General features: G+C 61.2%; 386 protein-coding genes, 5 tRNA genes, 1 other RNA gene, 1 pseudogene and 2 riboswitches. Of the genes and pseudogenes, 253 read left to right on the top strand and 140 right to left on the bottom strand.

Translation table 11 applies throughout. The features are described 5' to 3' along the window. Together ACZRMO_RS14755 and ACZRMO_RS14750 are read right to left on the bottom strand one after the other, a co-directional pair. A pseudogene (locus ACZRMO_RS14755) lies at positions 1–339 on the bottom strand (ribonucleotide-diphosphate reductase subunit beta); the annotation flags it as partial. Positions 340–916: 577 nt separating this feature from the next. Further along, complete coding sequence (locus tag ACZRMO_RS14750; protein WP_026136438.1) at positions 917–1,186, bottom strand: DUF2790 domain-containing protein; 270 nt, start codon at positions 1,184–1,186, stop codon at positions 917–919. Positions 1,187–1,583: 397 nt separating this feature from the next. Here ACZRMO_RS14750 and acs point away from each other — a divergent pair, with 397 nt between their 5' ends. The 7 genes from acs to argR all read left to right on the top strand — a co-directional run bounded on the left by acs (position 1,584) and on the right by argR (position 9,631). Then, a complete protein-coding gene (gene acs / locus ACZRMO_RS14745) occupies positions 1,584–3,539 on the top strand; it encodes an acetate--CoA ligase (protein ID WP_463973318.1) in 1,956 nt (651 codons plus the stop codon). Positions 3,540–4,234: 695 nt separating this feature from the next. Then, on the top strand, positions 4,235–5,020 hold the full coding sequence (locus ACZRMO_RS14740) for an ABC transporter substrate-binding protein (protein ID WP_124528184.1): 786 nt from the start codon (positions 4,235–4,237) through the stop codon (positions 5,018–5,020). A gap of 91 nt (positions 5,021–5,111) precedes the next feature. Then, a complete protein-coding gene (locus tag ACZRMO_RS14735) occupies positions 5,112–5,801 on the top strand; it encodes an ABC transporter permease (RefSeq protein WP_463973317.1) in 690 nt (229 codons plus the stop codon). Further along, positions 5,798–6,496, top strand: coding sequence for an ABC transporter permease (locus ACZRMO_RS14730; protein ID WP_017734152.1), 699 nt, complete (start codon positions 5,798–5,800; stop codon positions 6,494–6,496). The genes ACZRMO_RS14735 and ACZRMO_RS14730 overlap by 4 nt, the downstream gene beginning before the upstream one ends. A 1-nt stretch (position 6,497) precedes the next feature. Next, a complete protein-coding gene (locus ACZRMO_RS14725) occupies positions 6,498–7,610 on the top strand; it encodes a succinylglutamate desuccinylase/aspartoacylase family protein (RefSeq protein WP_463973316.1) in 1,113 nt (370 codons plus the stop codon). A gap of 27 nt (positions 7,611–7,637) precedes the next feature. After that, positions 7,638–8,402 (top strand): ABC transporter ATP-binding protein, encoded by a 765-nt coding sequence (locus ACZRMO_RS14720; RefSeq protein ID WP_003214336.1) that lies wholly within the window; start codon positions 7,638–7,640, stop codon positions 8,400–8,402. 248 nt (positions 8,403–8,650) lie between these two features. Then, entirely contained in the window at positions 8,651–9,631 is a 981-nt protein-coding gene (gene argR / locus ACZRMO_RS14715; RefSeq protein WP_124528188.1) for a transcriptional regulator ArgR, read from the top strand. 9 nt (positions 9,632–9,640) lie between these two features. Here argR and ACZRMO_RS14710 read toward each other — a convergent pair whose 3' ends face one another. After that, positions 9,641–15,574, bottom strand: coding sequence for a dermonecrotic toxin domain-containing protein (locus tag ACZRMO_RS14710; protein ID WP_463973315.1), 5,934 nt, complete (start codon positions 15,572–15,574; stop codon positions 9,641–9,643). 288 nt (positions 15,575–15,862) lie between these two features. Between ACZRMO_RS14710 and ACZRMO_RS14705 the strand changes: the two genes are divergently transcribed. The 7 genes from ACZRMO_RS14705 to astE all read left to right on the top strand — a co-directional run bounded on the left by ACZRMO_RS14705 (position 15,863) and on the right by astE (position 23,752). Further along, complete coding sequence (locus ACZRMO_RS14705; RefSeq protein ID WP_463973314.1) at positions 15,863–17,083, top strand: aspartate aminotransferase family protein; 1,221 nt, start codon at positions 15,863–15,865, stop codon at positions 17,081–17,083. A 221-nt stretch (positions 17,084–17,304) separates the two neighbouring features. Beyond that, positions 17,305–18,324: an arginine/ornithine succinyltransferase subunit alpha gene (gene aruF, locus ACZRMO_RS14700; RefSeq protein WP_124528191.1), complete on the top strand. Its 1,020-nt coding sequence runs from the start codon at positions 17,305–17,307 to the stop codon at positions 18,322–18,324. A 51-nt stretch (positions 18,325–18,375) separates the two neighbouring features. Further along, positions 18,376–19,401 carry an arginine N-succinyltransferase gene (astA, locus tag ACZRMO_RS14695; protein ID WP_463973313.1) on the top strand — a complete coding sequence of 342 codons (1,026 nt, stop codon included), beginning with the start codon at positions 18,376–18,378 and terminating at the stop codon, positions 19,399–19,401. Continuing rightward, a complete protein-coding gene (astD, locus tag ACZRMO_RS14690; protein WP_463973328.1) occupies positions 19,398–20,867 on the top strand; it encodes a succinylglutamate-semialdehyde dehydrogenase in 1,470 nt (489 codons plus the stop codon). The genes astA and astD overlap by 4 nt, the downstream gene beginning before the upstream one ends. A gap of 205 nt (positions 20,868–21,072) precedes the next feature. Then, positions 21,073–22,419 (top strand): N-succinylarginine dihydrolase, encoded by a 1,347-nt coding sequence (gene astB / locus ACZRMO_RS14685; RefSeq protein WP_463973312.1) that lies wholly within the window; start codon positions 21,073–21,075, stop codon positions 22,417–22,419. Between the two features lie 25 nt (positions 22,420–22,444). Then, a complete protein-coding gene (locus ACZRMO_RS14680; RefSeq protein ID WP_003214319.1) occupies positions 22,445–22,735 on the top strand; it encodes a hypothetical protein in 291 nt (96 codons plus the stop codon). A gap of 12 nt (positions 22,736–22,747) precedes the next feature. After that, positions 22,748–23,752 carry a succinylglutamate desuccinylase gene (gene astE, locus ACZRMO_RS14675; RefSeq protein ID WP_463973311.1) on the top strand — a complete coding sequence of 335 codons (1,005 nt, stop codon included), beginning with the start codon at positions 22,748–22,750 and terminating at the stop codon, positions 23,750–23,752. Here the strand turns inward: astE and ACZRMO_RS14670 are convergent. Beyond that, a complete protein-coding gene (locus ACZRMO_RS14670; RefSeq protein ID WP_463973310.1) occupies positions 23,749–25,092 on the bottom strand; it encodes a M91 family zinc metallopeptidase in 1,344 nt (447 codons plus the stop codon). The genes astE and ACZRMO_RS14670 overlap by 4 nt on opposite strands. A 341-nt stretch (positions 25,093–25,433) precedes the next feature. Then, positions 25,434–25,946 carry a 6,7-dimethyl-8-ribityllumazine synthase gene (locus ACZRMO_RS14665; RefSeq protein ID WP_463973309.1) on the bottom strand — a complete coding sequence of 171 codons (513 nt, stop codon included), beginning with the start codon at positions 25,944–25,946 and terminating at the stop codon, positions 25,434–25,436. An 88-nt stretch (positions 25,947–26,034) separates the two neighbouring features. Beyond that, positions 26,035–26,204, bottom strand: a riboswitch (FMN riboswitch). A 190-nt stretch (positions 26,205–26,394) separates the two neighbouring features. On the opposite strand from ACZRMO_RS14665, the gene ltaE reads away from it, so the two are divergent. The 8 genes from ltaE to mgtE all read left to right on the top strand — a co-directional run bounded on the left by ltaE (position 26,395) and on the right by mgtE (position 34,145). Then, complete coding sequence (gene ltaE / locus ACZRMO_RS14660) at positions 26,395–27,399, top strand: low-specificity L-threonine aldolase (protein ID WP_463973308.1); 1,005 nt, start codon at positions 26,395–26,397, stop codon at positions 27,397–27,399. Between the two features lie 146 nt (positions 27,400–27,545). Continuing rightward, the gene (gene alaS, locus ACZRMO_RS14655; protein ID WP_207046560.1) at positions 27,546–30,164 is read left to right on the top strand and encodes an alanine--tRNA ligase; all 2,619 of its coding nucleotides are present in this window, start codon (positions 27,546–27,548) and stop codon (positions 30,162–30,164) included. Positions 30,165–30,261: 97 nt separating this feature from the next. Continuing rightward, positions 30,262–31,503, top strand: a complete 1,242-nt coding sequence (locus ACZRMO_RS14650; RefSeq protein ID WP_017738212.1) for an aspartate kinase — start codon at positions 30,262–30,264, stop codon at positions 31,501–31,503. A 175-nt stretch (positions 31,504–31,678) separates the two neighbouring features. Continuing rightward, positions 31,679–31,867 carry a carbon storage regulator CsrA gene (gene csrA, locus ACZRMO_RS14645; RefSeq protein ID WP_003175645.1) on the top strand — a complete coding sequence of 63 codons (189 nt, stop codon included), beginning with the start codon at positions 31,679–31,681 and terminating at the stop codon, positions 31,865–31,867. A 62-nt stretch (positions 31,868–31,929) separates the two neighbouring features. Further along, positions 31,930–32,020: transfer RNA gene (locus tag ACZRMO_RS14640), tRNA-Ser, on the top strand. A gap of 107 nt (positions 32,021–32,127) precedes the next feature. Further along, a tRNA-Arg gene (locus ACZRMO_RS14635) sits at positions 32,128–32,204 on the top strand. A gap of 72 nt (positions 32,205–32,276) precedes the next feature. Then, positions 32,277–32,353, top strand: a tRNA-Arg gene (locus ACZRMO_RS14630). A gap of 349 nt (positions 32,354–32,702) precedes the next feature. Continuing rightward, a complete protein-coding gene (gene mgtE / locus ACZRMO_RS14625; RefSeq protein ID WP_463973307.1) occupies positions 32,703–34,145 on the top strand; it encodes a magnesium transporter in 1,443 nt (480 codons plus the stop codon). A 103-nt stretch (positions 34,146–34,248) separates the two neighbouring features. Here the strand turns inward: mgtE and ACZRMO_RS14620 are convergent, their stop codons facing one another. The 3 genes from ACZRMO_RS14620 to ACZRMO_RS14610 all read right to left on the bottom strand — a co-directional run bounded on the left by ACZRMO_RS14620 (position 34,249) and on the right by ACZRMO_RS14610 (position 35,385). Next, complete coding sequence (locus ACZRMO_RS14620) at positions 34,249–34,575, bottom strand: Arc family DNA-binding protein (RefSeq protein ID WP_003193592.1); 327 nt, start codon at positions 34,573–34,575, stop codon at positions 34,249–34,251. Positions 34,576–34,967: 392 nt separating this feature from the next. Next, positions 34,968–35,147 (bottom strand): PA3371 family protein, encoded by a 180-nt coding sequence (locus tag ACZRMO_RS14615; protein ID WP_207046561.1) that lies wholly within the window; start codon positions 35,145–35,147, stop codon positions 34,968–34,970. 10 nt (positions 35,148–35,157) lie between these two features. Beyond that, positions 35,158–35,385, bottom strand: a complete 228-nt coding sequence (locus ACZRMO_RS14610) for a hypothetical protein (RefSeq protein ID WP_448183447.1) — start codon at positions 35,383–35,385, stop codon at positions 35,158–35,160. Positions 35,386–35,710: 325 nt separating this feature from the next. Between ACZRMO_RS14610 and ACZRMO_RS14605 the strand changes: the two genes are divergently transcribed. Together ACZRMO_RS14605 and ACZRMO_RS14600 are read left to right on the top strand one after the other, a co-directional pair. Further along, positions 35,711–35,787: transfer RNA gene (locus tag ACZRMO_RS14605), tRNA-Arg, on the top strand. Between the two features lie 267 nt (positions 35,788–36,054). Continuing rightward, the gene (locus ACZRMO_RS14600; protein ID WP_463973306.1) at positions 36,055–37,443 is read left to right on the top strand and encodes an MFS transporter; all 1,389 of its coding nucleotides are present in this window, start codon (positions 36,055–36,057) and stop codon (positions 37,441–37,443) included. Between the two features lie 60 nt (positions 37,444–37,503). On the opposite strand, the gene ACZRMO_RS14595 is transcribed toward ACZRMO_RS14600, so the two are convergent. The 4 genes from ACZRMO_RS14595 to flgA form a co-directional block, all read right to left on the bottom strand. Continuing rightward, a complete protein-coding gene (locus ACZRMO_RS14595; protein ID WP_124528204.1) occupies positions 37,504–38,253 on the bottom strand; it encodes a flagellar brake protein in 750 nt (249 codons plus the stop codon). A gap of 96 nt (positions 38,254–38,349) precedes the next feature. Then, complete coding sequence (locus ACZRMO_RS14590) at positions 38,350–38,820, bottom strand: flagella synthesis protein FlgN (protein ID WP_124528205.1); 471 nt, start codon at positions 38,818–38,820, stop codon at positions 38,350–38,352. A gap of 48 nt (positions 38,821–38,868) precedes the next feature. Continuing rightward, positions 38,869–39,192: a flagellar biosynthesis anti-sigma factor FlgM gene (gene flgM / locus ACZRMO_RS14585; RefSeq protein WP_017738197.1), complete on the bottom strand. Its 324-nt coding sequence runs from the start codon at positions 39,190–39,192 to the stop codon at positions 38,869–38,871. 142 nt (positions 39,193–39,334) lie between these two features. Beyond that, entirely contained in the window at positions 39,335–40,099 is a 765-nt protein-coding gene (gene flgA, locus ACZRMO_RS14580) for a flagellar basal body P-ring formation chaperone FlgA (RefSeq protein WP_463973305.1), read from the bottom strand. A gap of 94 nt (positions 40,100–40,193) precedes the next feature. Here flgA and ACZRMO_RS14575 point away from each other — a divergent pair, with 94 nt between their 5' ends. The 6 genes from ACZRMO_RS14575 (at position 40,194) to flgE (ending at position 45,242) form a co-directional block, all read left to right on the top strand. Continuing rightward, on the top strand, positions 40,194–41,126 hold the full coding sequence (locus ACZRMO_RS14575; RefSeq protein ID WP_026136978.1) for a chemotaxis protein CheV: 933 nt from the start codon (positions 40,194–40,196) through the stop codon (positions 41,124–41,126). Between the two features lie 42 nt (positions 41,127–41,168). After that, positions 41,169–41,996 (top strand): protein-glutamate O-methyltransferase CheR, encoded by an 828-nt coding sequence (cheR, locus tag ACZRMO_RS14570; RefSeq protein ID WP_016979774.1) that lies wholly within the window; start codon positions 41,169–41,171, stop codon positions 41,994–41,996. Positions 41,997–42,303: 307 nt separating this feature from the next. Beyond that, positions 42,304–42,711 carry a flagellar basal body rod protein FlgB gene (gene flgB, locus ACZRMO_RS14565; protein ID WP_017529461.1) on the top strand — a complete coding sequence of 136 codons (408 nt, stop codon included), beginning with the start codon at positions 42,304–42,306 and terminating at the stop codon, positions 42,709–42,711. A gap of 3 nt (positions 42,712–42,714) precedes the next feature. Beyond that, complete coding sequence (gene flgC, locus ACZRMO_RS14560) at positions 42,715–43,158, top strand: flagellar basal body rod protein FlgC (protein WP_124528208.1); 444 nt, start codon at positions 42,715–42,717, stop codon at positions 43,156–43,158. A 16-nt stretch (positions 43,159–43,174) separates the two neighbouring features. After that, complete coding sequence (gene flgD / locus ACZRMO_RS14555; RefSeq protein WP_124528209.1) at positions 43,175–43,894, top strand: flagellar hook assembly protein FlgD; 720 nt, start codon at positions 43,175–43,177, stop codon at positions 43,892–43,894. A 31-nt stretch (positions 43,895–43,925) separates the two neighbouring features. Then, a complete protein-coding gene (gene flgE / locus ACZRMO_RS14550; protein WP_124528210.1) occupies positions 43,926–45,242 on the top strand; it encodes a flagellar hook protein FlgE in 1,317 nt (438 codons plus the stop codon). A 290-nt stretch (positions 45,243–45,532) separates the two neighbouring features. Here flgE and ACZRMO_RS14545 read toward each other — a convergent pair whose 3' ends face one another. After that, a complete protein-coding gene (locus ACZRMO_RS14545) occupies positions 45,533–48,427 on the bottom strand; it encodes a ribonucleoside-diphosphate reductase subunit alpha (RefSeq protein WP_124528211.1) in 2,895 nt (964 codons plus the stop codon). A 597-nt stretch (positions 48,428–49,024) separates the two neighbouring features. On the opposite strand from ACZRMO_RS14545, the gene ACZRMO_RS14540 reads away from it, so the two are divergent. Then, positions 49,025–49,750, top strand: a complete 726-nt coding sequence (locus ACZRMO_RS14540; protein WP_463973304.1) for a response regulator — start codon at positions 49,025–49,027, stop codon at positions 49,748–49,750. After that, positions 49,747–51,357: an ATP-binding protein gene (locus ACZRMO_RS14535; RefSeq protein ID WP_463973303.1), complete on the top strand. Its 1,611-nt coding sequence runs from the start codon at positions 49,747–49,749 to the stop codon at positions 51,355–51,357. Before ACZRMO_RS14540 ends, ACZRMO_RS14535 begins: the two co-directional genes overlap by 4 nt. A gap of 143 nt (positions 51,358–51,500) precedes the next feature. Here ACZRMO_RS14535 and ACZRMO_RS14530 read toward each other — a convergent pair whose 3' ends face one another. Further along, a complete protein-coding gene (locus tag ACZRMO_RS14530) occupies positions 51,501–52,223 on the bottom strand; it encodes a 4'-phosphopantetheinyl transferase family protein (RefSeq protein WP_463973302.1) in 723 nt (240 codons plus the stop codon). 111 nt (positions 52,224–52,334) lie between these two features. Between ACZRMO_RS14530 and ACZRMO_RS14525 the strand changes: the two genes are divergently transcribed. The 3 genes from ACZRMO_RS14525 to ACZRMO_RS14515 are packed head-to-tail and all read left to right on the top strand — an operon-like array spanning position 52,335 to position 54,682. Beyond that, positions 52,335–52,643, top strand: coding sequence for a hypothetical protein (locus tag ACZRMO_RS14525; protein ID WP_463973301.1), 309 nt, complete (start codon positions 52,335–52,337; stop codon positions 52,641–52,643). 18 nt (positions 52,644–52,661) lie between these two features. Next, the gene (locus tag ACZRMO_RS14520) at positions 52,662–53,339 is read left to right on the top strand and encodes a response regulator transcription factor (RefSeq protein ID WP_017738184.1); all 678 of its coding nucleotides are present in this window, start codon (positions 52,662–52,664) and stop codon (positions 53,337–53,339) included. Continuing rightward, a complete protein-coding gene (locus tag ACZRMO_RS14515; protein WP_463973300.1) occupies positions 53,336–54,682 on the top strand; it encodes an ATP-binding protein in 1,347 nt (448 codons plus the stop codon). Before ACZRMO_RS14520 ends, ACZRMO_RS14515 begins: the two co-directional genes overlap by 4 nt. Before the next feature lie 129 nt (positions 54,683–54,811). Here the strand turns inward: ACZRMO_RS14515 and ACZRMO_RS14510 are convergent, their stop codons facing one another. After that, positions 54,812–55,810, bottom strand: a complete 999-nt coding sequence (locus ACZRMO_RS14510; protein ID WP_463973299.1) for an AraC family transcriptional regulator — start codon at positions 55,808–55,810, stop codon at positions 54,812–54,814. A gap of 339 nt (positions 55,811–56,149) precedes the next feature. Between ACZRMO_RS14510 and ACZRMO_RS14505 the strand changes: the two genes are divergently transcribed. From ACZRMO_RS14505 to ACZRMO_RS14495, 3 genes are all read left to right on the top strand, one after another. Next, positions 56,150–57,481: a dicarboxylate/amino acid:cation symporter gene (locus ACZRMO_RS14505; RefSeq protein WP_463973298.1), complete on the top strand. Its 1,332-nt coding sequence runs from the start codon at positions 56,150–56,152 to the stop codon at positions 57,479–57,481. 135 nt (positions 57,482–57,616) lie between these two features. Then, the gene (locus ACZRMO_RS14500; protein ID WP_463973297.1) at positions 57,617–58,570 is read left to right on the top strand and encodes an XdhC family protein; all 954 of its coding nucleotides are present in this window, start codon (positions 57,617–57,619) and stop codon (positions 58,568–58,570) included. Further along, positions 58,567–59,151, top strand: a complete 585-nt coding sequence (locus ACZRMO_RS14495) for a nucleotidyltransferase family protein (protein ID WP_463973296.1) — start codon at positions 58,567–58,569, stop codon at positions 59,149–59,151. Before ACZRMO_RS14500 ends, ACZRMO_RS14495 begins: the two co-directional genes overlap by 4 nt. 126 nt (positions 59,152–59,277) lie before the next feature. Here the strand turns inward: ACZRMO_RS14495 and rne are convergent, their stop codons facing one another. Then, positions 59,278–62,418 (bottom strand): ribonuclease E, encoded by a 3,141-nt coding sequence (rne, locus tag ACZRMO_RS14490; protein ID WP_463973295.1) that lies wholly within the window; start codon positions 62,416–62,418, stop codon positions 59,278–59,280. A 759-nt stretch (positions 62,419–63,177) separates the two neighbouring features. Between rne and rluC the strand changes: the two genes are divergently transcribed. The 3 genes from rluC to ACZRMO_RS14475 are packed head-to-tail and all read left to right on the top strand — an operon-like array spanning position 63,178 to position 65,791. Further along, positions 63,178–64,137 (top strand): 23S rRNA pseudouridine(955/2504/2580) synthase RluC, encoded by a 960-nt coding sequence (gene rluC / locus ACZRMO_RS14485; protein WP_017737764.1) that lies wholly within the window; start codon positions 63,178–63,180, stop codon positions 64,135–64,137. After that, positions 64,124–64,786: an HAD-IA family hydrolase gene (locus ACZRMO_RS14480; protein WP_463973294.1), complete on the top strand. Its 663-nt coding sequence runs from the start codon at positions 64,124–64,126 to the stop codon at positions 64,784–64,786. The genes rluC and ACZRMO_RS14480 overlap by 14 nt, the downstream gene beginning before the upstream one ends. Positions 64,787–64,807: 21 nt before the next feature. Further along, the gene (locus tag ACZRMO_RS14475) at positions 64,808–65,791 is read left to right on the top strand and encodes a S49 family peptidase (protein ID WP_463973293.1); all 984 of its coding nucleotides are present in this window, start codon (positions 64,808–64,810) and stop codon (positions 65,789–65,791) included. Positions 65,792–65,924: 133 nt separating this feature from the next. Here ACZRMO_RS14475 and ACZRMO_RS14470 read toward each other — a convergent pair whose 3' ends face one another. Further along, a complete protein-coding gene (locus ACZRMO_RS14470; RefSeq protein ID WP_463973292.1) occupies positions 65,925–66,503 on the bottom strand; it encodes a Maf family protein in 579 nt (192 codons plus the stop codon). Positions 66,504–66,608: 105 nt separating this feature from the next. Here ACZRMO_RS14470 and ACZRMO_RS14465 point away from each other — a divergent pair, with 105 nt between their 5' ends. The 20 genes from ACZRMO_RS14465 (at position 66,609) to ACZRMO_RS14370 (ending at position 84,289) form a co-directional block, all read left to right on the top strand. Next, on the top strand, positions 66,609–67,139 hold the full coding sequence (locus ACZRMO_RS14465) for a YceD family protein (protein WP_017737760.1): 531 nt from the start codon (positions 66,609–66,611) through the stop codon (positions 67,137–67,139). A 13-nt stretch (positions 67,140–67,152) separates the two neighbouring features. Continuing rightward, a complete protein-coding gene (gene rpmF, locus ACZRMO_RS14460; protein ID WP_008152339.1) occupies positions 67,153–67,335 on the top strand; it encodes a 50S ribosomal protein L32 in 183 nt (60 codons plus the stop codon). A 4-nt stretch (positions 67,336–67,339) separates the two neighbouring features. Next, entirely contained in the window at positions 67,340–68,350 is a 1,011-nt protein-coding gene (gene plsX, locus ACZRMO_RS14455; protein ID WP_463973291.1) for a phosphate acyltransferase PlsX, read from the top strand. Between the two features lie 126 nt (positions 68,351–68,476). After that, a complete protein-coding gene (gene fabD, locus ACZRMO_RS14450; RefSeq protein WP_122514644.1) occupies positions 68,477–69,415 on the top strand; it encodes an ACP S-malonyltransferase in 939 nt (312 codons plus the stop codon). Positions 69,416–69,446: 31 nt separating this feature from the next. Next, entirely contained in the window at positions 69,447–70,190 is a 744-nt protein-coding gene (gene fabG, locus ACZRMO_RS14445) for a 3-oxoacyl-ACP reductase FabG (protein ID WP_124528226.1), read from the top strand. Positions 70,191–70,381: 191 nt separating this feature from the next. Further along, complete coding sequence (gene acpP, locus ACZRMO_RS14440; protein ID WP_003175607.1) at positions 70,382–70,618, top strand: acyl carrier protein; 237 nt, start codon at positions 70,382–70,384, stop codon at positions 70,616–70,618. Positions 70,619–70,743: 125 nt separating this feature from the next. Beyond that, on the top strand, positions 70,744–71,988 hold the full coding sequence (gene fabF, locus ACZRMO_RS14435) for a beta-ketoacyl-ACP synthase II (RefSeq protein ID WP_463973290.1): 1,245 nt from the start codon (positions 70,744–70,746) through the stop codon (positions 71,986–71,988). Then, positions 71,988–72,803 carry an aminodeoxychorismate lyase gene (gene pabC / locus ACZRMO_RS14430; protein ID WP_463973289.1) on the top strand — a complete coding sequence of 272 codons (816 nt, stop codon included), beginning with the start codon at positions 71,988–71,990 and terminating at the stop codon, positions 72,801–72,803. The genes fabF and pabC overlap by 1 nt, the downstream gene beginning before the upstream one ends. 1 nt (position 72,804) lies before the next feature. Then, positions 72,805–73,905 carry an endolytic transglycosylase MltG gene (gene mltG, locus ACZRMO_RS14425; protein WP_463973288.1) on the top strand — a complete coding sequence of 367 codons (1,101 nt, stop codon included), beginning with the start codon at positions 72,805–72,807 and terminating at the stop codon, positions 73,903–73,905. Between the two features lie 19 nt (positions 73,906–73,924). Then, the gene (tmk, locus tag ACZRMO_RS14420; RefSeq protein WP_463973287.1) at positions 73,925–74,557 is read left to right on the top strand and encodes a dTMP kinase; all 633 of its coding nucleotides are present in this window, start codon (positions 73,925–73,927) and stop codon (positions 74,555–74,557) included. Continuing rightward, positions 74,550–75,539, top strand: a complete 990-nt coding sequence (locus ACZRMO_RS14415; protein ID WP_463973286.1) for a DNA polymerase III subunit delta' — start codon at positions 74,550–74,552, stop codon at positions 75,537–75,539. The genes tmk and ACZRMO_RS14415 overlap by 8 nt, the downstream gene beginning before the upstream one ends. A 63-nt stretch (positions 75,540–75,602) precedes the next feature. Beyond that, a complete protein-coding gene (locus ACZRMO_RS14410; RefSeq protein ID WP_124526711.1) occupies positions 75,603–76,388 on the top strand; it encodes a TatD family hydrolase in 786 nt (261 codons plus the stop codon). Positions 76,389–76,817: 429 nt separating this feature from the next. Next, a complete protein-coding gene (locus tag ACZRMO_RS14405; RefSeq protein ID WP_124526710.1) occupies positions 76,818–77,471 on the top strand; it encodes a TetR/AcrR family transcriptional regulator in 654 nt (217 codons plus the stop codon). Positions 77,472–77,586: 115 nt separating this feature from the next. Next, complete coding sequence (locus ACZRMO_RS14400; protein WP_207046455.1) at positions 77,587–78,555, top strand: GTP 3',8-cyclase MoaA; 969 nt, start codon at positions 77,587–77,589, stop codon at positions 78,553–78,555. Between the two features lie 218 nt (positions 78,556–78,773). Next, on the top strand, positions 78,774–79,379 hold the full coding sequence (locus ACZRMO_RS14395) for a DUF4823 domain-containing protein (protein WP_124526708.1): 606 nt from the start codon (positions 78,774–78,776) through the stop codon (positions 79,377–79,379). Between the two features lie 16 nt (positions 79,380–79,395). Next, positions 79,396–79,956 carry a DUF1285 domain-containing protein gene (locus tag ACZRMO_RS14390; RefSeq protein WP_463973285.1) on the top strand — a complete coding sequence of 187 codons (561 nt, stop codon included), beginning with the start codon at positions 79,396–79,398 and terminating at the stop codon, positions 79,954–79,956. Between the two features lie 70 nt (positions 79,957–80,026). Further along, a complete protein-coding gene (locus tag ACZRMO_RS14385; RefSeq protein WP_463973284.1) occupies positions 80,027–80,740 on the top strand; it encodes a GntR family transcriptional regulator in 714 nt (237 codons plus the stop codon). Then, positions 80,737–81,738, top strand: a complete 1,002-nt coding sequence (locus ACZRMO_RS14380; RefSeq protein ID WP_463973283.1) for an ADP-ribosylglycohydrolase family protein — start codon at positions 80,737–80,739, stop codon at positions 81,736–81,738. Before ACZRMO_RS14385 ends, ACZRMO_RS14380 begins: the two co-directional genes overlap by 4 nt. Positions 81,739–81,924: 186 nt before the next feature. Continuing rightward, positions 81,925–83,391 (top strand): purine-cytosine permease family protein, encoded by a 1,467-nt coding sequence (locus ACZRMO_RS14375; protein WP_463973282.1) that lies wholly within the window; start codon positions 81,925–81,927, stop codon positions 83,389–83,391. Then, on the top strand, positions 83,384–84,289 hold the full coding sequence (locus ACZRMO_RS14370; protein WP_463973281.1) for a PfkB family carbohydrate kinase: 906 nt from the start codon (positions 83,384–83,386) through the stop codon (positions 84,287–84,289). The genes ACZRMO_RS14375 and ACZRMO_RS14370 overlap by 8 nt, the downstream gene beginning before the upstream one ends. Before the next feature lie 139 nt (positions 84,290–84,428). On the opposite strand, the gene ACZRMO_RS14365 is transcribed toward ACZRMO_RS14370, so the two are convergent. After that, positions 84,429–84,749 (bottom strand): hypothetical protein, encoded by a 321-nt coding sequence (locus ACZRMO_RS14365; protein WP_463973280.1) that lies wholly within the window; start codon positions 84,747–84,749, stop codon positions 84,429–84,431. 213 nt (positions 84,750–84,962) lie between these two features. On the opposite strand from ACZRMO_RS14365, the gene ACZRMO_RS14360 reads away from it, so the two are divergent. The 6 genes from ACZRMO_RS14360 to ACZRMO_RS14335 all read left to right on the top strand — a co-directional run bounded on the left by ACZRMO_RS14360 (position 84,963) and on the right by ACZRMO_RS14335 (position 90,978). Further along, positions 84,963–85,442 (top strand): GNAT family N-acetyltransferase, encoded by a 480-nt coding sequence (locus ACZRMO_RS14360; RefSeq protein WP_010208407.1) that lies wholly within the window; start codon positions 84,963–84,965, stop codon positions 85,440–85,442. Between the two features lie 238 nt (positions 85,443–85,680). Further along, complete coding sequence (locus tag ACZRMO_RS14355; protein ID WP_463973279.1) at positions 85,681–86,502, top strand: SDR family oxidoreductase; 822 nt, start codon at positions 85,681–85,683, stop codon at positions 86,500–86,502. Positions 86,503–86,532: 30 nt separating this feature from the next. After that, positions 86,533–87,513, top strand: coding sequence for a substrate-binding domain-containing protein (locus tag ACZRMO_RS14350; RefSeq protein ID WP_463973278.1), 981 nt, complete (start codon positions 86,533–86,535; stop codon positions 87,511–87,513). Continuing rightward, positions 87,510–89,009, top strand: coding sequence for an L-arabinose ABC transporter ATP-binding protein AraG (gene araG, locus ACZRMO_RS14345; protein ID WP_463973277.1), 1,500 nt, complete (start codon positions 87,510–87,512; stop codon positions 89,007–89,009). Before ACZRMO_RS14350 ends, araG begins: the two co-directional genes overlap by 4 nt. Positions 89,010–89,026: 17 nt before the next feature. Continuing rightward, the gene (gene araH / locus ACZRMO_RS14340) at positions 89,027–89,992 is read left to right on the top strand and encodes an L-arabinose ABC transporter permease AraH (RefSeq protein ID WP_124526697.1); all 966 of its coding nucleotides are present in this window, start codon (positions 89,027–89,029) and stop codon (positions 89,990–89,992) included. A 182-nt stretch (positions 89,993–90,174) separates the two neighbouring features. Further along, positions 90,175–90,978, top strand: coding sequence for an IclR family transcriptional regulator (locus ACZRMO_RS14335; protein WP_463973276.1), 804 nt, complete (start codon positions 90,175–90,177; stop codon positions 90,976–90,978). Between the two features lie 58 nt (positions 90,979–91,036). On the opposite strand, the gene ACZRMO_RS14330 is transcribed toward ACZRMO_RS14335, so the two are convergent. Beyond that, complete coding sequence (locus ACZRMO_RS14330) at positions 91,037–92,089, bottom strand: NAD(P)-dependent alcohol dehydrogenase (RefSeq protein ID WP_122485029.1); 1,053 nt, start codon at positions 92,087–92,089, stop codon at positions 91,037–91,039. 181 nt (positions 92,090–92,270) lie between these two features. Here ACZRMO_RS14330 and ACZRMO_RS14325 point away from each other — a divergent pair, with 181 nt between their 5' ends. Beyond that, on the top strand, positions 92,271–93,164 hold the full coding sequence (locus tag ACZRMO_RS14325) for an AraC family transcriptional regulator (RefSeq protein ID WP_463973275.1): 894 nt from the start codon (positions 92,271–92,273) through the stop codon (positions 93,162–93,164). Between the two features lie 123 nt (positions 93,165–93,287). Then, a complete protein-coding gene (locus tag ACZRMO_RS14320; protein ID WP_463973274.1) occupies positions 93,288–95,825 on the top strand; it encodes an OspG family effector kinase in 2,538 nt (845 codons plus the stop codon). Between the two features lie 94 nt (positions 95,826–95,919). On the opposite strand, the gene ACZRMO_RS14315 is transcribed toward ACZRMO_RS14320, so the two are convergent. Beyond that, complete coding sequence (locus ACZRMO_RS14315) at positions 95,920–97,584, bottom strand: electron transfer flavoprotein-ubiquinone oxidoreductase (RefSeq protein WP_124526693.1); 1,665 nt, start codon at positions 97,582–97,584, stop codon at positions 95,920–95,922. Positions 97,585–98,090: 506 nt separating this feature from the next. Between ACZRMO_RS14315 and ACZRMO_RS14310 the strand changes: the two genes are divergently transcribed. The 14 genes from ACZRMO_RS14310 (at position 98,091) to ACZRMO_RS14245 (ending at position 109,683) form a co-directional block, all read left to right on the top strand. Continuing rightward, the gene (locus ACZRMO_RS14310; RefSeq protein ID WP_017138339.1) at positions 98,091–98,840 is read left to right on the top strand and encodes an electron transfer flavoprotein subunit beta/FixA family protein; all 750 of its coding nucleotides are present in this window, start codon (positions 98,091–98,093) and stop codon (positions 98,838–98,840) included. 2 nt (positions 98,841–98,842) lie between these two features. After that, on the top strand, positions 98,843–99,772 hold the full coding sequence (locus ACZRMO_RS14305; RefSeq protein WP_463973273.1) for an electron transfer flavoprotein subunit alpha/FixB family protein: 930 nt from the start codon (positions 98,843–98,845) through the stop codon (positions 99,770–99,772). A 73-nt stretch (positions 99,773–99,845) separates the two neighbouring features. Continuing rightward, a complete protein-coding gene (locus ACZRMO_RS14300) occupies positions 99,846–100,661 on the top strand; it encodes a substrate-binding periplasmic protein (RefSeq protein WP_463973272.1) in 816 nt (271 codons plus the stop codon). A 9-nt stretch (positions 100,662–100,670) separates the two neighbouring features. Further along, positions 100,671–101,033: a DUF4398 domain-containing protein gene (locus ACZRMO_RS14295; protein WP_124526690.1), complete on the top strand. Its 363-nt coding sequence runs from the start codon at positions 100,671–100,673 to the stop codon at positions 101,031–101,033. Next, positions 101,030–101,845, top strand: a complete 816-nt coding sequence (locus ACZRMO_RS14290; protein WP_124526689.1) for an OmpA family protein — start codon at positions 101,030–101,032, stop codon at positions 101,843–101,845. Before ACZRMO_RS14295 ends, ACZRMO_RS14290 begins: the two co-directional genes overlap by 4 nt. Positions 101,846–102,149: 304 nt before the next feature. Then, entirely contained in the window at positions 102,150–103,589 is a 1,440-nt protein-coding gene (locus ACZRMO_RS14285; RefSeq protein WP_122485681.1) for an aminotransferase-like domain-containing protein, read from the top strand. 104 nt (positions 103,590–103,693) lie between these two features. Beyond that, positions 103,694–104,158 (top strand): translation initiation factor 2, encoded by a 465-nt coding sequence (locus tag ACZRMO_RS14280; RefSeq protein ID WP_463973271.1) that lies wholly within the window; start codon positions 103,694–103,696, stop codon positions 104,156–104,158. A gap of 162 nt (positions 104,159–104,320) precedes the next feature. After that, positions 104,321–104,575 (top strand): YkgJ family cysteine cluster protein, encoded by a 255-nt coding sequence (locus ACZRMO_RS14275; RefSeq protein ID WP_026137112.1) that lies wholly within the window; start codon positions 104,321–104,323, stop codon positions 104,573–104,575. 41 nt (positions 104,576–104,616) lie between these two features. Next, entirely contained in the window at positions 104,617–105,222 is a 606-nt protein-coding gene (locus ACZRMO_RS14270; protein ID WP_463973270.1) for an START domain-containing protein, read from the top strand. 103 nt (positions 105,223–105,325) lie between these two features. Continuing rightward, the gene (locus tag ACZRMO_RS14265; RefSeq protein WP_025999984.1) at positions 105,326–105,562 is read left to right on the top strand and encodes a hypothetical protein; all 237 of its coding nucleotides are present in this window, start codon (positions 105,326–105,328) and stop codon (positions 105,560–105,562) included. A gap of 213 nt (positions 105,563–105,775) precedes the next feature. After that, positions 105,776–106,117 (top strand): ribonuclease E inhibitor RraB, encoded by a 342-nt coding sequence (locus tag ACZRMO_RS14260; protein ID WP_015885395.1) that lies wholly within the window; start codon positions 105,776–105,778, stop codon positions 106,115–106,117. A gap of 401 nt (positions 106,118–106,518) precedes the next feature. Beyond that, positions 106,519–107,928 carry a circularly permuted type 2 ATP-grasp protein gene (locus tag ACZRMO_RS14255; protein WP_463973269.1) on the top strand — a complete coding sequence of 470 codons (1,410 nt, stop codon included), beginning with the start codon at positions 106,519–106,521 and terminating at the stop codon, positions 107,926–107,928. A gap of 4 nt (positions 107,929–107,932) precedes the next feature. After that, complete coding sequence (locus ACZRMO_RS14250; RefSeq protein ID WP_026137110.1) at positions 107,933–108,883, top strand: alpha-E domain-containing protein; 951 nt, start codon at positions 107,933–107,935, stop codon at positions 108,881–108,883. Further along, on the top strand, positions 108,880–109,683 hold the full coding sequence (locus ACZRMO_RS14245; RefSeq protein WP_463973268.1) for a transglutaminase family protein: 804 nt from the start codon (positions 108,880–108,882) through the stop codon (positions 109,681–109,683). The genes ACZRMO_RS14250 and ACZRMO_RS14245 overlap by 4 nt, the downstream gene beginning before the upstream one ends. 145 nt (positions 109,684–109,828) lie before the next feature. On the opposite strand, the gene ACZRMO_RS14240 is transcribed toward ACZRMO_RS14245, so the two are convergent. Continuing rightward, positions 109,829–110,635: a c-type cytochrome gene (locus ACZRMO_RS14240; protein WP_463973327.1), complete on the bottom strand. Its 807-nt coding sequence runs from the start codon at positions 110,633–110,635 to the stop codon at positions 109,829–109,831. 651 nt (positions 110,636–111,286) lie between these two features. Between ACZRMO_RS14240 and ACZRMO_RS14235 the strand changes: the two genes are divergently transcribed. The 3 genes from ACZRMO_RS14235 (at position 111,287) to ACZRMO_RS14225 (ending at position 115,473) form a co-directional block, all read left to right on the top strand. Then, positions 111,287–112,492: an acetyl-CoA C-acetyltransferase gene (locus ACZRMO_RS14235; RefSeq protein WP_463973326.1), complete on the top strand. Its 1,206-nt coding sequence runs from the start codon at positions 111,287–111,289 to the stop codon at positions 112,490–112,492. Positions 112,493–112,508: 16 nt separating this feature from the next. Continuing rightward, positions 112,509–114,653 carry a 3-hydroxyacyl-CoA dehydrogenase NAD-binding domain-containing protein gene (locus ACZRMO_RS14230; protein WP_463973267.1) on the top strand — a complete coding sequence of 715 codons (2,145 nt, stop codon included), beginning with the start codon at positions 112,509–112,511 and terminating at the stop codon, positions 114,651–114,653. A gap of 94 nt (positions 114,654–114,747) precedes the next feature. Continuing rightward, positions 114,748–115,473, top strand: a complete 726-nt coding sequence (locus ACZRMO_RS14225; protein WP_463973266.1) for an amidotransferase — start codon at positions 114,748–114,750, stop codon at positions 115,471–115,473. On the opposite strand, the gene ACZRMO_RS14220 is transcribed toward ACZRMO_RS14225, so the two are convergent. From ACZRMO_RS14220 to ACZRMO_RS14210, 3 genes are all read right to left on the bottom strand, one after another. Continuing rightward, entirely contained in the window at positions 115,470–116,441 is a 972-nt protein-coding gene (locus tag ACZRMO_RS14220) for a magnesium and cobalt transport protein CorA (RefSeq protein ID WP_463973265.1), read from the bottom strand. The genes ACZRMO_RS14225 and ACZRMO_RS14220 overlap by 4 nt on opposite strands. A gap of 155 nt (positions 116,442–116,596) precedes the next feature. Continuing rightward, on the bottom strand, positions 116,597–117,319 hold the full coding sequence (locus ACZRMO_RS14215) for a 1-acylglycerol-3-phosphate O-acyltransferase (protein WP_463973264.1): 723 nt from the start codon (positions 117,317–117,319) through the stop codon (positions 116,597–116,599). A 213-nt stretch (positions 117,320–117,532) separates the two neighbouring features. Next, positions 117,533–118,225 carry a crotonase/enoyl-CoA hydratase family protein gene (locus tag ACZRMO_RS14210; RefSeq protein ID WP_124526680.1) on the bottom strand — a complete coding sequence of 231 codons (693 nt, stop codon included), beginning with the start codon at positions 118,223–118,225 and terminating at the stop codon, positions 117,533–117,535. A gap of 336 nt (positions 118,226–118,561) precedes the next feature. On the opposite strand from ACZRMO_RS14210, the gene ACZRMO_RS14205 reads away from it, so the two are divergent. Continuing rightward, positions 118,562–118,651 (top strand) — tRNA-Ser (locus tag ACZRMO_RS14205). Positions 118,652–118,917: 266 nt separating this feature from the next. Here the strand turns inward: ACZRMO_RS14205 and ACZRMO_RS14200 are convergent. From ACZRMO_RS14200 to ACZRMO_RS14175, 6 genes are all read right to left on the bottom strand, one after another. Continuing rightward, on the bottom strand, positions 118,918–119,871 hold the full coding sequence (locus ACZRMO_RS14200) for a fimbrial protein (protein ID WP_463973263.1): 954 nt from the start codon (positions 119,869–119,871) through the stop codon (positions 118,918–118,920). A 104-nt stretch (positions 119,872–119,975) separates the two neighbouring features. Further along, complete coding sequence (locus ACZRMO_RS14195) at positions 119,976–120,353, bottom strand: c-type cytochrome (RefSeq protein WP_463973262.1); 378 nt, start codon at positions 120,351–120,353, stop codon at positions 119,976–119,978. A gap of 74 nt (positions 120,354–120,427) precedes the next feature. Further along, positions 120,428–120,781, bottom strand: coding sequence for a gamma-glutamylcyclotransferase family protein (locus tag ACZRMO_RS14190; protein ID WP_463973261.1), 354 nt, complete (start codon positions 120,779–120,781; stop codon positions 120,428–120,430). A gap of 17 nt (positions 120,782–120,798) precedes the next feature. Continuing rightward, entirely contained in the window at positions 120,799–121,458 is a 660-nt protein-coding gene (locus tag ACZRMO_RS14185; protein WP_463973260.1) for a M24 family metallopeptidase, read from the bottom strand. Between the two features lie 281 nt (positions 121,459–121,739). Further along, positions 121,740–122,318 (bottom strand): DUF4337 domain-containing protein, encoded by a 579-nt coding sequence (locus ACZRMO_RS14180; RefSeq protein WP_463973259.1) that lies wholly within the window; start codon positions 122,316–122,318, stop codon positions 121,740–121,742. Between the two features lie 54 nt (positions 122,319–122,372). Next, positions 122,373–122,738, bottom strand: a complete 366-nt coding sequence (locus ACZRMO_RS14175; protein ID WP_463973325.1) for a DUF2784 domain-containing protein — start codon at positions 122,736–122,738, stop codon at positions 122,373–122,375. 109 nt (positions 122,739–122,847) lie between these two features. On the opposite strand from ACZRMO_RS14175, the gene ACZRMO_RS14170 reads away from it, so the two are divergent. Then, the gene (locus ACZRMO_RS14170) at positions 122,848–123,534 is read left to right on the top strand and encodes an HAD-IA family hydrolase (protein ID WP_463973258.1); all 687 of its coding nucleotides are present in this window, start codon (positions 122,848–122,850) and stop codon (positions 123,532–123,534) included. Between the two features lie 151 nt (positions 123,535–123,685). On the opposite strand, the gene ACZRMO_RS14165 is transcribed toward ACZRMO_RS14170, so the two are convergent. Further along, positions 123,686–124,432, bottom strand: coding sequence for a 3-oxoacyl-ACP reductase family protein (locus tag ACZRMO_RS14165; RefSeq protein ID WP_463973257.1), 747 nt, complete (start codon positions 124,430–124,432; stop codon positions 123,686–123,688). A 126-nt stretch (positions 124,433–124,558) separates the two neighbouring features. On the opposite strand from ACZRMO_RS14165, the gene ACZRMO_RS14160 reads away from it, so the two are divergent. Further along, the gene (locus ACZRMO_RS14160) at positions 124,559–125,482 is read left to right on the top strand and encodes a LysR family transcriptional regulator (protein WP_463973256.1); all 924 of its coding nucleotides are present in this window, start codon (positions 124,559–124,561) and stop codon (positions 125,480–125,482) included. A gap of 43 nt (positions 125,483–125,525) precedes the next feature. Here ACZRMO_RS14160 and ACZRMO_RS14155 read toward each other — a convergent pair whose 3' ends face one another. The 3 genes from ACZRMO_RS14155 to ACZRMO_RS14145 all read right to left on the bottom strand — a co-directional run bounded on the left by ACZRMO_RS14155 (position 125,526) and on the right by ACZRMO_RS14145 (position 129,026). Next, positions 125,526–126,254: an aspartate/glutamate racemase family protein gene (locus ACZRMO_RS14155; RefSeq protein WP_463973255.1), complete on the bottom strand. Its 729-nt coding sequence runs from the start codon at positions 126,252–126,254 to the stop codon at positions 125,526–125,528. 13 nt (positions 126,255–126,267) lie between these two features. Next, positions 126,268–127,794, bottom strand: a complete 1,527-nt coding sequence (locus tag ACZRMO_RS14150; protein WP_463973254.1) for an NCS1 family nucleobase:cation symporter-1 — start codon at positions 127,792–127,794, stop codon at positions 126,268–126,270. 497 nt (positions 127,795–128,291) lie between these two features. Then, positions 128,292–129,026 carry a phosphoadenylyl-sulfate reductase gene (locus tag ACZRMO_RS14145; protein WP_463973253.1) on the bottom strand — a complete coding sequence of 245 codons (735 nt, stop codon included), beginning with the start codon at positions 129,024–129,026 and terminating at the stop codon, positions 128,292–128,294. A 152-nt stretch (positions 129,027–129,178) separates the two neighbouring features. Between ACZRMO_RS14145 and thrH the strand changes: the two genes are divergently transcribed. Beyond that, entirely contained in the window at positions 129,179–129,796 is a 618-nt protein-coding gene (gene thrH, locus ACZRMO_RS14140; protein ID WP_463973252.1) for a bifunctional phosphoserine phosphatase/homoserine phosphotransferase ThrH, read from the top strand. 128 nt (positions 129,797–129,924) lie between these two features. On the opposite strand, the gene ACZRMO_RS14135 is transcribed toward thrH, so the two are convergent. The 6 genes from ACZRMO_RS14135 to rloA form a co-directional block, all read right to left on the bottom strand. Beyond that, positions 129,925–130,281, bottom strand: a complete 357-nt coding sequence (locus tag ACZRMO_RS14135) for a helix-turn-helix domain-containing protein (RefSeq protein WP_463973251.1) — start codon at positions 130,279–130,281, stop codon at positions 129,925–129,927. After that, positions 130,281–130,583 (bottom strand): type II toxin-antitoxin system HigB family toxin, encoded by a 303-nt coding sequence (locus ACZRMO_RS14130; RefSeq protein WP_463973324.1) that lies wholly within the window; start codon positions 130,581–130,583, stop codon positions 130,281–130,283. Before ACZRMO_RS14130 ends, ACZRMO_RS14135 begins: the two co-directional genes overlap by 1 nt. A gap of 228 nt (positions 130,584–130,811) precedes the next feature. Then, positions 130,812–132,155, bottom strand: a complete 1,344-nt coding sequence (gene pabB, locus ACZRMO_RS14125) for an aminodeoxychorismate synthase component I (protein WP_463973250.1) — start codon at positions 132,153–132,155, stop codon at positions 130,812–130,814. Positions 132,156–132,335: 180 nt separating this feature from the next. Further along, positions 132,336–133,322 (bottom strand): alpha-L-glutamate ligase-like protein, encoded by a 987-nt coding sequence (locus tag ACZRMO_RS14120; protein WP_027603666.1) that lies wholly within the window; start codon positions 133,320–133,322, stop codon positions 132,336–132,338. Further along, a complete protein-coding gene (gene rloB, locus ACZRMO_RS14115) occupies positions 133,322–134,854 on the bottom strand; it encodes an osmotic stress tolerance membrane protein RloB (protein ID WP_124526668.1) in 1,533 nt (510 codons plus the stop codon). Before rloB ends, ACZRMO_RS14120 begins: the two co-directional genes overlap by 1 nt. Before the next feature lie 5 nt (positions 134,855–134,859). Then, entirely contained in the window at positions 134,860–135,396 is a 537-nt protein-coding gene (gene rloA / locus ACZRMO_RS14110; RefSeq protein WP_463973323.1) for a retropepsin-like aspartic peptidase RloA, read from the bottom strand. A 273-nt stretch (positions 135,397–135,669) separates the two neighbouring features. Here rloA and ACZRMO_RS14105 point away from each other — a divergent pair, with 273 nt between their 5' ends. The 6 genes from ACZRMO_RS14105 to prpD all read left to right on the top strand — a co-directional run bounded on the left by ACZRMO_RS14105 (position 135,670) and on the right by prpD (position 144,139). Further along, complete coding sequence (locus tag ACZRMO_RS14105) at positions 135,670–136,380, top strand: GntR family transcriptional regulator (protein WP_207045930.1); 711 nt, start codon at positions 135,670–135,672, stop codon at positions 136,378–136,380. Further along, positions 136,380–137,273 (top strand): methylisocitrate lyase, encoded by an 894-nt coding sequence (gene prpB, locus ACZRMO_RS14100; protein WP_017739215.1) that lies wholly within the window; start codon positions 136,380–136,382, stop codon positions 137,271–137,273. The genes ACZRMO_RS14105 and prpB overlap by 1 nt, the downstream gene beginning before the upstream one ends. A 40-nt stretch (positions 137,274–137,313) precedes the next feature. Continuing rightward, entirely contained in the window at positions 137,314–138,441 is a 1,128-nt protein-coding gene (prpC, locus tag ACZRMO_RS14095) for a bifunctional 2-methylcitrate synthase/citrate synthase (protein ID WP_463973249.1), read from the top strand. A gap of 199 nt (positions 138,442–138,640) precedes the next feature. Continuing rightward, a complete protein-coding gene (gene acnD / locus ACZRMO_RS14090; RefSeq protein ID WP_463973248.1) occupies positions 138,641–141,235 on the top strand; it encodes a Fe/S-dependent 2-methylisocitrate dehydratase AcnD in 2,595 nt (864 codons plus the stop codon). A gap of 9 nt (positions 141,236–141,244) precedes the next feature. Next, a complete protein-coding gene (gene prpF / locus ACZRMO_RS14085) occupies positions 141,245–142,435 on the top strand; it encodes a 2-methylaconitate cis-trans isomerase PrpF (RefSeq protein ID WP_463973247.1) in 1,191 nt (396 codons plus the stop codon). Between the two features lie 219 nt (positions 142,436–142,654). Next, complete coding sequence (gene prpD, locus ACZRMO_RS14080; protein ID WP_463973246.1) at positions 142,655–144,139, top strand: 2-methylcitrate dehydratase; 1,485 nt, start codon at positions 142,655–142,657, stop codon at positions 144,137–144,139. Positions 144,140–144,289: 150 nt separating this feature from the next. Here the strand turns inward: prpD and ACZRMO_RS14075 are convergent, their stop codons facing one another. The 7 genes from ACZRMO_RS14075 to ACZRMO_RS14045 form a co-directional block, all read right to left on the bottom strand. After that, complete coding sequence (locus ACZRMO_RS14075) at positions 144,290–145,612, bottom strand: ABC transporter ATP-binding protein (protein ID WP_463973245.1); 1,323 nt, start codon at positions 145,610–145,612, stop codon at positions 144,290–144,292. Between the two features lie 15 nt (positions 145,613–145,627). Next, a complete protein-coding gene (locus ACZRMO_RS14070) occupies positions 145,628–147,373 on the bottom strand; it encodes an ABC transporter permease (RefSeq protein WP_463973244.1) in 1,746 nt (581 codons plus the stop codon). 235 nt (positions 147,374–147,608) lie between these two features. Beyond that, positions 147,609–148,337, bottom strand: a complete 729-nt coding sequence (locus ACZRMO_RS14065) for an alanyl-tRNA editing protein (protein ID WP_124526660.1) — start codon at positions 148,335–148,337, stop codon at positions 147,609–147,611. Between the two features lie 2 nt (positions 148,338–148,339). After that, positions 148,340–149,332, bottom strand: a complete 993-nt coding sequence (locus ACZRMO_RS14060) for a serine O-acetyltransferase (RefSeq protein WP_124526659.1) — start codon at positions 149,330–149,332, stop codon at positions 148,340–148,342. Between the two features lie 37 nt (positions 149,333–149,369). Beyond that, positions 149,370–150,284, bottom strand: a complete 915-nt coding sequence (locus ACZRMO_RS14055; RefSeq protein WP_463973243.1) for a PLP-dependent cysteine synthase family protein — start codon at positions 150,282–150,284, stop codon at positions 149,370–149,372. Positions 150,285–150,299: 15 nt separating this feature from the next. Beyond that, on the bottom strand, positions 150,300–152,162 hold the full coding sequence (moeB, locus tag ACZRMO_RS14050) for a molybdopterin-synthase adenylyltransferase MoeB (protein ID WP_463973242.1): 1,863 nt from the start codon (positions 152,160–152,162) through the stop codon (positions 150,300–150,302). Between the two features lie 23 nt (positions 152,163–152,185). Next, complete coding sequence (locus ACZRMO_RS14045) at positions 152,186–153,079, bottom strand: DMT family transporter (protein WP_177325364.1); 894 nt, start codon at positions 153,077–153,079, stop codon at positions 152,186–152,188. 160 nt (positions 153,080–153,239) lie between these two features. On the opposite strand from ACZRMO_RS14045, the gene ACZRMO_RS14040 reads away from it, so the two are divergent. Beyond that, entirely contained in the window at positions 153,240–154,664 is a 1,425-nt protein-coding gene (locus ACZRMO_RS14040; protein ID WP_124526657.1) for an aminotransferase-like domain-containing protein, read from the top strand. A 127-nt stretch (positions 154,665–154,791) separates the two neighbouring features. Here ACZRMO_RS14040 and ppsR read toward each other — a convergent pair whose 3' ends face one another. Beyond that, entirely contained in the window at positions 154,792–155,610 is an 819-nt protein-coding gene (ppsR, locus tag ACZRMO_RS14035) for a posphoenolpyruvate synthetase regulatory kinase/phosphorylase PpsR (RefSeq protein ID WP_463973241.1), read from the bottom strand. Positions 155,611–155,788: 178 nt separating this feature from the next. On the opposite strand from ppsR, the gene ppsA reads away from it, so the two are divergent. The 8 genes from ppsA to ACZRMO_RS13995 all read left to right on the top strand — a co-directional run bounded on the left by ppsA (position 155,789) and on the right by ACZRMO_RS13995 (position 163,885). Next, the gene (gene ppsA, locus ACZRMO_RS14030) at positions 155,789–158,164 is read left to right on the top strand and encodes a phosphoenolpyruvate synthase (protein ID WP_124526656.1); all 2,376 of its coding nucleotides are present in this window, start codon (positions 155,789–155,791) and stop codon (positions 158,162–158,164) included. Positions 158,165–158,270: 106 nt separating this feature from the next. Beyond that, positions 158,271–159,260, top strand: coding sequence for an alpha/beta fold hydrolase (locus tag ACZRMO_RS14025; protein WP_463973240.1), 990 nt, complete (start codon positions 158,271–158,273; stop codon positions 159,258–159,260). Between the two features lie 188 nt (positions 159,261–159,448). Then, positions 159,449–159,940, top strand: coding sequence for a ribonuclease E activity regulator RraA (gene rraA, locus ACZRMO_RS14020; protein ID WP_017527456.1), 492 nt, complete (start codon positions 159,449–159,451; stop codon positions 159,938–159,940). A 24-nt stretch (positions 159,941–159,964) separates the two neighbouring features. Continuing rightward, a complete protein-coding gene (locus ACZRMO_RS14015) occupies positions 159,965–160,960 on the top strand; it encodes a zinc transporter ZntB (protein WP_207041693.1) in 996 nt (331 codons plus the stop codon). A gap of 86 nt (positions 160,961–161,046) precedes the next feature. Further along, positions 161,047–161,292: a hypothetical protein gene (locus ACZRMO_RS14010; protein WP_005790375.1), complete on the top strand. Its 246-nt coding sequence runs from the start codon at positions 161,047–161,049 to the stop codon at positions 161,290–161,292. Positions 161,293–161,294: 2 nt separating this feature from the next. Next, a complete protein-coding gene (locus tag ACZRMO_RS14005) occupies positions 161,295–162,119 on the top strand; it encodes a mechanosensitive ion channel family protein (RefSeq protein WP_003175519.1) in 825 nt (274 codons plus the stop codon). Between the two features lie 87 nt (positions 162,120–162,206). After that, entirely contained in the window at positions 162,207–162,797 is a 591-nt protein-coding gene (gene sigX / locus ACZRMO_RS14000) for an RNA polymerase sigma factor SigX (RefSeq protein ID WP_124526653.1), read from the top strand. 107 nt (positions 162,798–162,904) lie between these two features. After that, on the top strand, positions 162,905–163,885 hold the full coding sequence (locus ACZRMO_RS13995; protein ID WP_124526652.1) for an OmpA family protein: 981 nt from the start codon (positions 162,905–162,907) through the stop codon (positions 163,883–163,885). Positions 163,886–163,945: 60 nt separating this feature from the next. Here the strand turns inward: ACZRMO_RS13995 and cobA are convergent, their stop codons facing one another. The 8 genes from cobA to ACZRMO_RS13955 form a co-directional block, all read right to left on the bottom strand. Continuing rightward, positions 163,946–164,689 carry a uroporphyrinogen-III C-methyltransferase gene (gene cobA, locus ACZRMO_RS13990; RefSeq protein WP_463973239.1) on the bottom strand — a complete coding sequence of 248 codons (744 nt, stop codon included), beginning with the start codon at positions 164,687–164,689 and terminating at the stop codon, positions 163,946–163,948. Positions 164,690–164,699: 10 nt separating this feature from the next. Then, positions 164,700–167,408 (bottom strand): nitrate reductase, encoded by a 2,709-nt coding sequence (locus ACZRMO_RS13985; RefSeq protein ID WP_463973238.1) that lies wholly within the window; start codon positions 167,406–167,408, stop codon positions 164,700–164,702. Beyond that, positions 167,408–167,725: a nitrite reductase small subunit NirD gene (nirD, locus tag ACZRMO_RS13980; protein WP_463973237.1), complete on the bottom strand. Its 318-nt coding sequence runs from the start codon at positions 167,723–167,725 to the stop codon at positions 167,408–167,410. The genes ACZRMO_RS13985 and nirD overlap by 1 nt, the downstream gene beginning before the upstream one ends. Continuing rightward, complete coding sequence (gene nirB, locus ACZRMO_RS13975; RefSeq protein ID WP_463973236.1) at positions 167,722–170,175, bottom strand: nitrite reductase large subunit NirB; 2,454 nt, start codon at positions 170,173–170,175, stop codon at positions 167,722–167,724. The genes nirD and nirB overlap by 4 nt, the downstream gene beginning before the upstream one ends. Before the next feature lie 233 nt (positions 170,176–170,408). Then, complete coding sequence (locus ACZRMO_RS13970; protein WP_463973235.1) at positions 170,409–172,079, bottom strand: protein kinase domain-containing protein; 1,671 nt, start codon at positions 172,077–172,079, stop codon at positions 170,409–170,411. After that, on the bottom strand, positions 172,079–173,290 hold the full coding sequence (locus tag ACZRMO_RS13965; RefSeq protein WP_463973234.1) for a nitrate/nitrite transporter: 1,212 nt from the start codon (positions 173,288–173,290) through the stop codon (positions 172,079–172,081). Before ACZRMO_RS13965 ends, ACZRMO_RS13970 begins: the two co-directional genes overlap by 1 nt. Positions 173,291–173,501: 211 nt before the next feature. Next, complete coding sequence (locus ACZRMO_RS13960) at positions 173,502–174,077, bottom strand: ANTAR domain-containing response regulator (protein WP_124526646.1); 576 nt, start codon at positions 174,075–174,077, stop codon at positions 173,502–173,504. 13 nt (positions 174,078–174,090) lie between these two features. Continuing rightward, positions 174,091–175,317, bottom strand: a complete 1,227-nt coding sequence (locus ACZRMO_RS13955; RefSeq protein ID WP_463973233.1) for a CmpA/NrtA family ABC transporter substrate-binding protein — start codon at positions 175,315–175,317, stop codon at positions 174,091–174,093. A 207-nt stretch (positions 175,318–175,524) separates the two neighbouring features. Between ACZRMO_RS13955 and ACZRMO_RS13950 the strand changes: the two genes are divergently transcribed. From ACZRMO_RS13950 to ACZRMO_RS13930, 5 genes are all read left to right on the top strand, one after another. Continuing rightward, positions 175,525–176,499: a secretin N-terminal domain-containing protein gene (locus tag ACZRMO_RS13950; protein ID WP_463973232.1), complete on the top strand. Its 975-nt coding sequence runs from the start codon at positions 175,525–175,527 to the stop codon at positions 176,497–176,499. A 15-nt stretch (positions 176,500–176,514) separates the two neighbouring features. Further along, entirely contained in the window at positions 176,515–176,730 is a 216-nt protein-coding gene (locus ACZRMO_RS13945; protein WP_463973231.1) for a FliM/FliN family flagellar motor switch protein, read from the top strand. Between the two features lie 165 nt (positions 176,731–176,895). Then, positions 176,896–177,282: a winged helix-turn-helix domain-containing protein gene (locus tag ACZRMO_RS13940; protein ID WP_463973230.1), complete on the top strand. Its 387-nt coding sequence runs from the start codon at positions 176,896–176,898 to the stop codon at positions 177,280–177,282. After that, positions 177,275–177,736 (top strand): transglycosylase SLT domain-containing protein, encoded by a 462-nt coding sequence (locus ACZRMO_RS13935; protein ID WP_463973229.1) that lies wholly within the window; start codon positions 177,275–177,277, stop codon positions 177,734–177,736. Before ACZRMO_RS13940 ends, ACZRMO_RS13935 begins: the two co-directional genes overlap by 8 nt. 85 nt (positions 177,737–177,821) lie before the next feature. Continuing rightward, positions 177,822–178,847, top strand: coding sequence for a quinone-dependent dihydroorotate dehydrogenase (locus tag ACZRMO_RS13930; protein WP_463973228.1), 1,026 nt, complete (start codon positions 177,822–177,824; stop codon positions 178,845–178,847). A gap of 122 nt (positions 178,848–178,969) precedes the next feature. Here ACZRMO_RS13930 and rmf read toward each other — a convergent pair whose 3' ends face one another. Next, positions 178,970–179,185: a ribosome modulation factor gene (rmf, locus tag ACZRMO_RS13925; protein WP_463973227.1), complete on the bottom strand. Its 216-nt coding sequence runs from the start codon at positions 179,183–179,185 to the stop codon at positions 178,970–178,972. A gap of 532 nt (positions 179,186–179,717) precedes the next feature. Here rmf and rlmKL point away from each other — a divergent pair. Together rlmKL and ACZRMO_RS13915 are read left to right on the top strand one after the other, a co-directional pair. Continuing rightward, a complete protein-coding gene (rlmKL, locus tag ACZRMO_RS13920; RefSeq protein ID WP_124526640.1) occupies positions 179,718–181,982 on the top strand; it encodes a bifunctional 23S rRNA (guanine(2069)-N(7))-methyltransferase RlmK/23S rRNA (guanine(2445)-N(2))-methyltransferase RlmL in 2,265 nt (754 codons plus the stop codon). A gap of 231 nt (positions 181,983–182,213) precedes the next feature. Further along, entirely contained in the window at positions 182,214–184,613 is a 2,400-nt protein-coding gene (locus ACZRMO_RS13915; RefSeq protein ID WP_463973226.1) for a sensor domain-containing diguanylate cyclase, read from the top strand. Positions 184,614–184,757: 144 nt separating this feature from the next. On the opposite strand, the gene dacB is transcribed toward ACZRMO_RS13915, so the two are convergent. Next, positions 184,758–186,218, bottom strand: a complete 1,461-nt coding sequence (gene dacB / locus ACZRMO_RS13910) for a D-alanyl-D-alanine carboxypeptidase/D-alanyl-D-alanine endopeptidase (protein WP_463973225.1) — start codon at positions 186,216–186,218, stop codon at positions 184,758–184,760. Positions 186,219–186,456: 238 nt separating this feature from the next. Here dacB and ACZRMO_RS13905 point away from each other — a divergent pair, with 238 nt between their 5' ends. Continuing rightward, complete coding sequence (locus ACZRMO_RS13905) at positions 186,457–186,801, top strand: YggL family protein (RefSeq protein WP_016979277.1); 345 nt, start codon at positions 186,457–186,459, stop codon at positions 186,799–186,801. 37 nt (positions 186,802–186,838) lie between these two features. On the opposite strand, the gene ACZRMO_RS13900 is transcribed toward ACZRMO_RS13905, so the two are convergent. Continuing rightward, positions 186,839–188,029 (bottom strand): benzoate/H(+) symporter BenE family transporter, encoded by a 1,191-nt coding sequence (locus tag ACZRMO_RS13900; protein ID WP_463973224.1) that lies wholly within the window; start codon positions 188,027–188,029, stop codon positions 186,839–186,841. 214 nt (positions 188,030–188,243) lie between these two features. Between ACZRMO_RS13900 and ACZRMO_RS13895 the strand changes: the two genes are divergently transcribed. Continuing rightward, positions 188,244–189,008 carry a GntR family transcriptional regulator gene (locus tag ACZRMO_RS13895; RefSeq protein WP_463973223.1) on the top strand — a complete coding sequence of 255 codons (765 nt, stop codon included), beginning with the start codon at positions 188,244–188,246 and terminating at the stop codon, positions 189,006–189,008. 140 nt (positions 189,009–189,148) lie between these two features. On the opposite strand, the gene guaD is transcribed toward ACZRMO_RS13895, so the two are convergent. From guaD to xdhA, 4 genes are all read right to left on the bottom strand, one after another. Continuing rightward, on the bottom strand, positions 189,149–190,453 hold the full coding sequence (gene guaD, locus ACZRMO_RS13890; RefSeq protein ID WP_463973222.1) for a guanine deaminase: 1,305 nt from the start codon (positions 190,451–190,453) through the stop codon (positions 189,149–189,151). A gap of 12 nt (positions 190,454–190,465) precedes the next feature. After that, complete coding sequence (xdhC, locus tag ACZRMO_RS13885) at positions 190,466–191,305, bottom strand: xanthine dehydrogenase accessory protein XdhC (protein ID WP_463973221.1); 840 nt, start codon at positions 191,303–191,305, stop codon at positions 190,466–190,468. A gap of 120 nt (positions 191,306–191,425) precedes the next feature. Continuing rightward, positions 191,426–193,813, bottom strand: coding sequence for a xanthine dehydrogenase molybdopterin binding subunit (xdhB, locus tag ACZRMO_RS13880; protein ID WP_463973220.1), 2,388 nt, complete (start codon positions 193,811–193,813; stop codon positions 191,426–191,428). Next, positions 193,806–195,254 carry a xanthine dehydrogenase small subunit gene (xdhA, locus tag ACZRMO_RS13875; protein ID WP_463973219.1) on the bottom strand — a complete coding sequence of 483 codons (1,449 nt, stop codon included), beginning with the start codon at positions 195,252–195,254 and terminating at the stop codon, positions 193,806–193,808. The genes xdhB and xdhA overlap by 8 nt, the downstream gene beginning before the upstream one ends. Before the next feature lie 280 nt (positions 195,255–195,534). Between xdhA and ACZRMO_RS13870 the strand changes: the two genes are divergently transcribed. The 8 genes from ACZRMO_RS13870 to ACZRMO_RS13835 all read left to right on the top strand — a co-directional run bounded on the left by ACZRMO_RS13870 (position 195,535) and on the right by ACZRMO_RS13835 (position 206,727). Next, complete coding sequence (locus ACZRMO_RS13870; RefSeq protein WP_124526631.1) at positions 195,535–196,194, top strand: GntR family transcriptional regulator; 660 nt, start codon at positions 195,535–195,537, stop codon at positions 196,192–196,194. 2 nt (positions 196,195–196,196) lie between these two features. Beyond that, positions 196,197–199,685 (top strand): chromosome segregation protein SMC, encoded by a 3,489-nt coding sequence (gene smc / locus ACZRMO_RS13865; protein ID WP_463973218.1) that lies wholly within the window; start codon positions 196,197–196,199, stop codon positions 199,683–199,685. Between the two features lie 259 nt (positions 199,686–199,944). After that, complete coding sequence (gene zipA, locus ACZRMO_RS13860; RefSeq protein WP_463973217.1) at positions 199,945–200,808, top strand: cell division protein ZipA; 864 nt, start codon at positions 199,945–199,947, stop codon at positions 200,806–200,808. Between the two features lie 87 nt (positions 200,809–200,895). After that, positions 200,896–203,253, top strand: a complete 2,358-nt coding sequence (gene ligA, locus ACZRMO_RS13855) for an NAD-dependent DNA ligase LigA (protein ID WP_463973216.1) — start codon at positions 200,896–200,898, stop codon at positions 203,251–203,253. 140 nt (positions 203,254–203,393) lie between these two features. Next, complete coding sequence (locus ACZRMO_RS13850) at positions 203,394–204,560, top strand: zinc-binding metallopeptidase family protein (protein ID WP_124526628.1); 1,167 nt, start codon at positions 203,394–203,396, stop codon at positions 204,558–204,560. Between the two features lie 193 nt (positions 204,561–204,753). Next, positions 204,754–204,850: signal recognition particle sRNA small type (ffs, locus tag ACZRMO_RS13845), an RNA gene on the top strand. Between the two features lie 241 nt (positions 204,851–205,091). Further along, on the top strand, positions 205,092–206,138 hold the full coding sequence (locus tag ACZRMO_RS13840; protein ID WP_463973215.1) for an N-acetylmuramidase family protein: 1,047 nt from the start codon (positions 205,092–205,094) through the stop codon (positions 206,136–206,138). Between the two features lies 1 nt (position 206,139). Next, positions 206,140–206,727, top strand: a complete 588-nt coding sequence (locus ACZRMO_RS13835) for a hypothetical protein (RefSeq protein WP_463973214.1) — start codon at positions 206,140–206,142, stop codon at positions 206,725–206,727. Positions 206,728–206,850: 123 nt separating this feature from the next. On the opposite strand, the gene ACZRMO_RS13830 is transcribed toward ACZRMO_RS13835, so the two are convergent. Next, positions 206,851–207,714, bottom strand: a complete 864-nt coding sequence (locus ACZRMO_RS13830; RefSeq protein ID WP_207041733.1) for a LysR family transcriptional regulator — start codon at positions 207,712–207,714, stop codon at positions 206,851–206,853. Positions 207,715–207,816: 102 nt separating this feature from the next. Here ACZRMO_RS13830 and ACZRMO_RS13825 point away from each other — a divergent pair, with 102 nt between their 5' ends. Then, positions 207,817–208,716, top strand: a complete 900-nt coding sequence (locus ACZRMO_RS13825; protein ID WP_463973213.1) for a DMT family transporter — start codon at positions 207,817–207,819, stop codon at positions 208,714–208,716. Here ACZRMO_RS13825 and ACZRMO_RS13820 read toward each other — a convergent pair. Continuing rightward, on the bottom strand, positions 208,667–209,425 hold the full coding sequence (locus ACZRMO_RS13820; RefSeq protein ID WP_463973212.1) for a substrate-binding periplasmic protein: 759 nt from the start codon (positions 209,423–209,425) through the stop codon (positions 208,667–208,669). The two genes, ACZRMO_RS13825 and ACZRMO_RS13820, sit on opposite strands and share 50 nt — an antisense overlap. Positions 209,426–209,558: 133 nt before the next feature. On the opposite strand from ACZRMO_RS13820, the gene dnaX reads away from it, so the two are divergent. From dnaX to ACZRMO_RS13795, 5 genes are all read left to right on the top strand, one after another. Next, positions 209,559–211,607, top strand: coding sequence for a DNA polymerase III subunit gamma/tau (dnaX, locus tag ACZRMO_RS13815; protein WP_463973211.1), 2,049 nt, complete (start codon positions 209,559–209,561; stop codon positions 211,605–211,607). A gap of 43 nt (positions 211,608–211,650) precedes the next feature. Further along, on the top strand, positions 211,651–211,989 hold the full coding sequence (locus ACZRMO_RS13810; RefSeq protein WP_003175481.1) for a YbaB/EbfC family nucleoid-associated protein: 339 nt from the start codon (positions 211,651–211,653) through the stop codon (positions 211,987–211,989). A gap of 202 nt (positions 211,990–212,191) precedes the next feature. Beyond that, entirely contained in the window at positions 212,192–213,226 is a 1,035-nt protein-coding gene (locus ACZRMO_RS13805) for an NADP-dependent oxidoreductase (RefSeq protein ID WP_463973210.1), read from the top strand. A gap of 66 nt (positions 213,227–213,292) precedes the next feature. Next, positions 213,293–213,895 carry a recombination mediator RecR gene (recR, locus tag ACZRMO_RS13800; RefSeq protein ID WP_083357364.1) on the top strand — a complete coding sequence of 201 codons (603 nt, stop codon included), beginning with the start codon at positions 213,293–213,295 and terminating at the stop codon, positions 213,893–213,895. Positions 213,896–214,111: 216 nt separating this feature from the next. Beyond that, entirely contained in the window at positions 214,112–215,260 is a 1,149-nt protein-coding gene (locus ACZRMO_RS13795) for an acyl-CoA dehydrogenase family protein (protein WP_463973209.1), read from the top strand. A 133-nt stretch (positions 215,261–215,393) separates the two neighbouring features. Here ACZRMO_RS13795 and ACZRMO_RS13790 read toward each other — a convergent pair whose 3' ends face one another. Next, a complete protein-coding gene (locus ACZRMO_RS13790) occupies positions 215,394–215,942 on the bottom strand; it encodes an adenine phosphoribosyltransferase (RefSeq protein ID WP_463973208.1) in 549 nt (182 codons plus the stop codon). A gap of 80 nt (positions 215,943–216,022) precedes the next feature. Next, a complete protein-coding gene (gene fnr, locus ACZRMO_RS13785; protein ID WP_016979302.1) occupies positions 216,023–216,757 on the bottom strand; it encodes a fumarate/nitrate reduction transcriptional regulator Fnr in 735 nt (244 codons plus the stop codon). A 155-nt stretch (positions 216,758–216,912) separates the two neighbouring features. Between fnr and ACZRMO_RS13780 the strand changes: the two genes are divergently transcribed. After that, positions 216,913–217,377 (top strand): hypothetical protein, encoded by a 465-nt coding sequence (locus ACZRMO_RS13780; protein WP_463973207.1) that lies wholly within the window; start codon positions 216,913–216,915, stop codon positions 217,375–217,377. Positions 217,378–217,383: 6 nt separating this feature from the next. On the opposite strand, the gene hemN is transcribed toward ACZRMO_RS13780, so the two are convergent. The 16 genes from hemN to ccoN (ACZRMO_RS13700) all read right to left on the bottom strand — a co-directional run bounded on the left by hemN (position 217,384) and on the right by ccoN (ACZRMO_RS13700) (position 232,318). Next, a complete protein-coding gene (hemN, locus tag ACZRMO_RS13775; protein ID WP_463973206.1) occupies positions 217,384–218,766 on the bottom strand; it encodes an oxygen-independent coproporphyrinogen III oxidase in 1,383 nt (460 codons plus the stop codon). Between the two features lie 262 nt (positions 218,767–219,028). Continuing rightward, on the bottom strand, positions 219,029–219,712 hold the full coding sequence (locus ACZRMO_RS13770; protein WP_463973205.1) for a sulfite exporter TauE/SafE family protein: 684 nt from the start codon (positions 219,710–219,712) through the stop codon (positions 219,029–219,031). Beyond that, the gene (gene ccoS / locus ACZRMO_RS13765; protein WP_017735332.1) at positions 219,705–219,917 is read right to left on the bottom strand and encodes a cbb3-type cytochrome oxidase assembly protein CcoS; all 213 of its coding nucleotides are present in this window, start codon (positions 219,915–219,917) and stop codon (positions 219,705–219,707) included. Before ccoS ends, ACZRMO_RS13770 begins: the two co-directional genes overlap by 8 nt. A 22-nt stretch (positions 219,918–219,939) precedes the next feature. Further along, positions 219,940–222,390: a heavy metal translocating P-type ATPase gene (locus tag ACZRMO_RS13760; protein ID WP_463973204.1), complete on the bottom strand. Its 2,451-nt coding sequence runs from the start codon at positions 222,388–222,390 to the stop codon at positions 219,940–219,942. A 131-nt stretch (positions 222,391–222,521) separates the two neighbouring features. Beyond that, positions 222,522–223,061, bottom strand: a complete 540-nt coding sequence (locus tag ACZRMO_RS13755) for a FixH family protein (protein WP_124526613.1) — start codon at positions 223,059–223,061, stop codon at positions 222,522–222,524. 20 nt (positions 223,062–223,081) lie between these two features. After that, positions 223,082–224,485, bottom strand: a complete 1,404-nt coding sequence (gene ccoG / locus ACZRMO_RS13750) for a cytochrome c oxidase accessory protein CcoG (RefSeq protein ID WP_305430874.1) — start codon at positions 224,483–224,485, stop codon at positions 223,082–223,084. 320 nt (positions 224,486–224,805) lie between these two features. After that, positions 224,806–225,780, bottom strand: coding sequence for a cytochrome-c oxidase, cbb3-type subunit III (gene ccoP, locus ACZRMO_RS13745; protein WP_463973203.1), 975 nt, complete (start codon positions 225,778–225,780; stop codon positions 224,806–224,808). Next, positions 225,777–225,962: a CcoQ/FixQ family Cbb3-type cytochrome c oxidase assembly chaperone gene (locus tag ACZRMO_RS13740; protein WP_005790274.1), complete on the bottom strand. Its 186-nt coding sequence runs from the start codon at positions 225,960–225,962 to the stop codon at positions 225,777–225,779. Before ACZRMO_RS13740 ends, ccoP (ACZRMO_RS13745) begins: the two co-directional genes overlap by 4 nt. A gap of 5 nt (positions 225,963–225,967) precedes the next feature. Further along, positions 225,968–226,576: a cytochrome-c oxidase, cbb3-type subunit II gene (gene ccoO, locus ACZRMO_RS13735; RefSeq protein WP_003193167.1), complete on the bottom strand. Its 609-nt coding sequence runs from the start codon at positions 226,574–226,576 to the stop codon at positions 225,968–225,970. Next, the gene (gene ccoN / locus ACZRMO_RS13730; protein ID WP_124526609.1) at positions 226,576–228,018 is read right to left on the bottom strand and encodes a cytochrome-c oxidase, cbb3-type subunit I; all 1,443 of its coding nucleotides are present in this window, start codon (positions 228,016–228,018) and stop codon (positions 226,576–226,578) included. Before ccoN (ACZRMO_RS13730) ends, ccoO (ACZRMO_RS13735) begins: the two co-directional genes overlap by 1 nt. 329 nt (positions 228,019–228,347) lie before the next feature. Next, a complete protein-coding gene (locus ACZRMO_RS13725) occupies positions 228,348–228,758 on the bottom strand; it encodes a type II toxin-antitoxin system VapC family toxin (protein WP_124526608.1) in 411 nt (136 codons plus the stop codon). Beyond that, entirely contained in the window at positions 228,758–229,012 is a 255-nt protein-coding gene (locus ACZRMO_RS13720; RefSeq protein WP_463973202.1) for a type II toxin-antitoxin system Phd/YefM family antitoxin, read from the bottom strand. The genes ACZRMO_RS13725 and ACZRMO_RS13720 overlap by 1 nt, the downstream gene beginning before the upstream one ends. 129 nt (positions 229,013–229,141) lie before the next feature. Continuing rightward, the gene (gene ccoP / locus ACZRMO_RS13715) at positions 229,142–230,074 is read right to left on the bottom strand and encodes a cytochrome-c oxidase, cbb3-type subunit III (RefSeq protein ID WP_207041756.1); all 933 of its coding nucleotides are present in this window, start codon (positions 230,072–230,074) and stop codon (positions 229,142–229,144) included. Then, positions 230,071–230,271, bottom strand: coding sequence for a cbb3-type cytochrome oxidase subunit 3 (locus tag ACZRMO_RS13710; protein ID WP_010208563.1), 201 nt, complete (start codon positions 230,269–230,271; stop codon positions 230,071–230,073). The genes ccoP (ACZRMO_RS13715) and ACZRMO_RS13710 overlap by 4 nt, the downstream gene beginning before the upstream one ends. Positions 230,272–230,274: 3 nt before the next feature. Continuing rightward, the gene (gene ccoO / locus ACZRMO_RS13705; RefSeq protein ID WP_017735321.1) at positions 230,275–230,883 is read right to left on the bottom strand and encodes a cytochrome-c oxidase, cbb3-type subunit II; all 609 of its coding nucleotides are present in this window, start codon (positions 230,881–230,883) and stop codon (positions 230,275–230,277) included. A 10-nt stretch (positions 230,884–230,893) separates the two neighbouring features. Further along, on the bottom strand, positions 230,894–232,318 hold the full coding sequence (gene ccoN, locus ACZRMO_RS13700; protein ID WP_017735320.1) for a cytochrome-c oxidase, cbb3-type subunit I: 1,425 nt from the start codon (positions 232,316–232,318) through the stop codon (positions 230,894–230,896). A gap of 79 nt (positions 232,319–232,397) precedes the next feature. Between ccoN (ACZRMO_RS13700) and ACZRMO_RS13695 the strand changes: the two genes are divergently transcribed. Beyond that, entirely contained in the window at positions 232,398–233,090 is a 693-nt protein-coding gene (locus ACZRMO_RS13695) for an alpha/beta family hydrolase (protein WP_463973201.1), read from the top strand. A gap of 117 nt (positions 233,091–233,207) precedes the next feature. Here the strand turns inward: ACZRMO_RS13695 and ACZRMO_RS13690 are convergent, their stop codons facing one another. The 5 genes from ACZRMO_RS13690 to ACZRMO_RS13670 form a co-directional block, all read right to left on the bottom strand. After that, entirely contained in the window at positions 233,208–234,773 is a 1,566-nt protein-coding gene (locus ACZRMO_RS13690; RefSeq protein ID WP_463973200.1) for a methyl-accepting chemotaxis protein, read from the bottom strand. A 73-nt stretch (positions 234,774–234,846) separates the two neighbouring features. Further along, positions 234,847–235,638 (bottom strand): lysostaphin resistance A-like protein, encoded by a 792-nt coding sequence (locus ACZRMO_RS13685; protein WP_463973199.1) that lies wholly within the window; start codon positions 235,636–235,638, stop codon positions 234,847–234,849. A gap of 408 nt (positions 235,639–236,046) precedes the next feature. Next, positions 236,047–236,541, bottom strand: coding sequence for a hypothetical protein (locus ACZRMO_RS13680; RefSeq protein ID WP_463973198.1), 495 nt, complete (start codon positions 236,539–236,541; stop codon positions 236,047–236,049). Between the two features lie 144 nt (positions 236,542–236,685). Then, positions 236,686–237,570 (bottom strand): DMT family transporter, encoded by an 885-nt coding sequence (locus ACZRMO_RS13675; protein WP_463973197.1) that lies wholly within the window; start codon positions 237,568–237,570, stop codon positions 236,686–236,688. A gap of 52 nt (positions 237,571–237,622) precedes the next feature. After that, entirely contained in the window at positions 237,623–239,233 is a 1,611-nt protein-coding gene (locus ACZRMO_RS13670; protein ID WP_463973322.1) for a methyl-accepting chemotaxis protein, read from the bottom strand. Positions 239,234–239,638: 405 nt separating this feature from the next. On the opposite strand from ACZRMO_RS13670, the gene aceK reads away from it, so the two are divergent. The 5 genes from aceK (at position 239,639) to ACZRMO_RS13645 (ending at position 247,960) form a co-directional block, all read left to right on the top strand. Next, complete coding sequence (gene aceK / locus ACZRMO_RS13665; protein WP_463973196.1) at positions 239,639–241,354, top strand: bifunctional isocitrate dehydrogenase kinase/phosphatase; 1,716 nt, start codon at positions 239,639–239,641, stop codon at positions 241,352–241,354. Positions 241,355–241,560: 206 nt separating this feature from the next. Continuing rightward, positions 241,561–245,472 carry an ATP-dependent RNA helicase HrpA gene (gene hrpA, locus ACZRMO_RS13660; protein ID WP_463973195.1) on the top strand — a complete coding sequence of 1,304 codons (3,912 nt, stop codon included), beginning with the start codon at positions 241,561–241,563 and terminating at the stop codon, positions 245,470–245,472. A gap of 364 nt (positions 245,473–245,836) precedes the next feature. Beyond that, positions 245,837–246,958, top strand: coding sequence for a beta-ketoacyl-ACP synthase III (locus ACZRMO_RS13655; RefSeq protein WP_463973194.1), 1,122 nt, complete (start codon positions 245,837–245,839; stop codon positions 246,956–246,958). Positions 246,959–247,106: 148 nt separating this feature from the next. After that, positions 247,107–247,721: an RNA polymerase sigma factor gene (locus tag ACZRMO_RS13650; RefSeq protein ID WP_463973193.1), complete on the top strand. Its 615-nt coding sequence runs from the start codon at positions 247,107–247,109 to the stop codon at positions 247,719–247,721. After that, positions 247,715–247,960: an anti-sigma factor family protein gene (locus ACZRMO_RS13645; RefSeq protein WP_017735354.1), complete on the top strand. Its 246-nt coding sequence runs from the start codon at positions 247,715–247,717 to the stop codon at positions 247,958–247,960. Before ACZRMO_RS13650 ends, ACZRMO_RS13645 begins: the two co-directional genes overlap by 7 nt. A 107-nt stretch (positions 247,961–248,067) precedes the next feature. On the opposite strand, the gene ACZRMO_RS13640 is transcribed toward ACZRMO_RS13645, so the two are convergent. Next, a complete protein-coding gene (locus tag ACZRMO_RS13640) occupies positions 248,068–249,411 on the bottom strand; it encodes a putative porin (RefSeq protein ID WP_463973192.1) in 1,344 nt (447 codons plus the stop codon). Between the two features lie 283 nt (positions 249,412–249,694). Between ACZRMO_RS13640 and ACZRMO_RS13635 the strand changes: the two genes are divergently transcribed. From ACZRMO_RS13635 to ACZRMO_RS13625, 3 genes are all read left to right on the top strand, one after another. Continuing rightward, positions 249,695–250,819, top strand: coding sequence for a GNAT family N-acetyltransferase (locus ACZRMO_RS13635; protein ID WP_463973191.1), 1,125 nt, complete (start codon positions 249,695–249,697; stop codon positions 250,817–250,819). Between the two features lie 78 nt (positions 250,820–250,897). Next, on the top strand, positions 250,898–251,176 hold the full coding sequence (locus ACZRMO_RS13630) for a BrnT family toxin (RefSeq protein WP_124526593.1): 279 nt from the start codon (positions 250,898–250,900) through the stop codon (positions 251,174–251,176). Further along, the gene (locus ACZRMO_RS13625; protein WP_463973190.1) at positions 251,154–251,402 is read left to right on the top strand and encodes a BrnA antitoxin family protein; all 249 of its coding nucleotides are present in this window, start codon (positions 251,154–251,156) and stop codon (positions 251,400–251,402) included. Before ACZRMO_RS13630 ends, ACZRMO_RS13625 begins: the two co-directional genes overlap by 23 nt. Positions 251,403–251,457: 55 nt before the next feature. Here the strand turns inward: ACZRMO_RS13625 and aqpZ are convergent, their stop codons facing one another. The 5 genes from aqpZ to ACZRMO_RS13600 all read right to left on the bottom strand — a co-directional run bounded on the left by aqpZ (position 251,458) and on the right by ACZRMO_RS13600 (position 256,681). Further along, on the bottom strand, positions 251,458–252,159 hold the full coding sequence (aqpZ, locus tag ACZRMO_RS13620; RefSeq protein ID WP_463973189.1) for an aquaporin Z: 702 nt from the start codon (positions 252,157–252,159) through the stop codon (positions 251,458–251,460). A gap of 287 nt (positions 252,160–252,446) precedes the next feature. After that, positions 252,447–254,279, bottom strand: coding sequence for an ABC transporter ATP-binding protein (locus tag ACZRMO_RS13615; protein ID WP_463973188.1), 1,833 nt, complete (start codon positions 254,277–254,279; stop codon positions 252,447–252,449). 93 nt (positions 254,280–254,372) lie between these two features. Next, a complete protein-coding gene (locus ACZRMO_RS13610) occupies positions 254,373–254,936 on the bottom strand; it encodes a peptidylprolyl isomerase A (protein WP_017735360.1) in 564 nt (187 codons plus the stop codon). Between the two features lie 3 nt (positions 254,937–254,939). Beyond that, a complete protein-coding gene (locus ACZRMO_RS13605) occupies positions 254,940–255,743 on the bottom strand; it encodes an alpha/beta fold hydrolase (protein WP_463973187.1) in 804 nt (267 codons plus the stop codon). 14 nt (positions 255,744–255,757) lie between these two features. Then, positions 255,758–256,681 (bottom strand): LysR family transcriptional regulator, encoded by a 924-nt coding sequence (locus tag ACZRMO_RS13600; RefSeq protein ID WP_124526588.1) that lies wholly within the window; start codon positions 256,679–256,681, stop codon positions 255,758–255,760. Positions 256,682–256,730: 49 nt separating this feature from the next. Here ACZRMO_RS13600 and ACZRMO_RS13595 point away from each other — a divergent pair, with 49 nt between their 5' ends. The 3 genes from ACZRMO_RS13595 (at position 256,731) to ACZRMO_RS13585 (ending at position 258,881) form a co-directional block, all read left to right on the top strand. Further along, positions 256,731–257,045 (top strand): 3-phosphoglycerate kinase, encoded by a 315-nt coding sequence (locus tag ACZRMO_RS13595; protein ID WP_463973186.1) that lies wholly within the window; start codon positions 256,731–256,733, stop codon positions 257,043–257,045. Positions 257,046–257,196: 151 nt separating this feature from the next. After that, positions 257,197–257,796: an FMN-dependent NADH-azoreductase gene (locus tag ACZRMO_RS13590; RefSeq protein WP_463973185.1), complete on the top strand. Its 600-nt coding sequence runs from the start codon at positions 257,197–257,199 to the stop codon at positions 257,794–257,796. Positions 257,797–257,999: 203 nt separating this feature from the next. Beyond that, positions 258,000–258,881 carry a carboxylate/amino acid/amine transporter gene (locus tag ACZRMO_RS13585; RefSeq protein ID WP_463973184.1) on the top strand — a complete coding sequence of 294 codons (882 nt, stop codon included), beginning with the start codon at positions 258,000–258,002 and terminating at the stop codon, positions 258,879–258,881. Here the strand turns inward: ACZRMO_RS13585 and ACZRMO_RS13580 are convergent. Next, a complete protein-coding gene (locus ACZRMO_RS13580; protein WP_463973183.1) occupies positions 258,826–259,731 on the bottom strand; it encodes a LysR family transcriptional regulator in 906 nt (301 codons plus the stop codon). The genes ACZRMO_RS13585 and ACZRMO_RS13580 overlap by 56 nt on opposite strands. A 136-nt stretch (positions 259,732–259,867) precedes the next feature. Between ACZRMO_RS13580 and ACZRMO_RS13575 the strand changes: the two genes are divergently transcribed. Continuing rightward, the gene (locus tag ACZRMO_RS13575) at positions 259,868–260,512 is read left to right on the top strand and encodes a hydrolase (RefSeq protein ID WP_122485794.1); all 645 of its coding nucleotides are present in this window, start codon (positions 259,868–259,870) and stop codon (positions 260,510–260,512) included. A gap of 67 nt (positions 260,513–260,579) precedes the next feature. Next, complete coding sequence (locus tag ACZRMO_RS13570; protein WP_463973182.1) at positions 260,580–262,157, top strand: MFS transporter; 1,578 nt, start codon at positions 260,580–260,582, stop codon at positions 262,155–262,157. Here ACZRMO_RS13570 and ACZRMO_RS13565 read toward each other — a convergent pair. Together ACZRMO_RS13565 and ACZRMO_RS13560 are read right to left on the bottom strand one after the other, a co-directional pair. Beyond that, the gene (locus tag ACZRMO_RS13565) at positions 262,154–263,434 is read right to left on the bottom strand and encodes an OprD family porin (RefSeq protein WP_463973181.1); all 1,281 of its coding nucleotides are present in this window, start codon (positions 263,432–263,434) and stop codon (positions 262,154–262,156) included. The two genes, ACZRMO_RS13570 and ACZRMO_RS13565, sit on opposite strands and share 4 nt — an antisense overlap. A gap of 83 nt (positions 263,435–263,517) precedes the next feature. Continuing rightward, positions 263,518–264,816, bottom strand: coding sequence for a mechanosensitive ion channel family protein (locus ACZRMO_RS13560; protein ID WP_463973180.1), 1,299 nt, complete (start codon positions 264,814–264,816; stop codon positions 263,518–263,520). A gap of 193 nt (positions 264,817–265,009) precedes the next feature. Here ACZRMO_RS13560 and ACZRMO_RS13555 point away from each other — a divergent pair, with 193 nt between their 5' ends. Continuing rightward, positions 265,010–266,356 carry a DEAD/DEAH box helicase gene (locus tag ACZRMO_RS13555; protein ID WP_124526583.1) on the top strand — a complete coding sequence of 449 codons (1,347 nt, stop codon included), beginning with the start codon at positions 265,010–265,012 and terminating at the stop codon, positions 266,354–266,356. A gap of 114 nt (positions 266,357–266,470) precedes the next feature. Here ACZRMO_RS13555 and ACZRMO_RS13550 read toward each other — a convergent pair whose 3' ends face one another. Further along, positions 266,471–266,746: a hypothetical protein gene (locus ACZRMO_RS13550; RefSeq protein ID WP_463973179.1), complete on the bottom strand. Its 276-nt coding sequence runs from the start codon at positions 266,744–266,746 to the stop codon at positions 266,471–266,473. Positions 266,747–266,901: 155 nt separating this feature from the next. On the opposite strand from ACZRMO_RS13550, the gene ACZRMO_RS13545 reads away from it, so the two are divergent. The 5 genes from ACZRMO_RS13545 to copD all read left to right on the top strand — a co-directional run bounded on the left by ACZRMO_RS13545 (position 266,902) and on the right by copD (position 271,225). Further along, positions 266,902–267,291, top strand: a complete 390-nt coding sequence (locus tag ACZRMO_RS13545; RefSeq protein ID WP_124526581.1) for a transcriptional regulator — start codon at positions 266,902–266,904, stop codon at positions 267,289–267,291. A gap of 126 nt (positions 267,292–267,417) precedes the next feature. Continuing rightward, entirely contained in the window at positions 267,418–269,115 is a 1,698-nt protein-coding gene (locus ACZRMO_RS13540; RefSeq protein WP_463973178.1) for a copper resistance system multicopper oxidase, read from the top strand. A gap of 10 nt (positions 269,116–269,125) precedes the next feature. Further along, the gene (locus ACZRMO_RS13535) at positions 269,126–269,941 is read left to right on the top strand and encodes a copper resistance protein B (protein ID WP_463973177.1); all 816 of its coding nucleotides are present in this window, start codon (positions 269,126–269,128) and stop codon (positions 269,939–269,941) included. 49 nt (positions 269,942–269,990) lie between these two features. Continuing rightward, entirely contained in the window at positions 269,991–270,365 is a 375-nt protein-coding gene (gene copC, locus ACZRMO_RS13530) for a copper homeostasis periplasmic binding protein CopC (protein WP_463973176.1), read from the top strand. After that, a complete protein-coding gene (copD, locus tag ACZRMO_RS13525; protein WP_463973175.1) occupies positions 270,362–271,225 on the top strand; it encodes a copper homeostasis membrane protein CopD in 864 nt (287 codons plus the stop codon). Before copC ends, copD begins: the two co-directional genes overlap by 4 nt. Here the strand turns inward: copD and ACZRMO_RS13520 are convergent. The 3 genes from ACZRMO_RS13520 to ACZRMO_RS13510 form a co-directional block, all read right to left on the bottom strand. Then, positions 271,222–272,088 (bottom strand): DUF6279 family lipoprotein, encoded by an 867-nt coding sequence (locus ACZRMO_RS13520; RefSeq protein ID WP_463973174.1) that lies wholly within the window; start codon positions 272,086–272,088, stop codon positions 271,222–271,224. The two genes, copD and ACZRMO_RS13520, sit on opposite strands and share 4 nt — an antisense overlap. A 66-nt stretch (positions 272,089–272,154) precedes the next feature. Then, positions 272,155–272,877: a TorF family putative porin gene (locus tag ACZRMO_RS13515; RefSeq protein WP_463973173.1), complete on the bottom strand. Its 723-nt coding sequence runs from the start codon at positions 272,875–272,877 to the stop codon at positions 272,155–272,157. A gap of 206 nt (positions 272,878–273,083) precedes the next feature. After that, positions 273,084–273,263, bottom strand: coding sequence for a hypothetical protein (locus ACZRMO_RS13510; protein ID WP_003193095.1), 180 nt, complete (start codon positions 273,261–273,263; stop codon positions 273,084–273,086). 323 nt (positions 273,264–273,586) lie between these two features. Here ACZRMO_RS13510 and ACZRMO_RS13505 point away from each other — a divergent pair, with 323 nt between their 5' ends. From ACZRMO_RS13505 to ACZRMO_RS13495, 3 genes are all read left to right on the top strand, one after another. After that, positions 273,587–274,423, top strand: coding sequence for a CvfB family protein (locus tag ACZRMO_RS13505; protein ID WP_017735376.1), 837 nt, complete (start codon positions 273,587–273,589; stop codon positions 274,421–274,423). 152 nt (positions 274,424–274,575) lie between these two features. Then, complete coding sequence (locus ACZRMO_RS13500) at positions 274,576–274,974, top strand: DUF2177 family protein (protein ID WP_463973172.1); 399 nt, start codon at positions 274,576–274,578, stop codon at positions 274,972–274,974. Between the two features lie 198 nt (positions 274,975–275,172). Next, the gene (locus tag ACZRMO_RS13495) at positions 275,173–276,615 is read left to right on the top strand and encodes an NCS1 family nucleobase:cation symporter-1 (protein WP_463973171.1); all 1,443 of its coding nucleotides are present in this window, start codon (positions 275,173–275,175) and stop codon (positions 276,613–276,615) included. Here the strand turns inward: ACZRMO_RS13495 and ACZRMO_RS13490 are convergent. Beyond that, entirely contained in the window at positions 276,527–277,723 is a 1,197-nt protein-coding gene (locus tag ACZRMO_RS13490; protein ID WP_463973170.1) for an MFS transporter, read from the bottom strand. The genes ACZRMO_RS13495 and ACZRMO_RS13490 overlap by 89 nt on opposite strands. 104 nt (positions 277,724–277,827) lie before the next feature. On the opposite strand from ACZRMO_RS13490, the gene ptrR reads away from it, so the two are divergent. The 3 genes from ptrR (at position 277,828) to ACZRMO_RS13475 (ending at position 281,518) form a co-directional block, all read left to right on the top strand. Beyond that, a complete protein-coding gene (gene ptrR / locus ACZRMO_RS13485; protein ID WP_463973169.1) occupies positions 277,828–278,721 on the top strand; it encodes a putrescine utilization regulator PtrR in 894 nt (297 codons plus the stop codon). A gap of 142 nt (positions 278,722–278,863) precedes the next feature. Beyond that, the gene (locus tag ACZRMO_RS13480) at positions 278,864–278,986 is read left to right on the top strand and encodes a PA1414 family protein (protein WP_003193089.1); all 123 of its coding nucleotides are present in this window, start codon (positions 278,864–278,866) and stop codon (positions 278,984–278,986) included. Positions 278,987–279,460: 474 nt separating this feature from the next. Further along, positions 279,461–281,518, top strand: a complete 2,058-nt coding sequence (locus ACZRMO_RS13475; protein WP_463973168.1) for an FAD-dependent oxidoreductase — start codon at positions 279,461–279,463, stop codon at positions 281,516–281,518. Positions 281,519–281,586: 68 nt separating this feature from the next. Here the strand turns inward: ACZRMO_RS13475 and ACZRMO_RS13470 are convergent, their stop codons facing one another. The 4 genes from ACZRMO_RS13470 to speB are packed head-to-tail and all read right to left on the bottom strand — an operon-like array spanning position 281,587 to position 285,972. Beyond that, positions 281,587–282,969 carry a sodium:solute symporter family protein gene (locus ACZRMO_RS13470; RefSeq protein ID WP_463973167.1) on the bottom strand — a complete coding sequence of 461 codons (1,383 nt, stop codon included), beginning with the start codon at positions 282,967–282,969 and terminating at the stop codon, positions 281,587–281,589. 19 nt (positions 282,970–282,988) lie between these two features. Then, positions 282,989–284,578 (bottom strand): purine-cytosine permease family protein, encoded by a 1,590-nt coding sequence (locus ACZRMO_RS13465; RefSeq protein WP_463973166.1) that lies wholly within the window; start codon positions 284,576–284,578, stop codon positions 282,989–282,991. A 21-nt stretch (positions 284,579–284,599) separates the two neighbouring features. Then, positions 284,600–285,022, bottom strand: coding sequence for a YybH family protein (locus ACZRMO_RS13460; RefSeq protein ID WP_257782700.1), 423 nt, complete (start codon positions 285,020–285,022; stop codon positions 284,600–284,602). Further along, a complete protein-coding gene (gene speB, locus ACZRMO_RS13455; protein WP_463973165.1) occupies positions 285,022–285,972 on the bottom strand; it encodes an agmatinase in 951 nt (316 codons plus the stop codon). Before speB ends, ACZRMO_RS13460 begins: the two co-directional genes overlap by 1 nt. Positions 285,973–286,131: 159 nt before the next feature. On the opposite strand from speB, the gene ACZRMO_RS13450 reads away from it, so the two are divergent. From ACZRMO_RS13450 to ACZRMO_RS13415, 8 genes are all read left to right on the top strand, one after another. Continuing rightward, positions 286,132–287,025 (top strand): LysR family transcriptional regulator, encoded by an 894-nt coding sequence (locus tag ACZRMO_RS13450; protein ID WP_034108063.1) that lies wholly within the window; start codon positions 286,132–286,134, stop codon positions 287,023–287,025. Between the two features lie 6 nt (positions 287,026–287,031). Then, positions 287,032–287,622 carry a tRNA-uridine aminocarboxypropyltransferase gene (locus ACZRMO_RS13445; protein ID WP_463973164.1) on the top strand — a complete coding sequence of 197 codons (591 nt, stop codon included), beginning with the start codon at positions 287,032–287,034 and terminating at the stop codon, positions 287,620–287,622. A 73-nt stretch (positions 287,623–287,695) separates the two neighbouring features. Beyond that, the gene (locus tag ACZRMO_RS13440) at positions 287,696–293,638 is read left to right on the top strand and encodes a hypothetical protein (protein ID WP_463973163.1); all 5,943 of its coding nucleotides are present in this window, start codon (positions 287,696–287,698) and stop codon (positions 293,636–293,638) included. An 80-nt stretch (positions 293,639–293,718) separates the two neighbouring features. Further along, positions 293,719–294,621 (top strand): cysteine synthase CysM, encoded by a 903-nt coding sequence (gene cysM / locus ACZRMO_RS13435; RefSeq protein WP_124526565.1) that lies wholly within the window; start codon positions 293,719–293,721, stop codon positions 294,619–294,621. Then, positions 294,621–295,973, top strand: coding sequence for a 23S rRNA (uracil(1939)-C(5))-methyltransferase RlmD (gene rlmD / locus ACZRMO_RS13430; RefSeq protein ID WP_463973162.1), 1,353 nt, complete (start codon positions 294,621–294,623; stop codon positions 295,971–295,973). Before cysM ends, rlmD begins: the two co-directional genes overlap by 1 nt. A 122-nt stretch (positions 295,974–296,095) precedes the next feature. After that, the gene (relA, locus tag ACZRMO_RS13425) at positions 296,096–298,339 is read left to right on the top strand and encodes a GTP diphosphokinase (protein ID WP_207045301.1); all 2,244 of its coding nucleotides are present in this window, start codon (positions 296,096–296,098) and stop codon (positions 298,337–298,339) included. A gap of 184 nt (positions 298,340–298,523) precedes the next feature. Then, positions 298,524–299,357: a nucleoside triphosphate pyrophosphohydrolase gene (mazG, locus tag ACZRMO_RS13420; protein WP_463973161.1), complete on the top strand. Its 834-nt coding sequence runs from the start codon at positions 298,524–298,526 to the stop codon at positions 299,355–299,357. A 25-nt stretch (positions 299,358–299,382) separates the two neighbouring features. After that, the gene (locus ACZRMO_RS13415; RefSeq protein ID WP_017734625.1) at positions 299,383–299,928 is read left to right on the top strand and encodes a DUF2058 domain-containing protein; all 546 of its coding nucleotides are present in this window, start codon (positions 299,383–299,385) and stop codon (positions 299,926–299,928) included. A 146-nt stretch (positions 299,929–300,074) separates the two neighbouring features. Here ACZRMO_RS13415 and ACZRMO_RS13410 read toward each other — a convergent pair whose 3' ends face one another. The 4 genes from ACZRMO_RS13410 to purM form a co-directional block, all read right to left on the bottom strand. Further along, positions 300,075–300,263: a hypothetical protein gene (locus tag ACZRMO_RS13410; protein WP_017734626.1), complete on the bottom strand. Its 189-nt coding sequence runs from the start codon at positions 300,261–300,263 to the stop codon at positions 300,075–300,077. A gap of 378 nt (positions 300,264–300,641) precedes the next feature. Further along, a complete protein-coding gene (locus tag ACZRMO_RS13405; protein ID WP_017734627.1) occupies positions 300,642–301,355 on the bottom strand; it encodes a DUF3108 domain-containing protein in 714 nt (237 codons plus the stop codon). 8 nt (positions 301,356–301,363) lie between these two features. Further along, positions 301,364–302,014 carry a phosphoribosylglycinamide formyltransferase gene (gene purN / locus ACZRMO_RS13400; protein ID WP_017734628.1) on the bottom strand — a complete coding sequence of 217 codons (651 nt, stop codon included), beginning with the start codon at positions 302,012–302,014 and terminating at the stop codon, positions 301,364–301,366. Beyond that, positions 302,014–303,072: a phosphoribosylformylglycinamidine cyclo-ligase gene (purM, locus tag ACZRMO_RS13395; RefSeq protein ID WP_005790182.1), complete on the bottom strand. Its 1,059-nt coding sequence runs from the start codon at positions 303,070–303,072 to the stop codon at positions 302,014–302,016. The genes purN and purM overlap by 1 nt, the downstream gene beginning before the upstream one ends. Before the next feature lie 356 nt (positions 303,073–303,428). Between purM and ACZRMO_RS13390 the strand changes: the two genes are divergently transcribed. The 5 genes from ACZRMO_RS13390 (at position 303,429) to ACZRMO_RS13370 (ending at position 307,977) form a co-directional block, all read left to right on the top strand. Next, positions 303,429–304,445: a DUF2066 domain-containing protein gene (locus ACZRMO_RS13390; protein ID WP_463973160.1), complete on the top strand. Its 1,017-nt coding sequence runs from the start codon at positions 303,429–303,431 to the stop codon at positions 304,443–304,445. Between the two features lie 35 nt (positions 304,446–304,480). After that, positions 304,481–305,554: an AI-2E family transporter gene (locus ACZRMO_RS13385; RefSeq protein WP_207045289.1), complete on the top strand. Its 1,074-nt coding sequence runs from the start codon at positions 304,481–304,483 to the stop codon at positions 305,552–305,554. A gap of 194 nt (positions 305,555–305,748) precedes the next feature. After that, positions 305,749–306,453 carry a DnaA regulatory inactivator Hda gene (hda, locus tag ACZRMO_RS13380; RefSeq protein WP_017734631.1) on the top strand — a complete coding sequence of 235 codons (705 nt, stop codon included), beginning with the start codon at positions 305,749–305,751 and terminating at the stop codon, positions 306,451–306,453. Between the two features lie 213 nt (positions 306,454–306,666). Beyond that, positions 306,667–307,296, top strand: coding sequence for a C40 family peptidase (locus tag ACZRMO_RS13375; RefSeq protein ID WP_124526559.1), 630 nt, complete (start codon positions 306,667–306,669; stop codon positions 307,294–307,296). Positions 307,297–307,440: 144 nt separating this feature from the next. Continuing rightward, positions 307,441–307,977, top strand: coding sequence for a C40 family peptidase (locus ACZRMO_RS13370; protein WP_017734633.1), 537 nt, complete (start codon positions 307,441–307,443; stop codon positions 307,975–307,977). Between the two features lie 150 nt (positions 307,978–308,127). Here the strand turns inward: ACZRMO_RS13370 and ACZRMO_RS13365 are convergent, their stop codons facing one another. Then, positions 308,128–309,441, bottom strand: a complete 1,314-nt coding sequence (locus ACZRMO_RS13365; RefSeq protein ID WP_463973159.1) for a PQQ-dependent sugar dehydrogenase — start codon at positions 309,439–309,441, stop codon at positions 308,128–308,130. A gap of 99 nt (positions 309,442–309,540) precedes the next feature. After that, positions 309,541–309,776: riboswitch (cobalamin riboswitch) on the top strand. Positions 309,777–309,855: 79 nt separating this feature from the next. Between ACZRMO_RS13365 and cobO the strand changes: the two genes are divergently transcribed. The 13 genes from cobO (at position 309,856) to ACZRMO_RS13300 (ending at position 321,247) form a co-directional block, all read left to right on the top strand. Next, on the top strand, positions 309,856–310,467 hold the full coding sequence (cobO, locus tag ACZRMO_RS13360; protein ID WP_017734635.1) for a cob(I)yrinic acid a,c-diamide adenosyltransferase: 612 nt from the start codon (positions 309,856–309,858) through the stop codon (positions 310,465–310,467). Then, complete coding sequence (locus tag ACZRMO_RS13355; RefSeq protein WP_463973158.1) at positions 310,464–311,855, top strand: cobyrinate a,c-diamide synthase; 1,392 nt, start codon at positions 310,464–310,466, stop codon at positions 311,853–311,855. The genes cobO and ACZRMO_RS13355 overlap by 4 nt, the downstream gene beginning before the upstream one ends. After that, complete coding sequence (gene bluB / locus ACZRMO_RS13350; protein WP_463973157.1) at positions 311,852–312,502, top strand: 5,6-dimethylbenzimidazole synthase; 651 nt, start codon at positions 311,852–311,854, stop codon at positions 312,500–312,502. The genes ACZRMO_RS13355 and bluB overlap by 4 nt, the downstream gene beginning before the upstream one ends. Beyond that, positions 312,499–313,407, top strand: a complete 909-nt coding sequence (gene cbiB, locus ACZRMO_RS13345) for an adenosylcobinamide-phosphate synthase CbiB (protein WP_124526555.1) — start codon at positions 312,499–312,501, stop codon at positions 313,405–313,407. Before bluB ends, cbiB begins: the two co-directional genes overlap by 4 nt. After that, positions 313,400–314,389 (top strand): threonine-phosphate decarboxylase CobD, encoded by a 990-nt coding sequence (cobD, locus tag ACZRMO_RS13340; protein WP_463973156.1) that lies wholly within the window; start codon positions 313,400–313,402, stop codon positions 314,387–314,389. Before cbiB ends, cobD begins: the two co-directional genes overlap by 8 nt. Beyond that, a complete protein-coding gene (locus ACZRMO_RS13335; protein ID WP_463973155.1) occupies positions 314,386–315,837 on the top strand; it encodes a cobyric acid synthase in 1,452 nt (483 codons plus the stop codon). Before cobD ends, ACZRMO_RS13335 begins: the two co-directional genes overlap by 4 nt. A gap of 124 nt (positions 315,838–315,961) precedes the next feature. Next, positions 315,962–316,483, top strand: a complete 522-nt coding sequence (cobU, locus tag ACZRMO_RS13330; RefSeq protein WP_463973154.1) for a bifunctional adenosylcobinamide kinase/adenosylcobinamide-phosphate guanylyltransferase — start codon at positions 315,962–315,964, stop codon at positions 316,481–316,483. Then, positions 316,480–317,535 carry a nicotinate-nucleotide--dimethylbenzimidazole phosphoribosyltransferase gene (gene cobT / locus ACZRMO_RS13325; RefSeq protein ID WP_463973153.1) on the top strand — a complete coding sequence of 352 codons (1,056 nt, stop codon included), beginning with the start codon at positions 316,480–316,482 and terminating at the stop codon, positions 317,533–317,535. The genes cobU and cobT overlap by 4 nt, the downstream gene beginning before the upstream one ends. Continuing rightward, positions 317,532–318,107 (top strand): alpha-ribazole phosphatase family protein, encoded by a 576-nt coding sequence (cobC, locus tag ACZRMO_RS13320; RefSeq protein ID WP_463973152.1) that lies wholly within the window; start codon positions 317,532–317,534, stop codon positions 318,105–318,107. Before cobT ends, cobC begins: the two co-directional genes overlap by 4 nt. 2 nt (positions 318,108–318,109) lie before the next feature. Next, positions 318,110–318,838, top strand: a complete 729-nt coding sequence (locus ACZRMO_RS13315) for an adenosylcobinamide-GDP ribazoletransferase (RefSeq protein ID WP_463973151.1) — start codon at positions 318,110–318,112, stop codon at positions 318,836–318,838. A 42-nt stretch (positions 318,839–318,880) separates the two neighbouring features. Next, on the top strand, positions 318,881–319,285 hold the full coding sequence (locus ACZRMO_RS13310) for a MarR family winged helix-turn-helix transcriptional regulator (protein ID WP_463973150.1): 405 nt from the start codon (positions 318,881–318,883) through the stop codon (positions 319,283–319,285). A gap of 63 nt (positions 319,286–319,348) precedes the next feature. Then, on the top strand, positions 319,349–320,548 hold the full coding sequence (locus tag ACZRMO_RS13305) for an MFS transporter (RefSeq protein ID WP_177325305.1): 1,200 nt from the start codon (positions 319,349–319,351) through the stop codon (positions 320,546–320,548). A 150-nt stretch (positions 320,549–320,698) separates the two neighbouring features. Beyond that, positions 320,699–321,247 (top strand): glutathione peroxidase, encoded by a 549-nt coding sequence (locus ACZRMO_RS13300; RefSeq protein WP_124526547.1) that lies wholly within the window; start codon positions 320,699–320,701, stop codon positions 321,245–321,247. Positions 321,248–321,312: 65 nt separating this feature from the next. On the opposite strand, the gene ACZRMO_RS13295 is transcribed toward ACZRMO_RS13300, so the two are convergent. From ACZRMO_RS13295 to ACZRMO_RS13280, 4 genes are all read right to left on the bottom strand, one after another. Further along, a complete protein-coding gene (locus ACZRMO_RS13295) occupies positions 321,313–322,581 on the bottom strand; it encodes an OmpP1/FadL family transporter (RefSeq protein ID WP_463973149.1) in 1,269 nt (422 codons plus the stop codon). Positions 322,582–322,727: 146 nt separating this feature from the next. Beyond that, on the bottom strand, positions 322,728–323,210 hold the full coding sequence (locus ACZRMO_RS13290; RefSeq protein WP_463973148.1) for a hypothetical protein: 483 nt from the start codon (positions 323,208–323,210) through the stop codon (positions 322,728–322,730). A 283-nt stretch (positions 323,211–323,493) separates the two neighbouring features. After that, the gene (locus ACZRMO_RS13285) at positions 323,494–323,718 is read right to left on the bottom strand and encodes a hypothetical protein (RefSeq protein WP_005790139.1); all 225 of its coding nucleotides are present in this window, start codon (positions 323,716–323,718) and stop codon (positions 323,494–323,496) included. A gap of 443 nt (positions 323,719–324,161) precedes the next feature. Beyond that, positions 324,162–324,467, bottom strand: coding sequence for a hypothetical protein (locus ACZRMO_RS13280; protein WP_463973147.1), 306 nt, complete (start codon positions 324,465–324,467; stop codon positions 324,162–324,164). A 456-nt stretch (positions 324,468–324,923) separates the two neighbouring features. Between ACZRMO_RS13280 and ACZRMO_RS13275 the strand changes: the two genes are divergently transcribed. Together ACZRMO_RS13275 and ACZRMO_RS13270 are read left to right on the top strand one after the other, a co-directional pair. Then, entirely contained in the window at positions 324,924–325,247 is a 324-nt protein-coding gene (locus tag ACZRMO_RS13275) for a sel1 repeat family protein (protein WP_463973146.1), read from the top strand. Positions 325,248–325,308: 61 nt separating this feature from the next. Then, positions 325,309–326,787, top strand: a complete 1,479-nt coding sequence (locus ACZRMO_RS13270) for a DNA recombination protein RmuC (protein WP_124526542.1) — start codon at positions 325,309–325,311, stop codon at positions 326,785–326,787. A 154-nt stretch (positions 326,788–326,941) separates the two neighbouring features. Here the strand turns inward: ACZRMO_RS13270 and ACZRMO_RS13265 are convergent, their stop codons facing one another. The 3 genes from ACZRMO_RS13265 to ACZRMO_RS13255 all read right to left on the bottom strand — a co-directional run bounded on the left by ACZRMO_RS13265 (position 326,942) and on the right by ACZRMO_RS13255 (position 331,524). Continuing rightward, the gene (locus ACZRMO_RS13265; protein WP_463973145.1) at positions 326,942–330,412 is read right to left on the bottom strand and encodes a hybrid sensor histidine kinase/response regulator; all 3,471 of its coding nucleotides are present in this window, start codon (positions 330,410–330,412) and stop codon (positions 326,942–326,944) included. Positions 330,413–330,532: 120 nt separating this feature from the next. Further along, a complete protein-coding gene (locus ACZRMO_RS13260) occupies positions 330,533–330,916 on the bottom strand; it encodes a YbaN family protein (protein WP_463973321.1) in 384 nt (127 codons plus the stop codon). A 20-nt stretch (positions 330,917–330,936) separates the two neighbouring features. Beyond that, on the bottom strand, positions 330,937–331,524 hold the full coding sequence (locus ACZRMO_RS13255) for a UPF0149 family protein (protein WP_017734656.1): 588 nt from the start codon (positions 331,522–331,524) through the stop codon (positions 330,937–330,939). Positions 331,525–331,800: 276 nt separating this feature from the next. On the opposite strand from ACZRMO_RS13255, the gene recQ reads away from it, so the two are divergent. Then, positions 331,801–333,927 carry a DNA helicase RecQ gene (gene recQ / locus ACZRMO_RS13250; protein ID WP_017734657.1) on the top strand — a complete coding sequence of 709 codons (2,127 nt, stop codon included), beginning with the start codon at positions 331,801–331,803 and terminating at the stop codon, positions 333,925–333,927. Between the two features lie 121 nt (positions 333,928–334,048). Beyond that, the gene (locus ACZRMO_RS13245; protein ID WP_017734658.1) at positions 334,049–334,483 is read left to right on the top strand and encodes a MarR family transcriptional regulator; all 435 of its coding nucleotides are present in this window, start codon (positions 334,049–334,051) and stop codon (positions 334,481–334,483) included. Between the two features lie 594 nt (positions 334,484–335,077). On the opposite strand, the gene ACZRMO_RS13240 is transcribed toward ACZRMO_RS13245, so the two are convergent. After that, positions 335,078–337,267: a patatin-like phospholipase family protein gene (locus ACZRMO_RS13240; protein WP_463973144.1), complete on the bottom strand. Its 2,190-nt coding sequence runs from the start codon at positions 337,265–337,267 to the stop codon at positions 335,078–335,080. 84 nt (positions 337,268–337,351) lie between these two features. On the opposite strand from ACZRMO_RS13240, the gene ACZRMO_RS13235 reads away from it, so the two are divergent. Beyond that, on the top strand, positions 337,352–337,639 hold the full coding sequence (locus ACZRMO_RS13235; protein ID WP_124526539.1) for an Rdx family protein: 288 nt from the start codon (positions 337,352–337,354) through the stop codon (positions 337,637–337,639). Between the two features lie 37 nt (positions 337,640–337,676). On the opposite strand, the gene ACZRMO_RS13230 is transcribed toward ACZRMO_RS13235, so the two are convergent. The 3 genes from ACZRMO_RS13230 to ACZRMO_RS13220 form a co-directional block, all read right to left on the bottom strand. Continuing rightward, positions 337,677–337,958, bottom strand: a complete 282-nt coding sequence (locus tag ACZRMO_RS13230; protein WP_463973143.1) for a hypothetical protein — start codon at positions 337,956–337,958, stop codon at positions 337,677–337,679. Between the two features lie 128 nt (positions 337,959–338,086). Further along, positions 338,087–338,971: a DMT family transporter gene (locus tag ACZRMO_RS13225; protein WP_463973142.1), complete on the bottom strand. Its 885-nt coding sequence runs from the start codon at positions 338,969–338,971 to the stop codon at positions 338,087–338,089. A 100-nt stretch (positions 338,972–339,071) separates the two neighbouring features. Next, the gene (locus tag ACZRMO_RS13220; RefSeq protein ID WP_463973141.1) at positions 339,072–339,818 is read right to left on the bottom strand and encodes an AraC family transcriptional regulator; all 747 of its coding nucleotides are present in this window, start codon (positions 339,816–339,818) and stop codon (positions 339,072–339,074) included. 136 nt (positions 339,819–339,954) lie between these two features. Here ACZRMO_RS13220 and ACZRMO_RS13215 point away from each other — a divergent pair, with 136 nt between their 5' ends. Beyond that, entirely contained in the window at positions 339,955–340,764 is an 810-nt protein-coding gene (locus ACZRMO_RS13215) for a UDP-2,3-diacylglucosamine diphosphatase (RefSeq protein ID WP_463973140.1), read from the top strand. 125 nt (positions 340,765–340,889) lie between these two features. Here the strand turns inward: ACZRMO_RS13215 and ACZRMO_RS13210 are convergent, their stop codons facing one another. The 3 genes from ACZRMO_RS13210 to phhA all read right to left on the bottom strand — a co-directional run bounded on the left by ACZRMO_RS13210 (position 340,890) and on the right by phhA (position 343,328). Continuing rightward, positions 340,890–342,083 carry an amino acid aminotransferase gene (locus ACZRMO_RS13210; protein ID WP_463973139.1) on the bottom strand — a complete coding sequence of 398 codons (1,194 nt, stop codon included), beginning with the start codon at positions 342,081–342,083 and terminating at the stop codon, positions 340,890–340,892. Further along, a complete protein-coding gene (locus tag ACZRMO_RS13205) occupies positions 342,083–342,439 on the bottom strand; it encodes a 4a-hydroxytetrahydrobiopterin dehydratase (RefSeq protein ID WP_017735186.1) in 357 nt (118 codons plus the stop codon). The genes ACZRMO_RS13210 and ACZRMO_RS13205 overlap by 1 nt, the downstream gene beginning before the upstream one ends. Before the next feature lie 97 nt (positions 342,440–342,536). Then, the gene (gene phhA, locus ACZRMO_RS13200) at positions 342,537–343,328 is read right to left on the bottom strand and encodes a phenylalanine 4-monooxygenase (RefSeq protein ID WP_463973138.1); all 792 of its coding nucleotides are present in this window, start codon (positions 343,326–343,328) and stop codon (positions 342,537–342,539) included. Positions 343,329–343,585: 257 nt separating this feature from the next. On the opposite strand from phhA, the gene ACZRMO_RS13195 reads away from it, so the two are divergent. After that, a complete protein-coding gene (locus ACZRMO_RS13195; protein WP_463973137.1) occupies positions 343,586–345,139 on the top strand; it encodes a sigma-54-dependent transcriptional regulator in 1,554 nt (517 codons plus the stop codon). A 67-nt stretch (positions 345,140–345,206) separates the two neighbouring features. Here ACZRMO_RS13195 and ACZRMO_RS13190 read toward each other — a convergent pair whose 3' ends face one another. Further along, positions 345,207–346,310 (bottom strand): hypothetical protein, encoded by a 1,104-nt coding sequence (locus ACZRMO_RS13190; protein WP_463973136.1) that lies wholly within the window; start codon positions 346,308–346,310, stop codon positions 345,207–345,209. 570 nt (positions 346,311–346,880) lie between these two features. Here ACZRMO_RS13190 and ACZRMO_RS13185 point away from each other — a divergent pair. The 59 genes from ACZRMO_RS13185 (at position 346,881) to yegS (ending at position 411,197) form a co-directional block, all read left to right on the top strand. Then, positions 346,881–347,621 (top strand): flagellar basal body rod protein FlgF, encoded by a 741-nt coding sequence (locus ACZRMO_RS13185; protein WP_463973135.1) that lies wholly within the window; start codon positions 346,881–346,883, stop codon positions 347,619–347,621. A gap of 62 nt (positions 347,622–347,683) precedes the next feature. Continuing rightward, positions 347,684–348,469 (top strand): flagellar basal-body rod protein FlgG, encoded by a 786-nt coding sequence (flgG, locus tag ACZRMO_RS13180; RefSeq protein WP_300626829.1) that lies wholly within the window; start codon positions 347,684–347,686, stop codon positions 348,467–348,469. A 53-nt stretch (positions 348,470–348,522) separates the two neighbouring features. Further along, a complete protein-coding gene (gene flgH / locus ACZRMO_RS13175) occupies positions 348,523–349,218 on the top strand; it encodes a flagellar basal body L-ring protein FlgH (protein ID WP_463973134.1) in 696 nt (231 codons plus the stop codon). 6 nt (positions 349,219–349,224) lie between these two features. Further along, complete coding sequence (locus ACZRMO_RS13170) at positions 349,225–350,334, top strand: flagellar basal body P-ring protein FlgI (RefSeq protein ID WP_370695328.1); 1,110 nt, start codon at positions 349,225–349,227, stop codon at positions 350,332–350,334. A gap of 4 nt (positions 350,335–350,338) precedes the next feature. Further along, positions 350,339–351,607 (top strand): flagellar assembly peptidoglycan hydrolase FlgJ, encoded by a 1,269-nt coding sequence (flgJ, locus tag ACZRMO_RS13165; RefSeq protein ID WP_463973133.1) that lies wholly within the window; start codon positions 350,339–350,341, stop codon positions 351,605–351,607. Positions 351,608–351,617: 10 nt separating this feature from the next. Continuing rightward, positions 351,618–353,666 (top strand): flagellar hook-associated protein FlgK, encoded by a 2,049-nt coding sequence (gene flgK / locus ACZRMO_RS13160; protein WP_463973132.1) that lies wholly within the window; start codon positions 351,618–351,620, stop codon positions 353,664–353,666. 14 nt (positions 353,667–353,680) lie between these two features. Beyond that, the gene (locus ACZRMO_RS13155) at positions 353,681–355,264 is read left to right on the top strand and encodes a flagellar hook-associated protein 3 (protein ID WP_463973131.1); all 1,584 of its coding nucleotides are present in this window, start codon (positions 353,681–353,683) and stop codon (positions 355,262–355,264) included. Between the two features lie 280 nt (positions 355,265–355,544). Beyond that, positions 355,545–356,474: a ketoacyl-ACP synthase III gene (locus tag ACZRMO_RS13150; RefSeq protein ID WP_448183621.1), complete on the top strand. Its 930-nt coding sequence runs from the start codon at positions 355,545–355,547 to the stop codon at positions 356,472–356,474. 267 nt (positions 356,475–356,741) lie between these two features. Further along, entirely contained in the window at positions 356,742–358,496 is a 1,755-nt protein-coding gene (locus ACZRMO_RS13145; RefSeq protein WP_463973130.1) for a flagellin N-terminal helical domain-containing protein, read from the top strand. Positions 358,497–358,568: 72 nt separating this feature from the next. Continuing rightward, complete coding sequence (locus ACZRMO_RS13140; RefSeq protein WP_463973129.1) at positions 358,569–358,913, top strand: flagellar protein FlaG; 345 nt, start codon at positions 358,569–358,571, stop codon at positions 358,911–358,913. A gap of 82 nt (positions 358,914–358,995) precedes the next feature. Further along, the gene (gene fliD / locus ACZRMO_RS13135) at positions 358,996–360,360 is read left to right on the top strand and encodes a flagellar filament capping protein FliD (RefSeq protein WP_463973128.1); all 1,365 of its coding nucleotides are present in this window, start codon (positions 358,996–358,998) and stop codon (positions 360,358–360,360) included. A 111-nt stretch (positions 360,361–360,471) separates the two neighbouring features. Continuing rightward, positions 360,472–360,861: a flagellar export chaperone FliS gene (fliS, locus tag ACZRMO_RS13130; protein WP_463973127.1), complete on the top strand. Its 390-nt coding sequence runs from the start codon at positions 360,472–360,474 to the stop codon at positions 360,859–360,861. A 25-nt stretch (positions 360,862–360,886) separates the two neighbouring features. After that, positions 360,887–361,183 carry a flagellar protein FliT gene (fliT, locus tag ACZRMO_RS13125; RefSeq protein WP_463973126.1) on the top strand — a complete coding sequence of 99 codons (297 nt, stop codon included), beginning with the start codon at positions 360,887–360,889 and terminating at the stop codon, positions 361,181–361,183. 170 nt (positions 361,184–361,353) lie between these two features. After that, positions 361,354–362,826 carry a sigma-54 dependent transcriptional regulator gene (locus tag ACZRMO_RS13120; RefSeq protein WP_463973125.1) on the top strand — a complete coding sequence of 491 codons (1,473 nt, stop codon included), beginning with the start codon at positions 361,354–361,356 and terminating at the stop codon, positions 362,824–362,826. Positions 362,827–362,936: 110 nt separating this feature from the next. Beyond that, positions 362,937–364,127, top strand: coding sequence for a sensor histidine kinase (locus ACZRMO_RS13115; RefSeq protein ID WP_463973320.1), 1,191 nt, complete (start codon positions 362,937–362,939; stop codon positions 364,125–364,127). A 6-nt stretch (positions 364,128–364,133) separates the two neighbouring features. Then, positions 364,134–365,510 (top strand): sigma-54-dependent transcriptional regulator, encoded by a 1,377-nt coding sequence (locus ACZRMO_RS13110; RefSeq protein ID WP_207045218.1) that lies wholly within the window; start codon positions 364,134–364,136, stop codon positions 365,508–365,510. 131 nt (positions 365,511–365,641) lie between these two features. Beyond that, positions 365,642–365,971, top strand: a complete 330-nt coding sequence (gene fliE, locus ACZRMO_RS13105; protein WP_017735206.1) for a flagellar hook-basal body complex protein FliE — start codon at positions 365,642–365,644, stop codon at positions 365,969–365,971. 16 nt (positions 365,972–365,987) lie between these two features. Beyond that, positions 365,988–367,772, top strand: a complete 1,785-nt coding sequence (gene fliF / locus ACZRMO_RS13100) for a flagellar basal-body MS-ring/collar protein FliF (protein ID WP_207045216.1) — start codon at positions 365,988–365,990, stop codon at positions 367,770–367,772. Next, a complete protein-coding gene (fliG, locus tag ACZRMO_RS13095) occupies positions 367,765–368,784 on the top strand; it encodes a flagellar motor switch protein FliG (protein ID WP_017735208.1) in 1,020 nt (339 codons plus the stop codon). Before fliF ends, fliG begins: the two co-directional genes overlap by 8 nt. A 10-nt stretch (positions 368,785–368,794) precedes the next feature. After that, a complete protein-coding gene (gene fliH, locus ACZRMO_RS13090) occupies positions 368,795–369,559 on the top strand; it encodes a flagellar assembly protein FliH (RefSeq protein ID WP_207045215.1) in 765 nt (254 codons plus the stop codon). After that, positions 369,549–370,907 carry a flagellar protein export ATPase FliI gene (gene fliI, locus ACZRMO_RS13085; protein WP_448183628.1) on the top strand — a complete coding sequence of 453 codons (1,359 nt, stop codon included), beginning with the start codon at positions 369,549–369,551 and terminating at the stop codon, positions 370,905–370,907. Before fliH ends, fliI begins: the two co-directional genes overlap by 11 nt. 3 nt (positions 370,908–370,910) lie before the next feature. Beyond that, the gene (gene fliJ / locus ACZRMO_RS13080; protein ID WP_463973124.1) at positions 370,911–371,360 is read left to right on the top strand and encodes a flagellar export protein FliJ; all 450 of its coding nucleotides are present in this window, start codon (positions 370,911–370,913) and stop codon (positions 371,358–371,360) included. 200 nt (positions 371,361–371,560) lie between these two features. Then, positions 371,561–371,866 (top strand): STAS domain-containing protein, encoded by a 306-nt coding sequence (locus ACZRMO_RS13075; RefSeq protein ID WP_463973123.1) that lies wholly within the window; start codon positions 371,561–371,563, stop codon positions 371,864–371,866. Further along, positions 371,863–373,581: an ATP-binding SpoIIE family protein phosphatase gene (locus ACZRMO_RS13070; RefSeq protein ID WP_463973122.1), complete on the top strand. Its 1,719-nt coding sequence runs from the start codon at positions 371,863–371,865 to the stop codon at positions 373,579–373,581. The genes ACZRMO_RS13075 and ACZRMO_RS13070 overlap by 4 nt, the downstream gene beginning before the upstream one ends. A gap of 30 nt (positions 373,582–373,611) precedes the next feature. Next, complete coding sequence (locus ACZRMO_RS13065; RefSeq protein WP_017735214.1) at positions 373,612–373,959, top strand: Hpt domain-containing protein; 348 nt, start codon at positions 373,612–373,614, stop codon at positions 373,957–373,959. Positions 373,960–374,150: 191 nt separating this feature from the next. Beyond that, entirely contained in the window at positions 374,151–375,473 is a 1,323-nt protein-coding gene (locus ACZRMO_RS13060; RefSeq protein WP_463973121.1) for a flagellar hook-length control protein FliK, read from the top strand. A 220-nt stretch (positions 375,474–375,693) separates the two neighbouring features. Continuing rightward, positions 375,694–376,194, top strand: a complete 501-nt coding sequence (gene fliL / locus ACZRMO_RS13055) for a flagellar basal body-associated protein FliL (RefSeq protein ID WP_463973120.1) — start codon at positions 375,694–375,696, stop codon at positions 376,192–376,194. 9 nt (positions 376,195–376,203) lie between these two features. Then, positions 376,204–377,172 (top strand): flagellar motor switch protein FliM, encoded by a 969-nt coding sequence (gene fliM, locus ACZRMO_RS13050; RefSeq protein WP_017735217.1) that lies wholly within the window; start codon positions 376,204–376,206, stop codon positions 377,170–377,172. A 34-nt stretch (positions 377,173–377,206) separates the two neighbouring features. Beyond that, entirely contained in the window at positions 377,207–377,674 is a 468-nt protein-coding gene (fliN, locus tag ACZRMO_RS13045) for a flagellar motor switch protein FliN (protein ID WP_010208756.1), read from the top strand. 1 nt (position 377,675) lies between these two features. Next, positions 377,676–378,113, top strand: a complete 438-nt coding sequence (fliO, locus tag ACZRMO_RS13040) for a flagellar biosynthetic protein FliO (protein ID WP_207045201.1) — start codon at positions 377,676–377,678, stop codon at positions 378,111–378,113. Then, a complete protein-coding gene (gene fliP, locus ACZRMO_RS13035) occupies positions 378,113–378,856 on the top strand; it encodes a flagellar type III secretion system pore protein FliP (RefSeq protein ID WP_017735219.1) in 744 nt (247 codons plus the stop codon). The genes fliO and fliP overlap by 1 nt, the downstream gene beginning before the upstream one ends. 4 nt (positions 378,857–378,860) lie before the next feature. Next, positions 378,861–379,130: a flagellar biosynthesis protein FliQ gene (gene fliQ / locus ACZRMO_RS13030; RefSeq protein WP_003175300.1), complete on the top strand. Its 270-nt coding sequence runs from the start codon at positions 378,861–378,863 to the stop codon at positions 379,128–379,130. Between the two features lie 4 nt (positions 379,131–379,134). Continuing rightward, positions 379,135–379,920 (top strand): flagellar biosynthetic protein FliR, encoded by a 786-nt coding sequence (gene fliR / locus ACZRMO_RS13025; protein ID WP_017735220.1) that lies wholly within the window; start codon positions 379,135–379,137, stop codon positions 379,918–379,920. Positions 379,921–379,923: 3 nt separating this feature from the next. Next, on the top strand, positions 379,924–381,060 hold the full coding sequence (flhB, locus tag ACZRMO_RS13020) for a flagellar biosynthesis protein FlhB (protein ID WP_463973119.1): 1,137 nt from the start codon (positions 379,924–379,926) through the stop codon (positions 381,058–381,060). Positions 381,061–381,530: 470 nt separating this feature from the next. After that, entirely contained in the window at positions 381,531–381,743 is a 213-nt protein-coding gene (cspE, locus tag ACZRMO_RS13015) for a transcription antiterminator/RNA stability regulator CspE (protein WP_463973118.1), read from the top strand. 199 nt (positions 381,744–381,942) lie between these two features. Beyond that, entirely contained in the window at positions 381,943–383,508 is a 1,566-nt protein-coding gene (locus ACZRMO_RS13010; protein ID WP_463973117.1) for an S-type pyocin domain-containing protein, read from the top strand. Further along, positions 383,508–383,762, top strand: coding sequence for a bacteriocin immunity protein (locus tag ACZRMO_RS13005; protein ID WP_463973116.1), 255 nt, complete (start codon positions 383,508–383,510; stop codon positions 383,760–383,762). Before ACZRMO_RS13010 ends, ACZRMO_RS13005 begins: the two co-directional genes overlap by 1 nt. A 37-nt stretch (positions 383,763–383,799) precedes the next feature. Further along, a complete protein-coding gene (locus tag ACZRMO_RS13000; protein WP_463973115.1) occupies positions 383,800–384,066 on the top strand; it encodes a bacteriocin immunity protein in 267 nt (88 codons plus the stop codon). 250 nt (positions 384,067–384,316) lie between these two features. Next, a complete protein-coding gene (gene flhA, locus ACZRMO_RS12995) occupies positions 384,317–386,431 on the top strand; it encodes a flagellar biosynthesis protein FlhA (RefSeq protein WP_463973114.1) in 2,115 nt (704 codons plus the stop codon). An 11-nt stretch (positions 386,432–386,442) separates the two neighbouring features. Beyond that, positions 386,443–387,759 carry a flagellar biosynthesis protein FlhF gene (gene flhF / locus ACZRMO_RS12990; RefSeq protein ID WP_017735225.1) on the top strand — a complete coding sequence of 439 codons (1,317 nt, stop codon included), beginning with the start codon at positions 386,443–386,445 and terminating at the stop codon, positions 387,757–387,759. Positions 387,760–387,864: 105 nt separating this feature from the next. Further along, positions 387,865–388,698: a flagellar synthesis regulator FleN gene (gene fleN / locus ACZRMO_RS12985; protein WP_003192912.1), complete on the top strand. Its 834-nt coding sequence runs from the start codon at positions 387,865–387,867 to the stop codon at positions 388,696–388,698. Continuing rightward, positions 388,695–389,435: an RNA polymerase sigma factor FliA gene (fliA, locus tag ACZRMO_RS12980; RefSeq protein WP_017735226.1), complete on the top strand. Its 741-nt coding sequence runs from the start codon at positions 388,695–388,697 to the stop codon at positions 389,433–389,435. Before fleN ends, fliA begins: the two co-directional genes overlap by 4 nt. 168 nt (positions 389,436–389,603) lie before the next feature. Further along, positions 389,604–389,978, top strand: a complete 375-nt coding sequence (locus tag ACZRMO_RS12975; RefSeq protein WP_015885173.1) for a chemotaxis response regulator CheY — start codon at positions 389,604–389,606, stop codon at positions 389,976–389,978. Between the two features lie 18 nt (positions 389,979–389,996). Continuing rightward, a complete protein-coding gene (locus ACZRMO_RS12970; protein ID WP_463973113.1) occupies positions 389,997–390,785 on the top strand; it encodes a protein phosphatase CheZ in 789 nt (262 codons plus the stop codon). An 11-nt stretch (positions 390,786–390,796) separates the two neighbouring features. Next, entirely contained in the window at positions 390,797–392,998 is a 2,202-nt protein-coding gene (locus ACZRMO_RS12965; protein ID WP_463973112.1) for a chemotaxis protein CheA, read from the top strand. 48 nt (positions 392,999–393,046) lie between these two features. Beyond that, positions 393,047–394,174 (top strand): protein-glutamate methylesterase/protein-glutamine glutaminase, encoded by a 1,128-nt coding sequence (locus ACZRMO_RS12960; RefSeq protein WP_463973111.1) that lies wholly within the window; start codon positions 393,047–393,049, stop codon positions 394,172–394,174. After that, positions 394,174–394,914 (top strand): flagellar motor protein, encoded by a 741-nt coding sequence (locus tag ACZRMO_RS12955; RefSeq protein ID WP_124526496.1) that lies wholly within the window; start codon positions 394,174–394,176, stop codon positions 394,912–394,914. The genes ACZRMO_RS12960 and ACZRMO_RS12955 overlap by 1 nt, the downstream gene beginning before the upstream one ends. Positions 394,915–394,923: 9 nt before the next feature. Then, on the top strand, positions 394,924–395,817 hold the full coding sequence (gene motD, locus ACZRMO_RS12950; protein ID WP_207045181.1) for a flagellar motor protein MotD: 894 nt from the start codon (positions 394,924–394,926) through the stop codon (positions 395,815–395,817). A 50-nt stretch (positions 395,818–395,867) separates the two neighbouring features. Beyond that, positions 395,868–396,656, top strand: a complete 789-nt coding sequence (locus tag ACZRMO_RS12945; protein WP_124526494.1) for a ParA family protein — start codon at positions 395,868–395,870, stop codon at positions 396,654–396,656. After that, a complete protein-coding gene (locus tag ACZRMO_RS12940; protein ID WP_463973110.1) occupies positions 396,656–397,441 on the top strand; it encodes a CheW domain-containing protein in 786 nt (261 codons plus the stop codon). Before ACZRMO_RS12945 ends, ACZRMO_RS12940 begins: the two co-directional genes overlap by 1 nt. Before the next feature lie 80 nt (positions 397,442–397,521). Then, the gene (locus tag ACZRMO_RS12935; protein ID WP_017735234.1) at positions 397,522–398,007 is read left to right on the top strand and encodes a chemotaxis protein CheW; all 486 of its coding nucleotides are present in this window, start codon (positions 397,522–397,524) and stop codon (positions 398,005–398,007) included. Beyond that, complete coding sequence (locus ACZRMO_RS12930; protein WP_017735235.1) at positions 398,008–398,400, top strand: DUF2802 domain-containing protein; 393 nt, start codon at positions 398,008–398,010, stop codon at positions 398,398–398,400. 376 nt (positions 398,401–398,776) lie between these two features. Continuing rightward, entirely contained in the window at positions 398,777–400,483 is a 1,707-nt protein-coding gene (locus tag ACZRMO_RS12925; protein ID WP_463973109.1) for a ShlB/FhaC/HecB family hemolysin secretion/activation protein, read from the top strand. A gap of 11 nt (positions 400,484–400,494) precedes the next feature. Then, positions 400,495–401,016, top strand: a complete 522-nt coding sequence (locus ACZRMO_RS12920) for a toxin-activating lysine-acyltransferase (protein WP_463973108.1) — start codon at positions 400,495–400,497, stop codon at positions 401,014–401,016. Positions 401,017–401,040: 24 nt separating this feature from the next. Beyond that, the gene (locus ACZRMO_RS12915) at positions 401,041–408,810 is read left to right on the top strand and encodes a hemagglutinin repeat-containing protein (protein WP_463973107.1); all 7,770 of its coding nucleotides are present in this window, start codon (positions 401,041–401,043) and stop codon (positions 408,808–408,810) included. A gap of 11 nt (positions 408,811–408,821) precedes the next feature. Beyond that, entirely contained in the window at positions 408,822–409,127 is a 306-nt protein-coding gene (locus ACZRMO_RS12910) for a hypothetical protein (protein ID WP_463973106.1), read from the top strand. Between the two features lie 24 nt (positions 409,128–409,151). After that, entirely contained in the window at positions 409,152–409,478 is a 327-nt protein-coding gene (locus tag ACZRMO_RS12905) for a hypothetical protein (protein WP_463973105.1), read from the top strand. Between the two features lie 163 nt (positions 409,479–409,641). Further along, positions 409,642–410,187: a hypothetical protein gene (locus ACZRMO_RS12900; protein ID WP_463973319.1), complete on the top strand. Its 546-nt coding sequence runs from the start codon at positions 409,642–409,644 to the stop codon at positions 410,185–410,187. 92 nt (positions 410,188–410,279) lie between these two features. Then, positions 410,280–411,197, top strand: coding sequence for a lipid kinase YegS (gene yegS, locus ACZRMO_RS12895; RefSeq protein WP_463973104.1), 918 nt, complete (start codon positions 410,280–410,282; stop codon positions 411,195–411,197). On the opposite strand, the gene ACZRMO_RS12890 is transcribed toward yegS, so the two are convergent. The 3 genes from ACZRMO_RS12890 to ACZRMO_RS12880 form a co-directional block, all read right to left on the bottom strand. Continuing rightward, positions 411,156–411,815, bottom strand: coding sequence for a response regulator transcription factor (locus tag ACZRMO_RS12890; RefSeq protein WP_124526486.1), 660 nt, complete (start codon positions 411,813–411,815; stop codon positions 411,156–411,158). The genes yegS and ACZRMO_RS12890 overlap by 42 nt on opposite strands. Beyond that, positions 411,812–412,705, bottom strand: coding sequence for a sensor histidine kinase (locus ACZRMO_RS12885; protein ID WP_463973103.1), 894 nt, complete (start codon positions 412,703–412,705; stop codon positions 411,812–411,814). The genes ACZRMO_RS12890 and ACZRMO_RS12885 overlap by 4 nt, the downstream gene beginning before the upstream one ends. A 229-nt stretch (positions 412,706–412,934) precedes the next feature. Continuing rightward, complete coding sequence (locus ACZRMO_RS12880) at positions 412,935–413,384, bottom strand: hypothetical protein (protein WP_463973102.1); 450 nt, start codon at positions 413,382–413,384, stop codon at positions 412,935–412,937. A 518-nt stretch (positions 413,385–413,902) separates the two neighbouring features. On the opposite strand from ACZRMO_RS12880, the gene ACZRMO_RS12875 reads away from it, so the two are divergent. After that, positions 413,903–414,838, top strand: a complete 936-nt coding sequence (locus ACZRMO_RS12875; RefSeq protein ID WP_017735246.1) for a chemotaxis protein CheV — start codon at positions 413,903–413,905, stop codon at positions 414,836–414,838. A gap of 192 nt (positions 414,839–415,030) precedes the next feature. Further along, positions 415,031–415,837 carry an MOSC domain-containing protein gene (locus ACZRMO_RS12870; RefSeq protein ID WP_463973101.1) on the top strand — a complete coding sequence of 269 codons (807 nt, stop codon included), beginning with the start codon at positions 415,031–415,033 and terminating at the stop codon, positions 415,835–415,837. A 65-nt stretch (positions 415,838–415,902) separates the two neighbouring features. Here ACZRMO_RS12870 and ACZRMO_RS12865 read toward each other — a convergent pair whose 3' ends face one another. The 10 genes from ACZRMO_RS12865 to ACZRMO_RS12820 form a co-directional block, all read right to left on the bottom strand. Continuing rightward, on the bottom strand, positions 415,903–416,331 hold the full coding sequence (locus tag ACZRMO_RS12865; protein ID WP_463973100.1) for a hypothetical protein: 429 nt from the start codon (positions 416,329–416,331) through the stop codon (positions 415,903–415,905). Continuing rightward, positions 416,309–417,346 carry a polymorphic toxin type 44 domain-containing protein gene (locus ACZRMO_RS12860; RefSeq protein ID WP_463973099.1) on the bottom strand — a complete coding sequence of 346 codons (1,038 nt, stop codon included), beginning with the start codon at positions 417,344–417,346 and terminating at the stop codon, positions 416,309–416,311. Before ACZRMO_RS12860 ends, ACZRMO_RS12865 begins: the two co-directional genes overlap by 23 nt. A gap of 604 nt (positions 417,347–417,950) precedes the next feature. Continuing rightward, entirely contained in the window at positions 417,951–418,235 is a 285-nt protein-coding gene (gene ppnP, locus ACZRMO_RS12855; protein ID WP_463973098.1) for a pyrimidine/purine nucleoside phosphorylase, read from the bottom strand. Positions 418,236–418,298: 63 nt separating this feature from the next. Next, the gene (locus tag ACZRMO_RS12850; RefSeq protein WP_463973097.1) at positions 418,299–418,841 is read right to left on the bottom strand and encodes a 3'-5' exonuclease; all 543 of its coding nucleotides are present in this window, start codon (positions 418,839–418,841) and stop codon (positions 418,299–418,301) included. 72 nt (positions 418,842–418,913) lie between these two features. Next, a complete protein-coding gene (locus ACZRMO_RS12845) occupies positions 418,914–420,797 on the bottom strand; it encodes an acetyl/propionyl/methylcrotonyl-CoA carboxylase subunit alpha (RefSeq protein ID WP_463973096.1) in 1,884 nt (627 codons plus the stop codon). A 138-nt stretch (positions 420,798–420,935) separates the two neighbouring features. Continuing rightward, positions 420,936–421,697, bottom strand: coding sequence for an enoyl-CoA hydratase/isomerase family protein (locus ACZRMO_RS12840; RefSeq protein ID WP_463973095.1), 762 nt, complete (start codon positions 421,695–421,697; stop codon positions 420,936–420,938). Then, the gene (gene atuD, locus ACZRMO_RS12835; protein WP_463973094.1) at positions 421,694–422,851 is read right to left on the bottom strand and encodes a citronellyl-CoA dehydrogenase; all 1,158 of its coding nucleotides are present in this window, start codon (positions 422,849–422,851) and stop codon (positions 421,694–421,696) included. The genes ACZRMO_RS12840 and atuD overlap by 4 nt, the downstream gene beginning before the upstream one ends. 67 nt (positions 422,852–422,918) lie before the next feature. Continuing rightward, complete coding sequence (gene atuC / locus ACZRMO_RS12830) at positions 422,919–424,532, bottom strand: geranyl-CoA carboxylase subunit beta (RefSeq protein ID WP_463973093.1); 1,614 nt, start codon at positions 424,530–424,532, stop codon at positions 422,919–422,921. 3 nt (positions 424,533–424,535) lie between these two features. Further along, positions 424,536–425,408, bottom strand: coding sequence for an SDR family oxidoreductase (locus ACZRMO_RS12825; RefSeq protein WP_463973092.1), 873 nt, complete (start codon positions 425,406–425,408; stop codon positions 424,536–424,538). Positions 425,409–425,421: 13 nt separating this feature from the next. Then, positions 425,422–427,200, bottom strand: coding sequence for an acyclic terpene utilization AtuA family protein (locus tag ACZRMO_RS12820; RefSeq protein WP_463973091.1), 1,779 nt, complete (start codon positions 427,198–427,200; stop codon positions 425,422–425,424). Between the two features lie 153 nt (positions 427,201–427,353). Between ACZRMO_RS12820 and ACZRMO_RS12815 the strand changes: the two genes are divergently transcribed. Then, on the top strand, positions 427,354–427,977 hold the full coding sequence (locus ACZRMO_RS12815; protein ID WP_463973090.1) for a TetR/AcrR family transcriptional regulator: 624 nt from the start codon (positions 427,354–427,356) through the stop codon (positions 427,975–427,977). Positions 427,978–428,070: 93 nt separating this feature from the next. Then, on the top strand, positions 428,071–428,859 hold the full coding sequence (locus tag ACZRMO_RS12810; RefSeq protein ID WP_463973089.1) for a substrate-binding periplasmic protein: 789 nt from the start codon (positions 428,071–428,073) through the stop codon (positions 428,857–428,859). A 175-nt stretch (positions 428,860–429,034) separates the two neighbouring features. Here the strand turns inward: ACZRMO_RS12810 and ACZRMO_RS12805 are convergent, their stop codons facing one another. Next, the gene (locus ACZRMO_RS12805) at positions 429,035–429,586 is read right to left on the bottom strand and encodes an RNA polymerase factor sigma-70 (protein ID WP_026136875.1); all 552 of its coding nucleotides are present in this window, start codon (positions 429,584–429,586) and stop codon (positions 429,035–429,037) included. A 302-nt stretch (positions 429,587–429,888) separates the two neighbouring features. On the opposite strand from ACZRMO_RS12805, the gene ACZRMO_RS12800 reads away from it, so the two are divergent. Both ACZRMO_RS12800 and ACZRMO_RS12795 read left to right on the top strand, forming a co-directional pair. Beyond that, entirely contained in the window at positions 429,889–430,641 is a 753-nt protein-coding gene (locus ACZRMO_RS12800) for a thioesterase II family protein (RefSeq protein WP_463973088.1), read from the top strand. Positions 430,642–430,692: 51 nt separating this feature from the next. Further along, complete coding sequence (locus ACZRMO_RS12795) at positions 430,693–443,577, top strand: non-ribosomal peptide synthetase (RefSeq protein ID WP_463973087.1); 12,885 nt, start codon at positions 430,693–430,695, stop codon at positions 443,575–443,577. Positions 443,578–443,738: the final 161 nt, after the last annotated feature.

Genomic DNA, 443,738 nt, shown 5'->3' with positions numbered 1-443,738 from the left:
GCCGTCGAGGTACTTCTGCCAGGCCCAGTCGTACTTGAACGGCACGAGTTGGTTGAGGTCGGCGCGGCAGTTGATCATGCGCTTTTCGTCAACGGCGACGCGGGCGGCGGAGCCTTCCAGCTCGGCGAGGCCTTCGGCGATGTCGAGTTTATCGAGGGCGGCCTTGGCGCGCACGATGGCGGCGGAGTCGTTGGCGGTCACGTTACGGGCTTCCAGCGCGGCGGCAGCACCGGCACCGTCGAGGCGGTCCATGTTGGCTTCGGTGGCGTGGCCGGCGTTGGCGCCTTTAGCGGCTACTTCGCCTTCTTCTTCTTTGTCGAATTCGTCCCAGCTCAGCATGACGTGTCGTCTCCTGCGTGAGGGCTCAATGGTGCCCGTGTGAAACCGGATGGTTGGGTGTTCACACGGCCCAGAGGCCGCGGTGGATCTTAAGGAATCGTTTCTTGCAACAGCTCGCGCAGGCATTAAACGGAAATTGCGTTACGGGTGCTCTGCTTGAGGCTTGAGGGGCGGAGCGGTAGGTGTTTGCTCCAGCGGGGCCTCAGGTCTGGCTCTTAATCCCAGTGTAAAGGGATATTGCAGGCCCGATTTACCCGCGCATTATAGGGAAAAAAATGGGTTTGTGTTGCGGAGGATGGTCTCGGATCACCGACAAAAAGCCTGCTATTTGAGCCAGAGTGCTGGTTTATAAGGCTTTGCTGGGGTTGGATTTTTTTGACGGGCGGCGAGAGGGATTTTGCAGGGCTGGGGGAGGAGGGGGCGGGGAGGGCTTTATAGGGTGGGTATGGCTGAAATTGCCATCGCAGGCAAGCCAGCTCCCACAGGGGGATCGCGGTGTTTCTGAGGTGGGTTCTTTGCCGCAAGAACGATTTCTTGCGGCGAGTAGGATCAGGTTCAACCTGCACTAACTCAGTTGTTATCCGTTAGAGCAACCATTACCCATCACATGGTAATTAAGAATATGACGCTGACCTTGTGAGTCTTCATATTCCATCTTCACCGGTACAACTTCGCAGACTTCTGGAATGCTGCTCATGGATAAGACTTTGGCCACATCCAGATGGGTGCTGTAAGTGTAGTCTTCAACAATCGGGGCGTTGCGGCTAGCTACGTCAGTCGGGGCTTCGTCGGCCAGGGCGGCGGTGGCGCACAAGCTGCTGAGGGCCATAACTACTAGAGCTTTCATTTCTTTATCTACCTTATTCAGGGCGAAAGGGGCCACGGGGCCCTTGTGAGGCCGCGTGTGTAACTTAGGGTTGGTTGTTTCGGATTAACGTTGCCTTCGTGGGGGCTGTTGCGGTGTTAATCACAGTGCCTGTGTTGGCGGAAGTGATTCTAGGCCTGCGGGTTATATTCATATACCCGTGCTTTTGATAAACACTGTTGGCGGTTTTTGTAACAATCACGTGGTAAAGCTTTTTTCATCCGGGTGCAAAGCGCCATGGGCCGCGGGCCAGAGCAGTCAAAGCAGATAGCAGGGCAAAATGTAGGGGCTTGTTACTACCATCGTCGAATGGTTCTATGGGGCAGCCCCGGCTACAACAGGGCATACAAAAACAACTATTGTCACCGAGGTAAGAAAGATGAGTGCGGCTTCCCTGTACCCCGTTCGCCCCGAAGTAGCAGCCAACACGCTGACCGACGAGGCGACCTACAAGGCCATGTACCAGCAGTCGGTGGTCAACCCCGATGGTTTCTGGCGTGAGCAAGCCAAGCGCCTTGACTGGGTCAAGCCTTTCACCGCGGTGAAACAGACCTCGTTCGACGATCACCATGTCGATATCAAGTGGTTCGCCGATGGCACCCTGAACGTTTCCTACAACTGTCTGGACCGTCACCTCGCCGAGCGCGGCGACCAGGCGGCCATCATCTGGGAAGGCGATGACCCTTCCGAAAGCCGCACCATCACCTACCGCGAACTGCATGAAGAAGTCTGCAAGTTCGCCAACGCCTTGCGCGGCCAGGATGTGCACCGCGGCGACGTGGTGACTATCTATATGCCGATGATCCCCGAAGCCGTGGTCGCCATGCTGGCGTGTACCCGCATCGGTGCGATTCACTCCGTGGTATTTGGCGGTTTCTCGCCGGAGGCCTTGGCCGGTCGCATCATTGACTGTAAGTCGAAGGTGGTGATCACTGCCGACGAAGGCATCCGCGCCGGTAAGAAGATTCCATTGAAGGCCAACGTCGATGACGCCCTGACCAACCCGGAAACCAGCAGCATCCAGAAAGTCATCGTGTGCAAGCGCACCAATGGCGCGATCAAGTGGAACCAGCATCGCGACATCTGGTACGAAGACCTGATGAAAGTGGCTGGCACGGTCTGCGCGCCTAAAGAGATGGGCGCCGAAGAAGCCCTCTTCATCCTTTATACCTCCGGCTCCACCGGCAAGCCGAAGGGCGTGCAGCACACCACCGGCGGCTACCTGCTTTACGCGGCGCTGACCCACGAGCGCGTGTTCGACTACCGCCCGGGCGAGATCTACTGGTGCACCGCCGACGTCGGCTGGGTCACGGGCCACACCTATATCGTCTATGGCCCGCTGGCCAATGGCGCGACCACGCTGCTGTTCGAAGGCGTGCCGAACTACCCGGACATTACCCGGGTGGGCAAGATCGTCGACAAGCACGAGGTCAATATCCTCTACACCGCACCGACCGCGATTCGCGCAATGATGGCTTCCGGCACCGCCGCCTGCGAAGGCGTGGATGGCAGCAGCTTGCGCCTGTTGGGTTCGGTGGGTGAGCCGATCAACCCGGAAGCGTGGGATTGGTACTACAAGAACGTCGGCCAATCCCGTTGCCCGATCGTTGACACCTGGTGGCAGACCGAAACCGGCGCCACCCTGATGAGCCCGCTACCGGGCGCCCATGCGCTCAAGCCAGGTTCGGCTGCGCGGCCGTTCTTCGGCGTGGTGCCCGCACTGGTGGACAACCTGGGCAACATCATCGAAGGCGCTGCCGAAGGCAACCTGGTGATTCTCGATTCGTGGCCGGGCCAGGCGCGGACCCTGTACGGTGACCATGACCGTTTTGTCGATACCTACTTCAAAACCTTCCGTGGCATGTACTTCACCGGTGACGGCGCCCGTCGCGACGAAGACGGCTACTGGTGGATCACCGGGCGTGTGGATGACGTGTTGAACGTGTCCGGCCACCGCATGGGCACCGCCGAGATCGAAAGTGCCATGGTTGCCCACCCGAAAGTCGCCGAAGCGGCGGTGGTCGGTGTGCCGCATGACATCAAGGGCCAGGGCATCTATGTGTATGTCACCCTCAAGAATGGCGAAGAGCCGAACGAAGCGCTGCGCCTGGAATTGAAAAACTGGGTGCGCAAAGAGATCGGGCCGATTGCTTCGCCGGATGTGATCCAGTGGGCACCGGGCTTGCCGAAGACGCGTTCGGGGAAAATCATGCGGCGGATCCTGCGCAAGATCGCCACGGCTGAGTACGACGGGTTGGGGGATATCTCCACCCTGGCAGACCCGGGTGTAGTGGCGCATTTGATCGAGACGCACAAGACCATGAACGTCGCGTAAGGCGGGTTGGTGGTACAGAGCCCCATTCGGTGTAAGCCGGGTGGGGCTTTTTTGTGGGATCTCAAAACCAATGCAGATCAAGTGTGGGAGCTGGCTTGCCTGCGATGAGGGTGTGTCAGGCACAGGTGGACCAACTGACAGATTGCTATCGCAGGCAAGCCAGCTCCCACACTTGGATCGTATTTCAAATGGCGGCCGGTGAGCTGTCTGGCGACCCTGCAAACCATCAAGCCAATAAATATCGGTTTTTCATGTAGGGCATTTCTGGATGTTACCGCCGTCGTCAAATGTGTAACCCAACGCCCAAACATGAGGCAATGTGCTACACCTGTGCCCCGAAAAGCCGCATTCTAGACACCCCCGCAAATAAGATTAAACGCCAGACTTGCCGTGCTAGAAGGGTTTGCGAATAATAGGCCCGCAATTTGCAGCGTCTACAGGTTTAATGTCTTTTGTCCCTGCATAAAAAACAGGGGCTGTCAATGTGTTGGAACCGCTTTCTCAGTGCTTCTGTAAATTGTTGTCGCATTGAGGAAATATCGGCTTCCGGCCTGTCGTTAGAATGCCGATCACTCGCTCGTCGTCTCCGGTGTTGAATCGGTGTAGGACGCAGCACCGCAATTCGGTTTTCCTTAAGTCGCATCGTGGGCCATGGCTCATACTGCTGTTTTGCCCTATACCGATGGAGTCCCAAGATGAAGAAACTCGTGCTGTTGGGCGCCCTGGCGCTGTCCGTGCTGTCCATGCAGGCTTTCGCTGAAGGCAAGCCTCTGAAAATTGGTATCGAAGCGGCTTACCCTCCGTTTGCCTCTAAAGCGCCCGATGGCAGCATCGTCGGTTTTGACTACGACATCGGCAATGCCCTGTGCAAGCAGATGGACGTGAAGTGCACCTGGGTCGAGCAAGAGTTCGACGGCCTGATCCCGGCACTGAAAGTGCGCAAGATCGACGCGATCCTGTCGTCCATGTCCATCACGGAAGATCGCAAGAAGTCCGTGGACTTCACCGGCCGCTATTACTTGAGCCCAGCGCAACTGGTAATGAAGGAAGGCACCACCGTCAGCGACAGCCTGGATGAGTTGAAGGGTAAGAAAATCGGCGTACAACGCGGTTCGATCCATGATCGCTTCGCCAAGGAAGTCCTGGCCCCTAAAGGCGCCACGGTTGTGCCTTACAGCTCGCAGAACGAAATCTACCTGGACGTGGAAGCCGGTCGCCTCGACGGCACCGTAGCCGACGCCACCCTGCTGCAGGACGGCTTCCTGAAGACGCCAGCCGGTAAAGGCTACGCGTTCGTGGGCCCACAGTTCACCGACGCCAAGTACTTCGGTGACGGCATCGGCATCGCCGTACGCAAAGGCGACAAGGAAAACCTCGACCGCATCAACGCAGCCATTGCCGCGATCCGTGCCAACGGTGAGTACAAAAAAATCCAGGACAAGTACTTCGACTTCGATATCTACGGCGCTGACCCTAAGTAAATCGTCCTGGCTGTCTGTCCGAAATGGCGCAAGCAACAGAATTCCTGCGGTTTGCGCCATTTTTTCATCCCCCTTTTCGAGGACCTGAATCATGTTGAAAGGCTACGGGGCCGTCATCCTCGATGGCGCATGGTTGACGCTTCAGCTCGCCTTGTCGTCCATGGCCTTGGCCATTGTTCTGGGTCTGATCGGGGTCGCGTTACGCCTGTCGCCGGTGCGCTGGTTGGCCTGGCTGGGTGACTTGTACTCCACAGTGATCCGCGGGATCCCTGACCTGGTGCTGATCCTGCTGATTTTCTACGGCGGCCAGGACCTGCTCAACCGCGTCGCGCCGATGCTGGGCTACGACGACTATATTGACTTGAACCCCTTGGCCGCCGGTATCGGCACCCTGGGTTTCATCTTTGGCGCCTACCTCTCGGAAACCTTCCGTGGCGCCTTCATGGCCATTCCCAAGGGCCAGGCCGAGGCCGGCCTTGCGTATGGCATGAGCAATTTGCAGGTGTTTTTCCGGGTGATGGTGCCGCAGATGATTCGTCTGGCGATCCCTGGTTTCACCAACAACTGGCTGGTACTGACCAAGGCCACCGCGTTGATCTCGGTGGTGGGTTTGCAAGACATGATGTTCAAGGCCAAGCAGGCGGCAGACGCCACCCGCGAGCCTTTTACCTTCTTCCTCGCAGTGGCGGCGATGTACCTGGTGATCACCAGCGTGTCGTTGCTGGCCTTGCGTCACCTTGAGAAGCGCTACTCGGTAGGCGTAAGGGCGGCTGATCTATGATCTTCGACTACAACGTCATCTGGGAGGCCATGCCGCTGTACCTTGGCGGCCTGCTGACCACCCTGAAACTGCTCGCCATCTCGTTGTTCTTCGGCCTGCTCGCCGCCTTGCCGCTGGGCTTGATGCGCGTGTCCAAGCAGCCGGTGGTCAACGGTGCGGCCTGGCTGTTTACCTATGTGATCCGCGGCACGCCGATGCTGGTGCAGCTGTTCCTGATCTACTACGGCCTGGCCCAGTTCGAAGCGGTACGCGAAAGCTTCCTGTGGCCGCTGCTGTCCAGCGCCACCTTCTGTGCGTGCCTGGCGTTTGCGATCAACACCAGCGCCTACACCGCCGAAATTATCGCCGGTAGCCTCAAGGCCACGCCCAATGGCGAGATCGAAGCGGCCAAGGCCATGGGCATGTCGCGCTACAAACTGTACCGCCGCATCCTGCTGCCGTCGGCCCTGCGCCGCGCGCTGCCGCAATACAGCAACGAAGTGATCATGATGTTGCAGACCACCAGTCTGGCCTCCATCGTCACCCTGATCGACATCACCGGTGCCGCGCGCACGGTGAACGCCCAGTTCTACCTGCCGTTCGAAGCCTATATCACCGCCGGTGTGTTCTACCTGTGCCTGACTTTTATCCTGGTGCGCCTGTTCAAGTTGGCCGAGCGCCGCTGGCTGAGCTACCTGGCTCCACGGAAGCATTGAGATGGAACGTATCGATCATCTGTTGCCCTGGGGCCACCTGGGCTGCGAGCGCCAGCTGAGCGTATTCCGCTTCGGTCGTGGCGAGCGCAAGGCCTATATCCAGGCCAGCCTGCACGCCGATGAATTGCCCGGCATGCGTGCCGCCTGGGAGCTGAAAAAGCGCCTTACCGAGCTTGAGCAACAAGGCGCCCTCAACGGCGTGATCGAGCTGGTGCCAGTGGCCAACCCGATGGGCCTGGGCCAGTTGCTGCAAGGCAGCCATCAGGGGCGTTTCGAGGTGGGCAGCGGCAAGAACTTCAACCGTGATTTCGCGGAGTTGAGCGAACCGGTTGCCGCGCTGCTCGACGGCAAGCTGGGGGACGATCCCCACGCCAACGTGCGCCTGATTCGTCAGGCGATGAGCGCCGCACTGGACGCATTGCCCGCGCCAACCAGCCAGCTGCAAGGCATGCAACGCATCCTGCTCAGCCACGCCTGCACCGCCGATGTGGTCCTTGACCTGCATTGCGATGCCGAAGCCGCGCTGCACATGTACGCGTTGCCGCAACACTGGCCGCAATGGCGTTCGTTGTCGGCGCATCTGAATGTGAAGGTCGGCCTGCTGGCGGAAGACTCCGGCGGTAGCTCGTTTGACGAAGCCTGTTCGCTGCCGTGGTTGCGCTTGTCCCGTGCGTTCCCCGAGGCGCAGATCCCGCTGGCGTGCCTGGCGACGACCCTTGAACTGGGTGGCCAGGCCGATACCGGCCGCGACGAAGCGATCTTCCACGCCGAAGGCATCCTCGCGTTCCTCGCCGAGCAAGGCCTGATCAAGGGCGAATGGCCTGCCCCGCAACACGAGCCCTGCGAAGGCATGCCCTTCGAAGGCACCGAGTTGCTGTTTGCACCCCACGCCGGGGTGATCAGCTACCTGCGTAAAGCCGGTGACTGGGTCGAGGCCGGCGAAGCGATTTTTGAAGTGATTGATCCCCTGGAAGACCGCGTGAGCATCATCTGCGCCGGCACCTCGGGGGTTTTGTTTGCCGTTGAACGGCTACGTTATGCCCAAGCGGGTTTCTGGCTGGCCAAGGTGGCGGGGCGCGAAGCGCTGCGTCACGGGCGCTTGCTCAACGACTGACCACCTGTTTTTGTGAGAACCGACCGCATGTACAAACTTGAAGTCCAAGACCTGCATAAACGCTATGGCAGTCATGAAGTGCTCAAAGGCGTGTCCCTGGCCGCCGCGGCCGGTGATGTGATCAGCATCATCGGTTCCAGTGGTTCGGGCAAAAGTACCTTTTTGCGCTGCATCAACCTGCTGGAGCAACCCCACGCCGGCAAGATTCTGCTCAACAACGAAGAGCTGAAACTGGTGGCCAACAAGGACGGCGCCATGAAGGCCGCCGACCCTAAGCAGCTGCAGCGCATGCGTTCGCGCCTGTCCATGGTGTTCCAGCATTTCAACCTGTGGTCCCACATGACTGCGTTGGAAAACGTCATGGAAGCGCCGGTACACGTGCTGGGCATGTCGAAAAAAGACGCCCGTGAAAAGGCCGAGCACTACCTGGCCAAAGTCGGCGTAGGCCATCGCAAGGATGCGTTCCCTGGGCATATGTCCGGCGGTGAGCAGCAGCGTGTGGCGATTGCCCGTGCCCTGGCGATGGAACCGGAGGTGATGCTGTTTGACGAACCCACCTCGGCCCTCGACCCGGAACTGGTTGGCGAAGTGCTCAAGGTGATGCAGGACCTGGCCCAGGAAGGCCGGACCATGGTGGTGGTGACCCACGAAATGGGCTTTGCCCGTGAAGTGTCGAACCAGCTGGTGTTTTTGCACAAAGGTATCGTCGAAGAGCGTGGCAACCCGCGTGAAGTGCTGGTGAACCCGCAGTCCGAGCGTTTGCAGCAGTTCTTGTCCGGTAGCTTGAAATAATCAAGGCTGCTTTTGTGCACTGAAGTAGTGCATGCTCCACAGTCTTGAGGCTGGCCCCAATCCCTTGTGGGAGCTGGCTTGCCTGCGATAACGGTGTATCAGAAACAAATGTGCCAACTGACCCACCGCTATCGCAGGCAAGCCAGCTCCCACAGTTGGAAACTCATCAGCTTTTAAGATTTGTGTGGGTTTACGGGCTAGCATTAGCCCACCCCTTCATTACCGTTCTTCGCTTCGGATAGCCCTCCATGACCGCCCATCGCATTGGTTTCCTGATTTGGCCCAGCACAAAAGCACTCACGCTTGCGCTGGCTGAGGAGGCCTTGCGCGTTGCTCAGCGGGTGCATCCCGATGTGGTCTACGAACTGTCGTTCCTGCTCGCCGAGCCTGCCACCGATGGCGCCTGGCAACTGCCGGGCGAGCCGTGGGCGGGCAAGTTGGAAGGCTTCCAGAAATTGTTTCTGCTGGCGGACGAACCGCCTACCGCCATTGCCTCCCAACTGAGCACCGCCCTCAAGCAGCTGGTGCGGGCCGGGTGCGTGATTGGTGGGTTGTCCGCCGGTGTGTACCCTCTGGCCCAACTCGGTCTGCTCGACGGCTACCGCGCCGCCGTGCATTGGCGCTGGCAGGACGATTTCGCCGAGCGCTTCCCCAAGGTTATCGCCACCAGCCATCTGTTCGACTGGGACCGCGATCGCCTCACCGCCTGCGGTGGCATGTCGGTACTCGACCTGTTGCTGGCGGTACTGGCTCGTGACCATGGCGCCGAACTGGCCGGTGCGGTCTCTGAAGAGTTGGTGGTTGAGCGCATCCGCGAAGGCGGCGAGCGCCAGCGCATTCCACTGCAAAACCGCCTCGGTTCCAGCCATCCCAAGCTGACCCAGGCGGTGTTGCTGATGGAGGCCAATATCGAAGAGCCGCTGACCACCGACGAAATCGCCCAGCATGTGTGCGTGTCGCGACGACAACTCGAGCGCATCTTCAAGCAATACCTCAATCGCGTCCCCAGTCAGTACTACCTGGAATTACGCCTGAACAAGGCGCGTCAGATGCTCATGCAAACCAGCAAGTCGATCATCCAGATCGGCCTGTCGTGCGGTTTTTCCTCGGGGCCGCACTTCTCCAGCGCTTACCGCAATTTCTTTGGCGCCACCCCCCGTGAAGACCGCAACCAGCGGCGCAGCAGCAGCCCGTTCGAGCTGTCGTCGGTGCCTGCCGAACGCGGTTGAGCTGGGCATTCACTCCTCTTGTGGGCGCGGGTTCGCAGTGGGCTGGTCCAACGGCGGCGTCAACGCGTTGCCTTGCTCATCGACAGTCGCCTCTGCCACATGGAAATCAATGCCGGTGCGTTCGTAGTAGGTGCGCAGGTAGTCGATGCTCTGTGCGGACAACGGGTTCGCGCTCAAGTCCGAGTCTTCGCTGAAGGTGGCCATCATCTCCAGCAAATCGCTGGTGAGCTCGCTGATCTGGTTCTGGCTCAGGTCCAGGGTGTGCAGGCTATGGAGTGAAAACACACCTTGGGGCAACTGGCTGAGCCGGGCGTTACGCAAATGCAATGAAGTGACTTGGCTCAGTTGGCTGACATCCGGTGCCAGGGTCAGAGGATTGTTGCTCAGGTCGAGGAAATCCAGCTCCGTCAGGTCACCCAGCGTGCGGCTGGTGGTTGGCGTGAGGGTGATTGCACAGGCCGACAAGTCGAGGCTGGACAATCGCGGCATGCTGAAAACCGAGGTGGGGATCGCACCCAGGTGACAATGATTCAGGCTCAACGATTGCAGGTTGGGGAAGCCTTGCAAGGTGCCATCGACTGCGGTGGTACCGCCGTCGCCGGTGTATTGAAACCAGGACACATGCTCGAATCGCGCGCTCAGCTGCGGCAGATTGCCCATGATCGGCGTGTCCAGGATCAGGGCGTGGGTCAGCGCGTCATCCAGGCTTTCTTCATCTTCTTCGCCCTCGCGGCGCCAGGTCTGTTCCAGCAGCGTCTTGAAGTCGTTGCGTAACAGTTGCTGGCGCGCACGTTCTGCTTCATCCAATGGAATATCCAACACAGGGTGGCGCTCGGGCACCGCCAGTGCCCACTGTTGCAGGTCGGTGCTGAGTTGGGCGTACTCGGCTTCAAGGCTGGCCAGTGCGCCTGCTACCGACTGCATCGTGCCGGGCAGTTGAAACACGAACCGGTCGGCCTCGCCCGGCGTCAAGGTCGGGTAAAGCCTTAGCAGGCGCTGGCGTTCGGCCTCGGGTACCTGGGCGTTGAAATGCTCCTGTCGCGCCTGGCTGTAGCGCTTGACCTGCTCCAGTGTCGAAGCAGACAGCGGGTTGCCGGACAGGTCGAACGCCCGGCTCATCGATGCCGGCAGATCGAACAATGGCGCCGGCAGCTGTTCGATGAAGTTGTTGCTCAGGTCCACCCTGATGCGCGGCACATGGCTGACCAGGCTGGCGGGCACCTCCTGCAAGCCGGTGTTACTCAGCAATACGCTGACCAGGTGGGGCAATTGATGAAAGTCCGGTATCAGGCCCAGGGGGTTGTGGCTCAGGTCCAGGTATTCCAGGCCCTGCATGCCCTGCAGGGCCTGCGCGTGTGCTGGCGACAACGTGAGGGTGCAGCGTTGCAGGCCGAGGAACGTGAGGTTCTGGCGGGCCAGTATCGAGGATGGAATCTGCCCAAGCCTTGCGTTTTCGATATTGAGGATGTCGAGATCGGGGAAGCTTTCGAGAAACCCCTCAGGTCGCAACGCGCGGCCGTTGCCTTGGATGATCAGGGAGCGCACGTGCCTTAAGCGAGTGCTGAGGGTGGGCAGGTCGCCCGACAGCGGTGGTTCGATCACCAGCGAGCGCGCCAGATGAGTTTCCTGCGGTGGTTCTCTGCGCCAGCTTTGTTCCAGTAATTGCCGCAACGCTCGGCGCCGAGCCTGTTCCAGGTGGGGAAGTCTCGGCACGTCGGCCCAGGTACTGAGTTCCTGTCGCAGGGTGTCCAGTTCTGCAGCCAGACGTGCCAATTCAGCGCGTCCGCCTTCGATATCGCCGGGCAGGGAGAAAATGAACCGGTTGATCGCGTTGCCGTCGAGCGAGGGATACAGCTGTTGTGCTTCACGGATATCCGCAGGGTGGGCATCGACCTCCCAATGGGTACCGTGGGTTTGAAAGTAGGCTTTTATCCGTTGCAGGGTCGGCGTCGACAGAGGGTTTCTCGATAAGTCGAACTTTTGGCTGACGCTCACAGGTTGTTCGAACAGCGCATCTGGCAGTTCGCTTATCTGGTTTTCGCTCAGGATGGCGGCCTCCAGGTCGGTGCGGCTGAGTACGCCGGGCGGCAGGTGATCGATGCCGGTGTGGGTCAGGTCCAGGGCGATCAAGTCGCGCATGGCTTCCACGCTGGGCACCTGGCCCAAGGGGTTGTGGTCGAGTGCGAGGGTCTGCAGGCGGCTCATCGAGGCCAGTTCAACCTGATTGGCCGTCGTCAGTACAACGTTGCAGTCGCTCAGGCTGAGGGTGTTCAGGTTGGGCCAGGTATGCACCTGCAAAGGCAGGGTGCCGAGGGGGACGTTGCGCACATCCAAATGGCGCACCTGATGAAAGCTGGCCAGAAATGTCTGCGCACCTTGGCTGGTGCGTGTACCGACCAGAGACAGTAATGACACATGCGCAAAGTTGGCCGTCAGGCTGGGCAATGGCCCGATGATCGGCAGGTTGAGTCGCAGGGAATAACCATCGCGTGTCGGATCATCGAAGTAGCTGTCGATTTCGCTCTCCCGGCGCCAGGCCTGCTCGATGCATTGCGCTAGATGCCAGCGATTACGCTGGTCGTAGCGGCGCTCGCCCGCCGACAGGGCCTGACCGGTCAGTGGGTGCTGGTTCGGCGTGGCGTCGCGCCACGCGGCGAGGTCGTTTTGCAGTTGCCGATATTCCTCGGTCAGGGCTGACAGGCGATTGGCCGCGCCACCCGGCTGGCGTTCCAGGTGCTCGAGGAGGGTGCGCAGCCGTGCACTATCGAGGCGTGGGTACAGCCGCCCGGCACGTTCCAACAAGGTCGGTTGTTGCTGGGCAGGCGCCGGTAATGCGACGTAACCGTCGTTGTTGCCCAGCAGGCGCAATGTTTCCCGCGTCGGTGGCTTTGGCATGCCCTCATCGAGCACTACCCGCAGCGCTTCACGGGGCAGGGGCTGTTGGCGCAGGCGACGCTTGAGTTCGAGGCTGTCGGTGATCTGGATATTCAACGCATTGCGCTGGGCGTCGGGCAGGGCCTTGAGGATGGCGCTGTACAGGTCGGTTTCACCGAACAGCGGGCCACTACCGTTGTAGGGGACATAGCGGCCGTCGAGGGTGCGCACCAGTGTCCGGACGATACGGGCATCCTCAGGCCCGACGCTGTTCCACACCTCGCCCTGCAGCGAGTAATGCCGCGCCACCAGGCGTATGCGCGCCGACCAGCCGGGGAGCAGTTTCAGTGAGTTCATGGCCAGGCGGTCGGTGTCCAGGCTGTCCGCCACCACCAGATGCTGGCCCTCATAGGCGCGGTTGAGGCGTACCTCCTGCCACGCCGCACGTGCGAGTTCGGCGAGGCGCGCAGGGGTGCGTTGTTGGTCGAGGGCCTGCAGTTCTGCGCCAGTGGCATGGCTGAGCAAATGCTCGGCCACCTCGATCGGCAGGCTTGGCGCCGCGTCTATCAGGCGTCGCGTCCCAGGGTCCGAGGTTTGTTGCAGCGGCCTGTAGCGTGAGTCGAACAATTGCGCGCGTTCGCGTTCGGCGATGTCCGCCAGCCGACGGCGCAAGTGCTTGACGCGGGTTTGCAGGCTCAATTGCGGGTCGCTGGCGCGCTCGCCGAATGAGGCGCGGATTTCGTCGGGCGTGAGGGCCATGAGGACGGTCTTGAGCAAATCGCCGTTGCTTAACTGAGCCTCATGCACCTGCACCACGGGGCGGTGGTTCTCACCAAAGCGCCACACAATGTTGCCCTGGGCATCGAGAAAGCGCAGGGCCTTGGAGACGGGCCAATAGCCGTAGCTGGTGAGCAGTTGCAGTTGATCCTGCGGGTCGATGGCGTGATAGACCGCTGGATCATCGCTGCGCAGTTGTTCGATCAACTGACCGATGGCGCGGTCGATGCGCAGCCGTGTCAGGGTATCGGCAAGCAGCGGCGGCAAGGGGTCGCCGTTAAGGTGCATCCTGCGTAAGGCAGCCTCTTCGACACCGCTCAATTGCAGGGCCAGGGCGCGATCGCTATCGCTGAGTGGGTGCGCGCGGTGGCCCAGGCGCTGCAGAAGGGTCGGCTGGTCCCAGTGCAGGGGGTGTTCAAGTTCCGTGTGCCAGGCACCGGCGCCGTTGTGGGTCAGGACGGGGCGGTAGGCGTCCGTTCGGGTGGGATGTTTGATGACGTACTGCTCGGTGCCGGTGACCTTCTCCACGGCATAGTGCTCGCCTGCCAGCGCCAGGATGTCTTCGTCGCGTATGCGCAGCAGCCCCAATCGGTCATGGCCGAGGCGGGGCGGCACGTTGAGGGTTTGCTGGTAAGGCTCAAGGTCCGGTTTCCAGTAGCGATTTTTGCCATCGGCCAGGGTCACGGGTTTGAAACCGTCGATGAATGCGCGCACGTCCTGCGGTAACAGCTTGCGCAACTCGCTGGCGCCAATGGTACTGCCGGCGGCGAATGTACCGGCTTGCACCAGTGTTTCGAGCACGCTCATCAGGTGGCCGAACGCCTCGGTGCGCAGGCCTTCAGCCCAGTCGACGATACCTTCGAAGGCGTCATCCAGCAGTTGGTACGCCATGTAGCCCAGCATCAGTTCGCCGAGGCCGGGAATGAACGGCGCCGCCACCAGCAGCACGGCGTTGAGAATCGAAGACGCGACCTTGACCAGCGCATCCCATCGCGCCCAGCGGGCATTGCGGTCGGCATCGGCGGTGGGTACCGCACGCGTCCGTGCGTCGTTCAGCAGTTGGTTGAGCCTCTGTTGGTACTGGTGCTGCCACAGGTCTCCACCGATCGCCGATGCGGCAAATTGCAGCTTGGGCGCCGCACTGGGTTCTTCACGCCAGGGCGCCAGGCCGCTGCCGGGCTGGGACGGGTGCCAGGTGATAGTGGCCAGGCGCTGGTTGAGACCGGCGAAAAACACGCCGAGCTGGTCATGGGGTATGAAGCGGCTGAAAAAGCGCTGGTAGGTTTCCTCGCGCAACTGTTGCGTCAGCGCTCGCTGGAAGGCCCGGGCCGAGCTGTACTCCTTGATCGGGTGCTTTGGGTCGTCAGGGATGTAGGCCACCAGGCGCTGCACGGTACGGGTCTGTTCCAGGTCTGGCGCGAACAGCAGGATGCCGGTGAGCGGCACGTCCATCATGCTCAGGGCGTGGCAGCGCAACGGCAGGCGGTTGAAGGTCGCGCCGGGTTCGTCGGCAAGCAGGTTTTCGATCGCCAGGGCGTAGTCCGCCTGGATGTCGCCTTGTAGGCGCGCCAGTTGCAGCGACGCGTGCAGGGCGGCCTTCTGGCTGGCTACAACCTTGTGTTGCAGCACGGCACTGGCGAGCGGTTCATCCAGGCCCAATTCGGTGCGTAAATGGCGAGCGTAGCGGGCGCCGATATCCAGCTCGCGACACAGGCCAATGAAGGCCGCAATCGGCATCACCTGCTTGACCGCCGGCAAGGTGTCGAACTGGCCACTGCCGGAGGGGCGGGTGATATAGCTCGACTGCGCCTCGTAGGCGTTGGGGCGGGTCTCCTTGAAATCAAAATTGTGCAGCGCCGCGTCCAGCAGCGATACGGTCAAGGTGCGTGCACCACCGGAGCTGATGGCCGGGAACCAGGGCAGGTGTTGAGGGATGTAGAGGCGCAGGAACAGCGTGTCGGTGTTGACGTCCAGGCTGTAGCGCGAGAGCAGGGCGTCTTCAAGGATCGGCTTGGCGAATGCTTTTGCATCCTGAAGTTTCTCCAGTGTTTGCTCGACGCGGGAGCGGGCTTTCCAGTGCTCGGCCGTCAACTGCCGTAACCGGCGTTTGTGCGCGGCGGGGGCCGTCGGCATGGCCTTGGCATGCCTGGGATTGGCGCTGTTCAGGGCCGCCCGACTGTGAGTGGAGGCCTGGCCCAGCCAGTCCGGGAAGCTGTTTTGCAGCGGGGCGTAGTGGGTGTCCGGGTGTCGCGTGTCCTCGGCCAACGGGGGCGAGGTGGAGGTGGTGGTCATGGGGTTGATCTCTGGAACCAAGAAAACTGCCAGTAAATCAGCCGCACGAAGGCGCATGAGCTTAGATAGTTAGGGCGCGGCCCCCGCATTCATCCTGCCGCAAACCTGCGCGGCAGTTTAAACTGCGCCTTTGCGACGCTATTTGTCGCATTGGCGTAAACCCGCCAAAAACGGGGGGTGGCGCTATAAGAAGTTGTCGCTTGGCGACAAGGCTGCACTGAAAACTGTCCTTACAATCCCTGCATCGCCCGCCATGTCCAGGCAGGCGTTCCTCTTCAGGAGACTCCGATGTCCGTTGAGCAAGCCCCGGTGCAACGTGCCGATTTCGACCAGGTCATGGTTCCCAACTACGCACCTGCCGCCTTCATCCCCGTGCGTGGCGAAGGCTCCCGTGTCTGGGACCAGGCGGGCCGCGAGCTGATCGACTTTGCCGGCGGCATCGCGGTCAACGTGTTGGGCCACGCCCACCCGGCGCTGGTCGGTGCGTTGACCGAACAGGCCAACAAGCTGTGGCACGTGTCCAACGTCTTCACCAATGAGCCGGCCTTGCGCCTGGCGCACAAGCTGATCGACGCCACTTTTGCCGAGCGCGTGTTCTTCTGCAACTCCGGCGCCGAGGCCAACGAGGCCGCGTTCAAGCTGGCCCGTCGCGTCGCGTTCGACCGTTTCGGCACTGAGAAGTACGAGATCATCGCCGCGCTGAACAGCTTCCACGGCCGTACCCTGTTCACCGTCAACGTCGGTGGCCAGTCCAAGTACTCCGATGGTTTCGGGCCGAAAATCACCGGCATCACCCACGTGCCTTACAACGACCTGGCTGCGCTGAAAGCTGCCGTGTCGGACAAGACCTGCGCGGTGGTACTGGAACCGATCCAGGGCGAAGGCGGCGTACTGCCGGCCGAGCTGGCTTACCTGCAAGGTGCCCGCGAACTGTGTGACGCGCACGACGCGCTGCTGGTGTTCGACGAAGTGCAGACCGGCATGGGCCGCAGCGGCAAGCTGTTCGCCTACCAGCATTACGGCGTGACCCCAGATATCCTCACCAGCGCCAAGAGCCTGGGCGGCGGTTTCCCGATTGCAGCGATGCTCACCACCGAAGCGCTGGCCAAGCACTTGGTGGTCGGCACCCACGGCACCACCTACGGCGGCAACCCGCTGGCTTGCGCGGTGGCCGAAGCGGTGATCGACGTGATCAACACCCCTGAAGTGCTGGCTGGCGTGAACGCCAAGCACGCTCAGTTCAAGGCGCGCCTGGAGCAGATCGGCAAGCAGTACGGCATTTTCACCGAAGTGCGTGGCATGGGCCTGTTGCTTGGTTGTGTGCTGAGCGACGCGTTCAAAGGCAAGGCCAAGGACGTGTTCAACGCGGCCGAGAAAGAAAACCTGATGATCCTGCAAGCCGGCCCGGACGTGGTGCGTTTTGCGCCGAGTCTGGTGGTGGAAGAGGCGGATATCACTGAAGGTCTTGACCGTTTTGAACGTGCAGTAAAAACCCTTACACACATCTGACTGACCGGGCCGGGTCAAGGGTGGGAGCGGGCTTTTGTGGCGAGGGAGCTTGCTCCCGCTGGAGTGCGAAGCGCTCCCAGGATTTTGGGGCCGCTACGCAGCCCAGCGGGAGCAAGCTCCCTCGCCACAGCAAGCCCGCTCCCACATTGGATCCATGTGAATCCAGATTCCGTGCCCGGCATTTTTCCCTCTATGAGTTTTTCGAGTTAAGGAGTGACACCATGCTGGTGATGCGCCCCGCGCAAATGGCTGATCTGGGCGAGGTACAGCGTCTGGCTGCGGACAGCCCGATTGGTGTCACTTCCTTGCCGGATGATGTCGAACGCCTCAGCGACAAGATCGCCGCCAGCGAAGCGTCTTTCGCGGCCGAGGTGAGTTTCAACGGTGAAGAAAGCTATTTCTTTGTGCTCGAAGACACCGAGACCGGCAAGCTCGCCGGGTGTTCGGCCATTGTCGCGTCGGCCGGCTACTCGGAACCGTTCTACAGTTTTCGTAACGAGACCTTCGTGCACGCGTCCCGCGAGCTGAAGATCCACAACAAGATTCACGTGCTTTCCCAGTGCCACGACCTCACCGGCAACAGCCTGCTCACCAGCTTCTACGTGGTGCCCGAGCTGGTCGGTTCGCCGTGGTCGGAACTCAATTCCCGTGGCCGCCTGTTGTTCGTCGCCAGCCACCCCGAGCGCTTTGCCGACTCGGTGGTGACCGAGATTGTCGGCTACAGCGACGAGAACGGTGACTCGCCGTTCTGGGACGCCATCGGTCGCAACTTCTTCGACCTCAACTACGCCGCCGCCGAGCGCCTGTGCGGGCTGAAAAGCCGTACCTTCCTCGCCGAGCTGATGCCGCACTACCCGATCTACGTGCCGCTGCTGCCCGACGAAGCCCAAGAGGCCATGGGCCAGGTACATCCGCGTGCGCAGATCACCTTCGACATCCTGATGCGCGAAGGCTTCGAGACCGACCATTACATCGACATCTTCGACGGTGGCCCGACGCTGCATGCACGGGTCTCGGGCATTCGCTCCATCGCCCAGAGCCGCGTGGTGCCGGTGAAGATCGGCGAGATGGCCAAGGGTGTCGGCCGCCAGTACCTGGTGAGCAATGCATCGTTGCAGGATTACCGCGCGGTGCTGTTGGAACTGGACTACGCCCCCGGCAAGCCGGTGACCCTGGACCTGGCCGCAGCGGAAGCGCTGGGTGTCGGCGAAGGCGCGAGTGTGCGTCTGGTTGCGGTTTAACACAGAGTTTCGCGGGTGGCCTTTAGCGGGCGGCCCGTCTGAGGAGATAGCATGATCGTTCGTCCCGTACGCAGCAGCGATTTACCTGCCCTGATTGATCTGGCGCGCAGCACCGGCACCGGCCTCACCACCTTGCCGGCCAACGAAGAGCGCCTGACCCACCGGGTGGGCTGGGCCGAGAAAACCTTTCGCGGCGAAGCCGGGCGTGGTGATGCCGACTACCTGTTCGTGCTGGAAAACGACGAAGGCCGCGTGGTGGGTATTTCCGCCATCGCTGGCGCCGTTGGCCTGCGCGAGCCTTGGTACAACTTCCGGGTCGGCCTGACGGTCAGCGCCTCCCAGGAACTGAATATCTACCGCGAAATCCCCACGCTGTTTTTGGCCAACGACCTCACCGGCAACTCCGAGCTGTGCTCGTTGTTCCTGCACGCCGATTACCGCACCGGCCTCAACGGTCGCATGCTGGCCAAGGCGCGCATGCTGTTTATCGCCGAGTTCCCGCAGCTGTTTGGCAACAAGATCATCGCCGAGATGCGCGGTGTGTCCAACGACGCCGGGCGTTCGCCGTTCTGGGAAAGCCTGGGCCGGCACTTCTTCAAGATGGAATTCAGCCAGGCGGATTACCTCACTGGCGTGGGCAACAAGGCGTTTATCGCCGAGCTGATGCCGAAGTTTCCGCTGTACAGCTGCTTCCTGTCCGAGGATGCGCGCAACGTGATCGGCAAGGTCCACCCGGACACCGAACCGGCGCTGAGCATGCTCAAGAGCGAAGGGTTCAGCTACCAGGGCTACGTCGATATCTTCGACGCGGGCCCGGCAGTGGAGTGTGAGACCGGCAAGATCCGTGCAGTGCGCGACAGCCAATCGCTGGTGCTGGCCATCGGCACGCCGGGGGACGACGCTACGCCGTTCCTGATTCATAACCGCAAGCGCGAGGAGTGCCGCATCACGGCCGCTCCGGCCCGTCTGGCGGCAGGCACGCTGGTGGTCGATCCGCAGACCGCCAAGCGCCTGCAACTGGTGGTGGGTGATCAAGTACGTGCTGTTCCGTTGTCTGCTGCTCGGGAGTCGAAATAATGAATTCGCTGTATATCGCAGGTAGCTGGCTGGCGGGCCAGGGTGAGTTGTTTGAATCGCGCAACCCGGTGACCCAGCAAGTATTGTGGGCTGGTAATGGCGCCACCGCCGAGCAGGTTGAGTCGGCTGTGCAGGCTGCACGCCAGGCGTTTCCGGCCTGGGCCAAGCGTTCGCTGGAAGAGCGCATCGGTGTGTTGGAAACGTTCGCCGCCACCCTGAAAAAGCGCGCCGATGAAATCGCCCGCTGCATCGGTGAGGAAACCGGAAAACCGCTGTGGGAGTCGGCCACCGAAGTCACCAGCATGGCCAACAAGATCGCCATCTCGGTGCAAAGCTACCGCGAGCGTACCGGCGAGAAGAGCGGTCCCCTGGGCGACGCCACCGCCGTGCTGCGCCACAAGCCCCACGGTGTGGTGGCGGTGTTTGGTCCGTACAACTTCCCCGGCCATTTGCCCAACGGGCATATCGTCCCGGCGCTGCTGGCGGGCAATACCGTGTTGTTCAAGCCAAGCGAGCTGACGCCGAAAGTCGCCGAGCTGACCGTGCAATGCTGGATCGAAGCCGGTTTGCCTGCTGGCGTGTTGAACCTGCTGCAAGGCGCGCGGGAAACCGGCATCGCCTTGGCGGCGAATCCTGGGATCGACGGGTTGTTCTTCACCGGTTCCAGCCGCACCGGCAATCATCTGCACCAGCAATTCTCCGGGCGCCCGGACAAGATCCTCGCCCTGGAAATGGGCGGCAACAACCCGCTGGTGGTGGATGAAGTGGCCGACGTGGATGCGGCGGTCTACACCATTATCCAGTCGGCGTTTATCTCCGCTGGCCAGCGTTGCACCTGTGCCCGTCGCCTGTTGGTGCCAGAAGGTGCATGGGGCGATGCGTTGCTGGCGCGCCTGGTGGCGGTCAGCGCGACGATTGCAGTGGGTGCGTTCGACCAGCAACCGGCGCCGTTCATGGGCTCGGTGATTTCCCTGGCGGCCGCCAAAGCCTTGATGGATGCGCAGGAACTGATGCTTGCCAACGGCGCCGTGGCGCTGCTGGAAATGACCCAGCCGCAGGCTCAGGCCGCGCTGTTGACGCCAGGCATTATCGATGTGACCGGCGTGACCGAACGCGAAGATGAAGAGCTGTTTGGCCCGCTGTTGCAGGTGATTCGCTACGCTGATTTTGCAGCGGCGATTGCCGAGGCCAACAACACCCAATACGGCCTGGCCGCTGGCTTGTTGTCGGACTCCGAAGCGCGCTACCAGCAGTTCTGGCTGGAAAGCCGCGCGGGGATCGTCAACTGGAACAAACAGCTGACCGGCGCGGCGAGTACTGCACCGTTTGGTGGGGTAGGGGCCTCGGGCAACCATCGCGCCAGTGCGTATTACGCGGCGGATTATTGTGCGTATCCGGTGGCGTCGCTGGAAACGCCAAGCTTGGTAGTGCCCGCCACGCTGACCCCAGGTATTACGCTGAACTAAAGATGCAACCGATCCAATGTGGGAGCTGGCTTGTCGGGCCGCCGCATCGCTGCGATGCAGACGACTCGGTCTTTCAGATACACCGAGGTGATGCCATCGCAGGCAAGCCAGCTCCCACATTGATCGGGTTTGCAGATATAGAGTTGCGGTGATTTAGAAAACGCAGTTGAAGCCTATAAAAACAGATGTTCGTGGAGCCTCGCCGATGAAATCCTATGAAGTCAATTTTGACGGTCTAGTGGGGCCGACCCATAACTACGGCGGCTTGTCCTTTGGCAACGTCGCGTCCCAGAGCAACAGCCAGCAGCACTCCAACCCCAAGGAAGCGGCGTTGCAGGGCCTGCAAAAAATGAAAGCCCTGATGGACATGGGCTTTGTGCAAGGCGTACTCGCACCGCAGGAACGTCCCGATGTGGCCGCCTTGCGCCGCCTCGGCTTCAGCGGCACTGACACCCAGGTGATCCAGCAAGCCGCCAAGGACGCCATGCCGTTGCTGGTGGCAAGCTGCTCCGCATCGAGCATGTGGGTGGCCAACGCCGCCACGGTCAGCCCAAGCGCCGACACCTTTGACGGCCGCGTGCATTTCACCGCCGCCAACCTGAACTGCAAATACCACCGCAGCATCGAGCACCCGACCACCAGCCGTGTGCTGGGGGCGATGTTTGCCGATCAGCAGCACTTCGCCCACCACGCCGCCTTGCCGGCGGTGGCGCAGTTCGGTGATGAAGGCGCGGCCAACCACACGCGTTTCTGCCGTGAGTACGGTGAAGCCGGCGTGGAGTTTTTTGTGTTCGGCCGCAGTGCGTTCGACAGCCGTTTCCCGGCGCCGCAAAAGTACCCGGCGCGCCAGACGCTTGAAGCGTCCCAGGCGGTTGCGCGCTTGCATGGCTTGAAGGACGAGGGCGTGGTCTACGCCCAGCAGAACCCGGCCGTGATCGATGCCGGTGTGTTCCACAACGACGTGATCGCCGTGGGCAATGGCGAAGTGCTGTTCTATCACGAGGATGCGTTCCTCAATACCGAACAGATGCTGGCTGAGCTGCAAGCCAAGCTGGGCAAGCTGGGCGGCAACTTCCAGTCCGTGTGCGTGCCCCGCGCCCTGGTCAGCGTCGAGGACGCGGTGCGTTCCTACCTGTTCAACAGCCAGTTGCTGACCCGCGCCGATGGCTCGATGCTGCTGATCGTGCCGGAAGAATGCCGCGCCAACGAGCGTGTCTGGAACTACCTGCAAGGCTTGACCGCGTCGGGTGGGTTGATCCGCGAAGTCAAAGTCTTCGACCTCAAGCAAAGCATGCAGAACGGCGGAGGCCCAGCGTGCCTGCGTTTGCGCGTGGCGTTGAATGAAACGGAACTGGCGGCGGTGAATCCAGGGGTTATCATGACCGCGCCGTTGTACGAAACACTGACCCAGTGGGTAGGCAAGCACTACCGCGACAGCCTGCGGGAAACCGATCTGGCTGACCCGCAGTTGTTGCTTGAATGCCGGACGGCACTGGATGAACTGACGCAAATCCTTAAACTGGGCTCGGTTTATCCTTTCCAGATCAATTAACGCCGCACGGCTGAGAGTTATATATATGACCACCGACACCCTGAAACTGATTCTTGAAGACACCGACGGCACCCAGCTGGAAACTTCCTGCACCCGCGTCGCCGTGGTGTGGCAGGGCAAGGAAATCTGGATCCAGCACGACGGCCGTGGCCAACTGCTGATCGGTGTGGACGTGGAAGAAGGCGACGCCGAGTACGCCAACCTGCTGATGCGCCCATTGGCCACCAACCTGATGAGCCTGCAACTGGAAATGGAACCGGCCGACGTTGAAGGTGATGACGACGATCACGTTCACGGCCCAGGCTGCAACCACTAAGGAAGTGTGCTTATGCTCGCCCTCGGCAAACTGCTTGAACTGACCCTCGCCGGTCGTGAACCGGCGCAAAAAATTCAACTGACTGTCGACGGCGTGCAGATGCGCTGGCTCAGCGAGGGCGCCCTTGAAGTGCGCCCGCCGCAGGGCAAGGACGATGGCGGCGACCTGCTGCTGTCGTCTGGCATCCATGGCAACGAAACGGCGCCGATCGAACTGCTTGACCGCCTGTTGCATGGCATCGCCCGTGGGGAGATCAAGCCCCGCAACCGTATTCTGTTCCTGTTCGGTAACCCCGAGGCCATGCGCCGCGGCGAGCGTTACCTGGAACTGGACGTCAACCGGCTGTTCAATGGCCGTCACGAACAAAACATCGGCCCGGAGGCGATGCGCGCCGCCGAGCTTGAGCAACTGGCCCGCAGCTTTTTCAGCTTGCCTGACCGCTCGCGCCTGCATTACGACCTGCATACCGCGATTCGTGGTTCGAAGATCGAGCAGTTCGCTCTGTACCCGTGGAAGGCTGGGCGCCAGCATTCGCGTCGCGAGCTTGCGCGTCTGCGCGCCGCGGGCATGGAGGCGGTGCTGTTGCAGAACAAGACCTCCATCACCTTCACCGCCTTTACCTATGAGCAACTCGACGCCGAAGCCTTCACCCTGGAGTTGGGCAAGGCGCGGCCGTTCGGGCAGAATCAGGGGGTGGACGTTTCGCGGCTGGAAACCCGTTTGAAGCAGATCATTGAAGGCACCGAGCCTGAGGCCGACAGCCTCGATGGCTTGAAACTGTTCGCCGTCGCGCGGGAAGTCATCAAGCACAGCGACGCCTTCCTGCTGCACCTGCCAGCGGATGTGGAGAACTTTTCGGAGTTGGAAAAGGGCTACCTGCTGGCCGAAGACGTCGCCAAGACCCGCTGGGTGATTGAGGAGGACGATGCGCGCATCATCTTCCCCAACCCGAAGGTGAAGAATGGCTTGCGCGCAGGGATCCTGATCGTGCCGTGCTCGGACGCAGCACTGGTTTAACGATTCGTGGGGGTGGGGGAGTACGATGTGCGCGGGGGCAGCCCCAGTTCCTTGCGGAAACCGTTCTCCGTGTAGGCTTCTGGATTGGTTGACGTTGGCGGCGTCTCGGGGTCGAGGTCGAAATCGAACGGGTCCATGGCGATCGGCAGCCCCACCGCCTGGCGTTCGGTGTTTCGCACGTCTTCAGTCGTGCTGCCCAGGGTCTCTGCCGTAGCGCCAGCCACTGCCGTGCCGGTCACTGCGTTATAGGCGTGACACAGCTCATGGTACAAGACAACGATGGGCGGAAAACTCTGCGGGCTGAGTACTTGGGGGCTGAGAAACGGGTTGTACTGGATCAATCCTCCGTAGGCTGGGACGCCGGGTTGTCCATCGCGAATAAAATAGGAGTCACGGGAATAGCCGGCTTCGAACGTGGCTCTCTCTTGATCGGAAAACCTGACGTAGACTGCCCGGCCGCCTGCCTGCGCGGCGTTATCCAGGGCTTGCAGCATTTTTTGCCCATAGGGTGAGAGGCGCAGCAAGTTGAGGTCGGCCTCCACGCGCGCCACGAAGTCTGGCGAGCCTTCGATGATTACGCCGGTTTTACCCGCATCGCTTGGCGCCACCACGACATGGTTGACCGCCGCGAAGTCGTCGGGGAACAGTACCGCAACGACCTGCTCGGCCAGCGCCGGTGATTGAGTCGAGAGTTTTTCAATCAGCCACTTGAGGCGTTCCTGCGCGGTGATGGGGACCAGTGTGTCGCCGGGCTGTCCGTAGACCTTGTCGATGGGTTTTAACTGGGTCACCCGGTTTTGTCCCTTGCCCGGGTAGATGACGTTGGTGCTGCTGCCCGCCTGGAGGGTGTCATTGCCGTCACCGCCACAGAGCACGTTGTGACCCTCGCCGATACCGCCGACGATAACGTCATCGCCAGGCCCTGCGTCGATGAAGGTGAGGCCCGGCCCGGCCCGGGCAATATCTTCTCCTTCTCCCAAATAGACCCGTGCTGGACCAACGCTGGTAATGCGCACGTTATCGTCACCAGGGCCGCTTTCCATGTCGCTCTCACCCGACGTGATGTGGATCGTATCACTGCCTTCGCGGGACAGGATGGTGGAGTAGTTGCCCCCTACACGCAGGTAGTCGTCTCCGGCGCCGGCATCAATCTGGACGGGGTGTTTTACGTTGTCGTCGATGTAAATGAAATCGGCACTCGCCCCGGTGACCAGCAGCATCTTCTGGGTGAGGGAGGACGGGGTGATCTGGTACAGCACCTGTCCCAGATAGAGGTGCAGGACATTGTCGACGGCTGTCAGCCAGAGGTGGTTTTGGTCGTCAGCGATTTCGAATTTCAAGAAGTCTTCATGGGGCTCTGGTAAACCCACGATTTGTCTCTTGTACCGGATGATGGTGAGGTGACTGTCTGTGTAGAGGTCAGTCTCGTGGCGAATATCGTGAGGAGTGCGTCTTTCGTCGTCGGTGAGGGTCAGGCTACCGCCGTGGACAGCGTGTATGGCGCTGGGTGTATCAGGCACAAAGTGGGGGCGAGTCATGTTCGAACGGCCTCATGCAAGTTGCCGGCTGGGAATCAGCCGATGGCTTACTAGGCCGCACAAACCCGAGGGGACGGTGGTAGATGCTTGAACGTAAAACGCCCCGGTCACGTGAGTGAGCGGGGCGTTTTTGGCTGGCGGGTTTAGACCGCCAGTTTTTGCGGCTCGTCGCTGCGACGGATCGCGCGAACTTTGCGCAGGGTATCGGCGCAGGTCTTGGCCGCTTCCTGGCCCTTGTGCACAAAGTGCTCGTAGAAGAACGTGTGGTGCTCACTGCCGGCGTGGAAGTGATGCGGCGTCAGGGACACCGAGAACACCGGCACTTCGGTTTCCAGCTGCACCTGCATCAGCCCACTGACCACTGATTGAGCCACGAACTCGTGGCGGTAGATGCCGCCGTCCACTACCAGCGCAGCGGCAACGACACCGGCGTAGCGGCCGGTCTTGGCCAGCAGTTTGGCGTGCAGGGGCATTTCAAAGGCGCCGCCGACTTCGAAGAAATCGATGTCCGATTCCTGATAGCCCTGGGCGATCATTTCGGCGAGGAAGCCTTTGCGCGATTGGTCGACAATATCCTTGTGCCAGCAGGCCTGGATAAACGCGACGCGCTCGCCGTGGTGGTTTTTGCTTTTGCTGTCGATTGCGGTGGGTTGCATGTTCTGACTCCTGTTTAAGAAAAAAACAGGGCGATATGAATCGAATGGGATTTAAGGGTGCGCAAGACGAGCGGCCCTTAGGTGCCAATCCCGTTCTCTCTTCATCCGGACTATGACCGTCGGCCCCGGGATCACACCGGGTCTGCTGACCTTGTCGCCGTCCTGCGTGAGCAGTTCGAGGCGCCAAGCGCTCGCGGGCTATACACATTGCGTGTAATTACCGCCGGTGGGGAATTGCACCCCGCCCTGAGAACGTTGCCACCAGAACCCTGGCGGCGGAGAGTTTTTATCATGGTTTTTCAAAAACTGCACGGCTGCCGTATCGATAAGCTATATCGGTTTGTTTGGTTGGTATTCGATTGAATATGCCAGGGGCTTGATATTCCGTGGCGTTGCCCGCAGTAATGATCTTCAAAAGGACTTATCCAATCCCCAAGAGGCCTGTTTCATGTCTGTGATCGACCTGCGCAGCGACACCGTGACCCAACCCACACCCGGCATGCGGGATGCCATGGCCAACGCCGCCAGTGGCGACGATGTGTATGGCGAAGACCCCAGCGTCAACCATCTGGAAGCCGAAATGGCCAAGCGCCTGGGCTTCGCCGCCGCGTTGTTCGTGCCCACCGGCACCATGAGCAACCTGCTGGCGCTGATGGCGCACTGTGAGCGCGGCGAGGAATACATCGTCGGCCAGCAAGCCCATACCTATAAATACGAAGGCGGTGGCGCGGCAGTGCTCGGTTCGATCCAGCCGCAGCCGCTGGAAGTGCAGGCGGACGGCTCCCTGGACCTGGACCAGGTGCGGGAAGCGATCAAGCCCGACGACTTCCACTTCGCCCGCACGCGCCTGCTCGCATTGGAAAACACCATGCAGGGCAAGGTGCTGCCCCTTGAGTACCTGGCCAGGGCGCGGGCGTTTACCCGTGAGCATGGTCTGGCGCTGCACCTGGACGGCGCGCGGATCTACAACGCGGCGGTCAAGCTGGGGGTGGATGCGCGGGAGATCGCCGGGTATTTCGATTCGGTCTCGGTGTGCCTGTCCAAAGGCCTGGGTGCGCCGATTGGCTCGGTGTTGTGTGGTTCTACGGCGTTGATCGCCAAGGCGCGGCGTTTGCGCAAGATGGTCGGCGGCGGCATGCGCCAGGCCGGCTCGCTGGCGGCGGCGGGGCTATACGCGCTGGATCACCAGGTGCAGCGCCTGGCCGACGACCATGCCAACGCGCAATGGCTGGGGGATGAGCTGCGCAAGGCCGGCTATACGGTGGAGCCGGTGCAGACCAACATGGTCTACGTGCAGATCGGCGACCAGGCCCAGGCGCTCAAGGCGTTTGCCGCCGAGCGCGGGATCAAGTTGAGCGCCGCACCGCGCCTGCGCATGGTCACCCATTTGGATGTGAGCCGCGCGCAGATCGAACAGGTGCTGGCGACATTCGTCGAATTTTCGCGCAAATGAGCCTGCACACCGTCTAATTGAACCTTTCAATCGTATAAACACGCTGTACCACCGGCAAAGGGCCGATATAATGCGGCCCTTTGCCGTCGCTCCGTCTGATGATGTTGCGCACTGGCCTTTGGCCGCAGCCTCCGTGGAAGAACCTAATGAAAAGCGCAGAAATCCGTGAAGCCTTCCTTCGCTTCTTCGAAGAGCAAGGCCACACCCGTGTAGCCTCGAGCTCTTTGATCCCAGGCAATGACCCAACCCTGCTGTTCACCAACGCGGGGATGAACCAGTTCAAGGACTGCTTCCTGGGCCAGGAAAAGCGCGCCTACACCCGCGCCACCAGCAGCCAGAAGTGCGTACGCGCCGGCGGCAAGAACAGTGACCTGGAAAACGTCGGTTACACCGCGCGTCACCACACGTTCTTCGAAATGCTGGGCAACTTCAGCTTTGGCGACTATTTCAAGAAAGATGCGATCACCTTCGCCTGGACCTTCCTGACCGGCGTGCTGAAGCTGCCGAAGGAAAAACTCTGGGTCACCGTCTACGCGACGGACGACGAAGCGTATGACATCTGGACCCAACACATCGGCGTGCCTGAAGAGCGCATGATCCGTATCGGCGACAACAAAGGCGCGCCGTACGCTTCCGATAACTTCTGGACCATGGGTGATACCGGCCCGTGCGGCCCTTGCACCGAGATCTTCTACGACCACGGCGCCGACATCTGGGGTGGCCCACCGGGCTCGCCGGAAGAAGACGGCGACCGTTACATCGAGATCTGGAACAACGTGTTCATGCAGTTCAACCGCACCGCCGATGGCGTGTTGCATCCGTTGCCAGCGCCGTCGGTAGACACCGGCATGGGCCTGGAGCGGATCAGTGCGGTGATGCAGCACGTGCACTCCAACTACGAGATCGACCTGTTCACCAACCTGCTGAGCGCCTCGGCGGCGGCCATTGGCTGCGCCAATGAAAGCCAGTCTTCGCTCAAGGTGGTATCGGACCACATCCGTTCCTGCGGCTTCCTGATCGCCGATGGCGTGCTGCCGTCGAACGAAGGCCGTGGTTATGTGCTGCGCCGCATCATCCGTCGCGCCTGCCGCCACGGTAACAAGCTGGGCGCCACCGGCAGCTTCTTCTACAAGATCGTTGCGGCATTGGTTGCCGAGATGGGCGAAGCCTTCCCGGAACTCAAGCAGCAGCAAGGCAATATCGAGCGCGTGCTCAAGGCTGAGGAGGAGCAATTCTCCAAGACCCTGGACCACGGCCTGAAAATTCTCGAGCAGGATCTGGCTGGCCTCAAGGGCACCGTGGTGCCGGGCGACGTGGTGTTCAAGCTGTACGACACCTACGGTTTCCCGATGGACCTGACCGCCGACATCGCCCGTGAGCGCGAGCTGACCATCGACGAAGCCGGTTTTGAGCGTGAGATGGAAGCCCAGCGTGTGCGTGCGCGTTCCGCCAGCTCTTTTGGCCTGGACTACAACACCCTGGTCAAGGTTGACGTGCCGACCGAGTTCACCGGCTACAGCGCCACCGTGGGCTCGGCCAAGATCGTCGCCATCTATAAAGACGGCAAGTCGGTCGACGTGCTGAACGAAGGCGAAGAAGCGGTGGTGGTCCTGGACCAGACGCCGTTCTACGCCGAATCCGGTGGCCAGGTCGGTGACTGTGGCTTCCTGAGTTCGACGTCGGGCCGTTTTGACGTGCGCGACACCACCAAGACCGGCGGTGCGTTCCTGCATCACGGTGTGATGGTGCTGGGCAACCTGACGATCGGTGCGCCGGTCGATACCCAGGTCGATGCCGATGTACGCCACGCCACTGCACTGAACCACTCGGCCACGCACTTGCTGCACGCCGCGCTGCGCCAGGTCCTGGGCGATCACGTCCAGCAGAAAGGCTCGTTGGTGGATAGCCAGCGCCTGCGTTTCGACTTCAGTCACTTCGAAGCGATCAAGCCTGAGCAGATCAAGGCGCTGGAAGACATCGTCAACGCCGAGATCCGCAAGAACACCCCGGTGCAAACCGAAGAAACCGACATCGAGACCGCCAAGGCCAAGGGCGCCATGGCGCTGTTCGGCGAGAAGTACGGCGACAGCGTGCGCGTGCTGAGCATGGGCGGCGATTTCTCGGTGGAGCTGTGTGGCGGTATCCACGCCAACCGTACCGGTGACATCGCCCTGATGAAAATCATCAGCGAAGGCGGCGTGGCGTCCGGTGTGCGCCGTATCGAGGCAGTGACTGGCGCTGCGGCCCTGGCCTACCTCAATGCCGCCGAAGAACAACTCAAGGAAGCGGCCAGCCTGGTCAAGGGCAGCCGCGACAACCTGATCGACAAACTGTCCGCCGTGCTGGAGCGCAACCGCGCCCTGGAGAAACAGCTGGAGCAGTTGCAAGCCAAGGCAGCCAGTGCGGCGGGCGACGATCTGTCGGCCACGGCCCTGGACGTCAAGGGTGTGAAAGTCCTGGCGACACGCCTGGACGGTCAGGACGGCAAGGCGCTGTTGGCCTTGGTCGATCAGTTGAAGAACAAGCTCGGCCGCGCAGTGATCCTGCTCGGCGGTGTCCATGAGGATAAGGTCGTTCTGGTTGCCGGTGTAACCAAGGACCTGACTGGCCAACTCAAGGCCGGTGATTTGATGAAGCAAGCCGCTGCGGCAGTGGGCGGGAAGGGCGGTGGTCGTCCGGACATGGCGCAAGGCGGTGGTGTAGACGCTGGTGCCCTGGACGCGGCCCTGGCCCTGACCGTGCCGTTTGTCGAGGCGGGTATTTAAGGCACTGGTGGCGGGCCCATGGTCTAGTCATGGGCTCGCGCAGGTGCTGGAAGATTGGTTTATTGGGCGCCCCTTTACGGGCTGAGGCGGCTTAGAAATGGCTTTGATCGTACAGAAATTTGGAGGCACCTCGGTCGGCTCCGTCGAACGAATCGAGCAGGTGGCCGACAAGGTTAAGAAATTCCGTGATGCCGGCGACGACCTGGTGGTGGTGCTGTCGGCCATGAGCGGCGAGACCAATCGCCTGATCGACCTGGCCAAGGCTATCAGCGGTGATCAACCGCCGCTGCCGCGTGAGCTGGATGTGATCGTGTCCACCGGTGAGCAGGTGACCATCGCCTTGCTGGCCATGGCGCTGAACAAGCGCGGTGTGCCGGCTGTGTCCTACACTGGCAGCCAGGTACGCATCCTTACGGACAGCGCACATACCAAGGCGCGCATCCTGCAAATCGACGATCAGAAAATTCGTACTGATCTGAAAGCAGGACGCGTGGTAGTTGTAGCAGGCTTCCAGGGTGTGGACGAGCACGGCAACATCACCACCCTCGGTCGTGGCGGTTCGGACACCACCGGCGTGGCGCTGGCGGCGGCTCTCAAGGCCGATGAATGCCAGATCTACACCGATGTGGACGGCGTCTATACCACTGACCCGCGTGTGGTGTCCGTGGCCCAGCGCCTGGACAAGATCACCTTTGAAGAGATGCTGGAAATGGCCAGCCTCGGTTCCAAGGTGTTGCAGATCCGCGCGGTGGAGTTCGCCGGCAAGTACAACGTTCCGCTGCGCGTATTGCACAGCTTCAAAGAGGGTCCGGGCACCCTCATTACTATTGATGAAGAGGAATCCATGGAACAGCCAATCATTTCCGGTATCGCTTTCAACCGTGATGAAGCCAAGCTGACTATCCGTGGCGTGCCAGACACCCCGGGCGTGGCTTTCAAGATTCTGGGCCCGATCAGCGACGCGAATGTTGAAGTCGACATGATCGTGCAGAACGTTTCCCACGATAACACCACCGATTTCACCTTCACCGTGCACCGCAACGAGTACGATGCGGCGCTGAAGATCCTGGAGAACACCGCCCGCGAGATTGGCGCCCGTGAAGTGGTTGGCGATACCAAGATTGCCAAGGTGTCGATCGTGGGTGTGGGCATGCGTTCCCATGCCGGCGTTGCCAGCCGCATGTTTGGGGCCCTGGCCAAGGAAAGCATCAATATCCAGATGATCTCTACGTCGGAGATCAAGGTCTCGGTAGTGATCGAAGAGAAGTACCTGGAGTTGGCTGTACGCGCGCTGCATACCGCGTTCGAGCTGGACGCTCCGGCCCGACAGGGCGAGTGATGTAATGCCAGGAAGGCGCGGTTTACCGCGCCTTTCCTTTTTTTGTCGGGTGCATGTTCTTTTGCGTGGGCTCGACAATACTTAGGCGGGTAGGGCTATGGCCATCAGGTTGTAGGTCGAACGCCTTTTTTTTGCAGACTGTTGTTCCTGAACTGAAATGCGTGAGGAGAAAGGTATGTTGATTCTGACTCGTCGTTGCGCAGAAAGCCTGATTATCGGTGATGGCGAAATCACCGTGACCGTGCTCGGCGTCAAAGGCAATCAAGTGCGTATTGGGGTTAACGCTCCGAAAGAGGTAGCGGTCCACCGCGAGGAAATCTACCTGCGGATCAAGAAAGAGAAGGACGAAGAACCAAGCCTTTAATTTTTATCGTTTTTTATGTTTGCAAACGGGGAAGAACGTGGTTAATATACGCCCCGTGTTGCGGAGAGCTGGCCGAGTGGCCGAAGGCGCTCCCCTGCTAAGGGAGTACACCTCAAAAGGGTGTCGGGGGTTCGAATCCCCCGTTCTCCGCCATTATTTGCTTAGTACGTTGCAATCTGGTTTTTTCGTAAGTTGTTGAAATTAAACGAAAAAATAGCTTTACATAGAGATTGAACGGCCTATAATGCGCGGCAACAAATGCACTCGTAGCTCAGCTGGATAGAGTACTCGGCTACGAACCGAGCGGTCACAGGTTCGAATCCTGTCGAGTGCACCATTTAAGAGTCAGTTGCAGCAATGCAGGTGACTTGGCTCCAACCAGTTGTGATCTGGTCTAAAAACACAATCTGCACTCGTAGCTCAGCTGGATAGAGTACTCGGCTACGAACCGAGCGGTCACAGGTTCGAATCCTGTCGAGTGCACCATACAAACAAAAAGCCCGCCTAGTGCGGGCTTTTTGCCGTCTGGGGTTTGAGTAGGATTTATCCCGGGTTTTATCTTTTCTCCTACGCCATGTGTTTTCCTTTCGGGCTGCGTCGTCGCAGTTCATAGATCCAGCCGTTGCTCAGCTTTTGCTCGCAAGCGCTTGTTCTTTCCAGTTTTTTAACGTTTAAAGCGGTCGGGCGGTGTATCATTGCGCCCGTCAGCCCCGCCGGGGCTTGTGGAATACCTCCATGGACTTACCCAGTAGTTACTCAGTACCCCGTTTTACCAATCATGAATTGACTGATTGATCCTTCCGGCGTGCCCCGCTGCTGGGAGTGGAGTTCGCCTATGACCGAAGTAGAAGTAAAGAAAACACAAGAAAGCCTGCAGGATCGCCTGGCTCAAGTCATCGAGCTGCTGCAGCGCCAGCGCGTGGTCGAAGACCTCACGCATCGCCAGGAAGGTCCGAACCAAGACCGCGTCGAAAACCTGGTTCACCGGCAAAACCTCGTCGAGCTTCAACGCAAGCTCGATGACCTGCACTCCGCCGACGTCGCCTACATTCTCGAAGCCTTGCCGCTTGATGATCGACTGACCCTCTGGCAGTTGGTCAAGGCTGACCGCGACGGCGACATCCTCCTCGAAGTATCCGACTCGGTGCGTGAAACCCTGATCGCCGACATGGACGATCACGAGCTCCTGGCTGCGGCCAAGGAGATGGATGCCGACGAACTCGCTGACTTGGCCCCTGAGCTGCCGCGTGACGTCGTGCATGAGCTGATGGAAGCCCTCGATGGCCAGCAGCGTGAGCGAGTGCGCTCCGCGCTGTCCTATGACGAGGATCAGGTCGGCGCCCTGATGGACTTCGAGATGGTCACCATCCGCGAAGACGTCAGCCTGGAAGTGGTATTGCGTTACCTGCGTCGCCTCAAAGAGCTGCCAGGCCACACCGACAAACTGTTCGTGGTGGATTACGAAGGCATCCTCAAGGGCGTGCTGCCGATCAAGCGTTTGCTGGTCAATGACCCGGACAAGAAAGTCGCGGATCTGATGGCCAGTGATACGGTGAGTTTTCACCCGGACGAAGATGCCTACGAAGCTGCGCAGGCGTTCGAGCGTTATGACTTGATCTCGGCCCCGGTGGTCGATAAGAACGGCAAGCTGATTGGCCGTTTGACCATCGATGAAATGGTCGACTTGATTCGTGAAGAAAGTGAGACTGAAGTCCTCAATATGGCGGGTCTGCGTGAAGAGGAAGATATTTTCGCCTCGGTCTGGCGCTCGCTGCAAAACCGTTGGGCCTGGTTGGCCGTCAACCTGATCACCGCCTTTATTGCGTCGCGGGTGATTGGCTTGTTCGAAGGCTCGATCGAGAAGTTGGTGGCGCTCGCGGCACTGATGCCGATTGTGGCCGGGATCGGCGGCAACTCGGGCAACCAGACGATCACGATGATCGTGCGCGCCATGGCGCTGGACCAGGTGAGTACGGCCAACTCGTCGCGCTTGCTGCGCAAAGAGCTGGCGGTGGGCCTGATCAACGGCCTGGTGTGGGGTGGAGTGATCGGGGTGGTGGCTTACTTGCTGTACGGCAGTTGGTCGCTCGGCGTCGTGATGACGGCCGCCATGACCCTCAACCTGCTGCTGGCGGCGCTGATGGGCGTGTTGATCCCCATGACCCTGGCGCGCCTTGGGCGCGATCCTGCCATGGGTGCCAGCGTGATGATCACCGCGATGACCGACAGTGGCGGTTTCTTCATCTTCCTGGGCCTGGCAACGATCTTCCTGCTCTGATCCTGTCCTGAGGGGGCAACTCTGCCCCCTTGTTGCATCCCCTTTCCAAATTCCACGCAAAAAAAAAGCCAGCATATAGCTGGCTTCGGCTTTCAGTCGTCTATCAATTGGCTTCTGCGGCCGCCTCAACGTCGTGCGCGATAAGCGAGACGAGAGCATTTTGCTGGCGGTGGGAGAGCTGACGAAAACGCTGCAGCAGTTCGCGTTCGTGCAGCGACAGCTCGGGGCTGTCCAGGCGCATGCTCAACTCTTCGCCCAGCGCACCTTCCTGAATAAGGCTTTGCTCCAGGCGCGCGATGATTTCGGAGTTCATGCTGCGGTGATGATTGCGAGCCACCTCGGCAATGCGTTCCCGCATTCCGTCTGGCAGACGTACGACGAACTTGTCAGCCGTACGGCTGGAATAAATTGCCTGTTTCAATGGGCGCATATATTTAACCGGTTAGTTCAGGGGAGCGGTTTTTGGAATTGGCCGCAAGCGATGAGAGTTAAGACAAGGCTCACGACCAAAGTTCAACCTGAATTGCAAAGAGGCCGCATCATGCCTCAGATTTGCCAGTTCCTTGGCGTCAATTCTGTGACAAATATTGAACTGCCTAAAGGCTTAATGCCAGCACTGATTTGCTTTTTTGCGGACTGGTTGGAAAACTTTTCGACGAAAAACTTCATCCAGCAATTTTCGCCCACACCCCGGCCGCAAAAGGGCTGAAGGGCGCACATCGTATAGCAATGTGGCCTTTTGCCCTTGATTTTAAGACTAGTGGCAATCTGCCGATTTACTAGCGCGAGGCGACATAAGGTAGGCAGTGGGGAGGGGGCAGCTCAGCGCAGCACGGGGTCGAATTTGATCCGCCGGCCGACGATGAGCGTCAGCAAGAGAAGGCTCGCAAACACACCGCTGGCAATGAAGGAGGTGGTTTGCTCGTCCTGGGCGTTGACGTTGAGTCCCAGAATGACAGCAGCCAAGGTCAGGCAAAGGAACAGCCAGGCAGGTTTGCTCATGGGTACGCCCTCAGAAAACCCAGTGTTCGGAGGAGGGCGCTGCTTGCGTGCCCTGTGTCAGGTGGATGTCGGATTGTGGCTTGGCGGTCATCACGGCCAGTTGCGGGCGCTGTTGCAAGTGATGCGGCACGGGTTGGTGCAGCTGCGCGGTGTCTTCGCTGTTGCTCGATTGGAAGTGGAACATCACCAAAGCGGCCAGGGCCACGGTATTGAGAGCTAACAGAAGCGCGCTGTTCATGATCATGTTCTCCGTGGCTGGCGTGGCCAAATGGGTGTTGTAGGAGAAGTATTGCAGAACCCGTGCCAACGTTTTATTTCAATAAAATCAGCATCTTAGGTGGTTATTGAAGGTCTGTTTTCTTGCAATTTGCAATGATGGCATTTTGCAGGAGTGCATTTTGCACGATAGCGCCAAGTGCCCGTATTTACTGGGGCAGGCCGTAGTCGCCCGGGCAGGCAGCGGCCTACACTCAAAAAGCCTACGGACGACATGACAAAACCCACCTCGGCCGTTAACATGCACGCCGTCCGTCGCACTGCCCCTGGCGCAGTGACGGCCATTTGTCCCAGTAGCTCAATTGGATAGAGCATCCCCCTCCTAAGGGGAAGGTTGGCCGTTCGAACCGGCCCTGGGACACCAGATCCAAAGCCCCGCACAGATCACTCTGGCGGGGCTTTTTTATGGGCGTTCGTCAAAGAAGCGGCGAACCTTGCCGCGGTTCTGGGTTCACAGCAGGTGCGCGGCTTATTTGTCGCGATCTGTGTATCTGACAGGCAGCCGGGCAGCGTCTGACGCTTAAGCAAAATAATCCCGGGAAACAGCATTTGCCGCCTGTCCGGGCCCGTCACCCAGGACTATCATGCCGATAGCCCTGTCCCTCACTGCAAGGAGCCGCTCGGAACGCCGATGCGCCAGATCTGGAAATCTTTTCGAGCCCTTTATTTCGCCTCCTTGATGATGCTGATCGGCTCCGGCCTGCTCAGTACTTACCTGGCCTTGCGCCTGGCGGCCGACCATGTGGACAGCCTGTGGGTCGGTGCGCTGATGGCGGCCAACTACTTTGGCCTGGTGCTGGGTGGCAAGATCGGGCACCGCCTGATCGCCCGGGTCGGGCATATTCGTGCGTATGCCACGTGTGCCGGGATCGTCGGTGCGGCGGTGCTGGGGCACGGGTTGATCGACTGGCTGCCAGCCTGGATTGTGCTGCGGATCATCGTCGGCCTGGGGATGATGTGCCAATACATGGTCATCGAGAGCTGGCTCAATGAGCAGGCGGACGCCAAGCAGCGCGGCGTGGTGTTCAGCGGCTATATGATCGCCTCCTACCTGGGGCTGGTGCTCGGCCAGTTGATCCTGGTGATGCATCCCCAGCTCGGTCTTGAATTGCTGATGCTGGTCGCGCTGTGCTTCGCCCTGTGCCTGGTGCCGGTGGCCATGACCCGGCGGATTCACCCGGCGCCGCTGCATCCTGCGCCGATGGAGCCGCGTTTCTTTATCAAACGGGTGCCGCAGTCGCTGAGCACGGTGCTGGGTGCGGGGCTGATCGTCGGTTCGTTCTACGGCCTGGCACCGCTTTACGCCTCCCAGCAAGGCTTGACGACCGAGCAGGTCGGTCTGTTCATGGGCTCGTGCATTTTTGCCGGTCTGTTGGTGCAGTGGCCGCTCGGCTGGTTGTCCGACCGCTATGACCGGGCCTTGTTGATTCGCTGTTTTGCCCTGTGCCTGGCGGTTGCTGCGTTGCCATTGGCGATCATGACGCAGGTGCCGCTGGAGGTGCTGTTCGTGGCGGGCTTCCTGTGTTCGCTGGTGCAGTTCTGCCTTTACCCGTTGGCCGTGGCGTTTTCCAACGACCATGTCGAGGGTGACCGCCGCGTGTCGCTGACCGCCATGCTGTTGGTGACCTACGGCGTCGGTGCCAGTATCGGGCCGTTGTTGGCCGGTGTGGTGATGAAGCTTTTTGGCAGTCAGATGCTCTACGCGTTTTTCAGCTTGTGTGCGCTGATCCTGGTGTGGCGTATCCGGCCGAAGGCGGTGACCAACCTGCATCAGGTGGACGATGCGCCACTGCATCACGTGGCGATGCCTGACAGCATGTCCAGCTCGCCGCTGGTGGCTGCGCTGGATCCGCGGGTAGACGAGCAGGTGGTGCAGGAGCAGATGCAGACCGCTGCGCCGGAAGAGCCCGAGCCTGAAGACGGGCCGCAGCCGCCGGTGGATGAGCCGGCATTCGTAGGGCCGCCGGAGCCTCTGGGGCCGGAAGAGCACCCTCATGACCTGAGCAGGGCGCGCCCCTGAATGCAAAAACGGGCAGATCCCATGAGGATCTGCCCGTTTTTTTGTGGCGTGCTTTAAGGCTTAAAAGTCATCGTCTTTGTCAAAGCGCCGCGCTTCGCGTTGCAGCTGATACACAAAACGCTCGACCTGGCGTTGCACCAACCCACTCATGTTGTGGAAGCGCACGCCGGCAAAGGTGGTGTTGATCTTTTCTTCGAAGTGCAGGTAACGCAGTTCGACGGAGGTGGTCATGCTGCCGAAGGGCAGGGCGGCGATAAAGCGATCGTAGACTTGGCCCAGTTGCAGGCGCTCGGAGATGTCGCCTTCAAAGCGCAATTTGCAGCCGGTGGCGGAGATGTCCAGCAGCTTGCCGCTGACCGGCGCCTTGAGTTTCTCGCCGCCCAGCTCGATGTTCACCAGTTGCGCCAGTTTCAGCGCGGCGCGGAAGGCATTGCGGCGCTGATGGTAGACCACCTCGTCCGGCATGCTGCCGGTGTAGATACGGTGGCCGTCTTTTTCGCTGACGCTGTAGGTGCCGTTGCTTTCCCACGCGACGCGCACGCCTTCGTGGAAGCCTTCGATACGAAACGGTTCGCCGCTTTCCAGGAAGCGCTCGCCATCGCGCGGGATCATTTCATCCAGTGCCAGGGTCTTGCTGTCCCGGTCAACGTCCACCAGGTAGCTTTGGAAGCGCTGGCTGCGTTCGTGGAAGGTAATGATCAGCGGGTCGTGGCTTTCTTGCAGCATCCGCAGGGTGCCGACAATTTCCAGAGGTGTAGTGAGTACCTTGGGTGGCTGCGGTGTATCTTCCGCATTAAGGGCGTTGAACACGGTTCTTCCATCTCCAGACAAAATACGACTACACGCAAGAACCGGCATTTTGCCAGCATGTAGCGCGCCTTGGATAGGGCGCGCTGTAAACCGGCGTCAGGCTTGGCTGCGGGTGCCTGGTTTGACCAGGCGTGAGGTGGAGCCTTGGGCGTTATACAGGGCCGGTGGCTCGCCGCCATGGAGTATACGCAACTGGTTGGCGGTCGTGGCTTGCTGCAGCTGGATCGACTGACCGTTGAGCAGGTTGGCTTCCTGGCACTGGCTGAGCAGCTCATTGAGTACCTGGCTCTGCGCCAGTAACTCGTCGCCGACGGAGGAATGGCTGGCCAGTTGGGCGAGGCCGTCGTGATCGGTTGGCAGGCCGAGGCTGGCCAGGATCTGGCTGCGCTTCTTGCCATGCTGTTCAAGGAGCACGATGAGCGACTGTTTGCGCGCGAGGATTTCTTCCAGCAGGCGCATATCCCGGCCGTAGAGGGCCAGGGATTCTTCTTTGAGCAGCTCGAGCAATTGTTGCGTCGGTGCCAGATCATCAATGATCAGTTGAAGCAGGGTTTCGTCGTGGTGCATGGCTGGCCTTGGGTTTTAAGCGTCCAAAAGCCCGGCGCAGGCCTTTGCCTAGCGCTCGGCTTCGAAGTTGAGCAGCTTGCTGGCTACACGGTTGCTGTCGACTTTGTAGCTGCCATCGGCGATTGCCTGTTTCAACTCGGCCACACGGGCACTGTTGACAACCGGTTGATCGCGCAGCGAGTCAGTGACCTTCTGCAACTGTTGAGCCTCATTGCTCAGGTGTACGGATTCCCCGCTTTGGCTGGCGCCGGCCTGTTCTGCCTTGGCGGGCAGTGGCTGGGACTTGGCTTCTACGCTGTCCTTGGCACCGGTGGTGCGCGTAGAGCCGGGCAATGCCTGGGAATTATTTAAACGACTGAAATCGATGACCATGATAAAAAAACCTCTGGGTATTTGGACGCTTGCCATGTTTTCGGCCATACCCGGACAAACTTTAGGCTCGATTGACAATAAACCTGCATGCGCACACGTCTGGTACACAGTGTAGGAAAAGCTGGCGCCTGATACCAGTTCTCTATAAAGCCACCTCGACCTGGCCGGGTGCGGTCACCCGTGCCTTGATCACGCGGTTGGAATTGAGGTTCTTGACCCTGATCTGTTCACTCATGCCGCCATTGGACAGCGCTTCCCCCGGCATTTTTACCTGCAAGGCACCGCTGCTGGCGGAAATAACCACCTGGTCACCCTTGCGAATGACCTCGGCCTGTTCCAGGTGTACCAGGGTAATGACCTGGTCGGTGACCACTGGTCGGGTCAATTTTTGCCCGACTGCCTGATCGACCGAGGTGAGATAGCCCTGGTTGATCAGGCTGATATCACGCTCACGCAACACAACATCGTCGTAACCGATGATGCCGGTGCGCTTCAGCGGCCGCGCCACCACCACCACGTCGCGGAACAGCTTGACCTGCGCCGGCACGAACACCGTCCACGGCGCAGCGCCCTCGCAGCGTACTTTCACGGTCACGCGGCCAATCGGCTGGGCGGGGCTTTCCAGGGTGGCTGTCAATTCCTTGTCGCACATTGGCATACGCAGGCGCGGGTCGAGTTGGTTGACCTGGATTTCATAACGCCCGGGCGTCTGGGTGGTCGCCAGATAATCTTCTACAGTGAACTCAAGAAACCCTTGGGTGACGCCGATAAGTAGATCAGGCAAGGTGACGTTGTCCGCGCGGGCCGTGGTGCCCAAGCCCAAGGCAAGCAGCGCCAGCGGTACGCAAAACAAGCGGCAATACCGTGTCAGGTCAAGGTGTCGGGAAACTGTCGTTTTAATATCCATGACCAATAAATAGCAAAGCTCGTGCCGTTTAGTGTTGGGTGCGCGTCACTGCCCTTATAGGTATGGCCAAAGGTTTTAGCGTGGGAGTCAAGGCATGGCAGGAGTAATGGATTCAGTAAACCAGCGCACACAGCTGGTAGGGCAGAATCGCCTGGAGTTGTTGCTTTTTCGCCTGGATGGCAAACAGCTGTACGGCATCAACGTGTTCAAGGTGCGGGAAGTGCTGCAGTGCCCCAAGCTGACGATCATGCCCAAGTCCAGCCCGGTGGTGTGTGGCGTGGCCAACATCCGTGGCGCGACCATTCCGATCCTTGACCTGTCCCTGGCCACGGGCTCGGCAGGTTTGCAGGACCGCGAAAACCCTTTCGTGATCATCACCGAGTACAACACCAAGACCCAGGGTTTCCTGGTGCGCTCGGTGGAGCGCATCGTCAACATGAACTGGGAAGAGATCCATCCGCCACCCAAGGGCACCGGCCGCGATCACTACCTCACGGCGGTGACGCGGGTGGACAACCAGTTGGTGGAAATCATCGACGTGGAGAAGATCCTCGCCGAAGTGGCGCCCACCTCGGAAGCGATTTCCGTCGGTGTGGTCGATGCCGAGACGGCGCACAAGGCGATCTCGCTGCGGGTGCTGACGGTGGACGACTCCTCGGTGGCGCGCAAGCAGGTGACCCGTTGCCTGCAGACCGTCGGTGTAGACGTGGTGGCACTCAATGATGGGCGCCAGGCGTTGGACTACCTGCGCAAATTGGTGGATGAAGGCAAGAAACCGGAAGAAGAATTCTTGATGATGATTTCCGACATCGAGATGCCGGAAATGGACGGGTACACCCTCACGGCCGAGATACGCAACGATCCACGCATGCAAAAATTGCATATCATCCTGCATACTTCGTTGTCGGGCGTATTCAACCAGGCGATGGTCAAGAAGGTCGGTGCCGATGACTTCCTGGCCAAATTCCGCCCGGATGACCTGGCAAACCGGGTTGTCGACCGGATCAAGGCAGCAGATCACGGCTAGGGGATTTCCCCTGGCGGTCACACGATTTAAGAGGCGGTATCATTGTCTACGGGTAATTTGGATTTCGAACAGTTCCGGGTCTTCCTGGAAAAAGCCTGTGGCATATTGCTCGGTGAAAACAAGCAGTACCTGGTATCCAGCCGTCTCAACAAGTTGATGGAACAGCAGGGCATCAAGTCGTTGGGCGAGCTGGTTCAGCGTATTCAGGGGCAGCCGCGCAGCGGGCTCAAGGAAATGGTGGTCGATGCCATGACCACCAACGAAACCCTGTGGTTTCGTGACACCTATCCGTTTGAAGTGCTCAAGAGCAAAGTGCTGCCGGAAGCCATCAAGGCCAGCCCGGGCCAACGCTTGCGCATCTGGTCGGCGGCCTGCTCCTCGGGGCAGGAACCGTATTCGATCTCGATGTCCATCGACGAGTTCGAGCGGACCAACATGGGCCAACTGAAGGCGGGTGCGCAGATTGTTGCCACCGACCTGTCCGGCACCATGCTCACCAACTGCAAGACCGGCGAGTACGACAGCCTGGCCTTGGGCCGGGGTTTGTCCCAGGAGCGCCTGCAACGTTACTTTGACCCGAAAGGGGCAGGGCGTTGGGCGGTCAAGGCGCCGATCAAGAGCCGCGTGGAGTTTCGCTCGTTCAACCTGCTCGACAGCTACGCCAGCCTGGGCAAGTTCGACATGGTGTTCTGCCGCAACGTGCTGATCTACTTCTCGGCCGAGGTGAAGAAAGACATCCTGTTGCGCATTCACGGCACGCTCAAGCGTGGTGGCTATCTGTTCCTCGGTGCTTCCGAAGCGCTGAACGGTTTGCCGGATCATTACCAGATGGTGCAGTGCAGCCCGGGCATCATCTATCAGGCCAAGTAAGTCGTACGCGGTAAAAAATGTGGGAGCGGGCTTGCTCGCGAATGCGGTGGATCAGTCGACTCATCTATGACTGACATACCGCATTCGCGAGCAAGCCCGCTCCCACATTTGTTATGCGGCAATCCTGACAATAGCGGCAACCCGGATTGCCGCTTTACTGGCGCCACGCGGAAACGGCTTGCCGCTTTTCTGGCATTGCCATCGGCAATCTGCCCTCAAACCCTTTAAATACAGGCTCTGCGTAAACTGGCACACACCTTGCTATAACCCTGCTAACGAACAGCAGGTCAGCCTAAAGGTTTCCGCCATGAGCATCAGCTTCGATAAAGCGCTCGGTATCCACGAACAAGCCCTGGGCTTCCGCGCCCAGCGTGCCGAAGTCCTGGCCAACAACATTGCCAACGCCGATACCCCGAACTACAAGGCTCGGGACCTGGACTTCTCCGCCGTGCTCGCCGCACAGCAGGACAAGACCAAGAACGGCACCTTCGCCTTGAACATGACCAACAACCGTCATATCGAAGCGCAAGGCCTGAGCAGTGGGGACGAGTCGCTGCTGTATCGCACGCCGATGCAGCCGTCGATCGACCAGAACACCGTTGACGCCCAGCTGGAGCAATCGGCCTATGCCGAGAACTCGGTGAACTTCCAGGCCAGCTTTACCCTGCTCAACAGCAAATTCAAAGGGCTGATGTCAGCCCTGCGTGGAGAGTAAGCCATGTCCCTGTCCAGTGTTTTCAATATTGCCGGTAGTGGCATGAGCGCCCAGACCACGCGTCTGAACACCGTCGCCAGTAACATCGCCAACGCCGAGACCGTGTCGTCGAGCATTGACCAGACCTACCGCGCCCGTCACCCGGTGTTCGCCACCATGTTCCAGGGCGGCCAGAGCGGTGGCAGCGATTCGCTGTTCCAGGACCAGGGCAATGCCGGTTCCGGCGTGCAGGTGCTGGGTGTGGTTGAAGACCAGAGCAACCTGGAAGCCCGCTACGAGCCTAACCACCCCGCCGCGAACGAAAAGGGTTACGTCTACTACCCCAACGTCAACGTGGTCGAGGAAATGGCTGACATGATTTCTGCCAGTCGCTCGTTCCAGACCAATGCGGAAATGATGAACACCGCCAAAGCCATGATGCAGAAGGTCCTGACCCTGGGTCAGTGATAAGGGGCGCCAAATAATGGCCATTGTTGATACCACTACCAACACGGCAGTCCAGGACCTTTTCAACACCAAGGTCAAGACCGCCACGAACAACGTTGCGAGCACTGCCACTGCTGCCACGGGCAACCAGTCCCTGGGCAAGGATGCGTTCCTGCAACTGCTGGTCACCCAGTTGAAGAACCAGAACCCGCTGTCGCCCCAGGACAACGGCGCGTTCGTCGCCCAGCTGGCGCAATTCAGCAGCCTGGAAGGCATCAACACCCTGAACGACTCGGTGAATGCGATCTCCAGCAACTTCAGCTCGTCGCAAGCGTTGCAAGCGTCGTCGCTGGTGGGGCGTTCGATCATCACCCAGACCGACAAGGCCCTGGTGGATACCAGCAAGAGCATGACCGGTTCGGTCGCCGTCACGTCGGCGGTGGGCAACGTCTCGGTGAAGATCACCGACAAAGACGGCAATGTGGTGCGCACCGTCGAAATGGGCGCGCAGAGCGCCGGATCGGCCGACTTTATCTGGGATGGCAAGAATGACAAGGGTGAGGTCGCCGCAGCTGGCACTTACACCTTTACCGCCACCACCAAGAATGACAAGGGCGACGCGGTCGTCCTGGCAACTTCGCTGCCGGCCACGGTTACCAGCGTGACCTTGAGCAAGACCGGCGGCGAAATGCTGCTCAACCTTGCAGGCGGCATGGGCAGCGTCAAGCTGTCGCAAATTCAGACTATCGGTACATAGAGCCGGCTAAATACGGCAGAGGGAGAGAAACATGTCTTTTAACATCGGCCTTAGCGGCCTCTATGCGGCCAACAAACAACTGGACGTGACCGGCAACAACATCGCCAACGTCGCGACCACCGGCTTCAAATCGTCCCGTGCGGAATTCGCGGACATCTACGCCGCGTCCAAACTCGGCACCGGCCAGAACACCATCGGCAACGGTGTGAACCTGGCGGCAGTGTCCCAGCAGTTCACCCAGGGTGAAGTGAACGCCAGCGGTGGCATCCTGGACATGGCCATCCAGGGTGGTGGTTTCTTCGTGCAGAAGGCCAGTGACGGTTCGCTGGAATACACCCGTAGCGGCGCCTTCCGTGCCGACAAAGACGGCTACATCACCAACAACACCGGCACCTCGCGCCTGCAAGGTTATGCGGCTGATGAAAATGGCAAGATCACCAAGGGTGGCCTGGTCGATCTGCAGCTGAACCTGGCAAACCTGCCGCCGAAGGCGTCCACCAAAGTGGATTCCAGCAGCAACCTGAACTCCTCGGAGCCGGTCATCGATCAGAGCAAGAAGCCGTTTGATCCACTGAAGACCGATACCTTCACCACGTCCTACAGCACCACGCTGTACGACTCCCAGGGCAACGCCCACCCGATGGTGCAGTACGTGGTGAAAACCGACGCCAACGAATGGCAGTCGTACACCTTGATCGATGGCCGCAACCCTGACGGTTCGCCGCCGACCGGCACTGATCCGAACATGAAAGCGCCTGTGCCTTCGACGTTGACCTTCGACGGTGCCGGTAACCTCAAGAGCATCGTGACCGGCGGTGTGGCTGGCACGACCTTGACCATCAAGGATTGGGTGCCAGGTACGGTGACCGACGGCGTATGGAAGGCCAATGACGCGACGGCGAACAAAGACGGCATTGCGATCAACATGTCCAATGTCACCCAATACAACTCGGCCACCTACCGTAACCCGCCGGTCACCGATGGCTACGCCACCGGCCAGATCACCGGCCTGAAAATCGACGGTAACGGCGTGCTGTTCGCCACCTTCAGCAACCAGCAGAGCAAGGCCATCGGCCAGATCTCCCTGGCCAGCTTCAACAACGAACAGGGCCTGCAACCTGCCGGCGGCACCACCTGGAGAGAGACGTTCGCGTCGGGTCAGCCGGGCTACGACTCCCCACAAGCTGGCACCCTGGGTTCGATCGTGGCCGGCTCCCTGGAGAACTCCAACGTCAACCTGACCAACGAGCTGGTGGACCTGATCAAGGCCCAGAGCAACTACCAGGCGAACGCCAAGACCATCTCCACCCAGAGCACCATCATGCAGACCATCATCCAGATGACCTGATGCGGTAGCGCTCAACAAAAAGCCCCTCACATGAGGGGCTTTTTTGTGGGTGTATGATCGTTCCCACGCTCTGCGTGGGAACGCCTCTTGGGACGCTCCGCGTCTCGCCAAGCAGCGCGACACTCAGCCTTGCGCAATGGTGACGCAGAGCGTCACAGGGAGCATTCCCACGCAGAGCGTGGGAACGATCAAAGAGGTCTGTGTCATGCCCATAAAAGAAAACCCCCGGCAAACCCAGGGGGTTTGTCGGGGGTTTCGAGTGAGCGCCTCTCAGCGCTCACCGGCTCAGCTTATTGGCAAGCTTCGCAATCCGGCTCGTCAATCGCGCAGGCTTTTGGCACTGGTGCCGGGCCGGCAGGGGCAGCGAGAACCGAATCATCACCGTGGTTGCCGCTGGAAACAGCGTTCAGCTTGCCGGTGTTGATGGTCGATTTCTCGGTGCTGGTCGCAGCCAGGGCACGGAGGTAGTAAGTGGTTTTCAGGCCACGGTACCAAGCCATGCGATAGGTCACGTCCAGCTTCTTGCCCGATGCACCGGCAATGTACAGGTTCAGGGACTGGGCCTGGTCGATCCACTTCTGACGACGGCTGGCGGCGTCAACGATCCACTTGGTGTCCACTTCGAAGGCAGTCGCGTAGAGCTCTTTGAGTTCTTGCGGGATGCGCTCGATCTGCTGCACGGAACCGTCGTAGTACTTGAGGTCGTTGATCATGACCGAGTCCCACAGGCCGCGAGCCTTGAGGTCGCGAACCAGGTACGGGTTGATCACGGTGAATTCGCCCGACAGGTTCGATTTCACATACAGGTTCTGGTAGGTCGGTTCGATCGACTGCGATACGCCGGTGATGTTGGCGATGGTCGCGGTCGGTGCGATGGCCATGATGTTGGAGTTACGAATACCTTTTTGCACACGGGCACGTACCGGCGCCCAGTCCAGGGTTTCGTTCAGGTCAACGTCGATGTACTTCTGGCCACGGGCTTCGATCAGGATCTGTTGCGAATCCAGCGGCAGGATGCCCTTGGACCACAGCGAACCCTGGAACGTCTCGTAGGCGCCGCGCTCGTCGGCCAGGTCGCAGGAAGCCTGGATCGCGTAGTAGCTGACCGCTTCCATGGACTTGTCGGCGAACTCGACCGCAGCATCCGAACCGTAAGGAATGTGCTGCAGGTACAGCGCGTCCTGGAAGCCCATGATGCCCAGGCCGACCGGACGGTGCTTGAAGTTGGAGTTCTGCGCCTGTGGCACCGAGTAGTAGTTGATGTCGATCACGTTATCGAGCATGCGTACTGCGGTGTTGACGGTGCGCTCCAGCTTGGCGGTGTCCAGCTTGCCGTTGACGATGTGGTTCGGCAGGTTGATCGAGCCCAGGTTGCAAACGGCGATCTCGTCCTTGTTGGTGTTCAAGGTGATCTCGGTGCACAGGTTCGAGCTGTGGACCACGCCCACGTGCTGCTGCGGGCTGCGCAGGTTGCACGGGTCTTTGAAGGTCAGCCATGGGTGGCCGGTTTCAAACAGCATGGACAGCATTTTGCGCCACAGGTCTTTGGCCTGGATGGTCTTGAACAGCTTGATCTTGCCCGGGTACTGGGACAGGGCTTCGTAGTACTCGTAGCGCTCTTCGAAGGCCTTGCCGGTCAGGTCGTGCAGGTCCGGCACTTCGGAAGGCGAGAACAGGGTCCACTGGCCATCATCGAAGACGCGCTTCATGAACAGGTCAGGGATCCAGTTGGCGGTGTTCATGTCGTGGGTACGACGACGATCATCACCGGTGTTCTTGCGCAGCTCGATGAACTCTTCAATGTCCATGTGCCAGGTTTCCAGGTAGGCACACACTGCGCCTTTGCGCTTGCCGCCCTGGTTGACCGCTACGGCGGTGTCGTTCACGACTTTCAGGAACGGTACGACGCCCTGGGACTTGCCGTTGGTGCCCTTGATGTACGAACCCAGTGCACGCACCGGAGTCCAGTCGTTGCCCAGGCCGCCGGCGAATTTGGACAACATGGCGTTGTCGTGGATCGCGTGGTAGATGCCCGACAGGTCATCCGGCACGGTGGTCAGGTAGCAGCTGGACAGCTGTGGACGCAGGGTACCGGCGTTGAACAGCGTCGGGGTCGACGACATGTAGTCGAAGGACGACAACAGGTTGTAGAACTCGATGGCGCGGTCTTCTTTGTGCTTCTCTTCAATCGCCAGGCCCATGGCCACGCGCATGAAGAACACTTGCGGCAGTTCGAAGCGGATACCGTCCTTGTGGATGAAGTAACGGTCGTACAGGGTTTGCAGGCCCAGGTACGTGAACTGCTGGTCGCGCTCGTGGTTGATCGCCTTGCCGAGTTTTTCCAGGTCGAAGGTGGCCAGGATCGGGTTCAGCAATTCGAATTCGATACCCTTGGCGATGTACGCAGGCAAGGCCTTGGCGTACAGGTCGGCCATCTCGTGGTGGGTGGCGCTGTCGGCAACACCGAGGAAGCCCAGGCCTTCGGCACGCAGGGTGTCCATCAGCAGGCGCGCGGTCACGAACGAGTAGTTCGGCTCACGTTCAACCAGGGTACGGGCGGTCATCACCAGGGCGGTGTTGACGTCGGTCAGGGCCACGCCGTCGTACAGGTTCTTCAGGGTTTCGCGCTGGATCAGGTCACCATCGACTTCTTCCAGGCCTTCGCAGGCCTCGGTGATGATGGTGTTCAGGCGGCCCAGGTCCAGCGGTGCAAACGTACCGTCGGCCAGGGTGATGCGGATCGACGGGTGGGCTTGCACGGCCGCTTCTTCAGCCGGGGTGCGCACGGCGCGCTCTTTGGAGCGGGCGTCGCGGTAGATCACGTAGTCGCGGGCCACTTTCTGCTCGCCGGCACGCATCAGGGCCAGTTCGACCTGGTCCTGGATTTCTTCGATATGGATGGTGCCGCCCGATGGCATGCGACGCTTGAAGGTCGCGGTGACTTGTTCGGTCAGGCGGGCAACGGTGTCGTGGATGCGCGACGAGGCGGCAGCGGTGCCGCCTTCAACTGCAAGAAACGCTTTGGTGATGGCGACGGTGATTTTGTCATCGGTGTAAGGAACGACAGTGCCGTTACGCTTGATCACGCGCAGTTGGCCGGGTGCGGTGGCGGACAGATCCAGGTTCGAATCAGCAGCCTGCGTCACGGAGCCTTGCGGGTTCTCGCGAGTTGTGTCGGTTTGCATGGGGGGTTGTCTCCACGTTCTATATTTGATTGCGAGTGCCAGGCTCTTCCTGCAACACCCGTACCGTTTTCCATATCGGGGAATGGGAAACAGCTGCCATCCGCGTGAGCGGTTTGGTCTACTGAAAAATCGGTTGGTTCCCTACTGCGTTAGCAATAAAACCCTTGAATATCGAACCACTTGTGTGGTTGGGCGGTTTGTTCGAAAACCCCACATATAGGGTCTGTCGTGTCGCCGAGGTACAAGATAATGCGTTTCGGAAGGGTTGGCAACGCAGTAACCTGTGGATAACGCTGTGGGTAAAATGTGTATGAAAGGTCCAGCCTGCGTGTAGGCCGCATTACTGCTGCGTTACGCCGTTTGTCATGAAATATTTCCGGCCCAAAACAGCTTGGCCATTTTCGAAGGGCGCGAACCCTATCACAGATTATCGCGATCACCGAATGGATTTCCCGCCTTGTGCTATAGGCCGTGAGCATGGCTACAATCGGCCTCTGTTATGCCTCTAAAACATGACAAACAGGGTATGGCCGATAGAGCTCCCACACTCAGATCTCCACCGGTCAGAAGAACGTCTAATAACAACGAGGACCACCCGTGGAGCAAGAAGCCTGGCAAATACTGATCGTCGAGGACGACGAACGATTGGCCGAGTTGACCCGTGACTACCTGGAAAGCAACGGCCTGCGCGTCTCGGTAGAAGGCAACGGCGCCCTGGCCGCAGCGCGGATCATCGCCGAACAACCGGACCTGGTGATCCTCGACCTCATGCTGCCCGGCGAAGACGGCCTGAGCATCTGCCGCAAGGTGCGCGAGCGCTACGACGGCGTGATCTTGATGCTCACCGCGCGCACCGACGACATGGACCAAGTGCTCGGCCTCGACATGGGTGCCGACGACTACGTGTGCAAACCCGTGCGCCCGCGCCTCTTATTGGCGCGCATCCAGGCCCTGCTGCGGCGCAGCGAGCCGGCCGAACCGGCCATCGTCGAAAACCAGCGCCGCCTGCAATTCGGCCCGCTGGTGGTGGACAACGCCCTGCGCGAAGCCTGGTTGCATGACGGCGGCATCGAGCTGACCAGCGCCGAGTTCGACCTTCTATGGCTGCTGGTGGCGAATGCCGGGCGCATCCTGTCCCGCGAAGAAATCTTCATCGCCCTGCGCGGCATCGGCTACGACGGCCAGGACCGCTCCATTGACGTGCGTATTTCACGTATCCGCCCAAAAATAGGCGACGACCCGATCCACCCGCGCCTGATCAAGACCATCCGCAGCAAAGGCTATCTGTTTGTCCCCGAAGCCGCCGCCGACATGCCGCTGTGAACTCGATCTTCCTGCGCATCTATGGCGGCATGTGCGCGGCCCTGATCCTCGTGGCGCTGCTGGGCGTGCTGGCCCTGCACCTGCTCAACGAAGTACGCAGCGGCCAGTACCGCGAGCGCCTGGCCCACGGCACCTTTGCGCTGATGGGCGACAACCTCAAGCCGATGAGCCCCATCGAGCGCCAGCGCGCCCTGGCGGTGTGGGAGCGCTTGCTCGGCATTCCCCTGGAGCTGCGCAGCCTCAGCGACGCGCAGTTGGACCTGAGCCAGCGCAATCGCCTGCAACGCGGCCAGGTGTTGGTGCAGCAGACCGGCCCCCACGCGGCGCGGGTGCTGCGCCTGGTCAGCGAGCAGGAGTCGCTGGTGTTGACCGGCGAGGTGCAGCAAATCAGCGAGCAATTGGCCCGCGCGACCATTTACCTGCTGGCCGATGAACTGGTGCGCTACCCCGTCGCCGAACAGCCGCAGCGCCTGGCCGACATCAAGGAAGCCAAGGGCTTTGGCTTCGAGATGCACTTGTTGGCCCTCGACCAAGCCGATATGGACGACGACCAGCGTCGTCGCGTCGCGGAAGGCGACACGGTGATGGCCTTGGGCAAAGGTGGCGATTCTATCCGCGTGTTTGCCGGCATGGTCGGCACGCCGTGGGTGTTGGAAATCGGCCCGTTGTATCAAATGAACCCTTACCCGCCGCAATGGCTGATCCTGATCGCGTTGATCGGCCTGACCCTGATTGGCTTGATCGTCTATCTATTGGTGCGCCAGTTGGAGCGGCGCCTCAAAGGCCTGGAAGCCGCCGCCACACGCATCGCCAAAGGCAACCTGGAAGTGCGCGTGCCCGCCCGTGGTGCCGACTCGGTGGGGCGCTTGGCTGCGGCCTTTAATGGCATGGCCGAGCACTTGCAGCAATTGCTGGCGATCCAGCGCGAGTTGGTGCGCGCCGTGTCCCACGAATTGCGCACGCCGGTAGCGCGCCTGCGTTTCGGCCTGGAGATGGTCGGCGATGCCACTACGCCAGAAGCGCGACACAAATACCTGGAGGGCATGGACAGCGACATCCAGGACCTCGATGGCCTGGTGGACGAAATGCTCACCTATGCCCGCCTGGAGCAGGGCGCGCCGGAGCTGAATTTCCAGCGTGTAGACCTCAGTGCGTTGCTCGACCAGGTGATCGGCGAATTATCGCCACTGCGCCCGCAGGTCTCGGTCAGCCGTGGTATTTGCCTGTCTTCGGCGCATTGGGATGACGCCTGGGTCGACGCCGAACCGCGCTACCTGCACCGTGCCCTGCAAAACCTGGTGAGCAACGCCATGCGGCATGCCCAGGGTCGGGTCATGATCAGTTACCAGGTGGGGCAGGTGCGTTGCCGCATCGATGTGGAGGACGACGGCCCGGGCGTGCCGGAAAGCGCGTGGGAGCGGATCTTTACGCCGTTCTTGAGGTTGGATGACAGCCGCACCCGTGCTTCCGGTGGACATGGGCTGGGGTTGTCGATTGTGCGGCGGATCATCTATTGGCATGGCGGGCGGGCGTTGATCGGCAAGAGCAACAATTTGGGTGGCGCCTGTTTCAGCTTGAGTTGGCCCAGGGATCAGGAGAAACCCTGAGGCCGTCATCGCAGGCAAGCCAGCTCCCCCATGATCGTTCCCACGCTCTGCGTGGGAATGCCGCTGGTGACGCTCCGCGTCACGCCTTCAAGAGCGGACGCAGAGCGTCCAGGGATGCATTCCCACGCAGAGCGTGGGAATGATCAATCGCAGGCGCTGACAGCCACCAGGCTCAACAACTGCCCATCCGCCACCACAAACTGCCCCACCAACTCCTTGCCATAACACCACTCGCTGGACAGATCCGTCAGCAACCGCAACCGCACAGCCCCCGACTCATTCCACTCCAGCACCTCGGCATGCTCAAAATAAAAGCGCTTCTGCACAATCGGATAAAGCGCCTTGAACAAACTCTCCTTGACCGAAAACGTCAGCGTTACCAGCAACGCGTGCTGTTCACGTGGCAGGTCGGCCATACGCTTGAGTTCGTCAGCGGTGAGTATTTCCCCTGCCAGGCGCTCCGCCCGGTCCAGCGGCAGCACATTTTCCAGGTCCATGCCCAGCCCGCGCCACTGCGCCTTGTGCCCGACAATCGCCGCCGCATGCCCGGTGCTGTGGGTAATGGAGCCGCTGATATGCCCAGGCCACACCGGTGCCCGGTCATCCCCGATGGCGGGGATGCAATCGAGCTGATCCAGTTGTTGCAACGCCGCGCGAGCGCACAGGCGACCGGCAAGGAATTCGGCCTGGCGCTTGGCTACTGAGCGCTGGATGCTCGGCGGTGGCGGCACGGCGCTGCGCTGGAAGTCGCCTTCGGCCAATAAAGCCGGGTCGAACCGGGTGCTGAGCAGCACCGTGCCGGGCAAGGGGTCGGGCAGCGGCCAATGGGCGTCGAGTGGGGTACAGCAAGCGGGTAGGCGAGTCATGGGCGGTATTCTGCCGAGTTGATAGGCCAGAGGATAGCCCGCTGTTCAGGGGGAGTTCAGGGGCGCCTGCGTAGTCTGGCTTCAACAGCCAAACGCGTAGAGGTAAGCACCATGACTGCGATGAAAAAGCTGATGTTGGCGTTAACCATGCTCAGTGCCACCTCTGGGGCCCAGGCCGTCGATGGCTTCTTTCCGGCATTTGGCAGCGAGAAGACCAGGAAATCCAGCACGCTGATCCAGCGGGTCAGCGTCGAAGACGCGGGCGGCCAGCCCACGCCGTGGGGCCAAGCCCTGGGCTTTACTGCGCCGCAGCCGGCGTATCGCACCGGCTACGAACACCTGGTGGGCCACTACAATGGCACTAAACTGCGCCCGCAAGACCTGCAGGGCCGCTATGATATCCCTCTGTCGGACAGTTGACTTGCTTTGGAGAGCCTTATGAAATTGCTGGTGGTGGAAGATGAGGCGCTGCTGCGTCATCACCTGTTGACCCGCCTGACCGACAGCGGCCACGTGGTTGAAGCCGTGGCCAATGCCGAAGAGGCGCTGTACCAGACCGGCCAATTCAACCATGACCTGGCGATCATCGACCTGGGCCTGCCCGGCATGGGCGGCCTGGACCTGATCCGCCAGTTGCGCACCCAGGCCAAGACCTTTCCGATCCTGATCCTCACCGCGCGCGGCAACTGGCAAGACAAGGTCGAAGGCCTCGCCGCCGGCGCCGACGACTATGTGGTCAAGCCGTTCCAGTTCGAAGAGCTGGAGGCACGCATGAACGCCTTGCTGCGCCGCTCCAGCGGGTTCACCCAGTCCACCATTGTGGCCGGGCCGTTGATGCTCGACCTCAATCGCAAGCAGGCGTCCCTTGACGAGCAACCCTTGGCGCTGACGGCCTACGAATACCGCATCCTCGAATACCTCATGCGCCATCACCAGCAGGTGGTCGCCAAGGACCGCCTGATGGAACAGCTCTACCCGGATGACGACGAGCGCGATCCAAACGTCATCGAAGTGTTGGTTGGCCGCCTGCGCCGCAAATTGGAAGGCCCGGCGGGGTTCAAGCCGATCGACACCGTGCGTGGCCTGGGCTACCTGTTCAATGAGCGCTGCGTTTGATTCGCTCGCTACGCGTGCGCCTGATGCTGGCGGCCGCCACCCTGGCCGTGCTGTTTATGCTCGGCTTGCTGCCGGCGATGCAGGGCGCGTTCAGCCTGGCGTTGCAGGATTCCATCGAGCAACGCCTGGCGTCGGACGTCACCACGCTGATCTCCGCCGCACGCGTGGAAAACAACCGCCTGCTGATGCCGGCGCAGTTGCCCGACGAACGCTTCAACCTGACTGACAGCCGCCTGCTCGGCTATATCTACGACCGCGAAGGCCATCTAGTGTGGCGCTCGCGGGCGACCAAGGAAGAAAACATCAACTACAAGCCGCGCTACGACGGGCGTGGTAATGAGTTTGCGCGGATTCGCGAGGCCAATGGCCAGGAATTCTTCGTCTATGACGTCGAGGTCAAGCTGCTCGGCGGCAAGAGCGCGGCGTTCAGTATCGTCGCCCTGCAACCGGTGCGTGAGTACCAGCTGACCCTCGAAGGCCTGCGGGAAAACCTCTACCTGGGTTTCGGCGCGGCCCTGCTGGTGCTGTTGACGTTGCTGTGGCTGGGCCTGACCTGGGGCCTGCAAGCCTTGCGGCGCTTGAGCCAGGAGCTGGACCAGATCGAAGGTGGCACCCGCGAGAGTCTTTCCGAAGAACACCCGCGTGAATTGCTGCGACTCACCGGTTCCCTTAACCGCTTGCTCGCCAGCGAACGCGAGCAGCGGGCACGCTATCGCGATTCCCTGGATGACCTGGCCCACAGCCTGAAAACCCCGCTCGCCGTGTTGCAGGGCGTCAGCGAAGACATGGCCCAGCGCCCCGAAGACCGCGATCAAGCCTGGGTACTGCAATCGCAGATCGAGCGCATGAGCCAACAGATCAGCTATCAGTTGCAGCGCGCCAGCCTGCGCAAAAGCGGCCTGGTGCGCCATCAGGTGCGTCTGGAGCCAGTGCTGCAAAGCCTGTGCGACACCTTGGATAAGGTCTACCGCGACAAGCGTGTCACCGTAGCCTTCGACTTGCCGGATGAGTGCTACGTGCCCATCGAGAAGGGTGCCTTGCTGGAAATGCTCGGCAACCTGCTGGAAAACGCCTATCGCCTGTGTTTGAGCGAAGTGCGCATCCGCCTGGTGGAAAGCCTCGAAGGCAGCGAGTTATGCATCGAAGATGATGGGCCGGGCGTGCCGCCGGATCAGCGTGCACGGATTCTGCAACGGGGCGAGCGGCTGGACCGCCAGCACCCGGGGCAGGGGATCGGGTTGGCGGTGGTCAAGGACATCATAGAGAGTTACGGCGCGCGGTTGACCTTGGGGGATTCGCCGTTGGGTGGGGCGGCGTTCAAGATTCATTTTCCGGCGTTGTGATCTCTATTGGCTGTACTGGCCTCATCGCAGGCAAGCCAGCTCCCACAGTTGACTGCATTTCAAATTTGGAACTCGGTCGAATGTGGGAGCTGGCTTGCCTGCGATGGGGCCAGCCCAACCAACACACCTCTAACTCTCCTGCGCCCGATACGCCCCCGGCGTCACCCCCGTCCACTTCTTGAACGCCCGATGAAACGCCGACGGCTCAGAAAACCCCAACTGCTCGGCAATCTCCTGCAACGACAAATTCGCCCGTCCCAAATGATAGATGGCGATGTCCCGCCGCAGCTCATCCTTGAGCGCCTGAAAGCTGGTGCCTTCTTCGCGCAAATGCCGGCGCAGCGTCTGCGGGCTGATATGCAGGTGTTGGGCGACCGCTTCCAGATCCGGCCAGGGCGTGCGGTCGCGGCTCAGCAGGCGGCGTAACTGGCTGCTCAAGCTGTCGCCTTCGTCCGGCCGCGACAGCAGGTCGGCCGGTGAGCGCTCCAGGAAGTGCTTGAGCGTGCGTTCGTCCTGCAACAGCGGCAGGCTCAGGTAGCGCGCGGGAAACACCAGGCTGCTGTTCGGTGCACCGAATTCCTGGTTGCAGGGAAACAGCAGGTCGTATTCGCTGGCATGGGCCGGCATCGGGTAGCTAAACGTGGCCTGGTGCAGGCGGATGCGCTGGCCGATCAGCCAACTGCCGAGGCGATGCCAGATCACCAGCAGGCATTCACTGAGGAAGTGATCCGGGTCCCATAGTTGTGAGTCGTCCAGGCTCAAGCGGGCCATGTCGCCTTCGCGCGTCAGCTGCCAGCGCGGGCCCTGTGGGAATAGGCTATAAAACAATAAGCCGCGTTCCAGCGCCTTCTCCAGGGTGCGGCAGTGGATCAGCGCGTGGCACATCATGGCGAAGGTGCCGCGTTTGCTCGGGCCCTCGGCGAAGCCCAGGTATTCGTCATCCAGCCCCAGCCAGAGCATTTGCAGCAGTTGGGTGAATTGCTCCGGGGCAATGCGCGCGCGGGGTTCGCTGAGCAGTTCCGGGGTGATCCCCACCTGCTGCAACAGCCCCGAATAGTCGTAACCCGCCCGGCGCGCACCGCCGAGCGCGGCCCGGGCGTAGTGACTGGCGATGGTACGTTCACGCATGCGAAGGCCTCGTCCATGGAGTGGCGGATCTTAGCCATCGGTGGATAAGGCGACAAGGCGGATATCCGCCAAATTGTAGGACGGGATTGGATGAGTGGGCGGAAATCCGCCACCTGATTCGGCGCTCTGGAAGGCGCCTGAAAACCCGCAGCCCTGATGTCTAAAGGCCTTCAGGCGTTTTCAGGAAAGTGGCACGGCGTTTGCGATAAGGATTACAGCGCAGGCCTTGACCTACAGGCCACGCAAACAACAAATCCCTCCAGTGCAGGAGGGTTCGCAATTGAAGTGTCGTGGGCAATGGCGGATCTTTGCCACACGGGACGATTGAGGAACTTTGCAATGACGACTCGTCAGCCATTCTACAAAACCCTGTATTTCCAGGTAATCGTCGCAATCGTTATCGGTATCCTGCTGGGTCACTTCTACCCGCAGACCGGTGTGGCCCTCAAGCCACTGGGTGACGGGTTTATCAAACTGATCAAAATGGTCATCGCCCCGATCATCTTCTGCACCGTTGTCAGCGGTATCGCTGGCATGCAAAGCATGAAATCGGTGGGCAAGACCGGCGGCTATGCGCTGCTGTACTTCGAAATCGTTTCCACCATCGCGCTGCTGATCGGCCTGATCGTGGTAAACGTCGTGCAACCGGGCGCCGGCATGCACATCGACGTAGCGACCCTGGATGCTTCCAAAGTCGCGGCCTACGTGACCGCCGGTAAAGACCAGAGCATCGTCGGCTTTATCCTCAACGTTATCCCGAACACCATCGTCGGCGCCTTCGCCAACGGCGACATCCTGCAAGTGCTGATGTTCTCGGTGATCTTCGGTTTCGCCCTGCACCGCCTGGGTGCCTACGGCAAGCCGGTACTGGACTTCATCGATCGCTTCGCCCACGTGATGTTCAACATCATCAACATGATCATGAAGCTCGCGCCAATCGGTGCCCTGGGCGCCATGGCGTTCACCATCGGTGCCTATGGCGTTGGTTCGCTGGTGCAGTTGGGCCAGCTGATGATCTGCTTCTACATCACCTGCATCCTGTTCGTGCTGGTGGTGCTGGGCGGTATCTGCCGCGCTCACGGTTTCAGCGTGATCAAACTGATCCGCTACATCCGTGAAGAGCTGTTGATCGTACTGGGTACTTCCTCCTCCGAATCCGCACTGCCACGCATGCTGATCAAGATGGAGCGTCTGGGCGCGAAGAAATCCGTAGTAGGCCTGGTGATTCCAACGGGCTACTCCTTCAACCTCGACGGTACCTCGATCTACCTGACCATGGCTGCCGTGTTCATCGCTCAGGCGACTGACACCCACATGGACATCACCCACCAGATCACCTTGCTGCTGGTGCTGCTGCTGTCCTCCAAAGGCGCTGCTGGCGTGACTGGTTCGGGCTTCATCGTCCTGGCTGCCACCCTGTCGGCCGTAGGCCACCTGCCGGTTGCCGGCCTGGCGCTGATCCTGGGTATCGACCGCTTCATGTCCGAAGCCCGCGCACTGACCAACCTGGTGGGTAACGCCGTTGCCACCATCGTTGTGGCCAAGTGGGTCAAGGAACTGGACACCGACAAGCTGCAAAGCGAGCTGGCGTCTGGCGGTACCGGTATCTCGGAAACCCGCGAACTGGACGACCTGGGCGTGGCCGAAGGCCCTGCACCAGCCGTCAAGTAAGGCGCTGATGGCGTGAACTGACGCCCACCGCTACGCGCAAACGCCCCGACCTGTTCGGGGCGTTTGCGTTTCTGGCGGTTTTTTTGTTTTACAGTGGGGCATCTGTTTTGCGTGGTAACGCTTGCTGGAGGTTTGATGGACAGCGTGGATCTGAATGTCCTGCGCAGCGTGCTCGAATGGCGCCGTGCCGGGCAGCGCGTGGTGTTGTACAGCGTGGTGCAGACCTGGGGCAGCGCACCGCGCCCACCGGGGGCGATGCTGGCCTTGCGCGGCGACGGGGTGGTGATCGGCTCGGTGTCGGGTGGTTGCATCGAGGATGACTTGATCGCCCGCTTGTACGACGGCCGGCTGGCTGACGATGGGCCGCCCGTGCAACTGGTGACCTACGGTGTCACCCGCGATGAGGCGGCGCGCTTTGGCCTGCCGTGCGGCGGCACCCTGCGCCTGACCGAGGAGCGGGTGGAGGAGTGGGCGTGGGTGGCAGAGCTGCTGGCGCGCTGTGAGGATCATCAGATGGTCGCCCGTGAGCTGAACCTTGCCACCGGCGAGGTCACGCTGAGCGCCGCGAGCAAGGCCGATGCGCTGACATTCGACGGCGAACGCCTGCGCGCCATCTACGGCCCGCGCTGGCGCCTGCTGCTGATCGGCGCCGGCCAACTGTCGCGCTACGTGGCGCAGATGGCACGGCTGCTGGATTTCGAGGTATTGATCTGCGACCCGCGTAGCGAGTTCGTCCACGGCTGGGAGGAACAGCACGGCCGCTTTGTGCCGGGCATGCCTGACGAAGCGGTGCTGACTATCCAGACCGATGAACGCACGGCCATTGTCTGCCTGACCCATGATCCGCGCCTGGATGATATGGCGTTGCTCACGGCGCTCAACTCCGATGCGTTCTATATCGGCGCCCTCGGGTCGCGGGTCAACAGCCAGAAACGCCGGGAAGACCTGGCGGCGCTGGGTTTGTCGGCACAGGCGATTGCGCGCTTGCACGGGCCGATTGGCGTGTATATCGGCAGCCATACGCCGGCGGAGATTGCCCTGTCGTTGCTGGCGCAAATTGTGGCGATCAAGAATGGTGTGGTGGCGTGACAGTCACGGCGATTGTGCTGGCGGCGGGGCAGGGCAGCCGGTTCCGGGCCGAGGCAGGTCAGGATAAGTTGCTCGCGGATTGCGTGGGCCTGGACGGTGTGACGCGGCCGGTGATCGAGCAGGTGTTGCTGAGCCTTCCGACGCGCATTGAGCGGCGCTGGGTGGTGACCTTGCCGGAGCGGCATGAAGTCATTCGGCTGGCCAGGGCCTATGGTTGCGAGGTGCTACTGCTGGAATCGGCAGGCATGGGTGACAGCCTGGCGGCGGCGGTTGCGGCCAGTGGCTCGGCTGATGGTTGGCTGGTGGTGCTTGGGGATATGCCGTTCATTCGGTCGTCGAGTATTGAGCGGGTGAGTGATGGCGTGAAGGTCGATGGCATCAGCGTGCCGGTGCAGGCGGGGCAGTATGGGCATCCCGTGGCGTTTGGCCGGGCGTTTGGGCCGGGGTTGATGGCGCTGAGGGGTGATCGTGGGGCCAGGTCATTGTTTGCGCAGGCGTCGGTGCATGAGGTTGTGGTGGATGATCCTGGCGTGCTGTGGGATGTGGACGTGCCGCAGTCCTTGAGCTTCAAACCAATCTGAATGTGGGAACACGGCTTATGTGGGAGCAGGCAAGCCAGCTCCCACATCGGATCTTTGGTGTCTTTCAGACCGCATAAAAAAGCCCCGCCTGATCTCTCAGGCGGGGCTTTTTAGTCGCTGATGGAATCAGGCGAGAGGTTTGGTCTCGTGTTCTGCTTCCTGTGCAGCGGCGGCTGCCGCTGCTTCAGCTTCCTTGCGACGACGGCGCACTTCACGTGGGTCGTTCGGCGCACGGCCGTTTTCGGTCAGGGCGCTGGCCGGAGCGGCTTCGACCACCACGGCGGCGACCTCGGCAACCACTGCCACTTCAACCACTGGCGCAGGCTCGACTACCGGTGCAGGTTCAGCCACTGGCGCAGGTTCTGCTACCACGACTTCTTCGGCAACCGGAGCCGGCGCTTCTTCTACCACTGGGGCAGGCGCTGGTGCTTCAACCGGAGCAGCGGGTTCGGCAGTCCACTGGAAGGCGGTCTGTTCTTCACGAACTTCGCGTACTTCTGGAGCCGCTTCGACAACCGGTGCTTCAACCACCGCTTCTACCACTGGCTCAGGCTCAACCACTGGGGCTGGCTCAACCGCAACCACTTCAACGGCTGGCAGGGTTTCTTGTACCGGTGCAACTTCCACTTCCGCAACAACCGGAGCTTCGATTGGAGTGGTTGCTTCCACGACTGGCGCTTCAACCACCGGTGCTTCTACCACTGGGGTTTCGGCGACTGGCGCTTCAACAACAGCGGTTTCTTCGACGGCAGCGGTAGCACGCTCAGCCTGCTCGTGGGCCTGGGCTTCAGCAGGTGCGCTGATGACCGAGCTGGCAACGGCAGCGGTCACGGCCAGGCCGGCAGCCAGTTCGCTGCCAGTGGCTTCGCCGGTAGCAGCTTCAGCGTTCTCGCCGGCTTCTTCCGAGCCTTCGATCACGTTGCCGTTGGCATCACGCTGACGCTCACGACGGTTGCTGCGACGACGCTGGCCACGGGAGCGGCGGCGTGGGCGATCGCCTTCGGCGCCGTCCTGACCGTCTTCCTGCGACTGCTCTTCAGCGGTCAGCACTTCTTCGTCTTCGCTGGCAGCGGCTTGCTCGGCACGTGGCTGGCGCTCTTCACGCGGTGGGCGTGGAGCACGTTCTTCACGTGGCGCGCGTTCTTCGCGTGGCTGGCGAGCCGGGCGCTCTTCAGCAACAACGGCGGCGCCTGCAGCGGCAACAGCCGGTGCTGCGTCCAGTGGCTCGCGCAGTTCACGTACGCGTTCTTCACGCTCGCCACGTGGCTTGCGATCTTCACGCGGAGCACGTGGCGTACGTGGTGCGCGCTCTTCACGCGGTGCACGTTCTTCGCGAGCTACGGCCGGGGTTTCTTCACGGGCTTCGCGCGGGGCACGTTCTTCACGCGGTGCGCGTTCTTCACGTGGCGCACGCTCTTCGCGCGGCTTGCGTTCTTCGTCACGACGACCGTTGCGGTTACGGCTCTGTTGACGGCCGTTGCGACGCTCTTCGTTGCGTGCTGGACGCTCGGCGGCTGGTTTCTCAACCACCACCGGTGCAGCAGGCTCTTCTTTGGTAGCGAACAGGCTGACCAGCGACTTCACCAGGCCTTTGAACAGGCTTGGCTCAGGCAGGACGGCCGGTGCGGCAACCGGTGCAGCGGCTTCAACCGGAACCGGTGCGTTGGCACGGGCCGGCGCGGTCTTCACGGCCGCTTCCTGGCGAACCAGAGTGCGGGTCGCAGCGGCTGGCTGGACTTCTTCCACTTCGGCAGCGGCAGCGGCGATTTCGTAGCTGGACTGGCCGCTGTGGGCCTCCGGGCTGTCATCACGCAGGCGCTGGACTTCGAAGTGCGGCGTCTCGAGGTGATCGTTCGGCAGGATCACGATACGGGCACGGGTGCGCAGTTCAATCTTGGTGATCGAGTTGCGTTTTTCGTTGAGCAGGAAGGCTGCAACCGGGATCGGCACTTGCGCGCGGACTTCGGCGGTGCGGTCTTTCAGGGCTTCTTCTTCGATCAGGCGCAGGATCGCCAGGGACAGCGATTCAACGTCACGGATGATGCCGGTGCCGTTGCAACGCGGGCAGACGATGCCGCTGCTTTCGCCCAGGGACGGACGCAGGCGCTGACGGGACATTTCCAGCAGGCCGAAGCGCGAGATACGGCCGACTTGCACGCGGGCACGGTCGGCTTCCAGGCATTCGCGGACTTTCTCTTCCACGGCGCGCTGGTTCTTGGCTGGGGTCATGTCGATGAAGTCGATCACGATCAGGCCGCCGATATCACGCAGGCGCAACTGGCGGGCGATTTCTTCAGCCGCTTCCAGGTTGGTCTGCAGGGCGGTTTCTTCGATGTCGCTACCCTTCGTGGCACGCGCCGAGTTGATGTCGATGGACACCAGGGCTTCGGTCGGGTCGATCACGATGGAGCCGCCGGAAGGCAGTTCGACGACGCGCTGGAAGGCGGTCTCGATCTGGCTTTCGATCTGGAAACGGTTGAACAGCGGCACGCTGTCTTCGTACAGCTTGATCTTGCTGGCGTACTGCGGCATCACCTGGCGGATGAAGGTCAGGGCTTCGTCCTGGGCTTCAACGCTGTCGATCAGCACTTCGCCGATGTCCTGGCGCAGGTAATCGCGGATGGCGCGGATGATCACGTTGCTTTCCTGGTAGATCAGGAACGGCGCGGAACGATCCAGGGACGCTTCTTTGATGGCGGTCCACAGTTGCAGCAGGTAGTCGAGGTCCCACTGCATCTCTTCGCTGCTGCGGCCCAGGCCGGCAGTGCGCACGATCAGGCCCATGTCGGCCGGTGCGATCAGGCCGTTCAGCGCTTCACGCAGTTCGTTGCGCTCTTCGCCTTCGATGCGACGGGAAATGCCGCCGGCACGTGGGTTGTTTGGCATCAGGACCAGGTAACGGCCAGCCAGGCTGATGAAGGTGGTCAGGGCGGCGCCCTTGTTGCCACGTTCTTCTTTTTCGACCTGGACGATGACTTCCTGGCCTTCGCTCAGGACGTCCTTGATGTTCACGCGGCCTTCGGGGGCTTTCTTGAAGTATTCGCGGGAGATTTCTTTGAGGGGCAGGAAGCCGTGGCGCTCGGAGCCGAAATCGACAAAGGCAGCCTCAAGGCTTGGTTCGATGCGAGTAATACGGCCTTTATAGATGTTGGCCTTCTTTTGCTCGCGTGCACCGGATTCGATGTCCAGGTCGTAGAGGCGTTGGCCATCTACCAGTGCAACACGCAACTCTTCGGGTTGAGTTGCGTTAATCAGCATTCTTTTCATGTTGTACCGTCGGTTTCCGGGCTGCCGGAAACGGCGTTCGGCACACACGACTTCTCACGGTCGGTGTCAGGTGCGTCAAGAGTGGTTGGCCACTCCAGTGTCCAGCAAATACAGGCCAATTGGGCCGGTATCGCGACGGACGCGTCCTGCTTGTTAGCGGCGGTGACAAAGGCACCACTTCAACAAAAGCTAAGGTCAGGAGGAGGAATCAACCGGCGACTGTGGACGAGATGAAGCGTCTAAATATAAGCCTAGTGCTACACGGTCCGACGGTTGTGCATCTCCACCCTACACGTATCCCTGATAATTCGGGTGCTGCCGCGCGCAGAATCCGCAGCGGGTTGGCATTTACCGTGTTTTCCAATGGGGAGAACACGCTCATGGCTAAACAAGACTGGGTGTGGGCGATTGCGCTCCCACTCAGCTCTTAACAGGCGTTGTTTCCGAAGCATTCGCCATGGTCTGGCTCAAGACTGACTGCACTTTGTGAACTGGCCGTAAATATCGGCGCAAAACGCGAGTATTCACTCTGCTTTCTGCACTCGCTTCAGGCCTCATGTCACCTGCGCTCGTTACAATCCTGAGCTTTCCAAGGTGGCGAAAGCCCCGTAGGACGGCCTCGCGTCCTGATGAATTGCGATGGTCAGGGCCGGCTGTGTGCCGCATGTCCTCTGGCCAGGCCGCTTTTGGCGGCGTTCGCGACTATAGCAGCAATGATTAAGTGCTTCAATTCCATAAAAAATTGTTATCATCGCCGGCATGACGACTACCGCCCCCCAGACCCCCAGCGTCCAGCTGCTTGAGGTCTCGCCGGAATATGCCGGCCAACGCATCGACAATTTTCTCCTGGCCAGGCTCAAAGGCGTGCCCAAGACCTTGATTTACCGCATCTTGCGTAAAGGTGAAGTGCGGGTGAACAAGGGCCGGATCAAGCCCGAGTACAAGCTGCAGGCGGGCGATATCGTCCGCGTGCCGCCGGTACGCGTGCCCGAGCGTGACGAGCCTGTGCCATTGGCCCAGGGCTTGTTGCAGCGCCTGGAAGCCTCGATTGTCTACGAAGACAACAAGCTGATCGTGATCAACAAGCCCTGCGGCATTGCCGTGCACGGTGGCAGTGGCCTGACATTCGGCGTGATCGAAGCCTTCCGTCAGTTGCGCCCGGATGCCAAGGAGCTGGAGCTGGTCCATCGCCTGGACCGTGACACCTCCGGCCTGCTGATGATCGCCAAGAAACGCAGCATGTTGCGCCACCTGCACACCGCCCTGCGTGGCGATGGCGTGGACAAGCGCTACATGGCGCTGGTGCGTGGCAACTGGGCCAGCTCGATCAAAAGCGTGCGTGCGCCTTTGCAGAAGAGCAACCTGCGCTCCGGCGAACGCATGGTCGAAGTGGACGAGGAGGGCAAAGAAGCCCTGACCCTGTTCAAGGTGCTGCGCCGCTTCGGTGACTTCGCCACGATGGTCGAGGCCAAGCCGGTGACCGGTCGTACTCACCAGATCCGTGTGCACACGCTGCATGCCGGGCATTGCATTGCTGGCGACACCAAGTATGGCGACGAGGACTTCTCCAGGGAGATCCGCGACCTGGGCGGCAAGCGCCTGTTCCTGCACGCCTACATGCTCACTGTGCCGCTGCCCGATGGCGGCGAATTGAAGTTGCAGGCCCCGGTCGATGAGATGTGGGCCAAGACCGTGGAGCGTTTGAGTGTCGCACCTTGACTACAAGCTGCTGATTTTTGATTGGGACGGGACCCTGGCCAATTCGATTGGCCGGATCGTCGAGTCGATGCATGCTGCGTCGACCCGCTCGGGCTTCGCGTTGTGCAGTGACCTGGCGGTCAAGGGCATTATCGGCTTGGGCTTGCCCGAGGCGATCCGCACCTTGTATCCCGAGATCAGTGACGCCGAGCTGATCGCCTTCCGCGAGCACTACGCCGATCACTACATCGCGCTGGAGGCCGAGCCTTCGCCGCTGTTTGATGGCGTGGTGCAGTCCCTGGCCGCGTTCCGTGCCGAGGGTTACCAGCTGGCCGTCGCCACCGGCAAGGCCCGTCGCGGGCTGGACCGTGTGCTCAAGGCCCACGGTTGGGAAGATTATTTCGACATCACCCGTGCTGCCGATGAAACCGCCAGCAAGCCGCATCCGCTGATGCTGGAGCAGATCCTGGCCCATTGCGGCGTATCGCCGCGCCAGGCGCTGATGGTGGGTGATGCTTCCTTCGACCTGATGATGGCGCGCAATGCGGGCATGGACAGTGTCGCGGTCAGCTATGGTGCCCAGGCCGCCGAGGCCTTGCAGCAATACGAACCGCGGCTGACGATCGATCATTTTTCCGAATTGCAGGCCTGGCTCGGCCGGGCCCAATAAGTCTTTGCTGGGGTTAATGGCATGAGTGATGAGTGGAAAGCGCCCGAAAAGGCCCAGAGTGGTGACGACAAGAGCTGGAAGCTGCTGGAGAAAACCCTCCTGGCCAGCGTCCAGGAGCAACGTCGTTCGCGGCGTTGGGGGATTTTCTTCAAGCTGCTGACCTTCACTTACCTGTTCGGCATGCTGGTGTTGTTCAGCCCGCTGGTGGACATGGAGAAAAGCGCCACCCGTGGCAGCCATTACACCGCCTTGATCGAAGTGCGTGGGGTGATTGCCGACAAGGAGTCCGCCAGTGCCGACAATATTGTCGGCAGCCTGCGCACCGCGTTTGAAGATCCCAAGGTCAAGGGTGTGATCCTGCGCATCAACAGCCCTGGCGGCAGCCCGGTGCAGTCGGGTTATGTGTATGACGAGATTCGCCGTCTGCGTGCCCTGCACCCGGATACCAAGCTGTACGCGGTGATTTCCGACCTGGGTGCCTCCGGCGCCTATTACATCGCCAGTGCCGCCGACCAGATCTATGCCGACAAGGCCAGCCTGGTGGGTTCCATTGGTGTGACGGCGGCCGGTTACGGCTTTGTCGGCACCATGGAGAAGCTGGGGGTGGAGCGTCGCACCTACAACTCGGGTGAGCACAAATCGTTCCTTGACCCTTTCCAGCCGCAAAAGGCGGATGAAACCCAGTTCTGGCAGGGCGTGCTCGACACTACCCATCGCCAGTTCATTGCCAGCGTGAAGCAAGGGCGTGGCGATCGCTTGAAGGATAAGGATCACCCAGAGCTGTTTTCCGGGTTGGTCTGGTCGGGCGAGCAAGCGTTGCCGCTGGGCCTGATCGACGGTCTGGGCAGTGCCAGCTCGGTGGCGCGCGATGTCATCGGCGAGAAAGAGCTGGTGGACTTCACCGTGCAGGAATCGCCGTTTGACCGGTTCTCCAAGAAGCTGGGTGCCAGCGTGGCAGAGAAACTCGCGCTGTATATGGGCTTCCAGGGGCCGACCCTGCGCTGAGATTCTGAACCTGTTGTAGATCTAAATGTGGGAGCGGGCTTGCTCGCGAATGCGGTGTTTCAGTCACCTGATGTATTGGCTGACCCACTGCATTCGCGAGCAAGCCCGCTCCCACATTTGCTTTGCGGTGTGCTTAAGGGATTTGCACACCCTCGACCAGCAGCATATCCACCAGTCGAATCAATGGCAGCCCGATCAAGCTGGTCGCATCCGCCCCTTCGGTACTCTGGAACAGGCTCACCCCCAACCCTTCAGCCTTGAAGCTGCCCGCACAGTCGTACGGCTGCTCGATCCGCAGGTAACGCTCGATTCGCTCGGCGTCCAGCACGCGCATCTGCACCGTGAACGGTACACAGTCCACCTGGCAGTGCCCTGTCTCGCTGTTGAGCAGTGCCAGGCCGGTCAGGAAACTCACGCGCTTGCCGCTGGCGGCCAGCAACTGTTCACGGGCGTTCTCGAAGGTGTGGGGCTTGCCGATGATCCGTCCGTCGAGCGCTGCTACTTGGTCGGAGCCAATGATCAAATGCCCCGGATGAGCGGCGGCAAGCGCGCGGGCTTTCTCTTCGGCGAGGCGTTTGACCAGCTCGACGGCAGACTCATTGGCGCGATGGCTTTCGTCAATATCCGGCGAGCTGCAGATGAACGGCAAGTGCAGGCGGCCGAGCAATTCCCGGCGATAAACCGAGCTGGAAGCGAGTAATAAAGGCAGCATGGGCGTCTCCTCAAGGCAGTCGCGGATTCTAGCGAGGAGTCCAGGTGACGGACAGGGCTGAATTTCCTTTGACATGGCTGGGTGCATCCCTATAATGCTGCGCCTATGTTGAATGACCCGATTCCACCTCACGTTGACCCGCGCAAATTGGCAGATCGTGGCACTTCCCTTCAAGGTGAATTGCTGCTGGCCGATTTGGAGAGACTCTGCGACCCGCTTTCCGACACTGTCGGTACGGTGCAGGCGAAATTCGTTTTTGAACGAGATGAACGTAAATCTGTGGTAATTCACAGCTTTATCGACACCGAGGTCAAAATGGTTTGCCAGCGTTGTCTTGAGCTGGTCACCCTGCCGATTCACAGCGAATGCAGTTACGCTGTGGTGAAGGAGGGTGCGAATACCCAGTCGTTACCGAAAGGTTATGACGTGCTGGAACTGGGCGAAGATCCATTGGATCTGCATGCACTGATCGAGGAGGAGCTCTTGCTCGCCTTGCCCATTGTGCCTGCTCATCATCCGGAAGAATGCCAGCAGCCGGAGGGGCTCGATGACGAGCCCGAACCGAGCGAGGACGAGGTAACGCGGTCCAACCCGTTCAGTGTATTGGCGCAGTTAAAGCGTGACCCAAACGTTTAGGAGTTAATCAATTATGGCTGTTCAGCAGAACAAAAAATCCCGCTCTGCCCGTGACATGCGTCGTTCGCACGACGCCCTGACGGCGAGCACTCTGTCTGTAGAAAAAACCACCGGTGAAATTCACCTGCGTCACCACGTATCGCCAGAAGGCGTATACCGTGGCCGTAAAGTGATCGACAAGGGCGCTGACGAGTAATCACTTGTCTGCTCTAGTCATCGCGATAGACGCAATGGGCGGGGACTTCGGTCCCCGCAGCATTGTTCAGGCCTGCATTGCCAGCCTGTCTGCAACGCCCTCGCTGCACCTGACCCTCGTTGGTCAACCCTCCTTACTTGAAGACCTGATTGCCAGCCATCCGGCGGTGGATCGCGCGCGCCTGACAATTACGCCAGCCAGCGAAACCATCACCATGGATGAAAAGCCGGCGGCTGCCCTGCGTGGCAAGCCTGACTCTTCAATGCGGGTGGCCCTGGAGTTGCTGCGTGATGGCATGGTGCAAGCCTGCGTCAGTGCTGGTAACACGGGAGCGCTGATGGCGTTGTCGCGTTATGTGCTCAAGACCTTGCCGGGCATTGATCGCCCGGCGATGGTCGCGGCGATTCCGACGCAGAAAGGCTATTGCCAGCTGCTGGACCTGGGCGCAAACGTCGATTGCAGTGCCGAGCATCTGTTCCAGTTTGCGGTGATGGGCTCTGTGGCCGCCGAAGCACTGGGCGTGGCGCGGCCGCGGGTGGCCCTGCTGAATATCGGCACCGAAGACATCAAGGGCAACCAGCAGGTCAAGCTTGCGGCCACGTTGTTACAGGGCGCGCGCGGCTTGAACTACATCGGTTTTGTCGAGGGGGACGGTTTGTACCGGGGCGAAGCGGATGTGGTGGTGTGCGACGGATTTGTCGGCAATATCCTGCTTAAATCCAGTGAAGGCCTGGCGACGATGATCGCCACGCGCATTGAAGCGCTGTTCAAGCAGAACGTCGCTTCACGCCTGGTGGGTGCTTTGGCGCTGCCATTGATGCGCCGCTTGCAGGCTGACCTGGCGCCGGCGCGGCATAACGGTGCGAGCTTTCTCGGCTTGCAGGGCATTGTGGTGAAAAGCCATGGCTCGGCCGGTGTGGAAGGCTTTCAAAGTGCGATTGCGCGGGCTGTGATCGAGATCCAGGAAAACCTGCCGCAACGCTTGCACGGCCGTCTCGGGGACCTGTTGCCTTAGGCGAATCGGCCCGAAAATGCTTAAATGTGACCGGCCAGTTCAATTGACCATCCAATTTGTCAGTTTCGTGCGCTCCCACCGTAGGCGCGTTCATTTTTGACGACCAGATCATTAGGGGCTTGTTACATGTCTACATCCCTCGCATTCGTCTTTCCAGGGCAGGGTTCGCAGTCCCTCGGCATGTTGGCCGAGCTGGGCGCGCAATACCCGCTGATCCTGGATACCTTCAAGGAAGCTTCCGACGCCCTGGGTTACGACCTGTGGGCACTGACCCAGCAAGGGCCGGAAGAGCAACTCAATCAAACCGATAAAACCCAGCCGGCCATCCTGACCGCTTCGATCGCCCTGTGGCGCTTGTGGCTGGCAGAGGGCGGCGCGCGTCCGGCATTCGTTGCCGGTCATAGCCTGGGCGAATACAGCGCCCTGGTGGCGGCGGGCAGCCTGACGCTCGCGGAAGCGGTCAAGCTGGTCGAGCGCCGTGGCCAATTGATGCAAGAAGCCGTTCCGGCCGGGCAGGGCGGCATGGCCGCTATCCTGGGTCTGGACGACGCCGTGGTGATCGAAGCCTGCGCCGAAGCGGCCCAGGGCGAAGTGGTCAGCGCGGTGAACTTCAACTCACCTGGCCAGGTTGTGATCGCCGGTGCCAAGGCCGCAGTCGAGCGCGCCATCGAAGGCTGCAAGGCCCGTGGCGCCAAGCGTGCGTTGCCGTTGCCGGTAAGCGTGCCGTCGCACTGCGAGCTGATGCGCCCGGCCGCCGAGCGTTTTGCCGAGTCCATCGCCGCCATCAACTGGCAGGCGCCGCAGATCCCGCTGGTGCAGAACGTCAGCGCGGCCGTTGCCGCTGATCTCGACACCCTCAAGCGCGACCTGCTGGAGCAACTCTATAAGCCAGTGCGCTGGGTTGAATCGGTGCAGACCCTGGCTGCCAATGGCGCCACCGAGCTGGTCGAGTGCGGCCCGGGCAAAGTCCTGGCCGGCCTGAACAAGCGCTGCGCCGACGGCGTGTCGACTGCCAACCTCAATACCCCGGATGCCTTCGCTGCCGCTCGTGCAGCACTGGCCTGAGCCTTTATTTACGAACTTGGGAGAAGCCTGCATGAGTCTGCAAGGTAAAGTTGCACTGGTTACCGGCGCCAGCCGTGGCATTGGCCAGGCGATCGCCCTGGAACTGGGCCGTCAGGGCGCCGTTGTGATCGGCACCGCCACTTCCGCTTCGGGCGCCGAGCGTATCGCCGCGACCCTGAAGGAAAACGGCGTGCAAGGCACCGGCCTGGAGCTGAACGTGACCAGCGATGAGTCCGTGGCTGCTGTGCTGGCCCAGATCACCGCAGAGTTCGGCGCGCCGGCTATTCTGGTAAACAACGCCGGTATCACCCGCGACAACCTGATGATGCGCATGAAAGACGACGAGTGGTACGACGTGGTCGATACCAACTTGAACAGTCTGTTTCGCCTGTCCAAGGGCGTTCTGCGCGGCATGACCAAGGCGCGTTGGGGCCGAATTATCAATATTGGCTCCGTAGTGGGTGCCATGGGCAACGCAGGCCAAGTAAACTACGCGTCCGCCAAGGCCGGTCTGGAAGGTTTCAGCCGGGCATTGGCACGTGAAGTCGGTTCGCGGTCGATTACGGTCAACTCGGTGGCCCCTGGGTTCATCGACACCGATATGACCCGCGAACTGCCGGAAGCACAGCGTGAAGCCTTGCTGACGCAGATTCCGCTGGGCCGTCTGGGTCAGGCTCAAGAGATCGCGAATGTGGTGTCTTTCCTGGCATCCGACGGTGCGGCATACGTGACTGGGGCTACAATCCCGGTTAACGGCGGGATGTACATGAGTTAAATTGTGACGGATCGCTTCAAAAAAATGTCATACGAGCTGTCTAAAATCCGTTATAAAGCTGCAACTTAATTTAGAGGCGGGTGGCCGAACGGGTAGGTGGTGAAGCTTTCAGTTGAAAAGCTGAAAAGGCTTTCTATACACTTACCCACTGGCCAGCTGCCTGAATTTGTCCATTAGGAGTTAAACAAGGTATGAGCACCATCGAAGAGCGCGTCAAGAAAATCGTTGCCGAGCAACTGGGCGTTAAAGAAGAAGAAGTGGTCAACACTGCTTCCTTCGTAGAAGACCTGGGTGCCGATTCCCTTGACACCGTTGAGCTGGTGATGGCTCTGGAAGAGGAATTCGAGACCGAAATCCCGGACGAAGAAGCTGAAAAAATCACTACTGTTCAAGCTGCTATCGACTACGTTACCAGCCATCAGGCGTAATAGTTTTTAGTCGTCGCTTGCTGTTGGGAAAAACCGCACTGCTGTTACAGCGTGCGGTTTTTTCTTTAGCTCTGACGAAAAGTGGTTTTGAAGCGAAGTGTCGTCATTAGAAAAAGGAGAGTGCTGTGTCGCGTAGACGCGTCGTAGTCACCGGTATGGGTATGTTGTCGCCACTGGGTACGGATGTGCCGAGCAGTTGGCAGGGCATTCTGGCTGGCCGCAGTGGTATTGGTCTGATTGAACACACGGACCTTTCTGCCTATTCCACCCGTTTTGGCGGCTCGGTAAAGGGTTTCAATGTCGAGGAATATCTCTCGGTCAAAGAGTCCCGCAAGCTCGACCTGTTCATTCAGTACGGCCTGGCAGCCGGTTTTCAGGCAGTGCGTAACGCCGGCCTGGAAGTCACCGACGCCAACCGTGACCGCATTGGCGTGGCCATGGGCTCGGGTATTGGTGGTCTGACCAATATCGAAGAAACCAGCCGCATCTTGCACGATACTGGCCCCCGTCGAATTTCACCGTTCTTCGTGCCGGGCTCGATCATCAATATGATTTCCGGTTTCCTGTCCATCCACCTGGGTGCACAGGGGCCTAACTACGCCATTGCCACGGCGTGCACCACGGGTACGCATTGCATCGGCATGGCGGCGCGCAACATCGCCTACGACGAAGCAGACGTGATGATTGCCGGTGGCGCCGAAATGGCCGCCTGCGGCCTCGGCATGGGCGGCTTCGGCGCGTCCCGTGCGCTGTCCACCCGCAACGACGAGCCTACCCGTGCCAGCCGTCCGTGGGACAAGGGCCGTGACGGTTTCGTCCTGTCCGACGGTGCCGGTGCCCTGGTGCTGGAAGAGTTGGAGCACGCCAAGGCGCGTGGTGCCACCATCTACGCCGAGCTGATCGGTTTTGGCATGAGTGGCGACGCCTATCACATGACTTCGCCACCGTCCGACGGTGCCGGTGCTGCACGTTGCATCAGCAACGCCCTGCGCGATGCGAAGATCAATGCCGATCAGGTGCAGTACATCAACGCCCACGGCACCTCGACACCGACGGGCGATCTGGCGGAAGCCGAGGCCATCAAGTCGGTGTTCGGCGAGCATGCCTACAAGCTGGCGGTCAGCTCGACCAAGTCCATGACCGGTCACCTGTTGGGTGCGGCGGGCGCCGTCGAAGCGATCTTCAGCGTCATGGCCATCAAGGACCAGGTCGCTCCGCCGACCATCAACCTGGATGAGCCGGACGAAGGTTGCGACCTGAACTTCGTGCCGCACGAAGCGCAGCCGATGCCAATCGACGTGGCGATTTCCAACTCGTTCGGCTTTGGTGGCACCAACGGTTCCCTGGTGTTCCGCCGGTTCGCCGAGTGATGGAAAGCTGGGTCGACGGTCAGCCAGCGGACAGCGTGCCCCTGAAAGATCGCGGCCTGGCCTATGGCGATGGGCTGTTCGAGACCATCGCCGTCAAGGCCGGGCAGCCTGTGCTGCTCGACCGTCACCTGCAACGTCTCGACGGCGGTTGCAGGCGCCTCGCTTTAGCTGCGGATCACGGCTTGATCCGCAGCGAAGTGCTGGCCTATGCCGCCGCCCTTGGCGATGGCGTGCTCAAGTTGATCCTCACCCGCGGCGACAGCCTGCGCGGTTATGGCATCAACCCCGGCGCCCCGGTGCGCCGTATCTTGCAGGGCAGTCCGCCCGCTACCTATCCCCCCGCCCATGGAACCGACGGCATCCGCCTGTTTCCGTGTGCCACCCGTTTGGCCGAGCAACCCTTGCTGGCCGGCCTCAAGCATCTCAATCGCCTGGAGCAAGTGATTGCCCGCGCCGAATGGCAGGATGCCGAGCACGCCGAAGGCTTGATGCTGGATGTGTCCGGTCGCGTTATCGAAGGTGTGTTCAGCAACCTGTTCCTGGTGTGCAACGGCTTGTTACTAACCGCTGATCTGACGCGTTGCGGGGTTGCTGGCGTCATGCGCGCCGAGATCCTGGTCCATGCCCAAACCCTGGGCGTCCCGGTGGCCGTGGCTGACATCAGCCTTGAGCAGTTGCGACAGGCTGATGAAGTCTTTGTCTGCAACAGCGTTTATGGCATTTGGCCGGTGCGCGGCTGCGCTGCGATGAGCTGGCCGGTTGGGCCGCTCACCCGTAAACTGCAGGGCATTGTTCGCGCGCTATTGGATATTTGAGTTGATACGAAAACTGGTTGTACTGCTGCTGGTCGGTGTGTTCTCGGCGGCGTTGCTGTTGGGCTATGGCGCCTGGAAATACGATGCTGCCCTCAAGCAGCCCCTGAACCTGACCCAGGAGCAATTGCTCGATGTACCGGCAGGGGCGACCCCCACCGGTACCTTCAATCGCCTTGAAGCCGACGGCGTGCTCGACGGCGCGTTCTGGCTGCGCCTGTACTGGCGCTTCAACCTAGATGGCCAGCCTCTGCACAGCGGTGAATACCGCATGACCCCCGGCATGACGGCCCAGGGCTTGATCGGCCTGTGGCAGCGTGGCGAAGTGGTGCAATACAGCCTCACGCTGGTGGAAGGCTGGAATTTCCGCCAGGTGCGCTCGGCGCTGGCCAAGCATGAAAAGATCGTACAAACCCTGTCGGGCCTGACTGACAGCGAAGTCATGGAGAAACTCGGCCACCCCGGCGTGTTCCCTGAAGGGCGGTTCTTCCCCGATACCTACCGCTTCGTGCGCGGGATGACCGACGCCGAGTTCCTGAAAAAAGCCTACAACCGCCTGGACGATGTGCTCGCCCAGGAGTGGAGCAAGCGTGCCCCAGATGCGCCCTACACCGAGCCCTATCAAGCGCTGATCATGGCGTCGCTGGTCGAGAAAGAGACCGGCGTGCCGGAAGAGCGCGGCCAGATCGCCGGCGTGTTTGTGCGCCGCCTGAAGATCGGCATGCTGCTGCAGACCGACCCGACGGTGATCTACGGCCTCGGCGAGCGCTACAACGGCAAGTTGACCCGCGCCCACCTCAAGGAAGCCAACCCTTACAACACCTACATGATTGCCGGCTTGCCGCCGACGCCGATCGCCATGGTTGGCCGCGAGGCGATCCATGCCGCGCTGAACCCGGTGCCGGGCAGCAGCCTGTATTTTGTCGCCCGTGGCGATGGCAGCCATATTTTCTCCGATGACCTGGATGCCCATAATGCCGCCGTGCGTGAGTTCCAACTCAAGCGCCGCGCCGATTACCGCTCCAGCCCGGCGCCCGTGGTAAAACCGGCGGAAGAGGCGGCGCCTGCGGCCGACACGCCCGCCGAGCTGCAAAGCCCGCAATGACTCTGACTAAGGACTGCCTGTGACTGGCTTGTTTATTACCCTGGAAGGCCCCGAAGGCGCCGGCAAAAGCACCAACCGCGATTACCTGGCCGAGCGTTTGCGCGCCGATGGCATCGAAGTGGTGTTGACCCGTGAGCCCGGTGGCACGCCCCTGGCCGAGCGCATCCGCGACGTGCTGCTGGCCCCGGGTGACGAGCCGATGAACCCGGACACCGAGCTGCTGCTGGTGTTCGCCGCCCGCGCCCAGCACCTGGCCGAAGTGATCCGCCCAGCCCTGGCACGCGGTGCGGTGGTGATTTGTGACCGTTTCACCGACTCTACCTATGCCTATCAGGGCGGCGGTCGGGGCTTGTCCCTGGAACGCATCGCCACGCTGGAAACCTTCGTGCAAAGCGATCTGCGTCCGGACCTGACCCTGGTGTTCGACCTGCCGGTGGAAGTCGGCCTGGCCCGCGCCAGCGCCCGGGGTCGTCTGGACCGTTTCGAACTGGAAGGCCGCGCCTTCTTCGACGCCGTGCGCAGTGCGTTCCTTGCCCGCGCCAAGGCCGACCCAGCGCGTTATTACCTGTTGGATGCCGCCCAGCCGCTGACCCAGGTGCAACAGGCGATCGATGCCTTGCTGCCGACCCTGCTGGAGCGCGCCCGTGGCTGAAGCCTACCCGTGGCAGGACAGCCTCTGGCAGCAACTGGCGGGCCGTGCCCAGCATGCCCACGCCTATCTGTTGCACGGGCCGATTGGCATCGGCAAACGTGCGCTCGCTGAGCGCCTGATGGCCAGCCTGTTGTGCCAGCGTCCGGTCAACCTGGAAGCCTGTGGCGAGTGCAAGTCCTGCCTCCTGCTCAAGGCGGGCAGCCACCCGGACAATTACCTGCTGGAACCCGAGGAAGCCGACAAGGCGATCAAGGTCGATCAGGTTCGCGACCTCGTCAGCTTCGTGGTGCAGACCGCGCAGATGGGCGGGCGCAAAGTGGTGTTGATCGAGCCGGTGGAGGCGATGAACATCAACGCTGCCAACGCCTTGCTCAAGAGCCTGGAGGAGCCGTCCGGCGATACAGTGTTGTTGCTGGTGAGTCACCAGTCCAGTCGCTTGCTGCCGACTATCCGTAGTCGCTGTGTGCAGCAGGCCTGCCCGTTGCCGAGCGAGTCCATGAGCCTGGAGTGGCTGGCGCAGGCGTTGCCGGAATGCAGCAGCGATGAGCGCGGCGAATTGCTCACCCTGGCCGCCGGTTCGCCGCTGGCCGCAGTGAAATTGCAGGCCCAAGGCGTGCGCGAACAACGCGCGCTGGTGGTGGATGGCGTGAAGAAACTGCTCAAGCAGGAACTGTCCGCCACCCAATTGGCCGAGACGGCCTGGAAGGATATTCCGCTGTTGCTGCTGTTCGACTGGTTCTGCGACTGGTCGAGCCTGATCCTGCGCTACCAGTTGACCCAGGACGAAAACGGCCTGGGCCTGCCGGACATGCGCAAGGTGGTGCAGTACCTCGCGCAGAAAAGCGCCCAGGACAAGGTGCTCAACATTCAGGACTGGATTCTGGCCCAGCGCCAGAAGGTGCTCGGCAAGGCCAACCTCAACCGCGTGCTGTTGCTCGAAGCGCTGCTGGTGCAGTGGGTAGGCCTGCTCGGTCGCCGTTAATTTTCGTGGCCGACGGGTGTATCGTCGGCCAGACACTCTCTGTGATTTAAGTCGTAACTACCTATGCTCGTAGATTCCCATTGCCACCTCGACCGCCTCGACCTTGCCCAGCACGGCGGCTCCCTTGACGCCGCCCTTGAAGCAGCGCGCCAGCGCGGGGTAGGGCACTTCCTGTGTATCGGCGTCAGCGCCGACAACGCCGCCGACGTCAAAGCCCTGGCCGAGCGTTATGCCGATGTGGACTGCTCGGTGGGCATCCACCCGCTGGACCTCAAGCCCGGCGAAGCCCCGGCCCTCGACTGGTTGCTGGGTGAGCTCAACCACCCGCGCGTGGTGGCGATTGGCGAAACCGGCCTGGACTACCACTACGAGCCCGAAGCCGCCGAGTTGCAGCAGGCCTCGTTCCGCCTGCACCTGCAAGCCGCCCAGCAGACCGGCAAACCGGTGATCGTCCACACCCGTGGCGCCCGCGCCGACACCCTGGCCCTGCTGCGCGAAGCTGCGCTGCCCCAGGCCGGCGTGCTGCATTGCTTTACCGAAGATTGGGACATGGCCAAGGCGGCCCTGGACCTGGGTTTCTATATTTCCCTGTCGGGGATTGTTACCTTCCGCAATGCCGACGCCCTGCGTGACGTGGCGCGCCAAGTGCCGGCCGACCGCCTGCTGGTGGAAACCGACTCACCGTACCTGGCGCCCATCCCCCATCGCGGCAAGCCGAACCTGCCCGAGTACGTACGGGATGTGGCGGATTACCTGGCGATGTTGCGCGGTGAGTCCGTTGAGCGCTTTGCCGAACAGACGACCGAGAACTTCAAGCGCCTGTTCCCGTTGGCCCACGTTAAATCGTAGGCAAAAAAAACCCGGGTTCTGGGGGGGGAATCCGGGCTAAGACCATTAGGAGTAAAACAGGGCACACAGTCCGTCGGTACCCCGGGTCAACGCGTCACTTGGGGGAGATGCCGCGCCGACAGTTCAAGTATTGATCAGTATCTGATTCAGTCCAGTCGCGACTGGTCGTTTTTTAAACAGATTTGGAATACGCGCGCTTCGCTTGAGTTCTCATTAAGCGGGTGCACAGGTGCCGTTGTTGCGTGTTATTTCTGACTGCAAGCGAGGAAATCGTTGGCGTGCTGAAACTTAAGTGCGCGGCGGGTTCACATAGGCGTTGCCCAACGACCGTTCAGTCGGGATAATCCCTCGCACCGGGTAAATCGTATTGCCACGTGTTCGTGGCCCTGCGCAACCCTCCCCACAGTCACCTTTGCAGACCTCTTTCTCATGCACAAAGAACCCCGTAAGGTCCGTGAGTTTCGCCGCCGTGAGCAGGAAATTCTCGACACCGCGCTCAAGCTATTCCTCGAACAAGGTGAAGACAGCGTCACCGTCGAGATGATCGCGGATGCCGTGGGTATCGGCAAAGGCACGATCTACAAGCACTTCAAGTCCAAGGCCGAGATCTACCTGCGCCTGATGCTCGACTACGAGCGCGACTTGAACGAGCTGCTGCACTCGGCCGATGTGGACAAGGACAAGGAAGCCCTGTCCCGCGCCTACTTCGAATTCCGCATGCGCGACCCCCAGCGCTACCGCCTGTTCGACCGCCTGGAAGAGAAGGTGGTCAAGGGCCATCAGGTGCCGGAAATGGTCGAGGAACTGCACAAGATCCGCGCCTCGAACTTCGAACGCCTGACCCTGCTGATCAAGGGCCGCATCAGCGAAGGCAAGCTGGAAGACGTGCCGCCGTATTTCCACTACTGCGCCGCCTGGGCGCTGGTGCACGGCGCGGTGGCGCTGTACCACTCGCCGTTCTGGAGCAATGTGCTGGAAGATCAGGAAGGTTTCTTCCAGTTCCTGATGGATATCGGCGTGCGCATGGGCAACAAGCGCAAGCACAGCAGCGAATTGCCACCGGCTGAACCACCGGCTGCGTAAGGATTTGCTGCCAGACGCAGTACCCCAGGAATATACTCAGGCATGGACTCTTGCTAAAAGCTGATTTATCAGTCAGCTTTTAGCGCGCCCGAATCATCCTCTGCCGGAGTGATCCATGATCGTTGATCGTCAAGGCAGGCGTTTTCGCAATTTGCGGATCAGCCTGACCTCAGCCTGCAATTATGCGTGTACCTACTGCGTGCCCAACGGCAAGCGGCTGGTGGCTGCCCAGGACGAACTCTCGGCCGAGGCCATGGCGCGGGGTGTCGAGTATCTGATCGAAGCGGCGGGCATCGACCGCCTGCGCATCACCGGCGGCGAGCCGCTGGTCAGCCCCAAGCTGGAAGCCTTCATGGGCGCAGTGGGCCAGATGGGCCTCAGTGACATCAGCCTGACCACCAACGGCCAACTGCTGGCGCGCAAACTGCCGCTGCTGGTGGATGCCGGCATCAAGCGCATCAACGTCTCCCTCGACACCCTGGACGCCGACGCCTTCCGCAGCATCGCCCGTGGCGGTGACCTCGCCACCGTGCTCGACGGCATGGACCAGGCCCGCGCTGCCGGGATCAAGATCAAGGTCAACATGGTGCCGTTGCGCGGCCAGAACCTGGACCAGGTGATGCCGTTGCTCGACTACTGCCTGGAGCGTGGCTACGAGCTGCGCTTTATCGAATTGATGCGCATGGGCCACCTGGCCAAGGATTCCAATGCGTTTTTGCAGCAATTCGTCAGCTTGCAGCAACTGCTCAGCCTGATTGGCGAGCGCCACGAATACCTGCAAGCCAATGCCCCGGTGGACGCCACCGCCGTGCGTTATGAAATCCCCGGCAAGGGCTATTTTGGCGTGATCGCCAATGAAAGCGTGCCGTTCTGTCGGACCTGTTCGCGCCTGCGCCTGTCGTCTACCGGCTGGCTGCATGGCTGCCTGTCATCCAGCAACCGCCACTACGTCGGCGACCTGCTGGACAAGCCGCGCCATCAGGCATTGCCGGCGTTGCAAGGGCTGCTGATGAAAGCCCTGGGCGACAAGCAGGAAGTGGCCTTCTCGGGCGGTGCGACGATCATGAAGATCATCGGCGGCTGACGCGATGTTCGCCCCCCACATTCCCTTGTGGGAGCGGGCTTGCTCGCGAAAGCGGTGTATCAGTCGGCACATCTGTTTCTGACACACCGCATTCGCGAGCAAGCCCGCTCCCACACAAGCCCGCTCCCACATTTGATTTATGGTGTGCTCAAGTGGCGCAAAACCTGCATCTCATGCCCATTCGCCGGTTTTCCGTCACCGGCTTCTGGAGGATTAGGATGCGTAGTCTGGTTTTGTTGCTGGCGTCATTGACGCTGAGTGGTTGCATGACCGTCAGCGATATGGCCGAAGGCACCCGCTATCAGATGAGCGACGCCGGGTTGCTGGACCACAGCGATACCCGTCGCTCCGCCTCGATCCGCGTGCAGCCGGATTCCTTTATCTTTATCGCCCAGGGCGCCTTCGTGCCGCCCGGCAGCGCCTATCCGCGTCCGAACGTGGTGGCCGAAGAAGCCTTCAACGGCTTTATCGAATATTTCCCCATGGTGCGCCGCGCCCGCCAGCCGGAAGGCCTGGAACAGGCGATGGCCGAAGCCCGTGCCGCCGGCGCCCATTACCTGCTGTACTGCCGTTTCGCCAAGGCGGATGACCGGATCGGCAACGCCGACGAGTGGGCCGACCAGGAAGCCCTCGACCGCGTCGGCCTCGACAGCGGCGTGATCCAGATCATGTTGATCGAGACCAGCACCCAGTATTTGATTGATACTGCACGCATTCGCAGCCGTGGCGGTTTACTGACGTTCCACGACAACAGGCCACAAGACCTGATCGCTCGCCCACTCGCACAGTACGCGCGAAGCTTGCTGGGCATGAGCGATCAATAAACCACAGGAGATGCCCATGACCGATTCCGCCAAGGCCAACGATCTGTTGGCCCAACTGCCCAAGGGCAAGGGACCGGCGCCGGTGCACCTGTGGAACCCGGATTTCTGCGGCCATATCGACATGCGCATCGCCCGCGATGGCACCTGGTACTACCAGGGCACGCCGATCGGGCGTAAGCCGATGGTCAAGCTGTTCTCCAATATCATCCGCCGCGATGGCGATGATTACTTCCTGATCACCCCCGTGGAAAAAGTCGGCATCAGCGTCGAAGATGCGCCGTTCGTTGCGCTGACTCTGGAGGTCGAAGGGCAGGGCGAAAGCCAGGTGCTGCGCTTTACCACCAATGTCGACGAGACGGTCGAAGCCGGCCTGGAGCATCCGTTGCGTGTGGTCATCGACCCGCTCACCGAGGAGCCTTCGCCATATCTGCGGGTACGCACCAACCTCGAAGCCTTGGTGCATCGCAACGTGTTCTACCAATTGGTGGAGCTGGCGGTGAGTCGTCCGATCAACGGTCAGAATTGGCTGGGCGTGTGGAGTGGCGGGGAATTTTTCCCCATTGGCCTGGAACCCTGAGGCCGGTTTTTTCATCTCCCTGAAATAATTCGCTTGCTGCCAACGGCGGCTTTCGGTTATCAATTTGTACATGATTAGACATGTCCGATTTGATAAGAAAAAACGCGTCGTCGACGAACTGATCCGCCGTATCGAAGGTGGGGTAATGGTCGATGGGTTCCTGTTGCCTGGCGAGCACCAACTGGCCGAAGAGTTTTCGGTGAGTCGCGGCACCTTGCGTGAAGCCCTCGCCGAACTCAAACGACGCAACTACATCGCCACCCAAAGCGGCGTCGGCTCCCTCGTCACCTTTGACGGCATGGTGCTCGACCAGCGCAGCGGCTGGGCCCAGGCCCTGGCCGACACGGGTGCGCGGATCAACACCGATATCCTGCGCCTCGAAGCCGTGACCCGGCCTGACTTGCTCAGCCGTTTCGGCAGCGATCAATTCATTGCCCTCGACCGCCTGCGCTACACCACCGATGGCACCGCCGTGTCCCTGGAGCGCTCGCTGATGCCCGCTTCCGGCGGCTTGGAAAGCCTGCCAACAGTCGGCCTGATCGAAAACTCCCTGACCATCACGCTGGCGGCCTACGGCTATGTCGGCGCTGAAGGTGACCAATGGATCGGCGCCGAGCCCCTCAGTGCCGAAGACGCCGAGCTGCTCGGCCGTCCGGCCGGCAGCGTGTTTCTCAAGGCCTCGCGCACCACCTACGACCGTCGCGAGCGCTTTATGGAATACGTCGAAAGCCTGCTCGACCCTCTGCACTTCCGCCTGCACCTGCAATTTGGGAGTTCGAAATGACCCCGCACAACCGCGCCCTCGGCGCGTTCTATGGCCTGGCTTTGGGCGATGCCCTGGGCATGCCGACCCAGTCCTTGAGCCGCGAGCAAGTGCGCGCCCGCTTCGGTGCCATCACCGCTCTGGAAGATGCCGGCGCCGACCAACCTATCGCGCCTGACATGCCCGCCGGTTCCATCACCGATGACACCGAGCAGGCGATCCTGGTGGGCGAGTTGCTGGTAGAAGGCCAAGGCCGCATCGAACCCACCGTGCTTGCCCAGCGCCTGATCGACTGGGAGGCGGTGATGCGCGCCAAGGGCTCCCAGGATTTGCTCGGCCCCTCGACCAAACGCGCGATCGACATGATCCTCGCCGGCCACACGCCGGAAGAGTCCGGGCGTTATGGCACCACCAATGGCGCGGCGATGCGTATCACGCCCGTCGGTATTGCCGCCGATGTCAGCGACCCCGCGCACTTTATCCAGGCCGTGATCCAGGCGTGCCAGGTCACCCATAACACCAACCTGGGCATCTCCAGCGCCGCCGCCGTGGCGGCCGTGGTCTCGGCCGGCATCAACGGCGTGGACCTGGGCGAAGCACTGAACATCGGCACCCAGATTGCCCAGCAGGCCGAGCACCATGGCCACTGGATCGCCGGCGGGCGTATCTCCACCCGCATCAGTTGGGCGCGCACCTTGAGTGTCGGCAGCGGCGACAAAGCATTGTTTGCCGATTTGCTCTACGAGTTGATCGGCACCTCCGTCGCGTCCCAGGAGTCGGTGGTGGTGTCGTTTGCCCTGGCCCAACAAGTGGCGGTGGGCGAGATGAATGCCTTCGAAGCCCTGTGCCTGGCCGCCAGCCTTGGCGGCGACACCGACACCATCGCTGCGATGCTCGGCGCCATGCTCGGTGCCTGCCTGGGCATGCAGTGCTGGCCGCAGGAGATGGTGGAGCAGGTCAAGCGGGTGAATGGTTTGGACTTGCAGCCGCTGGTCGAAGGGCTGCTCACATTGCGCTGACTGGCGCAGATCAAAAAATGTGGGAGCGGGCTTGCTCGCGAAAGCGGTGCGTCAGTCAGCACATTTGTTTCTGATACACCGCATTCGCGAGCAAGCCCGCTCCCACAGTTGATCGAGTTGGGCCAGGAAGACTGAATAGAATATCTGCCACAACCACAACAATATCGGCACCCGGAGTATCCCTTCATGAGCAACACCTCTTCCGGCCAAAGCGCCGGGCAATTGGAAACACGCGGCATCGAGCCGGTCCCGGAAGGCGAGTGCAACGGCCATCCGTTGCAACTGTTCTGGGTCTGGTTCGCGGCCAATATCAGCATCCTCGGTTTGCCCTTGGGCGCGACGCTGGTGGCGTTTCGTGGCCTGGCCATCTGGCAGACGATCATCGTCGCGATCCTTGGCGCGGCCGGTTCGTTTGCCGTGGTGGGCATCATCTCTATCGCCGGCCGGCGTGGGCGTGCGCCGAGCCTGACGCTGTCCCGGGCGATCTTCGGCGTGCGCGGCAATATCGGCCCGACGCTGGTCTCGCTGATGTCGCGCCTGGGTTGGGAAACCGTCAACACCACCACGGCCGCCTTCGTGCTGCTGTCGTTGTGTTCGATCCTGTTTGGTTCGCCCGTCGCGGCGAAAAGCGCACCCCTGCTGACCCTGCTGTTTATCGCCATCTTTGTGCTGTTGACCCTGGCAGTGTCCGGCCTGGGCCATGCCACCTTGCTGGTGATTCAGAAGTGGGCGACCTACGTGTTCGGCGCCCTGAACATCCTGGTCGGCGGCTTTCTCTGCGCCACCATCGACTGGAGCGCCGTGTTCAATGCGACCCCGGCGCCGCTGAGCGCGATGATCATCGGCGTCGGCACCATGGCGGCTGGCACCGGGATTGGCTGGGCCAACGCCGGTGCCGACATGTCGCGTTACCAGCACCGCAGCGTCAAGGCCGTGCGCCTGGTGGCGTCGGCGGCGTTTGGCGCGGGCATTCCGTTGGTGTTGCTGATCACCCTCGGCGGTCTGCTGTCGGTGGGCAATAATGACCTGGCCTCGGCCACCGACCCGATCATCGCGATCCGCGACATGCTGCCGACCTGGATGGCCGTGCCGTACCTGATCACGGCCTTCGGCGGGTTGCTGCTGTCCAACAACCTCTCGGTGTACTCGGCGGGCCTCACCACCTTGACCCTCGGTTTGAAGGTCAAGCGCGTGCACGCGGTGATCGTCGATATCGTCGCGATCTTTGCCGGTTCCATCTACTTCATGCTGATCGCCGACAGCTTCTATGGCCCATTCATCACCTTTATCTCGCTGCTGGCGGTGCCGATTACCGCGTGGGTCGGGATCTTCGTGGTCGACCTGATCCACCGTCACTACTACAGCCCCAAGGACTTGCTGGACGTCAGCCCCAGCAGCGCCTACTGGTATCGCGGCGGTGTGGAATGGCGTGCGTTCGGCGCGTGGGCGGTGGCGATTGTGTTGGGCTTCAGCTTCACCACCATTGGTACCACCGCCGAAAATATCTGGTTCGCCGGGCCGCTGTCTGACTCCTGGTTGGGCCACAACGGCCTGGGTTGGATCGTGACTTTCCTGGTGGCCGGTGGGATTTATGCGGTACTGGGCGGCGCGGCTGATCGTCGCCCGGCGTTAGTTGAGAGCCACCATGTCTAGATTGCTGCATACCGGCCAGGTCATCGTCGACCTGGTCATGGCCCTGGATTCCCTGCCCGTCAGCGGCGGCGATGTGCTGGCGCGGTCTGCCGGTTTTGAAGCCGGCGGCGGTTTCAACGTGATGGCCGCCGCCAAGCGCAATGGCTTGCCGGTGGTGTACCTCGGGCGCCACGGCAATGGCCGTTTTGGCGACCTGGCGCGCGCGGCGATGCAGGCCGAAGGGGTGGAGATGGCCCTGGCGGCCAGCATCGATAAAGATACGGGCTTGTGTGTGTCGCTGACCGAGGCGAGCACCGAGCGCACGTTCATTTCCCACCTCGGCGCCGAGGGCGAGTTGAGCGCCGAGGATTTGGCCGGCGTGGTGCCGCGTACGGACGACTATGTCTACGTCAGCGGCTACAGCCTGTTGCTGGACGGCAAGGCGCAGGCGTTGCTCGATTGGTTGCTGGCGCTGCCGCGTGAGATCCGCGTGGTGTTCGACCCGGGCCCGCTGGTCAGGGCGCCGGATTCGCCGTTGATGGTCGCGTTGCTGCCGCGTATCGACATCTGGACCAGCAACGGCCCGGAAGCCTTGGCATTTACCGGTGCGGATTCGCTGGCGCAAGCCTTGGGCGAACTGCAACGCCATCTGCCCGAGGGCGCATTACGCGTGGTTCGGGATGGGCCGAACGGGTGCTGGGTGAACGAGCAACACGTGCCGGGCTTCAAGGTGAAGGCCGTGGACAGCAACGGTGCAGGGGACGCCCATGCGGGTGTGTTTATCGCTGGCTTGGCGAGTGGTTTGACACCCGCCCAAGCCGCACGCCGAGCGAATGCCGCAGCGGCCTTGGCCGTGACACGCTGGGGCCCGGCCACATCCCCCGGCACTGCCGAAGTAGACGCGCTTCTCACTGAATAAACCCAATCAAAAACTGTGGGAGCGGGCTTGCTCGCGAAGGCGGTGTATCAGTCAATTAATGTGTGGCTGACACACCGCATTCGCGAGCAAGCCCGCTCCCACAAAAGCCCGCCACAGTCTGGTTTTGTGTGCGACGAACCTACTCTGCTGGCTGCTTCGGCGCACCCGGCAGGTTGTCGTCCTTGTTCACCTTCGGCTCATTCACCGCCGGCCCCATCTTGCCATTGCCCACGGCGGCGGGCGCCTGGCGCTGGGTGTCCTGGCCTTTGGTGTGCGGGTCGGCACTGTTGCTGTTGTCGACGGCGCCGCCGTTGATCTCCATGCCGGTGCCCATGGATTTCTGGGTCTCGCTGGTAGACGGATTGGTCGGGCCGGTGGACGACGTGGCCGCAAAGCCACTCAGGGAAACCGCAGACAGCAGGCCGGTGAGGGCGAGGGCAGCAAACTGGGAATGCTTCATGGGGGTGTCTCCTTGGGATTATTGTCCTTACCCTCTATTGGTCCGCCCCCATCGGCTGTTGGTGCCTGGCTGGCGACGAACGGCGCCTGGGACGTGGTGCCCGCGGGTGCCAGCGTTACCAGGCGACGGAGTAACGCTGCCCATGAAAATGCACTGCAATCAGTCATCAAACCCCCTTAGTATGTGTGCTTTGCAATTGCCCAAGGCTCGCCCATGACCATCGAGATTCGCCCCGCCGTGCCCAGCGATGCTGCGCAGATCCTGACTTTCATCACCGAACTGGCCGAGTACGAGAAGGCCCGGCACGAAGTGATCGCCAGCGTGGTGGACATCGAGCGCAGCCTGTTCAGCGAGGGCGCCACCGCCCATGGCCTGATCTGTTTGCGCGACGGCTTGCCGATTGGTTTCGCGGTGTTCTTTTTCAGCTACTCCACGTGGCTGGGCAGCAACTGCCTGTACCTCGAAGACCTCTACATCAACCCGGAACAACGCGGCGGCGGGGCAGGCAAGAAGTTGCTGCGCCACCTGGCCAAGATCGCCTTTGACAACGGTTGCGGGCGGTTCGAGTGGAGCGTGCTGGACTGGAACGAACCGGCGATTGCCTTCTACAAATCCATCGGCGCGCAGCCGCAGGAAGAGTGGGTGCGTTATCGCATGGAAGGTGATGCGCTGCGGGATTTTGCGCTGGGTTGAAAATACCCTCCCGAAAGCACTGAAGATCAAAATGTGGGAGCGGGCTTGCTCGCGAATGCGGTGTGTCAGCCACACATTAGTTGGCTGACACACCGCATTCGCGAGCAAGCCCGCTCCCACATTTTTTTGCGCTTTGTTCATAATGTGGGATGCAAATTTATATATTGAGATGTTTCAGAAGATCGGTTTATAGTCGCCTGCATCAGCACTCACTACCAAAAATAAAACAGGTGAAGCGATGCAGGCACAACCGTTGTCACTCCCCGCCGTGCCCGAGCCAACCTATGGCGAGCGGCTCAAAGACAAGGTGGTGATCATCACCGGCGCCGCCCAAGGCATTGGCGAGGCCATCGTCGCGTGCTTCCAGGCCCAGCAGGCGCGCCTGGTCATCGCCGATATCCAGGCCGAAAAGGTCGAGCAAGTCGCCGCCCACTGGCGCGAACGCGGCGCTGAAATCTACGCGCAACCCGTCGATATCACCTCAAACGAGCAATGGCAGTCGCTGGTCAACCTGGCCATCGCACGCTTCGGTCGCGTCGACGTGCTGGTCAACTGCGCCGGGGTCAACGTGTTCCGCGACCCGCTGCAAATGAGCGACGAAGACTGGCGTCGCTGCTTCGCCATCGACCTCGACGGCGCCTGGTTCGGCTGCCGCGCGGTGTTGCCGCACATGATCGCGCAAGGCATCGGCAACATCATCAATATCGCCTCCACCCATTCCAGCCACATCATTCCCGGCTGCTTTCCCTATCCCGTGGCCAAGCATGGCCTGCTCGGCCTGACCCGTGCGCTGGGCATCGAATACGCGCCCAAGGGCATCCGCGTGAATGCCATCGCGCCGGGCTATATCGAGACCCAACTCAACGTCGATTACTGGAACGGCTTTGCCGACCCCCACGCCGAGCGCCAGCGCGCCTTCGACCTGCACCCGCCCAAGCGCATCGGCCAACCGGTCGAGGTGGCGATGACCGCGCTGTTTTTGGCCTCCGACGAGGCGCCCTTTATCAATGCCACCTGCCTGATGATCGATGGCGGGCGGTCTGTGATGTACCACGACTAACACTTTTCCAATAACAAGAAGAGGTGGTTCATGTTGAAGAAGACACTCGGCACCCTGGCCCTTGCGATGGCCTTCAGCGGTGTGGCATTCGCCGAAGAAGTGAAGATCGGCTTCCTCGTCAAGCAGGCCGAAGAGCCGTGGTTCCAGACCGAATGGGCCTTCGCCGAAAAAGCCGGCAAGGAACACGGTTTCACGGTGATCAAGATCGCCGTGCCCGATGGCGAGAAGACCCTGTCTGCCATCGACAGCCTCGCCGCCAACGGCGCCAAGGGCTTTGTGATCTGCCCACCGGACGTGTCCCTCGGCCCGGCCATTGTCGCCAAGGCCAAGGCAAACGGCCTGAAAGTGATGGCGGTGGATGATCGCTTCGTCGATGCCAAGGGCAACTTCATGGAAGACGTGCCGTACCTCGGTATGGCGGCGTTTGAAGTGGGCCAGAAGCAAGGCGCGGCCATGGCCGCCGAAGCGAAAAAACGCGGCTGGGACTGGAAAGACACCTACGCCGTGATCAACACCTACAACGAACTCGACACCGGTAAAAAACGCACCGACGGTTCGATCAAATCCCTCGAAGACGCCGGCATTTCCAAGGACCACATCCTCACCGCCGCGCTGAAAACCCTCGATGTGCCCGGCAGCATGGACGCCACCAACTCGGCGTTGGTCAAACTGCCCAGCGCTGCGAAAAACCTGATCATCGGCGGCATGAACGACAACACCGTGCTCGGCGGCGTGCGCGCCACCGAAAGCGCCGGCTTCAAGGCGGCCAATGTGATCGGCATCGGCATCAATGGCACCGACGCCATCGGTGAATTGAAGAAAGCCGACAGCGGCTTCTTCGGCTCCATGCTGCCGAGCCCGCACATCGAGGGCTACAACACCGCGCTGGCGATGTACGAGTGGGTCACCACCGGCAAGGAGCCTGCGAAGTACACGGCGATGGACGAAGTGACCCTGATCACCCGCGCCAACTTCCAGGAAGAACTGACCAAGATCGGGCTGTGGAAATGACCGGCGCGGCCCTGCGCTTCAACGGCATCGGCAAGGAGTTTCCCGGGGTCAAGGCCCTGGCGCAGATCAGCTTTGAAGCGCGGCCGCATCAGGTGCATGCGCTGATGGGCGAGAACGGCGCGGGCAAGTCGACGCTGCTGAAGATTCTAGGCGGCGCCTACATTCCCAGCAGCGGCACGCTGCACATCGGCGAGCAGACGATGGCCTTCAAAAACGCCGCCGACAGCATCGCCAGCGGCGTGGCGGTGATTCACCAGGAGCTGCACCTGGTGCCGGAAATGACCGTGGCCGAGAACCTGTTCCTCGGGCATTTGCCGTCGCGGTTTGGTGTGGTGAATCGTCGGCGACTGCGCGAGCAGGCGCTGGCGTGTCTCAAGGGGCTGGCGGATGAAATCGATCCGGCGGAGAAATTGGGGCGCCTGTCCCTGGGCCAACGCCAACTGGTGGAAATCGCCAAGGCGCTGTCCCGTGGCGCCCATGTGATTGCTTTTGATGAGCCCACCAGCAGCCTCTCCGCGCGGGAGATCGACCGCTTGATGGCGATCATCACGCGCCTGCGCGATGAGGGCAAAGTGGTGCTCTACGTATCCCACCGCATGGAGGAAGTGTTCCGCATCTGCAACGCGGTGACGGTGTTCAAGGACGGCCGCTTTGTACGCACCTTCGACGACATGAGCGCCCTGAGCCATGACCAGTTGGTGACCTGCATGGTCGGCCGCGATATCCAGGACATCTACGATTATCGCCCGCGCGAGCATGGCGAGGTGGCGCTCAAGGCCAAGGATTTAATCGGCCCCGGCTTGCGCGAGCCGATCAGTTTCCAGGTACACAAGGGCGAGATCCTTGGCCTGTTCGGGTTGGTGGGGGCAGGGCGCACCGAGCTGTTCCGCTTGTTGAGCGGTTTGACCCGCAGCACCGCCGGAAGCCTGGAACTCTGTGGCAAAAAACTGCACCTGCATTCACCGCGCGATGCCATCGGCGCCGGGGTGTTGTTGTGCCCCGAAGACCGTAAAAAGGAAGGCATCATCCCGCTGTCCAGCGTTGCCGAGAACATCAATATCAGTGCCCGTGGCGCCCATTCCGCGTTCGGTTGGCTGCTGCGTGAAGGCTGGGAAAAGGGCAACGCAGAGCATCAAATCAAGGCGATGAAAGTCAAGACGCCGAATGCCGAGCAGAAAATCATGTACCTCTCGGGCGGCAACCAGCAGAAGGCCATTCTCGGCCGCTGGCTGTCGATGCCGATGAAAGTCCTGCTGCTGGATGAACCCACGCGCGGTATCGATATCGGCGCCAAGTCGGAGATTTACCAGATCATCCATAACCTCGCAGCTCAAGGTATTGCGGTGATCGTGGTGTCCAGCGACCTGATGGAAGTGATGGGCATCAGCGACCGCATCCTGGTGATGAGCGAAGGTGCCCTGACCGGTGAATTGAACCGCGACCAGGCGGATGAAGCACGGCTGTTGCAACTGGCTCTCCCGCGTTCGCGGGCTTGAAGAATTCGAGGTGAATGATGTCCGACGTAAAAACTGCAAAGGGCTTCTGGCCGGGTTTCAACCAACGCAAGTTCCTCGATGACTGGGTGATGCTGCTCGCGGCGCTGGGCATCTTTGTGCTCAGTGCGCTGTTTATCGACAACTTCCTTTCACCGCTGAACATGCGTGGCCTGGGCCTGGCGATTTCCACCGTCGGCATCGCCGCGTGCACCATGTTGTTCTGTCTGGCGTCGGGGCACTTCGACTTGTCGGTGGGCTCGGTGATCGCCTGCGCCGGTGTGGTGGCGGGCATCGTGATCCGTGACACCGACAGCGTGGTGCTCGGCGTGTCGGCGGCGTTGGCCATGGGCCTGGTGGTGGGGCTGATCAACGGCATCGTCATTGCCAAGTTGCGCATCAACGCGTTGATCGCGACGCTGGCGACCATGCAGATCGTGCGGGGCCTGGCGTACATCTTCTCCAACGGCAAGGCGGTGGGGGTGATGGATGAGCGCTTCTTCGTGTTCGGCAACGGCCAACTGCTGGGCGTGCCGGTGCCGATCATCATCACCGTGCTGTGTTTTGTGTTCTTCGGCTGGCTGCTGAACTACACCACCTACGGGCGCAACACCATGGCCATTGGCGGCAACCAGGAAGCGGCGCTGCTGGCGGGGGTGAACGTTGATCGCACCAAGATCATCATCTTTGCCGTGCACGGCTTGATTGGTGCGCTGGCCGGGGTGATCCTCGCGTCGCGCATGACCTCGGGCCAGCCGATGATTGGCCAGGGTTTCGAGCTGACGGTGATTTCGGCGTGCGTGCTGGGCGGGGTGTCGTTGAGCGGGGGGATCGGCATGATCCGGCATGTGATTGCCGGGGTGTTGATTTTGGCGATCATTGAGAATGCGATGAACCTGAAGAACATCGATACCTTTTACCAGTATGTGATTCGGGGCTCGATCTTGCTGTTGGCGGTCATCATTGACCGCATGAAACAACGCTAAGCCATGCCATGTGAGGACTAAATGTGGGAGCGGGCTTGCTCGCGAATGCGGTGGGCCAGCTAGCTCATCAGGTGACTGACACACCGCATTCGCGAGCAAGCCCGCTCCCACATTTTGATCTTCGCTGTGCTCAGGTTCAGCTTTTGCCATAATGCCCGCGCTTTCACACTTATAGGCCCGACATGCAGGAAAACGCCCCCACCCCCACCAAAGAAACCGCCCCCACCGGCACCCAGACCCTGCTCCGTGGCCTGGGCGTGGTGCATGCGGTGGCGGCCGGTGCGCGGGATCTCAAAGAGATCGCCAAGCGCATCGGCACCACCCGCAGCACCACTCACCGCCTGGCCAGTTGCCTGGTGGAGGAGCGTTACCTGCGCGTGGTGCCGCAAGTCGGTTACCTGTTGGGGCCGAAGCTGATCGAGCTGGGTTTCCAGGCGCGCGAAGAGCTGCCGTTGGTGACGCTGGCGGTGCCGTACCTGGACGAGTTGTCGGCGCTGACTGGCGACACCATCCACTTGGCCATTCGCGAATACGACGACGTGCTCTACCTGCACAAGAACCCCGGCCGCAACGGCCCGGAAATGCGCTCGCGGGTCGGCCATCGCATGCCGCTGGCGCGCACCGGTATCGGCAAGGCGTTGTTGTTGGATGACCCGGTAGACGAGTGGCAGCGCCTGTACGACGTCAGCCAGCCGGCTGCCGGCAAAAGCCTGCAGTGGCCGCAGCACCCGGAGCAATCCTGGGCGCAGTTCGAGCAGCGCATGCGCGAATACGTGGTGGGTGGTTTTGCGTTCGATCTGGAAGACAACGAACCGTCGATCCGTTGTGTCGCGGCACCGGTGCGCGATGCCAGCCGGCGAATCGTCGCCGGCATCAGCATCGCCAGTACCGTGCCCTACATGCCGCTGGAAAAAATGGCCGAGCTGATCCCTGTGATCAAACAGGTCGCAGCGCGGCTGTCAGCGGAGTTGGGCGCAAAGGCCTGATGATCGTTCCCACGCTCTGCGTGGGAACGCCGCCCCGGACGCTCCGCGTCCATCACCTTCAGACCTTCAAAGTAGCCATGTCGATGACAAAGCGGTACTTCACGTCGCCGGCGATCATGCGGCTGTAGGCTTCGTTGATGTTGCGGATGTCGAGCATCTCGATGTCGCAGCTGATGCCGTGCTCGGCGCAGAAATCCAACACTTCCTGGGTTTCGGCAATGCCACCGATCAGGGAACCGGCGAGCACTTTGCGGCCCATGATCAGCTTGGCGGCGTTCACCGGTGGGTCAACCGGTTCGATCAGGCCGACCAGAATATGCACGCCGTCAAAGCGCAGCACGTCGAGGTAGGGGTTCAGATCGTGCTGCACCGGGATGGTGTCCAGCAGGAAGTCGAAGTGCCCAGCGGCGGCTTTCATCTGCTCAGCGTCGGTGGACACGATCACATGGTCGGCGCCCTGGCGACGGCCTTCCTCGGCCTTGCTCGCAGAACGGGTGAACAGGGTCACCTCAGCGCCAATCGCCTTGGCCAGCTTGATGCCCATATGGCCGAGGCCGCCCATGCCCAACACACCGACTTTGTCGCCGGCCTTGATCCCGTAGTGCTTGATCGGCGAGTACATGGTCACGCCTGCGCAGAGGATCGGCGCGGCGCTGGCCAGGTCGAGCGTGGCCGGGATCTTCACCACGAAGTGCTCGCTGACGACGATGCTGTCGGAGTAGCCGCCCATGGTGTTGCTGCCGTCGACGCGGTCCGGGGTGGCGTAGGTCATGGTCGGGCCTTCGAGGCAGTATTGCTCCAGGTCCGACTTGCATGCGTCGCAGTGACGGCACGAATCGACCATGCAGCCCACACCGACCAGGTCGCCGACTTTATGCGCGGTGACGTTGGCGCCGACGGCGGTGACCTTGCCGACGATCTCGTGGCCCGGCATCAGCGGGTACACGGCGATGCCCCACTCGTTGCGCGCCTGGTGGATGTCGGAGTGGCATACGCCGCAGTAGAGGATCTCGATCGCCACATCATCCACGCGCGGGCTGCGGCGCTGGAAGGACATGGGGGCGAGGGGAGTGGTGGCCGACTGGGCGGCATAACCGATGGCGGTGTACATGGCGAAACCTCGCAAAAGCAATCACAGGAGAGGCGGCGCATTCTCCGCGCCGGGCCTTGCAGCGGCCATGGCGATTGCTCCGAGTCTCATGCCTATTCGTCCGGAGGTGCCCCGTGTTTGGATTTATGTGCCGCCAGACCTGCGATGATGCTCTCATCCCTTTTTCGCGAAGTTTTTTGCCATGTTGTTGACCCGCCATCTCGACGCCAACGCCACGCTGGTCTCCTTGATCGAGGGGCTTACGCCCTGCGACGGTTTCTCCCCGACCCACCTGCCGGGCGTGAAGGTGTTGCGCGCCAGTTGCGATGTGGCGCGCGGGCCGCAGATCTATGAGCCGAGCCTGATGTTCGTGGCCCAGGGCAGCAAACTCGCCTATCTGGGCCCGCGAACGCTGGAGTATGGCGCCGGGCATTACCTGATCCAGGCCATGCCGGTGCCGTTCGAATGCGAGACGTTTGCCATGGCGCCGGATGCGCCGCTGTACGGGGTGACGGTGGGCATCGACCGCGTGGTGTTGGGCGAGTTGGTGATGGCCATGGGCATTCAGGCCGGGCCGCCGCCGACGGCGCAGACGTTGGAGTCGATGAGCTCGGTGGTACTCGATGACGCCATGCGCGGTTGCGTCGAGCGGCTGTTGCAGTGCCTGCACGATCCGCTGGAAAGCCGGATCATGGGCCCGGCGCGGGTGCGTGAATTGTTGTTCACCGCGCTGCGCGGGCCCCAGGCCGATGTGTTGCGCGCGTTGGTGGAGCAGCAAGGGCAGTTTTCGCGGATTGCCACGTCGTTGAACCACCTGCATGCGCATTTCGACGAGCCGCTGAATATCGAGACGTTGGCCGGGTATGCGCATATGAGTGCGTCGACCTTTCATGAGCATTTCAAGCGCTGCACGTTGTTGTCGCCGGTGCAGTATCTGAAGCGTCTGCGCTTGTTGAAGGCGCAGCAGTTGCTGTTGGTGGAGGGCATGGGCGTGGCGCAGGCGGCGCATAGCGTGGGGTACCAGAGTACGTCGCAGTTCAGTCGGGAGTACAAGCGCTACTTCGAGCGCAACCCCGGTGAAGAGCGGGCTGTCTGAGCCGAAAGCTCCTGAAACACTGGATCGCCCTGGTTTGTGACAGTGGGAGGAACGGTTTTCTCTCCAGGCGGCACATATGCTCCTGCCGGGCATGTGAATGCCTCAATCCAGGAAATGTCCACTATGAGCGTTCAGCCCTTCATCCCCGCTGTTCAGCGCGCAATACCTTTTGCCATTGCTGAGCCGTCCACGGCAGACGCATCGACGGATAGCCAAAAACGCCCGCGCGCGCAGCGTCGTCCCACCAGGACCATTGACAGTTCGTCGTCAGCCAAAAATAGTCGGCCTGTCGCGCTCGCCGGTGCAGACGACAAGACGATGGGGCCAGGGCAAAAAACGCTTCGGCCCTATAGCCCTGATGATGAGTTTGATGTTGCCAAGGCGGTGATCTACGGATCTGCCGCCCCGTCAGCGCCCGCGGCGGGTTATACGCAACAGGAACGGCTGCAGCGAATTGATGCGTATGCCGGCCGTGTCGTTGCACAGGTCCAGGGCATAGAAAGCGCTAGCGAGGGCGAGCGCAATGTCAGGTTCCAGAAGGTGCGCCAGTTCCTCGAGCCTGCGGGCTATTTCAGCGCTGGGTTGCTGGCTGCCGGGCACGATCCACACGAAAAGATTACCGTGGTGTTCAACGCGTATACCGGCCTGGGTAAGCCGGAGCACCTGACCAGCTCGGAGCGGCGCACCTACTTTGCCTGGGAGATTGCAGCCGGTGCGCTTGCGCACGATAAAGTGCAGCGGGGCGGGCCGATCAATTTTCAATCGATGCAGATCGAGCCAAAGGACAAGGGCCAGGTCGCCGAGCTGGAATCGCTAGGGGCGAACCTTCAAGCCCATTGGGAAGAGGACATCGCGACGCCGATGCGCGATGCCTCGGGCGCGTTGGCGCAGCGCTCGGGCAAAGCAGACGCGTATCTCATACGAGGCACATTACAAAGCCTGGTTGATCACCAAGACAGCTTTGGAAAGTTAAGCGAGGCAGGTCAAAAGGCGGTCATTGATACGTTGCAGAAGAATGGGCAAGCCATTATTCCAAATATCTACGGTTATCCCCTGGCAGGCTACGCCTTTATCCCCCATACCCCCTATGACGGTAACTTTAGACACCGGCCCAACAAGGGCATCATGATTGACTTGAAGAACGGTGCCGCGCACGAGATCTCAGGTGATGAGGCGTTCGCCAGTTGGGCTAAAAACAATCAGGGCAATCTGTTGCGAAGTTTCAATGCCAGTGACAGACAAGGGGGCAGGGATGCTCACTGGCCTAGGGCGGGCGATGTGCTTCAAGCCTTGATTGCGGGCAACCGGGCGACCTATCCGGGGTATCAGAACCCGTTCAAGGACAAGGCTGTGCCAGTGTGGGAAACCTTCAACTACACGGGGTCGCGAGACAGTGACTACTGGTTGAAATACGGGAACCTGAATCAAGGTATTGCCGCGAAATACCAGGCGGTGAACGCAAAAAATGCGGTCTGGTCCGACCAGACCGAAGTATTTGGCTCTTCGCAGCAAAACTGGAAGTCGGCGAAAGACTTCTGGGGAAACACCTTCGGTTATCTACCCGTTATTGGCAACACGGGGAATATTGTCTTTGGCATTCATGACGCCGCTTATGGCATGACGGAGGATGATCGCGTGGGTGGTGCATCCGCAGCAGTGATAGCCGGCCTGCAATTGGCGCACGAAATTGCATCGGCGGGTGTGGAGGCTGGATCAGGCGGGGTGGCTTCGAACCCTGAGCCCTCCATCACTCAACATTACGGCTGGAAACTCAACGACGGCACCCGCGACTTCGAATTGGTGCGGGCCCCCAAGGCTCCGTCAGCCAATGATGAGGTCTCCATTGAAACGCCAAGGACACCTGCCGCACCGTCTGTTTCTGATGCCCCAGCCTATTTCCTGGGGATGCAAGAAGTGGAGTTCATGGGCAAAAAGTATTTTGTCGCTGAGCAACCTGATGCAGGGGATGGTGTGCACTATGTGTTGCGCGTGCGCGATCCCAAGAACCCGTCCGAATTGGTCAGCAGTGGCAAAATCGCCAAGCCCGATGCAAATGGCATCTGGATCCACGGAAGCGTCGCAGGCGGAGAGGTTGATGAATGGGCGGGGCGCTTGAAAGATCCCATTGGATTTGGCTCCCGCGCAATGGTTTACCTCGACCCGGACGATCCGAACTACGTGATCAAAGAAACGTTTCCGCTGCCCACGGCGGGACGTGTTGCCGAGATGAAAACCGAGGTGAAATTATTCAATCGATTTTATGGCGACGGGCGTGCGACGTTCCTGGGGAGTAATGCTGCCGACACCGTGTCTTATATGCGCATGCCCAAGATCTCGGGAGAGAGCCTTGAAAACCTGATGGCAACAGGCAAGGCATTACCCGACGGCGTGTCTGCTGGCTTACTGAATATGTTGGCTGAGTTGGAGAGCGCCGGTATTGCGCACAATGACTTGGCGTCGCGCAATATCCTTTATGACGCCCAGTCCAAAAAATGCTTCCCCGTGGATTTTGGCTCGGCAACGTCGGCGGGAAGTACTTCGGCGCATTCCAACGACCGCTACAGCATCTGGAACTTGAGGCAGGAAATTGAACCTGACGGGCAGTCTTTCGACGAAATGGTTGAGGTGCTGGAATCAGTGAAGTCCAACGCCATCGAATAAACGCACGGGAAGTTGCACTCATCGGGGCGCTGGCCGGATCACCGACGGTCTTGAACAGGCGGTCGGTGATTCGGCGGGTCAGCCAGCTGTCGTTCTACATATTCGGGTAAGTCGGCCCACCCGCGCCTTCCGGCGTAACCCACGTGATGTTCTGCGAAGGGTCCTTGATGTCACAGGTCTTGCAGTGCACGCAGTTCTGGGCGTTGATCTGGAAGCGCTTCTCGCCGTCTTCCTTGGTGATCACCTCATACACGCCGGCCGGGCAGTAGCGCTGCGCCGGTTCATCATAGAGCGGCAGGTTGGTACCGATCGGGATGCTCGGGTCTTTCAGCTTCAAGTGGCACGGCTGCTCTTCTTCATGGTTGGTGCTGGAGAGGAACACCGAGCTCAGCTTGTCGAAGCTCAGCTTGCCGTCGGGTTTCGGGTAGTCGATCTTCTGGCTGTCTTTCGCAAGCTTCAAGCAGGCGTAGTCCGGCTTGGTGTCGTGCAAGGTGAACGGCATCTTGCCGCCGAGGATGTTCTGGTCGAACCAGTTGAAGCCGGCGCCGATGATCGGGCCGAACTTGTGCATCGCCGGGCCGAAGTTGCGGCTGGCGAAGAGTTCTTCGTACAACCAGCTGGATTTGAAACTCTCGACGTAAGCGGTCAGCTCGTCACCGCCTTCGGAGTCGGCGAACAGACGGTCGGCCACGGCGTCGGCAGCGAGCATGCCGGACTTCATCGCGGTGTGGCTGCCCTTGATCTTGGCGAAGTTCAGGGTGCCGAGGTCGCAACCGATCAGCGCGCCGCCGTTGAACACCATCTTCGGCAACGAGTTCAGGCCGCCTTTGCAGATGGCGCGGGCACCGTAGCTGATGCGCTTGCCGCCTTCCAGGTACTGGGCCAGCACCGGGTGATGCTTGAGGCGCTGGAATTCATCGAACGGCGACAGGAAGGTGTTGCTGTAGGACAGGTCGACGATCAGGCCCACGACCACCTGGTTGTTTTCCAGGTGATAGAGGAACGAGCCACCGGTGTTTTCGGCGCTCATAATGTCCAGCGGCCAGCCGGCGGTGTGCACCACCAGGCCTGGCTGATGCTTGGCTGGGTCGATTTCCCAGATTTCTTTCAGGCCGATGCCGTAGTGCTGGGCGTCGGCGTCGCTGTCCAGGTTGAAGCGCTGGATCAGTTGCTTGCCGATGTGGCCGCGGCAGCCTTCGGCGAACAGCGTGTACTTGCCGCGCAGCTCCATGCCTGGGGTGTAGACGCCTTCTTTCGGATTGCCTTCGCGGTCGACGCCGAGGTCGCCGGTGATGATCCCGCGTACCACGCCGTTTTCGTCGAACAGTGCTTCCTGGGCGGCGAAGCCTGGGTAGACTTCCACACCCAGGTTCTCGGCCTGCTGGGCCAGCCAGCGGCACAGGTTGCCCAGGGAGATGATGTAGTTGCCTTCGTTGTGCATGGTCTTGGGCACAAAGAAGTCGGGAACCTTGGTGGAGGCTTCGGGGCTGCGCAGTACATAGATGTCATCGCGCACCACGGGGGTGTTGAGCGGGGCGCCGAGTTCTTTCCAGTCCGGGAACAGTTCGTTCAGGGCGCGGGGTTCAAACACCGCACCGGAGAGGATATGCGCGCCGACTTCGGAGCCTTTCTCGACCACGCAGACGCTGATTTCCTTACCGGCTTCGGCGGCCTTCTGCTTCAGTCGGCAGGCGGCAGACAGGCCCGCCGGGCCAGCGCCGACGATGACCACGTCGAATTCCATGTATTCGCGTTCCACAGGTTATCTCCTACTCAAGGCTCAACAGGCTTTTTTTCTAATGGGGTGGAGGTTTGGTGTCGTCTGGCGCGAAGGCCCGACCCACCTTTCTCTCTAGGTGGCGCATTATATATAGACCACTGCTAGCGTCCAATACAAACGTTTGTTTGAATTGGCCGCAGGCTAGGTAAATCAAAGCAACGCGGCTTATGACTGGCTATTTTGGCGTATTGACCAGAATAGGCGTTCCGGTCAATATACGGTCGGTTTTGCGCTTACCGTAGGCAGACAGCGGGTTTCAAGAGCACGTCCAAAGACAGGCAAAAGGCATGCGTGCCCAAATGATGGCGCGCAGTTTACACGCCGCGATAAAGAATGACCTCTCAGTCACCACTGACGAACGGTCATCACTTCCCGTGAGCAAGGTCACTGCCGATGGTTTTGGAGGTGCCCTTGTGTGCCGATGAGCATCAACCGCCAGGTTCGCCTAGGCGACTTTCTTTTCACCGGAGAGTAACGAGGAATCCATGAAGGTTCTTGTAGCTGTCAAACGCGTTGTCGATTACAACGTGAAAGTTCGCGTCAAGGCGGACAATTCCGGCGTCGATCTTGCTAACGTCAAGATGTCGATGAACCCTTTCTGTGAAATCGCCGTGGAAGAAGCCGTACGCCTGAAAGAAAAAGGCGTGGCAACTGAAATCGTCGTGGTTTCCATCGGTCCTACCACTGCTCAAGAGCAGCTGCGTACCGCCCTGGCACTGGGTGCCGACCGCGCCATCCTGGTTGAGTCTGCCGAAGACCTGACCTCCCTGGCCGTGGCCAAGCTGCTCAAGGCCGTTGTCGACAAGGAACAGCCTCAGCTGGTGATCCTTGGCAAACAAGCCATCGACAGCGACAACAACCAGACTGGCCAGATGCTGGCTGCACTGACCGGTTACGGCCAGGGCACCTTCGCGTCCAAGGTTGAAGTGAGCGGCGACAGCGTAGCGGTCACCCGTGAAATCGACGGCGGCGCCCAGACCGTTTCCCTGAAACTGCCGGCCATCGTCACCACCGACCTGCGTTTGAACGAGCCGCGCTATGCGTCCCTGCCAAACATCATGAAGGCCAAGAAGAAGCCGCTTGAGTCGGTTACTCCAGAAGCTTTGGGCGTTTCCACCGCCTCCACCAACAAGACTGTAAAAGTTGAAGCACCGGCTGCACGCAGCGCGGGCATCAAGGTCAAGTCGGTAGCTGAACTGGTCGAGAAACTGAAAAACGAAGCGAAGGTGATCTGATCATGACTATCCTCGTAATCGCCGAACACGATAACAAGGTGCTGGCCCCGGCCACCCTGAACACCGTGGCTGCTGCCGCTAAAATCGGTGGCGATATTCACGTGCTGGTTGCCGGCCAAGGCGCTGGCGCCGTGGCTGAAGCCGCTGCGAAAATCGCTGGCGTGAGCAAAGTCCTGAACGCTGACAATGCTGCCTACGCGCATCAGCTGCCGGAAAACGTTGCCCCGCTGATCGCAGAGCTGGGCGCCGGCTACAGCCACATCCTGGCTGCCGCGACCTCCAACGGCAAAAACATCCTGCCACGCGTTGCCGCGCAGCTGGACGTTGACCAGATCTCCGAGATCATCTCGGTTGAAAGCGCTGACACCTTCAAGCGCCCGATCTACGCCGGTAACGCCATTGCTACCGTGCAATCGACCGCTTCGGTAAAAGTCATCACCGTGCGCGCCACCGGTTTCGACCCGGTTGCCGCCGAAGGTGGTTCGGCTGCCGTTGAGGCCGTCGCTGCTGCCCACAACGCTGGCACCTCCAGCTTTGTCGGCGAAGAGCTGGCCAAGTCGGATCGTCCTGAGCTGACCGCTGCCAAGATCGTCGTTTCCGGCGGCCGTGGCATGCAGAACGGTGACAACTTCAAGCACCTGTACGCCCTGGCCGACAAGCTGGGCGCTGCGGTCGGCGCTTCCCGCGCGGCCGTCGACGCAGGTTTCGTACCCAACGACATGCAGGTCGGCCAGACCGGCAAGATCGTTGCGCCACAGCTGTACATCGCGGTCGGTATCTCCGGCGCGATCCAGCACTTGGCCGGTATGAAAGACTCCAAAGTGATCGTTGCGATCAACAAGGACGAAGAAGCACCGATCTTCCAGGTGGCTGATTACGGCCTGGTCGCGGACTTGTTCGACGCCGTACCTGAGTTGGAGAAGCTGGTCTAATCCAGCCGCTTCACTTATAAAGAGCCCGGTCCTTGTGACCGGGCTTTTTTTTGACTTGCTGGAGAGCTTCCCCATGGAATTGCGCTGCTGGACTGTACTGCTGGGCCTCACGCTGCTGCCAGGCCTGACGCTGGCTGCCGGCAAATGCGAACGCCTGGTGATCACCGGCAGCCCGGACGCACCGCCCTTGCTCTGGCGTGACCCCCAAGACCCCACGCGCCTGATCGGTGCCACCGCCGATGTGTTGCAACAAGTGGCCAAGGACCTCGGCCTGAAGATTGACCTGCTCTACGGCGGCAAACGCTCCCTGGCCCTGGACGAAGTGCGCAGCGGGCGCATGGATATTCTCGCCGATGCGCCGCTGAACCTTGGCGAACTGGACACCCTCGACTACATCCACCCGGCCCTGGTGCAGACCGATTACCTGGTGTGGACGCGCAAGGATTCGGCGCTGGCCTACACCGCCGCCGCCGACCTGCACGGCCACAAGGGCGCGGTCTCGGAGCGCGCACGCTTGAGCGCCGGCTTCGAAACCTTCGCCGGTCAGCAACTTACCCTGCAACGCATGCCCAGCTTGACGCCGGCCTTCCAGAAACTGCTGCTCGGTGAAGTGGACTACGTCCTCGCCGGACGTTACTCCGGCATGGCCATGGCCCAGACCCTGGGGATGAGCAATGACTTGATCGCGCGCGAAGTGCCGGTCGATCAGCCCGGCCTCTACCTGGCGATTTCCCACAACTCCGCCTGCAATGATCCGTGGCTGCGCGGACAGTTGGCCAAAAAGATGACAGAATTGTCGGCCTCCGGTGTGGCGCAAGCAGCGTTGCAGAGCAATCTGGAACGTTGGAAAGCGCAATTGCAGCAACCTGTCGGCACCCCAGCAAAGTAAGGATTTTCAGTGACTCTTCGACCTCTTTTCGCGGCCCTCGCCGTCGCCGCCCTGGCGGGATGTGCGAGCGATCCTGCGCCGATTGAACAAATGCGCCTCACCCAGCAAGCCCTGGAACAAGCCAGTGCCGTGGGTGCCAACGCGGATGAATCGCCTGAACTGAAACTGGCCGAAGCCAAGTTTGCCCGGGCCCAGGGCAGCATGGCCGATGAGTCCTACAAAAACGCACGCATGCGTGCCGAACAAGCTGAACTGGATGCGCGCCTGGCCGAAGCCCAAGTGCTGACCCGCAAGAGCCAGGAGCAGTTGAACGTGCTTAACACCCGCATCACGCGCCTGCGCAAACAGCTGCAGTTGGGAGAAGCCCAATGAGCCCGCTGATCCGTGGTTTGAGCTGCGCGTTGCTGGTGAGTAGCGCAGTGCTGGGCGGTTGTGCCAGCCATCCCAACAGTGAGCAGGCCTTGCAGCAGGCGGGCAGCGACTTCCAGAAGGTCAAGGAAGACGCCAACGTGCTGCGTTTCGCGCCCAAGGACGTGATCCGCGCCGGCGAATCCCTGGCGCGTGCCGACCGCCTATCCAGCTACTGGGGCAGTGGCAACGACGTCGCGCATTACGCTTACCTGAGCCAGCGCTACAGCGCCATTGCCCGCGAACACACCGAGCAGGCGCTCAACGCCGAACGTGGCGCCAAGCTCGAACTGGAACGCCAGCGCCTGCAACTGGCCCTGCGTGAAAACAAGCTGACCAGCGTGCAGCAGCAGGGCAAATGGCTCGAAGAACAGATCGCCAGCCTGACCACCACCCAGACCGATCGCGGTTTGGTGATGACCCTGGGCGACGTGCTGTTTGATACCGGCGAAGCGGAGCTGAAAAACTCGGCGAACCGCACAGTGTTGAAAATCGTCCAGTTCCTGCAACTGAACCCCAAGCGCGTGGTGCGCATCGAGGGTTACACCGACAGCACCGGTGGCGAGCAGGAAAACGTAAAACTGTCCCGTGACCGCGCGCAATCGGTGGCCGATGTGCTGGTGGACCTGGGCATCGATGAAAAACGCATCCAGGTCGAAGGGTATGGCGACCAGTATCCGGTGGAGGCCAACGCATCCGAGCGGGGCAGGGCGCAGAACCGTCGGGTGGAGATTGTGTTCTCTGACGAGAAGGGCCAGTTGGGCGCCGCTCGCTAAAAGCCAGACACCGCTCCACATGTGGGAGGAGGGCTTATGTGGGAGCGGGCTTGCTCGCGAAGACGGTGTGTCAGTTACAGGTATTTCAGCTGATCCACCGCTTTCGCGAGCAAGCCCGCTCCCACACAAGCCCGCTCCCACATTGTGTTGGGTGTACACCCAAAAAACGCTTCACTACCCCTACAGTTTTTACTGTCACTCCCGCCCGCGCTCGACTATTGTGGCAACTGTCCCCGTACACTTCTAAACTGTGCCGGTATGTTTCACACAAAAATAAAATACCCGTGAAATCGAGTGCTGCGTCATGACCAATCTGTTGCTCTACCAACGTATCGCCCAGCAACTGGCTGAGGATATCCGGCGCGGTGTCTATCAACCGGGCGAGCGCGTGCCTTCGGTGCGCAAGATGAGCTCCCAGCTCAACGTCAGCCATGCCACGGTGTTGCAGGCCTACGCCAACCTGGAAGACCAGGGGCTGATCCGCGCGCGGCCGCAGTCCGGCTACTACGTGCACCAGACGCCAGCACTCACCGCGCCGACGCCAGACATCGCTCGTGTAGAGCGGCCGGGGTTGGTCACCCGCAGCAGCATCATCCAGCAGGTATTGGTCGAGTCGCGCCGCGAAGGCGTGTTCCCGTTGGGCGCCGCGGTGCCGAGTGTCGATTACTTGCCGGTGCGCGCACTGCACCAGCAGTTGGCCAAGGTCACGCGCTTCCAGAGCCCACGGGCGTTCAGCTACATGTTCAGCCCCGGTTTCGAACCGCTGCGCCGCCAAGTGGCGATCCGCATGCGCGATGCGGGCGTGGTGGTGGACCCGTCCGAAGTGGTGATCACCCACGGTTGCGTGGATGCGTTGCAGATGTCGTTGCGGGTGCTGACCCGGCCCGGCGACCTGATCGCCGCGGAATCGCCGACGTACTACGGCTTGCTGCAACTGGCTGATCTACTCGGCCTCAAGGTCATCGAAATTCCCAGCGACCCGGCGTCGGGCATGAGCCTGGAAGCCCTGCAACTGGCGGCCAACCAATGGTCGATCAAGGCCCTGGTGTTGACCACGCGCCTGAGCAATCCCCTGGGCGGCACCATGCCCGAGGAGCGGCAGAAACAGTTGCTGCGCCTGGCCTCGGATTTCGATATCCAGATCGTCGAGGATGATATCTACGGCGAGCTGATGTTTGAAGTCGGCCGCACCAAGGCCCTGAAAGCCTATGACCGCCTGGATCGGGTGATCTACTGCTCCAGTTTTTCCAAGACCCTGTCCCCCGGCGTGCGGATCGGCTGGATGATTGCCGGCAAATACCAGCAGGAAATCCAGCGCTTGCAGATGTTCAGCACCCATTCGGCGTGCAGCGTCACGCAGATGGGCGTCGCGGCCTACCTGGAAAACGGTGGGTATGACCGCCACCTGCGCTATATCCGCCAGGAATACCGCAAAAATCTCAACGCCTTCCAGCTGGCGGTGCAGCAGTACTTTCCCGAAGGCACGCAGATGACCCGCCCCAGTGGTGGTTTTATCCTGTGGGTCAGTTTGCCGGGGCGGGTCAATACCCAGGAACTGCACGTACGCGCCCTGCAACAGGGCATCAGCATTGCGCCGGGGCTGATTTTCAGTAACACCGAGCAGTTCAACCACTGTATTCGCCTCAACTGCGGCACGCCGTGGAACCGCGAGGCAGAGCGCGCGCTGATGACCTTGGGGATGCTCGCCAGCCAGCTGTGCCAGGAAACCGCTGCGGGCCTTTGAACCCAGGAACAGGGGCATGATCGGTAGCGGGCTAATCAACACGCTTGTCATGCCGCGCACAACAAGCGAGCATATGGCCCTCTGCCGTTAATGCTGTTGGCGATATGACCTCTATTTTCCGCGCTGTCTGGGTGATTGGCCTGCTAAGCCTGTGCAACGTCGGCACCGTGCTGGCGGCGGCGCCTGTGACTGAACGCGCGCCCGCCGCTGCCGCGCAAAAGACCCCGGCGAAAAAAGCCCCGGTGGCGAAAAAGAAAGCCCCAGCAGTTAAAAAACGCGCAGCGAAAGCGAGCAAATCCGCCAAAGAAGTGGCCCAAACCCAATTGCCACCGGCACAGTTGGATCTGTCCCTGCCTTCGGACATGGTCAGGCACTTGCAGCCCATTGGCACCATGCCCAAACCCAAGAGCGTGCCCTTGCTGCCGCCGATGTTCGGTGAGAAACCCACCGACAACAGCGCCTTCCAGATCAATGGTCGCCTGCTCAGCAATGAGATGAAGCTGCAACTGCGCAATGAAGAGCGCCGTGACGTGGAAGGCGCAGCGCTGGAATTCGAGTTCAAGCAGTAAACTTTTCCCACAAACGTGACGGCGCCCTTCGACCATCTGTCGCAGACTGGTCAGTCACTTTTGTTTTCTGCGAAAAACCCCTGTTAGACCATTTTAAAACGGCTGTTTAAGGGCGTACTCTAGCCCGGCCATCCACATTGAGTCGTCGAGGACCTGCTGGTCATGAAATGCCGTGAAGGCTGTGGCGCTTGCTGCATCGCCCCCTCCATCAGTTCGCCACTCCCCGGGATGCCACAGGGCAAACCGGCGGGCGAACGCTGCCTGCACCTGTCGGTCGAACAGCTGTGCCAACTGTTCGGGCAACCGGAGCGACCGGCGGTGTGCAGTGATTTCAAGGCGGATATCGAGGTCTGCGGCACCGACCAGGCCGACGCGATCCGGTTGATCGGCTGGTGGGAGCAGATGACGGCGGCTTGATGGGCTTTACTATCGGAACTTCAACAATAAGGAATACAACAATGGGTTCGCTGAAACGAATGGCTGTGTTGTGCGGTTTTACGGTGATGTTTGCTGCCACTGCCCAGGCTGAGGATTGGCAGGTCGCCAAGGACGAAGACGGGATCAAGGTGTCGTTGAGCGAAGTCGCCGGCTCCAAGTACAAGGCGTATCGCGGTGTGACCGTGATCAAGGCGCCTGTGGCAAAAATCGTTGCCCTCCAAGAAGACGTAGCGGGTGCCTGTGCCTGGATCCACGAGTGCAAATCCCAGAAGCTGGTCGACAAGAAAGGCGACGAGAGCTGGACCTACACCCAATTCAAGGCCCCGTTCCCTGTGACGGATCGTGATTCCTACCTGCACATCACCACCACCAAGGCGGCCGACGGCTCGCTGACCCGTAAGCTGGAAGGCGTACCGACCTACAAACCTGAAGAAAAAGGCTACGTACGTGTCGCCCAAGTGGACGGTTTCTGGAAACTGACGCCCAAAGGCGACAACCAGACCGAAGTCACTTACCAGGTGCACACCGAGCCAGGTGGCAGCGTGCCCTCGTGGCTGGCCAACAAGTTCGTTGTAGACGCGCCGTTCAACACCTTGAAAGCCTTGAAAGAACACGCTGAGAAGTAAACGCAGCTGATCAGGTGTCTCCTACCTTGGGTGGAACGTTTGCCGCCCCCCCAAGGTCCAGATAGAGGTAAGCCCACACATGGGTTTTATCGAGGAGGCACCGATGCAAAAGTGGCAGATTACCTTCGTTGATGATCACGGCGTGAAGTCCGTCGAGCAGTTCACCTGCGAGCAGAAGCCCAGCCTCGAAGATGCGGCACACATGATCCGCAACAAGCTGGTGCCGGTCGCCGCCGAACTTGACCTCAACGACCTTGAGGGGCGCAAGCCCGAGCCAACCGTCAAGATCCTCAAAGACCAGAACAGCATTCAAATCCTCGACATCTCGCCTGCCGCCTGAACATTCCCTGTTTGCTATTAAAGCGCCTCTGGTGGAGGTGATAGCTTCGCGCTACTCTGCAATCGAGATCAGCGAATGAATCGCTAAGGTCTGGTCTTGTCAGCTACATGCTTGTTTTCCAGCGGTGTTGTTATTGCCGTAGTACCCACGCTATTACGGCGTGGGCTTCGGGAAGCACGGAAAGTCTATCCATCGGTTAGAGGAGCACTTTTCATGAGCACAGCCTATCAAGAAGACATCAGCACCAACGTTCTGCGCCGCATGAAAGAAGGCGGCTTCGACTTCTCGCGTTTTCACCCCATCGAGTTCTACGCGATTTTTCCGGATGAGGAACGGGCGCGCAGGGCTGCGGGTGAGTTTCGTGGGGAATCCCTGAATGCCCAGGTCAGTGCGCGCGACGATGGCGCCTGGTACCTGGAACTGAGCAAGATCATGTTTGCCACCTACGACGGCATAGGCGACTTCGAGCAAGACTTTGAAGCCGTGGTCGAACCGCTGGGCGGGATCATCGAAGGCTGGGGCGTCAAGCAGGAGGTGCGTGGGTTACCCATGTAGCAGTATGAGAAACACAGCGTATCGGCTGACCTTTGGGTCGGCCGATTTTGTTTGTGCCGTAGGAAAACTTTTCGGAACTTGCGCGACCTTTTTCAGCACCAAAAAAAAAGCCACCCAACGAGGGTGGCCTAAAGGGAAGAGCGATGTGCGCAAAGGCGCGTGTTCAGCAGATGAGCGCGATTATCCGCAGGCTGGGCCGGGCAGTGAAATCAACTCTGACTATGCTGTTGATAGTCAAAGCCCGCATTGCGATGAAGCGTGCGACAGGACAGCGGGCATTCTGCGCACCAGGACGGTGCGGCTGGATTTCTGTTTCTATTCAACTCACTGATTTTTAAGTGTTTATGCCGCTGGCACGGGCCTTGCGATGGTTCTTGCGTCCGGGTGACAAGGAGTACGGCATGATCCGCACTTATTACGATGAAATGTACGATGGGGCAGGGCTGGTCCGCCCCCATTACCGCGAATTCGCCCGCTGGTTGGCCGAAACCCCTGCTGAACTGCTGGCCCAGCGCCGGCGCGAAGCCGATTTGCTGTTTCACCGCGCCGGGATCACCTTCACCCTTTACGGCGACGAACAGGGCACCGAGCGCCTCATTCCCTTTGACACGATCCCGCGCAGCATTCCTGCCAGCGAATGGCGGATCGTCGAGCGCGGCTGCATCCAGCGGGTCAAGGCGCTGAACATGTTTCTCGCCGACCTGTACCATGAGCAACGCATCATCAAGGCCGGGATCATCCCCGCCGAGCAGGTGTTGGCCAACGAGCAGTACCAGTTGGCGATGCAGGGCCTGGACCTGCATCGCGATCTGTATTCCCACATCTCCGGGGTCGATCTCGTACGTGATGGCGACGGCACCTACTACGTACTAGAAGACAATCTGCGTACCCCGAGCGGCGTCAGCTACATGCTCGAAGACCGCAAGATGATGATGCGTCTGTTCCCCGAACTGTTCGCCGCCCAGCGCATCGCCCCCATCGATCATTACCCCAACCTGCTGCTCGACACCCTGAAAAGCTCAAGCTCCCTGGACAACCCCAGCGTGGTGGTACTGACGCCGGGGCGCTTCAACAGCGCGTTCTTCGAGCATGCCTTCCTGGCCCGGGAGATGGGCGTGGAACTGGTGGAAGGCGCCGACCTGTTTGTGCGCGACGACCGCGTCTTCATGCGCACCACCGACGGCCCCAAAGCGGTGGACGTGATCTATCGTCGCCTCGACGATGCCTTCCTCGATCCGCTGGCGTTCAACCCCGACTCCATGCTCGGCGTGCCCGGCCTGCTCGCGGCCTATCGCTGCGGCAATGTGGTGCTGGCGAACGCCATCGGCACCGGGGTCGCGGATGACAAGTCGGTGTACCCCTTCGTCACCGATATGATCCGTTTTTACCTGGATGAAGAACCGATCCTGAAGAACGTTCCGACCTTCCAGTGCCGTAAGCCCGACGAACTGTCCCACGTGCTGGCCAACCTGCCGGATCTGGTCGTAAAGGAAACCCAAGGCTCCGGCGGTTACGGCATGTTGGTGGGCCCTGCCTCCACAGCGGCAGAGATTGAAGCCTTCCGCGCGCGTATCAAGGCCAAGCCCCACGCCTATATCGCCCAGCCCACTTTGTGTTTGTCCACGTGCCCGACCTTTGTCGAAAACGGTATCGCGCCGCGCCATATCGACCTGCGCCCGTTCGTCTTGTCCGGCAAGGAAACCCGCGTTGTGCCGGGCGGCTTGACCCGCGTGGCACTGCGCGAAGGCTCGCTGGTGGTCAACTCGTCCCAGGGCGGCGGCACCAAAGACACTTGGGTGGTGGAGGACTGATGCCATGCTGAGTAGAACTGCCTCGGATTTGTACTGGATGTCGCGCTACCTGGAGCGCGCGGAAAACCTCGCGCGCATGCTCGATGTCAGCTATTCGCTGTCGCTGATGCCCCAGGATGGGCGCGGTGATGGCCTGCATGAACTGGCGATGCCGCTGCTGATCACTGGCACGCTGGATGACTACCGCGAGCGTCACGGTGAGCTGCACGCCGAACACCTGCTGCACTTTTTTGCCCTGGATGCGGCCAACCCGGCGAGTATCTACAGTTGCCTCGGCGCAGCGCGGGCCAGCGCCCATGCAGTGCGTGGGCGAATCACCGCCGACATGTGGGAAAACATCAACGCCACCTGGCTGGATATTCGCGATATCGCCCAGCAAGGCCTGAGCCGCTACGGCATGAGCCGCTTTTGTGAATGGGTCAAGGAACGTTCCCACCTGTTTCGCGGCGCGACCTACGGCACCATCATGCGCAACGATGCCTTTCGGTTTATTCGCCTGGGCACCTTTATCGAGCGGGCCGACAACACCCTGCGCCTGCTGGATGCGCGCTACGAAATGGCCGGTGACCAGGCCGCAGCGGTCACCGACGGCACGGCCCACGCCTACTATCAATGGAGCGCCTTGCTGCGCGCGCTGTCGTCGTTCGAGGCCTACACCGAGATCTACCGTGATGCGCCTGGCGCGCGGCAAGTTGCCGAGTTGCTGCTGTTGCGTGCCGATGTGCCGCGTTCGCTGCGCGCCTGCAGCGAGGAAATCGACCAGATCCTCGCCAGCCTGCCCGGCCTCAACGGCCGCCCGGCCCAGCGCCTGGCCGCCGAGATGGACGCGCGCCTGCGCTTTACCGCCATCGATGAAATCCTCGAGGAAGGCCTGCACGCCTGGCTGACCGACTTTATCCCCTTGGTACGCCAGTTGGGCGACGCCATCTACAGTTCCTACCTGGAGGCCGCATGAGACTCTCCATCAGCCACGAAACCACCTACCACTACGACGACCAGGTTCGCGCCAGCATCCAATACCTGCGCCTTACGCCCCACGACAGCGAGCGCCAGCACGTCCTCAGTTGGCAACTCGACCTGCCACGCCCGGTGCGCGCCCAAGTGGACCCGTTCGGCAATATCCTGCACGTGCTGACCCTGGACGAACCCCACGACGCCATCATCATCGGCGCCCGTGGCCAGGTCGACATCGACGAGCTGCGCGAGGCCGAACACGAGAGCCAGTCCGCGTTCCCCTTCTTGCGCAGCACACGCCTGACCGAGGCCGACGAGGCTCTGCGCGGCTTTGCCCGGCAGCACTGCCAGCAACGTCGCGACCGCAGCGCATTGATCGACCTGATGCAGGCCCTCAACCACTCGATGGTCTATACACCCGGCGCCACCGAAGTCGACACCAGCGCCGCCGAAGCCTTCGCCGGCCGCGCGGGCGTGTGCCAGGACCACACCCACGCGTTCCTGGCCTGCGCCCGCAGCCTGGGGGTGCCGGCGCGGTATGTGTCGGGGTATTTGTACACGGAAGACACTGCGCACCTGGCCAGCCACGCCTGGGCCGAAGCCTGGCTGGATGACGCCTGGTACAGCTTTGACGTGACCAACCAGCTCGCACGACCCGAGCGGCACCTGAAGCTCGCCGTGGGCCTGGACTACCTCGACGCCTGCCCGGTGCGCGGCATGCGTCGTGGCGGCGGGCATGAGCAGATGCATGCCAAGGTGTTTGTGGCGCCGACGCCGGTGATTGCGGTGCAGCAACAGTAATCGGCAGAGCGGAGCAGATCAACTGTGGACGCTGGCTTGTGTGGGAGCGGGCTTGCTCGCGAAGGCGGTGGATCAGTTAGAACATCTTTGACTGACCCACCGCCTTCGCGAGCAAGCCCGCTCCCACAGGGGGACTGCGCTGGGCTCAGGGCTGTTGTTTACGCCCCGACATATGTTTCAGGTAGCCCACCAACAACTCCAACTCGCTGTCCGGCAACACATTGGCCGCAAACCCCGGCATCTTCGCCTGAGGCCAATGCCTCAGGCTTTGTGGGTCACGGATATAACGCTTGAGGAAATCGCCGCCGAAATATTCCGTGGGGTTGTAGGGGGTATTCAGGTCCGGCCCCACCTGCGCATCGCCCGCGCCATTGAGCCGGTGACAGGCCAGGCAATTCTTCTGGAACAGCGCAAAGCCCCGGTTGATCGGATCATCGGCGGCCAGTTTCGGGTCCGGCAACAGGGCCGGAAACCGCTCGGCCACGCCCTTCAACTGCTTGATCACGGCAACCTGGAAGGGCCACTGCTCCGGGCTGATATGGCCGGCTTGCGGGTCCGTCCACACCAGGTAAAACGGCCCGGCGCTCGGTTTGCCCGGCGCCAGTGCGGGCCACGGATGCGCCGGGTCTTCCACCGCCAGCCAGGCGCGGGCGCCACGTTTCTCCAGCAACGGGGCAGCAGCGAGTTCGGCCGCGAACCCATCCAGGGCAACCGCTTGCAGATGGCTCTGCGGGTCAAGGCCGGGTAGGAGCACCGCCAGGGGCACTGCGCGATAGGTCATGCTGCGCTTGTAGGAAACGTCATCGACGATCTGCACCGTTTGCGCATCCGGGTGTTTGAGCAGCTCGGCGGTCTGCCAGGTCTTGCTGGCGTGGTCCAGTTCGACGGTCAATTGCGCCGCCGCGACCGGCAGGGTAAAGAACAAGGCGAGGAGGGCGAGGATCGATTTCAAGAGGAAGGCCCGATACAAAGTGGCGATGGCGCCCACGATACCGGAAATGCGCAGGCAAAAAGACAGCTCCTGCAACAGGACCGCTATGCGCAATGTCCCGGCAGGAGCTGCCAAAAGCTGCAGTCCTGATGCTGTGTGTGCACGGAATGTGTGGGCTGAAGGGTCACCCAATGACCTTGGTCAGATTGGGCAAGATCAGAATCAGTGTGGTGGCGAACAGAATAAGTCCCGCCTGACGTACTTTCGAATGTTTGAACATGGCTGACTGCCTTTTGTTGTTATTCCTGAGCGTCAAATACGTGCCGGTCAATTTCAGTATTGCGCTGTGGCGTGACACTTTTCTTACAGCTGCTCCAGCAAAACCCGGCAGCAGCCTCCTACTGATTCAACCTTAGAGCCCTCGTTCTGCGTGGCTTAGATCCATTTCATATCAGCTAATCAATATTTGCGCTAAAAAAGGCATGAGGCGTAACGCCATCTTGGCGCCAGACCGTTGGCTAGACAGCTAAAACGATTAACCCGCTGATCGCTTCCACTGCCTACCGTTCGTCCGAGCGTGGGGGTCAAAAGCAATGAGCGCATCCGTCATTGAAACCGTGTCAATCGGGCCTAAGGTAAGGGGCACACATGCACAAGCGGTTCGAGGAAGTCATGACCCAAGCTTTGATCTTTGATGCGATACGCACGCCCCGTGGCAAAGGCAAGGCAGATGGCGCCTTGCACAGCGTCAAGCCGGTAAACCTGGTGGCCGGCCTGCTCAGTGCGCTGGCCCAGCGCACGGACCTCGACACGCGCCAGGTGGATGACATCGTCCTCGGCTGCGTCACCCCCGTGGGCGACCAGGGCGCCGACATCGCCAAGACCGCCGCGCTGGTGGCGGACTGGGACATCAGCGTCGCCGGCGTGCAGGTCAATCGCTTCTGCGCCTCGGGCCTGGAAGCGGTGAATCTCGGCGCGATGAAAGTACGTTCCGGCTTTGAAGACCTGGTGGTGGTCGGCGGCGTCGAGTCCATGTCCCGCGTGCCCATGGGCAGCGACGGCGGCGCCTGGGTGCTGGACCCGCAAACCAATCTGCACAGCCACTTCACGCCCCAGGGCATCGGCGCGGATCTGATCGCGACCCTGGAAGGCTTCACGCGCCAGGATGTGGACGCCTTCGCCCTACATTCCCAGCAGAAAGCGGCCAGGGCCCGTGCTGATGGTTCCTTCAACAAATCACTGATCGCGGTGCAGGACCAGAACGGCATTGTGCTGCTCGACCACGATGAATTCATCCGTGGCGACTCCACCCTCGAAGGCCTCGGCAAGCTCAAGCCCAGCTTTGAGATGATCGGGCAGATGGGCTTCGACGCCACCGCGCTGCGGGTCTACAGCCATGTGGAGCGCATCAACCATGTTCACACGCCGGGGAACAGTTCCGGGATTGTCGACGGCGCAGCGCTGATGTTGATCGGCTCCGAAGCCAAGGGGCGCGAGCTGGGCCTGCAACCCCGCGCGCGCATCGTCGCCACGGCGGTGACCAGCACCGACCCGACCATCATGCTCACCGGCCCTGCGCCGGCAACGCGCAAGGCCCTGGCCAAGGCCGGCTTGCGCGTGGAAGACATCGACCTGTTTGAAGTCAACGAAGCGTTTGCCTCGGTGGTTCTCAAATTCATCAAGGATATGGGCATCGACGCTGCCCGGGTCAACGTCAACGGCGGCTCCATCGCCATGGGCCATCCCTTGGGCGCCACCGGCTGCGCGATTCTCGGCACCTTGCTCGACGAGCTGGAAGCACGCCAGCAGCGCTACGGCCTGGCCACCCTGTGTGTCGGCGGTGGCATGGGCATCGCCACCATCATCGAACGGCTCTGAGCCCAAGGAATCCATCATGACCCAAGCCATTCGTTACGAAAAAGGCCAGGACCAGATCGTCGTGCTCACCCTCGACATGCCCGGCCAGAGCGCCAACACCATGAACGGCGTGTACCGCGAGGCCATGGCCGCGACGGTCGAGCGCCTGGAAGCAGAAAAAGACTCGCTCGCTGGCGTGGTCATCACCTCGGCCAAGAAGACCTTTTTTGCCGGCGGCGACCTCAATGAACTGATCAAGGTCGACAAGGCCCACGCCAAGGATTTCTACGACGGCGTACGGGTACTCAAAGCGCAACTGCGCCGCCTGGAAACCCTTGGCAAGCCGGTGGTCGCCGCGATCAATGGCGCAGCGCTGGGCGGCGGCTGGGAGATTTGCCTGGCGTGCCATTACCGCGTCGCGCTGGACGACAAATCGGTGCAGCTCGGCCTGCCGGAAGTCACCCTGGGTTTGCTGCCTGGCGGTGGCGGCGTGGTGCGCATGGTGCGCATGCTCGGGCTGGAAAAGGCCTTGCCGTACTTGTTGGAGGGCAAAAAAGTCCGGCCACAACAGGCGTTGCAGGCCGGGCTGATCAATGAGCTGGCGGCGGATCGCAATGAGCTGCTGGCCAAGTCCCGCGCCTGGATCCTGGCCAACCCCGAGGCCCGGCAGCCTTGGGACAACAAGGGTTACCAAATCCCCGGCGGTACGCCGTCGAACCCAAAAGTTGCGCAGATGCTGGCCATCGCACCGTCAATCCTGCGCAGTAAAACCCAGGGCTGTTTCCCCGCCCCGGAGAAAATCCTGTGTGCCGCCGTGGAAGGTGCCCAGGTGGATTTCGACACCGCGCATTTGATCGAAACCCGCTACTTCACCGAACTGGTGACCGGACAAGTGGCGAAAAACATGATCGGCACCTTCTGGTTCCAACTCAATGAAATCAACGCCGGCAGCTCGCGGCCGCAAGGCGTTGCGCCCTACGTCACGCGCAAGGTCGGCGTGCTCGGCGCCGGGATGATGGGCGCGGGTATTGCGTATGTCAGCGCCAGCGCAGGGGTCGAAGTGGTGCTCAAGGACATCAACCTGGCGGCCGCCGAAAAGGGCAAGGCACACTCGGCGGCGTTGCTGGACAAGAAAGTCAGCCGTGGGCAATTGACCGCCGAACAGCGCGAAACCATCCTCGCGCGGATTCATCCTACGGCTGAGGACGCCGACCTGGCGGGGTGTGATTTGATCATCGAGGCGGTGTTCGAAGACCGCGAACTCAAGGCCAGGGTGTCTGCTGCGGCGCAAAGCGTAGTCGGTGCCGAGGCGGTGATCGCCTCCAACACCTCCACTTTGCCCATCAGCGGGCTGGCGACGGCGGTGCCGGATCAAGGCAAGTTTATCGGCCTGCATTTCTTCAGCCCGGTGGACAAGATGCCCCTGGTGGAAATCATCAAGGGCGCCCACACCTCGGACGAAACCCTGGCGCGAGGTTTCGACTTCGTACTGCAAATCAAGAAAACCCCGATTGTGGTCAACGACAGTCGCGGCTTCTTCACCTCACGGGTGTTCGGCACCTTCACCAACGAAGGCATCGCCATGCTTGGCGAAGGTGTGGCCGCGCCCATGATCGAGACCGAAGCGCGCAAGGCCGGTATGCCGGTGGGCCCGTTGGCGGTATCCGATGAAGTGTCTCTCAGCCTGATGAGCCATATCCGACAGCAGACGGCCAAGGATCTACAGGCCGAAGGCAAGACCGTGCCGACGCATCCGGCGACGGTGGTGATTGATCTGTTGGTCAGCGAGTACAAGCGCTTGGGCAAGGCGGCAGGCGGCGGATTTTACGATTACCCCTCGGGTGGCCAGAAGCAGCTGTGGCCGGAACTGAAAGCGCGCTTTGAGCGACCTGATCAACGCATCTCAGCGCAGGATGTGCGCGACCGTTTGCTGTTTATCCAGGCCATCGAAACCGTGCATTGTGTGGAGGAGGGCGTGCTGCTGTCCACGGCGGACGCCAACGTCGGTTCGATCTTCGGCATCGGCTTTGCCGCGTGGAGTGGCGGTGCGTTGCAGTTCATCAATCAGTATGGCCTGAACGACTTCATTGCCCGCGCCCGCTATCTGGCCGAGCAGTATGGTGAGCGCTTCACACCGCCAGCGTTGCTGCTGGAAAAAGCCGCGCAGGGTGCTAGCTTCTAGCGCATGGGCGCACGGGCAGGGCTTGCCTTGAAGGGGTATTTCAAGGCAGGCTCTGGGGTGTGCATTATTGCCATCACCGTGTCAGGTATTTTTTATGTCGCTACGCGTCTGCATTCTGGAAACCGATGTCCTGCGCCCGGAGTTGGTGGATCAATATCAGGGTTACGGGCAGATGTTCCAGCGTCTGTTTTCCCAGCAACCGATTGCGGCCGAGTTCACCGTGTACAACGTGATGAACGGCGATTACCCAGCGGACGATCAGGTGTTCGACGCGTACCTCGTCACCGGCAGCAAGGCCGACTCGTTCGGCACCGACCCGTGGATCCAGACCCTCAAGACCTACCTGCTCAACCGCTACGAGCGCGGCGACAAACTGTTGGGCATCTGCTTCGGCCACCAGTTGCTGGCGCTGCTGCTGGGCGGCAAGAGCGAGCGCGCGAGCCAAGGCTGGGGCGTCGGCATCCATAACTATCAAATGGCCGCCAAGGCGCCATGGATCAGCCCGGTGGTGGAGGAGCTGACCCTGTTGATCAGCCACCAGGACCAAGTCACCGCGCTACCGGAAAACGCCACCGTCATTGCTTCCAGCGATTTCTGCCCGTTTGCCGCGTACCACATCAATGACCAGGTGCTGTGCTTCCAGGGCCACCCGGAATTTATCCACGATTATTCCCGCGCCTTGCTGGATATCCGCCAGCAAAACCTCGGCGAGAAAATCTACAGCAGCGGTGTGGCGAGCCTGGAGCATGACCACCACGGCGTGACCGTGGCGGAATGGATGATGCGTTTTGTCGCGCACAAGCCTGGCGCTGTGGCTTAAAGCCAGCCCGAACGCTTGAAGCTGGCCCACAGCCCTGTGCAGCCAAATGCGATAAACCCGAGCACCGCAAAATAGCCGTAGTGCCATTGCAGCTCGGGCATGTTCTGGAAGTTCATCCCATAAATCCCAGCGACCGCCGTGGGGAACGCAAGGATCGCCGCCCACGCGGCGAACTTGCGCTGCACCACGCTCTGGCGCGAGGCCTCCAGCAACACACCGATCTCGATGGTCTGGCTGGCGATATCGCGCAGGGTGGTGAGGTCTTCCATCTGCCGCGTCACGTGGATCTGCACGTCACGGAAATACGGGCGCATGTTCTTGTCGATAAACGGGAAGCTCAGCTTCTGCAGCTCCTGGCTGATCTCCACCATCGGCGCCACATAACGCTTGAGCCGCAACACATCGCGACGCAGGCCGTGAATCTTCTGGATGTCGCGTTCACTCAATGAGCTGCACAGTACGTTGCGCTCCAGCTCATCGATTTCGGCATGAATCGCTTCGCTGACCGGCTGGTAGTTCTCGGTGACAAAATCCAGCAGCGCATAGAGTACGAAATCTTCCCCATGCTCCAGCAACAGCGGCCGCGCCTCACAGCGCTGGCGCACAAAACCGTAGGACGCCGAGTGGCCGTTACGTGCGGTGATGATATAGCCGTTGCCGGCAAAGATATGGGTCTCGATAAACACCAGCTTGCCGTTCTCGCGCACCGGTGAGTAGGTGACGATAAACAGCGCGTCACCGAAGGTTTCCAGCTTCGGGCGGCTGTGTTTTTCCAGGGCGTCTTCGATGGCCAGTTCATGCAGGTTGAACTGGCGTTGCAGGTTGGCCAGCTCCTGGGCGTTGGGCTCTTCCAGGCCGATCCATACAAAGTGGCCGGGTTTGGCGGCCCAGGCCGCGCCTTCGTCGAGGGTGATATCAGTAACTTTCTTACCGGCGCTGTAGACGGCGGCCGCAACAACTCTACCCATGGTGCTGATCACTTCTTATTAGGAGGACAGGTGTTGGGCAGCTTAGCCTGAAAGGCGTTCCGTTGTTGCGGCGAGCGAGCTTGTTGTGGGGGGGGCGAGCTTGTTGTGGCGAGCGAGCTTGCTCGCGCTGGGGCGCGAAGCGCCCCCAACGATTCTCAGCCCGCCCGCAGCTCCTGATCCATCTGCGCAATACAAGCCTCCATCTGCACCTGACACGCCTGCATCAACCTCGGCACGTCATCCACCGTCATCCCCACCGTAGGAATCGGCGGCAACGAGCGTATGAGCACATCACCACTGTTCCAGCGATTCAGCCGCATGTGTGTGACGTAATTGCTCGCACACACCTGCACGATCGGCACACCGGCCGCAATCGCCATATGGAACGCGCCTTTCTTGAACGGCAGCAGCCCTTTGCCCAGGTTGCGCGTGCCTTCGGGGAACACCCAGATCGACGTGTCCTTATGTTGCAGGGTATCGGTGGTGGTGAGCATCGCCCGGCGCGCCTTGTGCGCGTTGCCCCGGTCGATCAGCACATTGCCCGCCAACCAGAACAACTGGCCGAACAGCGGCACCCACTTCAGGCTTTTCTTGGCGATACACACGGTGCGGTAGGGCACCACGTTACCGAATACAAACAGGTCATAGTTGGACTGGTGGTTGGCGATGATCACGCAACCGCTGGGTTTGTCTCGCAGCGAGTCCACCTCGGTCTTGACGTTCAGCCCCAGGATCCACATGGCCGGCAGCGCGTAGAGGCGTGCACACAGGCGACTGTTGTCCGGGTTGAACGGCCGGCAGATCCCGATGAGAACGCCCAGCACACCCGCGATCATAAAATGCAGGCCCATCAACAACATACGCAACAGAAAAAGCATCGACACGGCCTATCGAGACAAAAGGTGGCGCAGTGTACGGATGTGCACTGTATTCGGCAATTACCCCTGTAGAGGTAGGAGATAGGCGATGTTTAAGTACATGTTTCAGCCTGTGCCAGCAGCGTCTGGCTAGAGCGGTTAAAGGTGTTTCGGATTTATTTGTAAGAAAAAGCCCGACTCAAGGTCGGGCTCTGGTGCTGCGGATGTAGGTGGTCAGCTCAGGTTATGGCCCTGATCCTGGATGATGGCGTCGTCCAAGGCTTCCAGCAGTTCTTTGCGCACCTTCAATTTGGTGTGCTTGTGCGCATTCATATTGATCTTCTTCAACTGCCGCGCTGCTTCCAGCGCTGCCGCGTGCAGTTCTTCAGGCGCCACCACCTTATCCAGGAAGCCAGCCTGCAATGCGCCTTGCGGGTCAAACATCTCGGCATTGATCACCGAACGGTGAAACGCCGACTTGCGCAGACGATCCCGCGCCAATTCGATCCCGGCGTGGTGCATGGTCATGCCGATGGCCACTTCATTCAGGCCAATGCTGAACGGGCCCTCGACCCCAATCCGATAATCCGCCGACAACAACAGGAACGCACCTTTGGCCACCGCATGCCCGGGGCACGCCACAATCACCGGGAACGGGTGCGACAACAGACGGCGCGCCAGCGTCGAGCCCGACGTCACCAAACCGATCGCCTCTTTAGGGCCGGCGGTCATCACCTTCAAATCATAACCACCGGACAAAATCCCCGGCGTGCCGGTGATAATCACCACCGCCCGATCCTTCTCCGCCTGATCCAGCGCTGTGTTAAACGCACTGACCACATCCGGAGAAATGGCATTCACCTTGCCGTTGCTCAACGTCAGGGTCGCGATACCGTCTTCGAGGTGGTAAGCAATCAACTCACTCATGACGCGGTTCCTTGTAGGACTTGTTATAGATAGGCTGTTTATAGACGAGCATGCACAGACGTTACCCACCACGCCCTTCCCGGTAAAGCGCCATGACTGACTACCCAGTCAGACTTTTCCCGCCTGCCCAGCGCTGGGCAGCCTAGGGCAGGGCACAACAGCCTCCCCAGGCATGCGCCGCCAGTGCCTGAGAATGGCAGAAACACCGCCCCTTGCCGGGCGTGGAATGGCATATCCCGCTAAGCGCATGAAAATTCTGAAAAAAACCTTTGCCATCTGAAAGGCTTTCGACTACATTAGCGCGCCTCGACAGACTGAACTAGTTTGACGAGATACGGTGAAGTGTCCGAGTGGCTTAAGGAGCACGCCTGGAAAGTGTGTATACAAGAAATTGTATCGAGAGTTCGAATCTCTCCTTCACCGCCACATTAAGTAAACACAAACCCCCGGTTTTCCTAGAGGAAACCGGGGGTTTGTGGTTTCTGGCGTCTGGAAAATGGCCATCTGGGACAGATCTGGGACTGGGGCTCTATTGGGGGGGGCGCAAAAAGAGCCTGCCGAATGAGTGGCTGACTTTGGCCGGCGATGCGCTTGGGGCGGCTGTGGAGGGGGGGCGCTAGATGGCTTTCAGAGGTTGCGAGTTCACGATGTTTGAATGGTCGCTTCTGGGATAAATAAGACGACCTTCCTCGTTATAGGTAGTTCACGATAAAGGTAACTTCCGAATTGGCGCTGCCGGCTTGGAGGGTGCTGTCCGCCAGGCGAATATAAGCGGCGTTTAAAGGGATTTTGAAGTCGGTGCCCGTGGTGTTGAACCCGCTGAACACGTACGGGGTATTTAGCACAATGGGTTGGCCTGCATCGTTCTTCAACTGCAAGCCGATGCCTTTGGCAGTTGATGCGCCGCTCAGTGCGACAATGCCTTTTTGCGCGTCGATCACCGGCGTATTGGCCTGGAGTTGGTAAGTGACTTTTTGTATTCCGCGTTGGCAATTGTTCAACGACAGGTCGAATTTTATCGGCCGAGGTGCGTCGCCACTGTTATCGAACTCAAACAATTGATAGTCGTCACCCATCGCCACAAATACCGAGGGCGTTTGGCAGGATGCAGCATTCACCGTCACTGGGTTGATTAGGTTGAATGTGATTATTTTCAAGTTATCGCCTCGAAACTCGCCCAGTGAGATCGCAGGGACCGGACTTTGCGATAAGAGCTCGCCAGACTTAATGATTTCAAGGGTGTAGGTTGAGGCGGGGTAGGACCAGGTGATGTTGCCGTATTCAACTTTTGGCGCGTTTGTATAATAGGTGTCAAAAAGTATTCTGAAAGAAAGCCCGGGCACCCCTAAAGGAAAGACCGATCCGCTGGTCACACTACCCAAAGCAGGATTGACGTTAAACCCAATCATTCCATCGGTGCATCTAAAGTCAAACTTTGGAAATAGTGCGGAAGTTTCCTTGTAAAGAACCGTTCCGTTAGGTACATCCTGAGGGGTCGTAATTCCCTGCGCTAGATTTTTCCCGAAATTAACGGTGAGGCGGTTGCCACCTGTCATGCCGCAACTAGATGCTGCACTCGCCGCCCCAGCTGAGCAGGCCAGCAACAATGTAGCTGCACGGGTCAATAAACTTTTCCAAAGCGTCATGTTGATACCGATACAGTTATCTGAAGAATACAGCACTCTATTCAGCATCAAAGCCTGCGAGTATCAGACGTTCCCTAATTTATTGCTGTGCATTTTCAGCCTGCTCATCGGGCTTTTGTGATTGCGCCACTCATGTACTCATTCAAGTCGCGCAGGTCCTGGATGGTCCACGTATGCGGCGCGAGCTTTACCCCGTTCTCCCGTAAGGTGCGTGGAATCAAGTCGCCATTGGGGCGAAGTATTATCGATGAGACGATGACGCCCGGATAATCACCCTGCCGTTTCTTGAACGCGGGTGTGGTCAGGTTGGGCGTAGGCGGGGTGCTTTTATTGGCCAGTGGCCCTGTGGCTTTGAGGTCGGCTCCGTGACACATGGCGCATCGCTGTGAATAGAGATTCTTGCCGTTGCTATTCTCCGCGAGGGAGAGTGGCGCCTGTATCAGCGATAAAAATCCCAACGCAGCGATGAGTGACATCCTCATTGATAGATGGCCTTTTTCATAAAGTAGGTTTGGGTCGAGAGGGGGCCGGCAAGTGTGCAGGCCCCCACGGCTAATTATGCCTGCACGTACACCCAAGCCGTCAGCCCTGACGCCAGGGCCACCGACACCCGCTTGTAGTCCGACACTTCATACGCATCCGCCGCGGCCAGTTCTTTCTCGGTGATCTGAAAGACCATGCCCTCCACGCTGTTGCCGTTTTCCAAGGTTGGCGCCACGATCGGGTGATGGGTCTTGCCGCTGGTGGCCAGTACTTCGGGATCGGTGATCTCTACCCAGCTTTTCGAGTAGCCGAGCATTGCATCGTGCTGGCCCGCCAGTTCGCGGCCGAAGTTGGCCAGTTGCACGGCTTTGTCCTGCAATGTGCCGTAGGAAAAAAGCAGTACGGGAAAATCGGTGGAGCGTTCCATTTGGGTTCCTTAGAGGGTCAGGCAAGCAGGTCTTCGTAGAAAGCGCCGTAGGGCTTGGTGGGGTGGGCGATCTGGATTTCGAGGATCCACAATCCCGCGTTCGGGTAGTGCTCGAAGTCGCCGAGGTCGCCGCCACGGTGGATGGCGTGGGGGAAGTCGCTGACGCGGTGGCCCTTGATGTCGAGGTTCAGTTGCCAGCCCATGGCCTGGGCTTGCTCTTCGGCGTAGCGGTACAGTTCAAGGCCGACAACCTGTTCGTTTTTCCAGCGCGCTTGGACGCGGTCGAACAGCGCTTTGGCGGCGTTGGCGCAGGCGATCATTTCTGCATCGTTGCCGGTGGTGAACGTGGCGCCGGCGTCACCTTCGTGGCCTTGCCATACGGCGCCCATGTCGATGAAGAAGATATCGTCTTCGCCCAGCACGGGGTCGCCTTCGGAGCGCTGGTTGAAGGCCTTCAGGGTGTTGGCGCCGAAGCGCACCAGCAGTGGGTGCCAGATGCGTTGCATGTCGAGTTCGGCGAGGACCTGCTTGCCCAGTTCGCGGGCTTCGGATTCGAGCATGCCGGGGCGGATGCGTTGGGCGAGTTGTTCGATGGCTTGCCAGGTCATGGCCTGGGCGTAGCGCATGGATTCGATGCTGTAGGCGGCGCCCACGGCTTCCTTGGGTTGTGCGGTCACCAGCGGTTCCTCGGCTTGTGTCGGTTTTTCGTTGTGCTTTTTACTATATAGCGATGGGGCGGTGTAGTGACAGTGCAAATTGTGCTGGCTGGTCCACCGCTATCGCAGGCAAGCCAGCTCCCACAGGGGATCAGCTGTGTCTGGGGGATCTGCAGTCGATCACTGACAGCCCAACAACACCGATCAACTGTGGGAGCTGGCTTGCCTGCGATGACGGTGGCTCAGGCAACATCTCTACCGGTTTCTTAAGGCAATTGCTCCCACATGGGTTGGGCGGTGTGTCAGATATGTAGCCACGCCAGGCTGCCCAATACCACCGCCACACCCGCCGCCGCATACGACATGCGCTTCAACCACTCCTTCCTCGTCAGCAACGTAATCGCCGCCAGCGAAATCGCGATCTGAATCGCGGTCATTGCCTGGGCCCAACGGTGATGCTGGTGCAGCGCCTGTTCCGACTTTTCATCCCATTCCTTCGAGGTGGCCTCAAGCTTCTCGGCCTGTTTGCGCACGTCTTCCTTCTGGCTTTTGTAGCGCTCGATCTCGTCCTTGTAATGCGCCGCGTCTACGCCGGGTATGTGGGTGGCCAGTTCCGCCAGGTTCTGCCGGCTGGATTTGGCCTGGTAGTAGTTCCACTGGTTGGCGGCCTCGGTCTTGATGATGGCGGCGTTGTTCTTGTCCATCGCCGCTTCGCTTTCGGTGGAGCCGGCCTGGTAGCTGAGCATGGCGCCGAGGGTGGCCATCAGTGCTGTCATCACCGCAATGCGGCTGGCGAAATTGTCCCCGCGACCGTGGGCATGTTCGGTGGTGTGTTCGATGTGTTTTTCGTGGGGGCTGGGGACTTCGAAGGCTTCGGACATGGGCTCGGCTACGAACGGACTGAGGGAGCCTGATTCTTCATCAGCAGAGCTGTCTCAAGCCTGTACGTAACGCCGGATCAGCCAGCCGTACACCGCGACATTGATCGCCACCACCACCGCGCCCAGCACCAACTGGATATCGGGCGTCAGCCCTGCGGGATAAATCAGCGCGAGGATGTAATGCTCGATAAACCCAGCGCCATAACCATCCTGCCCGGCAAGGTGGCGCAGCAGGTTTTCCCAGCGGGTCAACGGGCAGGGCAGGTGCAGCACCTCCACCGCGATCCCCCATGCCACGGCGGGCAGGTGCAGCCAGATCACGCGGCGCCACTTGAGCGCGAGCAACCCACCGAACAGCACGAACAGGATAAAGCTGAGGTGAAACAGCACCAGGCTGTCGGCGGCAAGGCGGTAGAGCATCATGGTCACTTCAAAAGGAGAGGCGCACAGTCTAAAGGGTTGCCTGCCGGCAAGCGTGGCCGTTATTGTGCTGAATCCTTTTAGTCCTTCCCCCCAAGGATCTGTTTTGATGAACGCACCGCGTACCGCCGGCCCGATCAAGGCCGTGATTTTCGATATGGACGGTTTGTTGCTGGATACAGAAGGCATCTACACCGAAGTCACACAGATCATCGCTGAACGTTACGGTCGTACCTACGACTGGGGGATCAAACAGCACATCATTGGCCGTGGTGCCCAGGACTTGGCCGACTATGTGGTCAAGGCGCTGGACCTGCCGATCACGCCGGCGGAGTTCCTGGTGATTCGCGAGCCGTTGATGAGCGAGCGTTTCCCCAAGGCCCTGGGCATGCCCGGCGCCGAAGCGCTGGTGCGGCACTTGAAGGCCCAAAATATTCCGATTGCCGTGGGCACCAGCTCGTCGCGCAATTCGTTTGGCCACAAGACCACCTTGCACCGCGAATGGTTTGGCTTGTTCGACACCATCGTCACCGCCGATGACCCGGAAGTCGGCGCCGCCAAGCCTGCGCCCGACATCTTTCTCACCGCCGCTCGCCGCCTGGGCGTTGCGCCCGAGGATTGCCTGGTGTTCGAGGATTCGCCGTTCGGTGTGACTGCTGCAAAGGCTGCCAACATGACCGCCATTGCCGTGCCGGATGAGGCCATGGCCGACAGCAAGTACCAGCATGCCGACCAGATCATCCGCAAGCTCGCGGAGTTTGACCTGGCGGCCTACGGCCTGCCGCCATTGCGTTGACTGAACTCGGTCAAAAAAATGTGGGAGCTGGCTTGCTCGCGAAAGCAGTGTATCAGTCAACGGATGTATCGACTGATCCACCGCTTTCGCGAGCAAGCCCGCTCCCACACAAGCCAGCTCCCACATTGGGTTTTGCGGTGTTCCTGAAGCCTTAGGCGCTGAAGCCACCATCGATGGTCAGGCTGGCACCGGTGATGTAGCCGGCCTCCGGGCCTGCCAGGTAGGCAACGAAGCTGGCGATCTCTTCCACATGCCCATATCGCCCAACCGCCATCAACCCCATCAAGCTCTCGGCAAAATCACTGTTCGCCGGGTTCATATCCGTGTCCACCGGCCCGGGCTGCACATTGTTGATGGTGATGCCGCGCGGCCCCAGGTCCCGTGCCAAACCCTTGGTCAGGCCCACCAGCGCGGCCTTGCTCATTGCGTACGGCCCACCGCCACCAAAGGGCATGCGCTCGGCGTTGGTGCTGCCGATATTGATCACCCGGCCACCGTCACCCATGTGCTTGGCGGCTTCCTGAGTCGCGATAAACACGCTGCGCACGTTGATCGCCAGGGTCTGGTCAAAATCTTCCAGCTTGAAGTCTTCCAGCGGGGCGATGGCCAGTACGCCGGCGTTGTTCACCAGGATGTCCAGGCGCCCAAAGGCTTCAACGGTGGCGTTGACCGCGTTGCGGATCGCATCGGCACTGGCGCTGTCGGCGTGGATCGCCAGGGCTTTGCCGCCGGCGCTGATCACATTGTTCTGCAGTTCTTCAGCCTTGGCGGCTGAGCTTACGTAGGTAAAGGCAACCGCTGCGCCCTGCGCGGCCAGGCGCTTGACGATGGCGGCGCCGATGCCGCGGGAACCGCCTTGAATCAAGGCGACTTTGCCGCTGAGGTTTTGTGTGGTCATGTCGATCTCCTAGCTGTTCAAGGCGGAATGCCTTGTTGTTGGAGCCGAGTATCCGCCTCGCCCTGGGGGGCCGGTAGACCGTGATTGCTATAGTCTGTGTAAACCAAAAGTTTAGAGTGAGGCGATATGGAAAGCTTTGGCAGTATCGAATGCTTTGTGCGCAGCGCCGAAGGTGGCAGTTTTGCCGAGGCGGCGCGGCACCTGAGCCTCACCCCGGCGGCGGTGGGCAAAAGTGTCGCCAAGCTGGAGGCGCGTCTGGGTGTGCGTCTGTTCCAGCGCAGCACTCGGCGCCTGACCCTGACCGAAGCCGGCAAGTTGTTCCTCGACGAAGTCGGCGCCAGCCTCACCACCATCCAGAACGCGGTGGCCAATTTGGCCAGCGCCGAAGGGCGGCCAGTGGGCACGCTCAAAGTCAGCATGGGCACAGTGTTTGGCAATCGCTACGTAGTGCCGCTGCTGGGAGCGTTCATGCAGCGCTTCCCGGATATCAGCCCGGATTGGCATTTCGATAACCGCCAGGTAGACCTCATCGGCCAAGGTTTTGATGCAGCCATCGGCGGCGGTTTTGAGCTGCCCCAGGGTGTGGTGGCGCGCAAGTTGACGCCGGCCCATCGAGTGTTGGTGGCCGCGCCGGATTACCTGGCGCAACGCCCGCCGGTCAACGCACCAGAAGACCTGGCGCGCTGCAGCGGCATCCTGATCCGTTCACCACAAACCGGGCGCGTGCGCTCGTGGCAACTGACCAGCGTCGAGCGAGAGCACCGGCCACTGGTGCTCAAGCCCGGCATGACCATGAGCGACTCCGAAGCCGCCTGCTGCGCCAGCGCCCAAGGCCTGGGCATTGCGCTGGTGAGCATGCCGATGGCCGTGCCGTTCCTGGACAGTGGTGCGGTGGTGCGGGTGTTGCCGGACTGGTATGTGGATGACGGCAACATCTCCATCTATTACGCCGAACACAAGTTGTTGCCGGGCAAGACCCGGGCGTTTGTGGATTTCATCATTGAGCAGTTTGCCGAGCAGCAGTGGGGGCGGCGGTTTAGTGCGGTTTGATCACACTGGTTGACCGAGTCGCGGCCATCGCAGGCGCCTCGGTCTACCGCCCGAACCGGCCCGGCCAACCAATGACTTTCTTCGGCCGAGGCGTCGCATACGTCCTGACCTTGGACGTAGAAAGCCCCAACCGCACCAACGCTTCCGCAATCGTCACCGCCGCCGTCACCCCATCCACCACCGGCACCCCGGTGCGCTGGCGAATCTGCTCGTCCAGCCCGGCCATGCCGCCGCAACCCAGGCAGATCACCTCGGCCTTGTCCTCGCTGATCGCCAATTCTGCCTGGCGCACGATGGCTTCCATCGCGGCCAACGGGTTTTCTTCCAGCTCCAGCACCGCCATGCCGCTGGCCCGCACCGAGGCGCAACGCTGGTACAGCCCGGCGAGTTTCAGGCGGTCTTCGATCAGGGGCACCGTGCGGTCGAGGGTGGTCACCACCGAATAGGCGTGGCCCAGAAACATCGCGGTGCTGGCAGCCGCTTCGGTGATGTCCACCACCGGCACGTTGAGCAACTCCTGCAAGCCTTCGCGGCCGTGTTCGCCGTAGCCGGCCTGGATCACCGCGTCGAAGGGTTGGTCGTAGGCCATCACCCGGTCCATCACCGCGATGGCGGCCAGGTAGCTTTCAAAATTGCCCTCCACTGATTCCGCGCCGAAGTACGGCGTGAGCCCGACAATCTCGGTGCCTGGCGCGGCCACGGCCCGTGCCTGCTGGGCGATGGTGTCGGTGATGGATTCGGTGGTGTTGACGTTGACCACGAGGATGCGCATGGAATGTCCTTGATTAATGGCTGACGTTATCGACGGCAATGCTTTCGCCGCTGACATCGGCGTAGAACGGCTGGCGCTTGGCGATCAGCAGGTACAGCAACCCTGCAATACCGGCGCCAAACATCCAGGAAAACGGTGACACGCTGGCGAAACCGGGCAGCAATGCCAGGAGAATGGCGATCACGGCAGCAGGAATAAACGCCGCCACTGCGCGCAGGTTGACGCCCCGGCTGTAGTAATAAACGCCGTTCGGGTCTTCGCTATACAGTTGCAGCACGTCGACCTGGCTTTTACGGATCAGCCAGTAATCGACCATGATGATCCCGTACAGCGGCCCCAGCAGCGCGCCCAGGCCGGAAAGGAAATACACGATCACCAGCGGGCTGTTGTAGAGGTTCCACGGCAGGATCAGCACCGCAACGGTGGCGCTGATCAACCCGGCACGGCGGAAGTTCAGGTACTTGGGCGCCAGGTTGCTCAGCACAAACGCCGGCGCCACGAAGTTGGCCATGATGTTCACCGCGACGGTGACGATCAGGAACGCCAGGCAGCCGAGCACCAGGAAGAAGGTATTGGGGATCGCGGCGATGATCTCGGTCGGGCTTTCGATCACCCGGCCATTGAGCTGGAATTGCCCGCCGCACAGCAGCACGGTGATCGCGGCAAACACCAGGATGTTCACTGGCAGGCCCCAGAAGTTGCCGACCTGAATGGTCTTGCGGCACGGCGAGGAGCGGGCGAAATCACAGAAGTTGAGGATCAGCGTGCCGTAGATCGCCAGCCACAGCGCGCCACCGGCGAAGATATTGCGCCACATCTCGCCGCCGCTGAGCGGTTCGCGGATCGACCAGGCGATGTTGCCGCCCGTCTGGAAGTACATCCAGCCGGCCAACGCGGCCACCGTCAGCAAAATCACCGGCCCGGCGAAGCCTTCGTAGCGACGTACCATCTCCATGCCGTAAGCCAGGATCACCAGTTGCACCAGCCAGATCGCGACAAAACACGCCCAGCCGAGGGACGACAGGCCGAGGATCGAGTCGTGGTCATAGTCGGCAAAACCTGGATGAATCGCCGTCAGCAAGACGCGGAAAACCACCGAGGCCAGGTAGGTCTGAATACCAAACCAGGCAATCGCAATCACCGCGCGGATCAACGCCGGAATCTGCGCGCCATGAATACCGAAACTGATACGGCTGATTACTGGAAATGGCACACCGGTCTTTTGGCCCATATACCCCGACAAGTTCATGAAGAAGTACACCAGTGCGGCACCTATCCCCAAGGACAGCAGAATCTGCCAACCGCCCAAGCCCAAGGCATATAAACCAATGGCGAACGAATAGTTGGCGATGTTGTGCACGTCATTGGTCCACAGCGCGAAGATGCTATAGCGCCCCCAGCGTCGGCCTTCGACCTTGGTGGGCGCCAGGTCCTTGTTGTGCAGGCGCGGGCTCGGCACCAACGGGCCGGGGCCCTCGGCCGCAGGGGTCAGGGAGGAGGGCAGATCCAGTGCGATGTTATTCGAGAGACTTGTACGCATTCCGGCAGGCTCCAGCACATCTGCGAGAGATCCGCGGATGGCAAAGTGTATGTAGGTTTTGTATTTATTGTATACAAAGCACTTTTCACCTTAAGCCACATGCGTGCCAGTTTTTAATCTATGAAAACTTGGTTTAATTTCGTTTTTATAGGGGAGTTGAATAACTAGCTGAATTAGAAGAAATATAAATTGACCGATTGAACAGGTATTTATTTTTTGGCGGGAAGAGGGTGATTCACGAGCGGGGAAGATAGGCGGGAAGAGGTGTTACGTATTGGTGCGGGTAAAGAAAAATTGCACACATAAATGGCACCGATGGTTACATTCATGTGTACATTTTTAATGGGTAACACAAAACAAATGTGGGAGCTGCTTATGTGGGAGCTGGCTTGCCTGCGATAGCATCACCCCGGTATCACTGATACACCGCGGTGCCTGCATCGCAGGCAAGCCAGCTCCCACACAAGCTCGCTCCCACATTATTTACTGCATCAGCTTCAAGCCTTGCTGATGATGTTCCCCGCATGCAGCCCACATTCCTTCTGCGTCGCTTCTTCCCACCACCAGCGGCCTTCGCGCTCGTGCTGGTTCGGTAACACCGGGCGGGTGCAGGGCTCGCAGCCGATGCTGATAAAACCGCGCTCATGCAGGCTGTTGTAGGGCAGTTCCAGCATGCGGATGTAGCCCCAGATCTCTTCGCTGGTCATCTGTGCCAGCGGGTTGAACTTGTACAAGGTGCGCTCCGGCGTGGAGAAGGCCGTGTCTATCTCCAGCGCCGCCACCTGGCTGCGGGTGCCGGGGCTCTGGTCGCGACGCTGGCCGGTGGCCCAGGCGCTGACGCCGGAGAGTTTGCGGCGCAGCGGCTCGATCTTGCGCACGCCGCAGCATTCGCCGTGGCCGTCCTTGTAGAAGCTGAACAGGCCCTTTTCCTTGACGAAGGGTTCCAGCTTGGTCTGGTCCGGCGAGATCAGCTCGATGTCGATCTTGTAGAACTCACGCACCTGCTCGATAAACCGGTAGGTCTCCGGGTGCAGGCGGCCGGTGTCGAGGCTGAACACCTTGACGTTCTTGTTCAGCTTCCAGGCCATGTCCACCAGCACCACGTCCTCGGCACCGCTGAAGGAAATCCACAGGTCATCGCCGAACTGGCTGAACGCCAGCTTGAGGATGTCCTGGGCGGACTTGTTGGCATAAGTCGCGGCGAGTTCAGCGACGTCGAAGGCTTGGTTCATCAGCACGGTTCCTACAAGGTCAGTGGCGCTAAGCGCTCTATAGGTGGGCGATGGTATCAAAATCCGCTCTGCGTTGCGGCGGCGAGCATGAATCGCTAGAGTTCGGCAGTCCTTTTGCTCGCTCAACTAACAACATCTAATGGGAGTGTCTTGTGGAAATTGCCTGTCTCGACCTGGAAGGGGTACTGGTCCCGGAAATCTGGATCGCCTTCGCTGAAAAAACCGGTATTGAATCCCTGCGGGCCACCACCCGCGACATTCCCGACTACGACGTGCTGATGAAGCAACGCCTGCGCATCCTCGATGAGCACGGGCTCAAGCTCGCCGATATCCAGGAAGTGATCGCCACCCTCAAGCCGCTGGACGGTGCCATCGAGTTCGTCAACTGGCTGCGCGAGCGCTTCCAGGTGGTGATCCTGTCAGACACTTTCTACGAATTCTCCCAGCCGCTGATGCGCCAGTTGGGTTTCCCGACCCTGTTGTGCCACCGCCTCATCACTGACGAAACCGACCGCGTGGTGAGCTACCAGCTGCGCCAGAAAGATCCCAAGCGCCAGTCGGTATTGGCCTTCAAGAGCCTGTACTACCGCGTGATCGCGGCGGGTGATTCCTACAATGACACCACCATGCTGGGCGAGGCCGACCGTGGGATTCTGTTCCATGCGCCGGAGAATGTGATCCGTGAGTTCCCGCAATTCCCGGCGGTGCATACGTTTGAGGATTTGAAGCAGGAATTTATCAAGGCGTCGAATCGGTCCTTGAGCCTGTAAGGCTTTCAGCGCGGCTGATGGCCTTTTCGCAGGCAAGCCAGCTCCCACACTTGAATGGGTTCACCCATCAAAATGTGGGAGCGGGCTTGCCCGCGAAGAGGCCAGCCCAGTCACTGCAAACCTGCCTGCTAAACCCCCGCCAACAAGCGCTCATAAGGAATCTGCAAGCCCTCATGCAGGCGCTTGATCATCGACAAGCTCAACTTGCGCTTGTGGTTCAGCACTTCTGACACGCGCCCACTGGTGCCAATAAACGGTTCCAGGTCGCGGGCGGTCATGCCCAGTTGCTCCATCCGAAACTTGATGGCTTCCACCGGATCGGAAGGGGGCATTGGATAGTGTTCTGCTTCGTACTTCTCGATAAGGATGGCGAGGATTTCCAGCTCGTCTCCCTCAGGCGAGCCAATGGCTGCTCCCCAGATCTGCTCCACGCGCGCGAGTGCTGCGGTCAGATCTTCCTGGGTATGTATGGGTTTGATGTTCATCACACGGTCTCCGCATTGATCTGATCGTACTGCGTGTGAGTCCCCACGAAACGTATGAGCCCAAGCTGTCGCAGGTAATCGATCGCCATGATCACTCGATATTTGTTGCCACCTACGTTGAATACAACCCTGCCGCCTTTGAGAATGCTTGCCGTCCTAAGCTCTGCCTTGAGCGCTTGTGGTGTCGGGTAAGCGGTCTTTTCCATATGGCGATACAGTTCGACGAGTGGCGTTTTAGCGTCGGCATAAGCTGGGTGGCTTTCCCAGAATATCCGCAAGGTAGACAGCGCGATTATCCGCATCGCTGTGACCTCCCAATTTGGGAGATAATAGGTGTGGTCAGGTAGAGATGCAATCTCGGAAATAATTTCTGACGAGTAAGCAGACGCTTCATGTGATCCCTCACAAACGGCTGGTGGACGGTCGGAACTGGACGCTATCTTCCAGTTCATGCTCCGTCCACGGTCGTTCTGATTCAGATCTTTTCCTGCTGCGCGGCGTTACGTTTGAGAGCCTGGACAGGCTGGGCGCTACAGGCTTTCCAAAGTTTGTAACAACACCCGCACCTTCGTCAGCGACTCCTGGTACTCCGCCTCCCACTCCGAGTCCGCGACAATCCCGCCGCCGCCCCAGCAGCACACTTGCCCGTCCTTGACCAGCAAGCTGCGGATGGCGATGGAGCTGTCCATCTCGCCACGCACATCCAGGTACACCAACGAACCGCAGTACAACCCGCGCCGTGTCGGCTCAAGCTCGTCGATGATCTGCATCGCACGGATCTTCGGCGCGCCGGTGATGGAGCCGCCGGGGAAGCTGCCGGCGATCAGGTCGAGGGCGTCTTTGTCATCCGCCAGTTCACCGACAACGCTGCTCACCAAGTGGTGCACGTTGGGGTAGCTTTCCAGGCTGAACAGCTCTGGCACGCTGACCGAGCCGGTGCGGCAGGTGCGGCCGAGGTCGTTGCGCAGCAGGTCGACGATCATCAGGTTTTCCGCGCGGTCCTTGGGGCTGGCCAGCAGTTCGGCGGCGTTGGCGGCGTCTTCTTCTGGCGTCAGGCCACGGGGGCGGGTGCCTTTGATCGGGCGGGTTTCGACGCGGCGTTCGCTGATGTGCACGAAGCGCTCCGGTGACAGGCTCAGCACGGCGCCCTCATCGGGCAGGCTCTGGAACCCGGAGAAGGGCGTAGGACAGGCTGCGCGCAGGGCGCAGTAAGCGACCCACGGATCACCGCTGCACGGCGCGCGAAAACGTTGGGCAAAGTTGACCTGGTAGCAGTCGCCGGCCTGGATGTAGTCCTGGATGCGCACGATGGCCTGGCGGTAGGCCTCGGCGCTGAGGTCCGGGGCCATGGGGCCTTGGAGTTTGAAGGTTTCGGGTGTGCTGGTCATGCCGGTGCTGAACAGCGCAATCAAGCGTTGCCGCTCGCTGTCGGCCAGCGTTGGATGAAACACTAGCTGGCTGGTCTGCGTCTGGTGATCGCTGATCAGTGCCCAGGCATACAGCCCGAAACGTGCGTCTGGCAGGTGCAGGTCGTCCGTCGCCAGGTGCGGCATCTGTTCCAGGTGGCGGCCAAAATCGTAGCTCAGGTAGCCGATCAAACCGCCCGCAAACGGCAATACATAACCGGCTGGCAACGCCGCTTCACCTAGTTGCGTGAGGTTTTCCCGCAAGCGTTGCAGGAAATCACTGCCGCTTTCGTCAGGCGAAACCGTCAGCGTGGCCTGAGGCCAGGCGCTGAGCAGATCATAACGCCCACGTTCGGCAGCCGGGCGGCCGCTGTCCAGCAGCACCGCGCCGGGGGCATGGCGAATCGCCGTGAAGTACTCGGCGGGGTTGGCCCGGTAGGGCAGCGGGTGTACGGAGCAGGTTGGCATGCGCGGGATGGATCAGCCGTTGGCGTGGGGGAGGGGATTGTAGCTCCCCGAAGAATTTGGTCCTAGAGCGCGGTTCAAATGTGGGAGCGGGCTTGCTCGCGAATGCGGTGTGTCAGTCACAGATATTTCAACTGATCCACCGCATTCGCGAGCAAGCCCGCTCCCACATTTGATTGGTGTTCAGCCTTCAACCGGCGGAATATGCCCAAACATTTCCTGCACAAACTTCACCCGTTCTTCTGGCGTTTCCGTCACGCCAGCGGCCTTCAACTCTTCCAGGCGCGCTTCCACCGCATGGGTGCGCAAGGTCAGGCCGCAGTCGTTGGCGATCTGGATATTCAGCCCCGGCCGCGCATTCAGCTCCAGGATCAGCGGGCCTTTTTCCTGGTCGAGCACCATGTCCACGCCAATATAACCCAGCCCGCACAACTCATAGCAACCGGCCGCGAGCTTCATGAAACCGTCCCAGTTGGGCAGTTGCACGCCATCCACCGCGTTGGTGGTGTCGGGGTGTTTGGTGATGATGTTGTTCAGCCAGGTGCCCCGCAGGGTCAGGCCGGTGGCCAGGTCCACACCCACGCCGATGGCGCCCTGGTGCAGGTTGGCCTTGCCGCCGGACTGACGTGTCGGCAAGCGCAACATGGCCATCACCGGGTAGCCCATCAGCACGATGATGCGGATATCCGGCACGCCTTCGTAGCTGATGCTCTTGAAGATCTGGTCGGGCACCACGCGGTATTCGATCAGCGCGCGGTCACGGTGGCCGCCCAGGGAATACAGGCCAGTGAGGATGCTGGAGATCTGATGCTCGATCTCCTCGTGGCTGATGATCTTGCCCGACACCGTGCGATAGCGCCCCTCGAAGCGGTCCGCCACCACCAGGATGCCGTCACCGCCGGCGCCCTGGGCGGGCTTGATCACAAAGTCGCTGCGCCCGCCGATGATTTCGTCGAGCTTGTCGATTTCCTTCTCGGTGGAGATCACCCCGTACATTTCCGGCACGTGGATGCCGGCCGCGATGGCCCGTTCCTTGGTGATGATCTTGTCATCCACGATCGGGTACAGGCTGCGCTTGTTGTACTTGAGCACGTAGTCGGCGTTACGCCGGTTGATGCCCATGATTCCCCGTGCTTCCAGGGCCTTCCAGGTCTTCCAGAAACCGAACATTACTTGTCAGCCTTCAAGAATGCCTTGAAACGCACCAGCTCGGTCAGGCGATAACCGCGATAACGACCCATGGCCAGCATGAAACCCACCAGGATCAACAGGATCGCCGGGAAGGTAAACACGAAGTACACCAGTTCCGGCACGCTCATGATCAGGTGCGCCAGGGACGCAGCGAACAGCGTACCAATCGCCACTTTCAGCGCATGGTTGGCGCCGCGTTCTTCCCAGGTGATCGACAGGCGTTCGATGGTCATGGTCAAAATCACCATCGGGAACAGCGCCACCGACAAGCCACGCTCCAGGCCGAGCTTGTGGCTGAACAGGCTGATAGCCGCAATCAACACCACCACAAACGTCAGCACCACCGACAGCCTCGGCAGCATCTGCAACTTCAAGTGTTCCAGGTAGGAGCGCAACGAAAGCCCCAGCGCCGTGATAATCGTAAACAGCACAATCCCGAAGCCCAGCTGCGTCTCGCGGAACGCCAGGGCGATCAGCACCGGGGTAAACGTGCCCAGGGTTTGCAGGCCGATCAAGTTGCGCAGGATCAGGATCACCAGCACGCCAATCGGGATCATCACCATGATCATGAAGGTCTGCTGGGTTTGCAGCGGCAAGCCGTACAGCGAGTATTCGAGGAAATTGGCGTCGGTGTTCTCGTCGGTCAGCTTGGCCAGGCGAATCGCGTTCATCTCGCTGTTGTTCAGGCTGAAGGTCACCATGGCTTTTTTGCCGCCATCCACCGTGATCAGGTTTTCATCGCCGGTCCACCACAGCAGGCGGTCGGCGGGCAGGCCTTGTTCGCCGGTTTCCGGGTTGAAGTACAGCCAGTCATTGCCATTGAAGCTGCGCAACCACAGTTCCGGGGTTTGTGGTTGGTCGGCGACAAGGCGGATGGTGTGGACTTTTTCCACCGGCACATGGGCGATGGACAGCAGCAACTCGACAATCTTGGCCTTGTGCGGCGTCGACGGGTCGCCCGCCAGCAGCAGCTTCACGTTGTCGTCGTTGAGGTTGTTGGTGCGCTTGATCGCTTCGGTAATAAAGGTCTCTACGTCGGCCGAGTGTTGGCGGATCGGCGCCAGCAGGGCTTCGGCGGCGATTTTCTCGGGGCCTTCCACGGCGATGCTGTCGCGGAAGGTCGGGCCCTTGACCTTGACCTTTTCACCGCTGTAACGCTTGGTCAGCACCAGGCGGTAGTACAGGGTCTGGTTGCCCTTGGCGCGGCGTGCCGACCAGGTGACTTTGCGGTTGCCGTCGATGCGGTTGACGCTGACCCCGTAGTTGTTCGAGATAAAACTCTCGTTGAGGCTCACAAAGTCGCGGCTCAGCGGCGGCACGAACATCTGGATCTTCACTGGGTCTTTCGGGTTGGCGACGAACTCGACCTTGGCGTCGATGTTCCACAAGTCGTCGGTGGCGTCCTCGGTGACGGGGATCCCCAGCACGAAGATCTGGTAGGCGGTGACCGAAATACCCAGCACCACCAGGATGGTGATCAGGATTTTCAGGTGCAGGGTCAGAGAGCGCATTCGGTTTACTCGGCGGTATGAGCGTCGGTGGCGCAGGCGGGTTTGCCTGCTGCGTATTTAAGACTAGGGTCGACCAGCGCATCAAAGCGTTTCAGCGCTTCGGAGCCGATCAGCAGCGGGTATTGGAAGGTGCTGCGGTCAGTCAAGTTCACTTCGATGCTGCGTAAAGCAGTGCCCATGCACACATCGAGGGCAATCACCGGACGAGCGGTGTAGTTCTTGCCTTCATCGGGATCGTAGTCACCGGCGCGGCGCTTGATCTTGCTGACGCGGGCCAGGGGCAGTTCGATGGGATGGGAATGGGCGGTGTCGATGGCCAGGTAGAAGCGCACCCAGGATTCGCCGTTGCGCTTGAAACGCTTGATATCGCGGGCGCTGAGGGAGGCGGTCTTGGCACCGGTGTCGAGTTTGGCGGCGACTTCAAGGTCGATACCCGCCAACTTGGCGTATTCGTTGAGGCCATACACGGTCTTCTCGGCGGTAACGCCAAGGCTCGGTACGAGCAGCAGGCTGATCAATAGAAGGAAGGGCTTGAGTGTCATAAATCCCGAGGCGGTGCAGTGCGATGTTGAGTTCAAGGCGACTGGCATTACTGCGCAAACTCCCTCGTGCGCCGTTTCATCAGGTGATGTCAGGCAAAAGCGGCGGGCATTCTAACATGATGCTTTTTTGGCGCCAGCGCTGGCAGGCGGCCATGCCCCGTTGGGGTGCGGAAGTGGTTATTAGACGATTGTCGACAATGTGCATTTATTCTTTGACTATCCAGGGCTGATTGGCTAGTTTTTGCCACATTGCTTTTAAAAGGTGTCGACAATATGCTGGATCAAGCGGAAGCCGCGGTGGCGACAACGGACGAGTCCCAGACCATGTCCGAGAACGTCTTCCGCCGTATCCAGGCCGCCATCGTCAAGGGCGAGATCGCCCCCGGCAGCAAGATCTCCGAGCCGGAACTGGCGCGCACCTACGGCATCAGCCGTGGCCCGCTGCGCGAGGCGATCCACCGCCTGGAAGGCCAGCGCCTGCTGGTGCGCGTGCCGCACGTTGGCGCGCGGGTGGTGTCGTTGAGCCACGCCGAGCTGATCGAACTCTATGAAATCCGCGAGTCCCTCGAAGGCATGGCCTGCCGCCTGGCCGCCGAGCGCATGACCGACGCCGAGATCGAAGAACTGCGCCAGGTGCTGCACACCCATGAGCGCGACGAAGCGTTCCAGGCCGGCGTCGGCTATTACCAGCAAGAAGGCGATTTCGACTTTCACTACCGGATCATCCAGGGCGCCGGCAACCGCACCCTCACGCAAATGCTCTGCGGCGAGCTGTATCAGTTGGTGCGCATGTACCGCATCCAGTTCTCCGCCACCCCCAATCGTCCACGCCAGGCCTTTGCCGAGCACCACCGCATTCTGGACGCGATTGCCGATCGCGACGGTGAACTGGCCGAACTGTTGATGCGCCGCCACATCGGCGCATCCAAACGCAACATCGCCCGTCACTTCCCCGACGGCGCAGCCCAATCACGAGGTGAATGATGAGTTCCAATAATAAGAGCACCCCAGGCCAGCGTTTTCGTGACGCCGTCGCCAGTGAACATCCCTTGCAGGTGGTGGGCGCGATCAACGCCAACCATGCGCTGCTGGCCAAGCGCGCGGGCTTCAAGGCGATCTACCTGTCGGGTGGCGGGGTAGCGGCAGGGTCCCTCGGCGTGCCGGACCTGGGCATCACCGGCCTGGATGACGTGCTCACCGACGTGCGCCGCATCACCGACGTCTGCGACCTGCCGCTGCTAGTGGACGTGGACACCGGCTTCGGTTCCTCGGCGTTCAACGTCGCGCGCACCGTCAAGTCGATGATCAAGTTCGGCGCGGCCGCGATCCACATCGAAGACCAGGTCGGCGCCAAGCGCTGTGGCCATCGTCCGAACAAGGAAATCGTGTCCCAGCAGGAAATGGTCGACCGCATCAAGGCCGCCGTGGATGCGCGCACCGATGACAGCTTCGTAATCATGGCGCGCACCGACGCCCTGGCCGTCGAAGGCCTGGAGTCGGCCCTTGAGCGCGCCGCCGCCTGCATCGAAGCCGGCGCCGACATGGTCTTCCCCGAAGCCATCACCGAGTTGGAGATGTACAAGCTGTTCGCCGCCCGGGTGAAAGCGCCGATCCTGGCCAACATCACCGAGTTCGGCGCCACGCCGCTGTACACCACCGAACAATTGAAAGCTGCCGATGTTTCCATCGTGCTGTACCCGCTCTCGGCGTTCCGTGCGATGAACAAGGCCGCCGAAAACGTCTACACCGCGATCCGCCGCGACGGCACCCAACAGAACGTGATCGACACCATGCAAACCCGCATGGAGCTTTACGATCGCATCGACTACCACACCTTCGAGCAGAAGCTCGACGCGCTGTTTGCTGCCAAGAAGTAACAAACGCGCCTCCTTATAAATACAAGATTGGAGAACAGACATGGCTGAAGCAAAAGTACTGAGTGGTGCCGGCCTGCGTGGCCAGGTGGCCGGGCAGACCGCACTGTCCACCGTGGGCCAGGCCGGTGCCGGCTTGACCTATCGCGGCTACGACGTGCGTGAACTGGCCGCCGATGCGCAGTTCGAAGAAGTCGCCTACCTGCTGCTGTACGGCGAGCTGCCAAGCAAAACCGAACTGGCCGCCTACAGCGCCAAGCTGAGCAAGCTGCGCGACCTGCCCCAGGCCCTGAAGGAAGTGCTGGAACGCATCCCCGCCGACGCCCACCCGATGGACGTGATGCGCACCGGCTGCTCGTTCCTCGGCAATATCGAACCGGAAAAAGACTTCAGCGCCCAGCACGACGTGACCGACCGCCTGCTCGCCGCGTTCCCGGCGATCATGTGCTACTGGTACCGCTTCAGCCACGACGGCAAGCGCATCGACTGCGTGACCGACGAGCCAAGCATCGGCGGCCACTTCCTGCACCTGCTGCACGGTAAAAAGCCAAGCGAATTGCACGTCAAGGTGATGAACGTGTCGCTGATCCTCTACGCCGAGCACGAATTCAACGCGTCGACGTTCACCGCCCGCGTGTGCGCCTCGACCTTGTCGGATTTGTACTCCTGCGTCACCGCCGCCATCGGCTCCCTGCGCGGCCCGCTGCACGGCGGTGCCAACGAGGCGGCGATGGAAATGATCGAGCGCTTCTCGTCCGCTGAAGAAGCAGTCGAAGGCACCCTCGGCATGCTGGCGCGCAAGGACAAGATCATGGGCTTCGGCCACGCGATCTACAAAGACAACGACCCGCGCAATGAAGTGATCAAGGGCTGGGCGAAAAAGCTCGCGGACGAAGTGGGCGACAAGGTGTTGTTCCCGGTTTCGGAAGCCATCGACAAGACCATGTGGGAACAGAAAAAACTGTTCCCCAACGCCGACTTCTACCATGCCTCGGCGTACCACTTCATGGGCATCCCGACCAAATTGTTCACGCCGATCTTCGTTTGCTCACGCCTGACCGGCTGGGCGGCACACGTGTTCGAGCAACGCGCCAACAACCGCATCATCCGTCCAAGCGCCGAGTACGTCGGCGTTGAGCAGCGCAAGTTCGTGGCAATCGAACGTCGCTGAGTAAGAAGACCGGCGACCCTGAATTGGAAACCGGATCAAATGTGGGAGCGGGCTTGCTCGCGAAAGCGGTGTCTCAGTCGCAGGTGTGTTGAATGACACACCGCTTTCGCGAGCAAGCCCGCTCCCACACTTGGATCGCATTTCAATTCTGGATAGGCACAGGTCTTCCTTTTGCAACTACCGTGACCGAGTCCTGACGATGAACACTGAACACCGCAAACCGCTCCCCGGCAGCCGCCTGGACTTCTTCGACGCCCGTGCGGCTGTCGAGGCCATCACCCCCGGCGCCTACGCCACCTTGCCGTACACCTCCCGCGTGCTCGCCGAGAACCTCGTGCGTCGCTGCGACCCGGCGACCCTCAATGCGTCCCTGAGCCAGTTGATCGAGCGCAAGCGTGACCTCGACTTCCCGTGGTTCCCGGCCCGCGTGGTGTGCCATGACATCCTTGGCCAGACCGCCCTGGTAGACCTCGCCGGCCTGCGCGATGCCATCGCCCTGCAAGGTGGCGACCCGGCGCAGGTCAACCCGGTGGTGCCGACCCAGTTGATTGTCGACCACTCCCTGGCCGTCGAAGCCGGTGGTTTCGACCCGGACGCCTTCGAGAAGAACCGCGCCATCGAAGACCGCCGCAACGAAGACCGTTTCCACTTTATCGAGTGGACCAAAAAGGCGTTCAAGAACGTCGATGTGATCCCGCCGGGCAACGGCATCATGCACCAGATCAACCTGGAAAAAATGTCGCCGGTGATCCAGGTGCGTGAGGGCGTGGCCTTCCCGGATACCTGCGTCGGCACCGACAGCCACACGCCCCACGTGGATGCGCTGGGCGTGATTGCCATTGGCGTTGGTGGCCTGGAAGCCGAGAGCGTGATGCTCGGCCGCGCTTCGTGGATGCGCCTGCCGGAAAGCGTCGGCGTGGAACTGACCGGCAAGCTGCAACCGGGCATCACCGCCACCGACATGGTGTTGGCGCTGACCGAGTTCCTGCGTAAACAGAAAGTGGTTGGCGCGTGGCTGGAGTTCTTCGGCGAAGGCGCCTCGGCGCTGACCCTGGGCGACCGTGCAACCATCTCCAACATGGCCCCGGAATACGGCGCGACGGCGGCGATGTTCTATATCGACCAGCAAACCATCGCCTACCTGAAACTCACCGGCCGTGAAGACGAACAGGTCACCCTGGTCGAGCAATACGCCCGCCACACCGGCCTATGGGCCGATGACCTCAAGGGCGCGCAATACGAGCGCGGCCTCACGTTTGACCTGTCTAGCGTCGTGCGCAACATGGCTGGCCCGAGCAACCCCCACGCCCGCGTGGCCACCAGCGATTTGGCAGCCAAAGGCATCAGTGGCCAGTGGGACGACGTGCCGGGGCAAATGCCCGACGGCGCGGTGATCATCGCAGCCATCACCAGTTGCACCAACACCAGCAACCCGCGCAACGTGATTGCCGCCGGCCTGTTGGCACGCAATGCGAACAAGCTGGGGCTGGCGCGCAAGCCGTGGGTCAAATCGTCGTTGGCACCGGGTTCGAAAACTGTGGCGATGTACCTCGAAGACGCCGGTCTGGACCATGAGTTGGAGAAACTCGGTTTCGGCGTGGTGGCGTTTGCCTGCACCACCTGCAACGGCATGTCCGGCGCGCTCGATCCGGTGATCCAGCAAGAGATCATCGACCGCGACCTGTACGCCACCGCCGTGCTGTCGGGCAACCGCAACTTCGACGGGCGCATTCACCCGTACGCCAAGCAGGCCTTCCTCGCGTCGCCGCCGTTGGTGGTGGCGTATGCGATTGCCGGCACCATCCGCTTCGACATCGAAAAAGACGTGCTCGGTCTCGACGCCAACGGTAAGGAAATCCGCCTGCAAGATATCTGGCCGAGCGACGAAGAAATCGACGCGGTGGTCAAGGCCTCGGTCAAGCCGGAGCAGTTCCGCCAGGTCTATATTCCGATGTTCGCGATTCACGAAGACACCGGCCCGAAAGTCGCGCCGCTGTACGACTGGCGTCCGCAAAGCACCTATATCCGCCGCCCACCCTACTGGGAAGGCGCGCTGGCCGGGGCGCGTCCGCTCAAGGGCATGCGCCCGCTGGCGGTGCTGCCGGACAACATCACCACGGACCACCTGTCGCCGTCCAACGCGATCATGCTCGACAGCGCCGCCGGCGAATACCTGGCGAAAATGGGCTTGCCGGAAGTGGACTTCAACTCCTACGCGACTCACAGGGGCGACCACCTGACCGCGCAGCGCGCTACGTTTGCCAACCCGAAACTGTTCAACGAAATGGTGATGGAAAACGGCAAGGTCAAGCAGGGTTCCCTGGCGCGGATCGAGCCTGAAGGCCAGGTCACGCGGATGTGGGAAGCCATCGAAACCTATATGGAACGCAAGCAACCGCTGATCATCATTGCCGGCGCCGACTACGGCCAGGGCTCGTCCCGCGACTGGGCGGCCAAGGGCGTACGCCTGGCCGGGGTGGAAGCGATTGCCGCCGAAGGTTTCGAGCGCATCCACCGCACCAACCTGGTGGGCATGGGCGTGTTGCCCCTGGAGTTCCTGCCGGGCACCGACCGCAACACCTTGCAGATCGACGGCAGTGAAACCTATGACGTGATCGGCGCGCGCACCCCGCGGGCGACGCTGACCCTGGTGATCAACCGCAAGAATGGCGAACGTGTCGAAGTGCCGGTGACCTGCCGCCTGGACACCGCCGAAGAAGTGTCGATCTACGAGGCGGGCGGCGTGTTGCAACGTTTTGCCCAGGACTTCCTGGAATCGGCGGCGACGGCCTGAGGGGTAACCATGGCACACGTAGCGCAAATCAAGATCCCCGCCACCTACATGCGTGGCGGCACCAGCAAGGGCGTGTTTTTCAGCCTCACCGACCTGCCCGCTGCGGCGCAGGTGCCGGGGGCCGCGCGGGATGCCCTGCTGCTGCGGGTGATCGGCAGCCCCGATCCCTACGACAAGCAGATCGACGGCATGGGCGGCGCCACGTCCAGCACCAGCAAGACGGTAATCCTGGCCAAGAGCACCCGCGCCGATCACGACGTGGACTACCTGTTCGGCCAAGTCTCCATCGACAAACCGTTTGTGGATTGGAGCGGCAACTGCGGCAACCTGTCGGCGGCGGTGGGTTCGTTCGCCGTCAGCGCGGGGCTGGTCGATCCATCCCGCATCCCCCACAACGGGGTGGCCGTGGTGCGCGTGTGGCAGGCCAATATCGGCAAGACCATCATTGCCCACGTGCCGATCACCGACGGTGCGGTGCAGGAAACCGGTGACTTCGAACTGGACGGCGTGACCTTCCCGGCCGCCGAAGTGCAGTTGGAATTCATGGACCCGGCCGCAGAAGAAGAGGGCGGTGGGGGTTCGATGTTTCCCACCGGCAACCTGGTGGATGACCTCGAAGTACCCGGTGTCGGCACCTTCAAGGCGACGCTGATCAACGCCGGCATCCCGACGATTTTTATCAACGCCGAAGACCTCGGCTACACCGGCACCGAGCTGCAAGGTGCGATCAACAGCGACCCCAAGGCCCTGGCGATGTTCGAAACCGTGCGGGCCTACGGCGCGCTGCGTATGGGCCTGATCAAACACCTGGACGAAGCCGCCCAGCGCCAGCACACACCGAAAGTCGCGTTTGTCGCCAAGCCTGCGGACTACGTGGCCTCCAGCGGCAAGGCGATCAAGGCCGCTGATGTGGATCTGCTGGTGCGCGCGCTGTCCATGGGCAAGCTGCACCACGCGATGATGGGCACGGCGGCGGTGGCGATTGGCACGGCGGCGGCAATTTCCGGGACCTTGGTCAACCTTGCAGCGGGTGGTGTGGAGCGCAATGCCGTGCGCTTCGGGCATCCGTCCGGCACGTTGCGGGTGGGCGCCGAAGCCAGTGAGGTCAACGGTGAGTGGGTGGTGAAGAAGGCCATCATGAGCCGCAGTGCGCGGGTATTGATGGAGGGCTTTGTGCGCATCCCCGGCGACGCCTTTTAGCGACTTGCCCCGACCCAATGTGGGAGCGGGCTTTTGTGGGAGCGGGCTTGCTCGCGAAGGCGGTGGGTCAGTGAAATATGTATCGATTGAAACACCGCTTTCGCGAGCAAGCCCGCTCCCACAGGGGGATCTCTATTCCAAGGCTGGCAACCAGACCGGCCAAAACCCGATTAACCGTGAGCCCGAGGACCAACCCCAACCCATTCTTGGAGTACTGCCATGAGCGCCAACGTCGACCAGAACAATCGCCCCGACTACGACCAGGTCTTGCAGGACATCGCCGACTACGTCCTCAACTACCGAATCGATTCCCCGGCCGCGCTGGACACGGCCCGCAACTGCCTGATGGACACCCTGGGTTGCGGCCTGCTGGCCCTGCGTTTCCCGGAGTGCACCAAGCACCTGGGGCCGATTGTCGAAGGCACGGTGGTACCGTTTGGCGCACGGGTGCCCGGCACTTCGTTCCGGCTCGACCCGGTCAAGGCCGCCTGGGACATCGGCTGCATCGTGCGCTGGCTCGACTACAACGACACCTGGCTCGCCGCTGAATGGGGCCACCCTTCGGATAACCTCGGCGGCATCCTCGCCGTGGCCGACCACCTCTCGCAAAAACGCGTGGCCAACGGCGACGCGCCGCTGACCGTGCGCGCGGTGCTGGACGCGATGATCATGGCCCACGAAATCCAGGGCGTGATTGCGTTGGAAAACTCCTTCAACCGTGTCGGCCTTGACCATGTGTTGTTGGTGAAAGTCGCCTCCACCGCCGTGACCGCCAAGTTGATGGGCGCCAACCGCGAGCAACTGCTGGCCGCCTTGTCCCATGCCTTTGTCGATGGCCAAGCGCTGCGCACCTACCGCCATGCGCCGAATGCCGGCTCGCGCAAATCATGGGCGGCGGGGGATGCTTCGAGTCGGGGCGTGCGCCTGGCCGACATCGCCTTGCGTGGCGAAATGGGCATCCCCGGCGTCTTGAGTGCGTCGCAATGGGGGTTCTACGACGTGCTGTTCAGCCACACCAACAAGGACCTGGCCCTCAAGCCCGAGGACAAGCGCGCGTTCAGCCTGTCCCAACCCTACGGCACCTACGTGATGGAAAACGTGCTGTTCAAGATCAGTTTCCCCGCCGAATTCCACGCGCAAACCGCCTGCGAAGCCGCCGTGACCTTGCACCCGTTGGTCAAGGATCGCCTGCACGAAATCGAGCGCATCGTGATCACCACCCATGAATCGGCGATCCGCATCATCTCCAAGGTCGGCCAACTGGCCAACGCCGCTGACCGCGACCACTGCCTGCAATATATGACCGCCGTGCCACTGGCGTTCGGCAACCTGGTGGCTGAGCAGTACGAGGATGAATTCCACGCCGCGCACCCGATCATCGACGCGCTGCGCGACAAGATGGTCATCGTCGAAGACCCGCGCTACAGCCGTGAATACCTGGAGGCGGACAAGCGCTCCATTGCCAATGCGGTGCAGGTGTTTTTCACGGACGGCTCCAGCACTGAGCAAGTGGCGGTGGAATACCCGATCGGGCATCGGCGCCGTCGGGTGGAGGGCATTCCGTTGCTGGAAGACAAGTTCAAGGCCAACCTGGCCACGCGCTTTACGGCGCAGCGCAGCGGGGAGATTTTTGCGTTGTGCAAGGATCAGGCGAAGCTTGAGGCCACGCCCGTCAATCGGTTTATGGACCTGTTCGTAATCTGAAAACCGCCCGAGATCTGAAGTGAATGGAGGCCAATGTGGGAGCGGGCTTGCTCGCGAAGACGGAGTGTCAGTCGCTACATGTGCTGGCTGAAACACCGCCTTCGCGAGCAAGCCCGCTCCCACATTTAGAGCAGCGCCAGTCTCAGCTAACTACATGCTGCCTTCGACGTCTTCCAGGCTGAATGTCTCAGTGTGGTCGTCGTAGGAGAAAATCTCCGCATACCGCCCCCACGCCACCACGCTTTCCAGGGTTTTTTCCACGAACGCCTCGGTCATCGAGTCTTCCAGCTCCTGCTCGAAACGCACCCGTGGCGCGCGGTGGCCGCTGCGTTCGAGCAGCACTTGGTGAATGCGCGCAGCCAACGGCACGTGCTGGATCAGGTGCTCGGCGAACAGCGTCTTGCGTTCCTGGGTGCCATAGTCGGCAAACAACTTGCCGGCGTCGGTGAGGGTGATGTCGGCGCCCTTGAGTTCGGCGAAGCCCAGATGCTCCAGCATTTCCGCCACGGGAAACAGGTCGTCGACTTCCAGCAGGCGCCGCTCGGCCACGGTGGGCAAACCGGCGTGGCCGTTGTAGGGCTCGGCGGCGAGGGTTTCGATCAGGCCGGCCATCAGGTTGGTGGAGACTTCCGGCAGCAGGCTGCTCATTTTCAACTCGGGCTTGCCGGCGCTGGCATCGGCGCTGCGCCGGTCGGTCATCAGCGCGTAGATGTCATCGACCATTTGCCGGAAGGCCGGGTCCAGGCGGTTGCGCGGGTGTGCAAACGGCACCTTGATCTCGGCGACCACACGGCCGGGGTTGGAGGACAGCACCAGGATGCGGTCGCACATCAGCACCGCTTCTTCGATGTTGTGGGTCACGATCAGGATCGACTTGATCGGCAGTTGCTTGCCGCTCCACAGGTCCAGCAAGTCGGTGCGCAGGGTTTCGGCGGTGAGCACGTCGAGGGCGGAGAAGGGTTCGTCCATCAGCAGCAGGGTCGGGTTGACCACCAGGCCACGGGCAAACCCGACGCGCTGGCGCATGCCACCGGACAACTCGCGGGGGTAGGCGTTTTCAAAACCGTCCAGGCCGATCAGGTCGATGGCGGCCAGGGCGCGCCGGCGGGTTTCCTTACGTTCGACCTGCAAGGCTTGCAGGCCCGCTTCGACGTTTTCCAGCACCGTCAGCCAGGGGAACAGGGCGAAGGTCTGGAACACCATGGCCACGCCCTCGGCCGGGCCGGTCAGCGGCACGCCGTGGTAATGCACCTCGCCCGACGATGGCTGGATCAGCCCGGCAATGATGCGCAGCAGGGTCGATTTGCCGGAGCCGGAGCGGCCGAGCATGCCGACGATCTCGCCTTCGTGCAGGCTCAGGTCGACGCCGCTGAGCACTTGCAGCTCATCTTTGCCTTTGCCGAACACCCGGTTCACGTCTTTCAGCGAATAGATTTGCGGGGTGTTGGTGGTGTGTTCGGTAGTGGTAGTCATCTGGGTGAATCCCCCTCAATTCAGACGCAGTTTGTTTTCCGCCAGGGCGTACATCGGGCGCCAGACTGCGCGGTTGAAGGCCACCACAAAGATCGACATCACCACCACGCCCAGGGCGATCTTCGGGAAATCGCCGGCAGCGGTGGTTTGCGCGATGTAGGCGCCGAGGCCGTGGGCGACCACGTTGTCCTGGCCCCAGGACACGTATTCGGAGACGATGCTGGCGTTCCATGCACCGCCCGAGGCGGTAATCGCGCCGGTGACGTAGTAGGGGAAAATCCCCGGCAGCATCACCTTGCGCCACCACAACCAGCCGCGAATGCGAAAGTTGGCGGCGGCCTCCTTGTAGTCATTGGGAAACGCACTGGCACCGGCCACCACGTTGAACAGGATGTACCACTGGGTGCCGAGCACGATCAGTGGGCTGAGCCAGATGTCCGGGTTGAGGTGGTAGTGCAGTATCACGATGACAAACACCGGGAACAACAGGTTCGCCGGGAACGCCGCGAGGAACTGCGCCACGGGCTGGATCTTTTGCGCCAAGCGCGGGCGCAGGCCGATCATCACCCCCAGCGGCACCCAGATCAGCGAGGCAATCAGGATCAAGCCCGTCACCCGCAGCAGGGTGATCAAGCCGAGCACGAACACATGGCCGACCTCGGCGAAGGTCACTTCGGTGCCGACGTACATCACGATGTGGTACAGCGCGTAGGTGGTCAGCACGGCAATCAACGCGCCCCACACCCAGTCGATCACCTTGGAGGCTGCCGGTGATTCTGTTGGCAACGCCTTGAGCGCACCACCGGCCAGGCTGAAACGCTTATTGCCGATTCGGCTGATGGTGCGGGTGATGGGGCGCAGGATGCGCTGGACCATGCGCGTGCGCTGGATCAGGTTCAACACCCAGGATTGCGGCGCGGCGCCCTGGGAGGCAGTGGTTTCCATGCGGAATTTGTCGGCCCAGGCCACCAACGGGCGGAACAGGAACTGGTCGTAGATCAGGATCACCGCGATCATCGCCAGGATCACGTAGCCCACGGCATGCAGGTCTTTCTGCGCGATGGCCAGGGCCAGGTACGAACCCACGCCGGGCAAGGTGATGGTCTTGTCGCCGACGGTGATGGCTTCGGAGGCGACCACAAAAAACCAGCCACCGGACATGCTCATCATCATGTTCCACACCAGGCCGGGCATGGCAAAGGGCACATCGAGCTTCCAGAAGCGTTGCCAGCCGGAGAGCCGCAGGTTGGTGGACACTTCCACCAGGTCATGGGGCAGCATGCGCAGCGACTGGTAGAAGCTGAACGTCATGTTCCAGGCCTGGCTGGTGAAGATCGCAAAGATCGCCGCAAACTCGGCGCCGAGTACACGGCCGGGAAACAGCAGCAGGAAGAAGGTCACCGTAAAGGAGATGTAACCGAGCACCGGCACCGATTGCAGGATGTCGAGCACCGGTACCAGGAGTTTTTCGGCGCGTCGGCTTTTTGCCGCCAGGGTGCCGTAGAGGAAGGTGAACACCAGCGCCGCCACCATCGCCGCGAGCATGCGCAGGGTGGTGCGCATGGCGTATTCCGGCAGGTTGGCCGGGTCGAGGGAGATGACCTCGCTCTGCAACGTGTCGATGGGCGCCCAGGTTTCCCGTGCGGTGATGGAAAAAAACAGCAGAAAGCCGATCACCAGCGGCAGGGCGACCAGGTCCCAGCGATTGGGCAGCAAGCGCAATGTGGAGGCTGGTATGTAGTGACGGAGCACTTTATTCATAGGCAGTCATTCCTGCTGCGTTCAGGTTCAGGGGCGGCGCTGGGTGAGCTTGGCTTCTGTACGAAAAACCTCCGAGAACGGGCGGGCGCGCTTTCTCGGAGATCCAAGTAGCAGCGCATCAGGACGATGGCTGCTGGTGGGATGATACGTTTCTGAATGTTACAAGCGGATAAATTTCCTGTCAGTTCGCTGTACGAAAAGCGCCTGGGGCATTGGCTCCCTTGCCGCTTGAGGGTTATTCAAAACGCAGGATGACGCGGCGGTTGTGCTTGCTCTTCTTCTCGATCTTTTCGCAAAACACCCGGCCGATTTCCTCGGTGTTGATCACATGGGTGCCGCCGCACGGCTGGATATCCACCCCGGCAATTTCAATGATGCGCACCGAGCCTTGCACCACCGGCGGCGCAACCGCCTGGGTGCGGGTGATTTGCAGCAGGGTCGAATACTCCGAGGCGGGCATCGACAGGGCCTTCACCGTGTGGGCCTGGGCGATCAGCGCGTTCAGGTCGCGGGTGATGCTGTCCTTGTCGAGGGTCATTTCCGGCAGGTCGAAATCCAGGCGACCTTTGTCGGCACTGATGCTGCAACCGGTCACGGGGGCGTCGATGATCGAGCACAACAGGTGCAGGCAGGTGTGCATCTTCATGTGCTGGTAGCGCCTTTCCCAATCGAGACCGGCGTCAACCTGCACGCCAGAGGTCAATTGTTCGGGACAGTGTTCCACCTGGTGCCAGATGATCGAGCGCAGCACCGGGTCGCGCACGGTGCCGACGACCTCGACCCGCGTACCGTCGGCCAGGGTGAAGTGGCCGGTGTCGCCCGGCTGCCCGCCGCCCGTGGGATAGAACAGCGTGTGCTCCAGGGCGATGCCGTGTTCGCTGACGGCGATGACCCGAGCGCTGAACGCATTCTGGTAGGGCGCGCTGTCGAACAGCGCCAGGGTTTCCATGGTGTGCACGGACATGTTCAACCTCCGACGTTCAAAGGGCTGGTTTGCAACAGGTGACGCACCATTGCACTCAAGCCGGGTGGGGAAAGCAGGGTGATCTCAAACTCCGGGCCGCAGACTTTCAGGTTCAGTGGCAGGCGCGGCAGGTGGCTATCGGCTTCAATACGGTGCAGGCGAAATTGCAGGTGGTGACGCTCTTTCACCGTCGGCTCCAGCATCAGGCCCTGCAAGGGGTGAAAGTCGGCGTCCAGCACCGTGACCTTGTGGTTGGCGTTGATCTCGCCGACCACGTGCAGACGCTCGTCGAGGGCGAAGGCACCCAGGTAATTGCTGTGTTCGGACTCGTCGTTTTTTTGCAGCTGCACCTGGTTGACCACCTTGACCTTGGTGCCTGGGGGCACGTCCTGGGTGATCACGCAGGACGGGCTGATGAACACGTTGTCGCCGATCAGCACATAGCCCAGCACGCGCGCGCCGGAGCCGACTTCGACATTGTTGCCCAGGCGCGGGTGGCGCTTGCCGTCCGGGTTGTTGGCGATGCCACGGGCACCGAGGGTCACGCCGCAGAGGATGTAGCAGTCGTTGCCGATCTCGCAGGTTTCGCCGATCACCGTGCCGTAGCCGTGGTCGAGCACAAAGCGCCGGCCGATACGTGCTGCCGGGTGGATCTCGGCACCGGAGAGGATCTTGCCCTGGTTGCTGAGCTTGAGGGCAATGCGCGAGAACACACCGTTGACCTGGTCGGGGAAGTTCCACACCAGGTGTGCCAGGCGGTAGAACAGCACCGCCTTGAACGAGGCGTAGGACTCCAGGATCAGCTCACCCCGGCCCCGCGACGCCGGGTCACGGTAGGCGTAGGCGATCAAGTCTTCGGCCACGGCCTGGGCGGCGTTCTGCACCAATGGCGCCAGGTGCGGTTCCAGCTGCTTCATCTGCGTCGGCGTCAGGGTCTTGATGAGGTGGGTGAGCAACTCATCGTGCAGCTGTTGCATGTCTATAAAGCCCCCCATGGAGGCACCCCCGCATTCTGGATGGTTGGGAAACCGCTTATTCGAAACTGGGCAGGTAACTGTCGGCATTGTCGTAGACCATGGTCAGTACCACTGTTTCGGTGGGCAGCTCCGGTGCGAGCTTGGCAATGGCCACCATGTTGGCGGCCGAGGACAGGCCCAGGCTGATGGCATCCGTGCGCATGATGCGTTTCATCATGTCGATACACTCCTGGCGCGACACCTTGAGCATGCCGTCCAGCACATCCAGGTTGAGGATGCTGGGGATCAGGCCGATCGACAGGCCCTGGATATGGTGCGGCGCGTGCTGGTTTTTCAGCAGGTCGCACTCTTCCGGCTCCACACCCATGACGCGCATCGCCGGCCAGGCAGCTTTGAGGGTTTCGCCGATGCCGGTGATGTGGCCACCGGTGCCGATGCCGCTGACGAAGTAGTCCACGCGCCGCTCACCAAAGGCGCGCAGGATCTCCGGCGCGGTGGTGTCGCGGTGGGTTTGCGGGTTGGCGCCATTGCGTTGCTGGTTGAGCATCACGTAGCTGGGGTTTTCCAGTTGCAGTTCCAGGCACTTTTCGCCGTGGGAATTGTTACCGAGGCGACTGTCCGACAGCACCACCTTGGCGCCGTAGAGGCGCAGCAGCTTTTGCTTTTCGGGGCTGTAGTTGTCGGGGATCACCAGCACCACTTTGTAGCCCAGCACGTTGCCCGCCATCACCAGGCCAATGCCGGTGTTGCCGCCGCTGGGCTCGATGATGGTTTGCCCGGCGTCACGGATCAGCACGCCACGGCGCTCGGCGTCGAGGATCATGCCCAGGGCGATGCGCGCCTTGTGGCTGCCGCCGGGGTTGAGGGATTCGAGCTTGGCGTAGACCTCGATGCCGAGGTCTTCGGAAAACTGCGCCAGGCGCACAATCGGCGTATGGCCGATGACGTCGAGAATGGAGTTATGCAGCATCAGTCAGCCCCCGGCTCAATACAAAGGCATATCGGGTTCGACGTCGCGCACCCAATGTTTCATGCCGCCCTGCAGGACTTTGGTGTTGGCGAAGCCGGCCGCCAGCAGGGTGTTGGCCGCTTGCTCGGCGCGGGTGCCGGCATAACAGATCAGGTAGTGGGTGTTGTCGCGGCTGAGGCTGTCGAGTTGCCCATCCAGTTCGGCCAGGGGGATGTGCACCACGCCCGGCAATTTGCACACTTCCAGCTCGCTGGCGTCGCGCACGTCCAGCAGTACATCGGCGCTGCGCGGGTGTTCGAGCAGTTGCTTGAGCACGCGCGGCTTGATGTAGCGCTCTGCGGCCAGTGACGGTGTGCCGGGCACGGCGTCGGCGCAGACCGCCGGGGCCTGGGTTGCGCTGTGGCGCAGGTCCGAGCAGCACGGGCAGTCGGCGCGGCGCTTGAAGCGGATCTCGCTGAATTTCATCGCCAGCGCATCGAAGCGCATCAGGCGACCGGACAAGGGTTCGCCGATGCCGATCAGCAACTTGATCGCCTCGGTGGCCTGGATCATCCCGACCACACCGGGCAGCACGCCGATCACGCCACCGGCGCTGCAATTGGGCGCCAGCTCAGCGGGCGGTGCCTGGGGAAACAGGCAGCGGTAGCACGGCCCGCCTTTATAGTTGAGCACGCTGATCTGCCCGTCGAACCGGTAGATGGCGCCGTACACCAAGGGTTTGCCCAGTTGGACGCAGGCGTCGTTGACCAGGTAGCGGGTATCGAAATTGTCGGTGCCGTCGATCACCAGGTCGTAGGCGCCCACCAGCTCCAGGGCGTTGTCGGCATTCAGGGCGGTGTCGTGGGCGTTGATCTGGATATGGCGGTTGAGGTCTTGCAGGCGCTGCTTGGCAGATTCGACCTTGGGCATGCCCAAGGTGCTGTTGCCGTGGACGATCTGGCGTTGCAGGTTGCTGCTTTCCACCACGTCGAAATCCACCAGCCCAAGGGTGCCGATGCCGGCCGCCGCCAGGTAGAGGCTGATGGGCGAGCCCAGGCCACCGGTGCCGATGATCAACACCTTGGCTTTCTTCAGGTTCAATTGGCCTTCGCGGCCGACGCCCGGCAGGGTGATATGGCGCACGTAACGTTGTACTTCTTCATTGCTCAACGTCTGCACATCCATGCCGCCGGACGTGGCGAGCAACACTTCGATCCTGGCTTTCCCTGGGAGTGGATCGTCGGCGCCGATCAGCTCTTCCTCGGCGGTAAACAGGAAGTGTTCCTTGAGCTGGTTGTTCTTTTCGTGGAACAGATGCGGGCGCAACTGCGGGTGGCTGTTGCAGAGGTTTTCAATGACTTCGCGCAATGTCGATCCGGTGCCCTCAAGGGTCGATTCTGGCAGCTTGGCCACGCGAACCAGAATGTCGGGGAAAGAGACAGCGTTCATGGACAACTCCGTGTGCAGGTCGTTGAAAGGGTTAAGGGCGAAATGCTTGCCATCCCAGGCAAACAGCTTTGAACACAGGGCCTGGCCCTGGCGAACATCGACCACCAGGTAACTCACGGGGAAGATCGGTTCGCCCATGAACAGCGCCTTGTCCTGGTCTTCGTCACTGAAGTAGGCGCCGACGTCGGGGTGGGAGTGGTAGATCACCACCACCGGGTTATCGCTGCGCAAGGCCTTGTTCAGCAGCAGGGTATCGGCCACCGAGAAGGTGTAGCCGTTGGCGGCAGTGCGCGGGTAGATCTCGGGGTTCTTGAGGTGCAGCTCGTTCTGGATATTGCTGCCCAGGTGCACACTGCCGTCGGCGAAGACGAAACCACAGCATTCCTCAGGATAGCTGCGGCTGGCGTGGGCGTAGATCTGTTCCAGGGCGTAGGGGCGGAGGACGTCCATGTTTCTCTCGCGTTTGTTTAGGGTCATTTTTTCTTGGCCAGGAGTTTTTCAACCGGCAACTTGGTGATCGCAAAACCGGCCAGCAGGATGGCCGAGTAGAGCATCAGGTCGCGGGAAATCGCCACGCCTTCGTACCAGGCGCCGATGATCACCGCGAACACCGGGAAGATGATGAACACGAACGACAGGATGATCGGGCTCAGGCGCTTGAGCAGCATGAAGTACACGATGAAGCCACCGACCGAGGCGACCAGGCCGAGGTAGAACAGCGCACTCCAGGAGCGCAGCGTGATGCTGTCGAAGCTGGGGGTTTCAAACCACAGCCCGGCCACGAACAACATCAGCCCGGCAATGCCGATGGGCAGGGTGTTGTAGGTGATCACGCTGATGGCGCTGCCTTTTTGCTTGGTAATGACGTAGCACAAGGCGTGCATGATCGCGGCGGTCAGAATCGCCAGTACCCCGAAGAACTCGGCGTGGTCCAGGTGCAGGCCCTGGCTCTTGATGATCATGTAGAGGCTGCCGAAACCGATACCGATGCCGACCACCTGGGAGAAGTAGATGCGTTCGCGCAGGAACAGCGCGGAGAAAATCAGGATGAACACCGGCATGCAACTGAACAGCAGGGCGGTCAGGCCGGACGACACATGCATCTCGCCGTAGTTGAGCAGGTAATAGGGAACGCTGAAGTAGGAAAGGGTCACAAACACAAAGAACCAGCGGCTTTCCCGGGGGAACAGGATCGGCTCGCGGCGCACCATGGCAAAACACAGGAACAGCGGGAAGGCGATCAGGAAGCGCAGGCCCGCGGACGTCAGCGGCGGTACGCTCTCTACGGCGATCTTGATCCCCAGCCAGGTGGTGCCCCAGCTCAGGCACACGATGAGAAACATCAGGCTGGTGACCAGGCCGGCCAACCACTGTTTCTGGGATTTGGTTTTTTCAGCGTTTTCGAGAACGGCGGACATTGGCATCGTTTATTGCTTCCCTGAGCCGGAATTGAACTCTATATTGAACTTGTAATGAGTTATTAAATTCGGCGATTGAACCCGTAAAAGCACACTATTAGGGCGAAAGATGGCTGTCAAAACAAATATTGACATGGTGTCAATTATGCGTGAGGGGTTGTCCAGCGGGCAGGGCGTGAAGTACAAGCGCCTGTCCGATGTCATGGAACGGGGCATCCTCGAAGGGCTGATTGAACCAGGACGAAAGCTACCGCCCCATCGGGTGCTTTCCGACAATCTTGGGGTGACCATCGGCACCATCAGCCGGGCCTACGGCGAACTGGAACGCCTGGGGCTGGTCGTGGCGCGGGTGGGTGACGGTACGTTCGTGCGCAAGCGTGGGATGGAGCGCCAGCGTGATGAAGGCTTTCGTAACTTCAGCGAAGAGCCGCGCCAATACTTCGACATGAGCCGCAACATGCATATCCCCGGGCAGGAGACGACATTCCTCGCCCAGAGCCTGCAAACTCTCGCGACCAGCGCCAAGTTCCTCCAGGACATCAGTGCGTACACGCCGGATGCCGGCCTGCCGCGTTACCGCGAAGCCGGCGCGCAATGGCTGGTGCAGCGTGACTTCCATCCGATTCCCGAGCAGGTCATCTGCGTCAATGGCGGCCAGCATGGTTTGCTCTGCGCGATGATGGCGTTGTTGCGCGCTGGCGATACGGTGGTCACCGAACAATTGACGTACCCGGGGTTGATCACCGCAGCACGCATGCTTGGCGTGCGCTTGATCGGCCTGGAGATGGACGAGGAGGGCGTGCTCCCGGGGGCCTTGGATGAAGTCTGTCGTAATCACCGGGTTTCGGCGTTGTATTGCACGCCGACCATTCAGAACCCGACGACGGCAGTCCTGTCGATTTCGCGCCGGGAGGCGTTGGCCAGGGTGTGTCGGGAACACAACCTTCTCATTCTCGAAGACGAAGCCCACGGCGTGTTGGTGGAAGATCGCCCGCCGCCCCTCAGTTATTTCGCTCCCGAGCGTACGATCTTGATCAGCAGTCTGAGCAAGGCGGTGTCTGCGGGGCTGCGGGTGGGGTATGTGCATGCGCCGCCGGCGCTGGTCAGCCGCATTTCGGCGGCGCTGCGCTCAACCTGCTGGATGGCCACGCCGGTCACGCTGGAACTGGCGACGCAGTGGATTGAAAACGGCACGGCGGAGTACCTGTTGCGTCAGCAGATCCACGAGATCAGCCGCCGCAAAACCCTGGTCGAGGGGTTGTTGGCCGGGCTTGAGTACCGCACGCACCTCAACAGCCCGCACTTCTGGATCGAAGTCCCGGAACCCTGGCGCGCGTCGGAAATCGAGGCGGAGCTTAAGCAGAATAATTACCTGATCGCCACGGCCGAGGCGTTTGCCGTGGGGCAGACGGCGGTGCCGCAGTTTATTCGGGCGAGTGTCTGCAATACATCGGGGGATGATCAGCTGTTGTTGGCGGGGTTTGATGCGTTGGCGACGGCGCTGGGGCAGGGTGGGGGGCGGTTTCAGTTGTAGGCAGGGTTACCGCGTTATCGTTCATCGCAGGCAAGCCAGCTCCCACAGTTAACCGAGTTCCAGCTTTGGAATGCAGTCAAGTGTGGGAGCGGGCTTGCCCGCGAAGAGGCCAGCCCAGACAACACAATTACTTGAACCGCCGCTCCACACCCTTCTCCACCAAAATCTTCGCGGAAATCTCTTCCACCGAAAAGTGCGTGGAATTGATATGCGCAATATTCTCGCGACGGAACAGATTTTCTACTTCGCGCACTTCGAACTCGCACTGCGCATAGCTGGAGTAACGGCTATTGGGCTTGCGCTCGTTGCGGATCGAGGTCAGGCGGTCCGGGTCGATGGTCAGGCCGAACAGTTTGTGCCGGTGTGAACGCAAGGCCGCAGGCAGCGTCAGGTGCTCCATGTCGTCCTCGGTCAGCGGGTAGTTGGCCGCGCGGATGCCGAATTGCATGGCCATGTACAGGCAGGTTGGGGTCTTGCCGCAGCGGGACACGCCCACCAGGATCAGGTCGGCCTTGTCGTAGTAGTGCGTGCGGGCGCCGTCATCGTTGTCGAGGGCGAAGTTCACCGCCTCGATACGCTCCATATAGTTGGAGTTGTGCCCAATGGAATGGGACTTTCCTACCGAGTATGAGGAGTGTTCACTCAGCTCTTGTTCGAGTGGCGCGAGGAAGGTGGAGAAGATGTCGATCATGAAACCATTCGAAGTCGCAAGGATCTCACGAATGTCCTGATTGACAATGGTGTCGAAAATGATCGGCCGAAAGCCGTCTTTTTCAGCCGCCAGATTGATTTGTTGTACCATGGCCCGCGCTTTATCCACGCTGTCGATATACGGCCGCGTGAATTTGGCGAAGGTATTGTTTTCGAACTGCGCCAACAGGCTTTGACCCAATGTTTCGGCGGTGATGCCGGTGCCGTCGGAGATAAAGAAAGCAGATCGTTTCATTTGAGCCCTGGGCCTTAAGCTGATGACGAATCTTGGATATGATAGGCGCGATTTTGCCGTCCCGCAGTGGGCCGCATTCTCACTTATTTTCCAGGTCCAGGCCACAAGCGCTGGCGAAAGCTCCTACTGAGCAGCCGGCGTCCTGAGCTTTTCCAACACAGTTAGTGGAGAGATCACCTTGGTAGAGTACGTAGTTTCCCTCGATAAGCTCGGCGTCCATGATGTAGAGCACGTGGGGGGCAAGAACGCATCCCTCGGCGAGATGATCAGTAATCTTGCAGGCGCTGGTGTTTCGGTGCCGGGTGGTTTTGCCACCACGGCCCAGGCTTACCGCGATTTCCTCGAACTGAGCGGCCTCAACGCTCAGATCCACGCCGCGCTGGACGCACTGGACGTCGATGACGTCAACGCCCTGGCCAAGACCGGCAGCCAGATCCGCCAATGGATCATGGACGCCGAGTTCCCCGAGAAGCTCAACGAAGAAATCCGCACCGCCTTCGCCGAACTGTCGGCCGGCAACCCGGACGTGGCCGTAGCCGTGCGCTCTTCGGCCACCGCCGAAGATTTGCCGGACGCCTCCTTCGCCGGCCAGCAAGAAACCTTCCTGAATATCCGCGGCGTGGAAAACGTGATCCGCGCGGCCAAGGAAGTGTTCGCCTCGCTGTTCAACGATCGCGCGATTTCCTACCGTGTACACCAAGGTTTCGACCACAAGCTGGTGGCCCTGTCTGCCGGCGTGCAACGCATGGTGCGTTCGGAAACCGGTACCGCCGGCGTCATGTTCACCCTCGATACCGAATCCGGTTTCCGTGACGTGGTGTTCATCACCGGCGCCTACGGCCTGGGGGAAACCGTCGTACAAGGCGCGGTGAACCCGGACGAATTCTACGTCCACAAGCACACCCTTGAAGCCGGTCGCCCGGCCATCCTGCGCCGCAACCTGGGCAGCAAGGCCATCAAGATGATCTACGGTGATGAAGCCAAGGCCGGCCGTTCGGTGAAAACCGTTGACGTCGACAAGGCTGATCGCGCGCGTTTCTGTCTGACCGACGCTGAAGTCAGCGAATTGGCCAAGCAAGCGATGATCATTGAAAAGCACTACAAGTGCCCGATGGATATCGAGTGGGCCAAAGATGGTGACGACGGCAAGCTGTACATCGTGCAAGCCCGCCCGGAAACCGTGAAGAGCCGCACTTCGGCCAACGTCATGGAACGCTACCTGCTGAAAGAAACCGGCACCGTGCTGGTGGAAGGCCGTGCCATCGGCCAGCGCATCGGCGCCGGCAAGGTGCGGATCATCAAGGACGTGTCCGAAATGGACAAAGTCCAGCCAGGTGACGTGCTGGTCTCCGACATGACCGACCCGGACTGGGAACCGGTGATGAAACGCGCCAGCGCCATCGTCACCAACCGTGGCGGGCGTACCTGCCACGCGGCGATCATCGCTCGTGAGCTGGGGATTCCTGCGGTCGTGGGCTGCGGCAACGCGACCCAACTGCTCAAAGACGGCCAGGGCGTGACTGTTTCCTGCGCCGAAGGCGACACCGGCTTCATCTTTGAAGGTGAGCTGGGCTTCGACATCAAGCAAAACTCCATCGACGCCATGCCCGACCTGCCGTTCAAGATCATGATGAACGTCGGCAACCCGGACCGTGCCTTCGACTTCGCGCAGTTGCCGAACGCCGGTGTGGGCCTGGCCCGCCTGGAGTTCATCATCAACCGCATGATCGGCGTGCACCCCAAGGCCCTGTTGAACTACGACGGCCTGCCGCTGGACATCAAGGAAAGCGTCGACAAGCGTATCGCCGGCTACAACGACCCGGTGGGTTTCTACGTCGAGAAGCTGGTGGAAGGCATCAGCACCCTGGCGGCAGCGTTCTACCCGAAAAAGGTCATCGTGCGCCTGTCGGACTTCAAGTCCAATGAATACGCCAACCTGATCGGCGGCAAGCTCTACGAGCCGGAAGAAGAAAACCCGATGCTGGGTTTCCGTGGTGCCTCGCGTTACATCAGTGAAGCGTTCCGCGACTGCTTCGAACTCGAATGCCGCGCCCTCAAGCGCGTGCGCAACGAGATGGGCCTGACCAACGTCGAGATCATGGTGCCGTTCGTGCGCACCCTGGGTGAAGCGAGCCAAGTGGTGGACCTGCTGGCTGAGAACGGCCTGTCCCGTGGCGAGAACGGCTTGCGCGTGATCATGATGTGCGAACTGCCGTCCAACGCCATCCTGGCCGAAGAGTTCCTGGAATTCTTCGACGGTTTCTCCATCGGCTCCAACGACCTGACCCAACTGACCCTGGGCCTGGACCGCGACTCCGGGATCATCGCGCACCTGTTCGATGAGCGAAATCCTGCGGTCAAGAAGCTGCTGGCCAACGCTATCCAGGCCTGTAACAAGGCTGGCAAGTACATCGGTATCTGCGGCCAAGGCCCTTCCGACCACCCGGACCTGGCCAAATGGCTGATGGAACAGGGCATCGAGAGCGTCTCGCTGAACCCCGATTCCGTGCTGGAAACCTGGTTCTTCCTGGCGGAAGGCCAAGCGTCCGCCTAAAGTCGGTACGTCAAAAGTGCCGGTCACTCGCTGAGGGTGGCCGGCATTCTTATCTGTACAGGGCGGGCCTCCTCGCGGACGCCGCCCTTTTTTGTGCAAGAGCATTATGCAAAGCAGCAGCAACCTGTTTCCCGTCGCCCTGATCAGCGCTGAACGTCGTGGCGACCTGAGTGAAGATGTATACCGCCTCAAGCCCGGTAACAGTCCCGACGGCACCGTCGAGCTGGCGGTTACCCGCTTGGGCCAGGCCGATGTCCCGGAAAACCGGGGCATCCCCGTTATTTTGCTGCACGGCAGTTTTTCCAATCGACGCTTCTGGTATTCCCCTAAGGGGCTCGGCCTGGGCGCGCACCTGGCACGCCAGGGGTTTGATGTATGGATCCCGGAAATGCGTGGGCATGGCCTGTCCAAGCGCAATCATGACTACGCGCGCAACCGTGTCGCGGACTATGCGCGCTACGATTTGCCGGCCATTGGCGCGTTTGTGCGTGAGCAAAGCGGGCAGATCCCGCATTGGGTCGGTCATTCGCTGGGCGCCACCAGCTTGGCTGCAGCTTTGGGTGGGCAACACCTGGGAGCGCCGGCAGTGGCTTCGGTGGCACTGTTTGGCTGTCAGGTCAGTCGCACGCATTGGCCGTTGAAACTGCCGCCGCTGGAGTGGACTGGCCGCTTGCTGTTGAAACGCTTCGGCGAGATTTCCGGCTCACGGTTCAAGCGCGGCCCGGAGGACGAACCGGCGGGCGTGCTGATCGAAGCCATGCGCTGGAACGGCCTGTTTGGACGTTTTGGCGAAGGTAAAAACGATTGGTGGAAAGGCCTGGCCGATGTCGAGGTGCCGCTCTTGGCTGTCAGTGCTGCCGGCGACCATCAGGACCCGGACTGGGCCTGTCGCAAGCTGTTCGAGCAGGTGGGCTCTGAGCATCGCCAATATCTGTGCCTGGGGCGCCAGCAGGGTTTCAGCGGGGATTTCGGCCACGTAGAGATGCTGGTCAGCAAAGCGGCGCAAACTGAAGTGTGGCCGTTGGTGGCGCAGTGGTTGAAGGATCCGCTCACACCTCTGTTCGGGGCTTCGGCCGCAGCCGTCGCCGAGGTTTGATGGAGCGCTCAGCCACGGGCGTTTCGCTCCATTACGGTTACGGCTAAGATATGACGCGCTGAACGCTTCTGGTCATATTCAGTCGCGCAGTGGCTATTGCGTTGCGGCGGCGCGGGTGGGATGTTCCCCATCGGCTTCGACCGGTACTTCCTTGAAAGACACTTCTTTGACAGAAAGGAATTTTTTCGATGAACCATTACGTGACCCCCGACCTGTGCGACGCCTACCCGGAACTGGTGCAGGTCGTCGAGCCGATGTTCAGCAACTTCGGCGGGCGAGACTCCTTTGGTGGTGAGATTGTCACCATCAAGTGCTTCGAAGATAACTCGCTGGTCAAGGAGCAAGCCGACCAGCCGGGCGCTGGCAAGGTGCTGGTGGTCGATGGTGGTGGTTCCCTGCGCCGCGCGTTGCTGGGCGACATGATCGCCGAAAAAGCCGCAAAAAACGGCTGGGAAGGGCTGGTGATCTACGGTTGCATCCGTGATGTCGATGTCATTGCGCAGACCGATTTGGGGGTACAGGCCCTTGCCAGTCACCCGATGAAGACCGATAAGCGCGGTATCGGCGACCTCAACGTGGTGGTCACGTTCGCCGGTGTGACGTTCCGCCCCGGTGAATACATCTACGCCGATAACAACGGCGTGATCGTGTCGCCAAGCCCGCTGAAAATGCCTGAATAAACCGCAATAGCCGATGGGGTGAGGATGTTCGAGGAAGAAAACGCGCAATGGGGGCTGGTGCATGCCCTGGTGCTGGACGGTAAAGGCGGTGCGCGTTCGATTGCCCGGACAGAGCTCGACGACTTGCAACTGCAGCCCCAGGAAAGCCTGTGGCTGCACTGGGATCGCAGTCATCCCCAGACGCAGACCTGGCTGCGCAAATCCAGCGGCTTGAGCGAGTTCGCCTGTGATCTGCTGCTGGAGGAGAACACTCGCCCGCGCCTGTTGCCGTTGCCGGACGCCGAGTTGCTGCTGTTCCTGCGCGGGGTCAACCTCAACCCGGGCGCCGAGCCGGAAGACATGGTCTCGGTGCGCATTTTTGCGGCGGCCAGTCGGGTGATTTCCCTGCGTTTGCGGCCGTTGCGCGCCACCGATGAGCTGTTGGTGCAGTTGGCGGATGGCAAAGGTCCTAAAACGGCGTCAGAACTTATCCTTTATATGGCGCAGTACTTGACCAATAAAGTGCAGGATCTGGTCACCGACCTGTCCGAAATCGTCGATGCCGAAGAAGAAAAACTCGATACCGACGAACGGTATACCCCGGAACATGGCAGCGTTTTGCAGATCCGTCGGCGAGCGGCTGGGCTCAAGCGATTCCTCGCGCCGCAGCGGGATATTTTTGCCCAGCTGACGCGGATCAAATTGCCGTGGTTCTGCGACGACGATGCCGACTATTGGAATGAATTGAACAACAGCCTGACCCGCTACCTGGAAGAGCTTGAATTGACCCGGGAGCGCGTGGGGCTTGTGCTGGAAGCCGAAGACCGGCGTTTGAGCGTGCGTATGAATCGCACGATGTACCGTTTCGGCATCATTACCGGGATCTTCCTGCCGATGAGCTTTCTGACCGGCTTGCTGGGTATCAATGTGGGTGGGATTCCGTTCTCCGCCAGCCCCTATGGGTTTGTGATTGCATGCCTGTTGATGGTGTCGGTGGCACTGGGGCAATGGTGGCTATTTCGACGATTGCGCTGGGTTTGACCTGAATATGACCTGAACGTAGGAAGGGTCCCATGTGACCCCAAGAATTTAACCCTCGTCTTTTAAAACACTTGCGAGAGGTCTTTATGCACGATCCGTTCGAACAGTCTTTGCGTGACATGCTCAATGCCTCGCCGTCCAACCGTGACGACGATGCCTGCCTGGGCCGCGTGTTGAAAACCGCCAACCGTCAGGTAGGGGCGGGTGATTTGTTCGGCCTGCTCGGGCGTTGGCTGCCGGCGTTGATGATGGCCCTGAACAACGGTTCGGCCCACGTTTCACCGGTTTCCCGTCGTAAACCTCTTGCTCGCACTGCTGATAAGGCTGATTGAATATGGAACTTGATCTCTGGACCCAGAGCCTGGTCACCGCGATGACCGCGTTGTGGACCAAGGTGGCGAACTTCATTCCCAACCTGTTTGGGGCCCTGGTCCTGGTATTGCTGGGTTTTGTAGTGGCCAAGCTGCTCGACACCCTGTTGTCCAAGCTCCTCGCCAAACTCGGCCTCGACCGCCTGATGGCAGGCACCGGCCTGACCAAGTTGCTGGGGCGTGCCGGGCTGCAAGTGCCGATCTCGACACTGATCGGCAAGATCGTCTACTGGTTTGTTTTGCTGATTTTTCTGGTTTCTGCGGCTCAATCCCTTGGCCTTGAGCGAGTTTCAGCTACGCTCGACATGCTGGCGCTGTATTTACCGAAGGTTTTCGGTGGCGCGCTGGTACTGCTGGTGGGCGTTTTACTGGCGCAACTGGCCAATGGCCTGGTGCGTGGGGCCGCTGAAGGGGTGGGGCTGGACTATGCCGCTGGCCTGGGGCGAATCGCCCAGGGCCTGGTGATCATCATCAGTATTTCGGTCGCGATCAGCCAGTTGGAGGTCAAGACTGACCTGCTCAACCATGTGATTGTGATCGTTTTGATTACCGTTGGTCTGGCCGTTGCGCTGGCCATGGGCTTGGGAAGCCGGGAAATTGCCGGCCAGATTCTTGCGGGAATCTATGTGCGTGAGTTGTATCAGGTTGGGCAACAGGTGCGTGTAGGCGAGGTCGAAGGGCAAATCGAGGAGATCGGTACAGTCAAGACGACGGTGCTGACCGATGACGGCGACCTGGTGTCGTTGTCCAATCGGATCCTCCTGGAACAGCAGGTCAGTAGCCGCTAACCCGGCAAACCCTGCTAATGTACGCCGCCGCAAACCCGGCTGACCGGGCTGTAGCGGACATTGACCTGACTGTCGGCACGACTTGTTTTGAATAAAGCCCAAACGCTGTCCACGCGCTATGACCCCCGTGAGCTCTCTGATGAGGAGTTGGTCGCGCGCTCGCACACGGAGCTGTTTCACGTAACTCGCGCGTACGAAGAATTGATGCGCAGATATCAACGCACTCTGTTCAACGTTTGTTCAAGGTATTTAGGGAACGATAGAGATGCGGATGATGTCTGTCAGGAAGTGATGCTCAAGGTGCTGTATGGCTTGAAGAACTTCGAGGGCAAATCGAAGTTCAAGACATGGCTATATAGCATCACGTACAACGAGTGCATCACGCAGTATCGTAAGGAACGGCGAAAGCGTCGCTTGATGGACGCTTTGAGTCTGGACCCCCTTGAGGAGGCGTCTGAAGAAAAGACGCCGGCACCCGAGGACAAGGCCGGACTTGATCGCTGGTTGGTGTATGTGAACCCGATTGACCGCGAAATCCTGGTGCTACGATTTGTCGCAGAACTGGAATTTCAGGAAATCGCTGACATCATGCACATGGGTTTGAGTGCTACAAAAATGCGTTACAAACGTGCTCTAGATAAATTACGTGAGAAATTTGCGGGCGAGACTGAAACTTAGTGCGTGGCAAATATCTCTTACGTGTAGGCAAGTTCTGTTAGACTTGTCGCCGAGTTGTCCCCCGGTTTGTGGGACTGCTTTACAATCACCAGATGGGGATTTAACGGATGAAACTGAAAAACACCTTGGGCTTGGCCATTGGTTCTCTTATTGCCGCTACTTCTTTCGGCGTTCTGGCACAAGGCCAAGGCGCAGTTGAAGGCGAGCTGTTCTACAAGAAGCAGTACAACGATAGCGTCAAGCACATCGAAGACGGCTTCAATCCTGGCGCTCGCATCGGTTACTTCCTGACCGACGACCTGTCCTTGAACCTGTCCTACGACAAAACCAACCACACCCGTTCGAACGACGGTACTGGTAACCAGAAGATCAAAGGCGATACCGGCAGCCTGGTTGCCCAGTATCACTTCGGTCAAGCTGGCGTAGACAGCCTGCGTCCATACGTTGAAGGTGGTTTCGGTCACCAGAGCCGTGGCAACGTCAAAGCTGACGGCCACAGCGGTCGCGATCAGACTACTTTCGCTACCGTTGGTACTGGCGTGAAGTACTACTTCACCAACAACCTGTACGCTCGTGCCGGTGTTGAAGCTGACTACGGTCTGGACAACGGCAAGTGGGACTACTCCGCACTGGTCGGCCTGGGCGTAAACTTCGGCGGTAACGCTGGCGCAGCTGCTCCAGCTCCTACCCCAGCACCAGCTCCAGAGCCAACTCCAGAGCCAGAAGCTCCAGTTGCTCAGGTTGTTCGTGTTGAGCTGGACGTTAAGTTCGACTTCGACAAATCCGTTGTTAAGCCTAACAGCTACGGCGACGTGAAAAACCTGGCCGACTTCATGGCTCAGTACCCAGCTACCAACGTAGAAGTTGCTGGTCACACTGACTCCGTAGGTCCAGACGCTTACAACCAGAAGCTGTCCCAGCGTCGTGCTGACGCTGTTAAGCAAGTCCTGGTTAAAGACGGCGTTGCTCCTAGCCGTGTAACTGCAGTAGGTTACGGCGAATCCCGCCCAGTTGCTGACAACGCAACTGAAGCTGGTCGTGCTGTTAACCGTCGTGTAGAAGCGTCGGTTGAAGCTCAAGCTCAGTAATTACTGAGTGGTAGAAAAAAGCCCGGCTTAGGCCGGGCTTTTTTTCGCCTGTGATTTGCCTCAGGCGCTGGCCGCAGCGGCAACATAGGCGGCCTGTCCGACAGCGGCGACCCTGCCGATCACCAGAATGGCCGGGCTTTTCAAGGCGAAAACCCGCGCGTCCTCCTGCATCCGTGACAGCGTGCTGCGACACTCACGCTGCTGGGGCAACGAGGCATTTTCGATCATCGCCACCGGCATATCCGCCGCCATACCGCCCTCCAGCAATTGCTGACGAATCTCCTCCAGCTTCGCCACGCCCATATACACCACCAACGTCGTCCCACCCTCCGCCAACGCCCGCCAATTCAGGCTGCTGTCGTCCTGGGTATGCGCCGTCACCAGCGTCACGCCCCGGCTGACACCGCGCAATGTCAGGGGCACCGAGCAATTCGTCGCCCCCGCCAGGCCGGCGGTGATGCCGTTGACCAACTCCACCTCGACCCCACGCTCACGCAACCACATCGCCTCTTCGCCACCCCGGCCGAAAATGCACGGGTCACCGCCCTTGAGCCGCACCACGCACTTGCCCTGGCGCGCATAACGCAGCATCAGGCGGTGGATAAAATCCTGCGGCGTCGAGCGACAACCGCCGCGCTTTCCGACAGTAATCACCCGTGCAGCGGCGCAATGTTCCAGCACCACCGGGTTGACCAGATCATCAATCAGCACCACATCGGCTTCATTCATCGCCCTTACCGCCTTGAGGGTCAGCAACTCCGGGTCGCCGGGCCCTGCACCCACCAGCCAGACTTTTGCGCTCATGTTCTTCCCCTCACACACTGATTGCGATTGGCTGCGGATTGCTGGCCAATAGACGCTTGATTTCCGGTACACAGGAGCCGCATTGCGTGCCGCAACCCAGCTCCCGTTTGAGCCCATCCAGGTCCAGGCCACGGGCAATGCCAGCGCACACGGTGTTCTCGCTGACGTTCTTGCAGTTACACAACACCTTGCTGCTGGCCGCTGGACCTCCCGGCGGTGCACTGAGTGGCGCCAACAGCCAGCGCCGCAGTTGATCGTCGGTCCGCCCCTCCAGCCACAGGCTTTGCAGCCAGTGGCGCGCCAGGGTTTCCCCGGCCAGGCGCAGCGCCGTGATGCGGCCTTTTTCGATTTTCACGCGCTTGCCAATGGAACGGCGCGGGTCGTCATAGGCCATCACCGGGCCGTCGTTGAGGCCGAGTAATTCGTCGATACGCGTCAGCAGTTGTAGGTCGGGCGCTTCGCTGTGTGCCGCACGCAGCAGCAGGGCCGGGCGCTCGCGTCCGGCCAGGCTCAGGCTGACGTAGGCAAACTCCTCGCACAGCGGGCGCAACGCAGCAAAGTGTTGCTGCACATCGCCCTCGATCAAGGCGAACAACTGCCACGGCAGGCTCACCGCCTCCAGGCGCACACCGCTGTGCTTGAGTTCCGGCTGTTTCGACAACGGGTCGAACGCCGGCTGGGTGAGGGCATTCACACCGCCCTTGAGAAAACGATCCCCCCAATGCATCGGCAGAAACGCCTGGCCAGGGCGCACGCTGTCGTCAGCGCTGACCGCAACAATCACTTGGCCGCGCCGGCTTTTCAGGTTGACCAGATCACCGTCTTTCACGCGATGACGGCGCATTTCGTCTGGATGCAGGCTCAACAATGCCTCGCTGACGTGTCCGAATAACTGCGCGGCGGTGCCGGTGCGGCTCATACCATGCCATTGGTCACGTAGGCGGCCGGTGATCAGGGTCAAGGGGAAACGCGCGTCACGCTGTTCCTTGGCCGCACGGTAAGGGTCGGCGATGAACTGCGCGCGCCCGCTGGCGGTGGGGAAGTGGCCATCGGTGTACAAGCGTGGCGTGCCGGCTTGTGCACCTGTAGGAAACGGCCATTGCTGTGGGCCGATGCTGTCGAGCACGGCGTGGCTGATGCCCGACAAGTCGAGATCGCGCCCGTGGGTCAGCCGCTTGTACTCATCAAAAATCTGCGCTGGCTGCTCGAAGGCAAACAGGCTGTCCTGCCCCGGGCGTAAACGACGCTCCAGGCGCTGTGCGAAATCCACAGTAATTGCCCAATCCGGCCGCGCTTCTCCCGGTGGGACGATGGCGCGGCGCACGTGGGAGATACGCCGCTCGGAGTTGGTCACCGTGCCTTCTTTCTCCCCCCAACTGGCGGCGGGCAGCAGCAGGTCGGCATAGGCCGCCGTTTCAGTGGTGTGAAACGCTTCCTGCAACACCACAAAAGGGCAGGTCGCCAAGGCTGCGCGCACGGCGTTCTGGTCCGGCAGCGATTGGGCCGGGTTGGTGCAGGCAATCCACACCGCCTTGATCTTGCCCGCCTGCATCTGCTCGAACAGTTCGACAGCGCTCAGCCCAACGCTGGCGGGCAGCGACGCCACGCCCCAATACGCCGCGACCTCTGCGCGATGCGCAGGGTTCGCCGCCTCACGATGCCCCGGCAGCAGGTTCGACAAGCTGCCCGTTTCGCGCCCACCCATGGCATTCGGCTGGCCGGTCAGGGAGAACGGGCCACAACCCGGCCGCCCAATAGTCCCGGTGGCCAGGTGCAGATTGATCAACGCGCTGTTTTTCGCGCTGCCGGCGGTGGACTGGTTAAGGCCCATGCACCACAACGACAGGAAACTGCTGGAGGTGCCCACCCACTCTGCGCACAGGCGCAGTTGCTCGACGCTGATCCCGCAGAGCTGCGTGACCATCTGCGGCGTGTAGTCATGGACCAGGCGTTTCAGCTCGGCCAAACCCTCGGTGTGGGCCTGGATAAACCTGCGGTCGATCCAGTCTTCCCACAGCAACAGATGCAAAATCCCATGGAACAACGCCACATCCGTGCCCGGCAGAATCGCCAGGTGCAGGTCAGCCAGATCGCAGGTGTCTGTACGCCGTGGGTCAATCACCACGATTTTCATCTGCGGGCGACGCGCCTTGGCTTCCTCCAGGCGTCGGAACAGTACCGGATGGGCGTAGGCCATATTGCTGCCGACGATCATTACGCAGTCACTGCTTTCCAGGTCTTCATAGCTGCACGGTGGCGCATCCGCGCCCAGGCTGCGTTTGTAGCCGACCACCGCCGAAGACATGCACAGCCGTGAGTTGCTGTCGATATTGTTGGTGCCCACCAAGGCCCGGGCGAGCTTGTTGAAACTGTAGTAGTCCTCGGTCAGCAGTTGCCCGGAGATGTAGAAGGCCACGCTGTCCGGCCCGTGTTCGGCGATGGTCTCGGCGAACACGTTGGCCGCGTGATCCAGGGCCGTGTCCCAGTCGGTGCGCGCGCGGGCCATGCCTTTGCCCAGGCGCAGTTGCGGGTACAAGGCGCGGGCGGACAGGTCGCCGGTGAGGTGCAGGCTGGAACCCTTGCTGCACAATTTGCCGAAGTTGGCCGGGTGGTTCGGGTCGCCCGTCACCCCGAGGATCTGCGCACCGTCATGCTCGATCAGCACGCCGCAACCCACGCCGCAATAGCAGCAGGTGGACGCGGTGGTCTGGCGGTTCATCACACGGCGTCCCGCAGGGCCAGCATCACTCGGCCGTTTTCTACGCGGGCCGGGTGATGGTGGGCGCAACCGATGTCCGGCGCCTGGGCTTCGCCGGACGCCAGGTCGATCTGCCAGTTATGCAGCGGGCAGGCCACGCGCTTGCCGTAGATCAGACCTTGGGACAACGGACCGCCCTTGTGTGGGCAGCGGTCGTCGAGGGCGAAGACTTCGTCGTCACTGGTACGAAAAATCGCGATGTCGCCCTTGGGGCCCTGGATGATGCGCGAGCCCAGTACGTTGATCTCGTCGAGGGCGCAGATATTCAGCCAGTTCATGCCGGCACCTCCAGCTGTTGGACGGGGATGACATCAAATTCTTTTTTCAGCAGCGGCTGTTCCAGGCGCTCTTTCCACGGATCTTGTTCGAACGACAGGGAGAATTGCAGGCGTTCGTTGAGAGCCTGGCGGCGGGCCGGGTCTTCCAGTACGGCTTTCTTGATGTGCTCCATGCCGACCCGTTGCAGGTAGTGCACGGTGCGCTCAAGGTAGAAGGCTTCTTCGCGGTACAGCTGTAGGAAGGCGCCGTTGTATTCGCGCACTTCTTCGGCGGTTTTCAGCTTGACGAAGAACTCTGCGACCTCAGTTTTGATTCCGCCGTTGCCGCCGATGTACATCTCCCAGCCCGAGTCGACGCCGATGATTCCCACGTCCTTGATCCCGGCTTCCGAGCAATTGCGTGGGCAACCGGACACTGCCAGCTTGACCTTGTGCGGCGACCACATATTGAACAGGTCATGCTCCAGCTCGATGCCCAGCTGTGTGGAATTCTGCGTGCCGAAACGGCAGAACTCGCTGCCCACGCAGGTTTTCACGGTGCGGATGGACTTGCCGTAGGCGTGCCCGGACGGCATGTCGAGGTCTTTCCACACCCCCGGCAAGTCCTGTTTCTTGATCCCCAGCAAGTCGATGCGCTGACCGCCGGTGACCTTGACCATCGGTACGTTGTACTTGTCGGCCACGTCGGCGATGCGGCGCAGCTCCGAGGGATTGGTCACACCGCCCCACATCCGTGGGACCACGGAGTAGGTGCCGTCTTTCTGAATATTGGCGTGGGCCCGTTCGTTGATCAGGCGCGATTGCGGGTCGTCCTTGGCTTCGCCGGGCCAGGTGGAAATCAGGTAGTAGTTCAGCGCCGGGCGGCAAGTGGCACAGCCGTTGGGCGTGCGCCAGTTCAGGTAGCTCATGGTGCCGGCGATGGTCAGCAGGTGCTGGTCGCGGATGGCCTGGCGGATCTGCCCGTGGTTGAGGTCGCTGCAACCGCAGATGGCTTTTTCGCTTTTCGGTTTGACGTCAGCCGCGCCGCCGACGGTATTGATCAGGATCTGTTCCACCAAGCCGACACAGGAGCCGCAAGAGCTGGCCGCCTTGGTGTGTTTTTTCACCTCATCGACGCTGAACAGCCCCTGTTCCTGGATCGCCTTGACGATGGTGCCCTTGCACACGCCATTGCAGCCGCAGACCTCGGCGTTGTCGGCCATGCTCATGGCCTTGTCCTGGCCTTGATGGCCCACGTCACCCAGGGCGTTTTCGCCGAACATCAGATGGTCGCGGATCTCGCCAATGGCATGATTCTCACGGATCTGGCGGAAATACCAACCACCGTCGGCGGTGTCGCCGTACAGGCAGGCACCGACCAGGATGTCGTCCTTGATCACCAGCTTCTTGTACACGCCGCCAATGGGGTCGGAGAGGGTGATGGTCTCGGTGCCTTCGCCGCCCATGAAGTCGCCGGCGGAAAACAGGTCGATACCGGTGACCTTCAACTTGGTCGAGGTCACCGAGCCCTTGTAGGTGGCAAAACCCAGCTGGGCCAGGTGATTGGCGCAGACCTTGGCCTGTTCGAACAGTGGCGCCACCAAGCCGTAGGCGATCCCGCGATGGCTGGCGCATTCGCCGATCGCGTAGATGCGCGGGTCGTAGGTTTGCAGGGTGTCGTTGACCAGAATCCCACGGTTGCAGGGGATGCCGGATTTTTCCGCGAGTTCGGTGTTGGGCCGAATGCCGGCGGCCATCACCACCAGGTCGGCGGGGATGATGTCGCCGTTCTTGAATTGCACCGAGCCGACGCGGCCATTACCGGCGTCATGCAGCGCCTGGGTTTGTTCACACAGGCGAAACACCAGGCCACGGCTTTCCAGCTCGGTTTGCAGCAATTGGCCGCTGGTCTTGTCCAGTTGCCGCTCCAGCAGCCACTCGCCGATATGCACCACGGTCACGTGCATGCCGCGCAACATCAGGCCGTTGGCGGCTTCCAGGCCGAGCAGGCCACCGCCGATCACCACCGCATGCGTGTGGGTCTTGGCGGTGTCGATCATGACCTGGGTGTCGGCGATGTCGCGGTAGCCGATCACGCCCTGCAAGGTGTTGCCGGGGATCGGCAGGATAAACGGCGTGGATCCGGTGGCGATCAGCAGGCGATCGTATTCGGCTTCGCTGCCGTCTTCGGCGATCACCACGCGTTTGACGCGGTCGATCTGCACCACTTTGCGGTTGAGCAGCAGTTTGATGTGGTTATCCAGGTACCAGCTGAGGTCGTTGAGCACGATCTCTTCGAAGGTTTGTTCACCGGCCAGCACTGGCGACAGCAGGATACGGTTGTAGTTGGTGTAGGGCTCGGCGCCGAACACGGTGATGTCGTACAGGTCGCTGCTCAGCTTGAGCAATTCTTCAAGGGTGCGAACCCCGGCCATGCCGTTGCCGATCATCACTAATTTGAGTTTTTTCATGTCGTTCTCCGCAATGGCTCGACAAATCACGCGCAAACAAAAAAGGCGTCCCCGCTAGTTAGCTAGCGAGGACGCCTTTGTCCTGGTCCCGTTCTCTCGGGAAGCACGGCCCTTCGTCGTTGAAGGGGCGGCTATATGTGTGGTGTTGAAAGGGCTAATGCAGCGGTTGTGCCAAGTTGGCAGATGCCCGGATTTATTGGCCTTGCGTTCGATGCTGCAGCTTTTTTCGCCCTCTAGTGGTGCAACAGCCAGTACAGCAGCACCAGATTGAGCAGCAAAGATACGGCCGCCAGGGTTTGCCAGACCTTGAGCGGTTCGCGTTCCAGCAGCGGCCTTGGGCGCACGCTCAATTCGCGGCGGTCGGCCTGCTCCAGGGCCCTTAGCCACTCCTCGGCTGTTTCATAACGTTGCGCGGGTTGGGCGGCCACCGCACGTTCGAGGCTGAGGGGCAGCCACTCGGGCAGGTCGGGACGGTAGCGGCTGGCGCTGACGGCCTGGGTGAAGCGTGGCCGTTGAAAGGCTTCGATCTCGCCGTAGGGATAATGCCCGGTCAGCAGGTAATACAGCGTCACGCCAACGCTGTATAAATCCTGTTGAGCGGTAGGATGCTCGCCAGCAAACGCCTCGGGGGCGATAAAGCTCGGGGTGCCAGGCAGCAAGTGGGCGCGGTCTTCGGAGAGCCCAAGGCAATAGGCCAGGCCGAAATCCAGCACGCGCAATTCGCCGTCGTCGCCCAGCAGCAGATTCTCCGGTTTTATGTCGCGATGCAGGATCTGCCGCCGATGCAGCATGCCCACCGCCCGCACCAACCGCTCGGCGATGGACAGCCATTGCGCCAGGGGCAATGGACCTTGTTGCTGGAACAGTTGCGCGAGGGTTCGCCCCGGATATTCACGCATCACATAGTACAAATGCTGACGCGCGCTGGCGGCGTGAACCTCAGGAAACGCGCGCCCGGCTACGCGGCGCAGAAACCATTCCTCCGACAGCAAGGCCTGCCCGGCATCGCTGTCGTCGTCACGGTTGAGCGGCAGGGTTTTCAACAACCATGGCTGCTGATGGGTGTCACGTACCCGGTACAGCAATGACTGTCGGCTGTGTGCCAGCACACCTTCGACCTGCCAGCCTTCAAAGCATTGCCCGGCTTTTAACGGCGGCGGCAGCGGCCATTGCTGCAATTGCACCAGTGCATCGCCCAGGGTCGCGGCGCCGAGTGTGTCGATACGCACCAGCAGGGCGCTGGCGTTGTCCTGGCTGCCGGCCAGGTGCGCGGCGTTGACCAAGGTGTTGACCGCCAGCTCGAGGTCGCTTTGCTCGCGCAGGATCGTGCTGATGCTGTTGTCGCCCAAGGTGGCCCACACACCGTCGCTGACCAGCAGGAAGCATTCGCCTTCACGCAGTTCGCCGTCGAGAAAATCCAGCACCAGGTGTTGATCCAGGCCGAGGGCGCGCTTGAGCACATGCTGCATGCCCGGTTGTTCCCACACATGGTCTTCGCTGATGCGTTGCAACTCGCCGTCCAGCCAGCGATACACCCGGCAATCACCGACATGGGCCAGAGTGAAACGCTGGCCACGAAACACCAGGGCGCTGACGGTGGTCAGCAGTGGCTGGCCACCGCCATTGGCTTGCAGCCAGCGGTTCTGCGCGAGCAGCAAGCGTTCCAGCGCCTGGGCCACACCCCAGGTCTGCGGCGTGGCGTAGTAGTCGAGGGCCAGCGCCTGCAAGGTCGAACGGGCGGCCAGGCCGCCGTCGGCGCATTGGCTCACGCCGTCGGCCAGCGCGCACAGGTAGCCTTTGCTCGCGGCCAGTTCGGCCACGGGCGTGACCACTCGCAGCGCATCCTGGTTTTCCGGCCTTGGGCCGATGGCGCTGGCCTGGGCGATGCTCAGTCGCAGGCTCATCAGACGCGTGCGGCCGTCACGGCGGCCGCGCCCCAGGTGGTGCGCCAGCGACGTTTCACGCCGTGCAGGCCGAACCAGGCCAGCACGCCGAGGCTGGCGAACAGCCACAGGGCCAATTGATAGCTGCCGGTGCTCTGTTTGATTGCGCCCATTCCCGCCGCGAGGGCAAAGCCGCCGATACCACCGGCCATGCCGATCAAGCCGGTCATCACCCCGATTTCACGGCGGAAACGTTGCGGCACCAATTGGAACACGGCGCCATTGCCTGCGCCGAGGCCGAGCATGGTGCAGACGAAAAGCGCCAGGGCCGCGTAGGAACTCGGCAGGTTGAAGCCCACCGCGGCAATACAGACCGCCGCCACGCCGTACATGCCGAGCAGGGTGCGAATCCCGCCGAAACGATCCGCCAGGGCGCCGCCCAATGGGCGCATCAGGCTGCCGCCGAACACACAGGTGGCGGTGTAGTAGCCGGCCGTCACCGGGCTCAGGCCGTACTGGTCGTTGAAGTAGCCGGGCAGGGCGCTGGCCAGGCCGATAAAACCGCCGAAGGTCACGCTGTAGAAAAACATGAACCACCAGCTGTCGCGGTCGCCCAGGGCCTTGAAGTAGTCGGCCATGGCTTTGGCTTTTGGCCGTTCCGGGGCGTTGCGCGCGAGCCAGGCGAAGACGATCAGGGTCAGGATCAAGGGAATCAGGGCAAAACCGAATACATTGCTCCAGCCAAACGCGGCCGCCAGCACCGGCGCCAGCAACGCCGCAAACACGGTGCCGGAGTTACCCGCACCGGCGATGCCCATGGCTTTGCCCTGGTGTTCGGCGGGATACCACTGGGACGCCAGTGGCAAGGCGACCGCAAACGACGCGCCGGCCATGCCGAGGAACACACCCAGCAGCAAGGCTTGTTCGTAGCTGTGAATCCCGAGTTTCCAGGCGCCGAACAACGCGACGATCACGATTACCTGGCCGATCAGCCCGGCGGTCTTGGGCGACAGCCTGTCGGCCAGCATGCCCATCAAAAAACGCAGCACTGCACCGGCGAGGATCGGCGTCGCGACCATCAGGCCGCGTTGTTGCGTGGTCAGGTGCAGGTCGGCGGCAATCTGGATCGCCAGCGGGCCGAGCAGGTACCAGACCATGAAGCTCAAATCGAAATACAGGAACGCGGCAAACAGGGTCGGGGTGTGCCCGGATTTCCAGAAGCTTGATTTCATCACGCACCTCAACGGTTGGGAGTCTTGTAAGAAGGCCTGGTGATGGAGCCGCCGGCGAAGGCCGCCCCACCGGCCCCATGCTCTGGGGCCAAAACGCAAAAACGCCGCCACCGGGTTCGCGAGGGGCAAACCGGATGTGCGACGTCTTTGTCGTGGAGGGGCAACCGCCGTTGGTTACCTGTAGGGATCCTTTAGCAAGAGCTGAGCCAGATCAGCCGAGCAACTCGCTCATGGCGATAATCTGCTCTGCCACCTGGATCAGTTTCTGCTGGCGGCTCATGGCCTGGCGGCGCATCAGCGTGTAGGCCTCTTCCTCATTGCAGTCCTTCATTTTCATCAGCATACCCTTGGCCAGTTCGATGCGCTTGCGCTCGGCCAACTGCTGGTCACGGGCCTGCAGCTGGGCGCGCAGGGCCTGGTCGCTCTCGAAGCGCGCCATGGCCACGTCGAGGATCGGTTGCAGGCGCTGGGCCTGGATGCCTTCGACGATATAGGCACTGACGCCAGACTTGATCGCCTGGCGCATTACATTCGGGTCATGCTCGTCGGTAAACATCACGATGGGCCGGGGCTGGTCGCGGCTGACCAGCACCACTTGCTCCATCACGTCGCGCCCGGGTGACTCGGTATCGATCAGGATCACGTCCGGGCGCACCGTTTCGACGCGCGCGGGCAGGTCGATGGTCAGGCCGGACTCATCGATCACCTCGAAACCGGCCTCGATCAGTGCAGCCTTGAGCCGGCCGACTTTGCGCGGTGTGTCATTGATCAACAGGATTCGCAGCATATCGGTCTTCCTGTCAGCGCAAGGCCTGGCGGCTGGTGGGATCGTTCATCGCGTGCAGACGGAAGCTGCGCGCATAGGCGGCGGGGTCGCGGCCATCCCAGATTTTGCCGTCGATCAGTTGGCTGCTGCGCATGTCCTGGGCGATCGGAGGAACGCCGACGGCGCTGGCGGCCTCGCGGTACAGCGTCAATTGCTGCACCTGGCGGGCAACCCCCAGGTAGTCCGGGTCTTCGCGCAACAGGCCCCAGCGGCGGAACTGGGTCATGAACCACATGCCGTCCGAGAGATACGGCAGATTCACCTCGCCATCGGCAAAAAACCGCAGGGCATGGGGGTCTTGCCATTGGTTGCCGAGGCCATCGTCATAGCTGCCCAGCAGGCGCGGTTCGATGCAGTCGAGGGGCGCGTCGAGGTAGTCGCGGGCGCTCAGCAGTTGGGCGGTGGAGCGGCGGTTCTCCTGGCTCTGTTCGATAAAGCGGCTGGCTTCGAGGATGGCCATCACCAGCACGCGGGCGGTGTTGGGGTATTGCTCGACAAACGCCTGGGTGCAGCCGAGGACTTTCTCCGGGTGGTCTGGCCAGATCGCCTGGGTGGTGGCCAGGGTAAAGCCCTGGTTTTGTTTTACCGCGCTGGCACACCAGGGTTCACCGACACAAAAACCATCGATACGTCCGGCTTGCAGGTGCGCGACCATTTGCGGCGGCGGTACCACCACGCTGTTGACGTCCTGCAGCGGGTGGATGCCTTGGCTCGCCAGCCAGTAATACAGCCACATGGCGTGGGTGCCGGTGGGAAACGTCTGGGCGAAGGTCAGTTTTGTGCGGCTTTGGTGCACATGGCGATCCAGCGCCTCAGGAGTGACCACGCCCTGCTGTTGCAGGCCGTGGGACAGGTTGATGCTCTGGCCGTTCTGGTTGAGCCCCATCAGTACCGCCATGTCGGTGGGCGCTACGCCGCCGATACCCAGGTGCACGGCATAGATCAGCCCGTACAGGCTGTGGGCGGCGTCGAGTTCGCCGCTGACCAGTTTGTCGCGCAGGTTGGCCCATGACGCCTGGCGCTTGAGGTTGAGTGTCAGGCCGTAGGGTTGGGCGAAGCCCTGGGTGGCGGCAACTACCAGCGAGGCGCAATCACTCAGGGCCATGAAGCCCAGGTCGAGACTGCTCTTTTCCGGCGCGTCACTGCCGTTGACCCAAGCCAGTGGGTCTTTTCTCGGGCGGTTATCTGCCGGTTCGTTCATCAATGCCTGCCTTTTCTCTCAAAAAAAACGTCGTTCCCTCGGATGGCGCTGGAGGCCATTGCAGGGTAACGACGCCTTTGTCCGTAGGCCCGTGCCTTCGTTGGCGCGCGCTCTGATGAGTGTGTGTAGCAATGCACATGCCATGGCCAGGGTGTGGACGCGTGCCGTCAGTTTTCCGTCAAGATTGAAAACTGGCGGGCTCTCAGTATGGCCGCTTCGTCACGCCAGGCTGCCGAGAAAACCAAGGTGAATAGTGTGTTCCCTGCAAGGATGACCCGCCAGCGGCTGTGCAGCTGGTTGTTGTGCGCTGCGTTATCGCTGGGCACCTGTGCGGCGAGGGGCGAGCCCTACCGGGCGCAGGAAGAGAACCTGCAGCGGTTTTTTACCGCGCTCTCGGTGCCATTGGGCTTGTCGGTTGTCCTCAGCCGCAAAGTCGCTCGCCTGCATGTCAGTGGGCTGTTTGATTTTGACGCGCCGCAACAGGTCCTGGAGGTACTGGCCCTGCAGGAGGGCCTGATCTGGCATCGCGATGGGCAAGTCCTGTACCTCTACGAAGCCGATGAGGTGAGGAACTCGGCAGTTGCGCTGCGGCACATTTCCGTCGACAGGCTGCGGGGGCAGATGCGTCGTACGGGGCTGGACGAGTCCAGCTATCCCTTGCGTAAAAGCGGGGAGCGCATGTTCTCCGTCACGGGGCCGCCAAGCTATGTCGATCAAGTGCTGCGCCTGGCGCAACTGATGGATCGGCCGCCTGCCCCGCCGCGTGTGGTGTTGCCCTCCGTTGGCGTGGTGCAGGTGTTCAATGTCGATGTGGCTGATCGTCATTATGGCGTGGGTACGGACACGATTTCCGTGCCTGGGATGGCTTCAATGATCGAAGCCCGGTTGTCCAGCGAGCACAAAACTCAACTGGCTGAAGGCAGCCTTACGTTCATTGCTTATCCAGACACCAACAGCCTGCTGATCCAGGGCAAGCCCGATCAGGTGAGTCTCATCAAGCAGTGGGTCGCGGAGCTGGATGTGCTCACCCCGCCGGATGAGGTCTCGTTGTGGCAGGTAGGCGCCGATCACGATGAACTCAAGACTCTGACCGCCCCTCCCGGACCATCACCCTTGACGGCGGAGCAGCATGAGCGTGTGCATCGCGCGTACATGCCACGGGGTCGCGAAATTTCTCCATGAATAGGGCGCTTGTCCATGCACCTGGAAATACTTCTGCAAGAGCAACTGATCAGTCGCAAGCGTCTGGCGGCGTTTGCAGTAGGGAAGGTGTTACCGCTGACACCTGACGTCATTCGCTGTGTGGAGGTGCGGGTCAATGGCCAGTTGATGGCTTTGGGCGAGTTGGTGCAATTGGAGGATCGGTTGGGGGTCGAGTTGCACGAGGTTTATCACGATTGGGTCGCCGGGTAGGGCCGGATAAAGAATTGTCCTACTGAGTAGCTGGGAAAAACGCCGGATGAATGGGTTTTTCCCTAGGGCCAGGTGTAGGACTGTTTCTTATAGTCGCGATGTTTGCGGGTGAGCCAATACAGGAAATAAGGATTTCAATGTCAGTAGTTGAATACAGAGGTGCGTATGGCGGTCGTGATTGACAGGTCAGCGACGTCCCTCGTTTTTGCCCACTGGACCTTACATGGTGATGGCCGGTTGACCGGGGGCGGGACAGACGTTCAATTGCCACCCAAGGAGGGCCAGGTGCTGCGGTTGTTGCTGGGTTCGGGTGGCACACTGATGACCAAGGACCGCTTGCTGGAACTCGCATGGCCCAGGGGCGAGGTGGCCGAGGAGTCGCTGACACGTTGCATCTACTCGTTACGCAAGTACCTGAAGGCCGACAAGGGGTTTATCAAGACGATCTATGGCAGGGGCTATCGGTTTACTTGTCCGGTGCAGGTGGGAAGTGCTGACGCGAGGCAGGTAGCGCATGTGTGTGCGGCTTGTGGTCGGGTCAACAATGTTTAAAGCCTGGGGGAAAGGCCTGCTTTTGAGCCTGTTGATGGGCAGCAGCCCGGCACTGGCATACTGCTGGGACGAAGTGGCCAGCCGTTATGACCTAGAGCCGGAGTTACTGCAGGCTATCGCTGCTGTCGAGTCGGGTTACCGCGCGCAGACCATCAATAACGCTAACCGCAATGGCACGCGGGATATCGGCTTGATGCAGATCAACAGCATTCATCTGCCCCGTCTGCTGAAGCTGGGCATCACGGAAGAGCGGTTGTTGAGCGAGCCCTGTCTCTCGGTGGAGGTGGCAGCATCGATTCTTACCGAGTTCATCCAGCGCTTTGGTTACAACTGGACTGCCGTCGGCTCCTATAACGTCGGAGGGGGGGCAGGCCCCAAACGTGATGCCTTGCGCATGCAATATGCGCAAAAGATCTGGGCACGCTATGAAGAGCTGGTAGCCAATCGCCAATGACGATTGGCGGCACGCCTCGCATGCAGCCCGCCACCCCGGCTATAATCGTCGCCACCTTTCGCCGCCATCCGAGTCTAGCCCGCCCATGTATACCCTGGCCCGCCAGCTGTTGTTCAAACTTTCCCCGGAAACCTCCCACGATCTGTCCCTGGACCTGATCGGTGCCGGTGGCCGCCTGGGGCTCAATGGCCTGGTATGCAAGGCACCGGCAAAAATGCCGGTATCGGTGATGGGGCTCGACTTCCCCAACCCGGTCGGGCTGGCGGCTGGCCTGGACAAGAACGGTGCGGCCATCGATGGTTTTGCGCAGCTGGGTTTCGGTTTTGTCGAGATCGGCACCGTGACCCCGCGCCCACAGCCGGGCAACCCCAAGCCGCGTATCTTCCGCCTGCCGGAAGCTGAAGCGATCATCAACCGCATGGGCTTCAACAACCTGGGCGTGGACCACTTGCTGTCGCGGGTTCAGGCGGCGAAGTACAAGGGCATCCTCGGCATCAATATCGGCAAGAACTTCGACACGCCGGTGGAGCGTGCGGTGGATGACTACCTGATCTGCCTGGACAAGGTCTACGCCCACGCCAGTTACGTCACCGTCAACGTCAGCTCGCCCAACACCCCGGGGCTGCGCAGCCTGCAGTTCGGTGACTCCCTCAAGCAATTGCTCGAAGCCTTGCGCCAGCGCCAGGAAGACCTGGCCGTGCGCCATGGCAAACGTGTGCCGTTGGCGATCAAGATTGCCCCGGACATGAGCGACGAAGAGACCGTGCTGGTGGCCCAGGCCCTGGTGGACTCGGGCATGGATGCAGTGATCGCGACCAATACAACCCTCAGCCGTGTTGGCGTCGAAGGCCTGGCCCATGGCGACGAAGCGGGCGGCCTGTCGGGCGCGCCGGTGCGTGAGCAGAGCACCCATATCGTCAAGGTGCTGGCAGCCGAACTGGCCGGGCGCTTGCCGATCATCGCTGCCGGTGGCATCACCGAAGGCCAGCACGCCGCCGAGAAGATCGCCGCTGGCGCCAGCCTGGTGCAGTTGTACTCCGGCTTTATCTACAAGGGCCCGGCGCTGATTCGCCAGGCGGTGGATGCGATCGCGGCACTGCCAAAGGCCTGAAACCACCCAATAAAAAGGGCTCCATAAAGGAGCCCCCTGGGCCGAAGCCCGCCGCCCGGATAGGACGTGCGTGGTTAAGTCATTACATCTTCAACAGTGTATGTCGGAATTGAATGCCCTTATTAGCCGACGGCGTGAAGTTCGTTGAGTCTGTGGATTCCCGCAGTGCCAGTCATACCGTCCCAGTTGTCGCCGCGTCCTTCTCGCCAGCCGTTGATCCAGGCTTGGCGTACCGACGATAGAGTAAATGGGCAAAGCTCACGGGATTTGCCATGAACGCCATATTGATATCCGCGTAAAAATGCTCTTTCCAACGGATCACGCTTAAGTCTTCTCATAGGGTGTTTCCCTCACTTGTTGACTGTCTTGATATCCTTCGGCCCCGTCTGGTGCCGGGCAGAGTTTTTCTGCCGTTGGTGGGCTCGCTGCCGGCGTGGCGAGCCTATGTGTCGGCGTCGTTACGGCGCCAACCTGTGTTGAGTTCTAACCAATAGGTCACATGGATTCAATGATCGTTTTGTCATAAGCACGTAACGATAACGATGCTATAGCCATAAGCTGGGATGGCTTTTCGCCCCATTTACCTGGCAAAGCCAGCTATGATGCACCCTGCAAAGAGGATGGGTTTAATCCTTTAGTGAGAATGTCCGCCCGTTGCAGTCGGTTACTATTCGACGAAGGGTCGGAATATTTCATTTTGTTACGCCACATTATCTATCTGCCCCGTCAACCACGGCCTAAAGGCCCGGCAGGCGGGGTGGGACGGCACATTCGTGCCACGCGAGCACTCTTCAAGAAAAGTGCTTGATTGAAAACCGAGCCGGCGATGCGTCGCCCGTTCATTCATTGCTGAAAAGCCTGGAATGCCCCATGTCGGACCGTTTTGAACTCTTCCTCACCTGCCCCAAGGGCCTCGAAGGCCTGCTGATCGAGGAAGCCGTCGGGCTTGGCCTTGAGGAAGCCCGCGAGCACACCTCGGCCGTGCGCGGCATGGCCGACATGGAAACCGCCTACCGCCTGTGCCTCTGGTCGCGCCTCGCCAACCGCGTGTTGCTGGTACTCAAGCGCTTCCCCATGAAGGACGCCGAAGACCTCTACCACGGCGTGCTGGATATCGAATGGGCCGACCATATGGTCCCGGACGGCACCCTGGCCGTGGAATTCAGTGGCCATGGTTCGGGCATCGACAACACCCACTTCGGCGCGCTGAAGGTCAAGGATGCGATTGTTGACAAGCTGCGCACCCCGACCGGCGAACGCCCATCCATCGACAAGATCAACCCGGACCTGCGCATTCACCTGCGCCTGGACCGTGGCGAGGCGATCCTCTCCCTCGACCTTTCCGGCCACAGCCTGCATCAGCGTGGCTACCGCCTGCAGCAGGGCGCCGCGCCGTTGAAGGAAAACCTGGCCGCGGCGATCCTGATCCGTGCCGGCTGGCCGCGCATTGCTGCCGAAGGCGGCGCGCTGACTGACCCGATGTGTGGCGTGGGCACCTTCCTGGTGGAAGGCGCGATGATCGCTGCCGACATGGCGCCCAACCTGAACCGTGAGCTGTGGGGTTTCACCACCTGGCTCGGTCACGTCCCGGCACTGTGGAAGAAACTGCACACCGAGGCGTCGGAACGTGCCGCTATCGGCATGAACAAGCCACCGCTGTGGGTGCGTGGCTATGAAGCCGACCCGCGCCTGATCCAGCCTGCGCGCAACAACATCGAGCGCGCCGGCCTGAGCCATTGGATCAAGGTCTACCAGGGCGAAGTTGGCACCTTCGAGCCGCGCCCGGACCAGAACCAGAAAGGCCTGGTCATCTGCAACCCGCCGTACGGCGAGCGTCTGGGTGACGAAGCCAGCCTGTTGTACCTCTACCAGAACCTCGGCGAACGCCTGCGCCAGGCGTGCATGGGCTGGGAAGCGGCGGTGTTCACCGGCGCCCCGGACCTGGGCAAGCGCATGGGCATCCGCAGCCACAAGCAGTATTCGTTCTGGAACGGCGCGTTGCCGTGCAAATTGCTGCTGATCAAGGTCAACCCGGACCAGTTCGTCACCGGCGAGCGCCGCACCCCGGAGCAGCGCCAGGCCGAACGTGAGCAAGCCGCTTACGATCAAGCCCCGGTTGAGCCACAAGAGCGCCAGTACAACAAGAACGGCAACCCGATCAAGCCGGCCCCGGCGCCGGTGGTTGAGCAGGCGCGCCTGAGCGAAGGCGGGCAGATGTTCGCCAACCGCCTGCAAAAGAACCTCAAGTTGCTGGGCAAGTGGGCCAAACGTGAAGGCGTGGATTGCTACCGCGTGTACGACGCCGACATGCCGGAATACTCCATGGCCATCGACCTGTACCACGATTGGGTCCACGTCCAGGAATACGCCGCGCCGAAGTCCATCGACCCGGAAAAGGCCTCCGCGCGCATGTTCGACGCCCTGGCCGCGATTCCCCAGGCGCTGAACATCGACAAGAGCCGCGTCGTCGTCAAGCGCCGCGAGCGTCAGAGCGGCACCAAGCAGTACGAGCGCCAGAGCGCCCAGGGCAAGTTCACCGAAGTCAGCGAAGGCGGCGTGAAGCTGCTGGTCAACCTCACCGACTACCTCGACACCGGCCTGTTCCTCGACCACCGCCCGATGCGCATGCGCATCCAGAAAGAAGCGGCGGGCAAGCGTTTCCTCAACCTGTATTGCTACACCGCCACCGCGAGCGTGCATGCAGCCAAGGGCGGCGCGCGCAGCACTACCAGCGTCGATTTGTCGAAGACTTACCTGGACTGGGCGCGTCGCAACTTCTCCCTGAACGGTTTCTCCGACAAGAACCGTCTGGAGCAGGGCGATGTGATGGCGTGGCTGGAAGCCAGTCGCGATGAGTTCGACCTGATCTTCATCGATCCGCCGACCTTCTCCAACTCCAAGCGCATGGAAGGCATCTTCGACGTGCAGCGTGACCACGTGCAGTTGCTCGACCTGGCCATGGCGCGCCTGGCACCGGGCGGCGTGCTGTATTTCTCGAACAACTTCCGCAAGTTCGCGCTGGAGGACAACCTCAGCGAGCGTTACGCGGTCGAGGAAATCAGCGATAAGACCATTGACCCGGATTTCGCGCGTAACGCGAAGATCCACCGGGCGTGGAAAATCACCGCGCGCTGATCGTCCCTTGTAGACGAGAGCTTGTTGTGGCGAGGGAGCTTGCTCCCGCTGGACTGCGCAGCAGTCCCCAGATATTGGGGCCGCTTCGCACCCCAGCGGGAGCAAGCTCCCTCGCCACATAAGCTTGCTGTAATTACCGTTATTACGCTGGTCAAACCCAGGCCCTATGGCTATAACTTAACGCCTAGCCAAAGTGACACCCCCCGCACGCTGGCGTTGTGAGTGTTGCCTATGCCGTTGCAAGCCGTTCGCCCGAAAATCCTTGGTTTTATCAGTGAGCAGGCATCGGCTTGGCTGGTGGCATTGGTGGTGTTATTGGCGGGGGCTGCGCTGACGCTGATCGTTGCGTGGGCGGCGTCCAACCTCTACCAGCAACAGGTGCGCCAGCGCTTTCAGTTGCTGGTCAATGAGCGCTACAGCCGCCTGCAAGAGCGCTTTGAGGACCAGGAGCAACGCCTGGGTAGCCTGCGGCGTTTTTTCGTCAATTCAGGCGACGTATCCCGTGACGAATTCGATGGTTTCGCCCAACCCCTGCTGCTGCGCGCCCGTGCCTATTCCTGGGCGCCGCGGGTGTTTCGCGATCAGCGCGACGCGTTTGAGCAGACGGTGTCACGCCAACTCGGCAAGCCCTTCGTCATTCGCGAGCTGGACGCCACGGGTGAGCTGACCCCTGCGCCCCAGCGTGATGAGTACGTGCCGGTGCTCTACAGCCAGACCCAGAGCCTGCTCGGTTCGCCTTTGGGCTTTGATTTGCTGGCCCAGCCACTGCGCCGTTCAACCCTTGAACGTGCGCTGAAGACCGGCAAGATGGCGGTGTCGCAACCCATGCAACTGGTGGGGGTGGAACCGTCCTATGCTGCCGGCGTGTTGCTGGTAGCCCCCGTCAGCAAACTGCCGGACAGCCAGCAATCCCAATCCGAGGCCTATGGCTTTGTGATGGCCGTGATCAGCATGCGGCAGTTGGTGGCCGATGGGTTGCCCAAGCCAAACCGCGACAACCTGGTGATGCAGATCATCGATACCTCCGACACCCAGAAGCGCGTGCTGTACGCGTCGAGCAACACGCCGGGCAGCAGCGACCTGGCCGCCGCGCGCCGGTTGACCCTGGGCGATCATGTCTACGCCCTGAGCCTGCAAGCGAGCCAGGTGTTCGACCAGGCCAACCACTCCTCGATGAACACGATCCTGACCATGGGCGGCCTGCTCAGCCTGCTGCTCAGCGCGTTGTTGTACGTGCTGGTCAGCCAGCGCCAACGCGCGTTGAAGCTGGTCGAACAGCGCACCGAGCAATTGCGCCTGCGCGAGCTTGAGTTACGCGGCGCCCATGGACAGCTGCGCAGCGTGCTGAACGCGGCGACCCAGGTGGCGATCATTGCCACTGACCTGCGCGGCGTGATCAATACGTTCAATGCCGGCGCCGAGCAGATGCTGGGGTTCAAGTCCAATCAAGTGCTGGGCCGCTTGACCCTGGAAAGCCTGCACCTGGCACCTGAGTTGGAGGCGCGCGCCGCCAGCCTGAGCCAGATCATGGGCAAGCGCATCCCGCCGAGCCAGGCAATGCTGGTAGAAAGCCCCGACCACCAGCACGAGGCCCGCGAGTGGACCTTGAAACGCCAGGATGGCAGCCAGTTGACGGTGAATATGCTGGCCACGGTGTTGCTGGATGACCATGGCTTGTGGGTGGGCCACTTGGCGATTTACCTGGATGTCACCGAACAAAAACGTGTCTACGAAGCCTTGGCTGCACGGGATCGCCTGCTGAAAAAGCTCAGCGCCCATGTTCCCGGCGGGATCTTCCAGTTCACCCTTGAGCCCAAGGACAACTGGCGCTTTATCTACGCCAGCGATGGCATACGCGATATCTATGAGATCGAACCGGGGGTGTTGCAACAGGACGCCAGCAAGGCGCTGGACCGTATTCACCCACTGGACATCGAGCGGGTGCGGGCTTCGATTCGCTTGTCGGCGCTGCAATTGAGCCATTGGCGTGAAGAATACCGCGTGCAGTTGCCGCACCGGGGCGTGCGCTGGATTCGCGGCGAGGCGACGCCGGAAGAGTTACCGGGAGGCGGTACGTTGTGGCATGGCTATGTGTCGGATATTTCCGATTTGAAACGGGTTGAAGAAGAACTGCGCGCCCTGTCGATTACCGACTCCCTGACGGGGATTCATAACCGTCGGTATTTCCAGGATCGCCTCAAGGCCGAGATGGTCCGGCTTAACCGGGTGTCGGGGTCGCTGTCGCTGATCATGCTGGATATCGACCACTTCAAGCGGATCAACGACCAGCACGGGCATGGCGTGGGCGACGGCGTGTTGCAGGAGGTGTGCAAGCGCATCAGCTTACGCCTGCGGCGTACCGACGTGTTCTGTCGCCTGGGTGGGGAAGAGTTCATGGTGCTGTGCCCCAACACCGATGGCGAGCAGGCCTACAGCCTGGCGATGGAGCTGTGGCAGTCGTTGCGCAGCGAGCCGATGGAGCCGGTCGGCATCGTCACCGCCAGCTTTGGCGTGGCCAGTTGGCGTGTTGATGAAGGGATCGATGGGTTGCTGCTGCGCGCGGACTCGGCGGTGTATGTGGCCAAGCAGGCCGGGCGGGATCGGGTAGAAGCGGAGCGGGTACGGGCCTGAAGGCTGACGCAGTACCCAATGTGATGATCGTTCCCACGCTCTGCGTGGGAATGCCGCCGGTGACGCTCTGCGTCACGCCTTCAAGAACGGACGCAGAGCGTCCAGGGATGCATTCCCACGCAGAGCGTGGGAACGATCAAAGCGCTAGAGAACGGGCGCAGCCGCCGCCAGTTTCGGTTGGCGATACAGGTCCAGCAGCACCTGATCCAGCACCGACGAGGCACCCCACGGCTTCGGATCGTTGAGGATTGCCACCACCGCCCAGGTGTTGCCGTTGTTGTCGCGGCTGAACCCGGCAATGGCACGCACGGTGTTCAAGGTGCCGGTCTTGACGTGGGCCTCGCCGCGCATGGCGGTGGTCTTCAGGCGTTTGCGCATGGTGCCGTCGGTGCCGGCAATCGGCAGCGAGCTGATGTATTCAGCCGCATACGGGCTTTTCCAGGCGGCTTGCAGCATTGCGGCCATTTCGCGGGCGCTGACCCGTTCGGCACGGGACAGGCCGGACCCGTTCTCCATCACCAGGTGCGGCGCGGTGATGCCTTTTTTCGCCAGCCACTGGCGCACGACGCGCTGGCCGGCCTTGGCGTCGTCGCCGTCGGCATCGTTGCGAAACTGTGCGCCCAGGCTCAGGAACAATTGCTGGGCCATGGTGTTGTTACTGTATTTGTTGATGTCGCGGATGATTTCCGCCAGGTCCGGCGAAAACGCGCGGGCCAGGACCTTGGCGTCCTTGGGGACCGGTGCCTGGATATCGCGGCCCTGGATGCTGCCGCCCAGTTCCTGCCAGATCGCGCGCACGGCGCCGGCGGTGTAGGTGGCGTGGTCGAGCAGCGACAGATAAGTCTGCGAGCTGCAGCCATCGGCCAGTTGGCCGCTGACGGTGACCGTCACGCTGCCGTCGGCGGCGGTGACCGGGTTGTAGCGCACGTCGCCGGTGCACTGCTTGGTGTTGGACACCTTGACCTGGTTGTCGATGCGGATGCTGGCAATCGGCGGCTCGACCGACACGATCACCCGGCCCGAGTCATTACGGGTCACGAAGCGCAGGGCCTTGAGGTTGACCAGCAGGGCGTCGGGCTTGACCAGGAAGGGCTTGTTCTCGTCGTTGCCGTCGTCATTGAACTCGGGCAAAAGCGGTTGTTTGAAGAAGGCACGGTCCAGCACCAGGTCACCGGTGACTTGCTGCACGCCGTTGGCGCGCAGGTCGCGCATCAGCAGCCAGAGTTTTTCCATGTTCAGCTTGGGGTCACCGCCGCCCTTGAGGTACAGGTTGCCGTGCAATACGCCACCGCTGAGGGTGCCGTCGGTGTAGAACTCGGTTTTCCACTGGTGGTTGGGGCCAAGCATTTCCAGGGCCGCGTAGGTGGTGACCAGCTTCATGGTGGAGGCCGGGTTGACCGAGACATCAGCGTTGAAGACGGTCGGCGTGCCCGGACCGTTCAGGGGGATCATCACCAGGGACAGTGCGTTGTTTTGCAGCTTGGCTTTTGTCAGTGCCTGCTGGACGTTCGGCGGCAGGGTGTTGTTGACGGTGGCGGCGGTGGCAGAGAAGGCCAGTGGCAGAAGAAGACCGGCAAGGAGCAATGGACGCAAAGATTTGATCATAGAGAATAAAACCCTACTGCTGAGGAGGGTGAAAAAGGCGAGGGGTAAATAAGAAAAATCCCTCATTGGTCACGAAAGTGTCGGCATTATGCCCCAAGGTGGGGCCTCTTGTAGCTGAACGATAGCTGGAAATCGGCGTTTTTTTTGCAGGCAATTTGCCGCCCGTCCCAGAGAATCGGGCAATCGCCGCCTTAAACTGCTAAAGTGCCGCCCGTTATTACTTAAGAGGATTGTTCCAATGGCGACTAACCGTTCCCAGCGTCTGCGCAAAAAACTGTGCGTTGATGAATTTCAAGAGCTGGGTTTCGAACTGAACCTGGACTTCAACGAAGGCCTGAGTGAAGAAGCTATCGACGCTTTCCTCGAAGCATTCATCAAAGAAGCCATGGAAGCCAACGGTCTGGGCTATGTTGGCGGCGATGACTTCGGTCTGGTTTGCCTGCAGAAGCGTGGCTCGGTCTCCGAAGAGCAACGTGCTGCTGTTGAAGCCTGGCTGAAAACCCGTTCCGAGCTGACCAAGGCTGAAGTCAGCCCGCTGCTGGACGTGTGGTATCCGGAAAAGCCGATCAACGCGGCTAAGTGATACTGAAAAAAACGGCGACCTGAGGGTCGCCGTTTTTTTATGCCTTGCGCCAATTCAGAATCAGCAGCGTCAACACCCCCGCGACAATCCCCCAGAACGCCGACCCGATGGAAAACAGGGTCAAGCCAGACGCCGTGACCATAAAGGTGATCAGCGCCGCTTCCCGTTCCTTCGGCTCATTCATGGCGATGCTCAGGCCATTGATGATCGAGCCAAACAGCGCCAATGCCGCAATCGACAGCACCAGCTCCTTGGGCAAGGCGGCGAACAGTGCCGCCAGCGTTGCGCCAAACACCCCGGCAATCCCGTAGAACACCCCGCACCAGACCGCCGCCGTGTAGCGCTTGTTGCGGTCTTCATGGGCGTGGGGCCCGGTGCAGATCGCCGCGCTGATCGCCGCCAGGTTGATGCCGTGGGAGCCGAAGGGCGCCAGCACCAGCGAAGCCAGGCCGGTGGCGGTAATCAACGGGGAGGCAGGCACGTTGTAACCGTCGGCCCGCAGCACCGCGACGCCCGGCATGTTCTGCGAGGTCATCGCCACCACGAACAGCGGGATGCCGATGCTGATGGTTGCCGCCAGGGAAAAGTGCGGGGTGGTCCACACCGGCGTCGCCACTTCCAGGTGAAAACCACTGAAATCCAGCAGCCCCATCAACCCTGACAGCACGCTGCCGATCACCAGCGCAGCCAACACCGCATAACGCGGCGACAGGCGCTTGATGACCAGGTAGGTGAAAAACATCCCCAGCACCAGGCCGGTACGGTGTTGGGCGGCGACGAAGATCTCGCTGCCGATCTTGAACAGAATCCCCGCCAGCAAGGCCGCCGCCAATGACGCCGGGATGCGTTTGACCAGCTTTTCAAAGCTGCCGGTCAGCCCGCAAATCGTCACCAGCACCGCGCAGGTGATGTAGGCGCCGATGGCCTCGCCGTAACTCACGCCGCCCAGGCTGGTAATCAGCAGCGCGGCGCCAGGTGTGGACCAGGCAATGGTGATAGGTGTGCGGTAGCGCAGCGACAAGCCGATGCTGCACACCGCCATGCCGATGGAAATCGCCCAGATCCACGAGGAAATCTGTGCCGTGGTCAAGCCGGCGGCTTGTCCGGCCTGGAACATCAGCACCAGGGAGCTGGTGTAGCCGGTCATCATGGCGATGAAACCGGCGACGATGGCGGATGGCGATGTGTCGGCCAGCGGGCGCAGGGGCGCTTGGGCGGCGTCGGACATAGAAAGGTGTTCCTTTTACCAGAGAGGTTGCAGATTCAAGCCTAAACTCAAACGTAACCTCTCATTGCAATACAGCCGAGGCCACAAACAGCCGTACAGTGTGTTGGCGCATACGGTTGTGTACAATGTGCGCTGTTTTTAGGTGATACTTGCCAGCAACCCGTTGTTGCCGTATTACCGTTATTTCGCCGCCGTTCTCCCGACCCGAGTGCCCATGAACGAACAGTTGCAACCTCTCAAGAAACAACCGCGAGCCGGCAAGGCCGGTCGCAGCGGAACCCAGGACGATATCGTCTACGCGCATATCTTCGAGGCGATCCTCGAACAACGCCTGGCACCCGGCACCAAATTGAGCGAAGAGGCACTGGGCGAAATCTTCGGCGTCAGCCGCACCATCATTCGTCGCGCGCTGTCGCGCCTGGCCCATGAAGGCGTGGTGTTGCTGCGGCCCAATCGCGGTGCCGTGGTGGCCAGCCCGAGTGTCGAAGAGGCCCGCCAGGTCTTCATGGCGCGGCGTCTGGTGGAGCGAGCGATCACCGAGCTGGCGGTGCAGCACGCCACCGCCGAGCAACTGGCCGAGTTGCGCCAGATGGTCAACGACGAGCGCGACAGTTTTTCCCGTGGCGACCGGGGGGCGGGTATCCGTCTCTCTGGCGAGTTCCATCTCAAGTTGGCCGAAGCGGCGAAGAACGCGCCGCTGATCAGCTTCCAGCGCAGCCTGGTGTCCCAGACATCGTTGATCATCGCCCAGTACGAAAGCGGCAACCGCTCGCACTGCTCGTACGATGAACACACCCAGTTGATCGACGCGATCGAAGCGCGGGATGCGGTGCTGGCGGTGGATTTGATGATGCATCACATGGATCACATCGACAGCAAGCTCAACCTCGATGAGGAAAGCGCGTCGGATGATTTGCATGCGGTGTTTTCGCACTTGTTGCAGACCAAGAAGCCAGGGCGTTCTCCGGTCAAACTCTGATCTTCCTGACTCACCTGGGACAAAAAATGTGGGAGCGGGCTTGCTCGCGAATGCGGAGTGTCAGTCGACAGATGTGTTGACTGACACTCCGCATTCGCGAGCAAGCCCGCTCCCACATTTGATTTTCGGTGGTTTTGAAATTAGCGCTGGTGCACCAGAGTCCCCGCCGCATACGTCTGCAACACCGTCCGATCATCCCCCAGCGTCATCAGCACAAACAACGTCTCGGCAATGTCATTGGCCTGCTTCAAGCGATAGCTCAGCAGGGGCGTGGCGTTGTAGTCCAACACCAAAAAGTCCGCATCCGTGCCCGGCTGCAACGTGCCGATCTTGTCTTCCAGGCGCAGTGCCCGGGCACCGCCCAATGTGGCGAGATACAGCGACTTGAACGGGCTCAACCGCGCGCCCTGCAACTGCATGACCTTGTAGGCTTCGTTCAAGGTTTGCAGCAGCGAAAAACTGGTGCCGCCGCCCACGTCCGTGCCCAGGCCTACATTCAATTTGTGCTTTTCCGCCATCGGCAGGTTGAACAAACCACTGCCGAGGAACAGGTTCGACGTCGGGCAGAACGCCACCGCTGAACCGGTCTCCGCCAGCCGCGCGCACTCGTCGTCACACAGGTGTACGCCGTGGGCAAATACCGAGCGCTCGCCGAGCAGCTGGTAATGGTCGTACACGTCCAGGTAGCCGTTACGCTCAGGGAAAAGTTCTTTTACCCACTCGATTTCTTGCTTGTTCTCACTGATGTGGGTCTGCATGTACAGGTCCGGGTATTCCCCCAGCAGTTGCCCGGCCAGCGCCAGTTGTTCCGGCGTGCTGGTCGGCGCAAAACGGGGTGTGACGGCGTAGTGCAGGCGGCCCTTGCCGTGCCAGCGCTCGATCAGCGCCTTGCTTTCCTGGTAGCCGGATTCGGCGGTGTCCGTCAGATAGTCCGGGGCGTTGCGGTCCATCATCACCTTGCCGGCGATCATGCGCAGGTCGAGCTTTTCGGCCGCTTCAAAGAATGCGTTCACCGACTGCGGGTGCACGCTGCCGAACACCAGCGCGGTGGTGGTGCCGTTGCGTAGGAGTTCCTTGATAAAAATGTCGGCAACTTCCTCGGCGTGGGCCTTGTCGGCGAATTGGCTTTCACACGGGAAGGTGTAGGTGTTGAGCCAGTCCAGCAACTGCTCGCCGTAGGCGCCGACCATGCCGGTCTGTGGCAGGTGGATATGGGTGTCGATCAGGCCGGGGGTTATCAGGGCGTCCTGGTGATGGGTGACGTCGATGTCGGCAGGCAGGGTCGGCAGCAAATCGCTGGCATGGCCGACGGCGCTGATCTTGCCGTTTTCGATCACCAGCAGGCCGTCTTCGAAATACTCATAAGAAGCTTCGATGCCCACTTCAGCGGGGTCGGCGATGCTGTGCAGAATGGCGGCACGGTAGGCTTTGCGAGTCAAAGGCATGGTCATCTCAATTCAAAGGGCTTGGCTGCGGCGCGAAGCCGGCAGCAGTTTGGCAATGGGTTCGGCGCTGGCGGTGTGCTGGCCGAAATTGGCGTTATAGGTGGCGATGATTTCGCCGGCGATGGAGATCGCGATCTCCACCGGCAACTTGCCCTTCACCTCGCTGAGGCCCATGGGGCAGCGCATGCGTTGCAACTGTGCGGCGTCGAAGCCGCGATCACGCAGGCGGTGTTCGAACTTGACCCGTTTGGTCCTGGAGCCGATCAGGCCGAAGTAGGCGAAGTCATTGCGCTTGAGCAGGGCGGCGGTGAGTTCCAGGTCCAGCGCGTGATTGTGGGTCATGACGATGCAGTAACTGCCCACCGGCAGGTCGGCAATTTCATCGACCGGCTCTTCGCTGACGATTTTACGCACGCCGTCGGGGATATGTTCCGGAAACTCCTGCTCGCGGGAATCGATCCAGCGCACCCGGCACGGCAGGCTGGCCAGCAACGGTACCAGCGCTCGGCCGACATGGCCGGCGCCAAACACCGCGATTTGTGCCTGCACCTGGCCCATCGGTTCGAACAGCAGCACGGTCACGCCGCCGCAGCACTGGCCCAGGCTTGCGCCGAGGCTGAAGCGCTCCAGATGGGTGTTCTGCTGGCCACGTACGAGCATGTCCCGGGCGATCTGCATCGCCTTGTATTCCAAATGCCCGCCGCCGATGGTGTCGAAGGTCTGGGTGGCGCTGATGACCATCTTGGAACCGGCGTTGCGCGGGGTGGAGCCGAGTTCTTCGATGATGGTTACCAGTACGCAGGGTTCGCCGCTGGTTTGCAGGTGGGCGAGGGCGCTGATCCAATAATTCATAGTCACCTCCAATCAGATCGTTCCCACGCTCCGCGTGGGAATGCATACCGTGACGCTCTGCGTCACAAGAGCGGACGCAGAGCGCCCAAGGCGGCATTCCCACGCAGAGCGTGGGAACGATCAAGCCAGCTCAGTCTCTACCACCTTCGCAGCCGTCAACTGCCGCATCTGCTCACACCCCCACAACACCCGCTCCGGCGTCGCCGGCGCATCGATCTGCGGCTGATGCCGATAGTCACCCAAACTTGCCACCGCATCCTTGATCGCACACCACGAGGCAATCCCGAGCATAAATGGCGGCTCACCCACGGCCTTGGAATGGAACACCGTGTCTTCCGGGTTCTTGCGGTTCTCCACCAGCTTCACCCGCAGGTCCAGCGGCATGTCCGCCACCGCCGGGATCTTGTAGCTGGCCGGGCCGTTGGTCATCAGCTTGCCCTTGTTGTTCCACACCAGCTCTTCCATGGTCAGCCAGCCCATGCCCTGGATAAACCCGCCTTCCACCTGGCCGATGTCGATGGCTGGGTTCAGCGAGTCGCCCACATCGTGGAGGATATCGGTGCGCAGCATCTTGTATTCGCCGGTCAGCGTATCGACGATCACTTCGCAGCACGCCGCGCCGAAGGCGAAGTAGTAGAACGGCCGCCCGCGCGACTGGCTGCGGTCGTAGAAGATTTTTGGAGTCTTGTAGAACCCGGTGCTCGACAGTGACACCTGGGCGAAATACGCCTGCTGGATCAGCGCCTCAAACGTCAGGATCTGCTCACGCACGCGCACATGACCGTTGTGGAATTGCACATCCGCTTCGCTCACGTCGTACTTGCGCGCGGCGAATTCCACCAGGCGCTGCTTGATGATTTCGGCGGCGTTCTGCGCGGCCTTGCCGTTCAGATCCGCACCGCTGGAGGCAGCGGTTGGCGAGGTGTTGGGCACCTTGTCGGTGTTGGTGGCGGTGATCTGTACGCGGTCGATTTCCACCTGGAACACTTCGGCCACCACCTGCGCGACCTTGGTGTTCAAGCCTTGGCCCATCTCGGTGCCGCCGTGGTTCAGGTGGATGCTGCCGTCGGTGTAGATGTGGATCAGCGCACCTGCCTGGTTGAGGAAACTGGCGGTAAACGAAATACCGAATTTCACCGGGGTCAGCGCCAGGCCTTTTTTCAGGATCGGGCTGTGGGCGTTGTACAGGCGGATCGCTTCGCGGCGTTCAGCGTACTGGCTGCTGGCCTCAAGCTCGGCGGTCATCTCTTCGAGCAGGTTGTGCTCGACGGTCTGGTAGTAGTGGGTGACGTTGCGCTCGGTCTTGCCGTAGTAGTTGACCTTGCGCACTGCCAGCGGGTCGAGCGCCAGATGGCGGGCGATGGCGTCCATCACTTCCTCGATGGCGACCATGCCTTGCGGGCCGCCGAAGCCGCGATAGGCCGTGTTGGACGCGGTGTTGGTCTTGCAGCGATGGCCATTGACCGTGGCATCGCCCAGGTAATACGAGTTGTCGGAGTGGAACATCGCGCGGTCGACAATCGAGTTGGACAAGTCCGGCGAGCAACCGCAGTTGCCGGCCAGGTCGAGGTTGATCCCGTGCAGGCGGCCGCTGTCGTCAAAACCCACGTCGTATTCGATGTAGAAGGGGTGACGCTTGCCGGTCATCAGCATGTCTTCGACACGCGGCAGGCGCATCTTGGTCGGCTGCCCGGTGAGGCGCGCCACCACCGCACACAGGCACGCGGGGCTGGCGGCCTGGGTTTCCTTGCCGCCGAAACCACCGCCCATGCGGCGCATATCGACGACGATTTTATTCATCGACACGTCCAGCACTTCGGCCACCAGTTTCTGCACTTCGGTGGGGTTTTGCGTAGAGCAGTAGACGATCATGCCGCCGTCTTCGGTGGGCATCACCGAGGAGATCTGGGTCTCCAGGTAGAAGTGTTCCTGGCCGCCGATGTGCAGGGTGCCCTGGATGCGGTTTTTCGCCGCCGCCAGTGCGCTGGCCGAATCGCCGCGTTGGTGGGTGTGGCTGTCGAGCACGAAGTGTTTCTTGCGGAAGGCCTCGACCACGTCCAGCACCGGTTCCAGGTCTTCGTATTCAATCACCGCCGCCATCGCCGCCTTGCGTGCGGTTTCCAGGTCTCGCGCGGCGACGGCGAGCACGACCTGGCCGACGAACTGCACTGTGTCGATGGCCAGCAACGGATCGCCGGGCATCAGCGGGCCGATGTCTTTCAGGCCGGGCACGTCCTCGTGGGTGATCGCGATACGCACGCCTTCAAACGCGTAGCACGGCGCAGTGTCGATGCTGATGATGCGGGCGTGGGCGCGGTCGGACATGCGCGCATATAGGTGCAGCTGGTTAGGGAATTCCAGGCGGTCATCGATGTACTGCGCTTCACCGCTGACATGCTTGGCGGCGCTGTCATGCTTGACGCTGCGGCCGACACCGGAGGTGAGGTCCTGGGCGAACAACTCGGCGAGTTCGGCCTGGGTTTTAACGACGGCGTGATGGTTAGACATAAGCGGTCACCCGAGTCTCGATGTGCGGTGTTTGCAGTTCGATGAAGTATTTGCGCAGCAGGTTCTGCGCGCTGAGCAGGCGATATTCCTTGCTGGCGCGGAAGTCCGACAGTGGGGTGAAGTCCTCGGCCAGGGCGGCGCAGGCTTTCTCCACGGTGGCACTGTTCCAGGTAGCACCGACCAGCACGGCTTCGCAGCTTTTCGCGCGTTTCGGCGTGGCGGCCATACCGCCGAAGGCGACGCGGGCTTCGCGGATCACGCCGTTGTCGATCTTCAGGTTGAACGCGGCACAGACGGCGGAAATATCATCGTCCAGGCGCTTGGACACCTTGTAGGCGCGGAACAGTGCGTGGCCCTTCGGCACGATGATTTTCTCGATGAACTCGCTGTCCTGGCGCGCGGTGACGCGGTAGTCGATGAAGTAATCTTCGAGCGCCAAGGTGCGCCGGGTGTTGCCCTTGCACAGCACGATCTGCGCACCAAGGGCGATCAGCAGGGGCGGCGAGTCACCAATCGGCGAGGCGTTACCGATATTGCCGCCGAGGGTGCCCTGGTTGCGGATCTGCAAGGAGGCGAAGCGGTGCAGCAGCTCGCCGAAGTCCGGGTATTCGTGGTGCAGCGCGGTGTAGCAATCGGAGAGGGCGGTGGCCGCGCCGATTTCCAGACGGTCGTCGAAGTCGTCGATGCGCTTCATCTCTTCGATGTTGCCGACGTAGATCATCACCGGCAGCGTGCGGTGGAACTGGGTGACTTCCAGTGCCAGGTCGGTGCCGCCGGCCAACAGGCGTGCCTGTGGATAGGAGTCATAGAGATCGGCCAGGTCGGCGACGGTGAGCGGCACCAGGCAGCGTTTGTCGCCGCTGTTGAGTTCGCCGGTCTGCGTCGGCGCGATGGCTTTGAGGCGCGCGATGGTTTCGGCTTGGCGGCTGTCGAACTGATCCTGCGGCTTGTTGCAGCAGGCCTGTTCGGCGGCGGCGAGGATCGGCCGATAACCGGTGCAACGGCACAGGTTGCCGGCCAGGGCTTCGTGGGCTTTTTGGCTGTCGGGGGCGTCGCTGTTCTTTTGCAGGGCGAACAACGACATCACGAAACCGGGGGTGCAAAAGCCGCATTGCGAACCGTGGCACTCGACCATCGCCTGTTGCACGCTGTGCAGTTGGCCTTGGTGCTTGAGGTCTTCGACGCTGATCAGTTGTTTGCCGTGCAGGGACGAGACAAAGGTCAGGCACGAGTTGAGGCTGCGGTAACGAATCTGCTCCGCGCCTTGCGCATCGGTGTGCAGCTCGCCGACCACCACGGTGCACGCACCGCAGTCGCCACTGGCGCAGCCTTCCTTGGTACCGGATTTGCCCAGGTGCTCACGCAGGTAGTTGAGCACGGTGAGATTGGGGTCCAGGGCGTGCTCGCTACGGAGTTCCTGGTTAAGTAAAAACTGGATCACGGAAGGCCTCGCAGACTCATTATTGTTGTTAACCGCTTTGCGCCGAATCTAGACATCTCTGACTTTTCGGTCAATGGTTTTCTGACCGGAAGGTCAAGAAATTGCGATCACAACACTTTCAATTATGGTCCAGTCTTCTGGAACCGGCGTTTTCAGGGGCTTTTGAGTTTTCAGCTGTGCTTATTCCGTGCCAAATTCGCCACGGTGGGCGTAGCGCCATCAGCGGGCCAATGCGCTACACTGCCGCGCTTGTATCGATAGAAGATTTTGAAGGTAAAACATGACGTTCAAGGCGCCGGACAGTCTCGCCGAGCAAATCGCTCACCACCTCGCCGAACGCATCATTCGCGGCGAACTCAAGCCTGGGGAGCGGATCCAGGAGCAAAAGGTCACGCTGGCACTCAATGTCAGCCGTGGTTCCGTGCGCGAAGCCTTGCTGATCCTCGAACGCCGCCACCTGATCGCGATCCTGCCGCGCCGTGGCGCCCACGTTACCGAACTCACCGCACACAAGGTGCAGAGCCTGTGCACGCTGATGGGCGAGTTGTACATCCTGCTCGGCAACGCGGTCGCCCAAGGCTGGCAGACCCAGGCCGACATGGCGCCGTTCGTGCAGATCCAGCAGCGCCTGGTGACTAATTTCGAGCGCCAGGACATCCGTGCCTTCGTCGAAGAAAGCTTCAACGTGATGCGCGCCGCGTACCCGTTCGCCAACAACCCGTACTTGCAGGAAACCGTCGAAAACCTGCAACCGGCGATGAACCGCGCCTATTACCTGGCCCTGGATCAGCGCAAGGCGTCCATGAGCGAATACCTGGTGTTGTTCGAGCAATTGCTCGCCGCCGTCCTCGCCCGTGACCTGCCACAGATTCGCCAGGTGCTGTCGGCCTACGGCGAACGCAGCTGCTCGCTGGTCATCGCTGCGTTGGCGGACGCCTAAGCGTGCGGCTCAAGTGCATCAAACTGGCGGGGTTCAAATCCTTCGTCGACCCGACCACGGTGAACTTCCCCAGTAATATGGCGGCGGTGGTCGGGCCCAATGGTTGCGGCAAGTCGAACATCATCGACGCCGTCCGTTGGGTGATGGGCGAGAGCTCGGCGAAAAACCTGCGCGGCGAGTCGATGACCGACGTCATCTTCAACGGCTCCACCAGCCGTAAACCGGTGAGCCAGGCCAGCATCGAACTGGTGTTCGACAACTCCGACGGCACCTTGATTGGCGAGTACGCGGCCTACGCCGAAATTTCCATTCGCCGCAAAGTGACCCGCGACAGCCAGAACAGTTATTTCCTCAACGGCACCAAGTGTCGCCGTCGGGACATCACCGATATTTTCCTCGGCACCGGCCTGGGCCCACGCAGCTATTCGATCATCGAGCAGGGCATGATCTCCAAGCTGATCGAAGCCAAGCCCGAAGACCTGCGCAACTTTATCGAAGAAGCGGCCGGCATCTCCAAGTACAAGGAACGCCGCCGCGAGACTGAAAACCGCATCCGCCGCACCCACGAAAACCTCGCCCGCCTCACCGACCTGCGCGAAGAGCTGGAGCGCCAGTTGGAGCGCCTGCACCGCCAGGCCCAGGCGGCCGAGAAGTATCAGGAATACAAGGGCGAAGAGCGCCAACTCAAGGCGCAACTGTCGGCCCTGCGCTGGCAGGCGCTGAACGAGCAGGTCGGCCAGCGCGAGGCGATCATCGGCACCCAGGAAATCAGCTTTGAAGCGCTGGTGGCCGAACAGCGCAATGCCGATGCCAGCATCGAACGCCTGCGTGATGGGCACCATGATTTGTCCGAACGCTTCAATCTGGTGCAGGGCCGCTTCTATTCCGTGGGCGGCGATATCGCCCGCGTCGAGCAGAGCATCCAGCACGGCCAGCAGCGTCTGCGCCAGTTGCAGGACGATCTCAAGGAAGCCGAACGTGCGCGCCTGGAGACCGAATCTCACCTGGGTCACGACCGCACGTTGCTGCTGACCCTCGGCGAAGAGCTGGACATGCTCACCCCCGAGCAGGAAGTCACCAGCGCCGCCGCCGAAGAAGCCGCCGCCGCCCTGGAAGAATCCGAAAGCACCATGCACGGCTGGCAGGAGCAGTGGGACACGTTCAACCTGCAATCCGCCGAGCCGCGCCGCCAGGCTGAGGTGCAGCAGTCGCGCATCCAGCAACTGGAAACCAGCATGGAGCGTTTGGCCGAGCGCCAGCGCCGCTTGCAGGAAGAGCGCGTGTTGCTCGCCGCCGACCCGGAAGACGCGGCGATCATGGAGCTGAGCGAGCAACTGGCCGAAAGCGAAATGACGCTTGAGGAGCTGGAAGCCAGCGAAGAACAACAAGTGGAGCGCCTGGAGCAATTGCGTCAGCAACTGCAACAGGCGACCCAGGCGCAGCAGCAGGCCCAGGGCGATTTGCAGCGGCTTAACGGTCGGCTGGCGTCCCTTGAGGCGTTGCAACAAGCGGCGTTGGACCCCGGCACCGGCACCGCCGAATGGCTGCGCGACCAGCACCTGGCCGAGCGCCCGCGCCTGGCGGAAGGTTTGAAAGTCGAAGCGGGTTGGGAGCTGGCGGTGGAAACCGTGCTCGGCGCCGACCTGCAAGCCGTATTGGTGGACGATTTTGGCGGCTTCGACCTGGCCGGTTTCGCCCAGGGCGACCTGCGTTTGCTCAGCCCTGCTGCCGATGGCAAGCGCGTGCCGGGCAGTTTGCTGGACAAGGTTGAGGCGGCGATTGATCTGTCGCCGTGGCTGGGCCAGGTCAAGCCGGTTGAGTCACTTGAGCAAGCATTGGCCCAGCGCGGCCAACTGGCGGCCGGCGAAAGCCTGATCAGCCGCGACGGCTATTGGGTTGGCCGGTACTTCCTGCGGGTGCGCCGCGCCAGTGAAGCGGAAAGCGGCGTATTGGCCCGCGGCCAGGAAATCGTCAACCTGATCGCCGAACGCGAAGAACGCGAAGCCACCCTCGAAAGCCTGGAAACCCAACTGCAAACCTTGCGCGCCACCCAGCGCCAGCAAGAGACCGGCCGCGAACACCTGCGCCGCCTGTTGCAGGACGAAGCGCGCCAGCAAGGTGAACTCAAGGCCCAGCTCTCCGCGAGCAAGGCCAAGGCCGAACAGCTGACCCTGCGCCGCACCCGCCTCGACGAAGAAGTCGCCGAGATGGGCGAGCAGCGCGCCCTGGAGCACGAACAGATCGGAGAAGCGCGCCTGCACTTGCAGGAAGCCCTCGACAGCATGGCCCTCGACACCGAGCAGCGCGAACTGCTGCTGGCCCAGCGCGACAGCCTGCGCGAACGCCTCGACCGCGTGCGCCAGGAAGCTCGTCAGCACAAGGATCACGCTCACCAGTTGGCGGTACGTCTGGGCTCGCTCAAGGCCCAGCACGCGTCCACCGCCCAGGCCCTTGAGCGCCTGGAGATGCAGTCCGAACGCCTCACCGAAAAACGCGAGCAACTGAGCCTCAACCTGGAAGAGGGCGAAGCGCCGCTGGAAGAGTTGCGGCTCAAGCTCGAAGAGTTGCTCGACAAGCGCATGACCGTCGACGAAGAACTCAAGACCGCGCAAATCGCCCTGGAAGACGCCGACCGCGAACTGCGCGACGCCGAGAAACGCCGGACCCAGGCCGAGCAGCAATCCCAGTTGATCCGTGGCCAACTCGAACAACAGCGCATGGAATGGCAAGCCCTGACCGTGCGCCGCAAGACCCTGCAAGACCAATTGCTCGAAGACGGCTATGACTTGCACGGCGTGCTCAACACGTTGACCACCCAGGCCAACGAGAAAGACGCCGAAGAAGAACTTGAGCGGATTGCCGCGCGTATCCAGCGCCTTGGCGCGATCAACCTCGCGGCCATCGACGAATACCAGCAACAATCCGAGCGTAAACGTTATCTGGACGCGCAGGACGCCGACCTGGTCGAAGCCCTCGATACGTTGGAAAACGTGATCCGCAAGATCGACAAGGAAACCCGCAACCGCTTCAAAGATACCTTTGATCAGATTAATAGCGGTTTACAGGCGTTATTCCCGAAAGTTTTCGGCGGTGGCAGCGCTTACTTGGAACTGACGGGCGAAGATCTACTCGATACAGGGGTAACGATCATGGCGCGGCCTCCGGGCAAGAAGAACAGCACCATCCATTTGTTGTCCGGCGGCGAAAAAGCCCTGACCGCATTGGCCCTGGTATTTGCCATCTTCAAGTTGAACCCGGCGCCGTTCTGCATGCTCGATGAAGTTGACGCGCCGCTGGATGACGCTAACGTTGGACGCTATGCACGACTGGTCAAAGAGATGTCCCAGACCGTGCAGTTCATCTATATCACCCACAACAAGATCGCCATGGAAATGGCTGATCAGTTGATGGGCGTGACGATGCACGAACCGGGTTGTTCGCGTTTGGTGGCGGTGGATGTGGAAGAAGCAATGGCGATGGTGGAATCCTGACCCAGGCTTCGAAAGAGAATTTTCAGCAGGATGTAAGGTGTTTTACCGGTCTGGCAAAGATGGCCTAACGACATAATTGTTCAAGGCATTTTGACAGACGGTGTAAAGTTATCTTTGGTCGTGCTAGTTTAATGTCAATTTTTCGTGTGCGTGGGCAAAACGTCAGTCAGAACATAGAGTTGGCGCCACGTTTTAAAGCGGTTTGCACGGTGCTAAACCCCTTATTTTTCAGCATTTTTTATTAGAGGCACGGGATTACATGGAAATCGGTCTGCGCGAGTGGCTGATCGTCATCGGCATTATTGTCATTGCCGGTATTCTTTTTGATGGCTGGCGCCGGATGCGCGGCGGCAAGGGCAAGCTTAAATTCCGCCTGGACCGCAACCTGTCCAACCTGCCAGACGACGACGGCGCTGCCGAGCTGCTGGGGCCGCCCCGTGTGCTGGATACCCATAAGGAACCGCAACTGGACGAGCACGACCTGCCGTCGATGAGCGCGCCGCTGCGTGAGGCTCGCGAGCCTTCGTCCAAGCGTGGCAAGCGTACCAGTGCCGCCGTGGCCGAGCCGCATCAGGGCGACCTGAACCTCGACGTCGATGACGGCCCGAGCTTCAGCAGCCGCGACGATGACTTCCCGGATGAAAACGTCGGCAAGACCGCGCCGCGCCAATCGGTCAACGATCAGCCGGCCGCTGAAGAAGTGCTGGTGATCAGCGTGATCTGCCGCGACGCCGCCGGCTTCAAAGGCCCGGCGCTGTTGCAGAACATCCTCGAAAGCGGCCTGCGTTTTGGCGAGATGGATATCTTCCACCGTCACGAAAGCATGGCCGGCAACGGCGAAGTGCTGTTCTCCATGGCCAACGCGGTCAAGCCGGGTACGTTTGACCTGGACGACATCGACCTGTTCAGCACCCCGGCTGTGAGCTTCTTCCTCGGCCTGCCAGGCCCGCGTCACCCGAAACAAGCGTTCGACGTGATGGTGGCCGCAGCGCGCAAGCTGTCCCAGGAACTGAACGGCGAGCTGAAGGACGATCAACGCAGCGTCCTTACCGCTCAGACCATCGAACATTACCGTCAGCGCATCGTCGAGTTCGAGCGTCGCGCCCTGACACAGAAACGCTGAGGCCTGAGCTTAAGCGTTGTCTGTAGAATCCGTGCACTAACATATTGAGCAGCTTCGGCTGCTCTTTTGCTTTATGAGAGAACACCCATGACCGCCGCCCACACCCGCATTCTCGAACTGCGCGCTGAACTGGATCAGCACAACTACCGTTACCACGTCCTCGACGAGCCGAGCATCCCGGACGCCGAGTACGACCGGTTGTTTCACGAGCTCAAGGCCCTGGAGGCCGAGCACCCGGAGCTGGTCACGCGGGATTCGCCGACACAGCGGGTCGGCAGTGCGGCGTTGTCGGCGTTCACCCAGGTCAAGCATGAGGTACCCATGCTCAGCCTCGGCAACGCGTTTGATGAAACCACCATGCTCGAGTTTGATCGCCGGGTCACCGAAGGCCTCGACCTGCCGGCCGGTGATCTGTTCGGCGCTGGTGCGGTGGTGGAATACAGCTGCGAACCCAAGCTGGACGGCCTGGCGGTCAGCCTGCTGTATCAGGACGGCGAACTGGTGCGCGGCGCCACCCGTGGCGATGGCACCACCGGCGAAGACATCAGCGTCAATGTGCGCACCGTGCGCAATATCCCGCTGAAACTGCACGGCAGCGGCTGGCCGTCGACCCTCGAAGTGCGCGGCGAAGTGTTCATGTCCAAGGCCGGTTTCGAGCGGCTCAACGCCTCGCAGCTGGAAGTCGGCGGCAAGACCTTCGCCAACCCGCGCAACGCCGCTGCTGGCAGCCTGCGCCAGCTGGATTCGAAGATCACCGCCAGCCGTCCGCTGGAGTTTTGCTGCTATGGCGTGACCACTGACATCAGCGACACCCATATCGGCAACCTGCAACAGTTGCAGCAGTGGGGCATGCCCATCAGCCACGAGCTGAAGCTGGCCAAGGGTATTCAGGATTGCCTGGACTACTACCGCGACATCGGCGAGCGCCGCAACAGCCTGCCGTACGAGATCGACGGCGTGGTGTTCAAGGTCAACAGCATTGCCTACCAGCGCGAGCTGGGCTTCCGCGCCCGCGAGCCGCGCTGGGCCATCGCGCATAAATTCCCGGCCCTGGAAGAACTGACCGAACTACTCGACGTGGAATTCCAGGTCGGCCGCACGGGCGCCGTCACCCCGGTGGCGCGCTTGAAGCCGGTCAAGGTCGCGGGCGTCACCGTGTCCAATGCCACCTTGCACAACATGGATGAAGTGGCGCGCCTGGGTGTGATGATCGGCGACACCGTGATCATCCGTCGCGCCGGGGACGTGATCCCGCAAGTCGTCTCCGTGGTGCTCGAACGCCGCCCGGAAGACGCCCGCGCAGTACCGATTCCTGAAAGCTGCCCGGTGTGCGGTTCCCATGTGGAACGCACCCAACTGGTCAAGCGCAGCAAGGGCAAGGAAACCGTCAGCGAAGGCGCGGTGTACCGCTGCGTCGGGCGCCTGGCGTGCGGCGCGCAGCTCAAGCAGGCGATCATCCATTTCGTCTCGCGCCGCGCCATGGACATCGATGGCCTGGGCGACAAGACCATCGAGCAACTGGTGGACGAAAAGCTCATCGGCTCGCCGGCCGATCTCTACAAGCTCAAGTACGAGCAGATCATCGACCTGGAAGGCTTTGCCGATATCTCCAGCAAGAAGCTGATCGCGGCCATCGAAAACAGCAAGACGCCGACCCTGGCGCGCTTTATCTATGCGCTGGGCATCCCCGACGTGGGCGAGGAGACGGCCAAGGTGCTGGCGCGTTCCCTGGCGTCCCTGGAGCGCGTGCAGAAGGCTTTGCCGGAAGTGCTGACGTACTTGCCGGACGTGGGCCTGGAAGTGGCGCACGAGATCCACAGCTTCTTTGAAGACAGCCATAACCAGGAGGTCATCGGCGCGTTGCTGGCGCCGGACGAGTGCGGCCTGCAATTGCAGGATCAGGGCGATCTCAGCGCCGAGTTCGCCGCCAGCACCACCTTGGGCGGCTTGCTCGACAAGTTGCACGTGCCGAGCGTTGGCCCGGGTGCGGCGCAGAAACTCGCGGACAAGTTCGGTAGCCTCGAAGGCGTGATCAAGGCTGACTGGCTGGACATGCGTCAAGCACTGCCCGAGAAGCAGGCCAAGGCCGTGCGTGAGTTTTTCGATAATGCGGATAACGCCAACCGCGCCCTGGCCATCGAGCAGCAGCTCAAGGACTTCGGCATGCATTGGGAGAGCGAGAAGAAGGTCGTCGAAGGCTTACCCGAAGCCGGTCACACCTGGGTGCTCACAGGCTCCCTGGAGCTGATGAGCCGCGACGTGGCCAAGGACAAGCTGGAAAGCCTCGGCGCCAAGGTGGCGGGCTCCGTCTCGGCGAAAACCCATTGCGTGGTGGCCGGCCCGGGCGCCGGTTCAAAGCTGGCCAAGGCCAGCGAACTGGGCCTCAAGGTTCTCGACGAAGAAGCCTTCGTCGCCTTCCTGGCCAAGCACAACATCACCGTCTGATGATGATCGTTCCCACGCTCCGCGTGGGAATGCAGCCCAAGGCGTGACGCTGAGCGTCACAAGAGACGTTCCCACGCAGAGCGTGGGAACGATCTTACGCGGCAAATGATCTAGTCTCAGTCACCCAGGGAGAGATCGCCATGTTCCGCTACTTCGAGCAGCTCAGTTCACGCATCGCCGCCCCCTTCGTGGCCGGGCCCTCTCGCGACGGCAAGGTGTGGCAATGCCGCTGCGGCCAATCCCTGTTTTTTCGCAACAGCCAATGCCTGGCCTGCCAGGCGCTGCTGGGCTACCAACCGCAACAAAGCCGGCTCGCCTCCCTGCAACCCGGCCCCGTGGAAGGCACCTGGCTGCAAGACGGCAATCTCGACGCCGGCGCCTTCCGCCGCTGCGCCAACCTCGACACCCCGGCCGCCTGCAACTGGCTGATCCCCGCCCATAGCACCGCGCCACTGTGCGTGGCGTGCAGCCTCAACCGCACCATCCCCGACCTGTCTGTGGCGGAAAACCCCGAACGCTGGCGCAAAGTGGAGATCGCCAAGCGCCGCCTGGTGGCCCAGCTCATCAGCCTCGGCTTGCAAGTGGTGCCCAAGAGCGTCGACGAAGACACCGGCCTGGCCTTCGACTTTGTCGGTATCGACTTGGAGGGCAATGCGCCCATGACTGGCCATGCCAACGGCCTGATCACCCTCGACATCAAGGAAGCCGACGATGCCCACCGTGAGAAAGTTCGCGTACAGATGCGTGAGCCTTACCGCACCTTGCTCGGGCATTTTCGCCATGAAGTGGGTCATTACTACTGGGATCGCCTGATCGCCAATACCCACTGGCTTGAACCGTTTCGCCGCCTGTTCGGCGACGAACGTGCCAGCTACGCCGATGCCCTGGACCAGCATTACCAGAACGGCCCGCGTCCCGATTGGCAACAGACCTGCGTCAGCGCCTACGCCACCATGCACCCCTGGGAAGACTGGGCCGAAACCTGGGCCCATTACCTGCACATGATGGATGCCGTCGATACGGCGTTGGGCTTTGGCATGAGCGCCCGCGAGATGGACCTGGATTACCAGCCGTTCCCCCTCAGCACCCTCTACGACCCAGAACACCCGGGCGGGGTGGCGTTCCTGTCATTCGTCAACGCCTGGATCGAACTGGCCGGCATGCTCAACGAGCTGTCGCGCAGCATGGGCCAGCCGGATTTCTATCCCTTTGTGCTGCCACCGGCGGTGATTGCCAAGTTGCACTTCATCCATCTGGTGATCCAGGAGGAGGGCGGAAGGGCGGATGAGGTCCTACAGGCCCAGTGAAATGGCTTTTCTGTGGGAGCTGGCTTGCCTGCGATAGCATCACCTAGGTCCAACTGACCGACCGCGTCGCCTGCATCGCGGGCAAGTGCTTGAACCGCCAGATGTTTTTATTCCAGCACCAACGGTTGTAACTTCCGATGAGATCGGTACAATGGCCCCGCTTGCCGATAGGCAGGCGTCGTTATGGTGACCCCATCGGTCCCCCCGCAACGATTACCCGTGAACCTGGTCAGAGCCGGAAGGCAGCAGCCACAGCGGGAACATTGTGTGCCGGGGTGTGGCTGGTGGGGTTGCCTCCATAACGCTCTCCCTTGCAGTACCTCTTCTGCGTCAAATCAAAAAATCTTTTATCTGATCACCTGCCCAGCTTATTGCGCAGCGATGACGGCTGTTTCACAACTTTAAATTCCCCCACTTTACAAGCCAAAACCACCTTGTTAGTTTGCGCCGGCCGCTTGTTTCAGAATGTAACAAGTGCACGGAATTGATATTGAAGTGCTATCACTTCTTTAACTAACAAGGATGTCTGTGATGAAAAGCCTGCAAGGGTTGCCCCGTCTTATCAGTGCGTCGGTGGGCGCTCCCGGTAAAGCCCGCAACTTGACCGCCGATGTGCAGTGCATCCAGTATTTATTCAACCTGATCATTCCCAAGCTGGGTTTTCCGCTGGCCGAGAACGGCAAGTGCGACGGCCAATTGGTGCAGTGCATCAGTCAGTACCAGTTCCGCCATCTCAAATATGCCCACCCCGATGGGGTGATCGATCCGACGGGTCGCACCTTCAACAGCCTGATCGAAGAAGCGGTGAAAGTGCCGGTGAAGGCGTTCCCGGCGATGCGTATCCCGAGCTTTCTCAATGTGTTCGGCAATAACCAGGGCGATGCGGTGCAGGCTACGGTCAATGTGTACCTGGACCGCATGCGCGCCATGGTCGAGGCCGAGCGACGCAACCGCCAGTTGGTGCTCCAGGCCACGTGCGACGGGGGCATGACCCTGACTGAAACCGACTTCCAGAACGCCGCCAAGCAGTTGGGCAACGGCATCTCGGTAAACATCATCAAGGCTTTCGCCACGGTTGAGTCGGGCGGGCGCTCGGGGTTCGGGCCGGCGAAGTTGCCGGTGATCGCCTTTGAAGGGCACCTGTTTCGCAAGTACACCAAACACATCTACGACCAGGCACACCCGCTGCTGTCGTATCCCTATGTGCGAAAAGCCGGGCCGCAGTGGCAGGTCAACAACAAGGATCAGGTCAAGGCCTGGGAGACCATGGCCACCGCCTTTGCGTTGGATCAGGAAGCAGCGTTGATGTCGGCGTCATGGGGCATGTTTCAGGTCATGGGTTTCAACTTTGCGGCGTGCGGTTACAAGACCGTGTTTGAGTTTGTCGCGGCATTAAAGATAAATGCCGGCAGCCAACTAAGGGCGTTCCTGAGTTTTTGCAGTCAGAGCCCGACACTGATGAAGGCCATGAAAGACAAGGATTACGTGGCCATGGCGCGTAACTATAACGGCAAGGACTACGGTAACTATGACGTGCTTATCGAAAAAGCCTACAACGCGCTTGAAGGGAAAAAATAAGATGATCCGTTTTCTGGCGATGGGTGTGTTGTCGTTGTGTGCCGTGGCCCCGGCATTTGCGGGTGCGCCTGCGCTGCACTCGGGCATGTATGAAGGGCTGATGCTGGCGGTAACGCCTGAGCATCAGGTGGAAGGTTTTTACGCGGAAGAATTGGGTGAGGGCGTCAGCAGATGCGCGTTCTACCTACAAGGCAACGCGAATGTAGTGACCACCTGGCTCGTCGATGCCTACCCTGGCAGCGTGACACCGTCCGCCGATGGCGTGACCTTGACCGTGGAGCAGGGCCGCCAGCATCCCGGCTGCATGAATGTGTTGATGCCAGAGATTGCCACGGGGTTGGACCTGACCCAGACCGCGAATAAACAGTGGATTGGCCTGGTGACGGTGGCCGTCGATAAGGTTTACCTGCTGAAAACCCCGGGGGCCAAGGCGGCCAAACGCCCGTATATCATCAAGGATGATGTGGTGGGCGTGCTGGCCTTCAAGGATGGCTGGGCGCAGGTTGAGTTCATCAATGCGCAGAATCGTTCGTTTATTGGCTGGATCAGCGAGGGTCAGTACGCGCGTCTGGCTCCTGCGAAAAGCTGATCTGAACAACAACACACTTAAAAATGTGGGAGCGGGCTTGCTCGCGAATGCGTAGTGTCAGTCAATGAATCTGGTACTGATACACCGCATTCGCGAGCAAGCCCGCTCCCACATGGGTATGTGTCAGCCAAAGGTTTCGCGCAGCAGCCCGGCGAACGCATCCCTGGCCAAGTGTCGCTGGGTGTCCGTGTGCCAAAACAGCAGATTGTCCACCGCCTGCAACTCCTCAAAACGGTACGACGCCAGCTGATTGGCCTGCTCATACCGAGCCAAAATGCCCTCCGGCGCCAAGGCCACGCCAATCCCCGCGCTGACACAACCAATGATCGTGCCCCAACTGGCATAACTGGCGATACTCGGCTTGAAGGCTTGAGGCTTGACCCAGTTCTCCAGCGCCGCGCGATAGGGGCAGCCCGGTGGCCACACCAGCAGCGTGCGCCCGGCCAGGTCTTCGGCGCTGTGGATCGGCGCGCTGGACGCACTGGCGATCAGTACCAGGCGTTCGCTGTAGACCACGCTGTGTTCGAGCTTGGCGCGCTTGCCGCCGCTGGCCACCAGGGCCACGTCCAGGCGATGGTGTTGCAGGTCGTCGAGCAGTTGGCTCCAGGCGCCGGTCACCAACTCCAGGCTGACGTCCGGGTAACGCCGGTGATACTCCGCCAGCAGCGGCGGCAAGCGCCCGCTGGCGCTGGACTCCACCGCACCGATGCGCAAGGTGCCGCGGGGTATGGCATTGGCGTCCACGGCGCGTTTGGATTCGTCCACCAGTGCGAGGATGCGTTCGCAGTACTCCAGGAAGATCTCGCCGGCGGCACTGATCGCCAGCCCGCGCCCGGCACGGATAAACAGCGGTGTGCCCAACTCGTTTTCCAGTTGCTTGATGCGCGTGGTGATGTTGGACGGCACACAGTGCAATTGCACGGCGGCCTGGGCCACGCTGCCGGTTTGCGCCACGGCTCGCACCATCTTCAGTTGGGCCAGTTCCATTGCTCAGTTCCAGTGATTGCAGAAGTCAGAAACGGTTAATTGTCCTGCGGGTGACCGGGGCCAAGACTGACGGCATTCCTTCTCTGTCTCTGGATGCCTTCGATGAATTCCCCGTCACCCGTGAAGCTTACGCTAGTGGTTGCCAGCGTCATCCTCTGTTGGGCCTATTCGCCAATTGGCGTGCACATGGGGCTGCACAGCTACAGCCCCGGGCAATTGGCCTTGCTGCGGTTTCTGATTGCGTCGCTGTTCATGGGCGGCGTGGCGTTGGCGATGGGCATCGGCCGGCCGCGCCTGCGGGATCTGCCGTGGTTGCTGGTGCTGGGTTTTTTCGGCGTGTTCCTGCACCACACCAGCCTCAACTATGGGCAGCAATTCGTTACGGCGGCGGCGTCCAGCGTGTTGGCGCAGTCGGCGCCGCTGTTTAGCGTGTTGATCGCGTTTTTCGCTTTGAAGGAGCGGGTCAGTGGCTGGCGCTGGGGGTGTGTGCTGCTCGGCTTGCTGGGTGTGCTGGTGGTGATCTGGGGTGATCAGGGGGTAGGTGACATCGACCCGCGTGGCTCGTTGATCCTGCTGGCGGCGCTGTCGTGGAGTGTGTATTTCGCCATCCAGAAGCACTATGCCCATCGCTACAGCCCGCTGACGATGGCGTGCTACATGGTGTGGGCGGGCACCTTGATGCTGTGCATCAACCTGCCAGGCCTGCCCGCCGCCGTGGCGCAGGCGCCGTTGGCGGAGAACCTGGCAGTGCTGGTGCTGGGGATTTTCCCCAGTGCCTTGGCATACTTGGCGTGGGCCTATGTATTGAAGCATGTCGAGGTCAGCCGCGCGTCGGTGGCGATGTACCTGATCCCGCCGGTGGCCATGCTGATGGCCGCGACGCTGCTTGGCGAGCAGATTGCCGCGCAAGTGGTGCTGGGTGGGGGGATCGTGCTGGCCAGCGTGGCGGCGATCAGTCTGGAGGGGCGCCGGGTGCGCGTTCCCCGGTGTACAGCTGGATGATGTCGTCGATCTCGCCGGACATTTTCATCCGCAACAAGGTGCGCAGGATGCGTTGCACCGGCACATTCGGGTCATTGCGCACGGTGCAGCCCAGGCTTTGCTCCTCGATTATCGCGACTTTATGCAGGCGCCGGCCGGGTGCCAGGCGTTGGTTGAAACGGTCGAGTATCCATTCATTGGTGACCGCGTACTTGAAGCGACCGGCCACCAGTTTGTGCAGCACCTGCTCTTCACTGCGGGCGTCGTCACGGATGAGCTGGCCGCTGGCGAACAAGGGGTCGAGGGTGGTGTAGCGGTAGTTGAGTACCGTGCCGATCAACTGCGGTGCCAGCTTGTCCATCTGCACGGTCTGTGCGGGCACGTGGGTGCTGACCAGCAGGTTGCGCTGCACAAACAGCGGCACGCTCCAGGTGTAGTCGCCGGACATATCATCGACCCACGCCTGGGCGACATAACAGCGCACATCGATATCGCCGTGTTCCATGGCCGCGGCGATGCGCGCCCGGGCCAGCACGTGGAAGTGCGTCGGGCGCCCGACCTGGGTGGCGAGGCTGGACATCAAGTCATACAAAATACCCTGGGTCGGCCGTCCGTCCTCCAGTTGCACCATGGGCATCGCCCAACTGTCGGAAACCGAGAAGCGCAGCGGTGCAGGCGCCGCCAGGCTAGCCGTGGCAATCATCCATAAAGCGCCCAGGACTACGCGCATATGCTCTCCGGGTTCAGGCCTTTTCGGGGCCAATGCGATGAGCTTAGTCAGATTAGGCGAGCGTGCCGGATGCAATTTCCCCCTTGCTCCGCTAGCATTACCGGCTTCCGCTTCCCAGTTGCGACGGTTTTCGATGAGTTATCAGGTTCTTGCACGTAAATGGCGTCCGCGCTCGTTCCGCGAAATGGTCGGCCAGACCCATGTGCTCAAGGCTCTGATCAATGCCTTGGACAGCCAGCGGCTGCACCACGCCTACCTGTTCACCGGCACACGCGGGGTGGGCAAGACCACCATCGCGCGCATCATCGCCAAATGCCTGAATTGTGAAACCGGTATCACTTCGACGCCCTGCGGCACCTGCTCGGTGTGCCGGGAAATCGACGAAGGGCGCTTTGTCGACCTGATCGAGATCGACGCCGCGAGCCGCACCAAGGTCGAAGACACCCGCGAGCTGCTGGACAACGTGCAGTACGCGCCCAGCCGCGGCCGCTTCAAGGTCTACCTGATCGACGAAGTGCACATGCTGTCCAGCCACTCCTTCAACGCCCTGTTGAAAACCCTGGAAGAGCCGCCGCCCTACGTCAAATTCATCCTGGCCACCACCGACCCGCAGAAACTTCCTGCAACGATTCTGTCGCGGTGCCTGCAGTTCTCCCTGAAGAACATGACCCCCGAGCGGGTGGTCGAGCACTTGACCCACGTGCTCGGTGTCGAGAACGTGCCGTTCGAAGACGACGCGCTGTGGCTGCTCGGCCGCGCCGCCGATGGTTCGATGCGTGACGCCATGAGCCTCACCGACCAGGCCATCGCCTTTGGTGAAGGCAAGGTCATGGCCGCCGATGTGCGCGCCATGCTCGGCACCCTCGACCACGGCCAGGTGTTCGACGTACTGCACGCGCTGATCGAAGGCGACGCCAAGGCGTTGCTCGAAGCCGTTCGCCACCTGTCGGAGCAGGGCCCGGACTGGAACGGCGTGCTCTCGGAAATCCTCAACGTGCTGCACCGCGTCGCCATCGCCCAGGCCTTGCCTGAAGGCGTCGATAACGGCCACGGTGACCGTGACCGCGTGCTGGCCCTGGCCCAGGCGCTGCCGGCCGAAGATGTGCAGTTCTACTACCAGATGGGCCTGATCGGTCGTCGCGACCTGCCCCTGGCGCCGGATCCGCGCGGTGGTTTCGAAATGGTCCTGCTGCGCATGCTGGCGTTCCGGCCCGCCGACTCGGCCGATGCGCCGAGACAGCCGCTAAAGCCAGTGGGGATCAGCCAGGCCACAGTTGATTCCGCCAAACCAGTGGCTGGCGCGGCGGTTGTCGCGCCAGTGGTTGCTGCACCTGTACCGGCGCCCGAGCCGGTGGTGGTTGCGCCTGTGGTTGTGCCGGAACCGGTTGTCGAATCCGAGCCCGAGCCGGTCGTTGACCTGCCGTGGAACGACCCGGTGGCAGCCGAGGCCGAGCCCGAAGCCGAGCAACAGCCCGCCGTGGAGCCCGTGCTGGAAACCACCGGCGAGCAGCCCGAGCTGACGCCAATGCCCACGCCGACCCCGGACAGCGTGGTGCCCGACGCCCCTGAGTGGGTGTCTGCGCCCGTGCCCGAGCCGACCGTCGCCCAGGTTGAAGCGGCCGTGCCGGGTATCGACGACGACGAACCGCCGCTGGACGAAGACTACATCGAGCCGGACATGGATTCGGCCTACAGCTACCTGGACGACCTGGCCAGCGAACATACCGCCGAGCCGGCCCCCGAGCCCGAGGCGGAACCCGCTGCGGCACCGGCCACCGGCCTGGCCCTGCAATGGCTGGAGCTGTTCCCGAAACTGCCGATCTCCGGCATGACCGGCAGCATCGCCGCCAACTGCACACTGATCGCCATTGATGGCGACCACTGGCTGCTGCACCTGGACCCGGCCCACAGCGCCCTGTTCAATGCCACCCAGCAACGTCGCCTGAATGACGCACTGAACCAGTACCATGAGCGCACGCTGACCGTCGCCATCGAGTTGATCAAGCCTGAGCAGGAAACCCCGGCCCAGGCCGCGACCCGCCGGCGCATCAACCGCCAGCGCGAAGCCGAGGACTCGATCCACGCTGATCCGCTCATCCAGCAAATGATGCAACAGTTCGGTGCGGTCGTCCGTCACGATACTATTGAACCTGTCGAAGCCCCGGTGCCCCAGGCGTCCTGATACCGGGCTACTCACTTGATCCACGTACTTTGAGGTAATTCCCATGATGAAAGGTGGCATGGCCGGCCTGATGAAGCAGGCGCAGCAGATGCAGGAAAAAATGGCCAAGATGCAGGAAGAACTGGCCAACGCCGAAGTCACCGGTAAAGCCGGTGGCGATATGGTCAGCGTGGTGATGACCGGTCGTCACGACATCAAGCGCGTCAGCATCGACCCAAGCGTATTGCCAGGTGTTGGCGAAGACGACCTGGAAATGCTCGAAGCGCTGTTCGCCGCGGCCGTCAACGACGCCGTGCGCAAGATCGAAGCCAACAGCCAGGAAAAAATGGGCGGCGTGACCGCTGGCATGCAACTGCCGCCAGGCATGAAGCTGCCGTTCTGATCGGTGCGCGTTAGCTAGACTCGAATGCCAGGCCATGTGCCTGGCATTTTTTTGCGCGCGCCACGTCCCATGTGGGAGCTGGCTGATCGTTCCCACGCTCTGCGTGGTAACGCCGCCGCGGACGCTCCGCGTCCAATCTGAACCCCGGCACCCCAAGCATGGTCTGCACCCTATACCGATGGATTCGCGAAAGGAGCCCCAGATGCCTCAACAACCGACTTTGAACCAGCGCATTGTCCTGGTCTCACGCCCACAGGGCGCACCCACCCCGGAAAACTTCCGCCTGGAGCGTGTGAATCTTCCGGAGTTGGCAGACGGCCAAGTCCTGCTGAAGACCTTGTACCTGTCGCTCGACCCCTACATGCGCGGACGCATGAGTGACGCGCCGTCCTACGCTGCTCCGGTGGAAATCGACGAGGTGATGACCGGCGGTGCTGTCAGCCGTATCGAGCAGTCGCGCAATCCGAAATTCGAAGTGGGTGATCTGGTGGTCGGTGCCACCGGCTGGCAAAGCCATAGCATTTCCGACGGGTACAACCTGATCCCTGTGCCCAAGGGCCTCGCCAGCCCCTCCATGGCCCTGGGTGTACTCGGCATGCCGGGCATGACCGCCTACATGGGCCTGATGGACATCGGCCAACCCAAGGCCGGCGAAACCCTGGTGGTGGCGGCGGCGTCCGGTGCGGTGGGCTCGGTGGTGGGGCAAGTGGCCAAGCTCAAGGGCTTGCGTGTGGTGGGTATCGCCGGCGGTGCGGACAAGTGCCGCTATGTAGTGGACGAGTTGGGCTTTGATGCCTGCATCGATCATAAGAGCGCAGACTTCGCCGATGAACTGGCCCAGGCCTGCTTCAAGGGCGTGGATATCTATTTCGAAAACGTCGGTGGCAAGGTGTTCGACGCGGTGCTGCCGTTGCTCAACCCCAAGGCGCGCATCCCGTTGTGCGGGTTGATCGCCGGCTACAACGCCCATCAGCCGCCGAGCGGCCCCGATCGGCTGCCCGCATTGCAACGCACGTTGCTGACCAAGCGTGTGCGCATCCAGGGTTTTATCGTGTTCGACGACTACGGCGACCGCCAGCCCGAGTTCATCAGCGCCATGGTGCCGTGGGTGCGCGAGGGCAAGGTGAAATTCCGCGAAGACGTGGTGGACGGCCTGGAGCAGGCGCCCGAAGCCTTTATCGGTTTGCTCGAAGGGCGCAACTTCGGCAAGTTGGTGGTGCGCGTCGCGCAGGATTGAGCATTTGACGCTAATCCGGGGCGCGGGTATAAACCGCGTCTCGTTGTTTTGTCGGACCCTTCGCCCATGAGCTTCAGCCCCCTGATTCGCCAACTGATCGACGCCCTGCGCACCTTGCCCGGCGTCGGCCAGAAAACCGCCCAGCGCATGGCGCTGCAACTGCTGGAGCGTGACCGCAGTGGCGGCACCCGGTTGGCCCAGGCCCTGAGCCAGGCCATGACCGGCGTCGGCCACTGCCGCCAGTGCCGCACCCTTACCGAAGAAGACCTCTGCCCGCAATGCGCCGACCCGCGCCGCGACGACACGTTGCTGTGCGTGGTGGAAGGGCCGATGGATGTGTACGCGGTGGAGCAGACCGGTTATCGCGGGCGCTACTTTGTGCTCAAGGGCCACCTCTCGCCGCTCGACGGCCTGGGGCCGGAGGCGATTGGCATTCCGCAACTGGTGGCGCGAATCGAAGAGCAGGGCACCTTTACCGAGGTGATCCTGGCCACCAACCCGACGGTGGAAGGCGAAGCGACGGCGCATTACATCGCGCAACTGCTGACCAACAAAGGCCTGATCACCTCGCGTATCGCCCATGGCGTGCCGTTGGGGGGCGAGTTGGAGCTGGTGGACGGCGGCACGTTGGCGCATTCGTTTGCGGGTCGCAAGCCAATCGCGCTCTAAGCAACACTGCAGAAGCAATGGTGGGACCTGGCTTGTGTGGGAGCGGGCTTGCTCGCGAATACAGTGTGTCAGTCGCCAGATTTATTGACTGACCCACCGCATTCGCGAGCAAGCCCGCTCCCACAGTGGTTTTGTGTTGTGGGTGATATTTGCGGATCGCTTGATAACCAAGCAAGCGCTTGGTAATTTTCCTCCACCTCTCCGTGGAGCTTGCCGATGTCTGCCTATCAGGACTACTTCGACCCCAGCCACCAATTGGTCCGCGACAGCGTGCGCCGTTTTGTCGAGCGCGAGATGCTGCCGGGGATCGAGCAATGGGAGGAGGCCGAGCGCTTTCCCCGCGAGCTGTACCTCAAGGCCGGCGCGGCGGGGATCCTGGGTATCGGCTACCCCGAAGCCCTTGGCGGCAGCCATGAAGGCGATTTGTTCGCCAAGGTCGCGGCCAGCGAGGAGTTGATGCGCTGTGGCTCTGGCGGTGTGGTGGCGGGGCTCGGTTCGCTGGATATCGGCCTGCCGCCCGTCGTCAAATGGGCGCGCGCCGAGGTGCGCGAACGCGTGGCGCCTTTGGTGCTGGCGGGCGAAAAGATCATCGCGCTGGCCGTCACCGAGCCGGGCGGTGGTTCCGATGTGGCCAACCTGCAAACCCGCGCCGTCCGCGATGGCGACCATTACCGGGTCAGCGGTAGCAAGACCTTTATCACCAGCGGCGTGCGCGCCGACTTCTACACCGTCGCCGTGCGCACCGGCGGGCCGGGCTTCGGCGGCATCAGCCTGCTACTGATCGAAAAAAATACTCCCGGTTTCACCGTCGGCCAGCCCCTGAAGAAAATGGGCTGGTGGGCGTCGGACACAGCCGAATTGTTCTTCGACGATTGCCGAGTGCCCGTAGGCAACTTGATCGGCGCCGAGAACATGGGGTTTGCCTGCATCATGGGCAACTTCCAGAGCGAACGCCTGGCCCTGGCGTTGATGGCCAACATGACGGCGCAGATGGCCCTGGAAGAAAGCCTCACGTGGGCCGCGCAGCGTGAAGCGTTCGGCAAGCCCATCGGCAAATTCCAGGTGCTCAAGCACCGGTTGGCGGAAATGGCCACGGCGGTGGAAGTCTCGCGGGAATTCACCTATCGCCAGGCGGCGAAGATGGCGGCGGGCAAGAGTGTGATCAAGGAAATTTCCATGGCCAAGAACCTGGCGACCGACACGGCGGATCGGGTCACCTATGACGCGGTGCAGATCCTCGGCGGGCAGGGGTATATGCGCGGCAGCCTGGTGGAGCGGCTGTATCGCGACAATCGCATTCTGTCGATTGGTGGGGGGACGCGAGAGGTGATGAACGAGATCATCAGCAAGCAGATGGGGCTCTAGTTTTTGTGGTGTTTTTCAGGGCCTCATCGCAGGCAAGCCAGCTCCCACATTCGACCGCATTCCAAAGGATGTACTCGGTCAACTGTGGGAGCGGGCTTGCTCGCGAAGAGGCCAGCACAGGCAACTGAAAAAGTTACTGTTCGCTCAGGGCAAACTGAGTCAAACAAAACGTCGGAATCCCCATATCTTCCAAACGCTGCGAGCCACCCAGCTCCGGCAAATCAATAATCGCCGCCGCTTCAAAAATCTTCGCGCCCATGCGCCGCACCAGATTCGCCGCAGCAATCAAGGTCCCGCCAGTGGCAATCAGGTCATCGAACATCAGCACCGAGTCGCCTTCACACAGGCTGTCGGCATGCACTTCCAGGAAGGCTTCGCCGTATTCGGTCTGGTAACCCTCGGCCAGCACGTCGGCCGGCAGTTTGCCCTGCTTGCGAAACAGGATCAGCGGTTTGTTCAATTGATAGGCGATGATCGAGCCGATCAGGAAGCCCCGCGCATCCATCGCGCCGATATGGGTGAAGTCAGCTTCGACATAGCGATGGGCAAAGCTGTCGGCCACCAGGCGCAGGGCGCGGGGCGATTGGAACAGTGGCGTGATGTCACGAAAGATCACCCCAGGCTTGGGGAAGTCGATGACAGGGCGGATCAGGGATTTGATGTCGAACGAATCGAAGGTCATCGTCGAAGAGTCCTGGGGCTGGAAACGGACTCGAAGTATACCTGCGGCCTCGCCGATTGGCGCGGCCGCAAGTGTCTGGATCAGCCCTCGAGGGAGCCACCGGCCAGCGCGCACAGCTGGATCGGGTCGAGGATATGCACTTCCTTGCCCTCGGCGGCGATCAGCTCGTTCTGCTGGAAGCGGGTAAACACGCGGGACACGGTTTCCACCGCGAGGCCCAGGTAGTTGCCGATTTCATTGCGCGACATGCTCAGGCGGAACTGGTTGGCCGAGAAGCCACGGGCGCGGAAGCGTGCGGACAGGTTGACCAGGAAGGTCGCGATGCGCTCGTCGGCGGTTTTCTTCGACAGCAGCAGCATCATTTGCTGGTCGTCACGAATCTCGCGGCTCATCACGCGCATCAACTGACGGCGCAATTGCGGCAATTGCAGGGCCAGTTCGTCGAGGCGTTCGAAAGGAATTTCGCACACCGACGTGGTCTCCAGCGCCTGGGCCGACACCGGGTGAATCTCGGTGTCCATGCCGGACAGCCCGACCAGTTCGCTGGGCAGGTGGAAACCGGTGATCTGCTCTTCGCCGCTGTCGCTCAGGCTGAACGTCTTCAACGCGCCGGAACGTACTGCATAGACGGAATCGAACTTGTCGCCCTGGCGAAACAGGAACTCGCCTTTTTTCAGTGGGCGGCCGCGTTTAACGATGTCGTCCAGCGCATCCATGTCTTCCAAATTCAACGAAAGTGGCAAGCAGAGGGGGGCCAGGCTGCAATCCTTGCAATGAGCCTGGCTGTGAGCGCGCAGTTTAACTGGCTCGGACATTTCTTAAATCCTTGTGGGAAAACACACATAAGACGTAAGGGTAACGCACTGAGGGAGTGTGAGGCCAGCCTGTACAAAAAACCGACAGGGGTATAAAGAATTTTCGCCAGGTGCCGATGACTTGCTATCAACCCTGGAACCTGGATGTTCACAAGATGGCTTCCCTTACGCTCGACCTGGCAATGCGCACGCAAATTACCACCACGCCAGATGCAAAAAAGCCCGTTGCCAAAACCGACGCCGCCGACCCGAAGGCCACTGATGAGACCAAACCTGCAGTCTCGGTGGTCATTTCCGGTGCGGCGATGAAAGCAGCTGCGGCCGAGAAAACCTCCAACAGTGACATCGATGACAGTGGCCTGGCAGAAAACGTCAAGCAACTGTTGAAGATGATTCGCGAGATCAAGAAGCAGATCGCCGAGAAACAGGCGGAAATGGCGGCGGTCATGGCTGACAAGAGCCTCAGCCCTGATCAGGCCAGGGCCAAGGCCACTGCCCTGCAATCGGCGTTGGGTGCGCTGCAGGCCAGCCTGACCAGTGCCCAGGCGTCCTTGACCAAGGCGATGAAAGACATGAGTGCTGGCGACTCGATCAAGGCCGCCGGCCTGGCGATGAAATAACCGCGCTCAAATCACCCGTGAAAACCGCTGCCTATTCTGGTGTTCCAGGTAGGCATCGAACACCATGCACACCGAGCGCACCAGCAGGCGCCCGGCCGGCAACACGCGAATGCCCTGGGCATCCAGTTCGATCAGGCCGTCGGCGGCCATGGCCTCAAGCTGGGGCCAGATATCGTCGAAATACCCGCGAAAATCGATGTTGAAGGCCTGTTCGACCTTGTCGAATGCCAGGCTGAAATTGCAGATCAACTGCTGGATCACTTCCCGGCGCAGCCGATCGTCCGTGGTGCATACCAAGCCACGGCTGGTGGCCAGTTGTGCGCTGGCCAAGGTGTTCTGGTAAGCGTTGAGGTCGCTGGTGTTCTGGCAGTACAGGTCGCCGATCTGGCTGATGGCTGACACGCCGAGGCCGATCAGGTCGCAATGGCCATGGGTGGTGTAGCCCTGGAAGTTACGTTGCAAGGTGCCTTCTTCCTGGGCGATGGCCAGCTCGTCATCCGGCAGGGCGAAGTGGTCCATGCCGATGTAGCGGTAGCCGGCCTGGGTCAGCTGTTCGATGGTGGTTTGCAGCATCAGCAGTTTTTCCGCCGGGGAGGGCAGGTCGTCGGTGTTGATCCGCCGCTGCGGCATGAAGCGTTCCGGCAGGTGGGCGTAGTTGAACACCGACAGTCGGTCGGGTTGCAGCTTGATCACTTCTTCCACGGTGCGCGCAAAGTTGAGCGGGGTTTGCTTGGGCAGGCCGTAGATCAGGTCGATATTGATCGAGCGAAATTGCAGGGTGCGCGCTGCATCGATGACGGCGCGGGTTTCTTCCAGGCTTTGCAGGCGATTGACCGCCCGTTGTACCTCGGGGTCGAGGTCTTGCAGGCCAATGCTCACGCGGTTGAACCCCAGCTCGCGCAACAGGCCCATGGTGGCCCAGTCGGCTTCGCGCGGGTCGATCTCGATGCCGTAGTCGCCGGAGTCATCGTCGAGCAGATTGAAGTGCTTGCGCAGGCAGCCCATGACTTGGCGCAGTTCGTCGTGGCTGAGAAAGGTCGGGGTACCGCCGCCGAAGTGCAGTTGCTCTACCGGCTGTTTCGGGTCGAGGTGGCAGGCCACCAGTTGGATCTCCTGCTCCAGCCGTTGCAGGTAGGCATGGGCACGGCCACGGTCCTTGGTGATGACCTTGTTGCAGGCGCAGTAGTAGCAGATGTTCGCGCAGAACGGCACATGCACATACAGCGACAACGGCCGCGCGGCCTTGCGGCTGTCGCGCAGGGCGTGGAGCAGGTCGAATGTGCCGACCTGGCTGTCGAATTGTACGGCGGTGGGGTAGGACGTGTAGCGCGGCCCCGCCAAGTCGTAGCGGTGAATCAGATCGGTGTCCCAACGAATGGCGTCGAGCATGCGGGCGTTCCCCCGGATAGGCTAATGGGCCGAGTCTAGGGGCGTTGCAGGGAGGGCACCTTGATTTGCATCAACAGGGAGCGGCGCTATGCCACATGGCGCCGAGCGCCCTGCCTCGCCAGTACTGATCCTTTTTGACGGTGTCTGTTGCCGTCATGCTGCGTTGCCGCTCCTCCCCATAGCCAGCTATGAGTCGTCGCGGCGCCTTGCCTGACGACAACAGCCACTCGTCAAAAAAGGATCGTACTGGCGAGGCAGGGCGCTAGTGCCCCATTAGCCAGTGCTGATGCGGACCGGGCAATGTCCAAATTCCAAACAGAATCACCAGCAGGCCACCGGTCATTCTTACGCTGCGTTTGCGTAACAGCGCCGTGACCCGCTCGGCCGCCAGCCCGGTCGCCAGCAGCACCGGCCAGGTGCCCAACCCAAACGCCAGCATCAACAACCCGCTGTCCAGCGCATTGCCCTGGCTCGCTGCCCACAGCAGGGTGCTGTAGACCAACCCGCACGGCAACCAGCCCCAGAGCGCGCCCAGCAGCAAGGCGCGCGGCAGGCTGGACACCGGCAGCAAACGGTTGGCAATCGGCTGGATATGCCGCCACAGGCCGCGCCCGAGGCTTTCGATACGGGTCAGGCCGCTCCACCAGCCGGCCAGGTACAGGCCCATGCTGATCAGCAGCAACCCGGCCAGCACACGCATGAACATCGCCGCCGGGCTGTTCGCCACGGCCCAGCCCGCCAGACCGATCAAGATGCCGGCCGTGGCATAGCTGAGGATGCGCCCCAGGTTGTATGCCAGCAGCAGGCGAAAACGGCGGCTGCGCTGCTCCTTGGGGATCGCCAGGGTCAGCGCGCCCATCAGCCCGCCACACATGCCCAGGCAGTGGCCGCCGCCGAGCAGGCCAAGGATCAGCGCGGAGACCAGCAGTGGCGCGAGTTCAAGCATGGGGTGGGTCTTTGGGTGGCTGTTCGGGGCCGTTGGCCTCGTCGACAGCGGCCAGGTGGTTGGGGTCCTGGTCGTCAAACAGCACGCTGTGGGCCGGGCCGTCGAGGTCGTCGTACTGGCCGCTGTCCACCGCCCAGAAGAAGATGTAGATGGCCACGCCCACTAACAGCAGCGCCGCTGGAATCATCACGTAGAGAGCTGGCATCGGTACTCCAAGCCCGCCCGGCTTATGCCGGCAGCGGGCGGGTGACTGTAGGGGCGCTGGTGCCCGGCGCGCTCGGCTGGCGAGTCAGGCGCAGGGCGTTGAGCACCACGGTCAACGAACTGAGGGACATGCCTATCGCCGCCCAGATCGGCGTGATCCAACCCAAGGCGGCAAACGGCAGCATAAGGCCATTGTACAGCCCGGCCCACAGCAGGTTTTCAATGATTACCCGGCGGGTGCGTCGCGCCAGGGTGAAGGCTTGCGCCAGGGCGTCGAGGCGGTTGGACAGCAGCACCGCGTCGGCGCTGGTCTTGGCCAGGTCGGTGGCCGAACCCATGGCCACGCTGATATCGGCGGCGGCGAGGACCGGCACATCGTTGACCCCGTCCCCAAGCATCAGCACCTTGCGGCCCTGCTGGTGCAACTGTTGCAACACCTGCAGCTTGTCGTCGGGGCGCAGGCCGCCACGGGCTTCGTCGATGCCCAGTTCGGCCGCCACGCTGGCGACCATCGGCGAGCTGTCTCCCGACAGCAACAAGGTACGCCAACCGCGCGCCTTGCACGCCGCCAGCAAGGCCGGGGCGTCGCTGCGCAAACGGTCATCGAGGACAAACCAGGCGAGGGCGCCGTGGGTATCGCCCAGCAGCAGCCATTGCCCGGCTTCGTCCGGTGAGGCGGGGATCGGGCAACCACTGAGGGCGCAGACAAAACCGGGCTGGCCGATGCGTAGCTGGTGCTCGCCGACACGGCCTTCCAGGCCCAGGCCGGGGGTGCTGAGCACCTCGTCGGCGGCCAGTGGGGCGCGGCCAAAGGCGCGGGCAATCGGGTGTTCGGAGCGGTTTTCGAGGGCGGCGGCGAGGCCCAGGCAGGCATTGCTGTCCAGCGCACCCAGGGGCCGGATCGCGCGGAGGGCCAAGCGGCCTTCGGTGAGGGTGCCGGTCTTGTCGAAAATCACCGTGTCGATCTGGTTCAGGCCTTCCAGCACATGGCCACGGGTCAGCAATAGCCCGAGTTTGTGCAGGGTGCCGGTGGCGGCGGTGAGGGCGGTGGGCGTGGCCAGCGACAGCGCGCAGGGGCAGGTCGCGACAAGCATGGCCAGGACGATCCAGAACGCGCGGGATGAATCCAGCTCCCACCACACCAGGCCGATCACGGCGGCGGCAATCAGCGAGCACAACAGGAACCACTGCGCGGCACGGTCGGCGATTTGCGCCAGGCGTGGTTTTTCCGCCTGGGCCCGTTCCAGCAGGCGCACGATGGCGGACAGGCGCGTGTCGTGGCCGAGGGCGCGCACTTCGACGGTCAGCGCGCCTTCGACATTGAGGGTGCCAGCGGTGACGCTATCGCCGACCTGGCGCGGTTGCGGCAGGTACTCGCCGGTGAGCAGGGATTCATCGATGCTGGATTGGCCGTCGAGAATCACGCCGTCTGCCGGCAATACCGCGCCGGGATGCACCAGCACGCGATCACCCAGGGCCAGTTCGCTGAGCAGGATGCGTTCGCTGTGGCCGTCGCGTTGCAAGCGCAGGCACGACGCCGGCAACAGGTTGACCAATTGTGCGGTGGCGGCGGCCGTGCGTTCCCGGGCGCGGCGCTCCAGGTAGCGCCCGGCGAGCAGGAACAGGGCGAACATGCCCACGGCGTCGAAATACAACTCGCCGACGCCGGTGATTGCAGTCCAGATCCCCGCCAGATACGCCCCGCCGATGGCCAGGGACACCGACACATCCATCGTCAGGTGGCGTGTGCGCAGGTCGCGCATCGCACCTTTGAAAAACGGCGCGCAGCTGTAGAACACGATGGGCGTGGTCAGGAACATCGCCACCCAGCGCAGGATCACGTGCAACTCGGGGCTCAGGTCGATGTTGAATTCCGGCCAGGTGGCCATGGTCGCCATCATCGCCTGGAACCACAGCAGCCCGGCCACGCCCAACTGGCGCAAGGCCAGGCGGTTTTCGTTGGCCAGTTGTTCGGCTGCGCGGTCCGCTTGATAGGGGTGGGCGGCATAGCCGATCTGGCGCAGCTCGCCGAGCAGTTGGCTCAGCGGCAATTGCCCGTCGGCCCAGCGCACTTGCAGGCGATGGTTGGACAGGTTCAGCCGCGCCTCGGCCACGGCGGGCAAGCGGCGCAGGTGTTTTTCGATCAGCCAGCCGCAGGCGGCGCAGCTGATGCCTTCCATCAATAACGTGGTTTCGGCGAGTTCGCCTTCGTGACGCACGAAGGGTTTTTGCACGTCGGCGCGGTCGTACAGCGCCAGTTCGTCCACTAGTTGGACCGGCAGTGCGTCGGGGTTGGCCGAGGCTTCGCTGCGGTGCTGGTAATAGCTTTCCAGGCCGCCGGCCACGATGGCTTCGGCCACGGCCTGGCAACCGGGGCAGCAGAGTTCGCGGCGTTCGCCGAGGATCTCGGCGGTGAACCGGCTGCCGGCGGGGACGGGCAGGGCGCAGTGGTAGCAGGGGGTGGGGCTGGTCATGGTTCGGTTCCGCTGATCGTTCCCACGCTCTGCGTGGGAACGCCTCGCTGGACGCTCTGCGTCCGCTTTTGTGACGCAGAGCGTCACGTGCTGCATTCCCACGCGGAGCGTGGGAACGATCATGGGTGCTGTTACTTTTTCAGGTCTTCGGCACCTTGCAGCGGTTCATCCCCCAGCAGCAAGTCTTTGTCGTGGCTGACCTGTTCCTCTTCGAACATGCGCCAGGTGCGGTCGCCTTCCACGCCAAGCAGTTCGACGAAACGGCGGCCTTCGACCTTGTCGGTGACCTGGCCGATGTAGCGGCCGGGTTCGCTGTCGCTGCGGGCCAGGTTGATCTTGCGATCCTTCTCGGGCTGCGTCGGGGAAATAAGGTTGAGTTCCAGGGTGGTCGGGTTGCTGTTGCCGGTCAGGTGCAGCTCGACTTCACCGGTCAGTTCATCCAGGTGCACCTTGGCGCGCAGTTGCAGGGTCTGGGCCAGCAGCTCGCGGTCGAGCGAGCGGTTGATGCCTTTGCCGGCCTCGTAGTAGTTGTCGTTGACCAGGTTGTCCGGGTTGTTCACCGCGATAGTCACCATGGACAAGGTCAAGGTCACCGAGCAGGCCAGGATGGCAATGATGATCCAGGGCCAGAGGTGCTTGTACCAGGGGCTTGCGGCAGTCGCTACGGGCATTGTTCTGCTCTCTATTTAACTTAACGGACTTGAGGGCCGATGAATCGGCTCTTGGCTTCAATACGAACGTCGGGGTCATCGGCGTCGGTGAGGATGAATTTGACCTCGTTGGTGCTCGACGGCAATTGCTCCGGCGCACTGGACAGCTCTACCGGCATGCTGACGATATCACCGGCAGCCACCCTGATCTCGCGGCGGCCTTGCAGCTTGAGGTCGGGCAGGCCAGCGGCGTCGAGCACGTAGGTGTGGTCGCGCTGGTCCTTGTTCATGATCTTCAGGCTGTAGACGTTTTCGATGCGGCCTTCGGCGTTTTCGCGGTACAGCACGCGGTCCTTGCTCACGTCGAAACCCACCAGCGAGCGCATGAAGAAAGCCGCCACCAGCAGGCTGATCATCGCCAGCAACACCAGCGCGTAGCCGATCAGACGCGGGCGCAGCTTATGGGTTTTCTGCCCGGAGAGGTTGTGTTCGGTGGTGTAGCTGATCAGGCCGCGTGGGTAGTCCATCTTGTCCATGATGTTGTCGCAGGCGTCGATACACGCCGCGCAGCCGATGCATTCGATTTGCAGGCCGTCGCGGATGTCGATACCGGTAGGGCACACCTGCACGCACATCGTGCAGTCGATGCAATCCCCCAGGCCCTCAGCCTTGTAGTCGCTGCCTTTTTTACGCGGGCCACGCAGTTCGCCGCGGCGTGGGTCGTAGGACACGATCAGGGTGTCCTTGTCGAACATCACGCTCTGGAAACGTGCGTACGGGCACATGTAGATACACACCTGCTCGCGCAGCCAGCCGGCGTTGCCGTAGGTGGCGAGGGTGAAGAAACCGACCCAGAAATACGACCAGCCATCGGCCTGGCCGGTGAAGAAGTCGAACACCAGTTCGCGGATCGGCGAGAAGTAGCCGACAAAGGTCATGCCGGTGACAAAACCGATCAGCAGCCACAAGGTGTGCTTGCTGAATTTACGCAAGAACTTGTTGGCGCCCATCGGCGCTTTATCGAGCTTGATGCGCTGGTTGCGGTCGCCTTCGGTGACCTTTTCGCACCACATGAAGATCCACGTCCACACGCTTTGCGGGCAGGTGTAGCCGCACCACACGCGGCCGGCGTACACGGTGATAAAGAACAGGCCAAAGGCCGCAACGATCAGGATGCCCGAGAGCAGGATGAAGTCCTGGGGCCAGAAGGTCGCGCCAAAAATAAAGAATTTACGTTCCGGCAGGTTCCACCACACAGCCTGGTGACCACCCCAGTTCAGCCACACCGTGCCGAAGTAGAGCAGGAACAGACCGGCGCCGCCGAGCATGCGCAGGTTGCGGAACAGGCCAGTGAAGGCACGGGTGTAGATTTTCTCGCGCGAGGCGTAGAGATCGATGGTCTTGGCAGGGGGGGTAACGTCATGTACCGGTATTTGGTCGCTCATCATTGCATCCCACGGCGGTGGAGATTTGCCTCGGCCAGTACGTGCCAGCCGGGGTCAAATTAGGGGTGTTGCAGTGGCCTAATGATACGCCCCCGATGATGTTGAACGGGGGCGACCTACATGATCTGGATCAATTGAATTGGCAAGTATGGTCGGTTTATCCCGGCTCGGTGGCCGAAACGAAGCAGTTCCAATGTGGGAGCGGGCTTGCTCGCGAATGCGTTGGGTCAGTCGGCTTATCCGTTACTGAACATACCGCATTCGCGAGCAAGCCCGCCCCCACTTTGGTTTCTCGTCGGTTTCAGAGTAGGCGAACGGCTCTATTCCTCCGCCTTTTTATCCCCGTGGGACAGGCTGTAAACATACGCCGCCAACAGATGCACCTTGTCGTTGCCCTGCATTTGCTCCTGCGCAGGCATCTGGCCCTGACGGCCATAACGGATGGTCTGCTGCAATTGCGCGAAGCTCGAACCGTAGATGAATGCGCCCGGGTGGGTCAGATCGGGCGCGCCCATTGCTGGGGTGCCTTTGCCGGCCGGGCCGTGGCAGGCCACGCAGTTGGTGGCGAAGAGTTTTTCACCGTTGGCTACGTCAGCCTTGGCGCCTTCCGGCAGCTTGCGGCCATCGAGGTTGGTCAGCACGAAACCGGCCACATCGGCCACGCCTTGTTCGCCAATCACTTCAGCCCAGGCCGGCATGACCGCGTGGCGGCCTTTCAGGATGGTTTCCTTGATGGTCGCCGGCTCGCCGCCCCAGCGCCAGTCGGCGTCGGTCAGGTTGGGGAAGCCGTAGGCGCCCTTGGCGTCGGAACCGTGGCACACCGAGCAGTTGGAGGCGAACAAACGGCCACCCATCTTCAGGGCTTGCGGGTCCTTGGCCACTTCTTCAATGGGCATCGACGCGAATTTGGCGAAGATCGGCCCGAACTTGGCTTCCGACTTGGCCATTTCCTTTTCCCACTCGTGCACGCCGGTCCAGCCGGTCTGGCCGTTGGCGAAGGGGGTTTGCTTATCGTTGTCGAGGTAGTTGTAGCCCGGCAGCACGCCTTTCCAGTTGCCCAGGCCCGGGTACAGCACCAGGTAGCCGAGGGCGAAGACGATGGTGCCGACGAACAGCATGAACCACCACTTCGGCAGCGGGTTGTCGTACTCCTCGATGCCGTCGAACGAGTGGCCGACGGTTTCGTCGGTTTGTTCGCTGCGCTGCCCCCTGCGGGTCGACAGCAACAGCCAGGTCAGGGCGAAGATGGTTCCCAGACTGAGGACTGTGACGTACAGACTCCAGAACGTAGTCATTCTTTGTTACTCCTAGAAGCTTGCTCGACGTGCTTGATGGCTTCGGGATCATCCGCAAAGGGCAGCATGGTTGCGTCGTCAAACTCCGACTTGCGGCGGGGGCTGAACACCCACAACGCCAGGCCTACAAAGGCCACCATCACCACAACGGTGCCCAGGCCTCGAATCATCCCGATATCCATGTAGGTCACCGTTTGCTTTTGATGATGGTGCCAAGGCCTTGCAGGTAGGCCACCAATGCGTCCATTTCGGTCTTGCCCTTCACGGCTGCAGCTGCACCGGCGATGTCTTCATCGGTGTAGGGCACGCCCAGGGTGCGCAAGACTTCCATCTTCTTCGCAGTGTCCTTGCCGTCGAGCTTGTTTTCCACGAGGAACGGGTACGCCGGCATTTTCGACTCAGGCACCACGTTGCGCGGGTTGTACAAGTGCGCGCGCTGCCAGTCATCGGAGTAACGTCCGCCGACACGGGCCAGGTCCGGGCCGGTGCGCTTGGAACCCCACAGGAACGGGTGGTCCCACACGCTTTCGCCGGCGACCGAGTAGTGGCCGTAGCGTTCGGTTTCGGCGCGGAACGGGCGGATCATCTGCGAGTGGCAGCCGACACAACCGTTGGCGATGTAGACGTCGCGGCCTTCCAGTTCAAGGGCGGTGCGCGGCTTCATGCCTTCGACCGGCTTGTTGGTCACGTCCTGGAAGAACAGCGGAACGATCTGGGTCAGGCCGCCGATACTCACGGCGATGACCATGAAGAAGGCCAGCAGGCCGATATTCTTCTCGACTACTTCATGCTTCATCAGTGCGCTCCCACTACGGCGATCTTGGCGGCGGCTTCAGCTTCTACAGGGTCGGCGGCACGCACGGTGCGCCAGACGTTGTAGGCCATCAGGAACATGCCGGAGGCAAAGAATGCACCGCCCAGGGCGCGGACGATGAAACCCGGATGGCTGGCTTGCAGCGCTTCGACGAAGGAGTAGGTGAGGGTGCCGTCATCGTTGATTGCACGCCACATCAGGCCCTGGGTGATGCCGTTGACCCACATCGAGGCGATGTAGAGCACGGTGCCGATGGTGGCCAGCCAGAAGTGCGCATTGATCAGCGCGACGCTGTGCATTTGCGGGCGACCGAACAGTTTCGGGATCATGTGGTACAGCGCGCCGATGGAGATCATCGCTACCCAACCGAGGGCGCCGGCGTGTACGTGGCCGATGGTCCAGTCGGTGTAGTGGGACAGCGAGTTGACGGTCTTGATCGCCATCATCGGCCCTTCGAAGGTCGACATGCCGTAGAACGCCAGCGATACCACGAGGAAGCGCAGGATCGGGTCGGTGCGCAATTTATGCCAGGCGCCCGACAGTGTCATCATGCCGTTGATCATGCCGCCCCAGCTCGGGGCCAGCAGGATGATCGACATCGCCATGCCCAGCGACTGCGCCCAATCCGGCAACGCGGTGTAGTGCAGGTGGTGGGGACCTGCCCAGATGTACAGGGTGATCAGCGCCCAGAAGTGCACGATGGACAGGCGATACGAGTAAATAGGACGTTCGGCCTGTTTCGGCACGAAGTAGTACATCATCCCCAGGAAACCCGTGGTCAGGAAAAACCCTACCGCGTTGTGCCCGTACCACCACTGGATCATCGCGTCCGTCGCCCCGGCGTACGCCGAATAGGACTTGAACAGGCTGACCGGCAGCGAGGCGTGGTTGACGATGTGCAGCATCGCCGTGACCAGGATAAAGGCGCCGTAGAACCAGTTGCCCACATAGATGTGCTTGGTCTTGCGCTTGACGATGGTGCCGAAGAACACCACGGCATAGGTCACCCACACAATGGCGAGCAAAATGGCGATGGGCCATTCCAGCTCGGCGTATTCCTTGGTGGTGGTGTAGCCCAGGGGCAGGGTGACGATGGCGCCGAGGATCACGGCTTGCCAGCCCCAGAAGGTGAAGGCGGCGAGGCCATCGGAGATCAGTCGCGTCTGGCAGGTTCGCTGCACGACATAGTAGGAGGTGGCAAACAATGCACATCCACCGAAGGCAAAAATCACCAGGTTGGTGTGCAGCGGGCGCAGGCGACCGAAGGTCGTCCAGGGCAAACCGAAATTCAATTCCGGCCAGACCAGTTGCGAGGCGATGAACACCCCGAGCCCCATGCCAAGGATCCCCCAGACCACCGTCATGATGGCGAACTGGCGGACTACCTTATAGTTATAAGCAGTCGGACTGATTGCTGTGCTCATTCTAAGGTTCCACGGTTTAGGTTTTTTTATAGGTAAAAATCGGCCGCAAGTATGTAGAAAGCGAGAGGCCAATGCAACGCAACGCTGACCTGTGTCAAGGCGTTCCACGCCAGATTCTGCGCCCTTTCCCTGTTTTACGTAAGGATAAAGTCGGAGTTGGAAAGCTGATCAAGTGGACAGGAATTTTTTCGGGTCGCAACGGGAGTCGTCGCGTACACCAGAACCGGCCCGCTGTGGAGGAAGCGTAGACCCGAATGGCGGGAGGGGAAAGTTGTGCTTTGGAGGGGGTGTGACAAAAGGTCGCGAAGTCTCGGCGGGTGAAAGCGTGATTATTCGTCCCAGGGATTGATCACCGTCACGCCACTGGATTTGAAGTCACTGACGTTGCGTGTGACAACGGTGAGTCCGTGTACCAGTGCGGTCGCCGCGATCAATGCATCGCTCTCGTTCGCCTGGTCGGGAACGTGCAGGTGGGCACAACGCAGTGCAACGGCCGCATCCACCGGCAGGATTCGGGCATCGAACGCCGGCATCACATGGCGCTTGAGCCAGGTGCGCAAGACTTTGCCTTGGGCCGGATCGCGCCGCTCCATACGCAGCACGCCGGTTTCCAGCTCTTTCAGCGTAATCACTGAGATGAACATGCGCGGTGCGATGACGCTTTTGGCCCAGGCGACGACGTTCGCGTCTGCCTGGGGTTTACGTAGCTCGGAAATAACGTTGGTGTCGAGTAGGTACATCAAGAAAGGTCCACGGGGCGATGAGTGATCACGGCGCGTTCGGTCTCGAAGTCGATATCGGCAGCGTCCGGCATGACCAGCAGTTCGACGATGTCGGCGTTCAGGCCGGTCAACTTCTGGTAGTCCTCAATGCTTAGCAGCACATGGGCGGGTTTGCCGCGGTCGGTGATGAAAACCGGGCCCTGGCGCGTGGCTTTTTTGGCACCGCTTGTGTCTTGATTGAATTCGCGACTGGAAATAGTGGTGATGGTCATGGGATAGCTCCCCGGGTCAGGGTGAATGTAGGTACGTTACTACTTTGGCTGCGCGGGTGGCAATATTGTCCCCACAAAAAAGCCCCGCCAGTTCTCACTGAGCGGGGCTCGCGGGTTTACGAAGACTGACTATTGCTCGGTCTTTTGCTCCCCATGGGACAAGCTGTAAACATACGCCGCCAGCAAATGCACCTTGTCATTCCCTTGCAGCACATCCTGCGCCGGCATCTGGCCTTGGCGGCCGTGACGGATCGTCTGCTGCAGCTGCGCCAGGCTGGTGCCGTAGATGTAGCCGGCCGGTTTGGTCAGGTCGGGTGCACCCATGGCTTCCATGCCAGTGCCTTGCGGGCCGTGGCAGGCGACGCAGGTGGTGTTGAACGCGGCTTGGCCGGCGGCCAGGTCGGCGCTGTTGTCGGCCGGCAATGGCAGCTTGGCCAGGTCGTGACGCACATAGGCGGCAACGTTTTTCACGCCGTCTTCACCGAGGATTTCACCCCAGGCCGGCATCGCCGCGTGGCGACCGTTGAGGATGGTGGTCTTGATCGCCTCTGCCGAACCGCCCCAGCGCCAGATGTTGTCCGCCAGGTTCGGGAAGCCATACGCGCCCTTGGCGTCCGAGCCGTGGCACACCGCGCAGTTGGAGGCAAACAGGCGACCGCCCATTTTCAACGCTTGCGGGTCTTTCGCCACTTCTTCCACGGGCATGGCCGCGAATTTGGCGAAGATCGGCCCGAACTTGGCGTCGGCCTTGGCCATTTCCTTGTCCCATTCCTTGTTCTGCGTCCAGCCGTCCTCGTAGCCTGGCAACACGCCTTTCCAGTTGCCCAGGCCCGGGTAGAGGATCAGGTAGCCGACCGCAAACACCAGGGTGCCGGCGAACAGCATGAACCACCACTGGGGCAGGGGGTTGTCGTACTCCTCGATCCCGTCGAAGGCGTGGCCCATGGTCTGGTCCACACTGCCCTTGGTCTCGCCCTTGCGGGTGCCGATCAACAGCCAGGTGAGGCCGATCAGGCTGCCCAGGGTCAGTACGCAGATCCATGTACTCCAAAATAGGGTCATGGCCGAGTGCTCCTTATTGCAGGCTCTTCTTGAGCGTCGGATGGAGAGGGTTCATCGGCGAACGGCAGCAGGCGCGCCTGCTCGAACTCCGCATTGCGCCGGTTGTTGAACACCCACAGCGACAGGCCGATAAAGGCGATGGCGACGACCAGCGTGCCAAGGCCGCGGATGGTGCCCGCATCGAATTCAAATCCCATGGCTCACCTCTTGCTCTTGATGGCAGTGCCGAGCACTTGCAGGTACGAAACCAGTGCGTCCATCTCGGTCTTGCCTTTGAGGCTGGCGACGGCGCCACTGATGTCGTCGTCGGTGTACGGCACGCCGAGGGTGCGCATCACTTTCAACTTGGTCTCGGTGTGGCTGCTGTCGACCGCGGCGGTGACCAGCCATGGGTAGGCTGGCATTTTCGACTCGGGCACCACGTTGCGCGGGTTGTACAAGTGCGCGCGGTGCCAGTCGTCCGAGTAGCGTGCACCGACGCGGGCCAGGTCCGGACCGGTGCGCTTGGAGCCCCACAGGAACGGGTGGTCCCAGACGCTTTCGCCCGCCACCGAGTAGTGGCCGTAGCGCTCGGTCTCGGCGCGGAATGGGCGGATCATCTGCGAGTGGCACTGCACACAGCCTTCGCGGATGTAGATGTCACGGCCTTCCAGTTGCAGCGCGGTGTAGGGCTTCATGCCTTCCACGGGCTTGTTGGTGACGTCCTGGAAGAACAGCGGGACGATCTGGGTCAGGCCGCCGATACTCACGGCCAGCACCATCAGCAGCATCAGCAGGCCGACGTTCTTTTCAATCGTTTCGTGTTTCATCACTGACTCCTCAGGCCATCTGCGTGGCGGTGGCGGCTTCGACAGGTTGTGCCGAGCGCACGGTGCGCCAAGTGTTGTAAGCCATCAGGAACATGCCGCTGAGGAACACTGCACCGCCCACCAACCGCACGATGAAGCCAGGGTGGCTGGCCACCAGGGTTTCGACGAAGGAGTAGGTCAAGGTGCCGTCTTCGTTGACCGCACGCCACATCAGGCCCTGGGCGATGCCGTTGACCCACATCGAGGCGATGTAGAGCACGGTGCCGATGGTGGCCAGCCAGAAATGCGCGTTGATCAGGCCGAGGCTGTACATCTGCTCGCGACCGAAGATTTTCGGGATCATGTGGTACAGCGCGCCGATGGAGATCATCGCTACCCAACCGAGGGCGCCGGCGTGTACGTGGCCGATGGTCCAGTCGGTGTAGTGGGAGAGGGCGTTGACGGTCTTGATCGCCATCATCGGGCCTTCGAACGTCGACATGCCGTAGAACGCCAGGGAGACCACGAGGAAGCGCAGGATCGGGTCGCTGCGCAACTTATGCCAGGCGCCCGACAGGGTCATCATGCCGTTGATCATCCCGCCCCAGCTCGGTGCCAGCAGCACCAGCGACATCACCATGCCCAGGGACTGTGCCCAGTCCGGCAGCGCGGTGTAGTGCAAGTGGTGGGGACCTGCCCAGATGTACAGGGTGATCAGTGCCCAGAAGTGCACGATGGACAAGCGATAGGAATACACCGGACGCTCGGCCTGTTTCGGCACGAAGTAGTACATCATCCCGAGGAAGCCAGCGGTGAGGAAAAAGCCTACCGCGTTATGTCCATACCACCACTGCACCATGGCATCCGTCGCACCACCGTAGAGGGAGTAGGACTTGGTCAGGCTGACCGGGATTTCCAGGTTGTTGACGATATGCAAAATGGCCACGGTGATGATGAACGCACCGAAAAACCAGTTACCGACGTAGATGTGCTTGGTATTGCGCTTCATCACCGTGCCGAAGAACACGATGGCGTAGGCCACCCAGACAATGGTGATGAGGATGTCGATCGGCCATTCCAGCTCGGCGTATTCCTTGGAGCTGGTGTAGCCCAGCGGCAAGGTGATCGCGGCCAACAGGATGACCAACTGCCAGCCCCAGAAGCAGAACGCGGCGATTTTCGGCGCAAACAGCTGGGTCTGGCAGGTGCGTTGCACCGAATAAAAGGAGCTGGCGAACAGCGCGCAGCCACCGAACGCGAAGATCACCGCGTTGGTGTGCAACGGGCGCAGGCGGCCGAAGCTGGTCCAGGGTAAATCGAAATTCAGAGCAGGCCAGACCAATTGGGCGGCGAGAAAAACCCCGAGCCCCATGCCGACGATGCCCCACACCACCGTCATAATGGCGAATTGGCGGACCACCTTGTAGTTATAGGCGGTACTTAAAGTAGTGTTCATGGTTCCCCATCCACGGTTCAACCCAAGCAAATGCGGCACTTGGGCTGGAGTTATAGGCAGACTAAATAGCGAGGCAAGCATGGGCAAAGAGCACAAGGCCAGTATTGACGGGGATCAATGGGCGCAGTGTGTGCGGGAACACGGCTGGTTGTGGGATGTCGCGACGGGCGTCGCAGGGCATGAACCTGTGACGCTGATCCTGGCCCACGGCGCCGGCGCACCGATGGACTCATCCTTCATGAACGACATGGCTGCACGCCTTGCCGGGCACGGCGTCAACGTGTTGCGCTTTGAGTTCCCCTACATGGCCCAACGCCGTGTGGACGGTGGCAAGCGCCCACCGAATCCGGCGCCGAAACTGCTGGAGGCATGGCGCGAGGTGCATGCGCAAGTGCGACGTCATGTCGCTGGGAAACTGGCGATTGGCGGCAAGTCCATGGGCGGGCGCATGGCCAGTCTGTTGGCGGATGAATTGGGCGCTGATGGGTTGGTGTGCCTGGGGTATCCGTTCTATGCGGTGGGCAAGCCGGAAAAACCACGGGTGGAGCACCTGGCAGGGCTGAAGACGCGGACCTTGATCGTGCAGGGCGAGCGCGATGCCTTGGGCAATCGGGCGGCGGTGGAGGGCTATGTGTTAGCGCCGAGCATCGAGCTGATGTGGCTGGTGGCGGGGGATCATGATTTGAAACCGTTGAAGGTTTCGGGGTTTAGTCATGAGCAGCATTTGGCGGCTGCGGCGGTGAAAGTAGCTGGGTTTCTCGGCGGCTGTTAGGGCCTCATCGCAGCGATGCGGCGACCCGACAAGCCAGCTCCCACATTGGACGGTGTTCACAGATTTCCATGTGTGAACACATTCAACTGTGGGAGCTGGCTTGCCTGCGATAGCGGTCTATCGGTTGAAACGCTCCACCAGCGAATACTGGGTATTCGCGGTATGAGTAAGCTCTTCACTCAACTGCGCCGAATTCAACGCCTGCTCCGACGTCTGGTCCGCCAACAACGCAATCGTGCTGATATTGCGGCTGATTTCTTCGGCCACCGAGCTTTGCTCTTCGGTCGCCGCCGCGATCTGCGTGGTCATGTCGGTGATATGCGCCACCGCTTCACTGATCCCCACCAACGCCTGATCCGCCTCCATCACCCGCGCCACACCTTCTTCGGCCTGGCGATGCCCGGCGTCCATGGTTTGCACGGCAGCGGCAGCGGTCTGCTGCAACTTGGCGATCAGGGCGTGGATCTGCCCGGTGGACTCAGCGGTACGCTGGGCCAGTTGGCGCACTTCGTCGGCCACCACGGCAAAACCACGGCCCATCTCACCGGCACGCGCCGCTTCGATCGCGGCGTTGAGCGCTAGCAGGTTGGTCTGGTCGGCGATGCCTTTGATCACATCGACCACGCCGCCGATCTCATCGCTGTCCTTGGCCAATTGGGTGACGGTTACGCCCGTCTCGCCAACGGCCATCGACAGGCGCTGAATCGCCTCGCGGGTTTCCCCGGCGATATCGCGGCCGCGGCCGGTCAGGCGGTTGGCCTCCTGGGTCGCATCAGCGGTGCGCTGTACATGGCTGGCGACTTCCTGGGTCGTCGCCGCCATCTGGTTGACAGCGGTAGCCACCTGCTCGGTCTCGACGCGCTGGCGTTCCAAACCGCTGGAGCTGTTGTGCGCCAGGGTATTGGACTGCGCCGCCTGGTCGTTGAGGTGTTCTGCAGTGTCCTGCAGGCGCGTGAGGCACGTTTTCAGACGGGCTTCCTGGCTGAGGATCGACATCTCCAGGCGCGCCTGGGCGCCACGGCTGTCGGTGTACATCTGCGCGATCAACGGGTCGGAGGTGGTCTGCTCGGCCAGGCGCAGCAAGCGCTTGAGGCCACGCTGTTGCCAGCTCAGGCCCAGCAGGCCCAAGGGCACCGACAACCCCGCCGCCAGGGCAAAGCCCCAGTGGGAGTTGAGCGACGCGCCGATCATGAAACTCAACTGGCTGACCAGGATAAACGGCAGCCAGTCTTGCAGCACCGGCAGCCACTTGTCTTTCTGGGGGATCGCCGACTTGCCCTGGTTGATGCGTTGATAGAGCGCTTCGGCGCGGCGGATCTGCTCGGCGGTGGGCTTGATGCGCACCGATTCGTAGCCGACCACCTGGTTGCCTTCGAAAACCGGCGTCACATAGGCGTTAACCCAGTAGTGGTCACCGGTCTTGCAGCGATTCTTGACAATGCCCATCCATGGCAAGCCTTGTTTGAGCGTGGTCCACATATGCGCAAACACCGCTCCCGGAACATCCGGGTGACGCACCAGGTTGTGTGGCGCACGCAGCAGTTCTTCGCGGGTGAACCCACTGATCTCGACAAACGCGTCGTTACAGTAGGTGATCACACCCTTGGCATCTGTGGTGGAGATCAACCGTTGCTGAGCGGGGAAGGTACGTTCGCGCTGGGTAACGGGTTGGTTATTACGCATGATTGTTCAATCCGCAAGGCTTTCAGGGGTTATCGGCACGGGCAGGGGTTTATTTAACTTATTTTTGCAACAATCAACCGGCCAGCATCGGGTACGTAAACAAGCCGAAGTGAAGCAGATTCAGGCCGAAGTGCGTGGCAACCGCCGCACCCAGACCGCCGAAGCGATACGCCAGGCCATAACCGACCCCGGCAATGCTCGCCAACAGCACCCACTGCCAACCCGCGGCCAGGTGCACCAGGCCAAAGAGCAGCGAGGCCAGCAACAACGCGAGATTGTCACCGTAGGGCAGCTGTTTGAAACGTTGGCTCAGCCCGCCCTGGACGTAGCCACGGAACAGCGCTTCTTCCACCAGGGTGACCAGCAGCAGATTGTTCAACACCCACAGCCACGCCTGCTCCGGCCATTTCGGCGCCCAACTGATCATGCCCAGCAGCGCGGCGCCACCCAGCGCGGCAACGGCCGTCAAGGTCAAGGCCAGCGCGGTGACGCAGATCGACAGGCGCAACGAACGGCGCGCCACGATCCATGGGCAGGCCAGCAGCAGCCAGAAGCCGATCAGCGGCTTGTCCTGGTTGAGGTACATCGAGAAGGGCACGGCGTCGGCGGTAAATCGCTGCGGGGCAATGCCGCGTCCATTGTAGAAACCCGGCAGCCAGTGCATCGCCAGGCCCAGGGCCAGCACGATAAACAAGCCGTGGCCCAAGTAGCGCGCCCAAGGGGTGCGCTGCTGGCGTACGGCATACCCGGCCAGCAACAACAGGGCGACCGAGATGCCGGCGAGCAGGCCCAATTGCCCATAGATCAGGGCCAATACGTAGCCAATGGAAAGAAGCGCCAGGTACAGCCAGGGCAGTGCGAGCATGGTGAGTCCTTGGAAAAATCTGGGCGGCATTATACCAACCCGTCCTACAGGGCCCACATGAAAACTCCTCTACTCCGGGCGTTGGTATTTCCGGCTGATCCTCAGGTTGAAACTGTCGCGCCTTGGCAAACCCATGCTTTACGCGGCGGCCAATGTGTCGGATGTGATGAAGACGGCTGACGGGCATGGGCGAACTGCGCCTGTGAGGCGGGCTAACCACTCTGGAAAAGTTTGATATTGGAAATAATCATGAATTAAGAGCAAGGAAAGGTCTGATTTGCCGACACGCTTGTTTTTTAGTTTCCGCTAATGAAGGCATCAAAAGCGGGTGGGTAATTCAGGCCTTCCTTGGGTCAAAAACTGCTTTTTTATTAGTGGATACTTAACTACTGAAAGGGGAGGTCCTTGTCAGGGAATAACTTGAACGTCCTTGAGATCATAATCACCCTCCAGAACGAAGCTTTGTGTTTGGTCGGGATCGTTAACCATCTTGCAATCTTTGAAGTTGCCGCGAATGTACTCCTGTCCAGGTGTGCGGTCAGACGTAAGGTTTAAGGTGCCACTGTGTGCATGCCAAGAGGTAATGAAATTATTGATGACCAATACCCAAGTGAGTGTTGCATCCCCAAAGTAGGTCAGATCGACTGCACCATCGGCGATGTTGTCGTTAAATGCGATCACGATAGCTTGATAGTTGTAATCTGGCGAGTCTTCTCCGACCCTTCGAGCGACCCACCTTGTAGAAGACCACTCGTTGCTAAGGTGTTTTTCGAAATGATGACGTTTAGCGTCTGGCAGTTGAAGTGGGCCGGTATTTTTTGTGATCTCGATCGTGCCGATGGCGTGCTGGGAGTTTTTGTCATCAATGCGATGGATGAGTTCATTCAGCTTTTTGTTAAACATGTCATTCTCCAAGTATGAGTGCGATCTTTTTCATGCTCGCTACTTTATTATTCATTAACTGGGAATGCCGTCTACTGTTAATGTTGACAGGTGTTAAAAGGATTTTTTAATGCTTTTCAGTTGTATAAGAATAGAGGGGTTTGGTTATGATTTTTTCGGCCGCAACACCAGCCACAACGCGCCAGCAATCAACACCCCGCCATACAGATGCGCCATCGATAAGGGCTCGCCCAGCAACAGCGCCCCCCACAATACCCCAAACGGCGGGATCAAAAAGGTGGTGGTCATCGACCGCACCGGCCCGATGGCGGTGAGCAAACGGAAGTACAACACGTAGGCCAGCGCCGTACACACCAGGCCCAACCCGAGCAACGAGCCCCACACCGGCCAGCCGCCCCAACTCGCGGGCGGATGGCTGATGGCGCTGTAGGCAAACAGCGGCAACAGAAACAACGTCGCACCGAGCATGCTGCCCAAGGCCGACAGACGACTGTCCAAGCCACCGCGCTGATCCAGCCAGCGCCGCGCCAGGAACCCGGCAAAGCCATAACAGGTGGTGGCGACCAGGCAGGCCAGCGCGCCCATCAACAACTCCGAGTCAAACGCCACCGGCCCCGCACGGGTCAACACGCCCACGCCCAGCAGGCCCAGGCTGACCCCGGCGAGTTTCGACGGGGTCAGGCGTTCACTGAAAAACAGCCCGCCAATCAACACGCCCATCAACGGCGTGGTGGCGTTGAAGATCGCCGAGTAACCCGCCGGCAGCACCTGGGCGGCCACCGAGTACATCGTCGCCGGAATGCCCGAGTTGATGACCCCCAGCAGCAGGACGGTCTTGAACTTGCCCTGGAAATCCCACTTCACACGCATCACCGCGAGGATCACCAACAAGCCGGCAGCGGCAATCGACACCCGGAAAAACGCGGTCGGCACCGCCCCCAGCTCCGGCGCGATAATGCGCATGAACAGAAAGCTGGCGCCCCAAATGGCGGCGAGCCCCAGCAGGTACAGGGTGTCGACAGGTCTCACGGAGTTCTCCTACATCAATCAGGCGGCGAGTGTTGCATGTCACCTCGACTGATTACAGGACAAACCGCGTCACCATCCCATTGAGGTCCACCGCCAGGCGCGACAGTTCCTGGCTGGCGGCCGAGGTCTGGGTGGCGCCGGCGGCGGTCTGGGTGGACAGGTCGCGAATGTTCACCAGGCTGCGGTCTACCTCGCGCGCCACCAGGGCCTGTTGCTCGGCGGCGCTGGCGATTACCAGGTTGCGTTGGCTGATCTGCGAGATGGCCGCAGTGATTTTCTCCAGGGCGCTGCCCGCGCTGTTGGCCCGTTGCAGGGTTTGCCCGGCGTGTTCGGCGCTGCTGTTCAGCGCGCCGACCGTGTCCTGGGTGCCTTGCTGGATGCCGGTGATCATCTGCTCGATTTCTTCGGTGGAGTTCTGGGTGCGTTGGGCCAGTGAGCGCACCTCGTCGGCAACCACCGCAAAACCACGGCCAGCCTCGCCCGCGCGGGCGGCTTCGATGGCGGCGTTCAGCGCCAGCAGGTTGGTTTGCCCGGCAATGCCGCGGATCACTTCCAGCACCTTGCTGATATCTTGCGCCTGTACCGCCAGGCCTTCGGCTTTATTGGAGGCGCCGAGCACTTCGTCCACCAGGTTCTGGATCGAGCTGATGGTTTCGCTGATCTGGTAGTGGCCGTGCTTGCTGTCTTCGTCGGAGGCCTTGGACGCCTCGGCGCTGGACACCGCATTGCCCGCCACCTCATCCACCGCCGCGCTCATCTGGGTCACGGCGGTCGCGGCCTGTTCGATTTCATCGTTCTGCGCTTGCAGGCCACGGGTGCTCTGTTCCATCACCGAGCTCATTTCTTCGGCGGCGGAGGCCAGCTGTTGCGCCGATTCGCTGATGCCGCGAATGGTGGTTTGCAGCTGCGCCTGCATGGTGGCCAGGGCCGTCAACAAGTGCGCCGGCTCGTCCTTGCCGCGCACCACGATGGGTTGGCTCAAGTCGCCAGCGGCGATGGTGCGTGCCACGCTCAGCGCCTGGCCGAGGGGGGCGGTGATGCTGCGGGTCAGCAGCCACGCCAGGACCAAGGTGGCCAGCAGCGCGAACACGATGATCAGGCCGACCACCCATTGTGCGTTCGTATACGTCTGCGCCGCCGACGCCACTGCCGCTTCGACACCGTCCTGGTTGAAGACGATCAGCTCTTCCAGGCTTTTGCTGAGGATCACACCCTGGGGCGCCAGGCGCGTGTTGAGCAGGTCGATGGCGTCTTGTTGCTGATCCTTGTCCACCAGCGCGACGATCTGCCCGACCAGGCTGAGATAGGTGTCCACGTTGACCTTGAGCTGCTTGAGTTTCTCGCCTTCTTCGGCGTCGCTGAGCAGGCTTTCGTGACGCTGCAGCAAGGTTTGCAGTTCGCTGCGGTGGCGGTCGAGCAGGCTTTTGCTGGTGTCACGAATCCGCGATTCATCGGTGGTGGCCAGGCGCAACGCTTCCAGGCGGATGCTGGCCACGTAGGCGGCACTGTCGTGGATATTCTCGATGCTCGGCATCCACGATTGCTCGATGACCAGCGCACTTTCGCGCAGCTTGGCCATCTGGCCCAGGCCAAACAGGCCAACGATCACCAGCAAGCTGGCCAAAACCCCAAAACTCAGACCAGCACGCAAGCCGATCCTCATGTTCCTCAATGACATCTCAATGCTCCTTGGGCGATTAGAACCTGTTCCCGTGCCGGCCTTTAGACCTTGTCAGGGGGGGAAAGGGCGCGCTGTATAGCAAAGTGCCACTAATGAGGTAATCAGGGTTTCCCTTACGGCGTATCAAGACGGTTACATAGCCGTGCCGGCCATTGCGGTGCCGGATTTTTCGCCCGCACAGCGCCAGGCTGCGCCGTTGCAGGCGTGTGGAGCAAACACCTTGCGACTTTTTGGTGCGTTTATTGACCGGTTGGTCGAATTTAAAGAAATGAAAATAAATGTACGAATTTAACAAAGTTGTACAACGCGCCAGGAAAAATCGTCCTTCTCCTGCCTTCCTACACTGGCTAAGCTCAGGTCTTCCAGATACCCGCAGAGGTTTCCCGCATGTCGCCATCCACGCCCGCCCTCGCCATCGCCCGGATGATCCTTGATGGCTTCGACGATTACCGTGAGCATTTTCGCCAGATCACCGATGGCGCCCGCGAGCGTTTCGAAAAGGCCCAGTGGCAGCAGGGGCAGGCGGCGTCGGCGGCGCGGATCAACCTGTATGAAGAGAAGGTCGGCGAAGTGACCACGCGCCTGCACGCGAGCTTCGCCGAGGGCGAATTGCTGGACATCGACCTGTGGCCCCTGGTGAAAAGCGCCTACATCGGCCTGATCGACCTGCGCTTTGACGATGAACTGTCCGAGACCTGGTACAACTCGATCTTCTGCGGCCTGTTCAGCCATGACCTGATCAGCGACGGCTGCATGTTCATCCACACCACCCGACCCAGCCTGCGCCGGGCGCGCGCGGCGCAAACGCGCACGTACGCGCCAGCGGGCAACATCGCCGCGATGCTGGCGCAGGTCTTCGCCGACTATCGCTTCAGCGAGCCCTACGCCGACTTGCCCGCCGACCTGCGCCGCCTTGAAGCCCAACTGCGCGAGAACCTGCCGGACTGGGTATGCAAAGACCCCGACCTCAAGGTCGAGCTGTTTTCCTCGGTGCTCTACCGCAATAAAGGCGCCTACCTTGTAGGACGCATCTACACCCGCGACGAACAATGGCCCCTGGTGATCCCGCTGCTGCACCGCGAAGGGCAGGGCATCCAGATCGATGCGCTGATTACCGACGAAGCCGACGTGTCGATCATTTTTTCGTTTACCCGCTCCTACTTCATGGTCGATGTGCCGGTGCCGGCGGAGTTCATTGGCTTCCTGCGGCGCATCCTGCCGGGCAAGCACATTGCCGAGTTGTACACCTCCATCGGCTTCTACAAACACGGCAAGTCGGAGTTCTACCGCGCGCTGATCAACCACCTCGCCACCACCGACGACCAGTTCATCATGGCCCCCGGCGTGCGCGGCATGGTCATGAGCGTGTTCACGCTGCCGGGCTTCAACACCGTGTTCAAGATCATCAAGGACCGTTTTTCGCCGTCGAAAAACGTCAACCGCGCCACCGTGATCGAGAAATATCGCCTGGTCAAAAGCGTCGACCGCGTAGGACGCATGGCCGACACCCAGGAATTCGCCGACTTCCGTTTCCCCCTCAGCAAATTCGAACCCGAATGCCTGGCCGAACTGCTGGAAGTCGCCGCCGGCACCGTCGAAGTCGAAGGCGACACGGTGCTCATCCGCCACTGCTGGACCGAGCGGCGCATGACCCCGCTCAACCTCTACCTGGAAAACGCCAACCCCGCTCAGGTGCGCGAAGCCCTCGAAGACTACGGCCTTGCCATCAAGCAACTGGCGGCGGCGAATATCTTCCCCGGCGACATGCTGCTGAAAAACTTCGGCGTCACCCGCCACGGCCGCGTGGTGTTCTACGACTACGACGAAATCTGCTTTCTTACCGAAGCCAACTTCCGCCACATCCCCGCACCGCGTACCCCCGAGGACGAAATGGCCTCCGAGCCCTGGTACTCCATCGGCCCGCTGGATGTGTTCCCCGAAGAGTTCCCGCCGTTCCTGTTCGCCGATGCCGGCCAGCGTAAGCTGTTCGATGAACTGCACGGCGAGCTGTACAACGCCGACTACTGGAAAGGCCTGCAGGATGCGATTCGTGCGGGCAAGGTCATCGACGTGTTCCCATACAGGCGCAGGGACCCAGTGTGACGCCGACCCCCTTGTGGGAGCGGGCTTGCTCGCGAATGCGGTGGATCAGTCAATAGATGTATTGGTTGACACTCCGCATTCGCGAGCAATCCCGCTCCCACATTTGATTGTGGTTTACCGCCGATGCCACTCAGGCGCCTGCCAGGCGAGCCGCTTTTCTGCCACACTTGCCGGCCGTGCCTATATAGATAACCGTCAAGTACCTGATGACTGACCAAGCGCCCACTATCGACCAATTGCTCAAAACCCTCGATCACGCCATGCTCGCCGACCGCCACCGCTTGCGTCGGCAGTTGCTCGAGCTGCGCAAGAAACCCGACGAGGACAAGTTGGCGCAGTGGGTCGCGCGCATGCAGGCGTCCTGTGCCCAGGTCACGGCGCGCCGCGCCAGCCTGCCGGTGATCCGTTACGACGACAGCCTGCCGATTGCCGCCAAACGCGATGAAATCAAAGAAGCGCTGAACAAGCATCAGGTGCTGATCATTGCCGGTGAGACCGGCTCGGGTAAAACCACGCAGTTGCCGAAGATCTGCCTGGAAATCGGTCGCGGCCAATTCGGCCTGATCGGCCACACCCAGCCGCGCCGGATCGCTGCGCGCAGCGTCGCCAGCCGGGTTGCCGAAGAGTTGGCCACGCCATTGGGTGCGTTGGTCGGCTATCAGGTGCGCTTTGAAGACCAGAGCGACTCCAACACCCTGATCAAGCTGATGACCGACGGCATCCTGCTGGCGGAAACCCAGAACGACCGCTACCTGGAACGTTACGACACGATCATCGTCGACGAAGCCCACGAGCGCAGCCTGAACATCGACTTCCTGCTGGGCTACCTGAAGACCCTGTTGCCCCGTCGCCCGGACCTGAAAGTCATCATCACCTCGGCGACCATCGACCTGGAGCGCTTCTCCAAGCATTTTGACGATGCGCCGATCGTCGAAGTGTCGGGCCGTACCTTCCCGGTGGACACCTGGTACCGCCCGCTGACCCTGGAGCAGGACGAGGAGGGCAACCGCGTCGAGGACGACCTCACCGTCGACCAGGCGATCCTCGCCACCCTCGATGAAATCGCCGCCTACGAGCGCAGCGAACGGCGCAGCCCCGGCGATGTATTGGTGTTCTTGCCCGGCGAGCGCGAGATTCGCGATGCCGCCGAGATGTTGCGCAAGGCTCAGCTCAAGCACACCGAAATCCTGCCGCTGTACGCGCGCCTGTCTCCGGCCGAACAGCAGCGGATTTTCCAATCCCACCCGGGGCGGCGTGTGGTGCTGGCCACCAACGTCGCAGAAACCTCGCTGACCGTGCCAGGCATCCGTTATGTGATCGACAGCGGCACCGCGCGCATCAGCCGCTACAGCTACCGCGCCAAGGTGCAACGCCTGCCCATCGAGGCGATTTCCCAGGCCAGCGCCAACCAGCGTAAAGGCCGGTGTGGCCGGGTCGAGCCGGGTATCTGCATTCGCTTGTACAGCGAAGAAGACTTTATCGGCCGCCCGGAATTTACCGACCCGGAAATCCTGCGGACCAACCTCGCCGCCGTGATCTTGCAGATGCTGCACCTGCGCCTTGGCGAAATCACCGACTTCCCGTTTATCGAACCGCCAGACGGCAAGGCCATCAGCGACGGTTTCAACCTGCTGCAAGAACTCTCGGCAGTGGACCGCAACAGCCAGCTCACGCCGCTGGGCCGCCAGTTGGCGCGCCTGCCGGTGGACCCGCGCATGGGCCGCATGCTGCTGGAAGCGGCCAAGCTTGGCAGTTTGCAGGAAGTGCTGATCGTCGCCAGCGCCATGTCGATCCAGGACCCGCGCGAGCGCCCGCCGGAGCGTCAGCAAGCCGCCGACCAGGCCCACGCACAATGGAAAGATGCGGATTCGGACTTCGCCGGCCTGGTCAACCTGTGGCGCGGCTTTGAAGAGCAGCGCCAGGCGCTGACCGCCAGCCCGTTGCGCAACTGGTGTCGCAAGAACTTCCTCAACTATTTGCGCCTGCGCGAATGGCGCGACTCCCATCGCCAGCTCAGCCTGATCTGCCGCGACATGCAGTTGACCGTCAATAAAGAGCCGGCGGATTTCGCCAAACTGCACAAGGCGGTGCTGTCCGGCCTTCTCAGCCAGATCGGCCAGAAGACCGAAGACGGCGATTACCTCGGTGCGCGCCAGCGACGCTTCTGGATTCACCCATCGTCGGGCATCGGCAAAAAGCGCCCGCAATGGCTGATGACCGCCGAGCTGGTGGAAACCACCAAGCTGTATGCGCGCATGGTCGCCAAGATCGATGCTGACTGGATCGAGCCGCTGGCCGGGCACTTGATCAAGAAGAACCACTTCGAACCCCATTGGGAGAAGAAGCGCGGCCAAGTGGTGGCGTTTGAGCAGATCACCCTGTTCGGGCTGATTGTGGTCGGGCGCCGGCCGGTGCATTACGGGCCGATTGATCCGGTGGTGTCGCGCGAGTTGTTTATCCGCGAAGGCCTGGTGCGCGGCGAAATTCAGTCGCGGGCCAAGTGCCTGACCGCCAACCAGCAACTGCTGGAACAGCTCGACGAACTGGAAGCCAAGGCGCGCCGCCGCGACATTCTCGCCGATGAAGAAACCCTGTACGCCTTCTACGATGCGCGCCTGCCGGCGGAGATCCACCAGACCGCGACCTTTGACAGCTGGTACAAGATTCACAGCCAGAAAGACCCGCAGTTGCTGATCATGCGCGAAGAAGACGTGCTGGCCCGCGAGGCCAGTGAAGTCACCGCTGCGCATTACCCAGACACCCTGCACTTGGGCGACCTGGCCCTGGCCTTGAGTTATCACTTCGAACCCAACCACCCGCGCGACGGCGTGACCCTGCGCGTGCCCGCGCCGCTGCTGCCGGCGTTGCCGCCCGAGCGTCTGGAGTGGCTGGTGCCGGGGCTGATCGAGGCCAAGTGCATTGCCCTGGTGCGCAACTTGCCCAAGGCCCTGCGCAAGAACTTCGTGCCGGTGCCGGACTTCGTCAAGGCCGCCCTGCAACGCATCGAATTCGGCCAGGGCTCGCTGCCCCAGGCGCTGGGGCGTGAGCTGCTGCGCATGACCGGCGCGCGGGTCAGCGACGAAGCCTGGGCCGAGGCTGCGCAGCAGGTAGACAGCCACCTGAAGATGAACCTGGAAGTGGTCGATGGCCAAGGCAAGTTCCTTGGCGAAGGCCGTGACCTGGCCGAGCTGACCGCACGCTTCGCCGAGGCCAGCCAAGCCGCGTTGGCCGTGCCGCAAACCGCGAAAAGCCAACAGCCGGTGGAAGCCAAGGTGTTTGCCGCCGTCGCCGAGAAGACCCAGCAGAAGATTGCCGGGCTGTCGATGACGGTCTATCCGGCGCTGGTGGAAGAAAACGGCACGGTCAAGGAAGGGCGTTTCTCCACGGCTGCCGAAGCTGAGTTCCAGCATCGCCGCGCCTTGCAACGCTTGTTGATGCAGCAACTGGCGGAACCGGCCAAATTCCTGCGCGGCAAATTGCCCGGTCTGACGGAGTTGGGGCTGATGTACCGCGAACTGGGGCGCATCGACGCCCTGGTGGAAGATATCCTGCTGGCCAGCCTCGACACCTGCGTATTGGAAGGCGAAGCCAGCCTGCCGCGCGATGGTGCAGGCCTGGCTGCCTTGGCCGAACGCAAGCGTGGCGGCTGGACCGAACACGCCGAGCGCCTGGCACGCTTGACCTTGGACGTGCTGAAGCTCTGGCACGCGCTGCAAAAGCGTTTCAAAGGCAAGATCGACCTGGCCCAGGCTGTGGCCTTGAACGATATCAAGCTGCAACTGAGCAACCTGGTGTATCCCGGGTTTGTCCGCGAAACCCCGGCGCAGTGGTTCAAGGAACTGCCGCGTTACCTCAAGGCCATCGAACTGCGCCTGGAGAAACTGCCGAGCCAGGTGCAAAAGGACCGGGTGTGGAGCGGCGAGTTGGCGGGTTTGTGGGCGCAGTACGAGAATCGCCTGAAAAAGCACGCCCAGGAAGGCAAGCGCGACCCGCAGCTGGAGCTGTACCGCTGGTGGTTGGAGGAATATCGGGTGTCGTTGTTTGGCCAGCAGTTGGGCACCAAGGTGCCGATTTCCGACAAGCGCCTGAGCAAGCAATGGAGCCTGGTCGAGGCCTGAGGCCTGCCTCGGTTCCCGAGGCAAAACAGATCCAATGTGGGAGCGGGCTTGCTCGCGAATGCGGTGTATCAGCTATGCATGCGGTGACTGACACACCGCATTCGCGAGCAAGCCCGCTCCCACAATTGATCTAGGGTGCCTCTGAGAATTCAGTGCTTATCTGGGAAATAGCGCCAAATTGTTAGGTTTGTGGCAAACTTCGCGCCTATAAATGCCGGGATCGTCGTTACAGGCTGGCTGTTGCAGCCACGGCGCGATGGAATAAAGCGATGCCAGTTTGATGTCCGCCGGGCGGATTCGGACTACTTACAGTTTGGTACGAAGGTGCCAATATTCCCTGCCTGACAGATTTAGAGGAACGACCGTGCATAACGTCGTGATCAGCGGCACCGGCCTGTACACCCCGGCCAACAGCATCTCCAACGAAGAGCTGGTGCAGTCTTTCAATACCTATGTTCAGCAATTCAACACCGACAACGCTGCCGCCATCGAGCGCGGTGAAGTGCAGGCGCTGACCGAATCCAGCGCCGCCTTCATCGAAAAAGCCTCGGGTATCAAGAGCCGCTTCGTGATGGACAAGGAAGGCATCCTCGACCCTAAGCGCATGGCTCCACGTCTGCCTGAGCGCAGCAACGACGAGTGGTCGGTGCTCTGCCAGATGGCCGTCGGCGCTGCCGAACAGGCCCTGCAACGCGCCGGCAAGACGGCTGCCGATATCGACGGTGTGATCGTCGCCTGTTCCAACTTGCAGCGCGCTTACCCGGCTATCGCCATCGAAGTCCAGGAAGCCCTGGGCATCGCCGGTTTCGGTTTTGACATGAATGTGGCGTGTTCCTCGGCCACCTTTGGCATCCAGAACGCCGCCAACAGCATCGCGCTGGGCCAGGCCCGGGCGATCCTGATGGTCAACCCGGAAGTCTGCACCGGCCACCTGAATTTCCGTGACCGTGACAGCCACTTCATCTTTGGCGATGCGGCCACCGCCGTGATCCTGGAGCGTGCCGACCTGGCGACGTCCGAGCACCAGTTCGACGTGGTCAGCACCAAGCTGCTGACCACGTTCTCCAATAACATCCGCAACAACTTCGGCTTCCTCAACCGCGCGGCGGAAGAGGGCATCGGTGCGCCCGACAAGCTGTTCGTGCAGGAAGGCCGCAAAGTCTTCCGCGACGTGTGCCCGATGGTCGCCGAGCTGATCGGCGTGCACCTGGCGGAAAACCAGTTGGACGTGGCTGAGGTGAAACGCTTCTGGTTGCACCAGGCGAACCTGAGCATGAACCACCTGATCGTGAAAAAACTGCTGGGCCGCGAGGCCACGGTGGAAGAGGCGCCGGTGATCCTTGATACCTATGCCAACACCAGTTCGGCGGGTTCGGTGATTGCGTTCCATAAATACCAGGATGATCTGGCCAAGGGCTCCGTTGCGGTGCTCAGCTCGTTTGGCGCTGGGTACTCAATTGGCAGCGTAATCCTGCGCAAACGCTGATTGGTCTGTTGGGCGCGGTCAAATGTGGGGGCTGGCTTGCCTGCGATGGCATCACTGCAGTTTGACTGACAGACCGAGGTGTCTGCATCGCAGGCAAGCCAGCTCCCACAAAAAGCCAGATCTCACACCTATCGCATTGAGGTAGACAATGGCAGCAGCCGACGACGGGCACCTGCTTGAACGCCTGCTCAAGGGTGAGCAGCGGGCCTACAAGGAATTGGTCACCACCTACCAGAGCGCCATGCGCGCGGTGGCCTATGCCATCGTCGGCCAGCGCCATGCCGATGAAATCGTCCAGGATGCCTGGCTGTCGGTGGTGCGTAACTTGTCCAAGTTCGAAGGCCGCTCCAGCCTCAAGACCTGGCTGCTGACCATCACCGCCAACGCCGCCAAGGGCCGCTACAAGCAGAACCGCCGCGAAGTGCTGCTGGATGATCTGCCGTCACCCCATGGCACGATTGGTGATGATCGTTTTACCCCCGATGATGGCCACTGGGCCGTCGCCCCGTACGCCTGGCACCAGGACACCCCGGAAGCCCTGCTCACCGAGGATGAACTGCGTGATTGTCTGGAGCACACCTTGCTGAGCCTGTCGGAGTTGCAAAGCAGCGTGCTGGTATTGCGTGAACGCCAAGGCCTGGAGTTGGAAGAGATCTGTAATCTTCTGACGCTCTCACTCTCCAATGTCCGTGTGCTGCTGCATCGAGCACGGCTTAAAGTCTTCGCCACGGTGGAGCATTTTGAGGAAACGGGCGAATGTTGACCTGTAAAGAACAAGTGGCACGTTCCAGTGACTATCTCGATGGGCAACTGACCTTTCGCGAACGCCTGTTGGTGCGTCATCACCTGATGTTTTGCCCGAACTGCCGACGGTTTATCCGCCAGATGCGCTTGATGCAGGCCACGCTGAAAATACTGCCGGACGAGCCGGTGGGGGATGTGGATGCCTTGGCGCAGCAGCTGGCTGCCGAACGGCTCAAGGATCAGAAAGGCGGGGAATAAGCAGGCTCGCGTGGCGGGATCGAACGGATGATGGGGACCGATCCAACCACGCAAGGCTGTTGCAGCCACCTCGGGCCGTCCTGGCCCAAGGCTTCAAGCACTCATATTTAGAACTTGGCTTCTGCGTCCAGCTGGAAGGTGTTGGCCTTGGCGCTTTCGTTCAGCATCGTGCGGCTGTAGGTGTCGGTCTTGGTCAGGAAGTACGTGGCACCGACGGAGAAGTTTTTGTCGATGTCGTAGCCAACCTTGAACTTGTGGCCACGGGAACCGGTGAAGCCACCGCCGAAGTCCGAGTCGGTAAAGGCACCCACCACCGCGTTTTTCTGCACGTCGCGGTAGTTGTAGTCCAGGTTGAACCCGAACACCTTGGACTTGGCACCCAGCAACCAGGCGGTGTCTTCGTCGTCGATGGCGTCATTGTTTTTCACGTACTGACCGTAGAACGACAGCGGTACTGCCAGGCCGCCGATATCGACTTGACCGAAGCCTTCATACAGGCGGAACTCGCCGTTAGGGGTGTTGCCGTTGGTTGCCAACACGTTCGGTGTGCTGGTGCCGGAGGCGCGGCTGTCTTCATCGTTCTGGTAGGCGTAGACGCTGCCGCCCAGGGTCATTTTCAAGTTGTCGGTGACCGAGAAACGGGTGCCCAACTGGCCGGTGGTCAGGCGCAGGTCATGGCGGTACTGCACGCCGTCACCGTCCACGTTGTCCTTGAGGTTGTAGTTGCCCAGGCTACCGAACAGTTCGGCGCTGCCGCCCAGTGGGTACTTGTAGGTAACGGCCAGGCCTTCGGGGTTGATGTCGCTATCCCAGATCACATCGCCCATGTTGACCCAGGGTTGCAGCATCTTGCCGCCGATGATGTGCAGGTTTTTGATCTGGTCCGGGTGGTAGTCGATGTAGCCGAGGTCCAGCCAGATCGATTTCTTATCGAAGTAGCCATCCAGGTCCTGGTTGGTGGAGCGCGCATCGCTGCCGCCGCCGGTGGCGATACGGATACCGGTGTCCACTTGCGGGTTGATCTCGGTGTAAGCGCCCAGACGTGCGCGGATGCGTTCACGGTCCTTGTCACGGCCAGTGACGCCGGCACGGGTGACGCCGTTTTCGCCTTCGACCTTGATGGTCTCGTGACGCATGCGCACATCGCCTTTGAATTGAGTCTTGGCCGCCCAGGCCAGTTTCTGGTCGAAGCTGCTCAGTTCGTTGGTTTTCTTCGCGGTGGCCGCGATCTGTTCGTTGGTCTCTTGTTGAGCTTGCCGTGCGATCTGCTGATCTTTCTGGTCCCGTGCCAGCTCAGCTTGCAATTCGCTGTACTGGGCATTGGTGATCTGGCCGTTGGCCTTGAGCATGTCGAGCAATTTAGCGTCGACTGCAGCGTTGGCCGGTACGCTCAGGGCCAGCAACAGGCCGCCGCACAGGATCGCCGCAGTTTTAGTGGAAGCAAGACGCATATCAATCTCCGAAAGTGAGGAGGGATGGCAAACCATCCAGGACACAACCGACCGATGACGGACGGAAAAATAGCCGCCTGGTAGCACCAGACGCTCTAAAAACAGGCGTCAGTATCGCGATCGTTTATGACGGAGCAGTGGCGAAGTGATGTCATCTACATGACAAATTTTTCATGATTGGAACTATTTGTTTGGGGCCTTGTCCGGCGATTCGAGGGTGTGCGAAAGCCGGCGATAAGCGATACTCGCGAGGCTTTTACGCCCCTGAGCAATGAGGATTCCGATGCCGCTGCAACGTCTGACCAGACTGTCCGAAATCGCCCCGCAGACCTGGGATGCACTGGTGCCAGACGCCCAGCCGTTTGTGCGGCACGCGTTCCTCAGTGCCTTGGAAGACAGCGGCAGCGTTGGCCCGCATTCGGGTTGGCAGCCGGAACATTTACTGCACTGGGAGGGCGAGCGGCTGGTGGCGGCACTGCCCAGTTATCGCAAGTGGCACTCCTATGGCGAGTACGTGTTCGATCACGGCTGGGCCGACGCCTGCGAGCGGGCCGGCATCGATTACTATCCCAAGCTGCTCACCGCCGTGCCGTTCAGCCCGGTCAGTGGGCCACGCCTGCTGGCGGCGAGTGTCGAGGACGGTTTTGAACTGCTCAAAAGCCTGCCGGGTTACCTGGAAATCGAAGGGCTCTCCAGCGCCCATATCAACTTCACCGACGGCTTGGCCGATGATGCGCTGGCCAATCAGCCGGGCTGGTTGCAGCGTCTGGGCTGTCAGTTTCACTGGCAGAACCGTGGCTACCGCGACTTCCAGGACTTCCTTGATGCCCTCAGCTCACGCAAGCGCAAACAGATGCGCAAAGAGCGCGAACAAGTGGCCGGGCAGGGCATCGACTTTGAATGGTTGCAAGGCCATGAGCTGAGCGAAGCGCAGTGGGATTTTGTCTACGCCTGCTACGCCAACACCTATGCGGTGCGCCGCCAATCGCCGTACCTGACCCGCGCGTTTTTCAGCCTGCTCGCCGAGCGTATGCCCGAAGCGATCCGCGTGGTGCTGGCCAAGCAAGGCACACGGCCGGTGGCCATGGCGTTCAGCCTGATCGGCGGCGACAGCTTCTACGGCCGCTACTGGGGCTGCCTGGCGGAGTTCGACCGCCTGCATTTTGAAACCTGCTTCTACCAGGGCATGGACTACGCCATCGCCCATGGCGTGCAACGCTTTGACGCCGGGGCGCAGGGTGAGCACAAGTTGATTCGCGGGTTTGAACCGGTGATTACGCGGTCGTGGCACTACTTGCGGCATGCGGGGTTGAAGAGCGCCGTGGAGGATTTCCTCGAGCGTGAGCGGGTGGGGATTGTGGCGTATGCCAAAGAGGCGCGGGCGGCGTTGCCGTATCGGCAGAACTAAGCCGGTGGTCTGGTAGCCCTTTTAAGGAAGAAAGAAATGGCACATCCTGTATGTACAAAAGTACATACAGGATGTGCCATGCTTTTTGAATGGGATGAATCCAAGAATGAGGCCAATATTGCTAAGCACGGCATCGATTTCAATGACGTTCCCGATATCTTTCGGCATCCAATGCTGGCCTTGCGCGATGATCGAGTGGATTATGGCGAAGAGCGTTGGATCAGTATTGGCTGGATCAAAATGTTAATGGGTGTGGTCGTATACACCGAACGGAGTGGTGATGTGATTCGTATCATTTCCGCCCGAAAAGCAACCAAGAAGGAGGCCAAATATTATGACGCAAACATCGAAAACTGATTGGGAGCGCCTGGCCAAGATGAATGACGAAGAAATCGATACCAGTGATATTCCTGAGTTGGACGCCGACTTTTTCAAGCGTGCTGACTTACGTGTTCCGGTAAAACAAGCCGTCACGATTCGACTTGATGCGGATGTCCTGGAGTGGTTCAAAGGCCAGGGTACTGGCTACCAGACGCGTATTAATCAGCTATTGCGCCAGTACATGCAGGCCCATCAAGGCTGAAAACAGTTCGGGAGTTTCAGCCCTGCCTTGCTGGCAGGGCTGAGCCCGCTTTGTCTCAGGCCGACTCCTCCTTGCCCAGCCATCGATAGGTCACACCGCCGATCACCGCGCCAAGGATCGGCGCGAGCCAGAACATCCACAATTGCTGGATCGCCCACCCGCCGACGATCAAGGCTGGCCCCGTACTGCGCGCGGGGTTGACCGAGGTGTTGGTGACGGGAATGGAGATCAGGTGGATCAGCGTCAAAGCCAGGCCGATGGCGATGGGCGCGAGGCCCTTCGGGGCGCGGTGGTCGGTGGCGCCGAGGATGATCAGCACGAACATCGCCGTCATCACCAGCTCACAGACAAACCCCGCCGCCATCGAATAACCGCCGGGCGAATGCTCGCCATAGCCGTTGGACGCCAGGCCCGACGCCAGTTCAAAGCCTGGCTTGCCGCTGGCAATGAAGTACAGCAAGGCCGCGGCAACCGTGCCGCCGATAACCTGGGCGACGATGTACGCGGGTAACTCCTTGGCCGGAAACCTGCCGCCCACCACCAGCCCCACCGACACCGCCGGGTTGAGGTGACAACCGCTGATATGGCCGATGGCCAACGCCATGGTCAACACCGTGAGCCCGAACGCCAGGGACACCCCCAGCAAACCGATCCCGACTGCCGGAAACGCCGCGGCCAACACCGCACTCCCGCAACCGCCCAACACCAGCCAAAACGTACCTAGACTCTCCGTGACTGAACGCTTGAACAAAGACATGGAACACGTCCTTGATAGATCGCTCTACCGAATCAGTAAAACAGTAATGCTCCCTGCATTTACTACAGCGCCCGTCTGGGCACTGCGTTGATTACAGCAGGGATGTGGCACAAATCCAGTGCCCACATGGGGAGGGGCCCAACGAAATCTGGCGCCGGGCACTGATCAAATGTGGGAGCGGGCTTGCTCGCGAAGGCGGTGGGTCAGCTACTCATCTGGTGACTGACACTCCGTATTCGCGAGCAAGCCCGCTCCCACATTTTTGATTTGTGTATGCCCTGAAATGTTCAGTCGATACCTACAAACCCTCCCGTCTGGTGCTGCCACAACCGCGCATACAACCCACCATGGGCCAGCAACTCGGCATGGCTGCCCGTCTCGGCAATCTGGCCCTTCTCCAGCACCACCAGGCGGTCCATGCGTGCAATGGTCGACAAGCGGTGCGCAATCGCAATCACGGTCTTGCCTTGCATCAGGGTTTCCAGGCTCTCCTGGATCGCCGCTTCCACTTCCGAGTCCAGGGCCGAGGTGGCTTCGTCCATGATCAGGATCGGCGCATCCTTGAGCAGCACGCGGGCAATGGCGATGCGCTGGCGTTGCCCACCGGAAAGTTTCACCCCGCGCTCGCCCACGTGGGCGTCCAGCCCGGTGCGGCCTTCGGCGTCCGACAGCAGGGGGATGAACTCATCGGCACGGGCCTTGTGGATGGCAGCCCAGAGTTCTTCGTCGGTAGCGTCCGGCTTGCCGTACAACAGGTTTTCGCGGATCGAGCGGTGCAGCAGGGAAGTGTCCTGGGTGATCATGCCGATCTGTTCGCGCAAGGACTCCTGCGCAACCTCGGCGATGTTCTGCCCGTCGATCAGGATGCGCCCGCCTTGCAGGTCGTACAGGCGCAGCAACAGGTTGACCAGGGTGGATTTGCCGGCGCCGGACGGGCCGATCAGGCCGATTTTCTCGCCAGCCTTGATCTCCAGGTTCAGCCCGCCAATGATCCCGCTCTTTTTGCCATAGTGGAAATCCACCTGTTCAAAGCGCACTTCGCCACGGGGTACTGTCAGGCGCGGGGCGTTTTCGCGGTCGACCACGGCCAGGGGCTGGGCGATGGTTTTCAAGCCGTCCTGCACAATGCCGATGTTTTCAAAAATGCCGTTGACCACCCACATGATCCAGCCGGACATGTTGACGATACGGATCACCAGGCCGGTCGCCAGGGCAATCGCGCCCACGGAAATCAGCGACTGCGTCCACAGCCACAGGGCCAGGCCGGTGGTGCTCACGATCAGCAGCCCATTCATGCTGGTGATCACGATGTCCATGCTGGTGATCACACGGCTGGCCAGCTGGGTTTTTTCGGTCTGCTCGATGATCGCTTCCTTGGCGTACTGCTGCTCAGACTGGGTATGGGCGAACAGCTTCAAGGTGGTGATATTGGTGTAGCCGTCGACGATGCGGCCCATCAGCTTGGAGCGCGCCTCGGAGGAAATCACCGAGCGCTCCTTCACCCGTGGCACGAAGTAGCGCAGGGCCAGGCTGTAGCTGATGATCCACGTCACCAGCGGGATCATCAGGCGCCAGTCGGCCTCGGCAAACAGCACCAGGGAACTGATGGCGTAGATCGCCACGTGCCAGATCGCGTCCACCGCCGCCACGGCGGAGTCGCGCAGGGAGTTGCCGGTTTGCATGATGCGCTGGGCGATGCGCCCGGCGAAGTCGTTCTGGAAGAAATTCAGACTCTGCTTGAGCACGTAGCTGTGGTTCTGCCAGCGGATCAGGCTGGTCATGCGGGGGCTGATGGTCTGGTGCACCAACAGGTCGTGCAAGGCGCCGAAGATCGGGCGCAACAGCAGGGCGACCACGGCCATCCAGATCAGCTCGGTGCTGTGCACCTGGAAGAAATTCGCGGGCGGCGTGCCCTGGGCCAGGTCGATGATGCGGCTGAGGTAGCTGAACAGCGCGACCTCGATCAATGCACCGATCAGGCCCACCACCAGCAAGGCGGCAAAATGCGGCCACACCTGGCGTAGGTAATAGAGGTAGAAGGGCAGGACTTTATCGGGCGGGGCGTCGCTGGGGGCGTCGCGGAAAATATCGATCAGTTGTTCAAAACGACGATAGAGCATTAGGGTTGACGCCCGCCTGGCGGGCTCTCCTTTCAAATGCGCGCGCGGCCTTGTGGGCCACGCGCGGGGCTACCTGAAAAAGCCCTGCAGACCTCAGTCGATGCGCTTGGCCGACTTGATCAGGACAGGATCGATTGGCACGTTCTGCATGCCCTGTTTGGTGGTGGTCTGGGAGTTGACGATGATGTCGACGACGTCCATGCCCTTGACCACTTTGGCGAATACGGCATAACCGGCGTCGCGGCCTGGGTCGAGGAACGCATTGTCGGCGACGTTGATGAAGAATTGGCTGGTGGCCGAGTTCGGGTCGTTGGTGCGGGCCATGGACAAGGTGCCGCGCACGTTATGCAGGCCATTGCTGGCTTCGTTGCGGATCGGCGCTTCGGTCGGCTTTTGCGACATCTGCGTGGTGAACCCACCGCCCTGGACCATGAAGCCCGGGATCACGCGGTGGAAGATTGTGTTGGTGTAGAAACCCTTGTCCACGTAGGCGAGGAAGTTCTTGGTACTGATCGGCGCCTTGACCGGGTCCAGTTCGATTTCAATGTCGCCGTTGGTGGTGGAAATCAGCACGTGGGGCGCCTTGGCAGGTTCGGCCGCCATCAGGTTGGCAGCGAACAGAACAGAACCGGCAAAGAAGGCGATTTTTTTCAGCATGGGTCAGTGATCCTGGGTAGTGGTTTCGACTGTCTTTAGAAAATCGAGCAAGGTAGCGTTAAAGACTTCGGGTTGGTCCAAGGGCGTGGCATGGCGGGAATCTGCGATCACCACCAGCCGCGCATCGGGCAGCAGTTTTACATAGTTTTGTTTTTGCGCCACGGGGGTGTAGTCGTGGTCGGCGCTGATGACCAGGGTTGGACAGGTGATTCGCGAAAGTCGTTCCTGCACGCCCCAGCCCACAATCGCATCGAAGCTGGCGAGATAAGCACGTTTGTCGTTTTTTGCCCAGCGCTCGGCCATCTTGCGGCGCAGGTCGGCCTGGTCCGGCTTGGGGAACAGCCGGTCGCCCAGGGCCTTGCCAATCGTGGCCAGGCTGAGCACGCGCGCCAGGCTCCAGCGCTTGGCCCACTGCCAATAGTCGTTGGCACTGCGCACCTTGACCTCGGGCGCGCTGTTGACGATGCACAGGCTCTTGACCAGGGCCGGTTCGTCCACCGCCAGTTGGAAGGCGATCATGCCGCCCATGGACAAACCCACCACGTGGGCGGGCGGCAGGTCCAGGTGTTCGATCAGGGCCAGCAGGTCAAAGGTGAAACCCTGGATGCTGTAGCGCTCACGGGGTTTGTCCGAGCGCCCATGGCCGCGCACGTCCACCACGATCAGGCGGTAATGCCTGGCCAGCACGGGGATCTGCAATTCCCAATCCTGGCTGCTGGAGCCCAGGCCGTGGATCAGGATCAGCGGCGTGCCGTGGCCGTATTCCTCGTAGTGCAGGCTGCATCCTTCGTGGTCGAACCAGGCCATGCTTGAACTCCGTTTCAGGCTTGCTGGGGGGCGGCGAAAGGCGCGTCCAAGGGGGCGGTGTCAAAGGTGCGCAGCAGTTCCACGAGGATCTGCGTTGCCGGCCCCAAAGGTTTGTCCTTGTTTGAGTACAGGAAGAACGTCGGGTGGCGGCTGCCGCCCTGTTCCAAGGGTAGCTGCTTGAGCACGCCTTCGGCGAGTTCGCGTTCGATCATGTGCCGGGGCAACCAGGCAAAGCCCAGGCCGCTGCCGACAAAGGCCGCAGCGGTGGCCAGGCTGCCGACGGTCCAGCGCTGTTCGGCGCCGAGCCAGCCGACATCGCGCGGTTGCTGGCGGCCAGAGTCGCGGATCACCACCTGCATCTGGCTTTCCAGGTCCTGGAAGCTCAATTCGCGATGCATGCGGTGCAAGGCATGGTCGGGGTGGGCCACGGCGACAAATTCCACGTCGCTCATCTCCGTGCCCAGGTAGCCGGGAATGCTGAAGCCGCAGATGGCCAGGTCGGCGACGCCTTCTATCAGCAATTCTTCGACGCCGGACAGCACCTCCTCGCGCAAACGCACACGGCAACCACGGCTTTGCGGCATAAAGGCGGAGAGGGCACGGACGAGGCGCGCATTCGGGTAGGCGGCGTCTACCACCAGGCGCACTTCGGCTTCCCAGCCTTGTTCCATATGGTGGGCGAGGTCTTCCAGTTGGCTGGCGTTTTTGACCAACTGGCGCGAGCGGCGCAGCAGCACTTCACCGGCGTCGGTGAGCACGGCTTTGCGCCCGTCGATGCGCAGCAGCGGTACGCCAAGCTGGTCTTGCATGCGGGCCACGGTGTAGCTCACCGAGGACTGCGAACGGTGCAGTGCTTCAGCCGCCTGGGCGAAGCCGCCATGGTCGACCACGGCTTGCAGCGTGCGCCATTGATCGAGGGTAACGCGGGGCGCTTTCAAGATGGGTTCCTCTTGTCCTAAGCTGGCGGTCCTTATTGGAGACTGCCGAATGAGAAAATTCTGTTGTGTGTTGCTGGCGCTGTTGCCGATGAGCGCGTTTGCCTACCCCATCGACGTGACGAAAAAGATCGACGGCGTGAGCATTGATTACACCGCCTCTGATGTGGACGGCGACATCAGTTCGATCCGCCTGAATAACTACGGCACCCACGATGCAGTGTGTTCGGTAACCTTCACCAACGGCCCGGAGGCGCCGCGCAATCGCAAGGTCACGGTGCCAGCGGGGAAAAGCACCGACACCACGGTCAAGTTCAACCGCGCCATTCTCAAGATGCGCATCGCCCTGGCGTGCGGCCCGAAATAACCCGACAGCGGAGCATGTCCATAGGAATACTCCGCTTATAAACAAATTTATAGATGGGTTATAGCAGTTTTTTGCGCTTTTTTATCGAATTGGCTCTGTTTAATCTCTACTCCATCGCCTTACAGCATTTACCGATGGAGCCTACCCAGCCATGTCCAACGTTCTGATCATCGAAAGCAGCGCCCGTCAGCAGGATTCGATCTCCCGCCAGCTGACCCAGCAGTTCATCAGCCAATGGCAGGCTGCACATCCAGCGGACACCATGACCGTGCGTGATGTGGCGCTCAACCCGGTTCCCCACCTGGACGCCAACTTGCTCGGCGGCTGGATGAAACCTGCGGATCAGCGCAATGGCAACGAACAGGCCTCCCTCGACCGCTCCAACGAATTGACCGATGAACTGCTGGCCGCCGATGTCCTGGTCATGGCCGCGCCGATGTACAACTTCGCCATCCCCAGCACCCTGAAAGCCTGGCTGGACCACGTGTTGCGTGCCGGTGTGACCTTCAAGTACACGGCCACCGGCCCGCAGGGCTTGCTCACCGGCAAGCGTGCCATTGTGCTGACCGCTCGCGGCGGCATCCATACCGGTGCGACGTCGGATCACCAGGAACCGTACCTGCGTCAGGTCATGGCCTTTATCGGTATCCATGACGTCACCTTCATTCATGCCGAAGGGGTGAACCTGAGCGGCGACTTCCAGGAAAAAGGCATCAATCACGCCAGGGCCTTGCTGGCACAGGTGGCCTGATCCTTTAATCGCCAGATAATCGCGCCGTGTTTATCTAGCCCCACGCAAACCCTTCAAGTACGCGTAATGAACCTCCCTTTGCACTTTTTGCTCCTGAGTGCTCCTACCCGACTGCCGCTTTAGCGAGGTCGGGTTTTTTTTGCCTTGAGTTTCTTCAACCGTCGAAAACCTTTAATGTCCCGCCCATTCGAAACGAGGCGCGCATGGGCTATCTACTGGTTGTCACCCTGATTCAGGCATTTTCCTTCAGCTTGATCGGCGAATACCTCGCCGGTCACGTCGACAGCTACTTCGCCGTGCTGGTGCGTGTGCTGTTGGCCGGGCTGGTGTTTATCCCGCTGACCCGCTGGCGCTCGGTGGAACCGGGGTTCATGCGCGGCATGCTGGTGATCGGCGCGCTGCAATTCGGCGTGACCTACGTGTGTCTGTACTTGAGCTTTCGCGTGCTCACGGTGCCCGAGGTGCTGCTGTTCACCATTCTTACGCCGTTGCATGTGACCTTGATCGAAGATGCGCTCAACCGGCGCTTCAACCCCTGGGCGCTGGTCGCCGCATTGGTGGCGGTGGCGGGCGCGGCGGTGATCCGCTTCGACCAGATCACCCCGCACTTCCTCGGCGGCTTCCTGCTGTTGCAACTGGCCAACTTCACCTACGCCGCCGGGCAGGTGATGTACAAGCATTTGGTGAAACGTTACCCGAGTGACCTGCCGCATTACCGGCGCTTTGGCTTCTTCTATGTGGGCGCGTTGCTGGTGGTGTTGCCGGCGTTCCTGCTGTTCGGCAAGTCCAACTACCTGCCCGATGCGCCGCTGCAATGGGGCGTGCTGGTGTTCCTCGGCTTGGTCAGCACGGCGCTGGGCATGTATTGGTGGAACAAGGGTGCCTGCCTGGTGCAGGGCGGCACGCTGGCGGTGATGAACAACCTGCATGTGCCGGTGGGGTTGTTGTTGAACCTGCTGATCTGGAACCAGCATGAGCCGCTGGGGCGGTTGGCGCTGGGTGGGTTGGTGATTTTGGCGGCGGTGTGGATCAGTCGGTTGGGGGCTCGTTCGATGGCGCCAATTGCGCCACCAAAAACTCGATAAACGCCCGCGTCTTCTGTGGCACCCGCCGCGCCGATGAATACACGGCGTTCACCGAAATCGCCGGCGCCTGCCATTCGCAGAGCACCGGCACCAGGCGCCCGGCGGCCAGTGCCTGTTCGACGATGAAGTCCGGCAGCAGCGCAATGCCCATTCCCGCTTCGGCCGCCTGGGCCAGCAAGTCACCGTTGTTGGCGTGCAGGGGGCCGGTGACGTTGACACGCTGGGTGTCTTTGCCGTTGCTCAGTTGCAGGCTGACGCCGCTTTGCAGGTAACCGTAGTTCAAGCATTGATGCTGGCGCAGGTCTTGTGGCGATTGCGGTGTGCCGGCACGTTTCAGGTAGGCCGGCGATGCCACCATGATGCGCGGGGCCGGCGCCAGTTGGCGGGCGATCATAGTGGAATCGGGCAGGCTGGCGATGCGGATGGTGACGTCGAAGCCGCCGCGCACCGGGTCCACTTGTTGATCGCTGAGTACCAGTTGCAATTCGATATTGGGGTGCTGTTCATGGAACAGCGGAATCAACCGCCCCAGCCGATGCAAGCCAAAAGACATCGGCGCGTTCACTCGCAATACGCCGCGCAACTCGCCAATACCGTCCCGTGCACGCTGCTCCGCTTCGTCGAGGGCCGCGATCACCTCCCGGGCGGCTTCAAAATACTCGGCGCCGGCCTCGGTCAAATGCAGGCTGCGGGTGGTGCGTTGCAACAACTGCACACCGATGGCGTCTTCAAGCGCCTGGATCTGTTTACTGACTTTTGAGCGAGGCACGTCCATCGCACGGGCCGCAGCGGCAAAGCCGTTTTCGCCGACGGTGACGACGAATGCGCGCATGCATTCGATACGGTCCATGATTGTCCCTTTTATAGAATCAATGAATCCATATTTTAGGTAATTGTCTCGATATTGGCTAGCCCGTAAAGTTACTTCCAAGCCGCCAGCAACGCTGGAAGCAACTAAAAAACCAAGTCATTAAGGGAAGCCAACCATGTCCATTCGCGAATTGCTCAACCCATCCAACTCCACCCTGATCCTGATTGACCACCAGCCACAGATGGCTTTTGGCGTGCAGTCCATCGACCGCCAAACCCTGAAGAACAACACCGTGGCCTTGGCCAAGGCGGCCAAGATCTTCAACGTGCCGACCATCTTCACGTCGGTAGAAACCAAAAGCTTCAGCGGCTACATCTGGCCGGAACTGCTGAGTGTGTTTCCTGACCAGCAGCCTATCGAGCGCACCTCGATGAACTCCTGGGAAGACAAGGCGCTGGTCGCTGCCGTGAAAGCCACTGGCCGCAAGAAACTGATCATGGCCGCGCTATGGACCGAGGTCTGCCTGAACTTCCCGGCCCTGGAAGCCCTGGCCGAAGGCTACGAGGTGTACATCGTCACCGACGCGTCGGGCGGCACTACCAAAGAGGCCCATGACATGTCGATCCAGCGCATGATCCAGGCTGGCGCAGTACCGGTGACCTGGCAGCAAGTGCTGCTCGAATACCAGCGCGACTGGGCGCACAAAGAAACCTACGACGAAGTGATGGACCTGGTGCGCGACCACAGCGGCGCCTACGGCATGGGCGTGGACTACGCCTACACCATGGTGCACGGCGCGCCGCAGCGTCAGGTCAAGTAACTCGGTTGGGAGCCACAGCCCTTGGGTTGTGGCTTTTTTTTGCGCATTTTTCGATCAGGTTCGCCCCATGACCACCACTGCCCGCTCCCCGTGGAGCCCGTTGAAACACTCGATCTTCCGTGGGCTATGGCTCGCCAGCATTGCCTCCAATATCGGCACCTGGATGCATGAGGTCGGCGCTGGCTGGCTGATGACGTCGCTGTCGGCCAACCCGATGACCGTCGCCCTGGTGCAAGTGGCCAGCGCCGCGCCGATGTTCCTGCTGGCGCTGCCGGCGGGCGCGCTCGCGGATATCGTCGACAAGCGTCGCTATCTGTTAATGGTGCAGGCGTGGATGGCCACGGTGGCGTTGCTGCTGGCGGTGTTGACGTTGAGCGGAATGATGACGGTGCCGTTGTTGCTGCTGCTGACTCTGGGCATGGGGGTGGGCACGGCCTTGATGATGCCGGCGTGGTCTTCGCTGACACCGGAACTGGTGCCGGCTGACGAAGTGCCGTCAGCCATCGCCCTGAGCAGCGTAGGCACCAACCTCGCCCGTGCTGTCGGCCCGGCCATCGCCGGTGTGTTGGTGAGCCTGGTGGGGCCTTGGGCTACGTTCGCGGTGAATGCGCTGTCGTTTTTTGCGGTCATTTCGGTGCTGCTGTTGTGGCGGCGTGAGGCGCAAGTGGCCGTGCTGCCAGCCGAGCGTTTGCTCAGCGCCGTGCGGGTGGGCTGGCGTTATGCACGCAGTTCGCGGCCGTTGCAACGGGTGTTGGTGCGTACGCTGGCGTTCTTTTTTGGCGCGAGTGCTGGCATGTCACTGTTGCCGCTGATTGTGCGCGGTGAGTTGCACGGCAGCGCAGCGCAGTTTGGCGTACTGCTGGGCAGTGTGGGTATCGGTGCGGTGTTGGGGGCGATGCTGTTGCCGCGACTGCGCCAGGCCTTTTCGGTAGACAAGTTGGTCGCCATCGCCAGTTTGGTCTATGCCTTGGTGCTGTTTGCCCTGGGCTGGGTGCGGGACTTCTATGTGCTGATACCGGTAATGCTGATCAGCGGCGCGGCGTGGATTGCCGTGTTGTCCAGCTTCCAGGTGGCGGCGCAGACCTCGGTGCCGGCCTGGGTACGGGCACGGGCGCTGGCGGTGTATCTCCTGATGTTTTTCGGCTCCATGGCCCTGGGCGGTTTGCTCTGGGGCTGGGTCGCCAGTCACACCTCCATGAGCTTGGCGTTAAGCGCAGCAGGTGGCGTGTTGGTGTTGGGCGTGCTGGTGACCTGGCGCGTGGCCCTGCCGCAACGCAAGGCCGAAGACCTTGCGCCGTCGCTGCACTGGCCGCAACCACTGCTGGCAGAAGGGCAGGACCAAGAGCGTGGCCCGGTGATGGTGACGTTGGAATATGACATCGACCCCCAGCACATCCGGGCCTTTACCCAGGCCATGAACCCGGTACGCCGCATGCGCCAGCGAAACGGCTCGTTTTCCTGGAGCCTGGTGCAAGACAGCCAAGACCCACGCCGCTGGTGTGAAGTGTTCTACGACGAATCCTGGCTCGGCCACTTGCGTCATCACCAGCGCGTGACCCGTGCCGAATTGAAGATTGAAGCGGCGGCGCGGCGGTATCAGACCGAGGGGGTGAAGATCGGTATTCGCCACTTTCTTCAGGGTTAACGCCACTTCAACGGGTATTCGATCACCACATACACCCGGTCGATATCGTCCCCGGCCTGGGCCGTATTGGCACGATGGCTGACATGGGATAGCTGCACCGACAAATCCTTGGCCGGGCCGGATTGCACCACGTAGTGCAGGTCGATATCCCGCTCCCAGTGGCGGCCACCGCGACCTTGCTGCGGTTGGTACTCGCCACTGTCGGTGTCGAATGGGTTGTACGCGCCGCCCTGTGGCGCTTGGGTGCCGTCGATCCCACGGCCGGTGACGTAGCGAGTCATGAACTTCAAGCCGGGAATGCCAAAGCTGGCGAGGTTCAGGTCATAGCGAAGCTGCCACGAGCTTTCGCCGGGGCCGTTGAAGTCGGCGTATTTGATCGAGTTGGCCAGGTAGATGGAGTCACCACCGACAAAGTCGAACGGCGTGTTGCCGTTGATCTTCTGATAGGCCAGGGTCACCGATTGCGCGGCGAAACTGTATTTGCCCGCCAGGCTGTAGGCGGTGTTGGCAATGGCCCCGGCTTCGGCGCGGCCTTGGTCTTCTGTGCGATAGATATTGCTGTCCAACATCCAATCAGCCGGCGACCAGTGCAGGTTGGCGTAGTACTGGCGCCAGGTATCGCTTAGTTGCGAGGTGTACAGCGCGCCGCCAACGGGCTGGCCTTCGAAGAATTGACCACCGATAAAGTCGATGGCGCCGCTGCGGGTGCTGGCGCCATAGCCGTTGAAGTCGCCATGCCCGGTGGACGCATCCTGGTTTTTGAACGCGGTGAAGTGGCCGGCTTGCCAGTGCAGAGCGTCGATTTCGTGGCTGTCCAGCAACAAACCCGTGGCGTATTCGGGTTGCAGGCGTTTGTCGGAGGTGTCGAACACCGGGGTTTCGACCGTCATTTCGCCCACCGCCAAGGTGGTTTTTGACGCGCGCAACTTGAGCGCGCCGCCCGCGCTGGAGTAGTCGCTTTCGCTGCGGCCGTCGTTGTCCACGGGCAGCAGGCCGGTGCCGGCATGGCCTCTGCCGCCGTCGAGTTTCAGGCCGACAAAGGCGTGGGCGTCCACACCCAGGCCAATCGTGTCCGGGGTGAAGCCGGACGCGAAGTTGGCGATAAAACCTTGGGCCCACTCGGCCTTGTGCGGCTTGCCCTCGGAGGATCGGTCCCTGTTGTCGAGGTAGAAGTTGCGGCTGAGTAGATCAAGGTTTGAATCGTCGATCAATCCTGCTGCCAGCACACTATTGCAGGTGCCGGCCAGCAGGCATGAAAACAGGGTTGGAGCGCGCATCGGCGTGGCCTCAAAGGATTTCCAATGAGACCAAGGGTCGCCGAATGTTCAGCGCAGCGATTGAACGGCTGTGCTCAATCGCTCTAGCTCAAGGCTTTTTCCGGTGCCGACAGATGACTGGCGCCGAGCAAGGCCGGCAACACCCCGGCCCGCAGGTCATTCCCGCTCGGCTGCTGATAAAGGCTCAAGCCAAACTCCGGCAGCACCGCCAGCAAGTAATCGAAGATGTCGCCCTGGATACGCTCGTAATCCGCCCATGCGGTCGTGCGCGTGAAGCAGTAGATCTCCAGCGGCACGCCCTGGGCGGTGGTTTGCATCTGGCGCACCATGCAGGTCATGTTCGGCTGGATGTCCGGGTGGCTTTTCAGGTAGGCCAGGGCGTAGGCGCGAAAGGTGCCGAGGTTGGTCATGCGCCGACGGTTCGCCGACAGTTGCGCGCTGTGGCCCTGGGCTTCGTTCCAGGCCTTGAGCTCGGCCTGCTTGCGCGCGATGTAGTCGGTGAGCAGGTGCACCTGGGTCATGCGCACTTCTTCATCGTCACGCAGGAAGCGCACGCCGCTGGCGTCGATAAACAGGCTGCGCTTGATCCGCCGTCCGCCGGAGGCCTGCATGCCGCGCCAGTTCTTGAACGACTCGGACATCAGGCGCCAGGTGGGGATGGAGACGATGGTCTTGTCGAAATTCTGTACCTTGACCGTGTGCAAGGTGATGTCCACCACGTCGCCATCGGCGCCGACCTGGGGCATTTCGATCCAGTCGCCGACCCGCAGCATGTCGTTGCTGGTCAGTTGCACGCTGGCGACGAACGACAGCAGAGTGTCCTTGTACACCAACAGGATCACCGCCGACATCGCACCAAGACCCGACAGCAGCAACAGTGGCGAACGGTCGATCAGGGTGGCGACGATGATGATTGCGCCAAACACGTACAAGACCATCTTCGCCAGCTGCACATAGCCCTTGATCGAGCGGGTGCGGGCGTGTTCGGTGCGGGCGTAGATGTCCAACAGGGCGTTGAGCAGGGCACTCATGGCCAACATCAGGAACAGGATGCTGATTGCCAGGGCCACATTGCCGATGAACAGGATCGCGGTCTTGCTCAGGTCCGGCACCAGATACAGGCCGAACTGGATCACCAGCGATGGCGTCATTTGCGCCAGGCGGTGGAAGACTTTGTTATGCCGCAGGTCATTGAGCCAGTGCAGCGCCGGCTGTCGGCCGAGCAATTTGATCGTGTGCAGGATCAGGTAGCGCGCCACCCGTCCGAGCAACAGCGCCACCACCAGCAGCACCACAAAGCCGAGGCTGGCGTGCAGCAGCGGGTGTTCATCGAGGGCGCCCCAAAGGTCTTGGACGTTGAGCCAGAGCTGTTTGATATCCATGGGTGAAACCGATTCTTCTATAGGACAAGACGGGGCGATTAGAGCATTGAAGTGCTACAAAGTTGGCCTCATGGACAAAAGTGCTCACAAAAAAGCAGCTGATTAGCACCGTTCGCGTAAAGAAACTCGGTTTGGCCGCCCGAAACCGGTACCCTATGGCGCTGATATTTTGTATTTCTTCGAGGTAGCACCCGTGTTTTCCCAATTCGCCCTGCACGAACGCCTGCTCAAAGCCGTGGCCGAGCTTAAATTTGTCGAGCCAACGCCTGTGCAAGCAGCGGCCATCCCGCTCGCGCTCGAAGGGCGTGACCTGCGGGTGACAGCTCAAACCGGTAGCGGCAAGACTGCCGCTTTCGTCCTGCCGGTGCTGAACCGCCTGATCGGCCCGGCCAAGGTTCGCGTCAGCATCAAGACCCTGATCCTGCTGCCAACCCGCGAGCTGGCCCAGCAGACCCTGAAGGAAGTGGAGCGTTTCTCCCAGTTCACCTTCATCAAGTCCGGCATCATCACCGGCGGTGAAGACTTCAAGGTCCAGGCCGCCATGCTGCGCAAGGTGCCGGACATCCTGATCGGCACCCCGGGCCGCATGATCGAGCAACTCAACGCCGGCAACCTTGACCTCAAGGAAGTCGAAGTACTGGTGCTGGACGAAGCCGACCGCATGCTCGACATGGGCTTCGCCGACGACGTGCAGCGCCTGGTGGCCGAGTGCGTCAACCGCCAGCAGACCATGCTGTTCTCCGCCACCACCGGCGGTTCGACCCTGCGCGAGATGGTCGCCAAGGTCCTGAACAACCCTGAGCACTTGCAGGTCAACAACGTCAGCGACCTGAACGCCACCACGCGTCAGCAGATCATCACCGCCGACCACAACGTGCACAAAGAGCAGATCCTCAACTGGCTGTTGGCCAACGAGACCTATCAGAAGGCCATCGTGTTCACCAACACCCGTGCCGCCGCCGACCGTATCTACGGCCGCCTGGTTGCCCAGGAATACAAGGCGTTCGTGCTGCACGGCGAGAAAGACCAGAAGGACCGCAAGCTGGCCATCGACCGCCTCAAGGCCGGCGGCGTGAAAATCCTCGTGGCTACCGACGTTGCCGCCCGCGGCCTCGACGTGGATGGCCTGGACCTGGTGATCAACTTCGACATGCCCCGCAGCGGCGACGAATACGTGCACCGTATCGGCCGTACCGGGCGTGCCGGCAACGATGGCCTGGCCATCTCGCTGATCTGCCACGGCGACTGGAACCTGATGTCGAGCATCGAGCGCTACCTCAAGCAGTCGTTCGAGCGCCGTACCATCAAGGAAGTCAAAGGCACCTACACCGGGCCGAAGAAGGTCAAGGCGTCGGGCAAGGCTGTTGGCGTGAAGAAGAAAAAGACCGACGCCAAGGGTGACAAGAAGAAAACCGGTGCCAAGTCGCCGACCAAGCGCAAGATCGCCAACCGGCCGAAGACCGACAACCTGTCGCTCGTCAGCAAGGACGGCATGGCCCCGCTCAAGCGCCGCAAGCCAGAAGCACCGGCTGCCGAGTAAGGTTGGGCTGATGTGAAAAAACCGGACGTATGTCCGGTTTTTTTATGCGCGGTGATCATTCCCACGCTCCGCGTGGGAATGCCTCCAAGGACGCTCCGCGTCCTGCCTCTGGCTTCAATTCTTGGCTTTGGCCGCCGCTTCCTTGAGTTCCTTGAGCCGGGCGTCGATCAGTTGGCATTTGTCAGGGAACTGAGCACTTTCCGTATCCAGATCCATCTTCTGCAGCTCGTCGTTCATCTCCTTGGCTTGGGTCGCGTTCTGTTCGGTCAGCTTGGCCACTTCCTGGCCCAGTTGCTCGCGCTTTTCCGTGGCCTCTTCCGGCGTACAGGCCCAGGCGGGCAGGGCGGCCAGCAACGTGGCCGCGATGGCCAGGTTCATCAGGGGTTTCATGGGTGGACTTCCTTGGCAGGGATATCTCTGTGGAGGTCGCCGCCGCCTGGAAAGTTCACAAAAATGACGCTCGTCCATTGGGCTGAACGGCCAGTGACGTGCCCGGTCACACCTTTAGACGGGCTACTTTCCACTCGCCCGCAGGAGGAATCAGGATGACGACTTACAATTGGGATCTGATCGAGCGCTTGCTGCACGAAGTGCAGAATGGTGAGGGCAGCTTCGCCCCGCGCCAGTATGCCGAGCAGGAGGCGGCCGAAAAGGCCACGGCAGGCGAATCCACGGGCAATCTGGACGCGTTGAAAAAGACCGCTGCGGATTATGAAGCGCTGTTGCTCAAGCGCGGTTTCATCGAGCCGCGGCCAGAGGCAGAGGGCGGCACCGGCGAGAATTTCATCTTGACGCCGTTGGGCGCGCAATTGCTGGCGTTGATCGACAGTTCGATCCCGGGCAACGACCACCCGCGCCAAGTGCTGGACGAGCAAGGTGATGCGCTGGACCCGGCCACCTTCGCCGAAGTCGCGTCAAAGGCCCAGATCGCCTGACCTTGACCGCGCCCGGCACCCGCTGCGGTGCCAGGCGAACCTGTCAGATCGGTAATCTGCCGCTAAGGTGGCTGACAGCCGGCCACCCCTAATCTGCTGCCATTCCCCTGACGGACGTGAATCGGCATGCATTCCACACCCTCCAGACGCACCTTTGTCAAAAGCCTCGCCGCTGGCGGCCTGCTGGGCGGGCTCGGGCTTTGGCGCAGCCCGGTCTGGGCCTTGACCAGCCCCGGCCAGCCCACTGTGTTGGCGGGCAGTGAATTTGACCTGTTTATCGACCAGACCCCGGTCAACCTCACCGGCCGCCACCGCACCGCGCTGACCATCAACGGCAGCCTGCCCGGCCCGTTGCTGCGCTGGCGCGAAGGCGACACCGTGACCCTGCGCGTGAAAAACCGCCTGGCCGAGCCCACGTCGATCCACTGGCACGGCATTTTGTTGCCCTCCACCATGGACGGCGTGCCCGGCCTGAGCTTCAAGGGCATCGAGCCGGGCGGGGTGTTTGTCTACCAGTTCACCGTCAAGCAGCACGGCACCTACTGGTACCACAGCCATTCCGGGTTCCAGGAACAGCAAGGTGTATACGGTCCGCTGGTGATCGATCCGAAAGAGCCCGAGCCCTTCAGTTACCAGCGTGACTACGTGGTGATGCTCTCGGATTGGACGGATGAAGACCCCGTCGCACTGATGAAGACCCTGAAAAAACAGTCCGACTACTACAACCTGCACAAGCCCACTGTGGGCGACTTTGTGCGCGATGCCGGGGCGAAGGGCTGGTCTGCCACGGCCGCCGACCGCCTGATGTGGGCGCAAATGAAGATGAACCCCACCGACCTGGCGGACGTCAGCGGCGAGACCTACACCTATCTGCTCAACGGCCAGCCGCCCGAGCGCAACTGGACCGGGCTGTTCGCGGCGGGGGAGACGATTCGCCTGCGCTTTATCAACGGCTCGGCGATGAGCTATTTCGACGTGCGCATCCCCGGGCTGAAAATGACCGTGGTGGCCGCCGATGGCCAGCCGGTCCAACCGGTCAGCGTCGATGAGTTGCGCATTGCCGTGGCAGAGACGTTTGACGTGCTGGTCGAGCCTACGGCGCCGGCCTACACGCTGTTTGCCCAGGCCATGGACCGTAGCGGCTTTGCCCGGGGCACGCTGGCCCGGCAAGTCGGCTTGACCGCGCCAGTCCCGGCCGTCGATCCGCGCCCGTGGATCACCATGGACGACATGGGCATGGGCGGCATGGACCACGGCGCCATGGCGGATATGGAAGGCATGGATCACAGCGCCATGGCGATGCAAAGCCATCCGGCCAGCGAGCAGAACAACCCGTTGGTGGACATGCAAGCCATGAGCCCGGTGCCCAAGCTCGACGACCCTGGCATCGGCCTGCGCAACAATGGCCGCCGCGTCCTCACCTACGCCGACTTGCGCAGCACCTTCGAAGACCCCGACGGCCGCGACCCCAGTCGCACCATCGAGCTGCATCTCACCGGGCATATGGAGAAGTTCGCCTGGTCATTCAATGGGGTGAAGTTCTCCGCTGCCGAGCCGTTGCAACTGACTTACGGCGAGCGAGTGCGGCTGGTGTTGGTCAACGACACCATGATGAGCCACCCGATCCACCTGCACGGCCTGTGGAGCGACCTGGAAGACGAGAACGGCCAATTCCAGGTGCGCAAGCACACCATCGACATGCCGCCCGGCTCCCGGCGCAGCTACCGCGTGACCGCCGATGCCCTGGGCCGCTGGGCCTATCACTGCCACCTGCTGTACCACATGGAAATGGGCATGTTCCGTGAGGTGCGCGTGCATGAATAAGGATCTGAGGATGAGCCGTCGTGTGGTTGCTGTAGTCATCGCGCTGGGGTGCAACCCGTGGGCGCTGGCGGATGAGTTTCAAGGCATGAGCCCGGCGTCACCGGCACTCACCGAAAGCCGTACGCCGATTCCGGTGCTGACCGATGCCGATCGCGCGGCGGTGTACAACGCCCCTGGTGGGCACATGGTGCATGACAGCGGCGTCAATTCGATGCTGTTGATCAACCAGTTGGAGTGGCAGGGTGGCGGCGGTGAAGGGGCGCTGAGCTGGGATATGAAGGGCTGGCTTGGCGGCGACATCGACCGCCTGTGGCTGCGTACCGAGGGCGAGCGTAGCGCCGGCCGCACAGACAGCGCTGAGGCCCAGGCCCTCTGGGGGCATGCCATCAGCCCCTGGTGGGACCTGGTCGGCGGCGTGCGCCAAGACTTCAAGCCGGGTGATGGGCAGACCTGGGTCGCCTTCGGCGCGCAGGGCATGGCGCTCTACAACTTCGAGGCCGAGGCAACGCTGTTCATCGGCGAAGCCGGGCGCACCGCCGCACGGTTGGAAGGTGACTACGACATCCTGCTGACCAACCGCCTGATCCTGCAACCGACCGCCGAACTCAATTTCTACGGGCGCAATGACCCGCAGCGCGGCATCGGCTCCGGCCTGGCCGACAGTGAGGTCGGCTTGCGCTTGCGCTATGAGGTACGCCGCGAGTTTGCGCCCTATGTGGGTTTCACCTGGCATCGCAGCTATGGCCAGACCGCGCAATACGCCCGCGACGAAGGCGAAGACGCCAGCCAATGGCGCTGGGTCGCGGGTGTGCGCCTGTGGTTCTGACGTTTCACTCTTCTTATAACTCGCCGCCATGAGCGGCCTGGAGCCTTGCATGTCGATGTTGAAAACCGCGCTGGTGGGCGCTGCGTTGCTCACCAGCTTTTCGGTCACAGCCCATCCCAAACTGCTCTCATCCATTCCGGCAGCGGGCGCCCAGGGCCTTGCGCCCGCAGTGATTGAACTGCACTTCTCGGAAAACCTGCTGACGCAGTTTTCCGGCGCCAAGCTGACCATGACTGGCATGCAAGGCATGGCCCACGCGCCAATGCCGGTGAAGGCCAGCGTCGCTGCCAGTACCGACCCCAAAGTGATGCTGATCAAGCCCGCGTCCGCACTGACGGCCGGTACCTATCAGGTGGACTGGCGTGCCGTGTCGTCGGACACACACCCGATCCTTGGCAATGTGGTGTTCAGCGTCCAGCCATGAGTGAACTGATCCCGGTGTTGCTGCGCTTTGCGTTGTATTCGGACTTGATGCTGGTGTTTGGCCTGGGGTTGTTTGGCTTTTATGCCGAGCGCCGACTGTTGAGTGTGCAGCCCTTGCTGCGCGTGCTGGCAGGCCTGGGGGTGCTGTTTTCGGTGCTGTCGATGCTGTCCATGACCCAGGCCATGAGCGGCGCCGAGGATTGGCCGACGTTGTGGGCGCACCTGCACATGATGTTGGGGCAGACCGAACTGGGCTGGACGTGGTGGTTGCGCGTGGCGGCGCTGGTGTTGGTTGTGCTGGATACGAGGCTGGCCACGCTATGCGGCGGTGTCGCGCTGGTCACGCTGACGTGGACCGGGCATGGCGCGATGCACGAAGGCACGTTGCGGCTCTGGCATGTGCTCAGCGACAGCGCGCACCTGCTGGCGGCGGCGGGTTGGGTTGGGGCGCTGGCGGCGTTCGGGCTGTTGCTGATGAGCCGGTCGTTGCCCCAGGCCGGGCGTGTGCAGGCGCTGGCGCGTACGTTGGCGGGATTTGCGCGTGTCGGCAGCGGGTTCGTGGTGGTGTTGATGGTCACCGGTGTGGCCAATTATCTGTTTGTCGTCGGGCCGAATCTGGATGGCCTCACGGCTGGGCTCTATGGGCTGCTGCTGTGCCTCAAGTTGGGATTGTTCGGCCTGATGCTGGGGTTGGCGGCGCTCAATCGTGTGCACCTGGCGCCGTTGCTGCAACGGTCCCTGGCAGCGGGCGAACATGGCATGGCGCTCAAGGCGCTGCGCCGCAGCATCGCCCTGGAGTTGGCGGCGGTGGTGCTGATCCTGGGGCTGGTCGCGTGGCTGGGCACCTTGGCGCCCACTTAGGACGGCGTGCTTTTGAGGCATTTCAGCGTTTGGAAATCGCTGCGTACCTTGTCGATTTTCTGGGTGAGTTTCTGGCGTTGCGCCGGGGTGCTTTCGGCCATCAGATCGACAATCAGGCTGCGCGCTGCGGTTTCCGTTTGTGCGTAGGCGCTGCGGTATTGCGGGGTCCACAGGCTTTCGCGGTCCACCAGCAGTTGCTCGATTTTCTGTGGGAAGTCGGCGTCATGGCGTTGCTGCACGGCGGCGATGAAGTGCGCCTGCCAGCGGGCGCGGTTGCCGACCCAGGCCTGGTTCTGTTCGCCCAGCGCGACGGACCAGGCGTTGACCCGACTTTGCTGGCTGGCGCTGAGCGGGCCGATCCAAGCGTCCAGGCGCTTGCTCATGCGGTCGGCGCGTTCCTGGATCTGCTTGGCCAATGGCGGCTTGAGGTAGTCGTCCTGGCGCTTGCGCAGGTCCTTGGCCAGGGCGTCGTTCATGTCCTGCACCTGCTGGTCGTCGAGGCCTTGCAGCAGCTCGATGGCGGACGGGGTGATCTGCCGGGCGATTTCACCGATCGCCTGCTTGGCTTCGGCAGTACGGTCTTGCAGGGCGGCGTCGCTGGCCTGGCGGTTGTCGGCCATCTGTTGCAGGCGGTCCAGCCAGTCGAGGTAGCCCGGCAGTTGGGTGGTGCAGTGCCAGGCCAGGTGTGTCTTGAGGTTGTCGTTGAACCAGCTCTTCTGCCCGGCATTCATGTCCAGGTAGTCGCTGAGGGTCCAGGGGATGATCACATCGAGGTTGCGATAGGCCAGGCCGACGCGGTTGCAGCCAGCGAGCACCAGGCTGAGGGCCAGCAATACCACCAGGAGTTTGAGCCGACGCAGCATGGGCGGGTCCTTGCGCAGAGGAGGTGTGTGCATGTGAACCTGCGCGGGGTGCGACAGTTCAGCCCATTAATAAAACGACCGCGCGGCCTTCAGCGTCAACAGGCCATCGCATTGCGAGTTGTGTCCGGAGTAGGCCGAGCAATCGCCGCCGCTGAGGCTGGAGTCGCTGTAGATCAGGTTCAGGTCAACGCCCATCCAGGCTCGGGAGAATTGCACCGACCAATCGCTGAAGCTGCGGATGGAGCCCCCGTCGACCGCGACCGGGCTGCCCAACTGATGAGTGGTGTACTTCATGCTGACGCCGATGCCAAAGGGTTGCGTGCCGCCGAGGTCGGCAAACAAGGTGCTGTCCTGGCGGCCCGGGTCGTTGCTGAAGGACGCGCCGAAGCGGTTGCCCAGCAGGTTCAGGCCGCCGTAGAACTCCTGGCTGTCGAGGGGGCTGAGCTTGGGGTAGCTGTAGTGGATCAGGCCGACTTCGTAGCCCAGGGTCTGGTCGAAGGGATGTTTGAAGCCCATGTAGGAATCGACTTCGAGGGTGCTGCCCGGCGACAGGCCCATACTCGGTGAGAACTGGCCGAAGTACAGGCCGCTGTCGTGGCTCAGGTCGAGCCCGCCATGGAATGAATCGCTGCCCGGCGAGGTAGGCTTGACCAGGCCCTGGGCCATGCTGCGGCTGGGGGCGGTACCCAATTTCAAGTCGAAGTCGCCCAGTTCGCGCTGAAAGATCTGCGCTTCGGCAAGGGGGCTGGCGACCAGGGCCGTGAGCAGGAAAATGCAGGGTTTGAACATGCGTCACTCCATGAAAAGCGAGGAGCAGTAACTGAAAAAGTCGGGAAGATGCCCGTGCTAGAGGTGTGCAAGCATACCGGCGAATGCCTGGGGTTGAGCCCCGTTCGTCGATTGGTGCGAGATTGAATGTGTCGGGAGGGTGTTGCGGGCTCTAGTCCTAGCGCCTTGATGGCAAGGCGCTTAGGGACCAGGTATGTTGCGCGGTATTACTTCTTGCCCAGGCTGATCTGCTTGGACGGGCCGAAAGTCTGGCCGCTCACGCCCTTGGCAATTTGCTGGATTTCGCCGCCGGACTTGAGGAAAGCAGCAATCTGGCTGTTGATCGATTCGCTGGTTTCAACGGCGGGAGCTGGCTTTGCTTTGCTGTTGGATGCTTTTACGCGCATGGCGGCCACTAACCTGTAGAAAATTAACTTGGCCAGGCATCGTACAGGAAATACTTGACAATTGCTTGGCAAATATCCCCTGGGAATAAGCAGTGCACCTGGAAACAACCCAAGTCTATCTTTGAAATAAGCCTCTAACTTACTGTTTTAATTCGAAACCACCGGGCTGGCGGTGGCGTACGTAGCGGTAAAATTGAGGCGATCGATCGGACGAGCGGGGCAGGGCCATCAGCTTGCCACGCCAGCCCGCGATTTTTCAGGGGTGCGCGCGTGGCGGGCGCAACTCGGGTAGAATGCCGCCCACGTAATGAGGGTATTGAAAAATGGCTTTGGTCGGTCGCTACAACAGCTTGCAAGTGGTTAAACACACTAACTTTGGTTTGTACCTGGACGGCGCGCAAGACGGTGAAATCCTCTTGCCCAACCGGTATATCCCCAAAGATATTCCCAGTGAAGATGAAGACTGGCTGAACGTTTTTATTTATCTGGACAGCGATGACAAACTTATCGCCACGACTGAAAAGCCGAAAGTTCAAGTGGGCGAGTTTGCCAGTTTGAAAGTGGTGGAAGTCAACAGTATCGGTGTATTCCTCGATTGGGGTTTGCCCAAGGACCTGTTGCTGCCGTATTCGGAAGAAAAGCGCCAGATGACCGCTGGTGAATATTGCGTGGTGCACGTCTACCTCGACAAGCACACCAAGCGCATCACCGCGACCGCGCGCCTGGATCGCTACCTGGACAAGACCCCGGCGAATTACCAGGTGGGCCAGGAAGTCAATCTGCTGGTGGCCGAAGCCACCGACATGGGCTTCAAGGCGATCATCAACAACAAGCACTGGGGCTTGATCCACAAGAATGAAGTGTTCAAGTTCCTGCGCCCGGGCAAGGAAGAGAAAGGCTTTATCAAAGAGATCCGCGCCGACGGCAACATCAGCCTGAGCCTGCAGCCCGTGGGCCAGGAAGCGGCTTCCAGCCTGAACTCGAAGATCCTCGCCAAGTTGCGTGAAAACAACGGCAGCCTGCCGGTCAGCGACAAGAGCGACCCGGCGGTGATCAGCAACTTGTTCGGCGTGAGCAAGGGCAACTTCAAGAAGGCCATCGGTGCCCTATATAAGCAGGGCCAGATCGTGATTCATGCGGATCGCATTGAACTAAGCTGATCGAAGTTTCTCTCTGTAGGAACGGGCTAGTTGTGGCGAGGGAGCTTGCTCCCGCTGGGCTGCGTAGCGGCCCCACGATTTTGGGAGCGCTTCGCACTCCAGCGGGAGCAAGCTCCCTCGCCACGGAAAGTCGTCTCCTACAGAGGTGCGTCATGTCCAAAAAGTCGTTGTTCGCCTACCTCGGCACCTTGCTCGCCTTTCTGGTGCTCGACGGCCTCTGGCTCGGCGTCCTCATGGGGCCGACCTACAAAAACCTGCTGGGCCCGCTGATGCTTGATCAGCCACGGTTATTGCCCGCCACACTCTTCTATCTCCTGTATGCCCTCGGTTGCGTCGTGCTCGTGGTCTTGCCCAGCGTCAGTTGGCAGCGTGCGGCGCGCCTGGGTGCCTTGTTGGGCCTGGTGGCCTATGGCACCTATGACTTGAGCAACTGGGCCACGTTGCACGGTTGGTCTGCCGGGTTGGCGTTGATGGATATGGCCTGGGGCACCTGCCTGACGGCGGCTTGCTGCACGGTTGGGTACCTGTGTGCAGATCGGGTGCGTGGCTGATTGTGTACAGGTTTTTTGTGCACCGTTGCTGAGCGAAGTCCCCGTATCCAATCCTTCGTTAATCGCTTTGGAGCGCCATCCTGAAAGGATTGTGTGCCATTGGCACGCATTCTGCTGACTGCTTCGTATACAAACCATGCCGCCTCCCGTATGCACACCGCTACGGCAGCGCAGGCCGGTATGACGAGGAGCCCAGCGATGACCGAACAATTGCCCAAAGGCTACAGCCCACGCCTGTACAACCAGGACCTTGGCCCACTGCCGCAAAAGTGGACTTGGTACAACATCTTCGCCTTCTGGATGAGCGATGTGCACAGCGTCGGCGGCTACGTATTTGCCGCCAGCCTGTTCGCGCTGGGCCTGGCCAGTTGGCAGGTGTTGATCGCCTTGCTTGCCGGTATCTGCATCGTGCAGTTGATCGCCAACCTGGTGGCCAAGCCGAGCCAGCAAGCCGCGGTGCCATACCCGGTGATTTGCCGGCTGGCGTTTGGGGTGTTCGGCGCGAATATTCCCGCAGTGATCCGCGGCCTGATCGCCGTGGCCTGGTATGGGATTCAGACCTATCTGGCCTCCAGCGCGCTGATCATCGTGGTGCTGCGCTTTTTCCCACAGATGGCGGTATACGCAGAACCGCATTTCGCGGGCCTGTCCTACCTCGGTTGGTTCGGCTTCCTCAGCCTATGGGTGCTGCAAGCGGCTGTGTTCTGGGCAGGCATGGAGTCCATCCGGCGTTTTATCGATTGGGCGGGGCCGGTGGTGTATGCGGTCATGTTTGCCCTGGCTGGTTGGATCGTGTGGAAAGCCGGCTGGGCGAATATCAGCTTTACCCTGTCGGAAAAATCACTGTCTGGCTGGCAGGCGTTCGGTCAGGTGATCGTTGCGACGGCGCTGGTGGTGTCTTACTTCTCCGGCCCGACGCTGAACTTCGGCGACTTCAGCCGCTATTGCCGCAGCATGCACGACGTGCGGCGGGGCAATTTCTGGGGGCTGCCGGTAAATTTCCTGGCGTTCTCGCTGGTCACCGTAGTGATCGTGTCGGGCACCTTGCCGGTATTTGGCGAAATGCTCCATGACCCGATTGCCACGGTGTCGCGCATCGACAACAGCATGGCTGTACTGCTCGGCGCCTTTGCTTTTGTGACCGCCACCATCGGCATCAATATCGTCGCCAACTTTGTTTCCCCTGCCTTTGATTTCGCCAACGTCGCCCCCAGCAAGATCAGCTGGTGTGCCGGTGGCATGATCGCCGCAGTGGCGTCGATCTTCATCACCCCGTGGAACCTGTTCAACAACCCGCTGATGATCCATTACACCCTGGACATCCTCGCCGCATTCATCGGGCCGTTGTTCGGCATCCTGCTGGTGGATTTCTACCTGATCAAAAAGCAGAAGATCGACGTGGACGCGTTGTTCGATGACAGCCCCAGCGGGCGCTATTACTTCGACGGCGGCGTGAACTGGACGGCGGTCAAGGCGTTGGTGCCGGCCACTTTGGTGGGTGTCGCAATCACCTTCACCCCGGCGTTGCAGGGCATGGCCAACTTCGCCTGGTTTACCGGGTGCTTCCTGGGTGGGCTGTTTTTCCTGGTGCTGGCACGCCGGGAACAGCTGCGCGTGCCTCTGCCCTTGGTTGCTGGCTAAGCAGCATACCCGCCACGAGTAGGCCGCATCCGGCGATCACCAGCGCCGGGTGCAGGCCGCCACTCAAGTGACTACTCACCGACGCCAGCAACGGCCCGCTCAACTGGCCGATGGCAAAACTGGCGGTGAGCAAACCGGTGCTGCGCTGATAGCCGTGGGGCGCGATGTCGCGCAGGCGCGTCATCACCAATTGCATGCACGCCAGGAACGGCGCGCCACACAGCAGCACGCCGAGCGCCAGGCCCCAGGCATTGCCCAGCAGGCAGGCGAACACACCAGCGGCTTGCAGCCACAATGTCGCCATCAGCCAGCGCCGCGTGGTGTGCGGGTCCTTGCGGCGCAAGCTGGCGACCACTACGCCCAGCGCCGCTGCCAAGCCAAAACACGGCCAGAACAGATCGGCCTGCCAGGCGCCTTTGAATTGCGCGTTGGCCATCTGCGACAGAAAGGTCGCGGGGATGATGTAGCCCAAGCCAAATAAAAAGTAGATCCAGCCCAGGTGCGCGATGCTCTGGTTGCTGCCCGCAGTGACTGTGGCCGCCGTGGTCGGTGTCGGCTGGGGCAGGAAGGGCAGGACGACCAGCAGCATCACCAGCGCCACCGCCCCATAGACCAGCCATAAGGTGGCCGAGTCCTGGCCTAGCAGGTTAGAGCCCAGTGCCAGCACCCCTGTGAGAAAAATCCCCAGCCCCGGCCCGGCAAATACCAGGGCGCCCAGGCGCGGACGCCCGGCGGCAAGCGCCAGCGGCTGGCTCAGGCTGGTGATCATCACCAGCGCCCAGGCACTCGCGACGCCGGTCCCAAAGCGCAACAGCAGATGGGGCCAGAACCCATGGGCCCAGTACGACGCCAAGGTCAACAGCACGCACAACCACAGCCCGCCATAGAGCCGGCCGCGCACGTGGTGATGGCTGCGGGCGAAGATCGAATCCACCGCCCCGACGAAGTAACCCAGGTAATTGGCCGCGGCAATCAGGCCGGCACCGGTCAGGTCGATCTGCCCTTCGCCGAGCAAATGCGGCAGTTGCGGGGTGAGGGCAAAGCGGCCAATGCCCATGGCCATCATCAGGGCGATAAAGCTGGCGAGTAAACGAATCAGGGGCGACATGGGCTGTTTTCCTGCGGGTCAACGAATGACTTTCAGGCTAAAGCGGATTGACTTTCTGTAAAATTGAATAATAGTGAGTAACTTGTTCAGTTTTGGAGAAAGGTATGGAGTTCAGTCAATTGCGCATTTTCCAGGCCGTGGCGGAAGAGGGCTCCATCACCCGTGCCGCCGAGCGCCTGCATCGCGTGCCATCAAACCTGTCGACCCGGCTCAAGCAGATGGAAGAGCAGCTCGGCGTCGAGCTGTTCGTGCGCGAACGCCAGCGCTTGCAGCTTTCTCCGGCGGGCAAGGTGTTGCTGGACTACAGCAGCCGCCTGCTAGCGTTGCACGACGAAGCCCACGGCGCGGTGCAGGGCGGGCAGCCGGCCGGCGATTTTGTGCTGGGTAGCATGTACAGCACGGCGGCGGTGCACTTGCCAAAACTGTTGGCGGGCTATCACAAGGCTTACCCGATGGTGAACCTTCAGGTGCAATCGGCGCCCAGCGGCGAGTTGCTCGAAGGGTTGATTACCGGTCGCCTGGATGCGGCCTTTGTGGACGGCCCGATCACTATCGCCACCCTGGACGGTGTGCCGTTGTGTGAAGAACGCCTGGTGCTGATCTGCGAAGCCGATCACCCGCCAGTGCGTGGGCCGCAGGATGTCGCGGGGCGTTCGGTGTTCACCTTCCGACGCAGTTGTGCCTATCGGACGCGGCTGGAGACGTGGTTTTCTCACGAGCATGTAGCCATGGGGCGTGCGATCGAGATCGAGTCCTATCAGGGCATGCTGGCCTGCGTGATTGCCGGTTCCGGAGTGGCGCTGATGTCCGAATCCATGCTCGACAGCCTGCCAGGCAAGGACAGCGTGTCCGTTCATCCGCTGACAGGGCATTTTGCCACTGCCACCACCTGGCTCATGTGGCGAAAGGGTATGCTCGGCGCTAACCTCAATGCATGGATCGACTTGCAGCAAGCGGGCAAGGCCGAAGTCCCGCAAGACACGCGGGCGATTGCTTGAGCGATCCGTCAGGATTCAGATCAATTCAGTAATAGTTCGTTGTGGTTTCGTCCATGCAATACGTAGGACTTAGGGCTACTATCACTGTAGGAAACGGCGACAGAATTTGCGCCTGCCAGCATTACCCTCAAAGGGGGCAACCATGAAAGAGAAAATTCAAAACTGGCTCCATGACCTCGGTGTTGCACTGGGCCTGATCGAACCGCCATTGCAACCGGTGCCGATTCGTACCGATGACGAGCAGCGTCGGCCACGTCGCAGGTAGGCCCTGGGGCTAGGCAGAATTCAATAATGTGGGAGCGGGCTTGCTCGCGAAGGCGGTGTGTCAATCGATGCAAGGTTGACTGACACACCGCCTTCGCGAGCAAGCCCGCTCCCACAGTTGTTTCTGTGCCAGGCAAAAAAACGGGCACGACATCCGACGTCGTGCCCGCTGAAGAAACCGCTCTAAATCCTGTTATGCATCAAACCGTGCGAGTTGCTGCTGCCTGTGGTTTGCGCGATAGCACACCCTCCACTCCCAAACTCACCCGCCCAATCGTCAAGCTTTACTCGAGCGGCGAGTTCGCATGCCAGTTGGTTTTTGCCGTTTCAGTGTCGGAATCAGGCTACCTGCTTATCAGAATCGGCTGAGTTATTTAATTTTAGCGATGAGCGTAGGTTCAGTTCCGTAGTGCCTAACAGAATTGAAATCCTCGCCACGAGGCATCCGTAAGTCAGCATTGTTGGAGGCAAAACTATGATGCTCTCTTCCGTTCCGCCAGTCGCCGCGTCGCTGATTGCCACAACCGAAACCATTCTGCATATCGCACCTGTATCAAGGCGCTGGAAGGCCGATGCCCCCAGCAATTTGGTGTTCCTTGCGCCGACGTTGACCCAGCAAGCCCTGCTCATACAGATCGCTCTGCTGAGTCCATCGACGATCATTGTCGGCGACCAAGCCATTGATGAAGACGTCATTGATCAATGGCGCATATCTCACCCATTTGGAAAGCTCTGTCTGGTTCGCAGGGGTACCAGCCTGGATAGGATTAGTCTGGATCTGTGCGAGTCCAACGGCATCCAAGTGGTCAACACCCCCGGGGTCAACGCGCCGCATGTTGCTGCATACATCGCGCACTGGCTGACATTGGCCGATGGCTCCATCCCCCGCGATGTCTGTGTACTGGGATACGGAGCTGTGGGTAAAGAGCTGGTCAAGCTGTTGCTGGATCGAGATCCCGATGTTCGGGTAAAGGTGCTGGTTCGACACGGTCGAGTGCCGGATTCCGACAGCAGAGTGTCATTTTTCGTGGACTGGCGCGAGGCGCTTGAGGGGGCCTATGCACTGGCCGTCTGTTTATCCCTGAACGATGCATCCGCTCACCGCATTGATCGAACCCTGATTCAACGCCTGTGCAAACAAGCTCGTCTGATCTGCGTCGCCAAACCGGATGTCTTCAGCGACGATGCTTTGCAGGCCCTGGCTATGGCTGAAACCATCCAGGTTGTATTGGACTATGGCCCTACAACGCTGGATGCGTTTCGGATACGCACACAGGCACTCGGCTGTAGTGTCTCCACATGGCGCAACCCCGCGATGCTGACGACCCAGGCGTCAACCTCCGAGGCCTGCCATTGCGATCTCGACTATGCCGTCTGCGTTCAACTGAGCTTGACGGCCTTGCACGGTCTTGTACGACGCAAACTTGCGCAATCATTGATGATCCCCTCTCAGCAAGCCGGTACCGATGCGCCCCGCGTGTCGATTGTCGGTCGGGGGATCAACGGTCTGCTTCAAGCGGTGATGCTCCGTCTGGCGAACTATCAGGTCACGGTGTATGGAGGCAATCAGCAGAGCGATGGGGCCAGTCACAAGAATGTAAACATGCGCCATCTATCTGCAACGGAGACGACGGCAAAGCCGTTACATAACCACTACCTATTTGCAGGGAATCAATATTTGGCCGTTGAGTGCAATCGCGCAGGCATTGAGCTGTTTGAAAAGTTTCTGGCCGATAATCCATCCCTGGCAAAGTTTGCGCGGGCACGGATTGTACGAGCCTATGTGGATGGAGCCATTGGCGTAGAGGAGGCGATCTGCGAACAACGTGACATCGAAAACAGGCCGTGGCCGAGCGGCAAGCCAGGGAGTGAGATCGCAGAGATCAGCCCACAGCAATTACAGGTGCGTTGTGGTGTTTCTGGGATCGGTCAAGCTATTGAGGTATCGGGCTACGATTTGGAATTTATCCATTTAAAGGAAGGGATAGAGACGCTTTTGCGGTACTCAGGGGTTCAGTTCCTGCCCCAGCATCTGAGTCCGGCTCAAATTGCGGAGCTGAGCAGAGATCACTTCGTCGTTACTGCCATGGGGATAGAGGAATCACATCATGTAGTCGCGATCATTGGCTGGTTTTTCAGAATGCGTGCTGTTGGTAGTGAGGGGGCCGAACTGCGCGGACTCAAGCTGCAGTACGATCTGCCAGTTGGCGTCATGAATTGCCGCTTGGACGGGGATTGCATTCTTGTCTCCGGGGGACAGGTTCCGCCCGATTCGGCGCCGGAGTACAAGGAGCAGATACTGGCTGCGTGTCTCGCTGCTGTTTCTCGGCACTTTCCAGCGTCGTACCGAAGGGCAATGGACAGTGGCGATTTGCAAATTATCGAATGTGCCAGGCCCGGTACTCCAGACGGACTTTCAATCGTTCATCACGCTGCCCATCACCAAATTGTAGCTGGGGGCACTTATGCCGCTGGTACAACACAGGGCTTGGTCTGGGCCTCTTTGGTTCAGGAAATCATCCAGGCAAACTGAAACAAAAAAACGGGCACGACATCCGACGTCGTGCCCGCTGAAGAAACCGCTCTAAATCCTGTAATGCATCAAACCGTGCGCGCCGCCACCGCCTCAGGCTTGCGCGACAACACACTCACCAGCACAAAACTCACCAACCCAACCGCGAGGCTGTAGTAGATCGGCGTGTTCGCATCCAACCCGTCCTTGAGCATGAACACCAGCGCCGTGACAAAGCCCAGCGCCATTGAGGTGATTGCCCCGGACGTGGTGGCGCGCTTCCAGAAGATCGCGCCGATCAGCGGGATCAACATGCCGCCCACCAGCAGGTTGTAGGCCAGGGTCAGCGCGCTGATCACGTCGTTCACCACCAGTGCGATGCCCAGCACGGCGATGCCGGTCAGCAGGGTGAACAAGCGGTTGATCGCCAGGCTCGACTGCTTACCGCCGCGCAGGCGTGGCAGCAGGTCTTCGGTCAGTACGGTGGAGGCCGCGAGCAAACCGGCGCTGGCGGTGGACATCATCGCGGCGAGTGCCGCTGCAATCACCAAGCCACGGATGCCGTCTGGCAGCGAGACTTTGACGATGGCGGCAAACGCGTTGTTGACGTTGTCCAGGTCCGGGATCAGCACGTGCGCGGCCATGCCGATCAACGCACAGGCCAGGCCGTAGAGGATGCAGTAGAACCCGGCGAACGTGCCGGCGTACTTGGCGACCTTTTCGTCACGGGCGGTGAACACCCGTTGCCAGATGTCCTGGCCGATCAGGATGCCGAAGAAGTAGATCATGAAGTAGGTAATGATCGTGTCCCAGCCAATCGCGGTGAAGCTGAAACTCGACGCCGGCAGCTTGGCCACCAGCTCATCCCAGCCGCCGACGCGGTACAGGCAGATCGGCAGCAGGATAAACATCAGGCCGACGGTCTTGATCACGAATTGCACGATGTCGGTGAGGGTCAGCGACCACATGCCGCCAATGGTCGAGTACACCACCACCACGCCACCGCCGAGCAGCACCGAGATCCAGAACGGCAGGCCAAACAGCACTTGCAGTACGGTGCCGATGGCGAGGATCGAGGTCACGCCGATCATCAGCGCATAGGCCAGCATGATCACTGCGCTGGCTTGGCGGGCCATGGGGTTGTAGCGTTTTTCGAGGACCTGGGTGACGGTGAAGATCTTCAGCTTCAACAGCGGCTTGGCCAGGAACAGGTTCAGCGCAATGATCCCCGCACCCAGCGCGGCGCACAGCCAAAAGCCCGAGATGCCATGCACATAACCCAGGCGCACGGTGCCGACGGTAGAAGCGCCGCCCAGCACCGTGGCGGCCATGGTGCCCATGTACAGGGTCGGGCCCAGGTTGCGGCCGGCGACCAGGTAGTCTTCATGGGTCTTGGCGCGGCGCATGCCGTAATAGCCGAGCACGAGCATGCCGGCGGCGTAGATGAGTACGACGAATAAATCCAAAGCCATGACGGCGGTTCTCCGATTTTTATTGTGATGACGAGGCTTGGTGTGGTGAGGGAGCTTGCAGTGGCGAGGGAGCTTGCTCCCGTTCGACAGCGAAGCTGGAGCCGGCTTTTTTGGGGCCGCTTCGCAGCCCAGCGGGAGCAAGCTCCCTCGCCACAATGGTCGGGCCATAAACAGCGGCCGGTTCCGGGAACAAGCGCAGCAAGGTCAGATACACCACCGACGCCAACCCCAACGTCACCGGCAAGCTGATATCAATGCCATCGGCCAGATTGCCCAGCGGCCCGACAAACTGCCCCGGCAAGTTGACAAAGCACAGCCCCACCAACGCGCTCGGTATCCACGCCCCCAGCCCGCGCCAGTTCCAGCCATGGCTGAACCAGTAGCGGCCACCGGTTTCACCGCGGGTGAACACCTGCAAGTCATCCGGGCAGTAGAAGCCGCGGCGCACGATCAGGCCGATGATCATCATTACCATCCAAGGCGTGGTGCAGGTGATGATCAGCACGGCGAAAGTCGAGACGCTCTGCACCAGGTTGGCGGCGAAACGTCCGATAAAGATGAAGACAATCGACATCACCCCGATCAGCAGCGTGGCCTTGACCCGTGACAGCAGGCGTGGGAACACGCTGGACATGTCCAGCCCCGTGCCATACAGCGACGTGGTGCCGGTGGACATGCCGCCAATCACCGCGATCAGGCACACCGGCAGGAAAAACCAGCTCGGCGCCACCGCCAGCAAACCGCCGACGTAGTTGTTGGCCGCGATGTAGTCCGGTGCCTTGATCGCCACGATAGTCGCGGTGGCCAGGCCGAACAGGAACGGAATCAAAGTGGCGATCTGCGCCAGCACTACGGCCAGCATGATGTGCATTTTCGGTGTCTCACGCGGGATGTAGCGCGACCAGTCGCCGAGGAACGCGCCAAAGGAGATCGGGTTGCTCATGGCCACCAGCGCCGCACCGATGAACGCCGCCCAAAAGCCGCTCTGGCCCAGGGCAACAGTGCCGGCGAAGTGGCTGTCGAAGGCCGGCGCGAAGGCGAAGATGCCCAGCAAAAACAGCAGGCTCGCCGCCCACACCGCGATGCGGTTGACCCACAGCATGAAGCGAAAGCCGTAGATGCACACGGTCAGCACCAAAATTGCGAACACGCCGTAGGCCAGGCCCAGGGTCAGGTCGGTTTCCGGCAGGCCGATCAGCCGTTTCGCACCGCCCACCAGCGCATCGCCTGAACTCCACACCGACAGTGAGAAGAAGGCAATCGCGGTCAGCAACGATAGAAACGAGCCGACAATCCGCCCGTGCACGCCGAAGTGCGCACCGGACGACACCGCGTTATTGGTACCGTTGATCGGCCCGAACAGGCCCATCGGCGCCAGGATCAGTGCGCCCACCAGCACGCCCAGCACAATCGCCCAGACCCCGGCCTGGAAGGACAAGCCGAACAGCACAGGAAAGGAACCCAGCACGGCGGTGGCAAAGGTGTTGGCACCGCCGAAGATCAGGCGGAACAGATCCTTGGGGCCGGCGGTACGTTCATGGTCCGGGATCTGTTCGACCCCGTTGGTTTCTATCTTGCGAATACTTTTATCGTTGTTTTTATTATTCATGATCAGCTCCGATCACATTGGCTAAGGGGGCGGCAGCCCTTCCGGCATAGCGGACAAATGTTCGTGACAGGCCAGCCACAGGCCTTCTTTTTGTTCTGTGCGAGATCCTTGCCGTTTAAAGACAATGGTCTCGCGTTCCTGGCTAAAAAATTGCTCCCCTTGCATGCGTAGCTCGGTGGCCACGTCATGCATAAAAATCGCCACGTCACCTTGCAGGCTGACAAAAGCGTTGCTCGATGTGCACGACAGCACCTCGAACCCCTCGTCCCGGCGCCAGCTGTCCCACAATGCCTGGTAGGCATCGCGACTGAGCAGTGGCTGGGGCAGGGTGTAGAACACAAAGCTGGCATCGGCCGTGAACGCGCCGAAGTAGGCCGCGCGGTCATTGCGGGCGAAGGCCGCCACCAGGTCGGCGGCGGCTTGCAGCACCTCGCGGGCGCTCATCAGCGATGCGCCACGCCGGGCAGTACGCAGAGCATCTCGTACAGGAGGTTGGCGCCGAGCAGCGAGGTGTTGCCGGTGGTGTCGTAAGGCGGTGAAACTTCTACCAAATCGCAACCAACCAAGTCGAGGCCCTGGCAGCCACGAATGATCTCGATGGCCTGGATGGTGGTCAGCCCGCCGATTTCCGGGGTGCCGGTGCCGGGCGCCCAGGCGGGGTCGATGCCGTCGATGTCAAAGCTCAGGTACACCGGGCCGCCGCCGACTTTTTCCCGCACTTCGGCCATCAACGGTGCCAGGGAGTGGTGCCAGCATTCTTCGGCCTGGACCACGCGGAATCCCTGTTTGCGGCTCCAGTTGAAGTCTTCGGCGGTGTAGCCCTGGGCGCGCAGGCCGATTTGCACGACGCGGTCGCAATCCAGCAGGCCTTCTTCCACTGCGCGGCGGAAGGTGGTGCCGTGGGCGATTTTCTCGCCGAACATATGGTCGTTCACATCGGCATGGGCATCGATGTGCACCAGCCCGACCTTGCCGTGTTTCTTGTGGATCGCCCGCAGGATCGGCAGGGTGATGGTGTGGTCGCCGCCCAGGGTCATCGGGATCACGTCGTGTTCGAGGATCTCGTCGTAGGCTTCTTCGATAATGCGCACGGCGTCGAGGAGGTTGAAGGTGTTGATCGCCACGTCGCCGATATCGGCCACGGACAGCGCGTCGAATGGTGCGGCACCGGTGGCCATGTTGTACGGGCGGATCATCACCGATTCGGCGCGGATTTCACGCGGCCCGAAGCGGGTGCCGGCGCGCAGTGAGGTGCCGATGTCCAGGGGCACGCCGATAAAGGCAGCGTCCAGGCCCTTGGCGGTTTGCAGGTGGGGGAGTCGCATCATGGTCGCGATGCCGGCAAAGCGCGGCATTTCGTTGCCGCCCAGTGGTTGGTGGAAAATCTTGTCCACGGGAGTGCCTCATCGTTGTTTTGTTTATTAGAGGCCGATTCTGCGAAATACCCAGGGGCGAAAGAATCGGCAGGGGCAAATACTTAGTTCAGATTTTTCTAAACTAATGCCTGAGGTAAACTCCGCTCCCACAGGTTTTTGTATGCATCTGGAGATCCCATGGCCAACGCCTTGCCCGACCTGAAACTCCTGCGCATCTTCGTCAGCGTCGTGCGGCACCAGGGGTTCGCCAATGCCCAGCACGAACTCAACCTGTCCACATCGGCCATCAGCACTTATATGAGCCAACTGGAGTCGGCGTTGGGCCTTGTGCTATGCCATCGCGGGCGCGGCGGGTTCAGCCTGACCAGCAAGGGCGAGCTGTTCCATCAAGAGACCTTGCGCCTGCTGGGCGAGCTGGAAGGCTTCGAGCAGTACGCCGCTGCACTAAAAGGCGAGTTGCGCGGCACCCTCAAGCTCGGCGTGCTCGACTCCACCGTCAGCGACAAGGCCCTGCCGTTCGCCGAAGTGATCGGTGCCTACAGCCTGGAACACCCGGCGGTGCACCTGCACTTATCGGTGATGAGCCCTTATGAATTGCAATTGGGTGTGCAGGACAACCGCCTCGACCTGGCCATCGGCGCTTTCTCCAATCGCATGAGCGGCTTGATCTACATGCCGCTATACCGCGAACAGCACTGGCTGTATTGCAGCACCCGCCACCCATTGTTCAACGAACGGCGCATTCCTGAGCAAGTCATCACCCAACAACGCATGGTCGGTCGCGGTTACTGGAGCCAGGCGGAGCTGGCGCGCCACGGTTTCAAGCACAGCGCTGCCACGGTGGAAAGTATGGAAGCGCAGCTGATTCTGGTGCTGTCCGGCGCTTATATCGGCTATCTGCCCGAGCACTACGCCCAGGCCTGGGCCGACAAGGGCGACCTGCGCGTCTTGCTGCCGGCGACCTTCGGCTACCAGGCGCCGTTCTCGATGATCATGCGTCGGGGCCGCAGCCGTGAACCGCTGATCCAGACGTTCCGCGACCTGCTCAAAACCCAGCTCAACCAGGCTTGATAAACCATGTCCAGACCCCAATGCTCCCGTTGCCTGCGCCCCGTCACCCACTGCCTGTGTGCGCTGATCCCCAGCCTCGACAGCCGCACCCGCGTGTTGCTGTTGCAGCATCCGAGCGAGGTCAATCATGCGCTCAATACCGCGCGGTTGGCGGCGCTCGGATTGAACAATGCGCAGTTGGTGGTGGGCGAGGTGTTTGAGGATTTGCCGACGCTATTGAGCGCGCCCGGCTATCAGGCGCGGCTGTTGTTTCCGGCCGATGATGCCCAGCCGTTGCAGGCCTACGCATCGTCCGATGAACCGCTTCTGCTGGTGGTCCCCGATGGCACCTGGCGCAAGGCGCGAAAAATGCTGCACCTCAATCCGCTGCTGGCCGCGTTGCCCCGGGTGACCTTGGCCGAGGGCGCTGTGTCGCGCTACCGGCTGCGCAAGGCACCAGCGGCTGGTGCGTTATCGACGGTAGAAGCGATTGTGCAGGCCTTGCAGACGCTGGAGGCACCGATGTGTTTCGAGGCGTTGCTCAAACCATTTGACGCGCTGATCGAAGGGCAGATCGCGGCAATGGGACCGGCCGTCTTCGAAAAAAACCACAGCTGACCCCAGCATTACATAGCTACCGCAGCGGCTGACGGCGACCGGATAGCCTGATCTTTTTTCTGGGAGCAGAAAAATGACCGAGCCGCTGACCCGTGCGCCAGTGCCAGATCCGCTGTCTGAATTCATTGCCAATCAACATTCACCGTTGATGGCGGCCCCAGAGTGGGCCGCCTTACAAGCCCTGGACTTGATTCGGGTAGACTTCGACGGTTTCCTCGCCAGCCTCAATGATGAGGAGAAACTTGAGTACGTGCGCCTGCAAAGGGCCTGGATCGAGGCCCAGCAGACGGTCGAACGAGCCATTGCCCAATTCACCCAAACGTTTGAGCACCAGGCAATAGGCGCGTTGCGTGCGGGGCTTAAAACGCTGACGGGTCAGGATATCGATCCCACCGTCGCGAAAATCCACACCCGCTACCTCCAATCCTCCCCGCGTGTTCGGCGCGCAGCGAATGAAGATGAGGTCGTACAAGTGGCGAGCCTCACGCTGTGGGACGCTGCTTGCCGCAACTATGATGGGTTGACCGGTTGGAGCTACCCGGGCCGTACCGGTTTGGCGCAGGCCAGTTATCTCGACAGCGGCATCGACACCACCGCTGGCGAGTTCATCGCGCTGGTGCGTCGACTTGATCTCGGCGGGCAACTCAAACAGCAATTGAGTGATGCGCTGCGCGGCAATGCTGCGCTGGGTGACAGCTTCCTGGGCTTGGCCAGTGCCGAATTTGAATTCGCGTTGATCGAAGCCTTGAAAAACACCACGCTCAGTCACGTTGATCGCACCAAATATCATCAAGTGAAACAAGCGCTGGCAGGGGCGACTGCCTGGAACACTACCGAAGAAATGCGCCTGTTTGTCCCCCATGGTGCGGACAACATCAGCTGGTTGCCGCAGACCATAGGCTTGACCGGACAATACGTGGCGCCCCCACCGGGTGATTCCCTGCGTATTCCCCACCTGGTTTTTTCGGTCAGTGGTTGCCCCGGGGCATTCAGCTTTTTCCCGAATCGACCTGGGGGGACTTTGCGCCACCATGACAGCGCCCGAACCGCCTGCGAAGAGTTCCATGTCGCCTTTCATGGGTTTTACCTCAGAGGCCAGGTCGATTGGCTGTACCAGATGATGTCGTCACGCGACGCTGCTCGACTGAGTCAACTTGCCAAAGTCACGGCTCGCCCGCCAAACCTCGATTTTTTTGCCCGACTGATTTATGAACTGGTGCAGTCGATTCCCAAGGTTGATCACCCGCGGACTATCGGCTACGTACGCGTCTCGTTGCAAAAAATGCCGGTTGTCGCCCTATGCGATCTCTATATCGAGCGCAGCCGAGCCAACCTGCAAGAACTCACCAACGCGACGCCTGGTTTCATGCCGACCCTGATCGAGCTGTTTCAGACCGTGCTCCATGAAGTCCTCAACGTGCTGCTGATCCCGGTGCCTGGCGCCTTGAAGGGCTTGGGGCGCGCGCGTGCCTTCGGGATGTTCGTGATGCTGTCACAGTCGCTGGTGGGGGGCGGTTCCAAGGTGCTCCAGGACGAGCCTGGCGATCTGTTGCAAGGGCTGATGGACCTGGCGGACTTGCTGGTCAGTGGCCGATTGCACACTCGTCTGGCCAAGACCGTCCTACGTCGCCATCGGCATTTGTACCAGCAACTGGCGCAGCCGCGCAGTGCCGTTCCCGATACCCCGCAGCCGACCGGCCCGCCCTTGCTCGAAAGAATGCTCGGTACACAGGACGCGTCTGTCCAGGCGCTGGCGAACGTGCTTGATATCAGTGGCACTCCCCACGAAACCTTGAACCAAGTGTGGGAGGGCGCCACGCCTTCGGCATCGTTGGTAGAGGCAACGCACCGGTTCAGGACCGACCGTTTGATTGAGTGGGTCGCTGATGGCGCTGCCCCTGAACACCCCACACCCGTTGGCGCAGTTGAAGTCATGGCGCCGCTGCTGACTCAGTTGGAGCACTGGCCTGCGGGCACAGCCCTGAGCATCATCAACCCGCAAGGCCTGGAATTACGCCGCTACAGCAAGGATGCCGCGCATCCGGTGACCGAAACTGTCAGCGTGACCGTGCAGGAAAACCATCAATTCGCCTACGCGACCCCGCGTCGCCTCACGACGCATTTGCCGAGCGCCATCGTGGCGTTGCTGCCCGGCCAATTTCCGGGCGGCGAGCCGGTGATTTGCCAGCATCTGGCGGCTCTGGTCAAAGCGCTGGGTGTCGATCTGTTTGACGCACTCACGCGCTTTGCCCGGGCCAGCCGCCAGGCGGCGCAAGGTGCCAGTGCGTCGGTGCGTCGCGTGTTGCCGGACCGCCTGGGCGCCGAGGGTGACATCCCCGCCGTGGTTGCACAGTTGCAGGCCCTGCACCCGCACGTGAGCCAGGCGCGGTTGCTTGAGGTGCTGCGTGGGCATCCATTATCCGAACATCAGCAAACACAATTGCTGGAATCGCAGTTGCAGCCTGAGGCGTTGTACCTGGCGTTGCGTGCCGCACGTCGGGCAGCGCGCCGGGAGGCCATTGTGGACGGGCTTTACCATGGGCGCAGCTTTGACCGGCAAACCCAGAACTGGGCGGCTGCGTTCGCCCAAGAGATGGTGAGTGATTTCACGGGGCGAGCGTTGGTCGTCAGCCCGGCGGGGAACGGCGTGCCTTATGTTGCCAAGGGCAGCAAGGATCGCACGCTGGTCGTGATTGATCATCGTCATGGACGGTTTTCTGCGTATGACCCTCACACACTGCGCAGCGGTGAAATACTGACCGGTGTCGATAGCTTCTATGATGCCGTCGTGCGCCAATTGTCCGAGCCTGAACGCACCCAGCTAAGCCTCTCTGCGGGGCGGGCGATTGCCGATTTGCGTGAGCGGATTGCCCGCGAGGTGATGCGAAATCGTGCGCTCGATGGTTCGTTTTACCCGTATCGGCGTGAGATCGTGCCGTACGCCCTGATGGCTGACCTCTCGGGTATCGCCGACGCGCCTGACGCGCTGGGCTTTTACCGCTTGGGTTCGGCTCACTACCTGTTTATCGAAGGCCTGTATTTCCAGGTCGCCCAGGCCGATCCTGCACAGCCTTGGCGGATTCAGCATCCGTCGTTAAGCGATGCGTATGCGCCAGTGTTGACGCACAACGGTGCTGGCGCCTGGCGCCATGAGTGGGAGAACCCGCTGACCTGGGAGGGGCAACGCCCGTTTTATCGGCTGGGGCCTCTGGCGCGCTCGTTGTCGCCGGATGCAATTACGCAGATCCAGCAGATCAGTGGCATTACCCCAGATATGCTGCGGCGGGTGCATGTGCGCAATGAGCGCCCTCCGGCCATTCTTGTGGAGACCGTCGAGCGTGTCAGGGTGCACCAACGGGTCAAGTCGGGCGTGGAGGCCGGGGTGGATTTTTTCGACCGGTTGCTTGGTGAAGTCGGTCCCGATCGTGCGGATGCATTGGTGGGGCGCGAAGGCGTCGCACGTGCAGATCAGGTCACTGTGCTGGAAACCAAAGTCGCGTTGGACAAGCCTCTGATGGAGCACCTTTTTTTCGAGGCGTTGTGCGCTGGCGGCCAGCATTCTGCTAATCCTCTGGCGCAAGTGCTACAGCGTGTTAACCCCGGATTGACCACACGGGTCGCAGAAGACCTGGTGCACAACATCACACCGGCCGAGCGTAAAAGTCTGGAGAACGGCATAGTCCCCGCATCGCTGAACGCCGCGATCCGGTGGTGGGTGGAGTACTTGCGCAAAACCAGGGCCCTGGAAAGCGTGCACCTGCCTGCCGCAGCCAATGAGGAAAGCTCCACAGCGATCCTGCATGCATTGCCGCAGATTGACGGTTGGCCGGCACATTTGCGGGTGGAGCTGTGGAAGGACGGTTTTCTGCGTACCAGCGTGGGCCCTTTCGACGGGCTGCTCAAACGCATCGTGGTGGTCGTATCCAATCAGTATCAGGTCTATATCCCCTTGGCGAACGGAAAGCGCAAGCCGACCGGCAGCACCGGCCCGTTTCTTGACGTTTTGTTGGCGGCGCTGCCGCTGGCCGAGCGTCAATCGTTGGGTTACATCGAGGGCGCTGGAGCGGAGGAATTGGTGGCAGAGGTCTGTTCCCGCCTGCAGAGAAAATGGGAGTATGCCGAGACCTTCCGGGGCATCGGGCGTCGGCCTCTTTTCCATCCCCCCCAGCGTGTGGCGGATGGGCGGATCGGTTACCCGCTGAGCGGTCGGGGGCTGAGGCCGGTGGAGCGTCAGCAGGTCGCTCGCTTGCGCGCGTTGTATCTGTCAACACCGAAAGAAGAGCTTTTGCAGTTGTTGAGGGATGCTGGCGACTCGGTTCGAGAGCGCGATGCAATGATTGACTATCTGTACAGGGAGCGTGAAGCCATGAACGCTGTGTTGGCGCAATGGCTTCATGTCGCGCCGGGCGACCAGGCGCGTGCTGCACGGGAGTTGGCGGTTGATCGAATAAAGAGATGCTGGGCAAAGGAGCCCTCCACTCACGGGACCGCGATGGTCAAGGAACTGAACCTCGATGGCCTGGACCTGACTGACCTGCCCGTTTTGGGTGCTCATTTTGGTCATGTGCAGGTGCTCAGCCTTAAAAATAACCAGCTTTCTCAATTGCCCCAGCGCTTCCTGCGGTGTTTTCCGGGCGTGACCAGGGTTTACCTGAGCAACAACCTGTTTGAACAACTCCCTGTGGGGCTTTCCAGAATGCCGCACCTGAGAACCTTGTACCTGCATAACAATCGACTCAAATTCAAACTGGGGGATGTGATCCATCTGAGCGAAATGACCCAGTTGCGGGTATTGGATTTGTCCTCTAACCCACTCCGGCAAGGGCAACGCCTGGACCTGTATCGATTGCGCCACCTGCGGTATTTGAGCGTGCGCAACACTCAACTGGAAAACCTGCCCAAAGGTGCTGTCACCCTGAGCTGGCTTGAAGTCTTTGACCTGCGAGATAACCAGATCAAAGTACTCACGCGTTCTAATTTGTTTATTTACCCTGATGTCCACCGCGCCATGGATCTGTCCGGCAACCCTTTGTCGCAAGGCACGCTCCAGATGCTTCGTCACTACCGTGAGCAGCCGGGACGTTCAGACATCTACTTTGGGCTGCACCCGCATAACGCGCGCATCACAGCCAGCCCCGATCGTTGGTTGGCGGTGCTGGCGGTCAGGGACGTACCGTTGCACCTCGAGCTGTGGCAGGACCTGCAGGCGCGTCAGATTTTCGGCGGTTTTTTCACCCTGATCGAGCGTATTTCCGGTGATCCAAAATTGGTTGAGCCGGGATATCGAACCCTGCGCGAAGACCTGGCCCGAAGGGTCTGGGGCCTGATCGAAGGGGCCGCCAATCACGAGGAACTGGCTACGATCATGTTCAATCATCGGTATGAAATGAATCGTGGTGTGAATGGCTGGATGGTGTCGCTCAACGATCTGGAACTGAAGTTCAGGATGTTCGATCTGCACCGAGTGGGCGGAGGTGATGCCATGCCTCTCTTGAACTGTTTTCGCGCCGCAAGCCGGTGGGCAGCCATCACGAACGCGATCCTGTTGTTTGATCCTCACCAGGCGCCGCAGCTGGCGGGAACGCGCATATTGGCCTACCGAATCGCGCTGTCCCCGACCCTGGACCTTCCCCTGGGGTTCGACCAGCGGCTGGACCGAACCTTGGGCACCCCCAGCCCGGAGGCGGTCGCCGCGATGCGCAACAACATCCTTGCCAATGAGGCGCTGTTGGACTGGCCTGCGCTGCTGGTTCAGGAGGAATATTGGGTGTTGTTTCTGCAAGCAAAGTACTCGGCGCGATTTCAAGCCACGCTGGGTCATTACGATCGGGAGCTGGAGATTGCGTTGGATCGCGTCAATTCGGCAGAGTTGAGCGAGGGGGCCTACCTGGCTCTAATCGACGACCTTTCGGCCCAGCGCCGAGTCGATGAGGGACGCCTGCTTCTGGCATTGACTCAGGGCGAGTGGACCAACATCAATGGGGCCGCAAACTCTGCTTATATCTATCAGCCATAAGCACCTTACTTTGCGTGATATGGCCCGCCGACGTTTGCCGGTATGATGTTCGCCCCCGCAGTCTGGATTGCGAATACGCCATGACCTTGCAGTACCCAACAATCGCCGATTGCGTCGGCAACACGCCCCTGGTCCGCTTGCAACGCATGGCGGGCGAGACCAGCAATACCCTGCTGCTCAAGCTCGAAGGGAACAACCCGGCCGGCTCCGTCAAGGACCGCCCGGCGCTGTCGATGATCACCCGCGCCGAGCTGCGCGGGCAGATCAAGCCCGGCGACACCTTGATCGAAGCCACCTCGGGTAATACCGGGATCGCCCTGGCCATGGCCGCCGCGATCAAGGGTTACAAGATGGTGCTGATCATGCCTGACAACGGCAGCGCCGAGCGCAAGGCGGCGATGACCGCCTATGGCGCCGAGCTGGTGCTGGTGACCCAGGAAGAGGGCATGGAAGGTGCCCGTGACCTCGCCGAGCGCATGGCCGCCGAAGGCCGCGGCCAGGTGCTGGACCAGTTCGCCAACGGCGACAACCCCGAGGCGCACTACACCACCACTGGTCCGGAAATCTGGCGCCAGACCGGGGGCACCATCACCCATTTCGTCAGCTCCATGGGCACCACCGGCACCATCATGGGCAATTCGCGCTACCTCAAGGAGCAGAACCCGGCGATCCAGATCGTCGGCCTGCAACCGATGGAAGGCGCGGCCATCCCCGGTATCCGCCGCTGGCCCGAAGAGTATCTGCCGAAGATCTACAACGCCACGCGTGTGGACCGCATCATCGACATGGCCCAGCGTGAAGCCGAAGACACCACGCGCCGCCTGGCCCGTGAAGAAGGCATCTTCTGCGGCGTGTCCTCCGGTGGCGCTGTCGCGGGTATGTTGCGCTTGTCCAGGGAAGTGGAAAACGCGGTGATCGTCGCGATCATCTGTGACCGAGGCGACCGTTACCTGTCGACCGGCATTTTCGACGAACCCAACTGATGGCCAAGCACGAGAGAGGCCTGCGCTTCCAACCGACGGGCGGCAGCCGCGCCCCGCAGATTCCCGTGGGCAAGAAACAACGCCTGACCATCGAACGCCTGGCCAACGACGGCCGTGGCATCGTGTTTTTTGAAGGCCGCACGTGGTTTGTGAATGGCGCGCTGGCCGGCGAAGAAGTCGAAGCGCGGGTGTTGGGCGCCCACGGCAAAGTGGTCGAGGCGCGCACCGAGCGGGTATTCAAGGCCAGCGAACTGCGGCGCCCGGCGCCGTGCGCGCATGTTGGCCGCTGTGGCGGTTGCAGCGTGCAGCACTTGCCCCATACCGAACAACTTGCCCTGAAACAGCGCATGCTCGCCGAGCAACTGTCGCGCGTGGCCGGTGTCGAACCGCAAGAATGGGCTGCGCCGTTGAGCGGGCCAGAGTTCGGCTACCGCCGCCGCGCCCGTGTGGCGGTGCGTTGGGACGCCAAGGCGAAACACCTGGAAGTGGGTTTTCGCGCGGTTGCCAGCCAGGACATCGTCGCCATCGATGATTGCCCGGTGCTGGTACAGGCCTTGCAACCGATCATGCAGCGCCTGCCGAACATGCTGCGTCGCTTGAGCAATCCGAAGGCTCTTGGGCATGTGGAGTTGTTCAGTGGTACCGCCGTCGCCGTGTTGCTGCGCCATATGGCGCCGTTGTCGGAAGCGGACCTGCTGGTGTTGAAAGAATTTTGCGCTTTCCATGAAGCCCAGTTGTGGCTGCATGGCGAGGGCCAGCCGGAGCCGGTGGACGCTGATGCTGCCCTGGGTTTCCGTTTGGAACCGTGGGATCTGGAACTGGCCTACCGTCCAGGGGATTTCGTGCAAGTCAACGCCGGGGTCAACTCGGCGATGGTTGCCCAGGCCCTTGAATGGTTGGCACCACAGCCCGATGAACGGGTGCTGGACCTGTTTTGCGGCCTGGGCAACTTTGCTCTGCCACTCGCCCGGCAAGTGCGCGAAGTGGTGGCGGTGGAAGGTGTGCAGACCATGGTAGACCGGGCGGCTCTCAATGCCGTCAGCAACAATTTGCATAATGCGCAGTTTTTTCAGGCCGATTTGTCTCAGCCTTTGACCGACGCAGAATGGGCCAAACAGGGCTTTTCTGCGGTACTCTTGGACCCACCCCGTGACGGTGCCCAAGAGGTTGTGCGCAAGCTTGCCACCCTGGGAGCCAAGCGCCTGGTGTATGTGTCCTGCAACCCGGCAACGCTGGCGCGGGACACGGTTGAGTTGGTCAAGCAAGGCTACCGGCTAAAACGTGCCGGGATCCTCGACATGTTTCCGCAAACCGCGCATGTCGAGGCCATGGCGTTATTTGAAGCGGGCTAGGATGCCCGTTTAATCCGACTGGCCTGCGTTCTCCAGGGCCTGTGACCTGCCAGGGAGTTCGCAGTAAAAGGTCGGCGATGATATTGGCGCACCCAAGGTGCGTCGTAGGGAAGGTAAGAAAGATGGTACAGGTGAGAGCACACCAGCCGATCAACACCGACGGCAGTATCAACCTGGAGGCATGGCTGGACCATGCCATCAGTGTCGATCCGGCACTGGACCGTGAAGCATTGAAAGCTGCCTGCGAGTTCGCGCGTGAGGCCGAGCAGCAAGACAATGCGGCGAAGAACCTGTGGGCCGAAGGCACTTCCAGCTTTCGCACCGGGCTTGAGATCGCCGAGATCCTTGCCGATCTCAAGCTGGATCAGGATTCGCTGATCGCTGCCGTGCTCTATCGCGGCGTGCGTGAAGGGCATATCGCGTTGCCGCTGGTCAGCCAGCGTTTCGGCGCCGTGGTGGCCAAGCTGATCGACGGCGTGCTGCGCATGGCTGCCATCAGCGCCAGCCTGAGCCCGCGCCAGTCGATGGTGCTGGGCACCCAGGGCCAGGTCGAGAACCTGCGCAAGATGCTGGTGGCGATGGTCGACGACGTGCGCGTCGCCCTGATCAAGCTGGCCGAACGCACCTGCGCGATCCGTGCCGTGAAGACTGCCGATGACGAAAAGCGCAACCGCGTCGCCCGCGAGGTCTTCGACATCTACGCACCGCTGGCGCACCGCCTGGGTATCGGCCATATCAAGTGGGAGCTGGAGGACTTGTCCTTCCGCTACCTCGAACCCGACCAATACAAACAGATCGCCACGCTGCTGCATGAGCGGCGGCTCGACCGCGAGCGCTTTATCAGCGACGTGATGGGCCAGTTGCGCGCCGAGCTGCAAGCCACCGGCGTCGATGCCGACATCAGCGGCCGCGCCAAGCACATCTATTCCATCTGGCGCAAAATGCAGCGCAAGGGCCTGGCCTTCAGCCAGATCTACGACGTGCGCGCGGTGCGTGTGCTGGTGCCGGAAATGCGCGACTGCTACACCGCGCTGGGCATCGTCCACACCCTGTGGCGGCACATTCCCAAGGAGTTTGACGACTACATCGCCAACCCCAAGGAGAACGGCTACCGCTCGCTGCACACCGCCGTGATCGGCCCCGAAGGCAAGGTGCTGGAAGTGCAGATCCGCACCCACGCCATGCACGAAGAGGCCGAGTTGGGCGTGTGTGCGCACTGGCGTTACAAGGGCACCGACGTCAAGGCCGGGTCCAACCAGTACGAAGAGAAAATCTCCTGGCTGCGCCAAGTGCTGGAATGGCACGAAGAACTCGGCGACATCGGCGGCCTGGCCGAACAGCTGCGGGTGGATATCGAACCGGACCGGGTCTACATCTTCACCCCCGACGGCCACGCCATCGACCTGCCCAAGGGCGCGACGCCGTTGGACTTCGCCTACCGCGTACACACCGAGATCGGCCACAACTGCCGGGGCGCCAAGATCAATGGGCGCATCGTGCCGCTCAACTACAGCCTGCAAACCGGTGAACAGGTCGAGATCATCACCAGCAAGCACGGCACGCCGAGCCGCGACTGGCTGAACCCGAACCTGGGCTACATCACCACGTCGCGGGCGCGGGCGAAGATCGTGCACTGGTTCAAGTTGCAGGCGCGCGACCAGAACGTCGCCGCCGGCAAGACCCTGCTCGAACGCGAACTGGCACGCCTGGGCCTGCCGCAGGTGGACTTCGACAAGCTGGCCGAAAAGGCCAACATGAAGATCGCCGAAGACATGTTCGCCGCCCTCGGTGCCGGCGACCTGCGTTTGGCGCAACTGGTCAACCTGGCGCAACAGTTGGTCGAACCGGAACGCGGCAGCGAACAGCTGGAACTGATCCCACGCAAAGCCACCGGCTACAAGCCCGGCAAGCGCGGCGATATCCAGATCCAGGGCGTGGGCAACCTGATGACGCAAATGGCTGGCTGCTGCCAACCGTTGCCGGGCGACGCCATCGTCGGCTACATCACCCAGGGCCGTGGCGTGAGCATTCACCGCCAGGACTGCGCCTCGGTGCTGCAACTGGGCGGGCGTGAGCCGGAGCGCATCATCCAGGTCAGCTGGGGGCCGGTGCCGGTGCTCACCTATCCGGTGGACATTGTGATTCGTGCCTACGACCGTTCCGGCTTGCTGCGGGATGTGTCGCAAGTGCTGCTCAATGAGCGGATCAACGTGCTGGCGGTCAACACGCGCTCGAACAAAGAGGACAACACCGCGTTGATGTCCCTGACCATCGAGATCCCGGGGTTGGACGCGTTGGGGCGGTTGTTGGGGCGGATTTCCCAATTGCCGAACATCATTGAGACGCGGCGTAACCGCACACCATGATTAGCTGAATGAGCGCGGACTAAAATGTGGGAGGGCTTTTGTGGGAGCGGGCTTGCTCGCGAAAGCGGTGGATCAGTCACCAGATGTATTGACTGGCTCACCGCATTCGCGAGCAAGCCCGCTCCCACACAAGCCCGCTCCCACATTTGATCTTCAGCGTTCCCACTTCGGCGGATAGAAATCAATGTATTCACTAGACGACCTGCTGCACCTGATGAACCGCCTGCGCGACCCGCAATACGGCTGCCCGTGGGACATCAAGCAAACCTACGCCACCATCGTCCCGCATACCCTGGAAGAAGCCTATGAAGTTGCCGACGCCATCGAGCGCGGTGATTTCGACCACCTGCAAGGCGAGTTGGGCGACCTGTTGTTCCAGGTGGTGTATTACAGCCAGCTGGCGCGGGAAGAAGGGCGTTTCGAATTTGCCGGGGTGATCGATAGCATCACGCGCAAGCTGATCCGTCGTCATCCCCACGTGTTTCCCACTGGCGACCTGTATGCGCCGCTGGATGTCCCGCAACTGAGCGAAGAGCAGGTCAAGGAACGTTGGGAGCAGATCAAGGCCGAGGAGCGTGCGGAAAAATCCGACGCGCCGGAGCAACTCTCCCTACTGGATGATGTGCCTACAGCGCTGCCGTCCCTGTCCCGCGCGGCCAAACTGCAAAAGCGCGCCAGCCAAGTCGGCTTTGACTGGCCGTCGGCGTTGCCGGTGGTGGATAACGTGCGCGAAGAGCTCGATGAAGTGCTCGAAGCCATGGCTGATAACGACCCGGCCGCTATCGCTGATGAAGTCGGTGATCTGCTGTTTGCTGCGGTCAACCTGGCTCGCCATCTCAAGGTCGACCCGGAAACCGCGCTGCGTGGCGCCAATGCCAAGTTCGAACGACGTTTCCGATTTATCGAGCAGGCATTGCGCGACACGCATCAACCCATAGAAGATTGCACCCTCGAAACGTTGGACGCCCTGTGGGGCGAAGCCAAACGCCAGGAAAAGAACATGTCCAGCTGCGGTTGAGCGGCTGCCTAAGTGAGTAAGCACCATGAGCATTTCCCTTCGCGATCAGTTGCTCAAAGCAGGTCTGGTCAACCAAAAGCAGGCCAAGCAGGTCGGCAAAGAGAAGCAGAAGCAGCAACGCCTGGTCCACAAGGGCCAGATCGAAGCCGATGACACCCAGGCTCGCCTGGCCCAGGAAGCGCAGGCCGAGAAGGTCAAGCGCGACCAGGAGCTGAACCGCCAGCAGCAGGAAAAAGCCGAGGCCAAGGCCCGCACGGCCCAGGTCAAACAGTTGATCGAGACTTCGCGCCTGCCCAAGCTGACCACCGAGGACTACTACAACTTTGTGGATGACAAGAAGGTCAAGCGCCTGTCGGTCAACACGTTGATGCGCAATAAGCTGAGCAACGGCTCCCTGGCGATCGTGCACCACGGTGGCAGTTACGAGGTGATCCCGCGTGAAGCTGCGCTGAAGATCCAGGAGCGTGCGCCAGAGCGTATCGTGCAGCTCAACATCCTGACGGAAAGCCAAGTGCCGGATGAGGATGATCCGTACGCGGCCTACCAGATCCCTGACGATCTGATGTGGTAAGCCTTTAGAAACAACCTTGTGGCGAGCGAGCTTGCTCGCGCTGGGCTGCGAAGCAGCCCCATCAATACAAAACCCGCTCAAGAGGCGGGTTTTGTGTTTTCAGGTATCCAGGCTGCGTGGGCCTTGTACCTGAGCCTTGCGAATACTCAGGAGCTCTCTGCCTGGCGTTTCATCTCAAGCGACTCTAGCTCGTTCTTATAATTGTGAGCGTCACTCTCGTTGTGAAACATGCCGACCAGCAGGTCTTGTTGGTGTACATCCCAGATGTGAATCCCATGGCCCAGCGCTTCGTGGGACATATGTGCATCGTCGCGTTCAGTTACTTTTACAGTCATCTGCTTGCTCCAATCTCTGGTGGGTCTGCGGCAAGTCGTCGCAGGCCTCTTTTATATGTTTTGTTAGCTTGCTAAGTAAACCGACTTTTCGCGCAACTATTCATTGCAGGAACTGCAACAGTGCTACAGGCCTTGAGAATTGGGGGTTTGTGTTTTGGGGGCTGGAGTTTTATGACAGAAGTTTCATGTTCAGGTCAGGCTTGAACTTTGTATCGGCTCTGCCATTGCCTTCGCGAGCAAGCCCGCTCCCACATTTGGAATGCATTCCAAATGTGGGAGCGGGCTTGCTCGCGAAGACGGCAGAAGCTTCAACACAAAATATGCAGACGAAAAAAAGCCCCGCATTCAGCGAGGCTCTTTTTTTGACTCACCAGCTCATCAGCTACCTTTGACAGCCTTGCCGTCAACGGTACCGTCTTGCAGCATGATGTTGTATTCCTTGCCGTCAGTCTCAACCTGACGCAGTGCAACCAGGATGCCGCCCTGGTCCTTGGCGAACCACATCTGGGTAATGCGCTTGCTTTGCGTCGGGTCGCGCACGCGCTCAACCTTGATCGCGTCAATGGAGCCGACCTTGGTCTGGACTTTTTCCGGGCCAATCACGCGGAAGTCGTAGGTATCGACGTCGGTACCTTCCACCACGTTGTAGCTCATGCTTTTCTTGCCGGCGGCGACATCACGCTGCAGGGCCAACTGGTAGGTCGACTTGTCGAGCATGCCGCTTTGCAGCGCTACGTTGACCGGGTCTTTGTTCTCAAAGCCGGTGACTTTCTTGGCGGTTTGATCGAAGTCCAGATTGATCTTCTTCGCCTTGCCCAGGCCACCGCGTTCGAAGGTGTAGCTCTTCGGTTGCAGGGTGTCCTTGTCAAACAGGATCACGCTGGTTTCGGTAAGGCTGGCGATCATCATCGAAGCCTTGAAGTTCAAGGTCCAGGTGCCATCGCCATTCTTTGCCAGGCTGCGTTCAGCCGAGCCACTCATGGGCAACTGTTTCCAGTCGGCGGTGTAGCTGACGGAGAAAGGGTGAAGGTCTGCCGCTTGCACCGCAGGCAAGGCAAACAGAGCAAAAGCGAAGAGCAAGGCGCGACGCATAAAATCTCCTAGGTTCGAATCAAGTGGCCGCTGGCCGCGAGTAACTGACCGTCCAATAATGCACCCTGGTCACCAAGAATCAACCGCCCCTCGGCAAACCAGCGTACAGCCAACGGGTAAATCCTGTGCTCCTGGGTGTGAACCCGTTGCGCAAGGGTCTGCGCCGAGTCGTCAGACTCTACCGGAACCACTGCCTGTACGACCAGAGGCCCGCCATCGAGTTCCTCGGTGACGAAGTGCACGCTGCAGCCATGCTCGCTGTCGCCGGCGTCGAGCGCCCGCTGGTGCGTGTGCATGCCTTTGTACTTGGGCAGTAGGGAAGGGTGGATATTGAGCAGGCGCCCATCGTAATGGCGCACGAAATCAGCGCTGAGGATGCGCATGAAGCCGGCCAGTACCACGAGTTTGGGGTTGAAGGCGTCGATCAGTTCGATCAAGGCAGCATCGAAGGCCTCGCGACCCTCGAAAGCCTTGTGATCCAGGGAGCGGGTGTCGATACCTGCGTCCCTGGCGCGTTGCAGGCCGTAGGCGTCGCTGCGGTTGGAGATCACCGCAGCGATGCGCACCGGGCTGTCGCCGGTGCGCGTGCTGTCGATCAGGGCCTGCAAGTTACTGCCGGTGCCGGAGAGCAGCACCACGACATCACAGGTCTGGGACATCAATGAGCCTTGAGGTTCTTCAGTTCGACCTGGGCCGCGCCTTCCGGGGCGGTGGCGATCTGGCCGATGACCCAAGGCTGCTCGCCCGCTTCACGCAGGACGTTCAGCGCGGTTTCGACGTGCTCTTGCGCCACGCAGATGACCATGCCCACGCCGCAGTTCAGCACGCGGTGCATCTCGGTTTCGTTGACGTTGCCTTTCTCTTGCAGCCAGTCGAAGACCGCAGGGCGCTGCCAGCTCGCCACGTCGACGATTGCCTGGGCGCCTTTTGGCAGGACGCGCGGGATGTTGTCCAGCAGGCCGCCACCGGTGATGTGGGCCATGGCTTTAACCGCGCCAGTGTCCTTGATCAGCTTGAGCAGTGGCTTGACGTAGATGCGGGTCGGGGCCATCAGCAGGTCGGTCAGTGGCTTGCCGTCGAGCTGGATGTTTTCGATGTCGGCGCCGGACACTTCGATGATCTTGCGGATCAGCGAGTAGCCGTTGGAATGCGGGCCGGACGATGGCAGGGCGAGCAGGGCGTCACCGGCGGCAACCTTGGAGCCGTCGATGATCTCGGCTTTTTCTACAACGCCGACGCAGAAGCCGGCCAGGTCGTAGTCTTCGCCTTCGTACATGCCTGGCATTTCAGCGGTTTCGCCGCCGACCAGGGAGCAACCCGACAGTTCGCAGCCAGCGCCAATGCCGGTCACTACCTGGGTAGCGGTCTCGACGTTGAGCTTGCCGGTGGCGTAGTAGTCCAGGAAGAACAACGGCTCGGCGCCGCATACCACCAGGTCGTTTACGCACATGGCAACCAGGTCGATGCCGATGCTGTCGTGCTTGTTCAGGTTCAGCGCCAGGCGCAGCTTGGTGCCCACGCCGTCGGTGCCGGAGACCAGCACAGGCTGTTTGTAGCCGGCCGGGATCTCGCAGAGGGCGCCAAAACCGCCCAGGCCGCCCATGACTTCGGGGCGCGCAGTGCGCTTGGCGACGCTCTTGATGCGTTCGACCAATGCTTCACCGGCGTCGATGTCTACACCGGCGTCCTTGTAGCTCAGGGAGGGTTGCTTGCTCATGATCCAGGCCTTTAGGGGGGATTCAGGGGTAACGACCGAGCGGGCAGGCGCTTTTGGTAAAAGGCCCAGCCGTTGACGGTCTGCGAAGGCGCGCGATTTTATCAGGCTTGAGGGGCAGCGGCCATCCTCGGGCCGACGGGCAGGGCGATATAGGTTAAAAAAGCCGATTAAAAAAATGCTAATCGGCTCTGCCTTGGTGCGTATTAAGGTATAGCCTTGAACCCGCTATCGTTATGACAGTACGAAAACTTACCAAGACCCTGTGAATGTTTTACCGGTCGCTGTGGTCACAGCCTTGCGCAACCGAGTTCACGCGGTCTGTTCCAGCCGCTAAATTTGTCGTTCGGGAATCTTTCATGCGTCTGTGTAAATTCTTCTTTGTAGGCTGCTTGTCGTTGGTCAGCCTGGCGAGTCATGCCGAAACCCTCAATGGCCTCTATCAAGTACTTGAACCGGTCAGCAGCCAGTCGCCACAAGAGCGCGACCAGGCGACCCAGCGCGCCGTGCAGACCCTGGTGATCCGCCTCACCGGTGACGCCAAGGCGGCCGACGGCCCGGGCCTGGCGGCGATTCGCAAGGACCCGCAACAAATTATCAGCCAATACGGCTACGACGCCGGCCCGCCCGAGAGCCTGCAAGTGGATTTTGACCCGGTGAGCACCGACCGTGCCTTGCGTGACGCCGGCCTGTCGATCTGGGGCAGCAACCGGCCGTCGATCCTCGGTTGGTGGCTGAACGACTCCACCGAAGGCAGCAGTTTGGTGGGCGATGGACAAAGCGTCGCCCAAGCCTTGCGCCGGGCGGCGCAACACCGTGGCTTGCCATTGCGCCTGCCGTTGGGTGACCTGGATGAACAGGTGGTCGCCACCGCGCCGAATCTGGAAAGCGCCGATGCCACGCCACTGCGCGCCGCCTCCGAGCGCTACGGTGCGGATGCCTTGCTGGCGGTGCATGCGCGGCAGGAAGGCAGCCAATGGCAGGCCAAGTGGCGGTTGTGGTTGGGCGACAAGAGCGAGCAGGGCAGCGTCCAAGGGGCCGATACCGCTGCTGTGGCCGATGCCGTGATGCTGGCCGTCAGCCAGAAGTTGGCGCCGCGCTTTGCGGTCAAGCCGGGCGTCAGTGCCGAGCAACTGCTGGAAGTGCAGGGCATGACACTGGAGCGCTACGCCGCCCTGGGGCATCTGCTTGAACCGTTTGGTGGCCAGCCGCTGTTGGTGGATGGCGATCGTATTGTTTACCGGGTCAATGGCAGTGCCGAGCAGTTGCGCAGCCAGTTGAGCCTGGCCAAGTTGCAGGAGGTTGCACCGGGTGAAGTGCCGGCTGCGGCCGGTGGTGCTCCAGAGCCTCAGGCGCAACTGCGCTTTCACTGGTAAATGTTCTTCCTTATATAGAAGCAATGGAGTGGTTTATGGCGGATACGCGTCGTTGGGTGTGGATTGGCGGGATCGTCCTGCTGTGCGCTTTTGTTTTCTTGCTGCATTCGATCCTGACGCCGTTCCTGGTTGCGTTGCTGTTGGCCTATCTGTTTGATCCGGTGGTGGATCGCCTGGAGAAAGCCGGCTTGTCACGTACCTGGGGCGTGGTGGCGGTGTTTGCCCTGTTTACCTTGATTGTCACGGCCCTGGTGCTGGTGCTGGTGCCAATGCTGGCCAAGCAGCTGTTCCGTCTGTATGAGCTGGCGCCACAGATGCTCGACTGGTTGCAGCACACGGCGATGCCGTGGGCCCAGGCCAAGTTGGGGTTATCCGATGGCTTCTGGAAGTTCGACAAGGTCAAGGCCGCGATCAGCGAGCATATGGGCCAGACCACCGACATTGTCGGCATGGTACTCAGCCAGGCCACGGCGTCCAGCCTGGCGCTGATCGGTTGGTTGACTAACCTGGTGCTGATCCCGGTGGTGGCGTTCTACCTGCTGCGTGACTGGGACATCATGATGGCCAAGATCCGCAGCCTGCTGCCGCGCAATCGCGAGGAGCGCATCGTCTCCCTGGCGGAGGAATGCCATGAAGTGCTCGGCGCCTTCGTGCGTGGGCAGTTGCTGGTGATGCTGGCCCTGGGGGTTATCTACGCGGCGGGCCTGATGGCGATTGGCTTGGAACTGGGCCTGCTGATTGGCCTGATCGCCGGTCTGGCGGCTATCGTGCCGTATATGGGCTTTGTGATCGGTATTGGCGCAGCGCTGGTGGCGGGGCTGTTCCAGTTTGGCGGCGACCTGTACCCGATGCTGGGGATTGTCGCGGTGTTTATGGTCGGCCAGGCCTTGGAAGGCATGGTGCTGACGCCGCTGCTGGTGGGGGACCGGATCGGTCTGCACCCGGTGGCGGTGATCTTTGCGATCCTGGCGGGCGGTGAGCTGTTCGGCTTTACTGGCATCTTGCTGGCGTTGCCGGTAGCGGCGGTGATCATGGTGCTGGTGCGCCATGTGCACGATCTGTACAAGGATTCGGATGTGTACACGGGGGTCGAAGACCCCGATCTGTAAACCTTGTGTCACAAACCCGGCCTGGCCGGGTTTGTTGTTTCTGGTGTCAAACAATTTGCGCAAAACCGGCAAGTTAACGCAAACCTTTGATTTTGCTTGTGGTCTGCTGCATTGTGCGCCCGGCTTCACGGGTATAAACTTTGCAAACTTTACACAGAGGCCACTAGCGGTTCGTTTGGAGCCGTTCAGTCAGCATGAAACCGATTCAGCTGCCCTTGGGTGTGCGTCTGCGTGACGACGCCACCTTTATCAACTACTACCCAGGCGCCAATGCCGCTGCACTCGGCTATGTCGAGCGGCTCTGCGAAGCCGACGCCGGGTGGACCGAAAGCCTGATCTATCTGTGGGGCAAGCACGGCGTAGGGCGTACTCACCTGCTGCAGGCCGCGTGTTTGCGCTTCGAGCAGATGGGTGAAGCGGCGGTTTACCTGCCGTTGGCTGAATTGATGGACCGTGGTATCGGCATCTTCGACCACCTTGAGCAATACGAGCTGGTCTGTCTGGATGACCTGCAGGCGATTGCCGGCAAGGCGGAGTGGGAAGAGGCGCTGTTCCATCTGTTCAACCGTCTGCGTGACAGCGGCCGGCGTTTGTTGATCGCCGCATCGACCTCACCGCGAGAGTTGCCGGTGAAGCTGGCTGACCTCAAGTCTCGCCTGACCCTGGCGTTGATCTTCCAGATGCGCCCGCTCTCCGACGAAGACAAACTGCGCGCCCTGCAATTGCGTGCATCCCGTCGCGGCCTGCACCTCACTGACGAAGTCGGGCACTTTATCCTGACGCGTGGTACCCGCAGCATGAGCGCGTTGTTCGATTTGCTCGAACAGCTCGATCAGGCCTCCTTGCAGGCCCAGCGCAAGCTGACCATTCCCTTCCTCAAGGAAACCCTCGGCTGGTAGCCGACCCTTTGTTTTCGGGGCTTTCGGCAAATTCCAGGCGCCAGAAAACCTGCGTTCGGGCCGCTTTGGCCACGCAAAAGGCGCGTATAGGGTGTTAAGGGCTTAGATGTCATAGTCCAAACAAGAAGTCACATAGATCACGATTGAATTTGCAAATCGATGTGATAGAGGGCATAGTCTCGACTTCTTTACACATCAGCCACGGTCGTGCCCATGCTAAATCGCTTCGCACCCCTCGTGCCTCTCGCACTCGTTACCCTGTTGTTTGGTTGCGCTTCCCACCCTCAACAAGTGGTTGAACAGCCCAAACCCCAGGTTCAAAATCAGGCAAAATTCGTCGCTGCACAGTCTGCTTCTGTTTATGAAGAAGAGCTGGCGACTGAAAAGGAACTGGGCGCCTTCTCCGGCAACAAGCCTTACCAGCTTCCAGTCCTGGCCGACAGCATCCTCGAACGCGGCATGTCCTTGATCGGTACCCGTTACCGTTTCGGCGGTACCTCTGAAGCCGGTTTCGACTGCAGCGGTTTTATCGGCTATCTGTTTCGCGAAGAAGCTGGCATGAACCTGCCACGCTCCACTCGCGAGATGATCAACGTGGATGCACCGTTGGTCGCGCGCAACAACCTCAAGCCAGGTGATCTGCTTTTCTTTAGTACGGCTGGCCGTGGTCGCGTAAGCCATGCCGGTATCTACCTGGGCGATAACCAGTTTATCCACTCCAGCAGCCGTCGCAGTGGCGGTGTTCGAGTCGACAACCTGGGCGACAGCTACTGGAGCAAAACCTTTATCGAAGCCAAGCGCGCACTCGCCATGGCACCGACAACGGTTACCGCTAGCAAGTAAACTTAAAGTGATACTTGAAGTTTGACGTGTAAGCGCTAGAATCCCTGGATATTGTTGTAATCCGTACGCGCGAGCTTTGCTTGCGCGTTCTGGTTTTCAGCGTTCGGCAGCGAAAGCCGCATCCAGACCAGGATTGTTCTGCACATGTCGACCTCGGCCCGCCTGATCCTCATTGTCTGCGCCGCGCTGCTCAGCGCCTGCGCCAGCCGTCCACCGCCTGCACCCGTCGCGGTGAAGCCCAAGCCGGTGTTCAACTACGCCACCCAGAATTTCTCGCCGGCTGCCGAAGACGTGCTCTTTCGCGCGCTGGGCCTGGTCGGTACGCCTTATCGCTGGGGCGGCAACACGCCGGACTCGGGTTTTGATTGCAGCGGCCTGATCGGCTTTGTGTTTCGTGACGCCGCTGGCATCTCCTTGCCGCGTACCACCCGCGAGCTGATCGTGATGCGTGCGCAGGATGTCAGTGAGCAGAACCTGCAAACGGGTGACCTGTTGTTCTTCGCCACGGGCGGTGGCTCCCAGGTCAGCCATGCCGGCATCTATGTGGGCGAGGGCCGCTTCGTGCACGCGCCGCAAACCGGCGGTACGGTGAAGCTGGATACCCTGTCCAAGGCGTATTGGCAGAATGCTTACCTGAGTGCCAAGCGCGTGTTGCCAGGGAATCTGGCGCGTAATCCCTGAGTTGAATGCAGAGCTAAATGTGGGAGCGGGCTTGTGTGGGAGCGGGCTTGCTCGCGAAGGCGGTGTGTCAGTCACAGATGTGTCGTCTGATCCGGCGCATTCGTGAGCAAGCCCGCTCCCACATTGGTTTTGTGGTGGTCTGACGCCTACTTACTTAATCGCCGACACCCGCCACACCTTATTCCCCACATCATCCGCCACCAGCACCCCTCCTTGCTGATCCACCACCACGCCCACCGGCCGGCCCATGGCTTTCTCGTCTTTGTCGAGGAACCCGGTCAGCACATCCACCGGCTGCCCCTTGGGCTGGCCAGCCTCGAACGGCACGAATATCACCTTGTAACCACTGTGGGGCTTGCGGTTCCATGAGCCATGCTGGCCGATGAACGCGCCATGCGTGAACGGCGCCGGCAAGTTGCTGCCCTCGGCAAACGTCAGGCCCAGCGAGGCGGTATGTGGGCCCACGGCGTAGTCCGGCGCAATCGCCTTGGCCACCAGGTCGAGGTTTTGCGGGTTGACCCGCACGTCCACATGCTGCCCGTAGTAGCTGAACGGCCAGCCATAGAAGGCGCCATCCTGCACCGAGGTGATGTAGTCCGGCACCAGGTCGCTGCCGATCTCATCGCGTTCGTTCACCGCTGTCCACAGCTTGCCGCTTTGCGGTTCCCACGCCATGCCGTTGGGGTTGCGCAAGCCTGAGGCGAAGATGCGGTGCTGGCCGCTGGCGCGGTCCACTTCCCAGATCGCCGCCCGACCTTCTTCTGCCTGCAGGCCGTTTTCACCCACGTTGCTATTAGAGCCAACGCTTACGTAAAGCTTGCTGCCGTCCTTGCTCGCCACCACGTTTTTCGTCCAATGGTGGTTGATACTGCCGCCGGGGAGGTCGACGACCTTGGTGCCGGCTGCTTTGATCGTGGTCTCACCCGGTTGGTAGGGGAAGCGCAGCAGCTTGTCCGAGTCCGCCACATACAGGTCATTGCCCACCAGGGCCATGCCGAACGGCGAATTGAGGTTTGCCAGGAAGACCGTGCGGGTCTCGGCGATGCCATCGTGGTCCGCATCGCGCAGCAACGTGATGCGGTTCGGGCTCGGCACACCAGCGCCGGCTCGGCCCATGACCTTTTCCATCACCCAGCCACGAATGCCCTTTGAGTCATCGGGTTTGGGCGGCGCATTGGTTTCTGCCACCAGCACGTCGCCATTGGGCAGTACGTATAGCCAGCGCGGGTGGTCCAGGCCCTCGGCAAACGCCGCCACTTGGGTGCCCGCAGCGGCAGTTGGTTTCGCGCCCTCAGGCCAGCCGATGGCGGGTGCGATGTTTACCGTGGGGATCAGGGTCTTGTTTGGCTCCGGGAGCTTGGGGGAAGGCCCGGTACCGTCAGATACTTGCAAGGTCGAACTTTCACCGCAGGCGACGAGGGCGCCTGCGCACATGATCAGTAGGGCAAGTCGGGTCTTGTGCATGGTTTTCTCCTGGATACCTGTAAGGGTAGAGGCGCGCGGCGGTCCGATGGTTCAAGTGCGCAGCCGGCTTTAATTGACGCTCCACCCCCAACCCTCTACCCTTCGCGACTTGTTCCAGGTGCTCTGTGACCCACGGGTCCACCGAGTGAAACAGGGAAGCCGGTGAGCGAGCGCACTTGTACACAGTGCTGCCGCAATTCCGGCGCTGCCCCCGCAACGGTAAATGAGTCAAGACCCTGCTTTTGCCACTGTATCGCCCCGCGATATGGGAAGGCGCAGCGTCGGCAAGCGCGCCACTCATGAGCCCGGAGACCGGCCTGAAACATCCAACAGCATCACGGTGGGCGATGCTTGGCTGTCTGTTTTTTCTTTTTCCTGCCCGCCGTTTTTGTCCAGCCCCAACGGAGAGCTGCCATGACCGATTCCCCCGACCGCGACGAACGCCACCTGGCGCGCATGCTGCGCAAAAAAGCCGTGATCGACGAGCGCATCGCCAATTCCCCCAACGAGTGCGGCCTGCTGCTGGTGCTGACCGGCAACGGCAAAGGCAAAAGCAGTTCCGCGTTCGGCATGCTCGCCCGCGCCATGGGCCACGGTATGCAGTGCGGCGTGGTGCAGTTCATCAAGGGGCGTAACAGCACGGGCGAAGAACTGTTCTTCCGCCGTTTCCCCGAGCAAGTGCGCTTCCATGTCATGGGCGAAGGCTTCACCTGGGAAACCCAGGACCGCCAGCGCGACATCGCCGCCGCCGAAGCCGCGTGGGAAGTTTCCCGCGAACTGCTGCAAGACCCGTCCATTGGCCTGGTCGTCCTCGATGAACTGAACATCGCCCTCAAACACGGCTACCTCGACCTCGACCAAGTGCTCAGCGACCTGCAAGCACGCCCGCCGATGCAGCACGTGGTGGTCACCGGCCGTGGCGCCAAGCCTGAATTGATCGAAATGGGCGACACCGTCACCGAAATGGGCATGCTCAAGCACGCGTTCCAGGCCGGTATCAAGGCACAGAAGGGCGTCGAACTTTGAATCAGCCCCGTCATTGCCCGGCCGTATTGATCGCCGCACCGGCGTCTGGCCAGGGCAAAACCACCGTCACCGCAGCGCTGGCCCGTTTGCACCGCAACCTGGGGCGTAAAGTGCGCGTGTTCAAATGCGGGCCGGACTTTCTCGACCCGATGATTCACGAGCGTGCCAGCGGTGCGCCGGTGTATCAGTTGGACATGTGGATGGTGGGCGAGCAGGAAAGTCGCCGCCTGTTGTGGGAAGCCGCCGGCGAGGCCGACCTGATCCTCATCGAAGGCGTCATGGGCCTGTTCGACGGCACCCCCTCCAGCGCTGACCTGGCCCGCCACTTCGGCGTGCCGGTACTTGGCGTGATCGACGGCACCGCCATGGCCCAGACGTTTGGCGCGTTGGCCTTGGGCTTGGCGCGTTATCAGCCGGACCTGCCGTTCGCCGGCGTGCTGGCCAACCGCGTCGGCACCCTGCGCCATGCGCAACTGCTCGAAGGCAGCCTCACCGAAGGCCTGCGCTGGTACGGCGCCTTGTCCCGCGAGACCGGCATCGAATTGCCAAGCCGTCACCTGGGCCTGGTGCAGGCCAGCGAACTGAATGACCTCGACGTGCGCCTCGACGCCGCCGCCCAAGCCTTGGGCAGCAGTTGCGAAGTCGCCTTGCCGCCGCCAGTGACCTTCGCCGCGCCTGAAGTGATCGCTGCCGAGCCGCTGCTCGACGGTGTGCGCATCGCCGTGGCCCGCGACGAAGCCTTCGCCTTTACCTACGGCGCCAGCCTCGACCTGTTGCGGGCGATGGGTGCCGAGTTGCATTTCTTTTCACCGATCCATGATCGGGAATTGCCTGACGCCGACAGTCTGTATCTGCCGGGCGGCTACCCGGAATTGCATCACCAGGCGTTGTCGGAAAACACCGCGATGCTGGACGCGATCCGCGCCCATCACGCCGCCGGCAAACCGTTGCTCGCCGAGTGCGGCGGCATGTTGTACCTGCTGGACTCGCTCACCGATGTCGCCGGCCAACGTGCCGAGTTGCTCGGCCTGCTGCCGGGCGACGCCGTGATGCAGAAGAAGTTGGCTGCCCTGGCCCTGCAAAATGTCGAATTGCCGGAAGGCGTACTGCGTGGGCATACCTATCACCACTCCCTGACCAGCACCGAATGCACGCCGATTGCCCGTGGCGTAAGCCCCAATGGCGGGCGCGGCGCCGAGGCGGTTTACCGACAAGGGCGGATGACCGCTTCCTACGTACACTTTTACTTTCCGTCGAATCCGGCGGCGGTGGCTGCACTGTTTGTGCCGGACCGGGAGGCCGCCATCGCAGGCAAGCCAGCTCCCACAGTTGACCGAGTTGAAACGCAGTCCAATGTGGGAGCGGGCTTGCCCGCGATAGGGCCATGACCGACAACGCCTTCCCCCAAGCCGACCGCGACGCCGTCTACCGCGCCATCGCCGAACGCCGCGACATGCGCCACTTCACCGGCGGCACCGTGGCCCCCGAACTGCTCCACCGCCTGCTCCAGGCCGCCCACCAGGCGCCCAGTGTCGGCCTGATGCAACCCTGGCGCTTCATCCGCATCAGCGACCGCCAACTGCGTGGGCAGATTCAGCAGTTGGTGGAAGAAGAACGCATACGCACCGCCGAAGCGCTGGGCGAACGCTCCGACGACTTCATGAAGCTCAAGGTCGAAGGCATCCACGATTGCGCCGAGGTACTGGTGGCGGCACTGATGGACGATCGCGAACGCCACATCTTCGGTCGCCGCACCTTGCCGGAGATGGACATGGCGTCGTTGTCCTGTGCGATCCAGAACCTGTGGCTGGCCGCCCGCGTCGAAGGCCTGGGCCTGGGCTGGGTCTCGCTGTTCGAGCCCCAGGCTCTGGCCGACCTGCTGGGCTTGCCCTCCGGCGCGAAACCCCTGGCCGTGCTGTGCCTGGGGCCGGTGGCCGAGTTTTATCCGGCACCGATGCTGCAACTCGAAGGCTGGACCGAACCACGGCCGCTGAGTGACATGTTGTATGAAAATGTGTGGGGAGTGAGTCAATGAGTGTGGCCTTGCTGTGTGTCGCCGCCGTCGCGCTGGATGCGCTGCTGGGCGAGCCCAAGCGCTGGCATCCGCTGGTGGCATTCGGTAATTTCGCCGGGCGCATCGAGCAACGTTTCAACACGGGTGGCCGTGGCTGGCGCAGCCATGGCGTGACCGCGTGGTTTATCGCCGTGGTGCCGCTGACCTTGCTGGCCACCGCGTTGTCGTGGGCGCCGTATATCGGCTGGGTGCTGGAGATCCTGGCGCTGTACTGCGCTCTCGGCATGCGCAGCCTTGGCGAACACGTGATTCCGGTGGCACAGGCCCTGCGCAGCGACGATCTGGACGAAGCGCGCCAGCGCGTGAGTTACCTGGTGAGCCGGCAGACCAGTGAGCTGGACCGCACCGAAGTCGCCCGTGCCGCCACCGAATCGGTGCTGGAGAACGGCAGCGATGCGGTGTTCGCCGCGCTGTTCTGGTTTGTGGTGGCCGGCGTGCCGGGCGTGGTGCTCTATCGCCTGAGCAACACCCTGGATGCCATGTGGGGCTATCGCAACGAACGCTTCGAGCGTTTCGGCTGGGCGGCGGCCAAGATCGACGACGTGCTCAACTATATTCCGGCGCGCCTGGTGGCACTGACCTACGCGCTGCTGGGCAAAACCCGCCTGGCGCTGAAATGCTGGCGCACGCAGGGGCCGACCTGGGACAGCCCCAATGCTGGTCCGGTGATGGCGGCGGGGGCGGGTGCCCTGGGTGTCGAACTGGGCGGCGCCGCGATTTATCACGGCGAAGTCCATCAGCGTCCGCAATTGGGCGAAGGCCCGGCAGCGGATGCGGATTCCATCGACCGCGGCTGGCAGCTGGTGCAGCGCGGCGTATGGTTATGGCTGCTGATTCTCTGCGCGGGGGCGCAATTCTATGCTTGAGCACGGTGGCCGGCTGCGCAAGGCGGCGATTCAGTACGGGATTGCCGAGGCCGACTGGCTCGACTTGTCCAGCGGCCTTGCGCCTTGGCCCTGGCCGATCCCGGAGATCCCGCTGCGTGCCTGGGCGCGTTTGCCTGAGACCGACGACGGCCTGGAACGCGCCGCCAGCGAGTACTACGGGGCCGCGCAGGTGTTGCCAGTGCCCGGTTCCCAGGCCGCGATCCAGTTGCTGCCGCGCCTGCGCCGGGCGGGCAAGGTCGGCGTGCTGTCGCCGTGCTACGCCGAACACGCCGAAGCCTGGCGCCGCGCCGGTTACGTGGTGCGTGAAGTGCTGGAGCAGGAGGTCGATTTCTTTCTCGACGGCCTCGATGTGCTGGTGGTGGTCAATCCGAATAACCCCACTGGCCTGAGCCTGACCCCGGAACGCCTGCTGGATTGGCATGCGCGCCTGGCGCAACGCGGCGGTTGGCTGGTGGTGGATGAAGCGTTCATGGACATCACCCCACACCTGAGCCTGGCCAGCCAGGCCCACCAAGTCGGGCTGATCGTGTTGCGCTCATTTGGCAAATTCTTCGGCCTCGCCGGGGTGCGTCTGGGGTTTGTGCTGGCCGAGCGCAAGCTGCTCAAGCTGCTCGCCGAACAGGTCGGGCCGTGGGCGGTCAGTGGGCCGACCCGCGTACTGGGCCAGGAATGCTTGCTCGACGTGGCCGGGCATACGCGCCAGCGCAAGCGCTGCGCCGACGCCGCCGAGCGTTTGTTTGGCGTGCTTGAGCGCCACGGTTTTCAACCCCAGGGCGGCTGCGCCTTGTTCCAATGGCTGATCACCCCGCACGCCGAGCGCCTGCACGAATTCATGGCCCAGCGCGGCATTCTGCTGCGCCTGTTTGTGCATGACAGCAGTCTGCGCTTTGGCCTGCCCGACACCGAGGCCGACTGGCAGCGCCTCGACGCGGCACTGACCGCCTACAAGGACGCCTCATGAGTACGCTGATGGTGCAAGGCACCACCTCCGATGCCGGCAAAAGCACGCTGGTGACCGCGCTGTGCCGCTGGTTGATACGCCAGGGCGTCGCCGTGGCGCCGTTCAAGCCGCAGAACATGGCCCTCAACAGTGCCGTGACCGCCGAAGGCGGCGAAATCGGCCGCGCCCAGGCCGTGCAGGCCCAGGCTGCCAACCTGGCGCCGCACACCGACATGAACCCGGTGCTGCTCAAGCCCAACAGCGACACCGGTTCCCAGGTGATCATCCACGGCCGCGCCGTGACCAGCATGAACGCCGTGGCCTATCACGACTACAAAGCCATCGCCATGCAAGCGGTACTGGCCTCTCACGCACGCTTGAGCGAAGCCTATCCGGTGGTGATGGTGGAAGGTGCAGGCTCCCCGGCGGAGATCAACCTGCGCGCCAATGACATCGCCAACATGGGCTTCGCCGAAGCGGTGGATTGCCCGGTGCTGCTGATCGCCGATATCAATCGCGGCGGCGTGTTTGCCCATCTGGTCGGCACCCTGGAATTGCTCTCGCCTAGCGAACAGGCGCGGGTCAAAGGCTTCATCATCAACCGTTTTCGCGGCGATATCGCGCTGTTGCAACCCGGCCTGGATTGGCTGGAGGCGCGCACCGGCAAACCGGTGGTGGGCGTGCTGCCCTACGTGATGGACCTGCACCTCGAAGCCGAAGACGGCATCGACCGACGCCAGATCGACAAGGCCGCCCAGGTGCTCAAAGTGGTGGTGCCGGTGTTGCCGCGCATCAGCAACCACACCGATTTCGACCCGCTGCGCCTGCATCCCCAGGTGGACTTGCAGTTCATCGGCCCCGGCCAGCCGATTCCGCCGGCAGACCTGATCATCCTGCCCGGCTCGAAAAGCGTGCGCAGCGACCTGGCTTATCTGCGTGCCAATGGCTGGGACAGCGCCGTGGCGCGGCACTTGCGCTACGGCGGCAAGGTGCTGGGGATTTGCGGTGGTTTGCAGATGCTGGGTGAACAGGTGCACGACCCGCTCGGTTTGGAAGGGCCCGCAGGTTCCAGCGATGGCCTGGGGTTGTTGGCATTCAGCACCACGCTGGAGGAGGAGAAGCAACTGCGTAATGTGCGTGGGCGGTTGCTGCTGGAAGACGCCGAAGTGAGCGGTTACGAAATCCATGCGGGCGTGACCACTGGCGATGCCCTGTCGAGTGCCGCCGTGCTGCTGGATGACGGTCGTCGTGACGGCGCGCAAAGTGCAGACGGGCAAATCCTTGGTACATACCTGCATGGCCTGTTCGAAACGCCGGCAGCGTGCAGCGCCTTGTTGCGCTGGGCGGGGTTGCAGGATGTGCAGGAAGTGGATTACCACGCGCTGCGCGAGCGCGATATCGAGCGCTTGGCGGACTTGGTGGAGAACCATCTGGATACCCATTTATTGCGCAGCCTGTGCGGGATTTAACGGTGTATACGCGAGCCAAATGTGGGAGCGGGCTTGCTCGCGAATGCGGTGCCCCAGCCACACATAAGTTGACTGATCCACCGCTTTCGCGAGCAAGCCCGCTCCCACAGGAAGGTATGACCCTATGCTGCAACTGATCCTCGGCGGCGCCCGTTCCGGCAAGAGCCGCCTCGCCGAAAAACTCGCCAGCGACAGCGCGCTGCCGGTCATCTATATCGCCACCAGCCAACCCCTGGACGGCGAGATGAATGAACGTGTGGCCCTGCATCGCCAGCGCCGCCCTGACCATTGGGGCCTGATCGAAGAGCCCATCGAGCTTGCCCGCGTGCTGCGGGAAAACACCGCCGCCGACGTCTGCCTGTTGGTGGACTGCCTGACCCTGTGGCTGACCAACCTGCTGATGCTCGATGACCCGCAGCGCTTGGCCTCCGAGCGTGATCAATTGCTGGAAACCCTGGCCACGCTGCCGGGTGAAATCATTTTTGTCAGCAACGAGACCGGAATGGGTGTCGTGCCGCTGGGCGAATTGACTCGCCGCTATGTGGATGAAGCCGGTTGGCTGCATCAAGCCTTGGCCGAGCGTTGTCAGCGTGTTGTCCTGACGGTTGCCGGCCTGCCCCTGACTTTGAAAGGTACTGCGTTATGACTGACACCTGGTGGCTAAACCTTTGTAAGGCAATCGACGCCAGTGCGTACGAACAAGCCCTGGCGCGCCAGCAGCAACTGACCAAGCCCGCCGGCTCCCTCGGCCAGTTGGAGGCGTTGGCGGTGCAGTTGGCGGGTTTGCAGGGCCAGGTCAAACCCTCGGTAGACAAACTTTGGATTGCGATCTTTGCCGGCGACCACGGTGTGGTGGCGGAGGGCGTGTCGGCATTTCCCCAGGAAGTGACCGGGCAGATGCTGCATAACTTTGTCAGCGGTGGCGCGGCAATCAGCGTGTTGGCGCGGCAGTTGGACGCACAGCTGGAAGTGGTCGATCTGGGCACCGTAACGCCGACCTTGGACTTGCCTGGGGTGCGTCACCTGAATATCGGCGCGGGCACTGCCAACTTCGTCAACGGCCCGGCGATGACCGCAGCCCAAGGGCGCCTGGCCCTGCAAGCCGGTCGCGACAGCGTGCGTCGCGCGCTTGAGGGCGGTGCGCAGCTGTTTATCGGCGGCGAGATGGGCATCGGCAATACCACCGCCGCCAGTGCGCTGGCGTGTGCGTTGCTCGATTGCCAGGTCAGCGACCTCACAGGCCCGGGCACCGGGCTGAATGCCGAGGGCGTCAGCCACAAGGTGGCGGTGATCGAACGCGCGCTGGCGTTGCATGCCGGGCAGCGTGGTGATGCGCTGCAAACCCTGTTCAACCTGGGTGGTTTTGAAATTGCCGCGCTGGTCGGCGCCTACCTGGCCTGTGCCCAGGCAGGCATCGTGGTGCTGGTGGACGGGTTTATCTGCACGGTCGCCGCGTTGGTGGCCACGCGCCTGAACCCGGCAAGCCGCGAATGGCTGCTGTTCGGCCATCGGGGCGCCGAGCCGGGTCATCGCCATGTGCTGCAAAGCCTCGACGCGCAACCGCTGCTGGAGCTTGGCCTGCGCCTGGGCGAAGGCAGTGGCGCGGCGCTGGCGGTGCCGCTGCTGCGCCTGGCCTGTGCCCTGCACGGTCAGATGGCCACATTCGCCGAAGCCGCCGTGGCAGACCGCCCGGCATGACCTTGCACCTGGACCTGCTGCGCCACGGCGAAACCGAGCTGGGCGGTGGCCTGCGCGGCAGCCTGGACGACGCGCTCACCGCCAAGGGCTGGGAGCAGATGCGTGCCGCCGTGCTGGCGAAGGGGCCTTGGGATCGGTTGGTCAGTTCGCCGTTGCAGCGTTGTGCGCGGTTTGCCGATGAGTTGGGGGCGCGACTTGAGGTGCCAGTGAGCCTGGAGAAGGATCTGCAAGAGCTGCATTTTGGCGCTTGGGAAGGGCAGAGCGCAGCGGCGTTGATGGAGACCGACGCCGAAGCGCTGGGCTTATTCTGGGCAGATCCTTACAGCTTTACGCCGCCCGAGGGCGAGCCGGTCAGCGACTTTTCCGAGCGTGTGCTCGGCGCCGTCGCACGTTTGCATCAGACGTATGCCGGTGAGCGCGTGTTGTTGGTCAGCCATGGCGGTGTGATGCGCCTGCTGCTGGCGCGGGCACGCGGGTTGCCCCGGGAGCAGTTGCTGAATGTCGAAGTCGGCCACGGCGCGCTGTTCAGCCTGCACGTCGCGGCTGATGGCGTGTTGAAGGAAGGAGTCTGACGATGCTGCCGTTCTGGATCGCCCTGCAATTTCTCAGCAGCCTGCCGATTCGCCTGCCGGGTATGCCGCAGCCGCACGAACTGGGGCGCTCGTTGCTGTTTTATCCGCTGGTCGGCCTGTTGTTCGGCGGGCTACTGTGGGGCTTGAACGCACTGTTGATGGGCGCGCCCTTGCTGCTGCATGCCGCGCTGTTGTTGACGGCCTGGGTGCTGCTCAGTGGTGGCCTGCATCTGGACGGCCTGGCCGACAGCGCTGACGCCTGGCTCGGTGGCTTTGGCGACCGCGAGCGCACCCTCACCATCATGAAAGACCCGCGTAGCGGACCGATTGCCGTGGTCACCCTGGGTTTGGTGCTGCTGCTCAAGTTCACTGCGCTGGTGGCGTTGATCGAACAACACAACGGTGCTGCGCTGATCCTCGCGCCGCTGATTGGTCGGGCGTCGATGCTCGCGCTGTTTCTGACCACGCGCTACGTGCGCGCAGGGGGATTGGGACAGGCATTGTCGGATCATTTACCCAGAGTTGTCGGCCAGCAGGTGCTGATCCTCAGCGGCCTGGCGTGCCTGCTGATCGGTGGTTTCAGTGGCGGGATTGCGGTACTGCTCGCGGCACTGTGCTTTATCGGTCTGCGCCACTTGATGGTCAAGCGCCTGGGCGGCACTACGGGCGACACCGCTGGTGCCTTGCTGGAGCTGCTGGAAGTCGCGGTTTTGGTCGGCTTGGCGCTGTAACACTTTCTTGCATTTCCTTAATCGCGGGTATATACACGTTCCATGCTTGCCTCCCAATGTTTATGCACCAACCTGCGTCGCGCCGCTCGTGGCGTCAGCAGGCACTACGACGGCGCTCTCGACGGCTTCGGGATCAACGTTGCCCAGTATTCCTTGCTGTGCAACCTGCAACGTCTCGATCAGCCGAGCATCTCCAGCCTGGCCGAAGCCATGGGCCTGGATCGCAGCACTTTGGGGCGCAACCTGCGGGTGTTGGAAGGCGAAGGCCTGGTGCAGTTGGTGGAAGGCGATGACCTGCGCAACCGCCTGGTGTTGTTGACCGCGGCAGGCGAAGAGCGATTGGCCGCCGCGTTACCGGCCTGGGAAGCAGCACAGCAGAAATTGATCGATCAACTCGGCGCGGAAAAACGCGAAACCTTGTTGGCCTTGCTGGACGAACTCGCCTGACGGCAGGTTTGTTCGAATACAAGCGGGTATATACCCGCGAGCGGAGAATAAGAAATGACCTCGATGTGGCGCACCAGTGGTTGGATCCTTTTAGGGAGTGCGCTGATCCTGGCGTTGTCCTTGGGCGTACGGCATGGCTTCGGCCTGTTTTTGGCGCCGATGAGCGCCGAATTCGGCTGGGGCCGTGGCACGTTTGCCCTGGCGATCGCCCTGCAGAACCTGGTGTGGGGCCTGGCGCAGCCGTTTGCCGGCGCGTTGGCCGACCGTTTTGGCGCGACCAAGGTGGTGTTTGTCGGTGGAGTGCTCTACGCCGTAGGCCTGGTGCTGATGGGCTTGTCTGATTCGGCGTGGTCGCTGTCCCTCAGCGCGGGGTTGCTGATTGGTATCGGCCTGTCCGGGACCTCGTTCTCGGTGATCCTCGGCGTGGTGGGCCGTGCCGTAGCGCCGGAAAAACGCAGCATGGCCATGGGCATCGCGAGTGCCGCCGGTTCGTTTGGCCAGTTCGCCATGGTGCCGGGCACCTTGGGGTTGATCAGTTGGTTGGGCTGGTCCGCCGCATTGCTGGCATTGGGCCTGATGGTCGCGCTGATTTTGCCACTGGTCGGCATGCTCAAGGACAAGCCACTGCCGGTGATGGCCGGCCAGCAAACCCTGCGTGAAGCGTTGAAAGAAGCCTGCTCCCATTCCGGGTTCTGGCTGTTGGCGTTTGGCTTTTTCGTCTGCGGATTCCAGGTGGTGTTTATCGGCGTACACCTGCCGGCCTACCTGGTGGATCAGCACCTGCCGGCAACCACCGGCACCACCGTGCTGGCATTGATTGGTTTGTTTAATATCATCGGCACCTACACGGCTGGCTGGCTCGGCGGGCGTATGTCCAAGCCGCGCTTGTTGACGGCGTTGTACCTGTTGCGTGCGGTGGTCATCGTGTTGTTCCTGTGGGCGCCGGTGACGCAGGTCAGCGCCTACCTGTTCGGCATGGCGATGGGCTTGTTGTGGCTGTCCACTGTGCCACTGACCAACGGCACGGTGGCGACGTTATTTGGTGTACGAAACCTGTCGATGCTAGGTGGGATTGTGTTCCTGTTCCATCAGATCGGCTCCTTTCTTGGCGGCTGGCTGGGCGGGGTGGTCTATGATCGAACCGGTAACTACGATTTGATCTGGCAGGGTGCGATTCTATTGAGCCTGCTGGCGGCGGCCCTGAACTGGCCAGTGCGCGAGCGGCCGGTGGCACGCTTGCAGGCGCAGATGGAGGCGGCATGAGCATAGCGGTAAGGGGCGTGTTGATCGCGGCGGGGTTGATCCTGATGGTGCTGGCCTGGATGGGCTGGCAGCACGGTGGCCTGGCATTGATGCAACTGGGCATGGCGATCTGTTAAGTTCGTTGCCTGAATCTATTCAAGGACACACGACATGCAGATGCGCTGGCTCGCTGTACCCGTGCTGATGGCCATTGGCAGTGCCGCGATGGCCGCCAGTTGCCCGCCGTTGTTGGAGGGCCAATTGCCCAAGCTGCGGGCCAAGGAATCCATCGACTTGTGCCAGCGCTTTGCCGGCAAGCCCCTGGTGATCGTCAATACCGCGAGCTTTTGCGGGTTCGCGCCGCAATTCAAGGGGCTTGAAGCCCTGTATCAACGTTACAAGGATCAAGGGCTGGAAGTCATTGGCGTACCGTCCGATGACTTCAAGCAGGAAGCCAAGACCGGCGAGGAGACCGCCAAGGTCTGCTACGTGAACTACGGCGTGACCTTCACCATGACCGAACCACAGAAGGTCAAGGGGCCGGATGCGGTGCACCTGTTCAAGGTGTTGGCGCAGCAGAGCAACGCGCCGAAGTGGAATTTCTACAAGTACGTCGTAGACCGTCAAGGCAAGGTAATTGCCGATTTCTCCAGCCTGACCAAACCGGACAGCCCGGATTTGATCGAGGCCGTGGAGAAGGCGTTGGCTTCCAAGCCTTGATCGCCAGCCACTAAAAAGCCCCGCCTCCTTTGCAGGAGAGCGGGGCTTTTTTACACCGGTCTGAATCAGAAGGTGTAAGTCATGCCCAGGCCGAAACCGTTGGCACTGTTTTCGTACTTGGCGCGGTAGCCCGGCGCGTCGGTACGGGTGACCTTGACGTCTTCTTCCTTCAGGTAGGAATAAGCCAGGTCGACGGTCATGTTATCCATGACTTTGTAGCCCAGGCCAACGCTGAAGATCGTACGGTCGCCAGTCGGGATGCGCGGCGAACGGTCTTTGTTGTTGGTCGGCGACTGGTCGAAGGTCAGGCCGGTACGCAGCACAACCTGCTTGGTCAGCTGGTACGAGGTACCCACGGCGTAGGCCCAGGTATCGTGCCAGTTTTGCGGCTCGCTGATGGTCTTGATCGCGGCAGCGCCAATGCCCGATGCAGCCGTTACACCTTCGTTGTTGACGGTGATTTCTTTCAGGCGGCTCCAGCGGGTCCAGGTTGCACCGCCGTACAGTTTCCAATCGGCGCTCAGGTCTTGAGTGACCGACGCATCCCAGGATTCCGGCGTGTCGATTTTCAGCGACGCGTCGTAACGGTTGTTTCTCAGTACGGGTTGAGTCGCGGCTGGACCGCTGACGGTGGTGTGACCTTCAAGCTTGTACTTGACCTTCGAATGGTAGGTCAGGCCAACGCGGGTGGTGTCGGTGGCTTGAACCAGTACGCCGACGTTGAAGCCAAGGGCGGTATCGTCACCCTTGATTTTGACGTTGGTGTCGTTGGCCAGCGGGCTGATGGTCTTGTCCGACTCCAGTACGCCGGAAATCCGGTTGATGGTCGGGCCAAAGCCGATGGACACTTTGTCGTTGAATGCATAGCTGACAGTCGGCTGGAAGGTCATGACCTTCACTTCGCTCTTGCTGCCGAAGCCACGGCCCTGGAAGCCGCTTTCATAGTCGGTCACCAGGCCGAACGGTGCATACACACCAAAGCCGATGGCCCACTGATCGTTGAGTTTGTTGGTGTAGAAACCAAAGGGCACGGCCGTGAAGGGAACCATGTCGCCTTTGTTGGTGCCTTTGACGCCACCGCTCGCATCTTTGATATTGGTCGAGGCATCGATGGCCGCGACGCCGCCAGTGATTTGCTGGCCATTGAGGCGCGACATACCGGCAGGGTTACCGTAGACAGTGCTTGCATCATCGGCAGAAGAAGAGCGACCTGCGAAACCGGTACCCATCCCGCTGACGCTCTGTTCGTTGAGGGCAAAGCCGCTTGCGAACAGTTGGGAAGAGGCCATGGCAACGGCGAGGCTAAGTGTGGTCTTGAGCATTACTTTTTTCATTATTAGAACTCCGTGGTGATCACCGCTGCGGAAAGTAACAATAAATTTAAGTTCGCGCCATAGGCTGAAATGCTGGAGATAGAGCGGTTTTGTAGGACAATCCGACCAAAATTCAGTGTTTTTGACGAATCTTGCAAATTGCCCGGTCAGCAAACCACCTGATTCATGGGTGAAACACAGGTTTGCCAGGTTTGGGTGAAATCGCGCAGGCGTCCTTGAGGGTGAAATATTTCTTTCCAGATACGCGCCATGGCGAGGACATCGCCGGGGGGTGGCAGTGCGGGATGATGTTGTTCGACCAGCAGCCAGGCGATGGCGGTGGCGTAACGCAGGTTTACGGTGAGCTCAAGTTGTGGCGCGCTGAGGAAGGCGTGTTGGCTGGCCAGCCCACGTACGAGGCTGGCGCGTTCGGGGTCCAGCGCCAGGTAGTCGTCCCACAGGGCACGATGGCGTGGCTCGGTGATGCTGTACAGGCCATGGCCGCGCCGGTCATGCAGGGCCGAGCCCAGTTCTGACTGGCTGGCCGCGATGCCCAGCAGCAGGGCTTCGGCAGTCGAGTTATGGCGGCCCAGGTAGATCAACGTCGGCCGGATCACATAACGACATAATTCGCTGGCAGCGATACCCATACAAGCCTCAATCCGTGACGAAAAGGGTCGGCGAAGCCTGAGAGCGGGGGGCTTGGCAGCAATGGATCGGATCTCAGGCTTGCCGGAAGCGGATCATGCCGCTTGAGTTGAAGTGTAGTGTCATATTCATGATGTAAAGGACTGTTTTTAAAACATCTCATTCATTTAGTTATATCGTTTATATCTATTCGTAATGAGTAAAAAAGCCCATCACAGAAACGTCAGGCAATAAAAAACCCTGTGTTTTAAACAGGGTTTTTGGTGTTTCAGCGACTCGGGTCGATCAGGCAGTCAGTGCCTGACGGGTACGCTCGATCACGGCCTGCAGCGGTTCTGCGCTGGAGTATTGATCGGGGTACAGGCGTTCGCTGTGACGAGCGATACCGTGTTCATTGACCAAGGTGAAGCTGAAGCAGCCTTTGCGAGCGGCCATGATCAGGCAGTTCATTGGTGCAAAAGCGTTGGTGAGGGTGCGAATGGCATCCTGAGTATGGATTTGAGCGTTCATATTATTGGTGTTCCTACAAATGACACGGATAAGAACCGTGCCGTATTAAAACGTTCCAGCGACGTTGATCACGATTGATCGAACGAAGAAACCGACTGGAACAAAGCAGCCAGTTTGAAGCGCTGATAAGTTAGGCGCGCTTGGGCTGGCAGGTAGGTACTTAGGAGGGCAGGCAACACAACAGGGGCAAAGGTTCTGGGCCCGGGGTGAAGATCCTGATCAATTTGCAGGTTGGTTCGGTCAGAATATCAAGACTTCGCGTCACCCTTCGCTTGTGCAAAGGCAGTGTCGTCGCAAGTGATACCTGGAAACCATCGAGGTGGTCGATCCCGCGTTGTTCGGGGGAGTTGTTCGACCAGAATTGACTTTCAGCTTGGTACTAACGCCGCGGATAGTAACGGATTGAAACAAGGAAAGAAAGTGTGCTAGCCAAAAAAATTCAATCAACCTCCTAGCAGGCTGCGGTATACCAGCACCGTGGTGGCTGCGGCCAGCGAGCAGCCCAGGGCGTAGGCCGCCAGGGTCAGGCGCAATGATTGGCCGGCCTCGATCACGTTCATCACGTCGCGCATGTCGTTGATCCGGCCGTCGCCCAGTTCGATGCACAGGCTCACGGCGGTAAAGGCGGCTGACAACAGAATGGCGATGGCAAACAACGCACCGTCGGGGGAGGGTAGCGCCGCATTGATCCCCAACGATGTCGCACAGATCGCCAGTAGCAACACGGCGAACAACAATATCCCTTTCATCGGCTCACTCAACGTTGCGCTATCGGTGGAGCAGTGTGGCGAGCCGGCCAGGATTTGAAAAGTGGCCGATTCGCGGCAGCGGTAACATTTTTGCGAGCAAACGCTTTAAAAAAACCGGCGATATAACCATCGGATGGGTACTTGTGCACATTAGTTGCGATGTGTGTAACCAACCTGTCAACTGCTTCGAAGGGCTGCCTTTAGCCTGCGGTGGAAATTTAAGTCAATGAAAAATCTCGCTTTTTTTAATTGGTGAAAAAAGCGTCAGTTTGACTGCGGCCCCCGCTGCATGGGCCTTTGCGTGAGTTTAAGCACGGTTGTCCACTGACTTATCCACAGCTTCTGTGGATTGTCCCGAGCGCTTGCTCTAGAACGGGCGTGCCGCGTTTTTTCAGCTTTACCTGTACGAAAAAAAGAGTAGAGTGGCGCGCCTTCCGTTCTGTCCCACAGTGCTTTATGAAGTTTCGCTCAGTATCACCTTCTGTTACCGACACCCCCCAAACTGTTACCGCACCCAAGCGCTTTTCCATGAAGGTTGCCTTGTGGTTGCTCGACAGTCCTCGGCTGGGGCACAACACCAACGTCAAACACTTTGCCGGGCGCTTGCTCAAGCAGCCTGCCCGTGACGGCGTCGTGGCCGCCCAGAGCCGCCTGGGCCAATTGATGTGCCGCGAATGCGGGAATGCGCGCGACCGCCGCATCGGCCATGATCTGCTGCGCCTGGCGGCCCGTGCGGGTGATCGGCGTGCCCAGCGTGAACTGGGCCAGGTCGAAGACTGAGCTGTCGCCACGCCCTGTGCTCCGTTAACCTCTCTCTTTTTCGCTGATGGCAGAAATGGCTATGGCTTTTGACTGGACAGGTATTGCCCTGGGCCTCGCTGGCGCTGGATTGCCGCTACTGGCTCTTTGCTGGCAGTTGCAGCGGCGCTTGACCGCACGCACCACCGGCTGGGAATTGCTCGAAGAGCGTCTGGCCACTGCACAGATGGCCCAGGAAGGCCTGGCTGCCCAGTTGGATGCGAGCCGCGATGAAATCAGCGACCTGAGCCAGGCCAACGCGGCCAAGCAAGCCGACCTGGCTGCCGTGCGCCGCGAAGTTGAACTGCTGCAGATCGACCGCGACAACGCCCGCGACGCCGCCCATGCCTGGAACCTCGACCGCAACGCCAAGGACACCGAACTGCGTCGCCTCGACGCGTTGTCGGCCTCGCTGCGCGCTGAGTTGCGCGAGCAACAGGACAGCCATCAACAACGCCTCACCGACCTGCAAGGCTCGCGTGACGAGCTGCGGGCGCAGTTCGCCGAGCTGGCCGGCAAGATCTTTGATGAGCGTGAACAACGCTTTGCCGAAACCAGCCAGGAGCGCCTGGGACAGTTGCTTGATCCGCTGAAAGAGCGCATCCAGTCCTTTGAAAAACGCGTGGAAGAGAGTTACCAGAATGAAGCCCGTGAGCGCTTTTCCCTGGCCAAGGAGCTCGAACGCCTACAACAACTGAATCTGCGTCTGTCCGACGAAGCCACCAATCTGACCCGCGCCCTCAAGGGCCAGAAAACCCAGGGCAACTGGGGCGAACTGATCCTCGAACGCGTATTGGAACACGCTGGCCTGGAAAAGGGCCGCGAGTACCAGACCCAGGTCAGCCTCAAAGGCCCGGACGGCGAGCGCTTCCAGCCGGACGTGTTGATCATGTTGCCCGGCGACAAGCAGGTGGTGGTCGACTCCAAGGTCAGCCTGACCGCCTATCAACAGTATGTGGGCGCGGATGATGAGGTGATCGGCCAGGCGGCGTTGAAGCAGCACGTCCTGTCCCTGCGTAATCACGTCAAAGGCCTGGCCGGCAAGGATTACAAGCGCCTGGAAGGCTTGCACAGCCTGGATTTCGTGCTGCTGTTCGTGCCGATCGAAGCGGCGTTTTCCGCGGCGTTGCAGGCCGAGCCCAACCTGTTCCAGGAGGCGTTCGACCGCCATATCGTGATCGTCAGCCCGACCACGTTGCTTGCCACCCTGCGGGTGATCGACAGTCTGTGGAAGCAGGAGCGGCAAAGCCAGAACGCGCGGGAAATCGCCGAGCGTGCCGGGTGGCTGTACGACAAGTTCGTGTTGTTTATCCAGGATCTGGATGAAGTGGGCAATCGGCTGCAGCAGTTGGATAAGGCTTACAGCTCGGCGCGGAACAAGCTGACAGATGGACGCGGAAATCTGGTCAGTCGTACCGAGCAATTAAGGTTGCTGGGTGCGCGCGCCAGCAAAAGCCTCCCCGCAGATCTGTTGGAACGGGCTATGACCGATTCCGATGGCGTAGCCCATCTCCCCGAATAAACACTGATCAAAGTAGGGGAGCTGTTGATCGTTCCCACGCTCTGCGTGGGAATGCATCCTCGGACGCTCTGCGTCCGTTCTTGAAGGCGTGACGCAGAGCGTCACCGGCAGCATTCCCACGCAGAGCGTGGGAACGATCATCAGTCGAGGCGGGTTAAAGCGGCAAATGCCGACTCAGCAACGCCCGCAACGCCGCCGGCTTCACTGGCTTGGCCAGGTAATCCAGCCCCGCCGCATGCACCTCGGCCACCATCTCCGGTCGGCCGTCGGCGCTGATCACCACGCCGGGGATCGGCTCCGCCAATTGCGCACGCAGCCAGCCCATCAACTCGGTACCGGTTTCGCCATGGTCCAGGTGGTAATCCACCAAGGCCAGTTGCGGGCGCACGCCATCGGCCAACAGCGCGGCACATTGCGCCTGGTCGGTGGCAGTCCACACTTCGCAACCCCAGCGGCTCAACAGGCTGCGCATGCCGATCAGGATGCTTTCCTCGTTATCCACGCACAGCACTTGCGCACCGCTCAATGGCAAGCCGCTTTCTTGCGTGCTCTTCACCTGCGGGCTCGCCTGGTTGCGCGCCAATGGCACGCGCACGCTGAACACGCTGCCTTTGCCGGGCCATGAGCGCACGCTCAAGCGGTGGCCCAAGACGCGGCACAGGCCATCGGCAATCGCCAGGCCCAGGCCCAGGCCTTTTTCAGCGCGGGTCTGGTGGCTGTCCAGGCGTTTGAATTCTTCGAAGATCACCTTCTGTTTATCCACCGGAATGCCGGGGCCACGGTCCCACACCTCCAGGCACAATTCGCCCTTGCGCCGGCGTACGCCAAGCAGCACCGGGCCGTCGGCATAACGGAAGGCGTTGGTGAGAAAGTTCTGCAAGATCCGCCTTAGCAACTTGATGTCACTGTCCACCCGCAGGCGGCTGCCGCGCAGGCGGAAGCGCAAGCCTTGTTCCTGGGCCAGGGCCTTGAATTCGGCGCCGAGGGTGTCGAACAGTTCATTGAGGGCAAAGGGTTGGCGCTGGGGGTTGATCTTGCCGTTTTCCAAGCGCGAGATGTCCAGCAGGTCGCTGATCAGGTCTTCGGCGGAGCGCAGCGAGCTGTCCAGGTGCTGCACCAATTGTCGCGCTTCGCCGGACAGCCCGTCATTCTGGTGGGACAGCGCGGCAGAGAACAGCCGTGCGGCGTTCAGCGGTTGCATCAGGTCATGGCTGACCGCGGCGAGGAAGCGCGTCTTCGATTGGCTGGCGGACTCGGCCACGCCCTTGGCATCGGTGAGCGCCACATTCAGCTGCGACAGTTCATGGGTGCGCTCGGTCACCCGTTGTTCCAGGCCTTCGTTGGCCTCGGTCAGCGCTTGCTCGGCTTCGCGGAAGGCGGTGATGTCGGTGAAACTCATGACAAAACCACCGCCCGGCATCGGGTTGCCGATCAGCTCGATCACCCGCCCGTTGGGGAACAAGCGCTCGGAGGTGTGCGCGCGGCCCTGGCGCATCCAGTGCAGGCGGCGCGCCACATGCACTTCCGCCTCGCCCGGCCCGCACAGGCCGCGCTCGGCGTTGTAGCGAATGATGTCGGCAATCGGCCGGCCGACGCTGATCAAGCCTTCCGGGTAGTTGAACAGTTCCAGGTAACGGCGGTTCCACGCCACCAGCTTGAGGGACTGGTCCACCACGCTGATGCCCTGGGTAATGTTTTCAATCGCGCCTTGCAACAACGCCCGGTTGAATTGCAGCACCTCGGAGGCTTCGTCGGCGATCCGTACCACGTCCTCCAGTTGCATTTCCCTGCCTTCAATCGCGGCTTTTACCACAGCCCGTGTCGACGATGCGCCAAGCACGCCGGCCAGCAGGCGTTCGGTGTGGGCGATCCAATCGTTATCGGCATTCTGGTTGGGGTTGAACCCTTTGCCCTGGCGGTAGGCGAAACGGATAAAGCTCTGCTGGGCGCGCTCTTCACCGACAAAACGCGCCGCCAGGCTCAGCAGGTCGCTGATCTGCACCGACAGCATCGAGCGCGCATTGGCCCGCTGGCTGATTTCCTGGCCAATAAAGCGTCCCGCCTGCCAATGCTCGGATACCCGTGTGCGGGACAGCATCGACACCCAGACGAACAGGGTGAAGTTGCCCGCCAGGGAAAACACGGTGCCCAGGGTCAGTGAGGTCACCGACAAGCCAAACGGGTGGGAATGCATCCACGTCAGGCCGGGGAAAAGGCTTAAGGACCAGCCGAGGCTTTTCGCCGTCACCGGTAGGACCAGGGTGTAGAACCACAGGAAAGTGCCCGCCGCCAAACCGGCAAATACGCCACGCCGGTTCGCTTGTTTCCAATACAGCGCGCCGAGCATGGCCGGTGCCAGTTGCGTCACGGCGGCGAAGGCGATCTGGCCGATGGTCGCCAGGCTCGCCGTGGAGCCCAGCAAGCGGTAGCTCACGTAGGCCAGCAACAGAATGATCACAATGCTGACCCGGCGCACCGACAGCATCCAGTGGCGGAACACTTCGAATGGTCGCTCGGCGCTGGAACGGCGCAACAGCCAGGGCAGCAGCATGTCGTTGGAGACCATGGTGGACAGGGCGATGCTCGCCACGATCACCATGCCCGTGGCCGCCGACGCGCCGCCGATAAACGCCAGTACGGCGAGAGCGGGATGGGCTTCGGCCATCGGCAGGCTGATCACGTAGGAATCCGGCAGCACCGAGCCGGGCAGCAGCATCTTGCCGCCGAGGGCGATAGGGATGACGAACAGCGCGGCGAGGATCAGGTAGGCAGGGAATACCCATTTGGCCAGGCGCAGGTCCTGGGGGTCGATGTTCTCCACCACTGTCACATGGAACTGCCGTGGCAGGCAGATGATTGCCATCATGGCCACGCCAGTCTGTACCACCATCGACGGCCAGTTGACGGTTTCTTTCCAGTATTCCTCCAGGCGCGGCGCGAGCATCGCCTGGTTGAACAGGTCGCCGAAACCGTCGTATAGGCCGTAGGTCACAAACGCGCCGACGGCGAGAAAGGCGAACAGCTTGACCAGCGATTCAAACGCAATCGCCAGCACCATGCCTCGGTGGTGTTCGGTGGCATCGAGGTTGCGGGTACCGAAGACGATGGTAAACAGCGCCAGCACCAGTGACACGATCAACGCCGTGTCCTGGGCGCGGGTGCCGGTGGTGTCTGCGCCGGCGCCGATCAGCAGGTTCACGCCGAGCACGATGCCTTTGAGTTGCAGGGCGATGTAGGGCAGCACGCCGACCAGGCAGATAAGCGCGACCACCACCGCCAGGGACTGGGATTTGCCGTAGCGCGCGGCGATAAAGTCGGCAATGGAGGTGATGTTTTCCTGCTTGCTGATCAGGATCATCTTTTGCAATACCCAGGGTGCCAACACCAGCAGCAGCACCGGTCCCAGGTAGATCGGTAAAAACGCCCACAGTTGTTCGGCAGCTTGGCCTACAGCGCCGAAGAAGGTCCAGCTGGTGCAGTAGACCGCCAGTGACAGGCTGTACACCCAGGCGCGCACGCGTGGTGGCAGCGGCGCACGGCGGCGGTCACCGTAGAAGGCGATGGCAAACATAATGGCCATATAGGCCAAGGCAACGGCGGCGATCAGCCCGCTGGACAGCGTCATGGTAACTCCGAGCAGAAGAACACCCAGGCATTCCAGGCCCGGTGGGGCAGTTTCGCATGATGCTGGGGGTTAGTCAGTGTCGACCAAGGTCGCGTGAGGGGGAATGTCGCAGGCGCGCGTTTAGCGCGGCGGCAGGGTCTTCTGGCGCAGGATGTAGATCGTCACCAGCACGGCGCTGATCAGCATGAACCCGCGTGCCCACGGCAGCGGCACCAGGTAGCAGGACAGGCCGATGCTCAGCCACATCAAGCCGATGGCGTAGACCTTGCCTTTGAGAGGGATGCCATTGCCGTCCAGATAGTCGCGAATCCACGGGCCCAGGCGCGGGTGTTCCACCAGCCAGTGGTAGAAGCGCGGGGAGCTGCGGGCGAAGCAGGCGGCGGCGAGGAGCAGGAAGGGCGTGGTCGGCAATACCGGTAGGAAAATGCCGATTACCCCCAGCGCTACGCTCAGCCAGCCGATGGCCAGCAGTGCGTAACGCAGGAGCGGCGAGCGGTTGCCCATGGGTGTCACGGGCACGCGACTCAGTGGTGACGTGGCTTGAGGATCGCCGGTTTTTCGTCAGGGGCGTTGCACAGCAGGTACAAGGCGGTCAGGGCTTCCGGGATCTGTACGATCATGTCGTCCATCAGGTTGGCGTCGGAGGCGATGTCGGCGAATTCTGGCTGGTCGTCGAACAGGCCCGAACCGACCATGATCGGCAGCAACATTTCGCTGACTTCTTCCTCGGCGGTTTCGAACCAGGCGGCTTCGCGCAGGAACACGCCTTCCATGAAACCGATGCACCAGCCGCGCAGGTCGGAGTCATCCGGCTCTTCGCCCAGGTCGAGGTCGCATGGCAGCTCGAATTCCTCGTCGGAGGCCAATTGGCGACCGATGTGGGCTTTGAGGGCGATCAGGGTCGATTCGATTTCTTCGCGCTGGGCGGCGTCCGCATAGTGCGGCTCTTCGGCGAACAGGGCGTCGATCCACTCACGATCCGGTACTTCTTCGGAACAGATGGACAGGGCGGTCAGGTAGCCGTGGGCGGCCACGTAGTCCAGCGCCTCGTCATGCAGCTCATCGGCGTCGAGGAAGGCTTGCAGGCGGGTTAGTTGCTCAGCGAAGGACATTGAAGGACTACCTTGGGAATAAACGATGCTGAATTCTAGGCTTTCTTGAGCGCCCAGGCCAGCCGCACTGCATATTTGCCAGCTTTTAGATAGCCGTCGCTATTCGTCAGCCGCGCCCTTTGCCGGGTGCTGCTCGGGTATACTGCCGCGTTTTGTGATGCCCCTGCAGGCCAAGCGCCAACCCGCGAAAACTTCGCTTACGGATTATTTTCCGTGAGGCCGGGTTTTTTCGGCCAGCCTGTACAGAGGGATTTCGGCGATATTTTGGAGTTATACATGCTCGAGCAGGCTCAACGCGTCCTCAAGGACATCTTCGGCTACGACAGTTTTCGTGGCCGCCAGGGTGCGATCATTGAGCGCGTGGCCAGTGGCGGCGATGCCCTGGTATTGATGCCTACCGGCGGCGGCAAGTCGTTGTGCTTCCAGGTGCCGGCGCTGTTGCGCAATGGCCTGGCGGTGGTGGTGTCGCCGCTGATCGCGTTGATGGACGATCAGGTCGCGACCCTCGAAGAACTCGGTGTTGCCGCTGCCTCGTTGAACTCCACCCTCAGCGCCGAGCAGCAGCGCGACCTGGCCGCGCGGATCAAGCGCGGCGAAGTGAAGATGCTGTACCTGGCGCCCGAGCGCCTGGTGCAGCCGCGCATGCTGGCCTTCCTGCAGAGCCTGGAAATTGCCCTGTTCGCGATTGACGAGGCCCACTGTGTGTCGCAATGGGGTCACGATTTCCGCCGAGAATACCTGCAACTGGGGCAACTGGCCGAGCTGTTCCCCGATGTACCGCGCATCGCGCTGACCGCCACTGCCGACAAGCGCACCCGCGAAGAAATCGTCGAGCGCCTGCATTTGCAGAACGCCGAACGCTTCCTGTCGAGCTTCGACCGGCCGAATATTTTCTACCGCATCGTGCCCAAGGAGCAGCCGCGCAAGCAGTTGCTCGCCTTCCTGTCGGAGCGGCGCAGCGATGCGGGCATCGTCTATTGCCTGTCGCGCAAGAAGGTCGATGAAGTGGCCGCGTTCCTCTGCGAGCAAGGCTACCCGGCGCTGCCTTACCACGCGGGCCTGCCCAATGAAACGCGCTCGGCGCACCAGAAGCGCTTCCTCAACGAGGAAGGCCTGATCATGGTGGCGACCATCGCGTTTGGCATGGGTATCGACAAATCCAACGTGCGTTTTGTGGCGCATATGGATCTGCCCAAGTCCCTTGAGGCGTATTACCAGGAAACCGGTCGCGCCGGCCGTGATGGCCTGCCGGCGGATGCGTGGATGGTCTACGGCCTGCAAGACGTGGTGATGCTCAAGCAGATGCTGCAAAACTCCGAGGGCGACGAGCGTCACAAGCGCCTGGAGCAGCACAAACTGGATGCCATGCTCTCGTTGTGCGAAGAAACCCGCTGCCGCCGCCAGACCCTGCTCGCGTACTTCGACGAAGACATGCCCGAGCCCTGCGGCCACTGTGATAACTGCACCGACGGCGTGCAGACCTGGGATGCCACCGAACCGGCGCGCCAGGGCCTTTCGGCGATCTACCGCACCGGCCAGCGCTACGGCGTAGGCCATCTGGTGGATGTGTTGCTGGGCAAGGACAACGAGAAGGTGCGCAGCTTCGGCCACGAGAAACTCTCGGTCTACGGCGTCGGCAAGGCCCGCGCCGAAGGCGAGTGGCGCTCGCTGTTCCGGCAGATGGTCGCGCGTGGCCTGGTGGACATCGACATCGAGGGTTATGGCGGCCTGCGCCTGAACGACAGCTGCCGGCCGCTGCTCAAGGGCGAAGTCAGCCTGGAGTTGCGTCGCGACCTCAAGCCGCAAACCACCGCCAAGACCAGCACCAGCCAGGCCAGCCAACTGGTCCGTGGCGAAGAGCGCGAACAGTGGGAAGCCTTGCGCACCCTGCGCCGCAAGCTGGCCCAGGAACACAGCGTGCCGCCGTACGTTATCTTCCCCGACTCCACCTTGTTGGAGATGCTGCGCGAGCAGCCGACAACCATGTCGGAAATGGCCCGGGTCAGTGGCGTGGGTGCGCGCAAGCTGGAGCGTTATGGCCAGGCCTTCCTCGAAGTCCTCGGCGGCCAGGCCGAAGCGCCGAAGGAAGTCGCTGATATCCGCCACGAGCTGATCAGCCTGGCGCGTGCGGGCATGACGCCGATCCAGATCGCCGGGCAACTGCAATGTTCGGAGAAGAACGTCTACACCTTGCTGGCCGAGTCCATCGGCGCGCAACAGCTGTCGCTGGAGCAGGCCCTCGATTTACCGGAAGACTTGCTGGGTGAAATCCAGGATGCATTCCTTGACGGCGAGGGCGAATTGCCGCCGGTCGCGGAAATCGCGCCATTGTTCACCGGGCGCGTGCCTGAGGGCGTTTTGTACTGTGTACGTGCCGCTTTGCAGTCTGAATTCGAAATTTAGTGCGCCAATTACGACAATGTAACGAATCAGTACATAGCACCTCTTGCCTACTGGCAGGGCTCATGCTTAGCTGACTAATAATTAGCCACACTTTGTTTTCAGTCTAAATCATGAGTTTTTTATGCCGTTAACCGATCAACACCGTTTTGGCATGCAGTTGGCGCAAATGTCCCGAGGTTGGCGCGCCGAGCTGGATCGCCGCCTGGCGGGGCTGGGCTTGTCCCAGGCGCGCTGGTTGGTGCTGTTGCACCTGGCGCGTTTTGAAGAAGCGCCTACCCAACGTGAGCTGGCACAAAGTGTTGGCGTCGAAGGGCCAACGCTGGCGCGTTTGCTCGACAGCCTCGAAAGCCAGGGCCTGGTGCAACGCCAGGCCGTGGTAGAAGACCGCCGCGCCAAGCGCATCTTGCTGTGCGACACGGCCCGCCCGTTGATTGATCAAATCGAAACCATCGCGACGGCGTTACGGCATGAGCTGTTTGTGGGAGTGGATGAAGAGGATATGAAGGTGTGCATGCGCGTGCATGGACACATTTTGGCGAATCTGGAAAAGTCCTGATCCTAGAAGATATGTGGCGGCTGGCTTGTGTGGGAGCTGGCTTGCCTGCGATGGCCATCGGTATCTACACAACTACTGGACCTGTCAAAACCCGAAGCTCTGGCTCTGGCTCTGGCTCTGGCTCTGGCTCTGGCTCTGGCTTTTGATTTGGCTTTTGATTTTGATCTTAGGCGCCCCGTTAACCACGCTGGCCGAACGCAGGCTTGAATCCGTGGGTAACCCGGCAGGACGCCGGGTTAGCCGTCCTGGGCCAGGGATGGCCCATGACGGCGGCCCACGGATTCAAGCCGGAGTGAGGGAACACCGAGCCTAGGCGAGGTGCCGAGTGGTGGGGCGAAGGCCTTTTGCTTACTTTTGGGCCTTTTCAAAAGTGAGCCGCTGTAAGAGCGGAACCCTAAGTGGCCGTTACCGCAGCACTGGATATGTACTCCGACCAAAAAGCTCCAGCGCCCGACACATAGCCTTCGCGAGCAAGCCCGCTCCCACATTTGGACCGCATACACCTGCCAAAGCTCGAGCGCCTGCGGAAAAAGGCTATCGCAGGCAAGCCAGCTCCCACAAAAACCAACCCCATACAAGCCAGCTCCAACAGTGTCAGAACGTCTGGCCCAGATTCAGATACACCGCCTTCTGATTATCATCGTTAAACCCATAGCTGAAATTCAGCGGCCCCAGCGGCGTATCAAACCCCAGGAAAATACTCGCAGCGTTGATATAACCGCTGTCGAACTCATTGTCGTTGTTCCACGCGCGGCCTCGCTCCAGAGAGGCCCCCAGGTACAGCGGGAAATCCAGCGGCAAGTACGAGCGCGGCGTCAGCCGGCGGTAGTACACCGCCCGCATCAGGCTGACGTTCTGCCCAGAAATCGCATCTTCACGAAAGCCTGACAGCTGCCGCGCGCCACCCAGCAGGAAGCTGGAAATCACCACGTCAGACTTATCCAGCGTACGCCCGTAGCGCCCGCCCAGCACCAAAGTGTCCGGGCCATTGCTCATGGCCTTGTCCAGTTTGAACTCCCACTGCCGGTAGCGCTGGTCGGAACCCAGCCCCGGTTCGAATTCGCGGTAGGCCAGGCCGATGTCTTCACCGGTGTGGGGGAAGTACACGTTGTCCAGGGAGTCGAAGGAGTACTTCAACTCGTAGAAACCTTCACTGAAACTCACGCTCGGCAGGTCGCGATCACCGATGCGCACATCCGCCTTGCCCCAGGCTTCACCGACACCGAAGCGGATTTCGCCGCTGTTGCCGATCTGGCGGCCCACGTTCAAGCCGAAACCGTAGCGTTCCAGGCGATATTCGGAGATGGGGTCGTTGTCCAGGATCAGCTCGACGTTCTGCGCCTGTGCGCTGATGTAAGGTGCGACGAAGTACCGCGAGCCCGTGTCCATCGGTTGGTAGAACTCGCTGTACAGCTCTTGGCGGTCACCGATCTGTACCCGCGTCAGCCATTCGGCCCCGAGGCGGTTGATGCCATTCACGCGGTAGCTGGCGCCGAGGTTGAAGGCGCTGTCGCCGCGCATGTCGTCCGACAGGTTCAGGCCCAGGCGCAGGTAATCGGTGCCGCTGCGTTTGCCCCGTGCGCTGATCACCAGGGTGTTGTCCTGGCCTTTTTTGATCACGCGGTATTGCACCTGCTCAAAGTAATCCAGGCCGTACAAGGTGCCCATATCGGTTTGCAGGCGCCCCAGGTTCAGCGGTTCGCCCAGGGGTTGGCGGATGTAGTAGCGGATCACGTCTTCGCTGACTTTCGAGTCGTTCTCCACGGTGATGGCGGTGATCACCGGCGTGCGCTCGCCCGGTGTGCGCGCCGCCACCAGTTGCGGGTCGACCGGCTCTGCGGGGCGCAGGTGGGCCAGGCGAAGGTCGAGGGCGCGGGTGGCGCGGTAGCCGGCGTCGATCATCTCTTTGGCACGGCCGAAATCGGTCACACCGAACGCCGCCAAGGGCGGCTGGATCAGGACGTCCTTGGGGTGCAGGGCCTTGAGTTGTTCCTCGGAATTGCTGCGGGTCATCAAGGTGATGGATTGGTTGAGCACATCCACCACCGTCGCCAGTTGTTTGCGCGAGCGCAGTGGGGTGCCGATGTCCACCACAATGGCGATGTCCACGCCCATCTCCCGCGCCACGTCCAGCGGGATATTGTCGGTCATGCCGCCGTCCACCAGCAGGCGGCCGTCCAGCTCCACCGGGGCAAACACTGCCGGGATCGACATGCTGGCGCGGATCACCTGGGGCAGGTGGCCCTTGCTGAACACGACCTTTTCGCCGGTGGTGATATCGGTGGCTACGGCACGGAACGGGATTGGCAGTTTGTCGAAATTGCGCGTGTTGCTGCTGTGGGCGAACATGCTTTCGAGCAGCAGCGCGAGGTTCTGGCCCTGGATCACGCCCAGTGGCAAGCCCAGGCTGCCGTCGTCGCGAAAGCTGAGTTTTTGTTTGACCAGGAAGTCGCGGTCATCCTGTTTGCGTCGGAACGGTACGTCTTCCCGTGGCGGCGCGTCGGACAGCGCCTGTTGCCAGTCGATGCTCAGGGCCAGTTTTTCCAGCTCGTCGATCTTGTAGCCCGACGCATACAGCCCGCCAATCACCGCGCCCATGCTGGTGCCGGCAATCGCATCGATGTGAATGCCTTGCTCCTCCAGCGCCTTGAGCACGCCGATGTGCGACAGGCCACGGGCGGCGCCGCCGGAGAGCACCAGGCCGATTTTCGGGCGTGGGGTTTCGACGGCTTGGGCGAGGAGGGGTAGCAGGCACAGCAACAGGCAGGACAACAGGCGGCGCATCATGAATCTCAAGGCTCGGCGTTAAAGGCCGCTATTATAGCCACCCGATCAGCCGAGCCCGTTACCCCAGGAGCCTCTCAAGTTATGTCCATGAACAAGCCCGAGATCGTCATCACCTATTGCACCCAGTGTCAGTGGCTGCTGCGCGCGGCGTGGCTGGCCCAGGAGCTGCTCAGTACGTTTTCGGATGACCTGGGCAAAGTGTCGCTGGAACCGGCCACCGGCGGTGCGTTTCGCATCACCTGCGATGGCGTGCAGATCTGGGAGCGTAAACAGGACGGTGGCTTCCCGGAAGCCAAGGTCCTCAAGCAGCGGGTGCGTGATCAGATCGACCCGCAGCGCGACCTCGGGCATAACGACCGCACGCAGTGAAGGTCACCGCTCCGCGGGAGCGGTGACCGGGACGCTGCTACTTGGCGGCCATCTTCTGCTTGATGAACCCGACAACCCACGTCAGCACCAGGCCACCCAGGCCACCGCTGGCAATGTTGGTGCCCACCGTCGCCACGTCCAGTGCCGCGCCACTGGCGGTGCCGGTGAGTTGCGCAATGATCTGGCCCAGGACCAGGCCGCCAACACCGCCGAGAAGGGTGTTGAGCCCGCTCCCCAGGCTCTGTTTGGTCATGCCGGCCAAGTTGCCGCCGACGGCACCGCTGATGATCTGCACCAGCAAGCTGATAAGTGTTTCCATGATGAAACCCCTGCATAGCGTTAATGGAGTGACCACTCGCTTGCAGCAACTTCAAACGTCAGGGCTGTCGTCGAGGAGTCTTTATCCGCTGAACGACGACAGACTGTTGCGGATCGCCAGAGTATAGATCAGGCCGTTGCCGTCGGCTGTTTGGCCTGGCTGGCGCTGCCCATCAGCCCCGAGAGCACGATGGCGAGGATGATCAGCGCGCCACCCAGGAGCATGCGCAGCGTCGGGGTTTCGGCGAACAACAGCCAGGCCACGGTAATGCCATAGACCGGCTCCATGGCAAACACCACCGACGCGGTACGCGCCTTGATCACCGCCAGGCTGGCGACAAACAGGCTGTGGGCCAGGCCGGTGCAGAACACCCCCAGCAAGCCGATCCACAACCAGTCAATGCCGCGCACATCCGCCAGCCCGGGCGCCGCCACGGGCAACAGCAACGCCGCGACCACCACGTTCTGGCACAGCGCTGCCTGCACGGCGGGAATTCTCCCGGAGCTGGCGCGATTGTTCAGCGACAACAACGAAAACAACAGCCCCGAGGCGATGCCCCACAACAGGCCGCCGGTGGCTTCGCTGGCAAGGTTGAAGTCCGGGGTGACCAGCACCAGGCCGATGCTGACCAAGACCACCAGCAGTACTTCGTTGGCGCGGATGCGCTCGCGGAAAATCAACCCTTCGAGGATCACGGTAAACGCCGGGAACGCTGTAAAACCCAGGGTAGCGACCGCCACACCGCCCACCTTGACGGCCATAAAGAACGTCACCCAATGCGCCGCCAGCAATACGCCGCTGCCCAGCAGTCGGCGCCAGTCGCGGCTTTGCAGTTGTTTCCACGGGGCATTGCTGGCGAAGCGTGCGAATACCGCCAGGGCGAGCACGGCAAACGCGGCGCGGCCAAACACAATAATGGCCGGCGAGGCGGCCGCCAGCTTGCCGAATACGCCGGTGAGGCCAAACATCAATGCGCCGATATGCAGGGCGCCGAGGGCTGAACGGGGAGTCATTGCGGTCCTTGAACGTACGGGGTGACGAAAAACCCAGTCTAGAGGGTGGCAGGCCTGGGCGTCTGTCGTCGGGCTCGCGCTGTTTGTCGCGGGACTCTTGCTACGGTGCGCGACGCAACTGACCGGGGGAGGCGCCGAATTCCCGCAGCATCGCGGCGGCGAAGGCGCTTTGCGAGCTATAGCCGACGCGCTCGGCGATTTCTCCGATGGGCAGCGGTGTTCCGCGCAGCAGGTCGAAGGCCATCTGCAGGCGACGGCTGCGGATGTAGTCCATGGGCGTCTGCCCGCATTCGGCCATAAACCGTGCGTGCAGGCGCGCCGGGGACAGGTCGGCGATGCGCGCGAGGTCGGCGACCTGCAGCGGGTGGGCGACGTGGCGCTCAATGTGCGCATTGAACGCGGCATACGGCAGGCGCTTGCCCGGCAGCAGCTCTTGCTGATGGTTAAGGCTGGCGAGCAGCAGCACCGCGCCTTGCTGCACGATCAGCGGGTCGTTCACCGGGCTGTGCGCCAGCCATTGCACCAACTGGTGTTGTCGGGCGTCCAGGGCCAGGCGCGTCGGTTGATCGAGCAAGCGGCGACTGGCATCGGCATGCTCCCCCAGCGACTGCACCACCCAGTGCTCGGTAGGCACATCCAGCACCAGGCAGCGGCTGCCATCGCGGCTGTCGCAGACGTGGTGGGCGGAGTAGGGCAGTACCATCACGCTGCTTTCACGCACCTGGCTGCCACGGCCCTCGACCTCGAAATCCAGGTGCCCGGACAGGCCGAACACCAGCTGCGCATGGTCATGGCTGTGGTCGATTGGCGCTTGGGTGTAATGGCGTAGCGTGAGGATCGGTCTCATCGCGGTCTCCTGGGCAGGCTGTCGCAGTCTACAACGCTTTGCGGGCCCTGAGCGCTGTCATCAGACTGACTCACAGTTGTCATGGGCTATTAATCGCCTTGGCGCAAGCTCGCAAAAACAGCGTCGAGGGATGCCCATGACCAGTGCCGAGTTGACCAAGCCCAGCCGCAAGCAACGGGTGCGTACCCTGTGGATTTCCGATGTGCACCTGGGCACCCGGGATTGCCAGGCGGAACATTTGTCGCAATTCCTCAAGGGTTACCACGCCGACAAGGTCTACCTGGTGGGTGACATTATTGACGGCTGGAAACTGCGCGGCGGCATGTATTGGCCCCAGGCCCACACCAACGTGATCCGCCGCCTGCTGACCATGGCCAAACGCGGCACCGAGGTGATCTACGTCACCGGCAACCACGACGAATTCCTGCGCCGCTATTCCAAGCTGATCCTGGGCAATATCCAGTTGGTGGATGAAGCGGTGCACGTGACGGCAGACGGTCGGCATCTGCTGGTGATCCACGGCGATCAATTCGATGTAATCACCCGCTACCACCGCTGGCTGGCGTTCCTTGGCGATTCGGCCTACGAATTCACCCTCACCCTTAACCGCTGGCTCAACCACTGGCGTGCGCGGTATGGCTACGGCTACTGGTCGCTGTCGGCGTATCTGAAGCATAAGGTGAAGACGGCGGTGAGCTTTATCAGCGATTTCGAAGAAGCCATCGCCCACGAAGTGACCAAGCGCGAGCTGCACGGCGTGGTGTGCGGGCACATCCACCATGCGGAGATTCGCAAGGTGGGCGAGGTGGATTACCTCAACTGCGGGGATTGGGTGGAGTCGTGCACGGCGTTGATCGAGCACTGGGATGGGCAGATCGAGTTGTATCGGTTGGCGGATGCGCAGGCGAAGGAAGCGCAGCTCAGGGCGGAGATGGTCGCTGGCTGAAAGGTTGTACTCGGTCCAAGTGTGGGAGCGGGCTTGCTCGCGAATGCGGTCTTTCAGTCACAGTATCATTGACTGACCCACCGCTTTCGCGAGCAAGCCCGCTCCCACATTTAGATTGGGTTTCTTCAGTTGGAGACGTCAGCGATGGCTTGGGCAAGCAGCGCCAGTCGTGTGGCATCAATCCCGGCCACATTCGCCCGCCCCGAATTGACCATATACACGCTGTGCTTCTCGCGCAGTTGCTTGACCTGCTCGGCACTCAAGCCGGTGTAGGAAAACATCCCACGCTGCGCACCAATATGCGCAAACCGCTCAGCCAAACCGTGGGGTGCCAAGGCTTCCACCAGCCCGGAGCGCAACTGCGCAATCCGTGATCGCATGGCTTCCACTTCACCGCTCCACAGCGTTTTCAGCTCGGTATCACCAAGGATCGTCGCCACTACAGCCGCACCATGATCCGGCGGCGTTGACCACAGGTTACGGGCGATATTCGCCAGTTGGCTGCGCACGTCGATCAGCTTCTCGGCATCCGCCGCACACACAATCAACGCGCCGACACGGTCGCTGTACAGACCGAAATTCTTCGAGCACGAACTGGTGACCAGCACTTCCGGCAGCTCGGCCGCAAACAGCCGCACGGCCCAGGCATCTTGCTCCAGGCCGTCGCCAAAGCCTTGGTAGGCAAAGTCGATCAGGGGCAGCAACTGGCGCTCGCGCACGATCTGCAGCACTTGGCGCCAGTCGTCCTGGGACAGGTCAAACCCTGTCGGGTTGTGGCAGCAGGCATGCAGCAGCACCACGTCGCCCTTGGGCACGGTGGCCAGGGTGGCAAGCATGGCCGTCACATCCAGGCGGTTGTCCGCGCCCACGTAGGGGTAGTGGCTGACCTTGAGGCCGGCCTTGGCAAAGATGCTTTCGTGGATCGGCCAGGTCGGGTTGCTCAGCCACACGCCACGGCCCGGTAGGCTGTGGGCGATGAAGTCGGCGCTCAGGCGCAGGGCGCCGGTACCGCCCGGGGTCTGGGTGGCGCCGGCGCGGCGGGCGTGGATCAGTGCCGAGTGGGCACCGAGCACCAGTTGGCTGATCAGTGTGCCGAACGCTGCGTTACCATGGCCGCCGATGTAGGTCTTGGTGGTTTGCGTGTCCACCAGGCGCTGTTCGGCCAGCTTCACAGAGTGGGGAATCGGCGTCAGGCCCTGGTCGTCCTTGTAGACACCGACGCCAAGGTCGAACTTGTTCGGGTTGCTGTCCTGGGCATACAGGTCCATGAGCCCGAGGATCGGGTCGCCGGGCACGCGGCCAATCGCATCAAAGTGCATTACTTGCGGCCCTCGGCGTCCTTGGCCACTTCGTCGGTGCGGGCGGCCATGATGAAGTCATTGCGGTGCAGGCCTTTGATGGAATGGCTCCACCAGGTTACGGTGACCTTGCCCCATTCGGTGAGCAGGCCTGGGTGATGGCCTTCGGCTTCGGAGATGTCACCCATGGCATTGGTAAAAGCCAGGGCGAATTTGAAGTTCTTGAACAGGAAAACCTTTTCCAGCTGCATCACGCCATCGCGTACTTCGATGTTCCAGTCGGGGATCTGCTTGATCAGCACCGGCAGTTCTTCATCGCTGACTTGTGGGGCATCGGCGCGGCAGGCTTCGCAGTGGGCTTGGTTCAAGGTGGTCATGTGAAAGTGTCCTGAATTCGAATGATGAGGTCAGTGGCGTCACCCTAAAGCAACGCGGGGCCGGGGAACAGACTCACCTGGCCGTAAAAACTGAGGTTTAGGCGGCTTTGGGCTTGGGTGGGAATTTAGGTGTGTGCAGACCCAGCTGCATGCCGCGTTCGACCATGCCCATGATATCTTCCTGCGCCACTTCGAACAGGCGCTTGAGCTCTGGCAGCACGAAGTACAAAGGTTGCAGGATGTCGATGCGATACGGCGTGCGCATCGCTTCCAGCGGGTCGAAGGCCTGGTGCTCGGGTTCGGCGGACAGGCTGTATACCGTCTCCTTGGGCGACGACAAAATGCCGCCACCGTAGATGCGCAGGCCTTGGGGTGTGTCCACCAGGCCGAACTCGATGGTCATCCAATACAGCCGGGCCAGGTAAACCCGTTGCTCTTTGCTGGCGGCGAGGCCGAGCTTGCCGTAGGTGTGGGTGAATTCGGCGAACCAGGGGTTGGTCAGCAGCGGGCAGTGGCCAAAGATCTCGTGGAAAATATCCGGCTCTTGCAGGTAGTCCAGTTCTTCACGGGTGCGAATAAAGGTCGCGACCGGAAACTGCTTGTTGGCGAGCAGTTCGAAGAAGGTCTGGAAGGGGATCAATGCCGGCACGCGGGCGACTTGCCAGCCGGTGGTTTCGGCCAGCACTTTGTTGATCTCGCCCAGTTGCGGGATGCGGTCGTGAGGCAGGCCGAGCTTGTCGATGCCGTCCAGGTATTCCTGGCAGGCGCGGCCTTCGATCACTTTCAACTGTCGCGTGATCAGGGTGTTCCACACCGCGTGTTCTTCCGGCGGGTAGTGGATAAAACCTTGCGCATCGGGCTCGCGGGCCACGTAGTGCGTCTGCTTCATACGGCTCTCCTGCTAGGCATTCGTTCTTGTTATGTCCTGCGATGCCCCTATTGATAACCCTTGCCGAGCAAGACTCCATCCGTGTTTCAGGCTGGAATGTGGGAAAAGTTACTAGTTTTCGTAAAGTATTCGTTACGATTGTGCCGCCAGTCGTTGCAATGGGCTGGGAAAAGGTCACGAGCTGTCACATAATCTTGACGACTATCTGCGCCCAGCGACAAAAAGACGCGGCGCCTACCCATTTTTCGAGCCTCTTCATGCGTATCAAAGTGCACTGCCAGAACCGCATTGGCATCCTGCGGGACATTCTCAACCTGCTGGTGGAGTACGGCGTCAACGTCGCCAAGGGCGAGGTCGGCGGTGAACATGGCAACGCCATCTATCTGTTTTGCCCCAACCTGGTGAACATGCAGTTCCAGGCGCTGCGCCCGCAGTTCGAAGCGATTGCCGGTGTATTTGGCGTGAAGCGTGTAGGGCTGATGCCCAGTGAGCGTCGGCATATGGAACTGAATGCGTTGCTTGGCGCCCTGGAGTTTCCGGTGCTGTCCATTGATATGGGCGGCTCCATCGTCGCCGCCAACCGTGCGGCGGCGCAGCTCCTCGGGGTGCGCGTGGATGAAGTGCCGGGCATTCCGCTGTCGCGCTACGCCGAGGATTTCGACTTGCCGGAACTGGTGCGCGCCAGTAAGTCGCGGATCAATGGCCTGCGGGTCAAGGTCAAGGGCGACGTGTTCCTCGCGGACATCGCCCCGCTGCAATCCTCTGAACATGATGACAGCGAAGCCATGGCCGGCGCCGTGCTGACCCTGCACCGCGCCGATCGCGTCGGTGAGCGTATCTACAATGTGCGCAAGCAGGAGTTGCGTGGTTTTGACAGCATTTTCCAAAGCTCCAAGGTCATGGCGGCCGTGGTCCGTGAAGCCCGGCGCATGGCACCGTTGGATGCGCCGCTATTGATAGAAGGCGAAACCGGCACCGGCAAGGAATTGCTCGCGCGTGCCTGCCATTTGGCCAGCCCGCGTGGGCAGTCACCGCTGATGGCGCTCAATTGCGCCGGGTTGCCGGAGTCGATGGCCGAGACCGAACTGTTCGGCTACGGCCCCGGTGCTTTTGAAGGCGCGCGGGCCGAGGGCAAGTTGGGGCTGTTGGAGCTGACGGCGGGCGGGACATTGTTTCTGGATGGTGTCGGGGAAATGAGCGCGCGTTTGCAGGTGAAGTTGCTGCGCTTTTTGCAGGACGGCTGCTTCCGGCGTGTGGGCAGCGATGAAGAGGTCTATCTGGATGTGCGAGTGATCTGCGCAACCCAGGTCGACTTGTCGGAACTCTGCGCCCGTGGCGAGTTTCGCCAGGATCTCTATCACCGGCTCAACGTGCTGTCGCTGCATATCCCGCCGCTGCGCGAATGCCTGGATGGTTTGGCGCCGTTGGTTGAGCACTTCCTCGATCAAGCCAGCCGGCAGATTGGTTGCCCGCTGCCGAAGTTGGCGCCGGCAGCTATGGATCGCTTGAGTCACTACCATTGGCCAGGCAACGTGCGGCAGTTGGAAAACGTACTGTTCCAGGCGGTTTCGCTGTGTGAGGGCGGGACGGTCAAGGCTGAGCATATTCGCCTGCCGGACTATGGCGTACGTCAACCGCTTGGCGATTTTTCCCTGGAAGGCGGTTTGGAAGAAATCGTTGGGCGGTTTGAGAAGGCGGTGCTGGAGCTGTTATATACAGAGCATCCGAGCAGCCGGCAGTTGGGCAAGCGTCTCGAGGTGTCCCACACCACGGTTGCGAACAAATTGCGTGACTATAAAATCTTCAAGTAATTGTGCGGCCGTGTTAAACGCTGCGCACAGGGGGGCAGCGTTCAACTTGCAGGCCGTCAGGCCCCTCTTAGTAGGGGGTGGTATCGACCGTGGCGATCTCTACGAATTTACCGGTGATTTTGTCTACCCATGCCATGGTGTTTCCATCTTCGGGGTTAACGCCCACCATCGTGGTGAGTGAATAATTTTTACCCGGCTCCAATCCGTCCAGACTCTTTTTGATGTAGGGCGAGAGTACCCCGTATTTTCCTTCTTTTAGTTCGTCTGAAGTGATCCCTTCATCCCAGGATTTTATTGGTGTGCTCTCTATTTTTCGAAGTTTCATCAGTGACGATCCTCCATAGGGAACGGTTTCGCCACTCTGCATATCCCGGCTCTCAATTAATACAGGCTCACCACCGTTAATCGGCATCCATTTTGTACTATCTTTATTTTCAGTGATGTGGGTTACAAGACGATAGTCTTGGTCGGGTTTGAGTTTGTTAAGTTCTTTAATGATGGCAGGTGAAAGTTTTCCGTATTTGCCTGCGCGAACATCATTGGCGCTAATGCCGTGATCGATATTTCGCTTTCGATCAAGCGGGGCGTTCAGTAACGCCTCTATCGCATTGAGGGTCGGATTTTCAGGGATGGGCTTTGGTGGCCTGGAGCGGTCGATCAATCTCGAATCGTGGCGCATGTCCGGATATCCGCAATCAGGCAGGTAGTCCCGGTCACGGCGCATGTCCGGATATGCACGATCAGGCAGGTAGTCCCGGTCACGGCGCATGTCCGGATATGCACGATCAGGCAGGTAGTCCCGGTCACTGCGCATGTCCGGATATGCACGATCAGGCAGGTAGTCCCGGTCACGGCGCATGTCCGGATATGCACGATCAGGCAGGCAGTCCCGATCGGAGCGCATGTCCGGATATCCGCGATCAGGGTGATAGTCCCGGTCACGGGGCATGTCCGGACGTCCGCGATCGGGTCGGTAGTCCCAATCCCGACGCGTATCCCTGTGCCCCCAGTCTGGAAGACGCTGATCGATACGATGGTCTTTGAAGCAGGCGTGATAGTGGTGTTCCGGGGGCTGGCGGTAGTGGGAGCGCGAATCGTGCAGCGAATTGTGGTTGTTTCGAGAGTAGGGCTCCCTGAAATGCATTATAGGTAGGTCATTGACTTTGAGCATCGCGAAGGTCCTGTGCCGAGAAATAAGAGGTGGTGTAAGTGGTGCGATATTTACGGGCGGTACTTGGTGCGCAGGTTCAAGTTACTCAGTCAGATGGAGTGTTCACAAGTAAGCGATGTTGAGTAATTGTAAATGTATGTCGGAGTGCGTTGAAAAATGCATGGTTTTTCTTTGAAGTTGGAAAATCAAGTAAAAACATACGTATTAACCAATTTGAAGAGAGCGCAATATCCCGTGCTTGCGGGAGATGTATATGATTTTGAAATAATAAACCGAAGCGGCAGAAGGGTTAGTTGCACGCTGCTTCGAAACTTCACATCACGTATTGACGATGGTCGTGGGCGCGACACGCTGTCGTGGGGGAATCGCTTCCAGGTGTCGCTCCTTGCCGTAAGCGGCATAAGTCCGCCGTTTTTTCGACTCGTGCCCCTGATGCGTTTTCAGTCTCGAGGCCTCAACCCCTTGTCCTGGCTGGGTTTTAGGGTGTTTTTAAAAAGTTGGTTCGCAAATTGCTTAATCCTCATCAGCACAGCGGTGGGCGGCAAACGTCCGTCAGAAAGAGGAAAGAGCGTGGACAAGTACCTATATGTGGCAATGACCGGCGCCAGCCAGAATGCACTGGCGCAGAAGGCCCATGCCAACAACCTGGCGAACATCTCCACCAATGGTTTCCAACGTGACCTGGAGCAGGCGCGCTCGATGCCGGTATTTGGTGACAGCTTTCCGGCGCGGGCGTTTGCCCTCACCGAACGCCCGGCCACCGACTTCAGCCCTGGCGCAATGATTGAAACCGGCCGTGACCTGGACGTCGCTGTCAACGGCGACGGCTGGATGGCCGTGCAGACCCCGGATGGCGGCGAAGCCTACGTGCGCAGCGCGAGCATGAACGTCGATGCATTGGGCGTACTGCGCGCCGGCAACGGTATGCCGATCATGGGCAACGGTGGCCCGATTGCCGTGCCGCCCCAGCAGAAAATCGAAGTGGGCGCCGACGGCACCATCAGCATCCGCGCCATGGGCGAAGGCCCGCGCGTGATGGCTGAAGTGGACCGGATCAAGCTGGTGCAGCCTGATCTGAAGAACATGACCAAAGGTCTGGATGGCAGCATCCACACCAAGGATGGCCAGCCGGCCCAGGCCGATGCGGGCGTCAAGCTGACCTCGGGTTTCCTGCAGGCGAGCAACGTGAATGCGGTGGAAGAAATGACCGCTGTGCTGGCGCTTTCCAAGCAATTCGAGCTGCACATCAAGATGATGAACAGCGCCAAGGAAGACGATCAGGCCATGACGCGCGTCATGGCGATGACCTGATTGCAACCCACTAACTAATTTGTGATGCGGCGCCGACAAACAGGCGCACAAAGGAGAACAGCATGCTTCCGGCTCTATGGGTTGCCAAAACCGGTCTGTCCGCCCAGGACACCAACCTGACCACCATCTCCAACAACCTGGCCAACGTATCGACCACGGGTTTCAAGCGTGACCGTGCCGAATTCCAGGACCTGCTCTATCAGATCAAGAAGCAGCCGGGCGCCCAATCGACCCAGGACAGCGAGCTGCCGTCGGGCCTGCAACTAGGTACCGGTGTGCAGATCGTCGGCACCCAGAAGAACTTCAGCGCCGGTAACCTGCAACAGACCGGCCAGCCGCTGGATATGGCCATCAACGGCCGTGGTTTCTTCCAGATCCTGCAACCGGATGGCACTACCTCCTACACCCGTGACGGTACTTTCCACCTGGACTCCAACGGTCAGATGGTTACCGCCAACGGTTTCGCCCTGGAACCGGCCGTGATCGTCCCGGCCGATGCCAAGACCTTCACCGTCGGCAACGACGGCACCGTGTCCATCACCGTGGCCGGCAACCCGGCGTCGCAAGTGATCGGCAACCTGCAAACCGCCGACTTCATCAACCCGGCCGGCCTGCAAGCCATGGGTAACAACCTGTTCCTCGAAACCGCTTCCAGCGGCGCGCCGCAAATCGGCACCCCTGGCCTGAACGGTTTCGGCACCACGCTGCAAAGCACCCTGGAAACCTCCAACGTGAGCACGGTTGAGGAGATGGTCAACATGATCACCACCCAGCGCGCCTACGAGATGAACTCCAAGGTGATCTCCACCGCCGACCAGATGCTCTCGTTCGTCACGCAGAATCTGTAATCAAGTCTATGGGGCGCCATTGATGGCGCCTGCAACACCGTGAGGTAAGGGTCATGAATCGCTACGTTTCTGTTCTGGCATTGAGTGGGATTACCGTGCTCGCGGGCTGTGTCGCCCCGACGCCGAAACCCAATGACCCGTACTACGCGCCGGTGTTGCCGCGCACGCCGTTGCCGGCGGCGGCCAACAATGGCTCGATCTACCAGGCCGGTTTCGAACAGAACCTGTACAGCGACCGCAAGGCGTTCCGGGTCGGTGACATCATCACCATCACCCTGAACGAGAAGACCCAGGCCAGCAAGAATGCCAACTCGCAGATCGGCAAGACCAGCAAGGCCAGCCTCGGCCTGACCTCCCTGTTTGGTGGCGTGCCCAACACCAACAACCCGCTGGGCAGTGGTGACTTGAGCCTGGACGCCGGCTACAGCGGCGACCGTGCCACCAACGGCAAGAGCGCGGCGGGGCAGGGCAACAGCCTGACCGGTTCGATCACCGTGACCGTGGCCGATGTGTTGCCCAACGGCATCATCGCCGTGCGCGGTGAAAAGTGGATGACCCTCAACACCGGCGACGAGCTGGTGCGGATTGCCGGCATGGTGCGTGCCGATGACATCTCCACCGACAACACCGTGCCGTCCACGCGGATTGCCGATGCGCGCATTACCTATTCGGGTACGGGTTCGTTTGCCGATGCGAGCCAGCCGGGCTGGTTCGACCGTTTCTTCCTTAGCCCGCTGTTCCCTTTCTAGGTGGCCATTTTGAACTTCAAACAGCTGATGGTGGCAGCGTTGTTGCTGTCCCTGAGCGCCGTCGCCCAGGCCGAACGCCTGAAAGACATCGCCAGCATCTCCGGCGTGCGCTCCAACCAGTTGATCGGCTACGGCCTGGTGGTGGGGCTCAACGGTACGGGTGACCAGACCACCCAAACCCCGTTCACCCTGCAGACCTTCAACAACATGCTGTCGCAGTTCGGCATCAAGGTGCCGGCCGGTTCGGGCAACGTGCAGCTGAAAAACGTCGCGGCTGTGTCCATCAGTGCCGACTTGCCGGCGTTCTCCAAGCCGGGCCAGGTGGTGGACATTACCGTGTCCTCCATCGGTAACTCGAAAAGCCTGCGCGGCGGCACCTTGCTGATGACGCCGCTCAAAGGTATCGACGGCAACGTGTACGCCATCGCCCAGGGCAACCTGGTGGTGGGCGGTTTTGACGCCGAAGGCCGTGACGGTTCGAAGATCACCGTCAACGTGCCGTCCGCCGGGCGCATTCCTGGCGGCGCCACGGTGGAACGCACCGTGCCGAGCGGCTTCAACCAGGGCAACAGCCTGACCCTGAACCTCAACCGTTCCGACTTCACCACCGCCAAGCGCGTCGTCGACAAGATCAACGACATGCTCGGCCCTGGCGTGGCCCAGGCCATCGACGGCGGCTCGATCCGCGTGACTGCGCCGCTAGACCCAAGCCAGCGCGTGGACTACCTGTCGATCCTGGAAAACCTCGAAGTCGATCCAGGCCAGGCGGTGGCCAAAGTCATCATCAACTCGCGCACCGGCACCATCGTGATCGGCCAGAACGTCAAGGTGTCGCCGGCAGCGGTGACCCACGGCAGCCTGACCGTGACCATCACCGAAGACCCCATCGTCAGCCAGCCTGGGCCGTTGTCCAATGGCCAGACGGCCGTGGTGCCGCGCTCGCGGGTGAATGCCCAGCAAGAAGCCAAGCCGATGTTCAAGTTCGGCCCCGGCACCACTCTGGATGAGATTGTCCGCGCGGTGAACCAGGTGGGCGCAGCGCCCGGCGACTTGATGGCGATCCTTGAAGCCCTGAAACAGGCCGGCGCCTTGCAAGCCGACCTGATCGTGATCTGAGGCCATGGCCATGGATATGCGCAAGAGCGGGATCAGCAGCACGGCGGACTCGGGGTCGTACTCCGACTTGAACCGGCTTAACCAGCTCAAGGTCGGTGCCGACAAGAACAGCGAAGGCAACATGCGCAAGGTGGCGCAGGAGTTCGAGTCGCTGTTCCTGAGCGAGATGCTCAAGTCCATGCGTTCGGCGACTGAGGCATTGGGCAAAGACAACCCGATGAACACCCCGGCGGCCAAGCAGTACCAGGAGATGTACGACCAGCAACTGGCGGTGTCGATGTCCCGCGAAGGCGGCGGTATCGGCCTGGCCGACGTGCTGATGCGCCAGATGCAGAAGAACAAACCGGTGGAAGCCCAGGCGGCCACCTTGCAAGGCCCGGCGGCGGCTGAGCCGACGAAGAAGGTGGATGTGCCGACGGAAATCGGCGCCGGTACCCAGGCCGAGGGCCCGCTGGGCCGTTCCAATGGTCAGCGCCCACTGTGGGCGTATCGCGTGGCTGAGCCGCAGGCGGGCGCCGCGGCGTCCCACAGCAACGACATGGAGTTGATGAACCAGCGCCGTATCTCCTTGCCGAGCAAACTGACGGATCGCCTGCTGGCCGGCATCGTGCCAAGCACTGACACCAGCGTGGCCAAGGCCGCGCCACTGCGCAACAGCGCCGCCGAAGACAACGTGATCAACAGCACCGCGCGCAGCTTTGCCGTGCCGAGCGGGCGCATGCAGGTCTATGGCCGCGCCATTGCCCAGCCACCGCTGGCACCGGCGAAAAAAGCCTTCGGCTCCCAGGACGAATTTGTCGCCACCATGTTGCCGATGGCCAAGGCGGCCGCCGCGCGCATTGGCGTCGATCCGAAGTACCTGGTGGCCCAGGCCGCGCTGGAAACCGGTTGGGGCAAGTCAGTGATGCGCGCCGAAGACGGCAGCAGCAGCCACAACCTGTTCGGCATCAAGGCCGGCCAGAGCTGGCAGGGTGGCCAGGCCCGGGCAATCACCAGCGAGTTCCGCGATGGGGCGATGGTCAAGGAAACGGCGCAGTTCCGTTCCTACAGCTCCTATCAAGACAGCTTCCACGACCTCGTGACATTGCTGCAAAGCAATGATCGCTATAAAGAAGTTGTGAAGTCGGCCGACAACCCGGAACAGTTTGTACGCGAGTTGCAAAAGGCCGGTTACGCAACCGACCCAGACTATGCCAGCAAGATTTCGCAGATCGCCAAAACGATGAACAGCTACCAGAACTACGCTGCCGCTGGCGCAACCACACATTTATAAGGTCTGAATCATGAGTTTGCTCAGTATCGGGATGTCAGGGCTCAATGCCGCTCAAGGATCGCTGTCGGTCTTGAGTAATAACATTGCCAACGTCAACACCGCGGGCTACTCACGTCAGCAGGCCACCCAGAACGCCAGCGCGTCGAGCCAGTTCGGCGGCGTGTTCATCGGCAGCGGCACGACCCTGGCGGATGTGCGTCGGGTGTATAACGAGTATCTGGATGCGGCGTATCAGAACACCACGTCACTCAGCGCTGATGCCAACACCTATCAGAATCAGATCAGTGCGGTGGACAAGGTCCTGTCGGACAAGACTACCGGCATGTCCTCGGCACTGAGTTCGTTCTTTGCGACCTTGCAGACCGCTTCGTCCAACCCCAGCGACCTGTCGGCGCGCCAACTGCTGGTGGCGAATGCCAAGACCTTGAGCAGTCGCTTCAACTCCATCTCGACGCAGTTGACCCAGCAAAAAGAAACCATCAATAGCCAGCTGAGCACTATGAGTGAGCAGGTCAATCAACTGACCTCCTCGATTGCTTCGCTGAATAAACAAATCTCCCAAGCCCAGGGCTCCGCAACCGCGGCGCCCGCGAATTTGCTGGATTCGCGCAACGAGGCCGTGCGTGCGCTCAATGAGCTGATCGGCGTCACCGCAACGGAAAAGAACGGTCAATTCAGCATCAACACCGGCAGTGGCCAGTCGCTGGTGGAAGGTGGGATTTCCAACACTATTTCGGCGGTGCCGAGCAAAGACGACAACAGCCAGTACACCATCCAGCTGAACGTCAATGGCACTGCCCTGGACATGGGCTCGGTCATCAGCGGCGGCAGCATTGGCGGCTTGTTGCGCTATCGCAGCGACGCCCTGATGCCAGCCATCAACGAGCTGGGACGTCTGGCCATTGCCACTGCGGATACGATCAACAATCAGCTGGGCCAGGGCCTGGATTTGAATGGCGATTTCGGCCAATCGCTGTTCAAGGACATCAACAGCGCCACCGCCATTGCTTCGCGCAGCCAGGCGGCGGCGGGCAACAGTGCCGCGTCCAGCAACCTGAATGTGACGATCAACGACAGCAGCAAGCTGACGACCTATGACTACAAGATCACCTTCAGCGACAAGACCAACCCGAACATCATCACCGTGGAGCGCTCGGACGGTAAGTCCATGGGCAACTTCGATATCAGCTCGACCACCACGCCGGTGTCGTTTGACGGCGTGACCGTGACGCTCGATGGCAAAGGCACGATGGGGTATGGCGACACCTTCAAGGTCAGCCCGACGGCCAACGGTGCCAGCGCCATTGGTGTCGAGATGGCTGACGCCAACAAGCTCGCGTTCGCTGGCCCGCTGGTAGGTGACAGCAGCAAGACCAACACCGGCACTGGTACCTTTTCCCAGCCGTCCTTGACCGCGCCAATTGATATCCACGGCGGCGCCGACTCGGCGAAGTTGCGCGCGAACATCGAAGGCTTGATGCCGGTAAAAATGGTCTTCGGCAAGCCGGCGGCTGACGGTACGCAGTCGTATACGATCAGCAACGCCCAGGGCAAGGCGATTGGCACCGGCACCATCGTGCCGGGGCAGGGCAACAAGATCACCATCAATGTGCCCGAGCTGGATGCCAGCGGTACGCCGATCCCGGGTTCGGGCTTCAAATTCGACACCACCATCAACGGCTCGCCGGCTGACGGTGACAGCACCACGTTCTCGTTCAACAGCGCCGGTAAGTCCGACGGCCGCAACGCGCAGCAATTGCTTGATTTGCAGACCAAGGCCACGGTGGGCATGGGTGACGGTAACACCGGCGTGAGCCTGGTGGGGGCCAACAGCCGCCTGGTGTCACAAGTGGGTGCAAAGGCCAGCCAGTCCGCTGTTGACGTTGCCGCGACGGGCGCCTTGCTGGCGGCCAACAAGGAAGCGCGCAACGCAGTGTCCGGGGTCAACCTGGATGACGAGGCCGGCGACATGATCAAGTTCCAGCAGTACTACACCGCGTCGTCGCAGATCATCAAGGCCGCGCAAGAAACCTTCACTACATTGATCAATAGTCTTTAAGGGAGTCTGGGACGATGCGTATTTCTACACAGCAGTACTTCGAAGCCAGCACTGCCAAGTATCAGTCGAACTATTCCAGTTTGGTGAAGGCCCAGGACCAGACCACTTCCGGCGTGCGCGTGCAAACCGCCGCGGATGATCCGGTCGCCGCAGCGCGCTTGCTGATGCTGCAACAGCAGAAAGACATGCTCGGGCAGTTCAACGGCAATATCGACACGTTGACCAACTCGCTGAACAACGAAAACGGTGTGCTGGATAACCTCAACAATGCGTTGCAGAAGGCCAGTGAGCTGGCGTTGCAGGCCGGTAACATCGGCATCAGCGACGCTGACCGCAAGGCCTTGGCCGATTCGATTGGTTCGATCCAGGACCAGGTGCTGGGCTTGCTCAACACCAAGGATGCCAGCGGCAACTACATGTTCTCCGGCAGCAAGACCGATACGCCGCCTTACACCCGTAACAACGATGGCACCTACACCTATCAGGGTGATGAGACGCCGTTGAGCCTGAAAGTGGCTGAGAACCTGTCGATCTCAATGGGTGATACCGCGAAGACCATCCTCGAAAGCTCGGGCAACACCGGCCGTACACAAACGACCCGTGTGCTGACGCCGCCTGACGTCGATGACTACAAGGTGACGGTGTCCGCCGGCCTTATTACTGCCGGTACCACCAGCAGTTTTGCCAGCGGCCAGCCGTATTCGCTGAAGTTCACCAGCAGCACCCAGTACACCGTGACTGACAGCGCTGGCAAGGACGTCACGTCCGAGATCCAGGGCAACGGCACGTTTGACGCAACCAAAGAGGGCGCGTCGACGGTCAACCTGCGCGGGGTCAAGTTCGATATCGGCTTCAATTTGGGCGAAGGCGTGAAGCCAGGCGCGGATTCGGATGCTCTGGTGAAGGACCGGGAGTTCACGCTGGCGCTCAAGCCGGACACGTTCAGTGTGTCGCGCACCCCGAGCAATCAGACCACCGCGCAGTTGACCGGTGGCACGGTGACCGATCAGGCGGCTTACGCCAGCACCTTCCCCAACTCCGGCGTTGTCATCAAGTTCGGCGCTGGCGGTAGCTATAACGTCTACGCGCAGCCGTACACGGCGGACAGCAAATCCATCGCCAATGACACCCTGGCGGCGGGCTCCACCTCGATTACCGTGGCGGGCGTGCAGTTTGCAGTCACCTCCGCCCCGGGTGACGGCGACCAATTCACGGTCGGCGCGACCAGCAGCAAGAATGAAAACGTGCTCGACACCCTCACTCACCTGCGCAAAGTTCTTGAGACGCCGGCAGACGGCAACCCGGCTGCGCAGAAGGAGCTCAAGGATGTGGTCGCGCGGTCCATCGGCAATTTGGCCAACGCCAAGATCCAGGTTGGCCAAGTACTGGGTTCGGTTGGGGCTCGCGGGGCTGCATTGACGTTGCAAAGCACGGAAAACACCAGCCTGGGCATTGCCAATGACTCGACCATGAGCTCGCTGGGCAACATCGACCTGGCGGAAGCGTCGATTAATCTGAGCCTGCAACAAACCATGCTGCAAGCCTCGCAGCTGGCATTCGTGAAAATCTCCCAGCTGAGCCTGTTCAACAAGATGTAAGCGGCCCGCTGCACAGCAACGGCTCAGCCTGGAAACAGGCTGGGCCGTTGTCGTTTCCGGGACTTAATTGTTTGAAGGTTTTGCAGAAAGCACACACAATTAGGTGACCTGTGAGTCATAAAGCGCATCTTCACTGTATCGTGTGAAAAGGATAAGTCGTCTCAGCCTCCTTGCAGAGCGGCTTTCAGCGAGTTCTTTACGGGGTTATCCCCTTTATTGTCACCACTTCGCGAGGCAGTTCGCGGGGTGTTCTCCAGCTATTTAGTATTGGGAAGCCACAATGATTGGCATAAAAAGCATCGCCAGTTACGTGCCGGCCGACGGCATCGATAACTACGCCCAGGGTGCCAAATTCGCCAAGGATGAAGAATTCATCATTGGCAAGATCGGTTCGGCGTTCCTGCCGCGCAAGGAAGCTGCCCAGGAAACCTCCGATCTGTGTGTCGAGGCAGTCAACGCTTTGTTTGCCAACAACCCGGAGTTGAAGCGCGAGTCCATCGACGCGCTGATCGTCGTCACCCAGAACGGTGACGAAGAGGGTTTGCCCCACACCGCCGCCATCGTCCAGGACAAACTGGGCCTGCCGACCCACGTGGCCGCGTTCGATATCTCCCTGGGCTGCTCCGGCTACGTCTACGGCATCTATGCGATGAAGGGCTTCATGGAAGCCGCGGGCCTGAAAAACGGCCTGCTGATCACCGCCGACCCGTATTCGAAGATCGTCGACCCAGAAGACCGCAACACCACCATGCTGTTCGGCGACGCTGCCACGGCTACCTGGATGGGCGAGGACGCCCCTTGGTTGCTGGGCAAGTCGAAGTTCGGCACCGACGGTTCCGGCGCGCCGCACCTGAAGGTCAGCGACGGCGTGTTCTTCATGAACGGCCGCCAGGTGTTCAACTTCGCGCTGCTCAAAGTGCCAGCGCATTTGCACGAGCTGCTCAATGAGTCGGACCTCAAGGCCGACGACATCGATGCCTTCTGCATTCACCAGGGCAGTGCGGCGATTGTCGATGCCGTGGCGCGCCGCTTTGAAGAGGCGCCAGTGGAGAAGTTCATCAAGGACATGGTCGAGACCGGCAACACCGTGTCATCGAGCATTCCACTGCTGCTGGAAAAGCACGTGATGGACGCCACCTGGAAGCGTGTGGCGATCAGTGGTTTTGGCGTGGGCCTGTCGTGGGGCTCGGCGATTCTCTATCGTCCGTGACGCTTTAACCGGCAACACAAAAAAACGCCGATGATCGAGAGATCATCGGCGTTTTTTATTTGGCGCCAGAAAAGCCAATGAATGCTGGGTTTTACACTTATGTAAGCCCTTGAATTGCAAGGGGTGGCACCGCGCCATTAAAAAAATCAAAAAAAAGACTCAAGCAACCGGCACACACGACGATAACTATTACGAAGGTTCTCTAGGCCACACCCGGCGGTTGCCAGGGCCGGAAGCCGCAGTAAACAACCCCACGAGGATTTCGTCATGGCTTTAACAGTAAACACCAACATCACTTCCCTGTCCGTTCAGAAAAACCTGAACAAAGCCGGTGATGCTCTGAGCACCTCGATGACTCGCCTGTCTTCCGGCCTGAAAATCAACAGCGCCAAAGACGACGCCGCTGGCATGCAAATCGCCAACCGTCTGACCTCCCAGGTCAAAGGCATGACCGTTGCCATCGCCAACGCCAACAACGGTACTTCCATCGCCCAGACCGCTGAAGGCGCGATGCAAGAGTCCACCAACATTCTGCAACGTCTGCGTGAACTGGCTCTGCAGTCCGCGAACGGTGATAAAAGCGACGCTGACCGTGCTTCTCTGCAACAAGAATTCACCGCTAAATCCGGTGAGCTGACCCGTATCGCCCAAACCACTACTTTCGGTGGTCGTAACCTGCTGGACGGTTCGTTCCAGAACGTTGCCTTCCAGATCGGTTCGGACGCTAACCAGACTATCTCTTTCGGCATGAGCGACCTGAGCGCTACTGGCCTGAAGGGTACTTACAGCGAAGCCAAAACCAACGGCCTGACCACTACTCTGTCGGCTTCCGTTACTGCCAACGCTGTTGATCTGCCAGGCGGTACTCCGGCTAAGAGCGTTACTTCTGCATTCGTGCAGACTGGTGGTGCTTTCGCAGCTCCTGGCGCTGACACTACCTTCAAGGTAAATGGTCAAGACGTCACCTTCACTACCGCTGATACCGCTGCTACCGCCGCGGCCAAGCTGAGTGCTGTTCCTGGTGTGACCGGCTCCGTTAACGCCGGCGCACTGGTACTGACCTCCAGCTCTGCAATCACCATTGGTTCGGGTGCGGTCGGTGGTCTGAACACTGCTACCGCAAGCGGCGGCGTAACCACCATCACTCCAGCTGTAGGTGGCAAGCTCGACGCCACAGCTGAAATCAACGTCAACGGCAAGAACATTGCCCTGGCTGTTGGTGATGACTTGGCTGCTATCGCTGTCAAAATCAACGCTGCAACCGCAGACGTAGCTGGCCCACCTGTTGTTCCAGGTACTGGCGTCAAGGCTGCAGTATCGGCTGAAGGCCGTCTGGAACTGACTTCGGCTGACGGCAAAGCCATCAAGCTGGGTAACGGTACTGGCGCTGCTGCCAACGGTGGTGCAGGTGCACTGGCTAAACTGGGTCTGGCTGCTGGTACCACTGAAGCCAAGCTGGGCGCTGATACTTCGGTTAGCCTGAACGGTACTGAAGTGAAGTTCACCGCTGGTTCGACCATGGCCGACATCGTTTCGTCCATCAACAGCGCCAGCACCGGTGTGACTGCCAGCAAAAACGCTGACAACACCCTGAGCCTGTTCTCCACCAAGGACATCACTGTTGCCGACGGCAAAGCGGGTACTGGTCTGTCCACTCTGGGTCTGACTGCAGCCGCTGCAACTACAACTGCCGCTGTCAAAATGGACACCACTGTTGCCGACCTGAGCATCCTGAACGCTGCCAGCGCTCAGCAAACCATCCAGGCTCTGGAAGGTGCGATCCAACAAGTAGACAGCCAGCGTTCCCAGCTGGGTGCGGTTCAGAACCGTTTCGACAGCACCGTGGCGAACCTGCAAAGCATCTCGGAAAACTCCACCGCAGCCCGTAGCCGCGTACAGGACGCCGACTTCGCTTCCGAAGCCGCTGAACTGACCAAGCAACAAACTCTGCAACAAGCATCCACCGCCATCCTGTCCCAGGCTAACCAGCTGGGCTCCGCTGTACTGAAGCTGCTTCAGTAACATCGGTAGCGGTTAGATAACGGAAGGGTGCGTCTACGTGCCCTTCCGTTTTTTCAGTTATGAGGTGATGACATGGACATGAGCATTAAGCTGAACGCGTCTTACCCGGCTGGCACTACCCAGGCCACTGTTGCTACTGCGACGCCGGCCAGGCCTGCAACCGAGACGACACAGGCTGGCACTGCACAGCCGCAGCGCGACGCGCTGGAAAAAGCAGTGACTGATATCCGTGAATTTGTGCAGGCTTCCCAGCGAAACCTGGACTTTTCCATCGACGACTCCACCGGTCGTGTCGTGGTCAAAGTGATCGCCACTGACAGCGGTGAAGTGATTCGACAGATTCCATCCGAGACTGCGTTGAAATTGGCGCAGGACCTGAGCAAAGCCAGCAGCGTGCTGTTCGACAGCAAGGCCTGAGTTGGCACGAAACATGTTTCTGATTGCCGTATAGGCGACACTGCGCCAAGAAAGCGGCAGCCACAGGACAGGAGAAGAAAAAATGGCGAGTTCAACGATTACCGGCCCGGGTTCGGGCTACGATACCCAGGGTATCGTGAAGGCGCTGGTTGGGGCTGAAAAAGCACCCAAGCAGTCCCAGATCACCAAGCAGCAAACGGTCACAACCACTCAGTTGTCGGCTGTTGGCTCGGTCAAAAGTGCGCTGGAAGCTTACCGGACGGCAATCACCAAGTTGAACAGCGCCTCTTCGTTCAATGGCCTGGCGGCGACGACCACTGACGACAAAAACGTCAAGGTCACCCTTGGCGATGGCGCCTCCAGCGGCAAGTACGCGCTGGTGGTGGACAACCTCGCGACGTCCTCGAAAGTCACCAGCAAGCTCTTCACGGGCGCGGCTGCCGTGGCGAACACCGGTGAAGAAAACCAGACCCTGACGATCAACCAGTCGGGCAAGAGCTACAACGTCATCATCAGCGGTGGCTCGACCCTGCAGCAGGTCCGCGAGTCCATCAACACCCAGCTCTCGGCCCAGGGCATCAGCGCCAACGTGCTGAGTGACTCGAATGGTTCGCGCCTGGTCATTGGCTCCACCAACAGCGGTGTGGGCACTGATATCACCCTGAGCGGTGATTCGGACCTGGCGGTCGGGTACGACAAGGGCCCCGCGGCAGTGAATGCCAAGTACTCCATTGATGGCATCAAGATGGAGTCCACCAGCAACACGGTGACGTCGGCGATCAGTGGCGTGACCCTGGATCTGGTTGCACCGACGGAAACGGGCAAGACCACCACTATCAACGTGGCCAGCAACACGGCGACCTTGAAGACGTCGGTGCAGTCCTTCGTGACCGCCTACAACACGCTGATGACCGCAATCAACGCACAGACCAAGGTCACCGCGACCGGCGACCAGGCGACCACCACGGCCGGTGCATTGACCGGTGATGCGTCGATGCGCGACCTGGTGTCGAGCATCCGCAGCGAGCTGGTCAATGGCTCGGGCAGCGGTTCGATCAGCAGCTTGTCGCAGATGGGTATCACAACCGACCAGAAAACCGGTCTGCTGTCGCTGGACGACAAGCAGTGGGATGCGGCCGTGGCGAAGAACCCGACCGACATCGCCAAGCTGTTTACCGGCACCAACGGTTTGATCTCGCGCATGAACAAAGCCACTGACAGCTACGTGGGCACCACGGGTACGCTGGCTTCGCGGGTCAAGGACTTGAACACGAAGTTCAGCGACCTGACGGTGCAGCAGGCTGACCTGGATCGCCGCATGGACGCTCTGCAGTTGTCCCTGAGCGCCAAGTACACGGCCATGGATACCTTGATCGCGAAGATCAACGCCAGCAGCTCCAGCATCATGACCACGCTCAACTCGCTGAACAATCCGAAGTCGACGTGATGGGTAGGGCGGTGATCCGCCCGTCCCGGCTGCACTAAAGTTTTTGACGTTATGGTCGAAAAACTGGTTAGAGCAAACCTATTCGCCTGTGGCGTTTAACGAGGTAGCAAGATGAATCCGATGAAAGCCCTTCGTCAGTACCAGAAGGTCAATTCCCACGCTCAGGTATCCGAGGCCAGTCCTCACCGCCTGATCCAGATGCTGCTAGAGGGTGGTCTTGATCGCCTGGCGCAGGCCAAGGGTGCCATGTCTCGTGGTGATGTCGCACAGAAGTGTGTGTTGATCACCAAGGCCATCGACATCATCACCGGTCTGCGTCAGGGCCTGGACGAAGAAAAGGCGGAAGATCCGGCTGCGATCCAGCAGTTGGACAGCCTTTACGAGTACATGAACACGCGCCTGGCCCAAGCCAATGCGAGCAGCGACCCGGAGATCATCGACGAAGTCGCACGCCTGTTGATTACCGTGAAAAGTGGCTGGGATGCCATCGCTCCACAATAAGGCCAAGCGCCTTGAGGTACACATCATGAGCCACGCACTGCAACGCATCGATGAAGCCCGCGACGCCCTGATAAGCGCGTTGGCCGAGCGCAATTGGGATGCTGTCGGTGAGCTGGATCTGGGCTGCCGTGCGGTGATCGATGAGGTGCTCAGCGAGGCGCCGGTGGACGAAGATGCGCTGCGCGAGAAGCTGGAGAGTCTGCTGGCGGTGTATCAGCAGTTGCTGGAAGTGACGACGGGCGAAAGACAGGCGATTTTTGAAGAGATGTCGCAGATCAACCAAGCTAAAAATGCGTCAAAGGTTTACCATCTGTTCGGCTGAATAGCGTCAGTTGGTCCGAACGGTGCGTCATATATTTGACTGTGCCAGCATTTTTGACTTAACTAGTGCTGTTTTCAGATTTCAGACGTCTAGTAAGGTACAAAATCGTACAAGCGTCTTGATTGCCCTCATTCTTGGGCAGGAAGTTTTACTAGGGAAGTTGCTATTGCATGTGGCGTGAAACCAAAATTCTGCTGATTGATGACGATAGCGTCCGCCGCCGCGATTTAGCGGTGATTTTGAATTTTCTTGGCGAAGAAAATCTGCCCTGCGGCAGCCATGATTGGCAGCAGGCGGTCAGCTCATTGTCATCGAGCCGTGAAGTCATTTGTGTGCTGATCGGGACGGTAAACGCTCCTGGCGCTGTTTTGGGCTTGTTAAAGACACTGTCTACCTGGGATGAGTTCCTTCCCGTGTTGCTGATGGGCGATATTTCTTCCGGCGAGCTGCCTGAAGACCAGCGCCGCCGCGTGCTGTCCACCCTGGAAATGCCGCCCAGCTACAGCAAATTGCTCGATTCCCTGCACCGCGCCCAGGTCTATCGCGAGATGTACGACCAGGCTCGCGAGCGCGGTCGCCACCGTGAACCCAACCTGTTCCGCAGCCTCGTCGGCACCAGCCGTGCGATCCAGCACGTGCGCCAGATGATGCAGCAAGTGGCCGATACCGACGCCAGCGTGCTGATCCTCGGCGAATCGGGCACCGGCAAGGAAGTGGTCGCGCGCAACCTGCACTATCACTCCAAGCGCCGCGACGGGCCCTTTGTGCCGGTCAACTGCGGGGCGATCCCGGCAGAGCTGCTCGAAAGCGAATTGTTCGGCCACGAGAAGGGCGCCTTTACCGGGGCGATCACCAGCCGTGCCGGGCGTTTCGAACTGGCCAACGGCGGCACCCTGTTCCTTGACGAAATCGGCGACATGCCACTGCCGATGCAGGTCAAGCTGCTGCGTGTGTTGCAGGAACGTACCTTCGAACGCGTGGGCAGCAACAAGACCCAGAGCGTCGATGTGCGCATCATCGCAGCCACCCACAAGAACCTCGAAAGCATGATCGAGGTGGGCAGCTTCCGCGAAGACCTGTACTACCGCCTCAACGTCTTTCCAATCGAGATGGCCCCGCTGCGTGAGCGCGTGGAGGACATCCCGCTGCTGATGAACGAACTGATCTCGCGCATGGAGCACGAGAAACGCGGTTCGATCCGTTTCAATTCCGCCGCGATCATGTCCCTGTGCCGCCACGGCTGGCCGGGCAACGTGCGCGAGCTGGCCAACCTGGTGGAGCGCATGGCGATCATGCACCCCTACGGTGTGATCGGCGTGGTCGAGCTGCCGAAGAAATTCCGCTATGTCGATGATGAAGACGAGCAGCTCAACGACATCCGCAGCGACATGGAAGAGCGTGTAGCGATCAACGGCCACACCCCGGACTTCGCTTCCACTGCCATGCTGCCGCCGGAAGGTCTCGACTTGAAGGACTACCTCGGCAACCTGGAACAAGGCCTGATCCAACAGGCTCTGGACGACGCCAACGGCATCGTCGCCCGCGCCGCCGAGCGCTTGCGTATCCGCCGCACCACCCTGGTGGAGAAGATGCGCAAGTACGGCATGAGCCGTCGAGATGGCGATGAACAGGCAGATGATTGACGCCTAAAATACAAACCGCTGATTAATCAGCGGTTTTTTTTCGGCACAAGTATTGCTACAGCTCTCGCAACGTTCCGTTTAACTGACGGTCAGCCAAGCGAGAGAGCATGATGCCCCACGCCGCCCAACTATCTTCGACGCCTGACGCCGAGCAGCTCAGCCGCAATGGCCTGGAACAGGCCTTTTCGCTGTTCAACCAGATGTCCAGCCAACTGACAGACTCCTACAGCCTGCTGGAAGCCCGGGTTTCCGAGCTTAAAGGCGAGCTGGCTGTGGTCAGTGCCCAGCGCATGGAAGAGCTGGCCGAGAAAGAGCGCCTGGCCAACCGTCTGCAAAACCTGTTGTCGCTGTTGCCCGGTGGCGTGATCGTCATTGACGAAGACGGCCGCGTGCGCGAAGCCAACCCGGCCGCCTGCGACATGCTCGGCCTGCCGCTGGAAGGCGAGCTGTGGCGCCATGTCATCACCCGCTGCTTCGCGCCGCGTGAAGACGACGGCCATGAAATCTCCCTGAAAGACGGGCGCCGCCTGTCCATCGCCACGCGCTCGCTCGATGCCGAGCCCGGCCAGTTGGTGCTGCTCAACGACCTCACCGAAACCCGACACCTGCAAGACCAGTTGGCGCGCCATGAGCGTTTGTCGTCGCTGGGCAGGATGGTCGCTTCTTTGGCGCATCAGATCCGTACGCCGCTGTCGGCGGCGCTGATCTACGCCAGTCATTTGACTGATGAGCAACTGCCGCCAGAAACCCAGCAACGTTTTGCTGGCAGGCTCAAGGAGCGTCTGCACGAATTGGAGCACCAGGTGCGTGACATGCTGGTGTTCGCCCGCGGCGAATTGCCGCTGACCGACCGCGTCACCCCGGCCGACCTGATGCGCGCCCTGCAAGCCGCCGCGAGCACCCATATCGAGGGTGCCGAAGTACGCTGGCAATGCGACAGCCACTTCGGCGAGTTGCTGTGTAATCGCGACACCCTGGTCGGCGCCTTGCTCAACCTGATCGAAAACGCCACCCAGGCCAGCGCCCCCGGCGCGCGCCTGAAGATTCACCTGTACAGCCGCGCGCAAACCCTGCGCCTGTGCATCAGTGACAGCGGCAGCGGCATCGACCCGCAGGTGCTGCAGCGCCTCGGCGAACCCTTTTTCACCACCAAGACCAACGGAACGGGCCTTGGCCTGACCGTGGTCAAGGCCGTCGCACGTGCCCATCAGGGAGAATTGCAGCTGCGTTCCCGGTTGGGGCGTGGCACCTGTGCATTGATGACCTTGCCGCTGTTTTCAGGCGCGGCAAGCGCGGAGTAAGCGAACATGGCAATCAAGGTTTTATTGGTAGAAGACGATCGCGCCCTGCGTGAGGCATTGGCTGACACGCTGCTGTTGGCGGGCCATGACTATCGGGCGGTCGGTTCAGCCGAGGAAGCCTTGGACGCGGTGGAACAGGAGCCCTTCAGCCTGGTGGTCAGCGACGTCAACATGCCCGGCATGGACGGCCACCAGTTGCTCGGCCTGCTGCGCGCACGTCAGCCGCAATTGCCGGTGCTGCTGATGACCGCCCATGGCGCCGTGGAGCGCGCGGTAGACGCCATGCGCCAAGGCGCGGCGGATTATCTGGTCAAGCCGTTCGAACCGAAAGCCTTGATCGAACTGGTGGCCCGCCATGCCCTCGGCGTACTGCCGGCCAGCGATGGCGAGGGCCCGATTGCCTTCGAACCGGCCAGCGCGCAATTGCTGGAGCTGGCCGCCCGTGTGGCGCGCAGCGATTCCACGGTGTTGATCTCCGGCGAGTCCGGCACCGGCAAGGAGGTGCTGGCGCGTTACATTCACCAGCAGTCCAGCCGCGCCAGCCAGCCGTTTGTGGCGATCAACTGCGCGGCGATCCCCGACAACATGCTTGAAGCCACCTTGTTCGGCCATGAAAAGGGCTCGTTCACTGGCGCCATCGCGGCCCAGGCGGGCAAGTTCGAACAAGCCGACGGCGGTACGATCCTGCTCGATGAAATTTCCGAAATGCCCCTGGGCCTGCAAGCCAAGTTGCTGCGCGTGTTGCAGGAGCGTGAAGTGGAGCGCGTTGGCGCGCGTAAGCCGATCCAGCTGGATATCCGTGTGGTCGCCACCACCAACCGCGACCTCGCCGGCGAAGTGGCGGCGGGGCGCTTCCGCGAGGATCTGTTCTACCGACTGTCGGTGTTCCCCCTGGCCTGGCGCCCACTGCGTGAACGCCCGGCCGACATCATCCCGCTGGCCGAGCGCCTGCTGAACAACCACGTCAAAAAAATGAAGCATGCCCAGGCACGCCTGTCGGCCGAGGCCCAGGCCTGCCTGATCGGCTATCCGTGGCCCGGCAACGTGCGTGAGTTGGACAATGCGATCCAGCGCGCCCTGATCCTGCAACAGGGCGGCCTGATTCAGCCCCAGGATTTCTGCCTGGCCATGGGCAGCGGCGCGGCGCCATTGCCGAGCCTGGCACCCGCGCCGGTGCTGGCCGAAGCTGAGTCTGCCGGTGCGCTGGGCGACGACCTGCGCCGCCGCGAATTCCAGATGATCATCGACACCCTGCGCGCCGAGCGCGGCCGCCGCAAAGAAGCCGCCGAACGCCTGGGCATCAGCCCTCGCACCCTGCGCTACAAGCTGGCGCAGATGCGTGATGCGGGGATGGATGTGGAAGCGTATCTGTTTGCTACCTAGCTGGTACCAAGGCCGACAAGGTTTGTCGCCTTTTCTTACGAATCGATACAGAGCTGGCACCCTTGTTGCTACTTCCCCTAGTAATTGCGGCGTAGTGTCAAAAATTTGCGGGTTGTCGGAGAGAGAAGGTCATGAGCCAGGGTATTGAGTTCAATCGGTTGATGTTGGATATGCGCTCCATGCAAATGGATGCCATGGCTCAACCGAAATCCGTCGCGCAAGCGCCGGAATTGGGCCAAAGCAGCTTCGCCGACATGCTCGGCCAGGCGATCAATAAAGTCAGTGACACCCAGCAAGCCTCCAGCCAGTTGGCCACCGCGTTCGAAATCGGCAAAAGCGGCGTGGACCTCACCGATGTGATGGTCGCTTCGCAAAAAGCCAGTGTGTCGTTCCAGGCGTTGACCCAGGTGCGTAACAAGTTGGTTCAAGCCTATCAAGACATCATGCAGATGCCGGTTTAAGGACGAGATTTAAGTCATGGCAGAAGCAGTCTCCGACAACGTACCCGCCAAGGCAGACGGCAAGCCGCCGCTGTTTGGCCTGTCGTTCCTGGAAAACCTCTCGGAAATGACCATGTTGCGTCAGGTGGGCCTGATGGTCGGCCTGGCTGCCAGCGTGGCGATTGGTTTTGCCGTGGTGTTGTGGTCGCAACAACCTGATTACCGGCCGTTGTACGGCAGCCTGGCGGGCATGGATTCCAAGCAGATCATGGAAACCCTCGCCGCCGCCGACATCGCCTACACCGTCGAGCCCAACTCCGGCGCCTTGCTGGTCAAGGCCGACGACGTGGCCCGTGCGCGCATGAAACTCGCCGCCGCCGGCGTCACGCCGTCCGACGCCAATATCGGTTTTGAAATCCTCGACAAGGACCAGGGCCTGGGGACTTCCCAGTTCATGGAAGCCACCCGCTACCGTCGTGGCCTGGAAGGCGAGTTGGCCCGCACCATCTCCAGCCTGAACAACGTCAAGGGCGCCCGCGTGCACTTGGCCATCCCGAAAAGCTCGGTATTTGTGCGTGACGAACGCAAGCCAAGCGCCTCGGTGTTGGTGGAGCTGTTCTCCGGCCGCTCCCTCGAGCCTGGCCAGGTGCTGGCGATCATCAACCTGGTGGCCACCAGCGTTCCTGAGCTGAGCAAGTCGCAGATCACCGTGGTCGACCAGAAGGGCAACCTGCTGTCGGACATGGCCGAGAACTCCGCGCTGACCCAGGCCGGCAAGCAGTTCGACTACAGCCGCCGCATGGAAAGCATGCTCACCCAGCGCGTGCACAACATTCTGCAACCGGTGCTCGGCAACGACCGCTACAAGGCTGAAGTGTCGGCCGATGTGGACTTCAGCGCCGTCGAGTCGACCTCCGAACAATTCAACCCGGACCAGCCCGCGCTGCGCAGCGAGCAGTCCACCAGCGAACAACGCACCGCCGCCAATGGCCCGCCGCAAGGCGTACCGGGTGCCTTGAGCAACCAGCCGCCTGCGCCAGCCTCGGCCCCGCAAACCACCGGTGGCGCCGCAGCCACCGCTGGCGCCATCGCCCCGGGCCAACCGCTGTTGGACGCCAACGGCCAGCAGATCATGGACCCGGCCACCGGCCAGCCGATGCTCGCCCCGTACCCGGCGGACAAGCGTAACCAGTCCACCAAGAACTTCGAGCTCGACCGTTCCATCAGCCACACCAAGCAGCAACAGGGCCGCGTCAATCGCCTGTCGGTGTCGGTGGTGGTCGATGACCAGGTCAAGGTCAACGCGGCAGACGGCACCATCACCCGTGCGCCGTGGGGCGCCGATGAATTGGCGCGCTTCACCCGCCTGGTGCAGGACGCGGTCGGTTTCGACGCGAGCCGTGGCGACAGCGTCAGCGTGATCAACATGCCGTTCTCCGCCGAGCGTGGCGAAGTGATCGCCGAAGCGGCGTTCTACACGCAGCCGTGGTTCTGGGACATCGTCAAGCAAGTGCTGGGTGTGTTGTTCATCCTGGTGCTGGTATTCGGTGTGCTGCGCCCGGTGCTCAACAACATCACCGGCAACGGCAGCAAGAAACAACTGGCAGCCTTTGGTGGCAGCGACGTCGAGTTGGGTGGCATGGGCGGCCTGGATGGCGAACTGGCCAACGACCGCGTCAGCCTCGGCGGCCCGCAAAGCATCCTGTTGCCAAGCCCGAGCGAAGGTTACGACGCGCAGTTGAATGCAATCAAAAGTCTGGTGGCAGAAGACCCGGGCCGTGTGGCCCAGGTCGTGAAAGAGTGGATCAACGCAGATGAGTGATAATCGAGCCGCTGTTGCCAAGCTCACCAAGGTCGACAAAGCGGCGGTTCTGCTGCTGTCCCTCGGTGAGACCGACGCCGCCCAAGTGCTGCGTCACATGGGCCCCAAAGAGGTTCAGCGCGTCGGCGTGGCCATGGCGCAAATGCGCAATGTGCACCGCGAGCAAGTCGAACAGGTGATGAGCGAGTTCGTCGAGATCGTCGGCGACCAGACCAGCCTGGGCGTCGGCTCCGACAGCTACATCCGCAAGATGCTCACCTCGGCCCTGGGCGAAGACAAGGCCAACGGCCTGATCGATCGCATCCTGCTGGGCGGCAACACCAGTGGCCTCGACAGCCTCAAGTGGATGGAACCGCGTGCCGTCGCCGATGTGATCCGTTTCGAGCACCCGCAGATCCAGGCCATCGTCGTCGCGTACCTCGACCCGGACCAGGCCGGTGAAGTGCTTGGCCACTTCGACCATAAAGTGCGCCTGGACATCATCCTGCGCGTGTCGTCGCTGAACACCGTGCAGCCGGCGGCGCTGAAAGAACTCAACACGATCCTGGAGAAGCAGTTCTCCGGCAACTCCAACGCCGCGCGCACCACCTTGGGTGGTATCAAGCGTGCCGCCGACATCATGAACTTCCTCGACAGCTCGGTCGAAGGCCAGTTGATGGACTCGATCCGCGAGATCGACGACACCCTGTCCGGCCAGATCGAAGACCTTATGTTCGTGTTCAACAACCTCTCCGATGTCGACGACCGTGGCATCCAGGCGTTGCTGCGCGAAGTGTCCTCCGACGTGCTGGTGCTGGCCCTCAAGGGTTCGGACGAAGGCGTCAAGGAGAAGATCTTCAAGAACATGTCCAAGCGTGCTTCCGAACTGCTGCGCGACGACCTCGAAGCCAAGGGCCCGGTGCGCGTCAGCGACGTGGAAACGGCGCAGAAAGAAATCCTCACCATTGCCCGCCGTATGGCCGAAGCCGGAGAAATCGTTCTCGGCGGGAAGGGCGGCGAAGAAATGATCTAAGGCGCGCCCCATGTCGAACAAAGATGAGACGCCCAGCGATCTGATTCGCGCGCGGGATGTCGGCGGGTTCGACATCTGGTCGTTGCCCAGCTTCGACCCGCATGTGCCGGAGCCCGAGCCTGAGCCGGAACCCGAATTGCCGGTGGAGATGGAAGAAGTGCCGCTGGACGAAGTCCAGCCACTGACCCTCGAAGAGTTGGAAAGCATCCGCCAGGAGGCCTACAACGAAGGCTTCGCCGCCGGGGAAAAAGACGGCTTTCGCAGCTCCACCCTCAAGGTCCGCCAGGAAGCCGAGGCCGCCCTGAGCGTCAAGCTGGGCAGCCTGGAACGCTTGATGCGCAGCCTGTTCGACCCGATTGCCGAGCAGGATTCGCAGCTGGAAAAATCCATGGTCGGCCTGGTGGAACACATCGCCCGCCAGGTGATCCAGCGCGAACTGGTGCTCGATTCCAGCCATATCGAAAGCGTCATGCGTGAAGCCCTCAAGCTGTTGCCCCTGGGCGTTGGCAATGTGCGCTTGTACATCAACCCGCAGGATTTCGAACAGGTCAAAGCCCTGCGCGAGCGCCATGAAGAAACCTGGCGCATTGTCGAAGACGCGGCGTTGCAGCCCGGTGGTTGCCGCGTCGAGACCGAACACAGCCGCATCGATGCCACGGTGGAAACCCGCATCAGCCAGATCATGGCCAAGCTGCTGGACCAGGCCCACGAGCAGGTGCTGAACCCGGCCGAGCCGGATTTGAGCGTGGACCTGGACGCCCCCGATGCGCCTTGATCGCACCAGCTTCGCCAAGCGCCTGAGCGGTTACGCCGAGGCCACGGAGTTGCCCGGCCAGCCGATCCTCGAAGGGCGCTTGCTGCGCATGGTCGGCCTGACCCTCGAAGCCGAAGGCTTGCGCGCCGCCATGGGCAGCCGTTGCCTGGTGATCAACGACGACAGCTACCACCCGGTGCAGGTCGAAGCCGAAGTGATGGGCTTTTCCGGCAGCAAGATATTCCTGATGCCCGTCGGCAGCCTGGCGGGCATCGCCCCCGGCGCCCGCGTGGTGCCCCTGGCCGACACCGGCCGCCTGCCCATGGGCATGAGCATGCTCGGCCGTGTGCTCGACGGCGCCGGCCGCGCGCTGGATGGCAAGGGCGGCATGAAAGCCGAAGACTGGGTGCCGATGGACGGCCCCACCATCAACCCGCTCAAGCGCAACCCCATCAGCCAGCCGCTGGACGTGGGCATTCGCAGCATCAACGGTTTGTTGACGGTCGGGCGCGGCCAGCGTCTGGGTCTGTTTGCCGGTACCGGCGTGGGTAAGTCGGTGCTGCTGGGCATGATGACCCGGTTTACCGAGGCCGACATCATCGTGGTCGGGCTGATCGGCGAACGGGGCCGCGAGGTGAAGGAATTCATCGAGCACAGCCTGGGCGAAGAAGGCCTCAAGCGTTCAGTGGTGGTCGCCTCGCCGGCGGATGATGCGCCGCTGATGCGGCTGCGCGCCGCCATGTACTGCACGCGCATCGCCGAATATTTTCGCGACAAGGGCAAGAACGTCCTGTTGCTGATGGACTCGCTCACCCGTTTCGCCCAGGCCCAGCGGGAAATCGCCCTGGCCATCGGCGAGCCGCCCGCGACCAAGGGGTATCCGCCGTCGGTGTTCGCCAAGCTGCCCAAGCTGGTGGAGCGCGCCGGTAACGCCGAGGCCGGGGGTGGCTCGATCACCGCGTTCTACACCGTATTGTCCGAAGGCGATGACCAGCAAGACCCGATTGCCGACTCGGCGCGAGGCGTGCTCGACGGCCATATCGTGCTGTCGCGGCGTTTGGCGGAGGAGGGGCACTACCCGGCCATCGACATCGAAGCGTCCATCAGCCGGGTGATGCCGTCGGTGGTCACGCCCACGCACATGGCCCGTGCCCAGCAGTTCAAGCAGCTGTGGTCGCGCTATCAGCAGAGCCGCGACTTGATCAGCGTCGGCGCCTATGTGGCCGGTGGCGACCGCGACACCGACCTGGCGATTGCCTTGCAACCGCAACTGGTGACCTACCTGCGCCAGGGCCTTAACGACAAGATCAGCATGGCCGAGAGTGAGTCGCACCTGAACTCGATCTTCGCCCCGGCACCGGGCGGCTAAGCCATGGCCAGCTCCCGTTCTTCACGCCTGGCTCCAGTGGTGGACATGGCCGAAAAGGCCGAAAAAACCGCGGTGCAGCGCCTGGGGTATTTTCAGGGCCAGGTGCGCCTGGCAGAAAGCAAACTGGGCGACCTGGAGCGCTTTCGCGGCGAATACCAGCAACAGTGGATCGAACGCGGCACCAAGGGCGTGTCGGGCCAATGGTTGATGGGTTACCAGGGCTTTCTCAGCCAGCTGGAAACGGCCGTCGACCAGCAGCGCCAAAGCCTGCTCTGGCACCAGAACAACTTCGAAAAGGCCCGCGACAGCTGGCAACAGGCGTATGCCCGGGTCGAGGGGTTGCGCAAGCTGGTGCAGCGCTATATCGACGAAGCGCGGGCGCTGGAAGACAAGCGTGAGCAGAAGCTGCTGGATGAGTTATCACAGCGCCTGCCCCGTCAATCCCAGTACTAAAGACCACCACCGTTCTACTGTGGGAGCTGGCTTTATGTGGGAGCTGGCTTGCCTGCGATAGCGGTGTACCAGTTGGCTCATCTTTGGCTGATGTACCGCTATCGCAGGCAAGCCAGCTCCCACATTTGATTGGTGGCGTTGCTCAGACCCCGTTCAACTGCTAAACCTTTGTCTACCGCCAATGACAAGGAAGCAGTCACATGTCAGTCGAGTCAGAAGTATCCCTGGACGGGAAGAAGTTGACGATCGCCATCAAGGGCCGGTTCGATTTCGGCAGCCACCAGGCGTTTCGCGAATCCTACGAGCGTTTCTACAAGGTGCCCGAGTTGTACGTGGTCGACCTGAAAGACACCACCTACATGGACAGCTCGGCCCTGGGCATGCTCCTGCTGTTGCGTGATCATGCCGGCGGTGACAACGCGGACGTGCAGGTGGTCAACAGCAATTCCGATGTGCGCAAGATCCTCGCCATCTCCAACTTCGACAAACTGTTCGACATCAGTTGAGCAGCCTGGCCCCCGTGCTTGAGCCGCTGACGGTGCTGATCGCCGAAGACAGCGCCACCGACCTGCTGTTGTTGTCCACCATCGTGCGGCGCCAGGGCCATCAGGTGCTCACCGCCAGCAACGGCTTGGACGCGGTGCAAGTGTTTGCCCGTGAGCGCCCGCAACTGGTGTTGATGGACGCGCTGATGCCGGTGATGGATGGTTTTGAAGCGGCACGCCAGATCAAGCAATTGGCCGGCGAAACCTTGGTGCCGGTGATTTTCCTCACCTCCCTGCGTGAGAGCTCGGCCCTGGCCCAGTGCCTGGATGCCGGCGGCGATGACTTCATGGCCAAGCCCTATAACCCGCTGATCCTGGCGGCGAAGATCAACGCCATGGATCGCCTGCGCCGCTTGCAGGCCACGGTGTTGCAACAGCGCGACCTGATCGCCCGGCACCATGACTACCTGCTGCATGAGCAACGGGTGGCCAAGGCGGTGTTCGACAAGGTCGCGCATTCGGGCTGCATCAACGCCGCGCCGAATATCCGTTACCTGCAATCGCCCTATGCGCTGTTCAACGGCGACCTGTTGCTGGCGGCCTATACGCCGTCGGGCGATATGCATGTGTTGCTGGGCGACTTCACCGGCCACGGCTTGCCGGCGGCGGTGGGCGCCATGCCCCTGGCGGAAGTGTTCTACGGCATGACCGCCAAGGGCTACGGGCTGGCGCAGATCCTGCGGGAGATGAACGTCAAGCTCAAACGCATCTTGCCGGTGGATATGTTCTGCTGCGCCACCCTGTTGTGCCTGAGCACCCAGCGCCGCGTGGTGGAAGTGTGGAACGGCGGCATGCCTGAAGGCTATGTGCATGAAGTCGCCAGCGGCAAGCGCACGGCGTTGGTGCCGCGGCATTTGCCGTTGGGCGTGCTGTCGGCCGAAGCCTTCGATGACCGCACCGAGGTGTGGCCGATGGCCCTGGGCGACCGGGTGTTTTTGCTCTCCGATGGCGTGCTCGACACGGCGGACAGCAATGACCAGTTGTTCGGCGCCGAGCGTTTGCATCAAGTGTTTGCCGCCAACCGCGAGCCCGACCGCTTGTTTGCCGAGATCGAGCAAGCCCTCGCCGGGTTTCGCGGTGAAGCGCGCGATGACGTGAGCATGGTGGAAATCACCCTGCAAGCCGGGCAATCCCTGCGCGCGACGGGGCCGCTGTATACCGACAGCAGCCAGTCGTGCCCGCTGGATTGGTCGGTGAGTTTCGAGTTTCGCGCCGAGACCCTCAAGCGCTACAACCCGTTGCCGTACTTGCTGCAACTGTTGCTGGAAATCCACGGCCTGCGCGAGCGCAGCGGGGCGCTGTACAGCGTGATGGCCGAGCTGTATTCCAATGCCCTGGAGCACGGCGTGCTGGGCCTGGACTCGCGGCTCAAGCGCGATGTGCACGGCTTTGCCGACTACTATCGCCAGCGCAACGAGCGGTTGGCGCAGTTGAGCAGCGGTTATGTGCGGGTGCATGTGCAGGTGGTGCCGACGGCGACGGGCGGGCAGATGTCGTTGCGTATCGAAGACAGCGGCGCCGGCTTTGACGTGGAACAGGTGCTGGCGCGCCCGCTGGAGGTTGATCGCTTGTCGGGCCGTGGGCTGAACCTGGTGCGTCAATTGAGCGGTGACGTGCACTGGTCCGATGGCGGGCGTAGCGTCTGCGTGGAGTTTTCGTGGCAGGCTCAGGCATAATCCGCCGATTCTTGATCAAGGAGCGAACAAGTGGCTGAGATTCATCTGGACCCGGACGTGCTATCGGGTTTGCAGGAAGTGATGGAAGGTGAATATCCGCGGTTGCTGGATACCTTCCTCGACGATTCGCAAAAGCGCGTCGAAGCGCTGCGCAAGGCACGGGATGACGCCAAGGCGCTCGGGCGCATCGCCCACAGCTTCAAGGGCAGCAGCGGCAACCTTGGTGCAGTTCGCTTGGCGCAGTTGTGCCAGCGGCTGGAGGCGGAGTCGGCGCAAGCGCCTGGCAGTGATTTGGGTGAGCTGGTGGATCAGATCGATCACGAATTTGCGCTGGTGCGGCCGCTGTACGAGTCGGAGCGCCAGCGCTTCCAGCTCTGACCGCGCACGATCGCTCCCACGCTCCGCGTGGGAATGCATCCTGTGACGCTCCGCGTCACGACTTGATGAGCAGACGCGGAGCGTCCAGGGCGGCATTCCCACGCAGAGCGTGGGAACGATCAACCTGGCCCGACTCTTGCTCTATCTCCCAATACTGCATCCCCGACCCCATGCAGTGGAGACCTTTACCTATGCCAGTCGCCCCGAATTCACTCCTCCAGGCTGCCCCTGCGGCCAAGCCGCAAGCGCCCGCTGCCAACCCCCCGGCAGCGGCCGTGGAGCCGCGTGACAAGGGCGCCGGCTTCGCCCAGGTGTTTGCCAACCAGGGGTCAAAACCGGTGGCAAAGGCCGACGACGCGCCGTCAAAAACCACACGCGACAAGCTTGCTGACGGCAATGCCAAGCAGGTGAACAGCAACGACAAACCTGCCGCCAGCAAGCCGGCGGTTGCCGATAGCGGCAATCCTTTGCCTGCCAAGCCGCCCGCCAAGTCCGACGACAGCGCCAGCACGGATGACGCCAAACCTGTCGACCCGGCCCTGGCGCAGCAGCCTCCGGCTGAGCCGGTGGTAGACCCGGCCTTGGTGGCGGCGGTCACGCCAGCGGTTGCCGTACCCGTGCAAGCGACGGCGGTGACTGACGACAGCAAGGCGGCACCCGTGGTCGCCGCGCCGTTGGCGGTGACCGACGAGGTCAAGCCAGCGGCCTTCGACCCCGAAGCCGATCCCCTGGATTCCATGCCGGCCGTGCGCCTGGCAATGGAGCAGGGCGGCCACGTCTCCGCCAGCAGCCAGGCGCCGCAGAAACCTGCGCCGAACCTGGACCAGCCCACCGCCGCGCAGAATTTCACGGCTGGCCTGGCCAATATGGTTGATCAGCAAGCCGCCAAGGACAGCACTGACCAGGGCGACGACAAGGCCTTCAGCGGGCTGATCGAAGACGGTCTCAAGGACTTGAAAGGCGCCAGCAGCGACACCCGTGTCGATGACTTCGCCAACCGCCTGGCCGCATTGACCCAGGCCGCCACGCCGAAAACCGCGAATGCCTTGCCGCCGGCCACCAACACGCCGTTGGCCATGCATCAGAGCGGCTGGACCGAAGAAGTGGTCAACCGCGTGATGTACCTGTCCAGCGCCAACCTCAAGTCGGCAGAGATCCAGTTGCAGCCAGCGGAATTGGGGCGCCTGGATATCAAAGTCAATATGACGGCGGACCAGCAGGCCCAGGTCAGCTTCATGAGCGGCCATGCCGTGGTGCGGGAAGCGCTGGAGAGCCAGTCCGGGCGCCTGCGTGAGATGTTTGCCCAACAGGGCATGGGGCAGGTGGATGTGAACGTGTCCGATCAGTCCCGTGGCCAGGAGCAGCAACAGCAACAGGGCCAGGCGCATGGTGTGAGTGGCGTCGGTGGGCGTGGGGGTGATAGTGACAGCGGTGCCCATGCTGAGATCGCCGAAGCGGTCGCGCCGGTGACCTCCACCGTGATCGGCTCCAGCGCCGTCGATTACTACGCCTGACCCCAGCAGGAACGCGGTCCATGTGGGAGCTGGCTTGCCTGCGATAGCGGTGTATCAGTCAAAGGTGTATCAACTGATAGATAGCTATCGCAGGCAAGCCAGCTCCCACAGTTGATTTGTGGTGTTGCTGCTTGCGCGCATTACCAGACAACTCTGGCATAACACTTGCTCTTGCCTTTCCGTAGATCTATGAATCCCCGAATAGTGACGGATTATTGGCATGGCGAAGAGCGACGACGCAGCAAAAGCACCCGCAGGCAAAGGCAAGCTCAAGCTTATCCTGTTGATTGTCGTGGGCCTGATCCTGGCGATCGGCGCCTCCGTGGGTGGCACCTGGTACATCATGCACAGCAGTGCAAGCAAGCCGGCACCGGCTGTCGAGACCGCCAGTAACGTCAAGCAACCGGCAATCTTCGAGCCGATGCTGCCGGCCTTTGTCGCCAACTTCAACCAGAACGGCCGTCAACGCTACCTGCAAGTCAGCATGACTTTGCTGGCGCGCAACCAGGCCGACCTGGATGCCCTCAAAGTGCATATGCCGGTGATCCGCAACAACCTGGTGATGCTGTTCTCCGCCCAAAGCTTCGACGCCCTGGCCACCCCGGTCGGCCAGGAAATGCTGCGCCAGAAAGTCACGGCCAGCGTGCAGGAAGTGTCCCAGAAAGAGCTCGGCAAAGTCGCAATCGAGCAAGTGCTCTTTACCAATTACGTACTGCAGTAGGATCACGACATGGCCGTGCAAGACCTGCTGTCCCAGGATGAAATCGACGCGCTGCTCCACGGTGTCGACGATGGTCTGGTGCAGACCGAAATGGCTGCCGAACCCGGCAGCGTCAAAAGTTACGACCTGACCAGCCAGGATCGCATCGTCCGTGGGCGCATGCCGACCCTGGAGATGATCAACGAGCGTTTCGCCCGCTACACGCGCATCAGCATGTTCAACATGCTGCGCCGCTCGGCGGACGTGGCGGTGGGCGGCGTGCAGGTGATGAAGTTCGGTGAGTACGTGCACTCGCTGTACGTGCCCACCAGCCTCAACCTGGTCAAGATCAAGCCGCTGCGCGGTACGGCGCTGTTCATTCTCGACGCCAAGCTGGTGTTCAAGCTGGTGGACAACTTCTTCGGCGGCGACGGCCGTCACGCCAAGATCGAAGGCCGTGAGTTCACCCCCACCGAGCTGCGCGTGGTGCGCATGGTGCTGGAGCAGGCCTTCATCGACTTGAAGGAAGCCTGGCAGGCGATCATGGAAGTCAATTTCGAGTACATCAACTCGGAAGTGAACCCGGCCATGGCCAACATCGTCGGCCCCAGCGAAGCCATTGTGGTCTCCACCTTCCACATTGAACTCGATGGTGGTGGCGGCGACCTGCACGTGACCATGCCGTACTCGATGATCGAGCCGGTGCGCGAAATGCTCGACGCCGGTTTCCAGTCCGACCTCGACGACCAGGACGAACGCTGGGTCAAGGCCCTGCGCGAAGACTTGCTGGATGTAGACGTGCCGCTGAGCGCCACCGTGGCCCGCCGCCAACTGCGCCTGCGCGACATTTTGCACATGCAGCCGGGCGACGTGATTCCCGTGGAATTGCCGGAAGAAATGATCATGCGCGCCAACGGCGTGCCGTCGTTCAAGGTCAAGCTCGGTTCCCACAAGGGCAACCTGGCGTTGCAAGTGATCGAACCGATCAACCGCCGCTGATCAACTTTAATTTTTGCTGCGCCGAGGACATGTAATGGCTACCGAACACGAAAACACTTCCGCCGAAGACCAGGCCCTGGCTGACGAATGGGCGGCTGCCCTGGAAGAGACCGGCGATGTTGGCCAGGACGATATCGACGCGCTGCTGGCCGCCGACGCCGCCACCGCGCCGGCCGGCAACCGCCTGCCGATGGAAGAATTCGGCAGCGTGCCGAAAAACAACGAGCCGGTGACCCTCGATGGGCCGAACCTGGATGTGATCCTCGACATCCCGGTATCGATCTCCATGGAAGTGGGCAGCACCGAAATCAACATCCGCAACCTGCTGCAACTCAACCAGGGTTCGGTGATCGAGCTGGATCGCCTGGCCGGTGAGCCATTGGACGTGCTGGTCAACGGCACCCTGATTGCCCACGGCGAAGTGGTGGTGGTCAACGAAAAGTTCGGCATCCGCCTGACCGACGTGATCAGCCCGAGCGAACGCATCAAGAAGCTGCGCTGATATGAAACGCTTGATGGTGGGACTGTTACTCGCGCTGCCATTGGGCGCCATGGCCGCCGAGCCGATTGCCCAGGCCGCCACGGCTGCGCCGGTCGGCAGCGGCCTCGGCGGCCAGTTGACGCAACTGGTGCTGGGCCTGCTGTTGGTGGTTGGCCTGATTTTCGTGCTGGCCTGGCTGATGCGCCGGGTGCAGAACGTCGGCCCGGGCAATGGCCAGGTGATCGAGCTGATCGGCTCGCGCGCCCTTGGCCCGCGTGATCGGCTGGTGCTGGTGCAAGTCGGCGAGGAACAGATTCTGCTGGGCCTCACCCCTGGCCGCATCACCCCGCTGCATGTGCTCAAGACGCCTGTGAACGTGGATCAGACCGAGTCCGCCACGCCAGAATTCGCCCAGCGCCTGATGGAGTTGCTGGGCAAGGATCAGAAGGATAAGAAGTAATGCGCGTTTTATTGACGCTCATGCTGTTGCTGGCGGCGCCATTGGCGTTTGCCGCCGACCCGTTGTCGATCCCGGCGATTACCCTGGGCACCAACGCGGCAGGGGCGCAGGAGTATTCGGTCAGCCTGCAGATCCTGCTGATCATGACGGCGCTGAGTTTTATCCCGGCGTTTGTCATGCTGATGACCAGCTTCACGCGGATCATCATCGTATTCTCGATCCTGCGTCAGGCCCTGGGCTTGCAGCAGACGCCGTCGAACCAGATCCTCACCGGCATGGCCTTGTTCCTGACGCTGTTCATCATGGCGCCGGTGTTCGACAAGGTGAACCAGCAAGCCCTGCAGCCCTACCTGGCGGAAACCATCACGGCCCAGGTCGCCATCGACAAGGCCCAAGGCCCGATCAAGGACTTCATGCTGTCGCAGACCCGTTCCAGCGACCTTGAACTGTTCATGCGCCTGTCCAAGCGCACCGACATCGCCACCCCGGACCAGGCGCCGCTGACCATTCTGGTGCCGGCGTTTGTCACCTCGGAATTGAAGACCGCGTTTCAGATCGGCTTCATGATCTTTATCCCGTTCCTGATCATCGACCTGGTGGTGGCGAGCGTGCTGATGGCCATGGGTATGATGATGCTGTCACCGCTGATCATCTCGTTGCCGTTCAAGATCATGCTGTTTGTGCTGGTGGACGGTTGGGCGCTGATTATCGGCACCCTGGCCGGCAGTTTCGGCGGGGTATAGCGCAATGACTCCAGAAGTAGCCGTCGACCTGTTCCGTGAAGCGCTGTGGCTGACCACCATGATGGTCGCCGTGCTGGTGGTGCCGAGCCTGTTGGTGGGCCTGCTGGTGGCGATGTTCCAGGCCGCGACGCAGATCAACGAACAGACCTTGAGCTTCCTCCCGCGCTTGCTGGTGATGCTGGTCACCCTGATCGTCGCCGGCCCGTGGCTGGTGCAGACGTTCATGGAATACATCCTGCAGTTGTACGGCAGTATTCCGCAGTTGATCGGCTGACCTGATGCAGTCCGTACTGGCCTTGACCGACACCCAGATCAGCACCTGGGTGGCGTCCTTCATCCTGCCGATGTTCCGGGTCATGGCGGTGCTGATGACCATGCCGGTGTTTGGCACGACCCTGGTGCCCAAGCGCATCCGCCTGTATTTCGCCTTTGCCATCACCGTAGTGATCGTGCCTGGCCTGCCGCCGATGCCACCGGTCAACGCGCTGGACCTCAGTGCGCTGTTGCTGATTGCCGAGCAGATCCTGATCGGCGCGATCCTGGGTTTTTCGCTGACCCTGTTTTTCCAGGCCTTTGTGATCGCCGGGCAAATCATCTCGATCCAGATGGGCATGGGCTTCGCGTCCATGGTCGACCCTACCAACGGCGTGTCGGTGGCGGTGATCGGGCAGTTCCTGACCATGCTGGTGACCTTGCTGTTCCTGGCCATGAACGGCCATCTGGTGGCGTTCGAGGTGATGACCGAGAGTTTCACCACGCTGCCCGTGGGCTCGGGCCTGGTGGTCAACCATTTCTGGGAATTGGTCGGGCGCCTCAGTTGGGTGCTGGGTGCATCGCTGTTGCTGGTGTTGCCAGCGATCACCGCGTTGCTGGTGGTCAACATCGCGTTTGGCGTGATGACCCGGGCGGCGCCGCAGTTGAACATCTTCTCCATCGGTTTCCCGTTGACCCTGGTGTTGGGCATGGGGATTTTCTGGGTCGGCATGGCTGACATTCTCAATCAGTATCAACCGCTGGCGTCTGACGCCTTGCAGTTCTTACGTGATCTGGCACGGGCGCGCTGAGCCATGGCCGAGAGCGAGAGTGGTCAGGACAAGACAGAAGACCCCACGGAGAAACGTAAAAAGGACTCCAGGGAAAAGGGCGAGATCGCCCGCTCCAAAGAGCTGAATACCGTTGCCACCATGTTGGCTGGCGCCGGCGCCTTGCTGATCTACGGTGGCGGCCTGGCGCTGGACCTGATGGAGTTGATGAAACACAACTTCACCTTGCCCCGCGAGGTGTTGCTCAACCCGGGTGCCATGGGCCAATACCTGCTGCACTCCGGCAAGATTGCGATTCTGGCGGTGCAGCCGGTGTTGATCACCTTGCTGCTGGCCGCGTTGATCGGCCCGGTCGCCCTCGGCGGCTGGCTGTTTGCCGCCGGTAGCATGGCGCCCAAGTTCAGCCGCATGAACCCCGGCGCCGGGCTCAAGCGCATGTTCTCCGCCAAGGCCCTGGTGGAGTTGCTCAAGGCCCTGGCCAAGTTCATCGTGATTCTGTTTGTGGCGCTGATGGTGTTGTCGTCCGACATCGACGACCTGCTGCGCATCGCCCATGAACCGCTGGAGTCGGCGATCATCCACAGCGTGCAGGTGGTGGGCTGGAGCGCGATGTGGATGGCCGCCGGGCTGATCATCATTGCCGCCGTGGATGCGCCGATCCAGCTGTGGGAAAGCCATAAGAAACTGCTGATGACCAAGCAGGAAGTGCGTGACGAACACAAGGACCAAGAGGGCCGCCCCGAGGTCAAGCAGCGCATTCGCCAGCTGCAACGGGAAATGTCCCAGCGCAAGATGATGGCCTCGGTGCCCGACGCCGACGTGATCATCACCAACCCGACCCACTACGCCGTCGCCCTCAAGTACGACCCGGAGAAGGGCGGCGCGCCGATGTTGCTGGCCAAGGGCAGCGACTTTACCGCGCTGAAGATCCGCGAAATCGCAGTGGCCAATGACATCCTGCTGCTGGAGTCGCCGGCGTTGGCGCGGTCGATCTTCTACTCCACCGACCTCGACCAGGAAATCCCTGCCGGGCTGTACCTGGCCGTGGCCCAGGTGCTCGCGTATGTCTACCAGATCCGCCAGTACCGCGCGGGCAAGGGCAAGCGGCCGGACCCGTTGAAGGATCTGCCGATTCCGCCGGAATTGCGTCGCGATTCCTGAGATTTTCAGTGCTTGTAAGGGCCTCATCGCAGGCAAGCCAGCTCCCACATAAATCACCGCTCTATCCAGCGCCGCAGTCACCTGTGGGAGCGGGCTTGCCCGCGATGAGGCCCTCAAGCTCACACAAAAACCGTTCGTCTAAAACTCCTCCCAACCTGTCAACTTTGACAGTAGCCAGCTAGCACTTCACGCGGTTCCATGGCGCTAGACACGCGCCGCGGGAAGTAGAGAGATAACAATGAAGTGGGTCTCAGGAACGGTCATATCTTACAACCACGAGACGGGGGAGGGCGTAATAGCAATGGATGGCGGGAGCGAGCAGGTGCGCGTGGACCTCATCAGCTCTGCCGGGGTTCGGCTCAACGAAGGACTGCGGGTGAGGTTTGCAAGAATCCACCGGCCCCAGGGCGTATTCGCAGCCAGCATCACACTTATCTCGGGTTGTTAAATGAGAAGTCGGGAGAACGGCAATGGCAACAGGCACTGTGAAGTGGTTTAACGCGGAGAAGGGGTTTGGGTTTATCTCGCCGGACGACGGGTCGGCGGATGTGTTTGTCCACTATTCGGCGATAGATGATAAGGGTTTCAAAACCCTCGCAGAAGGTCAGAAAGTCGAGTACGGCGTCACTCAGGGTCAAAAAGGCCCGCAGGCTGAAAACGTCCGCGCCCTTGGAGCTTTGTGATCATTCCCGCAGGGTGGCGCAGGAACGATCAGTCATTAGGCCGTTAGTGCTCGCTTTCCTCTAGCGCTCTGTCATCCAGAGCGTCAAAACCGTGTCGGAAATATCTATTTCTACGCATACCTAGCCGAACGGTCAGTTGTCTGGCTTTGCGCGATTCGACAGCATTCCCAGCCATCCTTAGGAGAGCTGGGGATGTGTCATGTGGGAGCGACTTATTCGTCGGCAAGATCGTGAGCGGTTAGGGATTGGTTTCGAAAAAATTGAATCTCCATTTTTTGCGGAGTTTCATATCCGACGATCTCTGGCTGGATATGGGGGTATGTTCGGGTTGAACGAACTTAAGGCGGAGTTTGGTTGCTACGGTCGCGATGCCCACAACATACCCGAGTCTCACATACGTAAGATGCTGGAAGCGGTTGAGCGCGGTGATTGGTTGTTGGTGTTGGATAGACCCATCAGCCCGCTAAGTCGCGACACTGCCAACCGATGGTGGGCAATCACTGGCAAGCGCGTGCTGGAGAGTGTCTCCCACCCTCCTCGGGTTCAAGAGAGCGCATCGCTACGACGTGCTGAGGTGCTAGAGGTATCGCGCCAGCCCGCTCCCGAAAAGCACTACCACTGTACGTTTACCAAACCCCGCACATTGCCTGACGGCGCCATTGATTACACCGAGTTTGGCGGGCCAGTTCCCACTTGTGGGGTCGCTGAGTACGGCACTTTTGCCTTGCTGGGTGGCGATGAAACCAATCCCGCTGGAAATATCGTTCTCAAACAAATCAGGGGCAACCCCTTGCCTGCGGCGCTTGGCACGTTGGCCTTGGGCGGAACAGCGGCCGCTACAGCGGGAGTCGCCTGTGGTGGTCTTTGCGGTGCCGGGGCAGTTGCGTCGACTGTTGGGGCCAGTGCGCTGGCGGGCCTGGTTGGACTGCTTTGGCCGTCCAGCCTGGGTGACAGCAGCTTGTACACCGATGAGCAGCTCGATTCGTTGAAGCAAGGCCGCACGCGAATTCGGTTGCATATAGAGCAACAAGCCGACGGCACTTTGAAAGGGTATGGGTACAACACCCAGCAACGCCCCGACTGGGAAATGATTCCGGTCGTGCAATTCAAGGCGCGTGGCGCTGAGCAAGTGGCCGATTTCGGCGACGGGGTGACCCTGATCTGGACGCCAGCGGTCGATCCGTCCACCACTTCGGGCATTCCACCCCTGGAGGGCAGGCCGCAAGCCCCGAAAATCTGGATTTACCCGCCGACCGAACAGGCGGATAACCTCATCGTCAACCCGATACATCCGCCTGAGTACAAGGATTTCATTCTTGTGTTCCCGGCGGGGTCGGGGGTGAGGCCGTTGTATGTTGTGATGAATGTGCGTCGTCAGCCGGGGGTTGTGACGGGGCGAGGGGGTGATGTGGCGGAGATTTGGTTGGCGGGGGCTGGGGAGGGGGCGGGTGCGCCGATACCCCGCCAGATTGCTGATCTTCTACGTGGGGAAAAGTTTAGTGGTTTTGATGCTTTCAGAAGGTCTTTTTGGAGCGCGATAGCCAATGACGTTGACTTAAGAAACCAATTTAGTTCTCGCAACCGTCTTCGTATGACAAAAGGTTTAGCGCCGATTGCACCGAAAGGCGAGCATGTTGGAAAACGGAGTGCATTTGAACTGCATCATGTAGACCTAATCAAGGATGGCGGTGCCGTTTACGATGTAGATAATCTTCGAGCGGTTACGCCAATACGTCACATTGATATACACAGAGGTGATGAATGATGAAATCTAAAACTGCGCTTATCGACTACACAGAGCAGGAGTTCATAGCCCTGATTCACTCCATCGAGAATGCTGAAGGTGATGAGGAGGTAGGCGAGTTGTTAGAGCACTTCAATAATCTAGTGCCACATCCAGCAGGTAGCGACTTGCTCTTTTATCCTGAGACGGGTGCTGATGACTCTCCGGGTGGGGTGATTCGGACGATCAAGGACTACTGCTCATCCAAAGGGTTGGCGAGTTTTAAAGATGCCTAACCCGAATTGATGCTGTCCGCGTCCGTAGGTGTTTGAAGTGGAACTATCCAAAAGTCATTTGTGCGAGTACACAGAAAGCGAATTTGTTGAATCCATAAATCAAATACTGCTGGTCAACAAGGTCGGAACTGATGCGGCTCTGGGAGAGCTACTTGAAAGGTTCAGGCAACTCGCTGGTCATCCTGACGGCACCGACCTGATTTTTTACCCTGAGCCTGGGGCGGATAGCTCGCCAGAGGGCGTCGCACAAGCTGTGAAGGCATGGCGCGCCGCTCAGGGTTTGCCAGGATTTAAAGAAGACTGACCCAGAATCGACTCGGTTAATTGTGGGAGCGGGCTTGCCCGCGAAAGCGCAGTGTCAGGCAATGCATGTGCAGGCTGATCCACCGCCATCGCGGGCAAGCCCGCTCCCACAGGTAGATGGGGTTTCACCGCGATCTGCCCTTTGAAGCAAAAGTTGGAAGGCTTCTTGCAATACCGCCTCCAGGACGCCTTCTGGCGTCAAAACTTTGCTTCAAGGGACACGAGGAATACCGGTGGTAGATCGCTCTCAAATGTTCAGCACGGCCCGTGGCACCCTGACTGACCTGTCGCGGGGCAATCTGGGTGTGCCGTTGTTGTTGCTGGTGATGCTGGCAATGATGATGTTGCCGATGCCGCCGTTCCTTTTGGACGTGTTCTTCACTTTCAACATTGCCCTGTCCGTCGTGGTGCTGCTGGTCTGCGTGTACGCCCTGCGGCCGTTGGACTTTGCGGTGTTCCCCACGATTCTGCTGGTGGCGACCCTGCTGCGGCTGGCGTTGAACGTAGCCTCTACACGTGTGGTAATGCTGCACGGCCAGGACGGCCACGCCGCCGCCGGTAAGGTGATCCAGGCCTTCGGTGAGGTGGTGATCGGCGGTAACTACGTGGTCGGTATCGTGGTGTTCGCGATCCTCATGATCATCAACTTCGTCGTGGTGACCAAGGGCGCCGGGCGGATTTCCGAGGTGAGCGCACGGTTTACCCTCGACGCCATGCCCGGCAAGCAGATGGCCATCGACGCCGACCTCAACGCCGGCCTGATCGACCAGAACCAAGCCAAGACGCGTCGTCTGGAGGTTGCCCAGGAGGCCGAGTTCTACGGCTCCATGGACGGTGCCAGCAAGTTCGTGCGCGGTGACGCCATCGCCGGCCTGCTGATCCTGTTCATCAACCTGATCGGCGGCATGGCGGTCGGTATCTTCCAGCACGGCATGACCTTCGGCGATGCCGGTCGCGTGTATGCCTTGCTGACCATCGGTGACGGTTTAGTGGCGCAATTGCCATCACTGTTGTTATCTACAGCAGCGGCGATCATGGTGACCCGTGCTTCGGGCTCCGAAGACATGGGCAAGCAGATCAGCCGGCAGATGTTTGCCTCGCCCAAGGCCCTGGCCGTGGCGGCGGGGATCATGGCGATCATGGGCATCGTGCCGGGTATGCCTCATGTGTCGTTCTTGAGCATGGCGGCCTTGGCGGGCGGCGCGGCGTACCTGTTCTGGAAGAAGCAAAACGCGGTCAAAGTCCAGGCCCTGCAAGAAGTCGCCCGTCAGCAAGAGCAGCTGCCGTCCCCGGCTCGGGCCTCGGAAACCAAGGAGCTTGGCTGGGACGACGTCACGCCGATCGACATGATCGGCCTGGAAGTCGGCTACCGCCTGATTCCGCTGGTGGACCGCAACCAGGGCGGCCAGTTGCTCGCGCGGATCAAGGGCGTGCGCAAGAAGCTGTCCCAGGACCTGGGTTTCCTGATGCCCACCGTGCATATCCGCGACAACCTCGACCTGGCCCCAAGCGCCTACCGCCTGACCCTGATGGGGGTGATCCTCGCCGAAGCCGAGATCTACCCAGACCGCGAGCTGGCGATCAACCCCGGCCAGGTCTTCGGCACCCTCAATGGCATCACCGCCAAAGATCCGGCTTTTGGCCTGGAAGCGGTGTGGATCGAAATCAGCCAGCGCAGCCAGGCCCAGTCCCTCGGTTACACCGTGGTAGACGCCAGCACCGTGGTCGCCACGCACCTTAACCAGATCCTCTACAAGCACTCCCACGAGCTGATCGGCCACGAGGAAGTCCAGCAATTGATGGGCCTGCTGGCCAAAGCCTCGCCAAAACTCGCCGAAGAACTGGTGCCGGGCGTGCTGTCGCTGTCGCAGTTGCTCAAGGTGTTGCAGGCGCTGTTGTCCGAACAAGTGCCGGTGCGCGACATCCGCAGCATTGCCGAGGCCATCGCCAACAATGCCGCCAAGAGTCAAGATACTGCCGCATTGGTGGCGGCGGTGCGGGTCGGATTGTCCCGCGCCATCGTGCAAAGCATTGTAGGCACTGAGTCTGAGCTGCCTGTGATCACCTTGGAACCAAGGTTGGAACAAATATTGCTCAATAGTATCCAGAAGGCAGGACAAGGCCAGGAAGAGGGCGTTCTGCTGGAGCCAAGCATGGCTGAAAAACTGCAGCGTTCGTTGATCGACGCCGCACAGCGCCAGGAAATGCAGGGCCATCCAGTGATTCTGCTGGTGGCAGGCCCCGTCCGGGCGATGCTGTCGCGGTTTGGACGCCTGGCAGTTCCGAATTTGCACGTTTTGGCTTATCAGGAAATTCCTGACAACAAGCAAGTGACTATCGTCGCGACAGTAGGGCCCAACGGCTGAGGTAGTGGGTTATGCAAGTGAAGCGTTTTTTCGCCGCCGATATGCGTCAGGCCATGAAACTGGTGCGTGATGAGCTGGGCGCCGACGCCGCGATTATCGGTAACCGTCGTATTGCCGGCGGTGTCGAGCTGACGGCTGCCCTGGATTACACCCCTCAGGCGTTGGCCCCGCGCGTGCCGAACATGGAACTCGAAGACGAGCTGCGCAAGACCGCCTCGCGCATCGTCTCGGCCCAGGCTGAGCTGAGCATGCGTGGCGACAGCGATGCCACCACCAATCGCCAGTTGTTCGCCGGCCTGCCGCTGACTGCTGCCGAGCCGCTGGTCGAGCCGACGTTGACCGAACCGCCACGTCCCGCAGCGCCAGCCCCGGCCGCCGCGGTTGACCAGCGCGTGTTCGACTCGATGCGCTTTGAGCTAAACGGCCTGCGTGAGCTGCTGGAAGTGCAGCTGGGCTCCCTGGCGTGGACGCAGCTGCAAGGCAGCAAGCCGGCCCAGGCCAACCTCTGGCGTCGCCTGCAACGCATCGGCCTGTCCGGCCCGTTGTCCCGCGACCTGCTGGCGCTGACCACCGAAATCGAAGAACCCCGCCAGGCCTGGCGCATGCTGCTGGCGCACCTGGCGCGGATGATCGTCACCCCGGAAATCGAACCCCTGGAAGAGGGCGGTGTGATCGCCATGGTCGGCCCTGCCGGCATGGGCAAGACCACCACCCTGGCCAAGCTGGCGGCGCGTTATGTGCTCAAGTACGGCGCGCAGAATATCGCGCTGGTGAGCATGGACAGCTACCGCATCGGTGCCCAGGAGCAGCTCAAGACCCTGGGGCGCATCCTCAATGTGTCGGTGACCCACGTCGACCCGGGCCAGTCCCTGGCCAACGCCCTCGATCCGCTGCTGCGCAAGCGCGTGGTGCTGATCGATACGGCCGGCCTGCAAGCCAGCGACCCGGCCTTGCGCATGCAACTGGAAAGCCTGGCCGGGCGTGGCATCAAATCGAAAAATTACCTGGTGCTTGCAACCACCAGCCAGAAACAGGTTCTTACCGCTGCGTATCACAGCTACAAGCGTTGCGGGCTGGCCGGCTGCATCCTGACTAAACTGGATGAGACGGCGAGCCTGGGCGAAGTGTTGAGCCTGGCTATCAGCCATGAACTGCCGGTCGCCTACCTGACCGACGGGCCGCGGATTCCAGATGATTTGCATCTGCCGCGCCGTCATCAGTTGGTCAGCCGGGCAGTCAGCGTACAAATGCAAGAAGAGCCTAGCGAGGAAGCGATGGCCGATATGTTCGCTGACCTCTATCACAACCCGGCAAAGCGGGTGGGTTGAGGCAGTACGAACACCGTGAAATGTACCTACATCGATGGTCTGCAAGCGATTCACGCGGCCAAGCCATGTAGCCTGCGTCTAAGCAAGACAAGGTAAAGAAATAAAATGGGCAGCATGCATCCCGTACAGGTGATCGCGGTGACCGGCGGCAAAGGTGGCGTCGGGAAAACTAACGTGTCAGTGAATTTGTCCCTGGCCCTGGCAGAGCTTGGCCGTCGCGTCATGCTGCTGGATGCTGACCTGGGGCTGGCGAACGTCGACGTTCTGCTGGGGCTGACGCCCAAACATACCCTTGCCGATGTGATCGAGGGCCGCTGTGAGCTGCGCGACGTGCTGCTGCAGGGGCCTGGCGGGATCCGCATCGTGCCGGCGGCCTCGGGCACCCAGAGCATGGTGCACCTGAGCCCGGCGCAACATGCCGGCCTGATCCAGGCATTCAGCGATATCGGCGACAACCTCGACGTGCTGGTGATCGACACCGCCGCCGGGATCGGCGAGTCCGTGGTCAGCTTTGTGCGCGCCGCGCAGGAAGTCTTGCTGGTGGTCTGCGATGAACCCACCTCGATCACCGACGCCTACGCCCTGATCAAACTGCTCAACCGTGACTACGGCATGAACCGATTCCGTGTCCTGGCCAACATGGCCCAGAGCCCGCAAGAAGGTCGCAACCTGTTCGCCAAGTTGACCAAGGTCACGGATCGCTTCCTCGATGTCGCCTTACAATACGTCGGCGCAGTTCCCTATGATGAGTGTGTGCGCAAGGCCGTGCAAAAGCAGCGTGCGGTCTATGAAGCGTTCCCTCGTTCGAAGTGCGCACTGGCGTTCAAGGCTATTGCCCAGAAGGTCGATACCTGGCCGTTGCCCGCCAACCCGCGGGGGCATCTGGAGTTTTTCGTCGAGCGATTGGTGCATCAGACGAGCGCAGGACCGGTGCTATGACAGCCAGCGGCTACAACCTTTACAAGAAGTCGGCACGTGACAGCCAAGGCGAATTGATCGAGCGCTATGCGCCACTGGTCAAGCGCATCGCTTATCACTTGTTGGCGCGTTTGCCCGCGAGTGTGCAGGTTGAAGACTTGATCCAGGCCGGCATGATCGGCCTGCTCGAAGTCTCGACCAAATACGATGCGAGCAAGGGTGCGAGTTTCGAGACGTATGCGGGTATCCGCATCCGGGGTGCGATGCTCGATGAAGTGCGTAAAGGGGATTGGGCGCCGCGTTCGGTACACCGCAATACACGCATGGTCAGTGACGCAATTCGTGCAATTGAAGCAAAAACCGGTCGCGACGCTAAAGATCACGAAGTTGCGGCCGAACTCCAATTGAGTCTCGACGATTACTACGGGATTTTGAACGATACCTTGGGCAGCCGCCTGTTCAGTTTCGACGACCTGCTACAGGACGGCGAACACGAGGGGCTGCATGAGGACGGCGCAAGTGCACATCTTGAGCCGTCGCGTGACCTGGAAGACGAACGTTTCCAGGGCGCGTTGGCGGACGCGATTGCCAATTTGCCGGAGCGTGAGCGACTGGTGTTGGCGCTGTACTACGACGAAGAGCTGAACCTCAAGGAAATCGGTGAGGTCCTGGGGGTCAGCGAGTCGCGTGTCAGCCAGCTGCATAGCCAGTGCGCAGCCCGCTTGCGGGGGCGATTGGGAGAGTGGCGCGCGCGCTGACAGGCGGTGTGGGGACACTGCAGACGAACCCGTGAAGGCCTCAGGCTTTTGCGGGTTTGCACCGTGGTGCCCTGGGCAGTCCTTTTTGTGTAACGCCTGTTGATTGAAATGGCGCGTCCAGGTGCTGGGCGCGTTTAAGACTGCTTGGAGGTCGAATTGGACAAGAACATGAAAATCCTCATCGTTGATGACTTCTCAACGATGCGGCGGATCATTAAAAACCTGTTGCGTGACCTTGGGTTCACAAACACGGTCGAGGCGGATGACGGCATTACGGCGATTCCGATCCTCAACAGCGGGAGCATCGACTTTCTGGTAACTGACTGGAACATGCCGGGCATGACCGGTATCGACCTGCTGCGCCACGTGCGTGCGGACGAAAAATTGCGCAGCTTGCCGGTGTTGATGGTGACCGCCGAAGCCAAGCGTGAACAGATCATCGAAGCCGCCCAGGCCGGGGTCAACGGTTACGTGGTCAAGCCTTTCACGGCATTGGCGCTGAAAGAGAAGATCGAGAAAATTTTCGAACGCATCCACGGCTAATGCCATCGCGGGGGAGCTATGGAGCATAAAGAAATATCACAGGGAGACTTCGAGTCGACCCTGAAGAAGCATGCTCACCAGTTGGTCGACAGCCTTGAAAAAGGCCAGTTCGGCGACGCGGTGCAGTTGATCCATGAGCTCAACCAGACCCGTGACCGCGGCCTGTACCAGGAAGTGGGCAAGCTCACACGCGAGCTGCACAGTGCGATTGTCAATTTCCAGATTGACCCGCACATGCCCCAGGCCGAAGAAATCTCGCAGATCACCGATGCCACCGAACGCCTGTCCTATGTGGTCAGGCTGACTGAGGCGGCGGCCAACCGGACCATGGACCTGGTGGAAAACGCCACCCCCCTGGTCAATGGCATGGCCAACGAAGCCCAAGCCTTGAGCCACGACTGGGGTCGCTTCATGCGTCGCGAAGTCGGGGCGGAGGAGTTTCGTGAATTGGCGCGTCGGGTCGAAGGTTTCCTGTCACGCAGCGAGCAGGAAAATCGCACGGTTTCCAGCAACCTCAATGACATTCTGCTGGCCCAGGATTACCAGGACCTCACCGGTCAGGTGATCAAGCGCGTGACCCAACTGGTCACCGAAGTGGAAAGCAATTTGCTCAAATTGGTGCTCATGGCAGGCCAGGTTGACCGTTTTGCCGGCATCGAACATGACCGCGAAGCGATCCTCTCGGAAAAAGATCCACAAAAACATCTCGCCAAGGGTGAAGGTCCGCAGATTCATGCCGATAAACGTGAAGACGTTGTATCGGGTCAAGATGATGTTGATGACCTGTTATCCAGTTTAGGCTTCTAAGGAGCACCCACATGAGCTTCGGCGCCGATGAAGAAATCCTTCAGGATTTCCTTGTAGAGGCCGGCGAAATTTTAGAGCAGTTGTCCGAGCAACTGGTCGAGCTGGAAAGCCGACCGGATGATGCGAACCTGCTCAATGCAATTTTTCGCGGTTTTCACACTGTAAAAGGGGGCGCCGGCTTCCTCCAGCTCCATGAGCTGGTGGAGTGCTGCCACATCGCCGAGAACGTGTTCGACATCCTGCGCAAGGGTGAGCGTCACGTTGATTCGGAATTGATGGACGTGATTCTCGAAGCACTGGATGCGGTCAACGGCATGTTCAGCGAGGTGCGCGAACGTGCACCGATCACTGCTGCCACCCCGGAACTGCTGGCCGCCCTGGCGCGCCTGGCCGAACCGGCTGACACTTCGGCTGCGCCTGTCGCAGAAGCGGCGCCCGAGCCTGTGGTCGAGGCCGAGGCGGATGTGACGGACAGCGAGTTCGAACAACTGCTCAACTCCCTCAACGCGGTCAAGGCTGAAGCCGAAGCGCCGGTGGCAGCCGTGGCTGCGCCGACGGGCGAAGACATCACCGACGCCGAATTCGAATCGTTGCTCGATCAGTTGCACGGCAAAGGCCAGTTCGCCGCCGACGCCGTGGCGCCTGCCGCTGCTGCCGAGGCGCCTGCCGCTTCCGCCAGCACCGACATCACCGACGATGAATTCGAAGCGTTGCTCGACCAACTGCACGGCAAGGGCACGTTTGTGGCCGACGCCTTGCCGGAAGTCGCCGCAGCGGCGCCAACGGCAGCCGCTGCCGCAGCACCGGCCGCTGACGGCCTGATTTCCGATCACGAATTCGAGTCCCTGCTGGACGAGTTGCACGGCAAGGGCAAGTTCACCGAAGTGGGGGCCTCGGCCTCGGCTGCGGTCGCCACCCCAGCGCCAGTAGCCGCCAAGGCCCCAGCACCGGTGGCGGCCAAACCTGCTCCGGCGCCCGCCGCAGCAGCCCCTGCCCGTGCTGCGGCACCGGCACCGGCCGCTGCTGAAAAGCCTGCCAGTGAAGCCGAAACCACCGTACGGGTTGATACCGCACGCCTGGACGACATCATGAACATGGTCGGCGAGCTAGTCCTGGTGCGTAACCGCCTGGTGCGCCTGGGCCTGAGCAGCGGCGATGAAGCCATGCAAAAGGCCGTGTCGAACCTCGACGTGGTCACCGCCGACCTGCAAACCGCCGTGATGAAAACGCGAATGCAGCCGATCAAGAAAGTCTTCGGCCGCTTCCCGCGCCTGGTTCGCGACCTTGCGCGCCAGCTGAAGAAAGAGATCAACCTGGAACTGGTGGGTGAAGAAACCGACCTCGACAAAAACCTTGTCGAGGCCCTGGCCGACCCGCTGGTCCACTTGGTGCGCAACGCCGTCGACCACGGCGTCGAAACCCCGGAAGAACGCGAAGCCTCGGGCAAGTCCCGCAACGGCAAGGTGATTCTGGCGGCCGAGCAAGAGGGCGACCATATCCTGCTGTCGATTACCGATGACGGCAAAGGCATGGACCCGACGATCCTGCGCAATATCGCGGTCAAGCGCGGCGTGATGGACAAGGACGCCGCCGACCGTCTGACCGACACCGAGTGCTACAACCTGATCTTCGCCCCAGGCTTCTCGACCAAGACCGAGATCTCCGACGTGTCCGGCCGTGGCGTGGGCATGGACGTGGTGAAGACCAAGATCAGCCAGCTCAACGGCTCGATCAATATCTACTCGACCAAGGGCCAGGGCTCGAAGATCGTGATCAAGGTGCCGTTGACCTTGGCGATCATGCCGACCCTGATGGTGATGCTGGGCAACCAGGCGTTCGCCTTCCCGCTGGTCAACGTCAACGAGATCTTCCACCTCGACCTGTCGCGCACCAACGTGGTGGACGGTCAGGAAGTGGTGATCGTGCGCGACAAGGCGTTGCCCCTGTTCTACCTCAAGCGCTGGCTGGTGGCATCGGCCAAGCATGAAGAGCAGCGCGAAGGCCATGTGGTGATCCTCTCCGTGGGCACCCAGCGGATCGGTTTTGTCGTCGATCAGCTGGTTGGCCAGGAAGAAGTGGTGATCAAGCCTTTGGGCAAAATGCTGCAGGGAACCCCGGGCATGTCGGGTGCGACCATCACCGGTGACGGTCGGATCGCGCTGATTCTCGATGTTCCGAGCATGCTCAAGCGTTACGCCGCTCGGCGTATTTGATTCTGGTGGGGCAGGGCGGTATTGCCCGCCCCGCCTAACGGAGTGTTTATGGCAGTCAAGGTCCTGGTGGTGGACGATTCGGGTTTCTTCCGCCGCCGCGTCTCGGAAATTCTTTCCGCCGATCCAAGCATCCAGGTGGTCGGCACGGCCACCAACGGCAAAGAGGCGATTGATCAAGCCATTGCGTTGAAGCCTGACGTGATCACCATGGACTACGAGATGCCGATGATGGATGGCATTACCGCAGTCCGCCACATCATGCAACGCTGCCCGACCCCGGTGTTGATGTTCTCCTCACTGACCCACGAAGGCGCCCGAGTCACCCTCGATGCGCTGGACGCCGGCGCGGTGGACTTCCTGCCGAAAAATTTCGAAGACATCTCGCGCAACCCCGAGAAGGTCAAGCAACTGCTGTGCGAGAAAGTCCACAGCATTTCCCGCAGTAACCGTCGCAGCCTGTTCAGCGCCCCCGCGCCGGCACCGGTTGCGCCGCCGCCTGCGCCGACATCGTCGTTCGGTCGCCCGGCCCCTGCGCCGGTGGCCCGGCCTGCGCCAGCCCCCGTGCCGGTTCGCACCGCAGCGCCAAGCGCGCATTCGCCGGCGCCCAAGCGCAAAGCCTACAAGCTGGTCGCCATCGGTACGTCCACCGGCGGCCCAGTGGCCCTGCAACGCGTGCTGACGCAGTTGCCGGCGAACTTCCCGGCGCCGATCGTGTTGATCCAGCACATGCCGGCCGCGTTCACCAAGGCTTTTGCCGAACGCCTGGACAAGCTGTGCCGCATCAGCGTCAAGGAAGCCGAGGATGGCGACATCCTGCGCCCTGGCCTGGCGCTGCTGGCCCCGGGTGGCAAGCAGATGATGGTGGATGGCCGTGGCGCGATCAAAATCCTGCCGGGCGATGAACGCCTGAACTACAAGCCGTGTGTGGATATCACTTTCGGTTCGGCAGCCAAGTCCTACGGCGACAAAGTTCTGGCGGTGGTGCTCACCGGCATGGGCGCCGACGGCCGTGAAGGCGCGCGCCTGCTCAAGCAGGGCGGCAGCGCAATCTGGGCCCAGGACGAAGCCAGTTGCGTGATCTATGGCATGCCCATGGCCATCGTCAAGGCTGACCTGGCTGACGCCATCTACAGCCTGGACGACATCGGCAAGCATCTGGTGGAGGCCTGCCTCTAATGGATGTGTTGAGCCTGATCGGCATCATCATGGCGTTTGTCGCCATCATCGGCGGCAACTACCTCGAAGGCGGCCATCTTGGCGCGCTGGCCAACGGCCCGGCCGCGTTGATCGTGATCGGCGGCACCGTCGGCGCCGCGTTGTTGCAGTCGCCGTTGAGCTCGTTCAAGCGCGCCATGCAGATCGTGGTGTGGATCATTTTCCCGCCGCGCGTCGATCTGGCCGGTGGCATTGATCGCGTGGTCAACTGGAGCCTCACCGCCCGCAAGGAAGGCCTGCTGGGCCTGGAAGGCGTGGCCGACGCCGAGCCCGACAGCTACGCGCGCAAAGGCCTGCAATTACTGGTGGACGGCGCCGAGCCGGAAGCGATCCGCAGCATCCTGGAGGTGGATTTCTACACCCAGGAAAGCCGCGATATCAACGCCGCCAAAGTCTTTGAAAGCATGGGTGGCTACGCGCCGACCATCGGCATCATCGGTGCGGTGATGGGCCTGATTCACGTGATGGGCAACCTCGCCGACCCTTCGCAACTGGGCAGCGGCATTGCCGTGGCGTTCGTCGCCACCATCTACGGCGTGGCCAGTGCCAACCTGGTGTTGTTGCCGGTGGCCAGCAAGCTCAAGTCGATTGCCCAGCGCCAGTCGCGTTACCGCGAAATGTTGCTGGAAGGCATCCTGTCGATTGCCGAGGGCGAGAACCCGCGCTCCATCGAATTGAAGCTCCAGGGCTTCATGGACTGATGGGAGGTCATGATTGTGAGCCGTCGCCGTCGCGAGCCTGAAGAGCACGTCAACCATGAACGCTGGCTGGTGTCCTACGCGGACTTCATCACCTTGCTGTTCGCGTTTTTCGTGGTGATGTACTCCATATCGTCGATCAACGAAGGCAAGTACAAAGTCATTTCCCAAGCGCTGATCGGCGTGTTCAACGACGCCGATCGTTCGCTCAAGCCGATTCCCATTGGTGAAGAACGGCCCAAGACCGTGACCCCGGCCAAGCCGCTGGTCAACGACAGCGACGAAACCGCCGCTGGCGTCGGTGGCACCAGCGACCCGCTGAAAAGCATCGCCGACGACATCAGCGCCGCCTTTGGCGACTTGATCAGCTCCAACCAGATGACCGTGCGCGGCAATGAGTTGTGGGTCGAGATCGAACTCAATTCCAGCCTGCTGTTTGCCAGTGCCGATGCGCTGCCCAGTGATCAGGCGTTCACCATCATCGACAAGGTGGCGGGCATCCTCAAGCCGTTCGAGAACCCGATCCACGTCGAAGGCTTTACCGACAATTTCCCCATCAGCACCGCGCAGTACCCGACCAACTGGGAGCTGTCTTCAGCGCGCGCATCGAGCATTGTGCGCATGCTCGCGATGCAGGGCGTGAACCCCGGGCGTCTGGCGTCGGTGGGTTATGGCGAATTCCAGCCGGTGGCGAATAACGCCACCGTGGAAGGCCGCGCGAAGAACCGCAGGGTGGTCCTGGTGGTGTCGCGCAACCTTGATGTGCGCCGCAGCCTGACCGGCACCGGCACGGCCAATGCAACACCGGACGCAGCCTTGAAGCGCGCTGGCACACAAACTGCACCGGCAGTGGTAACGCCGCCGGTTCGGCAGAGCTCCGTCAATTCTCCGTCACCGGCTCAATAACCTATGCAATGTCTCGGTCGCGCCTGTGCCCACCGGGAGGAACCAACTGAATGAGAGTCTGGGCAGTTGCCAATCAAAAAGGTGGGGTCGGCAAGACCACCACCTCCATCGCCCTCGCTGGCTTGCTGGCCGAGGCGGGCAAGCGTGTGGTCGTGGTCGACCTCGACCCCCACGGCTCGATGACCAGCTATTTCGGCTACGACCCGGATGCGCTGGAACACAGCTGCTACGACCTGTTCCTGCACAAGGGCAGCGTGCCGGCCGACCTGCCGGGGCAACTGTTGTTGCCCACCAGCAACGAGAGTATTTCCCTGCTGCCGTCCAGCACTGCGCTGGCCACCCTTGAGCGTCAGTCGCCGGGGCAAAGCGGCCTGGGCCTGGTGATCGCCAAGACCCTGGCGCAGCTGTGGCAAGACTTCGACTACGCCATCATCGACAGCCCGCCGTTGCTCGGCGTGCTGATGGTCAACGCCTTGGCGGCCAGCCAGCAGTTGGTGATCCCGGTGCAGACCGAGCACCTGGCGGTCAAAGGCCTGGAGCGCATGGTCAGCACCCTGGCGATGATCAACCGCTCGCGCAAACAGGCGCTGCCGTTCAGCATTGTGCCGACCCTGTTCGACCGCCGCACCCAAGCGTCCCTCGGCACCTTGCGCGTATTGCGCGATGCCTACCCGGAGACCATCTGGAACGGCTACATCCCGGTGGACACGCGCCTGCGTGACGCCAGCCGCGCCGGGCTCACGCCGTCGCAGTTCGACGGTAAGAGCCGTGGCGTCATGGCCTACCGCGCGCTGCTCAAGCACCTGCTGTCCCAGCAGCTTGTGGCGCAGGTGGCTTGATGAACCGTCCCGTCGAATTCAAGACCCGGCCGCAACTGGCATTGGAATCCTACCTGGATGCCTTGCTCCAGGACGCGACCGCCGAAGAGTTGCCCGAGCCGCTGCTGGTGCTGGAGCCGGCCGTGGAGCCGCCAGCCACACTGGATGAGTTCCAGTTGGCGGTGCTCGAAGAACAAGCCCGCGATGCGCAGGTGGTGGTGCCGATCACGCCCGTCGTGGTGGCTCCCGTGGCCCCCGTGGTGGTCGCGCCGGTGGTGGAAGTCCATCTGCCGCCGAGCATCACACCGCCGCCGGTCACCACCGATGGTCGCCCGAGCTGGGCCGCCGAGCCGTTCGAATGCCTGCTGTTCGACGTCGCCGGCTTGACCCTGGCGGTGCCGCTGGTGTGCCTGGGCTCGATCTATTCCCTGGAAGGCCAGGAGCTGACGCCGCTGTTCGGGCAACCGGAGTGGTTCCTCGGCATTCTGCCCAGTCAGGCCGGCAACCTCAAAGTCCTCGACACCGCGCGCTGGGTGATGCCCGACCGCTACCGCGACGACTTCCGCCAAGGCTTGCAATACGTGATCTCGGTGCAGGGCTACGAGTGGGGGCTGGCGGTGCATCAAGTCAGCCGCTCGTTGCGCCTGGACCCGAACGAAATCAAATGGCGCAGCCACCGGGGCCAGCGGCCTTGGCTGGCGGGCACCGTGATCGAACACATGTGCGCATTGCTCGACGTATCCGAACTGGCCGAGTTGATCGCCAGCGGTGCCGTCAAGTCGATGCCGGGCAATACACGCAGTTGATTGAACAATAAGGGCCGTGCGGTTGCGCGGCCAATGAAGTACACACGCCGTACATAACGGCATTTGAAGGGGTCAGGGGTATGAACAACAAGTCAGCGTCCGCACAAGGTTTGGATGATCCGATCCTGCAATGGGTAACCTTCAAGCTGGACAACGAGTCCTACGGCATCAACGTGATGCGCGTGCAGGAAGTGCTGCGCTACACCGAGATCGCGCCGGTGCCGGGTGCGCCAAGTTACGTGCTGGGCATCATCAACCTGCGCGGCAACGTGGTCACCGTGATCGACACCCGCCAGCGTTTTGGCCTGGTGCCGACCGAAGTCAACGACAACACCCGTATCGTCATCATCGAAGCCGACAAGCAAGTGGTCGGCATCATGGTCGATAGCGTGGCCGAAGTGGTCTACCTGCGCCAATCGGAAGTGGAAACCGCGCCGAACGTGGGCAACGAAGAATCCGCCAAGTTTATCCAGGGCGTGTGCAACAAGAACGGCGAACTGCTGATTCTGGTTGAGCTGGACAAGATGATGAGCGAAGAAGAATGGTCGGATCTGGAGAACATCTGATTGTTTCTTGAAGCGGCGGTGATCGTCCTGGCCCTGTTGTGGGCCGGAACGTTGGCCTTCCTGCTGCGCTATCTGCGCCAGCAACGGGAAGTGGCCCTGCAACAGGCCGAGCGCGACGCCGTGCGTGATCGGCGTGTGCTGGAGTTGGTCAAGCGGGTTGATCATTACCAGCAGACGGCGGTGCGGGTAGGGGATGAGGTGCATGAACTGCGCGCGATCCTCGCGCCGTTGCCGGACAAGTTGGCGCAGATTGAGCAGCGTGATCCGTCGAGCCTGTCGTTTGCCCAGGCGGCGAAGTTGGTGGGGATGGGGGCGACGGTGGATGAGTTGACCCAGTCCTGCGGGCTGACCCAGGCTGAGGCGCAACTGATGAGCAAGCTGCACAAAAGCTGACCCCTGGTTGTATGTGCCCTGATTTGATCGTTCCCACGCTCCGCGTGGGAATGCATCCCGTGACGCTCTGCGTCACACCAGCGGACGCAGAGCGTCCATAGCGGCATTCCCACGCAGAGCGTGGGAACGATCAGCTGTACAAAAGTTGAATTATTGTCGAATTCGCTTAAATCAGCTCCAGGCCTTGAAATAGAGCCTTCCACCCAAAAAACCAAGCCTTTCCCAACCCCCCGTTTTTGCGAAATGTGTCACAGGGCCATACATTCCCATGGCACTTTTATGTCTTTGTGGTGACCAAGCCTGCGCATGTAGGAAGTTTCACTCACAAGGATGCGAAATGTCTTTCGACGCTTTACCTAGAACAAAACCGTCTGTTTTGCTGCAGTCTTGCGTCGCCACCTGTTCCCTTGTCGGTTTCCTGACCAGCGCAGCGGCATTGGCGGCTGAACCGCAAGCGCCTGCCCAACAATTACTCCTGCAGCAACAACGTGAACGCGCCCAGCGCGAGCAGTTGGAGCAATCCCCTGACGTGCGTCTGGAAGCGCCGCTGGACAGCGCCGGCAACTTGCGTTTGCCACGCAATGAAACGCCGTGCTTCAAGATCGACCGCGTCGTGCTCAGTGGCGACCAGGCCGCAGACTTCCAGTGGGCCCTGCGTGCCGCCAACCCGGCAGACGATCCGGTGCAAGGGCGTTGTGTCGGTTCTGCCGGTATCAACCTGACGATGAAGCGCATTCAAAACGCGATCATCGCCAAGGGTTTCATCACCACCCGTGTCCTCGCCGAGGCCCAGGATTTGAACCAGGGCACGCTGTCGCTGGTGCTGGTGCCGGGTCGGATCAAGCACATCCGCTTTGCCGAAGGCACCTCCGCCCGCGCCAATTATTGGAACGCCATGCCCGCATCGCCTGGCGATGTGCTGAACCTGCGCGATATCGAGCAGGCGCTGGAGAACTTCAAGCGCGTGCCCACGGCCGAAGCCGACGTGCAGATCACCCCGGCCGAAGGCGCGGATGCGCAGCCCGGTGAAAGCGATGTGGTGATTGCCTGGAAGCAGGCGATCCCGGTGCGCGTCAGCCTGTCGGTGGACGATTCCGGCAGCAAGCAGACCGGCAAGTACCAAGGCAACGTCGCGCTGTCGCTGGACAACCTGGCCAGCCTCAACGACCTGTTCTACATCAGCTTCAACCATGACTTGGGCGGCGGTCAGAGTGGCGATCGCGGCTCCAAGGGCCACACCGTGCATTACTCGGTGCCCTACGACTATTGGCAGTTGAGCCTGACGTCCAGCGAGTACGACTACCACCAGACGATTGCCGGGGTGAACCAGGCGTATTCCTACAGTGGCCGCAGCCGGACCAATGAGGTGCAGCTGTCGCGGGTGATCTACCGCGATGCGGTGCGCAAGACCACCGTGTCGGTCGGCGGTTGGAGCCGCACCTCCAGCAACTACATCGAAGACACCGAAATCGAACTGCAACGCCGGCGCATGGCCGGTTGGCAGGCCGGGATCAACCACCGTGAATTCATTGGCGCCAGTACCCTCGACCTCGGTGTCGGCTATCGCCGTGGCACCGGCGCCCGCGATGCATTGCGCGCGCCTGAAGAGGAAAACGGCGAAGGCACCTCGCGCTCGCAGATCATTACCGCCAACGCCCAATTGCAGCTGCCATTCACCCTGGCCGACCAGCGCCTGCGCTACATCGCCGGCTGGCGCGGGCAGTGGAACCGCACGCCGCTGATTCCCCAGGACCGCTTTTCGATTGGCGGGCGCTACACCGTGCGCGGCTTTGACGGCGAGCAGATTCTTTCGGCCGAACGCGGCTGGACCTTCAGCAACGACCTCGGCCTGAGCCTGGCCAACACCGGCCAGGAACTTTACCTGGGCGTGGACTATGGCGAAGTCGGCGGGCATTCCACCCAGTACCTCTCGGGCCGGCGCCTGGCCGGTGCGGTGGTGGGCCTGCGCGGCGGCTACAAGCAGTTTTCCTATGACATCTACACCGGCAAGCCCCTGGAAAAACCCAAGGGTTTCCAGACCGCCGACGTGACCAGTGGCTTCAGCGCCAACTGGTCATTTTGAAGGAGGCCAGCATGCACCACGACACCCTGGAAGTGCTCGCCCCCGAGCGGGCCGACAGCCCCATCGACGAAGCCCAGGTGCTGGGTTCGGCGGTGTGGCTGTGGATGCACTCGGCGGCCCATCGCGATGCGCCGTTGCACAGCCTGTCGACGCTGTTGCTGCCGGCGATCAAGCGGCGCCAGTTCATCTTGATCAGCGAAGGCGGGCGGCCGGTGTTTTTCCTGTCGTGGCTCAACCTCAGTGCCGACGCCGAGGCGCGCTACCTGCGCACGCCGGCGGTGTGCCTGCCAGCAGAGGATTGGGACAGCGGCGAGCGGATGTGGATCAACGACTGGGTCGCACCGTTTGGCCACACCCAGCGTATCAGCAGCTTGCTGCGCCGCCGCTTGTGGCCCACCAAGGTGTTCCGCGCGCTGCACCACAAAGGCGAAGAGCGCGGCTTGCGCGTCTTGAATTTCCAGGGCATCGCCGTCCTGGACCTGGAGGCGCAAGCCTGGTTTGCCACTCACCCGTTACCCAGCGACGCGCTCTGATCAGCCACCGCGCAAAGGATCTGCATGAATAAGCATCTGTTTCGAGTTGTATTCAACAAGGCCCGCGGCCTGCTGATGGTGGTGGCCGAGAACGTCAAGAGCGCCTGCAAGGCCCCCGGCACCACGCGCGGCGTGTCCCCGGTCAGCCCGGTCACCGCAACCCTCACGCCGCTGCGCTTTGCGCTGATGGTGGGCATGGGCTGGGTCACCCTGGTGGCGCCGGTGCAGGCGCAGATCGTGGCCGATGGCTCGGCACCGGCGGGCCAGCGTCCGACCATTGGTGCCGCAGGCAATGGCGCGCCGGTGGTGGACATTACCCGCCCGAGCGACGCAGGTGTGTCGCGCAACACCTATTCGCAGTTTGACGTGGACAAGCGCGGGGTGATCCTCAACAACGCCGCGACCAACAGCCAGACCCAACTGGCCGGCTGGATCGAAGGCAACCGCGCGCTGGCCAACGGCAGCGCGCGGGTGATTCTCAACGAAGTCAATTCGAGCAACCCGAGCCAGTTGCGCGGGTTTGTCGAAGTGGCCGGTTCCAAGGCCCAGGTGGTGATTGCCAACCCGTCGGGCATCGCCTGCGAAGGTTGTGGCTTTATCAACGCCGACCGCGCCACGCTGACCACCGGGCGCGCACAGTTCGAGAACGGCCTGATCAGCGGCTACCAGGTCTCGGGCGGCAAGATCAGCATCGGTGGCGAAGGCATGGACACCAGCCGCGCCGACTACACCGAGATCATTGCGCGCACGGTCGAAGTGAACGCGGGCATCTGGTCCAAGGACCTGACCATCAAGGCCGGCACCACCGGTGCCGCGCCCGCAGACACACCTGCCGTTGCCATCGACGTGGCGCAACTGGGCGGCATGTATGCCGGCAAGATCACCCTGGTGGGCAACGGCGCCGGCGTCGGCGTGCGCAACGCCGGGCAGATCGGCTCCAGCGCCGGTGAAGTGGTGATTGGCAGTGACGGGCGTATTGAAAACCGTGGCCAGATCAGCAGCGCCACCCAGCTGACGGCCACGGCTGACAAGGGCATCGACAACAGCGGCACGCTGTACGCCCAAGGCAATCTGGACCTGAATACGGCCGCCGATATCGACAACAAGGGCATTGCGTCCGCCCAGGGCGATGCCCGCCTGACCGCCAAGGGTGCGATTCGCAGCCATGCCGGTTCCGCACTCGCGGCGGGCGTCGACAGCACCGGCAAGCTGGGCGACAGCGGCTCGTTGACCCTGACTTCGGCCGGCACGATCACGGCCAAGGGGCAGAACCTTGCGGCGCAAAAGCTCACCGCCAGCGCCGCGCAGGTTGACCTCAGTGACAGCCAGACCTCGGCCCAGACCGTCGACCTGACCAGCACCGCTGGCAACCTGGACCTGCGCCGCAGCCGCGTCACCGCCAGCCAGGCCCTGACCGCCAACGCCAATCAAGCCCTGCTCAGCGATGCCGCCCAGGTCGGCGCGGCGCAGATCGGCGTCACGGCGCTGGACCTGTCCAACGTCGGCGGCAAATGGGTGCAGACCGGCAACGCCGGCATGCGCGTGACCGTCACGCGCAACCTCGACAACAGCAGCGGCATCCTCGCCAGCGGCGGCGGCCTCGACGTCAGTGCCGACAGCCTGAACAACGGCAGCGGCCTGGTGCAGTCCGGTGCGCTTGGCGACTTGTCCGTCACCGCACGCCAGCACCTGGCCAACGGCAACGGCAAGCTGGTGAGCGCCGCGCAGTTGACCCTCAACGGCGGCACCCTGGACAACAGCAACGGGCAGATCACCGCCGGCGGCGCGCTGGGAGTCACCGCCGCGCAATTGAACAACGCCAAGGGCACCGTCGCGGCCACGCAGACGCTGACGGTCAAGGCCGGCAGCGTGCTGAACCAGGGCGGCACCCTGGGTTCGGTGGCGGGCGACCTGCTGCTCAACAGCGACGCAACGGCGCTCGACAACACCGGCGGCCGTCTGGAAGCCGCCAAGGCCTTGACCCTCAACGCCCAAGGCCTGAACAACAGCAGCGGCGTGATCACCGGCGCGCAGTTGTTGCTCAACACCCAGGGCCAGCAACTGAACAACGCCCAGGGCACCCTGAATGCCAGCGATACCCTGACCGTCGACAGCGGCGTGCTGAACAACGACGGCGGCATCGTGCAGGCCAAGTCTAGCCTGAAGATCGACACCCACGGCCAGCAACTGAGCAACCGCAATTCCGGCAGCACCGGTGGCATCCTCGGCCAGCGCGACGTGACCGTGCGTGCGGGCCAGTTGCTCAACGACCAGGGTTTTATCGGCAGCGCCGCCACCCTCGACGTCAACGCCCAGCACCTGAGCAACCAGGCCGGTCTGTTGCGTGCCGACGGGCACCTGCTGTTGACCGCCGCCAGTGTGGACAACAACAGCACCCAAGGCGCCAACCAGGGCATCAAGGGCCAGTCTGTCGCGCTGGACGTGGACAGCGTCAGCAACCGCAGCGGTTCGATCGTCTCCGACACGACGCTGAGCGTCACCGGCAGCGGCACCCTGGACAACGAACAGGGGATCATCTCGGCCGGCAGCACGCTGACCGTGGCCGATCGTGACCTCGCGCAAAAGCGCCAGGCCATCAATAACGGCGCCGGTACGCTGATTGCCGGGCAATCGCTGCTGCTCGACAGCGCCAGCTATGGCGGCAACGGCAAGGTCCTCAGCCTGGGTGACCTGACGTTCCGCCTGACCCAGGACTTCGTCAACAGCGGCCTGTTCCAGGCCAACGGCAACGTGTCGCTGGCCACCAGCGGGCGCCTGACCAACCAGGGCGCGCTGCAGGCCGGCAACTTGCTGCGCCTGGACGCCAACGTTGTCGACAACACCGCCAGCGGCGTGATCAGTGCACCCAAAGTGCAGGTCAACGCGGCGACGCAACTGGACAACCGTGGCCTGATCGACGGCGAAGCCACGCGCCTGACCACCGCCACCCTGAACAACCTTGGCACCGGGCGCATCTATGGCGATCAACTGGCGATTGCCGCGGGTACCGTCAACAACACGCTGGAAGGCGCATCCGCCGCGACGATTGCCGCACGCAACCGCCTGGATATCGGCGCGCAGGTCATCAACAACCGCGAGCACGGTTTGATCTTCAGCACCGGCAACCTGCTGATCGGCGGCGCCCTGGATGCCAATGACCAGGCCACGGGCCAGGCGCAGGTGCTGAACAACGCCAGTGCCACCGTCGAAGCGCTGGGCAGCCTGACCGTCAACGCCAAGCAGATCAACAACACCAACGAACACTTCGCCACCCAGCAAGTGCAGGTGTCCACCCAGGCGTTGCAGGAGTACCTGCTGTCGGGTTCGACCAACCGCTACCTGCCGGGGCAGATCTCGCTGTACAACGATGAGGTCCTGCACCTGGTTACCCCGGAAGGCTACGGCACGCGCTGGCTCCGCTACGACTACAACCGCACCGTCACCGAGACGCAGATCGTCGCCTCGGACCCGGCGCAGATCCTCGCCGGTGGCAACATCAACCTGATTGCCGACCAGGTGTTCAACGACAAGAGCCGGATCATCGCCGGCCAGGCGCTGAATGCCAGCGTCGGTTCGGTCATCAACACCGAATTGAGCGGCCAGAAAGTCACTTCCGACAGCGGCACGTTGGCCAGCTACTACCGTATCCAGCGCAAAGGCCGTGACCGCCAGGGCCTTAACGTCACGGCGTATACCCCGGCGCCGTTGATCGAGCAGATCTCGCTGAAACCGACGGTGTTTACCGAGTACGCGGCCATCAACGGCACCGGCACCCAGGTCGGCGCACTGGTGCTGGCCAAGGTCACCGACAGCGCGGCCGGCACGGGTGATCTGGCCGGTGCCGGGCGCACCTATGCGGTGAGCCCGATCAGCGAAGTGCAAGCGCTGACCCAGCAGAACGCCGGCGGCGCGGTGGAGCAGATCCGCACCGGTGGCTTCAACCCGGACCTGCCCAACAGCAGCCTGTACCAGATCAACCCCAACAGCACTGCCGGTTACCTGGTGGAGACCGATCCGCGCTTCGCCAACTACGGCAAGTGGCTGTCCTCGGACTACATGCTCGAACGCCTGAACCTTGACCCAGCCGGTACCCAACAGCGCCTCGGCGACGGTTTCTACGAGCAGAAGCTGATCCGCGAACAAGTCGCCCAACTCACCGGGCGCCGTTTTGTCGATGGCTATGCCAGTGACGAAGCGCAGTATCGCGGCATGATCGACAGCGCCGTGACCCTGGCCGATCAGTGGAAGCTGATCCCGGGCGTGGCGCTGACCGCCGCGCAAATGGCGCAGTTGACCAGCGATATCGTGTGGCTGGTGTCCAAGGACGTGACCCTGGCCAGCGGCGAAGTGCGCAAGGTGCTGGTGCCGCAGGTGTATGTGCGGGTGCGCGAAGGTGACATCGACGGCTCCGGCGCACTGATGGCCGGCCGCACCTTGAACCTCGACGTGCGCGGTGACCTGGTCAACAGCGGCAGCCTTTCCGGGCACGATGGCGTCAACGTCAGCGTGCAGAACCTCAACAACCTTGGCGGGCGCATCCAGGGCAACGACGTGTCGTTGAATGCCAGCCAGGACCTGAACAACATCGGCGGCCTGATCAGCGCCAACAGTCGCCTGGCCTTGAGTGCCGGCAACGACATCAATGTGCGTTCGATCACCACCGACAGCGAGAGCGCGCAGGGCACCCGCACGGCCTTGTCGCGGGTGGCGGGGCTGTATGTGTCGGCACCGGCGGCCAACCTGATTGCCACCGCCGGCAACAACATCAACCTGCAAGCGGCCCAGGTCAGCAACACCGGCGTCGGCGGCAAGACCGCGCTGGTGGCGGGCAACGACATCACCTTGAGCACGGTGAACGAGTCCTTCACCCAGTCCAACCAATGGGATGGCGACAACTGGCGCAAGGAAGCCGGGCGCAGCGAAGTCGGCAGCTCGGTACAAGCCACTGGCGATATCCGCCTGGGCGCCGGGCGTGACGTGCAGGCACGCGGCGCGCTGGTCAACAGTGACACTGGTGCCGTGGCCGTCAGCGCCAACCGCGATATCAACGTTGAGGCCAGCGAGCGCTTCAGCACGGCGGACGAGGCGCACAAGGTCAAGGGCAGCAACGGCATGTTCTCCAGCAAGACCACCACCACCCGCGACACGGTGGCCCAGACCACTGCGCAAGGCTCGACCTTCAGCGGCGAGCAGGCGGTGATGCAAGCCGGCAACAACATCACCATTACCGGCAGCAACGTGGTCTCGACCTCGGGCACTGCGCTGGTGGCGGGCAATGACATCAAGGTCTTGGCGGCCACCGAGACCCTCGACGAAAAACACACCAAGGACGTGAAGACCAGCGGCATGTTCAGCGGCGGCGCGATTGCCGTCACCATCGGCTCGCAGCAACAGACCAACAAGAACAGCAGCCAGCAGACCACGGCCGCCGCCAGCAGTGTGGGTTCCACCGATGGCAACGTGCTGATCAGCTCCGGTGGCGAATACCGCCAGGTGGGTAGCAATGTCAGCGCGCCGAAGGGGGATGTGTCGATTGATGCGTCCGAGGTGAATATCCTCGAAGCGCGCAACCTCGCCGCGCAGCAGCAGGAGCAACGCTTCAAGCAGACCGGCGTGAGCCTGACCCTGACCAACCCGATCGTCAACGCCGTGCAGACCGGTCAGCGCATGAACAAGGCCGCCGAACGCACCGACGACAAACGCATGAAAACCCTGGCCGCGCTGAACACTGCGTGGGCCGCCAGCGAAGCCCATACCCAAGTGATGGCTGACCCGGCAGCGGCGGGTGGGATCAACTTGAGCATCGCCCTGGGCATGAACAAGAGCGAGAACAAAAGCGAGCAAACGTCCAACACCGCCGCCGGTTCGACGGTGGCGGCGGGGCATGATGTGTCGATTGTGGCCACGGGCGGCAAGCGCAATAACGACCTGACGGTGCAGGGCAGCCAGATCACTGCGGGCAACGATGCGTTGCTCAAGGCCGATGGCAATATCCTGCTGGCGGGTGCGCAGAACACCATCGAGCAGCACAGCACCAATAAAAGCGTGAACGGCAGCCTGGGGATTGGTATCTCCTTTGGCAGCGAGAAAAACGGCTTGAGCTTCAACGCGTCGGCGTCCCAAAGCCGCGGCAATGCTGATGGCAACGACCTGGTCTGGAGCAATACCCATGTGACCGCGGGCAATCAGGCCACCCTGGTGTCCGGCAAGGACACCACCCTGCGTGGCGCGGTGGTCTCGGCCGACAAGGTCAAGGCCGACGTCGGCGGCGACTTGAACATCGAGAGCCTGCAAGACACCAGCAAATTTGCCTCCGAGCAGAAGAGCATGAGCGCCGGCATCAGCATCTGCATCCCGCCGGTCTGCGCGGGTGCCGCGACGGCCAGCTTCAGCTCCAGCAACACCAAGCAAAAGTCCAACTTTGCCAGCGTCATCGAGCAATCGGGCATTCGCGCCGGCGACGGCGGTTTCGACCTCAACGTGCGCGGCAACACCGACCTCAAGGGCGGCGTGATTTCCAGCACCGACAAGGCTATCGCCGACGGCAAGAACAGCCTGACCACCGGCACGCTGACCGTGGCCGACATCCACAACACCTCCGAAGCCAGCGTCAAGACTTCCGGGGTGGAGCTCAGTTCGGACATGCTCGACGGCAAGCTCGGCACGGCCAAGGCGCTGCTCGCCAACAGCCTCGCCAACGGTTCGGATTCCGACTCCGCCGCCAGCGACACCCGCAGCGCCATCAGCGCCGGCACCCTGGTCATCACCAATGCCGAGCGCCAGCGCGTGGTCGCCGGGATGACCGTTGACCAGACGATTGCCAACCTCAACCGCAATACCGAGGCTGCCCATGTTGCCGTGGAGCGCCTGGATGTGGCGGAGATGGGGCGCAAGGTCGAGGCTGAGCAAGAGATCAAGCGTGAGTTCTACAACCAGGTGTCGATGCTGGCGGATGAGGCGTATCGCAAGATCTTCCTTGAGAAGGCGCGGGTGTATGAGGTGTTGAAGGACAAAGATGGCAAGGCGCTGCTGGGCGACGACAAGAAGGTTCAGTACCGCGAGTTGAGCGACGAAGAAAAGCAGCACCTCAAGCCTGGCCCGGACGGCAAGGTACATATCGCCAACAACGGCATTTTCAACGACGCCGACGGTGCTGCCAAATATGCCGAGCAACACAGTTCGGCCGACACTGGGCCGCAGTACCTGATCCATTTCGAGAAGGCCAACAACTTCACGTCGGAGTTGATGATCGCGGCGTATCAGAAGAACCTGGAAAACGATTTCTGGGGCCTGTCCAACGCGACGGTACAGACCAAGGAATACATGGTCCAGTTCGGTCAGAGCGGGTTGCATATCGATGGGCATAGCCGTGGCACCATGACCACGGGTAATGCTATGGACTCGTTGACACGTGACCCGGCAAACGTTGGGCTGTTGGGTGATACGTCGATGAACTTCTTTGGGGCAGCGTATGGGGTGAAAAAGGCCGATACGCTATTGGGGGTATTGCAGGACCGTACAAACATCACCTCTGCAGAGCAGCGCGACAAGTTGATATTGCAGTATCAGAACCATGACTTCGACCCCGTTGCCCGCACACCGGGCGTTGGGTTCAACCCGGGGACTGGCGGCAACATTCCCGATGGCAGTAATCGCTTGTGGGAGTGGTTGAAGGTCTTTGGTGCTGAGAACACGGTGCATAACTGCTACGGCAATGGCGGAACCGCGTGCCAAAAATACTGGGACCAGTCGCCGACGGGCAAGCCAGAGTTCGTCAAGGTCCCGCAATCATGAGGAAGCCGCAAATGTTCAAGTACGCTGTGATGTTGAGCTTCGGCCTTTTGGCACTTGGCGCTTGTACACCCTTCCAGCCGCCTCCAGGGGACTACACCCAATGGAAAAAGAAGGGCGTTTCCCAGCAGGGTGTCGACGACGCAATGCGCGCTTGCGGGTATACCAACCTGGATGGCGTGGGTGATAAATCGCCAATCGATGTGGTGCTCACGCGCTTCTACTGCATGAAGGATGCGGGTTTTTATCGCAAGGACGATCTGGACCCGTGCAAGCTCGGCCGCATCGGCGAATCACCGGTGTGCGAAGGCCGCCGCTAATCCATCACCCAAAGGACACACGCAATGAACACTTTACGCAATGGACTGTACGGCGCCGCACTGGCGCTGGCGGCAACCACCCTGGGCGGTTGCGCCTCGTCGGCGGCCATCACCGGCGAGCCCGGGGTGAACATGGGTGACAGTTATCAGAAGGTCCTTGCCGTGGTCAGCCGCAACAACACCGTGACCAAGCAGGTCGATGGCCAGGGCTTCCGGGCCGAGGGCTATTCGCCGATGTTCAAGGACTGCCGCGTCAAGTACTTCCTGTTCCAGGACGCCGATGGCTTGCAGCGCGTGAGCTATGAGCCGGCGCCGAACCTTTCGGTCAACCAGAACTGCCGCCAGCCCTGACGCCCGTCCGTTAAGGATGAACACTGAACCTGTGGCGAGGGAGCTTGCTCCCGCTGGGCCGCGAAGCGGACCCGCTCTTTGTTTAAAAAGGGAGTGCTTCGCACTCCAGCGGGAGCAAGCTCCCTCGCCACAGGTTCAGCGTTTTCATGGAGTACTTATGCAGATGAGACTGTTGCCTGTTATCCCCGCCGTGCTGCTGTTGGCGCTCGTCGGTTGCGGCCAGGTGGCGAACATCCGTTCGCTGTCCACCGGCTACGTGCCGCCGCAAAGCGGCGAGACCGCCCGCGTGCGTCTCGTCACCGACGGCCTGGTGCGTGCCGTGCCGGGGCGTGATTGCCTGGACTGGAGCGTGCCCGGCGCGGGGGTGATGGCGTCGGTCAAAGCCGGCTTCCCGGACCACAACGGCGCCAGCCTCGGTATGCCCGGCCCGATCTACTCTTGGGCGGGCGCGGTCACATCGGAGCTGGTGGTACCAGCGAACAAGCCGATCGCGTTCCATTACCTGGGGCGGCTGCAATACTCCCGCCAGTGCGCCAAGACCATGACGTTCGTGCCCAAGCCCGGGCGCGATTACATGGTGCAGGCGTCGATGTCGGCGGATTGTTCGTTCCTGCTCGACGAGTTGCCGGTGGACGGCAAGCAATGGCAGCGGATCGAACCGACGCCGGTGAGCAAGGTCCCGATGTGCAACGCGATGGATAATTTCTGACCGGCGCAATTAATTTGCGTCACCATGGCTTTTTTTCCGCCGGCAAAGGTCCACATCCTTCATGCACCTTTGCAACCAGGAGTAAGCCCGCTATGAGCAGCCCCAAGGCACTGTTGATCCTCCACGGCAAGCAAGCCCTCAACGAGGACGTGCGCGCCGCCGTGCAGGCCCGGCGTGAGCAGGGCTGGGAGCTGGCGGTACGGGTCACATGGGAGGGCGGCGACGCCAAGCGCCTGGTCCGTGAAGCCCTCGACGCCGGCTACACGCACCTGATCGCCGGCGGTGGCGACGGCACTTTGCGTGACGTCGCCGAAGCGATGGCCCATGCCAAGACCGACGCCAGCCTGGTGCTGATGCCCCTGGGCACCGCCAATGACTTCGCCCGCGCCGCTGGCGTGCCGCTGGAACCGGCGTTGGCGCTGGCGTTGCTGGAGGTGCCGCCAACGGCTATCGACCTGGGCCAGGCCGGTGGGCAGATCTTCCTCAACATGGCCACCGGCGGCTTCGGCAGCCAGGTCACGGCCAACACCTCTGAAGACTTGAAGAAAGTCCTCGGTGGCGCGGCCTACCTGTTTACCGGCCTGACCCGCTTCAGTGAATTAAAGGCCGCCTATGGTGAGCTGGAAGGGCCGGACTTCCACTGGAAGGGCGACCTGCTTGCGCTGGGCATCGGCAACGGGCGCCAGGCGGGCGGCGGGCATGTGCTGTGCCCGGGCGCGGTGGTGGATGATGGTTTGCTCGACATCAGCATCCTGCCGGCACCCCAGGAAGTGGTCGGCACCTTGCTGACGCTGATGAGCGACGGCGGGCTGGACAACATCTTTGTGCGCGCGCGCTTGCCGTGGGTCGAGATCAAGGTCGCCGACGGGTTGTATATCAATCTGGATGGCGAGCCGCTAAAGGGTGATGACTTGCGTTTTGTCGCCTTGCCCAAGGCCTTGCGTGTGCACCTGCCGGTGGGTTCGCCGCTAGTCGTCGAGGCTGATGATCTGCTCGCGCACCGCGAATAACACCAGGCCCGCCACGTCGAAAATCTGTAGGCGCTTCATGATCTGCGAGCGGTGCGCTTCCACGGTCTTGATGCTCAAGCCGAGGCCGTGGGCGATTTCCCGGGTGGACTTGCCGCGCACGATCAAGCGCAGGATCTCCAGTTGGCGCGCCGTGAGGTTGTGGCTGTGGACCACGGGGGAGGCTGGGGCCTGATTACGCACCAGCGCCTGGTTGATCACCGTGTGGGCAATCGCCGGGCTCAGGTAGCGTTCGTTGTTGCGCAACGCCAACAGGGCGTGTTCCAGCTCGCTGGCGCTGGTGTCCTTGAGCAGGTAGCCGTGGGCGCCGGACTCCAGGGCGCGCATGATCAGTTCCGGGTCGGTGTGCATCGACAGGATCAACACCTTGCTCTTGGGGTGGGCGCTCTTGAGTTGCTGCAAGGCGTCGAGGCCACCGGTGTGTTTCATCGACAGGTCCAGCAGCACGATATCCGGTTGCAGGGCATTGAATTGCGCGAGCAACTGCGCGCCGTCGCTGGCTTCGCCGACCACCGCGTAGCCGGGAATATCGAGGATCAGCGCGCGCACGCCAGCCCGGATCAGCGCGTGATCATCCACCAGCAATAAATTACAGGTCACTCGAGCACCTTAGGCGCACTGGCCCGTTCGAGGGCGCGCGGCGCCCAGGGGAAAATCGCGTCGATCCGCGTGCCTTTGCCCGGATGGCTGACAACGGACAGGGAGCCGCCCAGTTGATCGATGCGCTCGGCCATGCCGGCCATGCCCCGTTGGCCTTCGCGGCCCGGGTCGAGGGCGGGTGAAAAGCCTTGGCCGTCGTCGTAGATCGTCAGCGACAGCCCTTCGGGCAGGCGTTGCAGGCGCACCACCAGGTTGCGTGCCTGGGCGTGGCGTTGCATGTTGGTCACCGCTTCCTGGGTGATGCGGAACGCCGCCACGGCCATTTCCTCGGGGATGCCGGTCAGCCGTTGCTGGCATTCCAGGCTCCAGTGCGTGGGGCTGTTTTCCAGGGTCTTGAGCAAGTGCGCGCGCAGGCTCGCTTCCAGGCCCAGGCTGCTCAGTTGGCGCGGGTTGAGGATGGCAGAGACATCGCGCACCTTGGCCAGGGTTTCACTCAGGGTGTTGCCGAGCACCGAGCATTGGCCTTGCAGCTCCTGGGGCAGGCGGCGCTGCAGCCATTCGCTTTGCAACTTGGCGGCAGTGAGCAATTGGCCGATATCGTCGTGCAGTTCCCGGCTCAGGCGGTGGCGTTCGTTTTCCTGGACTTGCAGCAGGCGGTCAGCCAGTTCCTGGGGTTGGAACTTGATGGATTTGCGTGAAACCCATTGTTGCAGCGCAACCACGCCCAGCGTGCCCAGGTTGAGGATCAACAGCAGCAGAGGCACCGGCGCGGCAAGGACGTAGGCCCACAGGCTGACCAGCAGCGAACACAGGCACAGCGCGAGAATGATTCGGCGTGCATGGCTGCGGGAGATGGATTTGACGAGGAGTGACCTGAGGCTGGCGTACATAGCGGATGCTTTTCACGTTGTATGCATCATGAAGTTGAGTCACTTCGAGGGCGGCATGGTAACACTTTGATTACCGCTGGTCGCCAGACGTCAATCGCGCAGTTTCCCTGTTCGGGGAAGTTATAACGGCGTGTACTTTATCTGCATATAACTGACGCGCGCGCGTAAGTTGCCCCTGTCGTTTATGGACAAGTAGCGGATTAAAAGCGACCACCACGCCAAGCGGCACTCATGACGCTCGATGCAGGCGCTGCTCGGGTTTAAAGCTGAAGTTTTTTTGCGGGATCTGCAAGGTCACCGTGGCAATCAAGGTGGTTTGCTCACTTTCATCCAGGCCCAGTTCGCCGGTGCGCGTGTCGATCAGTTCCAACTGCCAGGCCAGCAATGTGAGGCACGCGTGCAGGGCATCCAGGGCCTGGTCATGCAAATGCAGCGGGTTGGCCGCATTGGCGATCAGGTACTGGATATGCCGGGAAAATTCGCTGATGGCCTGCAGGGCCAGGTTGTCGGCCTTTTCGGCGAGCCGGGTGAGGCTGGCCGTCATGCACTCAATGGCATCGCTGTCATTGCGAATCAGGTGCAGGTGGCTCAGGCATTCTTCTGACTTCGCCAATAAGGTTTCAGCTTCCAGCAGGAACTCGGGAAGTGCGGTTTGCCATTCGTTTGCGCTATTCATCATGCAAGTCTCCACAACGTCAGGTCGGGTGATGAGATGCCGCGTCGGGTGAATGGCGTAAAACTACCGCTGAAATATGACGGAGATCTGTAGTTCGCGTCTGAACTTTTAGTAGGAAGTTTATTGTAATGATCGCGATAGCCGTGCATGACCCGCATCGAGTGGGCGCACATATGAAGCGCTGGAAGACCCGTAGGTCGTGGGCTGGGCATCGCAAACAAAAGCCTGACTCCATTCATGCAATGAGAATGGCGTCACATTAATGGCTATTAGATATTGCGAATATCAGGTTGGGCCCGATTGTTACTAGGGGAATCCCTTAGGCAGCGGAACCTTGCGTCGCTTTGAATGTCGCGCAACGTCGCTGTAGTGCCATATGAAGAGGCATGGGCAGTAAAGCATGATGTCAGTGTGACATCAATGGATTTACGTGGCATTTTACCGGGGTCAAGATCTGGCGCTTGCCGCCGATAACAGACCTTAATGAGCTGCACAATCCTTTCGCGCATCAGGAGCTTTTAATGGCCGGCATTCTCGACACGGTAGATCAACGTACGCAACTGGTCGGTGAGAATCGCCTGGAGATCCTCATGTTCCGCCTGGCCGGGCGGCAGCTGTTCGCGATCAACGTGTTCAAGGTGCAGGAAGTCCTGCAACTGCCCAAGCTGACCCTGATGCCCCAGCGCCATCCATTTGTCTGCGGTGTGGTCAACCTGCGCGGCCAGACGCTGCCGGTGATCGACCTGTCCCAGGCCATCGGCATGCGCCCGCTGGTGCCGGGGCCGAACAGCACCATTATCGTCACCGAGTACAACCGTTCGGTACAGGCGTTTCTGGTGGGCGGCGTGGACCGCATCGTCAACATGAACTGGGAAGCGATCCTGCCACCGCCGACCAGCGCCGGGCGCCAGCATTACCTCACGGCCATCAGCAAGGTCGATGACCAGCTGGTGGAAATCATCGACGTGGAAAAAGTCCTCGCCGAAATCGTGCCGTACAACGCCAAGGTCTCCCGCGAAAAACTCGAAGACCCGGTGCTGGAACGCGCCCGTGGCCGCGAAGTGCTGCTGGTGGACGACTCCAACGTGGCCCTCTCGCAACTGCGCGGCACCCTCGGCCAGTTGGGGCTGAAGATGCACATCGCCAGCGACGGCCTCAAGGCGCTGAACATGCTCAAGGCCTGGGCCGACAGTGGCGTGGTGATGACCGACAAGCTGCTGATGGTCTTCACCGATGCCGAAATGCCCGAGATGGACGGCTACCGCCTGACCACCGAGATCCGCAACGACCCGCGCCTGCGTGGCTTGTATGTGGTGCTGCACACCTCGCTGTCGGGCAGCTTCAACGACTCGATGGTGAAGAAGGTCGGCTGCGACAACTTCCTCTCCAAGTTCCAGCCCGACAAGCTGGTGGACGTGGTGCGCGAACGCCTGATGCTGGACGAAGTGCCCGCTTGACCTGATTTGTGGCGAGGGAGCTTGCTCCCGTTGGACTGCGCAGCAGTCCCAGCCTTTTTGAGCCAAGAGCCGGGGCCGCTTCGCGGCCCAGCGGGAGCAAGCTCCCTCGCCACAGGTACAGCGTTCTTACAAGGTGCCAAAGGGCTTTGATTCGGATAGGGTAGCGTCTTTACCCCCAAGGATTGCAGGCCCATGCTCCGTCTCAGCGCGTTGTACCGTTACCCCTTGAAGTCCGGCAAGGCCGAGGTCTTGCAGCAGATCGGCCTGGATAAGCTGGGGTTGGACGGCGATCGACGCTGGATGCTGGTGGACGAGGCCAGCGGGCGTTTCCTCACCCAGCGCGCCGTGGCGAAGATGAGCCAGCTGTCGGCACTGTGGAACAGCGCCGGCGGCCTGACCCTCAGTTCGGCCGGCTACCCCACCCTGGACGTGGCGCTGCCCGGCAGCGACGCCGAGTTGCGCGGCGTGACTATCTGGCGCGACACCTTGCGCGTCCCGGATGCGGGCGACGCCGCTGCCGCCTGGGTCAGCGACTTTATTGGCAAGTCCACACGCCTGGTGCAAATCCCCCTGGAGCGTGCGCGTACCACCGAAGCGGGCTACGGCAAGGACGATGACCAGGTCGCGTTCGCCGACGGTTACCCGTTGTTGGTGATCGGCCAGGCCTCCCTGGACGACCTGTCGCAACGCGTCGGCCGGCCCATGGAAATGCTGCGCTTTCGCCCCAACCTGGTGATCGAAGGCAGTGAGGCGTTTGCCGAAGATGGCTGGAAACGCCTGCGCATCGGCGATGTGGAATTTCGCGCGGTCAAGCCGTGCTCGCGTTGCATCCTCACCACCATCGACCCGCAGACCGGCGAGCGCAGCGCCGACCGCGAACCCTTCGTGACCCTGGAGGCGTATCGCAAGACCGAGAACGGCGCGATGTTTGGCCAGAACCTGGTCAACGATGGCGTCGGCCAGTTGGCGGTGGGCATGCCGGTAACGATCCTGGAATGAAAAAAGCCCGTCTCCTGCGAGACGGGCTGGCTGACATTAAGTACTAAGCGTGATTTATAACTCTGCTATTTAACGGTAGAAACCAAATCAAATGTTACGATGTTGATTTTGCCGTTATTTTTATATATGGATACGTTGTGAAAATCATAGATGGTCTCGCTGGTTTTTAACTTGACGCTATCACCAATGACTTTACGAACCGCATTAGGGCTTTTAGTAACAAGAAATGGCTCTCGTTCCGTGGACTTTTCAAGCGCCTCCTGATCATTTGCCTGAATATCCATGAGGAAATATCTATAGATCAAGGGAACAGTAGCCCCTCCTGAGTCGTATAATATTTCATAAATAGCACCCCCTTCACCCACATTCGTGACTGAAACAACCTTTGTAGGGGGCGGCCTACTTGGCTCAGAAAAATAGATGTATACTCCTTGGCCAATGCAAATAATCAGAAGTATCCATATACTAAGCTTAGTACCCTTTTGACTTTGCATAATCAATGCCTGCTTTGATCCATACTTGATCTACCGGATCATCCCCGTAGGGCTCTTCCGACCACCATTTCCCAAAGTCTGCCGATGAACTACCAGCCACACGCTGTGCTGCACCGGCAGCCCTCAAAAGTACAATGTCTGGAATGCCTGCTGCTGTCCCGGTAGCGCCATAGTTAAAGTTTCCGAAGTTTTCGTGTAGACGCGCAATCTGCTTGTAATCCCAAGGGCCGCTATTTCGAACTTTGAGATAAAACCAAGTGTAAACAAGCGGAGACCCTGGGTTTTGTTTATATTGGTTTAACGCTTCTTGTAGGTTTTGGTCAAGTGATACTCCTGGCGGGGTAGCAGGATATTGACCGAGACGAGCCTGCTCTTCAGCATCCCTCAGAAGCTTTGCCTGTGCTTCGGATTTGGCCGCAATCTCGGCAGCTTCCGCGGCTTGAGCAGTTGCAAGCATCCCGTTTGCTGCGACGAGGTGAGTGTACAAAATATCATTTTCTTCTACCAACAACTTAGCCTCATAGGCGGCCCGAAGAGAATCCTTCCAGACGAAGACTGATTGATAAAACTCAGGACCATAGTCACCATAAGAATATCGCCAGCCGAGAATTGGGTCGGCGCCGTCAAAAGCCTTGGCAGCATTGACTTTTTCTACATAGGTGTTTGAGTTTTCCACCATAATCTTGGTGATGTTGTAGATTCTCAGCTGTGCCTTGTCAACAGGCTTTCCAGTACTGCTGGAAACTTTGGATTCAATGTCAGCTATTTTTTTACTCGCGCGCTCTGGTATTTTCTTTTGTTCATCTGCGTAGTATTTCCGAGAGGCCATGCTGGAGTCAAACAATAGTTCCTCAGCTTGGTCTGTCAAGGATTGATACATAAACTCAACCCCAGCCGTAGGCCGCGTGGAACTTGGTTCCGATGGTAAGCCTGCGTAATTGCCACTACCACCACCACCGCTGCTTGGAGGAGTAAAAGGCCTGCCACTAGTAACGAAGATATTTTTTTCTGTCATTATCGATTCCTTTCAATAAGTATTAAAATTTGATCATTTTGTGTTTGAACACCTTCCTGCTTGAATGTTCTTGATGGTCTTTAGTTAAACCAAACGGCAGTTCATTCACTTAAAAGTCCAGCAAAGCGCGATCCTTTTAAGTGGGCAATAACTAACCGTTCAAGTCACCAGGACCCACCAGACGAAGGACACCAGACAGGAAGTAAAACTACTGTATAAATAAACACTACTCAAAGCAATAGAAATCTATGCATTTATGCATATGACTGACAGGCGGTCATCATTCTCACAGTGGAGCCGTTGGGAGTGAAGCTGCAAAAAGCGAAAATGCAGGGGGGCGCTGCCGGAAAAATCGGCGGTTGCGGATTACACCCCCTGTTAGGGTTGCTCCAGAAAACGCCAGGTTTTCCAGCTCAGTACTTCACCTTGTAGGTAGGAGAATCCTACGGCCGCTAGCCACGTCGGCCATACAAGAGGGGGGGCTGATATTGGCGTGGCCCAGCCGCAACGTCAGGACTAGTAAGCGCGTTACCAATAACGCTTCATATGTTAGATGCCCCCGTCGTTAATCGCTGACTGGGGGCCTTTTTTTACCGCGTGAAACTCAGCCGCGGTATTCGCACAGGTAAGCAGTGTCTACGGCGACTTTCAGTTGAAACTTGCTGTTGGCCGGTACGTTGAACTGGCTGCCGGCAGCGAAGGTTTCCCACTCGGCGGCTTCTGGCAGCTTGACGGTCAGCGCGCCCGACACCACGTGCATGATTTCACGCTGGGCGGTGCCGAATTCGTATTCACCCGGGGCCATCACGCCGATGGTCGCCGGACCTTCTGCGGTGCCGAAAGCGATCGACTTGACGGTGCCGTCGAAGTACTCGTTGACTTTAAACATGGGTGAATCCTCGGAAAAGGGTCTGGAAAGGTCGGCCAGTATGCCCAAGGGCAGGGGAGCTGCCTAGACCGGCAAAATCAGCGGCAACAGGCGTGCGGTGTTGCGCGCATCTTCCAGTGCTCGATGTTGCTGGCCGTTGAACTGCATCCCCGCCAATTGCAGCGCGCCATTGAGCCCCAGCGGCTTGTCCAGGCGGCGCGCCTTGGCGAAACGTTGCTTGAGGTTCACATGGGCCGTTTGTGCCAGTGCGCTGGCCAGGCCATGGCGCTGCCACTCCAGTTCCAGCTGTTTGCGGTCGTAGTCACCCCAACTGGCCCAGCCTTCCAGGCGCGCGTGGTGCTGGCCCAGCCAGCGTTCGAACAGCGGCCACACCTCGGTGATCGGCGCGGCAGCGTCGATATTCGCCTGGGTGATGTGGGTCAACTGGCGGCAAAAGGGCGTCAGCAAGGGCCGGCGCAACGGCCGGACAAAGCGCTGGAAGTGATCCAGCTCGCGGCCCTGGCGGTTCACCAGGCTCGCGCCGATCTCGATGACTTCCATCTCCGTCACGGGCCAGCCGCCGTCATCCGTCGTGGCTTCAAGGTCAATAATCAGCCAATGAGGCATCGTGCAGGTTCCCGTCTCTTCCCTTCTTGATGGGGATAGAGCGTAGCCCGGCCGCGTAGTTCCGCCTAGGCGTTATTCGATCTCCAGCAGAACCTGGCGATTGCGCACCTGATCGCCGGCAATGACCTGCACGCCTTTGATCACCCCGTCGATCCCGGCGGTCAGCGAATGCTCCATTTTCATCGCTTCAAGCACCAGCAGCAGTTGGCCTTTGCTCACGCGCTCACCTTTGCTCACGCGCACAGCAACGATGGCCCCGTCCATCGGCGCCTTGACCGTGCCGCTTTGGGCGTCGGCCTGACGGCTGGCGGCCTGGTGGGCGCGGTTGGTCACGTGCAAGCCCGGTAGCCACAATTGGTCACCGTCGAGGTGGTAGGCGATGCGGCGACGGATGCCGTTGAGCACCAGGGTGGCGTAGCGGCCGTCGGTGGTGACTGCCAGCGGGGCAAGGGGCACGCTGTGGATTTCGTCATTGACCTCCAGGCGGTAAGTGCCCGCGACGCTGGCGTTGTTGCGCCAGCCCGCGAGGCCCTGGGGATGCGTGCCGGCGCTGTGTTGATAGAACAGCGCGGCGGCCAGGCTGAGCTGCTCGGCGGACACCGGCTGGCGCGGGATGTGGTCGAAGTGTCTGGCGATAAACCCGGTGCTGAATTCGCCGCGGATAAAATCCTCGTGCTTGAGCAAATCCGCCAGGAAGCGTTGATTGGTGGTCACGCCCAGCAACAGCGTGTCCTCCACCGCGCGCAGCAGTTTGCGCCGCGCCTCTTCACGGGTCGCGCCGTGGGCGATGAGCTTGCCGAGCATCGGGTCGTAGAACGGGCTGACGGGCTGGCCTTCGCACACACCATGGTCAATGCGCACGCCTGCGGCCGGTTGCCAGCGCAATACATCGCCGGTTTGCGGCAGGAAGCCCTGGGCCGGGTCTTCGGCGTACAGGCGCACTTCCATGGCGTGGCCGCTCAGGCTCACGTCCGCTTGCGTCAGCGGCAGGGGCTGGCCGGCGGCGATCTGCAATTGCCAGTCCACCAGGTCAAGGCCGGTGATCAGTTCGGTGACCGGGTGTTCCACTTGCAGGCGGGTGTTCATCTCCAGGAAGTAGAACTGGCCGTTGCGGTCGAGCAAAAACTCCACGGTGCCCGCGCCAACGTACTGCACCGCGCGCCCGGCTTGCAGGGCCGCGTCGCCCATGGCCTGGCGCAGCTCAGCGGTCATCACCGGGCAGGGCGCTTCTTCGATGATTTTTTGATGGCGGCGCTGGATCGAACAGTCGCGCTCGCCGAGGTAGATCAACTGGCCATGGCTGTCGCCGAACAGCTGGATTTCGACGTGGCGCGGGTCGATCAGCGCTTGCTCAAGGATCAGCTCGTCGCTGCCAAACGCGTTTCTCGCTTCGGAGCGCGCCGTGTGCAGGTTCTCCAGCAACGCATCGGCCGTGTGCACCAGGCGCATGCCGCGGCCACCACCGCCGGCGCTGGCCTTGACCATCAGCGGGTAGCCGATGCGTTCGGCTTCGTGTTGCAGGGTGGCGTCGTCCTGGGCGCCGCCTTGGTAGCCGGCGATGCACGGCACACCTGCGTCGAGCATGGCGAGTTTGGACAGGCGCTTGCTGCCCATCAGTTCGATGGCCTCGACGCTGGGGCCTATGAAGGTCAGGCCGGCCGCCAGGCAGGCGCGGGCGAAGTCGGGGTTTTCCGAGAGGAAGCCGTAGCCGGGGTGGATGGCGTCGGCGCCGGTTATGCGTGCCGCTTCAAGAATCGCCGCGATATTCAGATAGGACTGTTGCACGGGTGCGGGGCCGATGGGCACGGCTTCGTCGGCCATCTGCACATGCAGGGCCTGGGTGTCGGCGTCGCTGTACACGGCCACGGTGCGGTAGCCCAGGGCCTGGGCGGTGCGTTGAATGCGGCAGGCGATTTCGCCGCGGTTGGCGATGAGGATTTTGCTGAATGCGGGCATGGGGTTATTCCTCTGCTGACTGATCGTTCCCACGCTCCGCGTGGGAACGCATCCCGTGACGCTCCGCGTCACCTTGCTCAAACCTTGGCAGGACGCGGAGCGTCCGGGGCGGCATTCCCACGCGGAGCGTGGGAACGATCATTTGCACCACCCTGGCTTACGCTTCTGCACAAACGCCTGCGTCCCCTCAATCCCTTCTTCACCGCGCACCGCTTCGGCAAACCACTGCGCCCCGCGATCCAGGACCACCTCCAGCGGCTCATCGACACTGGCCAGCAACAACGCCTTGGTCCGCCCATTCGCCCCCGGCGCACACCGCAGCACCTGCCCCAGCACCTCATCCAACCGCTCGGCCAACGCCTGCGGATCACGCTCGGTAAAGTGCACCACGCCCAGCTGCTCCGCCTCCACCCCGTCAAACCGCGCCGCCGTCAGCGCCAGTCGGCGGGCCTGGGTCAGCCCGATGCGCTTGACCACAAACGGTGCAATCTGCGCCGGCAGCAAGCCCAGGCCTGTTTCCGGCAAGCCGAACTGCGCCTGGTGGTCGGCAATCGCGATATCACTTACGCAGGCCAAGCCAAACCCACCGCCGAGCACTGCGCCTTGCAGCACTACGATCACCACCTGGGGCACCGCCTCGACAGCTTGCAGCAAGGTGCCGAACGCGCGGTTCAGCGCCTGCAATTGGTTGCCAGCAGTGACCAGGTCCTTCACATCCGCCCCGGCGCAGAAGTGCCCGCCGGCCCCGCTGATCACCACGGCGCGCGTGCGGCCATCCAGCTGCGTCAGCACCCCGTGCAGTTCGTTGACCATCTCCAGGCTCATCGCATTGCGGCTTTGCGGGCGATTGAGGGTGATGTGCAGCACGCCGTTATGCGGTTCCAGCAGCAAGGTGTTCATGGTTTTTTTCCCGGCAAGGTGCCCATCAGTTTGCAGATGATGCCCAGCATGATTTCGTCGGCGCCGCCGCCAATCGACACCAGCCGCACGTCGCGGTAGGCGCGCGCCACCGGGTTGTCCCACATAAAGCCCATGCCGCCCCAGTATTGCAGGCAACTGTCGCTGACTTCGCGGCCCAGGCGCCCGGCCTTGAGCTTGGCCATGGAGGCCAGGCGCGTCACGTCCTGGCCCTTGATGTATTGCTCGGTGGCTTGGTACACCAGGGCGCGCAGGCATTCGATCTCGGTGGCCAGTTCGGCCAGGCGGAAGTGGATGACCTGGTTGTCGATCAGCGCCTTGCCAAAGGTCTGGCGCTCCTTGCAGTACGCGATGGTGCTGTCGATGCAGTACTCCAGGCCCTTGATCATATTGGCCGCGCCAAACAGGCGTTCTTCCTGGAATTGCAGCATCTGCATCATGAAGCCCGCGCCTTCGTGGCCGATGCGGTTGCGTTGCGGTACGCGCACGTCGTCGAAAAACACCTGGGCGGTCTCGGAGCTGTGCATGCCGAGTTTTTCCAGGGGTGCGCTGACGCTGATGCCGGGTGTGTTCATCGGCACCATGATCAGCGACTTGTTGATATGCGGCTTGTCGTCGGAGGTGTTGGCCAGCAGGCAGATAAAGTCGGCGCTGGGGGAGTTGGTGATCCACATCTTGCTGCCGTTGATCACGTAGTCGCTGCCGTCCTTGCGCGCGTGGGTCTTGAGCCCGGCCACATCGGAACCGGCGCCGACTTCCGAGACGCCAATGCAACCGACCTGCTCACCGCTGATGGCCGGGCGCAGGAACTCGTCGCGCAGTTCATCGCTGCCGAAGCGGGCGAGGGCGGGGGTGCACATGTCGGTCTGCACGCCGATGGCCATGGGGATGCCGCCGCAGCGGATGCTGCCGAACTCTTCGGCGGCGACGATGGAGTAGCTGTAGTCCAGGCCCATGCCGCCGAATTGTTCCGGCTTGGAGATGCCCAGCAGGCCGAGGTCGCCGGCCTTGCGGAAGATCTCGTGGATGGGGAAGCGCCCGGCTTTTTCCCATTCATCCACATGGGGGTTGATCTCACGGTCGACGAAGGCGCGGACGGTGCGGCGCAGTTCCTGGTGTTCCTGGGTGAAGATCATTTTTTATTGTTCTCCTTGGGGACGCGGAGCGTCCGGGGATGCATTACCACGCGGAGCGTGGGAACGATCAGCGCGCTACGCCGAAGGTGTTGGGTTGCAACTCGCGCACGTCGGCCTCGTGGCAGATATCCAGCAATAAGCCGAGCAAGGTCCGCGTATCCCGTGGGTCGATCAGCCCGTCGTCCCACAGGTTCGCGCTGCCATACAGCGCCGTGGACTGGCTGTCGAGCTTCTGCGCGGTGACCTGTTCCAGCATGTCCAGCACCTTGGGGTCGGGCACCACACCGTTTTTCAACTGCTTGGCCTCGGTGACAATCCGCAGCACCTTGCCCGCCTGCGCGCCGCCCATCACCGCCGTGCGGCTGTTGGGCCAGGCGAAGATAAACCGCGGGTCCAGGCCACGGCCGCACATTGCATAGTTGCCGGCGCCGTAGGAGCCGCCGACCACAATCGTCAGTTTAGGCACCCGCGCATTCGCCACCGCCTGGATCATCTTCGCGCCGTGTTTGATCACCCCTTGCTGTTCCGACTCGGTGCCCACCATAAAGCCGGTGGTGTTGTGCAGGAACAGCAGCGGCGTGCGGCTCTGGTCGCACAGCTGGATAAATTGCGCGGCCTTGCTCGCGCCCTTGGGCGTGATCGGGCCGTTGTTGCCGATCACGCCGACGGCGTGGCCGTGGATGTGCAGGTGGCCGCAGACGGTGTGGGCGTCGAACTCGCTTTTGAATTCGAGGAAGCTCGACGCGTCCGCCAGGCGCGCGAGGATTTCGCGCACGTCATAGGGCTTTTTCGGGTCGTCGGGGATCAGGCCCAGCAGGTCTTCGATGGGGTACAGCGGTTCGCGGTAAGTGCGCTGTGCAGTCGCTGGAAGACGCTCATTCCACGGCAAGGCACTGACGATTTCACGCACGATGCGCACGCCGTCCGCGTCGTTTTCCGCCAGGTATTCGGCGGTGCCGGCGACGTGTGCGTGCATCTCGGCGCCGCCCAGTTCTTCATCCGTCGCCACTTCGCCGGTCGCGGCTTTAAGCAGCGGCGGCCCGGCGAGGAACAGCTTGGCCTTGCCCCGCACCACCACCACGTAATCCGACAGCCCCGGCTGATACGCCCCGCCCGCCGTGGCCGAGCCGTGCACCACGGTGATCTGCGGCAAGCCCATGGCCGACATGCGCGCCTGGTTGGCAAAACTGCGTGCGCCTTCGACGAAAATCTCGGCGGCGTAGTTGAGGTTGGCGCCGCCGCTCTCGGCCAGGGTCACCACCGGCAGTTTGTTTTCCAGGGCGATCTGTTGCAGGCGCAGGGATTTTTTCAGGCCACTGGGGGAAATTGTACCGCCCTTGATCGCGCTGTTGTTGGCCACCACCAACATGCGTACACCGCTGACGTAACCAATGCCGGCGATCAAGCCACCGCCGGCGGCGCTGCCGTCCTTGTCATCGTGCAGCTTGTAGCCGGCCAGGCTGGCCAGTTCGAGGAACGGCGCGCCGGGGTCCAGCAGCAGGTTGAGGCGTTCACGGGGCAGCAGTTGGCCGCGCTGGTCGAACTTGGCGCGGGCTTCTTCGGCCTTGTCCAGCAGGTTCTGCTCCAGCTGGCGCAGGTGCTGGATGCCCACCTGCATGGCTGCGCGGTTTTGTGCGAACTGGGCGCTGTGGGGGTCGATCAGGGATTCAATCAGCGGCATGGTTTATTGCTCCGCCTTGAGCACGTCTGGCAAGTACGCGCGGTGAAAACCATTGAAGGGTTCGCTCGGCGGCTGTGCCTTGTGCAATGGCCAGGCGCGGCTGCCCAGGCTGGCGGCGCCGTCGATGCGCAGGGTGCTGCCGCTGACAAATGCAGCGGCGGGGCTGAGCAGGAACACGATGGCCGCGCTGACTTCCGATTCGGTGCCGATGCGCTTGAGCGGCACATGCTCGCGCAGGGTCGGGATCACCGCTTTGAACGCGCCTTCGTAGGTGTCCATGCCGCTGGAGGCGATCCAGCCCGGCGCCACGGCGTTGACCCGCACCCCGGCGCAGCCCCACTCAAACGCGGCGGTCTTGGTGAAGTTGTCCATGCCTGCGCGCGCCGCGCCCGAGTGACCCATGCCGGGCATGCCGCCCCACATGTCGGCGAGCATGTTGACGATGGCGCCGCCGTGTTTGCTCATCGACTGGTTGAACACTTCCCGCGCCATCAGGAAACCACCGACGAGGTTGGTGCGCAGCACGGTTTCAAAGCCTTTTTGATTGATCGACGCCAGCGGTGACGGGTATTGGCCGCCGGCGTTGTTCACCAGGCCGTGGATCGGCCCATGGTCGTTGAGGATCTGCGTGACCAGCGCCTTCACCGCCTCTTCATCGCGAATGTCGCAGGCCTGCCAATGGGCGTTGCCGCCATCTTCGGCAATTTCTGCGGCGACGGTTTGCAGTTTCTCGGGTTTGCGCCCCACCAGAATCACCTGGGCACCGAGGGCCGCCAGTTCATGGGCGGTGCAACGGCCAATGCCGCTGCCGCCACCGGTGACAATCACGGTGTGCCCCTGGAACAGGTCGGCTTTGAAGATCGAGTCGAAGGCCACGGCAACGCTCCTGTCAGTTGAGTTGATCGGCGAGGTGTTGCGGTACGGCGATGGGGATTTCCAGCAATTGCTGGGCGAACGCCTTGCCTTGCGGGTCGATGCGCAGGCTGGCGATACCGCCGCCGCCCAGGGCGTTTTCCAAGAGGAAGTTGAGACTGTGGCTGCCGGGCAGGTACCAGCGCTCGACGCGGCCATGCAGCGGGTCGAGCACGTGGCTCATCCAATCGACGATCACTGCGGGCGTCAGCGCTTCGGCGATCCACGGCAGGTACTCGGGGGCGCGGGCGATCACCCCGATATTGCTGTGGTTGCCCTTGTCGCCGGAGCGCGCCACGGCGAGTTTGACCAGGGGCACGCTGGCATCGGCGTGGCCTTGGGGTTGGGGCGGATCAATTGCCGCCGCCGGTGTTTGCAGCGGGCTGGCGATGGGCAGTTCGACGGCGTGGCGCTCGCCCTGAACGTTGATCGCGGGCGTGCAGAACGCTTTATCCACCAGGAATGAAAACAGGCGAATCAACGGATACACGGTGGGCCGCCCACCGACGATCCCGGTCAGCCCCGGCGCCATGCCGGTGGCGGCCTGGGCGATCTCGCGGGCAAACAACACCAGTGCCTGTTTGTTGGGATGGCGCACCGCCAATTTCACCACCACTTCGCGGCAATCGTGGCGCCGTGCGTGGGTGCCATAGGTGGCTTCGCTGCCGAGCAGTTCGATATTCACTTCGGTGTACGGCGCCCAGCCGCGCTGGCTGAACAGTTCGGCGGTCTTGTCGATGATCGCCTGGCTGACCCGCTCGGCCTTGGCCACGGCGTCGATCCCGGCGATCAGGCAACTGGCGGTGCAGCGGAAACCGTCGGGGTAGGTGGCGCTGACCTTGTACTGGTCGGTCGGTGGCAGGCCCTTGGCGCCGTGCAGGTGCACGCGGTTTTCGCCCTGCTGCTGCAAGGTGACCTGGCTGAAGTCGCAGATCACATCCGGCAGCAGGTAGGCGCGCGGGTCGCCAATCTCGTACAACAGCTGTTCGGCCACGCTCAGCTCGCTGATCAGCCCGCCCGTGCCCGCGACTTTGCTCACGGTGAACGCGCCATCGGCGCTGACTTCGACGATGGGGAAGCCGATGTGTTCATAGTCCGGCACGTCGCGCCAATCGGTGAAATTGCCGCCGGTGCACTGTGCGCCGCATTCGATGATATGCCCGGCCAGGGCGGCTTGGGCGAGGCGGTCGTAGTCGTGCCAGGACCAATCGAAGGCATGCACCAAGGCGGCGCTGACCACGGCACTGTCGACGACGCGGCCGGTGATGACGATGTCGGCGCCCAGTGCCAGCGCGTGTGCGATGCCCGGCGCGCCGAGGTAGGCGTTGGCGGACACGCACACGGGCGGCAGGGGCGCGCCGTTGAACATGTCGGTGATGCCGTGGAGTTTTTTGAGTTCGGGTTGCAGGTCATCGCCTAGCAGTACGGCGATTTTCAGCGCGATGCCGGCCTTGTCACAGGCCGCTTGCAGGGCGGCGGCACAGGCCTGGGGGTGGATGCCGCCGGCGTTGCTGATCACGCGGATGTCTTGGTGCTGGATCTCGGCCAGCAGCGGCGTGAGCACCTCGACAAAATCCGTGGCGTAGCCGGCCTGGGGGTCTTTCATCCGCGCGCCGGCAAGGATCGACATCGTCACCTCCGCCAGGTAGTCGAATACCAGGTAATCCAGCGCGCCGCCGTGCACCAACTGGGCGGCGGCGGTGCAGGTGTCGCCCCAAAAGGCGCTGGCGCAGCCGATACGAACCGTGTCACGCATGAGAAATCCTTCCTCTGATGGCTGTTGCCGAGACTACCAAGCAAGCGCTTGGTCTGTAAACTCCCGACACAGATTTTGCCCAAGCGCTTGCTTGGGTGGCGGCCACGGCCTAAATTGCCGGCCAAGACGTCAGTAGAAGTAGAGGAGAGTGGCATGGATGAGCACAAAGCCCTGCGGGTGATGCGCACCATGGTCGATGGCGGCCAGTTGACCGACCCCGACAGTGCCCGGGGCAAGTTGCTGCAAACGGCGGCGCACCTGTTCCGTAACAAAGGCTTTGAACGCACCACCGTGCGTGACCTGGCGAGCGCCGTGGGCATTCAGTCCGGGAGCATTTTTCATCACTTCAAGAGCAAGGACGAGATCCTGCGGGCGGTGATGGAAGAAACCATCCACTACAACACCGCGATGATGCGCGCCTCCCTCGAAGAAGCGCGCAACGTGCGCGAGCGGGTGCTGGCGCTGATCCGCTGCGAGTTGCAATCGATCATGGGCGGCAGCGGCGAGGCCATGGCGGTGCTGGTGTACGAGTGGCGTTCGCTGTCGGCCGAAGGCCAGGCGCAGGTACTGGCGTTGCGTGATGTGTACGAAGAGATCTGGTTGCAGGTGTTGGGCGAGGCCAAGGCGGCGGGCTATATCCGGGGCGATGTGTTTATCACCCGGCGCTTTCTGACCGGGGCGTTGTCCTGGACCACCACCTGGTTTCGCGCCGAAGGCAGCCTGACCCTGGAGCAGTTGGCCGAAGAAGCGCTGCTGATGGTGCTTAAAGCCGATTGATGAGCAAGCTATTAATTTGGCGGTGGAAAGTTGTCTCTCCCGACAAAAACGCCTAGCTTATCGCCATCAGAGTATTCAACGGTGTGTGCCTCAATGTTTTCGCCATGGCGGCTGGCTGCAGGAGTTACCTTTTTGGCACTGGGCACCGCATGGTGGGTGCCGGCTTCGGCTGCGCAATTGGTGAGGATCGGCGCGGCGCATTTCCCGCCCTACACCGTACGCCCTGAGCAAGGTGCCGACACCGGCTTGCTGCCGCAACTGGTGGAGGCCCTGAACACTTCGCAGAGCGACTACCAGTTTGTGCTGGTGCCCACCTCCATTCCGCGCCGTTTCCGTGATTTCGAGCAGGGCCGGGTCGACATGGCCATCTTCGAAAACCCCGAGTGGGGCTGGCAGAAGATCGCTCACGCCAGCATCGACATGGGCCTGGAGGATGCGGAAGTCTTCGTCGCCCAGCGTGCGCCCGGGCGCGAACAGGGCTACTTCGCTGACCTGGCGGGCAAACGCCTGGCGGTGTTCAGCGGTTATCACTATGCCTTCGCCAACTTCAACCCCGACCCCAAGTACATGGCCGAACACTTCAACGCCACGTTGACCTATTCCCATGACAGCAACTTGCTGATGGTCGCGCGTGGGCGTGCCGATATCGCGCTGGTGACGCGTTCGTACCTGAGTGATTTCATGGTGCGCAATGCGGACATGGCGGGGCAGTTTTTGGTGTCGGAGCGCATTGATCAGGTGTATCACCACTACGCGTTGCTGCGGCCCAAGGCGCCGATCACCGCCGAGGCGTTTGCCGGGTTGCTCAAGCGTCTGCGAGAGAGCGGCGAGATGTTGAAGATTTTCGAGCCGTATCGCATCGATGTGATGCCCACGCCCTGACCGGCTTATCAAAAATCCAAATGTGGGAATGGGCTTTTGTGGGAGCGGGCTTGCTCGCGAAGACGGTGTGTCAGTCACAGGTATTTTGACTGATCTACCGCATTCGCGAGCAAGCCCGCTCCCACACAAGCCCGCTCCCACATTGGTTTATTCCACATTGAGTGCTGTGGCGTGTTCAGACCCGCCGCGCAAACGTATCGCTATGGCTACCCGACACCTTGCGGCAATGCACCAGCGCATCGCGGATCATGAAGTTGACCAGGGTCGGCGATACGCCTAATTCCTTGGCGATGTCCTTTTGCGGCACGCCGTGCAGGCGGTACATCTCGAACGCGTACCGGGTGCGCTGGGGCAATTCCGTCAGGGCGTCGGCGATGTTTTCCAGGGTGCTGAAGTTGATGTGCGAGGTTTCCGGTGAAGCGCCGTGAATAACCACATTCAAGCCTTCCTCTTCCGTGCCGGAGTATTTGAGCTCCAGGGCCTGCTTGCGATAGTGATCGATCGCCAGGTTGCGCACGATCTGGAACAGATAGCTCAATTGGGCCTTGAACGATGAGGTAATCGTCGGCGCCGATTGCAGCCGGAAGTAGGCGTCCTGCACTACGTCTTCGGCGCGGGAGCGGCACCCGGTAATACGTGCCGCGATCTTCACCAGGATCAGTCGATTGTCGACAAAAGCCTGCAGAAGAGGTGAGTCGCACCTGCCTGTGGATACTTGTTCCGTCATGGAAAATCACCTTGTCGCAAAGAGGTTGGGGGAGGGCATCCTTGCTGAGGCCTCCTACACATCGGGCAACAAATTATGCTTAATGATAATGATTGTCAAATGAGAAGGCGAACTAATCTTATGCTTTCTGGTTTGCTGTGAACCACGTCTCGCGCAAAGCCTGCGACTAATTATTTGCCCGCTCCGTCCGTTCTCTTGGGTGACAGGTCCGTTCGTAAAACGGCCATGGATCAGCACCCGCAGGAGGGCGAAATGGGTTTTTATCGTGCATACAGCGTGTTTCAGTTTGGAGTACTCGCCGGATGAGTACGCCGACGTGCCTGCGCCTGTTTTGCCTGCCCTATTCGGGCGCCAGCGCCATGGTGTATGCCCGCTGGCGCCGGGCGATGCCGGCGTGGTTGCAGGTGTGCCCGCTGGAATTGCCCGGGCGTGGCATGCGCATGGACGAGCCGTTGCAGCGCGATATCAAGGCCCTGGCGGCGCAACTCGCCGATGAGATCGGCCGCGACCTCAACGGCCCTTACGCCTTGTTCGGCCACAGCCTCGGCGGCCTGTTGGCCTTCGAACTGGCCCACGCCCTGCGCGCACGCAACCTGCCGGCGCCACTCGCACTGTTTGCCTCCGGCACGGCGGGCCCGGCGCGCCGCGATGTCAGTGAATACGCCATTGAAAAGACCGATGCCCAGCTGCTCGCCCGCCTGCGCGAACTGCAAGGCACCGCCGAAGAAGCCCTGGCCAACCCCGAACTGATGGCGCTGATGCTGCCGATCCTGCGCGCGGACTTTCTCCTCTGCGGCAGCTTCACCTACGGCGAGCGCGTGCCGTTGCGCCTGCCGATCCACGTGTTCGGCGGCAAGCAAGACAGCGTGCGCGCCGACCAGTTGCTCGACTGGCAGGACGACGCCGCCAGCGGTTTCTCCCTGGACATGTTCGACGGCCACCACTTCTTCCTCGTGCAGCACGAAAGCGCCGTACTGCGCTGCATCCGTCGCTACGCCGACGAGCACCTGGCCCGCTGGCGCAATGACGCGGCGCGGCAATTGATCGCCGGCTGAACGCACCCGACTTCCCGAATTTCCCGTAAGCCGATTTCAGGCAGGAACCCCATGATGGACGCCTTCGAACTTCCCCGTACCCTGGTCCAGTCCCTTCAACGTCGCGCCGCGCAGACCCCGGACCAGGTGGCTCTGCGCTTCCTCGCCGAGTCCGCCGAGCAGAGCGTCGTGCTCAGCTACCGTGACCTTGACCAGCGCGCCCGCACCATCGCCGCCGCCTTGCAGGCCAACGCCGAGCTGGGCGACCGCGCGGTGCTGTTGTTCCCCAGCGGCCCGGACTACGTCGCGGCGTTTTTTGCTTGCCTGTACGCCGGGGTCATCGCAGTGCCGGCCTATCCGCCGGAGTCCACCCGCCGCCATCACCAGGAGCGCCTGCTGTCGATCATCAGCGATGCCGAGCCGCGCCTGTTGCTGACCATCGCCAGTCTCGCCGAAGGCTTGTCGCAGATTGAAAACGCGCCGCCGGTGTTAAGCGTCGATAACCTCGAAACGGCGGGCGACTGGATCGCCCCCGACCTGCAGCCCGACGATATCGCCTTCCTGCAATACACCTCCGGTTCCACCGCCTTGCCCAAGGGCGTGCAAGTCAGCCACGGCAACCTGGTGGCCAACGAAGTGCTGATCCGCCGCGGCTTTGGCATCGACCTCAACCCCGACGACGTGATCGTCAGCTGGCTGCCGCTGTATCACGACATGGGCCTGATCGGTGGCCTGCTGCAACCGATTTTCAGCGGCGTGCCGTGCGTGCTGATGTCGCCGGCGTACTTCCTGGGCCGGCCGTTGCGCTGGCTGGAAGCGATCAGTGAATACGGCGGCACCATCAGCGGCGGCCCGGATTTCGCCTACCGCCTGTGCAGCGAGCGGGTCAGCGAATCGGCCCTCGAACGCCTGGACTTGAGCAAGTGGCGCGTGGCCTATTCCGGCTCCGAACCGATCCGCCTCGACACCCTGGAGCGCTTCGCCGAGAAGTTCGCCGTGTGTGGTTTCACCGCGGACAATTTCTTCGCCTCCTACGGGCTGGCCGAGGCGACCTTGTTTGTCGCCGGCGGCAAACGTGGCCATGGCATCCCCGCGCTGCGCGTCGATGAGCAAGCACTGGCGGCCAACCGCGCCGAGCCGGGGCAGGGCAGCGCGATCATGAGTTGCGGCACCAGCCAGCCGGAGCACGCGGTACTGATCGCCGATCCGCACACCCTCGCCGAATTGCCGGACAACTGCGTCGGCGAACTCTGGGCCAGCGGCCCCAGCATCGCCCATGGCTACTGGCGCAACCCTGAAGCCACGGCCAAAACCTTTGTGCAACACGCCGGCCGCACCTGGCTGCGCACCGGCGACCTCGGGTTTATGCGCTTTGGCGAGGTGTACATCACCGGGCGCCTGAAAGACCTGCTGATCGTGCGCGGTCACAACCTGTATCCGCAGGACATCGAGCAAACCATCGAGCGCGAAGTGGAGGTGGTGCGCAAAGGCCGGGTCGCTGCATTCGCGGTGAATGACGGCGGCCTGGAAGGCATCGGCATCGCCGCCGAAATCAGCCGCAGCGTGCAGAAAATCCTGCCGCCCGAAGCACTGATCAAGGCAATCCGCCAAGCCGTCGCCGAGGCTTATCAAGAAGCGCCTTGCGTGGTGGTGTTGCTCAACCCCGGCGCGCTGCCCAAGACCTCCAGCGGCAAGGTGCAGCGCGCGGCGTGCGGCCTGCGCCATGCCGATGGCAGCCTCGACAGCTACGCGCAATTCCCCGACCTGCAAGCGGCCGCCACTGGCGCGGCGCTGGAATCTGCGCTGCAAAACCAGATCGCCGCGATCTGGTGCGAACAGCTGAACCTTGCGACGGTGGCCGCCGACGATCACTTCTTCCTGCTCGGCGGCAACTCCATCACCGCCACCCAGGTGGTTGCCCGCCTGCGTGAAACCCTCGGCCTGGAGCTGAACCTGCGCCTGCTGTTCGAAGCGCCGACACTCGCCGCCTTTGCCGCCAGCGTCGCGCAATTGCAGCACGACGGTGGCGTCGCCCAAGGCGCCATCCAGCGCCTGTCGCGCCAGGAAGAGCTGCCCCAATCCCTGGCGCAAAACCGCCTGTGGATCACCTGGCAACTGGACCCGCAGAGCAGCGCCTACACCATCCCCGGCGCCTTGCGTTTGCGCGGCGAACTGGACGAAGACGCGGTGCGCCAAAGCTTCCAGCACCTGATCCAGCGCCACGAAGCGCTGCGCACGCGCTTCTACGAACGCGACGGCCAGGCCTTCCAGCGTGTCGACCCAAGCACCGATTTCGACCTGCAAATCATCGACCTCAGCGACCTGCCCAACGCCGAGCGCGAAGCCCGTGCACAGCAAATCCGCGAGGACGAAGCACGTACCCAGTTCGACCTGGAGAAAGGCCCGCTGCTGTGGGTGACCCTGGTGCGCCTCGACGATGAAGATCACCAGTTGCTGGTGACCTTGCACCACATCATTGCCGATGGCTGGTCGCTGAATATTCTTATCGACGAGTTCTCCCGCCTGTACGCTGCCGCTTGCCAAGGCCAGGCATTGGAGCTGCCGCCACTGGCGCTGCAATACGCCGACTACGGCAGCTGGCAGCGTCAATGGCTGGCCGAGGGTGAAGGCCAGCGCCAATTGGCGTACTGGAAAAACCAGTTGGGTGAAGAGCATCCAACGCTCAGTCTGGCGACCGACCACCCGCGCACGTCGCAGCATATTCACAGCGCCTCGCGCCACAGCGTGCGCCTGGACGCGCGCCTCAGCGCCGCGATCCGCCAGGCCGCCCAGGCCAACGAAGCCACGCCGTTCATGCTGTTGCTCGCAGCGTTTCAGACCTTGCTCTACCGCTACAGCGGCCAGCGCGATATCCGTATCGGCGTGCCCAACGCCAACCGCCCGCGCCAGGAAACCCAGGGCCTGATCGGCTTCTTCATCAACACCCAGGTCTTGCGTGCCGAGCTGGATGGACGGCTGGCGTTCAACCAGTTGCTGGCGGCCACCCGCGAGCGCACATTGGGCGCCCAGGCCCATCAGGACCTGCCGTTTGAACAACTGCTCGAAGCCTTCCCCCAGGCCCGCGAGCAAGGCCTGTTCCAGGTCATGTTCAACCACCAGCAACGCGACCTCAGCGCCTTGCGTCGACTGCCGGGGATGCTCGCCGACGAGCTGGCGTGGCACAGCCGCGAAGCCAAGTTCGACCTGCAACTGCACAGCGAAGAAGACCGCAACGGGCGCCTGAGTCTGTCGTTCGACTACGCCGACGAACTGTTTGACACCGCGACCATCGAGCGCCTCGCCGAACACTTCGTCAACCTGCTGCACGCCGTGTGCGAGCAACCGCAACAGGCCATCGGCGACCTGCCGCTGATGCAACAACAACCGCAACCGTGGGGCGAAGCACCGTGCGCAGCGGCCCAGCAATGGCTGCCCGATTTGCTCAACACCCAGGCCTCGGACAACACCGCGCTGGTCTGGCAGGACGGCAGTCTGACCTTCGCCCAACTGCACACCCAGGCCAATCGCCTGGCCCACTACCTGCGCGACAAAGGCGTCGGCCCGGACGTGTGCGTGGCCATCGCCGCCGAGCGCTCGCCGCAGCTGCTGATCGGCCTGCTGGCGATCATCAAGGCCGGCGGCGCCTACGTGCCGCTGGACCCGGATTACCCCGCCGAACGCCTGGCCTACATGCTCAACGACAGCGGCGTCGAACTGCTGCTGACCCAGACCTCGCTGCTGGAGCAACTGCCCGCCGCCGAAAGCGTGTGCGTGATTGCCATGGACAGCCTGCACCTCGACAGCTGGCCCACCCAGCCACCGGGCCTGCACCTGCACGGTGACAACCTCGCCTACGTGATCTACACCTCCGGTTCCACCGGCCAGCCCAAAGGCGTGGGCAATACGCATGCGGCCTTGGCTGAGCGCTTGCAGTGGATGCAGGCCACTTACCAACTGAATGAAACCGACGTGCTGATGCAAAAGGCGCCGATCAGTTTCGACGTCTCGGTGTGGGAATGCTTCTGGCCGCTGATCACCGGCTGCCGCCTGGTGTTGGCTGGCCCCGGCGAGCATCGCGACCCGCACCGTATCGCGCAGTTGGTGCAGCAGCACGGCGTGACCACGCTGCACTTCGTGCCGCCGCTGTTGCAGTTGTTTATCGACGAACCGCTGGCGGCCGAATGCACCAGCCTGCGCCGCCTGTTCTCCGGTGGCGAAGCCTTGCCCGCCGAGTTGCGCAACCGCGTGTTGGCGCAGTTGCCCGCAGTGCAGTTGCACAACCGCTACGGCCCCACGGAAACCGCGATCAACGTCACCCACTGGCATTGCCGCGCGGAAGATGGTGAGCGTTCGCCGATTGGCCGGCCGCTGGGCAATGTGATCTGCCGCATACTGGATGAGCACCTCAACCTGCTGCCCCTCGGCGTGCCGGGTGAACTGTGCATCGGTGGCATCGGCCTGGCGCGGGGTTATCTGGGCCGCGCTGGCTTGACCGCCGAGCGTTTTATCGCTGACCCGCTGGGCGCGGCCGGCGCACGCCTGTATCGCACCGGCGACCGCGTGCGCTGGAACGCCGACGGCGTGCTCGAATACCTCGGCCGCCTCGATCAGCAGGTCAAGCTGCGCGGCTTTCGCGTGGAACCGGAAGAAATCGAAGCGCGCCTGCTGGCCCTCGATGGCATTGCCCAAGCCGTGGTGCTGGTGCGGGATGCGCAGTTGATCGGCTACTACACCGCCCACACCGAATTGGACGAACAGGACGTGAAAACCGCCCTGGCCGCCGAGCTGCCGGAGTACATGGTGCCCGCGCTGTTGATGCGCCTGGACGCCATGCCCCTGAGCCCCAGCGGCAAACTCGACCGCCGTGCCTTGCCGGAGCCTGTGTGGCAAACCCGCGAACACGTCGAACCTGAAACCGCATTGCAACAGCAGGTCGCCGCGATCTGGCGCGAAGTCCTCGGCCTGCCACGCATCGGCCTGCGCGATGATTTCTTCGCCCTCGGCGGGCACTCGCTGCTGGCCACGCAAATCATCTCCCGTACCCGCCAGGCCTGTGACGTCGAGCTGCCGCTGCGCACCTTGTTCGAAGCCAGCGAGCTGGGCGCGTTTGCCGTGCAGGTCGGGCTGATCCAGGCGTCGGGCCAACGCAACCAACAGACCGCTATCGCCAGGGTCGACCGCAGCCAACCGGTGCCGCTGTCCTATTCCCAGCAGCGCATGTGGTTCCTCTGGCAGATGGAACCGGACAGCCCGGCGTACAACGTCGGCGGCATGGCGCGCCTGCGGGGCGTGCTGGATGTGGGGCGTTTCGAGGCGGCGTTGCAGGCCTTGATCATGCGTCACGAAACCCTGCGCACCACCTTCCCCAGTGTCGATGGCGTGGCGTACCAGAAGGTCGCGGCGCAAACCGGCCTGCGCATGGACTGGCAGGACTTCTCGGCGCTGGACGAAGCTACGCGCCAACAACGCCTGCAACAGCTGGCCGACCATGAGGCCCACACCCCGTTCAACCTGGAAACCGGCCCGTTGCTGCGCGCCTGCGTGGTCAAGGCCGGCGAACGCGAGCACTACCTGGTGCTGACCCTGCACCATATCGTCACCGAAGGCTGGGCCATGGACATCTTTGCCCGTGAACTCAGCGCGCTCTACGAAGCCTTCATCGACGAGCGCGCCTCGCCACTGGCACCGCTGGCGGTGCAATACCTCGACTACAGCGTGTGGCAGCGCCAGTGGCTCGAGTCCGGCGAACGCCAGCGCCAACTGGACTACTGGACCGCGCAACTGGGTCACGAGCATCCGTTGCTGGAACTGCCCGGCGACCGTCCACGCCCGCCCGTGCAAAGCCACCGGGGCGAGCTGTACCGCTTTGACTTGAGCGACGACCTGGCCGCCCGCGTGCGTGCCTTCAACGCCGAACGCGGCCTAACCCTGTTCATGACCATGATCGCCACCCTGGCCGTGTTGCTCTACCGCTACAGCGGCCAGACCGACCTGCGCATCGGCGCGCCGGTGGCCAACCGCATCCGCCCGGAAAGCGAAGGGCTGATCGGCGCGTTCCTCAACACCCAGGTGCTGCGCTGCCAGCTCAGCGGGCAGATGAATGTGGCCGAGCTGTTCGAGCAGGTGCGCCACACCGTGATCGAAGGCCAGTCCCACCAGGACCTGCCGTTCGACCACTTGGTCGAAGCCCTGCAACCTCCACGCAGTGCGGCGTACAACCCGCTGTTCCAGGTGATGTGCAACGTGCAGCGCTGGGAATTCCAGCAGAGCCGCGAACTGGCCGGCATGACCGTCGAGTACCTGGCCAACGATGCCCGCGCGACCAAGTTCGACCTCAACCTGGAAGTCACCGACCTCGACCATCGCCTGGGTTGCTGCCTGACCTACAGCACCGACTTGTTCGATGAGCCGCGCATTGCGCGCATGGCCGAACATTGGCGCAACTTGCTGGAAGCACTGATCGCCAACCCGCAACAGCGTCTCAGCGAACTGCCATTGCTCAGCGCCGCCGAGCAACGCGCGTTGCAGGACAGCCTGGGCGTCGAGCAGGGCGAACGCCGTCTCGACCACTGCATCCATCAACTGTTCAGCCAACAGGCGCTGGCCCGTGGCGATGCGCCGGCTCTGACCTTTGCTGGCGTGACCCTCAGCTACCGCGAGTTGAACGAGCGCGCCAACCGCCTGGCCTGGATGCTGCGTGAGCGCGGCGTCGGCCCGCAGGTGCGCGTCGGCCTGGCGCTGCCGCGTTCCCTGGAGATGGTCATCGGCCTGCTGGCGATCCTCAAGGCGGGCGGCGCCTACGTGCCGCTGGACCCGGAATACCCGCTCGACCGCCTGCACTACATGATCGAAGACAGCGACATCGGCCTGCTGCTCAGTGATGCTGTGATGTTCGAAGCCCTCGGCGAATTGCCGGCGACCGTGGCGTGCTGGTGCCTGGAAGATGACTTGCCGGTGCTCGCCAACTACCCGGCGGATGAGTTGCCGTTTATCAATCTGCCGCAGCATCAGGCGTACCTGATCTACACCTCGGGTTCCACCGGCAAGCCGAAAGGCGTGGTGGTGGCCCACGGCGAGATCGCCATGCATTGCCAGGCCGTGATCGAACGTTTCGGCATGCGCCCGGATGACTGTGAGCTGCACTTCTACTCGATCAACTTCGACGCCGCCACCGAGCGCCTGCTGGTGCCGTTGCTCAGTGGCGCGCAGGTGGTCTTGCGTGCCCAGGGCCAGTGGGACGCGGAAGAAATCTGCGCGCTGATTCGCCTCCATCGCATCAATATCCTCGGTTTCACGCCGAGCTACGGCAGTCAATTGGCGCAGTGGTTGGCGACCCAGCAGCAGACCCTGCCGGTGCGCATGTGCATCACCGGTGGCGAGGCGCTGACCGGTGAACACTTGCAGCGTATCCGCGCGGCGTTCCAGCCCGAGGTGTTCTTCAACGCCTATGGGCCGACCGAAACCGTGGTGATGCCGCTAGCCAGCCTTGCGCCCGAGCAACTGGAAGAGGGCGCTGCCAGCGTGCCGATCGGCAGCATCATTGGCGACCGCGTGGCGTACATTCTTGACGCCGACCTGGCCTTGGTGCCGCAAGGTGCCACCGGCGAGTTGTACGTCGGTGGGGCGGGTTTGGCCCAGGGTTATCACCAGCGTCCGGGGATGACGGCGGAGCGGTTTGTCGCCGATCCGTTTGCCGGCAATGGCGGGCGCTTGTATCGCACCGGCGACCTGGTGCGTCAGCGCGCCGATGGCCTGGTGGAATACCTGGGGCGGATTGACCATCAGGTGAAAATCCGTGGTTTCCGCATCGAACTGGGTGAGATCGAAACCCGCCTGTTGGAGCACGAAGCCGTGCGCGAAGCGGTGGTGCTGGCGCTGGATTCGCCAAGCGGCAAACAGCTGGTGGCGTACCTGGTCAGCGATGCCGACCAAGCTCCACTGCGTGATGCGCTGAAAGCTCACCTCAAGGCGCAACTGCCGGACTACATGGTGCCCGCGCACCTGATCGTGCTGGACAGCATGCCGCTGACCGCCAACGGCAAACTTGACCGCCGCGCCTTGCCGCAGCCAGACCCCGAAGCCAATCGCCAACACTACGTGGCGCCGCGCAATGAGCTGGAAAGCACCTTGGCGGCGATCTGGTGCGCGGTGTTGAACGTGCAGCAAGTCGGTCTCGACGACAACTTCTTTGAACTGGGCGGCGACTCGATCCTGTCGATCCAGGTGGTCAGCCGTGCGCGCCAGGCCGGGATTCATTTCAGCCCACGCGACCTGTTCCAGCACCAGACCGTGCAAACCCTGGCCGCCGTGGCCACGCGCTCCGAACAGGTCACGGCGGAGCAGGGCGTGTTGACCGGTAGCTCGGGCCTTACGCCGATCCAGCATTGGTTCTTCGACACCGAGATTGCCCAGCGTCAGCACTGGAACCAGGCGCTGTTGCTCAAGCCGCTGCAACTGCTTGATCCGCACCGCCTGGAGCAAGCGTTGCTGGCGGTGCTGGAACACCACGACGCCCTGCGCCTGAGCTTCACCCAGCGCGATGCGCAGTGGCACGCCGAGCACTTGGCCGTGCCTCAAGGCGGCGTGCTGATGCAGGCGCAAGTGCGCGACATGCAAGATTGCACCGCGCTGTTCACCGATACCCAGCGCAGCCTCGACCTGCAACACGGCCCGCTGCTGCGCGCCTTGCTGGTGGACGGTCCCGAGGGCCAGCAACGCCTGCTGATCGCGATCCATCACCTGGTGGTGGACGGCGTGTCGTGGCGCGTGTTGCTCGAAGACCTGCAAAACGTCTACCGCCAGTTGAGCGACGGCCAGTCCGTCAGCCTGCCGGCCAAGACCAGCGCTTTGCGTGACTGGGCCGCGCGTTTGCAGGCGTATGCCGGCAGCGAATCCCTGCGTGAAGAGTTGGGCGTGTGGCAGGCGCAATTGGCCGGGCCTGCGCTCGCGTTGCCGGCAGACCGTCCCCACGGCAGCCTGCGCAATCGCGATGCCGATACCGTCAGCGTGCGCCTGGATGCCGAGCACACCCGCCAGTTGCTGCAACAGGCGCCGAGCGCCTATCGCACCCAGGTCAATGACCTGCTGCTGACGGCGCTGGCCCGTGTGCTGTGCCGCTGGAACGGGCAGCCTTCGGCGCTGATCCAACTGGAAGGCCATGGGCGCGAAACCCTGTTCGATGACATCGACCTGACCCGCAGCGTCGGCTGGTTCACCAGCGCTTACCCGCTGCGCCTGACGCCGCAGTTGGAGCAGGGCGCGTCGATCAAGGCGATCAAGGAACAACTGCGCGGTGTGCCGCACAAAGGCCTGGGTTATGGCGTGTTGCGCTATCTCGCGGACGACCTGACCCAGCGCACCATGGCCGCGCTGCCGAGCGCCGAGATCACCTTCAACTACCTCGGCCAGTTCGACCAGAGCTTCGGCAGCGAGGCGCTGTTCCACCCGCTGGACGAATCCGCCGGCCTCGCCCATGACCCCGACGCGCCGCTGCCCAACGCCTTGAGCGTTGACAGCCAGGTATACGGCGGCGAACTGGTGCTGCGCTGGACCTTCAGCCGCGAACGCCACGATCAGCAGACCATTCGCGAAGTGGCCGACGCCTACCTCGCCGAACTGCACAGCCTGATCGCCCATTGCCTGCGGGACGATGCCGGTGGCCTCACGCCGTCTGACTTCCCGCTGGCGCACCTGAGCCAGGCGCAGCTGGATGGGTTGCCGGTGCCGGCCAGCGCCATCGAAGACGTGTACCCGCTGACGCCGATGCAAGAAGGCCTGCTGCTGCACACCCTGCTGGAACCGGGCACCGGCCTCTACTACATGCAGGACCGTTACCGTATCAACAGCGCCCTCGACCCCGAGCGTTTCGCCCAGGCCTGGCAGGCGGTGATCGCCCGTCACGAAGCCTTGCGTGCGTCGTTCTGCTGGAACGTCGGCGCCGACATGCTGCAAGTGATCCACAAACCCGGCAGCACGCCGATTGAGTACCTGGATTGGAGCGCCGACGCGGAAGATGAACAGGAACCGCGCCTGCAAGCCTTGCTCAAGCAAGAGCGCGAAGCCGGTTTCGATCTGCTCAACCAGGCGCCGTTCCACCTGCGCCTGATCCGTGTCGGCGCCGAGCGCTACTGGTTCATGATGAGCAACCACCACATCCTCATCGATGCGTGGTGCCGTTCGTTGCTGATGAATGACTTCTTCGATATCTACCTGGCCCTCGGCGAAGGCCGCGACGCGCAACTGGCCACGCCGCCGCGCTACCGCGACTACATCGCCTGGCTGCAACGCCAGGACCTGGACGAGGCGCGCCAGTGGTGGCAGCACAACCTGCAAGGCTTTGAGCGCACCACGCCGATCCCGAGTGACCGGCCATTCATGCGTGACCACGCCGGCCACGGCGGCATGGTGGTGGGCGACTGCTACACCCGTCTCGATGCCCGCGACGGTGCGCAATTGCGCGAGCTGGCCCAGGCCCATCAACTGACCGTCAACACCTTTGCCCAAGCGGCATGGGCCTTGGTACTGCGGCGCTTGAGCGGCGACCGTGACGTGCTGTTTGGCGTCACTGTGGCCGGTCGCCCGGTGGAAATGCCCGAGATGCAACGCACCGTCGGCCTGTTTATCAACAGCATCGCGCTGCGGGTGAAGCTGCCCGAGGACGATCAGAAGTGCAGCGTGCGCCAATGGCTGAGCGGCCTGCTCGACAGCAATATGCAGCTGCGCGAGTACGAATACCTGCCGCTGGTGACGATCCAGGAACACAGCGAACTGCCCAAGGGCCAACCGCTGTTCGACAGCCTGTTCGTGTTCGAAAACGCGCCGGTGGAAGTCTCGGTGCTGGACCGTGCACAAAGCCTGAATGCCACTTCGGACTCTGGGCGCACCCACACCAACTTCCCGCTGACGGCGGTGTGTTACCCGGGCGATGACCTCGGTTTGCACCTGTCCTATGACCAACGTTATTTCGACGAAAGCACCGTGCAAGGCATGCTCGGCGAGTTCAAGCGCCTGCTGCTGGCGCTGGTGCAGGGTTTCCATGGCGACATGGCCGAGCTGCCGTTGATTGGCGAACAGGAGCGCGAATTCCTGGTGGACGGCTGCAATCAGAGCGCGCACGACTATCCGTTGCAGCGCAGCTATGTCGAGCTGTTTGAAGCCCAGGTGGCGGCGCATCCAGAGCGGATTGCCGCGAGTTGCCTGGACCAGCAGTGGACCTATGACGAATTGAACCGCCGCAGTAACGGCCTGGGCCATGCGTTGATCGAAGCGGGCGTGGGTCTGGACCAACCGGTGGCGTTGCTGGGCGAGCGTAATCTCGACCTGCTGGGCATGATCATCGGCAGCTTCAAGGCCGGCGCGGGCTACTTGCCGCTGGACCCAGGGCTGCCGAGCCAGCGTTTGCGCAGCATCATCGACTTGAGCCGCACACCGTTGCTGGTGTGTACCGAAGCGTGCCGCGAGCAGGCCATCGAGTTGCTCGAAGGCTTCGACTGCCAGTTGCTGGTGTGGGAAGAAGTCCCGGCCCGTGGCGCGAATCCCGAGGTCTACAGCGCCCCGGACAACCTCGCCTACGTGATCTACACCTCGGGCTCCACCGGCCTGCCCAAAGGCGTGATGGTCGAACAGCGCGGGATGCTCAACAACCAGTTGAGCAAGGTGCCGTACCTGGACCTGAGCGACGCGGATGTGATCGCGCAGACCGCCTCGCAGAGCTTTGATATTTCCGTGTGGCAGTTCCTCGCTGCGCCGCTGTTTGGCGCACGGGTGGATATCGTGCCGAACGCGCTGGCCCATGATCCGCAAGGCTTGCTTGAGCATGTCCAGGCGCAGGGCATCACGGTGCTGGAGAGCGTGCCGTCGCTGATCCAGGGCATGTTGGCCCAGGACCGCATCGGCCTCGACGGCTTGCGCTGGATGCTGCCGACGGGCGAAGCCATGCCGCCGGAGCTGGCGCACCAGTGGTTGCAGCGTTATCCCGAGGTAGGTCTGGTGAACGCCTATGGCCCGGCGGAATGCTCGGATGACGTGGCGTTCTTCCGCGTCGATGCCGCATCGACCCGTGGCACCTACTTGCCGATTGGTACGCCGACGGACAACAACCGCTTGTACCTGCTGGACGGCGCACTGGAACTGGTGCCGCAAGGCGCGGTCGGCGAGTTGTGCGTGGCCGGTACGGGCGTCGGGCGGGGTTATGTCAGCGACCCGCTGCGCACTGCGCCGGTGTTTGTGCCGAACCCGTTTGGCGCACCGGGCGAGCGTCTGTATCGCACCGGCGACCTCGCACGTCGACGCAGTGATGGGGTGTTGGAATACGTTGGACGGATCGACCATCAGGTGAAGATTCGTGGTTACCGCATCGAACTGGGAGAAATCGAAGCGCGTCTGCATGAGCAGCCTGAAGTGCGCGATGCAGCGGTTGGCGTGCAGGAAGGCGTCAACGGCAAGCATCTGGTCGGCTATGTGGTCGCTGCCGATGAAAGCCTCAACCCGAGCGAACGCCTGGACCGCATCAAGCAACGCCTGCGCGCTGAACTGCCGGAATACATGGTGCCGCTGCACTGGCTGTGGCTCGACCGGCTGCCGCTGAATGCCAACGGCAAACTCGACCGCAAGGCTTTGCCTGCGCTCGAGATTGGCCAGCTCCAGAGCCAGGATTACCTGGCACCGCGCAATGAACTGGAAGGCACACTGGCCGCGATCTGGGCCGAGGTGTTGAAAGTCGAAAAGGTCGGGGTGCAGGACAACTTCTTCGAACTGGGCGGGCACTCGTTGCTGGCCACGCAGATTGCCTCGCGGGTGCAGAAGACTTTGCAGCGCGATGTGCCGTTGCGGGCGATGTTTGAATGCAGCACGGTGGCGGAGTTGGCTGAGTACATTGATGGGCTGGCCGTCAATGAAATCAGTGCGGAGAAGGTGGATCGGTTGAGTGATTTGATGGCGGAGTTGGAGGGGATGTGAGGGGACCGTTGGTAAGAACTGTCAGATCTGACAGTAGGCAAAGCTTCTGATCCAAGCCTTAGATAACCGAAGTCTCTGGCCAGCATGGCCAGCCTCGACGGTTATCTAACGCTGGATAGGAGTCTTATCGTGGCTAAAAAACCAATCCATAAAAAAACGTT

This window comes from Pseudomonas sp. B611 (genome assembly GCF_055407965.1).
Note: the sequence above shows the minus strand (reverse complement) of the source record. Positions and strands in the feature narration are given on the sequence as shown.

Coding starts and splice junctions, on each gene's coding strand:
- ACZRMO_RS14230 (WP_463973267.1), top strand. CDS start 112,509: ATGACCCAAGCCATTCGTTACGAAAAAGGCCAGGACCAGATCGTCGTG.
- ACZRMO_RS13625 (WP_463973190.1), top strand. CDS start 251,154: ATGACGCAAACATCGAAAACTGATTGGGAGCGCCTGGCCAAGATGAAT.
- ACZRMO_RS14105 (WP_207045930.1), top strand. CDS start 135,670: ATGCTGGATCAAGCGGAAGCCGCGGTGGCGACAACGGACGAGTCCCAG.
- ACZRMO_RS13560 (WP_463973180.1), bottom strand. CDS start 264,816: ATGGATATCAAACAGCTCTGGCTCAACGTCCAAGACCTTTGGGGCGCC.
- rpmF (WP_008152339.1), top strand. CDS start 67,153: ATGGCTGTTCAGCAGAACAAAAAATCCCGCTCTGCCCGTGACATGCGT.
- ACZRMO_RS12865 (WP_463973100.1), bottom strand. CDS start 416,331: ATGCAAAGTCAAAAGGGTACTAAGCTTAGTATATGGATACTTCTGATT.
- ACZRMO_RS14350 (WP_463973278.1), top strand. CDS start 86,533: ATGTTGAAGAAGACACTCGGCACCCTGGCCCTTGCGATGGCCTTCAGC.
- ccoG (WP_305430874.1), bottom strand. CDS start 224,485: ATGAGCGACCAAATACCGGTACATGACGTTACCCCCCCTGCCAAGACC.
- ACZRMO_RS12795 (WP_463973087.1), top strand. CDS start 430,693: ATGATGGACGCCTTCGAACTTCCCCGTACCCTGGTCCAGTCCCTTCAA.
- ACZRMO_RS14225 (WP_463973266.1), top strand. CDS start 114,748: ATGTCGCTACGCGTCTGCATTCTGGAAACCGATGTCCTGCGCCCGGAG.
- ACZRMO_RS13300 (WP_124526547.1), top strand. CDS start 320,699: ATGCAGATGCGCTGGCTCGCTGTACCCGTGCTGATGGCCATTGGCAGT.
- ACZRMO_RS13150 (WP_448183621.1), top strand. CDS start 355,545: ATGATTGGCATAAAAAGCATCGCCAGTTACGTGCCGGCCGACGGCATC.
- ACZRMO_RS13500 (WP_463973172.1), top strand. CDS start 274,576: ATGTCCAAAAAGTCGTTGTTCGCCTACCTCGGCACCTTGCTCGCCTTT.
- ACZRMO_RS13265 (WP_463973145.1), bottom strand. CDS start 330,412: ATGACGCTGTCCAGCGGGCTGATCGCCGCCGTTGCCTTGGCCTATATG.
- ACZRMO_RS13365 (WP_463973159.1), bottom strand. CDS start 309,441: ATGCACAAGACCCGACTTGCCCTACTGATCATGTGCGCAGGCGCCCTC.
- alaS (WP_207046560.1), top strand. CDS start 27,546: ATGAAAAGCGCAGAAATCCGTGAAGCCTTCCTTCGCTTCTTCGAAGAG.
- dacB (WP_463973225.1), bottom strand. CDS start 186,218: ATGATCAAATCTTTGCGTCCATTGCTCCTTGCCGGTCTTCTTCTGCCA.
- prpF (WP_463973247.1), top strand. CDS start 141,245: ATGGCACACGTAGCGCAAATCAAGATCCCCGCCACCTACATGCGTGGC.
- ACZRMO_RS12885 (WP_463973103.1), bottom strand. CDS start 412,705: ATGTACGCCAGCCTCAGGTCACTCCTCGTCAAATCCATCTCCCGCAGC.
- purN (WP_017734628.1), bottom strand. CDS start 302,014: ATGTCCCAGACCTGTGATGTCGTGGTGCTGCTCTCCGGCACCGGCAGT.
- ACZRMO_RS12875 (WP_017735246.1), top strand. CDS start 413,903: ATGGCCGGCATTCTCGACACGGTAGATCAACGTACGCAACTGGTCGGT.
- ACZRMO_RS14120 (WP_027603666.1), bottom strand. CDS start 133,322: ATGTTCGGTTTCTGGAAGACCTGGAAGGCCCTGGAAGCACGGGGAATC.
- ACZRMO_RS13290 (WP_463973148.1), bottom strand. CDS start 323,210: ATGGGTATCGCTGCCAGCGAATTATGTCGTTATGTGATCCGGCCGACG.
- ACZRMO_RS14355 (WP_463973279.1), top strand. CDS start 85,681: ATGCAGGCACAACCGTTGTCACTCCCCGCCGTGCCCGAGCCAACCTAT.
- fliO (WP_207045201.1), top strand. CDS start 377,676: ATGAAACGCTTGATGGTGGGACTGTTACTCGCGCTGCCATTGGGCGCC.
- purM (WP_005790182.1), bottom strand. CDS start 303,072: ATGAGCAAGCAACCCTCCCTGAGCTACAAGGACGCCGGTGTAGACATC.
- flhF (WP_017735225.1), top strand. CDS start 386,443: ATGCAAGTGAAGCGTTTTTTCGCCGCCGATATGCGTCAGGCCATGAAA.
- ACZRMO_RS14735 (WP_463973317.1), top strand. CDS start 5,112: ATGTTGAAAGGCTACGGGGCCGTCATCCTCGATGGCGCATGGTTGACG.
- ACZRMO_RS12815 (WP_463973090.1), top strand. CDS start 427,354: ATGGATGAGCACAAAGCCCTGCGGGTGATGCGCACCATGGTCGATGGC.
- ACZRMO_RS14365 (WP_463973280.1), bottom strand. CDS start 84,749: ATGAAGCATTCCCAGTTTGCTGCCCTCGCCCTCACCGGCCTGCTGTCT.
- prpB (WP_017739215.1), top strand. CDS start 136,380: ATGAGTTCCAATAATAAGAGCACCCCAGGCCAGCGTTTTCGTGACGCC.
- ACZRMO_RS13375 (WP_124526559.1), top strand. CDS start 306,667: ATGCTAAATCGCTTCGCACCCCTCGTGCCTCTCGCACTCGTTACCCTG.
- ACZRMO_RS13755 (WP_124526613.1), bottom strand. CDS start 223,061: ATGCCCGTAGCGACTGCCGCAAGCCCCTGGTACAAGCACCTCTGGCCC.
- ACZRMO_RS14260 (WP_015885395.1), top strand. CDS start 105,776: ATGAGCACAGCCTATCAAGAAGACATCAGCACCAACGTTCTGCGCCGC.
- ACZRMO_RS13565 (WP_463973181.1), bottom strand. CDS start 263,434: ATGCGCGCTCCAACCCTGTTTTCATGCCTGCTGGCCGGCACCTGCAAT.
- ACZRMO_RS13390 (WP_463973160.1), top strand. CDS start 303,429: ATGCGTCTGTGTAAATTCTTCTTTGTAGGCTGCTTGTCGTTGGTCAGC.
- ACZRMO_RS13215 (WP_463973140.1), top strand. CDS start 339,955: ATGACCAGTGCCGAGTTGACCAAGCCCAGCCGCAAGCAACGGGTGCGT.
- flgH (WP_463973134.1), top strand. CDS start 348,523: ATGAATCGCTACGTTTCTGTTCTGGCATTGAGTGGGATTACCGTGCTC.
- ACZRMO_RS14545 (WP_124528211.1), bottom strand. CDS start 48,427: ATGCAAACCGACACAACTCGCGAGAACCCGCAAGGCTCCGTGACGCAG.
- ACZRMO_RS13605 (WP_463973187.1), bottom strand. CDS start 255,743: ATGGCCTGGTTCGACCACGAAGGATGCAGCCTGCACTACGAGGAATAC.
- ACZRMO_RS12910 (WP_463973106.1), top strand. CDS start 408,822: ATGTTCAAGTACGCTGTGATGTTGAGCTTCGGCCTTTTGGCACTTGGC.
- ACZRMO_RS13310 (WP_463973150.1), top strand. CDS start 318,881: ATGCTTGCCTCCCAATGTTTATGCACCAACCTGCGTCGCGCCGCTCGT.
- cobT (WP_463973153.1), top strand. CDS start 316,480: ATGACTGACACCTGGTGGCTAAACCTTTGTAAGGCAATCGACGCCAGT.
- araH (WP_124526697.1), top strand. CDS start 89,027: ATGTCCGACGTAAAAACTGCAAAGGGCTTCTGGCCGGGTTTCAACCAA.
- ACZRMO_RS12905 (WP_463973105.1), top strand. CDS start 409,152: ATGAACACTTTACGCAATGGACTGTACGGCGCCGCACTGGCGCTGGCG.
- ACZRMO_RS14075 (WP_463973245.1), bottom strand. CDS start 145,612: ATGACTACCACTACCGAACACACCACCAACACCCCGCAAATCTATTCG.
- ACZRMO_RS12840 (WP_463973095.1), bottom strand. CDS start 421,697: ATGAACACCTTGCTGCTGGAACCGCATAACGGCGTGCTGCACATCACC.
- ACZRMO_RS13685 (WP_463973199.1), bottom strand. CDS start 235,638: ATGCTCGCACTGCCCTGGCTGTACCTGGCGCTTCTTTCCATTGGCTAC.
- ACZRMO_RS14165 (WP_463973257.1), bottom strand. CDS start 124,432: ATGACCACACAAAACCTCAGCGGCAAAGTCGCCTTGATTCAAGGCGGT.
- ACZRMO_RS14725 (WP_463973316.1), top strand. CDS start 6,498: ATGGAACGTATCGATCATCTGTTGCCCTGGGGCCACCTGGGCTGCGAG.
- mgtE (WP_463973307.1), top strand. CDS start 32,703: ATGACCGAAGTAGAAGTAAAGAAAACACAAGAAAGCCTGCAGGATCGC.
- fliF (WP_207045216.1), top strand. CDS start 365,988: ATGGCAGAAGCAGTCTCCGACAACGTACCCGCCAAGGCAGACGGCAAG.
- ACZRMO_RS13285 (WP_005790139.1), bottom strand. CDS start 323,718: ATGAACGCTCAAATCCATACTCAGGATGCCATTCGCACCCTCACCAAC.
- ACZRMO_RS13995 (WP_124526652.1), top strand. CDS start 162,905: ATGAAACTGAAAAACACCTTGGGCTTGGCCATTGGTTCTCTTATTGCC.
- guaD (WP_463973222.1), bottom strand. CDS start 190,453: ATGCCTTTGACTCGCAAAGCCTACCGTGCCGCCATTCTGCACAGCATC.
- hemN (WP_463973206.1), bottom strand. CDS start 218,766: ATGCTCGACGCCATTCGTTGGGACACCGATCTGATTCACCGCTACGAC.
- ACZRMO_RS13590 (WP_463973185.1), top strand. CDS start 257,197: ATGTCCAACGTTCTGATCATCGAAAGCAGCGCCCGTCAGCAGGATTCG.
- flgJ (WP_463973133.1), top strand. CDS start 350,339: ATGGCCATGGATATGCGCAAGAGCGGGATCAGCAGCACGGCGGACTCG.
- flgB (WP_017529461.1), top strand. CDS start 42,304: ATGAGCATCAGCTTCGATAAAGCGCTCGGTATCCACGAACAAGCCCTG.
- ACZRMO_RS14290 (WP_124526689.1), top strand. CDS start 101,030: ATGAGCCCGCTGATCCGTGGTTTGAGCTGCGCGTTGCTGGTGAGTAGC.
- flgD (WP_124528209.1), top strand. CDS start 43,175: ATGGCCATTGTTGATACCACTACCAACACGGCAGTCCAGGACCTTTTC.
- ACZRMO_RS14575 (WP_026136978.1), top strand. CDS start 40,194: ATGGCAGGAGTAATGGATTCAGTAAACCAGCGCACACAGCTGGTAGGG.
- flhB (WP_463973119.1), top strand. CDS start 379,924: ATGGCCGAGAGCGAGAGTGGTCAGGACAAGACAGAAGACCCCACGGAG.
- aceK (WP_463973196.1), top strand. CDS start 239,639: ATGTCGCCATCCACGCCCGCCCTCGCCATCGCCCGGATGATCCTTGAT.
- recR (WP_083357364.1), top strand. CDS start 213,293: ATGAGCTTCAGCCCCCTGATTCGCCAACTGATCGACGCCCTGCGCACC.
- astB (WP_463973312.1), top strand. CDS start 21,073: ATGAAATCCTATGAAGTCAATTTTGACGGTCTAGTGGGGCCGACCCAT.
- fliE (WP_017735206.1), top strand. CDS start 365,642: ATGAGCCAGGGTATTGAGTTCAATCGGTTGATGTTGGATATGCGCTCC.
- ACZRMO_RS13110 (WP_207045218.1), top strand. CDS start 364,134: ATGGCAATCAAGGTTTTATTGGTAGAAGACGATCGCGCCCTGCGTGAG.
- ACZRMO_RS14130 (WP_463973324.1), bottom strand. CDS start 130,583: ATGCGGATAATCGCGCTGTCTACCTTGCGGATATTCTGGGAAAGCCAC.
- ACZRMO_RS13405 (WP_017734627.1), bottom strand. CDS start 301,355: ATGCGTCGCGCCTTGCTCTTCGCTTTTGCTCTGTTTGCCTTGCCTGCG.
- ACZRMO_RS14680 (WP_003214319.1), top strand. CDS start 22,445: ATGACCACCGACACCCTGAAACTGATTCTTGAAGACACCGACGGCACC.
- ACZRMO_RS12820 (WP_463973091.1), bottom strand. CDS start 427,200: ATGCGTGACACGGTTCGTATCGGCTGCGCCAGCGCCTTTTGGGGCGAC.
- ACZRMO_RS13370 (WP_017734633.1), top strand. CDS start 307,441: ATGTCGACCTCGGCCCGCCTGATCCTCATTGTCTGCGCCGCGCTGCTC.
- ACZRMO_RS13230 (WP_463973143.1), bottom strand. CDS start 337,958: ATGGAAACACTTATCAGCTTGCTGGTGCAGATCATCAGCGGTGCCGTC.
- ACZRMO_RS13640 (WP_463973192.1), bottom strand. CDS start 249,411: ATGCGTCTTGCTTCCACTAAAACTGCGGCGATCCTGTGCGGCGGCCTG.
- ACZRMO_RS14145 (WP_463973253.1), bottom strand. CDS start 129,026: ATGAACCAAGCCTTCGACGTCGCTGAACTCGCCGCGACTTATGCCAAC.
- xdhC (WP_463973221.1), bottom strand. CDS start 191,305: ATGAATTATTGGATCAGCGCCCTCGCCCACCTGCAAACCAGCGGCGAA.
- ACZRMO_RS13335 (WP_463973155.1), top strand. CDS start 314,386: ATGAGTACGCTGATGGTGCAAGGCACCACCTCCGATGCCGGCAAAAGC.
- ACZRMO_RS12935 (WP_017735234.1), top strand. CDS start 397,522: ATGAACAACAAGTCAGCGTCCGCACAAGGTTTGGATGATCCGATCCTG.
- ACZRMO_RS13935 (WP_463973229.1), top strand. CDS start 177,275: ATGTTTAAAGCCTGGGGGAAAGGCCTGCTTTTGAGCCTGTTGATGGGC.
- ACZRMO_RS14510 (WP_463973299.1), bottom strand. CDS start 55,810: ATGCGTGAACGTACCATCGCCAGTCACTACGCCCGGGCCGCGCTCGGC.
- flgG (WP_300626829.1), top strand. CDS start 347,684: ATGCTTCCGGCTCTATGGGTTGCCAAAACCGGTCTGTCCGCCCAGGAC.
- ACZRMO_RS14525 (WP_463973301.1), top strand. CDS start 52,335: ATGACTGCGATGAAAAAGCTGATGTTGGCGTTAACCATGCTCAGTGCC.
- ACZRMO_RS13795 (WP_463973209.1), top strand. CDS start 214,112: ATGTCTGCCTATCAGGACTACTTCGACCCCAGCCACCAATTGGTCCGC.
- dnaX (WP_463973211.1), top strand. CDS start 209,559: ATGAGTTATCAGGTTCTTGCACGTAAATGGCGTCCGCGCTCGTTCCGC.
- ACZRMO_RS13960 (WP_124526646.1), bottom strand. CDS start 174,077: ATGCTGCGAATCCTGTTGATCAATGACACACCGCGCAAAGTCGGCCGG.
- ACZRMO_RS14160 (WP_463973256.1), top strand. CDS start 124,559: ATGGAAAGCTTTGGCAGTATCGAATGCTTTGTGCGCAGCGCCGAAGGT.
- copC (WP_463973176.1), top strand. CDS start 269,991: ATGTCGATGTTGAAAACCGCGCTGGTGGGCGCTGCGTTGCTCACCAGC.
- ACZRMO_RS13645 (WP_017735354.1), top strand. CDS start 247,715: ATGTTGACCTGTAAAGAACAAGTGGCACGTTCCAGTGACTATCTCGAT.
- ACZRMO_RS13985 (WP_463973238.1), bottom strand. CDS start 167,408: ATGAACCGCCAGACCACCGCGTCCACCTGCTGCTATTGCGGCGTGGGT.
- ACZRMO_RS14310 (WP_017138339.1), top strand. CDS start 98,091: ATGAAGGTTCTTGTAGCTGTCAAACGCGTTGTCGATTACAACGTGAAA.
- ACZRMO_RS13650 (WP_463973193.1), top strand. CDS start 247,107: ATGGCAGCAGCCGACGACGGGCACCTGCTTGAACGCCTGCTCAAGGGT.
- ACZRMO_RS14265 (WP_025999984.1), top strand. CDS start 105,326: ATGCAAAAGTGGCAGATTACCTTCGTTGATGATCACGGCGTGAAGTCC.
- flgC (WP_124528208.1), top strand. CDS start 42,715: ATGTCCCTGTCCAGTGTTTTCAATATTGCCGGTAGTGGCATGAGCGCC.
- fliP (WP_017735219.1), top strand. CDS start 378,113: ATGCGCGTTTTATTGACGCTCATGCTGTTGCTGGCGGCGCCATTGGCG.
- ACZRMO_RS12945 (WP_124526494.1), top strand. CDS start 395,868: ATGAGAGTCTGGGCAGTTGCCAATCAAAAAGGTGGGGTCGGCAAGACC.
- argR (WP_124528188.1), top strand. CDS start 8,651: ATGACCGCCCATCGCATTGGTTTCCTGATTTGGCCCAGCACAAAAGCA.
- ACZRMO_RS12810 (WP_463973089.1), top strand. CDS start 428,071: ATGTTTTCGCCATGGCGGCTGGCTGCAGGAGTTACCTTTTTGGCACTG.
- ACZRMO_RS13760 (WP_463973204.1), bottom strand. CDS start 222,390: ATGACCAGCCCCACCCCCTGCTACCACTGCGCCCTGCCCGTCCCCGCC.
- prpC (WP_463973249.1), top strand. CDS start 137,314: ATGGCTGAAGCAAAAGTACTGAGTGGTGCCGGCCTGCGTGGCCAGGTG.
- ACZRMO_RS13950 (WP_463973232.1), top strand. CDS start 175,525: ATGGCCGCTTCGTCACGCCAGGCTGCCGAGAAAACCAAGGTGAATAGT.
- ACZRMO_RS14385 (WP_463973284.1), top strand. CDS start 80,027: ATGATTAGACATGTCCGATTTGATAAGAAAAAACGCGTCGTCGACGAA.
- ppsR (WP_463973241.1), bottom strand. CDS start 155,610: ATGAAACGATCTGCTTTCTTTATCTCCGACGGCACCGGCATCACCGCC.
- ACZRMO_RS14360 (WP_010208407.1), top strand. CDS start 84,963: ATGACCATCGAGATTCGCCCCGCCGTGCCCAGCGATGCTGCGCAGATC.
- fliI (WP_448183628.1), top strand. CDS start 369,549: ATGCGCCTTGATCGCACCAGCTTCGCCAAGCGCCTGAGCGGTTACGCC.
- ACZRMO_RS13145 (WP_463973130.1), top strand. CDS start 356,742: ATGGCTTTAACAGTAAACACCAACATCACTTCCCTGTCCGTTCAGAAA.
- ACZRMO_RS12900 (WP_463973319.1), top strand. CDS start 409,642: ATGAGACTGTTGCCTGTTATCCCCGCCGTGCTGCTGTTGGCGCTCGTC.
- ACZRMO_RS13835 (WP_463973214.1), top strand. CDS start 206,140: ATGATCCGTTTTCTGGCGATGGGTGTGTTGTCGTTGTGTGCCGTGGCC.
- ACZRMO_RS13695 (WP_463973201.1), top strand. CDS start 232,398: ATGGGCAAAGAGCACAAGGCCAGTATTGACGGGGATCAATGGGCGCAG.
- mazG (WP_463973161.1), top strand. CDS start 298,524: ATGTATTCACTAGACGACCTGCTGCACCTGATGAACCGCCTGCGCGAC.
- flhA (WP_463973114.1), top strand. CDS start 384,317: ATGTTCAGCACGGCCCGTGGCACCCTGACTGACCTGTCGCGGGGCAAT.
- rraA (WP_017527456.1), top strand. CDS start 159,449: ATGAACCATTACGTGACCCCCGACCTGTGCGACGCCTACCCGGAACTG.
- cobD (WP_463973156.1), top strand. CDS start 313,400: ATGCTTGAGCACGGTGGCCGGCTGCGCAAGGCGGCGATTCAGTACGGG.
- aqpZ (WP_463973189.1), bottom strand. CDS start 252,159: ATGTCTTTGTTCAAGCGTTCAGTCACGGAGAGTCTAGGTACGTTTTGG.
- fabD (WP_122514644.1), top strand. CDS start 68,477: ATGTCTACATCCCTCGCATTCGTCTTTCCAGGGCAGGGTTCGCAGTCC.
- fliD (WP_463973128.1), top strand. CDS start 358,996: ATGGCGAGTTCAACGATTACCGGCCCGGGTTCGGGCTACGATACCCAG.
- ACZRMO_RS14500 (WP_463973297.1), top strand. CDS start 57,617: ATGGACAGCGTGGATCTGAATGTCCTGCGCAGCGTGCTCGAATGGCGC.
- ACZRMO_RS13460 (WP_257782700.1), bottom strand. CDS start 285,022: ATGAGCGCCCGCGAGGTGCTGCAAGCCGCCGCCGACCTGGTGGCGGCC.
- ACZRMO_RS14405 (WP_124526710.1), top strand. CDS start 76,818: ATGCACAAAGAACCCCGTAAGGTCCGTGAGTTTCGCCGCCGTGAGCAG.
- ACZRMO_RS12965 (WP_463973112.1), top strand. CDS start 390,797: ATGAGCTTCGGCGCCGATGAAGAAATCCTTCAGGATTTCCTTGTAGAG.
- ACZRMO_RS13195 (WP_463973137.1), top strand. CDS start 343,586: ATGCGTATCAAAGTGCACTGCCAGAACCGCATTGGCATCCTGCGGGAC.
- ACZRMO_RS13540 (WP_463973178.1), top strand. CDS start 267,418: ATGCATTCCACACCCTCCAGACGCACCTTTGTCAAAAGCCTCGCCGCT.
- ACZRMO_RS13440 (WP_463973163.1), top strand. CDS start 287,696: ATGACCGAGCCGCTGACCCGTGCGCCAGTGCCAGATCCGCTGTCTGAA.
- ACZRMO_RS14070 (WP_463973244.1), bottom strand. CDS start 147,373: ATGAATAAAGTGCTCCGTCACTACATACCAGCCTCCACATTGCGCTTG.
- ACZRMO_RS13295 (WP_463973149.1), bottom strand. CDS start 322,581: ATGAAAAAAGTAATGCTCAAGACCACACTTAGCCTCGCCGTTGCCATG.
- cobA (WP_463973239.1), bottom strand. CDS start 164,689: ATGAGCGCAAAAGTCTGGCTGGTGGGTGCAGGGCCCGGCGACCCGGAG.
- ACZRMO_RS13790 (WP_463973208.1), bottom strand. CDS start 215,942: ATGACCTTCGATTCGTTCGACATCAAATCCCTGATCCGCCCTGTCATC.
- fabG (WP_124528226.1), top strand. CDS start 69,447: ATGAGTCTGCAAGGTAAAGTTGCACTGGTTACCGGCGCCAGCCGTGGC.
- ACZRMO_RS13930 (WP_463973228.1), top strand. CDS start 177,822: ATGTATACCCTGGCCCGCCAGCTGTTGTTCAAACTTTCCCCGGAAACC.
- ACZRMO_RS13305 (WP_177325305.1), top strand. CDS start 319,349: ATGTGGCGCACCAGTGGTTGGATCCTTTTAGGGAGTGCGCTGATCCTG.
- fnr (WP_016979302.1), bottom strand. CDS start 216,757: ATGTCCGAGCCAGTTAAACTGCGCGCTCACAGCCAGGCTCATTGCAAG.
- ACZRMO_RS12975 (WP_015885173.1), top strand. CDS start 389,604: ATGAAAATCCTCATCGTTGATGACTTCTCAACGATGCGGCGGATCATT.
- ACZRMO_RS14610 (WP_448183447.1), bottom strand. CDS start 35,385: ATGAACAGCGCGCTTCTGTTAGCTCTCAATACCGTGGCCCTGGCCGCT.
- ACZRMO_RS13415 (WP_017734625.1), top strand. CDS start 299,383: ATGAGCATTTCCCTTCGCGATCAGTTGCTCAAAGCAGGTCTGGTCAAC.
- ACZRMO_RS13965 (WP_463973234.1), bottom strand. CDS start 173,290: ATGAAATCAAGCTTCTGGAAATCCGGGCACACCCCGACCCTGTTTGCC.
- ACZRMO_RS12960 (WP_463973111.1), top strand. CDS start 393,047: ATGGCAGTCAAGGTCCTGGTGGTGGACGATTCGGGTTTCTTCCGCCGC.
- ACZRMO_RS12845 (WP_463973096.1), bottom strand. CDS start 420,797: ATGCCCGCATTCAGCAAAATCCTCATCGCCAACCGCGGCGAAATCGCC.
- ACZRMO_RS14530 (WP_463973302.1), bottom strand. CDS start 52,223: ATGACTCGCCTACCCGCTTGCTGTACCCCACTCGACGCCCATTGGCCG.
- ACZRMO_RS13225 (WP_463973142.1), bottom strand. CDS start 338,971: ATGACTCCCCGTTCAGCCCTCGGCGCCCTGCATATCGGCGCATTGATG.
- ACZRMO_RS12970 (WP_463973113.1), top strand. CDS start 389,997: ATGGAGCATAAAGAAATATCACAGGGAGACTTCGAGTCGACCCTGAAG.
- ACZRMO_RS13725 (WP_124526608.1), bottom strand. CDS start 228,758: ATGTACCTACTCGACACCAACGTTATTTCCGAGCTACGTAAACCCCAG.
- fliT (WP_463973126.1), top strand. CDS start 360,887: ATGAGCCACGCACTGCAACGCATCGATGAAGCCCGCGACGCCCTGATA.
- ACZRMO_RS13190 (WP_463973136.1), bottom strand. CDS start 346,310: ATGCTCAAAGTCAATGACCTACCTATAATGCATTTCAGGGAGCCCTAC.
- ACZRMO_RS13410 (WP_017734626.1), bottom strand. CDS start 300,263: ATGACTGTAAAAGTAACTGAACGCGACGATGCACATATGTCCCACGAA.
- ACZRMO_RS14600 (WP_463973306.1), top strand. CDS start 36,055: ATGCGCCAGATCTGGAAATCTTTTCGAGCCCTTTATTTCGCCTCCTTG.
- ACZRMO_RS14620 (WP_003193592.1), bottom strand. CDS start 34,575: ATGCGCCCATTGAAACAGGCAATTTATTCCAGCCGTACGGCTGACAAG.
- relA (WP_207045301.1), top strand. CDS start 296,096: ATGGTACAGGTGAGAGCACACCAGCCGATCAACACCGACGGCAGTATC.
- ACZRMO_RS13680 (WP_463973198.1), bottom strand. CDS start 236,541: ATGTTTAACAAAAAGCTGAATGAACTCATCCATCGCATTGATGACAAA.
- ACZRMO_RS12955 (WP_124526496.1), top strand. CDS start 394,174: ATGGATGTGTTGAGCCTGATCGGCATCATCATGGCGTTTGTCGCCATC.
- copD (WP_463973175.1), top strand. CDS start 270,362: ATGAGTGAACTGATCCCGGTGTTGCTGCGCTTTGCGTTGTATTCGGAC.
- bluB (WP_463973157.1), top strand. CDS start 311,852: ATGACCGACAACGCCTTCCCCCAAGCCGACCGCGACGCCGTCTACCGC.
- ACZRMO_RS13520 (WP_463973174.1), bottom strand. CDS start 272,088: ATGCTGCGTCGGCTCAAACTCCTGGTGGTATTGCTGGCCCTCAGCCTG.
- ACZRMO_RS13825 (WP_463973213.1), top strand. CDS start 207,817: ATGAATTCCCCGTCACCCGTGAAGCTTACGCTAGTGGTTGCCAGCGTC.
- ACZRMO_RS14285 (WP_122485681.1), top strand. CDS start 102,150: ATGACCAATCTGTTGCTCTACCAACGTATCGCCCAGCAACTGGCTGAG.
- moeB (WP_463973242.1), bottom strand. CDS start 152,162: ATGGACGTCCTCCGCCCCTACGCCCTGGAACAGATCTACGCCCACGCC.
- zipA (WP_463973217.1), top strand. CDS start 199,945: ATGGAAATCGGTCTGCGCGAGTGGCTGATCGTCATCGGCATTATTGTC.
- ACZRMO_RS14280 (WP_463973271.1), top strand. CDS start 103,694: ATGACCTCTATTTTCCGCGCTGTCTGGGTGATTGGCCTGCTAAGCCTG.
- ACZRMO_RS13895 (WP_463973223.1), top strand. CDS start 188,244: ATGAACGAACAGTTGCAACCTCTCAAGAAACAACCGCGAGCCGGCAAG.
- phhA (WP_463973138.1), bottom strand. CDS start 343,328: ATGAAGCAGACGCACTACGTGGCCCGCGAGCCCGATGCGCAAGGTTTT.
- ACZRMO_RS12800 (WP_463973088.1), top strand. CDS start 429,889: ATGAGTACGCCGACGTGCCTGCGCCTGTTTTGCCTGCCCTATTCGGGC.
- ACZRMO_RS14705 (WP_463973314.1), top strand. CDS start 15,863: ATGTCCGTTGAGCAAGCCCCGGTGCAACGTGCCGATTTCGACCAGGTC.
- ACZRMO_RS14060 (WP_124526659.1), bottom strand. CDS start 149,332: ATGGGGGGCTTTATAGACATGCAACAGCTGCACGATGAGTTGCTCACC.
- ACZRMO_RS13275 (WP_463973146.1), top strand. CDS start 324,924: ATGAAGTTTCGCTCAGTATCACCTTCTGTTACCGACACCCCCCAAACT.
- aruF (WP_124528191.1), top strand. CDS start 17,305: ATGCTGGTGATGCGCCCCGCGCAAATGGCTGATCTGGGCGAGGTACAG.
- fliA (WP_017735226.1), top strand. CDS start 388,695: ATGACAGCCAGCGGCTACAACCTTTACAAGAAGTCGGCACGTGACAGC.
- ACZRMO_RS13545 (WP_124526581.1), top strand. CDS start 266,902: ATGACGACTTACAATTGGGATCTGATCGAGCGCTTGCTGCACGAAGTG.
- ACZRMO_RS13905 (WP_016979277.1), top strand. CDS start 186,457: ATGGCGACTAACCGTTCCCAGCGTCTGCGCAAAAAACTGTGCGTTGAT.
- ACZRMO_RS14330 (WP_122485029.1), bottom strand. CDS start 92,089: ATGTACACCGCCATCGGTTATGCCGCCCAGTCGGCCACCACTCCCCTC.
- araG (WP_463973277.1), top strand. CDS start 87,510: ATGACCGGCGCGGCCCTGCGCTTCAACGGCATCGGCAAGGAGTTTCCC.
- hda (WP_017734631.1), top strand. CDS start 305,749: ATGAAACCGATTCAGCTGCCCTTGGGTGTGCGTCTGCGTGACGACGCC.
- ACZRMO_RS13940 (WP_463973230.1), top strand. CDS start 176,896: ATGGCGGTCGTGATTGACAGGTCAGCGACGTCCCTCGTTTTTGCCCAC.
- ACZRMO_RS14055 (WP_463973243.1), bottom strand. CDS start 150,284: ATGCTGCATAACTCCATTCTCGACGTCATCGGCCATACGCCGATTGTG.
- fliN (WP_010208756.1), top strand. CDS start 377,207: ATGGCTACCGAACACGAAAACACTTCCGCCGAAGACCAGGCCCTGGCT.
- ACZRMO_RS13075 (WP_463973123.1), top strand. CDS start 371,561: ATGTCAGTCGAGTCAGAAGTATCCCTGGACGGGAAGAAGTTGACGATC.
- ACZRMO_RS14040 (WP_124526657.1), top strand. CDS start 153,240: ATGGCTGTCAAAACAAATATTGACATGGTGTCAATTATGCGTGAGGGG.
- ACZRMO_RS13595 (WP_463973186.1), top strand. CDS start 256,731: ATGAGAAAATTCTGTTGTGTGTTGCTGGCGCTGTTGCCGATGAGCGCG.
- ACZRMO_RS13490 (WP_463973170.1), bottom strand. CDS start 277,723: ATGTCGCCCCTGATTCGTTTACTCGCCAGCTTTATCGCCCTGATGATG.
- ACZRMO_RS13630 (WP_124526593.1), top strand. CDS start 250,898: ATGCTTTTTGAATGGGATGAATCCAAGAATGAGGCCAATATTGCTAAG.
- flgE (WP_124528210.1), top strand. CDS start 43,926: ATGTCTTTTAACATCGGCCTTAGCGGCCTCTATGCGGCCAACAAACAA.
- ACZRMO_RS13720 (WP_463973202.1), bottom strand. CDS start 229,012: ATGACCATCACCACTATTTCCAGTCGCGAATTCAATCAAGACACAAGC.
- ACZRMO_RS14180 (WP_463973259.1), bottom strand. CDS start 122,318: ATGTCCGAAGCCTTCGAAGTCCCCAGCCCCCACGAAAAACACATCGAA.
- ACZRMO_RS14220 (WP_463973265.1), bottom strand. CDS start 116,441: ATGGGTAGAGTTGTTGCGGCCGCCGTCTACAGCGCCGGTAAGAAAGTT.
- ACZRMO_RS14250 (WP_026137110.1), top strand. CDS start 107,933: ATGCTGAGTAGAACTGCCTCGGATTTGTACTGGATGTCGCGCTACCTG.
- ACZRMO_RS13635 (WP_463973191.1), top strand. CDS start 249,695: ATGCCGCTGCAACGTCTGACCAGACTGTCCGAAATCGCCCCGCAGACC.
- ACZRMO_RS13840 (WP_463973215.1), top strand. CDS start 205,092: ATGAAAAGCCTGCAAGGGTTGCCCCGTCTTATCAGTGCGTCGGTGGGC.
- fliR (WP_017735220.1), top strand. CDS start 379,135: ATGCAGTCCGTACTGGCCTTGACCGACACCCAGATCAGCACCTGGGTG.
- fliG (WP_017735208.1), top strand. CDS start 367,765: ATGAGTGATAATCGAGCCGCTGTTGCCAAGCTCACCAAGGTCGACAAA.
- astE (WP_463973311.1), top strand. CDS start 22,748: ATGCTCGCCCTCGGCAAACTGCTTGAACTGACCCTCGCCGGTCGTGAA.
- ACZRMO_RS14190 (WP_463973261.1), bottom strand. CDS start 120,781: ATGGAACGCTCCACCGATTTTCCCGTACTGCTTTTTTCCTACGGCACA.
- ACZRMO_RS14520 (WP_017738184.1), top strand. CDS start 52,662: ATGAAATTGCTGGTGGTGGAAGATGAGGCGCTGCTGCGTCATCACCTG.
- motD (WP_207045181.1), top strand. CDS start 394,924: ATGATTGTGAGCCGTCGCCGTCGCGAGCCTGAAGAGCACGTCAACCAT.
- ACZRMO_RS12805 (WP_026136875.1), bottom strand. CDS start 429,586: ATGACGGAACAAGTATCCACAGGCAGGTGCGACTCACCTCTTCTGCAG.
- prpD (WP_463973246.1), top strand. CDS start 142,655: ATGAGCGCCAACGTCGACCAGAACAATCGCCCCGACTACGACCAGGTC.
- ACZRMO_RS14005 (WP_003175519.1), top strand. CDS start 161,295: ATGGAACTTGATCTCTGGACCCAGAGCCTGGTCACCGCGATGACCGCG.
- ACZRMO_RS13235 (WP_124526539.1), top strand. CDS start 337,352: ATGTCCATGAACAAGCCCGAGATCGTCATCACCTATTGCACCCAGTGT.
- cobO (WP_017734635.1), top strand. CDS start 309,856: ATGACCGATTCCCCCGACCGCGACGAACGCCACCTGGCGCGCATGCTG.
- ACZRMO_RS14730 (WP_017734152.1), top strand. CDS start 5,798: ATGATCTTCGACTACAACGTCATCTGGGAGGCCATGCCGCTGTACCTT.
- rlmD (WP_463973162.1), top strand. CDS start 294,621: ATGGCCAAGCACGAGAGAGGCCTGCGCTTCCAACCGACGGGCGGCAGC.
- ACZRMO_RS14505 (WP_463973298.1), top strand. CDS start 56,150: ATGACGACTCGTCAGCCATTCTACAAAACCCTGTATTTCCAGGTAATC.
- pabC (WP_463973289.1), top strand. CDS start 71,988: ATGGAAAGCTGGGTCGACGGTCAGCCAGCGGACAGCGTGCCCCTGAAA.
- ACZRMO_RS13475 (WP_463973168.1), top strand. CDS start 279,461: ATGATGCTCTCTTCCGTTCCGCCAGTCGCCGCGTCGCTGATTGCCACA.
- ACZRMO_RS13610 (WP_017735360.1), bottom strand. CDS start 254,936: ATGCTGAAAAAAATCGCCTTCTTTGCCGGTTCTGTTCTGTTCGCTGCC.
- ACZRMO_RS14465 (WP_017737760.1), top strand. CDS start 66,609: ATGTTGAATGACCCGATTCCACCTCACGTTGACCCGCGCAAATTGGCA.
- ACZRMO_RS14150 (WP_463973254.1), bottom strand. CDS start 127,794: ATGCGTACAAGTCTCTCGAATAACATCGCACTGGATCTGCCCTCCTCC.
- ACZRMO_RS13690 (WP_463973200.1), bottom strand. CDS start 234,773: ATGCGTAATAACCAACCCGTTACCCAGCGCGAACGTACCTTCCCCGCT.
- rloA (WP_463973323.1), bottom strand. CDS start 135,396: ATGACACTCAAGCCCTTCCTTCTATTGATCAGCCTGCTGCTCGTACCG.
- ptrR (WP_463973169.1), top strand. CDS start 277,828: ATGGAGTTCAGTCAATTGCGCATTTTCCAGGCCGTGGCGGAAGAGGGC.
- rne (WP_463973295.1), bottom strand. CDS start 62,418: ATGAAAAGAATGCTGATTAACGCAACTCAACCCGAAGAGTTGCGTGTT.
- ACZRMO_RS13830 (WP_207041733.1), bottom strand. CDS start 207,714: ATGGAACTGGCCCAACTGAAGATGGTGCGAGCCGTGGCGCAAACCGGC.
- ACZRMO_RS13245 (WP_017734658.1), top strand. CDS start 334,049: ATGCCGTTAACCGATCAACACCGTTTTGGCATGCAGTTGGCGCAAATG.
- ACZRMO_RS14305 (WP_463973273.1), top strand. CDS start 98,843: ATGACTATCCTCGTAATCGCCGAACACGATAACAAGGTGCTGGCCCCG.
- ACZRMO_RS13315 (WP_463973151.1), top strand. CDS start 318,110: ATGCTGCCGTTCTGGATCGCCCTGCAATTTCTCAGCAGCCTGCCGATT.
- ACZRMO_RS13585 (WP_463973184.1), top strand. CDS start 258,000: ATGGGCTATCTACTGGTTGTCACCCTGATTCAGGCATTTTCCTTCAGC.
- ACZRMO_RS13140 (WP_463973129.1), top strand. CDS start 358,569: ATGGACATGAGCATTAAGCTGAACGCGTCTTACCCGGCTGGCACTACC.
- ACZRMO_RS14015 (WP_207041693.1), top strand. CDS start 159,965: ATGTTCGAGGAAGAAAACGCGCAATGGGGGCTGGTGCATGCCCTGGTG.
- ACZRMO_RS13010 (WP_463973117.1), top strand. CDS start 381,943: ATGTGGGAGCGACTTATTCGTCGGCAAGATCGTGAGCGGTTAGGGATT.
- ACZRMO_RS13470 (WP_463973167.1), bottom strand. CDS start 282,969: ATGGCTTTGGATTTATTCGTCGTACTCATCTACGCCGCCGGCATGCTC.
- ccoS (WP_017735332.1), bottom strand. CDS start 219,917: ATGCCAGCTCTCTACGTGATGATTCCAGCGGCGCTGCTGTTAGTGGGC.
- ACZRMO_RS13465 (WP_463973166.1), bottom strand. CDS start 284,578: ATGAATAATAAAAACAACGATAAAAGTATTCGCAAGATAGAAACCAAC.
- nirB (WP_463973236.1), bottom strand. CDS start 170,175: ATGAAAAAACTCAAATTAGTGATGATCGGCAACGGCATGGCCGGGGTT.
- yegS (WP_463973104.1), top strand. CDS start 410,280: ATGAGCAGCCCCAAGGCACTGTTGATCCTCCACGGCAAGCAAGCCCTC.
- ACZRMO_RS13780 (WP_463973207.1), top strand. CDS start 216,913: ATGGCTTCCCTTACGCTCGACCTGGCAATGCGCACGCAAATTACCACC.
- ACZRMO_RS13805 (WP_463973210.1), top strand. CDS start 212,192: ATGCCTCAACAACCGACTTTGAACCAGCGCATTGTCCTGGTCTCACGC.
- ACZRMO_RS12920 (WP_463973108.1), top strand. CDS start 400,495: ATGCACCACGACACCCTGGAAGTGCTCGCCCCCGAGCGGGCCGACAGC.
- ACZRMO_RS13820 (WP_463973212.1), bottom strand. CDS start 209,425: ATGCGCGTAGTCCTGGGCGCTTTATGGATGATTGCCACGGCTAGCCTG.
- ACZRMO_RS14170 (WP_463973258.1), top strand. CDS start 122,848: ATGAACGCACCGCGTACCGCCGGCCCGATCAAGGCCGTGATTTTCGAT.
- acs (WP_463973318.1), top strand. CDS start 1,584: ATGAGTGCGGCTTCCCTGTACCCCGTTCGCCCCGAAGTAGCAGCCAAC.
- ACZRMO_RS13120 (WP_463973125.1), top strand. CDS start 361,354: ATGTGGCGTGAAACCAAAATTCTGCTGATTGATGACGATAGCGTCCGC.
- ACZRMO_RS13915 (WP_463973226.1), top strand. CDS start 182,214: ATGCCGTTGCAAGCCGTTCGCCCGAAAATCCTTGGTTTTATCAGTGAG.
- ACZRMO_RS14270 (WP_463973270.1), top strand. CDS start 104,617: ATGGGTTCGCTGAAACGAATGGCTGTGTTGTGCGGTTTTACGGTGATG.
- ACZRMO_RS13535 (WP_463973177.1), top strand. CDS start 269,126: ATGAGCCGTCGTGTGGTTGCTGTAGTCATCGCGCTGGGGTGCAACCCG.
- ACZRMO_RS13060 (WP_463973121.1), top strand. CDS start 374,151: ATGCCAGTCGCCCCGAATTCACTCCTCCAGGCTGCCCCTGCGGCCAAG.
- ACZRMO_RS12915 (WP_463973107.1), top strand. CDS start 401,041: ATGAATAAGCATCTGTTTCGAGTTGTATTCAACAAGGCCCGCGGCCTG.
- ACZRMO_RS13210 (WP_463973139.1), bottom strand. CDS start 342,083: ATGCACTTTGATGCGATTGGCCGCGTGCCCGGCGACCCGATCCTCGGG.
- ACZRMO_RS14025 (WP_463973240.1), top strand. CDS start 158,271: ATGCAAAGCAGCAGCAACCTGTTTCCCGTCGCCCTGATCAGCGCTGAA.
- ACZRMO_RS14650 (WP_017738212.1), top strand. CDS start 30,262: ATGGCTTTGATCGTACAGAAATTTGGAGGCACCTCGGTCGGCTCCGTC.
- ccoO (WP_017735321.1), bottom strand. CDS start 230,883: ATGAAACACGAAACGATTGAAAAGAACGTCGGCCTGCTGATGCTGCTG.
- ACZRMO_RS14400 (WP_207046455.1), top strand. CDS start 77,587: ATGATCGTTGATCGTCAAGGCAGGCGTTTTCGCAATTTGCGGATCAGC.
- ACZRMO_RS14275 (WP_026137112.1), top strand. CDS start 104,321: ATGAAATGCCGTGAAGGCTGTGGCGCTTGCTGCATCGCCCCCTCCATC.
- pabB (WP_463973250.1), bottom strand. CDS start 132,155: ATGCCAACCTGCTCCGTACACCCGCTGCCCTACCGGGCCAACCCCGCC.
- ccoP (WP_207041756.1), bottom strand. CDS start 230,074: ATGACCCTATTTTGGAGTACATGGATCTGCGTACTGACCCTGGGCAGC.
- ACZRMO_RS13240 (WP_463973144.1), bottom strand. CDS start 337,267: ATGCGCCGCCTGTTGTCCTGCCTGTTGCTGTGCCTGCTACCCCTCCTC.
- ACZRMO_RS13955 (WP_463973233.1), bottom strand. CDS start 175,317: ATGAACGAACCGGCAGATAACCGCCCGAGAAAAGACCCACTGGCTTGG.
- xdhB (WP_463973220.1), bottom strand. CDS start 193,813: ATGTCTAACCATCACGCCGTCGTTAAAACCCAGGCCGAACTCGCCGAG.
- ACZRMO_RS13615 (WP_463973188.1), bottom strand. CDS start 254,279: ATGCTCTATCGTCGTTTTGAACAACTGATCGATATTTTCCGCGACGCC.
- csrA (WP_003175645.1), top strand. CDS start 31,679: ATGTTGATTCTGACTCGTCGTTGCGCAGAAAGCCTGATTATCGGTGAT.
- ACZRMO_RS14475 (WP_463973293.1), top strand. CDS start 64,808: ATGAGTGATGAGTGGAAAGCGCCCGAAAAGGCCCAGAGTGGTGACGAC.
- ACZRMO_RS13450 (WP_034108063.1), top strand. CDS start 286,132: ATGGCCAACGCCTTGCCCGACCTGAAACTCCTGCGCATCTTCGTCAGC.
- ACZRMO_RS14380 (WP_463973283.1), top strand. CDS start 80,737: ATGACCCCGCACAACCGCGCCCTCGGCGCGTTCTATGGCCTGGCTTTG.
- ACZRMO_RS13115 (WP_463973320.1), top strand. CDS start 362,937: ATGCCCCACGCCGCCCAACTATCTTCGACGCCTGACGCCGAGCAGCTC.
- nirD (WP_463973237.1), bottom strand. CDS start 167,725: ATGAACTGGCTGAATATCTGCGCCCTCGACGAGATCAACGTACTGGGC.
- ACZRMO_RS14720 (WP_003214336.1), top strand. CDS start 7,638: ATGTACAAACTTGAAGTCCAAGACCTGCATAAACGCTATGGCAGTCAT.
- ACZRMO_RS13495 (WP_463973171.1), top strand. CDS start 275,173: ATGACCGAACAATTGCCCAAAGGCTACAGCCCACGCCTGTACAACCAG.
- ACZRMO_RS13970 (WP_463973235.1), bottom strand. CDS start 172,079: ATGAGCCTGCGACTGAGCATCGCCCAGGCCAGCGCCATCGGCCCAAGG.
- ACZRMO_RS14410 (WP_124526711.1), top strand. CDS start 75,603: ATGCTCGTAGATTCCCATTGCCACCTCGACCGCCTCGACCTTGCCCAG.
- ACZRMO_RS14255 (WP_463973269.1), top strand. CDS start 106,519: ATGATCCGCACTTATTACGATGAAATGTACGATGGGGCAGGGCTGGTC.
- flgK (WP_463973132.1), top strand. CDS start 351,618: ATGAGTTTGCTCAGTATCGGGATGTCAGGGCTCAATGCCGCTCAAGGA.
- ACZRMO_RS14135 (WP_463973251.1), bottom strand. CDS start 130,281: ATGAACATCAAACCCATACATACCCAGGAAGATCTGACCGCAGCACTC.
- ACZRMO_RS14210 (WP_124526680.1), bottom strand. CDS start 118,225: ATGAGTGAGTTGATTGCTTACCACCTCGAAGACGGTATCGCGACCCTG.
- ACZRMO_RS13005 (WP_463973116.1), top strand. CDS start 383,508: ATGAAATCTAAAACTGCGCTTATCGACTACACAGAGCAGGAGTTCATA.
- ppnP (WP_463973098.1), bottom strand. CDS start 418,235: ATGTTTAAAGTCAACGAGTACTTCGACGGCACCGTCAAGTCGATCGCT.
- ACZRMO_RS14590 (WP_124528205.1), bottom strand. CDS start 38,820: ATGCACCACGACGAAACCCTGCTTCAACTGATCATTGATGATCTGGCA.
- ACZRMO_RS14615 (WP_207046561.1), bottom strand. CDS start 35,147: ATGAGCAAACCTGCCTGGCTGTTCCTTTGCCTGACCTTGGCTGCTGTC.
- atuC (WP_463973093.1), bottom strand. CDS start 424,532: ATGCCGCTGATTGAATCCCTGATCGACCCCCACAGCGCCCAGTTCGCA.
- ACZRMO_RS14470 (WP_463973292.1), bottom strand. CDS start 66,503: ATGCTGCCTTTATTACTCGCTTCCAGCTCGGTTTATCGCCGGGAATTG.
- ACZRMO_RS13515 (WP_463973173.1), bottom strand. CDS start 272,877: ATGTTCAAACCCTGCATTTTCCTGCTCACGGCCCTGGTCGCCAGCCCC.
- ACZRMO_RS12940 (WP_463973110.1), top strand. CDS start 396,656: ATGAACCGTCCCGTCGAATTCAAGACCCGGCCGCAACTGGCATTGGAA.
- ACZRMO_RS13205 (WP_017735186.1), bottom strand. CDS start 342,439: ATGACCACCTTGAACCAAGCCCACTGCGAAGCCTGCCGCGCCGATGCC.
- ACZRMO_RS14235 (WP_463973326.1), top strand. CDS start 111,287: ATGACCCAAGCTTTGATCTTTGATGCGATACGCACGCCCCGTGGCAAA.
- flgA (WP_463973305.1), bottom strand. CDS start 40,099: ATGGATATTAAAACGACAGTTTCCCGACACCTTGACCTGACACGGTAT.
- ACZRMO_RS14320 (WP_463973274.1), top strand. CDS start 93,288: ATGAGCGTTCAGCCCTTCATCCCCGCTGTTCAGCGCGCAATACCTTTT.
- ccoO (WP_003193167.1), bottom strand. CDS start 226,576: ATGAAGCATGAAGTAGTCGAGAAGAATATCGGCCTGCTGGCCTTCTTC.
- ACZRMO_RS14155 (WP_463973255.1), bottom strand. CDS start 126,254: ATGCGCATCCTCGTGGTCAACGTCAACACCACCGAATCCATCACCGAC.
- ACZRMO_RS14750 (WP_026136438.1), bottom strand. CDS start 1,186: ATGAAAGCTCTAGTAGTTATGGCCCTCAGCAGCTTGTGCGCCACCGCC.
- rmf (WP_463973227.1), bottom strand. CDS start 179,185: ATGAGAAGACTTAAGCGTGATCCGTTGGAAAGAGCATTTTTACGCGGA.
- ACZRMO_RS14245 (WP_463973268.1), top strand. CDS start 108,880: ATGAGACTCTCCATCAGCCACGAAACCACCTACCACTACGACGACCAG.
- ACZRMO_RS13870 (WP_124526631.1), top strand. CDS start 195,535: ATGACGTTCAAGGCGCCGGACAGTCTCGCCGAGCAAATCGCTCACCAC.
- ACZRMO_RS13550 (WP_463973179.1), bottom strand. CDS start 266,746: ATGAAACCCCTGATGAACCTGGCCATCGCGGCCACGTTGCTGGCCGCC.
- ACZRMO_RS14325 (WP_463973275.1), top strand. CDS start 92,271: ATGTTGTTGACCCGCCATCTCGACGCCAACGCCACGCTGGTCTCCTTG.
- cobU (WP_463973154.1), top strand. CDS start 315,962: ATGCTGCAACTGATCCTCGGCGGCGCCCGTTCCGGCAAGAGCCGCCTC.
- fliJ (WP_463973124.1), top strand. CDS start 370,911: ATGGCCAGCTCCCGTTCTTCACGCCTGGCTCCAGTGGTGGACATGGCC.
- ACZRMO_RS14300 (WP_463973272.1), top strand. CDS start 99,846: ATGGAATTGCGCTGCTGGACTGTACTGCTGGGCCTCACGCTGCTGCCA.
- ccoN (WP_017735320.1), bottom strand. CDS start 232,318: ATGAACACTACTTTAAGTACCGCCTATAACTACAAGGTGGTCCGCCAA.
- ACZRMO_RS13710 (WP_010208563.1), bottom strand. CDS start 230,271: ATGGGATTTGAATTCGATGCGGGCACCATCCGCGGCCTTGGCACGCTG.
- ACZRMO_RS13580 (WP_463973183.1), bottom strand. CDS start 259,731: ATGGACCGTATCGAATGCATGCGCGCATTCGTCGTCACCGTCGGCGAA.
- ACZRMO_RS13850 (WP_124526628.1), top strand. CDS start 203,394: ATGTTCCGCTACTTCGAGCAGCTCAGTTCACGCATCGCCGCCCCCTTC.
- ACZRMO_RS13280 (WP_463973147.1), bottom strand. CDS start 324,467: ATGAAAGGGATATTGTTGTTCGCCGTGTTGCTACTGGCGATCTGTGCG.
- hrpA (WP_463973195.1), top strand. CDS start 241,561: ATGACTGACCAAGCGCCCACTATCGACCAATTGCTCAAAACCCTCGAT.
- ACZRMO_RS14665 (WP_463973309.1), bottom strand. CDS start 25,946: ATGCAACCCACCGCAATCGACAGCAAAAGCAAAAACCACCACGGCGAG.
- ACZRMO_RS13260 (WP_463973321.1), bottom strand. CDS start 330,916: ATGGGCAACCGCTCGCCGCTCCTGCGTTACGCACTGCTGGCCATCGGC.
- ACZRMO_RS14740 (WP_124528184.1), top strand. CDS start 4,235: ATGAAGAAACTCGTGCTGTTGGGCGCCCTGGCGCTGTCCGTGCTGTCC.
- ACZRMO_RS13670 (WP_463973322.1), bottom strand. CDS start 239,233: ATGAGGATCGGCTTGCGTGCTGGTCTGAGTTTTGGGGTTTTGGCCAGC.
- recQ (WP_017734657.1), top strand. CDS start 331,801: ATGCTCGAGCAGGCTCAACGCGTCCTCAAGGACATCTTCGGCTACGAC.
- flgM (WP_017738197.1), bottom strand. CDS start 39,192: ATGGTCATCGATTTCAGTCGTTTAAATAATTCCCAGGCATTGCCCGGC.
- cysM (WP_124526565.1), top strand. CDS start 293,719: ATGACCTTGCAGTACCCAACAATCGCCGATTGCGTCGGCAACACGCCC.
- fliM (WP_017735217.1), top strand. CDS start 376,204: ATGGCCGTGCAAGACCTGCTGTCCCAGGATGAAATCGACGCGCTGCTC.
- cobC (WP_463973152.1), top strand. CDS start 317,532: ATGACCTTGCACCTGGACCTGCTGCGCCACGGCGAAACCGAGCTGGGC.
- ccoP (WP_463973203.1), bottom strand. CDS start 225,780: ATGACTACGTTCTGGAGTCTGTACGTCACAGTCCTCAGTCTGGGAACC.
- fliS (WP_463973127.1), top strand. CDS start 360,472: ATGAATCCGATGAAAGCCCTTCGTCAGTACCAGAAGGTCAATTCCCAC.
- acnD (WP_463973248.1), top strand. CDS start 138,641: ATGAACACTGAACACCGCAAACCGCTCCCCGGCAGCCGCCTGGACTTC.
- rlmKL (WP_124526640.1), top strand. CDS start 179,718: ATGTCGGACCGTTTTGAACTCTTCCTCACCTGCCCCAAGGGCCTCGAA.
- ltaE (WP_463973308.1), top strand. CDS start 26,395: ATGTCTGTGATCGACCTGCGCAGCGACACCGTGACCCAACCCACACCC.
- cspE (WP_463973118.1), top strand. CDS start 381,531: ATGGCAACAGGCACTGTGAAGTGGTTTAACGCGGAGAAGGGGTTTGGG.
- ACZRMO_RS12870 (WP_463973101.1), top strand. CDS start 415,031: ATGCTCCGTCTCAGCGCGTTGTACCGTTACCCCTTGAAGTCCGGCAAG.
- astA (WP_463973313.1), top strand. CDS start 18,376: ATGATCGTTCGTCCCGTACGCAGCAGCGATTTACCTGCCCTGATTGAT.
- ACZRMO_RS12850 (WP_463973097.1), bottom strand. CDS start 418,841: ATGCCTCATTGGCTGATTATTGACCTTGAAGCCACGACGGATGACGGC.
- ACZRMO_RS13900 (WP_463973224.1), bottom strand. CDS start 188,029: ATGTCCGACGCCGCCCAAGCGCCCCTGCGCCCGCTGGCCGACACATCG.
- ACZRMO_RS12860 (WP_463973099.1), bottom strand. CDS start 417,346: ATGACAGAAAAAAATATCTTCGTTACTAGTGGCAGGCCTTTTACTCCT.
- ACZRMO_RS13445 (WP_463973164.1), top strand. CDS start 287,032: ATGTCCAGACCCCAATGCTCCCGTTGCCTGCGCCCCGTCACCCACTGC.
- ACZRMO_RS13575 (WP_122485794.1), top strand. CDS start 259,868: ATGTCCATTCGCGAATTGCTCAACCCATCCAACTCCACCCTGATCCTG.
- ACZRMO_RS14710 (WP_463973315.1), bottom strand. CDS start 15,574: ATGACCACCACCTCCACCTCGCCCCCGTTGGCCGAGGACACGCGACAC.
- fliH (WP_207045215.1), top strand. CDS start 368,795: ATGTCGAACAAAGATGAGACGCCCAGCGATCTGATTCGCGCGCGGGAT.
- rloB (WP_124526668.1), bottom strand. CDS start 134,854: ATGCGCTCTCTGACCCTGCACCTGAAAATCCTGATCACCATCCTGGTG.
- cbiB (WP_124526555.1), top strand. CDS start 312,499: ATGAGTGTGGCCTTGCTGTGTGTCGCCGCCGTCGCGCTGGATGCGCTG.
- ACZRMO_RS14175 (WP_463973325.1), bottom strand. CDS start 122,738: ATGCTCTACCGCCTTGCCGCCGACAGCCTGGTGCTGTTTCACCTCAGC.
- ACZRMO_RS13255 (WP_017734656.1), bottom strand. CDS start 331,524: ATGTCCTTCGCTGAGCAACTAACCCGCCTGCAAGCCTTCCTCGACGCC.
- atuD (WP_463973094.1), bottom strand. CDS start 422,851: ATGATCTTCACCCAGGAACACCAGGAACTGCGCCGCACCGTCCGCGCC.
- ACZRMO_RS13480 (WP_003193089.1), top strand. CDS start 278,864: ATGAAAGAGAAAATTCAAAACTGGCTCCATGACCTCGGTGTTGCACTG.
- ACZRMO_RS14370 (WP_463973281.1), top strand. CDS start 83,384: ATGTCTAGATTGCTGCATACCGGCCAGGTCATCGTCGACCTGGTCATG.
- ACZRMO_RS13505 (WP_017735376.1), top strand. CDS start 273,587: ATGGCTTTGGTCGGTCGCTACAACAGCTTGCAAGTGGTTAAACACACT.
- acpP (WP_003175607.1), top strand. CDS start 70,382: ATGAGCACCATCGAAGAGCGCGTCAAGAAAATCGTTGCCGAGCAACTG.
- ccoN (WP_124526609.1), bottom strand. CDS start 228,018: ATGAGCACAGCAATCAGTCCGACTGCTTATAACTATAAGGTAGTCCGC.
- fleN (WP_003192912.1), top strand. CDS start 387,865: ATGGGCAGCATGCATCCCGTACAGGTGATCGCGGTGACCGGCGGCAAA.
- ACZRMO_RS14195 (WP_463973262.1), bottom strand. CDS start 120,353: ATGAGGATGTCACTCATCGCTGCGTTGGGATTTTTATCGCTGATACAG.
- ACZRMO_RS13810 (WP_003175481.1), top strand. CDS start 211,651: ATGATGAAAGGTGGCATGGCCGGCCTGATGAAGCAGGCGCAGCAGATG.
- ligA (WP_463973216.1), top strand. CDS start 200,896: ATGACCGCCGCCCACACCCGCATTCTCGAACTGCGCGCTGAACTGGAT.
- fliL (WP_463973120.1), top strand. CDS start 375,694: ATGGCGAAGAGCGACGACGCAGCAAAAGCACCCGCAGGCAAAGGCAAG.
- ACZRMO_RS14065 (WP_124526660.1), bottom strand. CDS start 148,337: ATGTCCGTGCACACCATGGAAACCCTGGCGCTGTTCGACAGCGCGCCC.
- ACZRMO_RS14395 (WP_124526708.1), top strand. CDS start 78,774: ATGCGTAGTCTGGTTTTGTTGCTGGCGTCATTGACGCTGAGTGGTTGC.
- ACZRMO_RS13385 (WP_207045289.1), top strand. CDS start 304,481: ATGGCGGATACGCGTCGTTGGGTGTGGATTGGCGGGATCGTCCTGCTG.
- ACZRMO_RS13740 (WP_005790274.1), bottom strand. CDS start 225,962: ATGGATATCGGGATGATTCGAGGCCTGGGCACCGTTGTGGTGATGGTG.
- ACZRMO_RS14390 (WP_463973285.1), top strand. CDS start 79,396: ATGACCGATTCCGCCAAGGCCAACGATCTGTTGGCCCAACTGCCCAAG.
- ACZRMO_RS14335 (WP_463973276.1), top strand. CDS start 90,175: ATGCAGGAAAACGCCCCCACCCCCACCAAAGAAACCGCCCCCACCGGC.
- ACZRMO_RS13220 (WP_463973141.1), bottom strand. CDS start 339,818: ATGAGACCGATCCTCACGCTACGCCATTACACCCAAGCGCCAATCGAC.
- ACZRMO_RS12880 (WP_463973102.1), bottom strand. CDS start 413,384: ATGATGAATAGCGCAAACGAATGGCAAACCGCACTTCCCGAGTTCCTG.
- ACZRMO_RS13510 (WP_003193095.1), bottom strand. CDS start 273,263: ATGCGCGTAAAAGCATCCAACAGCAAAGCAAAGCCAGCTCCCGCCGTT.
- ACZRMO_RS14010 (WP_005790375.1), top strand. CDS start 161,047: ATGCACGATCCGTTCGAACAGTCTTTGCGTGACATGCTCAATGCCTCG.
- ACZRMO_RS13570 (WP_463973182.1), top strand. CDS start 260,580: ATGACCACCACTGCCCGCTCCCCGTGGAGCCCGTTGAAACACTCGATC.
- ACZRMO_RS14200 (WP_463973263.1), bottom strand. CDS start 119,871: ATGACGCTTTGGAAAAGTTTATTGACCCGTGCAGCTACATTGTTGCTG.
- fliQ (WP_003175300.1), top strand. CDS start 378,861: ATGACTCCAGAAGTAGCCGTCGACCTGTTCCGTGAAGCGCTGTGGCTG.
- ACZRMO_RS13770 (WP_463973205.1), bottom strand. CDS start 219,712: ATGCTTGAACTCGCGCCACTGCTGGTCTCCGCGCTGATCCTTGGCCTG.
- rluC (WP_017737764.1), top strand. CDS start 63,178: ATGACGACTACCGCCCCCCAGACCCCCAGCGTCCAGCTGCTTGAGGTC.
- ACZRMO_RS13270 (WP_124526542.1), top strand. CDS start 325,309: ATGGCTTTTGACTGGACAGGTATTGCCCTGGGCCTCGCTGGCGCTGGA.
- ACZRMO_RS14215 (WP_463973264.1), bottom strand. CDS start 117,319: ATGCTTTTTCTGTTGCGTATGTTGTTGATGGGCCTGCATTTTATGATC.
- ACZRMO_RS13945 (WP_463973231.1), top strand. CDS start 176,515: ATGCACCTGGAAATACTTCTGCAAGAGCAACTGATCAGTCGCAAGCGT.
- ACZRMO_RS13155 (WP_463973131.1), top strand. CDS start 353,681: ATGCGTATTTCTACACAGCAGTACTTCGAAGCCAGCACTGCCAAGTAT.
- ACZRMO_RS14375 (WP_463973282.1), top strand. CDS start 81,925: ATGAGCAACACCTCTTCCGGCCAAAGCGCCGGGCAATTGGAAACACGC.